The 461,373-nt window shown below is 66.5% G+C and carries 402 protein-coding genes, 2 tRNA genes, 3 rRNA genes and 8 pseudogenes (2 of these 415 running past the window's edge); 211 read left to right on the top strand and 204 right to left on the bottom strand.

The window, feature by feature from the left end:
* Positions 1–127: the end of a hypothetical protein gene (locus MXA07_RS04490; protein WP_247730854.1), read on the top strand. Its footprint begins 296 nt before the window's first position; 127 of the gene's 423 nt are visible here — the last part of the coding sequence; its start codon lies off the left edge, out of view; its stop codon occupies positions 125–127.
* A 322-nt stretch (positions 128–449) separates the two neighbouring features.
* Here MXA07_RS04490 and MXA07_RS04485 read toward each other — a convergent pair whose 3' ends face one another.
* From MXA07_RS04485 to MXA07_RS04470, 4 genes are all read right to left on the bottom strand, one after another.
* A complete protein-coding gene (locus tag MXA07_RS04485) occupies positions 450–2,360 on the bottom strand; it encodes a PINc/VapC family ATPase (protein ID WP_247730853.1) in 1,911 nt (636 codons plus the stop codon).
* A gap of 108 nt (positions 2,361–2,468) precedes the next feature.
* Positions 2,469–5,681, bottom strand: coding sequence for an ATP-binding protein (locus MXA07_RS04480; protein ID WP_247730852.1), 3,213 nt, complete (start codon positions 5,679–5,681; stop codon positions 2,469–2,471).
* 277 nt (positions 5,682–5,958) lie between these two features.
* Positions 5,959–9,165, bottom strand: coding sequence for an ATP-binding protein (locus MXA07_RS04475; protein ID WP_247730851.1), 3,207 nt, complete (start codon positions 9,163–9,165; stop codon positions 5,959–5,961).
* A gap of 173 nt (positions 9,166–9,338) precedes the next feature.
* A complete protein-coding gene (locus tag MXA07_RS04470) occupies positions 9,339–12,506 on the bottom strand; it encodes an ATP-binding protein (RefSeq protein ID WP_247730850.1) in 3,168 nt (1,055 codons plus the stop codon).
* A 176-nt stretch (positions 12,507–12,682) separates the two neighbouring features.
* Here MXA07_RS04470 and MXA07_RS04465 point away from each other — a divergent pair, with 176 nt between their 5' ends.
* On the top strand, positions 12,683–13,783 hold the full coding sequence (locus tag MXA07_RS04465; protein WP_247730849.1) for a PAS domain-containing sensor histidine kinase: 1,101 nt from the start codon (positions 12,683–12,685) through the stop codon (positions 13,781–13,783).
* Between the two features lie 34 nt (positions 13,784–13,817).
* On the opposite strand, the gene MXA07_RS04460 is transcribed toward MXA07_RS04465, so the two are convergent.
* From MXA07_RS04460 to MXA07_RS04430, 7 genes are all read right to left on the bottom strand, one after another.
* Positions 13,818–17,012, bottom strand: a complete 3,195-nt coding sequence (locus MXA07_RS04460) for an ATP-binding protein (protein WP_247730848.1) — start codon at positions 17,010–17,012, stop codon at positions 13,818–13,820.
* 183 nt (positions 17,013–17,195) lie between these two features.
* Positions 17,196–20,390 (bottom strand): ATP-binding protein, encoded by a 3,195-nt coding sequence (locus MXA07_RS04455; RefSeq protein ID WP_247730847.1) that lies wholly within the window; start codon positions 20,388–20,390, stop codon positions 17,196–17,198.
* Between the two features lie 155 nt (positions 20,391–20,545).
* On the bottom strand, positions 20,546–23,740 hold the full coding sequence (locus MXA07_RS04450) for an ATP-binding protein (protein WP_247730846.1): 3,195 nt from the start codon (positions 23,738–23,740) through the stop codon (positions 20,546–20,548).
* 186 nt (positions 23,741–23,926) lie between these two features.
* Positions 23,927–24,925 carry an AAA family ATPase gene (locus MXA07_RS04445; RefSeq protein WP_247730845.1) on the bottom strand — a complete coding sequence of 333 codons (999 nt, stop codon included), beginning with the start codon at positions 24,923–24,925 and terminating at the stop codon, positions 23,927–23,929.
* Entirely contained in the window at positions 24,922–26,136 is a 1,215-nt protein-coding gene (locus tag MXA07_RS04440) for a DUF4350 domain-containing protein (RefSeq protein ID WP_247730844.1), read from the bottom strand. Before MXA07_RS04440 ends, MXA07_RS04445 begins: the two co-directional genes overlap by 4 nt.
* Positions 26,133–26,414, bottom strand: coding sequence for a DUF8044 family membrane protein (locus MXA07_RS04435; RefSeq protein ID WP_247730843.1), 282 nt, complete (start codon positions 26,412–26,414; stop codon positions 26,133–26,135). Before MXA07_RS04435 ends, MXA07_RS04440 begins: the two co-directional genes overlap by 4 nt.
* A gap of 331 nt (positions 26,415–26,745) precedes the next feature.
* Positions 26,746–31,035 carry a DNA-directed DNA polymerase II large subunit gene (locus tag MXA07_RS04430; protein WP_247730842.1) on the bottom strand — a complete coding sequence of 1,430 codons (4,290 nt, stop codon included), beginning with the start codon at positions 31,033–31,035 and terminating at the stop codon, positions 26,746–26,748.
* 301 nt (positions 31,036–31,336) lie between these two features.
* On the opposite strand from MXA07_RS04430, the gene MXA07_RS04425 reads away from it, so the two are divergent.
* Entirely contained in the window at positions 31,337–32,200 is an 864-nt protein-coding gene (locus tag MXA07_RS04425; protein ID WP_247730841.1) for a hypothetical protein, read from the top strand.
* Positions 32,201–32,253: 53 nt separating this feature from the next.
* On the opposite strand, the gene MXA07_RS04420 is transcribed toward MXA07_RS04425, so the two are convergent.
* Entirely contained in the window at positions 32,254–32,676 is a 423-nt protein-coding gene (locus tag MXA07_RS04420; protein ID WP_247730840.1) for a PPC domain-containing DNA-binding protein, read from the bottom strand.
* A gap of 395 nt (positions 32,677–33,071) precedes the next feature.
* Between MXA07_RS04420 and MXA07_RS04415 the strand changes: the two genes are divergently transcribed.
* From MXA07_RS04415 to MXA07_RS04395, 5 genes are all read left to right on the top strand, one after another.
* The gene (locus MXA07_RS04415) at positions 33,072–34,709 is read left to right on the top strand and encodes an ABC transporter substrate-binding protein (protein WP_247730839.1); all 1,638 of its coding nucleotides are present in this window, start codon (positions 33,072–33,074) and stop codon (positions 34,707–34,709) included.
* A gap of 110 nt (positions 34,710–34,819) precedes the next feature.
* A complete protein-coding gene (locus tag MXA07_RS04410; RefSeq protein ID WP_247730838.1) occupies positions 34,820–35,821 on the top strand; it encodes an ABC transporter permease in 1,002 nt (333 codons plus the stop codon).
* A 1-nt stretch (position 35,822) separates the two neighbouring features.
* Positions 35,823–36,830 carry an ABC transporter permease gene (locus MXA07_RS04405; RefSeq protein ID WP_247730837.1) on the top strand — a complete coding sequence of 336 codons (1,008 nt, stop codon included), beginning with the start codon at positions 35,823–35,825 and terminating at the stop codon, positions 36,828–36,830.
* Positions 36,831–36,852: 22 nt separating this feature from the next.
* On the top strand, positions 36,853–38,058 hold the full coding sequence (locus MXA07_RS04400; RefSeq protein ID WP_247730836.1) for an ABC transporter ATP-binding protein: 1,206 nt from the start codon (positions 36,853–36,855) through the stop codon (positions 38,056–38,058).
* Positions 38,051–39,382: an ABC transporter ATP-binding protein gene (locus tag MXA07_RS04395; protein ID WP_247730835.1), complete on the top strand. Its 1,332-nt coding sequence runs from the start codon at positions 38,051–38,053 to the stop codon at positions 39,380–39,382. The genes MXA07_RS04400 and MXA07_RS04395 overlap by 8 nt, the downstream gene beginning before the upstream one ends.
* Positions 39,383–39,470: 88 nt before the next feature.
* On the opposite strand, the gene MXA07_RS04390 is transcribed toward MXA07_RS04395, so the two are convergent.
* Both MXA07_RS04390 and MXA07_RS04385 read right to left on the bottom strand, forming a co-directional pair.
* Positions 39,471–39,947 (bottom strand): DUF7974 family protein, encoded by a 477-nt coding sequence (locus MXA07_RS04390; protein WP_247730834.1) that lies wholly within the window; start codon positions 39,945–39,947, stop codon positions 39,471–39,473.
* A 45-nt stretch (positions 39,948–39,992) separates the two neighbouring features.
* Entirely contained in the window at positions 39,993–40,157 is a 165-nt protein-coding gene (locus MXA07_RS04385; protein WP_247731783.1) for a DUF7556 family protein, read from the bottom strand.
* Positions 40,158–40,279: 122 nt separating this feature from the next.
* On the opposite strand from MXA07_RS04385, the gene MXA07_RS04380 reads away from it, so the two are divergent.
* From MXA07_RS04380 to MXA07_RS04370, 3 genes are all read left to right on the top strand, one after another.
* Positions 40,280–41,134, top strand: a complete 855-nt coding sequence (locus tag MXA07_RS04380) for a CBS domain-containing protein (protein ID WP_247730833.1) — start codon at positions 40,280–40,282, stop codon at positions 41,132–41,134.
* A 1-nt stretch (position 41,135) separates the two neighbouring features.
* Positions 41,136–42,992 carry a glycine--tRNA ligase gene (gene glyS, locus MXA07_RS04375; RefSeq protein ID WP_247731705.1) on the top strand — a complete coding sequence of 619 codons (1,857 nt, stop codon included), beginning with the start codon at positions 41,136–41,138 and terminating at the stop codon, positions 42,990–42,992.
* Positions 42,993–43,152: 160 nt separating this feature from the next.
* Entirely contained in the window at positions 43,153–43,743 is a 591-nt protein-coding gene (locus MXA07_RS04370; RefSeq protein WP_247730832.1) for a diacylglycerol/polyprenol kinase family protein, read from the top strand.
* 21 nt (positions 43,744–43,764) lie between these two features.
* Here the strand turns inward: MXA07_RS04370 and MXA07_RS04365 are convergent, their stop codons facing one another.
* Positions 43,765–44,280, bottom strand: a complete 516-nt coding sequence (locus tag MXA07_RS04365; RefSeq protein ID WP_247730831.1) for a TspO/MBR family protein — start codon at positions 44,278–44,280, stop codon at positions 43,765–43,767.
* A gap of 200 nt (positions 44,281–44,480) precedes the next feature.
* On the opposite strand from MXA07_RS04365, the gene MXA07_RS04360 reads away from it, so the two are divergent.
* Complete coding sequence (locus MXA07_RS04360; protein WP_247730830.1) at positions 44,481–44,738, top strand: HalOD1 output domain-containing protein; 258 nt, start codon at positions 44,481–44,483, stop codon at positions 44,736–44,738.
* A 108-nt stretch (positions 44,739–44,846) separates the two neighbouring features.
* Here the strand turns inward: MXA07_RS04360 and MXA07_RS04355 are convergent, their stop codons facing one another.
* Together MXA07_RS04355 and MXA07_RS04350 are read right to left on the bottom strand one after the other, a co-directional pair.
* The gene (locus MXA07_RS04355; protein WP_247730829.1) at positions 44,847–45,440 is read right to left on the bottom strand and encodes a flavin reductase family protein; all 594 of its coding nucleotides are present in this window, start codon (positions 45,438–45,440) and stop codon (positions 44,847–44,849) included.
* 439 nt (positions 45,441–45,879) lie between these two features.
* Positions 45,880–46,236, bottom strand: coding sequence for a hypothetical protein (locus MXA07_RS04350; RefSeq protein ID WP_247730828.1), 357 nt, complete (start codon positions 46,234–46,236; stop codon positions 45,880–45,882).
* Between the two features lie 170 nt (positions 46,237–46,406).
* Here MXA07_RS04350 and MXA07_RS04345 point away from each other — a divergent pair, with 170 nt between their 5' ends.
* Together MXA07_RS04345 and MXA07_RS04340 are read left to right on the top strand one after the other, a co-directional pair.
* Entirely contained in the window at positions 46,407–47,078 is a 672-nt protein-coding gene (locus MXA07_RS04345; RefSeq protein ID WP_247730827.1) for a potassium channel family protein, read from the top strand.
* Positions 47,075–48,622, top strand: a complete 1,548-nt coding sequence (locus tag MXA07_RS04340) for a TrkH family potassium uptake protein (RefSeq protein ID WP_247730826.1) — start codon at positions 47,075–47,077, stop codon at positions 48,620–48,622. Before MXA07_RS04345 ends, MXA07_RS04340 begins: the two co-directional genes overlap by 4 nt.
* Here MXA07_RS04340 and MXA07_RS04335 read toward each other — a convergent pair.
* Positions 48,613–48,978 (bottom strand): flavin reductase family protein, encoded by a 366-nt coding sequence (locus tag MXA07_RS04335; RefSeq protein WP_247730825.1) that lies wholly within the window; start codon positions 48,976–48,978, stop codon positions 48,613–48,615. The two genes, MXA07_RS04340 and MXA07_RS04335, sit on opposite strands and share 10 nt — an antisense overlap.
* A 439-nt stretch (positions 48,979–49,417) precedes the next feature.
* On the opposite strand from MXA07_RS04335, the gene MXA07_RS04330 reads away from it, so the two are divergent.
* Positions 49,418–49,672 (top strand): hypothetical protein, encoded by a 255-nt coding sequence (locus MXA07_RS04330; RefSeq protein ID WP_247730824.1) that lies wholly within the window; start codon positions 49,418–49,420, stop codon positions 49,670–49,672.
* Positions 49,673–49,740: 68 nt separating this feature from the next.
* Positions 49,741–52,266, top strand: coding sequence for a DEAD/DEAH box helicase (locus MXA07_RS04325; RefSeq protein ID WP_247730823.1), 2,526 nt, complete (start codon positions 49,741–49,743; stop codon positions 52,264–52,266).
* Positions 52,267–52,322: 56 nt separating this feature from the next.
* Here the strand turns inward: MXA07_RS04325 and MXA07_RS04320 are convergent, their stop codons facing one another.
* From MXA07_RS04320 to MXA07_RS04305, 4 genes are all read right to left on the bottom strand, one after another.
* Positions 52,323–53,312: a glycosyl hydrolase gene (locus MXA07_RS04320; RefSeq protein ID WP_247730822.1), complete on the bottom strand. Its 990-nt coding sequence runs from the start codon at positions 53,310–53,312 to the stop codon at positions 52,323–52,325.
* Positions 53,313–53,418: 106 nt separating this feature from the next.
* Positions 53,419–53,997, bottom strand: a complete 579-nt coding sequence (locus MXA07_RS04315; RefSeq protein ID WP_247730821.1) for an NADPH-dependent FMN reductase — start codon at positions 53,995–53,997, stop codon at positions 53,419–53,421.
* A gap of 65 nt (positions 53,998–54,062) precedes the next feature.
* Positions 54,063–55,025: an ATP-grasp domain-containing protein gene (locus MXA07_RS04310; RefSeq protein WP_247730820.1), complete on the bottom strand. Its 963-nt coding sequence runs from the start codon at positions 55,023–55,025 to the stop codon at positions 54,063–54,065.
* Between the two features lie 117 nt (positions 55,026–55,142).
* Positions 55,143–55,547, bottom strand: coding sequence for a VOC family protein (locus MXA07_RS04305; RefSeq protein WP_247730819.1), 405 nt, complete (start codon positions 55,545–55,547; stop codon positions 55,143–55,145).
* 161 nt (positions 55,548–55,708) lie between these two features.
* Between MXA07_RS04305 and MXA07_RS04300 the strand changes: the two genes are divergently transcribed.
* The 3 genes and pseudogenes from MXA07_RS04300 to MXA07_RS04290 form a co-directional block, all read left to right on the top strand.
* Positions 55,709–56,581 carry a transcription initiation factor IIB gene (locus MXA07_RS04300; RefSeq protein ID WP_247730818.1) on the top strand — a complete coding sequence of 291 codons (873 nt, stop codon included), beginning with the start codon at positions 55,709–55,711 and terminating at the stop codon, positions 56,579–56,581.
* A 57-nt stretch (positions 56,582–56,638) separates the two neighbouring features.
* Positions 56,639–57,010, top strand: coding sequence for an SHOCT domain-containing protein (locus MXA07_RS04295; protein ID WP_247730817.1), 372 nt, complete (start codon positions 56,639–56,641; stop codon positions 57,008–57,010).
* A gap of 30 nt (positions 57,011–57,040) precedes the next feature.
* Positions 57,041–57,238 (top strand): annotated as a pseudogene (locus tag MXA07_RS04290) (IS6 family transposase); the annotation flags it as partial.
* 78 nt (positions 57,239–57,316) lie between these two features.
* Here the strand turns inward: MXA07_RS04290 and MXA07_RS04285 are convergent.
* The 3 genes and pseudogenes from MXA07_RS04285 to MXA07_RS04275 all read right to left on the bottom strand — a co-directional run bounded on the left by MXA07_RS04285 (position 57,317) and on the right by MXA07_RS04275 (position 61,296).
* Positions 57,317–57,802: a hypothetical protein gene (locus tag MXA07_RS04285; RefSeq protein WP_247730816.1), complete on the bottom strand. Its 486-nt coding sequence runs from the start codon at positions 57,800–57,802 to the stop codon at positions 57,317–57,319.
* A gap of 435 nt (positions 57,803–58,237) precedes the next feature.
* Positions 58,238–58,909 (bottom strand): annotated as a pseudogene (locus MXA07_RS04280) (IS6 family transposase).
* 284 nt (positions 58,910–59,193) lie between these two features.
* Positions 59,194–61,296 carry a minichromosome maintenance protein MCM gene (locus MXA07_RS04275; RefSeq protein WP_247730815.1) on the bottom strand — a complete coding sequence of 701 codons (2,103 nt, stop codon included), beginning with the start codon at positions 61,294–61,296 and terminating at the stop codon, positions 59,194–59,196.
* A 252-nt stretch (positions 61,297–61,548) separates the two neighbouring features.
* On the opposite strand from MXA07_RS04275, the gene MXA07_RS04270 reads away from it, so the two are divergent.
* Positions 61,549–62,136 carry a conditioned medium-induced protein 4 gene (locus MXA07_RS04270; protein ID WP_247730814.1) on the top strand — a complete coding sequence of 196 codons (588 nt, stop codon included), beginning with the start codon at positions 61,549–61,551 and terminating at the stop codon, positions 62,134–62,136.
* A gap of 49 nt (positions 62,137–62,185) precedes the next feature.
* Complete coding sequence (locus MXA07_RS04265; RefSeq protein WP_247730813.1) at positions 62,186–62,857, top strand: CRISPR-associated protein Cas4; 672 nt, start codon at positions 62,186–62,188, stop codon at positions 62,855–62,857.
* A gap of 30 nt (positions 62,858–62,887) precedes the next feature.
* On the opposite strand, the gene MXA07_RS04260 is transcribed toward MXA07_RS04265, so the two are convergent.
* From MXA07_RS04260 to MXA07_RS04250, 3 genes are read right to left on the bottom strand one after another with little or no spacing between them, the layout of a single operon-like run.
* Complete coding sequence (locus MXA07_RS04260) at positions 62,888–63,472, bottom strand: L-threonylcarbamoyladenylate synthase (RefSeq protein ID WP_247730812.1); 585 nt, start codon at positions 63,470–63,472, stop codon at positions 62,888–62,890.
* Positions 63,473–63,529: 57 nt separating this feature from the next.
* Positions 63,530–64,099, bottom strand: coding sequence for a redoxin domain-containing protein (locus tag MXA07_RS04255; RefSeq protein WP_247730811.1), 570 nt, complete (start codon positions 64,097–64,099; stop codon positions 63,530–63,532).
* On the bottom strand, positions 64,100–64,423 hold the full coding sequence (locus MXA07_RS04250; protein ID WP_247730810.1) for a glutaredoxin family protein: 324 nt from the start codon (positions 64,421–64,423) through the stop codon (positions 64,100–64,102).
* A gap of 219 nt (positions 64,424–64,642) precedes the next feature.
* Here MXA07_RS04250 and MXA07_RS04245 point away from each other — a divergent pair, with 219 nt between their 5' ends.
* On the top strand, positions 64,643–66,022 hold the full coding sequence (locus MXA07_RS04245) for a hemolysin family protein (protein ID WP_247730809.1): 1,380 nt from the start codon (positions 64,643–64,645) through the stop codon (positions 66,020–66,022).
* An 82-nt stretch (positions 66,023–66,104) separates the two neighbouring features.
* On the opposite strand, the gene MXA07_RS04240 is transcribed toward MXA07_RS04245, so the two are convergent.
* The 3 genes from MXA07_RS04240 to MXA07_RS04230 form a co-directional block, all read right to left on the bottom strand.
* Positions 66,105–66,758 (bottom strand): hypothetical protein, encoded by a 654-nt coding sequence (locus tag MXA07_RS04240; RefSeq protein ID WP_247730808.1) that lies wholly within the window; start codon positions 66,756–66,758, stop codon positions 66,105–66,107.
* Between the two features lie 79 nt (positions 66,759–66,837).
* Entirely contained in the window at positions 66,838–68,022 is a 1,185-nt protein-coding gene (locus MXA07_RS04235) for an inorganic phosphate transporter (RefSeq protein ID WP_247730807.1), read from the bottom strand.
* Between the two features lie 184 nt (positions 68,023–68,206).
* The gene (locus MXA07_RS04230) at positions 68,207–68,926 is read right to left on the bottom strand and encodes a DUF5828 family protein (RefSeq protein ID WP_247730806.1); all 720 of its coding nucleotides are present in this window, start codon (positions 68,924–68,926) and stop codon (positions 68,207–68,209) included.
* A 179-nt stretch (positions 68,927–69,105) separates the two neighbouring features.
* Here MXA07_RS04230 and upp point away from each other — a divergent pair, with 179 nt between their 5' ends.
* Positions 69,106–69,783 (top strand): uracil phosphoribosyltransferase, encoded by a 678-nt coding sequence (upp, locus tag MXA07_RS04225; RefSeq protein ID WP_247730805.1) that lies wholly within the window; start codon positions 69,106–69,108, stop codon positions 69,781–69,783.
* 588 nt (positions 69,784–70,371) lie between these two features.
* Positions 70,372–71,160 (top strand): hypothetical protein, encoded by a 789-nt coding sequence (locus tag MXA07_RS04220; RefSeq protein ID WP_247730804.1) that lies wholly within the window; start codon positions 70,372–70,374, stop codon positions 71,158–71,160.
* Here the strand turns inward: MXA07_RS04220 and MXA07_RS04215 are convergent.
* Positions 71,056–71,505 (bottom strand): annotated as a pseudogene (locus tag MXA07_RS04215) (YgaP family membrane protein); the annotation flags it as partial. The gene MXA07_RS04220 and the pseudogene MXA07_RS04215 sit on opposite strands and share 105 nt — an antisense overlap.
* 315 nt (positions 71,506–71,820) lie before the next feature.
* Here MXA07_RS04215 and MXA07_RS04210 point away from each other — a divergent pair.
* Positions 71,821–72,519 carry a DUF8052 family protein gene (locus tag MXA07_RS04210; RefSeq protein WP_247730803.1) on the top strand — a complete coding sequence of 233 codons (699 nt, stop codon included), beginning with the start codon at positions 71,821–71,823 and terminating at the stop codon, positions 72,517–72,519.
* A 9-nt stretch (positions 72,520–72,528) separates the two neighbouring features.
* On the opposite strand, the gene MXA07_RS04205 is transcribed toward MXA07_RS04210, so the two are convergent.
* The 3 genes from MXA07_RS04205 to MXA07_RS04195 all read right to left on the bottom strand — a co-directional run bounded on the left by MXA07_RS04205 (position 72,529) and on the right by MXA07_RS04195 (position 76,075).
* Positions 72,529–74,514, bottom strand: coding sequence for a carbon starvation CstA family protein (locus MXA07_RS04205; RefSeq protein WP_247730802.1), 1,986 nt, complete (start codon positions 74,512–74,514; stop codon positions 72,529–72,531).
* A gap of 228 nt (positions 74,515–74,742) precedes the next feature.
* On the bottom strand, positions 74,743–75,714 hold the full coding sequence (locus tag MXA07_RS04200; RefSeq protein WP_247730801.1) for an ArsA family ATPase: 972 nt from the start codon (positions 75,712–75,714) through the stop codon (positions 74,743–74,745).
* A gap of 25 nt (positions 75,715–75,739) precedes the next feature.
* A complete protein-coding gene (locus MXA07_RS04195) occupies positions 75,740–76,075 on the bottom strand; it encodes a DUF7990 family protein (protein WP_247730800.1) in 336 nt (111 codons plus the stop codon).
* Positions 76,076–76,402: 327 nt separating this feature from the next.
* Here MXA07_RS04195 and MXA07_RS04190 point away from each other — a divergent pair, with 327 nt between their 5' ends.
* Positions 76,403–76,609, top strand: coding sequence for a DUF8107 family protein (locus MXA07_RS04190; RefSeq protein ID WP_247730799.1), 207 nt, complete (start codon positions 76,403–76,405; stop codon positions 76,607–76,609).
* A gap of 27 nt (positions 76,610–76,636) precedes the next feature.
* On the opposite strand, the gene MXA07_RS04185 is transcribed toward MXA07_RS04190, so the two are convergent.
* Positions 76,637–78,748, bottom strand: a complete 2,112-nt coding sequence (locus MXA07_RS04185) for a S9 family peptidase (protein WP_247730798.1) — start codon at positions 78,746–78,748, stop codon at positions 76,637–76,639.
* A gap of 146 nt (positions 78,749–78,894) precedes the next feature.
* Between MXA07_RS04185 and MXA07_RS04180 the strand changes: the two genes are divergently transcribed.
* Entirely contained in the window at positions 78,895–79,737 is an 843-nt protein-coding gene (locus tag MXA07_RS04180; RefSeq protein ID WP_247730797.1) for a PH domain-containing protein, read from the top strand.
* Positions 79,738–79,782: 45 nt separating this feature from the next.
* On the opposite strand, the gene MXA07_RS04175 is transcribed toward MXA07_RS04180, so the two are convergent.
* Together MXA07_RS04175 and trpY are read right to left on the bottom strand one after the other, a co-directional pair.
* A complete protein-coding gene (locus tag MXA07_RS04175) occupies positions 79,783–80,391 on the bottom strand; it encodes an IMPACT family protein (RefSeq protein WP_247730796.1) in 609 nt (202 codons plus the stop codon).
* A 59-nt stretch (positions 80,392–80,450) separates the two neighbouring features.
* The gene (trpY, locus tag MXA07_RS04170) at positions 80,451–80,954 is read right to left on the bottom strand and encodes a TrpY family transcription regulator (protein ID WP_247730795.1); all 504 of its coding nucleotides are present in this window, start codon (positions 80,952–80,954) and stop codon (positions 80,451–80,453) included.
* Positions 80,955–81,085: 131 nt separating this feature from the next.
* Here trpY and MXA07_RS04165 point away from each other — a divergent pair, with 131 nt between their 5' ends.
* The 4 genes from MXA07_RS04165 (at position 81,086) to MXA07_RS04150 (ending at position 84,144) form a co-directional block, all read left to right on the top strand.
* A complete protein-coding gene (locus MXA07_RS04165) occupies positions 81,086–81,793 on the top strand; it encodes a hypothetical protein (protein ID WP_247730794.1) in 708 nt (235 codons plus the stop codon).
* A gap of 199 nt (positions 81,794–81,992) precedes the next feature.
* A complete protein-coding gene (locus tag MXA07_RS04160) occupies positions 81,993–82,664 on the top strand; it encodes a helix-turn-helix domain-containing protein (RefSeq protein ID WP_247730793.1) in 672 nt (223 codons plus the stop codon).
* Complete coding sequence (locus tag MXA07_RS04155) at positions 82,661–83,365, top strand: nucleotidyltransferase domain-containing protein (RefSeq protein ID WP_247730792.1); 705 nt, start codon at positions 82,661–82,663, stop codon at positions 83,363–83,365. Before MXA07_RS04160 ends, MXA07_RS04155 begins: the two co-directional genes overlap by 4 nt.
* Positions 83,366–83,901: 536 nt before the next feature.
* Positions 83,902–84,144 carry a hypothetical protein gene (locus MXA07_RS04150; RefSeq protein WP_247730791.1) on the top strand — a complete coding sequence of 81 codons (243 nt, stop codon included), beginning with the start codon at positions 83,902–83,904 and terminating at the stop codon, positions 84,142–84,144.
* A gap of 77 nt (positions 84,145–84,221) precedes the next feature.
* Here MXA07_RS04150 and MXA07_RS04145 read toward each other — a convergent pair whose 3' ends face one another.
* Positions 84,222–86,819 (bottom strand): heavy metal translocating P-type ATPase, encoded by a 2,598-nt coding sequence (locus MXA07_RS04145; protein ID WP_247730790.1) that lies wholly within the window; start codon positions 86,817–86,819, stop codon positions 84,222–84,224.
* 202 nt (positions 86,820–87,021) lie between these two features.
* Complete coding sequence (gene hisB, locus MXA07_RS04140; protein ID WP_247730789.1) at positions 87,022–87,612, bottom strand: imidazoleglycerol-phosphate dehydratase HisB; 591 nt, start codon at positions 87,610–87,612, stop codon at positions 87,022–87,024.
* 434 nt (positions 87,613–88,046) lie between these two features.
* Here hisB and MXA07_RS04135 point away from each other — a divergent pair, with 434 nt between their 5' ends.
* Positions 88,047–88,307, top strand: coding sequence for a DUF8028 family protein (locus MXA07_RS04135; RefSeq protein WP_247730788.1), 261 nt, complete (start codon positions 88,047–88,049; stop codon positions 88,305–88,307).
* 78 nt (positions 88,308–88,385) lie between these two features.
* Here MXA07_RS04135 and hisA read toward each other — a convergent pair whose 3' ends face one another.
* The 4 genes from hisA to MXA07_RS04115 all read right to left on the bottom strand — a co-directional run bounded on the left by hisA (position 88,386) and on the right by MXA07_RS04115 (position 93,136).
* Positions 88,386–89,117, bottom strand: coding sequence for a 1-(5-phosphoribosyl)-5-[(5-phosphoribosylamino)methylideneamino]imidazole-4-carboxamide isomerase (gene hisA, locus MXA07_RS04130; protein ID WP_247730787.1), 732 nt, complete (start codon positions 89,115–89,117; stop codon positions 88,386–88,388).
* A 200-nt stretch (positions 89,118–89,317) separates the two neighbouring features.
* Complete coding sequence (locus MXA07_RS04125) at positions 89,318–90,325, bottom strand: sodium:calcium antiporter (protein WP_247730786.1); 1,008 nt, start codon at positions 90,323–90,325, stop codon at positions 89,318–89,320.
* Between the two features lie 429 nt (positions 90,326–90,754).
* Positions 90,755–91,711, bottom strand: coding sequence for a DUF7351 domain-containing protein (locus tag MXA07_RS04120; RefSeq protein ID WP_247730785.1), 957 nt, complete (start codon positions 91,709–91,711; stop codon positions 90,755–90,757).
* Between the two features lie 3 nt (positions 91,712–91,714).
* Positions 91,715–93,136, bottom strand: a complete 1,422-nt coding sequence (locus MXA07_RS04115) for an adenylosuccinate synthase (RefSeq protein ID WP_247730784.1) — start codon at positions 93,134–93,136, stop codon at positions 91,715–91,717.
* 298 nt (positions 93,137–93,434) lie between these two features.
* Here MXA07_RS04115 and MXA07_RS04110 point away from each other — a divergent pair, with 298 nt between their 5' ends.
* From MXA07_RS04110 to MXA07_RS04100, 3 genes are all read left to right on the top strand, one after another.
* Complete coding sequence (locus tag MXA07_RS04110; protein WP_247730783.1) at positions 93,435–95,324, top strand: SLC13 family permease; 1,890 nt, start codon at positions 93,435–93,437, stop codon at positions 95,322–95,324.
* A 99-nt stretch (positions 95,325–95,423) separates the two neighbouring features.
* Complete coding sequence (locus tag MXA07_RS04105; protein ID WP_247730782.1) at positions 95,424–96,602, top strand: inorganic phosphate transporter; 1,179 nt, start codon at positions 95,424–95,426, stop codon at positions 96,600–96,602.
* 71 nt (positions 96,603–96,673) lie between these two features.
* On the top strand, positions 96,674–97,102 hold the full coding sequence (locus tag MXA07_RS04100) for a universal stress protein (protein ID WP_247730781.1): 429 nt from the start codon (positions 96,674–96,676) through the stop codon (positions 97,100–97,102).
* Between the two features lie 15 nt (positions 97,103–97,117).
* Here the strand turns inward: MXA07_RS04100 and MXA07_RS04095 are convergent, their stop codons facing one another.
* Positions 97,118–97,891, bottom strand: a complete 774-nt coding sequence (locus MXA07_RS04095) for a DUF485 domain-containing protein (protein WP_247730780.1) — start codon at positions 97,889–97,891, stop codon at positions 97,118–97,120.
* A gap of 279 nt (positions 97,892–98,170) precedes the next feature.
* Here MXA07_RS04095 and MXA07_RS04090 point away from each other — a divergent pair, with 279 nt between their 5' ends.
* Together MXA07_RS04090 and fer are read left to right on the top strand one after the other, a co-directional pair.
* A complete protein-coding gene (locus MXA07_RS04090) occupies positions 98,171–99,367 on the top strand; it encodes an inorganic phosphate transporter (protein ID WP_425492194.1) in 1,197 nt (398 codons plus the stop codon).
* 216 nt (positions 99,368–99,583) lie between these two features.
* Positions 99,584–99,973 carry a ferredoxin Fer gene (gene fer / locus MXA07_RS04085; protein ID WP_247730779.1) on the top strand — a complete coding sequence of 130 codons (390 nt, stop codon included), beginning with the start codon at positions 99,584–99,586 and terminating at the stop codon, positions 99,971–99,973.
* Between the two features lie 128 nt (positions 99,974–100,101).
* Here fer and MXA07_RS04080 read toward each other — a convergent pair whose 3' ends face one another.
* The gene (locus MXA07_RS04080; protein WP_247730778.1) at positions 100,102–100,455 is read right to left on the bottom strand and encodes a type II toxin-antitoxin system PemK/MazF family toxin; all 354 of its coding nucleotides are present in this window, start codon (positions 100,453–100,455) and stop codon (positions 100,102–100,104) included.
* Positions 100,452–100,688, bottom strand: a complete 237-nt coding sequence (locus tag MXA07_RS04075) for a hypothetical protein (RefSeq protein ID WP_247730777.1) — start codon at positions 100,686–100,688, stop codon at positions 100,452–100,454. Before MXA07_RS04075 ends, MXA07_RS04080 begins: the two co-directional genes overlap by 4 nt.
* A 338-nt stretch (positions 100,689–101,026) precedes the next feature.
* Between MXA07_RS04075 and MXA07_RS04070 the strand changes: the two genes are divergently transcribed.
* The gene (locus MXA07_RS04070) at positions 101,027–101,260 is read left to right on the top strand and encodes a DUF2249 domain-containing protein (RefSeq protein WP_247730776.1); all 234 of its coding nucleotides are present in this window, start codon (positions 101,027–101,029) and stop codon (positions 101,258–101,260) included.
* A gap of 58 nt (positions 101,261–101,318) precedes the next feature.
* On the opposite strand, the gene MXA07_RS04065 is transcribed toward MXA07_RS04070, so the two are convergent.
* Complete coding sequence (locus MXA07_RS04065) at positions 101,319–102,854, bottom strand: sodium:solute symporter family protein (protein WP_247730775.1); 1,536 nt, start codon at positions 102,852–102,854, stop codon at positions 101,319–101,321.
* Positions 102,851–103,099 (bottom strand): DUF3311 domain-containing protein, encoded by a 249-nt coding sequence (locus MXA07_RS04060; RefSeq protein ID WP_247730774.1) that lies wholly within the window; start codon positions 103,097–103,099, stop codon positions 102,851–102,853. Before MXA07_RS04060 ends, MXA07_RS04065 begins: the two co-directional genes overlap by 4 nt.
* 314 nt (positions 103,100–103,413) lie before the next feature.
* On the opposite strand from MXA07_RS04060, the gene MXA07_RS04055 reads away from it, so the two are divergent.
* Positions 103,414–103,794 carry a cupin domain-containing protein gene (locus MXA07_RS04055; protein WP_247730773.1) on the top strand — a complete coding sequence of 127 codons (381 nt, stop codon included), beginning with the start codon at positions 103,414–103,416 and terminating at the stop codon, positions 103,792–103,794.
* A gap of 46 nt (positions 103,795–103,840) precedes the next feature.
* Here the strand turns inward: MXA07_RS04055 and MXA07_RS04050 are convergent, their stop codons facing one another.
* A complete protein-coding gene (locus tag MXA07_RS04050; protein WP_247730772.1) occupies positions 103,841–105,205 on the bottom strand; it encodes a heme-copper oxidase family protein in 1,365 nt (454 codons plus the stop codon).
* Positions 105,206–105,531: 326 nt separating this feature from the next.
* Between MXA07_RS04050 and MXA07_RS04045 the strand changes: the two genes are divergently transcribed.
* The 13 genes and pseudogenes from MXA07_RS04045 to MXA07_RS03985 all read left to right on the top strand — a co-directional run bounded on the left by MXA07_RS04045 (position 105,532) and on the right by MXA07_RS03985 (position 114,370).
* Positions 105,532–106,383 (top strand): ABC transporter permease, encoded by an 852-nt coding sequence (locus tag MXA07_RS04045; protein WP_247730771.1) that lies wholly within the window; start codon positions 105,532–105,534, stop codon positions 106,381–106,383.
* A complete protein-coding gene (locus MXA07_RS04040; protein ID WP_247730770.1) occupies positions 106,380–107,294 on the top strand; it encodes an ABC transporter ATP-binding protein in 915 nt (304 codons plus the stop codon). The genes MXA07_RS04045 and MXA07_RS04040 overlap by 4 nt, the downstream gene beginning before the upstream one ends.
* Positions 107,287–107,922 carry a hypothetical protein gene (locus MXA07_RS04035; protein ID WP_247730769.1) on the top strand — a complete coding sequence of 212 codons (636 nt, stop codon included), beginning with the start codon at positions 107,287–107,289 and terminating at the stop codon, positions 107,920–107,922. The genes MXA07_RS04040 and MXA07_RS04035 overlap by 8 nt, the downstream gene beginning before the upstream one ends.
* A gap of 1 nt (position 107,923) precedes the next feature.
* Positions 107,924–108,208 (top strand): transcriptional regulator, encoded by a 285-nt coding sequence (locus tag MXA07_RS04030; protein WP_247730768.1) that lies wholly within the window; start codon positions 107,924–107,926, stop codon positions 108,206–108,208.
* Positions 108,209–108,345: 137 nt separating this feature from the next.
* Positions 108,346–109,344 (top strand): CapA family protein, encoded by a 999-nt coding sequence (locus tag MXA07_RS04025; protein WP_247730767.1) that lies wholly within the window; start codon positions 108,346–108,348, stop codon positions 109,342–109,344.
* Between the two features lie 107 nt (positions 109,345–109,451).
* The gene (locus MXA07_RS04020) at positions 109,452–109,865 is read left to right on the top strand and encodes an ArsR/SmtB family transcription factor (RefSeq protein WP_247730766.1); all 414 of its coding nucleotides are present in this window, start codon (positions 109,452–109,454) and stop codon (positions 109,863–109,865) included.
* Positions 109,858–110,724, top strand: a complete 867-nt coding sequence (gene arsM / locus MXA07_RS04015; protein ID WP_247730765.1) for an arsenite methyltransferase — start codon at positions 109,858–109,860, stop codon at positions 110,722–110,724. Before MXA07_RS04020 ends, arsM begins: the two co-directional genes overlap by 8 nt.
* Before the next feature lie 5 nt (positions 110,725–110,729).
* Positions 110,730–111,029, top strand: coding sequence for a hypothetical protein (locus tag MXA07_RS04010; protein ID WP_247730764.1), 300 nt, complete (start codon positions 110,730–110,732; stop codon positions 111,027–111,029).
* Between the two features lie 111 nt (positions 111,030–111,140).
* Positions 111,141–111,590, top strand: coding sequence for an arsenic resistance N-acetyltransferase ArsN2 (arsN2, locus tag MXA07_RS04005; RefSeq protein WP_247730763.1), 450 nt, complete (start codon positions 111,141–111,143; stop codon positions 111,588–111,590).
* Positions 111,591–111,901: 311 nt separating this feature from the next.
* Complete coding sequence (locus MXA07_RS04000; RefSeq protein WP_247730762.1) at positions 111,902–113,203, top strand: hypothetical protein; 1,302 nt, start codon at positions 111,902–111,904, stop codon at positions 113,201–113,203.
* A 95-nt stretch (positions 113,204–113,298) separates the two neighbouring features.
* Positions 113,299–113,643, top strand: a complete 345-nt coding sequence (locus MXA07_RS03995; RefSeq protein WP_247730761.1) for a cupin domain-containing protein — start codon at positions 113,299–113,301, stop codon at positions 113,641–113,643.
* A gap of 95 nt (positions 113,644–113,738) precedes the next feature.
* The gene (locus MXA07_RS03990; protein WP_247730760.1) at positions 113,739–114,014 is read left to right on the top strand and encodes an AbrB/MazE/SpoVT family DNA-binding domain-containing protein; all 276 of its coding nucleotides are present in this window, start codon (positions 113,739–113,741) and stop codon (positions 114,012–114,014) included.
* Positions 114,015–114,017: 3 nt separating this feature from the next.
* Positions 114,018–114,370: pseudogene (locus tag MXA07_RS03985) on the top strand (type II toxin-antitoxin system PemK/MazF family toxin).
* A 63-nt stretch (positions 114,371–114,433) separates the two neighbouring features.
* On the opposite strand, the gene MXA07_RS03980 reads toward MXA07_RS03985, so the two are convergent.
* A complete protein-coding gene (locus MXA07_RS03980) occupies positions 114,434–115,480 on the bottom strand; it encodes a CNNM domain-containing protein (RefSeq protein ID WP_247730759.1) in 1,047 nt (348 codons plus the stop codon).
* 858 nt (positions 115,481–116,338) lie between these two features.
* Here MXA07_RS03980 and MXA07_RS03975 point away from each other — a divergent pair.
* The 6 genes from MXA07_RS03975 (at position 116,339) to MXA07_RS03950 (ending at position 126,657) form a co-directional block, all read left to right on the top strand.
* Entirely contained in the window at positions 116,339–118,378 is a 2,040-nt protein-coding gene (locus MXA07_RS03975) for a hydantoinase/oxoprolinase family protein (RefSeq protein ID WP_247730758.1), read from the top strand.
* A 2-nt stretch (positions 118,379–118,380) separates the two neighbouring features.
* Positions 118,381–120,189 (top strand): hydantoinase B/oxoprolinase family protein, encoded by a 1,809-nt coding sequence (locus tag MXA07_RS03970; RefSeq protein ID WP_247730757.1) that lies wholly within the window; start codon positions 118,381–118,383, stop codon positions 120,187–120,189.
* A gap of 210 nt (positions 120,190–120,399) precedes the next feature.
* Positions 120,400–121,509, top strand: coding sequence for a M24 family metallopeptidase (locus MXA07_RS03965; RefSeq protein ID WP_247730756.1), 1,110 nt, complete (start codon positions 120,400–120,402; stop codon positions 121,507–121,509).
* 105 nt (positions 121,510–121,614) lie between these two features.
* A complete protein-coding gene (locus MXA07_RS03960) occupies positions 121,615–123,441 on the top strand; it encodes a hydantoinase B/oxoprolinase family protein (protein ID WP_247730755.1) in 1,827 nt (608 codons plus the stop codon).
* Positions 123,442–124,349: 908 nt separating this feature from the next.
* Entirely contained in the window at positions 124,350–124,679 is a 330-nt protein-coding gene (locus MXA07_RS03955) for a cupin domain-containing protein (RefSeq protein WP_247730754.1), read from the top strand.
* Between the two features lie 109 nt (positions 124,680–124,788).
* Positions 124,789–126,657 (top strand): hydantoinase B/oxoprolinase family protein, encoded by a 1,869-nt coding sequence (locus tag MXA07_RS03950; protein ID WP_247730753.1) that lies wholly within the window; start codon positions 124,789–124,791, stop codon positions 126,655–126,657.
* A 107-nt stretch (positions 126,658–126,764) separates the two neighbouring features.
* Here MXA07_RS03950 and MXA07_RS03945 read toward each other — a convergent pair whose 3' ends face one another.
* Positions 126,765–128,435, bottom strand: coding sequence for an ABC transporter substrate-binding protein (locus MXA07_RS03945; RefSeq protein ID WP_247730752.1), 1,671 nt, complete (start codon positions 128,433–128,435; stop codon positions 126,765–126,767).
* Between the two features lie 281 nt (positions 128,436–128,716).
* Between MXA07_RS03945 and MXA07_RS03940 the strand changes: the two genes are divergently transcribed.
* From MXA07_RS03940 to MXA07_RS03920, 5 genes are all read left to right on the top strand, one after another.
* On the top strand, positions 128,717–129,736 hold the full coding sequence (locus MXA07_RS03940; RefSeq protein WP_247730751.1) for an ABC transporter permease: 1,020 nt from the start codon (positions 128,717–128,719) through the stop codon (positions 129,734–129,736).
* A complete protein-coding gene (locus MXA07_RS03935; protein WP_247730750.1) occupies positions 129,733–130,665 on the top strand; it encodes an ABC transporter permease in 933 nt (310 codons plus the stop codon). The genes MXA07_RS03940 and MXA07_RS03935 overlap by 4 nt, the downstream gene beginning before the upstream one ends.
* Entirely contained in the window at positions 130,666–131,823 is a 1,158-nt protein-coding gene (locus MXA07_RS03930; protein WP_247730749.1) for an ABC transporter ATP-binding protein, read from the top strand.
* Positions 131,816–132,955: an ABC transporter ATP-binding protein gene (locus MXA07_RS03925; RefSeq protein ID WP_247730748.1), complete on the top strand. Its 1,140-nt coding sequence runs from the start codon at positions 131,816–131,818 to the stop codon at positions 132,953–132,955. The genes MXA07_RS03930 and MXA07_RS03925 overlap by 8 nt, the downstream gene beginning before the upstream one ends.
* Positions 132,956–133,247: 292 nt before the next feature.
* Positions 133,248–135,038 (top strand): hydantoinase B/oxoprolinase family protein, encoded by a 1,791-nt coding sequence (locus tag MXA07_RS03920; RefSeq protein ID WP_247730747.1) that lies wholly within the window; start codon positions 133,248–133,250, stop codon positions 135,036–135,038.
* Between the two features lie 45 nt (positions 135,039–135,083).
* Here the strand turns inward: MXA07_RS03920 and MXA07_RS03915 are convergent, their stop codons facing one another.
* The 4 genes from MXA07_RS03915 to MXA07_RS03900 all read right to left on the bottom strand — a co-directional run bounded on the left by MXA07_RS03915 (position 135,084) and on the right by MXA07_RS03900 (position 141,282).
* Entirely contained in the window at positions 135,084–135,545 is a 462-nt protein-coding gene (locus MXA07_RS03915) for a DUF3830 family protein (protein ID WP_247730746.1), read from the bottom strand.
* A 4-nt stretch (positions 135,546–135,549) separates the two neighbouring features.
* The gene (locus tag MXA07_RS03910; RefSeq protein ID WP_247730745.1) at positions 135,550–137,391 is read right to left on the bottom strand and encodes a hydantoinase B/oxoprolinase family protein; all 1,842 of its coding nucleotides are present in this window, start codon (positions 137,389–137,391) and stop codon (positions 135,550–135,552) included.
* Positions 137,388–139,529, bottom strand: coding sequence for a hydantoinase/oxoprolinase family protein (locus MXA07_RS03905; protein ID WP_247730744.1), 2,142 nt, complete (start codon positions 139,527–139,529; stop codon positions 137,388–137,390). The genes MXA07_RS03910 and MXA07_RS03905 overlap by 4 nt, the downstream gene beginning before the upstream one ends.
* Before the next feature lie 1,033 nt (positions 139,530–140,562).
* A complete protein-coding gene (locus MXA07_RS03900; RefSeq protein ID WP_247730743.1) occupies positions 140,563–141,282 on the bottom strand; it encodes a fumarylacetoacetate hydrolase family protein in 720 nt (239 codons plus the stop codon).
* A gap of 582 nt (positions 141,283–141,864) precedes the next feature.
* Between MXA07_RS03900 and MXA07_RS03895 the strand changes: the two genes are divergently transcribed.
* Entirely contained in the window at positions 141,865–142,725 is an 861-nt protein-coding gene (locus tag MXA07_RS03895) for a DMT family transporter (RefSeq protein WP_247730742.1), read from the top strand.
* Between the two features lie 85 nt (positions 142,726–142,810).
* On the opposite strand, the gene MXA07_RS03890 is transcribed toward MXA07_RS03895, so the two are convergent.
* Complete coding sequence (locus MXA07_RS03890) at positions 142,811–143,617, bottom strand: 2-amino-3,7-dideoxy-D-threo-hept-6-ulosonate synthase (protein ID WP_247730741.1); 807 nt, start codon at positions 143,615–143,617, stop codon at positions 142,811–142,813.
* A gap of 105 nt (positions 143,618–143,722) precedes the next feature.
* On the opposite strand from MXA07_RS03890, the gene MXA07_RS03885 reads away from it, so the two are divergent.
* The 3 genes from MXA07_RS03885 to MXA07_RS03875 all read left to right on the top strand — a co-directional run bounded on the left by MXA07_RS03885 (position 143,723) and on the right by MXA07_RS03875 (position 147,021).
* Positions 143,723–144,706, top strand: coding sequence for an ornithine cyclodeaminase family protein (locus MXA07_RS03885; protein WP_247730740.1), 984 nt, complete (start codon positions 143,723–143,725; stop codon positions 144,704–144,706).
* Between the two features lie 200 nt (positions 144,707–144,906).
* Positions 144,907–145,731 (top strand): fumarylacetoacetate hydrolase family protein, encoded by an 825-nt coding sequence (locus MXA07_RS03880; RefSeq protein ID WP_247731702.1) that lies wholly within the window; start codon positions 144,907–144,909, stop codon positions 145,729–145,731.
* 60 nt (positions 145,732–145,791) lie between these two features.
* Entirely contained in the window at positions 145,792–147,021 is a 1,230-nt protein-coding gene (locus MXA07_RS03875) for a threonine synthase (protein ID WP_247730739.1), read from the top strand.
* A gap of 41 nt (positions 147,022–147,062) precedes the next feature.
* Here the strand turns inward: MXA07_RS03875 and MXA07_RS03870 are convergent, their stop codons facing one another.
* From MXA07_RS03870 to MXA07_RS03830, 9 genes are all read right to left on the bottom strand, one after another.
* Positions 147,063–147,767: an ABC transporter ATP-binding protein gene (locus MXA07_RS03870; protein ID WP_247730738.1), complete on the bottom strand. Its 705-nt coding sequence runs from the start codon at positions 147,765–147,767 to the stop codon at positions 147,063–147,065.
* A gap of 2 nt (positions 147,768–147,769) precedes the next feature.
* On the bottom strand, positions 147,770–148,738 hold the full coding sequence (locus MXA07_RS03865) for an ABC transporter ATP-binding protein (RefSeq protein ID WP_247730737.1): 969 nt from the start codon (positions 148,736–148,738) through the stop codon (positions 147,770–147,772).
* A gap of 76 nt (positions 148,739–148,814) precedes the next feature.
* A complete protein-coding gene (locus tag MXA07_RS03860; protein ID WP_247730736.1) occupies positions 148,815–149,783 on the bottom strand; it encodes a branched-chain amino acid ABC transporter permease in 969 nt (322 codons plus the stop codon).
* 1 nt (position 149,784) lies between these two features.
* Positions 149,785–150,681 carry a branched-chain amino acid ABC transporter permease gene (locus MXA07_RS03855; RefSeq protein ID WP_247730735.1) on the bottom strand — a complete coding sequence of 299 codons (897 nt, stop codon included), beginning with the start codon at positions 150,679–150,681 and terminating at the stop codon, positions 149,785–149,787.
* A 15-nt stretch (positions 150,682–150,696) separates the two neighbouring features.
* On the bottom strand, positions 150,697–151,965 hold the full coding sequence (locus MXA07_RS03850; protein WP_247730734.1) for an ABC transporter substrate-binding protein: 1,269 nt from the start codon (positions 151,963–151,965) through the stop codon (positions 150,697–150,699).
* Between the two features lie 174 nt (positions 151,966–152,139).
* Complete coding sequence (locus MXA07_RS03845) at positions 152,140–152,937, bottom strand: HpcH/HpaI aldolase family protein (RefSeq protein WP_247730733.1); 798 nt, start codon at positions 152,935–152,937, stop codon at positions 152,140–152,142.
* Between the two features lie 119 nt (positions 152,938–153,056).
* Positions 153,057–155,084 carry a hydantoinase/oxoprolinase family protein gene (locus MXA07_RS03840; protein ID WP_247730732.1) on the bottom strand — a complete coding sequence of 676 codons (2,028 nt, stop codon included), beginning with the start codon at positions 155,082–155,084 and terminating at the stop codon, positions 153,057–153,059.
* On the bottom strand, positions 155,081–156,904 hold the full coding sequence (locus MXA07_RS03835; RefSeq protein ID WP_247730731.1) for a hydantoinase B/oxoprolinase family protein: 1,824 nt from the start codon (positions 156,902–156,904) through the stop codon (positions 155,081–155,083). The genes MXA07_RS03840 and MXA07_RS03835 overlap by 4 nt, the downstream gene beginning before the upstream one ends.
* Before the next feature lie 238 nt (positions 156,905–157,142).
* A complete protein-coding gene (locus MXA07_RS03830) occupies positions 157,143–158,039 on the bottom strand; it encodes a DMT family transporter (RefSeq protein ID WP_247730730.1) in 897 nt (298 codons plus the stop codon).
* Positions 158,040–158,193: 154 nt separating this feature from the next.
* On the opposite strand from MXA07_RS03830, the gene MXA07_RS03825 reads away from it, so the two are divergent.
* A complete protein-coding gene (locus tag MXA07_RS03825) occupies positions 158,194–159,051 on the top strand; it encodes an NAD-dependent epimerase/dehydratase family protein (RefSeq protein WP_247730729.1) in 858 nt (285 codons plus the stop codon).
* A 70-nt stretch (positions 159,052–159,121) separates the two neighbouring features.
* On the opposite strand, the gene MXA07_RS03820 is transcribed toward MXA07_RS03825, so the two are convergent.
* On the bottom strand, positions 159,122–160,330 hold the full coding sequence (locus MXA07_RS03820) for an NAD(P)/FAD-dependent oxidoreductase (RefSeq protein ID WP_247730728.1): 1,209 nt from the start codon (positions 160,328–160,330) through the stop codon (positions 159,122–159,124).
* Between the two features lie 175 nt (positions 160,331–160,505).
* On the opposite strand from MXA07_RS03820, the gene MXA07_RS03815 reads away from it, so the two are divergent.
* Positions 160,506–161,618 carry a cis-3-hydroxy-L-proline dehydratase gene (locus tag MXA07_RS03815; protein WP_247730727.1) on the top strand — a complete coding sequence of 371 codons (1,113 nt, stop codon included), beginning with the start codon at positions 160,506–160,508 and terminating at the stop codon, positions 161,616–161,618.
* On the top strand, positions 161,615–162,700 hold the full coding sequence (locus MXA07_RS03810) for a proline racemase family protein (RefSeq protein WP_247730726.1): 1,086 nt from the start codon (positions 161,615–161,617) through the stop codon (positions 162,698–162,700). Before MXA07_RS03815 ends, MXA07_RS03810 begins: the two co-directional genes overlap by 4 nt.
* 200 nt (positions 162,701–162,900) lie before the next feature.
* On the opposite strand, the gene MXA07_RS03805 is transcribed toward MXA07_RS03810, so the two are convergent.
* The 6 genes from MXA07_RS03805 to MXA07_RS03780 form a co-directional block, all read right to left on the bottom strand.
* Positions 162,901–163,254: a cupin domain-containing protein gene (locus tag MXA07_RS03805; RefSeq protein ID WP_247730725.1), complete on the bottom strand. Its 354-nt coding sequence runs from the start codon at positions 163,252–163,254 to the stop codon at positions 162,901–162,903.
* Positions 163,255–163,340: 86 nt separating this feature from the next.
* Positions 163,341–164,525 (bottom strand): NAD(P)/FAD-dependent oxidoreductase, encoded by a 1,185-nt coding sequence (locus MXA07_RS03800; protein WP_247730724.1) that lies wholly within the window; start codon positions 164,523–164,525, stop codon positions 163,341–163,343.
* 4 nt (positions 164,526–164,529) lie between these two features.
* The gene (locus MXA07_RS03795) at positions 164,530–165,321 is read right to left on the bottom strand and encodes an SDR family oxidoreductase (protein WP_247730723.1); all 792 of its coding nucleotides are present in this window, start codon (positions 165,319–165,321) and stop codon (positions 164,530–164,532) included.
* Between the two features lie 297 nt (positions 165,322–165,618).
* The gene (locus MXA07_RS03790) at positions 165,619–167,202 is read right to left on the bottom strand and encodes an aldehyde dehydrogenase family protein (protein WP_247730722.1); all 1,584 of its coding nucleotides are present in this window, start codon (positions 167,200–167,202) and stop codon (positions 165,619–165,621) included.
* A gap of 130 nt (positions 167,203–167,332) precedes the next feature.
* Complete coding sequence (locus tag MXA07_RS03785) at positions 167,333–168,493, bottom strand: pyridoxal phosphate-dependent aminotransferase (protein WP_247730721.1); 1,161 nt, start codon at positions 168,491–168,493, stop codon at positions 167,333–167,335.
* 90 nt (positions 168,494–168,583) lie between these two features.
* The gene (locus MXA07_RS03780; protein WP_247730720.1) at positions 168,584–169,738 is read right to left on the bottom strand and encodes an NAD(P)/FAD-dependent oxidoreductase; all 1,155 of its coding nucleotides are present in this window, start codon (positions 169,736–169,738) and stop codon (positions 168,584–168,586) included.
* A 346-nt stretch (positions 169,739–170,084) separates the two neighbouring features.
* Here MXA07_RS03780 and MXA07_RS03775 point away from each other — a divergent pair, with 346 nt between their 5' ends.
* The 4 genes from MXA07_RS03775 (at position 170,085) to panB (ending at position 173,220) form a co-directional block, all read left to right on the top strand.
* Positions 170,085–170,849, top strand: a complete 765-nt coding sequence (locus tag MXA07_RS03775) for an IclR family transcriptional regulator (protein WP_247730719.1) — start codon at positions 170,085–170,087, stop codon at positions 170,847–170,849.
* Positions 170,850–171,118: 269 nt separating this feature from the next.
* Positions 171,119–171,625, top strand: coding sequence for a helix-turn-helix domain-containing protein (locus tag MXA07_RS03770; RefSeq protein WP_247730718.1), 507 nt, complete (start codon positions 171,119–171,121; stop codon positions 171,623–171,625).
* Positions 171,626–171,862: 237 nt separating this feature from the next.
* Positions 171,863–172,345, top strand: a complete 483-nt coding sequence (locus MXA07_RS03765; protein WP_247730717.1) for an SRPBCC family protein — start codon at positions 171,863–171,865, stop codon at positions 172,343–172,345.
* A gap of 50 nt (positions 172,346–172,395) precedes the next feature.
* On the top strand, positions 172,396–173,220 hold the full coding sequence (gene panB, locus MXA07_RS03760) for a 3-methyl-2-oxobutanoate hydroxymethyltransferase (RefSeq protein WP_247730716.1): 825 nt from the start codon (positions 172,396–172,398) through the stop codon (positions 173,218–173,220).
* Between the two features lie 25 nt (positions 173,221–173,245).
* Here the strand turns inward: panB and MXA07_RS03755 are convergent, their stop codons facing one another.
* A complete protein-coding gene (locus tag MXA07_RS03755) occupies positions 173,246–173,869 on the bottom strand; it encodes a hypothetical protein (RefSeq protein ID WP_247730715.1) in 624 nt (207 codons plus the stop codon).
* 149 nt (positions 173,870–174,018) lie between these two features.
* Between MXA07_RS03755 and MXA07_RS03750 the strand changes: the two genes are divergently transcribed.
* The 3 genes from MXA07_RS03750 to MXA07_RS03740 all read left to right on the top strand — a co-directional run bounded on the left by MXA07_RS03750 (position 174,019) and on the right by MXA07_RS03740 (position 178,709).
* Positions 174,019–175,350: a cytochrome P450 gene (locus MXA07_RS03750; RefSeq protein ID WP_247730714.1), complete on the top strand. Its 1,332-nt coding sequence runs from the start codon at positions 174,019–174,021 to the stop codon at positions 175,348–175,350.
* A 58-nt stretch (positions 175,351–175,408) separates the two neighbouring features.
* On the top strand, positions 175,409–176,170 hold the full coding sequence (locus MXA07_RS03745) for a helix-turn-helix domain-containing protein (RefSeq protein WP_247730713.1): 762 nt from the start codon (positions 175,409–175,411) through the stop codon (positions 176,168–176,170).
* A gap of 172 nt (positions 176,171–176,342) precedes the next feature.
* A complete protein-coding gene (locus tag MXA07_RS03740; protein WP_247730712.1) occupies positions 176,343–178,709 on the top strand; it encodes a heavy metal translocating P-type ATPase in 2,367 nt (788 codons plus the stop codon).
* A 67-nt stretch (positions 178,710–178,776) separates the two neighbouring features.
* On the opposite strand, the gene MXA07_RS03735 is transcribed toward MXA07_RS03740, so the two are convergent.
* The 4 genes from MXA07_RS03735 to MXA07_RS03720 form a co-directional block, all read right to left on the bottom strand.
* Positions 178,777–179,919, bottom strand: coding sequence for a hypothetical protein (locus tag MXA07_RS03735; RefSeq protein WP_247730711.1), 1,143 nt, complete (start codon positions 179,917–179,919; stop codon positions 178,777–178,779).
* 180 nt (positions 179,920–180,099) lie between these two features.
* Positions 180,100–181,101, bottom strand: a complete 1,002-nt coding sequence (locus tag MXA07_RS03730) for an arsenic resistance protein (RefSeq protein WP_247730710.1) — start codon at positions 181,099–181,101, stop codon at positions 180,100–180,102.
* Positions 181,102–181,191: 90 nt separating this feature from the next.
* The gene (locus tag MXA07_RS03725; RefSeq protein WP_247730709.1) at positions 181,192–181,680 is read right to left on the bottom strand and encodes a PIN domain-containing protein; all 489 of its coding nucleotides are present in this window, start codon (positions 181,678–181,680) and stop codon (positions 181,192–181,194) included.
* Positions 181,680–181,973: a UPF0175 family protein gene (locus tag MXA07_RS03720; RefSeq protein ID WP_247730708.1), complete on the bottom strand. Its 294-nt coding sequence runs from the start codon at positions 181,971–181,973 to the stop codon at positions 181,680–181,682. Before MXA07_RS03720 ends, MXA07_RS03725 begins: the two co-directional genes overlap by 1 nt.
* Before the next feature lie 310 nt (positions 181,974–182,283).
* On the opposite strand from MXA07_RS03720, the gene MXA07_RS03715 reads away from it, so the two are divergent.
* Entirely contained in the window at positions 182,284–183,111 is an 828-nt protein-coding gene (locus MXA07_RS03715) for a 23S rRNA (uridine(2552)-2'-O)-methyltransferase (protein WP_247730707.1), read from the top strand.
* A 52-nt stretch (positions 183,112–183,163) separates the two neighbouring features.
* On the opposite strand, the gene MXA07_RS03710 is transcribed toward MXA07_RS03715, so the two are convergent.
* From MXA07_RS03710 to MXA07_RS03700, 3 genes are all read right to left on the bottom strand, one after another.
* A complete protein-coding gene (locus MXA07_RS03710; RefSeq protein ID WP_247730706.1) occupies positions 183,164–183,574 on the bottom strand; it encodes an SHOCT domain-containing protein in 411 nt (136 codons plus the stop codon).
* A 112-nt stretch (positions 183,575–183,686) separates the two neighbouring features.
* Positions 183,687–183,863, bottom strand: coding sequence for a ribbon-helix-helix domain-containing protein (locus MXA07_RS03705; protein ID WP_247730705.1), 177 nt, complete (start codon positions 183,861–183,863; stop codon positions 183,687–183,689).
* Positions 183,864–183,967: 104 nt separating this feature from the next.
* Complete coding sequence (locus MXA07_RS03700) at positions 183,968–186,295, bottom strand: twin-arginine translocase subunit TatC (protein ID WP_247730704.1); 2,328 nt, start codon at positions 186,293–186,295, stop codon at positions 183,968–183,970.
* 159 nt (positions 186,296–186,454) lie between these two features.
* Between MXA07_RS03700 and tatC the strand changes: the two genes are divergently transcribed.
* The 3 genes from tatC to MXA07_RS03685 all read left to right on the top strand — a co-directional run bounded on the left by tatC (position 186,455) and on the right by MXA07_RS03685 (position 188,862).
* Positions 186,455–187,666 carry a twin-arginine translocase subunit TatC gene (gene tatC, locus MXA07_RS03695; protein ID WP_247730703.1) on the top strand — a complete coding sequence of 404 codons (1,212 nt, stop codon included), beginning with the start codon at positions 186,455–186,457 and terminating at the stop codon, positions 187,664–187,666.
* A 91-nt stretch (positions 187,667–187,757) separates the two neighbouring features.
* The gene (locus MXA07_RS03690; RefSeq protein ID WP_247730702.1) at positions 187,758–187,922 is read left to right on the top strand and encodes a hypothetical protein; all 165 of its coding nucleotides are present in this window, start codon (positions 187,758–187,760) and stop codon (positions 187,920–187,922) included.
* Between the two features lie 265 nt (positions 187,923–188,187).
* A complete protein-coding gene (locus tag MXA07_RS03685; protein WP_247730701.1) occupies positions 188,188–188,862 on the top strand; it encodes a TIGR00266 family protein in 675 nt (224 codons plus the stop codon).
* 92 nt (positions 188,863–188,954) lie between these two features.
* Here MXA07_RS03685 and MXA07_RS03680 read toward each other — a convergent pair whose 3' ends face one another.
* Positions 188,955–189,251 (bottom strand): hypothetical protein, encoded by a 297-nt coding sequence (locus MXA07_RS03680; protein WP_247730700.1) that lies wholly within the window; start codon positions 189,249–189,251, stop codon positions 188,955–188,957.
* A gap of 389 nt (positions 189,252–189,640) precedes the next feature.
* Here MXA07_RS03680 and MXA07_RS03675 point away from each other — a divergent pair, with 389 nt between their 5' ends.
* Complete coding sequence (locus MXA07_RS03675) at positions 189,641–190,225, top strand: DUF6789 family protein (RefSeq protein ID WP_247730699.1); 585 nt, start codon at positions 189,641–189,643, stop codon at positions 190,223–190,225.
* Between the two features lie 112 nt (positions 190,226–190,337).
* Here MXA07_RS03675 and MXA07_RS03670 read toward each other — a convergent pair whose 3' ends face one another.
* From MXA07_RS03670 to MXA07_RS03660, 3 genes are all read right to left on the bottom strand, one after another.
* On the bottom strand, positions 190,338–191,696 hold the full coding sequence (locus MXA07_RS03670; RefSeq protein ID WP_247730698.1) for a 4Fe-4S binding protein: 1,359 nt from the start codon (positions 191,694–191,696) through the stop codon (positions 190,338–190,340).
* Positions 191,697–191,919: 223 nt separating this feature from the next.
* The gene (locus MXA07_RS03665) at positions 191,920–192,138 is read right to left on the bottom strand and encodes a hypothetical protein (RefSeq protein ID WP_247730697.1); all 219 of its coding nucleotides are present in this window, start codon (positions 192,136–192,138) and stop codon (positions 191,920–191,922) included.
* A gap of 187 nt (positions 192,139–192,325) precedes the next feature.
* Positions 192,326–192,667, bottom strand: coding sequence for a hypothetical protein (locus tag MXA07_RS03660; protein ID WP_247730696.1), 342 nt, complete (start codon positions 192,665–192,667; stop codon positions 192,326–192,328).
* A 299-nt stretch (positions 192,668–192,966) separates the two neighbouring features.
* Between MXA07_RS03660 and MXA07_RS03655 the strand changes: the two genes are divergently transcribed.
* The 5 genes from MXA07_RS03655 (at position 192,967) to MXA07_RS03635 (ending at position 197,764) form a co-directional block, all read left to right on the top strand.
* Positions 192,967–193,551, top strand: coding sequence for a hypothetical protein (locus tag MXA07_RS03655; protein ID WP_247730695.1), 585 nt, complete (start codon positions 192,967–192,969; stop codon positions 193,549–193,551).
* A 421-nt stretch (positions 193,552–193,972) separates the two neighbouring features.
* The gene (locus tag MXA07_RS03650; protein WP_247730694.1) at positions 193,973–194,431 is read left to right on the top strand and encodes an Lrp/AsnC family transcriptional regulator; all 459 of its coding nucleotides are present in this window, start codon (positions 193,973–193,975) and stop codon (positions 194,429–194,431) included.
* Between the two features lie 264 nt (positions 194,432–194,695).
* Positions 194,696–194,956: a HalOD1 output domain-containing protein gene (locus MXA07_RS03645; protein WP_247730693.1), complete on the top strand. Its 261-nt coding sequence runs from the start codon at positions 194,696–194,698 to the stop codon at positions 194,954–194,956.
* An 8-nt stretch (positions 194,957–194,964) separates the two neighbouring features.
* On the top strand, positions 194,965–195,420 hold the full coding sequence (locus tag MXA07_RS03640) for a response regulator (protein WP_247730692.1): 456 nt from the start codon (positions 194,965–194,967) through the stop codon (positions 195,418–195,420).
* Positions 195,421–195,595: 175 nt separating this feature from the next.
* Positions 195,596–197,764, top strand: a complete 2,169-nt coding sequence (locus tag MXA07_RS03635) for a PAS domain-containing protein (protein WP_247730691.1) — start codon at positions 195,596–195,598, stop codon at positions 197,762–197,764.
* An 11-nt stretch (positions 197,765–197,775) separates the two neighbouring features.
* On the opposite strand, the gene MXA07_RS03630 is transcribed toward MXA07_RS03635, so the two are convergent.
* Complete coding sequence (locus MXA07_RS03630) at positions 197,776–198,297, bottom strand: hypothetical protein (protein WP_247730690.1); 522 nt, start codon at positions 198,295–198,297, stop codon at positions 197,776–197,778.
* A 299-nt stretch (positions 198,298–198,596) separates the two neighbouring features.
* Between MXA07_RS03630 and MXA07_RS03625 the strand changes: the two genes are divergently transcribed.
* From MXA07_RS03625 to MXA07_RS03610, 4 genes are all read left to right on the top strand, one after another.
* A complete protein-coding gene (locus tag MXA07_RS03625; protein WP_247730689.1) occupies positions 198,597–199,625 on the top strand; it encodes a hypothetical protein in 1,029 nt (342 codons plus the stop codon).
* A 498-nt stretch (positions 199,626–200,123) separates the two neighbouring features.
* Positions 200,124–200,324 (top strand): hypothetical protein, encoded by a 201-nt coding sequence (locus MXA07_RS03620; RefSeq protein WP_247730688.1) that lies wholly within the window; start codon positions 200,124–200,126, stop codon positions 200,322–200,324.
* 248 nt (positions 200,325–200,572) lie between these two features.
* Positions 200,573–200,830 carry an HVO_A0114 family putative DNA-binding protein gene (locus tag MXA07_RS03615; RefSeq protein WP_247730687.1) on the top strand — a complete coding sequence of 86 codons (258 nt, stop codon included), beginning with the start codon at positions 200,573–200,575 and terminating at the stop codon, positions 200,828–200,830.
* Positions 200,831–200,940: 110 nt separating this feature from the next.
* Positions 200,941–202,038: a phosphotransferase family protein gene (locus tag MXA07_RS03610; RefSeq protein WP_247730686.1), complete on the top strand. Its 1,098-nt coding sequence runs from the start codon at positions 200,941–200,943 to the stop codon at positions 202,036–202,038.
* A gap of 326 nt (positions 202,039–202,364) precedes the next feature.
* Here MXA07_RS03610 and MXA07_RS03605 read toward each other — a convergent pair whose 3' ends face one another.
* Positions 202,365–203,450 carry a DUF7972 family membrane protein gene (locus MXA07_RS03605; protein ID WP_247730685.1) on the bottom strand — a complete coding sequence of 362 codons (1,086 nt, stop codon included), beginning with the start codon at positions 203,448–203,450 and terminating at the stop codon, positions 202,365–202,367.
* A gap of 144 nt (positions 203,451–203,594) precedes the next feature.
* Complete coding sequence (locus MXA07_RS03600; protein WP_247730684.1) at positions 203,595–204,503, bottom strand: aldo/keto reductase; 909 nt, start codon at positions 204,501–204,503, stop codon at positions 203,595–203,597.
* Between the two features lie 172 nt (positions 204,504–204,675).
* On the opposite strand from MXA07_RS03600, the gene MXA07_RS03595 reads away from it, so the two are divergent.
* Complete coding sequence (locus tag MXA07_RS03595; protein ID WP_247730683.1) at positions 204,676–205,746, top strand: Gfo/Idh/MocA family protein; 1,071 nt, start codon at positions 204,676–204,678, stop codon at positions 205,744–205,746.
* Positions 205,747–205,829: 83 nt separating this feature from the next.
* Here the strand turns inward: MXA07_RS03595 and MXA07_RS03590 are convergent, their stop codons facing one another.
* The 5 genes from MXA07_RS03590 to MXA07_RS03570 form a co-directional block, all read right to left on the bottom strand.
* Positions 205,830–206,645 (bottom strand): ABC transporter permease, encoded by an 816-nt coding sequence (locus MXA07_RS03590; RefSeq protein WP_247730682.1) that lies wholly within the window; start codon positions 206,643–206,645, stop codon positions 205,830–205,832.
* Complete coding sequence (locus MXA07_RS03585) at positions 206,645–207,322, bottom strand: ABC transporter ATP-binding protein (protein WP_247730681.1); 678 nt, start codon at positions 207,320–207,322, stop codon at positions 206,645–206,647. The genes MXA07_RS03590 and MXA07_RS03585 overlap by 1 nt, the downstream gene beginning before the upstream one ends.
* A 596-nt stretch (positions 207,323–207,918) precedes the next feature.
* Positions 207,919–209,442: a carboxypeptidase M32 gene (locus MXA07_RS03580; protein ID WP_247730680.1), complete on the bottom strand. Its 1,524-nt coding sequence runs from the start codon at positions 209,440–209,442 to the stop codon at positions 207,919–207,921.
* 105 nt (positions 209,443–209,547) lie between these two features.
* The gene (locus MXA07_RS03575; protein ID WP_247730679.1) at positions 209,548–209,931 is read right to left on the bottom strand and encodes a hypothetical protein; all 384 of its coding nucleotides are present in this window, start codon (positions 209,929–209,931) and stop codon (positions 209,548–209,550) included.
* A 125-nt stretch (positions 209,932–210,056) separates the two neighbouring features.
* On the bottom strand, positions 210,057–210,665 hold the full coding sequence (locus MXA07_RS03570) for a hypothetical protein (protein ID WP_247730678.1): 609 nt from the start codon (positions 210,663–210,665) through the stop codon (positions 210,057–210,059).
* A gap of 396 nt (positions 210,666–211,061) precedes the next feature.
* Between MXA07_RS03570 and MXA07_RS03565 the strand changes: the two genes are divergently transcribed.
* A complete protein-coding gene (locus MXA07_RS03565) occupies positions 211,062–214,223 on the top strand; it encodes an ATP-binding protein (RefSeq protein WP_247730677.1) in 3,162 nt (1,053 codons plus the stop codon).
* Positions 214,224–214,332: 109 nt separating this feature from the next.
* Here MXA07_RS03565 and MXA07_RS03560 read toward each other — a convergent pair whose 3' ends face one another.
* Complete coding sequence (locus MXA07_RS03560) at positions 214,333–215,853, bottom strand: carboxypeptidase M32 (protein WP_247730676.1); 1,521 nt, start codon at positions 215,851–215,853, stop codon at positions 214,333–214,335.
* 270 nt (positions 215,854–216,123) lie between these two features.
* Here MXA07_RS03560 and MXA07_RS03555 point away from each other — a divergent pair, with 270 nt between their 5' ends.
* Positions 216,124–216,465 carry a hypothetical protein gene (locus tag MXA07_RS03555; protein WP_247730675.1) on the top strand — a complete coding sequence of 114 codons (342 nt, stop codon included), beginning with the start codon at positions 216,124–216,126 and terminating at the stop codon, positions 216,463–216,465.
* Positions 216,466–216,489: 24 nt separating this feature from the next.
* On the opposite strand, the gene MXA07_RS03550 is transcribed toward MXA07_RS03555, so the two are convergent.
* The 4 genes from MXA07_RS03550 to MXA07_RS03535 form a co-directional block, all read right to left on the bottom strand.
* Positions 216,490–216,927 (bottom strand): hypothetical protein, encoded by a 438-nt coding sequence (locus MXA07_RS03550; RefSeq protein ID WP_247730674.1) that lies wholly within the window; start codon positions 216,925–216,927, stop codon positions 216,490–216,492.
* A gap of 179 nt (positions 216,928–217,106) precedes the next feature.
* Positions 217,107–217,541: a toxin-antitoxin system TumE family protein gene (locus MXA07_RS03545; RefSeq protein ID WP_247730673.1), complete on the bottom strand. Its 435-nt coding sequence runs from the start codon at positions 217,539–217,541 to the stop codon at positions 217,107–217,109.
* 8 nt (positions 217,542–217,549) lie between these two features.
* Positions 217,550–218,083: a DUF7342 family protein gene (locus MXA07_RS03540; RefSeq protein ID WP_247730672.1), complete on the bottom strand. Its 534-nt coding sequence runs from the start codon at positions 218,081–218,083 to the stop codon at positions 217,550–217,552.
* A gap of 96 nt (positions 218,084–218,179) precedes the next feature.
* Entirely contained in the window at positions 218,180–219,352 is a 1,173-nt protein-coding gene (locus MXA07_RS03535) for a M20 family metallopeptidase (protein ID WP_247730671.1), read from the bottom strand.
* 224 nt (positions 219,353–219,576) lie between these two features.
* Here MXA07_RS03535 and MXA07_RS03530 point away from each other — a divergent pair, with 224 nt between their 5' ends.
* From MXA07_RS03530 to MXA07_RS03520, 3 genes and pseudogenes are all read left to right on the top strand, one after another.
* On the top strand, positions 219,577–219,873 hold the full coding sequence (locus MXA07_RS03530) for an AbrB/MazE/SpoVT family DNA-binding domain-containing protein (RefSeq protein WP_247730670.1): 297 nt from the start codon (positions 219,577–219,579) through the stop codon (positions 219,871–219,873).
* A gap of 183 nt (positions 219,874–220,056) precedes the next feature.
* Positions 220,057–221,307 (top strand): RNA-guided endonuclease InsQ/TnpB family protein, encoded by a 1,251-nt coding sequence (locus MXA07_RS03525; RefSeq protein ID WP_247730669.1) that lies wholly within the window; start codon positions 220,057–220,059, stop codon positions 221,305–221,307.
* Between the two features lie 62 nt (positions 221,308–221,369).
* Positions 221,370–221,687, top strand: a pseudogene (locus tag MXA07_RS03520) (PIN domain-containing protein); the annotation flags it as partial.
* A 70-nt stretch (positions 221,688–221,757) separates the two neighbouring features.
* On the opposite strand, the gene MXA07_RS03515 reads toward MXA07_RS03520, so the two are convergent.
* From MXA07_RS03515 to MXA07_RS03505, 3 genes are read right to left on the bottom strand one after another with little or no spacing between them, the layout of a single operon-like run.
* A complete protein-coding gene (locus MXA07_RS03515) occupies positions 221,758–222,693 on the bottom strand; it encodes a DUF7982 domain-containing protein (RefSeq protein WP_247730667.1) in 936 nt (311 codons plus the stop codon).
* A complete protein-coding gene (locus tag MXA07_RS03510) occupies positions 222,690–223,394 on the bottom strand; it encodes a DUF8163 family membrane protein (RefSeq protein ID WP_247730666.1) in 705 nt (234 codons plus the stop codon). Before MXA07_RS03510 ends, MXA07_RS03515 begins: the two co-directional genes overlap by 4 nt.
* The gene (locus MXA07_RS03505) at positions 223,391–224,890 is read right to left on the bottom strand and encodes a DUF58 domain-containing protein (RefSeq protein ID WP_247730665.1); all 1,500 of its coding nucleotides are present in this window, start codon (positions 224,888–224,890) and stop codon (positions 223,391–223,393) included. The genes MXA07_RS03510 and MXA07_RS03505 overlap by 4 nt, the downstream gene beginning before the upstream one ends.
* A 199-nt stretch (positions 224,891–225,089) precedes the next feature.
* Between MXA07_RS03505 and MXA07_RS03500 the strand changes: the two genes are divergently transcribed.
* On the top strand, positions 225,090–227,186 hold the full coding sequence (locus MXA07_RS03500; RefSeq protein ID WP_247730664.1) for a hypothetical protein: 2,097 nt from the start codon (positions 225,090–225,092) through the stop codon (positions 227,184–227,186).
* A gap of 70 nt (positions 227,187–227,256) precedes the next feature.
* Here the strand turns inward: MXA07_RS03500 and MXA07_RS03495 are convergent, their stop codons facing one another.
* Positions 227,257–227,850: an NADPH-dependent FMN reductase gene (locus tag MXA07_RS03495; RefSeq protein ID WP_247730663.1), complete on the bottom strand. Its 594-nt coding sequence runs from the start codon at positions 227,848–227,850 to the stop codon at positions 227,257–227,259.
* A 160-nt stretch (positions 227,851–228,010) separates the two neighbouring features.
* Here MXA07_RS03495 and MXA07_RS03490 point away from each other — a divergent pair, with 160 nt between their 5' ends.
* Positions 228,011–229,177 carry a DUF1616 domain-containing protein gene (locus MXA07_RS03490; RefSeq protein ID WP_247730662.1) on the top strand — a complete coding sequence of 389 codons (1,167 nt, stop codon included), beginning with the start codon at positions 228,011–228,013 and terminating at the stop codon, positions 229,175–229,177.
* A gap of 395 nt (positions 229,178–229,572) precedes the next feature.
* On the opposite strand, the gene MXA07_RS03485 is transcribed toward MXA07_RS03490, so the two are convergent.
* Complete coding sequence (locus MXA07_RS03485) at positions 229,573–234,996, bottom strand: CARDB domain-containing protein (protein ID WP_247730661.1); 5,424 nt, start codon at positions 234,994–234,996, stop codon at positions 229,573–229,575.
* Between the two features lie 454 nt (positions 234,997–235,450).
* Between MXA07_RS03485 and MXA07_RS03480 the strand changes: the two genes are divergently transcribed.
* The 4 genes from MXA07_RS03480 (at position 235,451) to MXA07_RS03465 (ending at position 240,291) form a co-directional block, all read left to right on the top strand.
* Positions 235,451–235,789 carry a cupin domain-containing protein gene (locus tag MXA07_RS03480; RefSeq protein ID WP_247730660.1) on the top strand — a complete coding sequence of 113 codons (339 nt, stop codon included), beginning with the start codon at positions 235,451–235,453 and terminating at the stop codon, positions 235,787–235,789.
* A gap of 308 nt (positions 235,790–236,097) precedes the next feature.
* Positions 236,098–237,360 (top strand): sugar phosphate nucleotidyltransferase, encoded by a 1,263-nt coding sequence (locus MXA07_RS03475; RefSeq protein ID WP_247730659.1) that lies wholly within the window; start codon positions 236,098–236,100, stop codon positions 237,358–237,360.
* 73 nt (positions 237,361–237,433) lie between these two features.
* Positions 237,434–239,356: a glutamine--fructose-6-phosphate transaminase (isomerizing) gene (gene glmS, locus MXA07_RS03470; RefSeq protein ID WP_247730658.1), complete on the top strand. Its 1,923-nt coding sequence runs from the start codon at positions 237,434–237,436 to the stop codon at positions 239,354–239,356.
* 296 nt (positions 239,357–239,652) lie between these two features.
* Positions 239,653–240,291 carry a hypothetical protein gene (locus MXA07_RS03465; protein ID WP_247730657.1) on the top strand — a complete coding sequence of 213 codons (639 nt, stop codon included), beginning with the start codon at positions 239,653–239,655 and terminating at the stop codon, positions 240,289–240,291.
* Between the two features lie 248 nt (positions 240,292–240,539).
* On the opposite strand, the gene MXA07_RS03460 is transcribed toward MXA07_RS03465, so the two are convergent.
* Positions 240,540–240,686 carry a hypothetical protein gene (locus tag MXA07_RS03460; RefSeq protein ID WP_247730656.1) on the bottom strand — a complete coding sequence of 49 codons (147 nt, stop codon included), beginning with the start codon at positions 240,684–240,686 and terminating at the stop codon, positions 240,540–240,542.
* Between the two features lie 142 nt (positions 240,687–240,828).
* Here MXA07_RS03460 and MXA07_RS03455 point away from each other — a divergent pair, with 142 nt between their 5' ends.
* A complete protein-coding gene (locus MXA07_RS03455) occupies positions 240,829–241,686 on the top strand; it encodes a TrmB family transcriptional regulator (RefSeq protein WP_247730655.1) in 858 nt (285 codons plus the stop codon).
* A gap of 84 nt (positions 241,687–241,770) precedes the next feature.
* On the opposite strand, the gene MXA07_RS03450 is transcribed toward MXA07_RS03455, so the two are convergent.
* The 3 genes from MXA07_RS03450 to MXA07_RS03440 are packed head-to-tail and all read right to left on the bottom strand — an operon-like array spanning position 241,771 to position 244,937.
* Positions 241,771–242,742: an NAD-dependent epimerase/dehydratase family protein gene (locus MXA07_RS03450; protein ID WP_247730654.1), complete on the bottom strand. Its 972-nt coding sequence runs from the start codon at positions 242,740–242,742 to the stop codon at positions 241,771–241,773.
* A complete protein-coding gene (locus MXA07_RS03445; protein ID WP_247730653.1) occupies positions 242,739–243,716 on the bottom strand; it encodes an NAD-dependent epimerase/dehydratase family protein in 978 nt (325 codons plus the stop codon). Before MXA07_RS03445 ends, MXA07_RS03450 begins: the two co-directional genes overlap by 4 nt.
* A gap of 9 nt (positions 243,717–243,725) precedes the next feature.
* A complete protein-coding gene (locus MXA07_RS03440) occupies positions 243,726–244,937 on the bottom strand; it encodes an NAD-dependent epimerase/dehydratase family protein (protein WP_247730652.1) in 1,212 nt (403 codons plus the stop codon).
* Positions 244,938–245,249: 312 nt separating this feature from the next.
* Between MXA07_RS03440 and MXA07_RS03435 the strand changes: the two genes are divergently transcribed.
* Positions 245,250–246,179, top strand: coding sequence for an NAD-dependent epimerase/dehydratase family protein (locus MXA07_RS03435; RefSeq protein WP_247730651.1), 930 nt, complete (start codon positions 245,250–245,252; stop codon positions 246,177–246,179).
* A gap of 13 nt (positions 246,180–246,192) precedes the next feature.
* On the opposite strand, the gene MXA07_RS18225 is transcribed toward MXA07_RS03435, so the two are convergent.
* Positions 246,193–246,357: an HVO_A0556 family zinc finger protein gene (locus tag MXA07_RS18225; RefSeq protein ID WP_343217257.1), complete on the bottom strand. Its 165-nt coding sequence runs from the start codon at positions 246,355–246,357 to the stop codon at positions 246,193–246,195.
* A 1,480-nt stretch (positions 246,358–247,837) separates the two neighbouring features.
* On the opposite strand from MXA07_RS18225, the gene MXA07_RS03430 reads away from it, so the two are divergent.
* Complete coding sequence (locus tag MXA07_RS03430; protein ID WP_247730650.1) at positions 247,838–249,166, top strand: glycosyltransferase family 2 protein; 1,329 nt, start codon at positions 247,838–247,840, stop codon at positions 249,164–249,166.
* A 1,107-nt stretch (positions 249,167–250,273) separates the two neighbouring features.
* Here MXA07_RS03430 and MXA07_RS03425 read toward each other — a convergent pair.
* The 3 genes from MXA07_RS03425 to MXA07_RS03415 all read right to left on the bottom strand — a co-directional run bounded on the left by MXA07_RS03425 (position 250,274) and on the right by MXA07_RS03415 (position 253,314).
* On the bottom strand, positions 250,274–251,212 hold the full coding sequence (locus MXA07_RS03425; RefSeq protein WP_247730649.1) for an NAD-dependent epimerase/dehydratase family protein: 939 nt from the start codon (positions 251,210–251,212) through the stop codon (positions 250,274–250,276).
* A 126-nt stretch (positions 251,213–251,338) separates the two neighbouring features.
* Positions 251,339–252,022, bottom strand: coding sequence for a glycosyltransferase (locus MXA07_RS03420; RefSeq protein WP_247730648.1), 684 nt, complete (start codon positions 252,020–252,022; stop codon positions 251,339–251,341).
* Positions 252,023–252,486: 464 nt separating this feature from the next.
* On the bottom strand, positions 252,487–253,314 hold the full coding sequence (locus MXA07_RS03415; protein ID WP_247730647.1) for a glycosyltransferase family 2 protein: 828 nt from the start codon (positions 253,312–253,314) through the stop codon (positions 252,487–252,489).
* A 112-nt stretch (positions 253,315–253,426) separates the two neighbouring features.
* On the opposite strand from MXA07_RS03415, the gene MXA07_RS03410 reads away from it, so the two are divergent.
* Entirely contained in the window at positions 253,427–254,545 is a 1,119-nt protein-coding gene (locus tag MXA07_RS03410; protein ID WP_247730646.1) for a glycosyltransferase family 4 protein, read from the top strand.
* A 154-nt stretch (positions 254,546–254,699) separates the two neighbouring features.
* Positions 254,700–256,565 carry a hypothetical protein gene (locus tag MXA07_RS03405; RefSeq protein ID WP_247730645.1) on the top strand — a complete coding sequence of 622 codons (1,866 nt, stop codon included), beginning with the start codon at positions 254,700–254,702 and terminating at the stop codon, positions 256,563–256,565.
* A 104-nt stretch (positions 256,566–256,669) separates the two neighbouring features.
* Here MXA07_RS03405 and MXA07_RS03400 read toward each other — a convergent pair whose 3' ends face one another.
* Positions 256,670–257,326 carry an alkaline phosphatase family protein gene (locus MXA07_RS03400; protein WP_247730644.1) on the bottom strand — a complete coding sequence of 219 codons (657 nt, stop codon included), beginning with the start codon at positions 257,324–257,326 and terminating at the stop codon, positions 256,670–256,672.
* Between the two features lie 888 nt (positions 257,327–258,214).
* Between MXA07_RS03400 and MXA07_RS03395 the strand changes: the two genes are divergently transcribed.
* Complete coding sequence (locus MXA07_RS03395) at positions 258,215–259,213, top strand: alkaline phosphatase family protein (protein WP_247730643.1); 999 nt, start codon at positions 258,215–258,217, stop codon at positions 259,211–259,213.
* A gap of 644 nt (positions 259,214–259,857) precedes the next feature.
* On the opposite strand, the gene MXA07_RS03390 is transcribed toward MXA07_RS03395, so the two are convergent.
* Positions 259,858–260,919 carry a glycosyltransferase family 4 protein gene (locus tag MXA07_RS03390; RefSeq protein WP_247730642.1) on the bottom strand — a complete coding sequence of 354 codons (1,062 nt, stop codon included), beginning with the start codon at positions 260,917–260,919 and terminating at the stop codon, positions 259,858–259,860.
* A 6-nt stretch (positions 260,920–260,925) separates the two neighbouring features.
* On the opposite strand from MXA07_RS03390, the gene MXA07_RS03385 reads away from it, so the two are divergent.
* A complete protein-coding gene (locus MXA07_RS03385; protein ID WP_343217256.1) occupies positions 260,926–262,110 on the top strand; it encodes a glycosyltransferase family 4 protein in 1,185 nt (394 codons plus the stop codon).
* 57 nt (positions 262,111–262,167) lie between these two features.
* Here the strand turns inward: MXA07_RS03385 and MXA07_RS03380 are convergent, their stop codons facing one another.
* Together MXA07_RS03380 and MXA07_RS03375 are read right to left on the bottom strand one after the other, a co-directional pair.
* Positions 262,168–263,133: a GDP-L-fucose synthase family protein gene (locus MXA07_RS03380; protein WP_247730641.1), complete on the bottom strand. Its 966-nt coding sequence runs from the start codon at positions 263,131–263,133 to the stop codon at positions 262,168–262,170.
* Entirely contained in the window at positions 263,130–264,191 is a 1,062-nt protein-coding gene (locus tag MXA07_RS03375; protein ID WP_247730640.1) for a GDP-mannose 4,6-dehydratase, read from the bottom strand. Before MXA07_RS03375 ends, MXA07_RS03380 begins: the two co-directional genes overlap by 4 nt.
* A gap of 109 nt (positions 264,192–264,300) precedes the next feature.
* On the opposite strand from MXA07_RS03375, the gene MXA07_RS03370 reads away from it, so the two are divergent.
* The 9 genes from MXA07_RS03370 (at position 264,301) to MXA07_RS03330 (ending at position 270,564) form a co-directional block, all read left to right on the top strand.
* A complete protein-coding gene (locus tag MXA07_RS03370) occupies positions 264,301–264,762 on the top strand; it encodes an NUDIX domain-containing protein (RefSeq protein ID WP_247730639.1) in 462 nt (153 codons plus the stop codon).
* A 296-nt stretch (positions 264,763–265,058) separates the two neighbouring features.
* The gene (locus MXA07_RS03365; protein WP_247730638.1) at positions 265,059–266,864 is read left to right on the top strand and encodes an ABC transporter ATP-binding protein; all 1,806 of its coding nucleotides are present in this window, start codon (positions 265,059–265,061) and stop codon (positions 266,862–266,864) included.
* A gap of 318 nt (positions 266,865–267,182) precedes the next feature.
* Positions 267,183–267,713: an OB-like fold-containing membrane protein gene (locus MXA07_RS03360; RefSeq protein WP_247730637.1), complete on the top strand. Its 531-nt coding sequence runs from the start codon at positions 267,183–267,185 to the stop codon at positions 267,711–267,713.
* Positions 267,713–268,210: a metal-dependent hydrolase gene (locus tag MXA07_RS03355; protein ID WP_247730636.1), complete on the top strand. Its 498-nt coding sequence runs from the start codon at positions 267,713–267,715 to the stop codon at positions 268,208–268,210. The genes MXA07_RS03360 and MXA07_RS03355 overlap by 1 nt, the downstream gene beginning before the upstream one ends.
* Positions 268,211–268,718: 508 nt before the next feature.
* Positions 268,719–269,174, top strand: a complete 456-nt coding sequence (locus MXA07_RS03350) for a hypothetical protein (protein ID WP_247730635.1) — start codon at positions 268,719–268,721, stop codon at positions 269,172–269,174.
* Positions 269,171–269,359 carry a hypothetical protein gene (locus tag MXA07_RS03345; protein WP_247730634.1) on the top strand — a complete coding sequence of 63 codons (189 nt, stop codon included), beginning with the start codon at positions 269,171–269,173 and terminating at the stop codon, positions 269,357–269,359. Before MXA07_RS03350 ends, MXA07_RS03345 begins: the two co-directional genes overlap by 4 nt.
* Before the next feature lie 166 nt (positions 269,360–269,525).
* A complete protein-coding gene (locus MXA07_RS03340) occupies positions 269,526–269,885 on the top strand; it encodes a MarR family transcriptional regulator (RefSeq protein ID WP_247730633.1) in 360 nt (119 codons plus the stop codon).
* On the top strand, positions 269,882–270,223 hold the full coding sequence (locus MXA07_RS03335; RefSeq protein ID WP_247730632.1) for a PemK-like protein: 342 nt from the start codon (positions 269,882–269,884) through the stop codon (positions 270,221–270,223). The genes MXA07_RS03340 and MXA07_RS03335 overlap by 4 nt, the downstream gene beginning before the upstream one ends.
* A gap of 170 nt (positions 270,224–270,393) precedes the next feature.
* Positions 270,394–270,564: a hypothetical protein gene (locus MXA07_RS03330; protein WP_247730631.1), complete on the top strand. Its 171-nt coding sequence runs from the start codon at positions 270,394–270,396 to the stop codon at positions 270,562–270,564.
* A 47-nt stretch (positions 270,565–270,611) separates the two neighbouring features.
* On the opposite strand, the pseudogene MXA07_RS03325 reads toward MXA07_RS03330, so the two are convergent.
* From MXA07_RS03325 to MXA07_RS03315, 3 genes and pseudogenes are all read right to left on the bottom strand, one after another.
* A pseudogene (locus tag MXA07_RS03325) lies at positions 270,612–270,997 on the bottom strand (type II toxin-antitoxin system VapC family toxin).
* A gap of 454 nt (positions 270,998–271,451) precedes the next feature.
* On the bottom strand, positions 271,452–271,964 hold the full coding sequence (locus tag MXA07_RS03320; RefSeq protein ID WP_247730630.1) for a PIN domain-containing protein: 513 nt from the start codon (positions 271,962–271,964) through the stop codon (positions 271,452–271,454).
* Complete coding sequence (locus MXA07_RS03315) at positions 271,965–272,255, bottom strand: UPF0175 family protein (protein ID WP_247730629.1); 291 nt, start codon at positions 272,253–272,255, stop codon at positions 271,965–271,967.
* Positions 272,256–272,956: 701 nt separating this feature from the next.
* On the opposite strand from MXA07_RS03315, the gene mntA reads away from it, so the two are divergent.
* Together mntA and hepT are read left to right on the top strand one after the other, a co-directional pair.
* On the top strand, positions 272,957–273,385 hold the full coding sequence (mntA, locus tag MXA07_RS03310; RefSeq protein ID WP_247730628.1) for a type VII toxin-antitoxin system MntA family adenylyltransferase antitoxin: 429 nt from the start codon (positions 272,957–272,959) through the stop codon (positions 273,383–273,385).
* The gene (gene hepT / locus MXA07_RS03305) at positions 273,382–273,846 is read left to right on the top strand and encodes a type VII toxin-antitoxin system HepT family RNase toxin (RefSeq protein WP_247730627.1); all 465 of its coding nucleotides are present in this window, start codon (positions 273,382–273,384) and stop codon (positions 273,844–273,846) included. The genes mntA and hepT overlap by 4 nt, the downstream gene beginning before the upstream one ends.
* A gap of 662 nt (positions 273,847–274,508) precedes the next feature.
* On the opposite strand, the gene MXA07_RS03300 is transcribed toward hepT, so the two are convergent.
* Positions 274,509–275,078 carry a hypothetical protein gene (locus MXA07_RS03300; protein WP_247730626.1) on the bottom strand — a complete coding sequence of 190 codons (570 nt, stop codon included), beginning with the start codon at positions 275,076–275,078 and terminating at the stop codon, positions 274,509–274,511.
* Positions 275,075–275,434 carry a hypothetical protein gene (locus MXA07_RS03295; RefSeq protein ID WP_247730625.1) on the bottom strand — a complete coding sequence of 120 codons (360 nt, stop codon included), beginning with the start codon at positions 275,432–275,434 and terminating at the stop codon, positions 275,075–275,077. Before MXA07_RS03295 ends, MXA07_RS03300 begins: the two co-directional genes overlap by 4 nt.
* A gap of 984 nt (positions 275,435–276,418) precedes the next feature.
* On the opposite strand from MXA07_RS03295, the gene MXA07_RS03290 reads away from it, so the two are divergent.
* The 3 genes from MXA07_RS03290 to MXA07_RS03280 are packed head-to-tail and all read left to right on the top strand — an operon-like array spanning position 276,419 to position 279,912.
* Positions 276,419–277,387: a PLP-dependent cysteine synthase family protein gene (locus MXA07_RS03290; protein ID WP_247730624.1), complete on the top strand. Its 969-nt coding sequence runs from the start codon at positions 276,419–276,421 to the stop codon at positions 277,385–277,387.
* Entirely contained in the window at positions 277,380–278,081 is a 702-nt protein-coding gene (gene cuyB, locus MXA07_RS03285; RefSeq protein WP_247730623.1) for a cysteate racemase, read from the top strand. The genes MXA07_RS03290 and cuyB overlap by 8 nt, the downstream gene beginning before the upstream one ends.
* A 40-nt stretch (positions 278,082–278,121) precedes the next feature.
* Positions 278,122–279,912, top strand: coding sequence for a hypothetical protein (locus MXA07_RS03280; protein ID WP_247730622.1), 1,791 nt, complete (start codon positions 278,122–278,124; stop codon positions 279,910–279,912).
* Between the two features lie 237 nt (positions 279,913–280,149).
* On the opposite strand, the gene MXA07_RS03275 is transcribed toward MXA07_RS03280, so the two are convergent.
* Positions 280,150–281,265 carry a sulfatase-like hydrolase/transferase gene (locus MXA07_RS03275; protein ID WP_247730621.1) on the bottom strand — a complete coding sequence of 372 codons (1,116 nt, stop codon included), beginning with the start codon at positions 281,263–281,265 and terminating at the stop codon, positions 280,150–280,152.
* Between the two features lie 359 nt (positions 281,266–281,624).
* Here MXA07_RS03275 and MXA07_RS03270 point away from each other — a divergent pair, with 359 nt between their 5' ends.
* The 4 genes from MXA07_RS03270 (at position 281,625) to MXA07_RS03255 (ending at position 285,989) form a co-directional block, all read left to right on the top strand.
* Positions 281,625–282,764 (top strand): N-acetyl sugar amidotransferase, encoded by a 1,140-nt coding sequence (locus MXA07_RS03270; RefSeq protein WP_282102536.1) that lies wholly within the window; start codon positions 281,625–281,627, stop codon positions 282,762–282,764.
* Between the two features lie 321 nt (positions 282,765–283,085).
* A complete protein-coding gene (gene neuC, locus MXA07_RS03265; protein WP_247730619.1) occupies positions 283,086–284,285 on the top strand; it encodes a UDP-N-acetylglucosamine 2-epimerase in 1,200 nt (399 codons plus the stop codon).
* Positions 284,278–284,964: an acylneuraminate cytidylyltransferase family protein gene (locus MXA07_RS03260; RefSeq protein WP_247730618.1), complete on the top strand. Its 687-nt coding sequence runs from the start codon at positions 284,278–284,280 to the stop codon at positions 284,962–284,964. Before neuC ends, MXA07_RS03260 begins: the two co-directional genes overlap by 8 nt.
* Positions 284,925–285,989: an N-acetylneuraminate synthase family protein gene (locus MXA07_RS03255; protein ID WP_247730617.1), complete on the top strand. Its 1,065-nt coding sequence runs from the start codon at positions 284,925–284,927 to the stop codon at positions 285,987–285,989. Before MXA07_RS03260 ends, MXA07_RS03255 begins: the two co-directional genes overlap by 40 nt.
* Positions 285,990–286,247: 258 nt before the next feature.
* Here the strand turns inward: MXA07_RS03255 and MXA07_RS03250 are convergent, their stop codons facing one another.
* A complete protein-coding gene (locus tag MXA07_RS03250) occupies positions 286,248–288,053 on the bottom strand; it encodes an ABC transporter ATP-binding protein (RefSeq protein ID WP_247730616.1) in 1,806 nt (601 codons plus the stop codon).
* Between the two features lie 384 nt (positions 288,054–288,437).
* Between MXA07_RS03250 and MXA07_RS03245 the strand changes: the two genes are divergently transcribed.
* The 3 genes and pseudogenes from MXA07_RS03245 to MXA07_RS03235 form a co-directional block, all read left to right on the top strand.
* Positions 288,438–289,853 carry a hypothetical protein gene (locus tag MXA07_RS03245; RefSeq protein WP_247730615.1) on the top strand — a complete coding sequence of 472 codons (1,416 nt, stop codon included), beginning with the start codon at positions 288,438–288,440 and terminating at the stop codon, positions 289,851–289,853.
* 182 nt (positions 289,854–290,035) lie between these two features.
* The gene (locus MXA07_RS03240; RefSeq protein WP_247730614.1) at positions 290,036–290,818 is read left to right on the top strand and encodes an FkbM family methyltransferase; all 783 of its coding nucleotides are present in this window, start codon (positions 290,036–290,038) and stop codon (positions 290,816–290,818) included.
* A 173-nt stretch (positions 290,819–290,991) separates the two neighbouring features.
* Positions 290,992–291,407, top strand: a pseudogene (locus tag MXA07_RS03235) (IS5/IS1182 family transposase); the annotation flags it as partial.
* 536 nt (positions 291,408–291,943) lie between these two features.
* Here MXA07_RS03235 and rfbB read toward each other — a convergent pair.
* On the bottom strand, positions 291,944–292,876 hold the full coding sequence (gene rfbB, locus MXA07_RS03230; protein ID WP_247730613.1) for a dTDP-glucose 4,6-dehydratase: 933 nt from the start codon (positions 292,874–292,876) through the stop codon (positions 291,944–291,946).
* Between the two features lie 52 nt (positions 292,877–292,928).
* On the opposite strand from rfbB, the gene rfbD reads away from it, so the two are divergent.
* On the top strand, positions 292,929–293,822 hold the full coding sequence (rfbD, locus tag MXA07_RS03225) for a dTDP-4-dehydrorhamnose reductase (protein ID WP_247730612.1): 894 nt from the start codon (positions 292,929–292,931) through the stop codon (positions 293,820–293,822).
* Positions 293,823–293,830: 8 nt separating this feature from the next.
* Here rfbD and MXA07_RS18260 read toward each other — a convergent pair whose 3' ends face one another.
* From MXA07_RS18260 to MXA07_RS03205, 5 genes are all read right to left on the bottom strand, one after another.
* Entirely contained in the window at positions 293,831–294,010 is a 180-nt protein-coding gene (locus MXA07_RS18260; protein WP_425492193.1) for a hypothetical protein, read from the bottom strand.
* A gap of 2 nt (positions 294,011–294,012) precedes the next feature.
* On the bottom strand, positions 294,013–295,086 hold the full coding sequence (locus MXA07_RS03220; RefSeq protein WP_247730611.1) for a glucose-1-phosphate thymidylyltransferase: 1,074 nt from the start codon (positions 295,084–295,086) through the stop codon (positions 294,013–294,015).
* A gap of 21 nt (positions 295,087–295,107) precedes the next feature.
* Positions 295,108–295,581 carry a cupin domain-containing protein gene (locus tag MXA07_RS03215; RefSeq protein WP_247730610.1) on the bottom strand — a complete coding sequence of 158 codons (474 nt, stop codon included), beginning with the start codon at positions 295,579–295,581 and terminating at the stop codon, positions 295,108–295,110.
* Positions 295,582–295,757: 176 nt separating this feature from the next.
* Positions 295,758–296,996 (bottom strand): glycosyltransferase family 61 protein, encoded by a 1,239-nt coding sequence (locus MXA07_RS03210; protein WP_247730609.1) that lies wholly within the window; start codon positions 296,994–296,996, stop codon positions 295,758–295,760.
* A gap of 102 nt (positions 296,997–297,098) precedes the next feature.
* A complete protein-coding gene (locus MXA07_RS03205; protein ID WP_247730608.1) occupies positions 297,099–298,058 on the bottom strand; it encodes an LTA synthase family protein in 960 nt (319 codons plus the stop codon).
* A gap of 156 nt (positions 298,059–298,214) precedes the next feature.
* Between MXA07_RS03205 and MXA07_RS03200 the strand changes: the two genes are divergently transcribed.
* On the top strand, positions 298,215–299,021 hold the full coding sequence (locus MXA07_RS03200; protein ID WP_247730607.1) for an SDR family NAD(P)-dependent oxidoreductase: 807 nt from the start codon (positions 298,215–298,217) through the stop codon (positions 299,019–299,021).
* Positions 299,022–299,059: 38 nt separating this feature from the next.
* On the opposite strand, the gene MXA07_RS03195 is transcribed toward MXA07_RS03200, so the two are convergent.
* The 6 genes from MXA07_RS03195 to MXA07_RS03170 all read right to left on the bottom strand — a co-directional run bounded on the left by MXA07_RS03195 (position 299,060) and on the right by MXA07_RS03170 (position 305,708).
* Complete coding sequence (locus MXA07_RS03195) at positions 299,060–299,821, bottom strand: 3-deoxy-manno-octulosonate cytidylyltransferase (RefSeq protein WP_247730606.1); 762 nt, start codon at positions 299,819–299,821, stop codon at positions 299,060–299,062.
* 121 nt (positions 299,822–299,942) lie between these two features.
* Positions 299,943–300,941, bottom strand: coding sequence for a C-terminal binding protein (locus MXA07_RS03190; RefSeq protein ID WP_247730605.1), 999 nt, complete (start codon positions 300,939–300,941; stop codon positions 299,943–299,945).
* A 118-nt stretch (positions 300,942–301,059) separates the two neighbouring features.
* Positions 301,060–302,055: a glycosyltransferase family 2 protein gene (locus tag MXA07_RS03185; RefSeq protein ID WP_247730604.1), complete on the bottom strand. Its 996-nt coding sequence runs from the start codon at positions 302,053–302,055 to the stop codon at positions 301,060–301,062.
* An 80-nt stretch (positions 302,056–302,135) separates the two neighbouring features.
* Positions 302,136–303,407 carry a hypothetical protein gene (locus MXA07_RS03180; protein ID WP_247730603.1) on the bottom strand — a complete coding sequence of 424 codons (1,272 nt, stop codon included), beginning with the start codon at positions 303,405–303,407 and terminating at the stop codon, positions 302,136–302,138.
* 409 nt (positions 303,408–303,816) lie between these two features.
* Positions 303,817–304,980, bottom strand: coding sequence for an O-antigen ligase domain-containing protein (locus MXA07_RS03175; RefSeq protein WP_247730602.1), 1,164 nt, complete (start codon positions 304,978–304,980; stop codon positions 303,817–303,819).
* 332 nt (positions 304,981–305,312) lie between these two features.
* Positions 305,313–305,708, bottom strand: a complete 396-nt coding sequence (locus MXA07_RS03170; RefSeq protein WP_247730601.1) for a DUF5518 domain-containing protein — start codon at positions 305,706–305,708, stop codon at positions 305,313–305,315.
* Between the two features lie 326 nt (positions 305,709–306,034).
* On the opposite strand from MXA07_RS03170, the gene MXA07_RS03165 reads away from it, so the two are divergent.
* On the top strand, positions 306,035–307,105 hold the full coding sequence (locus tag MXA07_RS03165; RefSeq protein WP_247730600.1) for a hypothetical protein: 1,071 nt from the start codon (positions 306,035–306,037) through the stop codon (positions 307,103–307,105).
* A 198-nt stretch (positions 307,106–307,303) separates the two neighbouring features.
* Positions 307,304–307,519, top strand: coding sequence for a hypothetical protein (locus MXA07_RS03160; RefSeq protein ID WP_247730599.1), 216 nt, complete (start codon positions 307,304–307,306; stop codon positions 307,517–307,519).
* 115 nt (positions 307,520–307,634) lie between these two features.
* Here the strand turns inward: MXA07_RS03160 and MXA07_RS03155 are convergent, their stop codons facing one another.
* Positions 307,635–309,176, bottom strand: coding sequence for a DUF7289 family protein (locus MXA07_RS03155; protein WP_247730598.1), 1,542 nt, complete (start codon positions 309,174–309,176; stop codon positions 307,635–307,637).
* A 433-nt stretch (positions 309,177–309,609) separates the two neighbouring features.
* Between MXA07_RS03155 and MXA07_RS03150 the strand changes: the two genes are divergently transcribed.
* The 4 genes from MXA07_RS03150 to MXA07_RS03135 all read left to right on the top strand — a co-directional run bounded on the left by MXA07_RS03150 (position 309,610) and on the right by MXA07_RS03135 (position 313,996).
* Positions 309,610–309,885, top strand: coding sequence for a hypothetical protein (locus MXA07_RS03150; protein WP_247730597.1), 276 nt, complete (start codon positions 309,610–309,612; stop codon positions 309,883–309,885).
* 74 nt (positions 309,886–309,959) lie between these two features.
* A complete protein-coding gene (locus tag MXA07_RS03145) occupies positions 309,960–311,138 on the top strand; it encodes a thiolase domain-containing protein (RefSeq protein ID WP_247730596.1) in 1,179 nt (392 codons plus the stop codon).
* 65 nt (positions 311,139–311,203) lie between these two features.
* Entirely contained in the window at positions 311,204–312,622 is a 1,419-nt protein-coding gene (locus MXA07_RS03140; protein ID WP_247731700.1) for a zinc ribbon domain-containing protein, read from the top strand.
* 156 nt (positions 312,623–312,778) lie between these two features.
* Entirely contained in the window at positions 312,779–313,996 is a 1,218-nt protein-coding gene (locus MXA07_RS03135; protein WP_247730595.1) for an MFS transporter, read from the top strand.
* A 119-nt stretch (positions 313,997–314,115) separates the two neighbouring features.
* Here the strand turns inward: MXA07_RS03135 and MXA07_RS03130 are convergent, their stop codons facing one another.
* Together MXA07_RS03130 and rdfA are read right to left on the bottom strand one after the other, a co-directional pair.
* Entirely contained in the window at positions 314,116–316,053 is a 1,938-nt protein-coding gene (locus tag MXA07_RS03130; RefSeq protein WP_247730594.1) for an archaea-specific SMC-related protein, read from the bottom strand.
* Positions 316,054–316,231: 178 nt separating this feature from the next.
* Positions 316,232–316,858: a rod-determining factor RdfA gene (rdfA, locus tag MXA07_RS03125; protein ID WP_247730593.1), complete on the bottom strand. Its 627-nt coding sequence runs from the start codon at positions 316,856–316,858 to the stop codon at positions 316,232–316,234.
* 121 nt (positions 316,859–316,979) lie between these two features.
* On the opposite strand from rdfA, the gene MXA07_RS03120 reads away from it, so the two are divergent.
* Together MXA07_RS03120 and MXA07_RS03115 are read left to right on the top strand one after the other, a co-directional pair.
* Positions 316,980–317,975 carry an NAD-dependent epimerase/dehydratase family protein gene (locus tag MXA07_RS03120; RefSeq protein ID WP_247730592.1) on the top strand — a complete coding sequence of 332 codons (996 nt, stop codon included), beginning with the start codon at positions 316,980–316,982 and terminating at the stop codon, positions 317,973–317,975.
* A 159-nt stretch (positions 317,976–318,134) separates the two neighbouring features.
* A complete protein-coding gene (locus MXA07_RS03115) occupies positions 318,135–318,695 on the top strand; it encodes a metal-dependent hydrolase (protein WP_247730591.1) in 561 nt (186 codons plus the stop codon).
* A gap of 214 nt (positions 318,696–318,909) precedes the next feature.
* Here MXA07_RS03115 and MXA07_RS18140 read toward each other — a convergent pair whose 3' ends face one another.
* Complete coding sequence (locus MXA07_RS18140) at positions 318,910–319,032, bottom strand: hypothetical protein (RefSeq protein WP_282102535.1); 123 nt, start codon at positions 319,030–319,032, stop codon at positions 318,910–318,912.
* 262 nt (positions 319,033–319,294) lie between these two features.
* On the opposite strand from MXA07_RS18140, the gene uppS reads away from it, so the two are divergent.
* Positions 319,295–320,260: a polyprenyl diphosphate synthase gene (gene uppS / locus MXA07_RS03110; protein WP_247730590.1), complete on the top strand. Its 966-nt coding sequence runs from the start codon at positions 319,295–319,297 to the stop codon at positions 320,258–320,260.
* Between the two features lie 94 nt (positions 320,261–320,354).
* On the opposite strand, the gene MXA07_RS03105 is transcribed toward uppS, so the two are convergent.
* On the bottom strand, positions 320,355–321,431 hold the full coding sequence (locus MXA07_RS03105) for a hypothetical protein (protein ID WP_247730589.1): 1,077 nt from the start codon (positions 321,429–321,431) through the stop codon (positions 320,355–320,357).
* A gap of 496 nt (positions 321,432–321,927) precedes the next feature.
* Here MXA07_RS03105 and MXA07_RS03100 point away from each other — a divergent pair, with 496 nt between their 5' ends.
* From MXA07_RS03100 to MXA07_RS03085, 4 genes are all read left to right on the top strand, one after another.
* Positions 321,928–323,697, top strand: coding sequence for a CARDB domain-containing protein (locus MXA07_RS03100; protein ID WP_247730588.1), 1,770 nt, complete (start codon positions 321,928–321,930; stop codon positions 323,695–323,697).
* A 202-nt stretch (positions 323,698–323,899) separates the two neighbouring features.
* A complete protein-coding gene (locus MXA07_RS03095; protein WP_247730587.1) occupies positions 323,900–324,682 on the top strand; it encodes an ABC transporter ATP-binding protein in 783 nt (260 codons plus the stop codon).
* Positions 324,679–325,899 (top strand): ABC transporter permease, encoded by a 1,221-nt coding sequence (locus MXA07_RS03090; protein WP_247730586.1) that lies wholly within the window; start codon positions 324,679–324,681, stop codon positions 325,897–325,899. Before MXA07_RS03095 ends, MXA07_RS03090 begins: the two co-directional genes overlap by 4 nt.
* The gene (locus MXA07_RS03085; RefSeq protein ID WP_247730585.1) at positions 325,892–327,277 is read left to right on the top strand and encodes an ABC transporter permease; all 1,386 of its coding nucleotides are present in this window, start codon (positions 325,892–325,894) and stop codon (positions 327,275–327,277) included. The genes MXA07_RS03090 and MXA07_RS03085 overlap by 8 nt, the downstream gene beginning before the upstream one ends.
* 29 nt (positions 327,278–327,306) lie before the next feature.
* On the opposite strand, the gene MXA07_RS03080 is transcribed toward MXA07_RS03085, so the two are convergent.
* From MXA07_RS03080 to MXA07_RS03060, 5 genes are all read right to left on the bottom strand, one after another.
* The gene (locus tag MXA07_RS03080) at positions 327,307–327,972 is read right to left on the bottom strand and encodes an LUD domain-containing protein (RefSeq protein WP_247730584.1); all 666 of its coding nucleotides are present in this window, start codon (positions 327,970–327,972) and stop codon (positions 327,307–327,309) included.
* Positions 327,973–328,048: 76 nt separating this feature from the next.
* Entirely contained in the window at positions 328,049–328,903 is an 855-nt protein-coding gene (locus tag MXA07_RS03075) for a metal ABC transporter permease (protein WP_425492211.1), read from the bottom strand.
* Between the two features lie 113 nt (positions 328,904–329,016).
* Positions 329,017–329,796, bottom strand: a complete 780-nt coding sequence (locus tag MXA07_RS03070; RefSeq protein WP_247730582.1) for a metal ABC transporter ATP-binding protein — start codon at positions 329,794–329,796, stop codon at positions 329,017–329,019.
* Positions 329,793–330,818: a metal ABC transporter substrate-binding protein gene (locus tag MXA07_RS03065; RefSeq protein WP_247730581.1), complete on the bottom strand. Its 1,026-nt coding sequence runs from the start codon at positions 330,816–330,818 to the stop codon at positions 329,793–329,795. The genes MXA07_RS03070 and MXA07_RS03065 overlap by 4 nt, the downstream gene beginning before the upstream one ends.
* A 232-nt stretch (positions 330,819–331,050) precedes the next feature.
* Entirely contained in the window at positions 331,051–331,479 is a 429-nt protein-coding gene (locus MXA07_RS03060) for a CopG family ribbon-helix-helix protein (protein WP_247730580.1), read from the bottom strand.
* Positions 331,480–331,587: 108 nt separating this feature from the next.
* Here MXA07_RS03060 and MXA07_RS03055 point away from each other — a divergent pair, with 108 nt between their 5' ends.
* From MXA07_RS03055 to MXA07_RS03045, 3 genes are all read left to right on the top strand, one after another.
* Entirely contained in the window at positions 331,588–332,175 is a 588-nt protein-coding gene (locus MXA07_RS03055) for a flavodoxin domain-containing protein (protein ID WP_247730579.1), read from the top strand.
* Positions 332,176–332,239: 64 nt separating this feature from the next.
* Entirely contained in the window at positions 332,240–333,094 is an 855-nt protein-coding gene (locus MXA07_RS03050) for a hypothetical protein (protein WP_247730578.1), read from the top strand.
* Positions 333,095–333,175: 81 nt separating this feature from the next.
* On the top strand, positions 333,176–333,607 hold the full coding sequence (locus MXA07_RS03045; protein ID WP_247730577.1) for an SRPBCC family protein: 432 nt from the start codon (positions 333,176–333,178) through the stop codon (positions 333,605–333,607).
* Between the two features lie 276 nt (positions 333,608–333,883).
* On the opposite strand, the gene MXA07_RS03040 is transcribed toward MXA07_RS03045, so the two are convergent.
* The 5 genes from MXA07_RS03040 to MXA07_RS03020 all read right to left on the bottom strand — a co-directional run bounded on the left by MXA07_RS03040 (position 333,884) and on the right by MXA07_RS03020 (position 339,136).
* A tRNA-Cys gene (locus tag MXA07_RS03040) sits at positions 333,884–333,960 on the bottom strand.
* A 114-nt stretch (positions 333,961–334,074) separates the two neighbouring features.
* A 5S ribosomal RNA gene (rrf, locus tag MXA07_RS03035) occupies positions 334,075–334,196 on the bottom strand.
* Positions 334,197–334,312: 116 nt separating this feature from the next.
* Positions 334,313–337,231 (bottom strand): 23S ribosomal RNA (locus tag MXA07_RS03030).
* 205 nt (positions 337,232–337,436) lie between these two features.
* A tRNA-Ala gene (locus tag MXA07_RS03025) sits at positions 337,437–337,508 on the bottom strand.
* 155 nt (positions 337,509–337,663) lie between these two features.
* Positions 337,664–339,136: ribosomal RNA gene (locus tag MXA07_RS03020) — 16S ribosomal RNA — on the bottom strand.
* Together the 16S, 23S and 5S rRNA genes with 2 tRNA genes alongside form the textbook arrangement of a ribosomal RNA operon.
* A gap of 1,051 nt (positions 339,137–340,187) precedes the next feature.
* On the opposite strand from MXA07_RS03020, the gene MXA07_RS03015 reads away from it, so the two are divergent.
* Both MXA07_RS03015 and MXA07_RS03010 read left to right on the top strand, forming a co-directional pair.
* Complete coding sequence (locus MXA07_RS03015; RefSeq protein WP_247731699.1) at positions 340,188–340,565, top strand: winged helix-turn-helix domain-containing protein; 378 nt, start codon at positions 340,188–340,190, stop codon at positions 340,563–340,565.
* Positions 340,562–340,851: pseudogene (locus tag MXA07_RS03010) on the top strand (DUF7521 family protein). The gene MXA07_RS03015 and the pseudogene MXA07_RS03010 overlap by 4 nt, the downstream one beginning before the upstream one ends.
* A gap of 69 nt (positions 340,852–340,920) precedes the next feature.
* On the opposite strand, the gene MXA07_RS03005 reads toward MXA07_RS03010, so the two are convergent.
* From MXA07_RS03005 to lipA, 9 genes are all read right to left on the bottom strand, one after another.
* Complete coding sequence (locus tag MXA07_RS03005; RefSeq protein ID WP_247730576.1) at positions 340,921–342,093, bottom strand: multicopper oxidase domain-containing protein; 1,173 nt, start codon at positions 342,091–342,093, stop codon at positions 340,921–340,923.
* Between the two features lie 233 nt (positions 342,094–342,326).
* On the bottom strand, positions 342,327–343,790 hold the full coding sequence (lpdA, locus tag MXA07_RS03000) for a dihydrolipoyl dehydrogenase (protein ID WP_247730575.1): 1,464 nt from the start codon (positions 343,788–343,790) through the stop codon (positions 342,327–342,329).
* A gap of 262 nt (positions 343,791–344,052) precedes the next feature.
* Positions 344,053–345,273 carry a threonine ammonia-lyase gene (ilvA, locus tag MXA07_RS02995; protein WP_247730574.1) on the bottom strand — a complete coding sequence of 407 codons (1,221 nt, stop codon included), beginning with the start codon at positions 345,271–345,273 and terminating at the stop codon, positions 344,053–344,055.
* 124 nt (positions 345,274–345,397) lie between these two features.
* Positions 345,398–346,624, bottom strand: coding sequence for an acyl-CoA thioesterase/bile acid-CoA:amino acid N-acyltransferase family protein (locus tag MXA07_RS02990; protein WP_247730573.1), 1,227 nt, complete (start codon positions 346,622–346,624; stop codon positions 345,398–345,400).
* 119 nt (positions 346,625–346,743) lie between these two features.
* Entirely contained in the window at positions 346,744–347,325 is a 582-nt protein-coding gene (locus MXA07_RS02985) for an NUDIX hydrolase (RefSeq protein WP_247730572.1), read from the bottom strand.
* Positions 347,326–347,673: 348 nt separating this feature from the next.
* Entirely contained in the window at positions 347,674–349,284 is a 1,611-nt protein-coding gene (locus MXA07_RS02980) for a 2-oxo acid dehydrogenase subunit E2 (RefSeq protein WP_247730571.1), read from the bottom strand.
* 1 nt (position 349,285) lies between these two features.
* On the bottom strand, positions 349,286–350,302 hold the full coding sequence (locus MXA07_RS02975) for an alpha-ketoacid dehydrogenase subunit beta (RefSeq protein WP_282102534.1): 1,017 nt from the start codon (positions 350,300–350,302) through the stop codon (positions 349,286–349,288).
* Positions 350,303–350,304: 2 nt separating this feature from the next.
* Positions 350,305–351,414 carry a pyruvate dehydrogenase (acetyl-transferring) E1 component subunit alpha gene (pdhA, locus tag MXA07_RS02970; protein WP_247730570.1) on the bottom strand — a complete coding sequence of 370 codons (1,110 nt, stop codon included), beginning with the start codon at positions 351,412–351,414 and terminating at the stop codon, positions 350,305–350,307.
* Between the two features lie 350 nt (positions 351,415–351,764).
* The gene (lipA, locus tag MXA07_RS02965; RefSeq protein WP_247730569.1) at positions 351,765–352,727 is read right to left on the bottom strand and encodes a lipoyl synthase; all 963 of its coding nucleotides are present in this window, start codon (positions 352,725–352,727) and stop codon (positions 351,765–351,767) included.
* A gap of 239 nt (positions 352,728–352,966) precedes the next feature.
* On the opposite strand from lipA, the gene MXA07_RS02960 reads away from it, so the two are divergent.
* The 6 genes from MXA07_RS02960 to MXA07_RS02935 all read left to right on the top strand — a co-directional run bounded on the left by MXA07_RS02960 (position 352,967) and on the right by MXA07_RS02935 (position 359,387).
* Positions 352,967–354,358: an MATE family efflux transporter gene (locus MXA07_RS02960; protein WP_247730568.1), complete on the top strand. Its 1,392-nt coding sequence runs from the start codon at positions 352,967–352,969 to the stop codon at positions 354,356–354,358.
* 175 nt (positions 354,359–354,533) lie between these two features.
* Positions 354,534–355,049, top strand: coding sequence for a PH domain-containing protein (locus MXA07_RS02955; protein ID WP_247730567.1), 516 nt, complete (start codon positions 354,534–354,536; stop codon positions 355,047–355,049).
* 176 nt (positions 355,050–355,225) lie between these two features.
* Positions 355,226–355,876: a hypothetical protein gene (locus MXA07_RS02950; protein WP_247730566.1), complete on the top strand. Its 651-nt coding sequence runs from the start codon at positions 355,226–355,228 to the stop codon at positions 355,874–355,876.
* Positions 355,877–356,046: 170 nt separating this feature from the next.
* The gene (locus MXA07_RS02945; protein ID WP_247730565.1) at positions 356,047–356,631 is read left to right on the top strand and encodes a DUF7978 family protein; all 585 of its coding nucleotides are present in this window, start codon (positions 356,047–356,049) and stop codon (positions 356,629–356,631) included.
* Positions 356,632–356,703: 72 nt separating this feature from the next.
* On the top strand, positions 356,704–359,100 hold the full coding sequence (locus MXA07_RS02940) for a DEAD/DEAH box helicase (RefSeq protein ID WP_247730564.1): 2,397 nt from the start codon (positions 356,704–356,706) through the stop codon (positions 359,098–359,100).
* A gap of 134 nt (positions 359,101–359,234) precedes the next feature.
* The gene (locus MXA07_RS02935; RefSeq protein ID WP_247730563.1) at positions 359,235–359,387 is read left to right on the top strand and encodes a hypothetical protein; all 153 of its coding nucleotides are present in this window, start codon (positions 359,235–359,237) and stop codon (positions 359,385–359,387) included.
* A gap of 39 nt (positions 359,388–359,426) precedes the next feature.
* Here the strand turns inward: MXA07_RS02935 and MXA07_RS02930 are convergent, their stop codons facing one another.
* The 4 genes from MXA07_RS02930 to MXA07_RS02915 form a co-directional block, all read right to left on the bottom strand.
* A complete protein-coding gene (locus MXA07_RS02930; RefSeq protein ID WP_247730562.1) occupies positions 359,427–360,080 on the bottom strand; it encodes an HAD family hydrolase in 654 nt (217 codons plus the stop codon).
* 87 nt (positions 360,081–360,167) lie between these two features.
* Positions 360,168–360,812, bottom strand: coding sequence for a DJ-1/PfpI family protein (locus MXA07_RS02925; RefSeq protein ID WP_247730561.1), 645 nt, complete (start codon positions 360,810–360,812; stop codon positions 360,168–360,170).
* Positions 360,813–360,895: 83 nt separating this feature from the next.
* Positions 360,896–361,663 carry a geranylgeranylglyceryl/heptaprenylglyceryl phosphate synthase gene (locus tag MXA07_RS02920; protein ID WP_247730560.1) on the bottom strand — a complete coding sequence of 256 codons (768 nt, stop codon included), beginning with the start codon at positions 361,661–361,663 and terminating at the stop codon, positions 360,896–360,898.
* Between the two features lie 748 nt (positions 361,664–362,411).
* A complete protein-coding gene (locus MXA07_RS02915; RefSeq protein ID WP_247730559.1) occupies positions 362,412–362,981 on the bottom strand; it encodes a DUF1684 domain-containing protein in 570 nt (189 codons plus the stop codon).
* 232 nt (positions 362,982–363,213) lie between these two features.
* Between MXA07_RS02915 and MXA07_RS02910 the strand changes: the two genes are divergently transcribed.
* From MXA07_RS02910 to MXA07_RS02895, 4 genes are all read left to right on the top strand, one after another.
* Positions 363,214–363,657, top strand: coding sequence for a GNAT family N-acetyltransferase (locus tag MXA07_RS02910; protein ID WP_247730558.1), 444 nt, complete (start codon positions 363,214–363,216; stop codon positions 363,655–363,657).
* A gap of 318 nt (positions 363,658–363,975) precedes the next feature.
* The gene (locus MXA07_RS02905) at positions 363,976–364,194 is read left to right on the top strand and encodes a type II toxin-antitoxin system HicB family antitoxin (RefSeq protein ID WP_247730557.1); all 219 of its coding nucleotides are present in this window, start codon (positions 363,976–363,978) and stop codon (positions 364,192–364,194) included.
* A gap of 93 nt (positions 364,195–364,287) precedes the next feature.
* A complete protein-coding gene (locus tag MXA07_RS02900) occupies positions 364,288–364,494 on the top strand; it encodes a type II toxin-antitoxin system HicA family toxin (RefSeq protein ID WP_247731697.1) in 207 nt (68 codons plus the stop codon).
* Positions 364,495–364,690: 196 nt separating this feature from the next.
* Entirely contained in the window at positions 364,691–367,105 is a 2,415-nt protein-coding gene (locus MXA07_RS02895; RefSeq protein WP_247731696.1) for an ATP-dependent DNA helicase, read from the top strand.
* An 80-nt stretch (positions 367,106–367,185) separates the two neighbouring features.
* Here MXA07_RS02895 and MXA07_RS02890 read toward each other — a convergent pair whose 3' ends face one another.
* Positions 367,186–367,455 carry a hypothetical protein gene (locus MXA07_RS02890; RefSeq protein WP_247730556.1) on the bottom strand — a complete coding sequence of 90 codons (270 nt, stop codon included), beginning with the start codon at positions 367,453–367,455 and terminating at the stop codon, positions 367,186–367,188.
* Between the two features lie 188 nt (positions 367,456–367,643).
* Between MXA07_RS02890 and MXA07_RS02885 the strand changes: the two genes are divergently transcribed.
* Positions 367,644–368,198 (top strand): CBS domain-containing protein, encoded by a 555-nt coding sequence (locus MXA07_RS02885; protein WP_247730555.1) that lies wholly within the window; start codon positions 367,644–367,646, stop codon positions 368,196–368,198.
* Positions 368,199–368,275: 77 nt separating this feature from the next.
* Here the strand turns inward: MXA07_RS02885 and MXA07_RS02880 are convergent, their stop codons facing one another.
* Positions 368,276–368,704 (bottom strand): DUF6069 family protein, encoded by a 429-nt coding sequence (locus MXA07_RS02880; protein ID WP_247730554.1) that lies wholly within the window; start codon positions 368,702–368,704, stop codon positions 368,276–368,278.
* 128 nt (positions 368,705–368,832) lie between these two features.
* On the bottom strand, positions 368,833–369,174 hold the full coding sequence (locus tag MXA07_RS02875; RefSeq protein WP_247730553.1) for a DUF7471 family protein: 342 nt from the start codon (positions 369,172–369,174) through the stop codon (positions 368,833–368,835).
* A 267-nt stretch (positions 369,175–369,441) separates the two neighbouring features.
* On the opposite strand from MXA07_RS02875, the gene MXA07_RS02870 reads away from it, so the two are divergent.
* The 3 genes from MXA07_RS02870 (at position 369,442) to MXA07_RS02860 (ending at position 373,577) form a co-directional block, all read left to right on the top strand.
* Complete coding sequence (locus MXA07_RS02870) at positions 369,442–369,969, top strand: winged helix-turn-helix transcriptional regulator (RefSeq protein ID WP_247730552.1); 528 nt, start codon at positions 369,442–369,444, stop codon at positions 369,967–369,969.
* A 143-nt stretch (positions 369,970–370,112) separates the two neighbouring features.
* Complete coding sequence (locus tag MXA07_RS02865; RefSeq protein ID WP_247731695.1) at positions 370,113–371,390, top strand: hypothetical protein; 1,278 nt, start codon at positions 370,113–370,115, stop codon at positions 371,388–371,390.
* A 6-nt stretch (positions 371,391–371,396) separates the two neighbouring features.
* A complete protein-coding gene (locus MXA07_RS02860; protein ID WP_247730551.1) occupies positions 371,397–373,577 on the top strand; it encodes a copper resistance CopC/CopD family protein in 2,181 nt (726 codons plus the stop codon).
* Between the two features lie 18 nt (positions 373,578–373,595).
* On the opposite strand, the gene MXA07_RS02855 is transcribed toward MXA07_RS02860, so the two are convergent.
* From MXA07_RS02855 to MXA07_RS02845, 3 genes are all read right to left on the bottom strand, one after another.
* Positions 373,596–373,910, bottom strand: coding sequence for a hypothetical protein (locus MXA07_RS02855; RefSeq protein WP_247730550.1), 315 nt, complete (start codon positions 373,908–373,910; stop codon positions 373,596–373,598).
* Positions 373,911–373,912: 2 nt separating this feature from the next.
* Positions 373,913–375,004, bottom strand: coding sequence for a DUF2249 domain-containing protein (locus tag MXA07_RS02850; RefSeq protein WP_247730549.1), 1,092 nt, complete (start codon positions 375,002–375,004; stop codon positions 373,913–373,915).
* Between the two features lie 165 nt (positions 375,005–375,169).
* A complete protein-coding gene (locus MXA07_RS02845) occupies positions 375,170–375,850 on the bottom strand; it encodes an HAD family hydrolase (protein ID WP_247730548.1) in 681 nt (226 codons plus the stop codon).
* 139 nt (positions 375,851–375,989) lie between these two features.
* Between MXA07_RS02845 and MXA07_RS02840 the strand changes: the two genes are divergently transcribed.
* Positions 375,990–377,648: a thiamine pyrophosphate-binding protein gene (locus MXA07_RS02840; protein ID WP_247730547.1), complete on the top strand. Its 1,659-nt coding sequence runs from the start codon at positions 375,990–375,992 to the stop codon at positions 377,646–377,648.
* 251 nt (positions 377,649–377,899) lie between these two features.
* Positions 377,900–378,289: a hypothetical protein gene (locus MXA07_RS02835; protein WP_247730546.1), complete on the top strand. Its 390-nt coding sequence runs from the start codon at positions 377,900–377,902 to the stop codon at positions 378,287–378,289.
* A gap of 63 nt (positions 378,290–378,352) precedes the next feature.
* Here the strand turns inward: MXA07_RS02835 and MXA07_RS02830 are convergent, their stop codons facing one another.
* The gene (locus tag MXA07_RS02830) at positions 378,353–379,264 is read right to left on the bottom strand and encodes a DMT family transporter (protein WP_247730545.1); all 912 of its coding nucleotides are present in this window, start codon (positions 379,262–379,264) and stop codon (positions 378,353–378,355) included.
* A gap of 199 nt (positions 379,265–379,463) precedes the next feature.
* Here MXA07_RS02830 and rpiA point away from each other — a divergent pair, with 199 nt between their 5' ends.
* Positions 379,464–380,156, top strand: a complete 693-nt coding sequence (rpiA, locus tag MXA07_RS02825) for a ribose-5-phosphate isomerase RpiA (RefSeq protein ID WP_247730544.1) — start codon at positions 379,464–379,466, stop codon at positions 380,154–380,156.
* 85 nt (positions 380,157–380,241) lie between these two features.
* Here rpiA and MXA07_RS02820 read toward each other — a convergent pair whose 3' ends face one another.
* Positions 380,242–380,703: a hypothetical protein gene (locus MXA07_RS02820; RefSeq protein ID WP_247730543.1), complete on the bottom strand. Its 462-nt coding sequence runs from the start codon at positions 380,701–380,703 to the stop codon at positions 380,242–380,244.
* Positions 380,704–380,856: 153 nt separating this feature from the next.
* Here MXA07_RS02820 and fni point away from each other — a divergent pair, with 153 nt between their 5' ends.
* Both fni and MXA07_RS02810 read left to right on the top strand, forming a co-directional pair.
* Positions 380,857–381,942, top strand: a complete 1,086-nt coding sequence (fni, locus tag MXA07_RS02815; RefSeq protein WP_247730542.1) for a type 2 isopentenyl-diphosphate Delta-isomerase — start codon at positions 380,857–380,859, stop codon at positions 381,940–381,942.
* Positions 381,943–382,135: 193 nt separating this feature from the next.
* Positions 382,136–383,581 carry a hypothetical protein gene (locus tag MXA07_RS02810; protein ID WP_247730541.1) on the top strand — a complete coding sequence of 482 codons (1,446 nt, stop codon included), beginning with the start codon at positions 382,136–382,138 and terminating at the stop codon, positions 383,579–383,581.
* Positions 383,582–383,741: 160 nt separating this feature from the next.
* Here the strand turns inward: MXA07_RS02810 and MXA07_RS02805 are convergent, their stop codons facing one another.
* Positions 383,742–383,909, bottom strand: coding sequence for a DUF1931 domain-containing protein (locus tag MXA07_RS02805; protein WP_247730540.1), 168 nt, complete (start codon positions 383,907–383,909; stop codon positions 383,742–383,744).
* A 347-nt stretch (positions 383,910–384,256) separates the two neighbouring features.
* Between MXA07_RS02805 and MXA07_RS02800 the strand changes: the two genes are divergently transcribed.
* Positions 384,257–384,505, top strand: coding sequence for a GIY-YIG nuclease family protein (locus MXA07_RS02800; protein ID WP_247730539.1), 249 nt, complete (start codon positions 384,257–384,259; stop codon positions 384,503–384,505).
* A 5-nt stretch (positions 384,506–384,510) separates the two neighbouring features.
* Here the strand turns inward: MXA07_RS02800 and MXA07_RS02795 are convergent, their stop codons facing one another.
* Positions 384,511–385,098: an NADPH-dependent FMN reductase gene (locus tag MXA07_RS02795; protein ID WP_247730538.1), complete on the bottom strand. Its 588-nt coding sequence runs from the start codon at positions 385,096–385,098 to the stop codon at positions 384,511–384,513.
* Positions 385,099–385,250: 152 nt separating this feature from the next.
* Here MXA07_RS02795 and MXA07_RS02790 point away from each other — a divergent pair, with 152 nt between their 5' ends.
* The 3 genes from MXA07_RS02790 to MXA07_RS02780 all read left to right on the top strand — a co-directional run bounded on the left by MXA07_RS02790 (position 385,251) and on the right by MXA07_RS02780 (position 387,916).
* Positions 385,251–386,012, top strand: a complete 762-nt coding sequence (locus MXA07_RS02790; RefSeq protein WP_247730537.1) for a class I SAM-dependent methyltransferase — start codon at positions 385,251–385,253, stop codon at positions 386,010–386,012.
* 80 nt (positions 386,013–386,092) lie between these two features.
* Entirely contained in the window at positions 386,093–387,487 is a 1,395-nt protein-coding gene (locus MXA07_RS02785; RefSeq protein ID WP_247730536.1) for a phosphoglucomutase/phosphomannomutase family protein, read from the top strand.
* A 147-nt stretch (positions 387,488–387,634) separates the two neighbouring features.
* Positions 387,635–387,916: a hypothetical protein gene (locus MXA07_RS02780; protein ID WP_247730535.1), complete on the top strand. Its 282-nt coding sequence runs from the start codon at positions 387,635–387,637 to the stop codon at positions 387,914–387,916.
* A gap of 60 nt (positions 387,917–387,976) precedes the next feature.
* Here MXA07_RS02780 and MXA07_RS02775 read toward each other — a convergent pair whose 3' ends face one another.
* The 5 genes from MXA07_RS02775 to MXA07_RS02755 form a co-directional block, all read right to left on the bottom strand.
* On the bottom strand, positions 387,977–388,501 hold the full coding sequence (locus MXA07_RS02775; RefSeq protein ID WP_247730534.1) for a GNAT family N-acetyltransferase: 525 nt from the start codon (positions 388,499–388,501) through the stop codon (positions 387,977–387,979).
* A 4-nt stretch (positions 388,502–388,505) separates the two neighbouring features.
* A complete protein-coding gene (samp2, locus tag MXA07_RS02770; RefSeq protein WP_247730533.1) occupies positions 388,506–388,733 on the bottom strand; it encodes a ubiquitin-like small modifier protein SAMP2 in 228 nt (75 codons plus the stop codon).
* 74 nt (positions 388,734–388,807) lie between these two features.
* Positions 388,808–389,521: a TenA family protein gene (locus MXA07_RS02765; RefSeq protein ID WP_247730532.1), complete on the bottom strand. Its 714-nt coding sequence runs from the start codon at positions 389,519–389,521 to the stop codon at positions 388,808–388,810.
* Positions 389,518–390,177 (bottom strand): thiaminase II, encoded by a 660-nt coding sequence (gene tenA, locus MXA07_RS02760; RefSeq protein ID WP_247730531.1) that lies wholly within the window; start codon positions 390,175–390,177, stop codon positions 389,518–389,520. Before tenA ends, MXA07_RS02765 begins: the two co-directional genes overlap by 4 nt.
* Positions 390,178–390,336: 159 nt before the next feature.
* On the bottom strand, positions 390,337–390,723 hold the full coding sequence (locus MXA07_RS02755; RefSeq protein ID WP_247730530.1) for a type II toxin-antitoxin system VapC family toxin: 387 nt from the start codon (positions 390,721–390,723) through the stop codon (positions 390,337–390,339).
* Positions 390,724–391,250: 527 nt separating this feature from the next.
* Here MXA07_RS02755 and MXA07_RS02750 point away from each other — a divergent pair.
* Both MXA07_RS02750 and MXA07_RS02745 read left to right on the top strand, forming a co-directional pair.
* Positions 391,251–392,327: a S66 family peptidase gene (locus MXA07_RS02750; protein WP_247730529.1), complete on the top strand. Its 1,077-nt coding sequence runs from the start codon at positions 391,251–391,253 to the stop codon at positions 392,325–392,327.
* A gap of 2 nt (positions 392,328–392,329) precedes the next feature.
* Positions 392,330–393,793: a threonine synthase gene (locus MXA07_RS02745; protein ID WP_247730528.1), complete on the top strand. Its 1,464-nt coding sequence runs from the start codon at positions 392,330–392,332 to the stop codon at positions 393,791–393,793.
* A 72-nt stretch (positions 393,794–393,865) separates the two neighbouring features.
* On the opposite strand, the gene MXA07_RS02740 is transcribed toward MXA07_RS02745, so the two are convergent.
* A complete protein-coding gene (locus MXA07_RS02740) occupies positions 393,866–394,066 on the bottom strand; it encodes a hypothetical protein (RefSeq protein ID WP_247730527.1) in 201 nt (66 codons plus the stop codon).
* A gap of 249 nt (positions 394,067–394,315) precedes the next feature.
* Between MXA07_RS02740 and MXA07_RS02735 the strand changes: the two genes are divergently transcribed.
* Positions 394,316–395,305 (top strand): replication factor C small subunit, encoded by a 990-nt coding sequence (locus MXA07_RS02735; RefSeq protein WP_247730526.1) that lies wholly within the window; start codon positions 394,316–394,318, stop codon positions 395,303–395,305.
* 25 nt (positions 395,306–395,330) lie between these two features.
* Here MXA07_RS02735 and MXA07_RS02730 read toward each other — a convergent pair whose 3' ends face one another.
* A complete protein-coding gene (locus tag MXA07_RS02730) occupies positions 395,331–397,625 on the bottom strand; it encodes an ATP-binding protein (RefSeq protein WP_247730525.1) in 2,295 nt (764 codons plus the stop codon).
* A gap of 305 nt (positions 397,626–397,930) precedes the next feature.
* On the opposite strand from MXA07_RS02730, the gene alaS reads away from it, so the two are divergent.
* On the top strand, positions 397,931–400,756 hold the full coding sequence (gene alaS, locus MXA07_RS02725) for an alanine--tRNA ligase (protein WP_247730524.1): 2,826 nt from the start codon (positions 397,931–397,933) through the stop codon (positions 400,754–400,756).
* 6 nt (positions 400,757–400,762) lie between these two features.
* On the opposite strand, the gene MXA07_RS02720 is transcribed toward alaS, so the two are convergent.
* Entirely contained in the window at positions 400,763–401,206 is a 444-nt protein-coding gene (locus MXA07_RS02720; RefSeq protein ID WP_247730523.1) for an OTU domain-containing protein, read from the bottom strand.
* Between the two features lie 186 nt (positions 401,207–401,392).
* Between MXA07_RS02720 and MXA07_RS02715 the strand changes: the two genes are divergently transcribed.
* Complete coding sequence (locus MXA07_RS02715) at positions 401,393–402,409, top strand: hypothetical protein (RefSeq protein ID WP_247730522.1); 1,017 nt, start codon at positions 401,393–401,395, stop codon at positions 402,407–402,409.
* A gap of 230 nt (positions 402,410–402,639) precedes the next feature.
* On the opposite strand, the gene MXA07_RS02710 is transcribed toward MXA07_RS02715, so the two are convergent.
* From MXA07_RS02710 to MXA07_RS02700, 3 genes are all read right to left on the bottom strand, one after another.
* Positions 402,640–402,831: a DUF8028 family protein gene (locus tag MXA07_RS02710; protein ID WP_247730521.1), complete on the bottom strand. Its 192-nt coding sequence runs from the start codon at positions 402,829–402,831 to the stop codon at positions 402,640–402,642.
* A gap of 285 nt (positions 402,832–403,116) precedes the next feature.
* Positions 403,117–404,241 (bottom strand): S1C family serine protease, encoded by a 1,125-nt coding sequence (locus MXA07_RS02705; protein ID WP_247730520.1) that lies wholly within the window; start codon positions 404,239–404,241, stop codon positions 403,117–403,119.
* A gap of 58 nt (positions 404,242–404,299) precedes the next feature.
* Complete coding sequence (locus tag MXA07_RS02700) at positions 404,300–404,701, bottom strand: hypothetical protein (RefSeq protein ID WP_247730519.1); 402 nt, start codon at positions 404,699–404,701, stop codon at positions 404,300–404,302.
* Positions 404,702–404,872: 171 nt separating this feature from the next.
* Here MXA07_RS02700 and MXA07_RS02695 point away from each other — a divergent pair, with 171 nt between their 5' ends.
* Entirely contained in the window at positions 404,873–406,345 is a 1,473-nt protein-coding gene (locus MXA07_RS02695; RefSeq protein WP_247730518.1) for a tRNA pseudouridine(54/55) synthase Pus10, read from the top strand.
* Complete coding sequence (locus MXA07_RS02690; RefSeq protein WP_247730517.1) at positions 406,342–406,506, top strand: hypothetical protein; 165 nt, start codon at positions 406,342–406,344, stop codon at positions 406,504–406,506. The genes MXA07_RS02695 and MXA07_RS02690 overlap by 4 nt, the downstream gene beginning before the upstream one ends.
* On the opposite strand, the gene MXA07_RS02685 is transcribed toward MXA07_RS02690, so the two are convergent.
* Positions 406,503–406,988, bottom strand: coding sequence for a cupin domain-containing protein (locus MXA07_RS02685; protein WP_247730516.1), 486 nt, complete (start codon positions 406,986–406,988; stop codon positions 406,503–406,505). The two genes, MXA07_RS02690 and MXA07_RS02685, sit on opposite strands and share 4 nt — an antisense overlap.
* Positions 406,989–407,080: 92 nt before the next feature.
* On the opposite strand from MXA07_RS02685, the gene rnhB reads away from it, so the two are divergent.
* Together rnhB and MXA07_RS02675 are read left to right on the top strand one after the other, a co-directional pair.
* Positions 407,081–407,776 (top strand): ribonuclease HII, encoded by a 696-nt coding sequence (gene rnhB, locus MXA07_RS02680; protein ID WP_247730515.1) that lies wholly within the window; start codon positions 407,081–407,083, stop codon positions 407,774–407,776.
* A 281-nt stretch (positions 407,777–408,057) separates the two neighbouring features.
* Positions 408,058–409,272, top strand: a complete 1,215-nt coding sequence (locus MXA07_RS02675) for a C39 family peptidase (protein ID WP_247730514.1) — start codon at positions 408,058–408,060, stop codon at positions 409,270–409,272.
* Positions 409,273–409,354: 82 nt separating this feature from the next.
* Here the strand turns inward: MXA07_RS02675 and MXA07_RS02670 are convergent, their stop codons facing one another.
* A complete protein-coding gene (locus MXA07_RS02670; protein ID WP_247730513.1) occupies positions 409,355–409,768 on the bottom strand; it encodes a hypothetical protein in 414 nt (137 codons plus the stop codon).
* A 236-nt stretch (positions 409,769–410,004) separates the two neighbouring features.
* On the opposite strand from MXA07_RS02670, the gene MXA07_RS02665 reads away from it, so the two are divergent.
* The 6 genes from MXA07_RS02665 to MXA07_RS02640 all read left to right on the top strand — a co-directional run bounded on the left by MXA07_RS02665 (position 410,005) and on the right by MXA07_RS02640 (position 415,544).
* Positions 410,005–410,247, top strand: coding sequence for a hypothetical protein (locus MXA07_RS02665; RefSeq protein WP_247730512.1), 243 nt, complete (start codon positions 410,005–410,007; stop codon positions 410,245–410,247).
* A 67-nt stretch (positions 410,248–410,314) separates the two neighbouring features.
* Positions 410,315–412,165 (top strand): oligoendopeptidase F, encoded by a 1,851-nt coding sequence (pepF, locus tag MXA07_RS02660; RefSeq protein ID WP_247730511.1) that lies wholly within the window; start codon positions 410,315–410,317, stop codon positions 412,163–412,165.
* A 136-nt stretch (positions 412,166–412,301) separates the two neighbouring features.
* The gene (gene pan2 / locus MXA07_RS02655; RefSeq protein WP_247730510.1) at positions 412,302–413,531 is read left to right on the top strand and encodes a proteasome-activating nucleotidase Pan2; all 1,230 of its coding nucleotides are present in this window, start codon (positions 412,302–412,304) and stop codon (positions 413,529–413,531) included.
* Between the two features lie 439 nt (positions 413,532–413,970).
* The gene (locus MXA07_RS02650; RefSeq protein ID WP_247730509.1) at positions 413,971–414,522 is read left to right on the top strand and encodes a hypothetical protein; all 552 of its coding nucleotides are present in this window, start codon (positions 413,971–413,973) and stop codon (positions 414,520–414,522) included.
* On the top strand, positions 414,522–415,001 hold the full coding sequence (locus tag MXA07_RS02645; protein WP_247730508.1) for a pyruvoyl-dependent arginine decarboxylase: 480 nt from the start codon (positions 414,522–414,524) through the stop codon (positions 414,999–415,001). Before MXA07_RS02650 ends, MXA07_RS02645 begins: the two co-directional genes overlap by 1 nt.
* A 144-nt stretch (positions 415,002–415,145) precedes the next feature.
* Positions 415,146–415,544: a DUF5811 family protein gene (locus MXA07_RS02640; RefSeq protein WP_247730507.1), complete on the top strand. Its 399-nt coding sequence runs from the start codon at positions 415,146–415,148 to the stop codon at positions 415,542–415,544.
* A gap of 54 nt (positions 415,545–415,598) precedes the next feature.
* Here the strand turns inward: MXA07_RS02640 and MXA07_RS02635 are convergent, their stop codons facing one another.
* From MXA07_RS02635 to MXA07_RS02615, 5 genes are all read right to left on the bottom strand, one after another.
* A complete protein-coding gene (locus MXA07_RS02635; RefSeq protein WP_247730506.1) occupies positions 415,599–415,808 on the bottom strand; it encodes a hypothetical protein in 210 nt (69 codons plus the stop codon).
* A 75-nt stretch (positions 415,809–415,883) separates the two neighbouring features.
* A complete protein-coding gene (locus MXA07_RS02630) occupies positions 415,884–417,323 on the bottom strand; it encodes an alpha/beta hydrolase (protein ID WP_247730505.1) in 1,440 nt (479 codons plus the stop codon).
* A 327-nt stretch (positions 417,324–417,650) separates the two neighbouring features.
* A complete protein-coding gene (infB, locus tag MXA07_RS02625) occupies positions 417,651–419,456 on the bottom strand; it encodes a translation initiation factor IF-2 (protein ID WP_247730504.1) in 1,806 nt (601 codons plus the stop codon).
* 252 nt (positions 419,457–419,708) lie between these two features.
* Positions 419,709–421,157 carry an eIF2B alpha/beta/delta subunit family protein gene (locus MXA07_RS02620; RefSeq protein ID WP_247730503.1) on the bottom strand — a complete coding sequence of 483 codons (1,449 nt, stop codon included), beginning with the start codon at positions 421,155–421,157 and terminating at the stop codon, positions 419,709–419,711.
* A 100-nt stretch (positions 421,158–421,257) separates the two neighbouring features.
* On the bottom strand, positions 421,258–421,503 hold the full coding sequence (locus MXA07_RS02615; protein ID WP_247730502.1) for an antitoxin VapB family protein: 246 nt from the start codon (positions 421,501–421,503) through the stop codon (positions 421,258–421,260).
* Between the two features lie 1,223 nt (positions 421,504–422,726).
* Between MXA07_RS02615 and MXA07_RS02610 the strand changes: the two genes are divergently transcribed.
* Both MXA07_RS02610 and MXA07_RS02605 read left to right on the top strand, forming a co-directional pair.
* Positions 422,727–423,566: a coenzyme F420-0:L-glutamate ligase gene (locus MXA07_RS02610; protein WP_247730501.1), complete on the top strand. Its 840-nt coding sequence runs from the start codon at positions 422,727–422,729 to the stop codon at positions 423,564–423,566.
* Positions 423,563–424,675 carry a 5,10-methylenetetrahydromethanopterin reductase gene (locus MXA07_RS02605; protein ID WP_247730500.1) on the top strand — a complete coding sequence of 371 codons (1,113 nt, stop codon included), beginning with the start codon at positions 423,563–423,565 and terminating at the stop codon, positions 424,673–424,675. Before MXA07_RS02610 ends, MXA07_RS02605 begins: the two co-directional genes overlap by 4 nt.
* Positions 424,676–424,691: 16 nt before the next feature.
* On the opposite strand, the gene MXA07_RS02600 is transcribed toward MXA07_RS02605, so the two are convergent.
* Complete coding sequence (locus tag MXA07_RS02600; RefSeq protein WP_247730499.1) at positions 424,692–424,886, bottom strand: DUF8024 family protein; 195 nt, start codon at positions 424,884–424,886, stop codon at positions 424,692–424,694.
* Positions 424,887–425,013: 127 nt separating this feature from the next.
* On the opposite strand from MXA07_RS02600, the gene MXA07_RS02595 reads away from it, so the two are divergent.
* The 6 genes from MXA07_RS02595 to yciH all read left to right on the top strand — a co-directional run bounded on the left by MXA07_RS02595 (position 425,014) and on the right by yciH (position 430,679).
* Positions 425,014–425,355: a DUF7573 domain-containing protein gene (locus MXA07_RS02595; RefSeq protein ID WP_247730498.1), complete on the top strand. Its 342-nt coding sequence runs from the start codon at positions 425,014–425,016 to the stop codon at positions 425,353–425,355.
* A gap of 120 nt (positions 425,356–425,475) precedes the next feature.
* Complete coding sequence (locus MXA07_RS02590; protein ID WP_247730497.1) at positions 425,476–425,670, top strand: cold-shock protein; 195 nt, start codon at positions 425,476–425,478, stop codon at positions 425,668–425,670.
* 221 nt (positions 425,671–425,891) lie between these two features.
* Positions 425,892–426,875, top strand: coding sequence for an AAA family ATPase (locus MXA07_RS02585; RefSeq protein WP_247730496.1), 984 nt, complete (start codon positions 425,892–425,894; stop codon positions 426,873–426,875).
* Entirely contained in the window at positions 426,872–427,936 is a 1,065-nt protein-coding gene (locus tag MXA07_RS02580; protein ID WP_247730495.1) for a DUF58 domain-containing protein, read from the top strand. Before MXA07_RS02585 ends, MXA07_RS02580 begins: the two co-directional genes overlap by 4 nt.
* Positions 427,929–430,118, top strand: coding sequence for a transglutaminase TgpA family protein (locus tag MXA07_RS02575; RefSeq protein ID WP_247730494.1), 2,190 nt, complete (start codon positions 427,929–427,931; stop codon positions 430,116–430,118). The genes MXA07_RS02580 and MXA07_RS02575 overlap by 8 nt, the downstream gene beginning before the upstream one ends.
* Before the next feature lie 267 nt (positions 430,119–430,385).
* A complete protein-coding gene (gene yciH / locus MXA07_RS02570) occupies positions 430,386–430,679 on the top strand; it encodes a stress response translation initiation inhibitor YciH (protein ID WP_247730493.1) in 294 nt (97 codons plus the stop codon).
* Positions 430,680–430,748: 69 nt separating this feature from the next.
* Here yciH and MXA07_RS02565 read toward each other — a convergent pair whose 3' ends face one another.
* From MXA07_RS02565 to MXA07_RS02525, 9 genes are all read right to left on the bottom strand, one after another.
* Positions 430,749–431,105, bottom strand: a complete 357-nt coding sequence (locus tag MXA07_RS02565; RefSeq protein WP_247730492.1) for a rhodanese-like domain-containing protein — start codon at positions 431,103–431,105, stop codon at positions 430,749–430,751.
* 115 nt (positions 431,106–431,220) lie between these two features.
* Complete coding sequence (locus MXA07_RS02560; protein WP_247730491.1) at positions 431,221–431,787, bottom strand: NUDIX hydrolase; 567 nt, start codon at positions 431,785–431,787, stop codon at positions 431,221–431,223.
* A gap of 64 nt (positions 431,788–431,851) precedes the next feature.
* Positions 431,852–432,115, bottom strand: a complete 264-nt coding sequence (locus tag MXA07_RS02555) for an AbrB/MazE/SpoVT family DNA-binding domain-containing protein (RefSeq protein WP_247730490.1) — start codon at positions 432,113–432,115, stop codon at positions 431,852–431,854.
* Between the two features lie 72 nt (positions 432,116–432,187).
* Entirely contained in the window at positions 432,188–432,610 is a 423-nt protein-coding gene (locus MXA07_RS02550) for a DUF5809 family protein (protein WP_247730489.1), read from the bottom strand.
* A gap of 68 nt (positions 432,611–432,678) precedes the next feature.
* A complete protein-coding gene (locus MXA07_RS02545; protein WP_247730488.1) occupies positions 432,679–433,140 on the bottom strand; it encodes a DUF5810 domain-containing protein in 462 nt (153 codons plus the stop codon).
* Between the two features lie 118 nt (positions 433,141–433,258).
* On the bottom strand, positions 433,259–433,759 hold the full coding sequence (gene rimI / locus MXA07_RS02540) for a ribosomal protein S18-alanine N-acetyltransferase (RefSeq protein ID WP_247730487.1): 501 nt from the start codon (positions 433,757–433,759) through the stop codon (positions 433,259–433,261).
* Positions 433,760–433,827: 68 nt separating this feature from the next.
* Positions 433,828–434,013: a hypothetical protein gene (locus MXA07_RS02535; RefSeq protein WP_247730486.1), complete on the bottom strand. Its 186-nt coding sequence runs from the start codon at positions 434,011–434,013 to the stop codon at positions 433,828–433,830.
* A gap of 83 nt (positions 434,014–434,096) precedes the next feature.
* Positions 434,097–434,747, bottom strand: a complete 651-nt coding sequence (locus MXA07_RS02530) for a class I SAM-dependent methyltransferase (protein WP_247730485.1) — start codon at positions 434,745–434,747, stop codon at positions 434,097–434,099.
* A gap of 148 nt (positions 434,748–434,895) precedes the next feature.
* Positions 434,896–436,446, bottom strand: a complete 1,551-nt coding sequence (locus MXA07_RS02525) for a cytochrome P450 (protein WP_247730484.1) — start codon at positions 436,444–436,446, stop codon at positions 434,896–434,898.
* 91 nt (positions 436,447–436,537) lie between these two features.
* Between MXA07_RS02525 and MXA07_RS02520 the strand changes: the two genes are divergently transcribed.
* From MXA07_RS02520 to pheT, 3 genes are all read left to right on the top strand, one after another.
* Positions 436,538–437,209: a helix-turn-helix domain-containing protein gene (locus tag MXA07_RS02520; RefSeq protein WP_247730483.1), complete on the top strand. Its 672-nt coding sequence runs from the start codon at positions 436,538–436,540 to the stop codon at positions 437,207–437,209.
* A gap of 286 nt (positions 437,210–437,495) precedes the next feature.
* Positions 437,496–439,043 carry a phenylalanine--tRNA ligase subunit alpha gene (gene pheS, locus MXA07_RS02515; protein ID WP_247730482.1) on the top strand — a complete coding sequence of 516 codons (1,548 nt, stop codon included), beginning with the start codon at positions 437,496–437,498 and terminating at the stop codon, positions 439,041–439,043.
* Positions 439,043–440,890, top strand: a complete 1,848-nt coding sequence (gene pheT / locus MXA07_RS02510; RefSeq protein WP_247730481.1) for a phenylalanine--tRNA ligase subunit beta — start codon at positions 439,043–439,045, stop codon at positions 440,888–440,890. The genes pheS and pheT overlap by 1 nt, the downstream gene beginning before the upstream one ends.
* Positions 440,891–440,930: 40 nt before the next feature.
* On the opposite strand, the gene MXA07_RS02505 is transcribed toward pheT, so the two are convergent.
* On the bottom strand, positions 440,931–442,142 hold the full coding sequence (locus MXA07_RS02505; protein ID WP_247730480.1) for a carboxylate--amine ligase: 1,212 nt from the start codon (positions 442,140–442,142) through the stop codon (positions 440,931–440,933).
* Positions 442,143–442,354: 212 nt separating this feature from the next.
* Positions 442,355–442,552 carry a hypothetical protein gene (locus MXA07_RS02500; RefSeq protein WP_247730479.1) on the bottom strand — a complete coding sequence of 66 codons (198 nt, stop codon included), beginning with the start codon at positions 442,550–442,552 and terminating at the stop codon, positions 442,355–442,357.
* Between the two features lie 296 nt (positions 442,553–442,848).
* Here MXA07_RS02500 and MXA07_RS02495 point away from each other — a divergent pair, with 296 nt between their 5' ends.
* The 6 genes from MXA07_RS02495 (at position 442,849) to MXA07_RS02470 (ending at position 448,606) form a co-directional block, all read left to right on the top strand.
* On the top strand, positions 442,849–443,157 hold the full coding sequence (locus MXA07_RS02495; protein WP_247731694.1) for a non-histone chromosomal MC1 family protein: 309 nt from the start codon (positions 442,849–442,851) through the stop codon (positions 443,155–443,157).
* 325 nt (positions 443,158–443,482) lie between these two features.
* Complete coding sequence (pheA, locus tag MXA07_RS02490) at positions 443,483–444,286, top strand: prephenate dehydratase (protein WP_247730478.1); 804 nt, start codon at positions 443,483–443,485, stop codon at positions 444,284–444,286.
* Between the two features lie 132 nt (positions 444,287–444,418).
* Positions 444,419–444,841: an Hsp20/alpha crystallin family protein gene (locus tag MXA07_RS02485; protein WP_247730477.1), complete on the top strand. Its 423-nt coding sequence runs from the start codon at positions 444,419–444,421 to the stop codon at positions 444,839–444,841.
* A gap of 154 nt (positions 444,842–444,995) precedes the next feature.
* Positions 444,996–447,716, top strand: a complete 2,721-nt coding sequence (gene leuS, locus MXA07_RS02480) for a leucine--tRNA ligase (protein ID WP_247730476.1) — start codon at positions 444,996–444,998, stop codon at positions 447,714–447,716.
* Positions 447,717–447,934: 218 nt separating this feature from the next.
* The gene (locus MXA07_RS02475; RefSeq protein WP_247730475.1) at positions 447,935–448,201 is read left to right on the top strand and encodes an AbrB/MazE/SpoVT family DNA-binding domain-containing protein; all 267 of its coding nucleotides are present in this window, start codon (positions 447,935–447,937) and stop codon (positions 448,199–448,201) included.
* A gap of 3 nt (positions 448,202–448,204) precedes the next feature.
* Complete coding sequence (locus MXA07_RS02470) at positions 448,205–448,606, top strand: PIN domain-containing protein (RefSeq protein WP_247730474.1); 402 nt, start codon at positions 448,205–448,207, stop codon at positions 448,604–448,606.
* 195 nt (positions 448,607–448,801) lie between these two features.
* Here MXA07_RS02470 and MXA07_RS02465 read toward each other — a convergent pair whose 3' ends face one another.
* Positions 448,802–449,269, bottom strand: a complete 468-nt coding sequence (locus tag MXA07_RS02465) for a universal stress protein (protein ID WP_247730473.1) — start codon at positions 449,267–449,269, stop codon at positions 448,802–448,804.
* Positions 449,270–449,616: 347 nt separating this feature from the next.
* Between MXA07_RS02465 and MXA07_RS02460 the strand changes: the two genes are divergently transcribed.
* The 4 genes from MXA07_RS02460 to MXA07_RS02445 all read left to right on the top strand — a co-directional run bounded on the left by MXA07_RS02460 (position 449,617) and on the right by MXA07_RS02445 (position 455,329).
* Positions 449,617–449,961 carry a DUF6176 family protein gene (locus MXA07_RS02460; protein WP_247730472.1) on the top strand — a complete coding sequence of 115 codons (345 nt, stop codon included), beginning with the start codon at positions 449,617–449,619 and terminating at the stop codon, positions 449,959–449,961.
* Between the two features lie 109 nt (positions 449,962–450,070).
* A complete protein-coding gene (gene leuS, locus MXA07_RS02455) occupies positions 450,071–453,091 on the top strand; it encodes a leucine--tRNA ligase (protein ID WP_247730471.1) in 3,021 nt (1,006 codons plus the stop codon).
* Between the two features lie 177 nt (positions 453,092–453,268).
* Positions 453,269–454,084 (top strand): YqjF family protein, encoded by an 816-nt coding sequence (locus MXA07_RS02450; RefSeq protein ID WP_247730470.1) that lies wholly within the window; start codon positions 453,269–453,271, stop codon positions 454,082–454,084.
* Positions 454,085–454,849: 765 nt separating this feature from the next.
* Positions 454,850–455,329 carry a cupin domain-containing protein gene (locus tag MXA07_RS02445; RefSeq protein WP_247730469.1) on the top strand — a complete coding sequence of 160 codons (480 nt, stop codon included), beginning with the start codon at positions 454,850–454,852 and terminating at the stop codon, positions 455,327–455,329.
* Between the two features lie 52 nt (positions 455,330–455,381).
* Here MXA07_RS02445 and MXA07_RS02440 read toward each other — a convergent pair whose 3' ends face one another.
* Entirely contained in the window at positions 455,382–456,374 is a 993-nt protein-coding gene (locus tag MXA07_RS02440; protein ID WP_247730468.1) for an ornithine cyclodeaminase family protein, read from the bottom strand.
* Between the two features lie 326 nt (positions 456,375–456,700).
* On the opposite strand from MXA07_RS02440, the gene MXA07_RS02435 reads away from it, so the two are divergent.
* Positions 456,701–461,373, top strand: the 5' portion of a protein-coding gene (locus tag MXA07_RS02435) for an outer membrane protein assembly factor BamB family protein (protein WP_247730467.1). It continues 3,016 nt past the right edge of the window; the window shows 4,673 of its 7,689 coding nt (coding positions 1–4,673); it begins with the start codon at positions 456,701–456,703; the stop codon falls past the right edge of the window.

Below are 461,373 nucleotides of genomic sequence, written 5' to 3'. Positions count from 1 at the left end.
CGGGAGCGTGGGCGGGTTCCTGGCCGAACTGCTCGCGATGGCCGCCGGCTTCGTCGCCGCCTGGGTGCTCTTCTACGTCCGCAATCCGGATCTGTACGAACTCGATACCGACGCGAACGGCGGATGAGGCGGCCGGGTGCGCGAGTCGGCCTGGCCGCCGACGGGACATCCGCTACGTCGAGACGACCGTGATCGGCTCCGTGTGATCGATCGCGTCCTCTAACTCGTCCGCGATCGCACTCCCGCGCGACACCTGGATCTCACGCGCGCACCTTTTTCCGTTCGGGTTCGCTCGCTGGCTCACGGGTCGCACGGCTCCCCGTCCGCTACGACGCGGTTCTCGGCCTTTCGGCCTCGAAACCGCGCCCTCGCTCACCACTCACGCAAAAATCTGCACCAAAAATCCGCTCGCGTCTGCGACGCTCGCGGTGAGACTCACGAAGCACTCGCTACGTCGAGACGACCGTGATCGGCTCCGTGTGATCGATCGCGTCCTCTAACTCGTCCGCGATCGCACTCCCGCGCGACACCTGGATCTCGCCGCCGCGGCTCACCGTCGCCGTGAAGAGGTACTCGCCGTTCGCCTGAACCTCGACGGTCTCGCCGTCGTGGCCCTCGACCGGGATGACGACGTGGCGGGAGGTGATCTCCGGCTGGACGAGCTGGCCGTCGGGCTGGCCACCCCCGCCGGCGCCACCTGCGGAGCCGCCTCCGCTCCCGGCGTGCCCGCCGGCGCCGCTCGCGCTCCCGCCGCCGGACCCGTAGTGGGGGTTCTCCTCGTGCGTGCGGACGTCGATGTCGATGCCGAGGCGGTCCTCGACGTCCGAGATGCGGCCGCCGCCCTTGCCGATCACCGAAGAGATGTCGTCGTCATCGACGTAGACGACGGCTCGATCCTGGCTCTTCAGGGCGACGTCGACGTACCCCCTGGCGATCGAGCGGATCTCGCGTTCGATCTCCTGCTTGGCGATGCGGTCGACGCCCGACTCGCGGGCGCCGGGGCCGCCCTCGTCGTCGTCCAGCGGGACGGTGACGACCTGGCGGTTGAACGTGTATATCTCGTACTCGGGGACGCCGGTCTCGAAGTTCGTCACCTGGATGACCGGGCGCGCGAGGTCCTCCTCGGTCAGGCCGGCGGGGACCTTCACCTCCGTGCGGACGTCGTAGACGGTGTCGATGGCGCCCGCCTCGACGTAGACGACCGTGTCGACGATCTGGGGGATCATGCCGAGTTCGACCCGGCCGATGAGCCGTTGGAGGGCGTCGATCGGCCGCGTCGCGTGGACGACGCCGATCATCCCGACGCCGGCCAGGCGCATGTCCGCGAAGACCTCGAAGTCGTCGGTCTTGCGGACCTCGTCGTAGATCGTGTAGTCCGGGCGGACCATCAGGAGTGCGTCGGCCGTCTTCGTCATCTGCCCGCCCAGCTCCGTGTACTGGGTGATCTCCGGGCCCACCTGGAGGTCCCGGGGCTTCTCCATCGTCTTGACCGCGTAGTCGTGCGCTTCGAGGTAGCGCGCGACCGCCTGGGCGAGCGTCGACTTCCCGGCGCCCGGCGAGCCGGAGATGAGGACGCCCCGCTGGCGTTCGAGCAGGCGCTCTTTCAGCTCGTCGGCGTGGTCGTAGTCCTCGATGTCGGTCTGGGCGATCGGCCGCACGGCCGTGATCTCGATGCCGTCCGCGAACGGCGGGCGCGCGACCGCGATGCGGTAGTCGCGAAACTGGACGATCTTCATCCCCGGCTCGGAGAGCTCGATGAAGCCGTCGGGCGACTCCTTGGCGGCGTCGACCACCTCGCGGGCCCACTCGTCCATCGTGGCCTCGTCGGTCGGCTCCTCGGCGATCTCCTCGTACCGCATCTCGCCGAGCTGGCCCCGTTTGCCCTTCGGGATCGTCCCCGTCTTGAGGTGGACGCTCATCGTCTCGTCGTCGAAGAAGTCCTCGATCGAGAGCCGACCCACGTCGCGGGCCTTCGGCGAGATGTACTCGACGGTCAGCCCCTTCGCCTTCGCGACCTCGGCCTGGACGACGTCGCTCGTGACGAACGTCGCGTCGCGCTCCTCGGCCAGGTCGCGGATGAGCGCGTCGATCTCGCCCTCGGAGGCGCGGCCGCGCTCGCCGGCGGTCGGGCGCTCGCCGACGTACTCGAGCTCGATTCGCCCGTCTTCGGCCAGCGTGGCGAGCCGGTCGAGCTCCGAGAGGCCCTCCCAGCCGCTGTCGAGGCCGTCGTTCGCCTGCGCCTCCAGTTCGGCCACGACGGCCTCGGGAACAGACACCGTCGCCGCCGCGAAGGTTCCGTCCTCGACCGACGCGGAGACGCGGCCGTCGATGACCACGCTGGTGTCCGGGACGACGTGCATATACCCGGCAGTTCGCCTCGGACGGGTAAAAGCGTGCGGAAGGGCGTCGCTTACGTAGCGGGGTCCCCCCTCGTCGGGGTCAAGCGCTTACGCGGAATGGTCCTGCGCCTACACGAAGGGCTCCGCGCCGCCGTCGCCATCGTCGGCCCGGTTCCCCTCGACCTCGCCGAGCAGCTCGTCGAAGTGCGGGAGGTACACGCGGAGGCCGGCCTCCGCGGCGATCCGCCGACCCTCCGTCAGGCGGTCGCGCGCGGCCGTCGCATCGCCTTCCAGCGCCTCGAGCCGGCCGAGTTCGCGCAGCGAGACGACGAGCGCGTCGTTCGAGAGGTCCCGAGCGCGTTCGACCGTCGATTCGAGCGTCTCGCGGGCCGCCTCCCGGTTTCCTGCGGCCAGTTGCGCCGCCCCGTATGTCGCGGCGATCTTCACCTCGACCAGGGGATTTCCGTCCGGCAGTCCGTCGCGGGCCGTCCGGGCCGCGGTCAGCGCCTCCGCGGAGTCCCCGGCGCGGATCAGCGTTCGCGCGAGTCGGTTCATCCGGGCGTAGCGGACGATGTCGTCGAGGTCCGAGACCAGCTCCAGCGCCTCGCGCTGTACCTCGAGCGCCCGTTCGATCTCGCCCCGCTCCCGCGCGATGGCGCCGCGAATCGACCTGGCCGCGGCGATAATCTGGGTGTAGTCGCGTTCGGTCGCGATCTCGAGGGCGTTCTCGAGGTGGGCTTCGGCCCGATCGAACGCCGACGCGAGAACGTACGCGGCGCCGAGGCCCCGCTCGTAGTACGCGATTCGCCAGGCCGCTTCGGTTTCGCGCGCGAGTTCGAGCGCCGTCCGGAATCCGTCGATCGCGTCGTCAACGCGCCCGATCTCGAGTTCGGTTACGCTCTCGTTCCAGCGTGCGAGCGCTTGCGAATCCCGATCGTCGATTCGCTCGGCCAGTTCGTAGATCTCCTCGAAGAGGTCCTGCGATCGATCCCAGTCGCCGCGCTGTTTCGCGAAGACGGCGAGATTCATCTTGGCCAACCTGAGCGCCGTTGTATTGCCGGTTCGTTCGGCCAGGTCCACGCAGCGTTCGGCGGTCCGAGTCGCCTCGTCGTAGTCGCCGGCTCTGTTATAGGCGACGGCGAGGTCGTTGAGCGCGCTCGCTCGCTCTCGGTCGTCACCCGCCGCTTCGAACAGTTCCACGCCCCGTTCGGTGTGTTCGACCGCCCGCTCCATCTCGCCGAGTTGCCCGTAACAGGTGCCCAGATTCTGGTGGGCCCGCCCGAGCGAGATGGTGTAGTCGATCGCGACGGCATGATCTCTCAATCGCTCGTGGTGTTCGATCGCCGCCTCGTACTCGCCCCGGCCGAAGTGGGCACTCCCGAGGTAATCCGTGAGCCAGCAGACTTCTTCGGTTATCTCGTCGCCGCCGACCGCCAGGCCGTCGCGCGCGTAGGTTTCGGCCTCGTCGTATCGGCCGCTCTCGAAGGCCATCCTGGCCTGGTAGCGGTAACTGCGCCGAATTCGCTCGGGCTCGTCCGCTCGCTCGCGGACGTAGCGAAACTGCCTGTCGGCCTCGTCGTACTGGCCGCGGGTGGCGTGGATATCGCCGAGTTCCTCGAGGAGGTCGAGGACGGTTTCCTCGCGATCCAGGTCGCGGGCGAGCGAGAGCGCCGTCTCGTAGTGCTCGACCGCGACGTCGTGGGCGTAGACCGCCGTCGCGTCGGCCGCCGCGTCCCGGTACCACTCGAGGGCGGTTTCGCGCTCGCCCGCCCGCTCGTAGTGCGAGGCGACGGTCGCCGGCGGGCTCGATTCGCCATCGGCCAGGTGCTCGGCGGCGCGCCCGTGGAGCGATCGCCGTCGCTCGTCTGCAATCGCCGACAGCGCCGTCGACCGGAGGACGTCGCTCCGAAAGCGCAGCCGGTCCTCGCCGTCGCGAACCCAGATCCCACCGTCCACGAGCAGGTCGCACCGCTCGCGAACCGCCGGTTCGGGCGGCGTCGAAACCGCGAGGAGCGCGTCGACGGGGATCGGATCACCGAGTACCGCCCCGGCGTCCAGAACCAGCCGCGTTTCGCCGTCGAGTGCGGCGAAGCGTCGCTCGATTATGTCCTCGACGACGTCCGGAATCTCGATCTCCGCGACCGCGTCCGGGTACCGATCGACCCGCGGATCGAGCGCCCCCGATTCGAGCAGCCCCGCGACCGTCTCGACGACGAACACGGGGTTCCCGCCCGTCCCCTCGTAGACCGCGTCGACGAACGAATCGGGGACGCCGCGGCGTTCGACTTCGGCCTCGATCAGTTCGGCCGTCCGCTCCCGATCGAACGGATCGAGCGCGAGTTCGACGATCCGGTCCGTCGCGGCGCCGTCGGCGTGGCTCGCCAATCTCGATCCCAGGGGCGCGTCGTCCGCGAGGCCGGACGAACGGTACGTGGCGACGAGCAGCAACGGCGCGTCGGAGACCTCGGCAGCGACGTGCGCGAGGAGGTCGACCGTCGCGGCGTCGGCCCACTGCAGGTCCTCGATCACGAGCACCGTCGGCGTCTCGCTGGCGGAATCGGCGAGTACGGCCGTCACCTTCGAGTAGAGGGCGGCCAGTTGCGCCCGGTACATCTCGGCGTCCTCGGCCTCGGCCCACCCGTCGGCGAACGGCATCGCCTCCGGCTGGTCGATCGCACCGCCGAGCGCCTCGCGGAGCGGGCCGTAGGCCGCACCCCCGCTCGGGCTGGCCCGGCCGACGAGAACGTCGGCTCCCGCATCGCGGACCCGATCGGTAAACGCCTCCACCAGCGCCGTCTTGCCGACGCCCGCGTCGCCGGCAACGATCGCCGTTCGCGGATCGCCCTCGAGCGTCGCCTCGAAGGCCGCATCGAGGCGGGCACGTTCGGCGTCGCGATCGACGATCCCGTCGCCGAAGTCCGCCGGCAGCGACAGGTCGCCGGACGGAGCGCGCCTGACGAGCGCTTCGGTGACGGAGAGACCGAACCGCTCGGGAACGTCGCCGAGCCGGCACTCGGTCGTCTCGTCGCAGTCGTGAACCGTCACCGGTAACTTGCTCACCGCGTCCCGGCGTTCGAGCGCTCGCCGACGGCCCGCCTCCGTCAGCTGGTACAGGCTCCGTTGGCCGCCCAGGTCCGCGCCACGTTCGGTCCGCTCGTCGACCAGCCCACGCTCCGTCACCGTCGACATCGCCGAGAGGAGCGCGAGCCGATCGGCGACCGACCCGGAACGGACGATCGCGTCGCCGAGTTCGGAGACGGTCGCCCCCGCCGACGCGCCGTCGACCGCGGTCCGCTCGCAGAGCGCGAGGAGGAGCAAGTCCTCGACACCGTACTCGTCCATCGGAGACCTGTTTGCGGCGTATCACATAAGCCGTGTGGCCGGCGAGGTGTTCCCACAATGGATCATCCGAGCGGGCCGGTAGCGGGTTCCGATCCGACGGTCGACGGCCGTACCCGCTTCGTCCTCGACGGTGCGAGGGTGGTCGAACACCGGTGGCACGTCCGGTCAGGCGTCCCGGGCCGGAACCGACGCGTCGAGAACCGAGACGACGCTGCGATCGGTTGACTCCACACTACCCCTCAGCTGGGACGGTTCGGGACGGGCGGTCGCGTCGCGGCTACGCGGTACGCCCCTCGCCCTCGACAGCCGCCTCGCCGTCGAGCTCGGCGAGCAGTTCGTCGAAGTGTGGGAGGTACACGCGGAGACCAGCGTCCGCGGCGATCCGACGGCCCTCCGCCAGGCGCTCGCGCGCCGCAGTCTCGTCGCCCTCGATCGTTTCGAGCCGTCCGAGTTCGCGCAGCGCGACGACGAGCGCCTCGTTCGAGAGATCGCGGGCGCGTTCGACCGTCGATTCGAGCGTCTCGCGGGCCGCCTCCCGGTTGCCTGCGGCCAGCTGTGCGCCGCCGAGGGTCGCATCGATCGACGCAGCGACGACCGGAGTTCCGTCCGGCATCGCCTCGCAGGCCCTCCCGGCACGGTCCAGCGCTTCCTCGATCTCACCCGCGTGGAGCAACGTCCGGGCGAGCCGGTTGGTGCGAATCGACAGGATGACCTCGCTGTCAGTGTCCGAGACGAGATCCAGCGCCTCGCGCTGCAATTCGACGGCACGCTCCGTCGCGCCTCGCTCCCGTTCGATGGCCCCGCGGACCGACTTGCAGGCCCCGATCAGGCGCTCGTAGCCGTGGTCGGTCGCGAGGTCGAGCGCCCGGTCGAGGTGTTCCTCGGCGCTGTCGAAGTCGGCGGCGAAGAAGTGCGCCTCGCCGAGCCCCCACTCGAAGAACGTTCGACGGTTGGTGGCTTCCGTCTCGTTGACGATCTCGAGGGCCCGTTCGAACCCGTCGATCGCATCCTCCAGCCGGCCGATATCGCGATCGATCGTGTGCTCGTTCCAGACCGCGAGCGCCCGCGCTTCGCGATCGTCGATGCGATCGGCGATCTCGCGGACCTCGGCGTTGAGGTCCCGGGACGTCTCCCACTCGCCGCGTCGCTGGGCGAACAGCGCCAGGTTCGTCTTGGCGAGGATGGTGGCCGTGACGTCGCCGGTTCGGCCGGCCAGCTCGTCGCAACGTTCCAGCACCTCGACGGCCGACTCGTAGTCGCCGACCCCGTCGTACGCCAGGGCGAGGTCGTTGAGCGCGCTCGCAAGCGCGTGATCGTCGTCCGTCCGTTCGAGCAGTTCCACGCCTCGCTCGTTGAACTCGACCGCGCGGTCTAACTCGCCGAGGTTCATGTAACAGGTGCCCAGGTTCTGGTTCGCTCGGCCGAGCGAACGGGTGCAGTCGATCTCGGCGGCGCGATCCCGCAACCGCTCGTGGGTCTCGACCGCCGCCTCGTACTCGCCGCGCCCGAAGTACGCGCTGCCGAGATAGTCCGTGAGCCGGCAGACTTCTTCGGTGATCTCGTCGCCGTCGACCGCCAGGCCGTCGCGGGCGTAGGCCTCGGCTTCGTCGTACTTGCTGCTCTCGAACGCCATCCTGGCCTGGTAGCGGTAACTGCGCCGGATGCGCTCGGGATCGTCGGTCCGCTCGCGGACGTAGCGAAACTGCCTGTCGGCTTCCTCGTACTGGCCGCGGGTGGCGTGGATATCGCCGAGTTCCTCGAGCAGGTCGCGGACGGTCTCCTCGCGACCCAGGTCGCGGGCGATCGAGAGCGCCGTCTCGTAGTGCTCGACCGCCACGTCGTGGGCGTAGACCGCCGTCGCGTCGGCGGCCGCGCGTCGGTGCCACTCGAGGGCGGCTTCACGCTCCCTCGCCCGCTCGTAGTGGGAGGCGACGGTCGCCGGCGGGTTGTCCCCCTCACCCGCCAGGTGCTCGGCGACCGTTCCGTGGAGCGACCGCCGCCGATCGTCACCGATCGACGACAGCGCCGTCGACCGCAGGACTTCGCTCCGAAAGCGCAGCCTGTCGTCGCCGTCGCGCGCCCAGATCCCGCCGTCGATCAGCAGGTCGATCCGCTCGCGAACGTCCGGTTCGGGACGCGGCGAGATTGCCAGGAGTACGTCGACGGGGATCGGATCGCCGAGCACCGCGCCGACGGCTACCACCCGGCGCGTCTCGTCGTCGAGCCTGCCGAAGCGCCGCTCGATCGTCTCCTCGACCACGTCGGGGAGCTCGCTGTCGTCGATCGCCGCCGGGTAGCGATCGACGCGCGGATCGAGCGCGCCCGACTCGAGCAGCCCCGCGACCGTCTCGACGACGAAGAGCGGGTTGCCGCCCGACCCCTCGTAGACGGCGTCGACGAACGATTCGGGGACGCCGCGTCGTTCGACCTCGGCTTCGATCAGGTCGGCCGTCCGCTCCCGGTCGAACGGCTCGAGCGCGAGTTCGACGGTCCGGTCGGTCGCGGTGCCGTCGGCGCCCTCGTCCAGTCTCGGTCGGAGAGGGTTCTCGTCCGCGACGCCGGATGGGCGGTACGTGGCGACGAGAAGCAATCCCACCTCGGAGAGTTCGCCGGCGGCGTGCGCGAGGAGGTCGACCGTCGCCTCGTCGGCCCACTGCAAGTCCTCGATCACGAGCACCGTCGGCGTCTCGCGGGCGTGGGCGGCGAGTTCCGTCGTCACCTTCGAGTAGAGGGCCGCGAGTTGCGTCCGGTACATCTCGGCGTCCTCGGCCTCGGCCCAGCCGTCGGCGAACGGTAACGCCTCCGGCCGGTCGATCGTACCCTCGAGCGCGTCGCGGAGCGGGCCGTAGGCAGCACCGCCGCTCGGGCTGGCCCGGCCGACGAGAACCGCGGCCCCCGCGGCGCGGGCCCGGTCGGCGAAGGCCTCCACCAGCGTCGTCTTCCCGACGCCCGCGTCGCCGGAGACGATCGCCGTTCGCGGATCGCCCTCGAGCGTCGCCTCGAAGGCGTCCTCGAGCCGGGCGAGTTCGGCCTCGCGGTCCACGATCCCGCCGTCGAACTCCGCCGGCAGCGACAGATCGCCCGACGGAGCGCGCCTGACCAGCGCCTCGGCGAGAGAGAGGTCGAACTGGTCGGGAACGTCGCCGAGTCGGCACTCGGTCGTCCCGTCGCAGTCGTGAACCGTCACGGGCAGCTCACACGCCGCGTCCCAGCGTTCGATCGCCCGCCGACGTCCCGCCTCCGTCAGCCGGTAGAGACTCCGCTCGCCGCCTCGATCCGCGACGCGTTCGGTCCGCTCGTCGACCAGCTCCCGCTCCGTCAACGTCGACATCGCCGAGAGGAGCGTGAGCCGATCGGCGACGGACTCGGAGCGAACGATCGCGTCGCCGAGTTCGGAGACGGTCGCCCCCGCCGACGCGTCGTCGGCCTCGGCCCGCTCGCAGAGCGCGAGCAGGAGCAAGTCCTCGACACCGTACTCGTCCATCGGCTTCGTGTTGTTCCCGTTTCATATAAAACTATGTGGCCAGCCGGGCGATGGTCGCCCTCGCACCGCCGGAGCGTCGGTAGGCGGTCGGCGGACGAACACCATCCGTCGCCGTCTGTCTCCGGCACCCGTTCGGGCCGGATAGCGGGGCGTCGCCGGTCGAAGTGAGCGGTTCACTCTCCGGGCGAAACCGTCTCGCCGTCCAGGTCGGCCAGCGCCGCCTCGAACCGACCGCGGTGGAGTTCGTGACCCGTGTCCGCGGCCACGCGTCGTCCCGTCCCGAACCGAGCGGCCGCCCGCTGGTGGTTCCCCGCGACCCACTCCAGCCGGCCGAGACCGCACAGGGCGACGAGGCGGGCCTCGTTCGACAGCCCGCGAGCGCGTTCGAGCGCCGCCGTCAGCGTCTCTCGCGCGCCGTCCCGGTCGCCCGACGCCAGGCGTGCCCGGCCGTAGGTCGCGTCGATCTTGACCGCGTGGCGGGCCTGACCGGACGGGATCGACCGGCGAGCCATCCGGGACAGGTCCAACGCCTCGTCGACCTCGCCGCGCCGGAGCAACGTCCGGGCGAGTTGCTCGGCCCGGCGGTGGCGGATGGACGCGTCGTGGGTATCTTCGGCGCGGTCGAGTGCCTGGCGTCCGAGCGCCGCCGCGCGCTCGAGGGAGCCGAATTCCCGTTCGACGGCACCGAGGCTGGCCTCGCAGTTCCCGCGAAGTGTGGGGAAGTCGTGTTCGATCGCCCCCTCCAGGGCGCGTTCGAGGAGCCGCCGGGCCCGCTCTTCGTCGCCGAGGAGCACGGCCACGCCCCCCAGCCGCCACCGCGTCTGGACGATGCGGCGGTTCGAACCGGTAGTCTCGAGCCGTTCGAGCGCCGCCTCCAGCTCCTCGGCCGCGACGGAAACGTCGCCGATCTCGCACTCGATGAGACTCCGATGGACGGTCGTCACGGCGCTGGTCGTGCAGTCGTCGATTCGCTCGGCGAACTGTCGGCAGCGATCGTTGTACTCGAGTGCCGACTCGTAGGCGCCGCGATCGATCATGAAGTACCCGAGGTTCATGGTTGCGAGCGCCTTCGTCGGGACGTCGCCGGTTCGCTCGGCCAGCCTGGCACAGCGCTCGAGGGCGTCGACGGCGTCGGCGGTGGCGCCGATGCGTTTGTACGTGACACCCAGGTCGTTCAGGCAGATCGCCAGTTCCCGCTCGTCGTCGGCGTCTTCGAGGAGGTCGACCGCGCGTCCGAGCAGGTCGATCGCGCGATCCATCTCGCCGAGTCTCGCGTAGCAATCGCCGAGGTTCTGGTAGGCCCGTCCGAGTTCGCGCGTGTAGTCGATCGCCCGCGCCCGATCGCGCAGCCGTTCGTGGTGCTCGATGGCCGCCTCGTACTCGCCCCGACCGAAGTACGCGCTGCCGAGGTAGTCGGTGAGCAGACAGACCGCCTCGGTGATCTCCTCGCCCCCGACGGCGAGGCCGCGCCTGGCGAGGGACTCCGCCGCGTCGTACTCGCCGCGAACGAAGCGCGAGCGCGACTGGTAGTAGTAGCTCCGGCGGATGCGCTCGGGATCGTCCGTTCGGTCCCTGACGTATCGGACGTAGCGGTCGGCGTCCTCGTAATCGCCGCGAGTGTAGTAGATCCGGGCGATCGCCTCGAGGACGTCGAGGACGACCGACCCGCGGTCGAGATCGCGCGCCAGCCCCAGCGCCCGCTCGTAGTGGTCGATCGCCACCTCGTGCGCGTAGACCTCGGTCGCCTCGTCGGCCGCCCGACGATAGTAGGCGAGGGCCCGGTCGAGATCGCCGGCGCGCTCGGCGTGGGCGGCGATCGTCGCCGGGCGCGCGTCGCCGCGGTCGGCGCGAACCGTCGCCGCCGTTCGGTGGAGGGCGCGCCGTCGGTCGCGATCGATCGTCGCGAGCGCCGTCGAACGCACCACCTCGCTGCGAAAGCGGAGTCGTCCGTCGTCGCCGCGCTGTAAGAACCCGGCGTCGACCAGCAGGTCGATCCGCTCGCGCACCCGCGGTTCCGGCGCCGGGACGAGATCGACCAGCAGGTCGATCGGGATCGGATCGCCGAGGACGGCGCCGACCGAGCACACGCGCGCCGTCGTCTCGTCGAGGCCGTCGAACCGGCGTTCGACGGCCGTCTCGACGACCGACGGGATCTCGAGGTCCGCGACGGCGTCCGGGTAGCGATCGATCCGCGGATCGAGCGACCCCGTCTCTCGCAGGTGGGCGATCGTCTCGACGACGAAGCGGGGATTGCCGCCGGTCGCCTCGTAGATCGCGTCGACGAACGGGTCGGGGACGCCGCGTCGCCCGACCTCGCTCTCGACCAGTCGCGCGGTTTCGCGCCGGTCGAACGGTTCGAGTTCCAGGGGGGCGAGCCCCTCGGCGTCGCCGACGCGCTCCAGGAGCGGGTGTTCGTCGTCGACGCCGTCGGGTCGGTACGTCGCGACGAGGAGGAGCGACGCGTCCGTCGCCGCCGTCACGACGTGGGCCAGCAGGTCGATCGTCGCGGCGTCGGCCCAGTGCAGGTCCTCGATGACGAGGACCGTCGGCGTCGCGTCGGCGTGGGCCCGGAGGCGATCGGTCACGTCGTTGTAGAGCGCGGTCCGGCGCTGCGCGAAGCGAGCGCCCGGGTGGTCGAGCGCGTCGAACGGCGCCGCGAGCGACTCGAAGGGCGCTCGGAGCGCCTCGCGAATCGGGCCGTAGGCCCGGCCGCCGTCGCGCCGACTCCAGCCGACCAGCACGTCGACGCCGGCCGCCCGCGCCCGTTCGACGAAGGCCTCGACGAGCGCCGTCTTGCCGACACCGTCGTCGCCGGAGACGGCCACCGTTCGCGCCGGGCCGTCTCGAACCCGATCCAGGGCGGTATCGAGTCGGTCGAGTTCGGCGTCGCGGCCGACGAGAGCGTCGTCCGCCGGTTCGTCGAGCGAGAGCACGCCGCCCGGCGACCGACGAACGAGCGCCTCGGGGACGGAGAGTCCGAATCGCTCCGGAACGGCGCCGAGCGAACACTCGATCTCGGCGCCGCCGGCGACGACGGTCACGGGCGCGTCGTCGACGGCGGCCCGCAGCGTCCGCGCCCGCTCGCGCCCGGCCGGGGTCAATCGGTAGACGCTCCGTTCGCCCTCCCGCTCGTCGATCCGGCGGGTCTCCTCGGCGACGAGCCCGTCCCCGATCAACGACGAAACCGTCGAGAGCAGCGAGAGGCGGTCCGCCAGCGACGCCGCGTAGCCGAGCGCGTCCGCGAGGGCCGAGGCGGTCGCACCGCCGGAGCCGGCTTCCGTCGGCTCGAACTCGCTCGCCAGCGCGAGCAGCACGAGTTCGTCGACGCCGTACTCGTTCATTGTACCCCATTACCGGACGGTTAAATAAAATCGTATGGGACGGAGACGATCGATCGAAGCGACGAGCCAGCGCGGGTACAGTCGGGCGGTCTGTTCGATATCGGCCGCCCCAGTCGCACGCTCTCACTCCCGGGTGACCGTGGAATTCATTATGTGGCGGACCAATTGTCGGTCGAATGGACGACGCCGGTATCGAGCGCGACGAGGAGTTGACGATCCTCTCGAGGGAGGAGCTCGCCGAGCGGGTTCGCAAGCGCACGGCCGACCTCGAGAACCTGATGGACACGATGGTCGACGTGCTCGTCAAGCTCGGTCCCGACGGGCGGATCCGCCTCGCGAACGAGGCCGTCCGGGACATGCTCGGCTACGACCCCGACGACCTCGTCGGCAAGCCGATCGACTACGTCCTCGCCGATCCGGACCGTAACGCCGAGCTCTCCTCGATGCTTCACTCCGGCGAACTCATCGAACACCTCCTGCGAGAGGGCAGCGTCACCGACCTCGAGAGCTACTTCGAGACCGCCGACGGCGAGGCCATCCCGACCAGCCTCTCCGCATCGGTCATGACGGACGACTCGGGGAGCGTCGAGGGGATCGTCTGCGTCGCGACGGACACCACCGAGCGAACCGAGGCCCAGGAGCGCGCCGAGTTCCTCCACTCCGTGCTCAGACACGACCTCGGCAACAAGCTCACCGTCATCGACGGCTACCTCGACCTGCTCGCCGAGGGCGACCTCACCGAGAATCAGCGCGAGTACCACGGCTACGCCAAGAACGGCGTCACCGAGGCGATCGACCTCATCGAGAACGTCCGCACGCTCCACCAGCTCGAGGCCGACGAGGAACTCTCTCCCGTCGAGCTCCCGCGCGTGATCCGCGAGACCGTCGACCGACACGCCGACCTCGCGAGCCAGCACGACTTCGACGTCGAGACCGACGTGGACGACCTGCGCGTCGAGGGTGGGACGCTGCTCAAGGAGCTCTTCGCGAACTTGCTCGAGAACGCGCTCGTCCACTCCGGCGGCTCGCAGATCCGGATTCACACGAGCGCGACCGACGAGTCGGTGACCGTCTACGTCGACGACGACGGTACCGGCATCGACCGCGAGGATCGCGAACGCATCTTCGACCGCGGCGTCTCGATCGGCGACTCCGGCGGGACGGGCCTGGGCACCCACCTGGCCGCCGAGATCGCGAACACCTACTGCGGCGATCTCACTGTCGGCGACTCGCCGCTGGGCGGCGCTCGGTTCGAAGTGACGCTGGCCCGCGCCTGATCCGCGGGGCCGCACGCGCTCTTTTCCCCTGGTTTCACCCGGCGTCGAACGGGCCGGAGACGGGCTGCAACGCGTCGGCTTCGATCCCGTCGTCCCGAACCGCCTCGAGGACGGCCGCGAACCACGCCTCCTGGAGCCGGGTGCTGGTCTCGACGGCCAGCGCGAGGCCGCGATCGAGGTGCTCGATGGCGTCCGATCGGTCGCCCGAATCGAGGGCGAGCCACGCCAGGTCGCGGCAGACTTGCAGTTCGACCTGCGCGAGATCGATCTCTATGGCCTCTTCGAGGACCGATCGCAGGGTCTCGGGTCCCTCGGCGTCGCCGGCCGCCGTCAGCGCGCGACCGCGGGTCGCCTCGATGGCGAGCTGGTCGATCCGAAAGCCCTCCGGGGCGGTCTCGCGGGCCTCCTCGGCGCGTTCGAGGGCGTCCTCGATCTCCTCGACGGCGATCAGCGAGTCGGCGAGATCGCGCGCCACCTTCGAAATTTCGATCTCGTTGCCGCTCTCTCGGGCGCGGTCGAGGGCCTCGCGGTGGCGCTCGACCGCCGCCTCGAAATCGCCGCGTTCGCGCATGATGAGCCCCTGCAGGCGCATCGCGTTGGCCTCGGCCCTGACGTACTCGTCTTCGCGCGCCCGGTCCAGGGCCTCGCTCGCGTGGCGGGCGGCGCGGTCGAACTCGCCCGACAGCATCTCGACGGTGGCCAGGTTCAGCGTGCCGAACGTCGCCTGGTGGTCGTGGCCGATCGACCGCGAGAGTTCGAGGGCGGTCTCGAACGTCTCCCGAGCCCGCTCTATATCCGTACTCTGCAGGTCGATCACCCCCTCGTTGGCCATTCCGTGGGCGGCCATCCGGTCGTTGCCGACGCGCGCCGCGAGGTCCTGCAGGCGGTCGTAGCGCTCGCGAGCCTCGGCCCAGTCGCCCTGGCCGATCGCGTGAATACCGAGGTTGTTGAGCGCGTGGATCGCCGTCCCGACGTCGCCGGTCTCCTCGGCGAGTTCTTCACAGCGTTCCATCGCTTCGACGCCCTCCTCGTAGCGCCCGGTCGTGATGTAGGAAATGCCCAGGTCGTTCAGACAGCCCGACAGGCCGATCGGATCGTCGCTCGATTCGTACAGCTCGCGGGCTTCCTCGAGAAACTCGATCGCCCGATCGGGTCGGCCGAGCGAGCGGTTATTTCGCCCCATGTTGAAACAGGCCTGGCCCTTCGCGAGGTCGTCGTCGGTGGCATCGGCGAGGTCGTACTGAAAGCGGGCGGTGGCGATCGACTTGCGGAACTCCCCCGCGTGAAAGTACGCGGAGGCGAGGACGTCGAGCGACTGGAAGTAGGCCTCGGAACGCGGCCCGTCGAGTTCGAGCCCGCGTTCGACCAGGTCGATCGCAACCTCGAACTCGCCCACCTCGTTGTGCATCACCGCCTGCATGGAGTAGGTGGCCCTGATCCGATAGACGTCGTCGGCGTGGCTCCGGACGTACCGCAGATGCGTGTGCGCGGCGTCGTACTCACCGCGGAGTCGGTAGACGTTCGCGAGCGAGTCGAGCGCCTCGATCACCTCGTCATCCCGGTCGAGGTCGCGAGCCAGCCCCAGCGCGTGCTGGAAGGCGTCGACGGCGTCCTCGTGGGCGAAGACGTCCAGCGCCGTCTCGCCCGCGGCCATCGCGTGTTCGAGGGCGGCCTCGGCGTCGCCGGCCCGATCGTAGCGCCGTGCGATCTCGGCGTGGGGCGGGTCCGCCCGTTCCGCAAGGTGATCGGCCACCCGCCGTTCGAGCGACGCGCGCCGGTCGGCCTCGAGCGTCTCCAGCACCGTCGAGCGGAGGACGTGGCTCGCGAATCGGAACCGCTCGTCGTCGAGGCGCTCCCAGACTCGCCCGTCGACCAGGAGTTGGGCCTGATCGTGCAATCGCGAGGAATCGGCTGCAACCGCCCGGAGCGTCGACAGCGAGACGCTCGTCCCGGCGACCGCCGCTACCTCGAGCACGCGTCGCGTCGCCTCGTCGAGGCGATCGAGGCGATCCGCAATCGTCGATTCGACGACGCTCGGCAATGGAACGTCCGTCAACGACTCGGGATACGTCCCGCGCTGGGGGTCGATCACGCCCCGATCGAGCAGGTCGTCGACCGTCTCCTCGACGAAGAGCCCGACTCCGCCGGTGTGCTCGTAGATCGCGTCGAGACAGGCCTCCGGGACGCCACGTCGCCCGACGCGCCGTTCGATCAGTTCCCGAACGTCCGCGCGGTCGAACGGCTCGAGCTCACAGACCGTCGTCTCGCAGGAAGCCGCATCCGTCAGGTCGGAAAGCCGGGGATCGTCGGCGGACTCGCCGCTTCGCACCGTGAGGACGATCGCAATCGGCGCCGACTCGAGTCCCTCCAGCAGCGACGCCAGCAGCGAAATCGAGGCGGCGTCGGCCCACTGCATGTCCTCGATCCCCAGCATGATCGGCGTCTCGCTCGCGCGATCGCGCAGTTCGTCTGCGATCGCGCCGTAGCGCAGCGCGACGGTCTCGTCGAGTGACTGGTTCGTCGTCGCCGACTCCGCGGTCGGAACGGGCGCCTCCTCGAGGTGCTCGATCGCCCACGGAACGGCGTCGGTCAGCGCGTGGTAGGGATCCGAGCGGTCTGGGTCGGCCTGGCCGACCAGCGTCTCGAAGCCGCGCTCGGCCGCCATCGAGCGACACTCGCGAAAGAGCATCGTCTTGCCGACCCCCGCCTCGCCCTCGATGACGAACAGCGTCGTCTCCCCGGTCGCGGCCGCCTCGAACAGCCCGTCGGCCGTGTCGCGTTCGTCCTTCCGGTCGAAGAAGCCGGTGTCGAGCGTCGCTTCGATCGTCACTTCCCCGCTCGACGAGAGTCGCGCCATCGCCGTCACCAGGTCGAGATCGAACCGATCGGCGATCCCGGCGAGTGTAGCCTCGACATGCTCGCCGTCCGCGCGGGCGGTGACCGTCGCCGACTCGTACCGGTCGAGTACCGTTCGCGCCCGACTACGCCCCTGGGCCGTGAGGGTGTAGGCGTTCGCGTCCGCGTCCTCGTCGTCGATCGACACGGCCTCGACCAGTCCGTCCGACGCCATCTCCGAGAGCGTCGAGAGCAGCGAGACCCGAGCCGCCATCGTCTCCGGCAGATCGATCCTGTCCGCGATCGCCGTGGCCGTCAGCGCGGCCGTTGACTCGTCCGCGTCGGCCCGGGCAAGTGCCACGAGAACGAGAGCGTCCACGCCGGGAACGTCCATCTAGGAGGGGATTAGCTGGACTACCATAATAGCTGTCGGCCGACGAATAAATCGTTCACGCGCCCGTCGACCGAACGAAAGGGAGCGCGACGGCCCATCGGCGATTCCATCGATCGCGCCGGTCGCACTCGACCGCCTCGCGGGTCCGGCCGTCGTCGAGGGAGAACGCGTTTCGGCCGGGCGTTACGACGGCGAGGCCTCGAACGGCCCGCAGAACGGCCGCAGGTCGTCGGCCGCACAACCGGCTTCGACGGCTCGGATCGCGGCCTCGAACCACTCGCGATCGCGGCGGGTGCGCGTCCGTTCGGCCAGCGCGTAGCCGCGTTCGAGGTGGTCGATGGCGGCCGATCGGTCACCCGAACCGAGCGAAAGCCACGCCAGGTCGCGTCGGACTTGCAGTTCGACCTGCGCGTGATCGATCGCCATCGCTTCCTCGAGGACCGATCGGAGTGCCTCGGGACCGTCCGGGTCGCCGGCCGCCGAGAGCGCGCGAGCGCGGGTCGCCTCCAGCGCGAGCTGGTCGATCCGGAAGCCCTCCGGGACCTGCTCTGCGGCCTCGTCGCAGCGCTCCAGGGCCGTCTCGATCTCGCCGATCGCGACGAGCGCTTTCGCGAGGTCGCGCGCCGCCTTGGAGATCTCGACGCAGTTCTCGCTCTCGCGCGCCCGTTCGAGGGCGTCCCGGGTCCGTTCGACGGCTCGCTCGAAGTCGCCGCGGTCGCGCGCGATGACGCCCTCCATCCGCATCGCATCGGCTTCCGCCCTGACGTAGCCGTCCGCCCGCGACTCCTCGATCGCCGTCGTCGCGTGGCGCTCGGCCCGGTCGAATCGGCCCGCCAGCACCTCGACCTGTGCCAGATTGACCCGTCCGAACGTCGTCTTGTGGTCCTGGCCGATCGACTTGGACAGCTCCAGTCCCGTCTCGAACGTCTCCCTCGCCGCCCGAACGTCGGTACTCATGAGATCGATCACGCCCTCGTTGCTGAGGGCGATGACGCGCATGCGGTCGTTGCCGACGCGAGCGGCCAGCTCGTGGAGGCGATCGAATTGCTCGCGGGCGCGCTCCCAGTCGCCCCGCCCGATCGCGTGTACGCCGAGGTTGTTGAGCGAATGGAGGGCCAACATGACGTCGCCGGTCTCCTCGGCGAGCGTTTGACACCGTTCCATCGCCGCCACGCCCGCCTCGAACCGGCCGGTCGTGATGTAGGAGATCCCCAGTTCGTTCAACGAGTTCGCCAGACTGATGCGGTCGTCGAGCGGTTCGAGCAGGTCGCAGGCCGCTTCGAGAAACTCGAGGGCCCGTTCGGCCCGCCCACGTTGCCGGTGGCTCCGGCCGAGGTGAAACGACGCTCGGCCCATCAGCAGGGCGTCGTCGAGACGCTCCGCGAGTTCGTACTGGTGCCGGGCCGTCGCGATCGCCTCGCCGAGATCACCGCGTAAATACTGTGCGACGGCGAGCACGTCGAGTAGCTCGACGTACGCGGCCGAGCGAGGCCCGTCGCGTGCGAGTCCGCGTTCGGCGAGTTCGATCGCCCGGTCGTGTTCCCCGACCATTGCGTGTATTATCGCCTGCCTGGCGTAGGTTCGCCTGATGCGGTCGACGTCGTCGGCGTTGGATCGGACGTACGCCAGATGGGTGTGGGCCGACTCGTACTCTCCGCTTATCCGATAGACGTTCGCGAGCGATTCGAGCGCCTCGATCACCTCGGCGTCGCGGTCGAGATCGCGAGCCAGTCCCAGCGCGTGCTGGTAGGCGTCGACCGCGTCCTCGTGGGCGAAGACGTCGAGCGCCGCCTCGCCCGCTTGCATCGCGTGGTCGAGCGCACGCTCGGGCTCGCCGGCCCGATCGTACCGCCGGGCGAGTTCCGCGTGGGGCGGGTCGGGCTCGTCGGCCAGGTGGTCGGCCACTCGCCGTTCGAGCGACGCGCGCCGGTCCGGATCGAGCGTCTCCAGCACCGTCGATCGCAGGACGTGACTCGCGAACCGGATCCGCTCGCCGTCGAGGGGCTCCCAGACGCGACCGTCGACGAGGAGCTGGGCCTGGTCGCGAAGGCGATCCGAGGACGTCGCCGAGACCGCCCGGACCGTCGACAGGGAAACGGTCGTCCCGGCGACCGCCGCAGCCTCGAGGACGCGTCGCGTCCCACCGTCGAGGCGGTCCAGTCGATCCCGGATCGTCGACTCGACGACGGTCGGGAGCGGGACGTCGGCCAGCGATTCGGGGTACGTCCCGCGCTGGGGGTCGATCACGCCCCGATCGAGCAGGTCGTCGACCGTCTCCTCGACGAAGAGGGCGACCCCGCCGGTGTGCTCGTAGATCGCGTCGAGGCAGGCCTCGGGGACGCCCCTGCGACCGACCCGACGTTCGATCAACTCGCGGACGTCCTCGCGGCCGAACGGCTCGAGCTCACAGACCGTCGCCTCGCAGGCGGCCGCGTCGGTGAGCGCTTCGACGAGATCATCGTCGGCGGATTCGTCACTTCGCGCCGTGAGAACGACCGCGATCGGCGCCGACTCGAGTCCCTCCAGCAGCGAGGCGAGCAGCGAGAGCGACGCGGCGTCGGCCCACTGCAGGTCCTCGATTCCCAGGAAGATCGGCCGGTCGCTCGCGCGCTCGCGTAACTCGTCCGCGATCGCGCCGTACCGAACCGCCACGGCGTCTTCGAGCGACTGGTTCGTGGCTGCCGAGTTCGGGGCCGGAACGGGCGCTCCCTCGAGGTGCTCGATCGCCCACGGTGCGGCGTCGGTGATCGCGCGATACGGGTCCGAGCGATCGGGGTCGGCCCGGCCGACAAGCGTCTCGAACCCCCTATCGGCCGCCATCGAACGGCACTCGCGAAACAGGGTCGTCTTGCCGATCCCAGCCTCGCCCTCGACGACGAGCAGGGTCGACTCGCCGCCTTCGACCGCCTCGAGGAGGCGACCGACCGTCTCGCGTTCTCCCTCCCGATCGACGAACGCGAACCCCAGCGTCGCCTCGACGGTCACCTCCCCGCCGGGCGCGAGCCGCGCCATCGCCGTCACCAGGTCGAGCCCGAATCGATCGGCGATCTCGGAGAGGGTCCCCTCGACGCGCTCGCCGTCCGCGCGGGCGGTGACCGTCGCCGGCTCGTACCGGTCGAGCACCGTTCGCGCCCGACTGCGACCCCGTGCCGTGAGGGCGTACGCGTCCGGGTCGTCGCCCTCGGTCGAGACCTGGTCGACGAGTCCGTCCGATTCCATCGACGAGAGCGTCGAGAGCAGCGAGATACGGGCGGCCATCGTCTCCGGCAGGTCGATCATGTCCGCGATCGCCGTCGCCGGCAGCGCGGCCGCCGACGCGTCCGCGTCGGCCCGGTCGAGGGCCGCGAGGACGAGGTCGTCCACGCCAGGAACGTCCATTGGGGCGACAGTTTACGGGTCGGCATAATAGGTGTTGGCCCGCGACCGGGGCGCGCTCGTGCGATCGTCGATCGAACGGACCGTCCGCGCCGCCCGGATCGACGTCCGGATTCCAGTCGAATTCCCCCGGTCGGATCAGCTGGAACGCGCCCCCGTCACGCCGACGGGGTCTCGAACGGGCCGCTGAGCGGCCGCAACGCGTCGGCCGCGCAGCCGTCCTCGACGGCCCGGAGAGCGGCGTCGAACCACTCGCGGTGGCGTGCGGTTCGCATCCGTTCGGCGAGCGCGGAGCCGCGTTCGAGGTGGTCGATGGCGGCCGATCGATCACCCGACTCGAGCGCGAGCCACGCCAGGTCGCGTCGCAACTGGAGTTCGACCTGCGCGAGATCGATCTCTATCGCCTCTTCGAGGACCGATCGCAGGGTCTCGGGGCCCTCCGAGTCGCCGGCCGCCGAGAGCGCGCGAGCGCGGGTCGCCTCCAGCGTGAGGCGGTCGATGCGGAAGCCGTCCGGGACGTGCTCGGCGGCTTCGTCACACAGCTCCAGGGCCGTCTCCGCCTCGCCGACCGCCACCAGCGACTCCGCGAGATCGCGCGCCGCCTTGGAGATCTCCATGCTGTTCTCGCTCTCGCGCGCCCGCTCGAGGGCCTCGCGCTGTCGATCGACGGCCCGCTCGAAGTCGCCGCGTTCGCGTGCGATCGCGCCCTGCATGCGCATGGCGTCCGCCTCCGTCCTGACGTACTCGTCCGCCCGCGCGCGTTCGAGCGCCTCCGTCGCGTACCGGTCGGCCCGGTCGAGCCGATCCGCGAGCACCTCCGTCTGGGCCAGGTTGATCCTGGCGAACGTCGACTGGTGATCGTGGCCGATCGACCGGGAGAGTTCCAGCGCCGTCTCGAACGTCTCCCTGGCCTGCTCGACGTCGGTGGTCTCGAGGTCGATCACGCCCTCGTTGCTGAGGGCGATGATGCGCATCCGGTCGTTGCCGACGCGGGCGGCCAGCTCGTGCAACCGATCGAACCGCTCGCGGGCGTGCTCCCAGTCGCCCCTGCTGAGGGCGTGCACGCCGAGGTTGTTGAGCGCGCGGATCGCCAGGCGCACCTCGCCGGTCTCCGCGGCGAGGTCCTCACAGCGTTCCATCGCAGCCACGCCCGCGTCGAATCGATCGGTCGTGATGTAGGAGATGCCCAGCTCGTTCAGACAGTCCCCCAGGTGGACGGGCTCGTCGAGCGGTTCGAGCAGGGCCCGCGCCGCTTCGAGGGACTCGACGGCCCGTTCGGCCCGCCCCAGTTGTCGCTGGCTTCGCCCGATGTGAAACGACGCTCGCCCCATCGACAGCGTGTCGTCGAGACGCTCCGCGAGTTCGTACTGGTATCTCGCGGTGGCGATCGCCTCGCGGAGGTCGCCACGCTGGAACTGCACGCTCGCGAGGACGTCGAGCAACTGGACGTACGCCGTCGAGCGCGGCCCGTCGAGGGCCAGGCCGCGGTCGGCGAATTCGATCGCCCGCTCCATCTCGCCGACGTCGGTGTCCATGATCGCCTGGGAGGCGTAGGTACGCCTGACGCGGTCGGGATCGTCGGCGTGGCTCCGCACGTATTCGAGGTGGGTGTGGGCCGACTCGTACTCGCCGCCGAGCCGGTAGACCAGCGCGAGCGATTCCAGCGCCTCGATCGCCTCGGCGTCGCGATTCAAATCGCGGGCGAGTCCCAGCGCGTGCTGGTAGGCGTCGACCGCGTCCTCGTGAGCGTAGACGTCGAGCGCCGCCTCGCCCGCCGCCATCGCGTGGTCGAGCGCCCGTTCGGGCTCGCCGGCCCGATCGTACCGCCGGGCGAGTTCCGCGTGGGGCGGCTCCGACCCGTCGACGATGTGATCGGCCACCCGCCGTTCGAGCGACGCGCGCCGGTCCGGATCGAGCGTCTCCAGCACCGTCGACCGAAGGACGTGACTCGCAAACCGGTACGTCCCCTCGTCCAGGCGCTCCCAGACGCGACCGTCGACGAGGAGCTGGGCCTGGTCGTGCAGTTGCGCCGGATCGCTCTCCAGGACCGCCCGAAGCGTCGACAGGGAAACGGTCGTCCCGGCGACCGCCGCCGCCTCGAGGACGCGTCGCGTCCCACCGTCGAGGCGGTCCAGTCGATCCCGGATCGTCGACTCGACGACGGTCGGGAGCGGGACGTCGGCCAGCGATTCGGGGTACGTCCCGCGCTGGGGGTCGATCACGCCCCGATCGAGCAGGTCGTCGACCGTCTCCTCGACGAAGAGGGCAACCCCGCCGGTGTGCTCGTAGATCGCGTCGAGGCAGGCCTCGGGGACGCCCCTGCGACCGACCCGACGTTCGATCAACTCGCGGACGTCCTCGCGGCCGAACGGCTCGAGCTCACAGACCGTCGCCTCGCAGGCGGCCGCGTCGATGAGGTCCGCGACGAGGGACTCGTCCGCCGACTCGTCGATTCGCCCCGTGAGAGCGACCGCGATCGGCGCCGACTCGAGTCCCTCCAGCAGCGAGGCGAGCAGCGAGAGCGACGCGGCGTCGGCCCACTGCAGGTCCTCGATTCCCAGGAAGATCGGCCGGTCGCTCGCGCGCTCGCGTAACTCGTCCGCGATCGCGCCGTACCGAACCGCCACGGCATCGTCCAGCGACCGATTGGTGGCTGCCGTGGCCGACGTCGGAACTGTGGCCCCATCGAGGTGCTCGATCGCCCACGGAACGGCGTCGGTGATCGCGTGGTACGGATCCGAACGATCCGGGTCGGCTCGGCCGACAAGCGTCTCGAATCCCCTATCGGCCGCCATCGAACGGCACTCGCGAAACAGGGTCGTCTTGCCGATCCCAGCCTCGCCCTCGACGACGAACAGGGTCGACTCGCCGCCTTCGACCGCCTCGAGCAGTCGTTCGGCCGTCTCGCGTTCTCCCTTCCGGTCGACGAACGCGGACTCGAGCGTCGCCTCGACGGTCACCTCCCCGCCGGGCGCGAGCCGCGCCATCGCCGTCACCAGGTCGAGCCCGAATCGATCGGCGATCTCGGAGAGCGTTCCCTCGACGCGTTCGTCATCCCCGCGCGCGGTGACCGACGCCGACTCGTACCGGTCGAGCACCGTTCGCGCCCGACTGCGGCCCCGTGCCGTGAGGGCGTACGCGTCCGGGTCGTCCCCATCCGTCGATCGCACTTCGATGGATCCGTCGGACGCCATCGCCGAGAGCGTCGAGAGCAAGGAGACCCGGGCGGCCATCGTCTCCGGCAGGTCGATCGCGTCCGCGATCGCCGTCGCGGAAAGCGCGGGCGCCGACTCGGTCGCGCCGGTTCGCTCGAGCGCCGCGAGGACGAGATCGTCCACGTCAGGAACGTCCATCGAGGCGACAATTGGACGGTGTGTCATAATAACTGTTGGCCAGCGAACACCGGTTCACACGGTCGGCGATCGAACGGACGGCGTCGAGGATTGGGTGACCGTCCGACTCGGTCGAACGGGCAACTGGCCGCGGACCCGGCTGCGTCGCGGGTCCGCCGGGATGCGGCGGTCGACGGTCCCAGCTGCTCAGTGCTCGGCGGCGCTCGCCGGGGCGTCGAGCTCGTCGGCGCCCGGCGGCTCGATCGAGTCGAGCAGGTCCGCCGCCAGATCGGCGGTCGTGACGTCGGAGAGTTCGGCGTCCGTGCTCGGGATGAGGCGGTGGACGAGCGTTGGTTCGGCGAGTCCCTTGACGTCGTCGGGAATGGCGTAGGAACGACCGTGGATAGCCGCGCGCGCCTTCGCGCCGTCGAGCAACGCGAGCGTGGCGCGGGGCGAACAGCCGTGGACGATATCCGGATGCGCGCGCGAGGCCGCGGTCAGATCGAGGATGTACTCCTTGACCGGCTCGGCGACGTGGATCTCGGAGACGGCCGCCCGCGCCGCCACGATCGCCTCGGGGTCGACCACCTGCTCGACGTCCTCGGGGCCGAGTTCGGGATCGGCGTCGAAGCGATCGAGCACCTCGCGCTCGTCGGCCCGATCCGGCAGGTCGACGACGAGCTTGAACGTGAATCGGTCGCGCTGGGCCTCGGGCAGTTCGAAGACGCCCTCCATCTCGATCGGGTTCTGCGTCGCGATCACCATGAACGGCTGCGGGAGCGAGAGCGTCTCGCCCTCCAGGGTGACGGTCCGCTCCGCCATCGCCTCGAGCAGGGCGCTCTGGGTCTTCGGCGTCGCGCGGTTGATCTCGTCGGCGACGACCAGGTTGGCGAAGACCGGCCCGCGCTGGAGGTCGAATTCGCCGGTCGCCTCGCGGTAGATGTGCGTCCCCGTGATGTCCGCGGGCAGGACGTCCGGCGTGAGCTGGATCCGGGAGTAGGAGAGGCCGCTCGCGCGAGCGAAGAGGTTCGCGAGCGTCGTCTTCGCCACGCCGGGGACGCCCTCGAGCAGGACGTGCCCGCGGGTGAGCGCGGCGATCGTCAGGAACTCGACGACGTCGTCGTTACCGACGAGGACGCGCTCGACTTCCGATTGGATCCGTTCGTAGACGTCCCGGGGGTCCGTCGATTTCGCACCGTCACTCATTCGCGTTCACCTTTCGCGGCCGGTCGGTTAAGCGCTGTTATCGCCTGCCGAACGCGCGCGTCGCTCCACTCCGGGTGGCGGTCGCGCACCAGCGCGGCCCGCTCGGCCGGGGAGAGCCCCGCTCGCGCGCCCGACGAGGCCGCCGACGGACCTCCCAGTTCTCCGTGCCCGCCGTCTCGCCAGCGCGCCCGAAGCCGGCGCCCGATCGCCGACTCGCGCCCGCTGGCGAACAGCGCCAGGGCGCCGATCGCGCCGAGTCCCACGAGCGCCTGGAGCGCGCCGGAACGCCGTACGGTCAGGATCGCCCGCCACAGCGGCGGCACGCCATCGGCGTGCGAGACGTCGTAGAGCACTCGCTCGCCCTCCCCCGCGAGGCCGGTGAGAAACGCCGCGTTGTCCTCCTCGTCGAACATCGCGTTGATCGTGATGCTCGGGTCGCCGATCGCGTAGACGGTGCCCTCGCCGACCGATTCGACCGTCGCGACCGGATACTTCGAGAGGTCGACGGCAGAGAGATCGGCCGTCTCGGGACCGAGATGGGCGTACTCGCTCGTCTCTGCAACGACCGTCGCCGCGCCCGGCTCGACGGCGGTCGCGTAGTTGAGTCCGAGCGACCGGGCACCGCCCGGCGCCGTCCGGTTGGGCGCCACCGCGGCGATCGGCATCGCCGGTCCCGCCGCGTGCCGGCGTTCGTCCTGTAACAACCGGCCGTCGAAACGCGCCTCGGCGCCGACGTCCACGAGCAACGCGTTGCCGGGCGCCGCGAAGTTCTCGAGGACGACCAGCGTTCCGCCGTTCTCGACGAAGGACGCGACGCGGTCCGCGTCCGCGGGGTCGTACGTGTCGGCCGGCGCGACGACGAACGCGACGGTCCCGTTCGCCTCGACGTCCGCGTAGGTGGTCGTCGACTGGGCCATCGTCACGTCCGCGTCGCCCTCGAGCGCGCTCCGGAAGTCGCCCGCGCCGTCCCACGCGCCGTTGTACGCGCCGAAGGCCGCCGACGACGTCGCGAGCGCGACGACGACCGCGAGGATCACGACCGCCGCCAGCCCCGCGAGCAACAATCGCGGCCAGGCGACGTCCCCGCGAACCAGCCGGCGCAACCGCGCGACGACGGGGCCGTCGGGATCGACGTCGCGACGTCGGGATGCGTCCGCTTCGGCCCGTGCCTCGTCGCTCACTTCCTCGCCATCACGCGCGTCGTCGCTCACCACGGTAGCACCTCCGGCGGCAAGATGGCCAGGATCCGCCGCACGACGATCGCCGCGAAGCCGACCAGTCCGAGGGCGATCACCCACCGCAGCCGGCGGCGCCACGCCGGCGTGACGTTGATCGGCGCCGTCAGCTCCGTGACGATCAACAGCCCGATCAGCGAGCAGACGAAGAACAGTTCGAGCGAGAGCGAGCCCAGCGCTGCCAGGACGAGCACCGTCGCCAGCATCCAGGCGACCGTCCCGTGGACGAATCGCATCCGCCGCTGGGTTGCCATTACGGGGCGAAATGGGCCCCCGGACCGAACCTGTTTCGGTTCATGGCGATCGGGCAAGAGCCGTGGGAAGGGACGCGTTGCAGTTCGGGACAACGCACTCACCGTGAGCGAAGCGTGGTTCGGAGGCCGACGGCCGAGAACCGCGAAATAGCGAACAGCGGAGTCGTTCGAAACGGCAAAGCCGTTTCGTGATGACGAGAGAGGAAGCGCTCTCGAACGACCGCGAGCGAAGCGAGCGGGCCGACGAGCGACCAACGGGAGCGAGGAGTGCTTTTCATCAACGTTTTGCCGAGGGCGCGGCTTCGCCGCGCCCGCAGCGCAAAACGTTGGTCTACATGAAATCCGCGATCCCGCTCTGCTTGTTCTTGTCGTTCTCGAAGATGCTCTCCAGAGATTTCTCGAGGACTTCCAGTCGCTGTTTGGTGTAGTCGCGACAGCCGAACTCCTCGGCGACCCTGATGGCGGTGTCCATGTACTTGTTCACCGAGCCCTCGTGGACGGTGAGGTTGACGTTGCCGCCGCACTCCCGACAGACCTCGGTCAGGGGCATGCGGCGGAACTTCTCGCCGCAGTCGAGACAGCGCGTCTCCTGGCGCGAGAAGGCGCGCAGGTTGCCGATCAGGTCGGGCAGGAAGTGGTACTCGATGACGCGCTCTGCGACGTCGGTCTCGTCGACGGCCCGAAGTTTGCGCGAGATCTCGAGCTGGGCGTCCATCTTGTCCATCATCGAGCCGAGCGTCTTGTACGCCGAGAGGTCGGGGCCCATTGCGATGTCGGTCGTGTCGTGCGTGTGTTCGAATCCGGTGTACTCGCCGTCGGTGCCGACGGTATCCTCGCCGATCTGGATGTCGACCGCGTCGGCGTCGGCCATCTCCAGGCTCGCCTCGTAGAACTCGCGGGGGTACTGCGAGACGATATCCATGTTGTGGGCCTCGTCGTCGATCTCGGATGGATCGATTCGCGACGACATAACCAGCGGGGCGTCCATCCGTCCGCCGCGTTGGTCGGGAAGGAACGATTTGCTAAAATTCAAAAGCCCATCTAGAAGGAGCATCACACAATCTTCGTCCCCGTCGCACTGACCGGTGTACAGCCCGTTCGCACAGACCGTGTTCGAGTAGCCTTCTTCCAGACAGTAGACGTACTCGACGGTCGATTCGACGGTCTCGACCCGTTCGACCCGTTCCCACTCGATAACTTTCGAAGGTTCGTCGTGCACCTCTTTCCCGCCGTGGAACAGGTACTCCTCGATCGATCCGTCGGCGAACGATGACGGTGGTTCGGCCGGGGCCGGAACGAGATCACCCGGTTCGAGCGTGTGCGCCTGCGTTCGCTCGACGCGGAAGTTGTCGATGTCGACTTCGTCGCGGGAGACCCGCCGGAGCATCACGTGATCCGGCGTAACGCGCAGTGACGTCCCGGACTCGGTGCGCACTCGAACGAGATGGTCGGGAGCCGGGTGTTTCGAAACGGCGGTGACAGCACCGGGCGCGTTCAGCCCCTTCTGGTAGGCCAGCGTGTACGGGCCGTCGTCCAGTTCCTGATAGAGGGATCCGAAATCGTCTTCCTCTGGGTCGTCGAGCCGAGACTCGACGAAGTCTTCGATCGAGACGTACTGCGGCTCTTCTTCGGGTGGAATGCCGTCCCTCGCCTTCGCTGGGAGGGACCGTCGATCTCCCTCTCGATAGACGATCTCCGTCTCCGGGTGGAAGCAGTTGCGCCGTTTCGCCGCGTGGAAGTACGGATGGGCGTACCCGACGGCCGCGCTCGTAAAGCCGATCACGCGGCCGACGGTCGCGGCGCTGGTGTGGGGCGCCATCCCGAAGACGAGTTCGCCGACCAGTTCGTCGCGGTCTTCGAGTTCGTAGTACGGGTCGAGCCCGTAGTACTGCTCCAGGAGGTCGTCGATGAAGTCGGCGGTCTGGAGCATGTGCTCGGCGGCGCCGTCGGAGAGGACGACGTCCTGGACCTTGAGTTCGACCAGCTGGTCCTCGTGGGTGAGCGCCTGGCCGTGTACGTCCGCCTCGTAGCCCAGCGCCCGGAGCTGGCCGACGGTGACGTCGAGTTCGCTCGCGCGGACCGAGGTGACGGGAAGGTCGGTCATGTCGTAGCGGACGGTGCCGTCCTTGAACGAGGAGACGTCGTGTTTCGCCCGGAGGATGCCCTTCTCGATGGGTTCGGGCAGCTTGTCCGTCGAGGTGAGCCCCTTGACGCCCTTCAGAATGTCGTAGGCGTTCTCGCGCTCGCCGACCGACTCGAGGGCGTCGCGGTAGGCCGCGTCGATATCGATCGGGCGCGACTCGACGCAGGTCGCGGTTTTCTCGCAGCGGTCGCACTCGACGCGACCCGCCTCGTCCGGCCGGATGCGCTCGTCGCAGTCGGGACAGCGGTAGTCGGGTTCGGTTCGGCTGTCACACTCCGGACACCGATGGTCGTAGGATTCGGTGTCACACTCCGGACAGCGGGTGCGCCCGACCTCGATCTCGACCACGCCGGGCGTGTCCGACATGGTGTCGGCGTGGGAGGCCGCCTTCGAGACGTCGCGCTGGGCGCCGCCGGCCTCGCCGATGGGAAAGAGCGTGTGGACGGCGGGGCTCATGTCCCGGCTCTCGGACTTCTCCGGGCGGCCCATCCGGTTGCCGATCCGCGTCGGCGCGCGTTCGCGGATCTCGAACGGCGCGACCTCGGTGACCGCCGCGACGGCGTCGTCGCCCGGTTCGGCGGTGCCCCAGTTCCGGGCGCGCTCGGAGAGGTCCGCGTCGGCCCAGTCGCGCTCGATGCGACCCGTTTTCGTGATTCGACAGCCCAGCGAGCGGACGAACGGGCGCGGATCGTCGATCTCGATGCGGTCCTCGCGCTGGCGGTGTTCGATCACGATCGTCTCGAGTGCCTCGCGCGTCGCGTCCGTATTGTCGAGTTCGAGGACCTGTCCGCCGTCGGTGTCCTCGATGCGACCCGCGGCGACCGCGGCCGCCAGGTCGCAGAACGCATCGACCGAGAGGTCGTGCCAGAGGTACGTGTAGTTGGGGTGCAGCGGCGCGTCGTAGGCCTCGGCCCACGCCAGCGCGCGCTCGACCGTCGGGTGGTCGAGGTCGATCGCCGGATCATCCCGCAGCGCCTGGACGTCCGCACCCGCAGCCTTCAGGTCCTGGATCCACCACTCGGGGACGTAGGAGGCGGGCGCGAGCGGGTGGTTGTTCTCGACGAACTCGCCGTAGTTGACCAGGTACTCGCCCAGGTCGAGGATCTTCTCGACGCCGTTTCGCAACTCCAGGGCGGTCTCGGGGTCGTCGATCTGCCTGACGTCGCCGTTTGCCAGCTTGACCGTCGGCCCCTCGATCGAGTCGACGGGGACGACGCCCGCCGCCTTCCCCGGGCGCTCGGTCTTGATCTGGGTCCCCGTCGCGAGGAAGTCGTCGAGCAGGTGCATCGCCGCCGGGTGGACGCCCGCCGTCGCGAAGCCGTGATTCCGCGCGCGGCCGTATCGGAGGCGGAAGCCGCCTTCAGCGCACGGGTGTGAGAAGACGGGCCTGCCTGCAATCAGGTCCCGGAGGAACTTTTTCGAGGACTCGACGCGCTCGGGCCCGTCGAAGTCGGACGAATCGGGACCCGACTCGTCGCCAGGAGCGCCCATCGCCGCCCCGTCGTCGCCGCCGGCTGATTCGCTCTCGCCGTCCGCGACGCTGGCGTCGCTTTCGTCGTCCGCATCCTCACCGTCCGCATCGTCGGCTTCGGCCGCGTCTTCGCCGTCGTTCGCTTCATCGCCGTCAGCCGCGTCGTCGAAGTAGGTGCCGTCGATCAGGTCCTGCAGCCAGGGCCAGTCGACCTCGTCGAGCTGGGAGGTGTAGCGCTGGATCTTCGGGGCCTTGAGCGCGATCCCCTCCGCGAGGACGAGACACATCCCGCCGCGGGCGGAGTTGGTGTCGACGCGTTCGAGATCGCGAAAGCCGGAGACCTCCTCGTCGCCGGTGGCCTCCCCGTCGAGCATGATCGGGAGGTGCTCGGCGATGAACTTCGTCTCCTCGTCCTTCGGGGTGTACTGGAGCCCGGTCTCGGAGTCGTACAGCGAGATCTCCTCGGCGTAGCGCTCGACCTCGTCGTCGCGGGCCTGGTACGTTTCGAGGCCGACCAGCGCGCGGGTGTAGTCGGCAACCAGTACCGAGAGCGCCTGGGCGGTGCCACCCGCGGAGCGGATCGGCCCCGCGTAGTAGACGTTGACGAACTCCGTCCCGTCGCCGTTTTCGAGGAATTCGACGCGGTCGATCCCCTCGATCGGCGCCGCGACGACGCCCTCGGTCAACAGGGCGACCGCCGTGCGGACGGCTCCTTCGACTTTGCCCGCCTTCGTCTCGTAGTCACCGACGCGACCCTCGGCGAAGTCGACCGCGAGTTCGAGCGCGGCCTCCTCGCGGCTCATCTCGCCTTCGAGTTCGCGGACGCGCTCGGCGACGCCGTCGATCCCGAGGATGTTCTCGACCCGGTCGGCCATGTCGCGCGCGACCGGGATCTCGACCTCGGGTTCCGGGTCGCCGCCGCGCGACCGGGCGCGTTCGGCGACGTCGAACGCCTCGTCGAGTTGGGCTTCCAGCGACTCGAAGTAGCGTTCGTCAACCTCCCGCATGTCAGCTCGCGATATCGCAGTGGGCGGTCGTCTCCGCGCGCCGACCGAATCGAGCGCGCTGATCCAGGGTGGTCTCGTGCATGTGACGTACCAGCGGGAGAGACAAAGAAAAGTTCACCGCTCCCGGACGGTCCGCGGTGCCGATCGAAACGGGCGATAGTCCGAGACCACCGACACCATACCGGTAGCCATACCGCGTCGAGGTACAGCCGGCCGCATTTCGGCGAGCGATCGTCACGCTCCGCCAGTCAAATAGTACCTCTCGAAATATATTTATTGTTAATATCTATACGAGGTAACTATGTTGCGTCGCCGAGCAATTACCGCCGGATTTGCTTCGCTCGGGGCGGGAATCGGTGGCTGTTTCGGGACAGGTGAAGAAGATAGCGATGAATTCGAATCGAACGGTTCCCGGGGCGGTGGCGGGGAACCGACACCCGTCGACGACGAGGGGTATCCCGTCGTCGCGGACGTCGACTGGGGCGTCGAGCGTCGTCGACCGACGGATCCGGAAAATTTCCGGTTCTGGCTGACGATGCACCGACAGCCTCCCGGAAACGGGGTTCGCTTCAACTACGCCGACGGGTGGCAACCGGACCACGTCGGTGAACTGTTCGACTTCACCGACCTCGCCCAGCAATCGGTCACCGGATCCCTACTGCACGCCAACGCCGCGACCTACCTCGGCACGTTCGACGTCGACGAGTTGCTCCAGCACGTCGAGGCCGCCGACGAATACGAACGGACCGGCGAGTACGGCGGGTTTCACCTCGTCAACGATCGAATCGCGATCGGTCCAGACGCGATCGTCGTCTCCACGTTCGATGTGGACTACGACGTGCCGATCGATCGCTACAACGGAAAGCGAAAGCCCCTCGAAGCGATCGACCCGGGAGTCACGCGGCTCTTCGAGGAACTCCCGCCGGGCGGCTCCCTGGAGGGTGAATACGTCGCACCCATTCGCGACGCGCTCGGCGTCGAGACCGGGTATCTTCGCGGAATATCCAGCGATACCGTCGAATCACGCGAGTGTACGTGGGTGTACCTGTTCACCGACGAGTCACACGTGACCGACACCGTCCTCTCGAAACTCGAGTCGCCACTCGCCCACGTTCGCCGGACCGAGATAGACGGGCGAGTCGCACGCCTATTTGGAACAGTATAGCGCGAACAGCGTGTCATCCACGGATAAGCGGGCAGGCTATGGTTCCACCCGGATCACAGCGGCCAGAGGTCCAGATCGGTCGTCTCGTCGTGTTCGCGTTCGAGCGTCGCGTCGAACGCGCGCATGTAGACCTCGCCCGCGAACACCGTGGCGGCGTTCAGGTGGCCGGCGATCGACTCGCCGTCGGGACGCGAGAGGACCGCGTGCGTGTGGGCGAACCGCTCGCCGTCGAGGAAGGAGACGTTACCCACGCAGCTGGCGACCTCGAGTTCCTCGTCGAACGTGATGGGGCTGTACGTCTTCTCGTCCTGGTCGTAGAACCAGAGTTCGGCGTCCTGGACGGCGCCGAGCGCCGTGAACCAGGCGGCGTCGGCGTCGACCGACGCGGCCATCGATTCGAGTTCCTCGCGCCAGTCCGCGCCCGTTTCGAGTCTGGCGACGTACTCCCCCGACGTCTCGACCTCCCTGAGGTTCATGCGCTTGGCCACGAGGGCCCGCAGGAAAAGCCCACCGCTCGGCGAGGATGACCCGCCTGCTCGTCGTGCGTGGCGCTGGCGGATGCTTCGTCGGTTCGATCGGCCGCCGTCGTGGTGACGGGAACCTGAGCCACCCGTGCGAGAGACGATACTTCCCGTCTCGTTCGTCGATGGATCGAGGACCATCCGGCGCCCACAACGAACGATAGTACATTTGTATTTTAAAATTACTTCTATCAATAATTTATATTATAAGGTATTTTCGGTTCTATATTTCGGTTAGGAGGTATTATACGCTCAAATATCTCGCAGTGTAAACATACCAGTTTCAATTATTAATGTATACTATGAATTATCGTAAACTATATTGCCTGTCCCGTTAGGACATTGGTGGTATGGCACACGATAAACCGGCCCTCACGCGGCGGCGGGTGCTCGGGTCCGGTGCAGCGATGTCGGTCGCGGCGATCGCGGGCTGCACCGGCGGTGGCGATGGTTCGGACGGGAGCGACGGCTCGGACGGATCCGACGGCGGGGGTGGCGGCGACGGCGGAGATGGGTCGTTCATCCACGTTACCCAGTCTCAGGAACGCTCCGAAGAGTACGATCCGGTCGTCTCGAACGACGCCTACAGCTTCCAGGTGATGGGGTTCATCTTCGACGGCCTCTACGAGTTCAACGAGGGACTCGAACTGGAGCCCAACGTGGCGACGGGCATGCCCGAGGTCGAGAACGACGGTCGGCGCTACATGTTCGAGATCCACGAGGGCATCGAGTTCCACAACGGCGATCCGCTGACGGCCGAAGACGTGCGCCACGCGTTCGTCGCGCCGGTCGAGGAGGAGACCGAGAACGCCTCGTCCTACGACATGATCAGCTCGGTGGAGGTCATCGACGACCACCAGCTCGAGGTCAACATGGACGAGCCCTACGGGCCGTTCGAACTGCAGACGATGGCGGTGACGATCCCGAATAGCTCGGTTCGGACCGAGGATCGGGACGCCTACAACACGGATCCCGTCGGATCGGGACCGTACACCTTCGAGGAGCTCCAGGAGAACGAGTACGTCGTCGTCGAGAAGTGGGACGACTACTGGAACGACGAGATGAACGCGAATATCGACACGATCCGGTTCGTCGCGAACGCGGACAACGCGAGTCGTATTTCGGACATCCGGTCGGCCAACACGGACGTCGCGCTCGACATCCCGAACAACGACTGGAGCGTCCTCGAGGGCGAGAGCGGCGTCGAGGTGAAAGGCGCCGAGAGTCCGTCGTACATGTACATGGCCTTTAACTGTAACGAGGGCCCGACGACGATTCCGGAGGTCCGCCACGGCATCGCTCACTCCTACTCGATGTCCGACTTCATCGAGAACAACGCCTCGAACGTCGCGCGTCCGATGTACAGCCCGATCCCGCCGGTCGTCAACGACGTCTGGGGGTTCCCGGAGGACGAGTACCAGGAGCTGCTGCCCTCCTACGACCCGGACCGGGCGAAGGAGTTGCTCGACGAACACGCGCCATCCGACTGGGAGCCGACGATCATCGCCCCAGCGGGCCTGCGCGGGCAGTTCGCCGAGCGCATTTCCGTTCGCCTGAACGAGATCGGGTACAGCGCCGACGTGCAGGTGCTCTCGTTCGACCAGCTCATCGAGCGCTACACGACCGGAAACGAGGACGACTACGCGATGTACATGCTCGGCTGGACCGGCGGGCCGGATCCGGACTTCTACCTGTACCCGCTGTTCCACGAGAGTCAGGCCGGACTCAACCAGGGCCACTACTACGAGGGGAGCGACGGCTTCCACGAGGCGATCCGCGAAGGGCGCCAGACGGCCGGGCAGGACGCCCGGTACGACATCTACGAGCCGGTCATCCGCGAGATCGTCGAGGAACTGCCGGCCTATCCGATGCTCACCCAGGACAACACGCTCGCCCACGGCGATTACGTCTCGGGACTCGAGCCGCACCCGAACGTCTCGACGAACCCCGACCTCGCCTCGACCTACAACGACGTGACGATCCAGTGATCAACCACCGTGACGATCCAGACCGCGCGACTCCGGGATCGGCGCGACGCGTCGGCCCGTCTCAGACAGGTACCAGGTGACAGCTCGGATTGACTCGCTAGCTCCGCACTATGGGACTCCTTCGATACACGACGTACAGACTCCTGCAGGCGATCCCCGTGCTCATCGGAATCTCCGCGATCGTCTTCGCCCTGGCCAACTTCGGACCGGGCGATCCGGTCCGGCTGATGTTGCAGGGCCAGGAGTTCGACGAGCAGATGGTTCGGACGATAGAAGCCCGGTTCGGCCTCGACAGACCGGTCCACGAACGGTACATCAATTACATGACCGGCCTCCTGCAGGGCGATCTCGGCCAGAGCATTCACCGCCGACGGTCGGTGGCGTCGCTGATGCGCGATCGCATCGGGCCGACGCTCATGCTGGTGCTCTCGGCGTACGCCTTCGCGCTCGTGACGGCCATCCCGCTCGGGATCCTCGCGGCCAAGCGGCGGAATAACCCGTCCGACCACGCCTCGCGAATCGTCGCGCTCGTCGGCGTGAGCACGCCGTCGTTCTGGATCGGGATCGTCCTGATCCTCATCTTCGCGGTCAAACTCGGCTGGCTGCCCTCGAGCGGGCTCGTCTACCCGTGGCGGTCGCCGGAGGCCTACCGCGGTATCGACACGAAGCCCGAACTCTACATCGAGACGATCAGGCACCTGCTGTTGCCGATGATCGCGCTGGGGACGCTCCAGATGGCGACGCTGATGCGCGTCGAGCGCACCCAGATGATCGACTCGCTCCAGAAGGACTACGTCCGACTGGCCCGCGCCTACGGGATTCGGGAGCGGACCATCCTCAGAAAACACGCGTTCCAGGTGGCGCAGTTGCCCGTCATCACGATCGTCGGCCTCAACCTCTCGACGGCCATCGGCGGCGCCGTCCTGACCGAGACCGTCTTCAACATCAACGGAATGGGGCGGCTGTTCGTCCAGTCGATCGAGCAGAGCGACTACCAGGTGATGATGGGGATCACGCTGATCCTGGCGGCGCTGTTCGTCATCGGCGTCATCATCACGGACATCGCCTACGCGTACGTCGATCCGCGCGTCACCTACGGGGAGGTGGAGTGAGATGGCGGTCGGCGAATCGCAGGTCGACGGCCGAGGAGGCACCGACGCGGCCGTCGGGTGGCGCCACACGGTCCGCACGATCATGCGGGATACGACGGCCCGGTGGGGGCTGTACATCGTCGGATTCGTCCTAGCGGTCACGGCGTTCGTGACGATCGATACCTACCTCTCGACGCTCACGTTCGGCGCCTACGAGGACTACGCCATGGCCGAATGGCTCCCGATCTTCGATCATCCGACGGCCATTCCCCAACCCGGCGAGGAGCCCGGAACGGATATCCCGCCGGCCTTCGCCGAGTGGCCGTGGAGCTGGGAGACCTGGGAAGGGTTCAAGCGCTACCCGCTCGGCACCGATCCCAAGGGGCGCGATTACTTCACCCGGATCGTCTACGGCACTCGGGTCTCGGTCAGCGTCGGCATCGTGGCAACGGGGATCGGGCTGATCGGCGGGACGGTCGTCGGCGCCGTCGCCGGCTTCTACGGCGGCTGGGTCGACGACTCGCTCATGCGGGCGGTCGAGATCATCTACGCCATCCCGGCGCTGCTGCTCATCATCGTCTTCACCGTCTTCGTGGGCAACTCCGGCATCACGTGGATCATCATCGCCGTCGGCATCGTCTTCATCCCCGTCTTCTCGCGCATCATCCGCAGTCGGGTGTTGAGCGTGCGGGAGATGGACTACATCGAGGCGGCGCGGGCGGCGGGCGTGAAAGATCGCCACATCATCCTCAGACACGTCGTGCCCAACAGTTTCGCACCGATGCTCGTCTACGCGACCCTACAGATCGGCATCACGATCCTCATCGTCGCCGGCGTGTCGTTCCTGGGCTACGGCGCCCAGCCGCCGACGCCCGACTGGGGGCAGATGCTGAACACCTCGCACGGCTACATGCACTCGAACATCTGGCTCTCGATCTGGCCCGGACTCGCGATCATGCTCACCATCATGGGCTTCAACCTGCTCGGCGACGGGCTGCAGGACGCCCTCGACCCGCGAATCGACAACTAACCATGAGCGAAGACCACTCACCATGAGCGAAGACCCACTACTCAGCGTCAGCGGCCTGCAGACGCAGTTCTTCACGGAGAGCGGCACCGTTCGCGCCGTCGACGGCATCTCCTTCGACGTCTACGAGGGCGAGATCGTCGGTATCGTCGGCGAGAGCGGCGCCGGCAAGAGCGTCGCCTCGATGAGTCTACTCAGACTGATCGAGTCGCCCGGCGAGATCGTCGCCGGCGAGATCACCTACCGCGGGAAGACGATCTTCGCCGCCGAGGAGGGGTCGGACGGACAGGTGCGACGGCACGAGGACATGCTCTCGAACGAGGCGGTTCGCCGCGAGATCCGCGGCAACGAGATCGCCGTCATCTTTCAGGATCCGATGGAGTCGCTCAATCCGGTCTTTACGATCGGCGGTCAGCTCCGGGAGTTCATCGAGGTCAACCGCGACCTCTCGAAAACCGAAGCGAAGGCCGAAGCGATACAGATGCTCCGCGAGGTCGGCATTCCGGACCCGGCGAACCGGTACGACGAGTATCCCCACCAGTTCTCGGGTGGGATGCGCCAGCGGGTCCTGATCGCGATGGCGCTGGCCTGCCGACCGGACCTGATCATCGCCGACGAGCCGACGACCGCGCTCGACGTCACCGTCGAGGGCCAGATCCTCGATCTCGTCGACGACCTCCAGAAAAAGTACGGAACGAGTTTTATCTGGGTCACCCACGACATGGGCGTCGTCGCCGAGATCTGCGACCGGGTCAACGTCATGTACCTCGGCGAGATCGTCGAGTCGGCGCCGGTCGACGAGCTGTTCTACGAGACGAGCCACCCCTACACGCGAGCGTTGCTCGAATCGATGCCCCGGCCGGACCGAACCGTCGAGGATCTGAACCCGATCAGCGGCGTCATGCCCGAGGCGATCAACCCGCCGCCGGGCTGTCGGTTCCACCCGCGGTGTCCGGACGCGAAGGAGATCTGCAAACGGATCCACCCGGACCCGCGCCCGGTCGCGTCGGCGGAGACCGACGAGCAGATGACGGTGCAAGGCGAACGGCCGACAGAACACGGCGAGTATCCGACGGAACAGGTCGAACACCGCTCGGCCTGCCTCAAGGGCGAGGCGTTCGACGTCGGCTACGAGACCAGCGACCCGCTCGCGACGGACGCCAAGGCCGAAGCCACGACGGGCGCGAGTCGGGCCGCCGAGATCGACGCCGGGGGTGACCTCGATGAGTGAGGAGGGTGCGACGCTACGGACCGACACACCCACCTCGAAACACGCCGCAGAGCCGCTCCTGCGCGTCGAGGGACTCAGCAAGTACTTCTCGAACGGCGGCGGGTTCTTCGGCGACGTCCGGTTCGACGGGGATCGATTTCCGCCGCTCCGCATCGAGGACGAACCGGTCAAGGCCGTCGACGACGTCTCCTTCGAGGTCTACGAGGGCGAGACGCTCGGCCTCGTCGGCGAGTCGGGCTGTGGCAAGAGCACGCTCGGCCGGACGGTCCTGCGACTCCTCGAGGCGACCGACGGGACGATCGAGTTCGACGGGCGGGACCTGACCGATCTCTCCGACGGGGAGATGCGCAGCCTCAGGGCCGACGTCCAGTTGATCTTCCAGGATCCCCAGTCGTCGCTCGACCCGCGGATGACGGTCGGCCAGATCGTCGAAGAGCCGATGGCGGCCCACGACATGCTCGATGCGGACGGGCGGCGCGATCGCGCGCGGATGCTGCTCGAGAAGGTCGGCCTCGATCCGCATCACTACACCCGGTATCCCCACGAGTTCTCCGGCGGGCAGCGCCAGCGGATCAACCTCGCGCGGGCGCTGTCGGTCAACCCGGACTTCATCGTCTGTGACGAGCCGGTCGCCTCGCTCGACGTCTCGATCCAGGCGCAGGTGCTGAACACGATGGAGGAACTCCAGGACGAGTTCGGCCTCACCTACCTCTTCATCGCCCACGACCTCTCGGTGATCCGCTACATCGCCGACCGCGTCGCCGTGATGTACCTCGGACGGATCGTCGAACTCGCAGAGACCGAGGAGCTGTTCGAGAACCCACGACACCCGTACACGAACGCCTTGCTCGACTCGATTCCCGTCCCCGATCCGCGCGACGAGGGCGTCAGGGGCGTGCTCGAGGGCGACGTGCCGAGCCCGACGAATCCGCCGTCGGGCTGTCGGTTCCGGACGCGCTGTCCGAAGCTGATCGCGCCGGAGGGCTTCGACCTCACCGAGCGCGAGTGGGACGACGTTCGCACGTTCGTGCGCGCCGTCGACCGCCACACGATCGACTCGGCCCCCGTCGCGGAGCTCTCCGAACGATTCTTCCCGCACGGCCTTCCCGGCGGCGATGCCGGCGAGATCGTCACCGAGGCGATCGACCTGATCGCGAGCGAGGACGGCGCAGATGCCGGCAGCGAGGCGTGGACGGAGGCCGCGACCCGCCTCACCGAGGCGTTCGCGGAGCCGAGCATCTGCGCGCAGGAACGACCCGAGTACGAAGTGCCGACGCGCTACGGCGACGACGTCCACCGCTCGGCCTGCCACCGCCACCGCTGACGGGGCGGGTGCGCAGTCGCTCCCGGTCTCGCCCGTGGGCGACCTGTCCAGCGCCGCTCGACCGGCGCCATCGGGCCGATCCGTTCGTTCACCGGAGCCGGATGATGGTCGAGTCCGAGGGCCGGTTCTCGGTCGCGAGAAAGGCGGAGAGTTCGTACTCGCCGGCGTCGGGGACGACCGACTCGTCCGGCGAGCCCGCGCGCCGAATGCGCCCGTTCCACTCGACCGGGATCCGGCGGGTTTCGCGGGCGCCGAAGGCGAATTCGGCCGGTCGACTGGCGAGCGTCCGAGATTCGGTCGTCCCTTCGAGGTGGCCGTCGATCGTCCAGCCCCAGCGCCGCTGGGTCGGGGTCGCCAGCGAGACGGCGACCGGCAACCGGTTCCGGAACGTCACCGAGAAGGGGACCGGCTCGCCGCGCTCGTAGACACGGCGCTCGATCCCGATCGAGACGTCGATCGAACGGCGCGCGATCGCCGTCGGCACCAGGGCGCCGAGGCCGCGCGTGACGACGCCGCCCGGCGACCTCGCGGCGCGTTCGACGTCAGGTCCGGTGGTCGAGTTCATGCGTGGCGACGGGAGAAAAGGGTCGAGCGCGCTCGTGACGGGCGCCTATCGCCAGGAGTCGAGTGTCGGGGCCGCGTCGGCGGCCATCGAGAGCCAGGCGTCGTCCGTGGAGATGTCGGCGATGACGTACTCGTCACCGCCGGTGTCCGAATCGATCGAGGCGACGACGGTCTCCGTCGAGGCCGATCCGTGAACGTGGCTCGCCACCATGATAGACACTCTCACTCGGATACGTATAAAGTCGTCGAAGCGATCCCGATCGTCGCCCGGCGCGGGGCGCGTACACGCGAGAAACACTGGCTTTATACGGGTTTTGGCCGTAGCCGGTCGACATGAAGGTAGCCGACGCGATGACCCCTCGCGACGAGGTGGTGACGGCGATGCTGCCGGGGACGCGCAGCGACGTTCTCGAGTACCTCCAGGAGCGATCGTTCTCCTCCGTACCGGTGATCGCGGAGGGCGATAACGGGCCGGAGTACCGCGGACTGATCTCCCGGCAGTCGCTCATCGACCAGCCCGACGAGGACCAGCTGGTGATGCTGATGGAGGACGTCCCGACGACCACGGCCGAAACGGATATCGAGGCCGTCGCGCGCCTGATGGTCGAGGAGGGCGCCCGGCGGGTCCCGGTCGTCGACGGGGAGTTCGAAGGGATCGTGACGGTGACCGACGTCGTCCACGCCATCGCCAGGGGGAACGTCGCCGCCGACACCGAGGTCGGCGACTGCGCGACCGACGCAATCAACACCACCTACGCGGAGACGCCGCTGCTCGTCGCGGAGGCCGAACTCTCCTACGCCGACGTCCCCTACACCGTCGTCCTCGACGACGAAGGGACGATGGCCGGCGTCCTCACGGAAGTCGACATCCTCGACGTCGCCCGCATCGTCGAGGGCGAGGAATCGACGGGGGACAACTTCCCGGATCAGGACTCCGAGTGGTCCTGGGAGGGCGTCAAGGCCGTCGGAAGCCGGACGTTTACGACCCGGGACATCGAACTGCCGAACGGTCCCGTCCGGGAGTTCATGTCCGACGACGTGGTGACGGTCACGCGGTCCCGGTCGGTCGAGGAAGCCGCCCAGGACATGATCAGCAACGACATCGAACAGATCCCGCTCGTCACGGGCGAGCGCCTCGTCGGCATCGTCCGCGACGTCGACCTACTGAGGGCGCTCTATGACGACTGAGATGACCGACGACCCGACGGGCTCGGACGACCGACCGAATGAGGCGAGGACCGACGACCGAACGGGCGAGAAACTCGTCGAACTCGCCAAGCGCCGCGGCTACTTCTTCCAGTCGGCGGGTGCTTACGGCGGCGTCGGCGGGTTTTACACGTTCGGTCCGCAGGGGGCGGCCCTGAAACAAAACGTCGAGGACGCCTGGCGCGAACGCTTCGCCGTCGCCGAGGGCAACGTCGAGGTGGACGCGCCGACGATCATGCCCGAACCCGTCTTCGAGGCCTCGGGCCATCTCGACACCTTCGACGACATGCTCGTCGAGTGTCCCGACTGCGGCGAGAGCCACCGCGCCGACCACGTCGTCGAGGACGAGACCGAGTACGAGGACGCCGAGGGCCTGCCGATCCCCGAGGTCGAGGAGATCGTCGCGGAGTACGAACTCGTCTGTCCGACCTGCGGCGCGGGCCTGGCGGGCCAGGCCGTCGAGGACTTCAACCTCATGTTCGCGACGAACATCGGCCCCGGCGACGCCCAGCCGGGCTACCTCCGCCCGGAGACCGCCCAGGGCATCTTCGTCGAGTTCCCCCGCCTGAAGGAGTACGCGCGCAACCAGCTTCCCTTCGGCGTCACCCAGATCGGTCGCGCCTACCGCAACGAGATCAGCCCCCGCCGGTCGATCATCCGAACCCGGGAGTTCACCCAGGCCGAACTCGAGCTGTTCATCGACCCCGAAACCGACGAGCCGGACCTCGCTTCCGTCACCGACGTCGACCTGACGCTCTACCCGGCGAGCGAACAGGAACGAGACGACGGCGACCTCGTCGAGACCACCGTCGGCGCGGCCGTCGACGACGGGACGCTGCAGCCGTGGATCGCCTACTACCTCGGCGTCGCCCGCGAGTGGTACGCCTCGCTCGGCGTCGACATGGAGCGATTCCGCTTCCGCCAGCACCTCGCGGGCGAGCGCTCACACTACGCCAGCGATTGCTGGGACGCCGAGGCCGAACTCGACGGCAACTGGATCGAACTCGCCGGCTTCTCCGACCGGGGCGATTACGACCTCTCGAAGCACGACGCCCACTCCGAGGATCGCTACTCGATATTCCAGCCCTACGACGAACCCAGGACCGTCGAGCGGACCGTCGTCGATCCCGACATGAGCTACCTCGGTCCCGAGTTCGGCGCCGATGCCGACCGAGTCGTCGAGGCGCTCGAAACCAAAGCGGAGCGCGACCGGGCCGCATTCGAGAGCGCGGCCGATACGGCCGCGGAACGGTCGAGCGGCGACGACTCGGAGCCGCGAGACGGCGAGTCGGTCGAGATCGACCTCGACGGCGAGACCCACGAGATCCCCGTCGAGAAAACCGGTTTCGCCGTCGAGGAACAGACCGAGTCGGGCGAGCACCTGATCCCGCACGTGATCGAGCCCTCCTTCGGCGTCGACCGGCTGGTTTACACCGTCTGCCACCACGCCTACCGCGAGGACGAGGTCGACGGCGAGGAACGGACGTATCTCGCGCTCGATCCCGAGATCGCACCCACCTTCGTCGGCGTCTTCCCGCTGCAGTCCGACGACGCGCTCGAGTCGGAGGCCCGCGAGATCGCGAGCGAGTTGCGCGCGGCCGGCCTGTCGGTCACCTACGACGACTCGGGCAACATCGGCCGGCGCTACCGCCGCCAGGACGAGGTCGGCACGCCCTTCTGCGTCACCGTCGACTTCGAAACCATCGAGAACGACCCGGCAACCGTCACCGTGCGCGAACGCGACTCGACCGCACAGACGCGGGTCGCCGTCGCGGACCTCCCGGAGACGCTGTCGGCGCTTCGCGCCGGCGACCTCGCGTTCGACGAGCTCGAGGGCTAGCGCGACCGTCGCCGTCCCCCGGCCGCTCGCACTGGCGACCGTCGGTCGTCCGTCGGATCGCCGCGAACGGTCGGCGCCGCCCCGAGAGCGACCGTCGACCCCCGCCAACGGCCGGTGCCAATCGACGTACTGAAGGTGCCACCGGCCGAGCGACGTGACGATGGCGGACGAACTGAAGCGGCGGCTGGTCCACGCGAGCGGGTCCGGACTGGTCGCACTCTTTCTCCTCGCGCGGTCTCTCGATATCGGGCTCACCTGGCAGCGCTTTCGCCTGCTGATGGTCGTCCTCGCGGCGGGAACGATCGGCCTCGAGTACCTCCGGTTGCGGGGCGGGCTGGAGTGGTGGCTCTACGACAAGCTCACTCGCGAGTACGAGCAGGACCAGTTCGCCGGCTACGGCTGGTACATGGTGAGCATGGCGCTCGTCGTGCTCGCGTTCGACTGGCGGATCGCCCTGCCCGCGATGTTGATGCTCTCTATCGGCGACCCGGTCAGCGGCTGGATCTCGGCCGATTCGCTCAGGCGGGTCAAGCGCCCGGCCGTGCTGGCCGGCATGTTCGCCGTCTGCGCCCTGCTCGCGATCCCGTTTCTCTACGAATACCCGCTGGCCGCGATCGCCGCGGCGCTGGGCGCCACGGTCGCCGACGGCGTGACCGTCAAACGCGGCGACTTCGTCCTCGACGACAACCTGACGATCCCCATCTACGCCGGCGTGCTGGCCTGGATCGCAGTCGAGTTCGTGCCGGTCTGATGCGGTCGGCCGCCGGCTGCCTCACCCGTTCAACCGCCAGAAGTCCGCGGTCAACGCCAGCGCGAACGTCACCCACAGAACGTACGGGAGCAAGAGCACCCCGGCTCGGCGGTCGACGCGGGCGAACGCCGGCACCGTCGCCAGCGCGAGCGGCCAGAGGACGACGAGTACCGCGAGGCCGGCGACGATCGACCGCAGCCCGAAGAAGGCCGGCGTCCAGGCAACGTTACACGCGAACTGGACGGCGAAGAGGCCGAGCGCGAGCGTGCGCGCCTCCGCGATTTCGGGGTCCCCGGCTCGCCAGACGAGCCAGAGCGCGACGCCCAGCAGCGTGAACAGGAGCGTCCAGACGATCGGGAACGCGATCGACGGCGGGTAGAACCACGGTTTCGTCAGGTCGCGAAACCAGGCGGTATCCAGGCCGAAGAGAACGCCCGGCACGCCGCCGACGAAATTGACGCCGACGACGAAGCCGACGAGCTGCGCGAGGGCTCGCCGGTCGAGCGGGCGTCGCCGCGAGCGAGCGCGTTCCCGCATGGGGGTACCCGACGCGCCCCACTCACGTAATCCGGTGGTGTCGGCCGATCCGCTCGACTGCCGTCTCGGACGTGAGCGCTCGCCGACCGAGTCGCCGATTCGTGGCCACCTCGGCAGCCGGGCCGCGAGCAGGAAACCGGGCTTAAATGGGTGTCTCACTGAACGGCCACCGTATTGGGGCTCCGCGAGGTCGAAGGCGTATGCCGACCTCCACGACGAATCACGGCCCCCGCGATCGCGATCTGGTCGTGGCGATCACCGACGCGATCGCCGACGCGACCGGACGGGAGCCGTTCGAACTCGAACCGCTGTACGAGACGATCGATCCCGAAGCCCTCAGCGCCCTGTTCGCCGAGCGGGAGACGGCGGACGTCAGCATCACCTTCCAGTACGAGGGCCACGCGGTTCGCATCGACGAAGCGGCCGACGTCCACGTCGACGCCGCGCCGCCGAACTGACCCGCACTGCGCTAACCGCACTCGGCCGGTCGCGGTCCAGGCGTTGCGAGGCAGGGCCGCGAGATCCGGACGCGAAGCTCGTCCGTAGCGCGCCGACAGTTGTCGCGATCAGAACTGGCGCTCGAGTTCGATCGGGTCGCTGTCGGTGTAGTACGGGCCGCCGAGTCGGCCCACGGTTTCGAGCTTCGTCGCGTCGATCTTCCCGTCGGTTTGGACCGACTCGTCGACGTGGACGTGGCGAACGTCGCCAAGCGTCAGCAGGCGGTCGTGGACGGTCATCGTTCCGTAGAGCGTACACTCCATCGTGACCGCTGCACCAGCGACGCGCGACGCGTCGATCGTCGCACACGGCGCGCGCTCGACCCCGGCGAAGTCGAACTCGCTCTCGTCGGCCGAAAGCGACGCCGAGGTGGCGTCCATCTCCTCGGCCAGCGCCTCGGTCGCGACGTTGACCGCGAACTCGCCCGTCTCGAGGACGTTTCGCGGCGTGTCCTTCAGCTCGTCGCGGTCGCCGGCCGGGACGCTGAACGAGACGACCGGTTCGGCCGAGGAGACGTAGTTGTACGCCGAGAAGGGCGCGAGATTGTCCACGCCGTCGGGACCGCGCGTCGAGATCCAGGCGATCGGCCGCGGCGAGACGGCCGTCTTGATGATGCGCCCCCGTTCGCGCGGCGAGAGGTCGGAAACGTCGTGGTCGGACATCGTCGTGGCTAGCCGCCGCGGCTACAAAGCCGTTGGCGAGGCGGCGAAGCGCTGCCAGGGACGATGATGCGCCGCCGAGGTCGGTGCAGCAGAGCTCCGTCGTGCCGAACCGGTTCGAGTGTCCTTGAGGTGGAAATCGCTCCCGTTCGATCGGTTTCTTTCTCATCGACAGCTGATCCGAGTGCTCGCTCGGTGTCCCACTTCGAGAGAGACCGTCCCGATGTCGTCCGGTGGATGTCCGTCGTTCCGTGCGGAGTTCAGACGCAGCTCCTCGTTCGATCGCACTGACCAGCGAATCGGTCCCATTTGCAACTTGTGCGGAAACGCCGGCGAAAAGATCTACCTGCGGAGATTCAGTTGGACGTTCCTTACGGTAAACGGAGGAAATACGTAGTATCGTAGGTTGGTGCAGCCGACAATCAAATCAATCTGTTACCCATCATTCGTCATCGATATCGATTTCGCCAATAAACTTCCAGTACGGCTTTCTCGAACCGTCTGGATGGCGTTCCTCGGTGACGTGATAGTGGAAGGGGCCCATCCGATGTTGCTTTCCGTTCACCGTCTCGGTTACGTACTTGACGACTTCAGTGTATCCGTCGTGTTCGATAATCCTGAGGATGTCGTCTCCAGGGTTGGGCTCCACGGGAGAGGGGTTTTCATCGTCGTAATTGAGAAGCTCCTGGGCGTGGATTATCGTTTTCCGGAGCTCTTCGGCACGTAACTGGTGTAAGGCGGTGGCGATCTCCTCCGGTAATCCCTCTGGAGGAGTGGGTTCGGCCGGATCTGTGCTCATGAATGGCTATCGGCACCGAATGCCTATAATTCATGTTGGTGACTCCGACCGGCTGGTTTTCGGGGGTTGCGCCCCCGTTCTGGTCTCCCCGGCTACCGCGCTCCCCCCGCTGAGCATGAGAAGTGTTTTGAAAGCCCAGTCTCGACTTCCGAAAGAGCTGGGAGGGGACCATGTATCTCATCGTCATCGGCGCCGGGGACATCGGCTCGCACCTGATCGGACGCGCGATTGAGGACGGGAACGACGTCGTCGTTATCGAACAGGACGAAGAACGAGCGAATCGAGCGTCGGCGGAGTACGATTGTCTCGTGCTGCACGACGACGCGAGAAACCACGACACGCTCAAAGATGCGGATATCGACCGCGCCGACGCCGTCATCTCCACGACGGACATCGACGCGACGAACATCATGGTCATGTTGCTCGCCGAAGAGCACGGCGTCCCGAACCTCGTGAGCGTCGTTCACGATCCCGACAACCTGCCCGTCTTCGAGAAGATCGGTGCGACGCTGATCGAGAACCCGCAGCATCTAATCGCGGACCACCTCTATCACTCCGTTCGGTACCCGAACGTCAGCGACTTCATCGAACTCGACCCGACCACCGAACTTATCGAGCTGACCGTCACCGAGGACGCACCGATGAGCGGCGTCCGTCTCAACACGGCCCTCGAGTCGGGAGCGCTCCCCGAAGGGGCGCTCGTGGTCGCACTCGAACGCAACGGGACGATCCAGGCGCCGAGCGGCGACACGAAAGTCCGGGCGGGCGACGAGGTGACGGTATTTACCGACGATGCGACGTTGGCCGATGCGGTGGCGGCGTTTACCGGCGAACATCCATGAGAGTCCACTATCGGACCGTCGGCCGTGATCTCGGCCGAATTTTGCAGGTCGTCTCGCTCATGCTGCTCGTTTCGATCGGCGTCGCCGGAATCAACGGCGAATTCTACGCGATGCCGACCTTCGCCATCTCCGCCGCCGCGGTCGGCGGCGTCGGTTTCGCGCTCACCCGGAAGTGTCGGGCGGCTCCGGACTCGGGAAAGCTCGAGGCGATGGTGACGGCGGCGACCGCGTGGGGTGCGGTCGGCCTGCTCGGCGGCCTTCCGTTCTGGCTCCTTGCGTGGACGATCACGGTGGATCCGTTTCCGGCGTGGGCAAACACGCCACCGATCGCCGACACGGTGGCCGTCTTCCGTCAGCCGCTGAACGGGGTCTTCGAGAGTACGAGCGGGTTCACCAGCACGGGTTTGACGATGGCATCGGTCGAGGGGGAACTCCCGCGATCGCTCCAGTGGTGGCGGTCGTTCACGGAGTGGATCGGCGGCGTCGGCGTCATCGTCCTCACCGTCGCGATTCTCGCTCGACCGGGCAGCGGATCGCTGACGCTGTACGAGAGCGAGGCACGGTCGAAGAAGATTCACCCGAGCGTCGTCTCGACGGTCACCGAGATCTGGAAGATTTACCTCGGGATCACGATCGCCGGCATTCTGCTCTTTATCCTGGCCGGAATGGGGCCCTGGGACGCGATCAATCACGCGATGACCGGAATTTCCACCGGCGGGTTCTCGGTTCACGCGGATTCGATCGGCCACTATGACAGCCCGCTCGTCGAGTACGCGGTCGTCCCGGTGATGGTCGCCGGGAGTATCGCGTTCCCGATCCACTACCTGATTCTCAAAGGTGAAGTGCGGAATTTCTACGCAGACATACAGACCCGGTGGGTGTTCATCTGGTTTACCGTCGGAACCATCGTACTGACGGCGCTTCTCTCGTCAACCGGTCAGTACGCCACGTTCGAAGAGACGTTCAGGATCGCGCTGTTCCAGTTCGTCTCCGCGACGTCGAATGCCGGCTTCGGGACGACGACGATCGGCGATGGAACCGAACAGGTCTGGTCAGCCGGGTCGACGTTGCTGCTCTGTCTCGGGATGCTCACCGGCGCGGCGGCAGGATCCACCGTCGGCGGTCTCAAACTCATCCGCGTCCTCATCCTGCTCAAGGGCACGGCGTGGCAGATCAGAAGCGTCTTCGTCCCAACGAGTGCAGTCCGACACCTCCGGCTGGGCAAACGGACGCTCGAACAGAATCAGGTCGAGAAGGAGTACACGGAGGCGGCGGTCGTGTTCGTCCTCTGGATCCTCTTTCTTATGGCTGGCGTTGCCGTATTTCTGTGGACGCTCCCATCGGCCTACCCCGTGGAGTACATTATCTTCGAGGTGATGAGCGCACAGAGCACCGTCGGCCTCGACGCGGGTATCACTGGACCCGCAATGCCGACCGCGGCGAAGACAATGTTGATTTTCAATATGTGGATCGGGAGGCTGGAAATTATCCCCGTTGCCGTGCTGTTGGGGGCCGTGTTACGGCGGCTCGATGGCTATACGTGACTCACGAGGCGCGCGACCCCGGCGAAGTCGAACCCGCTCTCGTCGGCCGAAAGCGACGCCGAGGTGGCGTCCATCTCCTCGACCAGCGCCTCGGTCGCGACGTTGACCGCGAACTCGCCCGTCTCGAGGACGTTTCGCGGCGTGTCCTTCAGCTCGTCGCGGTCGCCGGCCGGGACGCTGAACGAGACGACCGGTTCGGCCGAGGAGACGCAGTTGTACGCCGAGAAGGGCGCGAGATTGTCCACGCCGTCGGGACCGCGCGTCGAGATCCAGGCGATCGGTCGCGGCGAGACGGCCGTCTTGATGATACGTCCCCGTTCGCGCGGTGAGAGATCGGCGACGTCGTGGTCGGGCATCGTCGTGGGTAGCGCCCGCGGCTACAAAGCGGTTGGCGAGGCGGCGAACGAGCGTCCCGCGGCCGAATCGGTAGGGCCATCGTCGTAGCGCAGTATTGGAGGCGTCGGCCGCACGAAGCGACCTCCGCTACCCGGTACCCGACGTTAGTTTCACCTAATGACTAGTACTATATTACCCATCGAGTCAACTATCAGAACGGAAGCCACGCGCTCCGAGGGGTAGAAATGCCCCGGGTGCTGGGACACCCGAGACGTGGCTTCCAAGAACCCTTCCAGGGGTTTTGGTTGCCATGATTGCGTACACACCTCCGAGACAAAAAGGTCTCGCACGCTCGCGGTACGGAGAGTCGAATCGCTATCCGTCGTCGACTTCAGATTTCGGAAATCGGGAGCCGAGATCCACCGGACGGTCTTCGGGCCACTACCGCGGTGATCTCGGATGAAATCCGTCGAGCGAACGACCGGCGGTACGGGGGAGACGCCTCGAAACGGCACGTGCTACCGGTGTGGTCGCACCGTGGCGCCACCCGCACTCTTCAGAATCGACGTCGCACCGCCGGCCGCGCTCGTGGAGAAGTACGCGGACGCGGTGCGATACTGCTGCGAGGGGTGTGCGGCCGGGATGAATCTGTCCGACGTCTCCCGACGGTGGACGGCGAGCGCTCGCCGGGGAGCCGAACCGTCGGACGAATAACCACATTGGAAATCCACTTCCACCTCGCTATCTCAATCCTTAACCGAACCGGCGACGAAGTCCGGCCAATGGCAGCGACGGACGAGGAGGTCCCCTCCATCGAACATCCCCTGCTGGAGTCCGACTTCCTAGAGCGGCGACGCTACCAGCTCCAGCTTGCGGGGACCGCCGCCGACGACCACACGCTCGTCTGTCTCCCCACCGGGCTCGGCAAGACGACCGTGAGCCTGCTGGTGACCGCGCGGCGGCTCGACGAGGTCGGCGGCACCGCCCTGATGCTCGCGCCGACGAAGCCGCTCGTCCAGCAGCACGCCGACTTCTACCGCGAAGCCCTTCAGATTCCCGACGAGGAGATCGTCGTCTTCACGGGCGAAGTCAGTCCGGACGATCGGTCGGCGCTGTGGGCGGAGGCGACGGTCGTGATGGCCACGCCGCAGGTGATCGAGAACGACCTCGTCGGCGGGCGCATCTCGCTTTCCGATGTCACGCACCTCACCTTCGACGAGTGCCACCGCGCGACGGGCGAGTACGCCTACAACTACATCGCCGAGCGCTACCACGCCGACGCGGCGGATCCCCTCGTCACCGGCATGTCGGCCTCGCCGGGCGGCGACGAGGAGGCGATCCTCGAGGTCTGTGACAACCTCGGCCTGCGCGACGTCGCGGTGATGACCCGGGAGGACGCCGACGTCGAGGAATTCACCCACGACACCGACGTCGAGTGGGAGCGGATCGACCTTCCCGACGAGGTTCTGGAGATCCGCGACGCGCTGAACGAGGTGATCACCGACCGCCTGGAGAAGCTCAAAGAACTCGGCGTCGCCTCCTCCACCCAGCCCGACCAGTCCCAGAAGGACCTCAACGAGATGCGCGCGGAGCTGCAGAAGCTGATCAACAACGACCAGTCGGAAGGGTACAAAGGGATGTCCGCCCACGCGGAGGTGATGAAGCTCCGCCAGGCGGTGACGCTGGTCGAGACCCAGAGCGTGGAGGCGCTGCGGCGCTACTTCGAGCGCCAGCGCAACCAGGCGCGATCGTCGGGGGCGTCGAAGGCCAGTCAGCGCATGGTCTCGGATCCGCGCGTCCGCGAGGCGATGCGCAAGGCCGAGAACTTCGACGAACTCCACCCGAAGTACAGCAAGGCGCGGATGCTGCTCGCCGAAACCCTCGGTCTGGAGGACGGCGAGCGCGTCATCGTCTTCACCGAGTCGCGGGACACCGCGGAGGCGCTGACGGACTTCCTCTCGGAGAGCTTCGACGCGCGCCGGTTCGTCGGCCAGGGCGACCGCGAGGGCTCGGACGGCATGACCCAGACCGAACAGCAGGCCGTCCTCGAGGACTTCCGCGCCGGCGAGTTCGAGGTACTGGTCTCGACCTCGGTCGCCGAGGAGGGACTCGACGTTCCCGAGGTCGACCTCGTGCTCTTCTACGAACCCGTCCCCACGGCTATCCGGTCGATCCAGCGCAAGGGCCGGACGGGCCGCCAGTCGGAGGGGCGCGTCGTCGTGCTGATGGCCGAGGACACCCGCGACGAGGTCTACTTCTGGATCTCGCGACGCCGGGAGAAGGAGATGGAATCGGAGCTACGCCAGCTCAAGCGCATGGCCGACGACCTCGCCGACGAACTCGACGACGCCCAGCAGTCCCTGGCCGATTTCGACGCGAGCGAATCGGCGGAGCCGGGAGAAGCGGACGAGCCGGCCGGATCCGGATCGGAGAGCGCCGGGACGGCAGCGGACGGGGCCGGCGAGGGTGGGACCGCGACGGGCGGCGCGACGACGTCGGCGGAGGCCGCCGGCGCCGGTTCCAGTCGAAACGGAGGGGTCGGCGGACAGCCCGGGCTCCAGGATTTCGCCGGCGAAACCAGCGACGATGCCGACGACAACCCCTCCGTTTCGGGTGGAGACGAGACGGGCACCCCGGCGCCATCGGGCGATTCCGGCGCAATCGAAATCGTCGCCGATCAGCGGGAGATGGACGCCACCATCGCTCGCGACCTCTCGAAGCGCGAGGACGTGTCGGTTCGACTGGAGACGTTAGACGTCGGCGACTACGTCTGCTCGGACCGCGTCGTCGTCGAGCGCAAGTCGACGGCGGACTTCGTCGACTCGCTGGTCGGCGGGGAGCGGTCGGTCTTCGAGCAGGTCGGGGCGATGGCGCGCCACTACAGTCGACCGGTGGTCGTGATCGAGGGCGAGGGGCTCTACGAGCAACGGGATCTGCACCCGAACGCGATCCGCGGGGCCCTGTCGAGTCTCGCGGTCGACTTCGACGCGAGCGTGCTCCGCACCGAGAGCGAAGCCGACACGACGGACCTCCTGGAGGTCATCGCCGGCCGCGAACAGGAGGTCTCGGATCGGGAAATCTCCGTCCACGGCGAGAAACAGGACAAGACCCTCGGCGAACAGCAGGAGTACGTCGTCGCATCGATCGCCGAGATCGGGCCCGTGACGGCGCGTGCGCTCCTCGAGGAGTTCGGCACGGTCGAGGCCGTCATGACAGCGCGGAAGGACGACCTGCTCGGGGTCGAGGGCGTCGGGCCCGTCACCGCCGAGCGGATTCGCGAGGTCGTCGGCAGCGACTACGCGGGGTAAGGCGACCGTTCACTTCGTCGACGTCGTCTTCGCGGCCGCAGAACCGCAGCATGCTCTCACGCCGGATGGTCCGCGAGCGGGAGGTACCGCGCCAGCGCCGCGTCGGGCGTCGGAAGCTGCCCCGCGATCGACCAGTCGCCGGCTCGGCGAGCCAGCAGCGTCCCCTGGTGGGTGGCCGCCAGCAAGTCGCCGTCGACGACGCCCCAGCCGACGACCACCTCGTCAGCCGCGGGCGCGTCGATCGGCTCCAGCGAGTCGCTACCGTCGCGGGCGACGAACAGACCGTGACCGTCGTCTTCGTTCCACGAGGTGGAGGAACTCGGCGCGAGACCCGCGTAGACGGCGCCCTCGTGGACGATCGATTCGCGCGCGTAGCGCTGGGAGACGCCGGTATCCAGCCGGGTCCACGTCCGTCCGACGTCGGTCGAACGAAAGAGTCCGCTGCCCGTCGAGGCGACGATCGTCTCGGCGTCGGCCGGCGCGAGGTGGTGGACGTCGTCCGTGTGGGGAGCGTCGAAACCATCGATACGGCGGGCCGTCCAGGTCTCGCCGCCGTCTTCGCTGACGTGGACGCCGCCCACCTCGACCCCGGCGATCAGTCGGTTCGGCGCATCGGGGTGAGTTTCGAGGCTGCGGACCTGCGAGATGCCGTCGTGGCGCGGGATCCCCCAGTCCTCGCGCTCGGCGAGTCGGCGAAAGCCCGCGACCGGATCCCAGTCGGCCGCGTCGGTCGGCAGGCTCGAGTCGACGTCAGCGACGAAGCAACCGCTCGGGCGCGTGCCGGCGTAGAGCCGCCCGCCCGACGGCGAAACGGCGACGGCGTAGACTGCGTCCCGGGGAACCGGTAGTTCCGTCCACTCGCGGCCGTTCCAGGAGTGAACGAGGCCGGACTCCCCGGCCGCGAGCAGCCCCCGGCGTCCGTCGAAGGCGACCGATGCGAGCCGATACACCGACCCGGAGGCGAGAACGCGATCGGTCGCGACCGATGCTCCGTCGGCGATGCCGGTGATCCGATAGACGCCGTCCGTGCTTCCAGCGTACAACATACGACGGACTCGAACCGGACGCGGGGTAAACCTTCGCGGAACTGATATTTTGTAGCCCCGTTGACGGGAGTCCGGCCGACGGATAGGCCCCCAGGGAACCGACTGGTCATTCAGCCAGGGCGGCTTGCTCCCGGTCGGCCGCGCGTTCGGGAGCGGACTCGACGCCGGCGTACGCGACGAGTTCGGTGCCGAGTTCTCGGACGCGATCCGCGAGATCGGCGTCGAGTTCGCCGTCCGCCACGGCGCGTCCCGAGTTCGGAATCGCGACCTCGAGCGGCAGCGTCCAGGCGTGCAACGAGCGGGCGACCGCGCGCAGGTGGGAGAGCGCGGGCGTCGGGAAGTCGCCGCCGGCGACGCAGAGCAGCCCGACCGTCGCGCCCTCGAACTGGTCGATGCGACAGTAATCGAGCGCCGTCTTCAGCGCCGAGCTGAACGTACCGTGATACAGGGGCGTCCCGAGCAGAATGGCGTCGCCGGAACCGATCACGCGTCTGAGCCGATCGGCGTCACCGGCTTCGTGATGGTCCGAATCGTACGGCGGCAGGTCGTACTCGCGTAGATCAACCAGCGTCGTGTCCGCACCGGCCCCTTCGGCGGCCTCGAGCGCGACGCGCAGCGAGACGCGCGTCGCGCTGTCCTCGGCCAGGCTCCCGCAGATCGCGACGATGTGGGTCGTCCGTGCCATGATCGCGTACTCGTTCGTCCGCGTCGAATCCGCATATAGGCTCGCGGAAACCAGTTATTGTTGGATTACTTATTGTTCTGTCCCGGCGGCTCGGCGTCGAGCGAGTCGACGATCGTCGACGCGAGGCGATCGGCCACGCCGTCACCGTCCGCGAACGACAGGTAGGGTTCGATCAGTTCGAGTTCCAGCAGCACGGGGCCGTCGTCGCGCATCACGCAATCGACCCGGGCGTACGGGAGCGAGTGGGGTTCGATTCCGAGACGCCCCACCGCCGCACGGAGGACGTCCCTCGCCCAGCCGATCGTCGTGCTCGCCGGCGCGTACTCGGCTTCGGCGTCGAAATTCGCCTCGACGCCGAACGAGTCGGGCGTTCGAAGGTCGCGCCACGCGTGGCTGTACTCGCCGCCGAAGAAGACGAGCGACCGTTCGCCGTTCGCCACCTCGGGGAGGAACGCCTGGACGAGGGCACCCCGGCGTGAGAGACGCGGGCCGTCGTCGCCGTCAGATGCCGTCCTCCCGTGCTGACGGGCGCCGCGAAACCTGCGTTCGAAGCGACGCTGGTCGTCCGGCGCCGTCTCGCGCGTGGTCGTCCACGCCCCCGCCGCGCTGGTCCCGATCGTCGGCTTGACGATCGCCCGCTCCCAGCCGCTACGCTCGAGGATCGCGGCGAGGTCGCGTTCGCGCGTGTCTTCGACTAGGACGGACGGGACGACGGCGACGCCCGCCTCGGCGAGTTCGAGCAGGTAGGACTTGTGCATATTCCAGCGGACCACGTCTGGCGGGTTCCGGACCACGACGCCCGCCCGCTCGAGGTCGGAAAGCCAGTCGCGAAACCGCGACGGGTCGAGGTAGTACTTCCAGCAGGACCGTAACACGGCCGCGTCGTAGTGCGCCCAGTCGACCGTCGAATCCGACCAGCGGACGCTCGCCGCGTCGTACCCGCGGCGTTCGAGCGCGGCGAGCAGTCGCCGTCCGTCGTCCGTCAGATCCGGCGCGTCCTCGCCGGTGACGATGGCGATTCGCTCCATAGGCGACGCTGACCGCGAGCCGGTAAAAGCGCTCGCGGAAGTGTATTTGTGTTTCGCGACCGATACGATGACGGCCGGAAACCGGCGGATGGTCCCCTCGCGGCTCAGGGAGCCGCCTCAGTGGACCTTCAGCTCCACCCGACGGCCGTCCGGATCGCGGACGTACGCCGCCCAGGCTCGACCGTAGGCGCCGTATCGTTCGTACGGTTCGCCGTCCTCGACCTCGACGCCCGCCTCGCGAAGGTCCGCGAGGAACGCCTCGAGTTCCTCGCGCGAGTCGGTCTCGCTCGAGCGGAGCAGGAGACAGAGGTGTTCGCCGCCGACGTCGATCGCCTCGTCGGTCGGGACGAGGTGGACGTGGCGCCCGCCCGCCGCGACCGCGACGTAGGGGACCTCGCCGCTCTCGTACCGATCGCGATCGCGCACGGGCATGCCGAGTAAGCCGTGGTAGAATTCGAGCGCGCGGTCGAGATCGGCGACGCGAATCGCCGCGTGGTCCAGGTCGACGACGGCCCCGTTCATACCGAAGATTCGAACGTTGCGGGCAATAGCAATTCGGGTCGATAAATGTTCGTTCGAAGACACCACTAGCGACCGGTCCGACGTGACCGCCAGGATTAATTTATTGTAATCAAATATGTTCAACAACTTTATGCTGTAGCGACATCATCAGGAAATTAGTGATGGGAGACGGAGGTGACGGGTGGTGCTGCCCTGAGTGTGCCGGGCGGCTCCGCCCCTCGGGGACGGAACGGTTCTGTGAAGAGTGCGGACTCGTCGTCGACGGGGACCCGATCGACCGCGGCCCGGAGTGGCGCTCGTTCGAGGCGGAGACGCGGCGACGAACCGGCGCGCCGCTGACCAGATCGCGTCACGATCGCGGCCTCTCGACGGAGATCGGTTACCGGGCGGCGGGGCGGATCACCGGCCGGAAACGAACGCAACTATCGCGCATGCGACGGGAACACGCGCGAGCGAGGATTTCGACGACGGCGAAACAAAATCAGGTCAGCGGCTACACCGAAATCGGACGGCTCGTCGGCGACCTCTCGCTGCCAGGCGACGCCCGCGAGGAGGCCTGTCGACTCTTCGAGACCGCACAGACGGCGGGGCTCCTGCCGGGCCGATCGGTCGAGGGATTCGCCGCGGCCTGCGTCTACGCCACCGCGCGCTCGATCGACCTGCCGCGGACGATGACGGAAGTTCTCGACGAGGCGCGGGCCGAGGCGAGCGAACTCAAGACGGCCTACGCGGCGATGAACCGCGAACTCGGCCTGCCGACGGGCCCGATCGACCCGGCGACGTACCTGCCGCGGTTCGCCTCGGAACTCGATCTCGACGCCGACGTCGAGCGCCAGGCCAGGCGGTACCTCGCGACGCTCTCGGCGAACGACGCGATCGGGGCCAGCAACCCCGGCGGCGTCGCCGCGGCCTGTCTCTACCGGGCGGCAACCGAACGCGGCTGTGACGTGACGCAGGTCGAGGCCGGCGAGGTAGCCGGCGTCTCGCCGGTCACGATCAGGTCGACCGTGCGGCGGGTTCGCGAACTCGCCTGAGAAAGGGGGCGGCGTTGGACCACAACGGCTTTTTCGGTCCCGTCAGCAGTCAGTGGTATGGGCCGTTCGACGTCTGAGCTGCTCGGCGCGCTCGTCGCGGTGACGGCCGTCGCGACGCTTCCGCTCGGCATCCTCGCGACGCTCTTCATCGGCTGGCAACTCGGAACGGCCGTCTTCGTCCTCGGCTGGTTCCTCGTCGTGCCGACGCTCGCGATCCTGGCGGGAGTCATCGAGGACGACGAACGCGAGCGGGTGAGCGACCGCGACGCGGCCGCGAACGAATCCGATCCGCTCGAGACCCTGCGCGAACGCTACGCTCGCGGCGAGATCGGCGAGGCCGAATTCGAGCGCCGCGTCGACGAGTTGCTCGAGACGGACCCGGACGAACCCGAGTCGCGGGTCGGCGGTCGAGAGCGCGAGTACGAGTGAGTGCCCTCGCTCGCGAGAAGCTACATCTATCAACTCGACTACCACGAGGGAAACCACGTTGAGAAGTAGTTCCAGACCGCCTCTATGTGGATCGACCGCCTTCGCTCCTTCTGGCGGGGGAGTCCAGCCAGTGCACTCCGCTGGCTCAGATAGTTTCGACACCTCTATAACCCAGATCGACCGAATCAAGCGCCCAATGGCCGAACGCCGGCCGAGGAGGCGCTTAACTGTACAATGCCGTTTTCTATCTTTACACTCGAAATCGCCACCTCCTCACTTATTCAAATATCTATCTGAATACCACCCTCAAAGCCACTCATAATTAATGTCGTTTCTAGGATCTATATTCTTCCACATGCCAGAATCAGTATGCATAAGAATGATGTCCGAAACAACATCGCCAAAGTACCATATCTCGGTGGAAGGTCGAGTGTCACCCTCTTCATATGTGAGATCCCACATCCTTCCATAACCCGAAACAAGTTCAATCTGTCCCAAAGAGTTTGTGTCATAGAAACCATCATCACCGCCTGAGTTTATCCCGTTTTGAAATGACGCTGACTGTTCTGGCGCATTATATGGATCAAGATCAATAGTGAATTTTAAATGAGCCCATTCTGGGGGCCAGTCGTCACACTTTCGATGTATCCATCCAAATCCATGGTCCTCACAATATGAATTAGCCGACCCAATAGCTGACGCCGTCGTTCCAATAGAACCGGCCGCAGCCAACAATGTACTTTTTCGAAGAAGCGATCGACGCGACAAGCCATCTTTATGGTCTCTAACCATACCCAACAATCATCGGAAGGTGGTATAAATATTTCGATCTAGATTTATCTAATGTATAGTTAATAGAATAATATAGATATATACTACACAATAATATAATTGGAACCTGGCACTGCTAACAGCTCTTTTGATGAATGGTAGAGGGGCAGGAACTATACATTTCGTCCCTAACGAACACCCATACCGAGGTTAAGAGAAAAGAGGTGGCATAAAAAAGGATAACCTCCGGCAGTATTAGTGGTGTCTCACACAGGAGATCAAGCGGTTCGCGGTAACACTTCTGCAAGAATATCCGCAGACATAGCAGCGAAAAGACGACGTAGTTGCCGAACCCGTCACCTTGTGAACAGTGGGTCCACCTTGTTAACCAACGCTATTTCGAACCATCGTCATCACTTATCAAGTAATGCGGTAAATTTTGGTCAAGGTCACCGTCTAGTTTAACACCTCCGCTGGCCGCTGGTCGTCGAGCGATTGTTGCGGTCGTTGTATGTTATAGTGGACAAACTGTTCAAGGCACTCTCTGATGCTGGTCCGACTACCCACCCACGAATTATGGAAGCGGTCAACGCGCATTTTCAGCGTATGGAACCGCTTTTCGATCAGGTTTTGCTCGGCGTAGTCGAGCCGACTGCTCAATCCTAATCGAGCGAGGGCAGTCAGATACCCGTATCAATCGACGAGAAACCGTGCTTGGGAGAGATCGTGTTTCTCAGTTAATCGATGCAGGAACGCAGCAGCTGGATCGGTGCCACGTCGTCCGAACAACGCGACATCGAGAATCAGCCGCGAGTCGAGGTCGATTGCAGCGTATACCAAGACCAGTCGCCGTTAATCTTGACAGCGGTCTCGTCGACCGCGACCCGCCGACGGCGTCGCCGTCGGCGGGTCTGGCACGCTGTCAGCCAGCCGATGCACCCAGTGCCAGATTGCCTGGTAAGGTCGTCCTACGCCGATCAAACGGAGAATTGGTTGTGTTTCTCTGAGTGAACAACCGGTCGCTTGGAGCCGGACGGCGAACATCCTGACGGGCGTCGCCGTCCGCTCTCGCTCCCAACATTCATCAAATTCCGCCGCGTAACTCTTGCTGATCAGGTCTGCGAGCATTGTTCCAACTCAACTCTAGACCTGCTCACTTCTCAAACCACCCTAACTAGACGGTGCCAGGTCAAGAATTATCCAGAATTTCCCGCTTCAATTCGCTTAGTTCAAACTGATAAAGCCACCCCTTTCCGGTGATCAGCAGAGAAATATCCCCACATATAAAATACTGACAGGATATTATAATTATTATAACGGTTACAATGGGAAACGAATTCTTCTCCCCTAGCATTCACAGGCACCGCAATTAATTATCCACAGGACACCAATTTCGAACCAAAATACACAACCTAAGTAGTCCGCAAGTGATCCGTCTTCGGTTCGTAGACCTCGCCCTTCTGTTTGAGCTTCTCGATCTCGTGTTCGGCTTTCGACTCGTCCATGCCGATCTCGCCGGCGCGTTCGAGGACGACATCGGTCGGCGCGCCCTCGTCGTACTCCTCCTCGACGTCGGCGATGAGCGCCTTGATGTTCTTGATGCGGTCGCGCTGGGACTTCGAGGTGCCGGCCTCGACGATGTCGGCGTCGAACTCGCCCGTCTCCGGGTCGACGCCGATGTCCTGGAGGCAGGCGCGCGTGATCTCGATGATACGCTCTGCGTCCTCGCGACTGACGGTATCGGAGAGGCGGATGCGGGCGCTGGCTTCCGCCAGGCGCACTAATGCTTCGAGCTGACGGGCGGTGACCGGGACCGGTGCGTCCTCGTCGACGCCCTTCGAACGCAGGTCGACGTAGAAGTCCTGGATCGCCTCGCGGGCGTCTTCCGTCATCCGCGGGTGGCAGTTCTGCTTGGCGTAGGCGACGTACTTCCGGAGGAGGTCGGCGTCGATCGCCGGGTCCACGGTCTCGGTCATCTCCTCGATCTCGTCGGTGGTGACGTCGTGCGAGGTCATCTCCTCGCGCTGGGTGGTCAGCTCGCCGGCGTAATTCGTCCGCAGGATGTGCTCTGCGAGGTTGGCGTCCTTCTCCTCGTCGGGCTGGTCCGTGACCGTGAAGATGAGGTCGAATCGCGAGATGAGGGCCGGTTCGAGGTCGATCTGCTCGCCGATGGGTTCGTACTGGTCGAAGCGACCGTACTTCGGGTTCGCCGCGCCCAGCAGCGAACAGCGAGACTTGAGAGTCGCGTTGATGCCGGCCTTGGACACCGAAATCTTCTGCTGCTCGAGCGCTTCGTGCATGGCCGAGCGATCGTCCGGCGCCATCTTGTCGAGCTCGTCGACGGCGGCGATCCCCTGGTCGGCGAGGACGAGGGCACCGGCTTCGAGCGACCACTGCTGGCCGTCGCCGAAGTCGTCCCTCACAGCAGCAGCGGTAAGCCCAGCGCTACTGCTGCCCTTCCCGGAGGTGTAGACCGACCGGGGCGCGATATTTTGTATATATGATAAGAGCTGCGATTTACCCGTACCGGGATCACCGATCAGCAACATGTGGAGGTCACCGCGGATCCGGGAGCCGTCGGGGAGGTGCTTGGTGACGCCGGAGAAGAGCTGGAGCATCATCGAGAGCTTCTCCTGCTCGTAGCCGTAGATCGAGGGGGCGATGGAGTCGACCATCCGCTCGTAGATGTCCTCGCGCTCGGAGAGGCGGACGATCTCGGCCTTGTCGTCCTCGGTGATGTCCATGTCCTCGAACTGTTCCTCGTCGATCTCGACGGAGACGCCCTCCATGTAGAAGTCGAAGACGGGCGACTTCTCCTGGTCGGTGCCCTGCTGTTCGAGCCGGAGGACGCCCGTCGCGGAGACGTGATCGCCCGGCGTGACCTCGCCGGTGATGTCGTCCTCGATGTGGATGTCGATCGCCTGCGGCGTCTCGCCGCCGCGCAGGCCCTCGGGACTCTCCTGAATGCGCAGCTTCTGGGAGTCGACGAACTCCGACTGGTCGAAATTGACCTGGAAGGGACCCTGTCGCTCGCAGCCCTGACACTCGTGGGGCTCCTGGAAGTCGCTCGTCGACTGCGGGATGCGCGTGAGGGTGCCACAGAGCTGGCACTCGAAGGCGGCCTCCTCGACCTTCGGGCGGACGTCCGTCGCCTTGCGAACGATGCCGCGAACCTCGACGAGGCGGTTCATGTGCTCGGCGCGGATCTCGCGGATCTCGGGCGACTCCGTCTCCGGGAGGTTGCGAATCCTGACGTGCGCGCGCCCGAGGCTGACGTCGATCGGGAGGTCGTAGAGCCGCAGCGCCTCCTCGGCGTAGCGCTGGAGCTGTTCGGGCTGGGCCAGGTAGTCGTCGGCCAGATCCGGGTCGTAGCGATAGAGATCGTCCCAGTCGACCGCGAGCGAGCGCTGTTCCGTCGGATAGCGCTGGGCGAGTTCCTTGATCGCCCCGTCGTAGTAGTCGCGGAAGAACCGATCGAACGAGTCGATGAGTTCTTCGTTCCCCGCTTGCGCCATTGCACTCGCCTAGGGCGGTCATCCCGTATAAACCCGCGTACATCCGAGTGGTACTAGAGCGCCGCACTGTCAGCGCCGGTGACGGAGACGGGCGTTCGGTACGCCACCAGACCCGCAGTCTCCCGATCGATCGCCCGATGGACTGGGCCCGGTGGCCGACTCGGGCCGACTGCCGAGCAGGCGTGTGACCGCGTCCCGACCGCCGCCACCTGGCAACAGCCTTAAATACCCGCCCGTCGGGAGTACCCACGCATGGACGAGAAGACGGAGGAATTGCGCGATATCTTCACGAGCGTGACCGACGAGGAGACGGTCACCGAGTCCCAGGAGGACGAGCGCGGGTCGCTCGACCAGGACGATCGGACGGTCGAAGAGCGCGTCGAGGGCGTCGTCGAACAGATGCAGGACCGATACGGATTCGAGACGTCGCTCTCGACGTCGGAGCTGGTCGCCGTCGCCTACGAGTTCTACGAGGGACACTCGGACGCGGCGATCGCCGACGAACTCGGCGTCGACGCGACCGACGTGTTCCAGGCGCGCATGGCCTTGCACCTGATCGACGAGGACGAGGTCCCCGAGATCGATCTCGGCGCGCTACGGGAGCGCGAGGCTGACGAGGCAACGCTGGCGACGGAGTACGACGTCTCCGTCGACGAGATCGAACGCTATCGCGCCATCGCGGCGGCGCAGGCCGAATCGCGCGCGGCGAACGACCGCTACCGCGACGAGTTCGACAGCCTGCTGGCCGACGCCGACCTCACCACGCGCATGGCCGCCGACGCCCGCGAGGACGGCCTCGAGGACGCGACCGAGGGGATGGAGACCGACGTCTCGTTCTGACGCTCTTCTCGTTCGAAGGTTTATATACTAACGGCGGGCGAGAGGCCCCGTGTCACTCGTCACGTTCAGCGAGTTACGGTCGGCCGCGTACTGTCCTCGCCAGTGTTACTACGATCGCGTCGCCGACGGCCGGGAACCGCCGCCGCGCGTCGAGCGGATCCGCGAGCTGGCCTTCCGGTACGCGGACTCCCTCACCGCCGATCACGAATCGCTCGCGTCGGCGCCGATCGCGGTCGATCCGGCGACCTACCAGGCGCGGCTCAACCGCGCGCGGACGACGAACGACCGGTGGGACGACCTCTGTTCGCCCGCCGACCGCGAGGTCCTCGTCGCGGGGCGGGACTGTCGCGGCATCGTCGACAAGGTGCTCGATTCGCCGCTCGAACCCGCCGTCGTCGCGACCGGCGCGCCGCCCGACCGCGGCGTCTGGGAGACCCACTCGGTCACGGCCGTCGCCGCCGCGAAGGCGCTGGCCTGGGCCAACGGGGAGCCGGTCGAGACGGCCACCGTGGAGTACCCGGCCCACGGCGTCGTCCGACGGATCGACCTGACGACGCGACGAAAAGCCGCCTACCGCCGCACGCTTCGTACGGTCCGTGAGATCGACGGTCCGCCGCCGCGGATCGACGACCGTTCGAAGTGCGAGACCTGCACCTACGCGCCCCGGTGCGGTGTCCGGACGCGAACCCTTCGCTCGCGGCTTGAGCGTCGTCGCGGATAACCGACCGTCGCTTCGACGCGAGCCCCCGACTCAGTTCGCCGCGAGCCAGCGTTCGATCCGCTCGGCGTCCGCGCCGCGGCGGTGAATCGTCTCCGTCGAGACGTCGACGACGGTGCTCTCGGTGCCGCCGGTCTCGCCGCCGTCGAGGACGACCGCGGCCGCCTCGCGGATCGCGGGGTCGACGTCCCTCGCCGTCCGGGCGCTCGGATTGCCGCTGACGTTCGCGCTGGTCGCCGTGATCGGGCGCTCGGCCCGCTCGCAGAGTCGCAACGCGAGCGGGTGATCCGGGACGCGAACGCCGACGCGCTCGCGACCGGACGTCAACACGTCCGGGACGCTATCGCGGCGGCGACAGAGTACCGTGACGGGGCCCGGCAGGAACGTCGCCATGAATCGGCGTTCCCGGTCGCTCGCGTGGACGTGTTCGAGCGCGGCGGGCACCGACGGCACCGCGAGCGAGATCGGGTTCGAGCGGTCGCGGCCCTTCGCCTCGAAGACGCGCTCGACCGCCGCCGGATTCGTCGCGTCCGCGCCGAGGCCGTAGACGGTTTCGGTCGGGTAGACGACCAGCTCGCCGTCGGCGACGGCCTCGGCCGCCTCGCGGATCGCACTCATACTCGATAGTGGGGAATCGGGGAGAAAAAACGTAGCGTTCGAATCGGTCGGGATCGGTTACAGATCGTCGATCGCGGCTTCGACGTCGTCGTACGGCGGCGTGTCGGGCCACTCCTCGGCCACCCAGGCGTACTCGATCGTCCGCTCGTCGTCGAGAACGAAGATCGCCGGCCGGGGTTCCGCGATGGCCGCCATGCCGTCGAGGTCGTGGACGACGCCGTAGGCCTCGGCAACCTCGTTCGCGGGATCCGAGAAGACGCCGTAGGGCAACTCGTTCTCGTCGAGAAAGCGGACGAGTTCGTACGGACTCGAGATGGAGACGGCGACGACGGTCGCCGCGTCGGACCCGGGATCGGTCGCGGCGACGGCATCGTCGGCGTCGGCGCCGTGGACGGGATCCGCGATCCCGACGCCGCGATCGCGAAGCTCGGTCAGCGTGTACTTCGCGAGGAAGGCGCCGGCCATCGTCGTGAAGACCAGGACGGTGGGACCGTCGTCGGCGATCGACGCGAGCGAGCGGTCGGCCCACTCCTCGGCGGTCGCGAGCGGGCGGGTGAAGTCGGGCGCCGTCTCGCCGACGGCGACGTGATCGGTCGGGCCGAGGTCGACGACGTCGAAGTCGACCACTCAGTCTTCACCTCCGGCCGCGACGGCTGACACCTCGTCGGTCGCCGACTCCCCGTAGGTCGTCTCCAGGTACGAGACGATGTTCGCGCTCTCGGCCATCGTCACCCCGGTCCGCTCGTCGACGACGACGGGGACCGTTCGGGTGCCGGCGACGCGTTTGACGGCGTTTCGTCGGGAGTGAAGCGGTTCGACGAAGCGGGAGTGGTACGCGAGGTCCAGCTCGTCGAGGACTCTGACGACGCGCTCGCAGTACGGACAGCCCTGGAGCCGGTAGAGCGTTATCGACGGGGTTTCGGTGGTCGAGGCAATCGCGTCGGACGACATGGAACCCCCTACGGACCGAAGCGCCGAAAACGGCCCGGTTGCGGCACCGGTCGCCGGGAGGGGACGTTCGCGGTCGCGGGTGCCGGGACGACCGAACGCTCGGCTCGCCGGGGCCCTCAATCCGGTCTAATCGGAATGTACGGCGGCCTCGTCGGGTGAGACGGTTGGTTTCCGACATGGCAAACGTTAATCCGGGCGAGTACAAACGTCAGCCAGTCAATGGTGCACTCGACGATGACTGGCTGGGTCCTCGCCGCCTACGAGATCCCGTTCACCGGCATCAGGCTCGCACAATCGACGGTGACGATCCTCGGGAGCGTCGCCATCGTCATCCTGTTACTGCTCTCTGCCTTTTTCTCCTCCTCGGAGATCGCGCTGTTCTCGCTGCCGAAACACCGGATCGACGGGCTCGTCGAGGAGGGCGTCCCGGGAGCGGATCGGGTCAAGACGCTCAAGCAGGACCCGCACCGACTGCTCGTGACGATCCTCGTCGGAAACAACATCGTCAACATCGCGATGTCGTCGATCGCGACGGCGGTGCTGTCGCTTCACTTCGGCGGGCTGGTCGGTGTCTTCATGGCGACGTTCGGAATCACGGCCATCGTCTTGCTGTTCGGCGAGAGCGCGCCGAAGTCCTACGCGGTCGAGAACACCGAGTCGTGGTCGATCCGCGTCGCCGGCCCGCTCAAAGCCTCGGAGTACCTCCTGTTGCCGCTGGTCGTCCTGTTCGACTACCTCACCCGCCAGGTCAACCGGCTGACCGGCTCCTCCGGCCAGATCGAGTCGCCCTACGTCACGCGCGACGAGATCCAGGAGATGATCGAGTCGGGCGAGCGCGAGGGCGTCCTCGAGGAGGAGGAACACGAGATGCTCCAGCGGATCTTCCGCTTCAACAACACCATCGTCAAGGAGGTGATGACCCCGCGCCTCGACGTGACCGCCGTCGCCGTCGACGAGAGCGTCGACGAGGCGATCGAGACCTGCATCCAGAGCGGGCACGCCCGCATCCCCGTCTACGAGAACAGCCTCGACAACATCCTCGGCGTCGTCAACATCCGCGACCTGGTCCGCGATCGAAACTACGGCGAGACCGAAGACGGCGACCTGGAGATCGACGACGTCATCCAGCCGACGCTGCACGTGCCCGAGTCGAAGAACGTCGACGAACTGCTGGCCGAGATGCGGGAGAACCGCATGCACATGGCCATCGTCATCGACGAATTCGGCACCACCGAGGGACTCGTGACGATGGAGGACATGGTCGAGGAGATCGTCGGCGAGATCCTGGAGGGCGGCGAGGACGAACCCATCGAGACGATCGACGAGCGGACGATGGTCGTCCGCGGCGAGGTGAACATCGAAGACGTCAACGAGGCCCTCGACATCGACCTGCCCGAGGGGGAGGAGTTCGAGACCATCGCCGGCTTCATCTTCAACCGCGCCGGTCGCCTCGTCGAGGAGGGCGAATCGATTCACTTCGACGGCATCGAGATCCGGGTCGAACGCGTCGAGAACACCCGCATCATGAAAGCGAGACTCGAAAAGCCGGAGCCGAGCGAAGCCGAGGAGCCGCCGCAGGCGGAGAAGATCGAGGAGTGAGAACCACGGCCCGTTTCGTGTCGGGCGACTTGCAGCGGGTCCGCGACACCGTCCTGACCGGCGGTACGTCCCGTCGGTGGCTTCAGCCGGCGAGCGTCGCCTCGAGCTCGCGCGCGACGGCCGAGGGGAGGATCAGTCGGCGCGGACCGGGGACGTACTCCCCGTCGGGCGTCCGGTACCGGAGTCGGGTGTAGGCCGAGGCGCCCAGGTGACGCGCCGAGACCGACTCGAGGTCGTCGAGGTCGATCGCCTCTTCGGGATCGTAGAGGTAGATGACCTCCGCCTCGCGATCGTAGATGCCGGTCGAGCGCAGGAAGATCGCGAGCACCAGCAGGCCGAGTCCGATCGGGATCGTCGCGGCGGCGAGCAGCTCGCCGACGCTCCCCTCGACGTAGGTATCGAGCCCGAAGATCACGGCCCCCATCGCGACGGCGCCGACGGCCGCGTCGACGCCGCGGTGAAACTGCACGGACGGGCCGCCATCGCTGCCCGCCGACGCCCGACGGGTCCGGACGAACGCGCCCGCGAGGACGGCCCCGCCGACGACGAACAGGAGGCCGATGACGGCCTTTTGGCCGCCGATCTGGGTGGCGAGACCGAAGACCCGGCCGAAGACGACGAGCGAGATCGCCGCCAGCAGCGAGCCGACGCCGAGGGCCCAGGGGAGCCGGATCGCGAGCGAGGTGTCGGCGTCACGGTGCCACTCGACGCGCGAGGAGTCGGTCATGTACGCCATCGTCGGCGGTCGAACCAATTAGGCCGTTCGATATCGACGGCCCCAGTCGCGCCGAACCGAACCAGCCTCGCCACCGGACTCATCCCAGGAGCGCCTGCACCGCGGTGAAACCGACGAAGCTGGCGACGAAGGCGACGACGAAGGAGCCGATCCAGGCGAGGACGGTGTAGCCCATCTTGCGGCCGCTGACCCCGCCGGAACTCGCCGCGTAGCCGCTACCGATGATCGAGCTGACGACGATCTCGTTGAACGAGACGGGGATGCCGAAGAGGACGGCGGCCTGCGCGAGGGCGAAGGACGGGATGAGCGCCGCGATCGAGCGGCGGGGGCCGAGCGAGGAGTAATCCTGCGAGATCGCCTTGATCATCCGCGGCGCGCCGGTCCAGGAGCCGACGAGCAGTCCGACGCCGCCGCCGACGAGCAGGGCCGCGAGCGGAACCCCGACGTTTTCGCCGAGGGGGACGAGCGGACCGACCGCCAGGCCGACCTGGCTGCCGCCGGCCGAGAACGCGACGAGCCCGCCCATCACGAGGAGGAAGCGACGCTCGGTGCGGAGGGGTGCGCCGCGCATCCCGACCGCCGTGGGACCGATCCAGCCCAGCACGACCAGCGCGGTGACGGCCGCCGACCCGGCGAGGGCCGGACCCGGAAGGAACGCGGCGCCCGCCGCGGCGATCGAGGCGCTCCCGTCCCCGCTGGCCAGGATTGCGAACTCGATGTTCGCGACGACGACGCCGACGAGGCCCGCCAGGCCGATCACGATGACCCGCTCGGGTAGCGGTTCGTCGCGCAGCGCGCGAGCGATCAGGTAGGCGACGAACCCGCCGACGAACGGCGTCAGCGTCCACATGGTGGCGATCTCGCCGTACTTCGCCCACGCGGGATCGCCCCCGAGGGCGAGCCCGACGCCGATGACGGCGCCCGTCGACGTGAACGCCGTCGCGATCGGGTAGCCCGCGAAGACGCCGGTCGCCACGAGCACCGCGGCGATCGAGAGCGCGAGGGTGGCCGCGCCGGGCGTCAGCGAGACGTTCGCGATGAGCTCTCTGCCCATCGCCTGGGAGACGTTCTGGCCCTGGAGCAAGGCGCCGGCCAGGCCGAGGAGGCCGACGAGAAAGCCCGCCCGCATCACCGAGATCGCGTTGGCGCCGACGGCCGGGGCGAACGGCGTCGACCCGCTGGAGCCGGCGCCGATCGACCACGCCATGAAGAGACTCGCCCCGGCGGCGACGACGAAGGTCGCGAGCGTCGCGATCTCGACCATTTACCGGGCCGTACTGGCGGTGAGTACAAGTGCCTGCCGACCGCCGCCCGTTCCAGTCCAGTCCCCGGTGGCGGTCGTCGCCGACGGCGGGTCGACACCGAGGCGCGACACCGGGTCGGTCGTCGCGGCGGGGCCGGCGATCAGCCCGGTCGGCGAGGCGAAACGCGCGGCGACGAGGAGGTCGCTACGTCGTCGTCGACTTCGAGGGATCTTCGGGCTCCGGCGGCGGTTCGGCGCCCTCGATCGCCTCCGCGGCCGCGGTGTCCTTCTCCGTCTCGACGTGCCAGCGGTCGATCTCGTCGTCGAGGTCGGCCAGCGTCTCGGAGACGCGCGCTTTGAGGTCGTCGTCGTTGACGTTGACCTCGAAGGTGAACTCGTCGGCGCCGTTGGCCCCGCCGGATTGCTGGACGTTCGCGCTGACGAGTTCGTTGTCGAAGTAGTAGGGCGCGAGCTGGGTCATCACGCGCTGGTAGACAGTGTCCTCGACGCGCCGGATCGCCTTGCGGCTCGCCGAGTCGGCCGCGCGCGCCACGTAATCGATCGACTCGCGCCAGTTGGTGACGGCCTCGTCGGCGTCGTCCGATTCGAGCGCCGCGTAGGACTCCGAGAGCTTCTCGCCGGCGGTCTTGATATCTTCGTCCGGTCCTTTCCCCGCCTTCTCTCCCTTGCCCTCGTTGAGGCGGGCCTGCTCGGCCGTCTTCTCGTTGACGTCGGTTTCGAGTCGTTCGTGGGACTTCGGGCGCCAGTCGTCCCACTCCTCGAAGTGTTCGGCGTATTGCTCGCCGGCCTCGGTCGTTGGGTCGTGAGCGCCTGCGTCTCGCAGGGCCGCGGTTATCCGTTCGCCGTGCTCGACGACCGTGCTCCAGTCGCCGCGGACCTTGAACCCGGAGATACTCTCTTCCATCCGACTGGCCCGGTCCTAAGCGGGCCGGGGTTATAAACTTCCTCGCCGGAGCCCGCCGGGCGAAATCGATCGGACCGGGTCCGCGTATCACGCGTGAGCGGACAGTGGCCGCGACGATCGAGCCGACGTTGCGAGGAATCGATAGCTTATACAGCGACGCGCCGGAAGGGGAAGTCGAGATGGCGATCGAAGATCGCGGCGACGCGTACCTCGTCACGCACGCGCTGGCCAGGGATACGCTCTCTCGGCTCCGGTCGGTCGAGACGGAACAGGTGAGCTTCAGGAAGGGGCTCGTCAAACTCGGACGCATCTGCGGCTACGAGATCATCGACGGGCGCATGGAGACCGAGTACGTCGAGATCGAGACGCCGCTCGAGGCCACGATGGGCGAGCGCGTCAAGGGGCTCGAGGACGTCGTCATCGTCAACGTGTTGCGCGCGGCGACGCCGTTCGTCGAGGGGCTGTTGAAGGCGTTTCCGCGCGCCCGGCAGGGCGTCATCAGCGCCAGCCGGGACGAGGCGGGTGGCCGAACCGACGACGGCTCGTTCCCGATCACGGTCGACTACGTCAAACTCCCCGAGATCCGCGAGGAAGATACGGTGATCGTCGCGGACCCGATGCTCGCGACGGGGTCGACGATGAACGCCGTCCTCGACCGCGTCGTCGACAGCGCCCCGAACCCGGAACACCTCATCGTGCTCTCGGCCGTCTCCGCGCCGGAGGGGCTCCTCCGCGTCGGCGAGGCGTTCCCCGAGGCCGATCTCCTCACCGTCTCGATCGACGACCACCTCGACGAGGACGGCTACATCGTCCCCGGCCTGGGCGACGCGGGGGATCGGGCGTTCCGGACGACGTGAGCGAGGCGCGAACGGAGTAAGCGCCTCGGAATGCCGAGCGGAGAACGCAGTGACCCGCGAGGAGCGCGGTTCGGAGCGAACGAAGTGGGCGAGAACCGCGGGAGACCGAGCGGCGGAGCCGCGAGGAGCGCGGTTCGGAGCGAACGAAGTGGGCGAGAACCGCGGGAGACCGAGCGGCGGAGCCGCGAGGAGCGCGGTTCGGAGCGAACGAAGTGGGCGAGAACCGCGGGAGACCGAGCGGCGGAGCCGCGAGGAGCGCGGTTCGGAGCGAACGAAGTGGGCGAGAACCGCGGGAGACCGAGCGGCGGAGCCGCGAGGAGCGCGGTTCGGAGCGAACGAAGTGGGCGAGAACCGCGGGAGACCGAGCGGCGGAGCCGCGAGGAGCGCGGTTCGGAGCGAACGAAGTGGGCGAGAACCGCGGGAGACCGAGCGGCGGAGCCGCGAGGTGCGAGACGGCGAGCGGAGCGAGGCGGCCGGGAATTCCGAGCGGTGAGCGGAGCGAGACTGCAACGGTAATTTATATTTTACGTGTAAATCCGGGCCTCGACCGGCGAAACAATTAATCTGTCTGCGTCAAAAGCAATTCCGATGAAACGTAAATACCTCGTCGCCGGGGTGATCGGCGTGCTCCTCGTCGTCGGGGTCGGGGCGCTGTTCTGCTTTCCGCTAGGCCCGACGCCAACGGAGGCGCCATTCGAGCACGGCGATTCCGAACGGTTCGCCTCCTCGGGAGCGGTCAACGTCGACGGAACGCTGTTGGTCGGCCACGAGGCGACGGTCCTCGGGCCCGACGCCGCGCACCTCACGTTCGAGTACGAACGGACGACGATCGAGTACGTCTACGAGGACGGTCGGGTGTACACGAAGTACACGACGACCGCCGACGAGGATCGCGAGTCGATCCGGTCGTCGCTCGCGACCGACGGCGAAGTCGTTCACTACGGACACCACGGCGACCGCGTGGTCCTCGTCGCGGAAGGCCAGGGGACGTACGACGGCGGCCACCTTCGCTCCACCCGCGCGATGATCCTCCGGCCCCTGAATCTCCCGGCCTACGAGCGGGTCGCGGACGGGACCGACGGAGCGTACGCCGTGTACGAACCCTCGCCGGCGTGGGTAACAGCGGACCGCTCGTTGACCCGCGTCGATCCCGAACGGGGCTCCGTTCGGACCGATCCGGAGACGGACGTCCTCAGGTCGGCGTCGCTCGAGGTCTCCCTGAGCCACACATCGTCCTACGGTGAGTACCTCTTGCAACGCGAACCGGACGGCTCAATCAGCGTCGAGTACGAGTACGACCCCGAACCGGAGCCGACGACCCTCGAGCCGCCGGACTGGGTCGAGCAGTGCGTGGAGACAGAGGACTGCGAGTTCTGACCGCGGTCGCCGGGAGCGTCCGGCCCGACCGTCAGCTACGCCTCGGACGTGGCGAACGTCACCTCGATCCCCCGATAAACCGGTGCGCTCGCGGTGGTCTCGTCGGGTTCGGGGACGCGGTGATCGCGGGGACCCCGCCACGCGGCCGCGAATGGACGGTATCGACCGTGGGCACGACGGGCTGGCATCGATTCCGAACGCCGAGTTCACCGGACAGCGACCGACGACCGCCGCCGCCTGCGGGTCGCTCCCGGCGAGGAACGCGAGCGCTCCCGGCGTCGAGTCGCGACGGCGATGGCCGACGCCCAGCGGTGCCAGCGCGGGAACGACGCGAAGCGATCGATCGAGGTCGCCGACGGTTCGCTCCGTTCCGGCTGCGGGACGGCGCGGGGAGGGCCGTCCGGTTCAGGTGCAACCCCGGACCCGGGCCGAGCCGTCGGCACGGAGGTCGGTCCCCGTCCCTCGAGCCTGGTGGTCTCGACGAGCGTGAAGCCGCTACGGCGGCTACAGGATCCGGACACCCGAGTCGTTCCCGGGTCGACGTGCGGAATTCGGGTACGACGGTGAAGCCGACCGACAATCACGCGAGTACGGCGACCGAGAGTCAACGTATTTACGGGCGTATCGGCATCACGACGACATGGACGCGGGGTGGTACGCGTGACCGGTGCGAACGAGGAGACCGACGGTGCGAACGGGTCGATCGGCGAGGCGCCGTCCGGGTCGGCCACCGCGCCCGACTCGACCGGGCCCATCGAGGCCGAAGGCGGTGCCCTGCCGGCCGACGACTGGCCGGACGAACTGCCGCGCTGGGACGACGAGTACCTGAATCGCGTGGCGCGACGGCTCGCTCCCCACTACGATCTGGAGCGCGATTACGCGGTCGACGGCGAACGATTCCCGATGTACGGGGAGTTGCGCATCCAGCACCAACGGCACGTCCTGCACCCGTCGGTGACGTTCGCCGAACACCGGACGCAGGAGCACGTCTTCGTCTGCGAGATCGACCGACCGACCGTCGGAGACCTGACGGCGCTGGGCGCGCTCGGCGATCGACTGGCCGCCGACCGGGTCGATGCCGACGAGGATCACTACAGCACGGACTTCACGTTCGCGATCGTCGCCGACGCGATCGCCGACGACGTCGCCGACTTCGTCGAGGGATACTCGAACAGAACGCTGCTGCGCGGCGGTTTGCGCGGCCACACGGAAGTGAATCTGATCGCGGTCGTCCCCGACGCCGAGACGAGCGTCGCGAGTGCCTCGGCCGACGTCGAGCAGGCGTTTCGGGTCTGGGAATCGATCGACCCGGACGAGCCGGGGTTGCTCGGTCGCGTGCTGAGCTGGGTAGCCCGGTGAGGGTAGGCGTCACTCGTCGTCAGCGCCCACGTCGTCCGCTTCTGCCGTGCCGTCGGGTTCCGGGACGTGTTCGCCGCCGTCGGTGACCGCAGCCGTGGCGAGCCCGGCCCGGGCGTCGGAGATGTTGTCGATCCCCAACCGAAGCAGCCTGATCGCCAGCGAGACGAGCACGAGCGCCAGGACGGTCAGAAGCGCGAACGAGAGCGTGTGCATCGAGGCCTCGACCTGCGCGAGCGTTCCTGGATCGGATACCACGTCACCCCAGACGTCCCACTCGGTGACGGCGGGATCCGAAACCACGGCCGGCTCGATGATGGTCGCCGGAAAGCGCAAGAGTGCGACCCAGAGAAGGCCCAGCACGGTGACGGTCACCATGAACGCGAGGGGGACACCGGTACTGACGAGCTGTTTCGTGTCGCTCCAGTTTGCGAGCCAGATGGTGGCAACCAGTAGCGCAAGCGCCGCGAGGAGCTGGTTCGCGCCGCCGAACAACAGCCAGAGGTTCCCCCAGCTGCCCGAGGCGACCAGCAGGTAGCCGGCGACAACGGTTACGCCGGCGTTGGCGTACCGGTTGGTCAGCGTCTCCTGGAGACTCGTTTCCGGCGTCCCGACGAGTTCCTCGACCATGTAGCGACCGAGCCGCGTCGCGGTGTCGGTGCTCGTAAGCAGGAAGCTCGCGAACACGAGCGCGATGAAGATCGACGCCAGACCGGCCGGAATCCCGAGCGTCGAGACGAGCGCACCGCCACCAGCCGGGAAGACGGCGATGGCCGACGCGAGGGTACCGGACGCGACCGTCGCGGCGGCGATCGAAACCGCGATGATCGCGGTCAGCGCAAGCAGCCCCTCGCCGAGCATCGCGCCGTAGCCGATCGTTCGGGCGTCCGATTCCCTGTTCAATTGCTTTGCCGTCGTCCCCGAGGAGACCAGCGAGTGAAAGCCACTGATCGTCCCGCACGCGATCGTGAGGAACAGGAACGGAACCAATGGCCCCAGCGAGGGGTGGACGAAGCCCTCGAACGCGGGAACGGACGCTTCGAGACTGTCGATCGTCACGCTGTTGAGGCCCTCGACCCCGGAGACGGGAATGTCGACGGGTTCGAACGGACGGATCGTCCCCACGACGACGCCGACGAGCATCGCCCCGATGCCGGTGTACAGAAGCGACGACGTGAGGAAGTCACGCGGCTGCAGCAGTACCCAGACCGGGAGTGTCGCGGCCAGGAACGAGTACAGCACCGTGACGAGCGCCCACGCGGCGAAGTTCGGATTCTGCGCCTCGGCGAGCGGCAACAGCTCCGCCGCCGCCAGGTCGCCGAAGAGGACGATCGTGCCGTCGGGGAGGGCGCCCGTTTCGACGAGCGCGATCGGGTACTCGTACCCGGCCCAGACCCCGGCGAAGATGCCGGCGACGAACAGCGCCGCCCCTGGAAGGAAGGGACCGTTCAACTGGTAGAGGTAGACGCCGAATCCGAGCGCGAGCGCGATGTAGAGCAAGCTGGCCGTCGCCGCGCCGGGGTAGGCGTTGAACACCTGCGCGATCAGGAACACGAACGCCGCGACGACGAGGAGGATGAGCAGGAACGCGAACCACAGCAGCATGTTCTTGCCTCGCTCGCCGACGTACTCGCCGACGATGTAGCCGATCGACTTCCCCTCGTGGCGGACGCTCGAAACCAGCGCCATGAAGTCGTGGACCGCGCCGAAGAGTGGGTTTCCGATCGCCACCCACAGCAGCGCTGGCGCCCAGCCGAACGCCGCGACCGCCGTCAGCGGGCCCGCGATCGGCGCGCCGCCGGCCACGCTGGAGAAGTGGTGCCCGAGCAGGACCGGTTTCTTCGATGGCACGTACTCCTGGCCGTCCGCGTACCTGTGTGCGGGGGTCTCGCGCTCGTCGTCGAGTTCGGTCAGCTCCCTCGCCAGGTACGTCGAGTACCCGACGTAGCCGGCCGTGAACGTCGCGAGCACGATGACCACGAACCAGATGACTTGCATCGTATCACGGTAGTTCGCACACGGTAGTTACCAGTATTAAATACGGTCATAATTTACCGACAGTTCGGGATTTCAACTCGGTAAACGAGTCGTTTCGGCACCGGTGGACCGACGACGGCGGTACAACCGTTCATTTCTCGCCGGTATCGAGCCGGCGCGCGCTGAATCGGGACGCCGGTCGCGGGGATTCGACGATCGCCGGAGACGAACGCTCGATCACTGGTGAACTCACGGACACTCGGGGCCAGCCGGATCGTCGAGTTCGGCCGCCAATTCCCGGAGCAAGTCACCGCGCACGTCGGCAATTCGCGACTCGATCGTCGCGACGATGGGGATCGGAAGCCTCTCCCTGGCCGTCTCGATGCGCTCGCGCTCGGTCGCACACCGCTGGCGGAGGTAGCGAGCGCCGGGACCGTCCTCGTGGGCGGCCGGTTCCGGCGTCACGCGGTTCATCACGGCCCCGTCGACCGCGAGGTCGTGCGACCGGAGCGTCTCGACCGCGCGTTCGGTTTCCCGAAGCGAGAGCGTATCCGGGTTCATGACCAGGTAGACGGTCGCGTCGGTCCGGAGCGTCTCGCGGGCGAACGCGAACCGGTCGCGACGGTCCTCGAGTCGCGCGATGATCGGGTCGCCCTCCAGTTGCCGACGGGGTTGCCGGTTGCCGATCGCAGCTTTCTCGTAGCGGTCGACGCTCCGGCGGCGCTTGGCGAGCAGCCGGTCGATCCAGTCCGCGAGCAGGTCCGGCAGGGCGAGCATCCTGAGCGTGCCCCCGGTCGGGGCGGTATCGAAGATGACGCGGTCGTAGGCCTCGGCCGACCGCATCACGTCGACGAACCGATCGAAGAGAGCGGCCTCGTAGGCGCCGGGGGCCCGGTGTGCCAGCTCCAGTTGCCGGTCGACCTCGTTGACCACCGCGGCGCTCAGCTGGGTCCCGAGTTCACGCTCGAGCCGCTGACGATGGGCCTCGACTGCCGCATCGGGATCGATCTCGAGGACCGAGAGCCGGTCCTGGCCGCTCACCGGCTCGGGTTCGTCAGCGAACTCCTGGTCGAACACGTCGCCGACGCTGTGGGCCGGATCGGTCGAGACGAGCAGGGTCTCCCGGCCGGCCCGACTGTCTCGCAGGGCGTAGGCGCTCGAGATCGTGGTCTTTCCGACGCCACCTTTGCCGCCGACGAAGACGAATTGAGGGTTCGACATCGATCGCGGGTACAACTGCCGGCGGCTAGAAGTGATACTGTCGTCCCTTGCGTTCGATCAGCGTCGATCGATCCCACATGCGCCGTTCCCAGGCGGTAAACTCCGTCCCGAGGAAGGGGAGCAACTCGGCCGCGTAATAGGAGACGGGCGACGGGATACCGAACGCGTCGGGGAAACAGGCAACCATGAACGCGTCCTCGAGGTCCTCCGCCTCCTGTTCGAGCTTCTCCGCGGCCGGGTGTACTACCATCCCGTGATAGAGGCCGTGGGCCCACTCCGCGACCCGGGATCCGCCGAACCGAGCCCGGATCCAGCGCACGACGGCATCCCGATACGACGCGATCCGCTCGGCCGTGCCCATAGTAATTACTCTCTGACGTCAGAATAAAAGTGTACCGCCGCTGGTGACCGTCCGTCTCCCGATCCCACAACGGGCAGGCGTCCGTCCCCGTGCGATACGGAGAGGGCGTCGCCACCCGGTACGCGCCCCGACGGGTTCCGAGTTGCGACAAGCGATCGAACGCCGGTGAGTGCGAAACGGCGGACACCCGTTACGGCCGGTGTCGGGCCGACGCACGTGGTTCGTCCGGCTCGCTCGCTTCGATTGCAGCGGCCCGGCTCCGCGTCTCGACCGGCGGCCGCAGCTGGTACGGAAGGTGTTAGGTGCCGGCGGCGCGATTGCACCCCCATGAGCGAGGATCTCGCGGATGGTATCGACGGCTCGCCGGGGCACCCGGTCGTCCTGCTGGTCCTCAACGTGGCGTTTTCCGTCTCGTTCGCGTCTATCCTCATCTACGCCTCGGACCTGGCCAACGTCACCACGTTCGCCTGGGAGCAGGTCGGGGCGATGGCGGTGATCCTCATCGCGCTCACGTACGTGGTGACCTCGGAGTGAAACCGTCGGGTAGCTGCGGTGGGACCGTCACTCTTCGTCCGATACCTCGTCCCCGTCGGGCTCGTCCGCCGACAGCCCGTCGTTCGGGTCGCGTTCGAGCGCCGGCGGGACGTCCGTCCCGTCGGAGTAGCCGTCGAACCAGCGGACGATCCGCTCGATGCGATCGACGACGTGGGCCGGTTCGCCCGAGCGCGAGAGTTCGTGGCCCTCACGGGGGTACCTGACCAGGCGCGCGTCGACGCCGTGTTTCTTCAGGCCGGTGTAGTAGAGTTCGGCGCCGTTGGCGGGCGTCCGGTAGTCGCGATCCGAGTGGACGAGCAGGGTGGGCGTGTCGACCTCGGGGACGAGCGAGACCGGCGAGTGCTCCCAGAGGAACTCCGGTTCCGCCCAGGGCGTGGTGCCGAAGTCGTACTCGACGAGCTTGTACGCGCCGTCGGTCGAGCCGTAGAAGCCGGTGAGGTCGTAGACGCCGCGCTGGGCGACGGCGGCGGTGAAGCGGTCGGTGCGCCCGACGGCCCAGGCGGTCACGTAGCCGCCGAAGCTGCCGCCGGTGACGTACTGCTCGTCGGCGTCGATCGCCGGGCGCTCGCTCACCGCGTCGGCGCCCGCGAGGACGTCCGACAGGGTCGTATCGCCCCAATCCCGGTAGGTGGCCGTCGCGTGGTCCTCGCCGTAGCCCGTCGAGCCCCGCGGGTTCGACCAGAAGACGGCGTAGCCGCTGGCGGCCAGGGTCTGGAACTCGTGCCACATCGTGCCCGACGTCGTCCACTGGACGTGCGGCCCGCCGTGGATCTCGACGACGAGCGGGAAGGGTTCCTCGCCCGCGATACCTCCCGACTCGTCGACGTCCGGCGGCGTCAGCAGCCAGCCCTGACACTCCCCACCGTCGCTCTCGAACCACAGCTCCTCGGGTTCGGCGACCGTTCGGTCGGCGAAGTAGTCGGCGTTGACGTCCGTGAGGCGGGTCGGGTCGCCGCCGGATCGGCCGGCGAGGAAGACGTCGCCGGGGTGATCCCACTCGCTCTGGGCGACCGCGACGCGCTCCTCGCCGACGGAGAACGCCTCGACGGTGGCGCCGTCGTCGTAGACCGACTCCGGATCGGCGCTCGCGTCGCCGGGTGCCGACCAGACGCGAACCCGACCTTCGTCCGGCGTCGCGAAGAACAGGTGTTCCTCGTCGGGGCCCCACTGGAAGCCGGCCTGGGAGAGCGTCCGGTCGAGCGAGTCCGTCGGAACCACCTCCTCGCCGGTCTCGACGTCGTGGACGACGATGTCGACCTGGCGCATGGTCATGCGCGCTTCCGGCGTCCGCGGGAACGCGACGAGGCCGTCGGTCGTCGCCTCGATCGCTCCGCCCCAGCCGGTCGTCCGCGTGAGGATCTCCGGCTCGGCGTCCTCGGCGAGGGGGTGCGCGTGGATGTCGAGTTCGACCGAATCGTCGGGCAGCGGCTCGTCGGCGGGTTTGCTGGCGTAGTAGACCGTCTCCGCGTCGCCCCACGCGGGCCCGACGTAGTCCGCGTCGCCGTCGGTGAGCCGGTCGAGAGCGTCCGCGCGCGAGGGTTCGCCGCCCGCCGCTTCCGCGGCCGCCATGGCGGTCTCGACGTCGAGGACGTAGACGTGGCTGCGCTCGCCGTCGAAATACCGCTGCATCGACCGGTAGTTGAGCCGATCGATAACGCGCGGATCCGGCGACTCGAACTCGTAGTCGGGGTCGACGGACATGTCGCGACCCTCGTCGCGATCCTCCGGGGTCGAGGCCTGCGTGAAGACGATGCGCGAGCCGTCGGGACTCCACTCGATACCGGAGACGCCGCCGGCGACCTCGGTCACCTGGCGGGCCTCGCCGCCCGCGGTAGGAAGGAGCCACAGCTGCGGCCGGTCGTCGTCCGCCCCGCGAGTACTCACGAACGCCAGGTACTCGCCGTCGGGACTCCAGCGCGGCTCGCTGTCGACCCCTTCGTCGACGGTGAACTGGCGCGGCTCGCCGCCGTCGGTCGGGACGACGTGGATCGTTCCGCGCCTCGATTCGTCGTCCTCGGCGACGCTACGGACGAACGCGACGCGCTCGCCGTCGGGCGCGAGCCGGGGCTCTCGAACGAAGACGAGGTCGTGGTAATCGGCCGCACGAATCGGCTGCATACACCGGTTCACCGTCGGGCCCCGATTAATTGTTTCGATTCGAAGGTGAAAGTCAGCCGTCTTCGGTTCGGCGATGCCCGCTCCGACAAGGAAGTTACTCGCTGTAAGGCAGTAGATTTTTCGTTCGATATGTCGGATGAAATAGCATGGTCGACACCGATCCGTCGTCGGCAAGGGCGGACTGGCGTCTCGCAGTAAGTGCGTACGTCGGCGCCCTCGCCGGGGGAATGGGCGGGGTCGTGGCGTCGATCCGTTCGCCCGCCGTCGTAGCGGCGGTCCTCGGTTGCGCGATCGGGTTCGCGATCGGCGGTTCGGTGGGCGTCCATCTGGCCGATCGAATCGACGAATTAGCCGTTCGAATCGGCCGAAATAGGCGTCGCCGCTGGTCGCTCGGGCTGCCGGTCGTCGCGTTCGCCGCGCTGTGGCTCCGGTCGGCCACCGCGAACGCGATTCGGTGGAGCGGCGAAATCGCTCTCGGAGCCGCCGTGGCGCTCCTCCTCGTCGGCTGGGTCGTCGCCGCCCTCGCCCGAGCGGTGTACGTGACCGCGACCGTGCCCGACGAGCCGATCCTGACGGTCCCCTGGGAGCCGCCGGGATCGGTCACCGCTGATCTCGCCCTGGTCGGCATCGGTCTGTTCGTCGCCGCGGCGAACACGGTCGACGGCGACCGGTCGATCGCGATCCTCAGTGTCGGGTTCGCGGTCTCGCGGGCCATCGCGTCGGTGATCGAGGCCCGCGTCGTTCCCCTCCGCGCCGCAACGTCGCCCGAGATCCGAGTCCACGACGCGGGCCTGGTCGTCCAGCGACCGTTCACGCGGTCGTTCGTCCCCTGGGACGACGTTCGCCACGTCCGCCTCAAAGACGGCGAACTCGTCCTCGATCGCGGCATCCGTGACGTGCGATTCGACCGCGACGAACTCGGCGACCCCGACGGTCTCGTCGCGTCGATCGAACGGGCGTCGCCGGGGACGGTTTTGCCGGCGGGATAATCGAAACGACAGTGACCGGTCGGTCGTCGATAGATCCTCGTCGACCTACTCGATCTCGGCCCGGCCGCTCGTCGCGCTCCGAATCCGATCGCGGAGCGCCTCGGCCGCCGCGACCGGCACGGACACCTCGAACGCGACCGCCTCATCGTAGCTCGCCTCGAACTCGTGGCCCTCGCTCTCGAGGATGGAGCGGACGGTGCCCGAGTCGTCGTAGGCGACGTCGATCGCGACGCGCTCGTGCGGTTCGCGCTCCGCGACGCCGGCGGCCTCGACGGCGTCTTTCACGGCCCGGGAGTACGCGCGGACGAGCCCGCCGACGCCGAGGTTCGTCCCGCCGTAGTAGCGGGTGATGACGACGGCGACGTTTTCGAGATCCTGGCCCTCGAGGACGGAGAGCGCCGGTTTCCCCGCCGATCCCGAGGGTTCGCCGTCGTCGCTGGAGTACTCGCGCAGGAACTCGCCGTCCGGGTCGGTCCGAACCCGGTAGGCAGGGACGTTATGAGTCGCGTCGGCGTAGTTCTCACGGACGCGATCGACGAACGCCTCGGCCGCCTCGACCGACTCGACGGGGCGGACGTGACCCAGAAATTCCGAGCCCTGCACCTCGAAGGAGGCGGTGGCGGCGTCGGCGACGGTCGCGTAGGCGTCGGTCATCGGTCAGATGGGAGTGGGTATCGGGTGGTCAACGGCCGAACGGTCGGGACGCACGGCCGTCACTGCAGTTCGAGTTTCCGGACGAAGTCCAGATTGCGCAGTTGCGTGATCAACTCGCCGGGGAGATCTTCGTCGGTGACGAGGTAGAGCCGGGGCTCGTCGGTGAACTCGGGGTCCTCGCTGATGGTCTGGCGGATCGAGACGCCGTTGTCCGCGACGAGGCCGGTGACCGTCGCGACGATGCCCTCCTGATCCGGGTCGTCGACGGCGACCGTGAGCACCGTCAGGTCGAGGACGGGTGCGAGGTCCATCAGGCTCGGCGTCTGTGAGATGTTCTGGAAGATGCGCCTGAGTTCGTCGTCTTCGAGGATGACGTCGGTCGTGGAGTCGACGACGCGGCGATCGACGCCGATCTCGCGGGCGATGCCCGTGTTCGGGATCTCGATGCCGCCCGAGACCACCCGCCCCTCGTCGTTCACGGAGAAGCCGCGTTCGAGCAGCAGCCGGATCACCGCCTGCTGGCTGGGAGAGCCCTCGAACTTCTCCATGATCTCGTCGAACATGGGCGGTGATACCCGTCCCACCTACAAATTCCTCCCGAACGACGGCGCCATCCGTCGCGTCGGAGTGACGCACCGATCGGGTCGACCCGGCGACGGTCGGTTTTTTGGTCGGGCCACGTCAACCAGAGCGCATGCGAGAACTGCGGACCTGCGACTTCTGTGGCGACGACCCCCGCGGGACGTACGAGATCGTCCCGCCGGAGCTGTCCCCGACCGAGGCCGAACAGCGCCGCGTCGTGCTCTGTGAGGCCTGCCGAGCGACCCTCTCCGAGCTGCTCGAACCCCTGCTCGCCCGCGCCCGCGGCGAGTCGATCGAGGGTGACGCGGGACCGGCGCACCCGGCCGACGCAAATCGGGACGAGAAATTCGGGACGGCCGAGGCTGCATCGTCCTCCGGACCACCGTCCGAGTCCGGCGCGCTCGATACCGGGGGTGACGAACGTCACGGGGACGCTGCGGGCACTGAATCCGGGTCGTCCGACGCCGACGGACTCGAGGAGTCCGGCCCAACCGGTGATGCCGGTAGCGCGGATGCACCAGACGCCGCGGACGGCAGAGCGTCCGATGACCGGGGGACGGCAGACGCAGGAAACGACGGCGAATCACCCGCAGCCCCCGACGCGTCGGCCGGCGCCGCGGCGGAATCGACGGCGCCGCAGTCGTACGGCAAGGTGCTCAGACTCCTTCGCAACCGGGACCTCCCGATGGCCCGCTCGGACGTCGAGGGCCTTGCCGCCGGCGCGTACGACCTCGAGTCACACCAGGTCGAGGCGATCCTCGATCGCGCGATCGAGCGCGGCGACCTGATCGAGGACGGCCGCCAGATTCGGCTGGGGTGACATCCGTCGACCCACTGATCGAGATCGGTCGCCCCAAACTCTCGCGCAGTGCCCCGATGAACTCCCTGGCGATGGGAGCGCGGACTAATTGTCAGGGGGAGCGTCGATACATCGTGCACCGGGTTCGAACGTCACCGGGACGCAGGGGCGGATCAGTAGTAAATATTTTAACTAATGCACACGATTGTGCAACTATAGAATGTACGAAGTGTGTGGGGAGAAGGAACTCAAGGTGTTACTCGCGCTCGACCCGGGAGATACCATCTCGGGAGTCGCACGGAAGATCGACGAAAACCGGGAGACGATCCGTCGCGTTGTAAACCGTATCGAGGAGGCGGGATACGTCGCGTACGATGACGGGCTACGGCTCGTAGATCGATCGATCCGGGACGCCGGGCTCGAATTCCTGACGACGACGGCGGACGTTTCGCCCCCGTCGATTACGGAGGCGTACGTCCTGCCACAGTTTGCAGGGATGGAGTACGCGTTCACCGCCATCGATGCGGTCTACGTCTGGACGCACGGTGGCTACCAGGTCGCGCGCAGCCCGAACGACTATCCGCTGTTCATCGCCGTGCGCGAATCCGATCTCGACGCGTGGATTGACTTCTTTGATCGATTCGAGATCCCGGTCTCGCGGGACCGGCAACCCGTCGAAGCGATCGACGGCCCCATACAGGTCGTTCTCGAGCCAGGGGCAACGATCGAAGCGGCGACGGTCGACGGACGGCCAGTCGTTTCACTCCAGGAGACCGTGGCGTTCGCAACCGACCACTACGCGACGTTCGAATCGGCGCTCGACATGCTCGCCCGAATGTACGACGACGTCGATAGTGACTCGAGCTACCGGACCGAGCCAGCCCGATCATGAGTCAAGAAGGCCGCAGCGAGGCACTCATCGAAGTGCTCGAAACACTGGAGCAGTCGGCCATCGGGTTCGTCCTCGTCGGTGGCTACGCGATCAGCCAGTTCGAGACGCGCTTCTCCACCGATCTGGACCTCGTCATTTCTCCGGACGACTACGACGAAATAGTGGCGTTCCTCGAGGCGCGCGGTTTCGAACGGCAGGCCGATCTCGAGGTCCCCTCATCGGAGACTATCTACAACCGCGAGATCGAATGCTTCGAGCGCACCGAGGGGTTGGTTCACCCGGTGGGCGTGGACATCCTCGTAAACGGTCTCGGCTGCAGACAGACCGAAGCGGAATGGTCATTCGAGTATCTACGTACGCATAGTTCCCCGACCACGATCTCGGGAGGGACACGATCTACGACGGCGCGAGCAGCCGATGGGGAAGTTCTCGTCGCTGCGAAACTCCATAGTGGCCGGAAGACGGATCTCGCCGACGTTCTCGCCGCGATTCCGTCGATCGACCTGAATTCGGTCGAAATGCATCTGCATCGTGGCGATGCTGCAGCGCTTCGAGAACAGTTGAGCGACGCCCACGCATTCATCGAAAACGGCGGTCTGGATCACCGGTTCAAGAGCATGTTCGGTCAATCGTCGGCCGCAACCGAGGATATCGAAACGCTCCTCTCGTTCCTCGAACGGCAACTGGAACGAAGGCGGTAGATTCGAAAACGAAGCCGCCGGCGTTTGCGATCGAGCGTGTCGTTCAGTTCGCCAGCTATCTATAACGGGAGAAGTCGTTCACGCGATTCACCGAGACCTTCGACTGCCCGTATTCGTCTCGCGGTTCATACCGGTCGATTACACGCACAGGCCTCAGTACTCACGTTTTCGAAACCATCGTAGCCGAACATTTCAACGGTCAAGCTGAAATCGCATCCGAAGCTAAACGGATAAATTTCTGATCGTTCCAGTAGCTATAATACATTGCGTTCCGTAGCTCCCGCCGGAAGCCAGCGTCTCCATCCGTCGCGGGGGACCGCGCAGAGAAAGTCCCGGGTGAGGCAACACCCGAGACGTCTGGCTTCCAAGCGAGCCGCTTGGTCAGCCATGTTACGCAACACACCACCGAGACAAAAAGGTCTCGCACACCTGTGGCCCGAAGAGTCGAATCACTATCCGTCTCTCACTTTCGTTTTCGGGGGTTGGGGGCCGAGGTCCGCCGATCGATCGGTGCTATCGGTTCGGAGGGAGCGCGGATGACGGCCGTCGAGCGATCCGGCACCGGAGCGCGCGGTCCGTCTCGCGACTACGGGTGCTATCGGTGCGATCGTGACGTGGCGCCGTCGCGGCTCTTCAGGATCGACGTCTCGCCGCCCGAGTCGCTCTCGGAGCGATACGCGGACTCGATTCGCTACTGCTGCGCGGACTGTGCGGCCGGGATGAACCTGTCGGCGTTTTCCGAGCGGTGGAACGCCCACGCGCGTCGAGAACGGCGTTGAAACAACATACCGATAGGTGTTCTGGAAAGCTGCGCGCCCGCGACGGCCCGAGTATCTGGTCTACCCAGGCGACCCCGTCACTCCTCGTCATCGAGCAGCGCTCGCGAGGAGTTCGTGACGACCAGCGCGCTCGAGAGGCCCATCGCGAGCGCGGCGAACAGCGGGTTGAGGAATCCGGCGATCACGACCGGGATCGCGATGGCGTTGTAGGCGAACGCCCAGGCGATGTTCTGCCTGACGCGGCGTCGGGCCGCAGTCGCAATCGCGAAGACCGTCTCGAGGGAGGAGAGGTCGTCGTCGACGATGGCGACGTCGGCGGCGTCGGCGGCGAGGGCGGTGCCGCCGCCCAGCGCGATCCCGAGGTCCGCGCTCGCCAGCGCGGGCGCGTCGTTGGTCCCGTCGCCGACCATCGCCGTCTTTCCGCGCGAGCGGAGCCGCCGAACCGTCTCGGCCTTCCCCTCGGGCGGGACGCCCGCGAAGACCCGCTCGACGCCGTCGTGCGCCCGGAAGAACGAGGCGGCTTCCTCGTCGTCACCGGTCAGGACGACGACCGCCACGCCGCGGTCGGCCAGTCCGGCGATCGTCTCGTCCCAGCCCTCGCGGGGTTCGTCGCCGACCACCACGAGGCCCGCCGCTGTACCCTCGCGCCCGACGAGGACCGGCACCCGGCCGAACCCGCGCTCGGTCGCGATAGATTCGGCCAGGTCGTCGGGGACCGTCCAGCCGCGCTCCGCGAAGAGATCCGGGTGGCCGACCAGCACGTCCTCGCCGTCGACGGTCCCGCCGACTCCCGTGGCGTACGACGTGAACTCCGACAGACGGTCGTCGGCAGCGATATCTGCGGCCGTGTCGTCGGCGTTCTCGGTGTCGTCAGCATCCATCGCGGCTGATTCGCCGGCCGGGACGCCGCCGTCGGTCGCCGGGTCGGCTCCGGCGCTGGAGTGCGGTCCCGTCGTCGACGGGGCCTCGCCATCGGTAGCCGACGCGTTCGGACCGAACGCGTCGGCGATGGCGCCGGCGACGGGGTGGGCCGATCGCTGCTCCAGGATCGCGACGCGTTCGAGCAGATCGTCGGGGGCCCGGGCGTCCAGGACCTCCATCGTCCCCGTCGTGAGCGTCCCCGTCTTGTCGAAGACGACGACGTCGACGTCGCGAATGCGCTCGAAGACGGTCTCGTCGAAGACGACGACGCCGCGGTCGAGCGCCTCGCGGACGCTCGAGGCGACGGCCAGCGGCGTCGCGAGCCCGAGCGCGCACGGGCAGGAGACGATCAGGACCGTCAGTCCGACGAGCATCGCGTCGGGCGCGGACGCGCCGAGGAGAAGGTAGGCCCCCGTGACGATGATGGCGATCGTCGAGACGAGCGGGACGAAGATCGTCGCCAACCGGTCGGCCAGTTGCTGGACGCCGCTGGTCGCGCTCTGGAGGTCCCAGACTAGGTCGGCGATGCGGTCGACGCTGCTCGTGGGCTCGCCCTCGATCTGGACGACGAGCGAGCCCTCGGTCAGGATGGAGCCGCCCACGACCGTATCGCCCGCGCGTTTGGTCACGGGCAGCGACTCGCCCGTGATCACCGCCTCGTCGACGGCCCCTTTGCCCGCTCGCGGCTCTCGCCGCTCACCATTCCGAGGGCCTCCCTTCGGTCGCCCCTCGCCATCACTGACGATGCCGTCGACGGGAATCCGTTCGCCCCCGCGGACGAGGACCCGGTCGCCGTCTTCGAGGTCATCGACGTCGATCTCGGTCGTCGAGCCGTCCGGTTCGTAGCGCGTCGCGGTCTCGACCCCCGCGGTCGAGAGGTCGGCCAGTTTCTCGGTCGCGCGGCGCTTGATCTTCCCTTCGTAGTAGCCGCCGACGCTGACGACGAGGACGATCGCGACCGTCACGTCGTAGTAGACGTCGACGCGGCCGACCGCGACGGCCAGCGTGCTGTAGACGTACGCGGCGCTCGCGGCCAGCGCGACCAGGAGGTCCATATTGGGATTCCTGGTCCGCAGGCTGACGTACGCCCCGCGGAGGATGGGCCCGCCGGTGACGAAGAGGACGACGCTCGTCATCGCGAAGAGGATGAGGAAGAACGGCACCGAGGCGTCGCTGGTCACCATCTCGACGAGGAACTGGTGGGTCCGCTCGTCGTACCACGGCGGCCGGACGTGAAGCGGGTAGACCAGCAGCAGGTACTGCATCATCACGACCATGCCGAAGAGGGCGCCGGCGATCAGGCGCGCCTCGTTCCAGTCTTTTGCGCGCCGGCCGGCGAGGGCGTCCTCGCGCGGGTAGGCCGTGTAGCCGAGGCCGGTCAGTTCGTCCGCGACGGCCTCGGGATCGATCTCGTCGGGATCGTAGTCGACGCGGACGGTTTCGGACACGTAACTGGCCGCCACGTCCTCGACGCCCTCGGCGTCGCTCCCAACGCCCTCGATGAACACCTCGCAGGTCGAACAGTGCATTCCCTGGATCTGGAAGAACGCCCGCTCGGTGCCCGGCGCGGGCTGGGCCGGCTCCTCCGGCTCGGAGTCGGTGCCGTCGGTCACGTCGGCCGGTTCGTCCGCGACGCCGTCCAGCGTCTCCGCGACGTGCATGCAGCCCCGACAGCAGTAGCGATCGCCGTCCTCGCCGGTAACGGCAGTCGACTCGAGCGGCAGGTCACACAGCGTACACTGGCCGCCGGTCATGGCCGATCACCGGTGCGAACGGCCACATGTGGACGATGCCGTCCCCGGCCCCGTCGCTCGCACGTCTCGGGGTGCGAGAGTCTATGGGGGCTCGGTCGCCGGGAACGGCGGTACATGGAAGCCAGTCCGTGCCGGACGGGAAAAACGGTTTCGCGGCCGGGCAGGACGAAGGGTCGACGATTTCGGTCGCGGCCCGCGACGCCTACAGTTCGCCCTTCGTGCTCGGCGTCGACTCGGCGCGGCGGTCGTCGACCCGCGTCGCGTCGTCGAGGGTGCGCGCGGCGGCCTTGAACAGCGCCTCGATCTCGTGGTGGGCGTTCTCGCCGTCGATTTCGGCGTGCAAGGTGAGACCGGCGGTCGTCGCGACCGAGCGCCAGAAGTGGCGGGCCATGTGGCTGGTCAGTCCGCCGACCGACTCCTGAGAGAACTCGCCGTCGAACTGGAAGAGCGGTCGGCCGCTCACGTCGACGACGACGCTCGCGACGGCCTCGTCGAGCGGCACGCGGCGATCGGCGAAGCGGACGATCCCGCTCCGGTCGCCGAGGGCGTCGTCGAGCGCGCTCCCCAGACAGAGGCCGACGTCCTCGACCGTGTGGTGGTCGTCGACGTGGAGGTCGCCGTCGCAGGCGACCTCGAGGTCGAACAGTCCGTGGGTCGCGACGGCGGTAAGCATGTGGTCGAAAAAGCCGATGCCGGTCTCGACGTCGGCCTCGCACGCGCCGTCGATCGCGAGCGAACACTCGATGGTCGTCTCGGCGGTCTCGCGCGTGACCGTCGCGGATCGATCGCTCATGGCCAAGTCACGGGCCCGCGAGTACAAGGCGATTCCGCCTCTCCGTGCGTCGGGCCGGCACCGACGCCGCCGCGCGAGTATCGACCGGTCCTGATCGGATACCCCCGTCGAACGCATCGGCCCGGTCGATCGGCAACTCCGGCCGCGCTGTCGAGCGAACCGTGTTGGGGCGGGCTCGCGAGCGCGGGTGGTTGCCGATCCGGTCGGATCGAGTCGTCGGTTCGAATACCCAATTCGAGGGCGAAAGTGTGCGGTTTCAATCACTATCCCCGAAACACCCTCAAATTGGATTGTAAAACGTCTAATGGTATCTGTGTCAGTTTGAAACCAGGGTAAACGTCCCATTCCGCGGTAAAATGGATCGAAAATCCCCCAATATTGGTCACATTATATGACGGTACGGTTCGAGAGGAACTCATACGAGGTGACCACTCGTGCAACCCAAGTCCTCCCTCCTCGCACCCCGCGCGCTCGCTCGGCTCGGCCGCGAGGCCGACGCCGCCGCGAGCCGAATCGCCCGTTCGATCAAGGCCCCGCTGCAGTTCCTCTCGTTCTGGGGAGCGATCGGCCTTCCGTTCGCCCACCTCGGGCTCCTCGTGCAGGGGCTCGAAAGCCTCGCCAGTGTGACGCTGTTCGTCGGATTGCTCGCGCTCAACGTCGTCGCCCTCTACGTCGGCCACGGCTACAACCAGTAGCCCGCGAGCCGACGATTCACCGCTCCCGCCCGCTTCCCCGCTCCGATCGTCGGTTCGCTCCATCTTACGGCCCGTCCGTCACTCCTCGTCGAGTTTCGACGCCGCTTCGAGGGAGAATCGGCCCTCGTAGAGCGCGCTCCCGACGACGACGGCGGCCGCGCCGGCCTCGCGAAGCGCCCTGACGTCCGCGAGCGTCGCGACCCCGCCGCTCGCGACGACGGGGAGGTCCGTGGCCGCGACGAGGTCGCGGACCGGGTCGGCGTCGATGCCCTCGAGGCGACCCTCGACGTCGACGTTCGTAAAGAGGATCGCGCCGGCGCCGAGGTCGGCGTAGCGCGCGGCCGCCTCGGCCGGGGCGAGGCCGGTCCCCTCGGTCCAGCCCTCGACGACGACCTCGCCGTCCTTGGCGTCGAGGCTCACGACCACGGAGTCGGGATGCGTCTCGCTGATCTCGGCCACGATATCGGGGGTCTCGACCGCCGCCGTCCCCAGAATCACGCGATCGACGCCGCGCTCGAGCAGCGACCGGGCGTCCGCGGCGGTGCGGATGCCGCCGCCGAGCTGGACGGGGACGGAGACGCTCTCGACGACCGCCTCGATCGCGGCGGCGTTTTCCCGCTGGCCCTCGAACGCGCCGTCGAGGTCGACCAGGTGCAGCGACTCCGCACCGGCGTCGATCCAGCGCTCGGCCGCCTCGACGGGGTCGCCGTAGCGCTTCTCGGTGCCGCGTTCGCCCTGGACGAGCTGGACGACCTCGCCGTCCTGAACGTCGACGGCGGGGATCACCTCGAAGGTGGGGAAGATGTTCATGTATCCACTAACGACGGAAGGAAAGTAACGGTATTGATCCGGTGGCCTGTTCGCAACGGATACCCTTTCGAGCGCGACGAAGAGATACGGTCGATTCCCAAGCGTTTGACCTCGTTGAAACCCTCGATCGGTGACGAGTTTCAGCGGCCGTGCTGAACACAGGGCGCAAATCCATCAGTGCAGTCGATCCTAACCATCGATTACATTCCACGGACAGTCTCGATGATCCCCATCGATTCGAGAATCATCCAGAGGAGGAACAATCCGTATAGGCAGAGAAAGCCGTATGCTTCGTGGTCGGTGAGTTCGAGGTCCGTGCGTGTAAACACGACGAAAACGAGCGTAGCGAACGCGAGGAACCCCATCGTCGGAATTGCAGCGAGGAAGTTGATGGTCGCGGACCCCGCCAAGAGGACGCCGATTGGGATCGCAACCAGGAGATTGAACGTGTTGCTCCCGAGGACGTTCGTGAGGCTCGTGACGCTGTCGTCGTTTTGGGCGGCGCGAACGCTGACGAACGCGTCGGGGAGGCTCGTTCCGGCGGCGATAACGGTCAACCCCAACAGGAAACTCGACGCCCCAAAGATTGCCCCCAGTGAGAGAGCGGCACGGACGATGCCCTCGACCCCGACGGCGATGATGACCAGAGCTACCGCAAGCAGTCCCCACTCTCGGGCCGGGCGCACGTCGAGAGAATCGTCAGCGACGTGTTCGCTGGCGTCCTGCTGGTGGAGAAAGACGTAAATTCCGTACGTGGCAAGCGGGAGCAGCGCCAGCGTGGGTGTCAGTATCGCGGCACGATTCGTCCCACCGGGGACGTACGTCGCACCAAGTGCGAACGTGATGAACAGGACGAGAACGCTGATGATGTAAAACTGCGCGTCTTTGTGAACGATGTCGCGGGTCGCTCCCAATTCCTCGCTGGCGAAGGCTGAGAGTGCCGGAATAACCAGGAGATTGAAAATGGCACTGCCGACGATCGCACCGACGCCGAGGGAGAACTCGCCGTGGACGAGCGTACTAATGACGATGGAACTGATTTCGGGGAAACTCGACCCGACGGCAACGACGATGGCGCCGTGGACGGCGACAGGCAGCCCGTAGTATTTGCTGAGGCGCTCTGCGGACCGCTCGAAGTATTCGCTGCCCTTCCAGATAACGAGTGTTGCGATAACGACGAGACCGAGGGAGACGAGCAGTCCCACCATCGGCTATCGGTTGTCACCACGCGGTGAAAGGTGTGTTTCCTTCGAACGGAGATCACTGAGCGCCGAGTGTCGTCCTCCCTGCAATCCCCCGGTCGAGTCGTGATCGATAGCTGGTCAAATGCCTTCGCTGAATCCGGGAGGGCCAGGATCGAACAGGGACATTTGGAACCAACCAGTGATGGATACACAACGCGAATGCGACACGAGCATTCGTCCAATTCGCGAAGGTAGAGATCGCTCAGTAAAGGCGGAAAACATTGCGCTCTCCGCGAGCGACCGGCGACCGGGCGTTGCATATCCGGCTGGAGTGTCGTCGGTGGATTAGCGGTCAGAGTGTCGGATTCATCCCGCGCCTCAGGGCGCGGGTATTCTCCTTGGCCTCTATAACGGACCCAGTAGCTCGACTTCGGTGCGGTCGACGGTTCGAGTTTACTCCCGGTTTTCAGACGCCGTTACACGCGAGTCGACGACGTCGAGGCGCTCGTCGAGTTCGACGACGAGTTCCGATCCCTCGAACGGCACGCGGACGGCAAAGCGCCACGGATCGCGTCCGAGAATCTCGGTCGTTCGGTCGGTCACCGCCCAGTCGAGTTCCCAGCGCGGGATCGCGGTGAGATCGCGTCCGCGCTCGTGGAAGAACGCGATCGTGACCGGCCGATAGAGCAGCGTCTGCGCGATCGGGGCGTACTGGAAGCCGGTGCACTCCGTGCAGTGATAGACGGCGTAGGCGTCGAGATCGCGCGTGTCGTGGCGCGACGGGAGCGCCTCGTCGTCGTGAACCTCCGGTTCGACCGCCCGGGCGCACCAGGGACAGTGCCCGGCCGTCATCGAATCCATGATCGAGCGACTGCGCCGGTGGATCGTGGACAGCAGGGATTCTCGGCCCCGGTCGATCAGGCCGTGGGAAGGGAGGTAGATGTCGGTGTAATTCGCGTCGCAGGTGCCACAGCGGACGCGGACCAGGGTCTCGTAGCGCGACACCTCGATGGGGGCGCCACAGCGGTGGCAGTCGGTCCCGACGGCGACGTCCCCCAGCGACGGCGCGGCATCGTCGGTGAGCCGGCCGGCGACGAGCGTCCGGTACAGCACCATCCCGGGCCAGCGGAGCCGGTAGCCCTCGGGTTCCTTCGCGACGTAGTTGCCCCGGAGTTTCGTGAGGTGGTAGTTGAACCGGCCGGAGTCGCGGATGTCCGCGCGGGACTGGAGGTCGGCGTAGCCGAGGTGGGCGATGCCCGTCTCTGGCGAGGCGGTCGCCGCGCCGAGTTCGCGGACGATCGCGACCCGCGTCTCGTCGGCCAGCAGGGCGAACGCGGTCTCGACGTCGAGTGCGCCCCCGGCTGATCCGTCCGCCTCGGCTTCGTTCGCTCCCCGTTCGTCGTCGGGCATCGGTCAGTCAGTCGATTGGTCGCGAGGGGTTATCGGTCTGGCGTCCGATCGGCCGTCGCGACGGTCGAGCGGGTTCGTCCGGACGACGGTCGCTTCGCGGCCGGGACCGACGCCGACCGCGACGATCGGGACCGAGAGCGACTCGGCGACGGTCTCGACGTACTCGCGGGCCGCTTCGGGCACCGCGTCGTATCCCGCGTCGGCGACGGCGCCCCAGTCGGGTGCGGACCAGGTCGCCATCGACGCGTAAACCGGCTCGCAGCGCTCCCAGGCCGCGCGAGTGGCGGGGACGGTTTCGACGCGCTCGCCGTCGAGGTCGTACGCCGTACAGAGTCGCAACTCGTCGAACCCGGCGAGCGTGTCGACGTGCGTGATCGCGAGGCCGGTGAAGCCGTTGACGCGGGCCGCGTGGCGAAGCATCGGCAGGTCGAGCCAGCCGATCCGGCGGGCCCGACCCGTCACAGTGCCGAACGCGCCGACGCGCTCCCGGACGGCCGCGGCGTGATCCTCGGCCAACTCGGTGGGCATCGGTCCGTTGCCGACGCGCGTGAGGTAGCCCTTCACGACGCCGATCACGTGGCCGTCGGCGACGAGGGTCGGGGGCGCACCTGTGCCCGAAATCGCGCCGCCGACGGTCGGGTTCGACGACGTCACGTACGGGTAGGTGCCGTGATCGACGTCGATCTGGGTCCCCTGCGCCCCCTCGAAGAGGATTCGCTTCCCCTCGCGGTCGGCCGCTGTCAGGTAGGCCCCGGCGTCGACGACCATCCCCTCGGATTCGAGACGGTCGCCCCACGTGCGCAGGATTTCGCGGATCGCGTCGGCGTCGAACGGGTCGATCGGCTCCGCTCCGGGGGCGCCTGGGGCGCCGACCTCGACCCCCAGTTCGTCCGGGTCGACGTCGTAGACGCGCTCGACCAGCCGCCGCTTGCGCGAGACGATCGACTCGATCCGGGAGTCGAGCGAGTCGGGGTCGGTCAGGTCGCCGATCCGTACGCCGCGGCGGCCGGCTTTGTCCTCGTAGGCTGGTCCGATCCCGTTCCCCGTCGTTCCGACCGCCTCACCGCCCTCGTCCCTGGCGGCCTCCTCGATCCCGTCGAGGGCGCGGTGGTGCGGGAGGACGACGTGGGCGCGAGCGTCGACGCGGAGGTCGGGGTCGAGACCGCGCTCGCGGAGCGCGTCGAGTTCCGAAAAGAGGGTCCCCGGATCGACCACGCAGCCGGTTCCGATGACGCCGACGGCGCCCCGCACGACGCCGCTCGGAAGGAGTCTGAGTTCGTACGTCTCCCCGTCGCGTTCGACCGTGTGTCCGGCGTTCGCGCCGCCCTGATACCTGACGACGACGTCCGCGTCGCCCGCGAAGACGTCGACGATACCGCCCTTCCCCTCGTCCCCCAGCTGGGAGCCGATGACAGTTGCGTTCACGAACGGAGCCACGGCCGGTCGGGACCTAATCGTTCTGTGAAGCGCGATTCACCTGGGTGACGTGTGATTCACACGGGAAGGAGCGATTCGCGTCGGAACATCCCGGCTGACGAGCGACCGACGTCGGGCTATCTCGAGTGACGGGCGACGCCCGTCGAGCTATTCAGGCTGACGTTCCGCCGGTCGTGATCTCGACGGTCGGTGAAACGGACGTATATGGGCCGTGACGGTGTAGGGACGGGCTCTCGTGACGCGGGTCGTACGTTCGGTTCCAGGCGCTATCGCCAATTCCATCGCGATGGCCGATTCGCCCCTCCGGCCGGGTGCGTTCGCCCGGTCCCTCGCCGCCACGCCCGCCGATCCGCCGGCCCTGTCGATGTCGATGCTCGTGGTCTTCGCGATCGTGGTGGTCGCGGTCGTTCTGTTCGTCACGCAACCGATCCCGCTCGACGTGACCGCCCTCGGCGTGATGGCGGCGCTGATCGTCCTCGAACCGTGGACGACGATCTCGCCGGAAGAGGGCATCTCGGGCTTCGCCAGCCCGGCGACGATCACGGTCTTGATGATGTTCGTCCTGAGCGAGGGCGTCCGTCGGACGGGCGCGGTGCAGTTGCTGGGCGAGCGCCTGGCGTCGTTCGCGGGCGACAGCGATCGGCGCCAGCTCGGCTCGATCGTGGGCGTCTCGGGTCTCTCGGCCGGGTTCGTCAACAACACGCCGGTGGTCGCGATCATGATCCCTGTCGTGATCGACCTGGCCGAGCGGACGGGCACCTCGCCCTCGCGGCTCCTGATTCCGCTCTCGTACGCGTCGATGCTCGGCGGCATGCTCACGCTGATCGGCACCTCGACCAACATCCTCGCGAGTTCGATCGTCGCCCGCCAGGAGTACCTCGGCCGGCCGTTCTCGATGTTCGAGTTCACGGCCCTCGGTGCGCTGGTGCTGGTGACGGGGTCCGCGTACCTGTTGCTGGTCGCGCCGTCGTTGCTGCCCGAGCGGATCGAGCCGAGCGAGGCGCTGACCGACGAGTTCGACGTCTCGGGCTACCTCACCGAGGTGATCGTCCCGGCCGGCTCCCCGCTCGTCGAGACGACCGTCCAGGACGCGCTCGAAGCCGTCGACGTCGACCTGGAGGCGGTTACCCTGCTCCGGGGCGACGACGCGTTCGGTGCCTCCATCGACGAGAAAGAACTCCGTCCCGACGACGTCCTCATCGTCCGAACGGGCCGCGAAGAAGTGATCGACCTCGCCGCCGTCGAGGGGCTCGAACATCGCCCTCGGGTGGGAATCGACGAGGAAGACCTCGAAATTGCCGGCGGGGGCCGCGGCGCGACCGATCTGCAGCTGGCGGAAGTGATCGTCGCTCCCGACGGGGAACTCGTCGGGGAGACCCTCGAAACGGCGAGCTTCCGCGGACGCTACGGCGCGACCGTCCTCGCGATGCGACGCGGGCCGGACGTGCACAACACGCGGATGGATCTGCGACCGCTGCGCGGCGGCGACACGCTGCTCGTCCAGGCGAGCCGCGAGGCGCTCGACCGGCTGGGCCGCGATCGAAACGTCATCGTCGCCCAGGAGTACACCCGGCCGACCTACCGCCGGGCGAAACTGCCGCTCGCGCTCGCCATCGTCGCCGGCGTCGTCGGATTCGCCGCCCTGGAGATCCAGCCGATCCTCGTGACGGCGATCGCGGGCGCCGGCGCGATGGTCGCCGCCGGGATCCTCGAACCGCGGGAACTCTGGGACGGCGTCGACTGGAGCGTGATCGTCCTGCTCGCCGGCCTCATCCCGCTCGGCGTCGCGCTGGAGGAAACCGGCGCGGCGGCCTTCCTGGCCGGACAGGCGGTCGCCGCCGTCGGCGATCTACACGTCGTCCTCGTGCTCGGTCTGCTGTACCTCTTCACGGCGCTGCTCACCGAATTGCTCTCGAACAACGCGAGCGTCGTCCTGATGCTGCCGATCGGCTTCGACGTGGCCGTGCGAATCGGCGCGGATCCCTACGCGTTCGTCCTCGCGGTCGTCTTCGCCTGCTCGACCCCGCTGCTCTCGCCGGTGGGCTACCAGACGAACCTGATGGTCTACGGCCCCGGCGGCTACGAGTTTACGGACTTTGCGCGCGTGGGAGCGCCGCTGCAGCTGCTGCTCGCGGTCGTGACGACGCTCGGCATCGTCGCGATCTGGGGCGTTTAGGCGGCCGGGCGGCCCCCGGAGGCGACCAGCGTCGCGTCGATTCGCACGCACGGCTCGCTTCCAGTACGTTCTTGAGGAAACGCGGGGAACGAGGGCCTAATGGTAGAGACGGTGCTCGTCGTGGGTGTTGTCGCCTCGCTCTTCGTCGGGTTCAACATCGGCGGCTCCTCGACCGGGATCGCGTGGGGCCCCGCGGTCGGCGCGAAGTTGCTGTCGAAGACGGCGGCGGCCGGCCTGATGACGTTCTTCGTCTTCCTCGGCGGGTGGACCGTCGGTCGGAAGGTGATGGATACGCTGTCGGGGAAGATCATCTCGATCGAAATTTCGCTATCCGCTGGGGTGGCCGTCCTCTTCTTCATCGGGACGGGGATCCTCGTCGCGAACGTCTTCGGCGTCCCGGTACCGACCTCGATGACGACGGTCGGCGCGATCGCCGGGCTCGGGCTGGCGACGGAGACGCTCAACTACGACACGATCGCCTGGATCCTCTCGTGGTGGATCGTCACGCCGATCATCGGGTTCTGGATCGGCGCGTTCATCGGTCGCTACGTCTACCCGGGGCTGAACCGGCGGATCGGCATCGAAAAGTCGCCGGGACCGCTGCTCGCGCTCGATCGGAGTGACGGCGGGCTCCCGACGCCGGGCTTCGGGCCGAACACGACCCCGCGAGAGTTCGTCAGTACGATCGTCGTCTTCGTGATCGGCTGTTACATGGCGTTCAGCGCGGGGGCGAGCAACGTCCCGAACGCGGTCGCGCCGCTGGTCGCCTCGGACGCGCTGCCGGAGAATCAGGCGATTCTGCTCGCGACGCTGGCGATCGGGCTGGGCGGCTTTACGATCGCGCGCCGGACGATGGAGTCCGTCGGCGGCGAGCTCAGCGATATCCCGCTGCTCGCGGCCCTGGTCGTCATGATAACCGCCGCGTCGATCACGACCACCCTCTCGTGGATGGGCATCCCGATCAGCCTCGTCATGGCCTCGGTGATGACGATCGTCGGACTCGGCTGGGGCCGGGCGACCCGGCCGATCACGGTCCGGAAGGCGGTCGCCGGCGAGGCGGGTGACGCCGAGATCGCGATGGGGGCGCTGACGGCCGAGGAGACCGATGGCGTCGAGGCCCAGCCGATCGGGGAGGCCGAACGGCCGGAAGCGCTCGACGCGCGCGATCTGTTCAACCCGGGCGCCATCATCAAGTACGTCTCGATGTGGATCATCGGCCCGACGATGTCGACGGTGCTTGCCTACGGCTTCTTCGTGCTGCTGCCCGGCATCGCCTGAGTCGACGATGCGGTCACCTACGCACCCGTCGGACCACCGCCCTTATTGCCGTATTCGGCGTACGGACCGTCATGAGTGGTCGCGTCCTGGTCCCGATGGACGATTCGGAGATGGCCGAGCGCGCGCTCGAATTCGCGCTGGAGACGTACCCCGACGCCGCCGTGACCGTCCTCCACGTCGTCGGCGTCCCATCCATGCTGATGGGCGACGCCGTCGGCCTCGCGCTCGAAGACGACGTCGAGGCGGCGGCCGAAGATCACGCCGAACCCGTCCTGGAGCGGGCCGAGGCGGTCGCTGCGGATCGCGATCGCGAGATCGACACCGCGGTCGGACTGGGCCACCCGACCCGGGTGATCGTCCGCGAGGCCGACGACTACGACGTGATCGTGATGGGCGGCCACGGCGCCCACAGCAGCGACGTCACCCGACGATTCCTGGTCGGCAACGTCGCGAAAGAGGTATTTCGCCGCTCGCCGGTGCCGGTCACGTCGGTGCGGTGACGACGGCGGCCGACGTCACGCCGAATCGGCGTTCGCGCCCGTCGAGCCGCCGTTCGCGACTCCCGACTCGTCGGCCTCCTGCTCCGACTCGTCCGCCTCGCCCGTCGAATCGGCGGTCCCGGTCGCCGACTCGTCGGACTCTCCGGCGGTCTCCTCGATCAGTTCCTCGACCTCGTCTTCGCGCGGGCGGCGGTCGACGCGCTCGTCGACCGACTCGACGCGCTCGGTTACCTCCTCCAGTTGCTCGCCGACGGTTTCCTCGATGGTTTCCGGGACGGTCTCCTCGACGGTCTCGCTCACTTTCTCTTCGACCGTCTCGCCGACTTTTTCCTCGACCGTCTCACCGACCGTCTCTTCGACCGTCTCGCCGACCTTCTCCTCGACCGTCTCGCTGACGGTCTGCTCGACGGTCGGCCCGACCGTTTCCGCCACGGTGTCCCCGACGGTCTGCTCGACGGTTTCGCCCACCGTCTCGTCGACCGACTCCTGCACCGATTGCTCGACCGTCTCCTGGACCGTCTGCTCCATCGTGTCCTGGACGGATTTCTCGACCGTCTCGTCCATCGTCTCGCCGACCTCCTTCTCGACGGACTCGCGGACGGCCGTCGTCATCCAGTCCGGATCGAAGCGGGCCATCTTCCAGACGACGTGGACGACGTAGGACGCGAAGACGCCGATCCCGAACGCCAGTCCGATGTTGGTGTTCGCCGTGGCGATCAGGCCGATCGAGAGCACGATCAGCGCCCCGTAGGTCAGATCGACGATCGCGTCGACGCGTACCGGGTTCATACGACGGAACTCGCCACGAACCCGGGTAAACCCTCTGGATTCGAGATCGTCGGCTTCCCCGGTCGACCGTTCACCCGTCGGGATCACCGGTCGAACCACGGCGGCGTCGAGTCGCCGCCGAGCCGCGCTGACCGTTCCGTCCGCCGAGGGACCCACACCAGCCGTCAGAAACGGTGTCTGGCCCCGTCGTCCGTGAGACGACCGGTATCGTCGGCCGTGGCGGCGGACTGCACCCGTCGTCGAAGATGAACGTCCTTTTAGTCGGGGACGGCCTGGGTAGTGACGACCACCGTGCTCTCACCGCTCCTCGGCGTCGGGCTGGTCGTCGCCGTCTTCGTGGGGTACAACATCGGCGGCGCGACGACCGGCCCCGCGTTCGGCCCCGCCGTCGGCGCGAACGTCATCTCGAAGGTGCTCGCAGCGGCGCTGATGTCGTTCTTCTTCTTCCTCGGCGCCGTCACCATCGGGCCGCAGGTCGTCGAGACGCTCGGCGGGGACGGACAGCTGCTGCAGAACGCGGACGTCTTCACCATGCGCGCGAACGTCGCCGTCCTCTTCTTCATCGGCGGCGCGCTCTTCGTCGGCAACTACGCGGGCGTTCCGGCCTCGACGTCGATGACCGCCGTCGGCGCGATCTCCGCGCTGGGATTCGCGACCGGCGAACTCAACTGGGCCGAACTGGGGTCGATCGCGAGCTGGTGGATCGTCGCCCCGATCCTGGGCTTCTGGGTCTCCGGTGTCATCGGTCGCTACTTCTACCCGCGGCTGAACGCCTGGATCGCGATCGAAGGCAGCGAGGACGAGTTACTGATCCGCTTCGAACGCGACGGGCTCCTCCCGCGGGTTCGGTTCCGAGGCGGCGGCGATCGCCGCGAGGCCTTCGGTGCCGTCGTCGTGGTCGCGATCGGCTGTCTGATGGCCTTCTCCTCGGGGACGAGCAACGTCGCGAACGCGATCGCGCCGATCTACGGCACGGGCGAGGTCGGCATGTACCCGCTGATCCTGCTCGGCTCGGCCGCGGTCACCGTCGGCTGTTTCACCATCGCCCGGCGCACGCTCGATACCCTCGGCAACGACATCACCAACCTGCCGCTGACCGCCGCGATCATCGTCGCGGTCGTCAGTTCGACCATCGTCATCGTCCTCTCCTCGCTCGGCGTGCCCGCGAGCTTCGTCGTCATCGCGACGATGAGCATCATCGGGCTCGGCTGGGGCCGGGCGACGCGGACGACGAGCATCTCCGAGGCCGCCCGCGGCGAGGAGACGCGCGTCTCCGTCGGCGCGCTGACCGCCGAGGAGGAAGGCGAGGCGGTCCCGGAGATCGGCGAGGAAGAGCCGACCGACATCCCGCGAGCCTCCGATCTCTTCGACCCGGCGACGACCGCGCGCGTGATCATCATGCAGAACGTCGTCCCGCTCATCTCGACCGTCGGCGCCTACCTCACCTTCCGGTGGATCCCCGTCTTCGGCTTCTGATCGACCCGCCGCCTGCAACGACGCGTGACCGCTCGTCGTCGGGGACCGGCTGGGCCGTCACGGACGCCAAGCGGCCCACGGAACATCGACCGGGCGAACACAGCTGGCGACCCCGCTCGATCGACCGAAACCCATCTCGCCGGGGGAATTCCTCGCAATTAACCACCCAAGTCGCAACAGCAAGGTATTACAGGACGCGTGCCGAAGCCTCCGCTGATGCCCACGGTAGAATACCTCAACTACGAAGTGCTGGACGATCACGGCTGGGACATGGACGACGACGACCTCTTCGAACAGGCCGCAGACGCCGGCCTCGACGACGAGGACTACGGCACGCTCGAGGTCAACGAAGGCGAGTACATCCTCGAGGCCGCCGAGGCCCAGGGCTACGACTGGCCCTTCTCCTGTCGCGCCGGCGCCTGCGCGAACTGCGCCGCCATCCTCAAAGAGGGCGAGATCGAGATGGACATGCAGCAGATCCTCTCGGACGAGGAGGTCGAGGAGAAGCAGGTTCGCCTGACCTGCATCGGCCACGCCCTGACCGACGAGGTCAAGATCGTCTACAACGCAAAGCACCTCGACTACCTGCAGAACCGCGTCATCTAGAACGCCAAGCGCCTCCCGCTCGGGACACGATCCCGCCTCGTTCCGGAACGCACTGATTCCTGATACGACCGGTTGTACCGGCTTTCTTCCAGGGGTCACCGCATCAGTGGACGGTGGCCAAGCGCCGGTCAGTCGAGGCCGAGGCTCAGCTTCAATGCGTCGTCGATCCGGCGCATCGTTTCCGCGCCGAGGCTCCCTGCGACGGAGTGTATCCGGCGATCGATCGAGACGACTCGAACCTGGTCGAGACGGATCGAGGAGTCTTTCTCGAACGGTGACCCGTCCGCATCGACCAGCACCTCGAACGGATACTCGCGGTACGTACCGGTCGCGAGTGCAACGATGGTCGTCCCCGAATTCGCGTTCCCGACGTCGTTCTGCACGACGACCGCCGGACGGGTCTTTTTCATCTCGTGGCCTTCAGCGGGATCGAGCCTGACGATGACGACGTCACCGCGCCGAACGGTCGTCCGGTCGCTCATTCGGGTAGTTCACTCCACGCGTCTTCCGACGTGTCGCCCCACTCCTCGGCCAGGGATTCCGCACTCTCTGACGCGTCCCGATAGGCGGCTGCGAGGTCACGTTCATCGGGCTGGTCGTTCTCGACGTCCACCACCGCGATCGTCACGCGCTTATTCGCGTACTCCGTCCCGAGGTAGATCCGGCCTCGGTCGTCAGTTTCGTTGGTCTGGAGCTCTCTGGCGTCCACGTTCATGATAGTACCCACTATTGCCCACAGGCAGATAACGCTTCCCACTATTGCCCACGACACACGATCGGAGGCTATCAACGGAACGAACCGCGTCATCTAGGCGGCGCTGCGAGACCGGTCGGTTGCGACGCTTCTCGCCACGGAGCTGCTCGATCGCGTCGTTTTGAGGACAAGATTGAGCTCCGGCTAGGTATCAGGGAGAGGCCGATCGACCACGTCAGCGCAGATCCGAGGTTCGATCGACGGATGATCGACCGCGTCCGTTCCATCCGACCCGGGGCTGGAGATCGATCGAACGTGATCGGGAGAACCCATAGGGCTGCCCACACGGTCCCTAGCGTATGAGTCTCGATCCGACAAGCGCCGACCGCAAACTCGACGTCCGCGAGATCGACGGCGAACCGTTCGGCGACATCATGGCGGCGCTGGGCGAGCTATCCCCCGACGAATCCCTGCTCTTGATCAACAGTTTCGAGCCGGAACCGCTGTACACCGTCCTCGAAGACCGCGGCTTCGCCTACGAGGCGAGCAATCCCGAACCCGACGTCTGGCACGTCGAGATCCGACACGCCTGATTCGACGGTCCAGCCCCGGGCGGGGCCCGACCGACCGTAATCGATTCGAGCGCCGCGCTCAATCGGCGGCGAGTTCGTCGAAGTACCGACTATCGTTCTCACCGGGTGCGTGCCCGGAAACCACTGACGCGCCCACCGTGACGAGCGCGCCGAGGAGCATGCAGTAGAGCGAGATGCCCCACCCGAAGTACGCCCCGGCGAAGACGGTGACGCCGCCGACGTCGGTTGCGGGCAGAAAGTTGAACGCGAGGTAGGCCAGTTGCGGAACGACCAGTCCCGCGACCATCCCGGTCCGCGTCGTCCCGCGCCAGTACAGCGCCAGGATGACCGCCGGTGCCAGTTGGGCGAAGCCGCCGAAGGCGAGGTCGCCGATCTCGACCAGCAGCGAGCCGATCCGTCCGGCGCCGAACGCCCCGACCTCCTCGACCCAGATGCTCGCGGCGAGGGCGAGGATCGCGAAGACGGCCACGCCGAGGCGGCCGAGCGCGTCCTCGCGACGCTGGGAGAGTGCCGTCTCGACGAAGGGCCGGTAGATGTCCCGCGTGAAGTACGACGAGCCCGAGAGCAGCATCGAGTCCGACGAGGACATCATCGCCGCGATGGCGCCGGCGATCACCAGCGCCGCGAACCAGCCCGGGGCGTAGGCGTCGAGGACGACCGGGAGGATCGACTCCCCTGCGGCGACGTCGGCCTCCAGGCCGAGGCCGGCCGCCCACGCGCCCAGCAGGAACGCGGGGACGAACAGCAGGAGGACGAGCAGCGGCCAGAGGGCGAACGACCGCTTCAGGACGCGCTCGGAGGCCGCGGCGAAGAAGCGCTGGTTGACCTGCGGGAACATGGCGACGCCGAACGCGATCGAGATCGCGAAGGTGAGCATCCGCCGGGGCGTGTACCACTCGCTGCCGAGTGCGAGGTAGCCGGGCGCGTTCGTCTCGAGGCCCGCGTTGATCGTCGCGAGGCCGCCGTCGACGCTGGCGAGCACCCACAGCAGTGCGGCCCAGACCATCACGAGCATGAACGCGCCCTGGAGCGTGTCGGTCCAGGCGATGCCGCGCATCCCCGCGAGCACGACGTAGGCGATCATAAAGGCCGTGATGAGCGTCGCGCCCATCCAGAACGTCATCGCGCCGTCGGTCAGCGACGCCAGCGCGCCGCCGGCCCCGATCTGCTGGAGCATCACGTACGGGAACAGCCAGAACAGCGAGATGGCGGCGACGAGCCCCCGGACGCCCTTCGAGCCGAAGCGGTCGCCGAGCATCTCGCCCAGCGTGACGTAGCCGTGGCGCTGGCCGAGCAACCACTGCTTGTATCCGACGACGTACCACAACAGCGCGAAGAGGATGCCGTCCATCAGTCCCATGACCAGGATCCACTCCGGGCCGCGCGCGAAGGCGGTGTCCGGCCCGCCGAAGAAGGTAAACGCCGACAGCAGCGTCGCGAAGACGGTAAACAGCAGGACGACCGTGCCGAAGGTCCGACTCGCCAGGTAGAAGTCCTCGGCAGTTCGGTCGGTGGCGCGGTAGGCGATCGCTCCGACGCCCAGTGCCAGACAGAGGTAGCCGACGACGATCCCGAGCTGCAGGGCCACCGTCACGGCCGCTCACCCGCCGGTCGATCGGAACCGACGCCGTCGGTGATGCCGAGTCCCCAGGCTCGCCTGGCGAACAGGGCGAAGATACCGGCGGAGAGGAGCATCCAGCCGACGAACCACCAGAGCCAGAGCGGGAGGCCGGCGACGAGCCGATCCGACCCCCACAGGAACCACGGTACGGTGAACGCGACGATGACGGTCAGGGCCGCCACCCACAGGAGCCGTTCGGCACGCGATATCGACTTCATCGACGCGTGTATCGCCCCTACACCCAGATAAGTATTTATGCTCACCAATTCGCCCATTCGAAGAGATAATGTCTTCAATCGTCGACGGTCGGTTCCCGTGCCGTCTTCCGGGCTACATCACGGTCGTCGTGCGTCCGGCGGCGGAACGGGCGGACTCGCGGCGTCGACCGACGGTCATGATGGACGCTCACCCCGGTACCCCGATACGTTCGGCCGAACGCCCATCAGGGCCGGACGCGTTCCGGTACGCGTATGCAGACACGCACTCTGACCCGCGTTCGATCGATTCGATCAGGCCGGCCGGAGGGGAACCGATGAGCAAGACGAGCTTCGACGCCGAGCGAACCTACGACGACGACCGGTTCTCGGCGGTCGAGGTGTTCCGGAGCGATCGGCAGAAGACCATCTGCGGCTTCTTCGAGCCCGGACAGTTCATCCCGGTTCACGCGCCAGCGAGCGATATCGCCATCTTCGTCCGGTCGGGAACCGGTGTGATCCGAGACGGCGAGGCCGAACACCGCGTCGAACCGGGCGACGTGGTCGTCGTCGAGGCCGAGACGAACCGCGGAATCAAGGCGGACGACGACGCGCGTCTGGAGGCGTTCATCGTCGTCTCGCCGCCGCCGACGGACGAGGAACACGGCCCCGTCCGCGAGGGACTCAAACGCGGCGAGTTCGACCCAACGAGCACGTAGCGACACGGTCGACAGTCTCCCGACGAGTCCGATATCTCGCGGCGAACTAGTTCTCCGGCGTCGCCTCGCCCGCGGCGGGTTCGTCATGCTCGCCGACGAGCGAGCCGAACACGACCCGCCCGAGCGAGTGCGGGCTGTGCCGGCGGATGACGAGCAGCATGTTCGCGGCGAAGACGACGACGCCGAGGGTGAGGAGGGTCCCGCCGGCGGCGTCGACGACGACCGGGAGCGCGACCAGGTCGGCGACGACCAGCGCGGCCGTCCCGCTCGCGAGCAGGGTTCCGTCGATCGCCGCGAGGCGGTCGTCGTAGAGGTCGTCGATCATCGGGACGGGTTCGAGCCCGAGGCGATCGCTGTAGCGGTGAACCCAGATGATGAACGGAATGATGTGGTATAGCGTCCCGAAGACGACGAAGCCGACGGCGCCGAGGAGCAAGAGGTGCGCCGTTCCCTCCGCGCCGAAGCGGTGGACGGCTGCCGTCGGCTCGCTCGTCCACGCCGGAATCGACAGCAGCGCCCAGGCGGCGAGGGCGGGCGCGGCGATCGCGTAGCGGGTGTGCATGGGCGTCCAGTCGACCTGCATCTCGTACAGTTTTCGCCCGAGGATCGCGCTGACGCACAGCGCCGAGGCGATGAGCAAGACCGCACCGACGATGGCGACGGTCGACGCGTCGACGAGTCGTCCGCCCGCGAGCAGGACCACGCCCGCGGGGTGACCGACCTCCTCGATCCGCCGGAGGTGGTGATCGACGCCGTGCAGTTCGGTCTGGGTGAACATCGTCCCGAGCTGGTAGAGGGCGCCGTAGACCGTCGTCAGGACCGCGCCGAAGACCGCGAGCGTGGCGTGGGCGCCCACGACCCCGCCGCGGTCGATCGGGAGGCCATCGAAGACGGGCCGGCTGAAGCCGATCGCGAGGAGGACGCCGAGCGCGGTGAGGGCGAGGAAGAACCCGAGCGAGAGGAGGAAGTGTCGCTCGGTCACGTCGTACGAGTCGAGCGTCGCCATCGTCCGACCGATGTTGTAGACGAACGTCCAGAAGCCCGCGAGCATGAGGACGGCGAAGGGCGCCAGCCAGGCGAACGACGCCGTGAGGAGCCCGGCCACGAAGCCGAATAGCCCCAGCACGACGAGGAACAGCTGAACGCTCGCCAGCCGGCGCGAGTGCAGCGTCACGCCGGACCAGACGGGCACGAACTGCGTCATCGCCCCCATGATCGTGATGCAGATCCAGCCCGCCAGCAACAGGTGGACGTGCGCGAGCGTGGCGAGGCCGGCCGCACCGTCGAAGACGAGGCTCCCGCCGACGAGGACCCCGAGTAACAGGAAGCCGATAGCGACGACGAAGTGTCGAAGCGGGATCGTCATCGGCGGTTGCGCTCCCGTCTCGATGGATCCCGGAATCGCGGCCATGGATGCGGTTGACCGCCGACGCACCTCCCCCTGGCCCCGAATATATTCCCCTCGACGGCCCGGCGACGGTTCGAACCCGTCACGTCCGGGCGGTTCCCGGCGCATCGGCTCCGCGGGAAACCCGCCTCGCCAGACGCCGCCCGACCACCCCGACTGCCCGTCCCGATCCGTCACGCGACGGGGAGTCTCGGCGTGGCCGAAACGCCGCCAGCGTGGCTCGGTCGCGCGATCCGGGCGGTCCGTCCCGGTGCACGCCGAGTGAGTTTGCTCCGCAAAGTCGATTTGTATTGCAAACATACTTGTGGGAGTAGAGCCAATCGGAAGATATGCAAACCGATACGGCGCCCGGGTTCGCCCCGGGCCGGTTCCTGAATCAGACCGTCGGGTTCGCGCTCAGGAGCGCGCGGACGCTCCGCCGGAACGCGGCCGTCATCTTCTGGGCGATCGGATTCCCGGCGCTGTTCTACCTGCTGACCGTCTACCTGTTCGTCGACACGGCCGGGCTCTCGGCGGAGGCGGTCGGCAGGCTGAAAGCGACCAACGCCATCTCCTACGGCGGGTTCGCCGCGCTCGTCGTGTTCCTCAACACGTTCTCGCAGTCGCTCGTCGCGGACATCGAGGGCGGGCGCTACGCGCAGTTTCGGGCGCTGCCGGTCTCGCCGAGCGCGGACTTCGTCGGACGGTTCGCCGCCGCGTTCGTCCTCGCGCTCGCCGCCGTCGGCGCCGTCCTCGCCGTCGGCGCCGCGACCGGCGCGAGCTACGAGCTCCGGTCGATGGCATCGATTCCGGTCTCGCTGCTCGGGTTGCTCTCGCTCGGACTGTTCGCGGCCGGCCTCGCCGTCCTCCTCGTCTCGGTCGTCCCCGACGCGAAGTTCGCGAGCATCATCACCATCAGCCTGGTCATGCTCGCGTTCTTCCTGACGGGCTACAACGGCGTCCAGCCGGGAATGGTCGCGGCGAACGCCGAGTTCGTCAACTACGTGCCGAACGCGCTGGCCACCCGCCTCGCCGTCGTCCACCTCGTCTCGGTCCCCGACTGGACCGCGGCCGGGCTCGCCGCGCCCGCGGCGCCGACCGGCCCGGGCTACGTCGGCCTGCTCGTCGCCTACGTCGGCGTGGGACTCGCGACGGCCGTCGCGGTGACGCGCCGGTCGCTCTACCGAGGTGAACTCCGATGAGCGCCGAGTCGCGGGGCGACGGTGGCTCGCTCGCCGTCGAGGCGCGAAACGTGCGCAAGTCCTTCGGCGCGGACGGGGTGCTCGACGGCGTCGACCTCGCGGTCCGCGAGAACGAGGTCCTGCTGTTGATGGGACCGAACGGCACCGGCAAGACGGTGTTGCTCTCGTGTCTGGCGGGGGGCCTCGAGCCGAGCGCCGGCGAGGTTCGCGTCTTCGGCACGCCCGTCTCCGAGGACGGCGGACACGCTCTCTCGTTGCTCCTACAGAACGGGGCAAGCGTCGACACCCTCTCCGGTCGGGAGACGGCCGCGTTCTACGCCCGCCTTCACCCCGCGTTTACGGACCGCTGGCGCGACCTCGTCGCGAAATTCGGTCTCACTGAGGACCTCGAAAAGCGGATCAAGTACTACTCCGAGGGGATGAAGCGAAAGCTCGAACTCGCGCTGGCGCTGTCGGTCGACGCGCCGCTGTACCTGCTCGACGAACCGACCGCCGGCGTCGACCTCTCGACGGTCCAGCTGTTCCACCGGGCGATCCGCGAGCGGGTCGCGGCGGGCGGGACGGTCGTGGCGACGAGTCACCGCCCCGTCGACGCGGACCTGGCGGACCGGATCGCGTTCGTCACCGGCGGCGGGGTCACGGCCGTCGGGGCGCCGACGGACCTGCTCGAAGCCGTGCCGCCGGTCGTGCGCGTCGTCGGCGCCGGTCCGTCCGCCGAGGAACTCGAATCGCACGTCGCGGGCGGGCGGCTGTTCCACCACGGCGACGAACTCCGGGGCTTTCTACGCGACGGTGTCACGTGCGAGGACCTCGACCGGACGGCCGGTTCGGGAGTGACCGTCGAGACGGTCGAGCCGAGCTACACCGACGCGTTCAACTACTTCGTCCACGCGGGTGAGGACGATGGGTGAGAACGTCGATCGGGGCGACGAGGTCGACCGCGCCGACCTGCAGCGCGATCTGGACCGCATCAAGGAGGCGATGGGGCTCGCGGAGCGCTACGAGAACGCACCCGAGCAATGGCTGGGCTTCGGCGTGGTCGTTGCGGTCGCCTGCGCGCTCTCGCAGTACGTCGTCCTCGAACGGTTGCCACAGGCGTGGTTCGCCGCCGTCTGGCTGGGGCTGTTCGGCGCCCTCGGCGCCGTCCTCTCCCGACGGTACGGCTACTCGTTCGAACCCGGGACCGCCCGGCCGAACCTGGGGTTTCAGATCCTCGCAGTCTATTTCGCGGCGTTTCCGATCGCCGCCGTCGCCGGATCGTTCCTCCCCGAGCTTTCCTACCTCGAGGAGACGGCGTTCACGCTCGCGATAATCCTCGTCCAGCTCGGCGCTGGGTACGTCGTCGCCGGCGAGACGCTCAAGGCCTACCACATCCGGGATCGCGACCGCTACGCGTTCCACGCGGGCGGGCTCCTCATGGTCGGACTCGGGGTGACCGTCGCGACGTACGAACCGCTCTACGAGTGGGGGTACGCGGCGTTCGGCGGCGCCTACCTGGCGTACGCCGTCGCTTCCTACTGGGTACTCTCGAGTTCGTAAGATGGACTTCGACAAACTCGTCCACCAACCCACGCGCCTGCAGATCTTCGCCTATCTCTATCGTCACGGCGAGTCGAGCTTTACCGACCTCACGTCGGCGCTCGACCTGACCGAGGGAAACCTCTCCAGTCACCTCCAGCGGATGGAAGACGCCGGCGCCGTCGAGATCACCAAGGCGTTCGTCGACGACCGGCCGCAGACGAGCGCGGCGCTGACCGACGAGGGCCGCGAACAGTTCGAGGAACACGTCCACACACTCCAGGCGCTCATCGACGACCTGGAGTGAGCGCGGCGGCCGGTGCTCGTCGTCGCTCGACGAGCGCGAAGTACCCCCGTCCGAGCGCCGATCTCGATCGACCACCCCTCCGGGAGATCGTTCCCCCGGGAGGCCGTTTCTTGACCCCGCACGGTGTGGGTCGACTGATGTCGGTTCGCCTCGGCCTCGCGGGCGACGTGATGCTCGGCCGCCTCGTCGACGCACACCAGCGGGAGCGCCCGCCGGAGGCGGTGTGGGGTAGCGCGCTCGAATTGCTCCGGGAGCTCGACGGCCTGTTCGTCAACCTCGAGTGCACCCTGTCGACGCGGGGAACGCCGTGGGACCGGACGTACAGACCCTTCCACTTTCGCGCCGATCCGGCGTGGGCCGTCCCCGCGCTCGAAGCGGCGGGCGTCGACGGCTGCTCGCTGGCGAACAATCACGTCCTCGACTACGGCGCGGTCGCCCTGCGCGACACGCTCGACGCGCTTGACGACGCCGACATCGCCCACGCCGGCGCGGGACGCACGCGCGAGGCGGCGTTCGAACCGGCGTTCGTCGAGCTCGAGGACCTGCGCGTCGCCGTCTTCGCGATGACCGACAACACGCCCGAGTACGCCGCGGACGCCGCGTCTCCGGGGATCGCGCACGTCGAGATCGACGTCGATAGCGAGGAGACGCGAGACGCCGTTCGCGGGGCGCTCGAGCGGGCTCGCGCCGGCGATCCCGACCTGGTGATCGCCTCCCTGCACTGGGGGCCGAACATGGTCGAATCGCCCCCGGACGCGTTCCGCGACTTCGGCCGCTGGCTCGTCGACGCGGGCGTCGACGTCGTCTGGGGCCACAGCGCGCACGTCTTCCACGGCGTCGAGGTGCGCGACGGCGCGCCGATCGTCTACGACGCGGGCGACTTCGTCGACGACTACCGCGTCGATCCGCGGCTGCGTAACGACCGCTCGTTCCTGTTCGACCTCTCGGTGGCCGACGCGGGTCGCCCCGCCGAACTGCGGCTCCACCCGACCGAGATCGACGATTTCGCGGTGCACGAGGCCGGCCCCGAGGCCGCGGCGTGGAGCCGCGAACGGATGCAGTCGCGCTCCGAACCGTTCGGGACGACGTTCGAGCGGGAAGGGTCGGGCCTCGTCCTGGCGCTTCCGGACGAGTGACGGCGGGACGCGAACCGTCAGCCACCGCCCCGAACCCGGACGAACCGATCGGAGGGCGAACACCCGAACACTTATATTAGTGGCCTCTAATATTAGCATGTACTAAGATGAGTGAGCAACAGACCGACGGTCGAGTCCCGGAGCGCGGGGACGGCCAGCGGAACGGATGCTGTACGGACGGATCGGCGCACGCGCTGTCGGAGGCGGCGGTCGCGACCGACGTCGAACTCCTCGCGACGCTCGGCAACGACACGCGGTACGAGGCGTTGCGGATCATCGCCGCGGCCGGGGACGTCTGCGTCTGCGATATCGAGCCGGCCCTCGGCGTGAGCCAGGGCGCGGTCAGCCAGGCGCTCTCCCGCCTCTTCAGCGCCGGACTCGTCGAGCGACGGAAGGAGGGCCGGTGGCGATACTACAGCGCGACGCCTCGCGCACGACGGCTCCTCGACGTACTCGACGAGACGAGAGGGGGCGACGACGAGAGTGGCGCGACCGACCGGAGCACTGGTTCGGATGACTGACGCGAGCGCGCCCCACGAAGACGGCGACTCGCTCGACGCCGCGGAGCGACGGCGGGCCGTGCGCGAGCGATACGCGGACATCGCGACCGAGTCGTCGGCTGCCTGCTGCGACGACGGCTGTTCGGACGACCCCGCGGTCGGCGGGACGACGAGTCGCGGTTACGCGGCCGACGACCTCGCCGCCGTCGACGGGGACGCCAACCTCGGCCTCGGCTGCGGCAACCCGACCGCGATCGCCGGCCTCGAACCGGGCGAGACCGTCCTCGACCTCGGGTCCGGGGGCGGGTTCGACTGCTTCCTCGCCGCGCGCGAAGTCGGGGCCGACGGGCGCGTCATCGGCGTGGACATGACGCCGGCGATGGTCGAGAAGGCCCGCGAGAACCGCGCGGCGAACGACGCGACGACCGTCGAGTTCCGACTGGGCGAGATCGAACACCTGCCGGTCGCCGACGCCTCGGTCGACGTGATCCTCTCGAACTGCGTGATCAACCTCTCGGCCGAGAAGGCGCGGGTGTTCCGGGAGGCCTATCGCGTGCTCCGGCCGGGCGGGCGACTCGCGATCTCCGACGTCGTCCAGACCGCCGAGCTACCCGCGGATCTGCGCGCCGATCCGGACTCGATCGCGGCGTGCGTCGGCGGGGCGGCGACGATCGAATCGCTCGAATCGATGCTCGAGGCGGCCGGCTTCACCGGCATCTCCATCGAGCCGAAAGCGGACAGCGCGACGTTCATCCGCGAGTGGGACGACGACCGCGACCTCAGCGAGTACCTCGTCGCCGCGACGATCGAGGCCGAGAAACCGCCGAGTGCGCCCTCGAGCGGGCGACAGCCGACTTCGAACGCCGACACCAACCGGTGATCACGATGTACACACAACCGCCACCGAACGATCCGCGAAATCGACAGCCGAAACCGACGTACACCTGGCAGGGACTGATCCTGACCTCGGCCCTCGTGACGATCGCGCCCCTGCTCCTGTTGTGGACCCTGAGCGAGCCGCTGCTCGCGGGCGCCGCCCTGGTGAGCGCCGCCGGGGCAGTGACCGTCGGTCGTCGCGCCTACCGGCTGACCAGGTGTTTCTACGAGTGCGGGGGGTTCACTGTGGGCCTGCCCGGAGCGGCCGAGGTCACGGTCAGGCGGAGGCCCTGCGATGGCGCGTGTTGAGCGACCGGCCTCGCCGGCGCGACGCCCGCATCGCGGCCGGCCTCGTCGAGACCGGGATGGCGGCATCGTAACCGGTCGAGCGAACCGGGGACACGCCACCAGCGAGATCCCATGACAACCGACGGGATAACACTCGAGCGAGCGGACGCGTCGACCGTCGATCGCGTCGTCTCGCTGCTGGACGCGTGCGGGCTCCCAACCGCCGACGTCCGGGCGACCCCGGCGGCGTTCTTCCTCGCCTACGCGGCGGGCGAGTGCGTCGGGACGGGCGGCCTCGAGGCGTACGGCACCGACGGACTCTTACGGTCGGTCGCGATCGTCGACGAGAAACGGGGCGAGGGCTACGGAACGGCGCTGTGCGAGGCGCTCGAAGGCGAGGCGCGAGCAAGCGACGTGGCGCGGTTGTACCTGCTGACCACGTCCGCGGCCCCGTTCTTCCGCCGCCGGGGCTACCGCGAGATCGATCGGGCGGACGCCCCGGCGCGCATCCGTGAGACGACCGAGTTCGCGGAGCTGTGCCCGCAATCGGCGACCTGCATGGCAAAGACGCTCCGGGAGTGATAACGGGCTAGCCGGCCCACGGTTCGTCCGGACCGGCCGACCGGGCACCGGGCCGTCCGGGTCGTCGGCATCATCGACGCTGCAGCGCCCGCTCGACGCACGTCTCGGTCGCGACGCCGCGACGTGCCCTCGGCGCGGGTTCCAACCGATCGACCGGTCCCAGTCGAGCGCCCAATCTCCCGACGAACGGCGCCGGAAACGCATCAGTTCCGGGAAGGATTCAACGGGCTGGACTGTGAAGGACCGTCAATGGTGACCCGGATCGTCGATCTGCGGATTCTCGGCGAGGTGCCGATCGGCGGTGATCGACCGTGAGCGCGACGGCCGCGACGCGCGGGTCGCGGGCGTTCGTCGCTGCGGGCGTCGTCTGGTTCGTCGCGTTCAACGCGGCCGTCCTCGCGGGCGCGAGTCGCTCCGCCGCGGTCGTCACGGGGCTCTACGGCTTCGTCTTCTCGGTCGTCTTCGGGAAGGCCTACGCGCTCGTCCCCTCCTACTTCGACCGCGAGCTGGCGCTCCCGTCGGCGCCGCTCGCGCACCTCCCGTTCGCCACCGTCGGCGTCCTGGGGCTCTTTTTCGGTCGGCTGGGCCCCGGCGATCCGCTGGTCGGCCGCTCCGAAGCGGTCGGCCTGAGCGCGGATGGACTGCTCACCGTCGGCGCGCTCGCGTGGCTCGCCGGCGTCCTCGTCTTCGTCGGCACGCTCGCCTGGACCGTCCGAGACAATCTCACGGGATCGGAGACGGGGACATCGGAGGCGAACGCGGAGCGACGCCGCGTCGACCGGGCGGCCAACGCCGTCGTCCCGCTCGTCGGCTTCTACCTGGTCTGGGGAAGTCTCCTGCCAGTCGCGGAAGCACTTGACGTGCGGCCGTCACCGATCGATGTGGTACTCGGCCCGCTCGGGGCCGCCTCCCTCTCCCCGATGCCAACCGGCCCAGCGGCGACGCACGTCCTCGCCGCGGGCGCGGCCGTGCTCATGCTGTTCGGCGTCGGCTTTCGCCTCCTCCCGCGATTTCTCGTCGGCACGCCCCGATTTTCCCTCGTCGCCACCGCGCTCGCGGCCGGCGCGCCCGCTCCGTTCCTCCTCGCGTTCGACTTCTACGGCGGACCCGCCTTCGCCCTCGGTGCGACGCTGCTCGCGGTCGCCGTCGTCGCCTACGCGCTGGTCGTCCTCGAACTGATCGCGAACAGCGACCGCCGCCGCGTCGGATTCACCGGGGTCGGTGCGGGTGCGCTCTTCGGGGTGGTGGTCGTCGCACTCGGGTGGGGAATGGGCGTCCACGGCCTCGATCCCGGGCTCGCGACGGCCCACTACCGGCTCGCCCTCGGCGGATTTCTGGGACTGACGATCGTCGGCGTCACCTACCAGTTCTACCCGCCCGCGATCGGCGAGGCGCCCGGCGTCGGGGACCGAAACGCCCTGCTGGTCATCGTCGGCCTGGCCGTCGGGTTCGCGATCGAGGCCGTCGGGGTCGGTCTCGAAGCGACGGCAGCGCTCGACGGGATCGTGGCCCTCGATCCCGCCGCCCTCACGGCGACCGGTTCGGCCATCGTCTTCGCCGCCTCGCTCGGCTACGCCTGGATCCTGCTGTCGATCTTCGAACAGCGCCGGTGACGAGCCGCCGGCTGGTCGCTCCACCGGATCACCGCCAGCGAAAGGCGAACAAGTTCGGCCGTCCACCGAAGCCCCTCGACGTCCCAGAACCGCGTATGGCATCATCCGACTCCGCTGCGGAGACACAGCCGGTCGCCCCGACGGAGCGCGTCCGTCTCGACGACCTCGAGGGATCGCCTCACGCCCACTGCTTCGAGGAAGAGCCGATGACGATCCGTCTCACGCTCGAAGCGGGCGAGTCCGTGCCGGCCCACCAGCACCCCGACCGCCGGATCGTCTGTCACTTGCTGGAAGGGAGCATCTCGATGACGCTCGGCGAGGACGAACACGCGATCGAGGCCGGCGACGTCGTCCGCTTCGACGGCAACCAGGACGTCTCGCCGGAGGCGCTCGAAGACAGCGTCGCGTTGCTGGTGCTGGCGAAGCGGACCGACGAGTGAGTCCGTCGGCAACGGTATCTCGTCCACCCCGCTCGACTGGTTGCTTCCGAAACGCATTTGGGTATGAATAGGATATGAATAGGATATGAATACGTATGGCCGACATCGAGAAACGAACGGTCGGATCGCGGGGCCAAGTTACGATTCCGAAGGAACTCCGCGACGAGTTCGGTATTCGAGGGGGTGACGACGTCACCGTCCGTCGGGACGAGAACAAGATCGTCATCGAACCGACGCCGTCACGAGAGAAACTCGCAGAAGGGTACCAGCGTCGAGCAGCACAACATCGCGAACTCGCCGAGGAACTGTCCGGTATCGGTCGAGAGGCGACCGACGAACTCGGCGACGCACCGGAGTGGGAGGATGCGTGATCGATGTCTATTCGACGCGGAGACATCGTCATCGTCGAACTCGATCCGACAGGCGGGTCTGAACAGCGCGGGAGTCGACCGTATCTCGTCGTCCAGAACGACGTCGGGAACAAAAATGCACCAACGACGATCGTCGTCCCGCTAACGACGTCGTTCGGTGACGAGCTCTACCCGTTCGAAGTTCTACTTCCGGAAGCAGAAGCGAACTCCGAGAAGATTCGGTCGCGATCTGTAGTCAGATTCGAACGGTGTCGATCGAGCATCGAATCACTGACCGGGTCGGCTCGATCCCGCGCGACCGGCTTCAGGAAGTAGACACCGCCCTCGAGTACAGTCTCGGGCTTCGGCGAGCGTGATATCGACATAGCTGAGTTCGAACCGTCGAGTTCCACCGGAACGAGCGGAGTGAGAACACGCCCTCAGTCCAGCGGATCCTCGATGTCGCCGATGATCGCCTCGAGGAGGTCCGTCACGGTCACCAGGCCGACGACGTCGCCGTCCTCGATCACGAGCGCGAGTTCCTGGCCCTCGGTCTGGAACTGGTCGATCGCGTCGCTGACGTCCGCATCCGGCGAGAGCGTCATCGGCGGCGCGGCCAGCGCCTCGAAGTCGAGCGAGCCGTCGGCGAAGGCCTCGCGGTGTCGGGTGAAACTGGGAAGGTAGACGATCCCCCGGAAGTCCGTCAGATCATCGCCGACGAGCGGGTAGCGGGTCTGCGGGCTCGCTTCCATCCGGCGGGCGTTCTCGGCGAAGTCTGCCTCCGTCGAGAGCGCGACGATCTCGTCGGGCGGGACCATGACCTCGCGAACGGGCTGGTCGCCGACGTCCAGCGCGGCCATCACCTCCTCGCGCCGGTCTTCGGGGATCTCGCCCCGTTCGAGGACGTCACCCAGGCGATTTCGCAGGTCCGCACGCGACTCGATGACGGCCTCGCCGGCCTCGGACTCGGTCCAGGCGCCCGTCATCTCGACGCCGAACAGGCGCAGCGTCGCCTTCGCCACCCAGTCGCCGAAGCGGATGAAGGGTTTGATGGAGAAGGCGAACCAGTACAGCGGACCGGCGTAGCGGGCCACCTGCTTCGAGCGCTCGACGCCGAGGTACGTCGGCGTCTGCTCGCCGTGGGTCAGGTGGATCAGGTTGATCAGCAGGAACGCGAGCACCGACCCGGCCCCGGCGGAAGCGAGCGTCGTATTCGCGAAGATGGGCTCGAAGACGGCCGCGAGTCCGGGTTCCGCGACGATCCCCAGCGCGATGGACGTCCCGGAGATCCAGATCTGACACGTCGTCAGGTACAGTTCGAGGTCCTCGGTCATCTTCCAGGCCCGGCGCAGCCGCGGCTCGTCGAATTCGGATTCCGGGAACTGTCGCGTACGCGTTAGCGCGAACTCGACGGCGACGAAGTAGGCGTTGATCCCGATGAGACCCACCCCGGCGAGAATTCGGGCGACGATCTCGACCGTTTCCATGCGCCACCGTTCGCATATCCGATCCAAAGGCTTTCTGAAACGGTTCCACCGTCGCGCCGCATCGACGCCGGATTCGGCTCCGGCACGATCCGGTCGGTCCCGGATACGACACGTAGCCCCGACCGGCACGGCCACGATTCAAAAGAATAATAGTTACTCGAATTTTGTCGCACCATTCGATCGTTAGTTGCCGACGGTCCCCGTTGGCGAGCATCGCTTCGTCGCGGCTGACCCCTGCTGCCACCCTCGGCGACCTGCGTCGATTCCACCCCGACCGCTCGTTTCGGCTGCGCGTACCGATGTGGGCCGATTCATCGGTCTGCACCAGAATATCGCCCTCGACCGGATAGGCCGTGCCCCGACTCGAACCGGCGATTCGGACGCCGTTCGGGCGAGGGACCCCGGACGATCTCCCTCAAGCGGCCGAGAGAAGTGTACGCCCGCACGTACGGCCGAGTGGCGCCTTTCCGGACCGTACGCGCGAGTCCCCCGCCGAGCACCGCACGGGAAGAGGGATCGCGTCCGCGGCCCCGTCGTCCACACCAGTAGGCGCCGAACCGCTCGCAGGTTGAAGCCTGCCCGGCACGTGCACGGCGACAATTGTTCACTACCACCAGACAGTGTATTGCCAGCCAACCCGCCGGGTAGGTCACACGCTCACGGACAGGTCAGCCGGAGAGTCGAAATTTTGAGTAATTATTTTTCAAATTCTCTTCCGTCGTTTCGCCGTTCGTCTCGCGCAGCGTACCGGTCAGATCCGAGCCGAAAACCGACCGACAGCGCTCCGACCTGTTGCCCGGCGTACCGGTTCGTTACTGGAACCCCAATCTATTTGCGCTGCGTTTGCAATCCATAACCATGGAGTCGAAAGACCGCCTAGCCGTAGACATCGGTGGAACGTTCGTCGACTCGATCATGTTCGATCGGGAGACGGGCGAGATCAACGTCGAGAAGGCCTCGACGACACCCGACCAGCCGGAGAAGGGCGTTCTCAACGCCAAGGACAAGGTCGGCGCCGATCTCGCCGAGACGGAGGCGTTCGTCCACGGGACGACCCTCGGTATCAACGCATTCCTCGAACGAGAGGGCGCCCGAACGGGCATCGTCACCAACGAGGGCTTTCGCGACGTCTTCGAGATCGGTCGCACCAACGTCGAGCGCGAGTCGATGTACGACATCCGGTACAAGAAGCCCGAACAGATCGTGCCCCGTCGCCGCCGCATCGGCGTTCCGGGCCGGATCGACGCCAACGGTGACGTGAGCGAGCCCCTCGACGAGGACGCGGTCCGCGAGGCCGCCCGCGAACTGGTCGACGACCACGACGTCGAGTCGATCGCGATCTGCTTCCTCCACTCCTATCGCAACGGCGAGCACGAGCGCCAGGCCGGCGAGATCATCCGCGAGGAGGTCCCCGACGTCAGCCTCTCGCTGTCGAGCGACATCACCGGCGAGTACCGCGAGTACGAGCGCACGAGCACGGCCGTCCTCGACGCCTACATCAAGCCGATCTTCGAGAACTACGTCGACCGCCTCGACGGCGCGCTGCGCGAGGACGGCTTCGACGGCTCGTTCTTCATCACGCGCTCGGGCGGCGGGACGCTGACCGCCGAGAACGCGACGACCGCGCCGGTCCACACGATCCTCTCGGGCCCGGCGGGCGGGCTCATCGGGGCCTCGCACGTCGGCGACGTCACCGACCGCGACAACCTGATCGCGGTCGACATGGGCGGGACCAGCCTCGACGCCTGCGTCATCGAGAACGGCGCGCCGGCCGTCGAGTACGACTCGACGCTCGGGCACATGCCGATGATGATCCCGGTCTACGACATCCGGACGATCGGCGCGGGCGGCGGCTCGATCGCCTGGCACGACGGCGAGTTCCTCAAGGTCGGCCCCAAGAGCGCCGGCGCGGACCCGGGCCCGATCTGCTACGGTCGCGGCGGCACCGAGCCGACGGTGACCGACGCCGCCGTCGCGCTGGGCTACATGGACCCGGCCGCCTTCCTCGGCGGCGACATGGACCTGAACCAGACCGGCGCCCTCGAGGGCATCGAGGAGAAGCTGGCCGACCCGCTCGAGATGTCCGTCGACGAGGCGGCCCGCGGCGTCTTCGACGTCACGCTCGCGAACACGGTCGGCGCGATCCGCGAGATCACCGTCGAGAAGGGCTTGGACCCGCGGGACTTCACGATGGTCTCCTACGGCGGGGCCGGCTCGCTGTTCGTCCCGCTGCTGGCCCGCGAGATCGGCGCCGACGAGGTCCTCATCCCGCAGGCGCCATCGGTCTTCTCCGCCTGGGGCATGCTGATGGCCGACGTCGTCTACGACATGGCCCAGACGTCGATCACCGTCCTCGACGAACTCGACTACGAGGCGTTCGACGCGCAGTTCGCCGATCTCGAGGAAGAGGGCGCCCAAACCCTCGGCGACGAAGGCTTCACCGGCGACGAGCGCACGCTCGAACGCTTCGTCGAGATGCGCTACCTCGGCCAGGAGCACACCGTCGAGGTCGACGCGAACGACGTCGAGAGCCTCGACGAGTTAGGGGAGCGCTTCGAGGCGCGCCACGAGACCCGCTACGGTCACACGATGGACGACCCGCCGGAGGTCGTCCACCTGCGCGTCCGCGCCATCGGCGAGAACGACAAGCCATCGATCGAGGCCCAGGAGCCGACGGACGACCCGACGGTCGAGCCGGTCGACACGCGCGAAGCCTACTGCTTCGCCGAGCGCGAGAAGACGACCTTCGACGTCTACGAGCGCGCACAGCTCCAGCCGGGTCACGAGGTGCCCGGCCCCGCGATCGTCCAGGAGCCGACGACGACCATCGTCTACCACTCCGACCAGACCGCCGAGATCGACGAGTACGGCCACATCCTCATCAGCCAGGAGGACTGAACATGAGTACTACGAGCGCACCGACCCCCGCGGACGAGATCGACGGCGCGACGGTCGAAGTGATCCGCAACTACCTCACCTCGGCCGCGACCGAGATGCAGCGCACGCTCATCCGGACGGCGTACAACACGATCATCTACGAGATCCTCGACTTCGGGATCTCGATGTACGACGCCGATCGCCGGCTGGTCGCGGACTCGCCCGGCCTCTCGATGTTCCTCGGCGCGAACGACTACGGCCTGCGCCGCACCGTCGAGCACCTGGGCGAGGAGAACCTGAATCCCGGCGACATCATCCTCTGTAACTACCCCTACTGGAGTTCGACCCACACGCTCGACGTGCTGGTGATCAAGCCGGTCTTCCTCGACGAGGAACTCATCGGCTACACCGCGAGTCGGGCCCACTGGCTCGACCTGGGCGCGAAGGACGAGGGCTACGTCCTCGACTCGACGGACATGCACCAGGAGGGCGTCATCTTCCCCGGGACGAAGGTCTACAAGGAGGGCGAACCGGACGAGGAGATCATGGACCTCATTCGCTTCAACTCCCGGATTCCCGACAAGACGCTGGGCGACCTCAACGCCCAGATCGCCGCGCTGCAGACCGGCGCCGACCGGCTGCGCAGCCTCCACGAGAAGTACGGCACCGACACCGTCGAGACCGCCATCGAGTCGGTCATCGACCACGGCGAGCGAACGGCCAGGGACGCCGTCGAGGACCTGCCCGACGGTAGCTGGAGCGCAGTCGGCTACGGCGACGGCATCACGTCGGATCCGGACGACCTGCTGCGGATCGAGGCCGAGGTGACGATCGAGGGCGACGAGTTCACGGTCGACCTCTCGGGGTCGTCCGACCAGATCGACGCCCCGCTGAACGTCCCGCTCGGCATGAGCCAGACGCTCGCGAAGCTGGCGTTCAAGAGCATCACCACGCCCGACGAGGACTCGAACGAGGGCCAGTACGAGCCGCTCTCGCTCGAGGTCCCGCCGGGCAACATGTTCAACCCCGAGTACCCCGCCCCGACGTTCACCCTGTGGACGGCGTTCCTCGCGGTCGACGTCATCTACGAGGCGCTCGCGAAGGCCGTCCCCGAGAAGGTCTCGGCGAGCTCCGGCGGCGACCTCTGTGACATCATGCTCTACGGCGAGGACCCGGAGACGGGCCGCGCGTTCGTCGAGGCGCTCAACGAGGGCGTCGGCTGGGGCGGCAACGACGTCCGCGACGGGCCGAACGCGCTGATGCACATCGCCGAGTCGATGGTCCGCAACATCCCGATCGAGGTCTTCGAGAACAAGGCCCCGATCCAGTTCGACGGGCTCTCGCTGCGCCAGGACTCGGGCGGGCCCGGCGCCTACCGCGGCGGGCTCGGCATCAAGCGCGACTACCGTTTCACCGCCCCCTGCGGCGGGCTCTCGATCATCCAGAAGACGAAAACCGAGGGCTGGGGCCTCGAGGGCGGCGAGCCCGGCGCGAAGAACGTCGTCGTCCTCGACCTCGAGGACGGCTGGGAGGACCGCGTCCAGCTGCTGGTCGACAACGAGGAACTCTACGACGAGGCCGGCGAGAACCTGAAGTTCGTCGGCATGATGCGCGGCCAGTTCGAACCCGGCGAGACCATCTCGAACCGCTCCGGCGGCGGAGGGGGCTACGGGCACCCGCTCGACCGGGATCCCGAGGCCGTTCGCGAGGACGTCATCGACGGCTACGTCTCGCCCGAGGGCGCCCGCGAGGACTACGGCGTCGTCGTGAGCGCCGACGGCGAACTGGATCGCGAGGCGACCGAGGAGTTGCGCGCCGAGCGGCGGGAGTAACGACGACGGGCCCGCGGTAGGGCCCCGACCCGGCCCATACCCCCCGACTCGACCCACACCGGCGACTGAACCACCCGGTCGGGACCGAACCGCTGACCGGACCGAGCCGGGCAGAACAGAACCGCCGACCGAACCGACCCGATCGGAACCGAACCGACGACCGATCCACGTTTCGAAATCAACCGACCCACCCCCACAGACTGATTCACCATGACGACGATATTCGAAGATCGATTGCACCGAAGTCAGAACGCACTCGCCGAGCAGGGCGTCGACGCGCTCGTCCTGTTCCCGAGTCCGAACCTCTACTACCTCACCGGGTTCGAGGAGGAACCCGCCGAGCGCCACCTGCTGGCGTTCGTCACGCCCGAGGACTTCGCCATCGTCGCGCCGACGATGTACGCCGGCCAGATCATGGAGGAGACCTTCATCGATCACGTCGACGACTGGGACGACGGTGAGGATCCGATGGCCGTCGTCGAGGACGTCCTCGACCGCCTCGACGTCTCCGGCGGCGAGGTCCTGCTCGACGACCGCATGTTCGCGCTGTTCAGCCTCGACCTGCAAGAGGCCCTACCCGAGGCCTCCTTCGGCCTGGCGAGCGAGGTGCTCGACGACCTGCGCATCACGAAGGACGAGACCGAACTCGAGGCGCTGCGCGAGGCCGGGCGCATCTCGGACGAGGCCTGCGTGGCCGTCCGCGAACTCGGCGCCGACGCCGTCGGACTGACCGAGGCCGAACTCGTCGAGGAGATCCGAGCCGAGATCGAGTCTCGCGGCGGCGAGGGCTTCTCGTTCGACCCCATCGTCGGCTCCGGGCCCCACGGCGCCCAGCCCCACTACCGCCACGGCGACCGGGAGATTCGGGCGGGCGAGCCCGTCATCCTCGACTTCGGGACGCGCTACGACGGCTATCCGGGCGACCAGACCCGCACCGTCGTCTTCGACGGCGAGCCGCCCGCCGAGTTCGAGGAGATCCACGCGGTCGTCCACGACGCCCTCGACGCGGCGGTCGAGGCGGTCGAACCCGGCGTCACCGCGGGCTCGATCGACGACGCGGCGCGCTCGGTCATCGAGGAGGCGGGCTACGGCGAGCAGTTCCTCCACCGGACAGGCCACGGCCTCGGCCTCGAGGTCCACGAGGAGCCCTACATCGTCTCGGGCAACGACACCGTGCTCGAACCGGGGATGGTCCACAGCATCGAACCGGGCATCTACCTCGAGGGCGAGTACGGCGCGCGCATCGAGGACATCGTCGTCGTCACCGAGGACGGCTGCGAGCGCCTGAACGACAGCCCGCGCACGTGGGAACCGCTCTGAGGCCAGTTAGTATGGGTTGTCCACTGACCGAACGATCGACCGAAGCCGCCCCGCGGAGGCGGTGGTGGCGATGATCGATGCCGACCCGCGGAGGCGGTGGTGACGATGGCGGAGTCTACACCGGACGTCGACCCGGCCACCGTCGCCGTGATCCGCAACTACCTCACCTCCGCGGCGACGGAGATGCAGCGCACGCTGACGCGAACGGCGTACAACACGATCATCTACGAGATCTTCGACTTCGGGCTCTCGATGTACGACGCCGACCTCCGCCTCCTCTCGGACTCGCCCGGCCTCTCGCTCTTCCTGGGCGCGAACGACTTCAGCGTCCGGAAGGGCGTCGAACACGTCGGCGAGGAGAACCTGAACCCCGGCGACGTTCTCGTCCTCAACTACCCCTACTGGAACTCCTCGCACACGCTCGACGTCTGCCTGTTCGCGCCGGTCTTCCTCGACGAGGAACTCATCGGCTACACCGCGAGTCGCGCCCACTGGCTCGATCTGGGCGCGAAGGACGAGGGCTACGTCCTCGACTCGACGGACATGCACCAGGAGGGGCTCATCTTCCCGGGGACGAAGGTCTACAAGGGCGGCGAACCGGACGAGGAGATCCTCGACCTCATCCGCTTCAACTCCCGGATTCCCGAGAAGACGCTGGGCGATCTGAACGCCCAGATCGCGGCGCTGCGAACGGGCGCCGACCGACTGCGGGAACTCCACGAGAAGTACGGCACCGACACGGTCGACGCGGCGGTCGATCGGATCGTCGACCACGGCGAGTCCCAGGCGCGCGAGGGCATCGCGGCCCTGCCCGACGGCACGTGGTCCGCCGTGGACTACGTCGACAACGACGGACTCTCCGACGACCTCGTCCGCATCGAGATCGAGGTGACGGTCGACGGCGACGAGATCGGCTTCGACTTCTCGGGGTCGTCCGACGAGATGCCGGGGCCGATCAACATCCCGTTCGGACGCACGGAGGCGATCTGCAAGTTCTGTCTGAAGACGCTCACGACGCCCGACGAGCCCGGGAATCACGGCCACTACGAACCGGTCGACGTCGTCGCGCCCGAGGGCAACCTGTTCAACGCGCAGTACCCGGCGCCGACGTACACGCTCTGGGCGTCGATGCTGGCCGTCGACGTCGTCTTCAAGGCGCTCGCCGAAGCGATGCCCGAACAAATCCCCGCGAGCACCGGGGGCGACATCGACAGCATCATGCTCTACGGCGACGACCCCGAGACCGGTCGGTCGTTCGTCGAGGCGAACAACGAGGGCGTCGGCTGGGGCGCGACGAACGAGCGCGACGGCCCCAACGCCCTGATGCACTACGCCCAGACGATGGTGCGCAACATCCCGATCGAGGTCTTCGAGACCAAGGCGCCCGTCCAGTTCGACGAACTCTCGCTGCGCCAGGACACCGGCGGTCCCGGCGAGCAGCGCGGCGGCCTCGGCATCCGGCGGGACTACCGCCTGACCCACCCGACGAACGTCCTCGCGATCATCAAGAAGACAAAGACCGAGGGCTGGGGCCTCGAAGGTGGCAAACCCGGCGCGAAGAACGTCGTCGTCCTCGATCTGGACGATGACGACCCGAACGCCCGCGATCGCGTCCAGATCTTCGCCGACAACAACGACGACTACCCCGACGACGGCAACGAGTGGGTCGGCATGATGCGGGGCCAGTTCGAACCCGGCGAGATCGTCTCGAACCGCTCGGGCGGCGGGGGCGGCTACGGCGACCCGCTCGATCGCGACCCCGAAGCCGTCCGCGAGGACGTCATCGACGGCTACGTCTCGCCCGCAGCCGCCCGCGAGGCGTACGGCGTCGTCGTGAGCGCCGACGGCGAGCTGGATCGTGAAGCGACCGAGGAGTTGCGCAGCGAGGCCGACCGACGGGAGGCCTCTGACAGAGCGAGCGGTGACCGGTAGGGAACCGCGAGCCGCGAGGCCACAGCGACCGACGGGAGCGAGGCCTCGAATTGAGCGAGCGGGAGCGAAGCGACACGCGAGCCGCGAGGCCACAGCGACCGACGGGAGCGAGGCCTCGAATTGAGCGAGCGGGAGCGAAGCGACACGCGAGCCGCGAGGCCACAGCGACCGACGGGAGCGAGGCCTCGAATTGAGCGAGCGGGAGCGAAGCGACACGCGAGCCGCGAGGCCACAGCGACCGACGGGAGCGAGGCCTCGAATTGAGCGAGCGGGAGCGAAGCGACACGCGAGCCGCGAGGCCACAGCGACCGACGGGAGCGAGGCCTCGAATTGAGCGAGCGGGAGCGAAGCGACACGCGAGCCGCGAGGCCACAGCGACCGACGGGAGCGAGGCCTCGAATTGAGCGAGCGGGAGCGAAGCGACACGCGAGCCGCGAGGCCACAGCGACCGACGGGAGCGAGGCCTCGAATTGAGCGAGCGGGAGCGAAGCGACACGCGAGCCGCGAGGCCACAGCGACCGACGGGAGCGAGGCCTCGAATTGAGCGAGCGGGAGCGAAGCGACACGCGAGCCGCCGAGCGCCGGGAGTAACGGCGCGAAACGACGCGGCGAGCGCTGAGGGTGCCGAACTGGCGGCCGAACGCCGAGGACGAAGCCGGATTCGTTCGCTCGAGACGTTTTTTTGCGGGCCATCCCAGCTACTCCACCCGGCTGCCTCGCCTGCCCCTGCAGAAACCCTGAATAGCCCGGAGTGTGACTGACCGGACACCGACTCGCGGCACGGCCACCGGTCGGGCCACGCCGGGCGGAGTCGAACGCGATCGCCGACCATCGACGCCATCCCGACCGGGCACCGAACGGCACCCGCGGACGGCCAAACCACCCGCCGACGACCCACCCATCCACCCATGACGGACATTCAGCTACACGACCTCGACTCGAACTGGAGCGAGAGTACCGACGAACCCCTGACCCTGCACGCGAGCGACGACCCGCAGGCCGAGACCGGTTCGTTCGTCATCGAACCCGGCGAGCGCGTCCCCGAGGAGGGAACGACGAGCCACGGCGGCGACGAGGTCTCGGTCATCCTCTCGGGTGAGATCGAAGTGGTGACCGAGGACTCCCACACCGTTGGCGAGGGGACGCTCTCGGTGATCCCCGCGGGCGTCGAGCACTACTCGGTGAACCACGGCGACGAGCCCGTGAAACTCGTCTACACGATCCTCGGCGAGTTATGAGCGACTCGTACTCGACGGAAGTCCCGAGCGGCCAGCACCCGACGGCGGACCGGACCGCTCCGCGTCCCACGGCCCGCCTCGCCGACTGCGAGCGGCGAGTGATGGCGCCATGACGGGCGCCGACGCCGTCGATCCGGCGACGGTCGAGGTCGTGCGGAACTACCTCACGTCCGCCGCGACGGAGATGCAGCGCACGCTCGTCCGGACGGCCTACAACACGATCGTCTACGAGATCCTCGACTTCGGCATCTCGCTGTACGACGCCGACCTGCGACTGGTCGCCGACTCGCCGGGGCTCGCGATCTTCCTCGGCTCGAACGACGAGGGGATCGAGGCGGCCGTCGACTACGTCGGCCGGGAGAACCTCGAACCCGGCGACGTGATCCTCTGTAACTACCCCTACTGGAGCCAGGCGCACACGCTCGATGTCCTCGTCTTCTCGCCCATCTTCGTCGACGACGAGCTCGTCGGCTTCGCGGCCTGTCGCGCCCACTGGCTCGACCTCGGCGCGAAGGACGACGGCTACGTCCTCGACTCGACGGACGTCTACCAGGAGGGCGTCGTCTTCCCCGGGACGAAGGTGTACAAGAAGGGAGAGCCGGACGAGGGGATCCTCGACATCATCCGCTTCAACTCGCGGCTCCCGGAGAAGACGCTCGGCGACCTCAACGCCCAGATCGCCGCACTGCGGACGGGCGCCAACCGACTGCAAGAATTGCACGAGAAGTACGGCACCGACACCGTCGACGCGGCGGTCGAGCGGCTCTTCGATCACGGCGCCCGGACGGCCAGGGACGCGGTCGCAGACCTACCGGACGGCTCGTGGACCGCGACGGGCTACGCCGACGGGATCGACGCCGGCGAGACCGACGTCGAGATCGTCGCGACCGTGACCATCGACGGCTCGGACTTCACCCTCGACCTGACCGACTCGGCCGACCAACTCGAGACGCCGTACAACGACACCGGCGGCGACGCGCTCGGCAAGCTCTGCTTCAAGACGGTGACGACGCCGGAGGAGGACTCGAACTACGGCCTCTACGATCCGCTGACAGTCGAGACGCGCCCGGGGAGCATCTTCGAGCCGACGGAGCCGGCGCCGACGTTCGTCGGCTGGACGGGCATCCTCGCCGTCGACGTCGTCTACCGCGCGCTCGCGAAGGGCATGCCCGACCGGATCCCGGCGAGTTCCGGCGGCGACCTCTGTAGCATCATGCTCTACGGCGACGACCCCGAGACGGGCCGGCCGTTCGTCGAGGCGAACAACGAGGGCGTCGGCTGGGGCGGCGATCCGGACCGCGACGGCCCCAACGCCCTGATGCACATCACCGAGACGATGGTCCAGAACCTGCCGATCGAGGTGCTCGAGGCGAAGGCGCCCGTCGAGATCGACCGCCTGGCGCTGCGCCCGGATTCCGGCGGCCCCGGCGAGAAGCGCGGCGGCCTCGGCATCCGCCGCGACTATCGCTTCACCGCACCCTGCGGCGCGCTCTCGATCGTCCAGAAGACCCGGACCGACGGCTGGGGCCTCGACGGTGGCGAGCCGGGTGCGCGCAACGTGGTCGCGCTCGCGACGGCACCCGACCGTGGCGACGCCGCGGCGCCGGGCGACAGCGCTGACGGTGCGACGAGCGTCCCCGACCGCGTGCAGGTGCTCGTCGACAACGACGACCTGTACGACGCGAGCGAGGACGATCTCGCCGGCGAGACCGCTGGCGCTCCCTCGGGAGGCGATCGATCCGTCGCCTACGCGGGGATGTTCCGCGGCTCGTTCGAACCGGGCGAGATCGTCTCGAACCGCTCGGGCGGCGGCGGTGGCTACGGTGACCCCTTCGAACGCGACCCCGAGGCCGTCCGCGAGGACGTGCTCGACGGCTACGTCTCGCCCGAAGGCGCCCGCGAGGAGTACGGCGTCGTCGTGAGCGAAGACGGCGAACTCGACCGAGCAGCGACGGCCGAACTGCGTCACCACGGCTAGGGCGCGTTTAGAATCGTCGTTCAGACGGTACGTTCGCTATCGTAACGGCGGAGAAGATGTGGATCGGTTGTCGAGCGATGCGGCCGGGTGTGCGACGCGAGCGTGGCTTATTCGAGACCGAGCTGCTGGAACTGGTGCGTGTAGCCCATGATCCCGTTGTCGTTGAACCCGGTCACGTTCTCGGCGAGGCCGAACTCGGTCGTGTCGTTGGCGACCATGAGCGCCGCGGCGTCGTCCATGACGATCTGTTGGACCTGCTTGTAGGCCTCGGCGCGGCCGTCCTCGTCGAGGGTCCGACGGCCCTCCTCGAGCAACGCGTCGACCTCGTCGTTCTGGTAGTTCGACCCGTTCAGGTAGTTGTTGACGCCGCTGCTGTGCCACATGGGCCAGAGGTAGGCGTCGGGGTCGTCGTAGCTGACGAGGCCCCATAGCGGGAACATCTGCGGCGAGGTCTCCGGGTCCGACGCCCGCTCGACCATGCTCGACCACGGGACGTCCTCCAGGTTGACCGTGATGCCGACCTCGCTGAACTGGTCCTCCATCATCAGCCCGATGTCCTGGTTCGCGGTGATGGCCGGCTGGGAGGCGTAGGTGACCTCGATCTCGTCGATGGAGTACTCGGATTCCTCGAGTTCCGCCTGCGCGGCCTCGAGATCCTGCGTGTACTGCGTGATGCCCTCGGTCGTCGAGTGCTTCATGGCGTCGGGCATCGGGCCGTTGAGTTCTTCCTCGGTCCCGAGGATACCCATCGCAGTCTCGTAGTCGAACGCGTACGAGATCGCGCGCCGCACGTGAACGTCGTCGAGCGGCGGCTTGACCATGTTCATGTAGATGTAATACGTGTTGTACGTGTTGGTCGAACTCAACTTGGTGCTCTGGGCGTTGGCGAACTCCTGGTAGTTCGCCGTCGCGAGCCAGCGATCGGTGATGTGGCCGTCGCCGTTTTTGAGCGAGCCGACGATCGTCGAGACTTCCATCCCGGTATCGATCACGACGGTATCGGCGACGTTGCTGGCGAACTCTCCCCACCAGTCGTCGTTGCGCGAGAGCGTGATATTCTCGCCACGAGCGTACTCCTCGAGCGCCCACGGGCCGCTTCCGGCGTCGTTGCTCTCGAGGTAGTCGCCGCCCCACTCGTCCGAGCCGTTCGCTTCGATTTGCTGCTTGTTGACGACGCTGAGCCAGGGCAGCGTCTTGACGAACGGCGCGAACGTCTGTTCGAGCTGGATCTCGACCGTGGTTTCGTCGACGGCGGTCGCGCTGTCGGGGGTCAGCGCGCCGGTCCACATCCACGACGGCCCAGCCTCGATCGACATGACGCGCTCGACCGAATAGACGACGTCCTCCGCGGTGACCGGGTCGCCGTTGTGGAACGTCATGTCCTCGTGGAGGTTGAAGGTGTACGTGACGTTGTCGTCGGCGACTTCCCAGTCGGCGGCGACGCCGGGGGTGACGTCCGGCGGGAAGTCGTCGTTGTAGCGGACGAGCGGTTCGTAGACGTTACTGTTGTAGATCGCCTCCAGCTCGTCCAGCGACCGGGCGGGGTCGATCGAGGCCGGCGTCTGGGTCGTCAGGTAGACGAACTCGCCGCCCGATCCGGTCCCACCGTCGCCGCCATCGCCGCCGTCTCCGCCATCGCCGCCGTCGCCGCCGTCACTGCCGTCTCCGTTGTTCGCGGGTTCGCCACCGACGCAGCCCGCGAGGATCGTCCCCGCGCCGACTGTTCCGGTGTAACCTAATATCTCTCTACGACTAACTGTGGCTTCGCCATCTGCCATAGTATGCCAACTTTCCGCACGCGACATAAGAATACCCCACGATTTCACGACATGTCGCGGTGAGTGCAGCTCCGCTCCGTCTTGGAAGGAAACACGACGCGCCACGCGGTTTCTGCGTGTCGCTTCTCGACGGAACGGGGCCGCCGCGAGAGACACCAGTCACCGGAACGAAAACGCTTAATATCGTGAACTGGGTTTGCCATTCACATGCTCGCACGCAACGGGAGGGAACCGTATATCGACCACCCACTGGGCCGCCACCGACAGATGTTCGAGAGATAATGTCGTACAGAACGTACCTGTTGAAACGGCTCCTTTCGATCGTTCCCGTCTTCTTCGGACTGTCCATCCTGATCTTCGTGCTGGCGCGGGTGATCCCGGGCCAGCCTGCGCGACAGGCCCTCGGTCCGCGGGCGTCGGAGGAGGCCGTCCAGAATCTTCGCCGGGAGATGGGCCTCGACGAACCGATCTGGGTCCAGTACGGCGAGTACATCGGCGGCCTGTTCCGCGGCGAGATGGGCGTCGCCCTGACCACGAACCGCGACGTCGCCACCGACCTGGCGGAGTTCCTGCCGGCGACGCTCGAGCTGGTCATCGTGGCGATGCTGATCGCGATCGTCGTCGGCATCCCCCTGGGCATCGTTTCGGCTCGGAACAAAGACAAGTTTCAGGACAACGCCAGCCGCGGGATCTCGTTCATCGGGGTCTCGTTGCCCCAGTTCTGGGCGGCGATCTTGCTCCAGCTCTTCTTCGCCTTCCAGCTGAACTGGTTCCCGGCGACCGGGCGTATGGGCGACGTCGCCTACAACGAGGTCACCGGACTGTTGTTGCTGGATTCGCTGCTGACGCTGAATTTCGCCGCCTTCCAGAGCGCGGCCATGCACATCTTCTTGCCCGCGTTGACGCTCTCACTCGCACCCATGGCAGACATCACGCGTATGACTCGTTCGAGTTTCATCGAGGAGTACAACAAGGAGTACGTCGAGGGGCTCCGGACCCACAGCATTCCGGAGAAGCTCCTCGTCTACAAGTACGTGCTCAAGCGAGCGTCCACCTCGACGCTGACGATCGCCGGCCTCGATTTCGGCTTCCTCATCGGCGGGGCGTTCCTGGTCGAGATCGTCTTCGGCTGGCCGGGGATGGCCCGCTACGGCGTCACCGCCATCCTCCAGAACGACATCAACGCGGTCGTGGGCGTGACGCTCGTGATCGGGATCGGCTACCTCCTCGTCAACTTCGTCGTCGACGTGCTCTACGGCTACCTGGACCCGCGGGTCCGCGTGACGGGTGGTGACGCATGAGCGGCGAGACGCCCGACGCCGGCGCGAGTCCCGACGTCGACACCGGCTGGCGCGCCAGAGCGGGGCGCATCCGCGAGGACCTCGACCGGATCGCCTACCGGTTCCGACAGAATCCGATGTCACTGCTCGGCCTCGGGATCATCTTCGCGTTCGTCTTCGTCGCGATCTTCGCACCCTATCTCGCCCCGTACCCGGGCCACGCCGGCCACGGCGAGGGGTCGGGAACGAACTTCGAACACAAGCTGGAGGGGCCGTCCTCGGAGTACCTGCTCGGGACCGACCAGGCGGGTCGCGACATCCTCTCGCGCATCATCTTCGGGACCCGGCTCTCGCTCCAGCTCGGGCTGTTCGTCACCGGAGTCGCCATCGGCATCGGCGTCCCGGTCGGGCTGGCGGCGGGGTATATCGGCGGGCCGTTCGGCTCCGTGGCCATGCGCGTCTCGGACATCTTCCTCGCCGTACCGCCGCTCGTACTGGCACTGACCGTCATCGTCGCGTTAGAACCCGGGTTGACGAACGCCATGATCGCGATCGCGGCGGTCTGGTGGCCGTGGTACGCCAGGCTGACCTACGGGGAGGTGTTATCCGTCAAGGAAGAAACCTATATCGAGGCGGCGAGGGGCGTGGGAGCGTCGATCCCGCGCATCCTCTTCCGGGAGATCCTCCCCAACATCCTGGCGCCGATCAGCGTCAAGTTCAGCCTGGACATGGGCTACGCCATCCTCGTCGGCGCCGGGCTCGGTTTCCTCGGACTGGGCGCCCAGCCGCCCGTCCCGGAGTGGGGGACGATGACGGCCGAGGGGCGAAACTTCCTGCCGACCTACTGGTGGTACTCGACCTTCCCGGGACTGGCGATCTTCCTCGCGGTCCTCGGGTTTAACTTCCTCGGGGACGGTCTTCGGGACATGTTCGACGTGGAGGTGGAGTAGATGAGCGAACCGATCGTCGACGTCTCGGACCTGCACGTCCACTTCGACACCTACGAAGGGCGCCACGAGGTCTTGAACGGCGTCGACCTGACGATCGAGGCGGGCGAGACGGTCGCCCTCGTCGGCGAAACTGGCTGCGGCAAGAGCGTCACCGCCGACACCATCATGGGCATGCTCCCCCAGCCCCCGGGCGAGATTCCCAAGGGAGAGATCCGCTACCGCGGCACCGAACTCCTCTCGGACCCGCAACGCCACGAGGAACTGCAGTCCGAGGAGATGAGCATGATCTTCCAGGATCCCATGACGCACCTGAGTCCGGTCTTTACGATCGGGGACATGATGTCGGACATCCTCACCTACCAGGGCAAGCGCGAGGCAACCTGGACCGACATCATCCGCAACTACGTCGGGCGCGACACCGACCGCGACGAGGAGATTCGAGCGCGCAGCCTCGAACTCCTCGAACGCCTGCAGATCCCCGACGCCGAGGGCGTGCTCGATCGCTACCCGATGGAGCTCTCCGGCGGCATGCGCCAGCGCGTGATGATCGCGATGGCGCTGCTCAACGAGCCGTCGTTCCTCATCGCGGACGAGCCGACGACGGCGCTCGACGTCACCGTCCAGGAGCAGATCATCGACCTGTTCAAGGATCGGCTGCTCGGCGGCGACCTCTCGATGCTGTACATCACGCACAACCTCGGCGTCGCGCGCGAGCTCGCCGACCGCATCTACGTGATGTACGCCGGCTCGATCGTCGAGTCGGGGAAGACGGAGGAGCTGTTCGACTCGCCGATGCACCCCTACACGAAGGGGCTGATCGACAGCATCCCGAAGCTCACCGACTTCGACCGCTCGGGCATCCCCGGGACGATCCCCGACTACACGGATCCGCCCCAGGGCTGTCGGTTCCACCCGCGCTGTCCCGCCGCCATGGAGGGGACGTGCGACGTGGAGGTCCCGCCGGAGGTCGACGTCGACGGCCACGAGGTCTACTGCCACCTCTACGAGCAGGGGATGGACCGCGAGACGGCGCGCACCGTCGCGAGCGAAGAGATCGACTACGCGAGCATGACCGACGATTCGGCCGACTCCGAGACGACCGACGCATCGACCGTCGCCGAACCGATCGCGGCCGAGACGGGTGATCGCGATGAGTAGCGCCGACGGAGCGCCGGCCGACGCGGCCGGATCGACCGCGGCGACGGATGCCAGCGCCACGTCGACTGACGCCCAGGCCGAACCGCTGCTCTCCGTCTCGGACGTGACGAAACACTTCCAGACCGGCGGCGGGCTGTTCAGCCGGTCGAGCGAGCCGGTTCGGGCCGTCGACGGCGTCAGTTTCGACGTCGAACCCGGCGAGACCCTCGCCGTCGTCGGCGAGAGCGGCTGCGGCAAGACCACGCTGGGGAAGGTCATCAGCCGCCTGCAGGAGCCCACGGAGGGCGAGATCGTCTTCGACGGGACGGACATCTCGTCGATGTCCACCCGCCAGCTGCGGTCGATCCGGCGCAACCTCCAGGTCGTCTACCAGGACCCCACCTCCTCGCTCAACCCGCGTCGACGCGTCAAGCACATCGTCGGCGACCCGCTGAAGATTCACGGCGTCGGCAGCCGCGAGGAACGCCGCCAGCGCGTCGTCGAGATGCTGGAACTGGTCGACCTGCCGGCGGAGTTCATCCACCGCTATCCCACCGAGCTCTCCGGCGGACAGAAACAGCGCGTCGCCATCGCCCGCGCGCTCATCCTCAACCCGAAGCTCGTCGTCCTCGACGAGCCCACGAGCGCGCTCGACGTCTCCGTCCAGGCGAAGGTCATCTCCCTGCTGGAGGAGCTCCAGGAGCGCCTCGACCTGACCTACGTGATCATCAGTCACGACCTGAGTCTGGTGAAGAACATCGCCGACCGCATCGCCGTGATGTACCTCGGGAAGTTCATGGAGGTCGGCACCAGTCGGCAGCTCTTCGAGAACCCGCTGAACCCCTACACCGAACAGCTGCTCTCGGCGATCCCGGTCGTCGAGAGCGAGGAGCTCGCGATGAAACCCACCTCGGTGACGACGGAAGGCGAACCGCCGGACCCGATCGACCCGCCGTCGGGCTGTTCGTTCCACCCGCGCTGTCACAAGTCGTTCGACGCCTGTCCGAACGTCGACCCCTGCCTCGTCGAACAGGACGACGGCCAGCAGGTCCGGTGCCTGCTCTACCCCGGCAAGAAGGCCGACGAGGTCGACCAGTACGCCGACGCGGCCGAGCGCGAACGCATGCGCTCCGACATCGGCGCCGACGACTGAGACGGACTCCCGGTCGGCGGTCGAGGCAACGTCCGTTTTATCCGCTATCCAAAATCGCCTGCAGCTGATCGAGCAGGACGATTGCCAGCGTGGCCCTCGATCGCTCACACCAAGCCTCACGTGCACCTAGCCCCGCCTGAGTGCTCTCGAAACACAGCAGCGGGCGTGTCACCGGTTCTCCCGTACCAGTAATTTGATTAGCCGAGCGGGCAAGTTTCAGCCACGGAATTACCAGCCGTCGGCGTCGCGCGAACCGGATCGTGCGTGACGCGATCGGCGTCCGAGAACACCCATGAACTCTGATAATTCGTCCGCTCCCCCCGACCTCGACGCAGCGACGATCGAAGTGATCAGGAACTACCTCACCTCGGCGGCGGCCGAGATGCAGCGGACCCTGATCCGCACGGCGTACAACACGGTCGTCTACGAGATCCTCGACTTCGGCATCTCGATGTACGACCGCGATCTCAATCTCATCGCGGACTCGCCGGGACTGGCACTCTTCCTGGGCGCGAACGACGGCGCGATCGAGAAGACCGTCGAGTACGTCGGCGAGGAGAACCTGAATCCCGGCGACGTCCTGATGCTCAACTACCCCTACTGGAGCGGGACGCACGTCCTCGACATGTGCCTGATGGCGCCGGTGTTCTACGACGACGAGATCGTCGGCTACACCACCTGTCGCGCCCACTGGCTCGACCTCGGGGCGAAGGACCCCGGCTACGTCCTCGACTCGACGGACATGCACCAGGAGGGGCTGGTCTTCCCCGGGACGAAGGTCTACGAGGACGGCGAGCCCAACCGGGAGATCATCGACCTGGTCCGCTTCAACTCGCGCATCCCCGACAAGGTCGTCGGCGACCTCCACGCCCAGGTCTCCTCGCTGGAGACCGGCAACAAGCGCCTGCGCGAACTCTACGAGCGCTACGGCGAGGACGCGGTCGAGCACGCGATCGACGTCGTGATCGACCACGGCGAGGAGACCGCCCGCACGGCCGTCAGCGAGTTGCCCGACGGCACCTGGACCGCCTCCGACTACGCCGACGGCGTCGGGCGCGAGCCGGGCGACCACATCCACGTCGAGGCCGAGGTGACCATCGACGGCGACGAGTTCACGATCGACCTCTCCGGGTCGGACGACGAAGTCGAAGAGCCGCTGAACATCCCGCGCGGGATGACCGAGACCATCTGCAAGCTCTGTTTCAAGACGGTCACCACGCCCGAGGAGGACTCCAACGAGGGCCAGTACCGGCCCCTCGAGATCGTCGCGCCCGAGGGCAACGTCTTCAACGCCCAGTACCCCGCGCCGACCTTCACCGTCTGGACGGCCATCACGGGCATCGACGTCATCTACAAGGCGCTCGCGAAAGCAATGCCCGACGAGGTGCCCGCGGCCTCGGGCGGCGAACCGGTCGGCATCCAGATCTACGGCGAGCACCCCGACACCGGCGAGATGTACGTCGAGGCGAACAACGACGCCGTCGGCTGGGGCGCGACGCGGGGCCAGGACGGCGAGAGCGCGCTGATGCACATCTCCGAGACGATGGTCCGCAACGTCCCCGTCGAGGTCTTCGAGAACAAGGCCCCGATCCGGTTCACTCGGCTGGAACTCCGACAGGACTCGGGCGGCGAGGGGACCTATCGCGGCGGGCTGGGCACCCGGCGCGACTACGAGTTCACCGACCCCGCGGGCGCGCTGTCGATCCTCCAGCGCTCGCGATCGCCCGGCTGGGGCCACGACGGCGGCGGTCCCGGCGCGCGAAACACCATCGTCGTCGACGCCGACGACCCCGACGGGGATCGCATCTCGATCCTGGTCGACAACGACTACCTCTTCGACGCCGAGGACGGCGAGCGCTACGCGGGGATGATGCGCGGCGACTTCGAACCCGGCGAGACGCTCTCGGTGCGCACCGGCGGCGGAGGCGGCTACGGCGACCCGATGGAGCGCGACCCCGAAGCCGTCCTGGCCGACGTTCGCGACGAGTACGTCTCGCGCGAAGCCGCCAGGGAGATCTACGGCGTGGTCGTCACCGAGGGGGGCGAACTCGACCGCGAGGCGACCGAGACGCTGCGGTCGTAAGCCGGACGCCCGCTCCTTCTCAGAGAAATATCCGCTCGGCGCGAGCTACTCGCCGTCGAGTTCCAGCCTGAGCGTCTCGCCGCCCTCCTTCCAGACCCGCTCGCCGACGGTCTCGAGGGGCTCCCAGTGGGCCGGCGGGACGTGGCCGAACGGGGTCACCGACAGCGGGCCCTGCGGGCCGCGCATCGTCTCGGGACCGTAGTAGACCGCGATCGCCTCGGGCGCCTCGTCGGCGGGCAGGTCCCAGTCGCGCCAGTAGACGACGTCGCCCACGCTGGTGTGGGCCGTCCGGTCCTCGGGCGGGATCGTCGGATCGACCTCGACGCCGACGTTCACCTCGCGACCGGACCATCGCGAGTGGTAGGTCGTTTCCTCGATCGGCAGCGCCCCGCGGATCGCCGCGCACGTCTCCGGGGCGCGCTCCTCGCGGAGGGCGACCGGGACGGTCTCGCCGCCCTCGAAGGCGAGGGAAAGCGTCGGCGCGTCGTCGGGCGGTGCCGTGACCATCTGATCAGTCCTCCGAGCCCTCGCTCCCGGTGGTCGCTGCGGCCTCGCGGCTCGCGGTATCACCGCTCGCTCTGTCCGAGGCCTCCCGTTGGTCGGCCTCGCGGTGTTCGGCGCGCAAGTCCGCAGTCGCCTCGCGATCCAGCTCGCCATCCTCGCTCACCACGACGCCGTATCGCTCGGCCGCCTGCTCCCGGGAGACGTAGCCGTCCACGACGTCCTCGCGGACGCGCTCCGGGTCGCGCTCGGATGGCGGTCCGTAGCCGCCACCGCCGCCGGTCTGGAAGTGCATCGTCTCTTCCTCGGCGACGGTCACGTCGGTGAGCTTGCCCCAGCGCTCGCGGTCGCCGTCGGCCCGGTCGACGTAGACGCTGTTGACGCGGCCGGCCTCTTCGCCCCCGCAGACGCCCCACGGCGGCGAGCGCTCCTGGCGGTCGAAGGTGGCCGTGATCTGGGCGTCGTGATCGACCGGCGTGTACGAGCGACGGACGCCGAGTCCGCCGCGGTACTCGCCGGGGCCGCCCGAGTCCTGGACGAGCGTGAACGCCTCGGCGCGCAGCGGGTACTGCGATTCGAGCACCTCGATCGGCGTGTTGCGCGTGTCGCCCAGTTCCTTCGTGAAGAGGCCGCTCTGGCCGTCCGCGTCGGGCATGGCGCCCCAGCCGCCGGCGTCGCCCTCGACGAGCATGTAGCCCCGCTCGCTGCGCGGGTCGACGCCGTAGACGAAGTTGGCACACGGCGTGCCGAAGTGACTCGCCGTCACCTCGTTGGGAATCTCCTCTTCGAGCAGTTTGAGCATCAGGTCCGGAATGCCGCCGACGTGGATCCAGTTGAGCGCGCAGGAGGCCGGCGGCTCGGGATCGACGACCGACCCACTCGGCGTCTCGACGGTGAGGGGCTCGAAGTAGCCCTCGTTGTTGGCGTCGTTCGGCGTCGTCAGGCCCTTGAATCCCATGCGGACGACCGACTCCGTCGTCGGCCCGGGGCAGTTCATTGGCCCGCCGGTCTGGGGGTCGCTGCCGGCGAAGTCGATCGTCATCTCGTCGCCGTCGATCGTCATCTCCATCTTCACGCGGATCTCGTCGGTGATCGGATCGTCGTCGTCGCCGTCGCCGTCCGCGGCGTACTCTCCCGAGTAGGTGCCGTCGGGCAGCTCGCGGACCGCCTCGCGGGCGATGCCCTCCGCGTTCTCGAGCATGCGGTCGGTCGCCGCGTCGTAGGTGTCGCGACCGTACTGCGAGAGCAGCTGACTGAGTCGGTCGTCGCCGACGCGGACGGCCGAGACCATCGCGCGGATGTCGCCCATGACGGTTTCAGGGTAGCGCGTCGAGCGCTCGATGGTGCGGCTGATGTCCTCGTTCTCCTCGCCGGCGGTGAACAGCTTGACCGGCGGGAAGCAGACGCCGTCCTGGTAGACGTTCTCGCAGTTGTTGAGCCAGCCGCCGGGCGTTCGCGAGCCCATGTCCAGCACGTGCCCGCGGAAGCAGGTGAAGGCGAGCAGCTCGCCGTCGACGAAGACCGGTTTCAGCACGGTCACGTCCGGGTTGTGCGAGAAGCCCCCGGAGTAGGGGTCGTTACAGAAGACGATGTCGCCGTCCGCGAGGTTCTCGTAGCCGATGACGTCGTCAACTTCGAGCACCGAGTGCGACAGCGTCGCCAGAAAGACCGGCAGGCCGGCCGTCTCCGCGATCAGGTTGCCCTCGGGGTCGATGATCGCGACGCTGTAGTCGACGACCTCGGTGATGACGGAGCTGTAGGCCGTGCGCTCGACGGTCACCTTCATCGTCTCGCAGGCGTTCGCGAGCGCGTTGCGAAGCACCTCGACCGTGACCGCGTCGACGTCGGTCATCGGCCGTCACCTCCGGTCTCGCCGGCGATCTCCTCGATGGCGACGGCCCCCGATCCGTCCGCGTCGGCTCCCGTCGCCAGTCGCAGGTGGCCGTACTCGTCGACGGTGAGCGAACTCCACGGCGGGACGACCGTCGTCGAAGTGTCCTCCTCGACGATCGCCGGGCCCGCCAGGCGGTTGCCCGCCAGCAGCGAGTCGCGGTCGACGATGTCGGTCTCGACGAAGCCCGTCTCCGCGAAGTGGACGTCGCGCTCGTCGACGAAGGCCGCCTCCGGCGGCGTCTCCTCGCCCGCCTCGACGGACGGCAGTTCGGGCGACGTCATCGAGCCGAACGCGGTCAGGCGGATCGAGACGAACTCCTTGGGCTCCTCGGGCGCCGAGTGCATGTACTGCTCCTGGTGGGCCTCGTCGAAGCGCTCGGTGATCGCGTCGAGATCCGCGCCCGACAGCTCGCCCGTCGGCACCGGCACGGTCAGCGTGTGCTCCTGGCCGACGTACCTGACGTCGACCGCGCGGACGAAGCGCCGGTCCGACGGGTCGATCCCCTCGTCGGCCAGCTGGTCGCCCCCCTCGGCTTCCAGGGTGGCGAAGGCGTCGGCCAGCGTCGACGGCTCGACGGCCGCCACGGGGTCGACGTAGGTCCGCACGTAGTCGTGTTTGACGTCGGTCGTGAGGATGCCCCACGCCGAGAAGTTACCCGGCGAGTTCGGGACGAGGACCTCCGGAATGTCGATCTGGCCGGCGATCTCGACCGCGTGGGTCGGGCCCGCGCCGCCGAAGGCGACCATCGTGAACTCGCGCGGGTCGATGCCCTTGCGCAGGACGTTCGTCCGGATCGAGCGCGCCATGTTCGTGTTCGCGATCTCGAGGATGCCCGCGGCCGCCTCGAGCGGCTCCATGTCGAGATTGTCGCCGAGCGAGTCGAACGCACCCCGCGTCGGCGCGAGGTCGAGCGAGAGGTCGCCGCCGAGCAGGTGGTCCGGGTTCAGCCGGCCGAGCAGGACGTTGGCGTCCGTAACGGTGGGTTCGGTGCCGCCGCGGCCGTAGCAGATCGGGCCCGGATCCGCGCCGGCGCTGCGCGGCCCGACGTGGAGCCCGCCGCCGTCGTCGACCCAGGCGATCGAGCCGCCGCCGGCCCCGATCGAGTGGACGTCGAGCGTCGGCGTCATGACGGGATAGCCGTCGTCGCCCGAGGTCGGCGTCTCGACCTGGTAGGACGAGCGCGTCCGGGCCTCGCCGTCGACGACGAGCTCGATGTCGAAGCTCGTCCCGCCCATGTCGGCGCCGATGAGGTTCTCGCGCCCGATCGTCTCGCCGAGCGTGAGGAGGCCCGCGACGCCGCCGGAGAGACTCGACTTCAGCGTGTTGACGGGGCTACCCTTCGCGCTCTCTGTCGACATGATCCCGCCGTTTGACTGCATGATGTAGAGTTCGTCGTCGAACCCCATCCCCGCGAACTCGCGTTCGAGCGTGTCGAGGTAGTCCTCCATCACCGGCGTGATCCCGAGGTTGATCGCGGCCGTCGCGGTGCGCTCGTACTCCCGGTACTCGCGCGAGAGGGACGACGAGAGCGTGTAGAACAGGTCCGGATACTCCGCCTCGATCAACTCGCCGATCCGCCGTTCGTGGTCGGGATTCGCGTAGGCGTTGAGCAGCGCGACGCAGACGCCGTCGACGCCCCGATCGACGAGCCCGTCGAGCGCCTCGCGAACGGAGTCGGGATCGAGCGGTTCGACCACGTCGCCGTTCGTGTCGACGCGCTCGTCGACCTCGAGGCGCGCCCGCCGCGGGATCAGCGGGTCCGGCTTCTCGTAGAACGGGTCGTACATGTTGGTCCGGTTGCTCCGGCCGATCTCGAGGACGTCCCGGAAACCGGCCGTGGTGAGCAGGCCCATCTCGCAGAGGTCGTTCTCCAGCAGGGCGTTGACGCCGACCGTGGTGCCGTGACTGAAGAAATCCACCTGCGAGAGGTCGTCGGTCACCGTTCGAATCGACTCGAGGATTCCCCGCGAATAGTCGGCGGGGGTCGAGGACGACTTGGCGATGGTCAACTCGCCCGTCGATTCGTCGAGGAACACCGTGTCGGTGAAGGTGCCCCCGACGTCCACACCGATCCGTGTCGCTATGTCGGCGGACATACGTTTGCGAGTTACACCCAACCACGTTAAACGTTGCCTCCGGCTCGAGCCGTCGCCTACCGGCGAACCCGTTGCGCGCCGTTCGATCGGCGTCTCGGACCGTCTCGGCGACCGATCGATCCGCAGCGTGATGGTTCCGAAAACGGGAATCGCGGGGCCGCGTTTCCCGGTGCGGGCAACTGAATGTAGACACCGGAAATCCCCGATACCAGCTGTCCCGCAAGATATGCCGCATCTGGGCCAGTTTCGTCCGCGGAACCGCCGAAACCGACAACGCAGCCGACGCGTCGTTCTGCGGCGAGGAACGGGAACCTCCCCACCGGCGCGGAGACGCTCCAGGTGTGGCGACGGAAGCCAGCCGAGCGCCGATCCCGGTTCGCACCGATCACTCGCCGGAAGCAGGCGTGACGGCCACCGCCGCCCGGGTCGCCCCGATCGGGTCTCGCGACGTTCGAATCGGTCTGACTCGAACGGGCAGCGGGCGGGCGAAGTTCCCGGTCGCCGGATATGGTCGATTGAGACGACGGCACCCGGTTTCTCGCGAACCCCACGGCGTGCGTACACGTGCGCCAGCGTGTTCCGCCAGGGGGAACAGTTGTTCGGCAACCGGGCGGGTGTTTCACGAATCAACCTCTGGTATTTACATACATACGCGTGTAATGGAAGACGGCCGCCGCTCGCGGCGAGCATCCAGTTGCAGCCGAGGGTCGATCACGGCGCCGCCGCGCATCCCGGCCAAGCGACGACGACGGTGAAATCGACCGAGGGATCCGCCGGCCCACACACGGACTCGGCTCGCGTGAAGCGGCGTGTCACCGGCGGTTCGACCAGAACAGCCGCGAAATTGACCGAAAATCGGGTAGTTCCGGACTGCGGAATAGGGGCTTCTGCCGCCGGATACTCCCGATCATAGGCTTATCTCTCGAAAATGTTCGACGGAAGAAGCGAGGGAGTGCGTCGCACCGCATCAGGTGGCGACGGAAAAACGGCGCGTTCGCTCGCTGGATGCCCGCGAACGTTCGGCGACCGCCGTTCAGTCGTCGGCGACGACCGTGTTCCGGAGCGTCCCGACGCCCTCGTACCAGATCGCGATCGCGTCGCCGGGTTCGACGGTGCCTGGGTTGGCCGGACTCCCAAACGCCACCACGTCCCCGGGTTGGAAGGTGACGCGCTCCGAAAGAAAGGCAATCACCTCGAACGGGTCGAACAGCATCAGGTCCGTGGTCGCGGACTGGCGCACCTCGCCGTCGACGACGGTCTCCATCTCGATCCCGCGCGGGTCGAGGTCCGTCTCGATCCAGGGGCCGAGCGGGGCCGACGTCTCGAAGGCCTTGCGGGCGGTGCGACCGGGCTGGTCGAGCGCGTCGACGTCGTTCATAACGGTGTAGCCGGCGACGACGTCCGGAACGTCGGCGGGATCGACGGCCCGACAGCGCTCGCCGATCACCGCGGCGAGTTCGCCGGCGTAGGTGAGTTCGTCCGTCCACGCCGGGTAGCGGATCGGGCGCTCCGGTCCGACGAGCGCGGCCGGCGGTTTGATGAAAAAGGCGGGCTGATCGGGGCGATCGTAGTCCATCTGCTCGATCGTCTCGGCGTAGTTGCGGCCGACGCAGTAGATCGTCGACGGCGTGGCGGGATAGGTGAGCCGGCCGTCGACGCCGACGCGATACGCGCCGTCGTCCGCGTGAACGACGCCGTCCTCGTACCGGCCGCGAACCGTCCCCGTCGGCGTCTGGATTCGTGCGCGTTTCACGACCGAACGTCTGTGTCGGCCGAAGCAAAAGGCGCTCGAATCTCGACCGTCGCAGCGCCGCGATCGCGAACGACGGATGGAAGATCAGTAGTAATTACCCGGTATGTCCGTAGAGGGGACACCGACGACAACTCGTCGAGGCCAGGACGGTGGCGTCGGATCGACCAGGGGTGGATACGGCCGTCGTGCTAGCGATCCGCCAGCCTGCAACGGCGTACCGAACTGCTCACTCACCGCAGCGGAGGTCCGTCCTGGCCGCGCAGTCACCGGGGACCCACGACGGGTGACTCTTGGGAGGGGAGACGAACTGATCGGAGAACCGGGGACGGAACCACATCACGTCGCGTGAATTACCGACCGGATCGGCCGCGACCGCGTCCGGCCCGAGTTGGCCCCTCACCGCTGATGGGGGCACACCTGCGTGAGTAATTAGTATTTTTCTACTCCGGGACACTCGCGTCAGCCCGGTCCGGCGGTCGGATCGCTTGCTCCGGAACGCAGACCCCGACCGTGGACGCGGCCATTCCCCGCAGTGTTTCCGGCGAACGCACCTTTTTGTGGGTGTCACGCGCATCCAGTGGCATGGATAGCGATACGAAGGGCGTCCTGCTGATGGTGCTCTCGGCGACGTCCTTCGGCACGCTCGGCGTCCTCGGAAAGTACGCCTCCGCCGCCGGCCTCTCGATCCCGACGGTCCTCACCTACCGCTTTCTCGGCGGGACGCTCTGCTTCTGGGCGCTCGTGGCCTACAGCGGCAAGTTGCGGGTCCTCCGCGGGCGGGCGCTCGGCGTCGCCGTGTTGCTGGGCGCGGGGTTCTACGCCGCCCAGAGCGGCCTCTACTTCCTCGGGCTGGAGTACATGACCGCCGGCCTGGTCGGCCTGGTGATCTACACCTATCCGGTGCTCGTGGTCGTCCTCTCGTACGTCTTCCTCGACGAACGGATCACCCGCTACACCGTCGTCGGACTGGCACTGGCGCTGGGCGGCGTCGCCGTGGTCTCCGGCGTCGACCCGGCGGGCGCGGATCCGCGCGGGGTCGCGGTCGTGCTCGCGGCGGCGCTGGTCTACGCGGGCTACTACGTGACCAGCCACGTCGCCCTCGACGACGTCGACGCCCAGACGCTGACGGCGTACGTCCTGCCGTCGGCGGGCGTCAGTTTCGTCGTCTTCGGACTGGCGACGGATTCGCTGACAATTCCGACGACCGGCTACCAGGTGACGATCCTGGCGGCGGTCGCCCTGCTGGCGACGGCGATCCCGATCGGCGCCTTTTTCGCCGGCCTGGCCTACATCGGCGCGAGTCGCGCGAGCATCATCTCGAGTCTGGAACCGGCGACGGCGGTACTACTCGGCGTGATCCTGCTCGACGAACCGCTGGCCGCGGCGACGATCGCCGGCGGGCTGCTGGTGCTCGTCGGCGTGCTCGTCATCCAGCGCGAGTGAGCGAGGAACGGATCGGTACGGCCGGCGACCGAACCGGGCGGCGATCGGTTCGTTCGGCGTCGGGGTCAGGCCGTGCGGCGTGTGATCAGGACGTTCGGCCGTCCGCGAGTTCGGAAAGCGCCGTCTCGACGGAGACGTCGTCGTGAACGATCGCGGAAACGGCGCGGACGTACGCGCCCGGGTCGTCGTGCTGGAAGGCGGAGCGACCGGTCGAGACGCCGGCCGCCCCGGCGTCCATCGCGCCGCGAATCTGTTCGAGCATCGCGCGGTCGTCGCGCGGCGAGCCGCCGGCGACAATGACCGGCTTGCCGGTGGCCGCGACGACGCGCTCGAAGCTCTCCGCGTCGCCACTGTAGGCCGTCTTGAGCACGTCCGCGCCCAGCTCCTCGCCGAGGCGAACCGCGTGGGCGAGGTAGTCGGCGTCGTGTTCCGGATCCTCGCCCTCGAGGTTCGCGCCGCGGGCGTAGGTCATCGCCAGCACCGGCAGGCCGTAGCGGTGAGCGTCGGCGACGAGCTCCGAGAGCTGTTCGATCTGGCGGGGCTCGTAGTCGCTGCCGACGTTGAGGTGGATCGAGACGGCGTCGGCGCCCGCTCGGAGCGCCTCCTCGGCGGTGCAGGTGACGCGCTTGTCGTTGCTCGCCGGGCCGATCACCGTCGAGGCGTTGCAGTGGACGACGTAGCCCGCGTCGTTCTTGTTGGGATGGACGCGCGGGGCGAGGCCCTTCTGCGTCAGGACCGAGTTCGCCCCGGCGCGTGTCACCGCGTCGATGGTCGACTCGATGTCGCGCAATCCGTCGGTCGCGCCGATGGTAATGCCGTGGTCCATCGGGATGTTTACGTACTTGTCGTCGATGCCGATCCGTTCGAGCCGCGCGTCGATTCCGGGAGCCATACTGGCGCCAGGCGGTCTCGGACGTAAGGTGTTTCGATGGCCGCAAGGATTCCGCCCCCGACTCGAGGAGTAGAGCTAACACGGACGGCGCCCTTCCCCCGGGTAATGGTCCGCGTACTCGACGCGACGCAGGTGGCGTCGCTGCTCGATATCGGCGAGTTGTTGTCGGTGATCGAAACGGCGCTAATCAAGCAGGGGCGCGGCGAGGTCGTCCGCCCCGAGCGTCCGCACTTCCCGGTGGGAGCGGGTCTCGATCCGGACCGGCCCGACGAGGCGCTCGGTACCGGGCTGACGATGCCAGCCTACGTCCACGGCTCGGACTACTACGCGACGAAGCTGGTCGGCTTCTTCGAGGGGAACCCGGCGCGCGACCTGCCGACGATCACCGCCCAGATCGTCGTCAACGAGGCCGACACGGGCCTCCCGGTAGCGGTGATGGACGGCACGCACGTCACCGGGATGCGAACCGGTTGCATCGGCGGGCTGGCCGCGCGCGAACTCGCGACCGAGCCCGTCGACCTCGGCGTCGTCGGCGCCGGCACGCAGGCGCGCTGGCAGACGCGCGCGATCGCGGCCGCGACCGACGTCGAGCGCGTCCGCGTCTACTCGCCGAGCGACTCCCGATTCGATTGCGCGAGCGAACTCGACGACGACCTCGACGCGCCCGTCGAAGCGGTCGACTCGGCGCGCGCGGCGGTCGAGGGCGCCACCGCCGTGGTGACGGCGACGCCCGCCGAGTCGCCGGTCCTCGACGGCGACTGGCTCGCGCCCGGGACGCTCGTCGTCGCCGTCGGCGCCTTCTCCCCCGAGATGCAGGAACTCGATCCGAGAACCTTCGACCGGGCGAGTCAGGTGTTCGCCGACGTCCCGGAGGAGGTCACCGACACGGGGGACGTGATCGCGGCGGAGCTGGCGGATGGCGCGATCGGTTCACTGGCCGACGCGCTCGAGGGAACGGCGGGGCGAGACGACGCGGACGAGATCATCGTCGTCGAGAGCGTCGGCTCGGCGGTCTTCGACGCCGCGACCGCCGCGTACATCGTCGAACTGGCCGAAGCGGCGGACGTCGGGACGACGGTCGAGCTCTGAGGACGTCGGTCGGGACCCGGGCCGACTACCCCGGGCACGTCTCTCCGGCCGCCGCCGGAACCTCGCCCCAATCTTAATGCGGCTGCTTTCCCCACCACCGCTATGGACGCGAGTCACGACGGTCCGACGCGTCGATCGAACGCCGACTGCCGCGAACCGAAATGGGCAACGATCCCGACGCGGAGGCGGTGGTGAGTTCCGTGCGACGGCTCGCCCGAGCGGCCGACGGCGCCTACTACGTCGGCGACGAGACGGGCTTCGTCCCGCTCTCGAGCGCCGATCCCCGCCACTCCGACGAGACGGACGCTCTCGCCGCCGCAGCCGACGGCCTCCCGGACCCAACCGCGGCTCCGCACGACCGCATCCCGGCCGATCAGCTCTCGCTGTCGGCGCCGGTCTCGGGGTCGGGGACGCTCTGGGGGATCGGGCTCAACTACGTCGATCACGCCGACGACCTGGACGCGACCTACCCGGACGAGCCGGCGAGTTTCTGCAAGCCTGGGACGACGCTCACCGGACCCGGCGGGCCGATCCGGCTCCCGCCGACCGACCGGACCGAGCGCGTCACCGGCGAGGCCGAGCTCGCGGTCGTGATCGGCCGTCGCTGTCGGAACGTCGCCGAGGACGAGGTCGACGACGTGATCGCGGGCTACGTCCCCGCGATCGACATGACCGCGGAGGACATCCTCCAGCGAAATCCGCGCTACCTGACGCGCGCGAAGAGTTTCGACACGTTCCTCGTGCTCGGACCGTGGCTGCGCACCGACCCGATCGATCTGGACGACGTGACCGTCGAGACGGTGGTGAACGACGAGGTGAGAGCCTCGAACTCGGTCTCGAACATGGCCTTCCCGCCGCGCGAACTCGTCGCCTACCACTCGCGAGTGATGACGCTCGAACCCGGGGACGTCATCAGCACCGGCACGCCCGGCGCGCACCCGCTCTCGCCCGGCGACCGGGTTCGGGCGGCCGTCGACGGCGTCGGTACGCTCACGGCCGACGTGGTTCGCGACGGGACGCAGTAAGGCCCGTCCTCGCCGTCTCCGGACCCAAACACATACGACGGCCGCAGGTAACGTGTTCGTATGACCGAGACGCTCTCGTGTTACGCGTGCGGCGAGACGTACCATCGGGACGAGCGCGCCCGCTGTGTCTGCGGGGAACCGCTCTGGTTCGAACCGGATAGCTCGGGGTTCGACTGGAAAGCGCTCCCCGACGGGCCGGGCATGTGGCGCTACGAATCGCTGCTGCCGGTCGACGCCCCCGTGGAATCGACGCGGGCGGGGACCGACGGTCGGCAACCGACCGGGATCGGTGCCGGAGCCGGCGGGACGCCGCTCGTCAGAACGCCGCGGCTCGACGGGCTGGCGGGCTGTGCGACCTATCTCAAGGACGAGGGGCGGAACCCGACGGGAAGCTTCAAGGACCGGGGCAGCGCCGTCGGCGTCGCGGCCGCCGCCGAACGCGGCCGGCCCGTCGGAACCGTCTCGCACGGTAACATGGCGATGAGCGTGGCCGCCCACGCGGCGAGCGCGGACGTCCCCTGCGTCGTCCTCGTACCGGCCGACATCTCCGCGGCGCGCCTGCGGCTCATCGGCCAGTACGACCCGGAGGTCGTCCGCGTCGACGGCGACTACGGCCGGCTCTACGAGCGCTCGCTCGAACTCGGGTCGGAACTGGGCATCTCGTTCGTCAACTCCGACAGTCCGCTGCGCGTCGCGGGGCAGGCGACGACGGTCCTCGAAATCCTGGACGAGTTCGCCCCCGACGTACCCGACGCGATCGTGATGCCCGCCAGCAGCGGCGGGCACGCGAGCGCCGCCTGGAGGGCACTCCGCGATCTCGACGCGGCGGGCGTCCTGCCCTCGATTCCGGAACTCCACTTCGTCCAGGCCGCCCCGAGCGCGCCGATCGCCGAGGCGTACGCGGCCGGCGCGGAGACCGTCAGCCCGACCGACGGCGGCGGGACGATCGCCTACTCGATCGGCAACGGCGACCCGCCGAGCGGAAATCGCGCGCTGACGGCCGCCCGCGACACCGGCGGCAGCGTCACCGCCGTTACGGACGACGAGATCCGGACCGCGACGGCAGCGTTCGCGGCCCGCGCGGGCGCCTGCGTCGAACCGGCCTCGGCGACCACGCTGGCGGGCGCGCGCACCCTCGCCGCCGACGGCGTGCTCGACGCGGAGGACGACGTCGTCCTCGTCGCCACCGGCACCGGCTTCAAGGAGGACGTCGGGCGACCCGACCCGCCCGAGTCGCCGACGGTTCCGCTCGACGAACTCGGGACGGCGCTCGCCGATCGACTGGACTGAAAACCGGCAGAACGGAAAACGGACGCGAACGGACCGCGCTCTCAGGCGCCGAGGTAGAGTTCGCCGACCTTCGGGTCGTCGAGCAGGGCGTCGCCGGAGTCCTCGAAGCGGTTCTCGCCCATCTCGAGGACGTAGCCGCGATCGGAGAACTCCAGGGCCTTGCGCGCGTTCTGTTCGACCATCAGGATCGCCGTCCCGCTCTCGTTGATCTCGATGATCTTCTCGAAGATGTCGTCGACGAGGTCGGGCGCGAGCCCGGCGCTGGGCTCGTCGACGAGCATCAGGTCGGGATCGACCATCAGGCCGCGGCCCATCGCGAGCATCTGCTGCTGGCCGCCGCTCATCGAGCCGGCCTGCTGGGACTTTCGCTCCGCGAGGATGGGAAAGTGCTCGTAGATCCGCTCGTAGTTCTCCTTCGGCGGATCGCCGAGGATGTAGCCGCCCATCCGGAGGTTCTCCTCGACCGACAGCGTCGGGAAGACGTTCTCCGTCTGGGGAACGTAGCACATCCCGTTGCGCGCCAGCGTCGACGTCTGGTCGTGGGTGACGTCCTCGCCGCGGAAGGTGATCGACCCGTCCCAGCAGTCGACGAGGCTGAACACCGTCTTCATCAGGGTGGACTTGCCGGCGCCGTTCGGGCCGATGATCGAGACGATCTCGTCGCTCTCGACGTCGATCGAGACGCCGTGGAGGATCTCGACGTCGCCGTAGCCCGAGACCACGTCCCGCGCTTCGAGTAGCGCCATCGTCAGCCCCCCAGGTACGCGTCGATGACTCGTTGATCGCCCTGTACCTCGTCCGGGGTGCCTTCCATCAACTTCTTGCCCTGGTGCATGACGATGATGCGCTCCGATAGGTTCATGATGACGTCCATGTCGTGCTCGACGACGCAGAAGGTGTAGCCCTGGTCGCGCAGCTCCCTGATGCGTTCGAGCAGCGTCTTCGAGAGGGTCGGGTTGACGCCGGCGACGGGTTCGTCGAGCAGGATCAGCTCGGGATCGGCCATCAGCACGCGGCCGAGTTCGAGCAGCTTGCGCTGCCCGCCGCTGAGATTGCCCGCGTACTCGTCCCTGAGGTGCTCTAAGTCGAGCAACTCGAGGACCTCCTCGGCGCGCTCGCGATTCGCGGCCTCGGTCTCGGCGACGCTGTCGAAGCGCAGCCAGGTCTTGAGGACGTTCTCGCCGGGCTGGTCCTTCGGCGAGAGCAGCAGGTTCTCGAAGACGGTCAGGCCCTCCAGTTCGCGCGTGATCTGGAACGTCCGCATCATCCCAGCGCGCGAGACCTGGAACGGCCGGCTGTACTTGTGCCCGAGGTACTGCGTCTTGAGCAGATTCTGGCCGTGATAGGCGCCCAGACCGGCCCCCGCGCCGACGGCGGCCGCGCCCGCCTCGACGGCCATCGACGGATCGGACTGGCCGGCGAGCGCGAGGCCGCCGAGACCGGCGACGAGCGCCGCCGAGCCGCCGAGGTAGGTCTTCTCCGCGCGACTCGGTCGCATGATCTCCTGCAGATCGGTCCCGCGGTAGCGGACCGCGCCGGCGTCCGGCGGGAGGAAGCCGCCGAGCATCTTGAACGTCGTCGTCTTGCCGGCGCCGTTCGGGCCGATCAGGCCGACGATCGTTCCCTCCTCGATCTCGAACTCGACGCCGTCGACGGCGGTGATGCCGCCGAAGTGCTTCTCGATGTTGTCGACGGCGAGCAGCGGTTCGTCGCTCATGCGCCGGTCACCTCCCCGCGGCGGCGAGATCGACGGTCGCGGTTCTCAATCCGTCCGCGTCGTGCGTGACGCTCGGTCATGATGTGTCCTCCGTCATGAGTTGCTTGTCGCCGAGGAATCCCTGCGGCCTGTAGGTCACGATCAGCATCAGCAGGCCGCCGATCAGCAGGAATCGCAGATCTGCGGCCATGCTGGCCGATATCGACGGCACCTCGTCGGCGATGAATCGGGGGCCCTCGCGGAGCAGCATCAGGAATCCCGCGCCGAGGATCGCCCCGCGGTTCGAGCCGCTGCCGCCGACGATGACGGCGATCCAGATGTAGAACGTGTACTCGGGGATGAACTCGAACGGGGTGAGGTAGTTGAGCCGCAGCGCCGTCAGCGCCCCGGCGATTCCCATGATCATGCTCCCGATGACGAACGCCTGCATCTTCAGCGAGAACGTGTTCTTCCCGAGCGCCTGGGCGACGTCCTCGTCGTCGCGGATCGCTTCCAGCGCGCGGCCCCACGGACTCCGGACGCCGCTCTCGGCCAACCAGTAGACGATGCCCAGGACGATCAGCGTGATCACCAGGAGCGTGAGGTTGGTGTACTCGAGGTCGATCAGGGGGTTGTTCACCGTCGACCCCGTGCCGCCGCCCGTCAACCAGCCTTCGTTGAGGAAGATCAGGCGGATGGTCTCGGCGAGGCCCAGCGTCGCGATGGCGAGGTAGTCCGCGCGCAACCGCAGCGTCGGAATGCCGATGAGGACGGCGACCACCCCGCAGACGAGCGCGGCCACGAGGATCGCGACCGGGATCGGGATCGGGAATCCGAGGACGTCGACCCAGAGGTACGGCAGCGCCCAGCCGAAGGCGGTGTCGGCGTCGCCCGCCTTCGAGACGAGCGCCGCCGTGTAGGCGCCGATCCCCCAGAAGGCCGCGACGCTGATGTTGAACAGGCCGGTCTGGCCCCACTGGAGGTTCAGGCCGATCGCCAGGATGGCGTAGATGGCGCCCAGCGTCAGCATGCTGACGAGGAACGCGGCGGTGCCACTCAGCGCCATCTCACCACCTCCCTCCGGCGATACCTTGCGGTCTGTAGAGCAGTACGGCGACCATGATCAGGAACGCGAACGCGTACCGGTACTCCGCCGCGACGCCAGGTATCATAATACTAATCTCTTGTGCGACGCCGATGATGTACGCGCCGACCATCGCCCCGTACGGGCTGCCGATCCCGCCGAGGATGACCGCCGCGAACACCACCAGCACGATGTTGAATCCCATCCGCGGGAACAGGACGCCGGTCTGCATCGCCAGCAACATGCCGCCGGCGCCGGCGAGGGCGCCCGACAGCGCCCAGGTGACCGTCATGACGTTGTCGGTGTCGATGCCGGCGACCTTCGCGAGCGACTTGTTGTCCGCCGTCGCCCGCATCGCGATCCCCATGCGCGTCCGCGTCAGGAACAGGTGCGTCGCGGCCGCGAGCGCGAGTCCCAGCGCCACGATGATGACGTCGGTCGAGGTCAGACGCAGGCTGTAGTCGATGCCGAGGGTCGCGCCCTCGAGCAACTGCGTCCCCCGCTCGAGCGGCATCTGGAGCGATTCCTGATTGCCACCCCAGATGATGCGGATCATCGCCCGCAGGAACAACGCGAGCCCGATCGTCAGTATCAGCATGACGATCGGCGTCGAGTCGCGGTGCTGGGCCATCAGCGTGCGGTCAAGAACGACGCCGAGAATCCCGACGACGACGAACGCAAGCAGACCGGCGACGTAGATCGGCAGCCCGAGCGTGACGTAGCCCGCAAACGTGACGAACGCGCCGATCGTGAGGAACTCGCCGTGGGCGAAGTTCGCGAAGTTGCCGATGCCGTAGAGTAACGAGAGGCCCACCGAGGCGAGAAGGATGATACTACCGAATACGATGCCGTTCGCGACCAGTTGAAGTTCAAAGGCCATCGATAGGAGTACTGCTTACTGGCTCGTGTCGACGAAGCCCTGCATCTCGAACGCGCCGTCGATGACCTCCCAGTGCTGGTAGGTCCCCGACGGGTCGCCGTTCTCGTCCAGGTCGACGTTCCCGCTGGCACCCTGGTAGTTGATCGAGTTCCCGGCGTCGAGTTCGCTCTTGCCCTCCGCGATGGAGGAGACCTCCGTGCCGTCGGGCTTGCTGACCTCGTAGATCTGCTCCTTGACCGCGTCACTCCCGTACTCGCCCGCGGCGTGAATCGCGAGCCCGAGCAGCATGTACGCGTCGTAGGCGTAGGCCGCCCAGACCGTCGGCTGCCGGTCGTACTCGTTCTGGAAGTCCTCGGCGAAGTTCTGGTAGACCTCGCTCTCGATCGGCGGGCTCGGGTTCGTCCCCTTCATGCCGTTGATCGCTTCGGCGGAGACGTTGTTCTCGACCTCGTCGGAGACCATACTCTCCGCGCCGAAGACCGAGTAGTCCTCCTGGATGCCCATCTCGTAGGCTTCCCGAATCATCGTCATGAACGACTGCGGGTAGACGATGAAGACGACGGCCTCCGGCTCGGCGTTCGTCGCCTCGTTGAGCTGGGCCGAGTAGGAACTGCGTCCCTGCTCGGCGGGCACCATCGTCTCGACCGTGTTGCCGAGTTCCTCGTATCGGGCCTTGAAGGCGTCTGCCAGCCCCTGCCCGTAGTCGTTGTTGACCATGATCACCGAGGCCGAACTCGGGCCGTTGTCGGCGACGACCTGCGCGAGGGCCTGGCCCTGGAACGCGTCCGAGGGCGAGGTCCGGAGGCAGTAGCCGTCGTCCTCGAGGTTCGTGATCCCCGGCGCCGTCGAGTTGATCATGATGTGCGTGATCTCGTTCGGAATCGTCACCGACTCCGCGATCGAGACCGCGACGCCGCTCGAACAGGGCCCGGTGAGGACGTCGACGCCGTCCTGGTTGACGAGCTTCTGTGCCGCGCTGACGCCGGCGTTCGACGTCGTCTCCGAGTCCGCGGTGATCTTGTTGATCGTCCCGCCCGCGACCTTCTCGTCGTTGATCTGGTTCAGCGCGAGGTCGCTGCCCCGGTCGTTCCGATCCGCGAATGGAGCCAGGTCGCCCGTATACGGGTTCACTAGCCCCACGTCGTAGGTCGAACCGTCACCGCCACCGCCGGTCAGCGAGTCGAGGCAGCCGGCCAGCGCGGCCGTCGCACCACCGGCCGCCATCGTCTTTAGAAACGGTCGCCGATTCGTCGTCCCGTTCGCGTTGGTATCGTTGTCTGTCATAATCCCACGGCCGTGCGGTACCATCCCACGGTTGGCCCACTGTTCCTAGCACATTATCATATAAGTTTCCGTTTTCGTTACGGACTGATCGCGGTAAAAATCGCGGACGGAATGGTTGCGACCGTACACTTCCCAGATACGGGCGTTACCCTGTCAATATTAAGCGGGTCCGGGTCAGAACCGAGATCGAGCTTCGGCGAGTCGGTCGGTCACGGTCGACGCCACGGCCACCGTGTCCACGCCGATTCGAAACACCCGATAGCCGGACCCGATCGCGGTCGCGATCTCGGCGGGATCGGTCGCGATCCGGCCCAGCGCCGCGTCGACGTCCGCAGCCGCGCGTTCGAGTCGATCGAGCTGTGGGCCCACATCGGGATGGTCCGATTCGAGGGGACGGCCGGCCGAGATCGAGAGGTCGCCGGGGCCGACGAAGCCGAACGCGACGCCCGGAACCGCGAGGATCTCGCTCGCGGCGTCGACCGCCGCGGCGGTCTCGAGCATCACGCCGACCCCGACCGACCGATCCGCCCGCGACGGCAGGTCCGCGTCGGCGGTCGTCCAGCCCGAACTGCGCGTCAACGGGGCGCCCCGATCGCCCGGCTCGCCGTCGTGTTCGAACCGCGCCGCCCGGACGGCCCGCCGCGCCTCCTCGGCCGAGTCCACCTTCGGCACGAGGACGACGTCGGCCCCCGCGTCGACGACGCTATTGATCATCGTCCGACTCGCCTCCGGAACCCGGATCAGGAGGTCGACGTCGGCCACCTCGGCCGCGCGGGCGAGCGACGCGATCGCCTCCGTGTCGTACGGACTGGGCCCGGCGTGTTCCAAGTCGACCCAGACGTAGTCCAGCTCGACCGACGCGAGCGCCTCGATCATCGCCGGCGAGGCGGTGAGAACGGTCGCCCCGAAGACCGGTTCCTCCCCGTCGAGCGCGTCGAGTACGCGCGATCGCGGCCGCGAATCGAATGCCATGGCGGGTTCTCGGACGGACGCGACATAAACGTTCGTCGGGAACGCGTCGCCGGTGGCGGGCCCACCGAATCGGCGACGAAGTAGATCGGCTGGCTCTCGACCAGGGTCCCCGGTCGGCCCTACCGTCTGATGACGACGTTACCGTTCTCGGTGACGCTCGCGGTGGTCTCCGGCGGGACCACCGTCGTGGAGCCGGCGCCTTCGAGGATCGCCGGCCCGTCGACGGACGCGCCGGGCGCCAGGGCCTCGCGCCGGTAGACGCCGGCCTCGCGGTAGCCCGAGTCCGCGAAGTAGACCGCGCGACTCTCGCGGTCGGCCGCCTCGTCGGCCGCGGTCAGCGCGTCCTCGAAGCGCGGGGTCGGGACGACGCCGTTGACCCGGAGGGTGACGAACTCCACCGGCTCGTCGGGGTTCGCGTAGCCGTAGCGACGCTCGTGGGCCGCGTGGAAGCGCTCACGAACGGTCTCGAGCGCCGCGGCGTCGATCTCGCCGTCGGGCGCGTCCACCGTGAGTTCGTAGGACTGACCCGCGTAGCGCAGGTCGACGCTCCGCTCGACCGTGACCGTCTCCGGGTCGATCGACTGCTCGGCGAAGCGATCGAGGAGCGTCGCGGCGAGTTCGTCGAACCCGTCGGCGATGGCGGCCGGGTCGTCGCCGGCGGCGCGGGCCGAGCGGGACTCGTCCATGCGAACGTCGGCGAGCAATAGCCCGCGCGCGGAGAAGACGCCCGGGTTACGCGGGACGATCGTCGCCTCGACGTCCAGCTCCGCGGCGACCGAGGGCGCCTGCATCGGGCCGGCGCCGCCGAAGGCCACCAGCGCGAAGTCGGCCGGGTCGTGCCCGCGCTCGACCGTCACGCGGCGGATCTCGCGGGCCAGGCTGGCGTTGGCGACGCGGACGACCGACAGCGCGGCCTCCTCGATCGACTCGCCCAGGGGGTCTGCGATCTCGGACTCGAAGATGTCGCGGGTCTTCTCGACGGCGAGGTCCATCTCGCCGCCCAGGAAGTTCTCGGGGCTCACCCGACCGAGCAGGAGGTTCGCGTCGGTGAGCGTCGGCCGCTCGCCGCCGCGACCGTAGCAGATCGGGCCGGGGTCGGCGCCCGCGCTCTCGGGGCCGACGTGGAGGCCGCCGCCGGCGTCCAGCCAGGCGATCGAACCGCCGCCGGAGCCGACGGTGTTGATGTCGATCATCGGCGTGTTGACCGGCAGGTCGTTGATCTCGCCCGACGTCGAGCGGACGATCTCGCCGTCCCGGACGATGCTGACGTCGGCGCTCGTCCCGCCCATGTCGATCCCGATCGCGTTCGGGAAGCCCTCCGCGTCGGTGACGTCGCGCGTGGCGACCGCGCCCGCGGCCGGGCCCGAGAGCACCGTCCGGATCGCGGCCTCGGTCGCGCCCGTCGTGCCGAAGATGCCGCCGCCGGAGTGCATGACGTTGAGCGGCACGTCGATGTCCCGTTCGAGGATGCCCGCGTCGAGGCGCGCGAAGTACGCCTCGACGGTCGTCCTGACCGCCTCGTTCAGGACCGTCGTGATCGTCCGATCGTACTCGCGGATCTCCGGGTGAACCGCGGAGGAACGCGTACAGGAAAGATCCGTCTCCTCCGTGACGATCTCGGCCACGCGGCGCTCGTGGTCAGGGTTCAGGTAGGAAAACAGCATCGAGACGACGACCGACTCGACCTCGGCGTCGGCGAGTTCGCGCGCGACCTCGCGGACCGCGGTCTCGTCGAGCGGATCCACCTCATCGCCGTCGGCATCGAGGCGTCCGGGCACCTCCTTTCGGTGTCGCCGCGGAACGAGCGCCGGCGGCTTCTCCGTCTGGAGGTTGTACAGCTCCGGGCGCGTCTGGTCGCCGATCTCGAGGACGTCGCGCAGGCCCTCGTTGGTGATCAGGCCGAGCGGCGGGATCTCCTCCTCGAGAACCGCGTTCGTCCCGACGGTCGTCCCGTGGCTGAGGAAGGAGACCGACCCGGGGTCCGCGTCAGTCTCGGCGAGGATCTTGTCGATCCCGTTGAGCACGCCGCGGTCGAAGTCCGGCGGCGTCGACGGCGTCTTGGTCACCGACACACGGCCGGTCTCCTCGTCGTAGTAGACCACGTCGGTGAACGTCCCGCCGGTGTCGACGCCGATGCGGACGGTCATTCGGCGCTCACCTCCGCATCGCGCTCGGCGGCCGGCGGGGTCGTCCCGCTATCGTCGCGCCCTCCATCCGGCGCGTTCGCCGCCTCCGTCCCACCATCGGGCCGCGCCGCCCGCAGCTCCTCCCGACGGTCCTGAGTCGCCTCCCGGTCGAGCTCGCCGTCGCTGACGACGACGCCGTAGCGTTCGCGGGCCGCCTCGGCCGAGACCTTCTCGTCGCGGACGTCTTCGAGCACGGCCTCGGGGTCGCGCTCGAGCGGGTCGCCGTAGCCCCCGCCGCCGGGCGTCTGGATGCTGGCGACGCCGCCCGGGGCGAGCGTCGTCGTCGACTTCGAGCTCACGGCCCGCTCGTCGTCGGTGTCGGGGTCCATCACGTAGTGCGCGCGTCGACCGCTCTCGCCCCCGAAGAGCCCCCACGGGTCCGATTTCGCGCGATCGGAGAGGATCGAGAACTGGGTCCGGTGGTCGTAGAACTCCATGTCCCGGCGCACGCCGAGGCCGCCGCGGGTCCGGCCCGCGCCCGCCGAGTCCTGGATGAGTTCGTACCGGCGGACGTACAGCGGCACCTCGCGTTCGAGCTCCTCGATCGGGCTGTTGGCGGTGTTCTGGAAGTGCGTCTGGACGGCCTCCATCCCGTCTTTCTCCTTGCGCGCGCCGTAGCCGCCGGCGACCGTCTCGTAGTAGACGTACTCGCCGTCGTCGCGGGGGTCGTCGCCGCCGTAGGCGATGTTGCAGACGATGCCCTTCGTCGCGGCGATCGTCTCGTCGGGGAGGGCATCCGCCATCGCCTTCGTGACGAGTTCGCCCGCGCGCATGGGGATCTCCCAGCCCGAGGCGACCGGCGCCTGGGGGTTCGGGTTGACCATCGTCCCCTCGGGCGTGACGAACTCGAACGGGCGGTAGAAGCCGTCGTTCTTCGGGAGGTCGGCGCCCAGCAGCGACATGATGACGCTCATCGTCCCGGAGAAGATCATCGCGGGCGTGCAGTTGAGCGGCCCCTCGTTCTGCTCGGCGGTGCCGGTGAAGTCGACGGTCAACTCGTCGTCGTCGACCGTGATCGCGAGCTGGAGGCGGACCGGCTCGTCGACGACGCCGTCGCCGTCCATGTGATCGCTCGCCTCGTAGGTGCCGTCGGGCAGGTCGGCGATGGCCGCGCGAACGCGCTTCTCGGTCGCGTCGAGCAGTTCGTCGAGGTACGTTTCGACGGTGTCGGTGCCGTAGCGGTCGTGGAGGTCGCCATAGCGCTGCTCGCCGATGCGGTTCGCGCCGAGCTGGGCGCGGTAGTCGCCCAGGCGCATCTCCGCGCCGCGGACGTTGCGCCGGATCAGGTCGAGCACCGTCTCGTCGTACGCCCAGTCCTCGACGGCCTTCGACAGCGGGAGGATGATCCCCTCGCCGTAGAGGTCCGTGCTGTCGGTGGGAATGCCGCCCGGCGTCCCGCCGCCGATGTCGACGTGGTGGGCCGAGTTGGCGGCGACGCCGATCAGCTCGCCGTCGTGAAAGAGCGGCGAGATGAGCATGACGTCGGGCAGGTGGACCGCGCCCTTGTAGGGGTCGTTGACCAGCAGGCCGTCACCCGGTTCGAGGTCCTCGAGGCGACCTTTCAGGTTTCGCGGGACCACCGAGACGAGCGACCCGATGTGTTGCGGCGCGACGTCGTGCTGGGCGACGTGACGCAGGTCGGCGTCGAACAGCGCGCAGGTGTGATCGCGTCGAATCTTGATGTTGGTCGAGTACGCCGTCCGCTGGAGCGTGACCCCCATCTCTTCGACGGCGCCTTCGAGCGTGTGTCTGAATATCTCTAACTCGCCGGCAGAGACCATATGATGGCGTCGAAGCGCCGGCGCTTAAATCCACCGTCGCCCCACAGCCGTGATCGGCGGTCGTCGACCTGTTCACTGTCAGTAATTTTCTCCGCCGGGCCGTCGCCGGACGGGTGAGAGCGTCGCGAAAGTAACGGCCCCATTCGTATCTATAATACTATATTTATCGAGGGGAGTCGGCTCAGCGCCGTCGAACCGTCGAGCGCACCGCGTACTCGCGGGAGCGATCGCCCGCCCGTCAGACCTCCGTCCGGACGCTGACGACGTAGAGGCCGACGGCCATGACGAGGCCCCCGACGAAGAACAGCGGGCCCAGGTTCTCGCCGAGAAAGAGTGCGCCCAGCGCCGAGCCGACCACCGGCTGGGCGAAGAAGAATACCGCGACGGTGCTCGAATCGACGTACTCGAGGCCCTTGTACCAGAGGTACCACGCGAGCGCCGTGGCGAAGACGCTCAGGTAGGCGAGACCGAAGAGGAAGGGCAAGCCCGTCACGGCCTCGTCGATGACCGGGCCGCGCAGCCACAGTTCGACGGTCGCGAGGCCGAACAGCATGGGGACCGACGTCACCGTCGCGTACGTCGCCGTTTCGAGCGCCGAGTAGCGCCGGACCAGATCGCGGCCCCAGACGGTGTAGATCGCCCACGCGAGGCTCGCGGCGAACAGCGCGGCGATGCCGACGAGGTTGCCGTCGGTGAGCGTCGAGAGGTCGTACTGCCCGGAGAGGACGAGCGTCGTCCCGACCGTGGCGATGACCAGGCCGGTCGCCTTCGCCCGCGTCACCCGCTCGTCGAGGACGGCGACGCCGAGCAGCAGGATGAAGACGGGCGTCATCACCGTCAGCAGCGAGCTCTGGCTGGCGTTGGTCAGCTCCGTGCCGAGAAACTGCGTCGCGAGCGTGACGGCGATCGCGGCTCCCAGGCCGGTAAATCGCCACCACTCCCCGCGCGAAAACGACCGGGCGGGCTTCGTCGCTCTGACGAGCGCCAGGAGGACGACGCTCGCGATCGCCACCCGGAGGAACGAGAGCGTCACCGGCGGGACGACCGAGAGGCCCCACTTGGCGACGACGTACATCCCGCCCCACAGCGCGGCAGCAACCAGCGGCGCCAGCGCGTAGACGTATCGACGGAGCACGGGGAAGGGTTTCGCCACGGGGTGTATAAACCTTGATTCCCCGGCAGCCGTCGTCGCCCGACGGGCGACACCGGCGGCGTTCGCCACGATCGAGGGAGATTTCGGCGTCGCCGTCACCCGAACCCTTATGACGAGATTACCCGAAGTGGAGCCCATGCGAGTGCTCGTGACCGGTGCGCACGGTCGAGTCGGTGAAGGCATCAAGCTCCGCTTCGCGGACGACCCGGCGTACGAACTGACGTACCTCGACCGGGAGGATCATCCCGACTACGAGACCCACGTCGCGGACGTCGCCAACTACGAGGCCATCCGGCCGGCGTTCGACGAGCAGGACGCCGTCATCCACCTGGCGGCCTACCCGCTGACCGACGGCACCTGGGACCAGGTGCGCGAGAGCAACCTCGTCGGCACGCACAACGTCCTCGACGCGGCCGCGGATGCGGGCGTCGAGACGTTCATCTTCGCGTCCTCGATCCACGCCGCGGGCAAGTACGAGGAGGATCACGCGCCCGAGTGCTACGAACTCGACTACGACCTGACGGTCACGCACGAGGATCCGGAACGGCCCGACTCCTACTACGGCGCCTCGAAGGCCTTCGGCGAGGACTGGGGCCGGTACTACATCGAAAATCACGACTACCCCGAGCGGTTCTACGCGATTCGCATCGCGAGCATCCGCGAGCCGCCCTACGACAACCCCTACGGCGACGCGGAGAAGGGCGTCGAGGACGGCGACTGGGAGCGGGGCAGCGAGCCCTACGAGGAGCAGGTCAAGCGCCTGAAGGGGACGTGGCTCTCCGAGCGCGACTGGGCCCAGATGCTCGAGCTGTGTCTCGAAGACGACGAGGTCGAGTTCGACATCTTCTTCGGAACGAGCGAGAACGAACGCGGCTGGTACGACATCGAACACGCCAAGGAGGTCCTGGGCTACGAACCCCAGGACCGGGGCGAGGACTGGACCGAACCGCCCGAAGAACTGGTCGAGCACGTCGACGCGAACCGGTCCGGGTGACGATCGGCGTCCGTTAGAACTGATTGACGACTGCGGTGCGTTTTCGGGCCTCGACGCCCAGCCGCGCCGATCAGGCGCTGAAGTACGTCTCGTGGAGCGCCGCGTCCCGCTCGAATCGATCGCGCGCGAGCGGCGCGACGTCGACCGTCGTGGCCTCGCCGTCGAGGGCGAGTTCCGCGACGACCTGGCCCGTCGCGGGCGACAGCATGAATCCGTGACCGGAGAAGCCGGTCGCGGTGAGCAGGCCCGGCATCGACTCCTCGATGACCGGGTGGTGATCGGGCGTCATCGCGTAGAGGCCCGCCCAGCCGCGAACCAGCTTGGAGTCCGGCCCGAAGTAGTCGGCCACGGTTGCGACGTGTTCGACGACGTCCGCGGCCCAGGCGAGGTCGTGGGATTGCTCGTACGCGTCGGGGTCCTGCACCGGGTCCTGCCCGAAGTGACCGCCCACGAGCGCCTTGCCGTCGCGCTCGGGGCGGAAGTAACAGCCGTCGTCGAGGTCGGTCACGAACGGGTTCGAGTCCGGCACCGGCGATTCCGGCTCGACGATCAGCGCCTGGCGACGCCTGGGCGTCACCGGCAGGTCGATGCCGGCCATCGCGGCGATCTTCGGCGACCACGACCCCGCGGCGTTGACGACGACGTCGGCGTCGTAGCGCCCCTCGGTCGTCTCGACGCCGACGACGCGACCGTCGGGTCGGTCGCCGTCGCCGGCTCCGGTATCTTCGGCGGGGCCGTCGCCGGTTCCGCCGCCCTCGACGAGCAGGTCGGTCACCGCGACGCCCGTCTCGATCTCGGCGCCGGCCTCGTTCGCCGCGATCGAAAAGCCCTGCAATCCCAGGTGCGGGTCCGCGAAGCCGTCGGTCGGGCAGTACGCCGTCGCGACGTACCGCTCGGTCCGCAGGCCGGGGACGTACTCGGTCGCGTCCGCGGGGTCCAGGATTCGGCTGTCGACGCCCCGCTCGTTCTGGAAGGGCACCGTCTCCTCGAAGAGCGCGGCCGTCGATTCCTCGCGCGCGAGGTAGAGGTAGCCGGGCCGTCGGTACTCGACGTCGACGCCGAACTCGTCTTCGAAGGTCTCCCAGACCGAGATGGCCGCCTGCGAGAGCCGGATACCCACGTCGGTCGAAAACTGCGCGCGGATGCCGCCGGCCGCCCGATCCGTCGCCCCCGCGCCGAGCGACGCGCGTTCGAGGAGGGTGACGTCGGCCCCCCGCTCGGCCAGGTAGTACGCGCTCGCACAGCCAACGATCCCTCCGCCGACGATGACGACGTTCATTCCGGGCGAGTGTAGGGGGCCGCTGGGGCATAATACCTCGCCCCGATGCGACGAGTGCGGGCCTCACTGCGTCCCGATGCTATCCCGCCGCGCCACGCCGCGAGTCCAGCCCGGCCCGCCGATCCCGACGGCAGATTTAAGCCCCGCGCGGGGGATCGCTCTGATAGCACGCACCATGGAAATCACAGGCATAGCGGTCTACCAGGTCGATCTCCCGATCGCAGAGGGGAGTTACGACTGGTCGGGCGGCAACTCCTACGAGGCGTTCGACTCGACGATCGTTCGGCTGGAGACGGACGCGGGCCCGGCCGGCTGGGGCGAGGTCGCGACGCTCGGCTCCGCGTACCTGCCGGCGTACGCCCGCGGAGCGCGGGCGGCCATCGAAGAACTGGCGCCCGCGGTGCTGGGTTCCGATCCCACCCAGCCCGCGGTGCTGGCAGAACGCCTCGACCGGCAACTCCGGGGCCATCCCTACGCCAAGTCGGTGATCGACATGGCCTGCTGGGATCTAGCGGGGAAGGCCGCCGACGCACCCGTCTCGACGCTGCTCGGCGGGCGGTTCGGCGACGACGTCCCGCTCTACCGGGCGATCTCGCAGGACACGCCAGAGGCGATGGCCGACAGCGTCGCCGCCTACCGCGATGCCGGCTACGAGAACTTCCAGCTGAAGATCGGCGAGGATCCGGTGACCGACGCCGAGCGAATCCGGGCGACGCGGGCCGAACTCGACGACGAACACGTCCTGGACGCCGACGCGAACACGGGCCTGACGCGACACGAGGCCGTCCGGCTCGTCGAGGCGGTCGACGACGTCGACGTCTACATCGAACAGCCCTGTCACAGCTACGAGGCCTGCCGGGCGGTTCGCCGGAAGACCGACCACCCGTTCGTCCTTGACGAGGTGATGACCGGCGTCGACGCCGTCGTCCGGGGCTACGAGGACGACGCGATGGACGTCGTCAACCTCAAGATCGCGAAGGTGGGCGGGCTGACGCGCGCGCGGACGATCCGCGACCTCTGCTCGCAGTTCGAACTCGCGATGATCGTCGAGGACACGTGGGGCAGCGAGATCGCGACGGCCGCCATCGCCCACCTCGCTCAGAGCACGCCGGCCGACGCCCGTCTGGCCAGTACCGACTTTCAGAGTTACAACACGGTGACGACCGCCGACGGCGCGCCCGAGACGGCCGACGGCCGGATGCGCGCCTCGACGGAGCCGGGCCTCGGCGTCGAACCCCGCCTGGACGTGCTCGGCGAACCGGTTGCCACCTACGGAGGGGGCGCGTGAGCGACGAGACCGCAGACGCGGGCCCGGTGGACTGGCACGCTGCGGGCGACTGGGCGCCGCCGGCCGACTGGCCCGCGATCGAGACGATCGACTCCCACACGGGCGGCGAGCCGCTGCGCATCATCGTCGACGGCTGGCCGGCGATCGAGGGCGACACGATCCTCGAAAAGCGTCGGTACGCCCGCGAGCACCACGACCACCTCCGGCGGGCGCTGATGTACGAACCCCGCGGGCACGCGGACATGTACGGGGCGATCCCGGTCGAACCCGAGCGCCCCGACTCGGACGTCGGCGTGCTCTTCACCCACAACGAGGGCTACAGTACCATGTGCGGGCACGGCATCATCGCGCTCGCGACGGCCGCCTTCGAGACGGGCATGGCCGATCCGGACGCGTACGACCGCGCGGCAGGCGACCCCACCATCCGGATGGATACGCCCGCCGGCCTCGTGACCGCCCGCGCGAGGATGGACGGCGAGCGCGTCGCCTCGGTCGCGTTCGAGAACGTCCCCGCCTTCGTCTTCGAACCCGAACTCACGGTCGAGGTCCCCGACGTCGGCGAGGTGACGGTCGCGATCGCCTACGGCGGCGCGTTCTACGCCTACCTCCCCGCGGCGGAGGCGGGCCTCACCGTCGAACCCGAGCGCGTCGACGACCTGATCCGCGTCGGCTCCGCCATCAAGGCGGCGGTGAACGACGCGATCGAGATCGAGCACCCGGAAGACGACGACCTCGGCTTCCTCTACGGGACGATCTTCACCGCCCCGTCGGATCGTGACGGCGTCGACAGTCGCAACGTCTGCATCTTCGCCGACGGCGAAGTGGATCGCTCGCCGACGGGCACCGGCGTCAGCGGTCGCCTCGCGCTGGAGGCCCACCACGGTCGCCTCGAACCGGACGAACCGTTCGTCGTCGAGAGCATCGTCGGTTCGGCGTTCACAGGCCGGCTCCGCGGCGAGACGGCCGTCGGCCCCTTCGACGCGGTCGTCCCCGAGGTCGCGGGCAGCGCCCACCTCACCGGCCGCTGCGAGTTCGTGATCGACCCCGACGACCCGCTGGGTGAGGGGTTTCTCCTGCGGTAGCGGCCGGTCGCCCGCGAAGGCGGACCGTACGCCGGTGGTCGGTGGCCGCGAGGAACACCGCGCGTGCCTCGTCACTCTGTCGGGACAGTCGACACGCCGTCGGGACGGTTGGCACGCTGGCGGGCGGTCGCGCGAAAAAAGCGGATCGGACGGACCGACACGCATCGACGGCCGATCTCGCTAGATCGGCGGGGTCGACCTTATTCCTCGCGATCGGTCCAGAAGTCGAAGCCGCGCCCGGGCGCGAAGACGTCGATCGCGACGGCGCGCTCGTCGCCGGTGTTCTCGACCCGGTGGGCCTCCCAGGCGTCGAGGTGGGCCGAGTCGAACGGCTCGTCGAGCGTCGCCGACTCGCCGTCCTCGGTGAAGATGGTGATTTCGCCCTCGATCACGACGCAGACCTGTTCGTTCTCGTGGTCGTGCATGGGCGAAGAGTGGCCCGGCGGCTTCTCGAACCACTCGAAGGTGAACTTGTCGCTGCCGGCGAGCGAGACGCGCCGCCAGCCATCGTCGGGTTCGTACGTCTCCGCATCCGCGAAGGATACCTCTTTCATAGGTGCGAATATCGATCAAGAGGGAGGGGTACCTCTTAGTTGTTGTGACGGATCCGCCGTTTCAGTTCGGCGACCGGGCTCGCGGATCAGAAGACGGTGCGTTCCGCGAGCGGGTTCGAGCCGTCGAAACGGTCCGCGGTCAGGGCCGAGACGTCGACGGTCTCGGCCGCGCCGTCGAGGATCAGCTCCGCCACGACGGTACCGACCGCCGGGGCGTGCATCAGACCGTGCCCCGAGAAGCCGACCGCGTTGACGAGGCCCGGAACCGTCTCCTCGATGATCGGGTGTCCGTCAGGCGTCATGGCGTAGAGACCGGCCCAGCCGTCCAGGATCGTCGCGGCCGGCGAGACGTAGCCCGCGACCGCGGCCGCGCGCTCGCGGACGGCCTCGGCCCACGCGTCGTCGTACCGGCGCGAGTAGCGCTCCGGATCGACCGGCTCGTCGTCGGGGTCCTCGATGCCGCCGACCAGCGCGCGCCCGCCACCGTCGGGGCGAAAGTGCGCGCCCGCGTCGAGATCGGCCGTCCACGCCGTGTCGTCGGGGACCGGCCGCTCGGGCTCGACGATCAACAGTTGCCGGCGCTTCGGAGCGATCGGGAGGTCGAGGCCGGCCATCGCGGCGACGCGACCGCCCCAGGCCCCGGCGGCGTTGACGACGACGTCGGCGTCGAGCGACGCCGTCGGGGTGTCGACGCCAACGACGCGGCCGTCGACAGGTCGGTCATCGTCGTCGACCCGGCCGCCCTCCACGCGGACGCCTGTAACCGGGGTTCCCGTGCGGATCTCGACCCCCGCGTCGAGGGCGGCCTCGTGGTAGCCCTGGACCGCGCGGTGGTGGTCGAGGTAGCCGTCCGTCGGGCAGTACGCGGCGCCGACGAAGTCCTCGGCGCGGAGTTCGGGACAGTGCTCGCGGGCGGCTTCCGGTTCGAGGTACTCGCTCTCGACGCCGAGATCGGTCTGGAGCGCGACGTTCTCGCGCAAGGCCCCGGCGGTCGCCTCGGCTCGCGCGAGGAAGAGGTACCCCGGCCGGCGGAAGTCCGGGTCGACGCCGAAGCGCTCGGCGACGGACTCCCAGACCGGGAGACTCGCCTGCGAGAGGCGAACGTTGACCGCCGTTCCGAACTGTGCCCTGACCCCGCCGCCGGTCCGGACCGAGTTCTCGGCGCCGACGCTCCCGCGTTCGAGGAGCGTCACGTCGGCCCCGCGGTCGGCGAGTTCGAACGCGCTGGCGAGGCCGACGATGCCGCCGCCGACGATCAGGGCGGAGGGCACGGCTTTACAGGTTCGAGGCGCCCGCGCCGCCGTCGATCGGGACGGCCACGCCGTTGAGGTAGCTCGCGCGCGGCGAACTCAGGAAGGCGACGACCTCGCCGAGTTCGGTGGGTTCGCCGATGCGCTCGAGCGGGATGCCCTCGCCGCGGGCCTCGAGGCCCTCCTCGTAGCTGTCGTACTCGCCGCGGTCGACGGCCTGCTCGACGAGGTCCTGGATGCGCGTCGTCTCGTGGGGCCCCGGCAGCACCGCGTTCGCGCGCACCTCGGGCGCCAGTTCGCTGGAGAGGGTCTTCTCCAGCCCGATGACGCTCATCCGCACGCTGTTCGAGAGGACGAGCGAGTCGATCGCCTCCTTGACGCTCCGGGAGGTGATGTTGACGATGGTGCCGCCGCCGTCGGCCTGGAGCGGGTCGGCGGCCTCGCGGACGAGGCGGACGACGCTCATCACGAGCAGGTCGAACGCGTGGTACCAGTCCTCGTCCTCCATCTCGAGGAACGGCCCGCTCGGCGGCCCGCCCGCGCTCGTCACCAGGTGGTCCAGCCCGCCGAACTCGTCGAGGGTCGTCTCGACCAGGTTTTCGATGTCGTCGGCCTCGGTCAGGTCGCCCTGCACGCCGACGACGCGTCCGTCGCCGAGGTCGTCGAGTTCGGCGACCGTCGCGTCGAGTGCATCCCGATCGCGCCCGTTGACGACGACGTTCGCGTCTTCGCGCGCGAAGACTTCGGCGGAGGCCTTCCCGAGCCCGCCGCTCGAGGCGGTTACCAGTGCGACGTTTCCGTCCAGTTGGAGACTCATGTACCTCAGACTGAGGCGGGCGCTCCCCCATAATGCTTCGGTTGTGGGTAGCTCCCGTCGCATCCGGGCCGTCGAAACGGGTGCAGTGCGACTCGAACGGATACCGCGCCAGCAACACGGGTGCTGCGCGACCGAAACGGGTAGTGGGGTGCCGGTGTGGTGCGGACCGGAACGCGGGCCGCGTCGTCGGAACGAACGGGCACGACGGTGCCAGCGTCGTTCGTGGCGAGCCGGGTGTGATTGACCAGGAGCGCCGAGCGGTTACCCAGGCGGGACCGGGTGCGCCGGTGTGGCCGCTTATTCGACGCGCGTGCGGCTCTGCTCGCGCATGAACTGCTGGAGGTACCAGTAGCCGCCGGCGAACTTGCCGGTGGTCCCGGAGAACTTCCAGCCGCCGAAGGGCTGGGCCTGGACGAGCGCGCCGGTGGTCGCGCTCTGGGTCCGGTTGACGTAGGTCATGCCGGACTCGATCTCGTCGAACCAGCGATCGATCTCCGCGTCGTCCTGCGAGAACAGCCCCGCACAGAGGCCGTACTCGCTGTCGTTGGACTTCTCGATCCCCTCGTCCAGATCCGAGATCGGGTGGATCGTCACGAAGGGCAGGAAGTGTTCCTCCCGCGCGAGGTCGTGTTCGTGCGGGATGTCGGTGACGACCGTCGGTTCGACGAACCGTCCGTCGGCGAGGTCGCCGTCCGTGACGACGGTCCCGCCGGTGCGGACGGTCCCGTCGGCTTCGGCCTGCTCGGTGATCTCCTGGTAGTACTCGAGCGCGCTGTCGTCGATCAGCGGCGAGACGAAGGTGTCGCGCTCGGTCGCCCGGCCGATGGTGAGGTCCTCGGTCTCGGCCACGAGTTTGTCGGTGAACTCGTCGATGACGTCCTCGTGGACGTAGACGCGCGAGGTTGCGGAGCACTTCTGCCCGCTGAAGGAGAAGGCGCCGTTCATGACGCCCTCGACGGCGTCGTCGACGTCCGCCGTGTCGCTGACGATGACCGGGTTCTTGCCGCCGAGTTCGGCGATGACGGGGCCGCGCTTGCCCAGTTCCATGAAGGTCTCCTGAATGTTCAGGCCGACCGTCCGGGAACCGGTGAAGGCGACGCCGCTGACGTCCTCGTGTTCGACGAGGGGCTGTCCGACGTCGCTGCCGCCGCCCGTGACGACGTTGATGACGCCCTCCGGGAGGCCGGCCTCGTGGAGGATGTCGACGAACAGGTGGGCGGTCAGCGGCGTCGTGCTCGCGGGTTTCGCGACGACGGTGTTACCGGCCACCATCGCGCCGCTGCTCATGCCGACGAACAGCGCCATCGGGAAGTTGAAGGGGGAGATGACGCCGAAGACGCCGTAGGGACGCAGGACGTTCGTCGTGTGCTGGCCGGGCGTCGGCTCGCCGGTGTCGAACTCGTAGCCGCCGGCGCGCTCGAACTCGCTCGAGTAGAAGTCGAGGAAGTCGATCGCCTCGTCGACGTCCGCCATCGCCTCGGTCCGGTTCTTCCCGTTCTCCAGCGAGAGCGCGGCCGCGAGTTCGAACTTCCGGTCGCGCATGAGGTCCGCCGCGTCCTGGAAGATCTCGACGCGCGACTCGACGTCGAGCGCCTCCCAGTCCGGCGCCGCCGCCGCGGCGGCGCTGACCGCGGCCTCGACGTCTTCCTCGCTTCCCGCGGCGAACTCGCCGATTTCGAGGTCCAGGTTGCCGGGACTGGTCACGGTGAAGGTGTCGCCGGTCTCGACGGCCTCGCCGTCGATCTTCAGCGCGTGTGACTGCCCCAGGTCGGCCCGTACCGACTCGACAGCGTCCTCGTAGGCCTGGTGGAACGCCTCCGCCGAGTCATCTTGTTTATGTGTGAGGTACGTCAGTTCGTTATCGTACGCTCTGGGTTGCACACTCGCGGCGAGGGCCGGAACGGTATTATAGATTGGGATTCGCCGGGAGTACGGCCGCTGTATCAGGTATCCGCCACCGAATACTCCCGCACCGCCCGAGGCCGTTCCCGGCGACGGGTCGACCCGTCCGCTACAGCCAGGCTTCGAGCCGGTCGAAGGCCTCGTCGATCCGCTCGAGGGAGTTCGAGTAGGCGATGCGGACCCGTCCCTCGCCGGTCTCGCCGAAGACGGTCCCGGGCACCAGCGCCACGCCGGCCTCCTGCAGGAGCGACCAGACGAAGTCCTCCTCGTCGTCGAAGCCGTCGGGGATCGTCGGGAAGGCGTAGAACGCGCCGGTCGGCTCCGGACAGGTCATTCCCGGAATCGCCTCGAGGCGGTCGAGGACGCGCTCGCGACGCTCGGCGAAGGCCTCGACGAGCGGGCCGTGCGGGTCGCGGTCGATCGCCTCGACGGCCGCCCACTGCGAGAGCGACGGCGCGCAGGTCGTGGTGTACTGGCGCGTGCGGACGATCGGGTCGATCAGCTCCGGCGGCGCGCCGAGGTAGCCCAGCCGGAAGCCGGTCATCGAGTAGGCCTTCGAGACGCCGTTGACCGTGATCGTCCGCTCGCGCATCCCGTCGAGCGCGGCCAGGCTGTGGTGGGTCGCGTCGTCGTACAGGATCTTCTCGTAGATCTCGTCGGAGATGACGACGAGATCGTGCTCGACGGCGAAGTCGCGGATCTCGGCGGCGCGTTCGCGCGTGAGTACCGATCCCGTCGGGTTCTGCGGGCTGTTGACGACGAGCAGCTTCGTCCGCTCCGAGACGCCGGCCGCCAGCGAGTCGAGGTCGGGCTGGAAGCCGTCGTCGGGGTCGAGCGCGTAGGAGACGGGCGTTCCGCCCGCCAGTTCGACGTGCGCGCCGTAGGTCCAGCGGGGATCGGGCAGGAGCACCTCGTCACCCTCGTCGATCAGGCCGAGGATGGAGACGAAGATCGACTCCGTCGCGCCCGCGGTGACGACGATCTCGCCGTCGGGGTCGTACGCGACGTCGTTCTCCGACTCGAACTTCTCGGCGATGGTCTCGCGAAGCGGGGCGATCCCGTAGTTCGACGTGTAGTGCACCTCGCCGTTCTCGAGGGCCGACGCCGTCGCGTCCTTGATCGACCGGGGCGTATCGAAGTCCGGCCGGCCGATCTCGAGGTGGACGACGTCCTCGCCCTCGGCCTCGAGGCGGTCGCACTCCTCGAAGATCTCTCGAATGCCCGAGAACGGCACCGACGCCATGCGCGCAGCAGGGGTAACCGGGTCCATGCACGCCCCGTCGAAGGGAACCGTCAAAAAGCCCCCGCTCCGTGGACGGGACGCACTCGCAGGCGGCAGACTGCAGTAACCGCAGCGCGCTCAGTCGATGACCGTGCCTTCCGACAGCGGGCTCCCGCCCTCGAAGCGCGCGGCCGTCAGCGAGGAGATGTCGATCGAGGTGGCCTCGCCGTCGACGACCAGTTCGGCGACGAGCTGGCCCGTCGCCGGCGACTGCATGAAGCCGTGGCCCGAGAAGCCGATGGCGTTGACGAAGCCGGGGATCGCCTCCTCGATGATGGGGTGGTGGTCCGGCGTGACGGCGTACAGCCCCGCCCAGGCGCGGCGGATCTCCGAGCGCGGGCCGAAGTAGCCCGCGGTCTCGGACGCGGCCTCGACCACCTGCGCTGACCACTCGAGCGGGACACGCTCCTCGAAGTCGTCCGGATCCTGCGCCGGGTCGGTCTCGGCGAAGTGGCCGCCGGCGACGACGTTGCCCCCGCGCTCCGGCCGGAAGTGAACGCCCCGGTCCGCGTCGATGGTGAAGGGCGTGTCCTCTGGCACCGGCGTCTCGGGATCGACGATGACGAGCTTGCGCCGTTTCGGCGTAACCGGCACGTCGAGGCCGGCCATCGCGGCGATCTGGGCCGCCCACGGCCCGGCGGCGTTGACGACGAAATCGGCCTCGACGGCGCCGTCGGACGTCTCGACGCCGGTGACGGCGCCGTTGCCGTCGCGCGCGACGTCGGTCACCGTGACGCCGGTGCGGATGTCGGCGCCGGCCTCGTTCGCGGCGATGGAAAAACCCTGCAGGCCCAGGTGCGGGTCGGCGATGCCGTCGTCGGGCGAGTAGGCGCCGCCGAGGAATCGGTCGGCGTGGAGTTCCGGGACGAGTTCGCCGGCGCGTTCGGGCGAGACGAACTCGCTTTCGACGCCGAGTTCGTCCTGTTTGCGGACGTTATCGTGGAAGCGCTCGGCCGTCTCCTCCGTGCGCGCCATGAAGAGGTAGCCCGGTCGCCGGTACTCGAGGTCGGTGTCGAACTCGGTCTCGAAGGACTCCCAGACCTCGATGCTGCGCTGGGAGAGCTTCGAGCTCACCGGCGAGGAGAAGTGCGCGCGGATGCCGCCGTTGGCCCGATCCGTACTCCCCGACCCGAGCGAGTGCTTCTCGAGGACGGTCACGTCCACGCCCCGCTGGCTGAGGTAGTACGCACTCGCGAGTCCGACGATTCCGCCACCGACGATGGCTGCCTCCATGGGAAGCGATAGCGACCCGGACTACATAATAACTGGTGCCCGGGGCACGACTGGCCGGAGACCGACGAACGCGGCGACGGTCACCGTACCGAATCCGGTCGCCCCGTTCCCCGACGACGGCACGGCCGCCCGGCGGTGTTCCCTCCCCCGGAACGGAAAATAGTCACGCATCAGATAGGAACTCGCGACGGATCGACGATCCTCGCGAAGGTATCCGGTATCGCCAGGTCTCCGTCGACTGTGCCGGCGATCGGTTCGGTACGAAACGCCGCCGATGCTCGTCCACTGCCGAACGGCGGTTCCCAAGAACGGAACAATTTTACCCCGGCAGCACCGAGGTGTGCGCATGGCCAGCACCCCCACCACGACGCTGCAAACGGTCGAAAACGCGTTCGACGTCATCGACGCGCTGCGCCGGCTCGAAGGGGCACGCGTCACCGAGTTAGCGGACGAGCTCTCGATGTCGAAGAGCACCGTCCACGACCACCTCTCGACGCTTCGCTCGCACGACTACGTGGTCAAGAACGGCGACGAGTACGACCTCGGCCTCGGCTTCTTCGAGATCGGCGAGTACGCCCGCAAGCGCCGCAAGATCTACGATATCGCCCGCCCTGAGGTGACGAACCTGGCCGAGGAGACCGGCGAAGTCGCCAACTTGCTGGTCGAAGAGCACGGCCGCGGCGTCTACCTCTATCGCGCCCGCGGCGAGAACGCCGTCACGCTCGACACCCACACGGGCACGCGTCGCTACCTCCACAACACGGCGCTGGGAAAGTCGATCCTCGCGCACCTCCCCGAGGAGCGCGTCCACGACATCCTCGACACCCACGGCATGCCCCAGTCGACCCCGCACACCATCACCGACCGCGAGGTCCTCTTCGAGAAACTCGAGGAGATCCGCGAGCGCGGCATCGCCTACTGCGGTCAGGAGCGCGTCGAGGGACTCCAGTGCGTCGCCGCACCCATCCTCAGCACGGACGACCGCGTCCTCGGCGCGATCAGCGTCGCCGGACCGACCACCCGCATCAAGGGCGAGCGCTTCCGCACCGAGATCCCGGAACTCGTCTCCCAGGCGGCCAACGTGATCGAGATCAACGTCACCTACGCCTGACCCGTCCGTGCCGCTCGCGGCCGGTTCCGTCGCTGCTCCGGCGCGCCGTCGGCGAGATCGGTCCCGATCTGATCGCTCGACTCGCGCAACGTCGACCCGGCCTGCCGGTCGGTCGTTCCGGACGGAGGAACGACGTCGGGCGGCCGTATCGCTCCCCGTTCCCTTTACAGACATATATCTGTAAAGATAGCGCGAGCCCGGAGCACCGTCGATCGGGCCGTGGGTGGAAAACCGTCAAAATTAACTACTCGAAGATAGAAGGAGGGTATATGGAACACCTCGAGGATCTCTCGGTCGCCGATCTGCAGTCCGCCCTCGACGAGGCCGACGGGGCGAAACCCGCACAGCGACTCGTCGCCGCCATCGCGTACAAACACGGCATCACCCAGACGGAGCTTTCGACGTGGTTCGACGTCGAGCGAAAGACGATCTACAACTGGCTCTCTCGCCTCGAAGAGGACGAACTCGTCCGGGCCGTCGAGGATCGCGAACGACCGGGTCGCCCGCGGAAGCTCGACGCCGACGAGCACGAGGCGTTCGTGGAGACGGTTCGATCGCCGCCGACCGAGGCCGGGTACGACGGCGATACGTGGACGCCGGAACTCGTCCAGACGCTCCTCGCCGACCGGTTCGACGTCGACTACTCCCTGCCGAGCTGTCGACGACTGATGAACGAGGCGGGGCTCACCTTTCGGCGCACTTACGCGCCGGGCGAAGCGGAGGAGGCCGGTCGAACGAACGCCGACCGACGTGGAGGGCACTGGATCCCCGAGTGATCGGCCAACGTGGCGACCACGGGCCCGCGGTCGCTCTCCCGCCCGATATCGGGTAATTTGTTATAACTACTTCTCGCGATCGGAACGGCCGCTCGCGACCGTCGAGACCCGCGGTCCCGTCGACGGGGCTATGCAAACGGTCGTCGGCAGGCTCCGCTGCAACCCGGCGGGCCGCCCGAGGGTCGTCGGGCGTATCGATCACCGAAGCACAAGTGGTCGCGGGCCGTACCGGGCAGCATGGCGAGGTACCGGACCGCGTCGGTGATCGAGGCCGACGTCGAGACCGTCTGGGACTTCTACGGCGACGCCGAGGAGTTGCGCGCACTGACGCCCGACTGGCTGGGGCTCTCGATCCGGGCGATCGCGGGACCCGACGGCGACGGCGACCCTGAGACCTACCACGTCGGGACGGAGATCACCCTCGAGCTCGCGCCGTTCGGGATCGAGGGCCTGCCGGGAACCGAGTGGACGGTCGAGATCGTCGAGCGCGAGGTTAGAGCGGATCGGGCCCACTTCGTGGACGAACAGGTCGGCGATCGCGGCCCGTTCGAGCGCTGGCGCCACACCCACCGGTTCGTCGACCTCGGTGGGGGAGAAACCCTGCTCGTCGACGATATCGAGTACCGGCTCCCGTTCGTCGGCGACCGCCCGCTCGCGACGCCCGCGCTCGCGGCGATGCTGTGGTACCGTCACCGGTTGACGCGGCGTCTACTGGAGTGAGTGCGAGGGAACGCAAACCGGTAAGTGACAGCCATCCGTACCCTCCGGGGATGTCGCGAACGTCGATCCCGGACCTGCTGGCGGCGTACGAGGACGGCGAACCGCTGACGATGCTGACGGCCTACGACGCGCCGATCGCCCGGCAAGTGGACCGCGGCGGCGTCGATATGATCCTCGTCGGCGACTCGGCGGGGCACAACCACCTCGGGTACGACGACACGCTCCCGGTCACGCTCGAGGAGGCGCTCTCGAACACGGCGGCCGTCGACCGGGCGGTCGAGGACGCGATGGTCATCGGCGACCTCCCCTTCCTCGCGTACGGACTCTCGGTGGAGCGCTCGATAGAGAACGCCGGTCGATTTCTCAAAGAGGCGGGCGCCGACGCGGTGAAGCTCGAGACCGCGCCGGGCGGCGAGACGACGATCGAACTCGTCGATCGGCTGACGGAGCTGGGCGTGCCGGTCCAGGGCCACGTCGGGCTCACGCCCCAGCGGATGAACCAGATCGGCGGCGGATTCGTCCAGGGCCGGGGCGACGAGCAGTCAGCGGCCGCCGACGCCCTCGTGGAGACGGCCCGGGCACTCGCGGACGCCGGCGCGTTCTCCATCGTCCTCGAAGCCGTCAGCGAGGACGCGGCCAGACGGGTCACGGACGCCGTCGACGTGCCGACGATCGGCATCGGCGCCGGTCGATACGTCGACGGCCAGGTGCTGGTCGTGACCGACCTGCTCGGCCTGGGCGGGGAATCCTACAAACTCTCGAAGCAGTACGCCGACCTCGACAAGACGATACGCGGCGCCGTCGAATCCTACGTCGAGGAGGTCCGTGACGGGCAGTTCCCCGCCGAGGCAAACGTCTACGATCCGATCGAGTGACTGCGGCAAGGATCGCGATCCGCGGTCAGGCGCCGGTTCCGCCGACCGCCGACCCGTCGCGAGCGCCGAATCGAAGCCGCGCGATCGCGGCCAGCACGGCGACCGACAGCACGACGCCGCCGATCGCTTCCGGCCAGGTGTGCGCGCCGGCCAGCGGACGCGCGGGGACCATGCCGATCGCGATCAGACCCAGCGGGAGAAAGCGCATCGCGACGAGGACCACCACGCCGGCCGGGACGAGCGCGTAGGTGACGTGACTGGAGACGTCCCAGAACGGCGTTATCAGGAGGTGCGGAACGGTCACGACGATCAGCGCGAGCGCGAACGTCGGCACGTGACCGCCCCAGGCCCGCCGGCGCCAGACGCCCCAGACGAGACCCATCCCGAGCCCCAGACCCGCACTCCCCGTCGCGTCCGGGGCCCACTCCGGGGTGGTCTCGAACAGCGCTGGGACGCCCAGATAGATGGCGAGGCCGAGCGCCCACGCCAGGGCGATCACGCCGAGTTGGGCACCGAGGCGTGCGGGGCCCGCTCGCGCCTCCGTCGAGCCCGCTCGCCACTCGTGCCCGACGAGGGCGATGAGGCAGACGAGGACGAAGAACTCGGGGGCGAAGAGATCGGAATAGTGCTGTGCCACGTTGGTGATCATGTCTGAAGAGGTGACCGTTCCGGTTGTGTCACTTTCGGTTCGGGCCGATTCGACCGGCCGCGAACTCCCCGGTTCCGACGAGCGGGGCGATCGATAGCGACCCGGAAGAAACCAACACCTATGCCCCTGGCGGGCCAGGGCGTCCGTATATGGCACGCGGAACGCCAGCGCGCGGACCGGAGCGCCCGCCGACGCCGCCGGGACTGCCCGTCATCGGGAACACGGTCGGGTTCGCCACCGATTCGTTCGGGTTCATCGAGGAAGCCGTGGCGACGACGGGCGACGTGGTCCGCATCCGACTCCTGGGCCGGGACGTCTACGGCCTGGCCCACCCCGACCACGTCGAGACGGCATTACTCGATCGCGAGACGTTCGCCAAGCTCGAGGGCTTCGAGGTCGCCTTCGGGGAGTCGGTCCTCGCGACGGAGGGCGAGCAGTGGCACCGCCAGCGCCACGCGATGGAGGACTTCTTCACCCCGCGGCGAATCGGCGAGCACGCCGAGACGATGACGCGCGTCGCCACCGAGCGCGCCGACCGCTGGGCGGCCGGGACGACGATCGACGCGGACGAGGCGATGCGCGGGGTCGCGCTCGAGAACCTGTTCGAGGTGATCCTCGGCCAGTCGCTCACGCCCGCCGAGATCGACGACCTGGCCGCCGCCGCGAGCGCGCTCAACCTCTACTTCAAACCCACCTCGTGGGCGCTGCCCGAGTGGGTCCCGACGCCCGCGCGACGGCGATTTGACCGCCGCTCCGGTGACCTTCGCGACGCGGCCCGGCGCTTGCTCGCCGATGAGGGACCGGATCCCGACCCGGACAGTCTCCTCGCGCGACTCTCGACCCTGCGCGACGACCCCGACTCGGCCTTCGACGCGTCCGAGGTGCTCGACCAGGTCGTCGGGATGCTCTTCGCCGGTCACGAGACCACGGCGCTGTCGATGACCTACGCGCTGCACGCGATCGGCTCGAACCCGGCCGTCGCCGACCGGTTTTACGACGAACTCGACGAAACCCTCGGTGAAAGGCTCGACGGGACGCCGACGCCCTCGGACCTCGACGAACTCCCGTATCTCGAACGGATCGTCGACGAGACGCTTCGCTGGGTGCCGCCCGTCCACACGATCCCGCGGGTGACCACCGAACCCGTCGAGGTGGGCGGGTACGAGATCCCCGCCGACGCGGAAGTGCTCTGTTCGGTCTGGAACGTCCACCGCGATTCGCGCTTCTACGACGAGCCCGAGCGCTTCGACCCCGATCGGTGGGCCGACACGACGCCGCGCGAGCGGGGCTACGCCTACGTCCCGTTCGGCGCCGGCCCGCGCATCTGCATCGGGCGCCACTTCGCCAGGCTCGAGATGAAAGCGACCCTCGCGACGCTCGGTCGGCGCTTCGCGTTCGACGCGGTCGGCGACCTGGCGTTCGACCCCCAGATGACCACCCAGCCCGACGGTCCGGTGCGGATCCGGCTCCGGGAGCGGTAAGGCGGACGCTGACCCGGGCGACCGGTGAGTTTTCACGTCTCGCCCCCAACGTAGACGCATGCGCGAACTGGCCTTCGCCCTGGAGTACGAGCCGGGGTGTAACGAGGTGGCCGACACGCTCGCCGCCCACCCGGCGGCGCGGATCCGGTCGCTGTCGTTGCACGTCACCGACGAGCGCCTGTGGCGGGTCGACCACGCGACGGGGTCGTCGGCCGCCCTCGACGCCATCGCGGCGACGTTTCGCGACGCGGACTACTACGCGGACTGCCTGGCCGACGAATCGTGTAACGCGACCCAGACCACGCGCGTGCTCGATCGGACCGACGACACCCTCGTGCTGTACTCCGACTGGACGCGGACGCCGACCTGCGCGTCCGTCCCCCACCTCGCTCGCGACCACCTCGGCGACGGCCTGCTGTTCGACACCCGCCACGAGGGTCGCCACTACACCTGGCGGATCATCCACTCGGGCGAGGGCGACGCGGCGCCGTTCTTCGACGCGGTCGACGACGCGGTGGGCGACTGCGCCCGGATGGAGATGCTGCGGACGGCCGACACCGCCGGCCCTGTGGGTGCGTCGGGCGGCGCGAACGCGAGGGCGCCCGGCGACCTCTCCGCCGAGCAGGAGGCGGCGCTCCGAGCCGCCGTCGAGCACGGCTACTACGAGTCCCCGCGCGAGGTCGACGTCGGCGACCTCGCCGACCACCTGGACGTCCCGCGATCGACGCTCACCTACCGGCTGCGACGCGCCGAGGAGGTCCTTGCCAAGCGCCACGTCGCGGCCGAGCGGCCGACGCAGGACCCGTCACCGACGCTGTGAGTCCGTATCGACGCTGGCGTTCGCCACCGACAGGAGCCGCGGGACCCCCGGCGATTCGGCGTCCGATCCGTGCGTTCACGCGCCCGGACGGGCGATTCCGTGCCAAATAGTGGCACGGTATTTGGAATACTCCAACTAATTCTTATCGAGCTACGGCCCCTCGCTTCGCTCAATGACCGACGATGTCGGCGAAACCGATCGGGCCGCGGGCGGTCGAGAGCTGACCGCTCGCCTGGCGGTCCCCGAGATGGACTGTCCGTCCTGTGCGAAGAAGGTCGATTCGAGCCTCGCACGGGTCGAGGGAGTCGTCGACGCCACGCTGCAGCCGACGACCGGGACGGCCAGCGTGACCTACGACCCCGATCGCGCCAGCGAGGCCGACGTCGTGACGGCGATCGAGGGCGCGGGCTACGAGGTCGTGGACGGAAACGGCGAGGGGGCGGACGAAGACGGCGAAACCGAATCGAGCGGCGCCGTCGACGTCGCGCCGCCGACCGAAGTCTGGACGGGTACGCGCGCGAAGAAGACGTGGCTCGGCGCGGTCTTGCTCGTCCTCGGGCTCGCCGTCGAATTCCTCGTTCCGGGAGCCAACGCCGAGATCGCGAGCGTGCTGGAGTACCCGCTGACGGTCGCCGACGTCCTGCTGCTCGGGGCCACGCTCGCGGCCGGCGTCCCCGTCGTCCGCGGCGGGTACTACTCCGCGCGCAACCGGAGCCTCGACATCGACCTCCTGATGGGAACGGCCATCGTCGCCGCGACCGGGATCGGCTACTTCGTCGAGGCGGCGACGCTCGCCGTGCTGTTCAGCGTCGCGGAGTTGCTCGAGGAGTACGCGATGGACCGGGCCCGGAACTCGCTGCGCGAACTGATGGAGTTGGCACCGGACGAGGCAGTCGTGGAACGCGACGGCGAAACGGTGACCGTCCCGGCCGAGGACGTGGCGGTCGGCGAGACCGTCGTGGTCAGGCCGGGCGAGAAGATCCCGCTCGACGGGACGGTCGTGGAGGGCGAGAGCGCGGTCGACGAGTCGCCCATCACCGGCGAGAGCGTCCCCGTGGACAAGACGGCCGGTGACGAGGTCTACGCCGGTGCGATCACCGAGGAGGGATACCTCGAAATCGAGGTCAGCTCGACGGCCGGCGATTCGACGCTCTCGCGGATCATCGAGCTGGTCCAGGGCGCCCAGGCCGAACAGACCGAAACCGAGCAGTTCGTCGACCGGTTCGCGGGCTACTATACGCCGGTCGTCGTGATGCTCGCGATCCTGACGGCCGTCGTCCCGCCGCTGGCCATCTCCGAGCCAGTGACGACCGAGGTCGCGGGCTACGGCCTCACGTTCGCGGGCGACTGGGGGACGTGGTTCGTCCGCGGGCTCACGCTGCTGGTCATCGCGTGTCCCTGCGCGTTCGTCATCTCGACGCCCGTCTCCGTCGTCTCCGGCGTCACGAGCGCGGCGAAGAACGGCGTCCTCATCAAGGGCGGAACTTACCTGGAGGCGATGGGCGACGTCGACGCCGTCGCGTTCGACAAGACGGGCACGCTCACGAAGGGCGAACTCGGCGTCACCGACGTCGTCCCGGCCGACGCGGACGAGGAGACGCTCCTCCGGTTCGCCGCCGCGCTGGAGCGTCGCAGCGAGCACCCGATCGCCGCGGCCATCCTCGACCGGGCCGAGGCGGCCGGCGTGACCGACGCGGGGGAGCCGACGGCCTTCGAGAGCCTGCCCGGCAAGGGCGTCCGCGCCGAGATCGACGGCGAGACCTACTACGCGGGCAAGCCGGCGCTCTTCGAGGACCTCGGCTTCGACCTGGCGCGGGCCCGCGCGGAGACCGACGGCGGCGCGACGGCCGTCACCGACGGCGAACGCGGGGCCGACGAGGGGCGAACAGCGGGCGCGATCGACGGCGAGACGATCGCCGACCTGGAAGCGGCGGGCAAGACGGTCGTCCTCGTGGGGACGGAGTCGTCCCTGCTGGGCGCTGTCGCGATCGCCGACGAGGTCCGGCCGGCCGCGGAACGCGCCGTCGCGCGCCTGCAGGCCCTCGGCGTCGAGCGCGTCGTCATGCTCACCGGCGACAACGAGGGGACCGCCCGCGCGATCGCCGAGCAGGTCGGCGTCGACGACTACCGCGCCGACCTCCTGCCCGACGAGAAGGTCGACGCCGTCGCGGCGTTGCAGGATACCTACGGCGAGGTCGCGATGGTCGGCGACGGCATCAACGATGCACCCGCGCTCGCGACCGCCGACGTCGGCATCGCGATGGGCGCGGCGGGGACCGACACCGCACTCGAGACCGCCGACGTGGCGCTGATGGGCGACGACGTCGGGAAGCTGCCGTACCTCTACGACCTCTCGCACACGGCCAACGGCGTCATCCGGCAGAACGTCTGGGCGAGCCTCGGCGTGAAGGCGCTCCTCGCGCTCGGCGTGCCGCTCGGCCTGGTGAGCGTCGCGATGGCGGTCGTCGTCGGCGACATGGGGATGAGCCTCGGCGTGACGGGCAACGCCATGCGGCTGTCGCGGATCTCGCCCGACTGAACCGCGTGACGGCCGCGGCGGGACGAAACGACGCCGACGCTGCGCCTCTGTACTCGACCGACTCGTCCTACCCCCGGTAGTCGAACTCGACGGCGAGCGGCTCGCCGCTGACGATGCCGCGGTAGCCGAAGCGGTACCGGCCGGGCTGCAGGTCCGGACAGACCTCGAGGCGGTCCTCGTGCTCGTGGCCGGCCACGACGCCCGCCTCGGTCAGCTCGAACGACCACTCGAATCCCTCGCCGGGGCGGTGTTCGATCGCCAGGTCGTCGTACCCGACGGGGTCGCCGTCGGTCGTTCCGCGGACGTCCTGCCAGCCCTCGGTCGTCAGCACCTGCAGGTTCCACTGGTGGCGAGTCCCGGTGTGTTGCACGTCAGTGGAGACGTTCCACAGCGTGATCCGGACCTCGTCGCCGCGTCCGACCCGCGGCGACGCGTCGTCGCCGGCACTCAGCGCCTGCGTCGCGTGGACCCGCATCGCGAACGTCAGGTCCTCGTCGTCGTACGCCTCGCCCAGCGCGGCCTCGTCACCGGCTGGCCCCGGCAGTCGCTGGAACTCCTCGTCGTCGCAGGTCAGCTCCTCGAGCTTCGCCGGATCGCCGTCCGGGCGGACGTGACCGGGCAGCGTCGCCGGGTCGGCGTAGCGACCGTCGGCGGCGACCTCGGCCGATTCGCCCCAGCCGTCGACGACGGTGAACGCGGCCTCGGCTGGGAGATCGTCGCCGCTGACGCGGACGAACGCCGACGGGTACGTCACGGCCTCGCCGCAGCCCTGGTTCTCACCGCCGCCGTCGACCGCCTCCGCAGTGGCGACGATTCGCCCGTCCTCGATGCCGACGTGGCTCACCCCGACCTCGTCGTAGCAGGTGTTCGGCGCGGCCGTCTCGACGTAGACGATCGCGGACGTCTCGAAATCCGTCTCGTCGAGCCAGGACAGGAGGCCGTCCACCTCGTCGGGGTGCTCGACCATCCAGGGATCGTCGTCTTCGTCCGTCAGGAGGGTGACGAACCCGGTCGCCTCCTCGGCCGTCGCCCACAGCGGCTGGGTCTGGGACGAGCCGAGCTGAAACACGTCGTGGCCCACGTCGTCGGGGTCGTCGCCGCGACCGTCGTCTTCGGCGGTATTACTGAGCGGATTGTCGATACAGCCGGCGAGACCGAGGGTCGCCCCCGTCGCCAACAGGGACTCGCGTCGAGAGACGTTCCTTGACATACCGCAACGATAGAGCGGGCCTGATAAACACCTTGTCTACGCTCAAACGCCCCTTTCAGCTAGTACGCTGGGTCGCAGTGCCGTCTCCGGAAGAATAGCGCACCGTTCGGCGTCGGCGACGAAGTGACCGGGTGATCGAGCAGGCCGCGCCAGGCGCGTCCGCCGGCGGGTGCGCTCGCGTCAATCGCCCCGCGTCAGCCCCGGAAGCGATATCGGGTCCGGGGACTCGGGGAGGAGCCACGCGGGAACGACCCGCGTGAGCGCGACCATCCCCGTCAGTTCGACGAGCGTCTGCGTCACCACGACGGCGGGCGCCAGCTCGTAGCCCGCGGGCAGGGCCAGCGCAAGCGGAAGGACGACCAGCGAGTTGCGCGTGACGGACGTGAACACCAGCGCGCGGCTCTCGCCGACGTCCATCCGAAACAGGCCGGCCGCCAGCCGCCCGAGCACCGGCATGACGAGGATGAACGCGACGTACACCGGGACGACGGCGGCGATCTGACCGATCGCGTCCCGGACACGCGGAAGCTGCGAGGCGATGACGACGAACAGCGTCGCACCCATCATCGGCACCGGCAACCAGCCCAGCCGTTCCTGCCAGGACTCGCCGGTCGACGAACGCGCCGCCCACGCTTCGGTGAGCCAGGCGAGCGTCAACGGGAGCGCGATGATGAGCACGAACGCCTCGACGAACGGCCCGGCCTCGATCACCGCTGGGACGTCGGCACCCATGAAGAGCCAGAGGTACGCCGGCAGCAACAGGAGCTGGACGAGCATCAGCGCCGGCGTCGTCGCGGTGAGCTGCTCGGCGTCGCCGCCGGCGAGATCGGTGAAGGTAATCACGTAATCGATACACGGCGTCAACAGCACCATGAACGCGCCGACGAGGATGGCCGGTTCCTGCGGGAGGAACCGGATGAGCACCCAGACGACAACGGGGGCGACGAGGAAGTTCATCCCCAGCGCCGCCGCCAGGAACCGCCCGTTCGTCACCGCCCGCCGGAGTCGAACGAACGGAATCTCGAGGAAGGTGACGTAGAGCAACACCGCCAGGACGGGGTCGATGACGGGCTCGATGGACGAAGCCGACCCGGGACGCCCGATCCCGACGCCGATCGCGAGCGCAACCGCGACCGCGTAGACGGCGACCTGGTGGCGTCGGAGCCACGCCCTCGTCTCCATGTCGCGCTATTCGGGGCTGGATGGGAAACGCGCTTCGCTGTATCTGCCCCGTCCTCTCCCTGAACGCGGTTCTCCAACCGAGGACGCGAGTCACTCCCCCAGTTCCCGGAGTTTCTTCTGCACCTGCGTGTAGACTTTCGGATGGAGGTTCATCCCCTCGTTCACGAGGTCGTACAGGACGTCCGTCGCCCCGTCCGCGGTCAAAATGCCGTCTTTGGTGCAACTGAGCAACAGCGTCGTCACCCACCAGCACTCGACGCCGTGACTTCGGGCGACCTCGATCAGTCCCTTGTCGTTGGCTAGGAGCACCGCCTCGCGGTCTTCCGCCAGCAGAATCACGGACGCGTCGCCCACCGCGGTTCCCTCCATAGACGCCACGCTGCCGGCCGCATCCGGCGTTTCGTGTACGGACACGTCGGCCAGAAACTCGTCGAGGACCGCGGTCCCTCGCTTCCCTTCGGTGAGGACTTCCGCCTGGATCGCGTCCGTCGTTCGAACCTCGTCGAAGGCCGTCGAGACGAGGTCGAGTCGACCGACCCACGCGAGCGGAATCAACGCGGAGGAATCGACGACGACCATCAGATGCGATCGAGGTCGCGGTCGAGGTCCTCGGTCGAGTAGCCCGCGTCGATTCCCGCCTCCGAAGCGAGCGTCAGCATCTCGACGTACGAGACGTCCGCACGCTCGGCCGCCGTCCGCAGCGTGAGGCGATGGTCTCGGAGTCCCTCGAGTGCTCGCTCCTTGCGCCAGTCGTCGAGTCCGTCCCTGATGAGGCGGCGCAACACCTCGGACCGGTCAGCACTCAGTTCCGCCTCGAGCTCGGCGAGGGCTTCCTCGTCGTCTTCCGGGAGACGCGTGGTCACCGTCTTCATCGTTACGATCCAATACGTTACGATACAGTATAGATGTAACGGACGGGGTCATCCACCAGCGTGGCACGACCGGCGGCAACGGGCACACCTTCGCCGCCACCAGTTGCCCCGTCGGAGACGGTCGTCGTGATCGACCGGCACGCGAACCAGAACGATCATCGAGTGTCCCTCGTGGTCGCTCCACCGCAATGCGGACCGAGCGGCCGACCCACTCCGACGGGCCTTTCCACGTCGACCGCCTCACGATTGATATGAACACGACGCCAGCACCGCCGAACCGACACCGGCCGCAAGCGTCGGTGAGCGAGCCATGACGGGCAAAGACGAGTACTACAACCGGGCCAAGCAGGAGGGCTATCGCGCCCGCTCGGCCTACAAGCTCCAGCAGTTGGACGACCTCGAGGACCTGATCGAGCGGGGCGATACCGTCGTCGACCTCGGGGCGGCGCCGGGCGGCTGGCTCCAGGTCGCCGCCGAACGGGTCGGCCCGAACGGAACCGTCATCGGCGCCGACTTCCAGCGCATCCGGGCGTTCGACGACGAGATCGACGATCGCATCGAGACCGTCCGCGGCGACGTCACCGAGGCGAAGACGCTCGACCGGATTCGACGGGTGGCGACCGGCGGGGACGGCGACGCCGGCGACTCCGACGGGGCGGCCGACGCCCGCCCGGTCGACGTCGTCCTCTCGGACATGGCGCCGAACATGACCGGCGAGTACTCGCTGGACCAGGCTCGCTCGCTCCACCTCGCGCGCACCGCGTCCGAGATCGCGCTCGAACTGCTCGGCCCCGGCGGCAACTTGGCGGCGAAGGTCTTCGAGGGACCTGACGTCGACGACTTCCGGACCGACCTGGAGAACGAATTCCAGTACGTCCGCGCGACCGTCCCCGAGGCGACCCGCTCGGAGTCGTCGGAACTCTACCTGCTCGGAATCGGGCGCCTGACGGCGCCGGTTCGCCCCGGCGAGACGTACGAGGTCGATATCGTCGACTCGGGCAGCGAGGGCGACGGCGTCGCCACCGTCGAGGGCTTCAAACTCTTCGTCCCCGGCGCCGAGCCCGGCGAGACGGTCTCCGTCCGCGTCGACGACGTCAAACCGACCTTCGGGTTCGCAGAACGCGTCGAGGACGCCTGAATCGGGCTACTTCCGAACGGAATCCGATCAGCCCGCCGCTCGTCGAGCCTGATCAGGACCGCTCGGTCTCCGGCCGCCGTACCGCGGCGTCTCCGTCACCGCTGTCAGTTTCGAGCCGATCCAATTCCGGATCGACCGACGCCGACCCGCCCCGTCGGTCGACGGCATCGGTCGATTCCATGATTCGGTCGAGGCGTCGTTCGAACTCCGCCTCGTCGATCTCGCCGCGGGCGTAGCGCGTCTGCAGCGCTTCGAGCGGGCCCTCGGATTCGGTCGTTTCGTCCGCCGCGTCGTCCTCGAAGACGCCGAGCTGGACGAGGACCCACCCGAGGAAGACGAGGCCGCCGAGGACGGCCAGGAGGTACGGCGACCGATTGATCAGGATGATCGCGAGAACGAACGCGAAGATGACGATCAGATCCAGATCGAGGCGACCCAGAAGCGCGTCCGTGTCGAACCCCATACGCCACCGTTCGGCGGTTCGGTCGAAAACGTTTGCGGTAAGACAACTTCCGGATCGACGATTCCGGCCTCGCAGTTCCGTCAGCTCGACCGATCTGACGCTCGGCTCCGGCTCACTCCTCGTTTTCGAGCCGGCCGTGGCGCTGGTCGATCTCGTCCAGGATGTCCAGGTTCTTGCGGATCGACGCCCGGATGGCGTCGCTGCGGTTGACGTACTTCCCGTCGTCCCCGACGTGCTCGTCCAGATCGGCGAGGAGTTCGCCGGGGATCTCGACGCTGATCTTCGGCATACGCGAGCATTATCGAGGCCGGGGATAAGTGTGACTTCGTAGCCGGCAGTCGCGCGCAGAGACTGATGGGAGCGTCCGGCCACCATCTCTGTTCGAAACCGTCGTCACTCGCTCGCATCCGCCGGCTCCGCCGCGGGCTCGTCGGCCGTCGGACCACCACCGCCGCCGAAGAGCCGGCCACCGGCGGTCAGGACGTACAGCAGGGCCAGTCCGAGGACGTACGTCAGCGACAGCGGGATGGCGAAGGCGAGCATCGTGATCAGGCCGCGCGGACTGAACAGCGCCGAGAGGAACCAGATCGAGACCACGATCGGCTTCCAGAACCGGAGCATCGTCCGGTAGGAGACGATGTTGCCGACGTGAAAGAGCGCCATCGTGACGACGAGGTTGACGAGGAAGCCGACGCCGACGGTGGTGTAGATGACCAGCCAGAAGAGGCTCTTGATGCGGTAGGAGATCACCATCCCGTTGGCGACCGCGTCGGTGATGAGATAGGAGATGACCGCCGGGGCGATGTAGTAGAAGCCGACCGCGAGCCCGCCGGCGAAGCCGAGGGCCAGGGAGCCACCCCAGACGAGGAAGAGGCGGCGATCCCCGCGGGCGAGGCCGCGCTCTTTGGCCGCCGGCCAGGCGAAGTACAGGACCAGCGGGAGGACGGCGACGATCGCCGCGAGCGTCGAGACCTTCACGATGAAGATCAGCACTTCGACGGGGTGGAGGGCGATGACGAAGCCGAGCTCCTGCAGGAGGGCGGTCGTCGTGTCGAAATTACTCGGGTCGACACCCTGCTGGGACGCCATCTCGGTGATGACCGACTCCGGGACCTGGTCGACGAACGTCACCAGCGCGTCCCCGATCCCGCCGACGTAGAGCCAGCCGAAGACGCCGACGAGGACGGCCATGAAGAGGCCGACGATGTAGATGAGCCGCGAGGTCAGGCTGTCCACGATGAACGCCAGGTCGTAGGCGTAGCCGCCGATGTCCTCCTCGGTGGTCTCCTCCTCGGTGAAGGGATCGAGGACGCCGGCCGCCGTGCTCGCGAAGACGCTCTCGGATTCGTCGGCGCCCGCCGCATCGGCCGCGCCGCCGGCGGCAGCCGCCCCGGCCCCTTCGGCACCCGCCTCGCCCGAATCGATGGCGTCGTAGCGGTCGATGATGGCCTGGGCCTTCTCCCGGTCGTCTTCGAGCATCGCGTCGCGGGCGACGTCCATCATGGCGTCCTCGGACATGCTGGCGAAGACCGGCGCCGGCACGCGTTCGACGTCCTCGACGTCGAGGACGTCGAAGTCGACGTCGGCGGCCGTCTCCGCGGTCATCAGCTGAGTCTCGCGCGGGTAGATCGGCGTGCGCAGCACCTGAATCGTCAAAACGCCCAGGATGAGGACGCCGACCCCGAGCGCGACCAGCAGGCCGACGGCGATCATCCCGAGTTCGCCGTGTTCGATCACCAGCCGGTCGAAGTACGTCGGCTCCGTGGGCGTCAGCGCCGACGGTAGTCGCGGAATGACTTCGGTCGCGATCAGTTCGCGGATACCGGCGTAGAGCGCTCCCACGACGACCAGCATGGTCGCGATCACGACCGCGACGAACTGCAGCAGGCGGCGCTTGACGTGTTCGACGCCGCTGCCGACCTCCGCCGCCCCGCGACGGCGCGTGTTCGCGATCAGCTTCGCGAGGCCGAGGCTGAAGCCGTAGAGCAGGACGAGCGGCGCGGCCCACATGATCAACGTGAACGGATCCGGCGGCGAGAACAGCGCGCCGAAGACCGAGATCGCGACGATCGCGTGGCGCCACTTGTCGCGGAAGGTCTCGTAGGGGACGATCTCCGTGTAGGAGAAGACGCCCATGAACAGCGGCAACTGCGCCGCAAGGCCGAACGAGATCGTCAGCAAGGCGACGAACTCGGTGAACTCGGTGATCCCCCAGCTGGGCTTGACGCCCGCGCTGTAGGCGATCGAGCCCAGGAACTGGAAGGTGAACGGAAAGAAGACGCCGTACGCGTAGACGACGCCGATCGAGAACAGCGAGAGCGAGGCGGCGACGAACGCCGCGACGAACCACTTCGAGACCGGGACGGCGCTCTGATACCCCCGCCGGCGAATCGCGTCCCGCGAGAAGTAGACGAACGCCGGAATCGCGACGATGACGCCGAAGAGCAGGCCGATCTTCGCCTGCAGGAGGATGACCTCGAACGGCGTCCGGGTGATGAGGTCGGTCGCCCCCGCGAGCGTGTCGTTCATCTCCGCCTTGGCGGTCGCCCGCAGGAAGTCCCAGATCCAGATCCGCAGGGTGTAGAACGTCCCCAGGAAGCCGACGAGGAAGACGACGAAGATCTTCTGGAGGTCGCCCTGGGCCGAGGAGATCATCGAACCGACGGTTTCCCGGCCGGACTGAACCGCGCGGGCCGTGTCCTCGTCGACGACGGAACTCATTGACTGTGAGGCCCTACCTTTCTTCCAGTTATCAACCTTTCGAGTCTACGGGATCCGCGTCGGTCGAACGCGTACGGCGCCGGTGGTCGGACGTTCTCAGTGGCTCGCCTCCACCGTAAGAAAAAGGCCTATAACTGGCCCCGAGACAAGTGAGGATAGATGCCGGGCGAGCGGGACGAGCCGACGGCCGATGACGGCCCCGACGAGCCGCGCGAGGGCGCGTCGGGAACGGACTCGTCAGCCGCCGCACCGGACGACGCGGCGTCGGAGCCGACCGAGGCCGCGTCGGAACCGGACGAGGCGACCTCGGCAACCGCCGACGACGGATCGAAGCCCGACGCCGGGTCCGACGATTCTGGCGCCGGGTCCGACGAGCCTGACGACACGGCCTCCACGACCGTCGAAGACGAGCCGGACGACTCCGACGGGAATGACGGCGCAAATTCGACCAGCGGGGCCGACGACGCCGACACGGCCGACGGGACCGACGATTCGACTCCCGCGGACCCCGGCGCCGACTCCGACGACGAGACCCAGCGCGTCGACGCGGACGGCGGTCACGTCGACCGCCCGGACAACATCGCCGATCGGGTGCCGGATCGGTCCCCGGAGCAGGAGTTACCGGGCGTCGACGACGGCGGGTTCTCGAAGCCGCCGGACGACGAGGAGATGCCGCTCGCGGACCACGTCGAGGAGATGGTCCAGCGCCTGGCGGTCGTCCTGCTGTTCGCCGCGACGGGGACGGCCATCGGGATCCTCTTCGCGACGGACGCGATCACCATCATCTGGACGAACGCCATCCCTCAGCACGAGGAGTGGCCGCCGCACCTGTATCACCCGCTCGAACTCTGGCTGACGCGGATCAAGGTCGCCGGGTTACTCGGGATTATCATCGCGATCCCGGCGTTCGTCTACCAGACGTACCTCTTCATGCGTCCCGGGCTGTACCCGAACGAGCGCAAGTACTACCTCGCGGCCGTGCCGACGAGCGTCGTGCTCGCGGCGATCGGCATGTTCTTCTCGTACTTCTTCGTCCTCCCCGTCCTCTTCGAGTACTTCACCTACTACTCGGAGGGCAGCGCCGAGATCCAGTACGCCCTCGGCGACACCTTCAACCTCGTCATCACCCTCACCGCGTTCCTCGCCATCGTCTTCCAGATCCCGCTCTTTATCATGCTCGCGATCATGATGGGCGTCGTCTCGCGGCGCTGGCTCGCCCAGATGCGGCTGTACTTCTGGGCGGCGTTCGTCGGCCTCGCGTTCATGTTCACCATCGACCCGACGATGATGGCCGCCGGCTTCGTCGCGCTCACCATGATCGCGCTCTTCGAAGGGACGCTCGCCATCCTGAAGTGGGTCGGCGTAGAGTGACACCGCGGGCCCTGCTCGCGAAATCGGTCGGGAGGGTTCTCGAAAGGCAGTGGATTAATGGGGCTCGAACCCCGATCTTCCCGGCGGACGTATGAGTGACTCCAACACCGCCGAGGAAGCGCTGCAGCGAGTGCGTGACCGATTCGACGCGGCGGCCGACGAAGCCGACGAGATGAGCGAGAGCGCTCGCCAGGAAGTCACTGATGCGATCGACGCGCTCGAGGAGCGGATCGGTGAGCTTCGCAACCGGCTCTAGCCGTCGTCGAGCGGTCGAGGTCGGCTGCGGGCGCCGAACCGCTTACCGGCCGTCGAACGGCGAGAACCGGCTTGCTCTAGACGCGCGAATGTCGCGATAGTCGATCGGCGCCACATCGCCGCGCGGATCGGCCGGGCGTGCGATGGGATCCGCCGGATGGCGGAAAACCACAGCCGCGGTATCGCCTCCGGTCGATGCGCCGGTCGAACGAGCGGGGATTTATTTGGCTCGACTCGAACGCAGGCCTAACGGACGTGATATCGGTATGGAAATCGAATTCACCCATCGACCGTCGTTCACCCACCTCGTCGTACAGCTCGAGACCGGAGAGTCGATCGTCGCCGAACCGGGGGCGATGGTCGGCCACTCCCCGACGATTTCCGTCGAGACGGGGACGAGCCGCGACGGCATCATCAGTTCGGCGAAGTCGATGCTGGGCGGCGAATCGCTCGTCGCGAACACGTTCACCGCCGAGGGCGGCCCTGGACAGGTCACGTTCGCGCCGCCGACGCCGGGCGACGTGATGGCGCAGGAACTCGACGACGAGACGCTCTACACGACCGACGGGGCGTTTCTCGCGGCGACGCCCGAGATCGACATCGATTCCGAGTTCGGCGGTCTCAAGTCGGTGCTCGGCGAGGCAAGCCTCGTGCCGCTGGCGCTGCGGGGATCGGGCACGGCCGTCATCGACGCCTACGGCGGGCTCGAACGCCTCGACCTGGATGCGGGGGAGTCCTACGTCCTCGACAACGAGAACCTGATCGCCTGGGACGACGAGGTCGACTTCTCCACTCGCCGCGTCGGCGGGCTCAAGTCGACGCTGTTCAGCGGCGAGGGGCTCGTCTTCGAGTTCACTGGCCCGGGAACGGCCTGGTACCAGACGCGCGATATGGACGGGCTGGTCGACGTGATAGCACCCCGGCTGCCGAGCGATAATTGAGCGAGTCCCCGGCGGGGTCCGACGGCGGAGGGGTAGCTCGCTGCGCGGCGACGCGTCACGGTTCCACTCGCCGAGACTGCGCTGCGGTGGCCTCAGGCGATGCGTCGCGATCCGCCCTCGCTCGCACGCTCCGTGCCGCCATCGACGCGTCGATCGTCGGCCAGTCCGGCCCGATCGAGCCGTCGTTCGCCGCGCTCCGTGATCGTGAACAGCCCGCTGGCGGCGGTCGTGAGCGCGCCGTTCCGGTGCAGTCGGACGCACGCCTCGTCGACGGTGACCGGGTGTTCGTCGAGCGACTCGGACAGGTCCACCGCGTGGGCCGGCGGTCGATCCGCGACCGCCGCGAGGATGCGCAGTTCGAGCCGCTCCCGCGTCGTGCGGTCACTCATCGAACCTCGCGCGCCGTCGGAGCCCGGCGTCGGTGTCGTCGGCTCTCGAGCGCCGTCGATCGGTCGTCCGGGTGAATTCGGTTCCGCCTCGATCCGCCACCGCCGTCTGCGGGATCGATCGACCGTCCGCGGGGGTCGGTTTCCGTCCCGATTCGCGTCCGCTAGATGGAGGTTGTGGTTCGATCATTCGCGTGTAGTGGGATGCCCGCACCTGATTGCGTGGTCCTCTCTAGCACCGGGGAATCGAGGCCGTGAAAAACCGCCACCAGATTCCCGCCCGCTGGGAACGTCGCCGTCCCGCGATCCGCCGACAGATCGCCGACCGGACGTCGGGCGCCGCCGGCACGGACAGGCCGGGCCCTTAGGGGCCCGACCGTCGAGAACGAGGTATGGCAAAGGTACCGGGTCGCATTCGGACGGTCGCCCGCCGCGAGTCGCCCGCGGAGTCCTCCCGCCTCGCTCACGCCGCGGCGGCGAGCGTCCGCGGCCTGCAGGCCGGCTTCGTCGCGACGTGCATCATGACCGCCTTCCGATTGCCCATCCTGCGGTCGTTGCCGCCGTCGGCGCACTTCTACGCCGCGTACGTCGGCGGCGGGGAACCAGACGATCACGAACTCGCCGGCCTGCTGTTACACCTCGGCTACGGGACGAGCGCCGGCGCGGTCTTCGGCGGGCTCTTCGCCCTGCAGGACGCGGAAGAGGCGATCGGCGCCGAGCAGCGGGGACTCCTCTGGGGGTCGGTCTTCGGGATGGTCCTCTCGGCCGTCGGCTCGCAGTTTCTCCTGAAGGAACTGCTCGGGTTCGAGCTCGACGCGGACGAGCTGGCGCTCTTTCACGCCGCCCACCTCGTCTACGGGCTCTCGCTCGGCGCCTGGGTCGGCTCGCGCACCGAAGGCGTCGAGGATCCGGACGCGGAGTACGAGTACGGCGACGCCCCGGACGAACCGTCCGTGGCCGACCGCGTCGCGGGATGAGGCGTGTTCTCCTGGCTGGGGCCGTCGGCGCCCTGAGCGCGCACCGGAATTGCGGACCGTCGCGTGGGCGCGCGCTCGACGGAGCCGTTCGTCGGATCGCGGTAGAACGGCGTCAGTGCGACGCGAGGGCGACGGCGACGACGGCGGTGCTGCCGATCATCAGGGCGAGGTGCGGCAGGAACGCCTTCAACGCCCGGGTGGTCGAGTCGGTCATCGTCCGCGCCACCTGCCAGGCGATCAGAGCACTCCAGAGGACGGCGAGCCACAGCCAGCCGGTGCGGACGAACTCGTCCCAGGCGGCGACGACCGCCGGGCTCGCGCCCGTGGGAAGCGAGAGCGGGACGCCCAGACCGTCGAAGAACACGTTCAGCGCGCGCCCGCCGTCTTCGAGCAGCCCGCCGATGGCGTGACTCCCGAGCGTGAACATGAGCCCGAGGGGCGCGTACGCCAGTCCGAACTTGGTGTATGAGGCCGTCCAGTCGACCCCGCTCCACTCGCTCGCCAGCCGGTTGACCGCCGTAAAGACAAGGATCGTCGCCGCGATGCTGACGAGGTACGCCGCGGTCGGGGTGAGCAAGCCCGGGAGGCTATCGACGAACGCGGTCTCCTCGACGGCGTCTCCCAGCACGTGGTCGATCGGGAAGACGGCCCAGATGACGAGCGCGACGATCGCCTCGTCGACGAGCGGGATTCGCTCCGTGAGCACCGCCGCGCCCGGCCAGCGAAACCGGAGTTCGACGTCCTCCTCGGGCTGGCCGGCCGTACACGCCATGCAGGCGGTACACCGTCGGTCGGTGCTCAGGAAGTCGCTTTCGTACTCGAGCGTGGCACACTGGACGCCGGTCGCCCGGTTCTGGGCGATCTCGAACGGCGAGAACTTCGAGGCGACGCTCATCACGCCCGTTATGGGGCAGACGTACCGGCAGAAGGCCTGGCGCCGGTACACCAGGCTGACCGCGACCGCGACGCCGAGGATCGTCAGCCAGTACGCCGGAATGAGTCGGGGCGTATACGCCACCCCGACCTTGTACAGGGGCCACCGCGCGATCGCGAACGTCAGCGCGGTCAGCGACAGCACGGAGAGCGGCAGGCCGAGTACCACCCGTTTGCGGGTGTACATCGGGAAGTGTCGTCGCAGCCCGAACCGCTGCGTGAATCGCACGATCGCTCCGAGCGGGCACGCGTAGCACCAGATCCGCCCGAGCAAGAGGAGGCTGAACACCATCACGGGCGCCCACCAGAGGTCGAAAAACACCACGCTGCCGAAATTCGCCCCCGCATCCGCGGGTCCGACCGCGGCCCGGTAGATCGCATAGAAGAAGATCGCCACCGTACACAGGTTGACGGCGTGCTGGACGGCCTTGTTCGTGACGAGTAACCGGATCACACGGTTGTTCGTGATCGTGATTCCGGCGGTCGACTCGTGTCGGTCGGCTTCGTCTCGTTTCGAGCGGTGATTTTCTTTCGCCATGACCGGCCACAGGTCACTAACTTTCGTATTGTTTCTGGTGCAATAATCGAATGGCCGGACCGCAGACGCGATACACCGAAAGTTGCAGAGCCGGGAAACAGTGGAGCGATCGGTCGCTGGCGGCGGGCCCTGACGCCGGGGTTCCGCCGCGATGGGACCAGCCGTGAATGATCCGAAACGGGACGACGACAGATCCAACCGCCGCTGAACCGGCCCTCTCACCTCAACTCGGCTGCGTCTCCGTCCCGCCGCGAGCGACGCGAAGGATGCCCTGCGTCGCCAGACTGATGACGGTCCACTTCCAGGCGAGGACTGCCAGTCCCAGGTAGGCCGCCGCCCGGAGTCGTCGACCGCGCTGCAGCGCCCGTCGGGCCTGGTTGAGCGCCGAGACGACCGTCAGCGATCGCGTCGCCTTCGAGCCGAGGAGTTTCGAGATAACCATATTCGGTAGTGGCACCGACGCCGACTAACCCCTGACCCGGGACACGCAAGGCCGCCGGCGGCCGCCGTACGAGCGCCAGTTGGCCCGGCAACGGCTCACAGGGCCCACCGGCGAGTGAACGCATCCGACGGCACGGAATCTGCGAGAGTCGATCCGGATCGTCCACACGAATACGAACGGTCCGCACTCAGGAGCTGCTCTCGGTACCGGTGACCGGCATGGGCCCGTCGACGGTCATCCCGTTGATCACGACGAAGAGGACCAGGAGGACGAGACCCAGTGCGAGGAATCCCGCAACCAGTCGCCGCTGGGTGGGTGAGGATAGTTCCCACCGGTCGCGGGCCCAGTCGGTACCGAAGACGCCGGCCGCGGCCAGCGAAAGGCCGATGGCCGCGACGTGGATACCGCCGAGGAGAGAGGCGGGAAGGAGCAGGACGCCGAAGAGAGACACGAGCGCCCCGAGGGTGATCGCCACGACGTTGACGACGGTAGACAGGCCGCTCGCTTCGGTTGTTTGCGAAGGTTGCATTGGAGAAACCAGGGTGCCAGCGGTGATAGTCCTTCCGCATCTCGTGACACTCGCTATCGTTGGTTGCTCCGACCGGTCCTCGGTTCCCTCCGCCGGGGGCGGCCGCCGACGCGCGGCGGGGTGCATTCCCCCGCGAAGAACGGCCGACGGTTAGCAGCGGGCGCGACCCAACGAAGCGGCCGATATCGCCGCCTGCAACGCACCCATCAGATTCTTCGATCCTCCCGTCGACGTGTCACACCCGGCCGCTTTCCCCGGCGCTATTTGGTGCTGTGCGGTGTGCTACCAAATGCAAGTCGATGAGCCTCACAATTCGGTTCGACGAGCACGAAACCGCCCGCCTGACTGACGAACGGATCGAGACGGTGTCCCGGGATCGAATCGAGTTCGTCGCCGAGGGCAACCTCACGGTAACCGAATCGAAGATGGCGGCGGTGGCAGGGCGGACCCTGCGACCGACGACGGTAACACTCACGGTCGAGGACGAACGCCCGGTTCCGATCGATCTCACCGGACCGGCGACGCTCCGACTCGAAGACGCGGACGTCGGTATCGAACCGGCCGGTACCGACGCGGTCCCGTCGGAGGCGACCGCGCTCGAGTCGACGACCGACGACGGTCCGAACGGGGCCGACCCCACCTACGGCGTGCTCTCGTTCACCGTCGATGGTGCCGTTCAAGGGGTGCCCGAGGAGACGGTCGACCGACTCGCCGGCTCGAATGCGACGCTGCGATCGATCACGTTCACTCTCGACGACGAGACCAGAAGCAATGGGGGCACGAACGATACCGTTCTGGCGGTGACGCTGCTCGGCTTCGGCGTTCTCGTCCAGCGCAACGGTGTCGTTCGGGTCGGAATTGACGGCCGGGTTCCAGGCGTCTAAGCGCTCCGTGGCGCCTCCGGCCCGGCCGAGACGGTTCGATCACGGCGACGACCAGTTCCTCCGAATCGGCCGGCTGCTCGTGATCGACCGGGGCCCGGCGCTGACGGGTGCCACCCACGACGAGGAACCACCGGGCGTCCCGAACGAGACGGCGGTGTGGATCACGGCTTCGCGGCTTCGCGGAACGAGTGCTGAGCTACGAACTGAACGAACGCGCGGACGTAGCAGGGACGAGCCCTCGTGATCGTCTGTAGCGTCGTCGCGTGGCGTCGGTGGACGCACGATCGCGCCGGCGCGACGGTGGTGGGAGATCGCTCGGATCGGTGGGGCGTGATCGCACCGGCGACGGTCACGCGCCGCGGACCGTCGACCGATCGAACGGAACCAAACCCTTTTGCCCGGATCTCGTGGCGGGTACGGTATGGAACTCGACGAGGTCGATCAGGGGATCCTCCACGCGCTCCAGCGAGACGCTCGCAACAACAGCGCGGCCGACATCTCCGAGACGGTCGGCGTCGCCCCGAACACCGTCCGCAATCGCATCGAGCGTCTCGAGGCCAACGGCGTGATCGACGGCTACTACCCGCACATCAACTACGAGCACGCGAACTACCAGTTGCACGTGGTCTTCGTCTGTACCGTCCCGGTCTCGGATCGAGCGGCGCTCGCCGACGAGGCGCTCGGACTCGACGGCGTCGTCGGCGTCAACGAGCGGCTCTCCGGCCTGGAGAACCTGGCCGTCGAGATCGTGGCGCAGGACAGCGAGGCCATCACCGCGGCCGCGAGCGATCTCGAATCGATCGGCTGTACCATCAGCGACGAGTGGTTCCTCAGAAATACGCGCACCCGGCCGTTCGATCACTTCGGTCGGGAGGAGTGATGCTTCGGCCGCGGGTTGTGAGATGATTCGGACGAACGGTGTGCGCCCCCGCATCGGGGCGAGTCCGGCTGCATCACCGGTCGTTACATTCCCGTTCCGTTGCGTTGACATCCTCCCGGGGCTGAAGCCGCGGGCCTTCTCCTCGTGTTGCGGTAATCTTCAACCATAGGAATGCGGATTCGCGCAATGTGATCGCGATAATTGCGTATTGATCGGCCGAGTAAGGGAATCCCTTATGTAGAACGCAGAAGTTTACACCGGTGGATGACGCATCGAAGCACAATCGATTCGAGCGAAGGGAGTGTCCTGTCTATCGTCTCTCGGGTCGCCGACGAGGCCGGCGTCGAGCCGACGGATCTGCCGCCCCTGTACGACGCGATCGATCCCGAAGCGCTCTCCCGGCTCGCCGAATCGGCGTCCGGACCGCTCACCGTCCGGTTCGAGTTCGCGGGATACGAGATTCGCATCGACGAGGCGGGCGACGTCGAGCTATCCCCGGCGACCGAGCGCGTCCCCCAGCGGTGACCGAGGGGATGGGGCGACTCGAGGACGGGACCGTCCGGCCGGAAATGCTCCTCGTGGAGGACAATCCCGCCGACGCGCGCCTCGTCGACGCGGCGCTCGACGCGCTCGACCGCGAGGTGAACTTGCACGTCGTCGACGACGGGTACGGCGCGATCCAGCACCTCTCCCGGGAGAGTGCGGTCGATCCGCCGTCGCGCCCCGATCTCGTCCTCCTCGATCTCGACCTCCCGGGGAAGGACGGCGAGGCCGTGCTCGACGCGATCAGGCGCGACCCGCAACTCCGGACGTTGCCGGTACTCGTCCTCACCGGATCCGACCGCGATCGCGACGTCACCCGATCGTACGGGGCCTGCGCGAACGCGTTCGTGACGAAACCGGGCACCCACGAGGCGTTCGTCGACCTGATGGCGACGATCGTCGCGTTCTGGTTCGGCTCCGCCATCCTCCCGCCAGTTCCGCGGTAGGCGAGGGGTCGGTCCGACCGCGGCGGGTCGGCGCCGAGCCGGAGTGGGTCGACGGTGGTGCGTTCGTCACCGCCGAGGCGGGCCGGGTCGACGGTGGTGCGTCCGTCACGATCTGAGCAGTTGGCCGTGTCGCTTATGAGAAGGGAGGGTAATCTCCGGTAGAGGCAATCATACAGTGTCCGAGACCGATCCCGACGCCGCCGGATTTCTCACCGAGCGGTTCGTCGACAATCTCCCCGGGCTCGCCTATCGATGTGCACCGGAACCGCCGTGGGAGATGGCGTTCGTCGGCGGCGAGGTACGCGGGCTCACGGGCTACCCGGCGTCGGCGTTCGAGGACGGCGAGGTGCACTACGGCGACCTCGTGGTCGAGGCCGACCGGGGAACGCTCGAGCGCGAACTGGCGGCGAGCATCGAGGCGGACCGTCAGTTCACCACGACCTATCGGATCGAGACGCGCGGCGGCGAATCCAAGCACGTCTTCGAGCGGGGGAAGCCGGTCACCGACGCGGACGGCGACGTCGTCGCGCTCGAAGGGCTCGTTCTCGACATCACGCAGCGAAAGCGCTACGAGCAGACGCTCGAGCGGCAGAACGACCTCTTCGCCTACACCCAGGACGTGGCGAACGTCGGCGGCTGGACGTTCGACACGGAGACCGGGACGCTCCGCTGGACCGAGCAGGTGAAGCGGATCTTCGGCGTCTCGCCGGCGTTCGAACCGACACTGGAGGCGGCACTCGACCGCTTCCACCCGAGCGACCGAGAGACCGTCGAGACCGCGATCGAGCGGGCGATCGACGAGGCCGACCCGTACGATATCGAGTGCCGGATCGTTACGGCCGACGACGAGGTTCGCTGGGTTCGCACGAAGGGCGTGCCGCAGGTGATCGACGGCGAGGTGGTCGCGCTCCGCGGTGCGATCCAGGACGTTACAGATCGACGAGAACGGGAACGGTCGCTTCGCGACGAGCGGGCGTTCAGGGAGGGGCTCTACGAGGCACTGCCCGACCTGCTCTACGCCTTCGACGAGGAGGGAACGCTGACTCGCTGGAACGCCAAACTCGAGGCGGTCACTGGCTACACGAGCGAGGATATCGAATCGATGGCCCCGGTCGAATTCGTGGCGCCGGCCGACAGGGACGCCGTCCGCGAACACATTCGGCGCGTGTTCGAAACCGGCGAGTCGATCCAAATCAGGGCTCAGCTTCGGACGAACGAGGGCGAGACGATCCCCTACGAGTTTACGGGGGCGCTGATGCACCACGACGACGGCACCCACCGCGAACTGGTCGGCGTCGGACGCGACGTCTCGGCTCGCCTCGAGCGCCAGCGGCGGTTCGAGGCGGTGTTCAACAACACCTACCAGTTCACGGGGTTACTGAATCCCGACGGCACGATCATCGAGTTGAACGAGGCGAGCTTGCAGTTCATGGGCGCCGATCGCTCGGCCGTCGTCGGCACGCCGCTCTGGGACGCGCTCGACTTCCCCGACGAGGCGGATCGACGATCGATGCTGGCGGGCTACGAGCGCGTCCTCGGCGGCCAGCCGTATCGTGACGAACTCGCCGTCCAGGGCGCGGACGGCCAGTCCGTGATCGACTTCTCGATCCGGCCGATCACGAACGACGACGGCGAGCTCACCTTCCTCGTTCCCGAGGGGCGCGACATTACGGCGTTCAAAGAGCGCGAGCGGCTGGTCCGGGTCCTCCACCGACTGCTCCGGCACAACATCCGCAACGACCTCAACGTGATCCGCGGCTACGCCGACACGCTCTCGGACGGACTGACCGACGAGGATACCGTCGAGTACGCGGCGAAGATAGACGCCGCCGCTGAGAACCTGCTCTCGACCAGCGAGAAGGCAAAGCAGATGGTCGACCTGATCCTCCACCCGACGGCCGGCGACGACACGCTCACGCTGGGTCGGGCCGTCCAGGCCATCGCCGAGCGATTCAGGGAGCGCTACCCGGACGCGTCGATCGTGACGGCGGTCGAGGACTCGGTGGTCGTCGCGGCGGACGACCGCCTCTCGATCGCGCTCGCGCAACTCGTCGAGAACGGGCTCGAGCACAACACCGCGGCGACGCCGCGCGTCGACCTCCGGGTCTCCGAGCGCGACGGTCGCGCCCGTCTCGAGGTCGCGGACAACGGCGTCGGCATCTCGCCCGACGAGTGGAAGATGGTCACCGAGGAGGTGCGCAAGGAGCCCTCGCAAGTGCGCCACGGCAGCGGCATGGGACTGTTGCTCACCAGGTGGATCGTCGACGAGTTCGACGGCCGCCTTTCGTACGCGACCGACGAGTCGAACGGCAGCGTCGTCGCGGTCCGCCTGCCGACCGCGTGAGGGCCGACCGATCAGTCGGCGCTCGTATCGTCGAACCGTTCGTCGTCGATTTCGGGTTCGTCGCCGAACTCGGTATCCTCGTGTGCGGGGCCATCACCGGTCTCGGCGGGACCGTCCGACTCGGATCCGTTCGCCGAATCGGACCCGGTCTGGATCTCGATCTTCGTTCCCTCCGGGTCGTCCGACTCGCGGCCGACGAGACCGTCGAGACCGCGCTCGGTCTCGCGTTCGATCAGCCAGGCGAACTGCCACAGGCGTTCGAACTCGGCGCTGATCCCGCGGCCGGTGACGCGTCCGGTGGTGAACTCCTCGATGCTGTGGGCCCCTTCGGGGTGAAGATACTGCAGCGGGTGGTCGGTGGGCACCTCCCGCAGGTCGACGTCGATCGACCACAGCAGCGGCAACACCTGGACCGCGTAGCCCTGCGGTTTCGGCGCCTTTCGCCCCGCCGCGGTGAGGACGGTGCTCGCGATGCTCGATTTCGCGTCGGTGTCGTAGTAGACGCCCGGCGCGCCGGGAACTGAAATGCGCATGGGGAGGGGGAGTCGCCCGTCCGGAAAGAGTTCCTGCCCGGCAGGTGCCGGGTCGGCGAGCGACCGGCTCCCCGACCGCTCGGCGAGTTCGACTCGCCCGTTCCAGGGAGAACGGCGCAATCGCGTTCCGCTTCGAGCCGACGCGCCGTCGGAGCGGCGTACGCTCCCGTTCCGGTAGTCGTCGCGCTCGATCGGCGCCGCGCCGTCGGCGTAAATTTTCGACTTACCCCGGCCAATCGTCGGTTACGAAAGTCCATCTATCCACACATATTTTGTATCGGCCATTGTCGTCGGAACTGATGCTTCGCGATCCCAAACTCGGACGACGCACCGCGCTCAAGCGCGCCGCCGCCGTCGGCACCGTCGTCGTCGGACTGGGGGCCGGACGGTCGGCGGCGTCGACGGCCGCGGCGCCGGACCCTGACTACACGATAAACAAGGCCGACGAACACACCTGGCGACACGGGGACGGCAACGGTCCGTGCACGGCCGCTGACAACGGCGTCGCGTACAACCTCGGGTTCGTCGCGATCGACAGTCAACCGGGCGGCACGGGGTGTTCGGGGACCGATCAGTTCGAACACCGGATGGTACTCTACGGCATCGGGAGCGGTGCCCGTGATTCGGACCAGTTCGGGCCGGGTGCGGCAGCGTACATTCGCGATCACACGTGCGAGGCCCAGGCGAGTAGCGCCGATACCGAGTGTGGGGAGGACACGGTCGATACCGCCCAGTCGTTCGGGTTCGGCCTCCCGGCCTATCGCGTGGACGAGCTGATCGAGGAGTACCACTACGGCGAGAACAAGCCGACGCCCGACACGTACGCGGAGGCGAAGGATCGCCTCGATACGGCGGCCGACGTCTACGACCAGATCGAACGCTCCGAGTTCGATCACTGGGACAGCGTGACGGCCTTCGGCGCGCTGGGGATCGGGACCGTCGGCCTGGTTTCGTCGTCGGTGACCTGGCCGATCCTCGGCGTGGGATACTCGGCGGCGACGTTCCTCGATACGCTCCAGGACGAAGCCGACCAGTACGTCGCGCGCGATCTCGACGGCGGGGACGGGTTCCGGACGTACATGGAGACCGAATCGCAGGTCGGCGGGTGGGGCCTGGCCGGTCACTACCACGATTTCGAGGTGACGGTCCCGGCCGGCGAATCCCTGGATCTGGACGTCTGGCACCAGATCGGGTTCCACGAGGAAGACGCCTGCGGGAACCCCGTCGACGGCATGATCGACTCGAGCTACTCCTACACCGTCCACGTACCCGCGAACGAGGCGGGCGACGACGATCCGGACACCCCCTGGGTCGAGTTCAGTCGGTAGGCTGGTTCGACGGGAGGTCACCCGTTCGGGCCGTGCGGTCGGAGCGTGTCGGGTCGCCGCCCGGTCATCCGTCTTCGGTACCGGTGGCGTCGCGGTGAGCTACCGGCGGCGCGTCGGCCGACGACCACGGAGATGACGCCTCCCCGGACACGTGGGCGCCCGATACGGTGATGGGCGATCGAGTCAACGACCGGTTGATTCCGACACCGATCAGATAATTTAATAGCCATTCGTGTAGACTGACCGAACGGAAGCCACGCGCTCCATCGCTCGCGCGGGGACACGCGACTAGAAATGTCCCGGGTGCTTGGACCACCCGAGACGTGGCTTCCAAATCCCGGAGAGGGATTTGTCCACCATGCTTGCAAACAGACCACTGAGGCAAAAAGGTCTCGCCCGCCTGTGGTATCGTCAGTCGAATCTCCGTCCCGAATTCGTCTTGGATTCTACGCCGATCGTGGAGCTATATCTTCGATTCGGTCCGCTGGAGGGTGCGTGATGGGGCGATACGACGCCGGCGCGCCCTCGCGGGACCCCGACTGCGAGCGCTGCGGAGCGGGGTTGACCGACGATCACTGGGTGCGCCTTCGTGCGTTTCATCAGGGCACCCTCGTCGATCGGTATCGGGATTCGGAGAAGCGGATCTGTTCGGACTGTCTGGCCGCGCTCGGGATGCTGGAGTTCGAAGCGACGCGGTAGTTCGGAGCTGAGTCGGCCGTGGAACGGGTGGCAATCGCGTACCGTCTGACCGGCCGGTCGTGAACGCGTGGACGAACTTCCCGACCACGCTTCACCTGATCCATGATCACGAACGCGCTACATATCGCGGTCGAACCGACCACGGACTTCTTCGAGGCAGCCCTCGAAGACGTCCGCGAACCCGAGGGAGATGCGGACGTGGAAGACGATACGTCCTCAGTCTCCCGGACGAAGAGACCCTCGAACGGGTGCCGAGCGCGAAGCATCTCGAACTCGTCCGGACGATCGCCACCGAGGAACTCGAGAGCGTTCGCGAGTTCGCACGGCTGGTCGACCGTGACGGCAAACCCGTCTCGACGGCACTGAATCGGCTGGAAGCGATCGGCCTCGTCGAACTCGAAAGCGACGGACGGTCGAAGAAGCCGACAGTCTGGTACGATCGCGTGGATATCGACATCCGGGTGACGCCGGCGCCGAGCGACGACTCCGACGTTGCCTTCGCGTAGGGATCCGTGCGGCTTCCGACGGAGGAGTCGGTCCGACCGTTGAGTGGAAATGGACTTCGGACGATCACGTTCCCCGGGGCTTGTATCCCACCGTATCCAACGCGGTGACGATGACCGACGACCGAACGATTCCCTTGGAGACCATCTCGCGGATGATCGCCGCCATCGAGCCGGACGCGACCGTTCGCGAGGCGACGCCGGCCGAGAGCGGCCACCTCCCGGTCTATCAGCTCGTCGTCGAAACGCCGGGCGGCTCCCGCGACTGGGTGCTGAAAGCGTCGCCCGACGGCGACCGGCACGGCATCGACACGGAAGCGCGGTTGCTGGCGCTCGTCGACGACCGGACGTCGATCCCGGTTCCCGCCGTCGTCGGCGCCGTCGATTCCCACCCGACGCTCCCCGCTCCGTTCTTCGTGATGGAGACCGTCGCGGGCGAGCGGATCCCGAAGCGCCGGATCGGGGAGCTGTCCGGTCCGGTGGTCGAGCGGCTGGCACGGGGGACGGGACGATACCTCGCCGAACTCCACGAGCTGGACGGGCCGGCGGGGTACGGCCAGGTCGATATCGCGCAGTCGCAGTCCCTCGACGGGGATCGCCCGTCCGTCGGCGCGACCCAGTTGACCGTCACCGACCTGCAGGGGCGGTCGGACGTCGCGAGCGCGGAGTGGCCCGCCGTCGTCCGAAGGTGGACCGAAGACGCGCTCGAGCGGCACGAATCGACGCGGTTCGGCGACCTGACCGGAGAGATTCGTCCGACGATCCGCGACCGTCTCGAATCGCTTGACGGACCGTTCGACCCGGTGCTCGGCCGGATCGACCACGGCCTCCACAACGTCCTGCTGGACCCCGAAACGGGCGCGCTCACCGGCGTGATCGACTGGGCGTTCACCCTCTCGGTGCCCCCGATCTACGATCTTGGCTGCGTCGCGGCCAACCTCTCGCTGGGTCCCTGGTCGATCCATCCGTCCGCGCCGGATCGCCGACGGGCGATCAGGGAGGCGCTGCTCGAAGGCTATCGAGCGGGCGGCCGGACTGTCGATGTCGACCGGTACCACCGGCACCGATCGGCCTACGAACTGCTCGCCCTGGTCAGGGCGATGAACCACCTCGATCTGGTGACCGACATGGCGATGCCGGGCGCGACGGCCGCCCAGGTCGACGAAGCCGCGGCGGCATACCGGCGCCTCCTCCGCGAGCGGCTCGGGTGAGCGGCGTCGATCGTGCGGTGACGGGCCGCTCCGTGGTTCCGGGCTCCGTTGCGCCCGTTTCTGCCGGGGTAGGGTGGCTGCGGCGGGGTAGGCGATGTGAGTTGACGCCGCTTCCACGGGGGCACGCCCCGCGGTGCTGTCGCGGCCGAATCGACTCCGTTCTGGGCTTCCGAAGGACGCTCGTCGAAACCTATCGAGACCAGTCGTTCGCCGAAGGTTGTGACCATCGCGCGAAGCGTTCAGATCCGCAATGGGGATCGTCTTTCATCGACAACCGTGTGAGAGTCTCTCGCGGGTGCCTGGAAATTCAGTTTCCGGTTCGGAGGCTAAATTTGCCGATCGTGATCGACCACCTCCCGATCGTCGTCGGGCCGTCGAGCATCAAATGGACCGATGAAGAGCGTCGAGCGCGACAGTGCAGCCAGTCGAAATACGTACGAGATGAGCAGTACGAACGGAGTGAGTGCGATCGAAATCGCTCCGCTGACGAACAGGAGTTGCTTTTCGAGGCCGAATATCTGTCCGGGAAAGACGGACGGAGCATAAATTTGGGCCGTACAATACGTGATGAGGATGGCCGGCAAGCCGGTGTACAAGAGCGCCTCGGAGAGACTGATGTACTCCTGGCGGATGTAGATCGTTTTCAGGTACTCCCGAGAAACGGTGAACAGTTCGAGGAGTTCGTTCATCTCGTCAACCGCCTCCGATAGCGATTCCGAAAGCGGTTCGTCGCGGGTCCGCTGTATCCCTCGGAGGGACCGAACCTTCTCGGAGGTCGCGAACCGTAACACCGCAGAAACCACTTCGAACCGTCCGAAATGGCTGGACGAGAGTAGCTCACTAACGATTCGCGCTTCACGGGTAACCGCATTCGTAAACTCGTCGGTTCTGTCCTGTAATACCGGGTCACCGGTACGAGAGGACACCTCATCGATGTGGTTCGCCTGGTCGATAATCGCCTCCAAGAGAGCCGCTAGAAACGTTGCAGGGGAGACGGGACTGACTTTCGTTCCGGTGTGGGCTTCCACTTGCTGCCGCAACTTTATCGACTCGTCGAAGCGCTCCCGTTGATCACCAACAGATCCTAATCCGGGTGAGAGGACGAGCTGGTTGATCGAGAGAACGATAACGACGACCGAGACGATCGCCTTCAAGAGCTCGACGAGAGCCGTTCCTGGCGAGACTCCGTCCGTCAAGAAGGTCTGAACGGGGACTGGTCCGAACGACCCTACCAGGACGATCACCGTGAAACTCGCACCGAGCAGGAGTCCAGCGACCGTGTTTCGATTTGCGTCCAACAGCACCCACCGCTTCACTTCGAGAAGTCGGCGTCTGGCGGGATCGCGCGGCGGGGTGTCGTAGGTGGCATCGTCAATCTTCCGAATAGGTTTCGACGCACCCTCGTCAGACATACAACTCCAAATACCGACGAGCCTTCTAATGGTTAGGCAATACGGACCGACCATCTCCCTGCGAACGCATCAATGGCTGGGAAGATCGCCGACGGGCGTGCGATATCGTTTCCCTGCCCCGATCGTTCGACGCGATCGGGACGCCTACTCGCCCGCGACGGCGTCCAGTTCGGCCATCTCCTCGTCGGTCAACGCCAGGTGCGACGCGGCGACGTTCGACTCGAGGTGGTCGACGCTCGAGGTCCCCGGGATCGGGAGCGTGACGTCCGAGTGTGCCAGCAACCAGGCCAGCGCGACCTGCCGGGGCGTCGCGTCGCGGCCGCCGGCCACGTCCGCCAGCACGTCGGCGACGCCCTCGTCCTCGACGGTGTACATCGGTCCCCAGGGGATGAAGCCGATCCCGTACTCCTCGCAGGCCTGCAGGACGGCTTCGTCCTCGCGGTAGCCGACGTTGTAGCGATTCTGGACGGTCGCGATATCGACGATCTCCCTCGCCGTTTCGAGCTGCTCGACGGTGACGTTCGAGAGGCCGACGTGGCCGATCTCGCCTTCGTCTTTCAGCTCCGCGAAGGCGTGGATCGAGTCCTCGAAGTCGACGTCGGGATCCGGTCGGTGGTGCTGGTAGAGGTCGATTCGGTCGGTCCGGAGCCGGTCGAGGCTACACAGGGCCTGATTTTTGAGGTACTCCGGATCCCCGTGGGCGATCCAGTCGCCCTCGCGGTTGCGGAGCAACCCGGCCTTCGAGGCGACGACCGCGTCCTCGGCGCCGACGGGGTCGTCGTCCGCGGCTCGGTCGTCAGCCGCCGCGTCCTCGCCCAGCACCTCGCCGAGCAGGCGCTCGCTCGTACCGGGGCCGTAGGAGTCCGCCGTATCGATCATGTCGACGCCGAGTTCGACGGCGCGGCGGACGACGGCTTTCGCCTCGGCCTCGTCGTCCGGTGGGCCGATGATGTCCTCGCCGGTGATCCGCATCGCGCCGAATCCGAGTCGCCTGACCGTCAGCTCGCCGCCGATGTCGAACGTGTCGCTCTCGTTGGTCGGTCCGGACGCCATGCGGGTTCGTTGCACCACCAGTCACAAAGTCGTGTGGCTACGGGCAGTCGACGTCCCGCGCCGGGACGATTCTGCGACTCTCGGTGGGTGGCGAGGCCGCACTGGGCACCGCAGCGAACACAGCGTGGCCGCTATCCGCACCTTCTTGCCTCGGGCGCACCACGACCCGTGCATGCATCAGGTCGGGATCGTCGGCTGCGGCGTCATCGGGTCGCGCCTCGCGGCCGCGTTCGACGAGCACGAGCGGACCGAGATCCGGGTCGTCTGTGATCGCGTCGGGTCGAAGGCCGACTCGATGGCGGCAGAGTACGACTGCGAGGGGGTAACCGACGTCGACGACCTCGTCGCGATCGACGCGGTCGATATCGTCTACGTCGGCGTCCCGCCGAAGCACCACGCGCCCGTCGTCCGGGCCGCGCTGGGCGCGGACAAGCACGTCATCTGCGAGAAGCCCATCGCCGAGACCGCCGCGGTCGGCCGAGAGCTGACTGCACTCGCTCGCGAGAGCGATCGGACGACCGCGATCAACTTCCCGTTTCGCTACGCGCCGGGGTTCCTCGAGCTGCGCGAGCGGATCGCGGCCGGTGATATCGGCGCGCCCAAACGCGTCAGCCTCCGGTTTCGCTTTCCGCGGTGGCCTCGGGAGTGGCAGGACGTCGACTGGCTCGCCGGCCGGGACCAGGGCGGCCCGCTCCGGGAGGTCGGGAGTCACCTCGTCTTCGGGACCCAGGAGCTGTTCGGCGGCGTCGGCGACGTGACGGCGGACGTCCGGTTCACTGGCCCGGAAGCGTACGAGGAATCCATCGTCGGCACGTTCCGCGCCGGCGGCGACGGCGCGCGGGTCGCCGGTGACGACGCGACCACGACCGGCACCGTCGACGCTGGCGGCGCCGTCGACGCGACAGCCGCTGGCCCAATCGGCGCGGGCGGCGCCGTCGACGTGGACGAACCCGTCCCCGGGACGATCGACCTGCTCTGTGACTGTGCGGGCAGCGAGGAGAACAGCCTCACCGTCGAGGGGACCGACGGGGCGCTGGCGCTGCGGGCGTGGCACCGACTCGTCGCCGATCCCGGCGAGGACGGCGAGCGCGTGCTCACAGAGGACGCCGGCGAGACGGAACTCGCGCTGATCGACGCGTTCGTGACCGCGCTGGACGGGGGCGACGGCGACCTCGTCTCGTTCGGCGAGGCGACGCGCGTGCAGGCGGTCGTCGACGAGATCCTCGGCGTCGACGGCGTCTGAGCGAACTGCCGGCCTCCGAGCGAACTGGGCCCCCGGCCCGCCGAAAGCGAGTGGGATCGCGACGCCGCCGACCGGTCGGCGAGTCACCCACTCGATTCCGTCTCGACGGGGCGCAACTGCTCGGCGTCGGTGAAGACGTACTGGCCGATCAGCAGGCTGCTGGTCATGCTCGTCAGCCCGCCGGCGGCGAAGATCATCGCCATGATGACGAACTGGTAGAGCGCCGCGTAGACCGGGTTCTCGCCGGCGAGGATCATCCCGGCCATGATGCCGGGGATCCAGACCCACCCCAGGCTCTTCAGCGAGTCGATGACCGGGATGAGCGACGCCCGAACGCCCGTCTCGACGTGTCGGGCGATCACGGCCGTCGGCGGCGCTCCGAGCGCCAGTCCCGCTTCGATCTCGGCCCGGTTCGACGCGATCTCGCTCCGGAACCGATCGAGTGCGAGCGAGTTCGTCTGCATCGCGTTGGCGATGATCATGCTCCCGACCGGGACGAGGTTCCGAACGGTCGGCTCGATCGCTCCCGCGAGCGTCATCACGGCGATCACGAGCCCCGAGCCGAAGACGATCGCGACGAACGAGACCCGGACGACGCCGGGCAGTCCCGCGCCGCGATTTTTGGTGATCCACGTCGCCCCGAGCATCATCCCCAGCAGGATGACGCCGCTCCAGACGAACTCCACCGTCAGCAACACGCCGACGATCGATCCCATCGCGACGATCTGGATCAGCCCCCGGACGAGGGCGACGACGAATTCGCGCTCGAGGGTGAGCCCGCGGAAATGCGAGATCCCGATCACGATCGCGGCGAGGACGGACGCGGCGGCGACCTGCGAGAGTCCCCTGAGGAGGACGGGATCGACGAACTGCTCGAGGAACTCCTCGACCGGCGCCATCAGGCCAGCACCTCCTCGACCGGGCCGACGCCGTCGACTTCCCCGTCGCGGAGCACCAGGACGCGGTCGGCGAGTCGTCGCGCCTGCGCCTCGTCGTGGGTGACCAGCACGACGGCGAGATCGAGATCGCTGACGAGACCGGTGAGGAGGGCCTCGACGCGTTCTTCGGCGGCGGAGTCGAGGTGCGAGGTCGGCTCGTCGAGCAAGAGGACGTCGGGCTCGTTCAGCAGCGTGCGAGCGATCGCGACGCGCTGTCGCTCGCCGCCGGAGAGCGTCTCGACGTCACGATCCGCGTAGCCGTCGAGGCCGAGGCGGTCGAGTATCGCCTCGAGACGCGCCTCGTCGACCGGCTCGTCCCGCAGGAGCGGGCCGCGGGCCGCGTTCTCGAAGACGGTTCCGGGGACGAGCGCGGGATCCTGCGGAACGAGTCCGACGCGCCGACGGAGCGTTCGCGGCGGGATCGCTCGGTAGTCCTCGCCGTCGACGAGCACCGTCCCTTCCGTGGGTTCGTCGAGCCGGTTGAGGAGTCGGAGAAACGACGACTTTCCCGCGCCCGACGGCCCGACGACGGCCAGGACCGTCGATTCGGAGACCGAGACGGAGACGTCTTCGAGGATCCGGTCGCCGTCGACGACGCGGCCGAGGGTTCGCGTCTCGAGTAGAGGGGTCGGCGTCATTGGTGAGCTGGGAACGCGGGTTCGGCGGTTCGGTACGCGGCGGCGTGCGATCGTCGGCTCGAGCACGCGGGATCGGTCGAACGAAGCGGATCGGCGGCCGAGTCGGTCCAGTACCGGCAACGCGCCTTCGTGGCTCGTCCCCTCATCGTTCGGTCCGCGCGGGTCTGCGATCGATCGGTCCTGGCGACGAACCCGACGATGGCGCGCTACCTCGCCGCCAAGAGAGCGATACGTACTTTCGACAGTAGGGGTTACAATCTTTCGAAAGAAGCGATTGCAACCGCCTTATTGCGGCGCTGGAACGGGCTATTGCGGCGAACCGAGTCCTCGCGGCCCGGGCGGGTCGCTCGGCACGGTCGGCGAAACCAGTTCGGCCCAGGAGGTGCGGGGCGATCCGGCTCGGTGGCGATGGACGGGGCTGAGGCGCCGTCCGGTCCGCCGTCGAACCCCCTATCGACTTTCCACGGGTCGGAACCCGCTGCCAGCAACGGCGAACCTTAGCTGGTATTCCCATGCCGGGAAGCCGCGCCGTCGTCGGGATCCGCCCGCCAGCCGGAGGCATCGTCGATCCCTCTCCGTTTAGGGCGCGGATGATGTCACAGTCCGTATAACTCGGCGAACTTCTCGTCGACGTACTCGATGAAGTGCTCGGCTGTCAGGGGCTCGCCCGTCGCTTCCTCGATCAGTTCGTCGGTCGGGTAGCGCCGGCCGTGACGGTGAACGTGTTCTTCGTGCCACTCGCGAAGCCGGTCGAACTCGCCCTCGCGGATCAGGCCGTCGACGTCGAGGTCCTCGCGCATCGCGGCGTCGAGTTGGGCAGCGAGGACGCTCCCGACGGTGTAGCCGTGAAACACCGCGAGGCCCGAGGACCAGTGGATGTCCTGGAGACACCCCTCCGCGTCGGTCTCGGGGACGACGCCAAGGTACTCGTCCATCTTCCGGTTCCAGACGCCGGGGACCTCGTCCACGTCGAGGTCGCCCCGGACGAGCGCGCCGTCGATCTCACAGCGGAGGATGATGTGCAGGTGGTAGGTCAGTTCGTCCGCCTCGACGCGGATCGGGTTCTCGGGGTAGATCCGGTTGACCGCGGCGTAGAGTTCGTCGACGGTCGCGTCCTCGAGCGACGGAAAGTGCTCCTGCAGCGTGGGGAGAAATAGCTCCCAGAAGGGTTTCGTGCGGCCGACGTGGTTCTCCCAGAATCGAGACTGGGACTCGTGGACGCCGGCCGAGCGCGACTGTCCGAGCGGCGAGCCGTACGCGTCCCCACGGAGGCCCAGCTGGTAGGTGGCGTGGCCGAACTCGTGGACGGTGGCCAGCAGGCCGGGAATCGGGCTCGACTCGTCGAACCGGGTCGTCACGCGACTGTCGAACTGCGTCCCCGACGTGAACGGGTGCGCGGAGACGTCGAGCCGACCTCGATCCCAGTCGTAGCCCAGCAGGTCGAGCGCGTCGCGGTAGAGCGCCTCCTGGGCCGCAGTGTCGTAGGTGCCCTCGAACAGGTCCGGGAGCGTTCGGCCCGCGGATCGGATCCGGTCGAGCAACGGGACGAGGTGCTCGCGGAGCTCGTCGAAGATGGCGTCCACGCGCTCCAGGGGGAGGAACGGCTGGCGATCCTCGTACTGGACGACGTACGGGTCGCGATCGGGGTCGATGGCGGCCGAACGCTGCCGTTCGAGATCGATCAACTTCTCGAGTCGCGGCGCGAACGCGTCGTAGTCGGCCGCGGCCCTGGCGTCCCGCCAGACCGCCTGGCTCTCGGCCCGGTGTTCCGAGAGCTCGGCGACCAGCTCGGCCGGAACGCTCGCCGCCCGGTCGTACTCGCGACGGATCTCGCGGACGATCGCCGCGTCGTCGGACAGCGATCCATCATTGCGTTGGAGAGACCCCTCGACCGCGTCGAGCAGCGACCCGATTTCGGGGTCGGTCAGCGACTCGTGGCTCGCCGTCGACAGGGCGCCGAGTTGCTTCGCCCGCGCGGGCGTCCCGCCCTCGGGCATCGTCACCTGCTGGTCCCAGCGCACGAGGTTGCCGACGTCCTGGAGGTAGACGTATCGTGCGTATCGATCCGCGAGATCGTCGATCGCCGCGTCGACCGACTCGTATTCGTCAGGCGTTGGCATGCAACGAACCGGTACGGCCGTCGATAAGTCACTTTGGGTGTCGGAAAGAGGCCTTTCGGCGGAGCGGTGTGCGTGCCTCGTCGCGGCCAGATACCGCCGTGTCCCCTAGAACAGGCCCCGACCGAAGGCGATCACGGCGAGGTTGTTCGCAAAGACGGCGAAGCCGGCGGCCACGAGCAGGCCGAGAAAGCACTCGACGGAGACCGCCGTCGGCCGACGATAGGCAGCCGGCAGTTCGCGGACGAGTTCGAAGAGGGCATGAAAGAGCCCCGCCAGGACCACCAGCACGAGGACGTGTGCGACGACGATCACCGCGAGCGATTCGTCGAGCACCAGCGCCATCAGCGGATTCACCTCGCCGTCGACGCCGACGGCCGAGCGCGCGGCCAGCGACGTCAGCAGGTCGACCGTCAGGAAGAGAAAGAGGGCGACGGCTGCCCAGTCCCAGTACTCGTCGTCTCGCTCTCGGGCGTCGATCCGGTCGGTCATGGGGGTCCTCGCGAGTCCGCCGAGCGGGTCTCGGGGGTCGTCGTAGAGCCGGTTCGAACGGGTTCGGAATGAAGGTTGCGGCCGGTCGCGACGCGGGTTCGAGCCCGCGCCGGCGCTCACAGCGTTTACCGCGTGTCGAGTCCGAGTTGGCGCTGTCTGGCGAGTTCGAACAGGCTGATCGCCGTCGCGATGGCGCCGAGGGCGACGGCGCCGAGGACGAGCCCGGCGTCGGCGGTCAGCGGCCCGGTCGAGGTGGCGAAGAGGCCGGTCGAAGCGGCCAGCACGATGGTGATCGCGGCCATCACGAGCGGGACGGCGGCGACGGTGATCGGACCCGCCAGCCCCGGCGAGTTCGGTTCCGGCTCGGGTCGTCGAACGAACCGGATCGTCTCGCCCCGAAAGCGACGGGTGAACGCCCGCCACTCCGTCGGATCGTCGCGGTGGGCGCCGATCGAGTAACAGACGACGGCGTCGTAGCGATCGGCCAGGACGTGAAACTGCGTCCGGAATCGCTGGCCGAGCTCGGCGGCGAACAGCACGGCGACGCCGTCGACGACGACGTCCGCGGCTTCGGCCCGCCCCGGTCGCTCGACCGCGGCGTCCGGATACCGCTCGCGCAGGAAGGACGCGAGGGCGGCCGCCGGCGTCGGCGACGACCCGTACTCCCACGCCTCGAGAACTGACTCGAGCTGGTCGACCGATGCGGACCCCCCAGTCCGACGCCACCCACCCATGATTCAACGTGCGACGCCCGGGACTAAAACGGGTTCACACCGTTCACCGTTCGCCAGCCGCGGTTTGGCGTTCAATCCGACCGATACGGCGTGGCCGCTCCGATGCCGCGACCGACCGATCGGGGCCCCGAAACCGCACGCCGTCGCCGGGGCCAGTCGCTTCAAGGGCTCGTTTCTCTACGCCAAATGTCCGGTGAAGCGCAATAGCACAAATATATGGCAGAGGAAATTTATTTTATTCATATTAGAGACCATTCTACTCCAGATAAATAGACTCGACCAGGCGGTGAGGAGGGCCGGCGGGCGAGACCGCGTCCCGGTGGGCTGTGTCGGAGAGCGAGTCGACGAATCAGGGGCCTGAACTGTTTTACGGGTCGGCGACTAACCCGCGGATCGATGGCCTCCTTCGACGTCGCAGACCTCGTCGTTCTCGCGCTGGATCCGAGCGGACGGGTCGACGGAGCGGCGAGCGCCTCGGCGGCCGACCTGGCCGAGACGATCGCGTTCGGGGAGTCGCTCGCCGATCGCGTGCAACTCCTGTCGGTCCTCTCGACGCTGGCCGAGGACGGGCTCCTCGCGGCGTCGGTCGAAAGCGATCCCGACCGCCCCGGCGAGCGGACCCGCTACGCGTTGACCGACGTCGGGCGCGAGCGAGCGGCCGCCCTCCGCGAGTCGCTTCGGGACGAACGCGTCACGATCGTCGACGGGGATGCCGAGCGCGCGTGTCCGCTGCTCGACGTGCCCGAGGTCGCGGACCGGTCCGTCGCCGCGGCCCTCGTCGAGCGTTCGCCGTCGGGCGAACTCGTCCTCGAATCGCCGACGAGCGACGTGGTCGACCGTGCCGACGAGGTCGGTCGCCTCCGCGAACTCGTCGAATCGACCCCCGACGCGGGGGCGCGCTCGATCGTCCTCGCCGGCGACCGCGGCGTCGGCAAGACGACGGTGGTCGAAGCCGTCCTCGATCGGGTCCGCGAGGACCGTGTCGCCACGTACGTCGGCAGGGCGTCGCCGGGTGGTGACGTCCCGTTCGGCCCGGTCCGGGACGCGTTCGCGGCGGGCACCGGCCCGGCAGACGACCCCTTCGACGTCGAGGCGGGGCTCGAGACGCCGGACGAGACGACCTACCGCGCGCGGCGAGCGTCGATCTTCGCGGGCGTCGCCGACGCGCTCGTCGATCGGGCCGCCGCGGGGCCGGTCGCATTCGTCGTCGAGGACCTCCAGTGGGCCGACAGCGCGACGATCGACCTGCTCGCGTACCTGACTGCCGAACTCGAGGAGGCGCCGGTCGCCCTCCTGTGTACCCACGCCCGGGACGGGGTGGCCGAGCCGGACCCGCTCGCGGCGGCGTGTTCGACGGGCGCCGAACCGACCGTCGTCGAACTCGCTCCGTTCGACCGGGCGACGACGGCCCGGCTTATCGAGGCCGAACTGGGCAGCCGCGGGCTGCCGGAGGAGTTCACGGACGCCGTCTACGCCGAGACGGGTGGCAACCCGCTGTTCGTCGTCGAGACGGTGACCGGCGCGCTCGAAACCGGGGCGCTCGACCCGCGCGTCGATCGCTATCCCGCCGACGCGGCGGCGCTTTCCGTCCCGGACGTCGTCGAGGAGACGAGTCGGAGTCGGTTCGAACGCCTCGAACCGGAGACGCTGTCGGTCGTCGCCGCCGGCGCCGTCCTCGACGAGCCGTTCTCGATGGCCGAGCTCGTCGCCCACACCGCGCTCGACCCGGCGACCGTGCGAGAGCGGGCCGACCTTCTGGTCGACGCGGCCGTCTGGCGCGAGGTGCCCGGCGGCTATCGCTTCCGCAGCGAGAGTCTGCGCCGCGGCGCGCGGTCGGCGATCGACGCGGATCGGCGCCGCGACCTCCACCGCGAGGTCGCGATCCGCCTGGCCGACGAGGCGGATCCCAACCACGCGTCCATCGCGGATCACTTCGAGCGGGCCGGCGAGCCCGGCGCGGCGCTCGTCCACTATCGACTGGCAGGGGCCGACGCCGAGGCCGTCTACGCCCACGACGTGGCGGTGGCACACTACGAGCGGGCGCTCTCGCTCGCCCGCGAGCAGGAGCGCGATTCGGCCGTCCTCGAACTCCTCGAATCCCTCGGCGACTGTCACTACACGCGCGGCGCGTACGACGAGGCGGACCGGCACTTTCGGTACGTGCGATCGGCCACCGACGAACCGGACCGTGTCAGGCGAAGCTACGTCTACCAGGCGCGCGTGCATCACGAGCGCAACGAGTACGAGCGGGCGAAAGCGCTGGCCCGCCGCGGCCTCGAGGTCGGCGGCGACGAGGTGACGGAGGAAGTCTGCTGGCTCTACGACGCCCTGGGAAGCGCCGCGATGAAGCGGGGCGAGTACGAGACGGCGATCGAGTGCTTCGAAACCCAGCGCGAGTACGCCGCGTCGATCGGCTTCGACCGCTCGGTCGGGCGCGCGTTCCAGAGTCTGGGATCCACCCTGCGTCGGCAGGGGTCTACCGAGGCCGCGATCGAACGCGGCGAACGAGCGGTCGACGTCCTCGAACGGGCCGGCGCGGACCGCGAACTCGCCACCTGTCTGAACGACCTGGCGCTCAGCTACCGCCGTGCCGGCCGCGCCGGGGCGTTCCGCGAGACCATCGAGCGGGCCCACGAGCTGGCCGAGCGGACGGGCAACGTCCGCGCCCGGATCCTCGCGACGCACAACCTCGCCGACGCCGTCAAGCGCGACGGCGATCGCGAGCGCGCTCGATCGCTCTACGACGAGGCGGGCGAGCTGGCCGACCGGGCCGGCGACGACGACACGGCCGCGGTCGCGCTGTGGAATCGAAGCCTGCTCGACGTCGCGACCGGCGACGTGCCCGCGGGCATCGACGGCTTCGAACGCGCCCTCGAACGGATCGACGAGTCGGAAGACCGCCAGAAACGGGCCCAGTGTCACGCCCACCTCGGGCGAACCTACGCGGTGTGCGAACGGTTCGAGGCGGCGCGACGCCACGTCGCGACGGCCCAGCGAATCGCCGCCGACGACGAGCTCGATCGGCTCGCGGCCCTCGCGGCGGCGAACGCGGGCAGCGTCGCGCGAGCGTCGGGCGACCTCGATCGCGCGATCGCCCACGGCGAGCGGGCGCGCTCCATCGTCGCGGATCTCGACGACGCGCGGACGACGAGTCACGTCCTCGATCAGCTTGCGCGGTCGCGTCTCGCCACGGGCGAGGCGACGGCGGCGCTCAAGCTCGCCAGGCGGGCGGAGGCGGCCGTCCCCGACGAGGACGCGCCGGCGGCGGTCCGCGTCGGCATCACGATCGGGGGCGCGCTCCGGGCCGCCGGCGAGTACGACGCCGCTCGCGACCGCCTCGAAGCCGTTCGCGAGGACGCCGTCGAGCGATCGGTCGCGTCGGCGATCCGCGTCCGCCGGGAACTGGCCCGGCTCGCCCGCGACACCGGCGCCGCCGACCGCGCCCGCGAGCACTACGCCAGCGCGATCGACCGGGCCGAGTCGGCCGGGGCGACGCGCTACGTGACGGACCTGACCGACGAGCGCGCATCGCTGGAACACCGTCACGAGTCGGCCTGAGAACCAGCGTCTCGGGCGGCAGCATTCGATACGCCGAGACCGCAGAAACGCCAGTTCGGCCGGCGACGCTCGCCCGTCGAAATCGGCCGTCCGGGAATCGCCGACCGCCTCAGCCGTCCAGGTCGTAGAGGCGACCGTACTTCTCGGTCGCGTAGTCGATGAACGCGTCGGCGCTGTAGGGCTCGCCGGTGGCCCGCTCGACCAGGTCCGGCGTGGTGTACTTCGCGCCGTGGCGGTGAACGTTCTCGCGGAGCCAGCCGTTGAGGTCGTCGAACTCGCCCTGCCGAACCTGTGCGTCGACGTCGCCTACTTCGTCCTCCGCAGCCGCGTACAGCTGGGCGGCGAGGACCGAACCCAGCGAGTACGTCGGGAAGTAGCCGAACGAGCCGTGGCTCCAGTGGATGTCCTGCAGGGCGCCCTCGGCGTCGGTCTCGGGGCGAACGCCCAGGTACTCCTCGTACTTGTCGTTCCAGACCTGGGGGACGTCCTCGACGTCCAGGTCGCCCGAGATGAGCTCGCGCTCGATCTCGAAGCGGACGATGATGTGCATGTGGTAGGTCAGCTCGTCCGCCTCGGTCCGGATGACGTTGTCGTCGTAGACCTGGTTGGCCGCCTCGTAGGCCGCGCGCGGCGAGACGTCCGCGAGCGCGGGGAAGCGCTCGGCGGCGGTCGGCAGGAAGAACTCCCAGAAGGCTTCCGAGCGGCCGACGTGGTTCTCCCAGAGCCGGGACTGGGACTCGTGGACGGTCAGATCGCGAGACTCGCCCAGCGGCGTGCCGTACCCCTCGTCGGGCAGCCCGAGCGTGTAGTTGGCGTGACCGAACTCGTGGACCGTCGAGGTGATCGAGCCGAGCAGGTCTTCCTCGTCGAAGCGGGTGGTCACCCGGGCGTCGAACTGCGTCCCGGTCGAGAACGGGTGCGGCGCGGTGTCGAGGCGGCCGCGGTCCCAGTCGTAGCCCAGCGCGTCGAGGACGTCCCGGGAGAGTTCCTCCTGCCGGTCGGCGTCGAACTCGCCGTCGAAGGCGCCGCCCAGCTCGACGTCGCTGTCGGCGATCGCGTCGATCAGCGGGACGAGTTCGTCGCGCAGTCGTTCGAGGACTCGCTCGGCCGTCTCCAGGTCGAGGTAGGGTTCGTACTCGGCGAAGAGGACCGCGTAGGGATCCGCGTCGGGATCGATGTGTGCGGCGTACTCGCGCTTGAGCTCGACGAGGTTCTCGAGCGTCGGGGCGAACGTCTCGAAGTCGGCCGCCTCCTTGGCCTCCGTCCAGACGGGATGTGCGTTGGTCGTCGCCTCGGAGATCTCCTCGACGAGCTCCGTGGGGACGCTGGTCGCCCGGTCGTGCTTCCGGCGGATCTCGCGAACGACGGCCGCGCGATCGTCGTCGAGCTCGGCGTCCTCGAGTTCGTCGAGCAACTCGCCGATCTCGGGATCGGTGAGTTCCTCGTGGGAGAGCGAGGAGAGCGTGGAGAGCTGTTTCGCCCGCGCGGGCGTGCCACCCTCCGGCATCATCACTTCTTGGTCCCAGCGAAGGACACCGGCACCGGCGGTGATGTTCGCGATTCGTTCGACGCGCGATTCGAGTTCCGCGTACGCGTCGGGAACCGACGCGGACTCCTGTTTCGTCGCCATTGGCAGTATTTGCGAGTCCACCGGTATGAACGTCGTGGTATCGGCACGACGACCGGTAGTTTTCTGTGGTAACAACTAACACATCACGGATCGTAGGTCGCTGTATGACCGCACCGCTCACGACCCTGGTACGCGCCGGTTCTCCTGATAGCAGCCGTCGTCGCCTCGCCCCGGGCGACGCTGCTCGGGCCGGCTTTGGCTGCGATAGTACGCCCGCTCGCATCGCCGAGAACGCCCCCATCGTCGAGGTCGGCTGGCTCGGTCGGGCCGATGGTTGAATTCCCGGATCTCGCGGTCAACCTGATCTACAGCGTGCTCTGTCTCGTCCCGGGATTCCTGAGTCTGCAGGTCGTCCGCGCCCTGACGGATCGCGAGCGCGAGTTGAGCGAGTTCGAGAAGACCACCTGGAGCCTCCTCGGCAGCGGCCTTTCGCTATCCCTGCTCTACTTCGGGTACGTCGCCGTTCGAGCTTTCGAGACGGGCGAACTCGTCCTCGTCCACGCGCTCGATCTGGGCTGGGTGGCGCTCGTGGTGGTCTATCCGCTCTTGCTGCTTGTGGCACTGCTCGTCGGCCTCGTGGTCGCGCCGGTTCTCGCGGTGCTCGGGGTGTAAGAGCGTATAGCAAGCGGTGTCAAATTAACAAGTTCCCCACCACGTTTCCTCATCGACCAATAAGAAATCAGTTATCCGCCGTTGGCAATGGAAGCGAATATCTATACAATCCCCGTTATTCGCGTGCGGATGGTCCGACGGAGCGAGCGATTGACGATTCACGTTCGGATTTCTTGAATCGGAGTAAACGAGTACGTACTCGCCAAATTCAGTTCCCCACCCCTCCTCAAGTATCGTATCCTCATTTCCCGGCAGTTCGACTGTCTCGCTGAAAATTTGCTCGCCACTACGTTCAATTCGAAGTGAAAACTCCACGAATTCATCTTCCCAGTTCGCTATTTGGATATTCCCGATGCGGATTCCAGTACCAGAATCCGCCAGCAATCGACTTGCGCAGCCGGAAACGGTAGTCGCACTGACCGCTGCGAGCACCCGACGACGGCATACTGGAACGTCCACCATATATTGTTATAATATATTTCATATAGGGTAGTATAAAATGTGCGCCGTATTTGGCCCGTCGAAAGCGGGACAGTGTCTCTCATTTCGATCAAAATTCCGATGGGCGGCGGGGAAGTCGACCACAGGAACAGGCGATCCTCCCGTGATCGTATCCACCCTCGAACGCCACCGTATCGGTGTCACCCCGACCGAAGCTCCGGGAGCCGCGTTTCGACCTCGTCGAGGATGAGCCGTAATACGTCGCGGTGGTCGATCGGCCACGAGGCGTCGTCGCCGGGGGTACTGGCATCGGGTGGCGGGTGGAAGCGATCGCGGGTGTTGTGGGAATTCGGGTGGCGGTCCCACCGGCACTCCCAGGTATGATCTGCGTGAGACTCCCGATAGTGAACGGAGAAATCGTCGTTCGTGTACCAGCGGACGTTCAGGTTCGCCGCCGCGACGGATTCGGGATAGTACGACGAGGCGAGCGTAACCCGAAGTTCGAGATGGCCACTCGCATCCGTGACGGCCGCCTCCGCGACCTGGTCAGTCGCCCGGAGGCGCGTCTCCAGAAACTCGAGAATGGGGCGATCGATGGGTGCCGGACCGCCGCCATCCCCCGTTGGCGGTGTCATCGACGTCTCTAGCCGGAGACCCGTTCGGTTCCGGCCCCGCTTCGTTGCTGGCGAGCGCGTTCGTACCGCGTTCGCTCCTCCCGAGCGGTCTCCCAGTCGCGCAGGTCACCGTAGACGTCGTCGATGGTCCGGTCGTCGCTCGCTTCCGCGGCGGCGACGGCGTCGACGGCGGCTGGAGTCGACGCGTCGTAGGCGTCCTCGTAGGATTCGATACGCGCGGTCAATTCCCGGACGCGTTGCTGGAGGGCGTCGACGGAGTGGTCGGCAGCGAGCCGGTCGATCCGTCGCCACTCGAAGTAGGTATCGTTGCGCTCGTACGTGGTCGGCTGCCCGTCGTAGCGGGTGACGATACCGAGTTCGCCGAACCAGCCCAGGTACTTTCGCGCGGTTTTCGGATCGCAGTCCGCCCGCTCGGCGATTACGGTCGCCGTCGTCGGTTCGCGCGTCTGAAGAATCGTCCCGTACACGCGCTGCTCGACGTCGTCACCGCGAAACGGATCCTCGAAGGTGGGCGGACCGTTCGTCGACTCGCCGTCGGACATACGCGGTCTTGTGTGACTACGGACATAATTCTTTCTTCGAGGAATAGTTTCCCGAGACGGCGACCCCTCCCTCGCGTCGGCGATTCGACCCAGCCGCTACCCGACGCAGCCCTCCGCCACCGCCCGGTAGACCGCCCGGCACCGCTCGAGGACGTCGATCGAGACACTCTCGTCGGCGGTGTGAGCCTCGCCGGGTTCGGCGGGCCCGCAGATCACGCAGGCCGTCCCTGCCTCGGCGAGCCAGCCCGCGTCCGTCGCGTGGGGTTTCGTGACGTGGGACGGTGCCGGCTCGCCGCGCCGGTCGTGGACCCGGCGAGCGGCGTCGAGTACCGACTCCGCGAAGTCGTCGTCGCTGCAGGCCATCGGCGGCAAGTCCTGGTCGACGGTCCACGTCACGCCGTCGATCGACTCGACGCGCTCGAGGGTGGCGCGCTCGCCGGGCACCGTCCGCTCGTCGACGGTGATCGTACACCGCTCGGGAACGACGTTCCAGGCCGTCCCGCCGTCGATCTCCGTGACGGCGACGCTGCCCGACAACGACTCACCCGCGACCGAAACAGTCGGGACCGAGAGTTCGCGCACGACGTCGACCGCGTCGCTCGCCCGGTAGATGGCGTTGGTTCCCGCCTCCGGTTCGCTGGCGTGGGCGGCCCGCCCGCGGGCGGTGATCGTACTCCCCCGGCGACCGCGGTGAGCGACGACGACGTCCGTCACGCCGTCGGTCGAGTAGTTCGTCGAGCCCTCACCGACGACGGCGGCGTCGGGCGCGAAGCCGTGCTCGATGGCGTGGCGGGCTCCCTCGCCGCCGACCTCTTCGCCCACGAAACTCGCGAAGACGAGTTCTCCGGGGCCGTTCGACTCGCCGCCCGCCACGCGGCCGTCGGCCACCTCGGCGTCGCGAAACGCGAGCGCCATCGCGGCCACCGCGCCCTTCATGTCCGCGGTGCCGCGACCGTAGAGGCGCCCGTCGCGCTCCTCGACGACGTACTCGTCGCCGGTCGCCGTACCACGTGCGTCACCCGCCGCCACCTGCGAGTCGCCAGTCGTCACCTGCGAGTCGTCCGGCGGGACGACGTCGTGGTGGCCGACGAGGGCGAGCGTCGGGCCGTCCGGGTCGCCGCGACGGGCGACGACGTTGCCGGCGTCGTCGCGCTCGACCGACGCGTCCGTTTCGGCGCGCAGCCACGCTTCGAGCCGGTCGCCCGCGGCGGTCTCGTCGTCGTGGCTGGGGATCGACACCAGTTCGCGAGTGAGGGCCGTGACGTCCATGGGCGACGGATTCGTGGGCCGGGACCGTCTGTCTGTGGGTCGCTCGCTCGGGGAGTCGTCCTGGCGATGTCCCTCGTCACCCGCGGCGCCGCCGTCGGCTTCGTGCCGGATAGCGGAATGCGCTGCGGATTCTCCAGTGTGAATATAGCACCTAGCTCGTACCTTCACCATCTAGTTGGGAGCAGTAGCTTTAGTACTACACAGATAGCTAGGTACTACCAAGGATGTCCAGTTGTACGAACGAGCCCGCCGTGGTAAACGTCTCGCAGAAAGGGCAGGCGACGATTCCGAAGCGGTTACGGGAGAAATTCGGGATCGAGACGCCGGGAGCGGTGTTCGTCTACGAAGCGGACGACCGGATCGTTATCGAGCCGGTGCCCTCACCCGAGGAACTGCACGGCATTCACGCCGGGGAGCACGAGGACGGCGAGATCCTGAAACGCGCGCGGGCACACAAAGCGGCGGAAAAACGCCGCGAGGAGGCGAAGGCCGATCGATTGCGTCCGGACGACGAGAAATGACTGACGAGTACGTATTCGATGCCGAAGCGATCATCGCGTACCTCTATCTTTCTGCGAGGAGGGATTCCCACCGTTTACGGCGGGAGAGAATACGACACTCCCTCGACAATCTACGGACGATTGCAGGCCAGATATTCCACGCTCATCCACACCATTAATTAGTTTTGTCTACATAGGCTATCTATGGCGATTGAGGTCACACGCACCTACGTTGGTTCCATCCAGAACCAGCATCAGGTCTGCGATGGCCTCGACTCACTCGGAGATTCCGCCTCGAAAATCTGGAACGTCGCACGATGGACAGCAGACCGTATCTGGGATGCAACCGGCGAAATCCCCGATGAGGGAACGCTGAAATCGTATATGAAGAACCAGTCATGCTGGAAAGACTTGAACGCACAATCAAGTCAGAAAGTCATCGAAGAACTTTCTGACGCTTTCCAGTCGTGGTTCGACTTGCGACACAAAGACCCAGAGACGAATCCGCCCGGCTACCGAAAACAGGGCGATACCCGACCGCGTTCCACGATCACGTTCAAAGCAGACGGCTTCAGACACGACCCCGGAAACAACCGTGTCCGACTCAGCAAAGGGTCGAACCTCAAGGGGAATTGGTCGGACTTCCTGCTTTGTGAGTACCAGACCCGACCAGACGTCGACCTCTCGGAAGTCACCCGAGTGCAAAACGTTCGTGCTGTCTGGAACGGCAACGAGTGGGAACTGCACTTCGTCTGCAAAGTCGAACTCAATCCGAATGACTCAGCAGGCGACGGTGTTGCAGGTATCGACCTTGGCATCATGAATATCGCAACCGTCGCCTTCCCCGATGAGTACGTCCTGTACCCTGGTAACTCCCTCAAAGAAGACAAACACTACTTCAAGCGATCCGAATACGATACTGAGGGTGAGAATGGCCCGTCTGAGAAGTCGATGTGGGCGCGTCGGAAACTCACTGACCGTGAAACCCACTTCTACCACGTTCTCACGGATACCATCATCACGGAGTGTGTTGAACGTGGTGTTGGCACGCTCGCGGTGAGTTGGCCCGAAGACGTGCGCGAGTCGGACTGGGGCAAGACTGGTAACAAGAAACTCCATACGTGGGCGTTCGACCGCATCTCCCAGTACCTCGAATACAAAGGCGAGATTCGTGGCGTCGAGGTGCTGAAAGAGAACGAGTGGAACACCTCGAAAACGTGTTCGGCATGTGGTGACGACACGAAGTCGAATCGGAAGTATCGTGGCTTGTACGTCTGCTCGTCATGTGAATTGGTAGCCAACGCAGATTGTAACGGGGCGGAGAACATGCGACAGAAGATAACTCCGAGTCCTCATGGCGAGGATAGGAGTAACGGCTGTGTGGCACAGCCATCGACCTACCTGTTCGACCGCGAGAGCGGTATGTTCCGCACGAGAGAACAGGTCGTGTCGTAGACCGGCAAATATCCCAACTGCAGTACGGGAAGCCTCGCCATTTACGGCGAGGAGGATGTCACCTGTCCGAAACCAACGCAAGTGAGGTGTACTACCTCGTCGCACGGTTCCAGGGGACCGACGACGAACCGACCGACGATTCGATGCGAGTCGCCGACAGGGACGTGCGAGCACTCCATCGGCAGGGAGTGCAAATCGAGGCAGCCGACTGGCGCCTCGCCGGCCGGATAAAAGCCGACGGGCAGCTCTCACTCGCCGACGCGTACGCCGTCGCACTCGCACACGACATCGAAGCCACGCTCGTCGTCGGCGCGGACGACGATTTCGACGAATTGCCGGTCGAAGTCGACTGCCGCCGGTTTCGGGATCAGGGCGTCTGACGTAACGTGCTGTCTGTCGGTGCTGATCGGTCGCCGACCCGAGATGGCGAGCGATCTGTGGCCAGCCGACTCAGTCCATCTCCCACCGGCAGGTGACGAGCCATTCGCCGTCCTCGCCGGGGTCGACGGAGACGGAGACGGGTGCCTCGACCGCCTGCGCGAGGCCGACGGCGACGAGGGACGGGATCGGGTGGTCGAACCGGTCGAGGTCGCCGAACGCGCTGCCCTCGACCGCGAGCGTCAGGCGGCCGGGTTCGACGTCCGGCGTCGCCGAGCGCGCGAGCTCGAACTGCTCGACGATCGCGTCCGCGAGCTGCGTCGCGAGGACCGCGGGGTCGTCGGCCGGGTCGGCCGTGACCGCGCGCTCGAAGGCCTCGTAGAGCCCCTCGCCCGTGGGTTCGAGGACGAGTCCGCGTTCGTCGGAGTCGGTGACGATCGGGCCGTCGTCCGGGTCGGGAAACGTCGGCTCGGCCCGCTGGGGAACGAAGAGGCTGGCGCCTGGTTCGTCGGGGAGGTAGTAGGCCGCGTCCCGCAGGTCGAGCGCCGCGGCGAGCGCGCTCGCGTTCCGGGCCTGGGCCCCGTAGACGCGCTCGCCGACGTCGGCGGCGACGTACTGGCCGGGCGAGAGGGTGTAGGTGAGCAGGCCGCCGATCACGCCGACGCCCGCGAGGGCGAGCAGGACGTCCCGGCCCTGGGGAAAGAGCAATCCGCCGAGGAGGGCGAGCAGCCCGACCGCGACGAGACCGAGAGCCGTCCGTCGGTACCGTACCTGACGGGCCCGGGCGTACTCCTCGCGCAGCCGGCGGTTCTCCGCGGCCAACAGGTCGCGCTCGACGGCGAGTTGCTCGGGGTCGGGCTCGTCCCCGGCGGCCTCATCGCCCGGAGCCGACCCGGCTTCCGCACGGACGGGTTCGCCCTCGGCAGGGCCGTCCGCTGAAGCGGTCGAACCTTCGGCGTGGCGATCGGCGTCGGCCGCGTCGTCTCGCGATGTGTCGGTCTGGCTCATGCGTCGGAGTGTGTCGTGTCTGGGCGTCGAGTCGGGTCGGAGCCGGTTCCGCCGTCGGTAGCGCTGCGCGGGCCCGCATCGACTCCGCCGTCTGCAGTACTCGTCTCGCCGGTCGCCGCGTCCGGACCCGGCCCGGGCGGCGTCGTCGCCGATAACGCTCCCGTCTCGTCGGCCGCGTCGGAAACGAGGTCGAACCGGACGAGGGTGACCCGGTGGACGGCGTAACTCGCGAGCGAGAGCGCGAGCAGGAGCACCAGGCCGGCCAGCCAGGGCGACCCGGCTCGCAGGGGCAGCCAGGTCGCGCCGCCGAGCCCGGCGATGGCGACGACCGCCGCGACCGTCGGCCGACCCCGCGGGCGACTCGACGCGACGACGATGCCGGCGAATCCGGCCTCGATCGCGACGATCGCGAGCGGGGCGAGGTCCGCGGGGGCCAGCACCGCGAGGGCGACGTGGCCGCCCGCGACGGCGAACGGGACCGCGAGAGCGGAGACGCCGGCCCGACCGCCATGGGCGAGCGCGATCCAGCAGGCGATCGTCACCAGCGCGACGAGGAGGCCGGCGGGGCCGAGCGCGATTGCAAGCAGGGCGGCCGTGGCCACGAGTGCACCGACGACCGGCCACGCCGAGTTCCGCGGGTCGACGCCAGCTCCAGCACGGGCGGCGCCCACACCGACCAGGGCACGCATGCGATCGATCACGGTCGACCACCACCCGAGCGGTTGGCGCCGGCCGGGGCACCGGGTCGAGCGTCCCCGCGCTGGCCGACGGACGAGCCGCCGGTCGTCCGCGAGAGGACGGCCGAGAGGCGATCGGCGGGGCCGGCTTCGAGCGCCGTGACGCCGTCGATGCGGTCGAGTTCGCTCCTGAATTCCTCGAAGTCGGCGTAGCGCGACCGCGCGCGATCCAGCGACGCGAGGCCGCCCGGTTCGTAGAGGACGGTCGGGGCGAGGACGACCAGCACCGTCGCGCCGCGGCGCCGAGCGTAGGTGATCGTCTCTCGCAGTTCGTCGCGGGTCGCGTCGTCGGTGAAACAGACGAGCCAGGCGTCGCCGGGTTCGCTGGCGAGGGCCCGCGTGACGCCTTCGAAGAGCGGGCGACCCTCGGCGTGGGCCGTCATCGGCGGTCGATCGGCGTAGAACGGGCGTAACGTGCGGGAAAATGCGGAGCCGTCGCCGAGGTCGGCGAGCGCTCGGCGGCGAGCGACCGGTGCGGATCGGTCCGATCGCCCGGCGATCGACGCTCCTGTCGAGCGAGCCGGATCCGACGGTTCGAGGTCGAGGAGGGTTCGACGGATGCGGCCGTACGTGTCCGGGGTCGAGGCGCTGTCGACGCGGCGAACGCCGTCCTCGCTCACCGTCACGAGACCGGTCGGATCGCCCAGTCGGCGGGCGCTGGCCGCGACGGCCAGAGCCACCTCGCGGAGGTACGCGAGCTTGGACTCGGCGGGCGGGCCGGTCGCGAGCGGGGGGCGCTCGTCGACGACGAGGATCGTCCGTCGATCGGTCTCGGCCTCGTACTCCCTGACGTGCGGCGTCGCGAGCCGGGCCGTCGCCTTCCAGTCGATCTGGCGCAGCAGGTCGCCAGGCTGGTACTCGCGAAGCTCCGCCGCCTCGATCCCCGAGCCCCGCCGGCCCGCGGCGTGCTCGCCGAACGTGCTGGCGAGCTGGTCGCCGCCGGCGCCCACGTGGATCGACCGCGGCCCGCGGGGCTCGACCGTCACCGTCGCGGGCTCGCCGACCGGAACCCGCTGGGTGAACAGCCCGTCCGAAAGGGTGAGCGTCGGCCGGGATAACCGGTGTCGCCCGGCGATCGGCCACTCGACGTCGACGGTCGTCCGGGCCGACGGCTCGGCCGGATCGACGGCGAGGGAAAGCGGTTCGTCCGCGACGGCGGCGGTCGGCGGCGTCACCTCGACGGCCACGTCGGGCGTCGCGAGCGGAGCTTCGGCCGAAACCGAGAGCGCGACCGGCGTCGTCGCCCCGGTGCGAACGGCCCGACGGCCGGGTTCGACGCGAACCGACAGCCCGTCGGCGGTCGAGCGGGCCGCCCGCAGGAAGCGATACTGCGCGGCGAGCAGCCACGCGCCGACGAGGGTCGCACCCGCGAGTGCCAGCGGGTCGGCCACCACGACGGCGTAGCCGACCAGCACGGCGGCGAGTGCGTAGGCGCTTGCCCCTCGGCGCGTGGGTCGCATGGTTTCGGTGTCAGTCGGTACACTGTTGAACCTACTGGTTCGGCCCGCGGGCGCGTCGAAGCCGGGTTCGCCGTTCACGGTGCGGCGGCAACGGCCTCGGCAACGACGCGACGGTCGACAGCTCGGTGGTGGGTACGGCGGCGGACCGACAGACCCGCGAGCGAACAGGTTTATGGCCCGGAAGCCGAAGGGACCGGTAGTGAACGCGTCGCCGTCTCGTCGCAGACTCCGGGCCGTGCTGGTCGTCTGCCTGCTGGTGATCGCGGGGGCCGCGCCAGCGGCCGCTGCGGGAGGCGGCGGCGCACTCGAAGCCAGCGCGACCGGTCCGGCGGTCGCTTCCATCGCCGACGCCGGGTCGGCACAGACGGACAACGAGACAGTCAGGCACCGACATCCCGACGAGTACGCGCGCGAAGCCGACGGCGGGGCGTTCTCGTCGTGGCTCGAGGGCGAACTGGCCTCGCGACTGGGGCGGAGTTCGGTCCACCTCTCCGAGGGCGACTACGACCTCGCCAGGGAGTTCGTCGACGAGGAGTACGAGCAGTTGCTCTCCGATTACGTCGAGGTCGCTGACGAGGAAGCACGGGACGAGCGCGCCGACGACGTCGAGCGTGCGAGCGAGGAGCACCGGGCGCTCATCGACGCACTCGAGCGCTACAACGCGACCCACGACACCTACCGCGAGACGCTGGACGGCAACGAGACACGCGCCCGTGGCATCGCCCGCGAACTGGAGGGGCTCGCCGTCGAGATCAACCAGTCGACCGCCGAACTCGTCGCAACCTACGAGTCGATCCGGAACGAGAGCGAGGTCAACCTCACCGCGACGATCGAATCGATACGGACGGCCAACGCGGACGTCCAGGAGACGCAGGCGGCGGTTCGCGATCGGGTGTTCGTCGGGACGATCCTCTCGGTCCGGGCAGCCGACGATACGGCGTCGTTCCGCGATCCGCTCTCGATGACCGGATCGCTCGAAACGATCGAGGGAGCGCCGGTCGCGAACGAACGGATCCGCCTTGCGGTCGGCGAGCGGACGCAGAACGTGACGACGGACGAGACGGGCGCGTTCTCGCTCACCTATCGGCCCGTCTCCGTCCCGGCCGACGCGGACGCGATCCGGGTCGCGTACGTCCCCGAACGAACCGCACCGTACCTCGAAAGCGAGGCGACTGCGAACGTGTCGATCGACCCCGTCGACGCGGATCTCGATCTCTCCGCGACCCCGGATCGAGCGGCGTTCGGCGATCGGATCGAGCCGCGGGGCCTGGTGTCGGTCGACGGGGTCGCCGTGCCCGGGCTCGCGCTCGACGTCGTCGCCGACGGCGAGCGTCTCGGCACGGTCGAAACGGACGAGACCGGCACCCTGAACGGCTCGGTCGAACTGTCCGCGGCCGTCGAGGACGGCGACCGGACCCTGCGGGTCGAGCCGACAGGGGCCGCCGGCGCCGTCGGCGTCGACGCGGAATCGACGCTCACCGTGACGGAGACCGCCACGACGCTATCGCTGGCGGCCGAGCGAGCGGGGCCGCGGACGCTGCGGGTGGCCGGGACGCTCGCCGCGGACGGAACCGCCGTCGAGGGCCGGACGATCGACGTCCGCGTCGACGGGACGACCGCCGCGACCGTCGAGACCGACGAGAACGGCACGTTCGCCGGAACCGTCGAACACCGGGCGAACGGGGACGGCACTGTGACCGTCGAGGCCGCGTTCGACGGAGCCGGGAGCAACCTCGCCGGCACCAGCGAGGGGGCGACCGTCGCGGTCGCCGCCGGGGCGTCCGATGGCGGGCTCCTCGATTCGCCGGTCGTCCTCGCCGGCATCGCGCTCCTCCTGCTCCTCCTCGCGGGCGCCGGCGTCTGGTACTGGCGGGCTCGCCGGACGGCGACCGACGAGACCGGTACCGAGAGCGGGTCGACCGACGAACAGACGACCGACTCGATCCCCGCGGCGACGCCGGGCGCACCCGCGGGGGACGCGTTACTCGCCGACGCCGAATCGGCGCTGTCAGCTGGTCGCGCGGCGACGGCCGTCGAACGTGCCTACGCGGCCGCTCGAAGCGCGCTCGGCGCGCGGATCGACGACCCGTCGGGGCTGACGCACTGGGAGTTCTTCGAGCACTATCGCGAGCGCGGCGAGGGGGTCGACGACCTGCGGACCGTCACCGAGGGCTACGAACGCGCGACGTTCGCTCCCGTACCGACGGACGAGGCGACCGCCGAAGCCGTGCTCGAGCGGGCTCGACGGCTCTGTGCAGGGTCGGACACCCGGGACGGAGCGCCAGCGGACGACTGATCGACGAGGTCGTCGACGCACCGAAGGTGGGCGAGACCGCGGCCGCCCGTCGGCACCAGGTCACGCCCTGTCACTCCGAGTGCGCGCCGGCGCCGACGTTCTCCCGGCTCTCGAAGGACGCGGGATCGGGTTCGATCGTGGCGAACTGGACCGCGCGGACGCCGAGCGTCTCGACGCGGCGGCGAATGTCCGCGTCGACGAGGTCGCGACCCTCGAACCGGCTCGAGGCGTTCGGGATCGCGGCCTGGTGGGGCAGCGTCCAGGCGTCGAGCGCCCGACAGACGACCCGCAGGTGATCGAGCGCGCCGATGGGGAAGCTGCCGCCCGAGACGGCGAGTAGCCCGACGGTCTTGTTCTCGAACTCGTCGAACCCGCAGTAGTCGATCGCGGTCTTCAGGACCGACGAGTACGAGCCGTGGTACATGGGCGTCCCGAGCAGGATGGCGTCGGCCGCCCCGATGCGACGGGTGAGTTCCGGCGCGTCGCCCGCCGAATCGTCGTCGGCGTCGAACAGCGGCAGGTCGAATGTTCGCAGGTCGAGCAGGTCGGTACTCGCGCCCGCCGTACCCGCCGCGTCGAGAGCGTACTCGAGTCCGCGGCGGGTGTAGCTCTCCGCTCGCAGACTCCCCGAGACCGCGACGACGTGGACCGCGTCTTCGGTCATACCGGCCGTTCGGATCGAGGGGACAAAAACGCCGGCGACGGCCCTGCTTCGCCGGGGGGTGAGTTCGGGCGGGTTCGAACCGCGGCCCGGCGAGACGTCGAGCGCGGATCGCGGCGCGGACCGACCCACTTTTGGTACCCACTTCGCTAGAGGGTGACGAATGCGCGTCCCCCGTTCGGTGTGGCTCTCGATTCCGGCCCCGGTCCGTCGCCTCCCCGCGGACCTGGCCGCGGTCGTCGTACTCGTCGTCGCGACGAACGTGACCGTGCTCGCGCCGGTCGTCCGGGAGACGCCGCTGCGCATCGTGTTCGGCCTCGGCTTCGTCCTGTTCCTGCCCGGCTACGCCTTCATCGCCGCGCTCTTTCCCGAGGCGGGCGAGTCGCCGACGGCGGACGAGGGGGACGCCGATTCGGCGGCCGCCGAAGCGGGGGACGACGCGACCGACGAGGACTCGGCCGGATCTGCCGACGCCGCCTGGCCGACGCCGGGGCTGGGCCGATCGGGGATCGACGGCATCGAGCGCGTCGCCCTCTCGTTCGGGCTGAGCATCGCCATCTCCCCCCTGATCGGGCTGGTACTCAACTTCACGCCGTGGGGCATCCGGCTCGTTCCGATCGTAGCGAGCGTGAGCGGCTTCACCCTCCTCGCGACGGTGATCGCCGCCGTCAGGCGGTGGGAGCTCCCGCCGGACGAGCGCTTTCGGGTCCCCTATCGCGAGTGGTACCGGGCCGGTCACGACGAGGTGTTTCACCCCGCGACGCGGACCGACGCGATCCTCAACGTGGCGCTCGCGGCGTCGATCCTCCTCGCCGTCGGCGCCGTCAGTTACGCCATCGTCGTCCCGCCCCAGGGCGAACAGTTCTCGGCGATCTACGTACTCACCGAGGACGACGACGGCGAGCTGGTCGCCGACGACTACCCGACGGAGCTGGTCGCGGGCGACTCGTCCGAGATCGTCGTCGGCGTCGACAACCACGAGCACGAGCGCACCGACTACGCGGTGTTGGTGCTCGAGCAGCGGGTCTCGATCGTCGAGAACGGAACGACCAGCGGCGGCACCGGATCGGTCAACGCGAGCGGGAACGAGACGGTCACGTACGAGACGATCGTCGAGGACCAGCGCGAACTCGACCGGTTCACCACGACGCTCGACCACAACCAGTCCTGGCACCACGCCCACAACGTGTCGCCGACGTTCACCGGCGAAAACGTCCGCGTCGTCTGGCTGCTCTTCCCCGGAGGCGACGTCCCCGCCGAACCCTCGATGGACGACACCGAGTACTCGAATCACCTCTGGATCGACGTTCGGGAACCGGGCGGGGAGTGACGGACGACGACCCAGCCAGCGACGGACTATCTATTGTCTGTAAGTGGTACGGACGGGCGGTGACAGCAGGTGCCGGGTAATCCGGAAGACGATGATTGCGAACGGTTTGACATCAATCCCTACTGGGAGTTTGAACCCGGGTCGTCGGGAGACGGACGTCTCAGAGAGCGTCGATAGGGTCTTGTACGGCGCGGAATTGACCTGACCGTCGGTGATCTAGCACCGATCGAAGACAGCGGTGCACCCTCGGGACGACGGACGAGTCCCTCGATGACTCGGTCCAAGTTCTCCGCGAAGGACGGTCGCCGTTGTGATGGACGCTCATCCGCGACGGCCCCTGGAGCGTCCCTGTCGAACGATCGAAAACCGGTTTGGCCACCGATATCGAATTTCGCTCACCCGATCCGTGCCCTCGCGACTGCGAGCGTGAGCGCCACAACGGCCACGAGCGCGCCGAATCCGGGGACGCCGTCGCCGGCGCTTCCGTCGGCGTCGGTCGGATCGTCGCCGGACCCATCCTCGCCATCCTGCGCGTCCGTCCCGTCCTGCCCGTCCGTTCCGTCGTCCGACCCGCCGTCGGTGCCGTCCTCGCCGTCGTCGGGATTGTCCTGTTCGGTCACCTCGACGGTTCCGACGGACTCGCCGTCGACCGCGATCGCGTGGGTGCCGCTCGACTCGATCGGCGCCGAGAGGGTTACCGTCGCCGTCGCCCCCGCTTCGACGGACACCGTCTCCGTTGTCACGACCGCGCCGTCGATCGAGAGCGGCACCTCGATCTCGCCGGCCGCGTCGCCGTCGTTCGTGACGGTGACCGTCACCGAGAGCGATTCGCCGACCGCGAGTGACGTCGCCGACGGTTGCACGTCGACGATCGAGACGTCGGGTTCCGGCGAGGGCGCCGGCGGCAGCGCCGGGCCGCCGCCACCGCCGTCGTCGGACGACACCGAGACGGTCGTCGCCGCGCGGTCGTCGTCACTCCGGACGGCGAGGCGATAGTCGCCGGCTGCGTCGGGCATCCAGGTGAGCGTACGGGTCGCGTTCTCGCCGCTCTTGAGGGTCCCGGCGGCCCTGTCGATCCGCTCGCCGTCGACGAGCAGCGACACCGAGGCGTTCGTCGAATTCATCCCGACGTTCTCGGCCGCGACGTCCAGTTCCACGGCGTCGCCGGCGACGGGCTCGGCCGTGACGTCGGCGATCGCCAGCTCGACGGTCGGCGGCGCCGGCGTGAGCGCCTCGATCGTCCGTCTCGTGGCCGTCGTGGACGGATCGGCGTCGGGAACCGTCGACTCCGCGAGGAGGCGCACCGTCTCGTTGGCCTCGATCGCGTCGGAATCGAGCAGGAAGCGGGCCGTCCGGAAGGTGGTGTTCGCCGCGCCGGCCTCGAACGCGAGTCGCTCGCTCGCGAGCGCGGTCGACGTCGACCCGTTTTGACCGACCGTAGCCAGAGACACCGTCGCGTTCGCGTCGATCGGACCACCGTTCGAGACCAGGCCGCGAACGGCGATCCCGTCGGTGCGGTTCAGCACACGGATATCGTCGTGGACGGTGAGGGCGGGCTGGTAGAGCCAGGTCGTCCGGGTCGCGTTCGTCACCGACTCGGACGAAACGGTCTCTCCCGTGCGGATGCTGACGGTCGCGGGCGCCGTGCGATTCAGTGCGGCGGGATCGACCGACGCGATCCACGTCACCGTCTCCCCGACGCCGACTGTGGCGATCGTCCCGTTGGCCACCGCGTCGCCGTCGTCGGTGATCGCGACCGGGACGTCGGTCGCGACCGCGCTGCCGTTGTTTTCGACCTCGACCGCGACCGTCTCGTTCGCCGGATCGGAGACGGAGACGTTGGAAATCGACAGCGCGGGGCGTGCGAGGCGAATCGAGGTTTCGGTTCGGGTCGAGGCGGCGGACCGGAGCGACGCGTCAGTCGGCTCACTCCCGGCCGACGCGATCGTTCGGTTCGCGGTCGCGGCGAGGATCCGATCGCGGTGTTCGACGCCCGAGAGCGCCGTCGCGTTCGATTCGACCGAGAGGTCGACCGTCCCCGAGTCCGGGACGGCGACGGTGAGCGTTCCAGCCGCGGTGTCGCCGGTCGCGATGGTGTCGAGCGTCGTCTCGTTGAGCGGGCCGTCCCGATCGGCGATCGTCACCGTCACCGGCTCCGTTCCGTCGACGTCGCCGACGTTCGCGACCTCGAAGTCGATCGAGACGGCGTCGCCGGCGGTCGCGTTCGCGGGGCCGTCCGCCGCGACGGCGTAGCGGGGCCGGGGATCGTGGTCGTAGACGAAGACGTCGTTCTTCGCGGTCATCGAGGCGTTCTGGGCGGCGAAGGCCGAGACGAACGATCCGTTCGCCGTCAGCGCGGTGTCAGGGTACCAGATCGTCAGGTTCTGCGCCGGGGCGTCCGCGAACTGGTGATCGCGGATCCAGCCGTCGCCGCGATCCAGCCGGTAGACGAGGTCGTTCGCCTCGGTCCCCGCGAGCCGGGCGCGATAGGAGAGGACGGCGTTGGCCCCGTCGGTCGACAGCGAGAGTTCGGAGACGCTCGTCGGGTCGCCGTCGAGCGAGAGTGTCCTGTTTTCGCCGTTCCGGCCCTCGACGACGCGGGGCTCCGAGACTTTGCCCTCGACCCAGACCACGCGATCGCCGGCCGTGACGAGGTCCGAAACGGTCCCCGCCGAGTAGGACCCCAGTTGCGTCGTCGCGTTCGCGACGCGTTCCCTGACGACCGTCGACTCGCCGGCGTCCGTCGCGACGTACGCGAGCGAGGCGCCCGTGGTGCCCGGCATCGCACCGACCGCCGGGCGGCTCGCGTTCTCGATCGGGTCGAGCCGGGTCGCGGTGCCGTCGGCGTCGATCCGGGCGACGGCGACGTCCGTCCCAGCGACCGCGTAGGTCCCGCCCGTCTCGTTCTCGACGAGGGCGTCCTGAGCCCAGGCGAGCGCCCAGCCGTCGCCGGTCGGAGCGACCGTCGGCGAGCGATCGCGCCTGCTCGAATTTTGGAGCACGGCTGGGTCGCTCCACGTCTCGCCGTCGTAGACCGAGTAGGCGATCTCCCACGACGGGTAGACCTCGGACGGCTTGACGAACGAGTCGAGCGAGGCGTCGATCCGCGTCCAGGCGGCCAGCAATCGCCCGTCGTCGGTCGCCGCGACGACGGGGCGCTGGTCGTGGCGCGCGTCGTCCGACACCCAGGTGACGTTCGACCACGCGCCGCCGTCGCGGGTTCGGACGGCGATATCGCGACCGTCGGCGACGGGTTTGTCGGCGGCCTGGCGGCTCCAGGCGACGGCGACGGTGCCGTTCCCGCTCGCGATCGCGGGCTGTGCGTCCGCCATGGTGCGATTGGTCAGGCGCTGGAACGGGCCCGTCGGGCGATCGGTCGACGCCAGCGCCGCGGTCGCGCCGACGGCGCTCTCGCCCCCGTCCACGCTCGCCACGCCGGACAGCGGCGCCGGCCCGCGGCGGTCGGGTAGGTGCCAGTCGGGTTCGCTCGTCGCGACGACGTCGGAGGTCGCGGCCCCGTCCGACCCGAGCTCGTGGGTGAACGGCCCGACCTCGAAGTCCGCCTCCTTCCCGCCCGATTTGGCCCAGCCGCTGCCCTCGACCGAGAGTTCGCCGCTCAGGTTCGGCGGGTCCGTGGGGACGTCGAAGCTGCCCTCGAGTCCGCCGGTCGCGCTCACGCCGACGGAACCGGCCGGAACGGGCGTCTGCACGCCGACGGTGAGGTCGGCACCCGGGCTGACGGTCCCCTCCTGGAACGCGAACGTCTCGTTGAACTCGCCCTGGAGGCCGAGCGACGGCGTGAGCGTCGTCTCGACGCCGAGGGGGTCGACGAGCGGCGGGTCGATCTGTAGCGGCGGACCGACCTGCGCGGAGAGGCTCGTGTCGGCCGTCGCGGTCGCCTCGACGAACTCGAGTTTATCCTCGAACGTCGCGTCCGCGCTGACGTCGATACTGAAGCCGTAGCCGAGCAGATCGGTCGAGAAGCCGCCGCTCCCGTAGGCCGTCGCCCGACGGGTGTAACTGTCGTAGCTGATTCCGACGGTCGGGCCCCCGTCGAAGTTCGGCGGATCGACCGTGAGGGGGACGTCCCCGATCGAGAACTCGTAGGCGTTCAGATTGAAGGGACCGTACTCGAGCGTGATCGTTCCCTCGTCGACGCCGACGGTGGTTCCCAGTTTCCCGTCGACCATCCAGTCCATCCACTCGGGGACGGACTGGATTTTCACGTACTCGCGCGCGACGTAGTTCTGCCCGTCGTCGTCTTCGACCGTCACCGAGAGATGCGTGGAGCCATCCAGCTCGCCGAGGTCGAACGCCGCCTCGTAGGCGTCCGCACTCCCGTCAACCGTTTTCTCGCGGCCGCCGAGTTCGAAGCGCACGCGATCGGGCGTCGGCGTCCCGTCCTCGAGGGTGACGGTGAACGTCTCCGGGTAGTTGATCGACGCGAGGGGGACGCCGCCGCGCTCGCGGTCGATCGAGTCGATCCCGCCTTCGGACGGTTCGACGGTGACCTCGCGCTCGTAGGTTTCGCCGTCGACCGTGAGCGAGACCGCGTACGCGCCGGCCTCCGCGTAGGTGTGGGAGACGTACTGCCCCGTCGCGCTCTCGCCGTCGCCGAACTCCCAGTAGTGGTCGGTGCCCGCCGTCCCGGTGAACGTGACCGAATTACCGGCCCCCGGCGAATCCGGCTCGTAGGAAAAGCCGAAGACGGACGACGGATCGACGTCGGTCACGATCGTCTTCGTTCCCGCAGTGCGCTCGGCGAGCCGGGTGGATCCCACCCACTCGCCCTCGTAGATGACCGCCGCCAGAAGGTAGTCGCCCTGCCGGACCTCCGCGGGCGGTTGGACGTCGAACGTCTCGGTCGTGCCCTGGGCGCCGGTGACGTCCTCGTGCCAGATCCGACCCTCGTCGGAGAGGAGCTGGACCGTGGCCCCTTCGAGCGGGGTCTCGCCGTCGGACATGTTCACGGCGACGTCGACCGACACCGTCTCCGGCGCCTGGATCTCCGCCGCGGTCGTTTCGTCGGCCTGGATGGATACCGATCCGGTCGTCCCGACGTACGTGTCTCGGACGAAGGCCTCCACCTCGTAGTCTGCATCGGTCGGGAGGCCGGAGATGGTTCGGGGCGGTTCGAACCCGAGCGGGTCGCTGATCGATTTCTCCGCGAGCAGTTCGTCGGTGTCGGCGTCGTAGATATTCAGCTTCGTGATATCGGAGACGGCCGTCCCGCCGCGGGTGACGTCAACCGACAGCGATCCCGTCGGCTGGGCGACCACGGAGACGGTCGCCGCGTCCGTCTCGAGTCCGGGTGCCGTCCCGATCAGTTCCGTCGACTCGCCGGCCTGCAGACCGAGATCCGTCCGGACGTCGATCCCCTCGAAGATCTTCGAGAAAACGCCACCCGAGTGATCCTGACACGAGACGAACCCCGCCCCGCCGACCTGCTCGACGCAGACCTGTCCGGATTGGGACGCTTCCCCGGTGAGCGTGACGTAGAAACTCTCGCCTTCGGCCACCGTTCCCGGCGGTTGTTCCGTCCACTCGATATAGTCGGCCGCGGAACCGACGGTGCCGTCACTCGACTCGTTCGCGGCGACGGCGATCGAGCCGGTCGGTTCGAGCCGGGCGTAGTCCGACGCCCCGACGGGTTCGAGACCCGAATCGGAGACGGCGAGTGCCGACCCGGCGGGCGGACCCGCGCCGGCCTGGGTCGGCCCGGCGACGGCACCGCCAACGGCGCCGACGACGCCGCCGGCCCCCACCAGTACCATCGCGATACAAACCGCGAGAGAAACGCGCTTCGCGTCCAGACGCATTGATGTAGGCATCATCAAACAACAGCCCAATATATCTTTATATCCTGAATATTCTGTATGATATTTTTTCATTCAGAGGAATGGAGGTTCAATATTGAGGTCTTCAAAATTGTACATCAGCGTACAAACATTGAAGGTGGCAATGCGAGGACGAGCAAGGAGACCTCCGGCGAGTACGGTGGCTCCCCGGAAGGCACGCCGTTTCCTGGCGAGTTGGATCGGGTGGAACCGATCAGAAAGCGGACGATCTCCACCGTCGCCTGGACTTGGTAGCCGTCGCATTCGCGCCGGCTACCGCGTGCGTCTCGACCGACGCGACACTTTATTCCGGAATTTCTCTCCCCGGAACTGCCGTTCTGGGCCACGAAACTGCCGATTCCGCGTCCCACGGCGATTCCACAGGGGGCAGGGAGCCACCGTCCGGCTTTTTACCGACCGGAGGGTCACTACGGCCATGGACCATCACGAATCGGCCGAGCTGCACGAGCCGGTCGACGGGGTCGAGTTAGCGCAACTGTCGAGCGGGGAGTTGATGAGCGTGCAGTACTTCCGGATCGCGCCGGGGGCGAGCGTCCCGATGCACAGCCACCGACACGAACAGGCTGGCTACGTCTTCGACGGCGACCTGACGTTCGTTCTTGCGGACGAGTCGGAGGTCGTCGTCTCGGCGGGCGACTCCTACACGTTTCAGGGGAACGAATCGCACGCGGCCGAGAACCGGGGCAAGGATCCGGTCGTCGGGATCGACGTCTTCAGTCCGCCGCGAACCGATCCGCCCTGGGCGGACGAGTAGCGCCGCCCGGGTGCGGGCGGTGCGGGCCGCGGCGAGCTGGGATCGTCGGAACCAGCAGCTCTCGGTCGGCCGGCTGTGAAACGACGTCCCGCCTTCGATCCCGTCACCGCACGCTGACTCACCGCGGCGCCACTAGCTAGCAGTGTCCGCCCGTCGATGTAACGGTTCGCACGAATAGATACCGGCAACCTGATACGAACGGTAGATCACGCCCGGGATTCCGTATCGCACCTGTATTTTCACCGGTCTATCGCGCGGAACGAAAAAAGCCACAAGACTAACATATCAGTTCGATCATCTCCCGTGATATGCACGACACGTCGGCGGTCGTCCTCGCGGCTGGCGAAGGGCGACGGCTGAGGCCGCTAACTCGCAATCGGCCGAAGCCGATGCTCCCCGGGGCGACGACGCCGATCCTCGAACACCTCCTCGACGAGCTCATCGTCGCGGGCGTGACCGACGTCACGCTCGTGGTCGGCCACGCGCGGAATCGCGTCCAGTCGCACTTCGGGCCGACTTACCGCAACGTCCCGCTCTCCTACGTCACCCAGGAGACCCAGCTCGGTACGGGTCACGCCCTGTTGCAGGCCGCGTCGGCGATCGACGGGCCGACGCTCTGCGTCTACGGCGACCAGCTCGTCGGTCGGGAACTGATCGCGGCCGTACGCGACGGACACGACGGAGCCGCCGCCACGCTCGGCCTGCTCGACCACGGCGACGTCAGTGAGTACGGCGGCGTCCGCCTGGAAGACGGTCGGGTGAGCGAGATCGTCGAACGGCCACGCGCGGGGCGGTCCTACCTCCTCAACGCGGGCGTCTACGTCCTCGACGAGCGGGTCCTCGACGCGACCCGCCGGATCGAATCCTCGCCCGGCGAACGATCGCTCGTCGACGCCATTTCCCGCCTCCTCGAGTCGAACGAACCCGTGACGGGCGTTCGATCGTCGGGCCTGTGGGTCGACGCGACCTACCCGTGGGATCTACTCACGGTGGCTGACGCGCTCTTCGAGCGCGGCCTCGTCGACGGGAGCGCTCCCGCGGGCGACGGACCGGGCGGCAAGAGCGTCGACGAAGCGCGGACCGACACCGCGTCCGGCGTGGCGAGCGAGCGCACCGGCACCGACGACCGGGCCGCACCCGTCGTCCACGAGTCGGCCGTCCTCCGCGAGCCGGTGGCGTTCGGGCCGGACTGCGAGATCGGCCCCGGCGCCGTCGTCGGGCCGTCGGTCGCCGCAGGAGCCAACGCGACGATCGAGTCGAACGCCGTCGTGACCGACAGCGTCCTCGATCGCGACGTCCGCGTCGGCGCTGGAGCGACGCTCGTCGAGTGCGTCGCGGGCCCCGGCGTCGAGATCGGCACCGGTTCGACGGTGGCCGGCGGGCCGAGCGACGTCCGCGTCGGCGAGGAAGTAGCGACCGATGTCCGACTCGGGGCCGTCCTGGCCGACCGGGTGCGCGACGGCGGCGGTGTCACCTACGCGCCGGGGACGGTCGTCGGTGCCAACGCGCAGATCGGGCCGGGGACGGCCGTTTCGGGGGTCGTCGAGGCGGAGACGGAGGTGCGATCCTGATGGTCGCAACGGACGCGAGAAGTGCGGTCCTGCCGGGCGCGACCGGGGCCGCCGGCGCGGAGGTGGCCGACTGATGTGCGGCATCATCGGCTACACCGGCGACGGCGATCACGTGATGGACGTCCTCCTCACCGGCCTCTCCGGACTGGAGTACCGCGGCTACGACTCCGCCGGCGTCGCCATCAGCGAGCCTGAACGCACAGCTGAGACCGAACCGGCGTCGTCGAGAGCGGGAGTAGCATCGACCCCCGCGGAACCGTCGGCCGTTGCGGGCGACGTCACCGTCCACAAGCGCGAGGGCGAACTCGCCGCGCTCGAGGACGCCCTGCCCGACGGCAGCGTCGATGGGGCGGCCGGCATCGGCCACACGCGATGGTCCACTCACGGCCCGCCGTCGGACGCCAACGCGCACCCCCACACCGACTGCAGCGGCCACGTCGCGGTCGTCCACAACGGGATCATCGAGAACTACGAAGAACTGCGCGAGGAACTCGCGGCCGACGGCCACGCCTTCGAGAGCGACACCGACACCGAGGTCGTCCCGCACCTGCTCGAGCGTGAACTGGCACGCGGGGCAGATCCGGAAGCCGCCTTCCGGACGGCCGTCTCGCGGCTGGCGGGGAGTTACGCCGTCGCCGCGGTCGTCGCGGGCGACGAGACGGTCTACGCCGCCCGCCACGAGTCGCCGCTCGTCCTTGGCGTGGGTGGAGACGGCCACTTCCTCGCGAGCGACGTCCCCGCCTTCATCGAGTACACCGACCGGGTGATCTACCTGGACGACGGCGAGTTCGCGACCGTGACGCCGACGGGCGTTCGAATCGCGGACGAACGCGGGAACACGCTCGAGACGAGCGTCGAGACCATCTCGTGGGATCCCGAGGACGCCGGCAAGAGCGGCTACGACCACTACATGCTGAAGGAGATCAACGAACAGCCCGAGGCGATTCGCGACTGCCTCCGCGAGCGCGTCGAGGAGCTGTCGGGGTCGGTGTCCGTGTCGGAACTCGACGATGTCAGCCTTGTACGGGGATCAGCCACCGACGGCGATTCGACCGGTCGACTCCGGCCCGTCCAGTTCGTCGCCTGCGGCACTTCCTACCACGCGGCGCTCTACGGGGCGCGCCTGCTCCGCGAGCGCGGCGTGCCCGCCCAGTCGTTCCTCGCGAGCGAGTACACCACCGATCGCGTCCCAGTCTCGGCCGAGACGGTCGCCGTCGGCGTCACTCAGAGCGGCGAGACCGCGGACACGCTGCGGGCGCTCCGGGAGGCCAACCGAGCCGGTGCGGAGACGATCGCGCTGACGAACGTCGTCGGCAGTTCCGCCGCCCGCGAGTGCGACCACGTCACGTACGTCCGCGCGGGCCCCGAGATCGGCGTCGCCGCGACGAAGACCTTCGCCAGCCAGCAGGTCGCGCTCGCGATGCTCGCCGCAGCGCTGACCGACGGCGGCTCGCAAGCCCTCGTCGAGTCGCTGCGCGCGATCCCCGACGGCATCCAGCGCGTCCTGGACGAGACCAACGCTCGCGCGGTCGCCCGCGAGTTCGTCGACAGCGACGCCTTCTTCTTCATCGGTCGGGGCTACGACGCGCCCGTCGCGATGGAGGGCGCGCTGAAGATGAAGGAGATCACGTACCGCCACGCGGAGGGCTTCGCGGCGGGCGAGCTGAAACACGGCCCGCTCGCGCTAGTGACCGAGGAAACGCCCGTCTTCGCTACGATGACCGACTCACAGAGTGGCGGTGACGGCCTCTCGAAGATCCTCGGCAACGTCAGGGAGGTCGAGGCCCGCGGCGCGCCCGTCGTCGCCGTGACCGACCAGCCGGAGGCGGTCGGCGGCTCGGCCGATCACGTTCTCGAAGTGCCCTCCGTGGGGCCCGCGTTCACGCCGATCCTCGCGAACGTGCAACTCCAGTTGGTGAGTTACTGGGTGGCGAACGAACTCGGCCGCTCGATCGACAAGCCGCGAAATCTGGCCAAGAGCGTCACGGTGGAGTGATCCAGGTCGGGTGTTCGTCGCTCCGGTACGGAATTGATTCACTGCTACCGTTTCAAAAGCCCCGACACTCTCGGGTCGGTGCGGTCCGCGCTCCTCACTCGTTTCGTTCGCTGCGGTGCTCGCGTCCCCGACCCTCCAGCGAGCGAACGCGAGTGTCGCCCACGCTCGCGTTCGCTCACCGCCAGCCCCTCGTGCCTTCCCGCCCGGAGTCGTTCGTTGCCGGCCACCGTCGCTTCTCCGACCAGCGTCCCCAACGGCGGACCACCTTTTTTGTGAATCGATTTTAACATGCCGCTATGTCTCCGGTCGAAACGTGGACGCTCCGGATACACGTCGCCGCAGGCGTGGTCGCCCTGATAGCCGGTTTCGGCGCGCTGGTGACGATCAAAGGCGGACGGCGACATCGACTGGCCGGCACGGGCTTTCTCCTCGCGATGAGCGGCGTGGTCGCGACGGTGATCGCCCTGCTGGCGATCGATCCTACCGCGTCTCGAGGGATCCTCACGCTCGTCGCGATCTTCAGCGGCTACCTCGCCTTCTCGGGATTCCGGGCGCTCTCGCGGAGCCGCGAGCGAAACGGGGTTCGCGCAGTCGACTGGGTGGCCGCCGGCGGCGTCCTTCTCGCCTGCCTGAGTCTGGGGGCGTGGGGTGGCACCCGGATGCTCGACGGCCGGAACTTCGGGATCGTGCTGGTCGCCTTCGGCACCATCGGCGTCGCGTTCGGCCTCCTGGACGTGCGGTCGTTCCGGAGTGAACGAGGCGAGGAGCGGCTGGTCAGCCACCTCCAGCGGATGACCGGCGCGTTCATCGCGACGGTCAGCGCCGTCTCGGCGGTCACCCTCGCGCCCGCGCTCGGGATCGCGGCGTGGCTGTGGCCCACGATCCTGGGCGTTCCGCTCATCGCTTACTGGTCGCGGGCGTACGCCACCGACTGAACGGAGTCCGGTCAGCGGGGGCGGGGTCCGAGCGGGCCGGCTCGTACGGTCCGGTGGCTGGTCCGGCTATCAGCGAGTAGGAAGCTATCAAAGCGAGTCGACTCGGTCGCTCACGTTCACGAGTAACGACTTCCGTCGCGTGTAACGCGCATCGAGAGCGATTGGTCGGCCAGCAACATGTCGCTGGATGGACCGACGGATGCACCGAAGCGGTTCGGTCGCTCTGGAGTTTCGATCATGTCGACCCCTCACTCTTCATCGACTTCGGTCGATTCGACGTCACCTCGACCGCGTCGTTCGGCGATGTGCTCCCAGATCTCCGTACAGCCCGCGCCGTCCGGAAGTTCCTCGAAATGCTCGTCGTCTGATTCGTCGGCCACCATCTCGTTACTCATTTTCTTAGTAACTGTGATGCGCTCACCCAGTATTAATATTGTGGTCGAATAGAACGTTTTGTCGGCCGCTAGAGGCCGGCACCCGGAGTTAAGCGATCGGAACGAAGCCACATTTAAATTCGACCTGAACAAACCGCACGGCATGACTCGCTCCGATTCGAATGCATTACTGGCCGAACTCGGGTTGAAAGAGTACGAGGCCACTGCACTCGATCACCTCCTCAGGCACGGTCGGACGACCGCACCCACGATCGCTGACGCCACCGGCATCCCGAAGGCGAGGGTGTACGACGTCCTCGACTCGCTCGCCAACAGCGGACTCATCAAGGTCATTCCCGGACGGCCGAAGGAATATCAACCGAAACACCCCGAAACGATCCTCGACCGGGAGATCGAGAACCGGCGTCAGGCCTACGAAACGGCGCGCCAAGAACTCGAGTCGCTCCGCGACGAGTTCCTCGAGACGTTCGAACCCGCGTTCGAATCGGCCAGTTCGTCGGTGTCCCCGACCGAGGAGTTGTTCCACGTGGTCGACGTCGGAAACCCGAGCGAGGCGGAGACACGCTCGCTCTATCACGACGCCGACGAGGCGGTCTACGTCCTCACCAAGAGCTTCGAGTACCTCGACGACGTCGCACCGGCCCTCGAGTCAGCGCTGGAGTCGGGGGTCTCGGTTTCCGTGATCTTCCTCCACCCGCGTCACCTCTCCGAGTCGAATCGAGCCATCCAGGCGGAGATCGTCGACCGCTTCGCCGCGGCGTATCCCGAGATCTCCTACCGCTTCAGCGAACGGCGCCTCCCCTGGCGGGGGACGTTCGCCGACCCGAGCATGACCTACGAGTCGGGGCGGGCCGTCATGCTCGTCGAAGACGAAGAGGTACCCCTGCACCAGCGCCAGGCGGCGATCACGGAAAACGGCGCGTTCATCGCCGGATTACTTCGTCATTTCGAGCTGATCTGGGACTACGATAGCGTGGAACCGCCCGTGGAGCGGGACTAGACGCGGTAGGTTCACTGGTCGCTTCTCTCGCCGATGCCGGGTCGAAACGTACTGAACCCGTCCGGTTCCTCGGTCACCCAATCACTATCCGTTTCGCAACAGCCGGCGAACGCTCTCTTCGACGGTCTCGCGGGGTTCCCAGCCGAGTTCCTTCCGCGTGCGCGAGGTGTCGACGGTAAACTCCTCGACCATCGTCTCTCCCGAGCGCGGGTTCTCGACGAGGTCGATCGGCGGTTCCGTGCCGAGTTCCTCGCCTGCGATCCGCTGGACCAGCTCGGCCATCGCCATGACGCTGGGATCCTCGTCGGAGGCGAGGGCGTACTTCGAGACGCCCGTTTCGGCCGCTTCGAGGTCCTCGAGAAGTGACTCGGCGCTGTGGATGTACGCCCTGGCGATATCCTTGACGTGGATGAAGTTGCGCGACTGGGTGCCGGGTTCGTAGACGGTCAGCGTCTCGTTGTCGAGGGCGCGACCGACGAAGAAGTTGATCACGGTCCCCTTCGAGACGGTCCGTTCGCCGACCTCGTGTTCGCCGTAGAGGTTCGTCTTGAGATAGCAGTGGGCGGGGAAGGCGCCGTCGGCGAGCGTCTCGATCAGCTGCTCTCCGAGGACCTTCGACCGACCGTACCAGTTGAGCGGGTTCCGGGGCTGATCCGTCGTGATCGGGAACGTCTCGGGGTCGCCGAGGACGGCCATGCTCGCCGGGAAGATGAGCGCGGCGCCGTGCTCGCGACACCACCACGCGACGTCGCCGGTCGCGGCGACGTTGACGTCGTAGGTGAGGTCTCGGTTCTCGTCGCAGTCGTCGACGCCGGAGATGGCGGCGAGGTGCATGACGACGTCAGCACCGTCGAGGGCGCCTTCCAGGCGGTCACCGTCGCGGATATCGACGTGGTCGACGGTCACGTCGCCGATCTCGCGGACGCTGCCGCGGTAGAAGTTGTCGAACGCGCTGATCGACCACTCGGGGTGGTACGTCTGCAGTTCGGAGACGACGCGACTGCCGATGTAGCCCGCCGCGCCCGTCACGGCGACGGTAGGGGTATCGTCGATCATCGCATCTCACCGTTTTGCTGGATGGAGTGCTGTCGTGTCATGGGTTCGGTAAAGCGGTCGGCGAGGTCGCTGATGCCCTCGCGAAGCGTCCACTCGGGTTCGAAACCGGTGTCGGCGAGCCGATCGAAGTTCACGTGGTAGGAGGGGCCGGGATCCTCGTCCTCCATGTAGGTAACCTCGAGGTCCGTGCCGAGTTCCTCGCGAACGAGTTCGGCGATCGTCTCGATCCGGTAGTTGCCGGCCTCGCTGCCGACGTTGTAGACGCGAGCGCCCCACGCGTCCGGGTCGAGCGCCGCCTGCCGGTAGGCTCGGGCGGCGTCGCGGACGTGGATGAAGGGGCGCCAGTTCGATCCGTCGCCGTAGACCGTCAGCGGCCGATCGGTCAGCGCGCGGAAGACGAAGTGGTTGACGACGAGGTTGAAGCGGATCCCGGGTGCGAAGCCGTAGTTCGTGCTCATCCGGAGGGCGGTGCCGGTGAACGCGTCGCGATCGAGGTACGTCTCGAGGAGGCGCTCGCCGGCGACCTTGGTCTCCGCGTACGGGTTGAGCGGATCCTGTTCGACGGTTTCGTCCAATTCGGTACTCTTCGCTCGACCGTAGTTGTTACACGAGGAGGCGAAGACGACGCGCTCGACGTCGAACTTCTCGGCGGCGGTGTAGACGTTCTCGGTGCCGTCGCGGTTGACGGCGAACGTCTCCTCGCGGCGGTCGTGCGTGCTCGCCGCGCCGGTGATCGCCGCGAGGTGGATCACGCGGTCGACGTCGCGCATCGCCTGCTCGACGTCGCCGTAGTTGCGCACGTCACCCCGGACGAAGCGGATGCCGTCGTCGAACGCGGCGTCGAGCAGGTTCCGCGGCGAGCCCGAAGTCAGCGAATCGAGGACCGTAACTTCGGAGACGCGATCGTCCGACTGGAGTTGCGGGACGAGGACGCTGCCGATGTAACCGCAGCCGCCGGTCACCAGGACGTGCATCGGAGTTCGTCAGTCCTCCTCAGGGACGGGGGTGGCGCTCTCTTCGGCCTCCCAGTCCTCGAGGACGCCCGGCAGGAAGCGATCCTCGTGGGCCCGGATTGTGTCGCCGTGGTCGACGAGGGTCCCGAGAACGTCGCGGACGCCCTCCTCGAAGCTGGTCGACTGCTCGCCGATGAGACCGAGGTAGCGGTCGTTCTCGATCTCCATCTTGTGGGTCTCGTCCTCGTCGCGCGGGTTCTCGAAGTGCTCGACCGCGACGTCGAGGTCGAACTCGTCGCCGACGGACGCGACCGTTTCTGCCATCTCGACGATACTGATCGCCCGGGTGACCTGATTGTAGACGGTGAGGTCGTCCGGCCTGTCGTCGGGGTCGGCCAGCGCGAGTTGGGCGAGGCCCTCGACGGCGTCCTCGAGGCTGATGAAGGGTTTGCGCTGCTCGCCCTTGCCGTAAACCGTCATCGGGTAACCCGCGACGGCCTGAGCGGCAAAGCGGTGGGCGACGACGCCGAAGTAGTAGTCGAAGTCGAAGCGCGTCGCGAGACGGGGGTCGGCCGCGGTTTCGGGGGTTTCCGTGCCGTAGGTGATCGCGGTTCGCACGTCCGAGATCGGGATCCCGAACTGCTTGTGCGCGAGGCGCATGTTGGCCGCGTCGTGGGACTTGGTGAGGTGGTACCACGAGCCCGCCATCGCGGGGAACGGAACCTCGTCGCGCTCGCCGCCGTTCTCCATCGTGGCGCCGCCCTCCGGGATCGGGAACTCGGGCGCGCCGTAGACGCCCGTGGTCGTCGTCTCGACGAAGTGGGTGTCGGTGAGGTCGTGTTCCTCGAGGCCCCACAGCAGGTTCCGCGTAGCCTGCATGTTGTTGTGCTGCGTGTAGTTGGCCCGCTCGCCGTTGATCTGTGAGTAGGGCGCTGAGGGCTGGGCCGCCGTGTGGACGACGGTTTCGGGCTCGTGGACCGCGAGGAGTTCGTCGACGAACGATCTGTCGGCGAGGTCGCCCTCGACGAACGAGAGGTTGTCGAGGCCGTGGACCTCGCGCGCTGCGTCGAGGCGCTCGTCCATCGACGCGACGGGGGTCGCGCTCTGCGAACCGATCTCTTCGACCCAGCGCCGTCGGGCGAGATTGTCGACGAGGACGACACGGTCGTCGGTTCGATCCGCGATTCGGAGCGCGGTCGGCCAGCCGAGGTAGCCGTCCGCACCGGTGAGGAGGATTGTCATGGGGTTACTCAGTATCTGAATAACTGTCTTCCCTGAAAAAGGTTGGCATAACTTCCGGTGGGAGCGGAGTGCGCTCTCCGCCAGTTGTCGTCGCGTTGAATCGTCGTGTCGGTTGAGAGTTCTACGAAAATGTATACGGGTGCGGCCTTCATCACATACTCTCTGAATTGGATGGGAGATTATTTCACGAATCGATTGTTTGGGAGTCGCTGAAATCGGTGCCGAGACGGGCAATCACCGCGTACCCGTCGGTAGATCCGCGCAGGATAATGGGGCGGTAACTATTAACATAGCGGTCGTACGAAGAAACGGATGCAGGGGTCACTTCAAAATGCGACGGCGCTCGTCACCGGCGCCGCGGGGTTCGTCGGGTGTCACCTCGTCGAGGAGCTCGTCGAGACGAACACCGTGATCGCGTTCGATCACTTCCGGTCGAACGACCGCGATCGAGTTCCCGACGAGGCGATCGTGTTCGAGGGCGACGTCCGGGACGAGGCTGCGCTACGGGAGGCGATGACAGGTGTCGACGTCGTCTTTCACCTCGCGGCCACCAGCGGCGACGAGGCAACGCGGTCGAACCCGCGAGCGTCGCACGCGACGACCGTCGGTTCCACGCTCACTGTGCTCGAACTGGCCCGGGAGCTCGACGTTCGAGTCGTGGTTGCGACGAGCGCGGCCCTCTACGGCGATGGGCAATCGGATCCGGTTTCCGAGTCCGGTCCGACGGCGCCAGTGACCCTGTACGGGGAGCAGGAACTCCTGCGCGACCACTACACGCGACTGTGGTGCGAGCGGTACGACGTCGAAACCGTCGCGCTCCGGTACTTCAACATCTTCGGCCCCGACGCAACGGACGACTCGCTGTGTGGACTGCTCGGTGCGTTTCTGGAGCAGCTAGATGACGACGGCGCAATCACGGTTTACGGCGACGGTTCGCAGACCCGCGACTTCGTACACGTCTCGGACGTGGTTCGCGCGACGATGCGAGCGGCGACGACGACGCACGTCGGCGAGGCGTTCAACGTCGGCAGCGGGGAGGCCGCTTCTGTGGGGACACTGGCCCGACTGGTTCGGGATCGAGTTGATCCGGGCGCCGAGATCGTCTACGAATCGGATCGTGAGGTAGCCGTTCAGGAAAGCCAGGCCGACATCACGAACGCTCAGGAGCGGTTGGGATACGAACCCACGATGGCACTAGAAGAGTGTCTGTCTCGGATGGCGGTCCACTCGGAAGTTGCGTGAATCGTTCTCGTACTCAGTAGAGTTGCATCGTCGGCGTCCCACACTCCCGACAGACGACCGCATCGTTTCCGTTGTATTGTTCCCGGGCGAGACTTCCAGAACTGCAAAATTCGCACGTCCGGCCAGCAAGTCGCTCGAGGAGGGGGCGTTCTTTCGTACCAACCGTAGCCTCTTGCATTACAGTCCGCTCTGTTTCGGGGAGGTCGCATAAACCTACTGACCGAAATGTCGTTCAGTTCTCGGTGGCTTTGAATCGGCGGTCGTGGAATAGTCATAATACTAGTACACCGAATTGCGTTCACACTTAGTACAGTACAGGCATCCGATCAATACGTTACGATTACTATTCCTCAATCGTTTTCTTACATCAAACTGTATTGGACGGGAATAACTCAAATTAGAGGGGTGCTGAGCGGAGACCCGTCAAACCCCACCCGCTAGGGTAATCACAAGTTCCATCAAACTGCGGGTTCAAATTTCGATACACCGAAGGTACTGTCTCGGCAGACGTCGCCGAGGACCAAGGTTCGCTAGGGGGCCCTAGGGGTCTAGTGGAGTATAGATCATCATCGGATATTTCGCCGCCCGAGATTGGTTTCGAGATTAATTCGGTGCATGGTTCATCGATTGAACGCGGCGAACGACGACGTTCGTTCTGTTTCACCTGTCCTGAATCGGTGCCGGCCGGCGCGCTCGGCCTCCGGCTCGCTGATGCTCCTGGACGTCAGCCACGCGACGATGGCACGGACGCTTCGATACGTAGCGTTGATCGCGTTCAACAGTGTTCGACTCGGCGGTTTCCGACAGTCCAACCCACTGCACGAACGCCAATGACTCTCCGATACTACCCACGAGCCGAGGATTCGCCACTTCGTTCAGAGTCGAGATATGGTCCCGTGAGTCAAAGGGTGCCAAGAACATCAGTTGTGATAGAGGTTATCACCATCTATGGAGTCAAACCGGTTTGATGCGGGCCGTGTGCCTACTTTACGCCTCGATCGAAGGCCAAACGGGCTGTACAGTTCGGTCCGCTCACGGATCGGCCATTGTGGAACGACGGACCTAGCCGTCTCCTGTAGATATCTCCACCAGAATTCGAACGATCACATCAGCCGTTCATCGAGCTAGAGTGTTTGTATCCTAAATTTTGCCGCGTATATATCGACCAATGTTGAGTATGGGTTTGCAGCATACGGACTCCATAACCATCGAGATTCTCCGGTTCCACCAGTGGAAATAGCTCATGGGATTTTCGGTTGGACCAGCGCCAGAATTGCCTAATGCATTGGGATGTATGTCTTTACCCATCGGTCATATTGACCAGCATGATGATCAGGATCAACAAACACAACGGGTCCACGATACCAGTTACGGTACTAGTCAATGGAAGAGGAGGCAACACATACAACGGTTGGTGATATCTTATACAAGCATATCGACAGGTCAAACGCGATAGATATTTACCGGCGGTGCGACATTCAAGCCATAGACGAATACAGTCGGACGAGACATGCCACTTAGGACCCCCACCAGATCGTTCAATTCGGGCGCTACCAGAGGGTACGCGTACGACGAAGAGATGATACTGGCAGTGATTTCTGCCAATAGCACTACCTCAACTCGACCCATCATCCCATTTGAGGAGGTGACGGAACCGGATGTCTGAGAGCAAACCGGTGCAGGAAATGGAGCAAGAAAGACAGGGCCAGTCCCTCGGTCAGGAAGACCCCGTTCTCGGGTTTCTCGTCGGCCACAACCCGATCGCTCTCGAAAATATCCTTGAGGCCCGAGAACGCGGTTTCGAGGTCGTACTCGTTTCAATGTGCGGTGAGAGCCCTGTTACGCGAATCGCCCAGCGATTCGGTGCGAAAGTCCTCGACGTTGAGGGGTCACCACAGCAAGAAGGCGGTTTACGAGAGATCCTCGAAGGGTATGCCAATCTGCGCGAGCGGGGCGGACTCATCCTGCATACTGACGAATCAGCACGCATAGACTTCGACCGCAGTCTCGAGGCATACGAACCAGAAGAAACGGTGACGGAGGCAGCGACACTGTCCGAAGGACCGGATATCGTCGTCGGGATTCCGGCGTACAACGAAGCGGGTACGGTCGGGGAAGTCGTATCCGCAGCGGCGAATTACGCGGACGAAGTTATCGTCGTCGACGACGCCAGCTCTGATACCACGGCAAGCGAGGCGTTAGAAAGTGGTGCGGCTGTCGTTTCTCACTCGGAGAATCGCGGATACGGTAGCGCGCTCCAGACGTTATTCGGTGAAGCCAACGAGCGAGGAGCGAATCACCTCGTCATTCTCGACGGCGACGGCCAGCACAATCCCCACGACATTCCTGAATTCGTCCGCCAACAGCAGGAAAGCGGGGCGGAGATTCTCATCGGGAATCGGTTTCTGGAGGGAACGAAAACAGACCTCCCGTTCTATCGGCGGTTCGGCCTGACGGTCGTAAACACGCTCACGAACCTGAGTATGGGGATCCTCCGGCGACGGTCGTGGATTCAAGATACGCAAAGCGGATTTCGTGTTTATAATCGACGAGCGATCGAATCGTTAAGCGAAGACGATTCCATTGGATCGAAAATGAGCGCAAGTACAGACATCCTGTATCATGCTCATCGACACAATTACGATGTCGAAGAGGTCCCCACCACGATCTCCTACGACGTGGACGACCCAAGTAGCCATAATCCAGTCGCTCACGGGTTGACGCTGGTCAGTAACATTCTGAGGACAATCGAACGTGAGCGGCCGATACTCGCCCTCGGCCTCCCCGGGACAGTGTGCATCATCGTTGGGTTCACATTCGGCTACCTGACGATCTCCAATTATCTGACCACGGACACGTTCTCTGTCGGGTTCGCGCTTGTCACAGCTCTTTTTGCCCTAACTGGGACCTTCATGACCTTCTCCTCAATCATCCTCCACTCGCTCAACGCACATCTTCGAGAATTCTCCGACAGTAGTAATCAATAAGGACAACAAAACAATTGACGCAGTATCTCGTGCCGGCAGATGTACCCTCCGCCTTCCGCCGATAACAAAGCATACATCTAAGAATCATCTCCGAATCGGTGAATTGACCGTCATCGATCGGACCTTCGAGAAGGCAGAGTCGTACAAATGGATTAACCAACTGCTCGTCAGTACGGACGAACAATTCTCCACCGCATCCGTCTCTTACTCTCTGCCAGCAGAATTGCGAAACCCCCACCGGCCGTCAAAGAGACAACCAGGGAGGGCGATAAATTCGGCGTCGTCCGTTCGCTCAAAGGTCGTTAATCGGTAAAGCGTCAACGACGAGCTTCTCGCTATTGCGGTAGTCAATCTAACAATCGGCTTCGGGATCTCTAACTTCGTCGAGTACTTTCAGCAACGGAACGTGCCGACGCTCGCAGTTTGCGATGTGGGCTCCGGAAACCGTGCGCTATCGTACGGACTCGTCCGGGTTGAACGGGGACTATATTCATTTCTCCCAAGAAATTATCCGATTCGAAGCGTACAGTTGTCTCGGTGACCTGCTACGCATTTCACCGCAGTCGCTGTTGCTGCTCGAGATGGACGCCGATGATGGCAGCAACGCCGACGAACCGGGATAGGTCGTCCAGGCTGGAAGAACGAGAACCGACGTACGCGTTCTCGTTCGATAGTGCGTGGTTCGGCATCGGGACGTCAGAAGTTACCTCGCGCCATCAATCGGATCCTTGCTGGCGACTCGCTGATTACTGACTCGGCCACTGTGGTGGATTCAATAATCGGTACCAAAGTCCACGTCATGAGCGGTGCGACGGTGATCAACGCCGATGTAAAGTCACCGATCGGCTTCCGAATGCAACGCTCGACCACGTCCATCGGAGTTCGACAATCATCGACAAGGAGGCGGCGCTTACGGAATTCTCGCTGTCCGAGTCCCTGACAGGGCCACCGCAGCCATCGGAACCGACCGCCGTACTCCGGACACTGCAGGTCTAGAACCACGGAAGATCGAGTGATGAGTACCTTCAAGGAAATCCTCTTCAACGCTTCACGGACCCTGAGGGGCACTTACCGTTCAGAAGTAGACTCTATAGTCGACTCCCCCTATTAATCCGATGCGGGCTCGGCCGACGTGTACTGGGAACACACGCGGCGAAGTCCCTCCTCGAAGTCGACCTCTGGTTCCCACCCGGTGGCGGATTCGAACGCCGACGTGTCGGCGCAGGTATCGTGAACGTAGACATCCTCGGGAATCGGGTTCTCGACGTACTCGGGTTCGACTTCAGTCCCGAGTTCGGCGTTAAGCATCTCTACGACAGTGTTGAAACTGTAGGCCTCGCCCGTGCCGAGATTGTAAACACTGGTCAGTTCATTCTCCGCGGCGAGAACAAGTCCGCGAACGATGTCAGAAACGTGCGTGAAGTCGCGCGTCTGCGTGCCGTCTCCGTAGAGAACCGGTGACTCCCCATTCGCGATATCATCGGCAAACTGGGCGATGACGTTTGCGTACTCGCCTTTGTGTTTTTCCGCGCCTCCGTAGCCCTGATAGACCGAGAAGAAGCGCATGCCTGCGACCGCCATGTCGTAGTGATTTGCGAAATACTCTCCGTACCGTTCGCGGGCCAGTTTGGAGGCTTCGTATCCAGTTTTGACCGTGACATCCATGTCGACCGGCGAGGGTTCGGTTCGGCTGCCGTAAATTGAGGAAGTAGAAGCATAGACGATAGTATCGCACCCATCCCGGCGCGCTTGCTCGACGACATTGGCGAAGCCTTCCACATTGACTCGAGCCCCCTTCTGGGGGTCCTCTTCGTGCATTGCATAAGAGGAGAGCGCCGCGAGGTGGAATACAACATCGACGTCGGTTGGGAGATTTTCCTCAAGGACACTTCGGTTGTAATATTCGACATCAGTTGGTAAGTTCTCTGGAGTTCCGAGATACTCATCGTCAACAACGATAACATCATTTTTCTGAGACAGGGTGTGGGCTAAATTTGATCCGATAAACCCTGCCCCACCGGTGATAAGCACCCTCATTTCCTGCATGTCCCTATCACACCACCAGAAGGAACATAATACCTTTTGTTTACCATCATAAATCGAATATGGCTCAATAGTCGGATATATGTTCGGAGAGTGACAAATATGAAGCTAAAAATGGGTGTGTAATCTTCATTCACCCTCATTCAATTCATTTATCGATGATACAATTTCAGTATTAATTGAATTCCAGTGGTAGGATTTCGATTTCTCTCTCGATAGTCGCTCAATCCTTTCCCGATATTCCTCGTTATTGTTGTGTTTCATAAGGGTCCGAACATAATCATCGTCTTCAAAAGAGACCATGAATTCTTCGCCACCAATAAGGCTCTCTATACCGGGTAAAGGCGAGGCAATTATTAGGTTTCCGAAGTACATAAACTCAAGAATTTTTATAGGGTAGCTATAGCGGTAGTTTCTCACTTCGTCTGATAGAATGCAAATACAAACGTCGGACGCATCAAGGTAACCTAACGCAGCTTCATGTGCGACCTGACCAACTATTCGAGTATGGTGAGACAGACCTCGTGATGAGATCTCCCCCTGAATCCACGCTTGATCCTCCAAATCAGTACCAACCAAGTTTAATCGGACCTCCGGCATCTCACTTTTTGCATTCTCCACCAAGTCAAGCATCTCATGAAGACCTCTCGATTCAGTCACATGTCCGACATATGTGAGATTGTATCCTGGTAATGAGATATCCTCATGAGATTCCCTTATATTAGGGGAGATTCCGTTTGTTATATTACATATATTTTCAGGTTCGAACCCCATCTCTTCAAGAATACCCCTATCGAGGCCCAGTATAACCAAATCAGACCGATCAAGAAAGGGTCGCACTAACCTATAAGTTATTGAAACATATATTTGGCCGATTTTCGCAAGAAGCCGATCATTCGGCCGATGGGAAGAAGCGGGAAGCAGAGGATCATCCCAGAGATCAAGGATCCACATTTTATTTGTAAATGATGTCAAGATGCCAACAAAAATAGAGACGGTGTGTGGGCTAGTGTGGATATAGGTTAAATTATCATCGCGAAAGTATCGAGGACAAAGATGGTACAAAACCCAAAAGGGGAAGAGTGGTCGTAGCACCAAGCGATCGGGAAAGGTCTGAATGGAATTCGTCTTTTCCTTGATGTCTCTTGGTACATCCCCAATTGCTAAAATAATAGTTTGATAGTTCTCCGTGAGAGTCTTTGCGCGTTGGAACCTAGTTCTATTAATATTAGATGGAATAGATGTGGCCCAGATCAAGGCCATTTTATCGTCGTTAGTCATAACCGATTATATATTGCACGCGACAGTTCAGTAAATATGACACCAGGCCTCCTTTCCATTATTATATACCCGAACCTAAGAAGAACTGACATCCAAAATAATACCCCCATCGGAGTGATCGATTCCCAATGGGCTTGAGAGTACAATTGCGATTCTATCTCATTTCCCTGTGAGGTCTGTAATTGCGGTTCTTGGCTGCTTTTCGCATCTTCATGCACCCGAAAGGCCCCGACTATTCTCGGAACGTGTTTCATCTCCATGTTTTTATTCAGCAATCTCCAAAATAATTCGACATCCATTGCATACTCATATTCTTCCGAAAGGGGGAATAAATCCGTCATAGCTGACCTATTTATGAACATCGATTGATTGGCTGTGAAATTGCAATAATACCGCTGGATGAACTTAGATGGGGCCGTATGATATCTGTTTTGGACATGATTACCGTATTCATCTACCACTTCGATATCTCCATAAAGGACATCGCAAGTTTTGTAATGACAGGTGGCATCGTATATGGCTTCTAAGCCATTTTCCACGTAATAGTCATCTGAGTTTTGCCAACCAATCCACTCACCTTCTGCCATTTTGATGCCTTTATTGATCGCGTCAACTTGCCCCTCATCATCCTCTGATACCCACCGGAGATTATACTCATCTTCATATTTTTCTAGGATCTCAATAGTCTCGTCGGTTGAATTACCATCCACCACAATATGCTCAAGAGATTCAATATCTGATTCCATAACCGATTTCAAATTACGTTCAAGAAATCGAGATTGGTTATAGGAGGGAGTAACTACAGAAAGTCGCGGTTCTACCATAGACACAAATCAGACCGGCATCATTAGAACCTTTCGCATAAGGTGATGAATGCACCGGTGCAAAAGATTCAAGCCCCTACGGAGATTCCGATACAGGAAGGTTAGTTAAGCCGTGAGAGTCGGGATTTGCTCGCATTTCATACGTCGTTCTGGTGGGAAACAACGGTTCACTGAGAACCTACTATCATCATTAGCTAAGGAGGGTGATTTAGACCTTTTTCTTGTTGAGACAAATACCGAAGCGAGTTACGAATTGGATCTAGACCAAATACCGATTGTGGGTTTCAGAAGCCCTTATAAGACAGTTCCAGCTAATTGTCTTCACCGGCTAAACAATATCAGAGAGATAAATAAATATGACCTTGATATAATACACTGTCCGGGTGAAGTTATCCCCCCTTACTTCTGGCGAGTTGATGCAAAGAAGATCATCACTTTCGGTGGTGATGAGCCCGTCTCAGATTTCGCATTCACGGACATTCTCTCTCCCTATCATATGTTATCTCTATCAGCTATCAAACTATTCAGTGAGAAGGTTAGTAGGTTCACTATCGTGTCAGACCTGATGAGGGGAAATATAAAATCTGGATACGGAATTGCAACGGAAAAAATCAAAACAATCCCTCATGGCATCAATAGAGATGTCTTCTATCCTCGGGAAGAGGAGGAAATTCACGACGTTAGAGTTAATCTGAATTTGCCACAGAATTATATATTACATGTTAGCTCTTTTAGAAAGGTAAAAAATACTGAGCGGATTGTTCGGGCTTTTGCTAAAACAAACCACCAAGAGTCCTGTCTCGTGTTTGCTGGAAAGAAGAGGAATGAATTCGAAAGAATAAAAATGCTAACCAAGGAGTTGGGGATTGGAAGTCATGTTCAATTCTTAGGCTATGTCGGAGAAGAACTACCAGCTCTCTATTCCGGCGCTGAAGCCCTCTGCCAACCATCGCATCGAGAAACATTCAGCTTCCCAGTGGCTGAATCTCTTGCTTGCGGGACTCCCGTTATTACTAGCCCCCGAATTGGTGCGCTTGAGGACCTACCCTATCCAGAATCGCTAATCGTAGATCCAGGAGATACCGAATCGATCGCTGAGGTCATGGATGCGGCGATTAACTCAAATTCATTAATGAGCATCGATTGTTCTAACTGGAGCACTACACACCTTAATAGTTGGAAGGAGACTGCCAACCGCTATATGGAACTCTATGAAAATGTATTAAAATGATTGCATTAATAGCTATAGATACAGCAAAATTAATATGACGGTCCGAATATTAAGTTTACAAAAACCGCACGTGGGTTCGTCAGAAAGACCATACCCACATGTAACACTACCTAAAATGCATACTCTACCGCACGATCGCTCTCAATAGAACATCATGTACTATCCACTGCTTGACCGAGACGAATTTGAAGTACCCCTTCGGCCGAATTTGTTAGTTGGGCTCTGTTCAATCTTGTATCTACTTGCGTTAGCCATCGGCAGTCACGTTCTGGACGACAGCGTCATACTCCGGGGCACATATCCTCTCCTCTCTTTAATCATTGGGGGGTTAATGTTTATATATCGAGAGGAAATGCCGTCAGCGGAGCTCCAATCCGTCCGGGGCCGGTATACTTGGAAGATAACCCTGATTGCTGCATGTCTCTGTATCGTTGTATCAGCTACTCTTGGCCATCGACTCATACCACTTCTCGTTTTTCTCCCCATCGGAACAGTATTAGCTATCGCGAATATAACAGGGGGGAAATACGATCACGCGATTGCTGCTGTCGCCATATGCTTTTTTATACCCCCTCTGACAAAGTACCTCGCTACAGGCTTCTATTTCGGGAATGGAGATCTCCTCGTTCATATCCCCTCTATTCAGAATCTTCTTGAATATAATAACATATACGCTATCGAAGGGACCTATTCTCGATTTCCCATCTATCACTTGATCGTAGCATCGGTATCCATAATTGCTGCAGCACCAGTTTACGATTCTGTAATGCTAGTTGGAATAATATTGCTCCCCCAAATTGTATTCCTATTTTACTACACCGGAGCTGATGTGTTTGGGAAAAAGATTGGGGCGTACAGTGCTCTGGCAATAATAATTATAAGCCCCTTTTCTTACTATACAACGTATTTCTATCCTCAGTTGATAGCCGTAATCGTCGCATCGTTTTTGATATATGCATTATATAAAAACCAATCGAAAATAATCAAAGGTATGGTTGCTCTGTTTGGCATACTCCTTATACTCACCCATCACCTCACTCTCGTTTTCATCTCAGTAGTAATTGGTGCCGTTCTTCTCTCCACGACTATTTTTGGGAGGGGAAGATCATACAAGCCGGCTATCTCATTCCTATTTATCATAATCGCGGCCGTGTCGTATTGGGCGTATGCAGGCCCCTGGTTTATTCGCGACCTCATATCAATTCTTTTCGCTAAATTATTCACCTCTGGTCCGTCGACCACCGGAAAACCGGTTGGGGGTTTTGGGCCATTCCGCATAAGTGAGGGGCCAGGTTTATCTGACACGTTCCTCTGGTTTGTGACATTCGATGGGATTTATAATATTCTGTTTGCTATCATAGTGGTATTCGGGATCCTATCTTTCGTCTACAAAACATATGATTATGGAATAGATATTGAGTTCGTGATAGTAGGAGTGATAGGTTCCTTGTTTATTCTTAAAACACCCCAAATTTTTCCCGGAATGTATAGATTTACGCTCGTAATTGCCATATTTTCCATATTTTTCATTGGGTATTCTATGCATGGGTTCCTTGAAAGCACCGGCAACCGGGTGAATGTATTCGCTATCGTTCTTATGATTATTCTCGCAGTTAGTGCTCCTCTCGCTGTGGCTGACGATCTAGATGGACTAAGGCCCGACGAACCAAATCCAACTAGCAATTCCTTCTCTGACGAGACAAACGCTCAACTAACTATTGTGGCCGAATTTATCAAGAACCATAATCCACCCGGAATATCATCAATGTGGATAACCCGTACGGTAGTATCTGAACGCGCTGATGATTATTCTACCACAGTGTTAACGAGAAACTCTCTAGAATCGTGTGAAGATAGCTTATTCATTTATTCACAGAGGTGGTCCGGCCATTCTGTGAAAAACGCCAATAACCAACTTATTGTCGATAACTCGGGGTTGAGAGAACTTACCGAAACAAGAAACAGAGTGTACAACTCGGGGAAGGTGGGTGGCTTATGGAGTTTCTGTAGTAGAGTATGAATTCGACAGGTTCCAGCAATCACCGGTACAATATGGATAAGTCAGAGGGAAACGTCCCAGTAATTCCTTGGAAAGCCCCACACCCCGTTTCTTATCCAATACCGCTATACAATGTACCCTAAGTCACGCAGGTTTTCTTCGATATCAGTTTTTTCAATCTTGTTCCTTTCATTAGGAGGTTCAGAAACGATCTCCTTGCGCTGTTCACTCTCGTGAATATCCCAAGGGACACGGAGCAACTCATCAACATGATAACCTTCTGGGTGGTCAAATTTCCGAAATGGGAGAGGTGTCAATCGCTCTCCGAGAAGCTCACCGTGGTCCGATGAGATAACGGTTTTACCGACTAAGTCGGGAAGCAACTTTTCGACCTCCTCGAGGACGTACTCGAGATTTATTTTATAAGCTTCCTGTATTTTATCTATTGTGGGAGGTTTCTCCGTTAGCATCTCTGGCCGTTCAGCAGCTGGCAGCCGGAACCATTCAGAACCATCACGGTGGAAATATGGGGAATGTGGTTGAAGATAATGCACGATGAGACGCTTCTTCGGGAAACACTGATTTGCTTCGATTGCGGCTTCAGTCACACTCTCTGCACGAGTCGTCACACCATCAAAAGCATCCCTCGCAACTGGTTCGAACGAATGGAGACTTGCGTCGAGATCTTCCTGGAGAAGTTCAAACCAATAATTGGCAGACACATACACGACATCATGAAGCTGCTTATCCTCGAAGTTGCCGCGGATAAACTCTGAACTCATACTTCCCCGCGACTCGCGGGACTCAAGACTTCCAGAAATTATTGATTGGCTCTTATAGGCGTCGAATCGACATGCATCCAAAAGAATCAGGTTATCCCAATCCTCGTCAAAAATATCGATACCGGATTGATTATACCTCTCTCCGGACTTCCAATATTCAAACTCTCTTTGGGCTGTCAGATACTTTCGTTTGCAATACGCGAGGGCGATCCGAGGATGTCGAGCACCCGTTTGCATTCGCCGTAGGACATTCATCCAGAAGGACTTCCCATCACGGAAATATATATCTTGGCCTAGTATACCAGAGGGATGAAGCTGTTCCACCCGCGCCATAGCGTCAAAAGAATCTTTAGACTAACCCTGTAGATCGAAACCAAGAACGGAAGCTACCGATCCGGCGGATAGCTGTCTTCGACTGAACTGCGTGATCTGTGCGAGGTTCAGGCGATCGACGCCAGTCGTGTCGATCACCACGTGCCAGTTAACATTACACTGCCAGAACTACTTATCCGTTCGAGCCGGCCAACACAATCGTTCTCATCTGAGGCCGAGAAGCGGAAGGTTACCACGTCCGTGCAGCAGACAATGCTAGAATAGGTGATAAAACTACCATCTTCGGTCGAACATCGTGACCACGTTTTCGCTCTCCGCCGTCGGTTCGGTGAGAGACTCCACGTCCTGACTTGGTTTCTACATTCCGAAGAAATTTCTCAAAACGGTGCTGGACAAATTAGCGTTTGTAGGTAAATAGCCAAATCCAGCGGCCTCACCGACTCCAGCCCAGACGTTCTCTGGCCGATGAACGTAGAGGGTGGCAATGCCACTGCCGTCAACATCCATCACTTTATTTAAGCAAATCTAAATACGGCGTCCATTATATTCAACAATATGCTCGTTGTCCTCGGTTTAGACAGTTGGGATGCTCGTCGGTATCAACAGTATCCTACACCAACTATCGAGAGTTTAGAGGAGCAGAAAGAACTCGCACCTTTTGAGAATCTCGCTGCGGGCGAACTTATTACGCAGGTTCTCTGGCCTGCTATGCTAATAGGAGAAAACCCGAAAACCCTTTGGCCAGAATATTTCGAACAAGTTCCGGGATATAAATCAACTATTGATAGTGGCGATGATCGGACGAGTGGAGTTGAAACTCTTGCGGCGAGGCTACTGCCGGACTCGGTTAAGCCTGTTGTCGGCCGAATCGCAATGAAACTTGGACTTTACGAACGTCACAAGATAAACTTCGACAAACACTCTGCAGGCGCAAGGATGTTACATGAGCGTCCATCTCTGTGGTCAGCTGCTACTGATCCCGTACTCATTTCTCTGCCTGGTATCAATGAAGACCAACGCAACTACGAGTTGAATGCGATGATGGATCGGCCGGCTGATGGAACGAACGTTTCCGATAACGTTCTTAACGTCACTGCTTCGGAATTTCAACAGCGCGCATTTGAGCTAGACGCAGCGAAGCTTTCCCAGACCCTTCATGCGACAACTCGAGGGCACGATCTTGTCTTTTCGCACTTTGCCGGTCTGGATTTCATGCAGCACATGTTCGCCGATTCGGATATTGTCATGCGACAATGGTATCGCCATTATGATGCAATCACCGAACAAGTTCTCGCTGAGCTTGATCCCGATGAAGACACGTTAGTGGTCGTCTCTGATCACGGTATGGAGGATTCCGGACTGCATTCTCATCGAGCGTTCGTCGGGAGTACGAAGCCACTCTGGGGTGAGCGGGGAGTGGAAATGGAAAACTTCCGTGACGTATTGGAAGATGAACTACAAAACCACAAGACAACCGACGCGTCCAAGACAGTGAATATGGACATGAGTCAGGAAACCCGTGATCATCTCAAAGAGTTAGGATATATTGATTAAGTTTCAATCACGGACTTCCTTTCCAATTAGCCAGGTTTGACCGACGCGATGGATATCGTTGGTTGTTCCTGGACCCTCGTTTTCACCCCAGGTGTAGCCTGTTGATCCCGAAGATATAGCCACCGTCAGTGAATGTGAAATCCAAAGGACGTGACCTCGTACCCAGTCTTCCTTCTAAGCCAATTCAATACCGGCGATGTTGATACCCAGTGGTTTGGCATGGGGGACCAGCTCTGACGTTCTGATAAGGCTTACTAGCAGATCACCTAGTGGGAATTCGGCCAAATCACCTCCTAGGACTTGGCGTACAGTATAACCGTAAGCAGGAGATAGATCGTCCTCCACGTTCGCGTTACATTATGAACGTCGGTGTCAATCCTTCGCTCGGTTTTCGTTGTGATCAACGGGGTTGACGTCATCGCGGACGCCCGAAGTGTATCATCTTCAAATTTCTATTGTTCTCATCGACGATAGAACCATGGCTGCGGGACGATGGATCCTGGCGGTGGATGACATGGTGCGTATAAGTTTCGTCCCACGCTCCGGACGACATCTCGCTCTGGTACAAAGGGGTTGCACCTTCTAAATCGTGAGTTGCAACGGGGATGAGCCCCATCTCAGAGATAGTGATCAATCCCATCTAGTTACGATAGAATATTGGCTGATGTTTGTTTTATATCGTCTCCAATCCTGTTTATTGAGTTTTCCTCACTCACCCTTCTTCTTCCGTTTTTGCCTAGTTGTTCTTGCATACTAGGTTCTGCCATTAGGTCCCCCAATTTGCGAGAGAAGGCCTCATGTGAATTGATGTTTACAAAATATCCATTGTACCCTTCGGTTATTTGTTCCTTCATTCCTTGATCGCGATTACAGATGACCGGCAGTTCAAATAGTTGAGCCTCTAACACGACTGATGGGTAACCATCTTCAAAAGATGGGTAAATGAATATATTTGATGTGGAATATAGCTTCTCAACATCCTCAACGTACCCTGTTACTTTGATTTGGTCACGGACCTCTTCCGAGCAGGCTTCTTCAATAGCAGCTTCTAACTCAGCCGAGAATACGCCAGAACCCACGATATAATATTCCCAGTCAGGATGTTCCTCGAGCGTGCGTGAAATCGCAGGCAATGAATGTATTATTGCTTTAATCTTCCCCTTAAAGTCCATATTCGTTACGGTGAGGAGTCTTTTGCTATCACTTTTATTTATACACTGGTGGTGGTCTCTTTTTATCGGGGTGTGGACAATGCCTACGGAAGACTCTGTCAACGTAGTGTTCTCAATGACACACTCTTTAATCGTCTCAGAAACAGCAAAGCAACCACTTACATACCGGAAAGTGAAATGATTTAGCAGGATAAAAAGGGAATGTTTGAAAAAATCCATGATATGTACATTATGAAAGCTATGTTTCAATTTTTTCCGATGACCCAACCAGCAGTTCCCTCCAAGATGTATTATAGTAGGTTTTCGAAATACAAGACCAAGAAAGACACAGATGAAGCCAGCCAGTCCATCATTATTTGTTATGAGAATGTCGGGATTGTCTTTGCGGATTGATTTAAAACCAGAAAGAAACATCGAGAAGTAATCGGTTATGCTTCTCGGTTCTATTTTTATCGTCTCGTTCGTATCGCTAATTGAATTGAGTGGTTCTTCCAATTTCCATTGGCGAGCATCTGTAAATCCAATGAAACTCATTTCCATATGGCGGGTCTTGGAGGCAATAGCATTAAAAGACAGCGTTGCCAACAATCGGCCATCAGTTCAATGAAGGTAGTTTTTATAAATCCAACCAAACAAATACGGAAAACGGTTAAAATATTATCTGAAGAATTTTCCTCTGATGGCCACGATGTGAAAATCCTTGCGCCTTCTGGGTTTAGTTATAGCCCTGAATCGGGAATAGATACTGTGACGTACCCAGCTTGGTTTATACCTGGAATCCGGTATACGCTTCCGAGTCCGCGTTTTCTCTTCCTATTACGTCGCCATATTACAACCGCCGACGCTATAATCGCAGTTTCCTGTATATATATCCCGACAGTGTTGAGTGTCCTGATGGCAAGAGCGAAAGGGACTCCATCGATCTTAACGGTTGATGCACTGCCGGGCGAAGAGTGGAAATACGGAAACTACGTCGTTGATACCGTTGCTACCGTATACACGAAAACGTTTGGACGGATTGCCCTCAAATTAGCTGACGAGGTGGTTGGGTTAGGAGACTATATCAAGGAAGACCTCTACAATTTGATCGGCAACCAACCCACAATTATCCCAAATGGGGTGGACGTAGACAGATTCCATCCCCGTTATGAAAAGGAGTCGAATGAAGATGTAGTAAACCTCTTATATGTCGGTAGGTTGGATCCGGTGAAAAGGGTAGATTTATTGCTACAAACAATCCAAATTTTGGGTTCAGATGTTGATAAAGAGTACCACCTGACAATAGTTGGTGAGGGGACGAAATTCGAACAATATAAAGATATGGCAGCATCGCTGGGTTTGGGGGATAAAATTAGTTTTGAAGGTTGGGTCGACCACGGCCTACTTAATAAATATTATAACCGATCGGATATTTTTGTTTTATCCTCGCGTTCGGAGGGTCAACCCTCCGTACTACTGGAAGCACAATCGGCTGGGGTACCAGTTGTAGCTCCAAAAACTGGAGGGATCGCCGAACTGGTTTACGCTGGAAGGCTTACGGATACGAATAACCCCAGGGAGATCGCCTCAGCAATAAGAGACCTGGTTGAAAGCGATGAAACTGCTCCAATAGAGGCAGCTAGAGAGTGGGTTGTTGAAAACTATTCCGCGAGGACAATGGCAGAGAGATATATCCAACTCTTAGAGAGAAACGGAGTTGACAGTTCAATAGACCGTGAGATGTGAGGAAGGCCCGAACTTGTAGTCCCGCAGTAGACCCCTTATAAACCAACTATATATGATTTAGCGGGTATTTGCCATATTTCCCCTATTTTCCTCATACCATTCCACAGTTTTACGAAGACCGATATCAAAGGCGGTATCCGCTTCCCAGCCGAAATACTCCCTGGCCCGAGACACGTCTAGGCGGCGTCGCATTTGACCATCCGGCTTCGACGTATCCCATTCGATTGCGCCATCGAAGTCCGTCACATCCGCGATCGTCTCGACGAGGGCGCGAATGCTGATCTCGTCGCCGCTACCGAGATTGACGGGATCACTCTGGTCGTAGCGTTCGGTCGCGTCAAGAATCCCCTCAGCTGCGTCTTCGACGTAGAGGAACTCCCGAGTTGGTTCACCGGTGCCCCAAGCAGTAATCGATTCGTCGCCACGTTCGCGCGCTTCGACGCACTTGCGGATAATCGCGGGGATCACGTGCGACGTTTCGAGATCGAAGTCGTCTCGAGGTCCATAGAGATTGACCGGCATCAGATAGATGCTACTGAAATCGTATTGCTTCCGGTACGCCTTCGACTGAGTGAGAAGTGCCTTTTTCGCGATCCCGTACGGTGCGTTTGTTGGTTCGGGATACCCGTTGAAGAGATCCTCTTCGCTGAATGGGACGGGCGTATTCTCGGGATAGGCACAGATAGTCCCGAGAATGGTGAATTTCTCGACATCGAACCGTCTGGCCATCTCAATCAGCTCAATGCCCATGATGGCGTTGTCGTAGAAGTACCGTCCCGGGTTGTCCCGGTTCGCGCCGATCCCGCCGACGGTGGCGGCGAGATGGATGACGATGTCTGCGTCGGAATCCTGAAAGGCGTGCCTGATGTCGCCCCGTTCGCGGAGATCATACTCATCGCTTCGAGGGATGAAGACTTCGACATCCTCCGAGCGGGATTCGAGGTCCTCCACGAGATGACTGCCGAGGAATCCGGCGCCACCGGTTACCATGACCGTTTTCCCGTCCCAGAAGTCGTGGTTCATCGCCAGTCGACCCTCCCGTACCACTGTTCACGATTCGTCGCGTACCAGTCGATAGTGTTCCGAACGCCCTGGCGCCAATCGACTTCAGGCTCCCAGCCCGTTTCTTCGTTGAGCTTCTCGTATCCGACGAGAAGTTCTTCAACATCGCTATCGCCGGGGCGATACCGGTCCTCTCGTTGGGTGATTTCAGGCCTGTCCCAGTATCCGTACTCGCTGCCTACTTCAAGAATGAGTTCAGTCCATTCCTGCATGGAAATGTTCTCACCGTACCCATAGACGTACTGTTCGCCGGGCGACCCTTCGAGCGCCACGTGCAAGTGTCCCCGGACCCCGTCACTCACGTAGCACATGTCACGTCGCGGCTGAAGATTCCCAAGTTCGACGATGTCCCGTTCGAGCGCCTGTGTAATGATGGTTCCCGTAATATACCTGGGGTTCTGGCGAGGACCGTAGTTGTTGAACATTCGTGTTGTGACGGTCGGTAATCCGTATCCATCGTGAAAGTTCATCGTCAAGAAGTCCGACGCCAATTTGGAGGTGGCGTAGATGCTCGTAGGATTTACGGGGGACCGTTCATCCAAAATAACACGTCCATCCTCTTCGAAATTATGCTTGTCCTGCATTTCTTCCTTGATATTCCCGTACTCTTCGCTTGTCCCGGCGGTGTCGATCTTTGCGACGTCCAGATCGAGGTCAACGATAGCCTGCAGAAGGTTCAGGGTTCCAGTGATATTTGTCTGGATGGTCTCGTACGGTCTCTCCCACGATTCACCGACGTGGGCCTGCGCGGCGAGGTGGAATATAAGCGAATCGCTGTAATCTCGGAATTGCGATAACGCTTCTCGGACAGAATGACTGTCCCGGAGGTCCCCACGGTGGACGGTTACTTCCTCGGACTGGTGAACGATGTTGTTCAACTCGCCGCTAGACGTCGCGCGAACGAAAACGTGTACGTCTGCGCCTGCATCAACGAGTCGGTCGGTTAGGTGAGAACCCACAAACCCATCTGCGCCCGTGACAAATACTGGCCTATCAACAACTTTGGAGTCAATATCCATTATCTGGGTGATATAGGTGACCCCACTTCTAAGTTGCTACTACCTGAATTGTCTTTTATAATGTCTCAGTATCGAAAGTCATTTCGCTAGGTCGGTATCAATAGACCTCATGGAGGTTCACGACGAAAGAATTCCGGACGAGCTTTTCTCAGAATTCATTGCTCATATGCCAGAGGTGTGCGTTGAACTAGTGGTGGAAAACAACGGCGAAATTCTCCTAGCAAAACGGACAAAGAAACCAGCAAAAGGCGAGTGGTTCTGGCCTGGAGGGCGCCTCTATAAAGGGGAGGAGCTCGAGGATGCTGCCCACCGTATCGCAGCCGAGGAGTTAGGAATAAACGTTGAGATAGTAGATCGACTCGGTGTTTGTTCGCACTTTTGGGAGACGAGTGCTGAAGAGAACACTACAGGTAGACATACTGTAAATATACCCTATCATGTAATCCCAGACGGTGCTGTCTCAGAAATTTCATTAGATGAGCAACATAGCAGGATTCGGTGGATTTCAGATGAAGATGAGAGCCTTCACGAATACGTGGAGCTCTATTTGGAAGACGCTAATCTTCTCTGACTTTGCGTCGATACCGCTATGCCTGAAAGACGAATTCATTCCCGTGTTTGCCTACGGGAAAATGTTCTAGCCACTTGCTTTAACCCACTACACGTACCGCGGCCACCCAACGAAATTCTATCACCATCGTCGACGGTTGTGGGTTAGATGTCGACGGCGTCAAGTAATTCAGTCACGAAAAACGGATTCAGCCTCGTTGGTTCCTTGATCGCCTGCACAGAATTACGCATTACGCAGTGTGGTTCCGACGAAGTTATACCGCCGCCCCGGTGAAACGTGTGTAGTAACCAATCAATATGCCTGCATCCGAGTCCGAATCGGTAACGCGACGCGACAAACTCGAAGCGTTACTTGACGTCGCCCGATTCAATCCCAAATTCACGGTGCTAATCGTCTTCTTGGGCCTCGTCGCTGCCGTACTGGAAGGCGTCGGTCTGAGCTTCATCATGCCGATCATCGAGATCGTCCAGATCGACGATCCGACGGCCCAAGCGGACGGTCTCATGGGTATGTTCGTCGCAGCCTACGACCTACTCGGCGTTCGGTTTACCCTCGGGACCGTCGTCGTCGGCGTTGCAATCGTTATGACGATCCGTTACACAACGAGTTTCGTCGTCGCATGGTTTCGTGAAGCGCTTAGAACATACTACATCCGGGACCTCCAGCTTCGCGCTTTCGACAACGCCCTCAGCGCAAAGGTTTCCTACTACGACGAGGAGGGCTCCGACGATATACTCAACGCGATTGTTACCCAGACCAACTACGCGGGTCGCGTAATTCAACGCGTCGTCAAACTGTTGGAGACGTTATTCCTTTCGCTCGTTTATATTTCGATCGCGCTCATGATCGCACCGCTCCTGACGATCTTCGCGGCTGGGATCCTCGGATTCCTCACCGTCTTCCTCCGACGGGTCGTCGAGCCGGGCTACGAAATCGGTGACCGTGTCGCCGAGGCAAACGAACGGCGCCAAGAGGCGGCCCAGGCCGGAACGCAGGGCATCCGCGACGTCCGCATCTTCGGCCTGGCGGACGAGCTGCGCCAGGACTTCGTCGATGCGATCGACCTGTTCACCTCCTCGCGAATTACGCTGCGGCGAAACCAGGCCGCGATCAACCAATTCTATCAACTCGGTGTTGCCGTCTCCGTCTTCGTACTCATCTACCTCGCACTGACGTTCGCCAACCTGTCGATTGGATCGCTCGGCGTCTTCCTCTTCGCAATGTTTCAGCTCGGTCCGAGGGTAAGTCAGGTCAACACACTGCTGTACAACGTCGAGAACGACCTGCCGCACCTCGTTCGGACTCAGGAGTTCATCGACGAACTTGCCCGGAAACAGGAACCAACCGACGGAACGCGAGACGTTCCGGAGACCATCGACCACCTCGAATTCGACGATGTCCACTTCTCGTACGACGAAGAGGAGCAGGTGCTCGACGGGATCGATTTCGGCGTGGATAAAGGCGAGTTCGTAGCCTTCGTCGGGCAGTCAGGCGCCGGGAAAAGTACGATCGTCTCGCTTGTCTCTCGGTTGTACCCGATCGACGATGGGTCGATCCGGGCTAACGGGATCGATATCGAGGACTACGACGTCGGTCAGTGGCGTGATCGTGTCGCCGTCGTTCGGCAGAACCCGTTCATCTTCAACGACACGCTGGAGTACAACCTGACGATCGGGAACCGAGAGGCGACGCGGTCCGAGCTTGATCGAGCCTGTGAGATCGCGAAAGTCGACGAGTTCTTCGACGAGTTGCCGAACGGATACGAGACGATACTCGGTGACGAGGGAGTCAGGCTTTCGGGCGGCCAGAAACAACGCGTCGCACTCGCACGGGCGATATTACAGGATGCCGAATTGCTGGTTCTCGACGAGGCGACCAGTGATCTGGACTCGAACCTAGAAAAGGAGGTACAGACGGCGATCGAAGCGATGGACCGCGAGTACGCAATCATCGCAATCGCCCACCGCCTGTCGACCGTCGAAAACGCCGATCGGATCTATACCGTCGAGGATGGAAAAATTATCGAAACCGGAACGCATTCGGAACTAATTAAAGAAAATGGACAGTATGCGGACCTGTACGCGATTCAATCGAGCGGGTAATTGATGAGAACGGAAAGATCGACCCGTCACTCGAACTCGGATTCGACGACACCGCGAGAGGGGATGCCGCACACACCCACGCAGACGTCTCGAAGGAAACCGACAACTCGGTACCGAACCGACCGTGGACATCCGCGAGAGCTTCGGAAAGCTCATCGAGTGGTATCGGGAGAACGAGGACAGGTGCGATCCGCTCGTCCGTTCATTTTGAAATTGGGCACCTCAGCCCGGAACAGGTGATCGCTGAACCTCGGACAGCTCGTACCCACTGGCTGGCCGGTCCAGAAAATGTAGTCACCCCAATCAAAAATTAATTTGATGCGATCACGAGAACCGTTCGAACAATATGGCCGCCTCCTCACAATCAGTATCCTCCTCATTGCTCTCGGTGGACTGTTTGTCGGGTCCGGTATGCTGTCGCCCGGCTCGGCAGCGAACAGCTTTCCAAGCGAGGAACAAGTCGGCCAACAGCCGACCGATTATATCGGCCAGCAGGTATTTTTGAAGGGCGATGTCGTCGAGACGGACCCGATCGTCATCGAAGTCAAACATGACGCTGGCTCGACCACAATCTCCGTCCGGGGGGCGACTGACGCCCTCCAGCCCGGCAGCGGTTCCATCGACCGGGGTGATGAAGTTTCGGCCTTCGGCACCCTTACTGGGCCGTCAACGCTTGTAGCCGAGCGGACGCTCACGAGAGAACCGTGGGAAGCGTGGTACATGTACGCGGTTTCGTTCTTCGGCGGCCTCTGGGTACTCGGTCGGTTCGTCACCCAGTTTCGCTTCGACCGCGAGACCCTCGCGTTCGTCCCACGTGACCGGCCACTCGCGGTATGGGGTGAACGCTAATGCCGGACGTCCTGGCCCACGTTCTGATCGGGTACACCATCGGGACTGTCCTCTCGATACACTACAATTGGGTAGGGCCCGAGTCGGTAACGCTCGTGATGATCGGTGCGTTGTCACCCGACTTCGTCAAGATCAGACTCCTCGTTCCGAGCGATACAGTTGCGTCACTCCTCGGCATCCCGTTTGCCTGGACCCCGCTGCACACCCTCGGCGGCTCCGCAATTGTCATCCTGCTGGGCTCGCTGGTGCTCGCACGGGAGTACCGCCGCCAGGTCATCGCCCTCCTCACGATCGGTGCCCTCTCCCATCACGCCCTCGATCTCCTGTTGCTCACCCCGACGGGCTACAGCTATGCCGTCTTCTGGCCACTGACCGAGTATCGAATACCGAGCGGCGGGCTCTACCGCAGTAGCGATCGCTGGCCGACCGTCGTGGCCGGGCTACTGGCCACGGTCGCTTGGTACGTTCGCTATCGGGGAGAGTCACGCTCCCAGTAACCACTGCGATGCCAAGTCAACTAGTACTCGCTCAATCTCCACTTTGGTTACCCCCTCGTCGATTCCATTCCTGTCTGCACTCCATCGTCAGGGCGGACGGCTCACCGTTGGTGGGTTGGAGGGCCGGATGGTCAGCCCCGTCAAATAAAGCCGATGACCGTGCGATGTCGGCAACAAGAGCGCACAACGTCGGCAGCTGACAAGGGTTCCCCTGGGCCCGAGTATTAGGGAGCGAACTATTCGAGGGTGGCTGGGAATTCATCCAATGGTATCGCGAGGGCGAGAACTGGGACGATAAACTCGTCCGGTTCTTGTGATCGATCAACAGCCCTGTTAGTATTCTGGTTCGAATGTTAGCGCATCCTATCAGCCATAGCCTCTCTTGTCAATATCGAAGATACGAACAGCCACCCTTTGCACCGATCGTACACAGACCGGTCATCGTACCCGCCGCTATAATCCACACCAGTTTTCAGTAGTTATAAATTATCCGCAGCCCTTGATAAGGATGGAAGCCACGCTCTCCGGCTTGCCGGAACGGGCAGAAATGCCCCGGGTGCTGGAGACACCCGAGACGTGGCTTCCAAACCCCGACGAAGGGTTTACTGAAGCCATGACCTGCTACAAACCGAACACGCATAAACCGTTCGCACAGCCCGCCTACCAGTCGTCTACGCCGACTGACGTGTCTCTTTGCCGGCCGTGGCCCCCGACAGGCCAACCCCACTACGACCCCATCACCCACATCCCAACCAACCCAACGGATTCCATCACCCTCGACCCGGCCCCGCCGACCGAACCCTACAGAAACGGCCTGATCAAACGCTCGACGTACCCGCCGTGCCCCAGTTGCCGCGAACCGATCATCACGATCTGGACCTACGGGCCCAACCATCACAACGCCGACCCCTGCGGCTGTCCGCTCTCCGATCACGACGTCGTGCACCTGGTGGGATCGCGATGACCGACGCATCCGACGTCACCGAGTCTGCCGACCCGGCTGACGCCGCCGACCGGACCCTCCCGCTGTGTCCCTACTGCGAGACCCCGATCGCCGCCGTCACCTCCACGGGTCCGCACACCCACAGCGCCAGCCCCTGCGGCTGTCGGCTCACGCTCGTCGACGTCCGGGCGATACGAAGGATATAGTCCGACAAGCGTTCTCGTCTCCACGACCGGACCCGATCGTCTCCGAGGCGGTGAGAGTTCCCGTTCGTCGCCACACAATTCGTGGTCCGAGTGATTGTAGCAGTGGCCCATCACCGACAAACAAACATGCCAAACACCTATGGTTCAACGGAGCCAACACCCGTGTATGTCGAGCGGCACGATCGATATCGACGAGTTCGAGAACGCCGAGGACGGCGAGTTCGAGAGACGGAACGACACCGAACGGATCGTCCTGTTCCTCGATGAGAACGATGACCGCGCGTGGAAGGCGTCATCGATCGCCGAGGCGCTCGAACTCAGTCCGGACGCCGTCAGTGCGATCCTCTCGCGGCTGAAAGAACGCGGTCTCGTACGCCACAAGCGCCCGTACTGGGCGATCACGGACGACGAAGAGCGACTCGAATCCGCCTACCGGCTTCACCAGCAGTACGAGACCGCAAACGAGCAGTACGGTGAGGAACGTCTCGAGGAGCTTCGGACCGACGAGATGGAGCCCGTACAGTGACTGCCTTCGAGGACCTGGCGCGAGGGGACATCGTCTGGGGAACCGATCCGCTCTCGGACAAAGGTCGCCCGCTGCTCGTTCTGGGGACGCCCCGGTTCCCGTCCCACGGCGTACAACTGATCACCGTACTGCTCTCCTCGAAGACCTACCACGAGGAGTCGCTCACGCTCCGGGACGAAGATTACGAGGCTGAATCGCTCGGTACCCGAAGTCACGCCCTTCCGTGGGCCCTCGCGACGCTCACCAGCGCCTCCGCGGTTGAATACCATCTCACGACGCTCGTCGATACACGCGTCGAGGACGTGGCGACGCAGTCGATCGGCTATCTTTCCGCCTGATCTGACGTCCCTCACCCTCGACCCGGCACCACCCATCGAACCGTACCGAAACGGCCTGATCAAACGCTCGACGTACCCGCCGTGCCCCAGCTGCCGCGAACCCACCACAACGCGGATCCCTGCGGCTCTCCGCTCTCCGATCACGACGTCATGCACCTGGTGGCCTCGCGATGACCGACGCCACCGAACCCGCCGACGCCACCGACCAGACCCTCCCGCTGTGTCCCTATTGCGACGCCCCGGTCACCGACATTACCTCCGCGGGTCCGCACACCCACTCCGCAAGCCCCTGCGGCTGTCGGCTCACGCTCGTCGACGTGCAGGGGATGCGAGAAGTGTAGTCCGACGATAGAAGTTCCACCCATCTGTTCGGCTCAGATTCGACGGATCACTCCCGAACGACGGTGGCTGGACCGACGGCGCCGGCGACCTGTAATTCGGCGTCGAAGGAAACGAGTTTTGCATCGTGAGTACGCGCACACGCCAGAATGAGACAGTCGATCGGGTAGAGGAGGGTGTCCGTCTGAAGCTGGTTGGCGGTCATCATATCTGATGCGTCGGGGATCACGATGCGGACGTCAGTCGTGATTTCGTCCTGGATCTCGTGCGCTCGCGACGCTGTTTCTTTGTCAGAACCGAGCGAAGTTCCATGAGGTTCATCGTCGACGTGAGGAACTCGTGATCGGCGTCAAGCAGTGCCGTGGCAGCGGACCCCGTTTCAGGCTCGTCGGTCACCGCCGCGATGAAGCAATTCGTGTCAAGAAAGAGTCTTATCGTCGTTCCCGAAGCGAACGAACTTCTTCGACGGAGTCGACGTCGAGTTCGGCTGCCATTCCACGGAGTCGAGTTCCCAGGGGCTCGCGCTCAGTACCCGTCGTATCGTTCGAGCGCGCAAATTCGCTCGCTTCGTCGGCGAACACTCCCATGGTGAAGGACAGGTGTGCCACCGATAAAACAGTTCGGTACGAACCTGATGTCGCTCCCGTTCCGGGCCCTGGTGAATGGGCGGTGTTCAGATAGGCGAAGGTAGCCGGCACAGGAGGCCCGGGCGGGAATAAAAGGGGCTGGTTCTCTCGACGAACCCCGACGACGCAAGGACCGCAGGGAACGAACGCAGTGAGTGACCGAGGACCACAGCGAGTCGTGGGAGTCGAGAGAACCAGGGGCTTTTAAAGCGATTACGGCGATCCGATTACTCGCAGTATTATCTGAACAGCGCCGAACCGACTCACTCCGAAAATCCGTCGAGTTTCCGTGTGATCGTCGCGTAGACGTCGGGCGCACAATACCACCCCGCGTCGATCATCGCATCGATCGCGGTTCGAGCGTCGTCGACGCTGAGTGTCCCGTCTTTCACGAGGTTCAGGACCAGATAGGCCGTCCCGCGGGTTGTGATACCCTCGGCAGCGGCGACGTCGCGGCCGTACTGTTCGTCTATCACGGCGATTCCATCGCGCTCGTCAGCACACGCGAGGACGGCACAATCAGCGTCGCTGAGGTGCTCGTTCGTCTGCAACCGCGACAGGAGGGGAGTGGTATCAACCGTGATGACGGTGAACTGTTCGGCAGCGACGGCTCGCTCGATGCGGCGGGCATCCGGATACCCCGCATCGAGGCCAGTTTCGACGACCTCCTCGTAGACGCGCTCGGGGATGACGCGTGGCTCCTCGTAGTGTTCGAGGAGCGTCAAGTGATCAACCGTCGCGAGGTAGATCAGCGGGGTCGCGTCGAAGACCCACATTCACAGCGCCTCGAGATCCTCGTCGACGTGATCGCCCCCTACCCAGGTCACGTCACGCTCGTTGGCGAGTTGCGCGAAGTCCCAGACGGACATCTCTGCCAACTCGGCCGCCCTGGTAAACGTGATGGTCCCGGCCGCGAGTTGATCCAGTGCTCGTTCGCGACGCCATTCCTCGAGTCGCTCGGAGAGAAGCTTCCGAACGGCCGTACTCCGGTCGAGGTTCTCGTCCTGGAGATACGCGTCGAGTTCGTCCTCCAACTCGTCGGGCACGCGCGCCGAGATCGTTCCCATGGTGTATACAAAATATGCATCGTATACAAACGCTTCGGTGCTGTACGCCGGCGCCCGGACGATAGCGGTCAGGAGCGACGCGCAACTACCCACGACACGATCGTGTCTGGCATCCAGGAGAGACGGGCCAATCGGTCCGCGCCCGTCCGTCCTCGAGAGGCCACTTCGGTGCGAACTGCCGGCCGTGATCGATCCAGCCGAGACTGATTCTCGATCCGATCGACTGCGATGACGGCGAGTCGGATGGCGGGTTCCTCGAGAAGCGGGCCTGGCAACGGAGGTGTCGGCTCACACTCGTCTACGTGCAGGGGATGCGAGGGGCGTAGTCCGACAACCAGTCCGCCCAGACCAATTGCCCGATTCGTGTTCGTTGGAATCGCTGTGTGCCACGTCGGTCAGCGGGTTACGGTGGCCCACTGAAGCGATCGAATCCGTCCGCCCACGGTCGCCGGATACGGACGACTGAAATCGCTCGTTCGTCGAGAAACGGGCCCACCGACGGCGCAAATCGGCCATCGCGGGGGAAGAGCGCCAGGGACGTCGAAATGATCGTCACGACATGGGACCGTCCAGACGTACGCGCTCGCACCGATCGACGATACGGTCGCTCCAGTTTGAGCGTCGGCGGGCAGGGAACCGCCGAACGCAGATGGCTTTCTGGGGGAGATACATCTTTGTGGTGTCGCGATAAACTGTCATCCATGCACGGGTCCGGCCTCGACGGGGAGACGATCGAGGTGCTAGAACGCGTCCTCGGCGAGCACGGCGTGTCATTCGCGATGGTGTTCGGATCGGGTGCCCGAGGAACGATGGACGAGGAGAGCGATCTGGACGTCGCGATCGAGTTCGATACCGTTCGGCCGACGGACGACGGCTACAGTGAGCGGTATCTGCGACTGCAGACGGCGCTCGAAGCGACGCTCTCGATCCCCGTCGACGTGGTCGACGTCCATGCGATGGAACCGCGGTTCGCCAGCGTTGCGTTCGACGAGGGACGCCTGATTCGTGGCACCGAGTCCCGAAAGGCCGAGTTAGCGGAGTGCTACGCCGGCGAGGCGCCGTCGGTGACGAACGCTCGCGAGCGGGTGCGAGCGGCAGTCGAACGACTGCAGGATGGCACGGTCGGATGAGTGACGACGATGGCCTGTCGGCGGAGCGAGCCACCCGAATCGCCGATGCGATAGAAGACATCGAGCGGAACGTGTCCGGTCTCGAGCGGTACCAGAAACTCTCGCGATCGGAGTACTGTGCGGACGAGGCGCTCGAACAGCGCGAGGCCGTCGAACGGAAGTTCGAGAAATTGATCGCCGCAACCGTCGACGTCGCCGAGACGATCCTCGCAGCCGAAGGCACTTCGGTTCCCGGTCGGAGAAAGGATACGATCGCGGGGCTCGAACAACGTGATATAATCGAAGAAGACCTCGCACAGCAGTTACGCGACGCGGTCGGGTTTCGGGACGTCCTGGCGCACACGTACGGCCCGGTAATCAACGATGATATCGTCTACGATGCGTTACAAACCGGTCTCGATCGGTTCGTTGGGTTCGCCGAGGCGGTCGAGTCCTATCTCGACGATGCGATCGAAGACTAATCCTGCGAGTAAGCGCCCTAGGCGGTGGCGGTTTGTAACGAGCAGCCCATTCGATTGAATACCGTCTCACGAGGCTCGTCGATACACGTATCGAAGATGTGGCAACACAGTCGATCGGCTACCTCTCTGCCTGATCGGACATCCATCACCCTCGACCCGGCCCCGCCGACCGAACCCTACAGAAACGGCCTGATCAAACGCTCGACGTACCCGCCGTGTCCCTCCTGCCGCGAACCGATCATCACGATCTGGACCGACGGTCCGAACCATCACAACGCCGATCCCTGCGGCTGTCCGCTCTCCGATCACGACGTCGTGGACCTGGTGGCCTCGCAATGACCGACGCCGACGTCACCGAGTCTGCCGACCCCACGGATGCCGCCGAGGGGACCTCCCGCTGTGTCCCTATTGCGAGACCCCGATCGCCGCCGTCACCTCCACGGGTCCGCACACCCACAGCGCCAGCCCCTGCGGCTGTCGGCTCACGCTCGTCGACGTGCGGGCGATGGACTAGCGACTCCGATCGAGACCGCGAAATCGCCTACGATCGATATAGTGGTATACAATCGCCTCGGTCGCCGGCGTGCGAGTAACGATGTCGGGGTGACGGGCCCAACCCGTCGACCCTGACCGAGTGACAGCCACTGGGGTCGCGTCTCTCGTCACTCGAGTCTCGCGAGGATTTGAGAAACGTAGGGACTGTTGTCCCAGCTCCGGTGGGTTCCAATCGCCGTAATGAGGGTGCGGGCCGCCTCGTCCGTCACGTGGTCGTTTCGAGCGTAGTCTCGGAGGAGGCGCGGTGTCGGGACGATGCGTGGCCCCTGGAGTGCGGCGTGGACGAGCGCGAAGTTCGTGCCGCCAAACTCGTCGGTGAGGAAGCCGTCGACGTCGAGCGCGTTCGCGAGCACGATCCCGTCCGTCTCTCCGTCGTCGAGGCCGAACGTCGGTCGCGAATCGGGCGGTTCCGGGCGCTCGTACGGGTCGTCGACCGTGTAGTGGTCGCGCGCGGAGAGGACGGTCCCGGCTGCGTCGCCGTGGATGTCGTCGTACTGCGCGATTGTCCGCAGTTCCGAGACGACAGTCGGCGGTACCGTTACGGTACCGGAGGTGAGGAGGTACCCGAGCGGGTCCGGAGCTGACTCGGTATCGTAGTCGGCGTCGACGCGGGGGACGGCGAGACTGACGAGCGCGCTCGTATCGGCGACGGTCGTTCGAAGGCGCCCCTGGCTCATCGCTCGTCGTCGGCACCGGACGGCTCGGACGCGTAGATGTCGGCGTCCGCATCGGGCGCGGAGAGATCGAGGGGTTCGTCCTCGAGATCCGCTTTGAGGAGCCGAAGCCGCTGGGCGGTCTCGGCCCCGACGAGTCGTTTGACCGTCTCGAACTCCAGCTGGTCGTCGTAGTACTTCGTCGCGACCAGTTCCTGAAACCTCTCGCTCTCCGCCGTTGTTTCGAGGTACTCGCGGATCGCCTCGACGAGGAGATCGGTACGATCCGCGTCGTAGAGGTCGGCGATCGCATCGAGTCGCTCCACGAGATACTCCGGGGACTGGAAGTGGACGCGTCGGGGTTCGTCGGCGGCACTCATAGTATGTGCAGGTTCTGCACAAAGGCTATTAGAGGTTGTGCCTCGATGTACGCTGTTTGGGTGCGCGTAGCCGATCGATCACCGACGTCACGTCCACCGGCCCGCACCCACTCCGCGCGACCCTGCGGCTGTCGGCTCACGCACGTCGACGGGCTGGCGATGCGGTGATGTCCAGAGGCATGTGGCATCTGAGATAGTTACGCCCAGCCAATTGGCCGATTCGATCGAGTCGCCGTGCGCCACGACGGTCAGGGTGGTTGCGTTGCCAACACAGTCCTGGCGCAACCATACCGTTCGTCCACACGGTCACCGTGCGGGATCGAAATCGCGCGGGTGTCGAGAGACACACGAAGCGACGACGGCGATACGGGACCGTGGTACGACGGGACGTGGGTTGCCAGGGCTGTCGAAATGACCGTCACGAGGCAACGACGTGGAGCGAACGTCGGGAAGATGAACCGTCGAAAACGGGACCGCAGGACGAAGCAACACGGGCGGTGGCTCGAACGGGGCGAGCACCGTTCGTCAACAGGCGAAAGCTCCGGCGGCACTGGGGATCTCCGATTCGATCGGTCACGAACGACCGCCGATCTTTCGAACGACAGCGCGAGTCGCGGGCAGCGCTGAACGGTCTGTTCCGCGAGCGGTGCGAGTAGTTCGAGACTGCCTTCGTATATCAGAAACCGGGACCGCCCGTGAGGGGGCCGCTTTGGGCCGTGAGCAGAGCCTTATCGGGCGAGTGGCGTTCGAACCGGTCGCAGGAAGAGAGCACACTCGTCCGTATCTGAACAGCGCTGATCACGGTTGCCCGAATGCTTAATACGCTCTCACCGAAGGAGAAAACACAGTGATGAGCGACGTACAGAGTCGGGTCCCGGCGCAGCAAATCGATATCGCGACCGGTACCGATTGCGCCGAGGTGTAGGAGAAGATGGACGACAGGCGTAAAACCGATACCGACGAAATGCATGGGATGGAACACCGATGAGCGTTCCAAGGCGAGACACACGTCCATACGAAGCCGACGATCCCCTGTTGGACCTGGTCGGCGATACCCCACTCGTTCGAAGTCCAACGAATCAAAATGTATTGTGCAAACTCGAAACGGAGAACCCGACTCGATCGATGAAAGACCGAGTGGCAATGGGGATTCTGGTCGAGGCCAGTTCAGAATACGATTTCGATACGGTCGTCGAAGCGAGTTCCGGTAACACCGCCGGGGCGGTCGCGTTCGTCGCCAACCGATTGGGACTCGAGTGTCACGTGACGTGTCCCGAAACGACCAGCCAGCAGAAGATCGGCTATATGAAGGCGTTCGGCGCAACTGTTCACTTGTGTCCGTCTGTGGACGAAGAACACTCCGAGCACTATCACAGCGTGGCCAAGGATCTCGTGGACGAGCACGACGCGTTCTTCGTGAATCAGTACGAAAACCAGGCGAATCCCGAAGTGCACTACCGGTGGACCGGCCCGGAGATCTGGCAACAGGCCGGCGAAACCATGACCCACCTCGTCTGCGCCATGGGAACGGGCGGAACGCTCAGCGGAGCGGCACGGTTCATCAAAGAGCGAGCGCAAGAACGAGACGCCGACGTCAACATCGTCGGCGTCGACGCAGAGAATTCGAACATCTCCGCCGCGTTCGACGGTTCGGAATACGGTGAGTACGATACGGAGGTCGAAGGACTCGGAAAAGGACGGGAACTCCCGACGATGTGGTTCGAGTACATCGACGAAGTTCGGAACGTCTCCGATGACCGGGCCTTCGAGCAGGCACGATCGGCTGCCGTCGATCACGGCCTGCTGATCGGTCCGAGTGCTGGCGCCGCCCTCTCCGTTAGCCACGACATCGTGGCCGAAGAACCCGATTCGACGGTCGTCGCGGTCGTCTGCGACGGCGGGGAACAATACTTCCAAACGTTGTTCGGATCCGATAACCGCTCCGATGAGTGAACCCGAGGTACTCGGCGTGCTCGGTGGAATGGGACCACGGGCAACGGTCAATTTCGTTGAAACGCTGATCGACGAGACGCCAGCCGAAACCGACCAGGAGCACATTCCGACGATCGTGTACAACGATCCGACGATTCCGGACAGGAACGCCGCAATCTTGGACGGGGCGGAGAGCCCGTTGCCAAAACTACGGACGATAGCACGGAACCTCGAAGCCCAGGGGGTCGACGCGATTGCGATCCCGTGTAACACCGCCCACCATTATTACGACGCGCTGACGGCTTCAGTGGACGTCGAGATACTAAATATGGTTCAGGCAGTTCGGGAGACGGTGGAATCGGCCGGGGTGAGCAGTGTGGGAATCCTGGGAACGACGACCGTGCTCGAAGCCGGAATCTATCGGGACTATTTCGCGGATTCGACGGTCGAACTGATCGCGCCAGAAGCGAGGGAGGCCGTGATGGACGTGATATATGCGATCAAAGAGGGAGAACACGACAGCGCACAAACGACGTTCGAATCGATAATCGCCGACTTCGAACGCCAGTCAGTCGATTCACTCATCATCGCGTGTACGGATCTATCCGTCCTCGACGTGCCCGATTCCACGACCACGTACGATTCGTCGCGGATTTTGGCGATCGAATGCGTATCGAGGTTCGGCCGAGACGGAAGGGAGAGTCAGGAAGCGTAAACGGATAAAACGGCGAATCCAGATTGGGACATACCGAACTATGGCCAGGTTTCATCTGACGGACGACCCCGATGCGTTCGATCGAGCGAACGGGTTACAGGAAACGGCGGGGTTAACACCGTATGCGACGGTACGCGAACGCGATCATTACATCTCGACGTACGAAAAGCGGGCAATCGACACCGAGAATTTCCGTGCGTTCGAGAACGGGGATTTCGTCGCGGTTATCGGAACGCTGTTCTGTGGGGACAAGCTCGGCGGTGCAGCGTTACGCGACGTCTATACGTTATTCACCGACGGCTCACTCAAAACCGTTCGAGAAGCATGCTTCGGACATTATACGGTCCTCGTCAAGCACGGGGAGACGATCACCGTCTTCACCGATCCCAACGGCGTATCCGAAACCTATTACGCCGAAGACTCGAAGTGGTTCGTTTCAAATTCGCTCGCGATTACCGCACAGTGTCTGGACGAGCGAACCGTCGACCAGTTCCGACTGATTCAAAAAGCTATCGAGTTTGCAGAGGTTTCGAGGGAGACGCTCTATACGGGCGTAAACCGGCTGCTCGGTACCGAGAAACTCGTTATCGATCTGGGTGCGGGAACGCTTTCGACCGAACCCGCTCGGATACCGGAGACCGACTGGAATTACGACGACCGGTCCTTCGATGAAGTGGTCGAAACCCACGCGGCACTGCTCTCCCAGCAGTGTAAACACGTGGTGAACGGGGCCGGCGCGATAGGAATACAGGCCACGGGAGGTCTCGACTCCCGAATGGTCCTCGCCAGCGTGCTGACCCATGGACACGAACCAACGATTCTGTACGGCGTGGGGAACTCGAACCTCACAAACACCGAAACCGCTGACCTCGAAGTGGCGAAAGCGTACGCTGACAGGTACGACCTCCGATTTTCTCGAATGGATTGGACCGGTGACTACCCGCTTTCGAGCAAAACGCTCGAAGAGCAATTCCGCAAGTACGGATTCCGGTATCGCATGTACGGGGCGACACCCTCGGTCTTCGACTCCCTCTCGAGTGATCTGCCGTCCGACATCCAACTCACGATGAGCGGATACGGATTCGGGACCGTCTCCAACGCCTATTATTGGGAAATGGAAAATCGGACTCCCATAACGATTCGCGAAATCGTCACGGAGGTATTTTCCGCAATAGATCAGTTGCGCGGCGAATTCACCGCGTCGGAAGCGTACCTGGATGCACTTACGGAGGACGCGGGGTCGTTCCTCGCTGAGTACTGGGACTCGGTCGATGCAGAAAGCGCGTTGTCGTTAGACGAATTCGTCGAGGCGATACAACTGCTGAACGGAAAATCACAGTCGAAGTACGTCAACACGGTGAACGAGTTCACGTACCATCTCGCACCGCTGGCGACGTATCGGATTAGTCAGTCGGTTCTTTCCTTCCCGGAAGCGTATCGACGCGGAGAACGAATTCGGGTAGCGGTCCTCGAACAGCTGTTCGAGGACATTTTGAACGTCGACATGTTCACCGGGAGACGGAACGCAAAAATTACGGACGAAGGAGAGATCGATCGCACACAAACGATCGCGCAGCGGATTGCGGAGGTACTCCCGGATGCCGCTGTCGACGCGATCGAACCGCTCTATACGTCGGTGACGAGTCAACCACTGTCGGACCCCGATAGTGAGATACTTCGGCAGGATATCAGACAGATACACGCCAATGAGGTACTCGGAGACCTGTTCGACATCGAACACAAACCCCGGGATATCCGGTATCCGGCCCGTCTCTCCCTGGAGTCGCGAGCAGTCGACATGATCGGATACGATACTATCGATCGGTCGTGAATCGAGAAGGGGACGCACGTAGCTCGATTTTCGGATTGGAGAACCCGGTTCGGCCGAATTCACGGCGACCACCTGCGGCGGTGCAGTCCTGCTTGCGTTCCGAGTCACGCATCGACAAGGTTGCGTCCGAAGGACGACGAACGCGGGAGACGCTCGGTACCTGTGAGTGACTCGGTCGCCATGGGATCAATTACTACCGCGGTATTCGATCGAGAGCGAATAAGCGGCTCTCAGAAGCTATAAATATCCGAGATCTCGGAGACGGTTTTCGGTGGCCTCCGACGTTGAGCGCTCTGCATCGCGCTCTACAGGTGAGTGCGTGTTGGGTTTCGTTCCACACATCGCGGCGTCGACCTCGTACCAGGGGACGACTCGAAGGTGGGGGTGTGGGATCTCCGGATGGTCCCAGAGACCGAACTCACCGAGCAGCTCCCCGTGGTCTGCAGTAACGACGACCGGACAATCCACGCGCTGGACTAACGTCCGAACGGCTGCTAATGCCGCGTCGAGGTTACCACGATAGCCGTCCCTGAGGGCGGCCTCATCCTTGATCCCGCTTCTGAGAAGCGCTTGGTATCCCCGCTGATTGGAATCGGCAACGGTGAGGTCGTACTCGAGTTCTTCCCCCCAAGTGATGTCGTAGTGTAGTTTCTCTTCGAGCGTGATAGAATCGTTTTCCGTCATAAACGTGGCCTTTTCCTCGGGAGAATACGATCCATCGACCGTCGACTCCTGGTACTCCAATACGTAATCGGAAAATTCGTTCTCGCCGACGAACGGGAGGTGGGGTTGCATGTAGTGAACGACGAGTCTGGTCGGCTCCGGTCTGGCGGCTTCCTCCAGTGCGACGTTCGTTACGTCCTCGGGCAATACGGTACGTGCGTCCGGATCCCACGCAAAATTGTAGACATCGACGAACCGCTCCACGTGGTCGGCTGCACAGTACGTCGAATACCCGAAATCGCTGTTCCGCGGTGAGTACTCGAAGTCACCGATAATGGGATTCGAACTCACGTATGTAAGCGAGTACTGGTCCGTCCATACGTTCGGCCCCCACTGAGGAGTGAGACTGCCTGGACTCCACGTTCGTTCGATCGTTCCCTCGAGGTAGTCCGACACCTGACGCTCGAAATAATCGAATCTACATGCGTCGAGCACGATTAGAACGAATTCATCGTGGTCCGATATGAAATCGTGAATCCGGCGTTCCTGTGCCGGGGGGCGATGCAACCATTTGTACAGATGACCGTAACCGCCTAATACCGATTCGGAGAGTCGGCGGAGAAGGTAGGGGGGAACCTCTCGGGGGTTGCGAAGGCCTCGCTTAAGGAGCGTACCGACGTTTCGACCCATCGTCCCTCTGTGTCGCTTCCAGTGGCATATACATTCGTATTCTACGAACGCGAGTCGGACGAACCCGGAGGCGGGCCACGATTGCCGGCGGTGAAACTGCGTAGAAGGGGATTACCGACAACCTCGGCACGACGGGTGCAGCGTGACCGGTGGAGAAAGGTGAGCGTGAAATACGCGATGACTCTGAGCAGACGAGGTGTAACCGCAGTTATGGAGAGGTAAACTTTCCCCCGGGTTATACTTATATTGATGTGATTTTTAGCATATTAAAATTGGTTTGTGAGGAATCATAGGTGGGAATCGTAAGTCGGCGCCAAATTAACGAATAGATATATAAGCCCATAGTAACACTCGGGGGTATGCGTCGGTGTCACGAATGTCTGATGGCGGAGTCCAAGCCGGGCGTGGAACTGGACGAAGACGGTGTGTGTCCGGCCTGTCGACGAGCGGCAGATCGATCTGGAGTTGATTATGATGATAGGTTCAACCAATTAGAAGCGCTGGCCGAGAAATACCGGCGCAAAGACGGCCAGTACGATTGTATTATCCCCGTGAGTGGTGGGAAGGATAGTTACTACCAAACGCACGTGATGGCCGAGGAACTGGAAATGAACCCCCTCCTAGTTGCCGTGAAGGATAGTTACAGCCGCACGGCGGCGGGAGAGCACAACATCCGTAACCTGAGAGAGCAGTTCAACTGTGATCTCATCACGGTGGAGATGGGGATAGAGACGGAACGAAAGATGACCCGCGCGGCGTTCGAGGGGGAACTGGGATACCCCATCTGGGCAACGGAACGGGCGATACAATGCGTTCCCCTACAGATGGCAATAAATTTCGATATTCCATTTATCATCTATGGAGAGAATGTCAGCTGGGAGTACGGCGGTGTTCTCGAAGCGGACGAAGAACCATACAGCGCCATGAGCATGGTCGAGAACAACGTTGCGGAACCCGTAGAAATGGAGTACTGGCTCGACTACGGGCTCTCAGCGGAAGAGCTCAATATGATCGAGTACCCGTCGATCGACGAGATCGAATCCTCGCAGCTCGAACCCGTTTTCCTGAGTTACTTCCAGCCGTGGGACGGATACGATAACTACCAACTCGCCAAGCGGTACGGGTTCAGAGACTTATCAGGCGAGTGGGATAGAGCGGGGTACATCGACGACTTCGATCAGATCGATACCATTGGGTACCTGATCAACTACTTCCTGAAATACGTTAAACTCGGATTCGGCCGAACGACTGACGTGGTGGGCTACTGGCGACGGAGCGACCACTTCGACCTCTCACGTTCCGAGGCGCGAGCGTTGATCGAAGCGAACGACCACAAACTCGATCAGACGATTCTCGATGACTTTCTCGAATTTGCTGGATACACGGACCGGGAGTTCTGGGAGATCGTCGAAGAGCACAAAAATGACGAACTGTTCGAGGGCTCGTTTTTGAGCGGCCCGATACCCAAACCCGAGAACGATTTCGAAAACTTCGATTGACGGACCCGCTCGAAAGCCGAATCACTAACCGATCGATCGGTCAGACCCCCGTTATAGACTGAGTAGCTCCTCGGACCGGCTGCCGGCCCCGTGCCGTCTCGAACACTCACCACGGTCGGCGGAGCGGGTGCCGATCGAAACGGGGGCCGAGACGGAGAACTGGTTTCATGCCGCGATGACAGTCGCGTCTCTGCGAGCTGCCGGGGGAATTGCGGCGTCCAGCCACCGCGACCCCAGGTCGATGTGTTAGGCGTACAGCGCGCAGTATGAGCAAGGAGAGAAGGACAAGCTACTTCGGACCGCGGGTCTTCAACGAAACGCATGGCAACGAGCGTCGTGTCCATTATCTCGACGAGATCTCAATACGCCCGTATCAAGACCGTGCTCACTGCACTGCAAGAGTCACCGGAGATCGATCTTCGCCTGGTTATCACGGGCGGGACGCTCGTCCATCGGTTCGGTAACCTGACCGAAACGATAGAAAGCGACGATCTCGAGATCGAGAAGAAGATCCACACGTTGATTGAGGGGGACGAACCCGTGACACAGGCAAAAACGACCGGGATTGGACTCGTCGAGTTTGCCACTGCCCTCGACGAAATCGATCCAGACGTGGTCCTGATGACGGGTGATCGCTACGAGACCATGGCATCGACGCTCGCAGCATCCTATCTCAACGTCCCCGTTATTCATCTCGAGGGCGGAGAACTAACCGGATCGATCGACGATAAAGTTCGCCACGCTACCACGAAACTCGCAGATTATCACTGTGTGTCGACGGGCCGAGCCGAACGGATCGTCGACGAGCTCGGCGAACCAGCGGACCGAATCTACAGAACCGGGTGTCCATCGATAGACATCTGCCAGCAGATAGAAGCCGACGGGAGGACGAATTACGACCCACAGCAGGAGTACGGCGGAGTCGGATCCACCGTCGACGTCTCGGACGAATATATCGTCGTCCAGTACCATCCCCTCCCGACCGAATACGAAACGAATTACGAAAAGGCACGGACCGTCCTCGATGCGTACGCCGCTCTCGACGTACAGGCGTTCTGGTTCTGGCCCAACATGGACGCAGGAACCGATCAGGTCTCGAAGGCGATCAGGGAGTTTCGCGAGCAGAACGGATCGAAGCAGGTCCGGTTCTTCATCAATCTCGACCCGCACGACTATTTGACGGTGGTCCGGAATTCGTCCTGCATGGTCGGGAATTCGAGCGTCGGGATCCGTGAATGCTCGTTCTTTGGCGTCCCGACCGTCAATATCGGTGACCGCCAGCACGCACGCGAACGGGGCCAGAACGTGATCGACGTCGAATGCGACCGTGACGAGATCGTCACCGCCATCGAGACGCAGTTGCGTCACGGCCGATATCCGAAGTCGGACCTCTACGGAGACGGAACTGCAGCGGACCAGATAGCAACGCTCATCCCGAATCTAGATATTTCCCTGAAAGGGCCGATGACGACGACTGCGCTCGACGGCGTGACCGAGGGGGAGCTGCTGAACCATGAGTGAGCGATCGGTCGTCGGTATTGTTCCGGCCAGAGGCGGTTCGAAGGGCATCCCGAGGAAGAACGTCAGAGAACTCGCCGGACGGCCATTGATCGCCCACTCGATTCGTGCAGGAACCGCGGCGAACTCCGTCGATACGGTTATCGTTTCGACGGACGACGAAGAAATAGCAGACACCGCAGAAGAATACGGTGCACGGGTTCCGTTTATGCGACCGCCGACCCTGGCAACCGACGAAGCGCCGACGAGTCCGGTGATCGCACATGCGCTCGAAACGCTCGCCGAGGCGGGCGAAACGTACGACGATTTCGTGCTGTTACAACCGACCTCGCCCCTCCGGACGGCTGCCGACGTCGACGACGCGTATTCTCACTACAGGAACCGGGACGTCGACTCGCTATTTTCGGCCTATCCGACGACAGAAACCCGCTGGAAGAAGACCGAACAGGGGGCGATACGACGAAATTACACCGATGCGAGCAAGCGACGACAGGATCGAGAGCCCGAGTGGGTCTGTAACGGCGGCATCTATATCACGGCCGTCGACGCGTACTGGGAAACGGAAGAGATACTCACCGGCACGACGGCCATCTACGAGATGGACGAAATCACATCCATCGACATCGATACGCCGTTCGATTTATGGCTGGCAGAACAGGTGATGACGAGGTGGAACCGATGATCGAAATCGGCAGTTCGACGATCGGAGCGGGAGCGAAACCGTACCTCATCGCGGAAGTCGGTATCAACGCGTGGACGGACCGTCGTCTGGCCAAACGATTTATCGAAGTCGCCGCGGAGGCGGGGGCCGATGCGGTAAAGTTCCAGACCCACATCGCGGACGCCGAGATGGTCGAATCGGCGATGAACGAAGTGGGGGCAGGTGAGGTCTACGAAACCGTACGCGAGTGTGAGTGGTCGGTGGAGGATCACGAGGAACTCCAGTCGCACGCTTCCGAAAACGGAGTCGCGTTCCTTTCGACGCCGTTTTCGGTCGAGGCAGTGGAGATCCTGGAGGCCATCGACGTGCCAGCGATCAAGATCGGGTCGGGTGAACTGTCCAACCGAGAACTACTGGCGCGGGCCGGAGAGACGGGCAAACCGTTGCTCGTTTCGACCGGTATGCACACCGAGGAAGAGATCGCCGAGGCCTGTGCGTTCATCGACGACGTGGCAGCCGACTTTGCGCTCTTTTATTGCGTTTCCGAGTACCCGACAACCGCTGCCGATTTCGACTTCGGAACCATCGACCGACTCCGGGAACTGGCGTCCGTTCCGATCGGATTTTCGGATCATTCGACGGGGGCCGAAGCCGCAAAAGTCGCGATCGGAAACGGGGCTGCGATGGTCGAGAAACACTTCACCATCGACCGCCGGCTGCCCGGTCCGGACCAATCCGTCTCGGTCGAACCCGACACGTTCGAGGACCTCAGTTCGTTCGCCAGGTTGTACCACGAGACGTCCGGGCAAAAGGACGGATTGCAGGGTGAAGAAGCAGCCGTGAAGTCCTGGGCGGAACACAGTATCGTCGCATCTCGAGACATCGAGCCTGGAGAATCGTTTTCGAAGGAGAACCTAACGACGAAGCGGCCTGGAACCGGGATACCGGCGCGGGAGTATTTCACTGTGTTGGACGAGAAGGCAGCCGAACGTATCCGCGCTGGAGAACTGATCGCCGACGACCAGATCGACCGGGAGACGGATTGATCGGTCCCGAAAACGGGAGACGATTCGGCACTGTGGTCGCATTCACGTCGGCCGACGCGTGGTTCGGACGAATGCTACTGCCGGCGAAGACCTCGAACGATACGACCGCAACGCGAGCACACCCGGAGCCCTTCGAAGGAACCGATGGACGGTGTCGGCCCGTCGAATCGCGTTTCGAAGCGCCGAACGATATCTCGGGAGAACCGATCCGGTCGCTGAAACGCGGAGTGCGACGGACGCCCGTGGCCAGGTCCGCACCTACCCGCTCGACTGAATGGCGTATAGATCTGCGTACTGGCCGTCCAATCGAATTAGCTCGTCGTGCGTCCCGGTCTCGATTATCTCGCCGTCGTCGACAGTATAGATTCTATCCGCGTTCTCGACCGTCGATAGCCGATGGGCGATGGCGATCATCGCGTACTCGCGATCCATCGCCTCGATCGCGCGTTGTACTTCCTTTTCCAGATTCGAATCGAGATCGCTCGTCGCTTCGTCCAGAACCAACAGCTCGGCGTCCTGAAGCAACGCCCGGGCCAGTGCGACGCGCTGTTTTTGCCCGCCGGAGAGACGAACGCCATCGTCACCCAACATGGTGTCGTAGCCGTCCGGCAGGTCGCCGAAGAACTCGTCGACCTTCGAGATGGTACACACCCGATCGAGATCGGCCCGTGTAACCTCACGGTTGCCGATAGTGAGATTGTACTCGAGCGTATCGTTGAAAATGAACGGGTCCTGTCGAACGACGGCAATTCGGTCTCGCCACTCGTCGATGTGCATGTCCGAAATCGGGATACCGTTCGCTCGAATCTCTCCCTCGTCGAGTTCGTACAATCGAGTCAGGAGGGAGACGATCGTCGATTTGCCAGCACCCGATTGGCCGACGAATGCGACGAACTCGCCCCGTTCGACCTCGAAATCGATTCCCGAGAGGACTTTCTCGTTTCCGTCGTACGAAAAGTGGACGTCGTCGAACTCGACGATATCGATGACGGATGGAGCCGCGGTGTCGCCGCCAGTCGACTCCTTCTCCGCTTCGAGTTCGTCGATAAACCGCTGGGTGCGTATCAGGTGGGGGAGGTTGTTTTCCACTTTGTATAGCAATTTGTTCAACTCGCTCACCTTGGGGCCGAGTTGAAACATCGCGAAGAGAAACACGCCGAGGGCACCGATCGTCAGGTCCGCGAAGGTGAGAGCCAGATAGATGAGAACGAATACCGAGACGGCAACGCCGAGGTTGTAGAAGTTGTTGATTGCAGCTTCGTTCCGTCGGAGTGCGATGCGGGACGTCGTGAACATATCGATGGCCTCGACGAAGTCCGATCGCAACTCGTCCGCAAGGCCGAAAATACGCACGTCACGGATGCCCTGCGTTCCAGCCTGCGCCGCTTCTTGCCGTCGTTCGTTCGCCTCGGCGACGCGATCGCCGATTTCGTAGCCCGGTTCGACGACACGACGAAGAAAGACGGTAAGAAACCCGAGGACCCCTGCAGCAAATAGCGTTAACTCCGGAGCGATGAACAGGGCGATAGTGAGATACACCATCGAAAGGAAGGCCGTTTCGAGAAACCAGATCGAATGCTGGATGACGTTACCGGCATAGTTCGTCTGCGTGACGATCGCATTCAGCACGTCGTCCGAGCCGGCCTCGTCGAAGTACGCGACCTTCGCGTCGAGTGCGTTATCGAACGCTCGCAATTGTAAGTCACGAATGTAGTACGTCCGAAGGATCTCACGAAACCACGCCACGACGAAACTCATGGTGTACCGTACGGTCATCACTATGGCGACGCCGACGACTGCGGTTCCAAGGGTGAGTCGGACGTCCAACACGTCATATACGGCGACGAAGACGCCCATGAGCCCGTCCGCTTCGGCCGTTGGATCGTCGACCTGAACGATCTCGATGATGGGGAGGATGAAACTCAGACCGATACCCTCGAGAATCGCCGCAACGAGGCCGAACGAGACGATGAGTATCGATAACTTGGGATCGAAACGGGCGACGTCGAGCATCGCCTGCAGTTTGGCGCGTCGAGAGATCGATTCGAGATCGGCAGACGTCATGGAGAGGGAACAGTAGTGCTCTCACTGCCACAGCGATTTAACTTCATCGAACGGACTGACGCGATCAGATTCGAGCGTCCGGACGAAGAGTATCCACGAAACGACCGTTCGGTCCGACCGTCTACAATCGATGGCGTCCGACCTCCAAGCGACGAACCTGACTGTCCATCGCATCGGTTTCGGAACCTGAAGGAACGTCCGCCCGGGGAGCGGGTTGCAGAACGGGGTACAGGGGAACCGATTGGCTCCCTCGAAACAGAGTCCCGGTAGGGAGCGACGTACGTGCCATCGCAGCCCGCCAGTGGTGCAGTTCGCCCGGTCCACGGCTCTCGATTACCGATAGACAGCGTTATACCTCCGCTATCCAACGAGGGACTACGAGCAATGGCTTTCGACCACGAGCGGTTTCTCGAACTCGAGGTCGAACATGACCTCTACGGACTCGAAGCCGACGGGGTCCGGATCTGGGAACGGATGCGAAGGAAGGTCGCAACCGAGATTCGACAACAGGCTGGAATCGGCGAGGCGCACACGCAGGTTCAAGCGGGAAGTCGAGCCTATCTCAAGGCCCTATGGCTCGCATCGAAAAACATCGCCGTGAAGAACCCGTTTCTCGGCGATCGCTCCGACGTCGTCTTCGTCGGACACCCGCGAAGAAAACAGCTCGAGGACGGGCTGTGGTGGGACCTCTATACGGATCCGATCCACGACGCGCTCGAGGCGGAATATCTCCACCTGGAGTTCGCCTATCAGCTCGATCATTCGGTGCCCGTCCCGACTCCGCGGATTCGATACATGGATCTGCCGAAGTACGGTGGCGAAGTTCTCCGGCATCTAGGGGTGCGTCGACCGTCGCTTTCGCCGGTCATTTCGAGGACGTTACGCGAGACGCAGGCTGCAATCGAGCAACAGTTCGATGCGTCCGTCGATCTCGAAGCCATCGCCGTCGAGGAACTACACAAACGGGCGATCCGCCTCGGGCCGTATAAGCGTATCATCGAGCGGATCGATCCCGAATTGCTCGTCCTCGCGGTGAGTTACGACAACGAGATCGTCATCGAGGCCGCTCACGAACGCGACGTACCGGTGGCCGAACTCCAGCACGGCGTCATTACCGAGCACCACTACGGCTATCACTTTCCTGCGCCGCGAACCAAACGGGCCTTCCCCGATTACCTCCTCACATTCGGGGCGTTCTGGAACGATGCCGCCGACGTTCCGCTTCCTGACGAACGGATACTACCCGTAGGGTATCCGTACTTGGAATTGCGGAAAGAACGATACGACGACGTTGCGTCCAAGAAGCAACTCCTGTTCATTTCACAGGGGACGATCGGTGAGCAGCTATCGAAGTTCGCACTGGCGGTCGCCGAGCACCCCGACCGTGACTTCGAAATCGTCTACAAACTACATCCGGGTGAGTACGACCGGTGGCAAACGGACTATCCGTGGCTCGTCGACGCACCGTTCGACGTGGTCGACAGTTCGGCGCCGCCGCTGTACGAACTGTTCGCGCAATCGAGCGCACAGATCGGGGTCGGTTCGACGGCGATCTACGAGGGGCTCGCGTTCGATTTAGAGACGTTCATCTACGAGTGCCCCGGAGCCGATGCACTCGACGCGTTGGTCACGGACGGCGTGGCGGAACGGGTTTCGAGCGCCGAGACACTGGTCGATCGGATCGGTCGCCGATCGGGATCCGTTCGAACCTCGCACATCTTCGCGCCGGACGCCGTCGAGTCGATGGCAACGACGATCGAGAACCTGAGAACCAGCGCTACCTGTTATCATCGTAACTAGTGGTGCCACCGGAGAGGGTCCCTGCTGCTCGAAAAGTCTGTGTGGTTGCTTAGAGAGGGGGAGCTTCCCCTATAATTCAGATGGTAGATTTTATTAAGATACATTATATAACGTCCGATATTTCTAATTCACTACACTGAGCCTAGAGGAGGGTTTTTGAATATCGAAACCCCACTCCGAACATGGTAGGGCTTGCTACTAGAGCTATTGACGCGTACCGAGAACACGGACTTGCTCACGTCGTGTCCGAAGGATATGAATTGACAATCGCATCAACTATCCGAGCCGCCTACAACGATTATCTTCGCCCACTGCTTCCAGCAGGCGAGTATCCCACCTACAACGGTGTCACTGTCTGTGCAGAAAAGCACCGACCGCACACGTTCGATTCGATCGTTCCTATTTCAGTACCCTCGTCGTCGGATAGACCCTCGTACGAAAAGCCGCTCGTGGACGCCCTCCGTACGCGTCTGAATCCGGGAGATGACGTCGTGATCGTCGGCGGAGGATACGGGATAACCTCAGTCGTCGCCGCTCGAAAAATCGAGAAGGCAGGGACTGTGACCACGTACGAGGCCATCGATTATCGCGTTAACGTCATCGAACAGACCGCTGCGTTCGACGGAGTCGCCGATCAATGTACCGTCCATCACGCCATCGTCGGTCCAGCCATCAACCCGGGTGGCGGGTTACCGAACGAGGGGGGCACGGGTGCTGCGAGGAACTTGTCCGCGGAAGATCTTCCCGAATGTGATCTACTCGAACTCGATTGTGAAGGCGCCGAGGTCGAGATTTTACGGAATTTGAAGATACGGCCGGACACGCTCGTCGTCGAAACCCACGGTCATCGAGGGGCTCCCGAAGCAGCTGTTCGGGACGAATTATCTACGCTCGGGTACACTATTGAAAACAGTGAAGTTGTAGTCGAAGAAAACGGTGTTTATATCCTCACTGCGACATATTGAAATCCGGTGGGCTCGTATCGATCAGTATTGTACGCTGTCAAAGCGAAGCAACCGCGCCAACGTGAGAAATTCCGTTGGAAGGATTCCAATGTATGGGCGCTTGTGAATCGCAAGACAGCGCTGACTTGATCCGCCAGGCCTAGGAAGTTGAACCGGGAACCGGCGGATGATTCGTGTCCAAAATTTCCCAGTTCACTGGGAAGGTCGTGACGTTGGCAAAATGTGCTGTTGGCGGCCGAGGCGAATCCACCGCCCTCCAGGGTGGCAAGGGAATTCGTCGACTGCGCCGTCGGATCGCGTCATTGTCTCCCGATTTACTTGGAGAAATCCTTTCGGGAAGCGTCCGATCTTCTGAGCGAGATGCAACAAATATTGGCGAAGACGTCCTTGAAAAGGCCGATTTCCCGGGTTACTTGACGCTAGTGACGGCGATAGGAGGATCAAGATGGCGGTCTGGCGAGGGCAGTCGCGCCGACAGGCGAAACTGCACGAGCCATCTGGTCACGCTACGATGGAAGCGACATTTTTCGACCGCGAAAACACAATCAAACACTACTGTCGACGGACAACTTATCGTGTTCGGACACTCTAACCGACCGCTCTCGTCGAAACTGATTCGTAATCTATCATCGTAATCCACTGTACAGGGCTCTGATGAATCCAAGACGGCGGCTCCTTACTGCGTAGAATTACGTCGCTCGAAGCACCATGCCGGAGCGAAAGTGCCTGGGAGCGTCGAGAATACCGGCAGTAATGAAGAGAATTGACGCTCTCACAGCTGCATTGAACCACCAGAACCCGACGCTGTATGGCGATTCACCGGGTCCCTGCGAGTAAAATGATCACGAATGGCCATCACCGGCGCAATTACGCCAGGGTCCGGTGTTAGAAGAGTTCTATCGCGGCGGGGACGAGCTGACGGAGGGGCGCTCACAGACGGTCGAAAGGATGAATTGCGGACGCTGGCGAGGGAGTTCGTCGAGCGGTCTACGGACGCATCGACCTTCGATTCGGTATCGACGGCGGCGGAACGACGGTTAGAAGAGCTGGGGTATAGATGACTACCAACGCCCGCTATAGTCATCGAACTTACCAATGAAGGGGTTGTAAGTACTTAATCGGCTATCAAATTCCGTTATCCACATAGTATGCTACGGTTCGCTCAAGGCCTTCTTTGAACGACCAGCGTGGTTCCCATCCAAGGCTCTCGATCTTGTTTGAGTCTACTGCATATCGTTGATCATGTCCTGGCCGGTCCCGTATAAAGGTAATCTGATCTGTTGATCCCCCTACTCGATCCAGAATCTTCTCAGCGACTTCGATAGTAGTTAATTCTATTCCGGTTCCGATGTTGTATACCTCCCCAGGGGTGCCCTTACGGAGGACTAAGTCTATCGCTCGACAGTTGTCCTGAACGAAAATCCACTCTCGGATATTTGATCCATCGCCGTATACTGGTAATTCCTTCCCCAACGACGCGTTCTGAATGAATTTTGGGATGAGTTTCTCCGAGTGCTGCCGCGGGCCAAAGTTGTTACAGGTCCTCGTAATAAGAACCGGGAGGTCGTGGGTAGTTGCATAACTCGTAGCGAGTAAATCGGCACTCGCCTTCGTAGCAGCGTATGGGTTTCGTGGGTTTAGCCGAGCCTCTTCGCTAAAAGCACCGTCAAGAATTTGTCCATATACTTCGTCGGTGGAGATTTGAAGGAAGCGTTCGATATCCGCGTCGATGGAGGCCTCAAGGAGCGCTTGCGTGCCCTCGATATTTGTTTCAACGAACGATTCTGCGCCTTCGATGGATCGGTCAACGTGTGACTCGGCAGCAAAATTGACAACAGCATCAGCGTCGGAGATGAGGTCTGTCACGAGTTCACGGTCGCAAACGCTTCCTTCAACAAACTCGTGGCGGGGGTGGTCGAGAACCCCATCGAGGTTGTCACGCGAACCTGCGTACGTGAGCGCATCGAGCGTGATTACCTCACTATCACTGTTCTCAAGTGTGTAATGAACGTAATTTGACCCGATAAAGCCAGCACCGCCAGTAACGAGAATGCGCATATAGTAGCACCGGTCCTGCACATATTTACACTTACGGGACAGGAATAGCCACATGACGCTCCTCGTTCTCGGCGCAGGCGGGTTGCTCGGAAGTTCGCTCGTACGCCACTGTCTGGAACGATCCATCGACGTGGCTGGAACGTACCATTCGACTGCTCCAGCGTTCGATATCCAACTCGAAAACCACGATATTCGTAACACCGCCGCCTTTCAATCACTCCTGGACGAACATCGCCCAGATACCGTCGTAAACTGCGCCGCCCTAACTGATGTCGATGAATGCGAGTCTCGTCGGGAAAGGGCCTTCGAAGTAAATGGCGATGCGCCGGGAGAACTCGCCACAGCGTGTGTGAAACGCGACGTTCAATTCGTTCACATCTCGACGGACTACGTCTTCGACGGCAACACAACTGAGCCATACGACGAAACGGTGACACCATCCCCAATACAGGTCTACGGTGAATCGAAACTGGAGGGCGAAAAAGCCGTTCGTTCCGCCAGCAGGGACACCCTAGTGACGCGGCTTTCGTTCGTCTACGGTGTACGAGGCGATACAAACGAACTCATCGGCTTCCCTGCATGGGTCCGCAATACGTTACAGGCGGAAGAGAAGGTTCCACTATTCGTCGACCAACACCTCACACCAACCAGGGCAGGACAAGCCGTAACAACGGTTCTAGATCTTCTCGAACAGGGAGCCACCGGTACCTATCACATTGCCTGTCGATCATGCGTAACACCATACGAGTTCGGAAAAGAGATCGCAGGACTGCAGGGAAAAGGAGAGGAGTTGGTCGCCAAGAGCACACGATCGGCTGTGACCCGAGACGCGGATCGGCCGGCGTATACCTGTCTGGACGTGGGCGCCGTCGAGACGGAACTTGGACGTCCTCAACCGACACTCACGGAGGACCTCCAGAACATCGGAGAAAAACTCGCAGTCTGAGGCCGCGATCAGAGTTCGTACTGTTCGATGTTCTCGAGGAAAAATGCACGGTCCTCCGGAGGGAGATCCGTGAATTTGAGGACATCGTCGCATTGCAGACCGGGACATTTCATGACCCGGTTCGATTCCAGCTCGTTTGCCGAAACAATGGTGCCACACGTTGGACAGGTGTGCGTAATTATTCGCATTGTTACAATTTGAGTTGGGAATTTTCACCAACAACGAGACGACGGCCTCGGGGAAGGTCCTCGTCGGCACTACCGATATCCGCGCCGCGACCAAGAAGGCTGTCGACGATCTGGCCGCTCGTCTGAATGGTGGATTCGCCAATTACGACGCTGTTTTCGATGTGAATCCCTTCGAGCGTCGAGTTTGGTCCTATTGACGTATACGGGCCAACGTACGTCCCCGATCCGATAACGGTCCCTTCCGCGATAGAAACGGGCCCGCGGACGACTGCATCGGCCTCGATGGTAGCCGTTTCGTCTAGATCAACCCTCCCTTCCACAGTCGCATCTGATGCAACCTGACCATCCCGATTTAGTTGCATATCCTCAAGGACAAGTCGGTTGGCTTCGAGAATATCTTCGGGCCGCCCGGTGTCCTTCCACCACCCATGAACCACTTGTGAGTCGATGTCCTGTCCATCATCAAGCAGCGACTGGATGGCATCAGTTATCTCGAGCTCGCCGCGCCACGAGGGTTCGATACCTTCGATCGCATCGAATACAATAGGAGAGAAGACATACATTCCGATGAGGGCCAAGTTCGTCGGTGGGTCATCGGGTTTTTCGATCAGTTCGGTGACGTTTCCGGCGTTATCGACGTCCGCGATACCGAACGCCTGGGGATCTTCGACTTCCTGCAGTGCAATCCCGGCGCCGTAGTCGCCGGCCTCGAAACTGTGGACGAGATCGGTAATTCCGGATTTGAGGATGTTATCGCCGAGATACATCACGAAGTCATCGTCACCGACGAAATCTTTGGCGCACCCGGCGGCGTGGGCGAGACCGAGTGGATTACCTTGAACGATGTACGTAATGTCGACACCGTACGAAGATCCATCACCGAGGAGTTCCTGAATCTCGTCGCGGCCCTTGTGTCCCAGAATAACGCCAATTTCCGTGATCCCGGCGTCCTTGAGGTCTTCGATCGCGTATTCGAGGACGGGTTTGTTCGCTACCGGGACAAGCTGTTTCGGTCCCGTATGTGTTATTGGCCGTAGTCGAGAACCGGTTCCGCCCGAGAGAAGAACACCTTTCATTGCTTCGGATAGGAGAGGAGTTTACTTGTGTGGTTCGGCTTCCCAATCGAGCGGGATCTCGTCTGTATCGTACGGAATACGCTCCTCGTCCGGGTTCTCGTAGTCGTAGCGCTCGCTGGGAAAGTTTACGATGAGTGCTGGCTCGTTGCCGATCGCCTTGAACCCGTGCCAGCAATCGCCAGGAACTCGAACGAGTCGTTGATTGTGCTCGCCGATGACATACGTCTCTAACGCCCCGCGCGTCGACGATCCCTCACGGTCGTCGTAGATACCGAGTTTGATGCGCCCCTGCGGACAGACGAAATAGTCTACTTGGCCGCCCGTGTGTCGATGCCATGCGCGTACGATTCCTGGATACGTCATCGAGTAATACGACATCGCTGGGTCTGGATCGAACTCGCCCCAGTCGGTACGGTACAGCTCGACGAGATGGCCCCGCTCGTCCGTATTCACCTGGAGATCTCGGACCTCGACATCGTGTATCTTCGCCGCCATCGTTATTCAGGGGTTCAGGCGGAAGCATTATTAAAGGGAAGGTCCACGAGAATCGCGGTGTCCAGATAGGAGTTGCAAGGAGTGAGGTGGTGACGGTTTCGGGTGATATGACAGAACGAATTTAACTTATCTGAACCCCCGCGAAAACACGGCGAGACGGCGCACGGTACGAAGAATCAGAAGTCAGCCCCACTGTCGTCCAATTCGAGCGCATCAAGCTTTGCTGTCAGGTCCTCAAGCGGGACCACGATATCCGAATTTCGAGGCGTGTTCGCCGGTCCATCTTCGGTCAGGTCACCGCGGACGAAATCGTATCGCAGGCCCTGTTCGCTCGCCACGATATAGAATACCGTCTTGATCGCGCCGGGCGGGAATATTTCGATCAACGTTGCATCCGTCGCGAATACGACGTTGGTCAAATTAGCACCGAACGGGCCGACGACCACCTCAGCCTGATCGAAGAGTCTAATTTGCGATTCAATGGATAACTCCTCGGGGCGAATCGATTCGAATCCGAACTCGGACAGCGTTTCCATAACTGCATCGTAATTGGCGATCTTCCGCCTGTCCTGTCCCTGTCTCGAGACGAAGACGCGTTCCGGGAATGCGGCGTCGGTCGAGAGATCGACCGCTGACTTCATCCGGTCGACGACCCATTTTCTGTCCGACGGCTGATATTCTGCGCCGACGCTGTGAATGTAACTCAACTTCGGGACGACCAACCGAGAGACGGTAGCGCTTTCCCGGTTCCACTCCGTCCAGTCGGACGAAGAGAACCCGAGTAACGTCAGCGTCTCGATCATCCACGACGGCGGATCATTCTTCAACAGGAGGGTCGGCTTGCGACCAGTCGCCTCGTAATACCGATGATATCCTCGCAAGCGCGGGAGATCCTCCAGAATCCAGTGGCCGAAATTAACGTAATTGTTGTGGCGTCCCCCGTGGCGGGGCACGAGGTTGATAATCGTCTCGAAATCCGGCCGGGCAAACTGCTCCGGCGACGGTTTGGCGATCTCGCTCACGCGTCGTCGGATGCCGAACGAGCGGAAGGTCTCCAGCAATCGATTCCGGAGCGTGGATTCGTGTCCCATCTCCTCGACGACGTAGGTCCCATCCAGCCGTTGACTCAACGCCCAGTCGCCGAACAACCGGACTGATGGGACTTCACAGACGAACGAGCGGGGGACCTCGTGTGTACCAATCACGCCGTCGAACAGTTCCGGCGGGGGTCCCGAAATCGGTGGCGCGATTTCGAACCGCTCCCTGGACCCGTAATACCAGATCGAATCCGCTCGATCACACTGTGATCGTAGTTCGCCTCTCGTAACGTGGCCGTACGGATTGTACCAGCGATAAGACAACTGATCCCGAATATCCGGACGCAGATGACCGGGCGCTTCCTTCAACAGATACACTATCCCTTCCCGTTTCCAGGCCGATTTCGCCCGTCTGAATAGCGACATGAGTGCGATGCGTATGCCGGATCTCCCGTGATCGACGTGGTGATTCGTCAGTGATCAGGTCCGATAGCCCAATGCAGTGAGTGTGTCTTCGATACTCTCCGTATCGTACTCGTCGGTGGTCGGTGGTTCGGCTACGACCTCTCGTCGGTCGTCGAACGGTACCTCGAGCCACGGGACCTCGACCAGTCCCGGAACGTCGACGTTGTCGTAGTGGCCGAAGTCGTACTTCTCCCACCGATCCCCCCACCGCGTATGGAAGAACTTCATCCACCGGGGCATTCCCTCGCCGAGCAGTTCGCCGTGGTCGGCCGTCACCACGATTTTTCCCTCGAGTTCGCTCACCAGCGGCGCTATCTCCTGGAGTGCGTACCGGTAGTTTTCGGCGTAGACCCGCCGCATCTCGCTCGCTTCTACGTCGCCGGCGCGGGCTGCTTCGTAGTTGCGATACGGTGACTCCTCGGGGAGGCGTTCGCCGTCCTTGAACAGGTGGGGGACGTGCGGCGGAAGCAGGTGGACGACGTGTCGCTTGTTCGGGTACTCATCGTGCAGTTCGAGCGCCCGCTCGACGACCGGCCGGGGGTCGGTCAGCGCACGACGGTTTTCCTGGCCCCGCTTTTCCTCCGGCGTGTCGTGCCACATGCCGACGAGTTTGTGGATGTCCAGGTACTCCGCCTGGCTCGCAACCGCCGGGTTCGCGGACAGGTAGACGAGATCGTGGGCCCGTCGGTCGCGAAAGTTGCGTTTGACGAAATTGTTCGTCACGGACGCGAGCGAGCGCACGTTCCCGAGTTCTCCGTCCACCTCCACCGGCGCGTCTCCGGCCGTGACCAGTTCCGCAAACACGTCGTAGCGCCCGCAGTCGAGAATAATCAGGGTGTCCCACTGCTCGTCGAGGACGTGGACGCCGTTGTCGTCGAACGACCACCGAAGGAGTCGAGAGCCGACCCTGTTTTTCAAAAATCGGAGAGCGCGATCGGGATGGCGGATCCCCGTTTTGAGTTGGGCGGGGGTCATGAACCGAGGTATTCAACCCGACGACCATAACCTATTTCATTTACTGATGAACGAGGAGGCGGTATTCGAAACGGGTTCGGCTCGTATCGTAGCCAGAGGCGCCCGGCGTCCTCGATTCGACCAGTGTTTTATCCGCGGGCGTCCGAGCAACGGTCTATGAACGGTGAACGCGAGGCCCCAACCGAACGCGCCACCGCGACGGCGATCGTGACCGGGAGTACGCGCGGCATCGGCGCGGCGATCGCCCGGCGACTGGCGAGCGATGGGGCGTCGATCGTCGTCAGCGGTCGAACGAGCGAGGACGGAGACGCCGTCGTCGAATCCATCGAGGAAGAGGGCGGAGACGCCATCTTCCATCGGACTGACGTCCGCGAGCCCGGCGAGATCGAGTCGCTCGTCGAGACCGCCGAGCGCGAATTCGGTGGGCTCGACGTGCTCGTCAACAACGCGGCCTTCGAGACCGACACGAAACCGGACGAGGTGGATCTGGAGACGTGGGACGCCCTCCTCGAAACGGATTTCCGGGCGTACTGGCTCGCGGCGAAGTATGCGTATCCAGCGCTCGCCGACAGCGACCGAGGAGCGATCGTCAACGTCGGCTCGAACCACGCGATCGCGACCCACCCCCGGAAGTTCCCGTACAACGCGATCAAGGCCGGGATCGACGGAATGACGCGATCGATGGCGGTCGCCTGGGGCACAGACGGAATCAGAGTGAACAGCGTCAATCCGGGCTGGACGATGGTCGAACGAATTGCTGCGGACCTGAGCGACGAGCAACTCGATTACCTCGACCGGATCCACCCCATCGGACGGATCGGCACGCCCGAAGACGTCGCGAACGCGGTCGCATTCCTCGCGAGCGAGGAAGCCGGGTTCGTGACCGGCGCTTGCCTCGCCGTCGACGGCGGGCGGACGGCCGTCTTGCAGGACGATCTCTATCTCGACGATCTCGACGGGTGAGCGGGCGCTCAACCGACCACGCTACGCCACCGCGTCGGTCACTTCGCGTCGTCGGCGTAGTCCAGATAGAGTTCGTCGGTCGCCATCATCTCGTTGACGCGTTCGTGGTCCTCGGGGGTGTCGACGGCGTGAATAGTCCGATCGGTCTCGACGATCTGGACGGTCCGACCGTTCTCCAGCAACCGTAGCATGTCGATCGATTCGGCGCGTTCGAGCGGCGTCTCGGCCATCGACGTGAACTCGAAGAGCGCCTCGCGGCGGAACGGGAGCACGCAGACCTGCTTGTACACCGCGGTGTCCTCGAACGTCGTGTCGTGGAGGTTCGGAATCGGTTCGCGCGAGAAGTACAGCGCCTCCCAGTCCCCGTCGACGACGACTTTGACCGTGTTCGGATCGCGAAACGCGGCCTCGGATTCGAGTTCCTTTCCGAGGTTGACGCAGTCGATCGAGTCGTCTTCGAGCATCGGTTCGACCGCGGCGTCGATCATCTCCGGGTAGACGAGCGGCTCGTCGCCCTGCATGACGATGACGATATCGCCCTCGAGGGATTCGGCCGCTTCGGCGACTCGGTCCGTCGCCCGCGAGTGTTCGCCGGTCACGATGACCTCGGCGCCGAAGGATTCGGCCTCCTCGCGGATCTCCTCGTCGGGCGTCGCCACGTACGTCCCGTCGACGACGTCGCTTCGTTTCGTCCGCCGGTAGACGTGTTCGACCATCGAGAAGCCCTCGATGTCGACGAGCGGTTTGCCCGGATATCGCGACGACCCCATTCGGACGGGAATGACTGCGTCAACGCGCATACGCCACCGAACTCTCGGCGCTCACTTACCAGTTTTCACACGCACGGACGAAGAGTACTGCGGCGTTCTGTGGACGCCAAAATCAACTGATACCAGCTCACTGCCAGCTACCTCGGACCGCTCAGCCCCGAAACTGGTAGACTTCCTGGTTGACGACGTTGTGGAGCGCCTCGCCGCGAAGTGCGCGTTCGATCTCGTCGCGGACGATCGAAATTTTGCGTTCCTTCGCCGCCGGCGAACTCCCGGCGTGATGCGGTGAGACCGTGATCCCGTCGCATTCGAGGACGGGCGAGTCAGTCGGCGGCTCCGATTCGAACACGTCCAGCGCTGCGGCCCGGATCTCGCCGGATTCGACGGCCTCGACGAGCGCGTCCTCGTCGACGAGCGGGCCCCGGGCGACGTTGACGAGAATCGCGGAGGATTTCATCTTCGAAAACTCCTCGGCGGAGAACATGTGGTGGGTGACGTCTGTGAGCGGCGCGTGCAGGGCGACGCAATCGGAGCGATCGAGCAGGTCGTCGAACGAGACCGGTTCGACGTCGAGCGCCTCGAAGATGTCGTCGTCCAGCACCGGGTCGTACGCGATGACGTCCATCCCGAGACCGCGCGCCATCGGGACGGCCCGGCGACCGATTCGACCCAGTCCGACGATCCCGTACGTCCCGCTGTGGAGCGGTTCGATAACCCGGGACGAGCCCCATCCTTCGTTCGAACGCAGTTGTCGATCCGCCCGAACGATGTCGTGACTCGCGGCCATGGCCATCGCGAGACCGTGACTCGCGACGTCTTTCGACCCGTAATCCGGGGCGTTCGAGACGGGAATTCCCCGCTCCGTCGCGGCGGTCACGTCGATGTTGTCGTAGCCGGCCCCCTGTCGAACGATGAGAGAAACGTCACCGGCTGCGTCCATCACGCGCCCGGTGATCGGGGCGATGAACGTCACGATGACGTCCGCACCGCGACAGGCCTCGACCGTCGCCTCCTCGGTGGTTACCTCGGGGTAGACGATCTCGTCCTCCGGACCCGTGAGAGCGTCGTCGTAGAGGGCGTCTGTCGTCTCCAGTAAGTCGTGATACGGGTTCGGTTGCGGGAAGGGCCGATCGGTGACGACGACTCGCATACCTTCCCTGTCGGGCAGTGGCTGGTAAACATTTCGCTACCCGGTACGCCCGCGTCCGCCGGTTCCGGAGCGAAGTGAGACCACGGCGCTCAGTTCGGTCGCGGGTTCGACCGGTCGATCAATCGCTGATGTCTTCGATCGGATACTCGAAGTCGACCGCCGTGTAATCCACCGGTGGCGCCTTCGAGTCCTCGTCCGTCGCATTCGATTCGGCCGGATATCCGTTCTTGTCGGGGTAGTAGAATCGCTGGCGAAGCTGTTCCGAGACCGTTTCGTCCCGCGAAAATCCGCGATACGTCCCCCAGAACTGCAACAATCGAAACGTCAGAATGCTTCCGAGATGGTCGAGAAGCGAGCCCTCCTCCAGAGCCGTTCGACCGTCGGATAGCACGTTACGGGCGTAGGCTCGAACGAAATCGAAGAGCGTGAACTCCTGGTCCGGAATGATTTGCTTGTGAGCGATGGCTTCCCGACGGTAACGATTGTAGATCTCGCCTGGACTCTCGTCGTGGACGTGGACGACCTCGGCCGCCGAGGCGTAGGAGATCTCGTAGCCGGCCTCTTTGACTCGTTTACCCCAGTCGAGATCTTCGAGGCCGGTCAATCGTTCGTCGTACGGGAACTCCTCCCAGACATCCCGTCGGATCGCCGCGTTGGCGTTGTTCGCGAACGGCGTGAGCTGGTAGTCGATGTCCGATTCGGGGAACCAGCGACGGAAAATCTGGCGTTCGGAGAACTTCGTCGGGCCGCCGCCGCGCTGTTTCCCGTAGACCATCGCGACGTCCTCGTCGTCGAACTTTTCGAGAAGTCGCGAGAGCCAGTCGACGCGCTTCGGATAGCAGTGAGCGCTGACGAAGACGCAGTAGTCGCCGCGTGCAGCCTCACACCCGTAGTTGAGTGCCCGGCCGAACGAAAACTTCTCAGGCGGAATGTGAACGACATCTTCGATCGGATACTGACGGGCGATCTCGAGCGTCCCGTCCGTCGAACCGGAGTCGACGAGCAGCACCTCGAACTCCTCGAACGACTGCTCGAAGATCCCGTGGAGGAGCTTGCCGATGTGCTCCCGTTCGTTGTAGCATCGGATAACGATCGATGCCGTTGGATCGGTCATCTACGCGAAAGAGTTTCACCTGTCACATTTGAAGCTTCCGGTGAACTGCGTCGGCTTCGACAGGGTCGGCCGGGGGCGGATCAACCTTCGTCGGACTCTAGTACCACCCGCTCGATGAACTCCGCCCAGTTGTCCAGCACGGAATCGTTCCCGGCGGTGATCATTTCTCGTACGAACCGCTCGTGTTCGGCGTCGTCGTAGAAGCCGTCCGTCCCGTTCTCCAAGAGTTCATAGATGGTATGATAGAGATCCTCTTTCGTCCGCATTTCGGCGTTCGAGAAGTAGTGAGCTACCGTCGTGTAGTTCCCATGGGCGTATTCGAGGGCGAGGACTGGCTTGCGTTTCATTACGGGTTCGAACGTGATCGTCGTTCCGAGGCTCAGTACCACGTCCGCCCAGTCTATCAGCGATATTGATGGATATTCATTTCTTATGCGTTCGACGGTCTCCATACCGTCGGTAACGGACGGATCAAGTAGCTGCTTTCGTGGGTGTTCCTTCATCACCACCCCAATGTCTCGTATTTTTTCGAGCATCGATATGGTGTTCTCAACGTCCTTTTTGTTTATGAAATAATTCTCGTGTCTTAAAAATAAGAGGACGTTCAATTCAGCCGACATCGACGGGGCGTTCGGTGGTCGGACGGTATCGAGTCGGGCAAGCCACTCCGGGTTATACCGAGGGGAACCGAGTTCGTAGACGTGTTCCTCCGCACCGAATTGCCGGACTCGATCTGCGGTGAGTTCGTTGGGGAACAACAGGTAATCGTGAGGGAGCATCCGCGGGTGTTCATCGTATCCGATCACCGGCTGATACGAACTCTCGTCGGCGAGGCGCTTCAGAAATCTATCCCACTGATTATTGTTCTCAATATTATTGATGAATGGGCTGTCTCCGTGCGGTAATACGATTGTTGCGACCTCGTCCGAGTGGCCGAGCTGCACTGCTTCCGACCGTTTCGAATAGGACCAATCGTATGCGACGACTGAATGGGGGAATTCATCCATCGATTCGTCACTAGAATCGCCGAACAGATCGAGTACCGAAGTTACTGCATCACCCAGGCGGCTGTGGTACAGAAACGAGAGGAGACCAACGACGCGGGGCGGGAACGACGAGCTTATTTTTTGTTTTATCCCCTGGTGGTGCCACTGGAGATCGATATTGGGGGTCGTTCGAAGAAGATCGATCCGATAATCGTTTTTTGTGATGGAAGAGCTGACAGATACAGTTACAGACACGTTTTCTCTCGTAGATAATTTATATATGACGGGGGCGGCGTGGTCGAGTTCGTTATTTCCGTCGACGATGAACAGTATCGATTGCATGGGATGGTATTTGGTTCGTGACACTCGGGCGAGTTGCGCAATGGTACAGGAATAACAGGTTCGGAATCCATATTAAGAGTGTCCATCGGGATTTCGACCGCGTCGAGGATCGGTGATACCTCGCACACGGACGCGGGTGAATCACCGAACTTGGAACGTTCGGTATCGAGGTCGGAGCCCGCGGGAATCGAACAGCCCCGGCAACGGGAATTTCCTCCGAGAGCACTGGCGGTCGAGCGACTGCTCGACGCGTTCAGGCCGGTTCAACGGTAGCGGACAACGACCTCGATATACAACGTTGTCAGCGAACACGTCGAGGGATCTAACGTCGTGATCCCGTCGTCGCCCCATACCAGCGACGGCACCATCAATCCGGGCCGCGTTTCCACCGCGATTCCGCACCCGCATTCCGGGCGATGCGACACGGACCCAGTCACTCCAGCGCCAGCAGCAATCCGACGTACAGCCCCAGCAACACGGCCGTCACGCTCACGCCCCCGAGCGTGGTGGATTCGAACGCGAGTGCCACCAGGAACCCGGCACCGGTTCCGACGACGTAGCCGGTCCACGCCGTCCAGCGAGCGCGCAACCCCCGCCCGAGCGCGTACCACAGCGACGCCACGTACAGCCCGCCCAGGATCAGCCCGGTCGCGAGCGGGACGTGCAGGTACGAATTGTGCACCGCGTACGACCCGATCCGGTCGAAGCCGATCCCCCACGCCGCGTTCGTCGAGAGCAGTTCGAGCGCCTCGACCCAGCGGTAGACCCGTCCGAGAAACGTCGTTTGCATCACCGTCTCGACGTGGCCCGACCGGATCCACGCCGCCGCCCCGACGACCAGGCCACCGATCGACCCGATGGCCAGTCGTCGATCGACGCCCGAGAGTACCAGCGGCGTCCCGACGGCGACCCCGACGATGGCGTGATCGCCCTCCGAGAGCACCAGCCCCACGACGCAGACCAGGACCGCCAGCGCCCAGAGCAGTCCGCGGCGGGTGAGCGCCGTGTACAGCGCCGTCAGCGTCCCGACCAGCATGACCGAGCCGAAAGTGTTCGGGTTGTGGTAGATCGAGACGGTCCGGATCGCGCCGTAGCCCATCACCGGTTGGCCGACCCAGTTCGGCGCCCCGGTCGCAACCCCCGTCCAGCGCTCGAGGGCGAGGAGTCCCAGCCCGAACGCGACGAGCGCCACCGCGACGGCGGTGACAGCGGCGGTGTACGTCGCACGGTCGGCCGCCACCAGCTGCGGCAGGACGATCACCGTCGCCAGCGCGACGACCGGCGTCGCCAGGACGTACCGCAGCAGTACGGGCGAGGGAAACAGGACGTAGTAGCCCACCAGGCCGACCCAGTAGCCGCCGAAGGGGACGAGGAAGGCGGCGTCGGTCCACGGACGAACGTTCGCCGCGACGACGCCGTATCCCGCCACGAGCGAGAGGATGGCTGCCGACAGCAGGTTGCCCGTCTCGGACGAGACGAACCACGTCACCGGCGCACTCGCCGCGAGGATGACCGCGATGGGGACGAGCGCCCGCCAGCGCGGCGCGGACGAACGGTCGTCCGCCACCGTCGATTCGACGCCGGGGTGCGCCGTCATGACAGTCGCCGATCTCGCCGCCCGTTCTGCGTCGGCGTAACGTGTAACGCCAGTCCGGTCCCGCCCCGAGAATCGTCCCGACGGTCTCCATCCATAGCCCCGGGGACGAGGTACTCGGTCAAAATTAGGGGGCGCGAACAGCGATCACGCGGGATACCATTCGCGAACGCGACCCACGGAACCGCGGGCATTTCGACATCGAGCACAGGGTGGAGTCGAAACAATGTCGAGGTGGGCGTCACGATGCTCGACGTGAAGACGGGACGGTCGAGCGATTCCGGACGGTTCCGGACAGAGATGGGGCGTGGCCGATTTGCGGGGAGAGGACTGACTTACAGTTCGTCCCGGAGGTAGACCCCGATGTAGCCGCCGACGGCACCCAGTCCGACGGTGTAGGCGGCGGACGTCGTCAGTACGAAGAGGCCGAAGACGCCGAACACGAGTCCCGAGCCGCTCGGCCCGAACCCGAGGAAGAGCGACGTGACGAACAGTCCGAAGAGGACGAACGGCACGAGCATGATGAGACCGGCAACGAGCCCGACGATCGCACCCTCGCGGTAGGTGCCGTCTTCGAGGTAGCCGGCGAGCGCGCCGCCGAGCAGCGGCGACAGCGGGACGAACGAGAGGACGATGCCGGCGACGGCGCCGATCAGGGCGTTGAGACCGGTGCTGGAGCCGCGGTCGGGGGCGGATGCGTCGCCCGTCGTCCGGGCTGGCTGAGAATCCATACGCGCGTGTAGGAACGCGACGGACAAAACGGCTCGTCGTTCCACCGCGCCAGAGAGATCCGCGTGGCAGTCGTGGCCGGCGCTGGGAGGCGGTCAGTGGTATCGCGATCGATTCGAACTTGGCCCGTAGGCGGCCCGTTCGACCGTGACCGACGCCGCGACCCCGTATGTTCGAATTCGTGCCCGTTCGCGGTCGAGGCGCGGGTAGCTCGCAGTCGCGAACGGTGACGGGACGGTCGCGAAATCGTCACGTTCGCGAGGGTGTTCGATCGCGGGCGGCCGGAAGCCCGCCCATACTAAACGCTCGTCCCGTTGGAGCAGGATCCATGAAACGCCGCCGTTTCCTCGTCGTCGGCACGTCCGCCGTGATCGCCGGTTGTACGAGCGCCACCGATGCTGGCGACCCGGACACCAACGGGACCGATGACCCGGCCGACCAGTCGCGGAACGGACCGGACTCGACCGACACAGCCGATGGATCTGACAGCCAAACTGACGGCGCTGACGGCACGGACGATGGGTCGGACGGGTCGAACGACGAACCCGCCGACGCCTCGTCCCAGATCGAAACCGCGCGCGCCGGTCTCGCCGCCGCGCTCGAGGAACTCCAGGCCCAGGCGGGCGGCTTCGCCGGACTCGACGCTCGTGACGAGGTCGACACCGAGCCGATCGAATCGGAACTCGACGCCGCGCGCGACGCGATCGACGAGGCGAACGGGCTCGCCCTCCCGGACGGGCAGTCGGAGACGGTCACCGCGCTGGATCGCGCGGAGCGATTCGTCCGCCGGGTGGTCGGCATCCAGCCGGGTCTGCACGCGCTCCTCGATCCCGCGGAGGCGTTCCTCGAGGCGCTGGCCGGCCGGCGCTGGTCGCAGGTCGAGTCCCGTCGCGAGGAGCTCCGCGGGTCCCTCGACGAACTCGAGGCCGGGCCCCTCCAGATGGCGTACGTCGCGGCCAGCGAGGACGGAGCCATGGAACCGATCGACGCGCTCGATCGGGACGCCGTCGAAGCCCAGCATCGGCGCGTCAAGGGCGAGTTAAACGCCCTCGCCGGAATCATCGGCGCGGCGAATCGGCTCCGATCGGCCGACGCCGCGCGCAGCGACGGCACGGCGATCTTCCGCTCGCGCTCGCCGTCGGGCGAGGAGTACGAGGCCGCGATCGAGGCGTTCGAGGAGGCCGAGACGGGCTACGCCACCCTCGCCGGGCGCTCCGGCGGGGGCGGATTCCGGTGGGCCACCGCCTGGCTGTCCTGTCACGGCGAGGCGCTACTGCGCGCCTCTCGAACCTACGCGCGGGCGGCGAGCCAGCGCCGATCGGACGAGGAGTGGCGCGAGACGGCCGAGCGCGCGGCGGAGTACGTCGAGGCGGCCGGCGAGTGCGAACTCGAACGGTAGGTCTCGCAGCCGGACCACCGGCCGTGGCCACCGAACGACCGGCCACTCGCCGCCCGTCCGGCCACCGGCGGACCGAGCGCTCGCTGCACCCGACCGCCGACCGATCGACCGCTCGATCCCCTGGCTGCCGGTCGACCGGCGGCTGTTCTGCCGACACGTTTCAAAATAACTATGTGGCTGGTGGGTGATTCTGTGCTAATGAATACCGAGCCAGTGAGCATCGAACTCGCTCGAACGGACCTCCACCTCCTGCTGATGGCGCTCTCGCTGGCCAGGAACAGCCCGGAGTTCGCTCGCTCGGGCGACCTCGACGAGCTCATCGAGACGATTCGCGAGCAGTCGCCGCCGATCGACGTCGACGGGACGACCGACGCGGCAGCACCCGGCAGTCCGCGCGAAGAGTGTTTTCGGTAGCGGACACAGAGCGGGTGCATCAGCCACCCTCGTTACGGCCAGAAAATCGGCCAGTTCCGGCAGTTCGCCACCGTGACCGCGATCGGACGGGTCGCACCGGCCGGCGGACTCGCGGTCAGTCGTTCGTGACCGAAATCTCGTGGACGGCGACGTTGAGATAGGTGATCTGGGGCGGGTGCGAGTAGCCGGGCGGGTAGGGATCGATCACCTCGTTCGCCAGCGTGTCGTCGAAGGCGAAGTCGTGGCCGCTCGACTGCGAGCAGATCGAGTGGGCGACGATCGCACCCGATACCTCGTCGCCGCCGGCCTGGAGGTAGACTTGCGGATCGGCGTCCAGGTTATCGCACTTGTTTCCGTTGACCGAGACCCGGTTGTCCGGATCGTTCGAGGCGACGTAGATCACGCCCTCGAACTCCGCCGCGTCGCTCGAACTGAAGTCCACCGCCGTATCGGACGTGCCGTAGAGCTGGAGGTGCTTCGCCTGGCCGTCGTTTCCGCAGGCCCCGACGCAGGCGCTGCCGCCACCGGTCAGGGCGTCGCCACCCATGTAGATCTGCAACGCCGAATCGTCGGCCTGGTCCGTGACCTCGATGCTCGCCGCGGCGAGATCGACGTCACCGCGGACGATCAGCGTGGCGTTACCCGAAGAGAGGTCGAAATCGAGGCTGTCCTCCCCGTCTAGTTCGTCCTCGTGCTCCGTGATCGAATCGATGTAGTAGGTCCCGGGGCCGAGGGTGTCCGGGATCCCCGCCTCGGAAAGATCGCGATCGAGGTCCGCGGAGCCGTTCTCGACGTCCGCGAGGAGGGCGTCGATCACCGGGTCCATCGGTCGCATCGGCGCCACCTGGACGTCGTCTTCGAACTCGTCTTTGAAGCCGTCGACGTTGTCCTCGCTCGGCACGCCGACGCCGCTTTCGAACGCCCGCTCCATGTCCTCGTAGCCGAGCGACGCCGTGACCGTCCGGTTGGCGTGGTCGACGTTCTGGACGGTCGTCTCGCCGATCTGGCGCTCGAAATAGGTCTGCCAGCCGCGGTAGTAGTCGCTCTTGACCGTGATCGTGACCGTGTCGTTCTCGACGATGTCGGCCTCGCGAACCGGCCGGGTATCCTCGTGGCGGACCCTGACCTGGCCCGACGAGAGGTCGCGCTCGCCGGAGACCGTCGTCACCGGAAAGGTGAGCGTCTCCGTTTCGATATCGAAGTTGAGGTTCGGCGGCGAGAGCATCCGGGTCCGGTTGCCCCGCTCGCGCCAGACGCCGCCCGACTGGTAGGCGATGACCGTGCCGTCGTCGCTCTCGTACTCGATCGCCCCGATCGAGAGGCGGTCCGCGCCCGTCAGGTCGATATCGCCGCCTTCGATCGCGATCCAGCCGGCGTCCGTCTTCGTGACGGCGCCGAACTCGCCGGCCTCGAAGGCGGTGACGCGCGTCGCCTCCGAGTCGGTCGTCGCCGTCCCCATCGTCCGGCCGAGCTGGACGAAGGCCTCGGAGACGCGCTCGTCTTCGAGTTCCGCCGACGAATCCGCGAGTAGCTGACCGCCGGCGGCGAAGAGTCCGAGGCTGGTGATCGCGACGAGCCCGAACAGCATCGTCACGGCGACGACCGGCGAGAGCGCTCGCGCCGTGCCGGTCGGCTCCGTCCGCGTCACCCAACTCATACACCAGTTGATATCTCACAGTATCAAAAACGGAATGGAAGGGTTCAGAGGGGATGCGCGCAGTATTAGTGCGATCCGGCCGATGAACCGAACGGCAATCCAGCCTTACGGAGGGGCGGCCCGACCGGAAAAATACCGGACTGCACGACCTACCAGTTCCGAGATCGTCGGTGCGAGACGACGCGTTGCCGGCGATATCGGCTCGTAACGGCGGTTAATCGGCTATTACTGCCGTGGAAACGGTTGCCAGAAGGTTATTGATGCTCGGTGGGAGTGACGATCCCATGGAGGACGGGAATGGACGCGTAACGGGGCGGGAGGTACCTCGAAAACGTATCGAACCGGTCGGGGTCGGTCGTCGGAACGAGGAACGAATTGACGCCGAACGACAGCGGGAACCAACACGTCGATCGACGGGGAGACGCCGAATCCGATGACCGATCGGACACACGGCGAGTGGGACGAGCGGCAGGTACAGCGATGGTGCGCCGAGTGTGAAACCTGGGTCCTCTCGGTCGACTGGATGGCCCACTACGAGCACGGCCCGACGGAGACGGCAGACTCGAAATCGCCCGCCGGAACGAACGCGGCGTCCGAGTCGAAGTCGGGGCCGGCGGACGAATCGGAGTGGGAGAGCGGATCGGACGCGGGGTCGAGTTCGGCCGCCGAGTCGGGCGAGCGAGCCGGCGAGTGCCCGCCGAATCCCTGATCCGCGCGACGCTCGATCTGAGTTTCGACGCGACGAGCGGCGTACTTATCCCGGACAGGGCCCGAGATAGTCGCATGCGAGATGCCTACCTCATCGGGGCGGGCCAGTCGGCCTACGGCGCCTTTCCCGAGGAGAGCTATCGATCGCTCTTCCGAACCGCGTTCGAGGCGGCCGCGGAGAGCGTCCCGGACGGATTCGAGACGGACGACGTCGACGAGGCGTTCGTCGGCACGCTGGGCGTCGGCGGCCGGCAACTCGGCCTCTCGGGGCCGGCGGTGACCGAGCACGTCGGCCTCGACGGCGTCCCCTGCACGCGCGTCGAAAACGCCTGCGCGGCGAGCGGCTTCGCGCTCCGGAGCGCCGTCCAGGCCGTCAGATCCGGCATGGCCGACGTCGCCCTCGCGGGCGGGTTCGAGGTCATGTCGGACGCGAGTTCCGACGTCACGAAGTACTGGCTGGGCGTCTCCGGCGAGACCGAGTGGGAACGGCTCTCGGGGACGACATTCGCCGGCGTCTACGCCCAGATGGCCGCCGCCCACATGGCGGCCCACGGCACGACGCGGGAGCAGCTCTCGCGGGTCGCCGTGAAGAATCACGAGAACGCCGCCTCGAACCCGCACGCCCAGCTCGACTTTCCGTGCTCGCTCGAGGACGCCCAGTCGGCGCCCGTCGTCGCCGACCCGCTCACCCTCTATCACTGCTGTCCGACCTCCGACGGCGCCGCCGTCGCCCTCGTGGCGAGCGAGGACGTCGTCGCGACCTACGCGGCCGACCCGATCCGGATCGCCGGCGTCGGCGCGGCCAGCGACGACGTCGGACTCTTCCAGCGCGAGACCTACGCCGGCATCCCGGCGAGTCGCCGCGCCGGGGAAGCCGCGTACGAGGCCGCGGGGATCGGCCCCGACGACCTCGACTTCGCGGAGGTCCACGACTGCTTCGCCATCGCCGAGCTGCTGGCCTACGAGGATCTGGGCTTCTGCGAGCGCGGCGAGGCCGGCGCGCTGATCGAATCCGGCCGGACCGACCGCGACGGCGACCTGCCGGTCAACACCTCCGGCGGTCTCAAGGCCAAGGGCCACCCCATCGGCGCGACGGGCGCCGGCCAGGCCGTCGAGGCCTTCAAACAACTCACCGGAGCCGCGGGAGACCGTCAGCTCGACGATCCCGTCCGCGGGCTCACGCACAACGTCGGCGGCAGCGGCGGTGCCGCGGTCGTCCACGTCTTCGAACGCGAGTCGGAGGTGGGCGCGTGACGACTCCGACCGATTGGGGCGGCGAGAGCGGGGACACGCCGGCCGCGAGCGAACGCGACGCCCGCATCGAGGCCGTCGGCGCCTACGCCCCGCGCTTCCGGCTGACCGCGGCGGCCGCCGCCGAGGCCTGGGGCGAGTTCCGCGCGCCGGGCATCTCCGAGACCGCGGTTCCCGGGGCCGACGAGGACGCGCTGACGATGGGATACGAGGCGGCGACGCGCGCGCTCGAGGCGGGCGACCTCGCCGGCGCTGACGTCGACTGGCTCGCGTTCGCCGCGAGCACCCCGCCGGTCGCGGAGGGCGACCTGACGTCCCGCCTCGCAGGATTTCTCGGGATCGCGTCCGACGTCCCCGGTACGACCCTCACCGGCAGCACCAGGGCGGGTACCCAGGCGATCGCCGCCGCGGCCGAGGCCGTCGCCGCCGGGGCCGGTCGGGCGCTGGTCGTCGCCGCTGACGCGCCGCGGGGCGACCCCGACGACGCGATCGACCACGCGGCCGGCGCCGGTGCGGGCGCGATCGTCGTCTCGCGCGAGGGGCCGGCCCGGATCGTCGATCGTGCCGCCTACGCCAGCGCCCACCCAGGGACGCGATTTCGCGGCGCCGGCGAGGCCGCCACCGAGGGGCTCGGGATCACGCAGTACGACCGTCGTGCCTTCCTCGAGCACGTCGACGGCGCCGTCGACGGCCTCGCCGTCGAACCGGACCCGGACGCGGTGGCCATCCAGGCGCCCGACGGCAAACTGCCCTACCGCGCCGCGGACGCCTGCGGCGTCGACGCCGACGCGATTCGAACCTGTGCGACCGTCCACGACCTGGGCGACCTCGGGGCGGCGAGCGTCCCCGTCGGGCTCGCCCGCGCGCTCGCCGACGGCCACGAGTCGATCCTCGCCGTGGGCTACGGCGACGGCGCCGACGCCCTCGCCATCGAAACCGAGACGCCGACGCCCGCGGCGATGGCGCTCGACGGCGACGCCGACCCCTCCTACGCGGAGTCGTTGCGCCAGCGCGGTCGACTCACCTCGGGTGCGCCCGAGGGCGGCGGCGCGTACGTCAGCGTCCCGACCTGGCGGCGCTCGCTCCCCCAGCGGCACCGGCTCGAAGCCGGCCGCTGCGGCGCCTGCGACGCGCTCGCGTTCCCGCCGTCCGGCGCGTGTTCGGCCTGCGGCGAGTTGTCCGGCTACGAGCCCGTCACCCTGCCCGGCACCGGGACCGTCGAGTCCGTCACCACCATCTCGCAGGGCGGCGCGCCACCCGAGTTCGCGGAGTATCAGGCGCAAGCTGGCGACTACGCGGCGCTGATCGTCGCGCTCGACGCGCCGGGCGAGACCGACGAGACGGTGAGTATCCCGGCGATGGGGACCGGCGCCGACGCCGACGCGTTCGCCGTCGGCGATCGCGTCGAGGCGACAATCCGCCGGCTCTACACGCAGGAGGGGCTCACCCGCTACGCGACGAAAATGCGGCCGGCGTCGGACGCCTGATCGACGCGCGCTCACGACTGTCACGCCGGATTCGTGGGCGGTTCGAACTGAGTGCGTCGGACGGTGGCGTCGACGTGACGCGACGAAGTAGCCGCAAACGCGACTGGATCGCACAGGTTTAACCGGGCCCGTCGCCGACCGTCGAAACGGACCGCAATGGACGTACGAGGCGGCGTACGGCGCGAGGCGGCGGCGCTCTGGGACGGCGGTACCGGAGCGGGCCTTGGCGCGCTCGCGACCACCTGGGGCTTGCTGGTCGGCGCCCGAATGGTCCTGCCGGTGCTGTTGCCCTCGCTGCAGGGCGACTTCGAGCTCTCGCTGTCGACCGCCGGCCTGCTCGTCAGCGTCCTCTGGCTGTTCGCCGCGATCGGCCAGCTCCCCGGCGGCGTGCTCGCCGACCGCTACGACGAGCGGACCATCATGGCCGCGAGCGCGCTCGCGGTCGCCGCCGGGATCGCGGCATTCGTCACCGCGCCGACGGCCGCGGTGCTCTTCCTCGCGACGGCGGTGTGGGGCCTGGGCCACTCGCTGTACCCCATCGCGCGCATCACCGTCCTCTCGCGGCTCTATCCCGGTCGGCTCGGCAGCGCACTCGGCGTGACGATGGCGACCGGCGACGTGGGCCAGACGATCCTGCCGCCCGTCGCGACCGCCATCGCAGCCGCGGTCGCCTGGCAGGCCGGCCTCGGCTTCCTCGTCCCGTGCTTGCTCCTCGGCGCGCTCGCGATCTACCTCGCCGTCCCGGCGAGCGAGGTCGATCCGGACGACGATCCCCTCACGCTGGAGGAGACGATGGCGGTCCTCGCGGAGCTTCGCACGCCGGCGATGGCGACGATGACGCTCATCATGCTGGTGTACATCTTCCTCTGGCAATCGTTCACGGCCTTCTACCCGACCTACCTCGAGACGGGCAAGGAGTTCTCGCCCACGATCGCGAGCCTGCTGTTCGGCTTCTTCTTCGCCGTCGGCGTCGTCGTCAAACCGGTGGCCGGCGCGGCCTACGACCGCGTCGGCATGCGCGGCTCGCTCGTCGCCGTCCTCTCGCCGCCCGCGGTCGGACTGGCCCTCCTGCCCTTCGTCGAGGGCTTCTGGCCGATCGTCGCCATCACCGCCCTGGTCAGCACGATGCTCGGCTCCGGCGCGATCACGCAATCGTACCTCGCCGACTCCTTTAGCGAGGAGCGCCAGGGCGCGGGCCTCGGCGTCGTCCGGACCGCGACCGCCACGCTCGGGTCCGCCGGCCCGGTCGTCTTCGGCACCGTCGGCGAATACGGCTACTTCGACGAGGGGTACCTGGCACTCGCCGTCCTCATGGTGATCGTCATCGCGCTCACGCTCCGGATGCCGACGAGCGATCCGGCCCGCGGCGCGTGAGGAGCCGACGGCGGAAACGCCCGGCACGGCGCGTAACTAGGAGGGAAACGGCGACGGAGCGGCGAAAAACGAACGCCGGCGAGGCGGCGACGCGGCACCCGACGGCGCTCGCGAGCCGGTCAGATCTCGCGAATCCGCTCGTACTCGTCGGGCAGCGCCGCGGCGTCCTCGGGAAGCAGTGCGACGAGGAGCGAGTCGGCGTACGACGAGACGTACTCGACGAGGCGGGCGATCCGGTCCGAGTCGATGGCCTCGAGCGAGTCCAGCAGCATGAACGGCACGTGCTCGTGGACGTCGTGGACGAGGTAGCCGGCGAGGGCGAACACCAGCCCGGTCACCTCCCGTTCGGACTCGCTGAGGTGGTCGATCGTGTCCTCGTAGACGGCGTCGTCGGCCGTCGACCTGACGACGTGGAGGTCGAACGCGCTCGCCTCGTCGCGTCCGTCCGCGGCGGTACGCTCGATCCAGATGCGTTCCAAGTTGCCGTACTCGAGGATGTCGAGCACCGCTTCCATGTGCTCGTTGAAGTGCGAGACGGCCTCGGTCTCGATCCGTTCGATCTCGGTCCGTCGCGTTTCCAGATCAGCCTCGACGGCTTCGAGGTCGGCCTCGAGGGAGTCCCGTTCGGCCAGTCGCGCGTCGATCTCGTCGATCGCCGATTCCGTCTCGGCCAGGTCGTCTTCGAGCTGGTCGATCCGGAACTCGACCTGGTTGAGCCGGCGGTGGCTCTCGAGGAGGTCGTCGTACTCGTCGACGACGTCGAGCGTCTCGACTTCGTCCTCGAGCGCCTCGACGCGCGTCGCGTACTCGTCGCGTCGCTCCTGCAACGATTCGAGCGTGGCCTCGCGCTCGTCGATCTCGGACTCGACGCGCTCCAGGCGACGCTCTGTCTGCTCGCGCTCCCGGCGCTCGGACTCGAGATCGCGCTTCTCGTCGGTCAGCTCCTCGATCTCGGCTTTGAGTTCGCGCCGGCGCTCGGAGTGTTCCTGCCGGACGTCCCGCAGTCGCTCGATGGTCGCCTCGATCCGGTCGGCGTCGACCTCGCTCCCGCAGGTCCAGCAGACGACGCCGTCGTCGGGCAGCAGGGCGTCGGTCGGCGCCTCGCCGGACTCGGTGTCGTCGCGCAGCGCCTCGACGACGGGCTCGTTCCCGCCGCCGAGGAGCTCCTCGTTGAAGCGGACGATGCGCTGGAGGTCGTTGACAGTCGACTCGACCTCGCTCTTTCGCTCGCGGAGGGCGTCGAGTCGGCCCTCGATGCGGCCGCGTTCCTCGTCGGTCGCACCGCCGGCGTCCGCGACGGCCTCGCGGAGCGACTCGCGTTCTTCGCGGAGGTTCTCGAGGCTGTCGCGCTGGGTCTCGATCTCGAAGCGAACCGACTCGAGCTCGGAGCGGACGTCGTTCAGTTCCTCGAGGGTCGACTCGAGCTCGTCCTTCTCCGAACGGGTTTCCTCGACGTCGCGGTCCGCGTCGTCCACGGTCGCGGCCACTTCCTCGCGCTCCGTGCGGGCGTCCTCGAGATCCGACACCAGTTTCGTCCGCTCGGTCTCGAGGCGGGTTCGTTCGCGTTCGAGTTCGTCGAGTTCGTCGAGTTCGTCCCGGATCGAGGCCTTCTCGTCCTGCAACCGGTCGATGTCGGCCTTGATGGCCGCCGTGTCGACCGGCCGCATGATCAGTTCGCGCAGATCGCCGCCGCGTCTGACGGCCCGGCGGGCCTCGTTGGTCTCGAGGAGGAAGGCGAACAGATCGGCGAGCGTCCCGTCCTCGAGGTACGGATCGCCGTCCGTCCTGACGGTGCCGTTTCGTCGTTCGAACGTCCGCGTGTACGTCTCGTCGCCGATCGAGAGGGAAACGGCCCCTTCGTCGGCGTCGCTCTTGAGCGATCCCTTCTCGCTCCCGAGCGCGGCCATCACCGACCGGAGAAAGGACGTCCGGTTCGTCGCGTTTCGACCAGCGAGTACGGTCACGCCCGGCGAGAACTCGACGGTCGTGTCGTCGATGCCGCCGACGTTGGTGACGTCGACCGCGATCCGCTGGGTAGCGAGCGGTTCCTGGCTCATCTATCACCCGTTCGGGGCGGCGGGGTAAAAATAGTGATGTTTCTCGCGATGGAACGAAGTGATCGCGCGAACGAACCGTCGTCGATCCCGCCCAGTCGGCCGCAGACCCCAGGGGACCGTCGAACCCGGCCGGGCCGGGCCTCGAATCTGCCGGACCGCACTTGCGGGTTTGTCCGAATCAGGCCTCGTCGCAGAGACACCCGCCCCGCGAGAGCAACTCGTCGACGGTGTAGTCGCCGCCGCAGTCGTCGCAGAACACGCGGACGTCGACGAGGACGCTCGGCCGCGAGATCGAGAGCGCGTCGGCCTCGGCCAGTCGCTCGACCGCGTCCTCCGTGACGGCCTCGGTTCGGCTCTGGAGGCGACTGATCCGCTCGCGCTCGACGTCGCGGCGCTCGTCGGGACCCCGTTCGGCCGGTTCGAACGCGGCGTCGCGGTACGTTCGCAGGTAGGTGTGGACGGCCTGGTGGGAGACGAACTCGCGCTCGAGCGCCTCGACGTCGACGCCCTGGCGTTCGAGTCGGTTCCGGGCCTCCGTTCGGACCCCGCTCGAGACGTCGTCGGTCAGCAGCCGGTACATGTTTTCGACGTCGCCCTCCAGCGTCTCGACCTCCGCCTCCGCGAGCGCCGCCGCGAGCAGGCGCCGGTTGAAGACGTCGGCCAGTTCCCGGAGGCTGTCGCGCTCCTCGGCCGGCGCCGTCCAGCGTTCGACGAGTTCGTCGCCCAGGCCCGCGAGATCGTAGCGCTCGATGAGTCTCCCCACCTTCGAATCGGTCGGATCCGCCGCCGGGTCCGCGTCGCTCATAGCGGGCCCTTAGCCTCCCGGATAAAAAAGACCGCGCCCGGCCGCCACCGCGGGCGTTCGAGCTCCACCGGCTGCGGGTGACCGCTACACTGAAACCGTCGCCCGCGGACACTACGCCCGTATGGACGATTCCGGACCCGCCGCAGCAGGCAGCGCCGACTCGCGCCAGCCAATCACGCCCCCCGACGAGCTGGCCGGCAGCGACGTGCTCGTCACCGGCGGCGCGGGCTTTATAGGGTCGAACGTCGCGGCCGCGCTGGCGCCGATCGCCGACGTGACCGTCCTCGATTCGTTCGCGAGCGGGGACCGGACGGCCGTCCCGCGCGAGGCCGCCGTTCTGGAGGCCGACGTTCGCGACGCGGACGCGCTCGAGGCGGCCGTCGCCGAGGCCGATGTGGTCTTTCACGAGGCGGCCGTCGTCAGCGTCGAGCGCTCCGTCGAGGATCCGGAGACGACCCACGCGGTCAACGGCACGGCGACGCTCTCGCTGCTCGAAGCCGCGCGCCGCCACGACGCGCGAGTCGTCCTCGCCTCGAGCGCGGCCATCTACGGGGCCCCCGACGCGACGCCGATCGCCGAGGCCGACTCGAAGACGCCCACGTCGCCGTACGGCCTGGAGAAGCTCGCGAACGACCGCTACGCGGCGCTCTATCACGATCTCTACGGGCTCGAGGCCGTCCCGCTCCGGTACTTCAACGTCTACGGGCCGGGCCAGCGCGGCGGCGACTACGCGGGCGTCATCCGCGTCTTCGTCGAGCAGGCGCTGTCGGGCGGTCCGATCACCGTCCACGGCGACGGGAGCCAGACCCGCGACTTCGTCTTCGTCGACGACGTCGTGCGGGCGAACCTCGCCGCGGCGACGGCCGACCGCGTCGGCCGGGCCTACAACGTCGCGACCGGCCGCTCGATCACCATCCGCGAACTCGCAGCGGTGATCCGCGATGCGGCCGGTTCCGACGCGGAGATCGTCCACACCGACCCTCGCCCGGGCGACATCGAGCACTCGGAAGCGGACGTCTCGCGCGCCCGGTCGGAGCTGAACTTCGAGCCGACGGTCGACGTCGAGACGGGGATCCGTCGCACCGTCGAGTGGTATCGCGACGTCCTGGATCGCTGATCCGGCGGACGACACGCGCGGTTCGCCCGGCGGATCGGACGCGCCGATACCGCGGCGACGCGAGCTACGATACCGCGTCGGCGGGCGGGCCGTCACGTCGATCCCCGTTGCGGGCCGAAGCCGCGACGTTTATCAGCACACACCGCACAGGCCGAGACGATGTGGCCGCTGGGACACCTCGCCGTCGCCTACATCCTGTACGCGGTCGGGCGGCGCTATCGTCGACTCGGGCCACCGACGGTCGAAACTATCGTCGCGCTCGCGATCGGCAGCCAGTTCCCCGACCTGGTCGATAAGCCGCTGGCCTGGCGACTCGAGGTGTTGCCCACCGGGCGGACGCTCGCGCACTCGCTCCTCCTGCTGGTCCCGCTCGCCGTCGCCGTCTTCCTCGTCGCCAGGCGCGTCGATCGGCCGGCGGTCGGCGTCGCCTTCGCCGTCGGGTCGCTCTCGCACACGCTCGTCGACGTCGTACCCAGCCTGTGGGGCGACGGAACCGCGAACCAGCTGCTGTGGCCGGTCCTGTCCGTCGAACCCTACGAGGGCGGTCCGCCGACGATCGTGGGGCTGCTACTCGACTCGCTCGGGCAGCCGTACTTCCTCGTCGAGTTCCTCCTCGGTGCGATCGCGCTCGGCGTCTGGCTGCGCGACGGCCGACCGGGACTAGCGTACGTGCGCGACGCGATCGACCGACCGGGGTTTCCCACCGGCGGCGACCGATAGCCGATCCGACGTCACCCCGGACCGGCCGGTCTCGAACCTAGACGGCAGGGTCGAACCGGAGGATGTGACTCTCGGATCTAGACGTCACCAAGAGGCCCTAGAACTGCGTTCTAGATTGAGGCGCGGCGGTTCTAGAGACCAGCGTACTCGGCCGTCGGCGACCGTTCTGGCCCTAGACGCATTCGACGCGCTAGATGGGAGCGGGCGCCGGGGACTAGATGTTCTCCGGCTGTTCTACCTCGTCCTCGAGCCGTCCTCCACAGCGTCGGCAGTAGTCGTCCTGCCAGGGGACAGTCCCGACCCGATCAGGTTCCGGACACGTACACGTCTCACCCATGAATTCTACTACCACTTACTACGTAATAAATTGCTGCTATATTGTTAGTACATCCGTACCGATCGGAGAATTCATCGAACGGAGGCGGCCGAGATGCGGAGCGGCCGGCGTCGGCGAGCGTCGCCAGTCGAAGGCGCGGGCGAGCGTCGATCGCGAGAAAACGCCGATGCGGGTGCGTGCAACAGGTAGGGACCGCCAAACGTGAACGGATTCGGACAGGAATCCACAACACACATACCACGAGACGGCAAAAAGGGGACCGATGCCCCAGGGGCTGCGCCGGAAACTGCGCGCGTATTACGAGCGGCTGCTCCGGCGCGAACTCGATACGGACCGCGCGCCAGATCACGTCGCCGTCATCCAGGACGGCAACCGTCGGTACGCAAGGCGCAAGGGCAAAGCGCCGACCGCCGGGCACCGCGCCGGTGCGGAGACCACCGAAAACGTCCTCGAGTGGTGTCAGGATCTGGGCGTGGAGGAACTGACCCTCTATACGTTCTCGACCGAGAACTTTGACCGGCCAGCGGAGCAAAACGAAGCGCTGTTCGATTTGCTGGTCGAGAAATTGCACGAGTTCGCCGATTCCGAACGCGTCCACGAGGAGGGCGTCTGTATCCGCGCGATCGGCGAGATCGAACGCCTGCCCGAACGCGTCCGGGACGCCGTAACCTACGCCGAGTCCCGCACCGAGGGCTACGACGCGTTCCGACTCAACGTCGCGCTGGCCTACGGCGGGCGCAACGAGTTGCTGGCCGCGGCCCGCAGCGTCGCGCGCGACGTCGACGCCGGCAGCCTCGACCCGGACGCGATCGACGTCGACGCGATCGAAGCGCGTCTCTACGATCGGCCAGTCCGGGACGTCGACCTCATCATCCGGACGGGCGGCGACGAGCGCACCTCCAACTTCCTGCCCTGGCACGCCAACGGCAACGAGGCCGCGGTCTACTTCTGTACGCCCCACTGGCCCGCCTTCTCGCGAGCCGACTTCCTCCGGGCCGTCCGGACCTACGAACACCGCGAACACTCCTGGCGCCGAACCCGCGCCCGTCGCGCCCTCGCCCTCCTGAAAGCCGTCGGCGAACCCGAACTCGCGGAGGCGAGGCGGATCTTCGAACGCTTCCGCGAGAGCCTGCCCCGGGCCGAACGAACGGCGGCGATCGACGGACTCGTGGAGGGAACGGCTACCGGCGAGGGCGACGGCGCGGAGCCGCTGCCCGACGACGACTGACGGCGCGGGCTCGCCATCCGGAGAAGCGGACGGCAAATACGACGGTCAGCGGGCGGTTCATGCTCGTACAGTTCGTTCCGACCGAGGAGAGCCGTCAGTCGACCCGTCGAATCGCGAGTGCGAGGCCTGCGAGCGCGCCGACGAGGAGCGCTTCGAGTCCGAAGCCGGGGACCGGATCGTCGTCGGAGCCGCCGTTCGCCCCGTCGTCCGCCGCGGGATCGGTCGGGTCGATCGTCTCGCTCCCGGAGGACTCGTTGTCTCCGTCGTCGGTACCGTCGGTGGATTCGCCCGTGTCGCCATCGCTGCCAGCACCCGTCCCGCCGTCGCCGGATCCGTCGTCAGCGTCGTCCGACGTCCCGGAATCGCCGTCGCCGGATCCGTCACCGCCGTCGTCAGTTCCGTCGCCGTCGTCCTCGTCGGGTGGGTCGTCGCCACCGTCATCCGGCGGGTCGTCACCGCCGGCGTCGTTCGTGACCGTCACCGTCCGATCACCCGTCGCGCCCAGCACTTCGGGTTCGCCCATCACCGTCCCGCTCCCGAGCGCCGCGGCGTAGATCTCGTACTCGCCGGGTTCGAGACCCTCGATCGTCGCCTCGTACGCCTCACCGTCGACCGGCTCCGCGTCGACGCGGCGCGTGGTGTCGCCGTTCCAGACGGCGACTTCGACGCCGCCCGCCGGGTCCCCAGACGAGGCGGTCGGGGTCGCGTCGACGCTCACAGTCAGGGGCGTGCCGGCCTCGACGGACGTCGGCGCGGAGAGCGACACGTCGTATCCCTCGACGACGAGGGGCTGGACGTCCCGAAAGTCGTTGTCGGCCTGGAGCGTGAGCGCGTAGGTCCCGGGGGCGACGCCCTCGGTCGTGACCGAGACCGTCCCGGAGCCAGTTCCGAGGGTCGGGTCCACGACGACCTGTTCGTCGTCGTTGTAGAGATCCACGGCGTACGACGTGTCGTCCGGCACCGTAACGTCGACCGTTACGGACGAGTCCGGGGCCGCGGTGGCGATGGACGTAATCGTGTACGTGTTTCCGTGAATGCTCACCGTTTGTTCGGGGGTGTCGATCGACTGGGAGGCCGTGAGGTCGTACGCCGGGGCTGCGCTCGCGGCGAGCGTGACCGCGCCGACACAACCGATCAAGAGAAGGGCGAGAAGGGCGTGTTTCGGGGACATGGTGAGGGGCAACGCGCAATCAGGGTTGCTACCGGCCATTGACTGCGGAGGCGACCGTAATTCTTTCGATCCGACCGGTCGGCCAGCCGATCGATCGCTCGCCCGCTAGCGAGATTACGTTCCTACACGTCGAATTTATTACGTTGCCAGCACCGGATTACGCCGGCAACCTTCGACCGCCACGATCCGACGAGAGTGCCGACGCGCCGAACCGCATGATCGCCCGCCACAGGCCCCATACAGACGGTTCCGTCCACCGGTCGGATTTCGAACTTATTTCATGGCACAAAATATCAGTAACTGCTGAAATACATAATGGGAAACCTATAACTCCAGTGACTCGGATTGTAGTTCTATGCAGCGTATACCGGCAGTGATACTCGTCGTTGTCATGTTGGCCATCGCCCCCGTGGCCGGCGCGGCAGCGAGCGCAGGAGCATCGACGACAGCGGCGTCGTCCCCATATCAATCAGCTGATGTAACCGAAAGTAGCGCGGTGACGTCCTACCAGGTGAGTGAGAACCTCTCGGTCTGGGACCGGACTCCGCTCTCGCTACGCGCTGATACGACCGCGGCCGACTGGACGACCAACAATCCATACGTCCGACTCAAGCACTGGGACGGGACAGAAATCGGTCCGATTTACGAAGAGACGGGAATCTATCCGACTGGGGCGTCGGTAACGGTGACGCTGGGCGAGTCGGGTAACGCCCCCCTCGATAATCTGAAGGGCGAAACCGCGACCGTCGTCGTCGGCAAGTTCGACCCGAGCGGCGAGGGGACCGATACCGGCCTCCCCACCACGTTCGACGACATGCTGACGCTGCTCCAGGCGAACGACCTCGACGACCTCAACGAGAACGCGACGTTCGCCCAGCAGGCCAACCTGGAAATCAACAGTGACACCGAACAGATTACGGTCGATACATCTGCCCACGACGCGTTCGGCGACGGCTCCGGCCAGTACGTCGTGATGGTCGCGACCAACGATAGCACCGACGGCGACGGTCTCGCGGTCAACGAGACGTCCAACGACCTCTACGTCGACGGTAACGCGACCCTCGTCGGGGTTGAGGGACTCTTCGTCCAGGACGGGAGTTCCAACGGCGCCGCGAGCGACGCCGAGCCCGGCGACACGGTTACGATCGACACCGATGCGACCGTCGGTGGCACGAACAACGTCAACCACGCGGTCGCGCTCTACCACGAATCGACGTTCACGAGCAGTGAGCTCACCATCAACATGACGGAGGAGCCCGACGGCTCGGCCGACCAAGACCTCGTGCAAATCGAGTCGAGTCTCACCTCCCTCAACGGTGAGGTGAACCTCACCGACGTCCTCGGCGGCGAGGTTACGTTCGGCGAGACACCCGAGGGCGAGGTGCTCGACGGCTCGGCTGCGGTGAAGACCGACGCGGATCCCGACGCGAATATCGACGTGCAGACCTACGACAACTGGACCGAAGGCGACTATCGGTGGGTCCACGTCGCCGTCACCGGTGACGGGCAAGATATCGCGACCAGCAGCGGAACCATCGAGATCGCGCCAGACGACGGCGGCTACATCCCGCCACCGCCGCCGGACGAGCCGGACCCGGAACCGTCGTTCGAGATCTCGAAGACCGGCGTCTCCGCGACGGAGATCGAACAGGGCGAGACGGTCGAACTGACCGCGAAGGTCACTAACGTCGGCGACGGCGAGGGGACGGCGTCGCTGACCTTCAAACGCGACGGCGCGGTCGTCGGTTCGGAGTCCGTCACCCTCGAGCCCGGCGCGTCCGACTCCGTCACGGTCGCCGACGCGCCGCGGGCCGGCACGCACAACTACACGGTCAACGGCGTCGACATCGCCACGGTGACCGTCACCCCGCCGCCGGAGCCGCCCGAACCGGCCGAATTCTCCACCGGAAACGGCCAGGTGACTGAGACGACGGTCGCGCCCGGCGACTCGGTCGGAATCAGCGCGACGATCGTCAACGAAGGCGGTCAGGCCGGCACGCACACGGCCGAGCTCCTGATCGACGGCGAGGTCGTCGACACCCGGTCGATCACCCTCGACGCCGGCGAACAGGGCGACGTCACCTTCACCCACACCTTCGAGGAGACGGGCGAGTACGAGGTCGCCATCGACGACGACGTCATCGGCACCGTCACCGTCGAAGAGGGCGCCGGCGACGGCGACGACGACGGCATCCCCGGCTTCGGACCGGTCGCGGCGCTGCTCGCGATCGCGTCGGCCCTGCTGGTCGCCCGCCGCGCGAACTGAGCCGGAGCGGCCGGCATCGACTCCGGAGAACCGCCGCGCGGTCGAGCGCGGGCGGCGACGATCGGCACCCGGCGGCTCGAGGCCGCGTCGACCCCCATTTTCGGACGCGGGCCGCCGGATGGCCAAACATTCATGCGGTCGGATCGCCGACCATCAGTAACTGACCGTCGAGGCGACGGTCGCGTCTCGATGTCCGAATCCGATGACAGAGCTCACGACCCAGGCGACGCCGGCGGACGAGTCGACCGGTGAGACGCTCGTCCGCGCGTCCGACGTCCGCAAGGCCTACCGACGGGCCGGTCCCGGTCGGTTCGCCCGGCTGCGGTGGTGGGCCGACCCGCCCGAGCGGCCGACCGTCACCGCCGTCGACGACGTCTCAGTCTCGATCGAGCGGGGCGAACTGGTCGCCATCGCGGGCCCGAGCGGGAGCGGGAAGTCGACGCTCCTGTCGATCCTCGCCGGCCTCGAACGGGCCGACGAGGGCCGCGTCGTCGCCGCCGGAACCGACCTCGGCGCCTGCACGCCGGCCGAATTGACTCGCCACCGCCTGCGACACGTCGGGTTCGTCTTCCAGGATTTCCGCCTCTTCGAGTCCTTTAGCGCCCGGACGAACGTGGCGTTGCCGCTCGTCGAACTCGGCGTCGCCCGGTCGAAGCGACGCGAGCGCGCCGAGGCGCTACTGGGCTCGGTCGGGCTGGGCGACCGGCTGGATCACCGCCCCGGACAGTTGAGCGGCGGCGAACGCCAGCGCGTCGCCATCGCCCGCGCGCTGGTGACGGACCCGGACCTGCTCATCGCAGACGAACCCACGGGCGAGCTCGACGCCGAAACCGGCCGGGGCGTGCTCTCGATTCTCCGGGCGCACGCGGACGACCGCGCCGTCGTCCTCGCGACGCACGACGAATCGATCCTCCGATCGGTCGACCGGGTGATCCGCCTGCGGGACGGCGCCCGCGTCGATCGCGCCACCGCGAACGTCCCATGAGCGCGGACGAGCCGGGGCGGACGAGCGACGATTGTGCCCCGCCGTCGGTCGACCCGGAACGGACCGATACCGTTCGGACGTGGCTCCGGCGACGGATCGGATGGCTGGGCCTGGCCGTCCGTCGAACCTGGACCCGCTTGCGTCGAACCGCACCGCGACGGAGCCTGGCCGCCGTCGGCGGCGTCGCCATCGCGGTGGCGCTCTTGCTCGTCGTCTCCGGGCTCTCGCTGGGACTCGTCGCGCCGGCGACCGGCCTCGGCGCCCAGGAGTACTGGGTGAGCCCCGCCGATTCGTCCGGTTCGCCGCTCGTGGCGACCGGCGGCCCGTCGTTCGGGTCGGTCGAGGAGGGCGCCGAGCGAATGCGCGCGATCGACGGCGTCGAAGGCGTGAGTCCCGTCCGGACGGATGTCGTCCGGACCGACGACAGCACCTTCGTGCTGGCGGTGGGCGTCGATCCGAGCGCCGGCGTCGACCTCTACGGGATCGACCCGTCGGCGCTCCGGACTCAGGAGGGCGCCATACTGAGCGACGGGGCCGCGGCCGAGCTCTCGGTCGGGCGCGGCGAGTCGATCGCGATCGGCGGGACGAGCTATCCGGTCGTCGACGTGGGGGAAGCCGACGGCCTCGCCAGCGCGACGCCGCTGGTCGTCTTCGACCTCTCGACGGCCCAGTCCCTCGCCGGCGCGCCCGGCGAGGCGGATCGGTTCGTCGTCCGCGGCGACGGCGTCGATCCCGCGGCCCTCGAGTCGGTCTATCCCTCGAGCGAGGCCCGGTCGAGCGACGAGCTCGCGATGAGTCGCCTCGGCGACGCGGACTTGCCGCTGGCGTTGAGCCTGGCCGCCCTCGTCGTCTCGGTCCTCGTCGGCACGCTCTTCGTGGCCGTCACCACCGCGATGGACGTCCTCTCGGAGCGACGGGCCGTCGAGACGCTGCGCGCGATCGGCGTTCCGCGTCGGCGCCAGCGCGGGCTGTTCGCCGTCCAAGCGTTCGTCCTCGCGACGCTGGGCGGGGTCGCGGGCACGGCGCTCGGGATCGCCAGCATTCGCGGGGGTAACGCGCTCGCCCGGGAGCTGACGGGACTGGACGGACCGCTCTCCTTTCACCCGCTCTTGCTGGTCTACGGCCCGCTCGTCGCGTGGGTGATCGCCGGCTGTTCGCTCCCGAGCGTCGCGATCGCGATCAGACAGGTCGACGCGGACGGTGATCGCGGTGGCTGACGATCGACCGGGCGAGGACCGGGACGCGTCCGGCGGCGACGCGGCCGGCCCGTTCGCGGGGGACGGAGCGGGCGCAAGCGAGCGTGACGGAACCGGTGCCGGCGACGCGGGTTCGCCGACCGGCGCGCCGACGGCGCGCGGCCGGCTCCGCGGGTTCCCGACGCGCGCGCGAGCGATCGTCGGGCTTGCCTGGCGCGACCTCGCGTTCGCCCGCGGGCGTACGCTGCTGGCCGTCGCGGGCGTCGCGCTGGCGGTCCTGACGCTGCTCCTGCTCGCCGGCACGAGCGCCGGCGTCCTCGAGACGGGGACCCAGCAGTTCGACCGGGCCGACCGCGACCTCTGGGTGACGGGCGAGTCGATCGGCCTGACGACCGCCGGTGGCGGCGGGTTCGAGGCGACCATCCACGACGCCCACGAAATTTCGGCCGAGATGGAATCGCGACCGGAAGTCTCGACCGCCGCGCCCATGGCGTTCCAGACCCTCTACGTCGGGACGGATCCCGAAAACCTGGAGACCGTCGTCGCGACGGGCGTCCCCGGCGGCGGCAGCGCGGTGAGCATTCGGGAGGGATCGGGCTTCACCGGGTCCGACACCCACTACGCGGACGGGACGTACGACGGGCCCCTCACGAAGGAGGTATTGATCGACGAGCGGATCGCAGAGCGGTTCGACGTCGCCGTCGGCGACGAACTCCACCTCGGCGGTTCGATCACCCGTGCCCGGGAGACGCGCTACGAGGTCGTCGGCGTCTCGAACACGTTCAGTTCGTTCCTCGGCACGCCTACGGTGACGATCCGGACCAGCGAGCTACAGACCCTCTCGGGCACGGCCGGGACCGACGCCGCGACCATGATCGCGATCACCGTCGCGGACGGCGCGGACGTCGAGGCCGTCCACGACGAGCTCCAGGCGGCGTACCCCGAGTACGCCGTCCGGACGAACGAGGAGCAACTCGAGGCCGTCGTCGGCCAGCAGACCGCCGTCTTCGTCGGCGCGGGCCTGCTCGGCGCCGTCGCCGTCCTCACCGGGGCCGCGCTGACGGCCACGCTCCTGGCGCTGCACGTCTACCAGCGCCGCGAGACGTTTCGCACCCTCCGCGCCGTCGGCGTCGGCGGCCGCTCCGTCGCGTCGCTCGTCTTCGTCCAGGGGGCGCTCGTCGGCCTCGGCGGCTGGCTCGTCGCCATCGCCGCCGCCGACCCCGCGGCCGACGCGCTCAACCGCCTGGTCGCCCGCGTCGTCGGGTTCGACGGGCTGGTCGCCGTTCCAGACGCGGCACTCCCCTTGTCGGCCGTCGTCGCCATCGGTCTCGGCACCGTCGCGGGCGTGATCGCCGTCTGGCGCCTGCCCGCCCCCGCGTCGACGACGCGCGGGCACTGATCCGCCGCCGGCGTATCGGCCGATCGCCCTCAGAATCCGTACCGGTCGTCGAGCAGGACGAGTTCGGTGCGGTCGTCGACGCGCTCGTACTCGATGCTGACCAGTTTCCCGACCACGCTGCCCTGGCCGTAGACGTCCGCCGCGCGGGCATCCTCCAGCGGGAGCGCGTACTCGCGGATGCGATCGACCGCGGCCGCCCAGCTCGGTTCGATCTTGTTCGTGCTGCCGACGAGCACCAGATTCTTCGCGCCGAACGGCCACGCCCCCACGCCGTTACCGAGCGCGTTCGCGCCGAGTAACTCGCCCGTCGCCGCGATCGCGTTGACGCTGTCGAAGAAGACGTCCGCCGTCACCGCTTCACGGCGCACCTCGGCCCGTTCGGCCTCGTCGTCGATCTCGGCGAGTCGATTGCCGACGTACTCGAAATCCTCGGCCGCTTCGAGGTCGTCGGTAAAGCCCAGCTCCTCGAGCGTCGTCGAGTGGCCGTCGTTGACCGTCGCCCCATCGGGAATCCGCTCGCGGAGGAGCTCGCGGGCCTCGTCGGGATCGTCGACGACTGACACCGCGACGTTTCGCTCCTCGATGCGATCGACGACCGCCCGGACCGTCTCGTCGTCCGGCACCTGGTCGAACGCCGACGCTTCCTCGTCGAGTCCGGCCGCGAGATCACCCTTCGTGTAGTACTCGTCCGACATACAGCCCCGTCACCACACGGCCGATAAAGCGGACTGCCTACCACTGCCGGTCTCGCCAGCGAGCGGTCACCCCCGGCTACCCCGACCGTCGCCAGCCGCCGAACCCGATCGAGACGGCGTAGACGGCGATCGCGGCGACGACGATCGAACCGCCCGTCGCGAGACCGTAGGCGTAGGAGAGGGAGACGCCGCCGACGGCCGCACCCACGCCGACGAGGACGGCGAGCAGGAGCGACTCCCCGAAGCTCCGGGCGAGCGGGTTCGCCGCGGCGACGGGGATAACGAGCATCGCGGCGACCAGGATGACGCCCATGATCTGCATCGCCCCGACCACGACGATCGCGGTGAGGACGACCACGAGACGTTCGTACAGGCGAACGTCGAGTCGTGCGGCCCGCGCGGCCCGCGGGTCGAACGTGACGTAGACGAGCGGGCGGTACGCCAGCGCGACCAGAACCGCGACCGCGACGGTCATCGCGACGAGGACGCCGACGTGATCTCGCGAAACGGTCGCCAGAGTGCCGAAGAGGTAGGCGTCGATGCCCACGGCGATCCCGCCGTCGGTGGCGCTGATCAGGATGCTGCCGACGGCGAACCCGCCCGTCAACACGATCGCGAGCGAGGTATCGCTGTACTCGCCGGCGCGGTCGACGAGCACTTCGACGAGCAGCGCCGCGACGACCGCCACGGCGAGTGCAGTCAGCATCGGCGGGAGCGATATCGAGAGGACGGACTCGACGAACAGCCCGACGGCGACGCCGGCGAACGCCGTGTGCGCGAGCGTGTCGCCGATCATCGCCATCTCGCGGTGGACCAGGAACGTGCCGACGAGCGGGCCGACGATCCCGATGCAGACCGCCGCCAGGTACGCGCGCTGCATGAACGGATAGCCGAGCATCTCCACGCCCAGCAGCTCGCTCAGGCCCTCCATTCCAGCCCCGTAGACGTCGCTGAGTAACCACTCGAACCAGCCGCGAATGAAACCAGGGTGGATGTGGCGAAGTGATCCGGCGAACGACCCCAGGAGCGTATTCGCGGACATAGTCAATGGTCGTGGTGCAGGACGCGGTGGTCGGTTCCGTACGCGCGTTCGATGGCGTCCGATTCGGCGAACTCCTCGGGATCGCCGTGAAAGTGCAGTTGGCGATCGAGACAGGCGACCGCCGTCGCGTACGAGGTGACGACGCCCACGTCGTGTTCGACGAGGACGACCGTCAGTCCCGACGCGTGAAGCTCGCCGAGGAGATCGTAGAAGGACGATCTGGACGACGCGTCGACACCAACCGTCGGTTCGTCGAGGACGAGCAGGTCGGCGTCGGCCGCGAGCGCCCTGGCGACGAAGACGCGCTGGCGCTGACCGCCGGACAGTCGTCCGACGCGACGCGATTCGATCGCCCCGATATCGACGGCGGCCAGCGCCTCGTCGATCGCGCGACGATCGTCATCGTCGAATCGCCCGACCGGCCGGCGCGGGTACCGGCCCATCGCGACGACCTCGCGGACCGTAATCGGCATCCCGTCCGACGAGTGCGCGACGTCCTGCGGGACGTACCCGATTCGCTCGCCCGCCTCGAAGGCGTGGGCCGGATCGCCGAACAGCGTGACGCACCCCGAATCCGGCCGGCGAAGACCGAGCAACAGGTCGAGCAACGTGCTCTTTCCGCTCCCGTTCGGCCCGACCACCCCGAGGAACGCGCCCGGTTCGATCTCGAGCGAGATCGACTCGAGGACCGGCCGATCACCGTACCCGAACGAGACGTCCTCGAACCGGACGATCGGCTCGGGTCCGGCCTCGGCCGTCCCGGCGTCGCTCGGCGCGCTCATGCGTCGAGGGCCGTCTCGAGCGTCTCGAGATTGACACGGTCCATGATCTCGACGTATCCCCATCCGTCGTCGGCCCACGCCTCCGTCTGTCCCGGGATCGGCGTCAACGGAAGCACCTCAATCGCGTCTGTCTCCTCGACGATCTGGGTAGCCGCGCGCTGTGATTCGAGTGGATCGGCACAGACGTAGCGCAGGTCGTGCTCGTCGACGATCTTGCGGGCCCGCTCGACGTCCCTCGGCGTCGGCCGTGCGTCGGGCGAAAGTCCGGTCAGCGTTCGCACCTCGAAACCGTACCGCCGGGCCAGGTGGCCGAAGGCGTCGTGGCCCGCGACCAGCACGACGTCGTTCGACGCGTCCGAGACGACCGACTCGAACGCGCGATCGAGTTCGTCGAGGCGAGATCCATACGACGCCGCGGTCTCCGCGTACGTCGCCTCGTTCGCCTCGTCGACCGCGACGAACCCCCGCCGAATCGTTTCGACGGCCTGCTTCGCCTGCAGCGGATCGAGCCAGAAGTGCGGGTCCGTCCGGCCACCGTGGTCGTGATCGTGGTCTCCGTCGTCTTCCTCGTGGGCGCCGTCGCCATCGTGTCCGTCGTGGTCGTGGCTTCCGTCGCCGTCCTCGTGGCCCGCCTCCCGGTCGACGGGTTCGACGCCCGCGCCGGCGGGGACGATATCGACGTCGGCGTCGTCGGCGCGCAGACTGGCCACGAGGGCGTCCGCCCACGGCTGGAACCCATCCATGCCGTAGATGAAGAGGTCCGAGTCGAGCACCTCCGCCTGAATGCGCGGCCCGGGTTCCCACCCGTGGCCGTGCTGGCCGACCGGCACCAGCGTCGATGCGGTCGAGACGTCGCCAGCGACTTCGCTCGCGAAATCACCGAAGACGAAGAACGACGCTCGCGCCGTCGACCGCCCGTCGTCGGAATCGTCACTCGTGGCGGCGTCGAGACAACCCGATACCGCCCCCAGGGTCGCGCCGAGAGCACCCGCCGTGAATCGACGTCGTGTGATTCGAGGCATGGTTAACAATAATTTCTCCCATATTAATAAGAGCTGTTAAAGGGATCGACAGATATGTTAATTAGGGGCGGTTGCCGAACGAGTCGACCGGCGCACGAACATCGACCGGTTTCGCATGTGGATACGAACCGAATCTGTCCCCGCGGGTCGCAAACAGAACAGTCGAACCGGAGGGCAGTCCACTCACGACGGCACCGCTCGATTCCGACATCGAATCGATGCCGGCAACCGATCACTCCAGTTCGGCGAACGGCCCGACGTCGTCGACGGGGAGGAGCGAATAGTCGGTGGTCAGCGTCTCGTCCGTGGCCCGAATCTCGCCGACGACCGTCGAGATGTCGTCCAGCGATCCCTCGAGAACGAACAGTTCCACGCAGAGGTGATCGCCCACGTGACTGTGGAAACTCGAGGTCACGACCTCCTCGTGCTCGTGCCGCAGGTGGATCATCGCCTCTTCGACGCTCGGCGAATCGTACTCGAAGACGACCGTTACGACGGCCATCAACGGCCGACCGTCGAGACGATCGTCCTGGAACTCGCCGAGGAGCGACCGACTGGCCTCCCGGAGCACCTCGCTCCGGCCGGTGTACCCGTGCTCGTCGGCGAACTGGTCGATTCGCTCCAGTAACGCTTCCGGCATCGAGACGCTGACGACGCTCATAGTGTCCCTGAACGGCCCAAAATTGGTAAACATTCGTATCCGGTCGGCGCCGTCGATTCGGCCGTCGTTTTATAGAAATCGAACGAGTACCTGTACCGGTGATGTGACGTGGTATCGTTCCTGATATTGTACGGAACCGGCGAGGGACAGACCGAAAACGTAGCCACCCGCATCGGCGATGCCCTGGCGGCACGCGGCCACGAGGCCACCGTCGAGAACGCGGCCGAAATCACGCCGGATCTCGCCCTCGAGGACTTCGAGGCCGTCCTCGTCGGGGCGTCGGTGCACGCCGGCACTCACCAGCGGGCGGTCACCGAGTTCGTCCGCGCGCACGCGGACGCCCTGAATTCGATACCGACCGCGTTCTTTCAGGTCTCGTTGTCCTCGGCGACCGAGGAGGGCCAGCCACAGGCAGCATCGTACGTCGAGGCATTCGTCGACGAGACCGAGTGGCACCCGGATCGAATCGGCCTCTTCGGCGGCGCGTTGCGCTACTCGAAGTACGGCTTCCTCAAACGGTTGGTGATGAAACAGATCGTCAAGCGGTCGATGCCCGACGCGGATACCACCAGGGACGCGGAGTTCACCGACTGGGACGAGGTCGACGCGTTCGCCGCCGACGTCGCCGCGTTCGTCGAGGGGCGGCTCGGTATTGCCCCGCCGACTGGCGACGAAAATGATGGGACCGAAGGCTGACAAACGGGCCCAGCGCGCTCGGATACCACGACGGTTATTGCAACCGGGTGAGGAGAGAGCCACCATGGCCGACGCGCCCGTCTCCGTCCCGCGCCCGTACATCCTCGCGACCGTCGCCATCCTCGTGTTGACGGTCATCGCCACAACCGTCGGGCTGTTCGTCCCGGACTTCTACCGCGACGCGCCGGTGTTGCTCCCGCAGGTCTACGGCCAGGATTTGCTGACGCTCGTCGTCGCGGTTCCCGCCCTGGCGCTCTCGCTATTTTTCGCCGTTCGCGGATCGGTTCGAGGGTACATCGTCTGGCTCGGCGTGATGGGGTACCTGCTGTACACCTACGCCTCGTACGCGTTCACGACCGCGTTCAACGAACTGTACCTGGTGTACACGACGCTGCTCTGGCTGACGCTGTTTTCCTTCGTCGGCGGAGTGGCGCGGCTCGATGCCACCGCGTTGAAGCGATCGATCGGCGCGAAATCGGTCCGTCCGTACATCGGGTTCCACTTGCTGTTGAGCCTCCTGATAGCCTTCCTGTGGCTCTCTGAGATCCTGCCGGCCACTATTTCCGGGACGACGCCGCCGAGTATTGCAGACGCCGAGCTCCCGACCTCCGTCATCTATTCGCTCGATCTCGGCATCATCGTCCCCGCGTTCGTCCTCACCGCGTACTGGCTCTGGAATCGCCACCCCTGGGGGTACGTGTTCACCACCATCCTGCTCGTGAAGATCGCCACGCTCGGCGGCGCCGTGCTCGCGATGGCGGCGTTCATGATTCGTGACGGAGCGAGCGTTCCGCTGGCCCAAATTGTAATCTTCGGAGCGTTGACTCTGATCAGCGTGTTCCTGATGGTTCGGTTCCTTCGTTCTATCACGCCAAGACCGGAACGTGTCGTAACGGGCTCAGCTGGGAACGACGCGTAAGGTCGTCGATTCGAAAGCGTCGGCTTCCAATTGGCTTCGTTCGGCGAGGGACGTTTCACCCTGGCGCGTCAAGACGATCGTATGCAAACGGTCACCGTATCCAGGGAGATCGCCGCCCCCGTGGATGCCGTCCGCGACGCGATGGACGACCTCGAAGCGTTCACGCGCGCGGCCGGTTTCGACGAAGTCGAGGTGTCGGGCCGGACGATCCACGTCGCCAACCGAGTCGGAATCGCGCATATCGAACTCGAACTCGCCGTCGTCGACGACGCCGACGCGACACTGCGGATCGACCAGCGAGACGGGATCTTCGAGGAGATGCAGACGACGTACGACGTCCAATCGATGCCCGACGGGACCGACGTGACCGCCACGACGGAGTTCGCACTCGACGTGGCGATCGTCGGCGCCGTTCTCGACGCGACGGTGATCAAACGGCAGCGCCGACGGGAACTGACCGCCCAGCTCGAGTATCTCGAATCGACGGCCGGCGATCAATCATCGACCGCGTGAGCAGCGATGCAAGAATTCAACGGCCAAATCGCCCGTGATTGGCCGCGAGCCGGATTTGAACCGGACCGAGACGTCTGGCTCGCTCCGCTCGCCAGCTGCGACTCGTAGGCTTCAAATCCGTTGTTTGATCGCCTCGCTCACGAGTTGTTCGCGCCAGCAAGCCACGGGCCGGATTTGAACCGGAGCCAGACGGTCGCTCACTTCGTTCGCGCTGCGACTGGCAGGGTTCAAATCGCAGCCGTTCGGCTCTTCGACCTCGCGATGCTCGGTCAGAAGAGCCAAGGGCCGGATTTGAACCGGCGGGGGTTCCGCTCTGCAGGCGGATGCGTTGGGCCGAACTCTGCCACCTTGGCGCAGATGTCACTACCAACCCGATTCGTTTAAGCGTAGCGGATGGACCGCGATCGGCCACTCCGCTATAAATACAAAAAGCCCACACAGCGAGAGCTGTGTGGGCTTGAAATGAATGGAGGCGGCGAATCGGAGTTTCCAGAGGGTCTCCCACTCCAGTACTGGCCGATACGCAGGTGGGCTTAACTTCCGTGTTCGGAATGGGTACGGGTGTTGCCCCACCGCTGTGGCCGCCTTAATGCCGACTCGTGGAATCGAACCACGACGAACGCCAGTGTCGGTGGTGACTGTGTCATACGTGTAGTCCAGTTAACGCCTGGACCCGTTCCGGGTCCATACGATCCATGCGAATATGAATGGTGGCTCGACCTGTTAGTGCTCGCGGGCTCAACACCTCGTTGCCTCGGTGCGTACACCCCGAGTCTATCGAACTCGTCTTCTACGAGTGGTCTCGGCGGTTCCTCTTTTTCAGGTGGGTTTCGAGCTTAGATGCGTTCAGCTCTTACCCCGTGGTGCGTGGCTGCCCGGCACGTGCTCTCTCGAACAACCGGTACACCAGTGGCACCCATTCGTAGTTCCTCTCGTACTATACGAACGTTCCCGTCAGGAACCATAACACCCCCAATAGATAGCAACCGACCTGTCTCACGACGGTCTAAACCCAGCTCACGACCTCCTTTAATAGGCGAACAACCTCACCCTTGCCCGCTTCTGCACGGGCAGGATGGAGGGAACCGACATCGAGGTAGCAAGCCACTCGGTCGATATGTGCTCTTGCGAGTGACGACTCTGTTATCCCTAAGGTAGCTTTTTTGTCAGCAATTGCCCGCATCAAGCAGGCTAATTGGTTCGCTAGACCACGCTTTCGCGTCAGCGTCCGTCGTTGTGCCGGACACTGTCAGGCTTCCGTATGCTCTTGCGCTCTTCCTCGGGTCTCCGACCCGAGTGAGGAAACCTTGGGGCGCGCCCGATATCTTTTCAGGCGCGTACCGCCCCAGTCAAACTGCCCGGCTACCGGTGTCCTCCTCCCGGAGTGAGAGTCGCAGTCACCATCGGGTAGTATTTCAATGATGTCTCGGCGACGTGCTGGCGCACGCACCTGTGTAACGACTCCTACCTATGCTGCACAATGGCGACCACGTCTCAGCGACAGCCTGCAGTAAAGCTCTATAGGGTCTTCGCTTCCCCTTGGGGGTCTCCAGACTCCGCACTGGAACGTACAGTTCACCGGGCCCAACGTTGGGACAGTGGCGCTCTCGTTGATCCATTCATGCAAGCCGCTACTGAAGCGGCAAGGTACTACGCTACCTTAAGAGGGTCATAGTTACCCCCGCCGTTAACAGGTCCTTCGTCCCCTTGTACGGGGTGTTCAGATACCTGCACTGGGCAGGATTCAGTGACCGTACGAGTCCTTGCGGATTTGCGGTCACCTATGTTGTTACTAGACAGTCGGAGCGCCCGAGTCACTGCGACCTGCCCCTTTGCGGGGCAGGCATCCCTTATTCCGAAGGTACGGGACTAACTTGCCGAATTCCCTAACGTCGGTTGATCCCGACAGGCCTTGGCTTTCGCTGCCACGAGTACCTGTGTCGGATCTCGGTACGGACAGTGTGCTCGTCTTTTCACGGGCTCTCGGTTGACCCAACTTTCGCTATCCTGCCGTTCGTTCGCTTCGTGCCATTACGGCTTCCACGAACTTTGACAGTTCGACCGGGCGAAGGCCCGGCTTGGGCGACCCAAAAGCGTCGACTTTCAATGCACACTGGCACAGGAATATTAACCTGTTTCCCTTTTGACTCACTCGAGTTGCGGTGAGACTTAGGACCGGCTAACCCTCAGCTGATAAGCATTGCTGAGGAACCCTTACTCGTTCGGCCGTCGGGGTTCTCACCCGACTAACGCTGCTACTATGACCAGGATTTTCGTTACCGCACGGTCCACACGAGATCTCTCCCGTGCTTCCACCCGAACGGAATGCCAACCTACTGGATCGCGATGTAAATCGCGCCGCCAGGTCTCGGTGGTGGACTTGAGCCCCGATCATTTTCGGCGCCGCAAACCTCGGCCGGTAAGCTGTTACGCTTTTCTTAGAGGGTAGCTGCTTCTAAGCTCACCTCCCGGCTGTCTAGGGCTTGCGACCACCTTCGATCGCACTTAGTCCACACTTGGGGACCTTAACCCAGCTCTGGGTTGTCTCCCTCACGGTACACAGGCTTACCCCGCATACCGGACTCCCTGCGTCGACGGCGTTCGTAGGTTCGGAGTTGGACAGGGTGGCGCACTCCTCTCGGAGTGCGGTCACCCAATCCGTAGCTCTACCCCACAAACTACCTCGGCAGAGGTCATGCTTCGACATGTTTCGGTTGGAACCAGCTGTTTCCGGACTCGATGGGCCTTTCACCCCTAGACACGGGTCACGCGAGGGTGTTGTAGGACACCAACGCTAGCAGGCCTCCACGTACCTTTCGGTACGCTTCACCTTGCCCACGCCTAGATCGTCCGGTTTCGGGTCGTGCCCGTTTGACTCCCCGCGCTTGAACACGGTGGTCCTGGTGCAAAGCACTGCGACCATATCGGTTTCCCTACGCCTTCCCCGATGACCGGGTTAGACTCGTCAAACAGGCACACTCCCTGGTTCGTTTTTCAAAACGTACGACGGAACATCGGCTTCCGACCGGTCTTACTACAGGTTCGCACCTGATTCATTCTCGGTCGGACCTTTCATGCCCCGTCGCTCTATCGCCAACTGATTTCACGCCCTATTGCACCTCCCTTCTTGGGGTGCTTTTCAGCGTTCGCTCACGCTACTTGTTCGCTATCGGTCTCGAGGAGTGTTTAGTCTTCGCGGTCGATGCCCGCGATATTCACGAGGGATATCCAACCCCCGATACTCTGGAGCTGACGCACAACGTACTAACCTGCGATACGGGGCTGTCACCCTGTCTCGCACTCCGTTCCAGGAGATTTCTCGCAGATTTTCCGATGATGAGAGTCAGTCCGAACACCACATTGCCCGAAGGCTTCGGTTTGGACTGTGTCGGTTTCACTCGCCGTTACTCACGACATCGCGATTTGCTTTCTATTCCTGTCGATACTAAGATGTTTCAATTCTCGACGTTCCCCATTGCGCGAAGCAATTGCGGTGGGGATTCCCATTCGGAGATCCCAAGTTCTTCCCCTCCGTGCGGGTCCCTTGGGCTTATCGCAGCTTGGCACGTCCGTCATCGGCTCTCGAGCCGAGCGATCCACCAGCTGGCACAGTAGCCACGTTCGTCGGATCGTAGTGACCCGGGAACGGGTCCAGTGGACGCCTGGACTACACGTACACACAGTCTCATCTGCACGCCGGTCGACAGCCGGCCTGCATCAACCCTTCCCACCCACGCTTGCGCGGAGTGGTGCATCGGTTATCTTCGGGATCAGATCGTTGCGCCGTCTCCCACTTAAGGGGCACGGTTCGCGATCGTCACCCGAGAGATGGACCCACTGGGATTCGAACCCAGGGCATCCTCCTTGCAAAGGAGGCACTCTCCCACTGAGCTATGGGCCCACCCCCTCGAGTGAGGGGGCGTATCGTTAGCCTCGACAGTTCAAAGGTGCCCGATCGGCCGAAACGGCGATCGCGCGACGTCGGACCGCACGGATCGAGCGGTGAAGCGCGATCCGTGACGAAGTGGGCCGGGGCATCGCCCCGGTCCCGGTCTGTGGAGGTGATCCAGCCGCAGATTCCCCTACGGCTACCTTGTTACGACTTAAGCCCCCTTGCGAAGCCCAGATTCGACCGCCTTTCGACGGCCTCATCCGGACCTCACTCGGGTGCTTTGACGGGCGGTGTGTGCAAGGAGCAGGGACGTATTCACCGCGCCCTTCTGAGGCGCGATTACTACCGAATCCAGCTTCATGCGGGCGAGTTTCAGCCCGCAATCCGAACTACGACCGAGTTTCGGAGATTAGCGCCCCCTCTCGGGGTTGCATCCCACTGTCTCGGCCATTGTAGCCCGCGTGTCGCCCAGCACATTCGGGGCATACTGACCTACCGTTGCCCGTTCCTTCCTCCAGTTTGGCACTGGCAGTCCTCCTAATGTACCCAACCACCTCAAGGGTGTTGCTGGCAATTAGGAGTGCGGGTCTCGCTCGTTGCCTGACTTAACAGGACGCCTCACGGTACGAGCTGACGGCGGCCATGCACCTCCTCTCAGTAGCTCCAATAAGCTCATCACACTGATCTTCACGGCTACTGTCGGTGCTGGTGAGATGTCCGGCGTTGAGTCCAATTAAACCGCAGGCTCCTCCGGTTGTAGTGCTCCCCCGCCAATTCCTTTAAGTTTCATCCTTGCGGACGTACTTCCCAGGCGGTCTGCTTCACGGCTTCCCTACGGCACAGCACAGGCTCGTAGCCTGTGCCACACCTAGCAGACATCGTTTACGGCTAGGACTACCCGGGTATCTAATCCGGTTCGTGACCCTAGCTTTCGTCCCTCACCGTCGGATCCGTCCTTCCAGAGCGCTTTCGCCACCGGTGGTCCGTCCAGGATTACAGGATTTCACTCCTACCCCAGACGTACCCTCTGGATCTTCCGGTCCCAAGCCAAGCAGTTTCCGCCGGACGCCCGCACGTTAGGCGTGCGGATTTCCCGACAGACTTGCCTGGCCGGCTACGGACGCTTTAGGCCCAATAATAGCGGTCATCACTCGAGCTGCCGGTATTACCGCGGCGGCTGGCACCGGTCTTGCCCAGCTCTTATTCTACTACCACCTTACGGTAGTGAAAAGCGAGGACTATATGCCCTCGCACTTGGAGTCCCCCTATCGCACTATCGTGCAGTGTAAAGGTTTCGCGCCTGCTGCGCCCCGTAGGGCCCGGAATCTTGTCTCAGATTCCGTCTCCGGGCTCTTGCTTTCACAACCCGTACCGATTATCGGCACGGTGGGCCGTTACCCCACCGTCTACCTAATCGGCCGCAGCCACATCCTGTCGCGCCGGAGCGTTTCGGGCTCGAGCCAGTTCCAGGCATCGAGCCGTATTCGGTATTAGCCTCAGTTTCCCGAGGTTATCCCGATCGACAGGGTAGTTTGGCCACGTGTTACTGAGCTATTTGCTACGAGTCTGAACTCGTACAACTAGCATGGCTAAATCGGACTCCAATAGCAATGACCTCCGGCAGGATCAACCGGAATGCTATCCCCTGGCAGAGCCAGGGAGTTTGGCGGTGAATGTTGGTACACACTCACACATTGCGTGGTCCACGTTCGGCGATCCGATCGAATCGACCAATCGGGCGTCACCGAACTGTCGAGGCTAACATCAGATCCCATCTGTACGGCGGACCGCAGGGGTGGAATCCTCATTTCCTTCGGACGTATTCGTACGTTCGGAGAGGTACTTAACCCCTTCGAACCCGAACCGTCCGACCACCGGCGCGAGTCGCGCCGGCGATCACACGTTTGCATTCCATCCGAGCGCCCTCGATCACTTAAGGGCATCGGATCGGAGCTCGCCCGGAAGTCGCATCCGGGCGAACGATCGTGGATCAGATCGTAAACGTCCATAGTATATAAGGGCGTCGTCTTCGTCTGCCTGCTTCGTGCAGGGACGAAGTCGTTCCTGATACCCGACGGACGAACCGTCGATCGAGGGTGGATGGTTCCTGCCTCCGCGCCGTGGTGCGGCCGGAGGGAGTGGCGGTGTGCGCCACGTCGTTCGCATTCTATCCGAGTGCCGGGTTCCTATATAAGGCCGTCGAACGAACTTCGCATCGAACCGCTGTACCATGGGACGGTTTTGCACGTCCCGCCACCGTCGACGAGGTATATAAAATTGGCAGCGAGTGCCCTGTAGGCTGGCCGAACGTCCCGGGAGGCGAGTATCGATGAACGAGTGCCGACAGTCGGCCCGGGGTCAGCGGCGAGGACGTGCCGCTGGCAGGCTATTCGCGGTGAGAACGTTCGACCGTGTCGGCGACCACGGTGAGACTGTTGCGCGAGCGGAGGACGGACGGTCATTCCACCCTCGCAGGTACGGTCCCGTCGAATGATACTCGCGCGTCCATGCTCGGGCCCGCGTGCGTAAGGATACTTCGCTCCGGCGACGCTGTCCGTTCGCTTGTGGTTCGTTCTGGCGAGCTGGTCCGTTCGGGCCGATGTCGCCGGTAACGTGGCAGGATCGGCCGTCCCACGGGACAGGAGGTACCGACGCGCCTATGTGGAGTGGATGAGTAGCCTCGCACGAATGGTCCGGGATCCGATCGCATCCAGACACGTTCCGTCGGCCGCCGAAATCTGTGCGGCACTCGACGATCCGGACTGTCGAGAGATCATTCACGCCCTCGAGGAGCCACTCACCGCCTCGGAAATACAGGAACGCTGTGACATCCCGCAGTCGACGCTGTACCGAAAGCTGGAGTTGCTAACCGACGCGACGCTCTTGGAGGAGTCGACGGAGATCCGGCGGGACGGCCACCACGCGAGCAAGTACGCGATCGCGTTCGACGAGATCAGAATCACGATGGAACAGGACCACACGCTGGGCGTCGCCGTCGAACGGCCGGCGCGGTCGGCCGACGAGCGGCTCGCGGACCTGTGGTCGGAGGTCAGACGAGAAACATGAGCATCATAACCACAACGGAGGTGACCGTCGCGCTCGCCGTCGTGAAGACGCTCGTCTTGCTCGTCGGGGCCTCATCACCTTCTTCGCGTTCAAGGCGTATCGGCGGACGAGACAGCGCGCGCTCGGATTCCTGGCCGGCGGATTCGGGCTCGTGACGCTCGGCCTGGCCTTCGCCGGCCTCCTCCACGAGATCCTCGGGGTCAGCATCGAGCTCGGCGTCCTCGTCGAGAGCGTGCTGGTACTGATCGGCTTTACCGTCATCGCGTACTCGCTGTACGTGCAGTGAGAGGTCCGTCTACGTGATCGACGGTTCGACCGCGTTTTCACCGTGGTCAAACGGGATCGGGGAGCACACTCAGCCCTCGTAGCCGGCCGCGTCCATGACGGACCGGAACTCGGGGCTGTCCATGACCTCCTCGTAGACGAGTGCGGTCACCATCCCGCCGGGGTAGCTGCCGTCGTTGGTCACGTGATCGACCTTGTGACAGTGGACCGGGTAGATGCCCGGGTCGCTGTCGGTCGTCAGTTCGACGGCGTAGCGCTCGGCGGGGGCGACGTCGAGGACGTCCATCTCGGTGCGTCGCTCCGGCGGGATCGGCGTCCCGTCCTTCTCGACGACCTCGAAGCGGTGGCCGTGGGTGTGGAAGCCGTGGTTCTCGTACCCGGCGTTGACGACGTGGACGCGGACCCGCTCGCCCGCGCTGGCGATCAGCGGCGTCCCCTGTTCGGGGTGGTAGGTCGTCGGCGCGGACCGCCCGTTGATGGTGTACAGCGTCGGGTCGCGCTCGGCGGTGTCGTAGGAGACGTCGTCGGCGCCGGCCTCCCGGTGGTGGAGGTCGCTATCCCACTCGCGCAGCGTGAGGAAGTACTCGCGATCCGGCGGGTCCTCGTCATCGGGAGTCACGCGCACGAGCCCGTACATCCCCATGTCCATGTGGTTGGCCGTCTGGAAGTGACAGTGATAGAGGTGCGTCCCGGGGACGTCGGCCTCGTAGGTGTAGGTGTGTGATTCGCCCGGGTTAACCTGAATGCCCGTCGTGGACGGCACGCCGTCGTCCTTCCAGTCCTTCGCGAGCGCGTGCAGGTGGATCGTGTGGCTCCGGTCGTGCTCGGTGTTCTCGAAGTGGATCTCGAACGTCTCGCCCTCGGGCACGCGATAGCGCGGCCCCGGCACGCTCGGCGCGTGGTCGTCGGCTTGCCAGGCCCAGACCTCGGGTAACTCGAGCGGGCCGCCCTTCGCCTCGGAGGTCACCAGCTCGTGGCGAGCGGGGACGGTCCGCATCGTCGACTCGTGGCCCTGCTCCTGGACGTCGATCACGGGTGCGGGCTGGGTGTACTCGTGGTCGGTCAGGGAGCCGTTCGATTCGGCGTCAGCGCGGCCAGCTTCGTCGCCGCCGCTCGCTGCAGCGGGAGAGGCGGGTTTCTCGTCGTTCCCGAAGCCGAGGCAACCCGCCAGCCCGGCCAGGGCGCCGGCGCCGGTCGTCGCGAGGAGCGTCCGCCGATCGAGAGAGGGACCGTGGGTTCTCATACAGGTAGGGCTTGAAGCCCCGCGGTATCAAGGGGTGGAGCCGGTTCCCGCCCGGCGAGAGTGACGATCGGGTTCGGCGAAGATGTTCGTCCACCCGGTACGTCGACGGGCGGGGCCGCCAACACGGCCCGGTGGCTGCTGGTCGTCGACGCCGGGGCGAACGGAACACAGTCCGACGGCGTCGGCTACCGAACGACGACGAACCGCCGGTCGAGAACGGTGGACGACGCTCGCTACCGGTTGAGCGTGTGGATCGCGTGGCCGAGCGCGTTCTCGGCGGCCTCCATGACCGACTCCGAGAGCGTCGGGTGGGCGTGGATCGTCCCGGCGACGTCCTCGAGCGTCGCGCCGAGTTCGACCGCCAGGCCGAGTTCGCCGAGCAGTTCGGAGGCCTCGGGCCCGACGACCGAGGCGCCGAGGACGAACTCGCTCTCCTCGTCCGCGACGATCTTGACGAAGCCATCCGCGTGGCCGGTCGTCAGCGCGCGGCCGCTCGCGCGGAAGGGGAACTTGCCGACGATTGGTTCGAAGCCGGCGTCCTCGGCCTCGTCCTCGGTCATCCCGACCGTGGCGATCTCGGGGTCGGTGAAGACGACCGCGGGCATCGCCTGGTAGTCGATCGCCGACGGCTCGCCGGCGATCACCTCGGCGGCGACCTGGCCCTCGTAGCTCCCCTTGTGGGCCAGCATGGGCTCGCCCGCGACGTCGCCGACGGCGAAGATGTGCTCGACGTCCGATCGCGCGCGATCGTCCGTCTGGATGAAGCCGCGATCGTCGGTCTCGATGCCCGCAGCCTCGAGGTCGAGCGTGTCAGAGACCGGCTGGCGACCGACGGCGACCAGCACCTTCTCCGTGTCGAGTTCGAGCGCCTCGGCTTCGACGGTTTCGGCGCTTCCGCCGTCGCCGGCCACAGCCTCCGCGGGCTCCGCCACCACGCGGATGCCGTCGCCCAGGTCCTGCCACTCCGCGGCGCTGTAACCGAAGTGGAAGTCGATGCCGAGTTCCTCGGCCCGCTCTTTCACCGGGCGCGTGAGGTCGTCGGGATAGCCGGGCAGCGCATCATCGAGCATCTCGACGACGGTGACGTCGGTGCCGAGCTTCGCGAAGACGCCGGCGAGTTCCATCCCGATGTAGCCGGCGCCGACGAGCACCAGCGACTCGGGGACGGTCTCGAGCGCGAGGGCCTGTCGGGAGCTGAGGACGGGGTCGTCGGCGAAGTCGAAGCCGGGAATCCGGATGGGACGCGAGCCCGTCGCGACGATGGCGTGTTCGAACTGGACGGACTCCGAGCCCTGCCCCTCGCCGGAGTGGGAGACGCGAACGGTGTTCTCGTCGGCGAACGTCGCGGTTCCCTCCATCAGCGAGACGCCGTTTGCCTTGCAGAGCTTCTCGACCCCGCCGGTGAGCTGGTCGACGACGTCGTCCTTCCAGCCGACCATCCCCGCGAGGTCGATCGCGGGTTCGGCGTGGATCCCCATCTCCTCGGCGTTGCCCGCCTCGTGGGCCACGTCCGTGGCCGTGATCATCGCTTTCGAGGGAATGCAGCCGTAGTTCAGACAGGTACCGCCGTAGGCGTCCTTCTCGACGAGCGTGACGTCGAGATCGAGCTGGCCCGCCCGGATGGCGGCGACGTAGCCCGCGGGTCCCGCGCCGATCACCAGCACGTCCGTTCCGGTGGTAACGTCTCCGACGACCATAGCTATCTACACGGTATCGACGGAGCTATAAAAACTGGCAGGTATCGCGCCGAGCGGAGTGCCCGCTCTCCCGGCGTATTCGACCACGTTCGTCCACTTAACGGCCAGTTTTGACGCGAAAAGGCGACGAATATCGACCGCCGCGTCTCGAACAGTCGGTGCGGAGATCGGTGACGGCCGACCAGTCGGCACGGGTCGACGGTGACGCGCGGGAGCGGCGCCGGGCAGTCGATGCTCCCGGCCGCCGGCCTCGCGGCCCGACTCAGTGGACGCGTTCGACCTCGTAGCCCCGGTCTTCGATCGCCTCGATCACCGACCGAGCGTGGTCGGAGCCGCTGGTGACGACCTGGAAGACGAGGTAGGCTTCGCCGACCTGGAGGTCGTCGACGGCGCGGTCGTGGCGCACCGTGCGGATGTTGGCCCCGTGGTCGGAGATGACCGTCGAGATCTCCGACATCTTGCCCGGCTGGTCGGTGATCCGCACGCGCAGGCGGAGGAGCTGGTCGCGGTCGGTCAGCGCGTGTTCGAGGACGGTCTGGAGCATCGAGATGTCGATGTTGCCGCCGCCGAGGACGGGCACGACCGTCTCGCCCGTCACGTCGACCTCGGACGAGAGAATCGAGGCGACCGAGGCCGCACCAGCTCCCTCGACGAGCTGTTTGGCGCGTTCGAGGAGAACCAGCGTCGCGTTGGCGATCTCGTCGTCCGAAACCGTCACCACCTCGTCGACGTGGTCCCGGATGAGCCCCAGCGTGAGTTCCGAGATGCCGCCGGTCGCGATGCCGTCGGCGATGGTCTGGACGTCGTCGATTTCCTGGGGAATGCCCTTGTCGAGGCTCTCCGGCACCGTCGCGGCCGACTCGGCCTGGACGCCGATGACGCGCACGTCGGGCGCCAGTTCCGACAGCGCGAGGCTGATACCGCCGATCAGCCCGCCGCCGCCGATCGGGACGACGACCGTGTCGACCTCGGGGAGCGTCTCGTGGATCTCGATGCCGATGGTCCCCTGGCCGGCGACGATCGCCGGGTCGTCGTAGGCGTGGACGAACTCGACGTCGTCGCCGTCGGCGAGCGTCTTCGCGTGGGTCATCGCCGCCTGAAAGTCCGCGCCCTCGAGGACCACGTCGCCGCCGTAACTCCGGGTGGCGTCGACCTTCGCCTGCGGCGCGTGGCGCGGCATGACGATCGTCGAGTCGATGTCGTTCTTCGTCGCCGCCAGCGCGACGCCCTGGGCGTGGTTGCCCGCGCTCGCCGCGACCACGCGGGAGACGTCGCCGCGCTCGGCCACCTGGACCAGCTTGTTGTACGCGCCGCGAGTCTTGAACGAGCCCGTCCGCTGGAGGTGCTCCATCTTCATGTAGACCGTCGCGTCGGTCATCCCCGACAGCGACCGGTTCGACTCCAGCGGCGTCTCCATGACGACCGACGGGTCGTCCAGTCGGTCGCGCGCCGCCGCGACGTCCGCGAACTCGAGATCCGTCATACGGCCCGCGTTCGCGTGCCGGGATCAACCCTTCTTCGGTTTCGGGCGGCGGACGCGAGTGAACGCGATCTCGTCTGGACACGCCGGCTCGAGCGTCGCCGAGAAATTTGGGCTCCGGCCGAGGTTACGCCTCGTCGAGACCCGTCGTGAGACAGTCGATCGCGCGTGGCCACGCGTCCGCGTCCGCCCGCGCGATGTGGACCGGCTCGCCGCCGAAGACGTGGTGGTTCTTCGGCAGGTACGGCGGCGTGATGAAGTGGCTGGCCCCCTCGTAGCGCCGGTGCTCGTAGGGGTACGGGTGGTCGGCGCCGTCCAGGCGGTCGATAACCCGCTCCGCCGTCCGGCTGGCGGGCCAGATGGGATCCTTCTCGCCGGTTATCAGCAGGATCGGGCCCTCGATCGCCTCGACGGCGGGCGTCGCGGCCTCGCGCGTCGCCGCGTCGGCCTCGTCGAGCTGGCCCTCAAGCAGCGTCGGTTTCCCCTTTCCGGGAACGTAGGGCAACGGCTCGCCGTCCTCGTCGACCCAGGCGGGCGCCTCGTCCGGCGTGTTCCACAGGACGCCGCTGCCGGCGTAGGAGACCACGGCCCCCACCCAGTCGTAGCGAGCGCCGAGCGCCAGGGCGATCTCCGCGCCGCGGGAGTGACCCAGGAGGCCGATCCGGTCGCCGCGGACGCCGTCGCGCGCCCCGAACCACCGGGCGGCGTCGTCGAAGTAACTGATCGGCACCCGGCCGATCTCCTCGGGAAGCGCGTCGTGCTCGCCGATGTACCGCAGCGAGAACGCGGCGAAGCCGCGGTCGGCCAGCAAGGAGGCGGTCAGCGCGGTCGAGATGCCCCCGGAGCCGTGCAGCACCACGACGCCGGGGTGCGGGCCGTCGTCGGCGGGTTCGAAGATCGTCCCGACGACGCCGTCCGTGTTTACCTCGGTCCGCTCGACCCCCTCGCCGGCGTGGCGGGTGATCGTTCGCTCGGCGGTCCGGTCGCCCGCCTGCGCCCGGAAGCTAACCTCCATCGGGCCGGCAACCATCAAATTCGACACCGGCTGGTCTTCGGGTCCCTGCATCGACCAGCACCAGCCCATCGGCGCGACCGCGTCGTAGGACCCCGCCTCGGGCGCCCGTTCGGAGAGGTCGACGACGCCCGCCTCGTCCGCGGTGAACGTCGCGCTCGATCGCCACTCGTGGCCCTCGCGGCCGGTGGTCGTCGCCTCGAGCGTCACGGACTCGCCGGGGTCGAGCCCGGTGAGACGGATCTCGATCGGTTCGTCACGTCGGCTCCGGGTCGGCGCGTCGATCGTCAGTTCGTGGTCGGCGTGCGCTACGTCGGTCGTGTGTCGGGGGTTCTCTGTCATCGATTAGCGAAACGGAGATCGTGTGGAACGGTCGTGTGCGGGTTGTACGGTGTCGTCGGCCGCGACCGCGACGGAATGGCGGATCGAACGGAGCAACGGCCGGAGGGCGGCACTCCTCGTCAGCCCTTGAGGATGAGTCGGAGGTCGTTGCCCGGCCCGCCGCCGGGGACCTCGACGTCCGCCGGGAGTTCGTCGACCCAGGCGGCGCGAAAGCCGTCACTGCCCGCCTCGGCCGACCGCTTGCAGGCCTGAATCTCGCCGCCGGCCGGCGAGGCGCGGTAGACGACCCGGCGCGTCGTGGTGTTTTCGGTCCCGTCGACGACGTGGTCGACCGTGCGGACCGCCGCGACCGACTCGAGCGCGACGGCGATACCGGTCTGGCCCTCGACGCCCTCGTGCGCCGCGTCCGCCCAGTCGTCGCTGGCTTCGACGCGGCCGTGCGGGAGCAGGGCGATCCCGTGATCGTCCTCGATCAGGACGAGCGTCTCGCCGTCGTCGTTCGTGACGCCGACGACGGCACTTCCCTCGTGACCCGTGCCGCAGTGGTCGGGGTCGTCGTGTTCGACGGTCTCGGTGGTCGCGGTCACGTCCGCACGGGATACGAGCGAGGACGGGTCGGCGAGTCGGTCCGTCGGATCGAGGCCTCGATCCGTCGATTCGGCTGGGCGGTTCGTCGGGTCGGATGTACGTTGGTCGGACATGTGGTGAAGTCGATTGGCAGTTCGCCGCAGCTGTCGCTCCGCGGGCCCGATGCGTTCACACCGAGAACGGCGCTTCTGCGGCCGTTCCTCGGGAAAACGGGATAGTTGGGACTCCCGGATAAAAGTTTCGGAGAACTGGTTTTTACTCCTTACTTACAAATTCGTGGCCCGGTCTGATAAGTGTTTTGTCAGCAGTCGTACTTCAATCGGTGCCTACGTCAGCCGACAATCGGAAAATCGGGTCGAACCGGACGATCGGGCGGCGGTTCCGGGCTGGCCCGACGTCGGCGCGCAGACGAGTACGCAATCGTCGGTCGCCATCCGACGGCTTCGGGAACGCCGTCCGACCTACTCCAGCAGGAGCAGTTCCGGATCCTCGAGGTATTTCGCGACCTCGTTGGTAAAGCGTGCACCGACGGCGCCGTCGATGAGGCGGTGATCGAACGACAGCGAGAGGGTCAGCACCGAGCGGGGTTCGATCGATTCCTCGCCGTTCTCGTCGGTGACGACGCGGGGCTTGCGCTTGATCTCGCCGATGGCGAGGATGCCCGACTCGGGGTAGTTGAGGATCGGCGTGGCGTACTCGCCGCCGATGCCGCCGATGTTGGTGATCGTAAAGGTCGAACCGCGCAGTTCGTCCGGCGAGATGGTCCGCTCGCGGGCCTTCGAGACGAGTTCGTTCATCTCCGAGGAGAGCTGAAGCAGTCCCTTGTGGTCGGCGTCGTCGACGACGGGCACCATGAGGCCGACGTCGGTCGCCGTCGCGACGCCGATGTTGTGGTAGTTGCGGTAGACGATCTCCTCGCTCTCCTCGTCGATCACCGCGTTCATCTCGGGGTACTCCTGCAGCGCGGCGACGACCGCCTTCATGATGAAGGGCATGTACGTCAGTCGGATGCCGCGCTCCTCGGCGATCGGTTTCAGGCGCTCGCGCGTCTCGACGAGCTTCGTGACGTCGACCTCGTCGTGGTGGGTGACGTGGGGCGCGGAGAACTTCGACTCGACCATCGCGTCGGCGATGGTCTTGCGGACGCCCTTGAACGGCTCGCGGCGCTCGCGCGGGCCGGTCTCGCCGGCCGCGACGGCCGCCGCGTCGGCCTCCTGGGCCTGGCGCTGGGCCTCGGCGTACTCCATCACCGCCTCGGGCGTGACGAACGGCTCCCCGTCGCGCTCCTCGTCGGTCGGCACCGCGTTCAGGTCGACGCCTTCCTCCTCGGCGAGCTTGCGCGTCGCGGGCGCCGCCAGCGTCCGGTCGCGATCGGCCGACTCGACCTGCGCGGCCGCCTCGCCGCGCGTGTGGGCCGACTGCATCGCGGTCGCGGCGCCCTCGTCGCCCGCCGCCACGTCGGCGGTGGCGGCCGCGTCGGCGCCGGAATCGCGACCGGCATCAGTCCGGGCCGCCTCGGCCGTCGTCGCCCCGTCGGTCGGCTCGTCGCCTTCGTCCGCACCGGATTCGGCCGCCGCCCGGACGTCGGCCTCGGTGAGCCGGCCGCTCGGACCGGTTCCCTCGACGGTCTCGAGATCGACGCCGAGTTCGCGCGCCAGGCGCCGGACCGACGGCGGCGCGAAGACTCGACCGGAGGGCGTCTCGACTTCGCCGGTCTCCTCGGCGCCGGTCGCGCCGGGATCGCCGGCCGCGTCGGCCTGCCCGCTCGCGTCGGATTGGGCCGTGCCGGCGTCGCTCTCGGCCCCGGCGTCGGTCGACTCGTCGACCGGCTCGCCCTCGACGTTGTACGTGATGAACAGGTCGCCGACGGGGACGACGTCGCCTTCCTCCCAGTGCAACTCGCGGACGGTCCCGTCCGTCGGCGAGGGAACCTCGACGAGAGCCTTGTCCGTCTCGACCTCGGCGACCGGCTGGTCCTCGGAGACGGTGTCGCCGGGCTCGACGAGCCAGGAGACTAACTCGCCCTCGGCGACGCCCTCGCCGACGTCGGGTAAGGTGAATTCGAGTGCCATCTTAGAACTCCGCGGCGTTTCGGATGCCGTCGGCGATGCGTTCGGCCTCCGGCAGGTAGTAATCTTCGAGCGCGTACAGCGGGAACGGCGTGTCGAAGCCGGTGATGCGCTCGACCGGCGCCTCCTGGTAGAGCAGGGCCTCCTCCTGCAGCGTCGCGGTGATCTCGCCCGCGAGGCCGCCCGTCTTCGGGGCCTCGTGGACCACCGCGGCGCGGCCCGTCTTCGTGAACGACTCGACGATCGTCTCGTCGTCCAGCGGCGACAGGGTGCGCAGGTCGACGACCTCGACGTCGATCTCGCCGTCGAGTTCCTCGGCGGCCTCGATGGTCGGCCGAGTCATCGCGCCCCAGGTGAACACGGAGATGTCCGCTCCCTCGCGGCGAACCGCGGCCTCGCCGATGGGGACCTCGTAGGACCCCGTGGGGACGTCCTCGCGGAACGCGCGGTAGATCAGCTTCGGTTCGAGGAAGATCACGGGGTCCGGGTCGCGGATCGCGCTCGTCAATAGCCCCTTCGTGTCGTACGGCGTCGACGGGACGACGACCTTGAGGCCGGGCTGGTGGGCGAAGAAGGCCTCGGACGACTCGGAGTGGTGCTCCGGCGCCCGGATGCCGCCGCCGTAGGGCGCGCGGACGACGAGCGGGCACTCGAATCGACCGCGAGAGCGCGTGCGCAGGCGCGCGGCGTGGGAGACGATCTGGTCGAACGCCGGGTAGATGAACCCGAGGAACTGCATCTCGGCGACGGGCCGCATGCCGTACGCGGCCATGCCGACGGCCGTGCCGACGATGCCCGACTCCGCCAGCGGCGTGTCGATGACCCGATCCTCGCCGAACTCCTCGTAGAGGCCGTCGGTCGCGCGGAAGACGCCCCCGTTCTTGCCGACGTCCTCGCCCATGACGAGGACGTCGTCGTCGCGAGCCATCTCGGTCGCCAGGCCGTCCTGGACCGCCTGGACGAGCGTCAGGCTCTCGGTCTCTGCGTCGGCTGCCGGCTGTGATTGTTGTTGGGCCGCCATGGTCAGTCCTCCAGGAGTGCTTCGTCACCGTGGCGCTCGCGAAGCGTTTCGAGCCACTGCAACTGTTCTTCGAGGCGCTTGGGCATCCCCTCGTAGACGTGCGCGAAGATCTCCTCCGGTTCGGCCGCGGCGAACTCCTCGGCGGCCGAGATCGCGTCGGCCACCTCGTCCTCGATGCGCGCCTCGATCGCGTCGACGCGCTCGTCGTCGAGCATGCCGTAGTTGCGCAGGAACGTCTCCATGCGCGGGATCGGGTCCTTCTGCTTCCAGCGCTCGACCTCCTCGTCGTCGCGGTAAACCGAGGGGTCGTCGGCGGTCGTGTGGGCCCCGAAGCGGTACTGGACCGCCTCGATCAGCGTCGGGCGGAGTTCGCCCTCGCCCGGGTTCTTGGCCTTCTCGACGGCGTCGCGGGTCACCCGGTAGACCGCGAGCGGGTCCATGCCGTCGACCTGGACGCCCTCGAAGCCGTAGGCGGTCGCCTTCTGGGCGATGGTCTCGCTCGCGGTCTGGCGCTCCCGGGGCACCGAGATCGCCCACTGGTTGTTGTTACAGAAGAACACCGACGGCGTGTCGAAGACGCCGGCGAAGTTCAGCCCCTCGTGGAAGTCGCCCTCCGAGGTGGCGCCGTCGCCGAAGTAACAGAGGAAGGCCTTCTCCTCGCCTTTCAGGCGGGAGGCCCAGGCCGCGCCCGTGGCGTGCGGGATCTGGGTCGCGATCGGCACGGCGACCGTAAAGAGGTTGACGTCCTCCGGGACGTAGTTGCCGTGCTCGTGGCCCATCCAGTACAGGAGCGTGCGCTTTAACGAGAGGCCGCGCACGAGTCCGGCCCCGTGCTCGCGGTAACTGGGGAAGACCCAGTCCTCCTCGTCGAGCGCCGTCGCGCTCCCGATCTGGGCGCCCTCCTGGCCCGACAGCGGCGGATAGGTGCCCATCCGCCCCTGGCGCTGGAGGCTGACCGCGCGCTCGTCGAAGTGTCTGACCAGTCGCATCTGTTCGTACATCTCGACGAGGGTGTCCTCGTCGAGATCGGGTACCGTCGCGCCCTCGCGAACGCGCCCGGTATCGTCGAGAATCTGGACGCGATCGTCGGGTTCGTGTTGAAGCGTGCTCACGGGTAAACCCACCTTCGCATGTGCTGGGGATTACACGCCACCCGGTATCAAATTTTCGTATATAGTTTACTAACGGCAGAAATTTTGCGAGGGGATGCCACACGCCGTCGGCTATAGGGTGGTGTTGTGGACGATCGTGTTTTTATCCCCCGTCTCGGAGATATACGAACAATCCTCCCTCATTTTCGATGAGAAACTGAACGCACGTGGAGGAGCGTTCACTGTCCTGTGTTAGCAAGGGACGATCCTCCGCGGCCCGCGACGTCCCGAATATTCGCTCTCCCGCGTTCCCGCCGCGCTCCGGTGTCTGGCGGGTCCAGTGCCCGGAGGTGTCGGACCGAACGGGTGCGTCAGTCGCCGCCGACGGTGGACTCCGGACTCGACGCCCGGGCGGCCGCTCGCGCCTCCTCGACGGACGAGCCCTCGCGCAACACGGCGTCGACGAACAGTTCGCCGGCCTTGTACGAGGATCGGACCATCGGCCCGCTGGCGCAGTACAGAAAGCCGAGTTCGTCCTCGGCGACGCGGCGCCAGGTCTCGTACTTGTCGGGGTGGTCGTAGCGCTTGACGTCCAGGTGATTCCGCGAGGGTTGCAGGTACTGACCCAGCGTGACGATGTCGACGCCGCGCTCGCGGCAGTCGGCCAGCGTCTGGTAGACCTCGTGGTCGTACTCGCCGTGGCCGAGCATGATCGAGGTCTTGGTGTAGACGTCGGACTCGCGGTCGACCTGCTCCAGAACGCCGAGGCTCTGCTCGTAGCCCGCGCGACGGTCTCGCACGGGGAACTGCAGGCGCTCGACGGTCTCGACGTTGTGCGCGATGACGTCCGGCTCGGCGTCGATGATCTTCCGGACGAGGCGTTCCTCGCCCTGGAAATCGGGAATGAGAACCTCCACGAGGATCCCCGGATGGCGATCCTTGATCTCGCGGATCGTCTCGGCGAAGTGGCCCGCCCCCTGGTCGGGAAGATCGTCGCGATCGACGGACGTGAGGACGACGTAGTCGAGGCCGATCTCGGCGATCGCGCTCGCGACGTTCTCGGGTTCGTCCGGGTCGAGCGGCTCCATTCCGCCCGTGCGTACGTCGCAGAAGTTGCAGGCGCGCGAGCACCGATCGCCCATCAGCATGAACGTGGCCGTGCCGCCCTCGCTCGAGGACCCTCGCCCGGACCAGCATTCACCGAGGTTCGGACAGTTGGCCTCCTCGCAAACGGTGTGAAGATCGTGCTCGCGGAGCGTCTCGCGAATCCCCGCGAACTCCCGGCCCGACGGCGGCCGCATCTTCAGCCAATCGGGCTTGCGGGCGCGGCTCATACTCGACGCGTCGGGAGCGATGGTGAAAAAGCGTGGTGATCCGGTTCGGGGAACGGGTGATCCAACGCCACGACGTGCCGGTCCGGTTGCGGCACGTCTCCCTCCCGAGCGGGCCCGCGGAGAGCCGTGCAGAGTCGCGACGCGGCGAACCGGTGGAGGCTCCCCGGTCGAACCGGTCGGGCGACCGACACAGATGAAAACATTTATGATTGGCACCGGCAATTTCCGCGCCAGGCCTGATGTTCGACGTCGACCAGGAGGATATCACGGGCGGGCCCATCGCCCGGACACTGCTCGTGCTGGCCGCCCCGCTGCTCGTCCAGAACGTCGTGCAGGTGCTCCAGCAGCTGATCGACACGCTCTGGCTCGGTCGCTACAGCTGGAAGGCCGTCGCCGCCGTCGGGCTCAACTTCCCGCTCGTGACGGTGCTCGGCGTCGTCGCGATCGGCGCCATGGTCGGCACGCAGGTGCTCGTCTCCCAGCGCGTCGGCGCCGACGACGGTGCGGGCGCGCGTCGCGCGACGGTCAACGGGATCGGAGTCGGTGTGATCGCCGGGCTGGTCGCCGGCCTCGCGACGTTCGGCCTCGCGGACGAGATCGTATCCATCTTCGATACGGACGGTTCGACGGCCGAGTTCGCCGCCGAGTACCTCGCGGTCTACGCGCTCATATTTCCGATTCTCGCCGGGAGCGACGTCCTCGAAGGCGGGTTCGTCGGCTGGGGCGACACGCGGGCGGCCCTCTACGTCAACGTCCTCGCGGTCGCCGTCAACGTCGTCGTCGACCCGTTTCTCATCTTCGGCTGGGGGCCGGTTCCCGAACTCGGGGTGGCCGGCGCCGCGCTCGCGACCGGGATCGGCTACGGCTGCGGCTTCGCGCTGGCGCTTGCGATGTTCGTCCGCGGCCGCGACGGCTTCCGACTCACGAGAGACGTCCTCGTCGTCGATCGCGGCGACGTCCGCGAGATCGTCGATATCGGCTGGCCGACGGCCGGTCAGCACGGCGTCAGCCAGTCCGCCCGTGTCGCGATGGTCTGGCTCGTCGCGGCCGTCGGCGGCGAGCCGGCGCTGGCGGCCTACACCGTCGGCGCCCGCGTCGCGAGCGTGGCCTTCGTTCCCGCGATGGGGTTGCAGAAGGCCGCACAGAGCATGGTCGGCCAGAACCTCGGCGCGGAACGGCCCAACCGGGCCAGGCGGACCACCTGGGTCGGCGTCGCGCTCGCGGCCGGCGCGCTGACGGTCGTCGGCGCCGTCCAGCTCCTGTTTCCCGAACCAATCGCCGCGTTCACCGTCCCCGACGCGACGGCGGCCGAGATCGAACTCGCCGCCGAGTACCTGGTCATCCTCGCGGTGGGCTACTGGGCCATCGGTGCCACGTACCTGCTGCAAGCCGGATTCAACGGCGCCAGGCGCACCCGGACGAGCATGATCGCCTCGCTGGCCCAGTACTGGCTCCTGCGCCTGCCGATCGCGCTCGCGCTCGCCTACCCGCTCGGGATGGGGATCCAGGGCATCTTCTGGGCGGTCACCGTCTCGAACGTCCTGCTGGCCGTCGTGCTCGGCGCCTACTACCACTACGAGACCCGCGAGGGGATGAACCAGCAGGCCGTGGCGGCGACGGCCGCCGATTGAAACCGCCGAGGGTTGCTCCGAAACCGGGCGCCGGTCGAGCTCCAGCGCCCGGTCGACTGCGTTCCGTCGCTCGATGGCGACGACCGCACGCGGCGCCGTCTCGAGGCGGGCGTCGATCGATACGGCTGTGGAAGCCGGTGCCTAACTTTTGTCCCTCCCCGTTGAGCATGGAGTCGTGCGATCGATCGCGGAGGCGACAGACTGGCTCCACCTCGCGGGCGACGAGACGGTGCTGTGGTCGAGTCGGCCCCACCCGATCGCGCTGGGGAGTCGGTTCGTCTCCGCGCTCGCGATCACCGTCTTCGCCCTGGTCGCGACGGCCTGGGCCTGGGATCGCGGCTACACCCTCGTCGGGTGGGTGGCGGTGAGCGTCGCCCTCCTCGGGATCGTGGCCGCGACGGCCGCCTACGTCCGGTGGACGAACACGCGCTACGTGATCACGAGCGACCAGCTCTACGCCAAGCGCGGCGTGATCTCGCGCAGCGTCACCCAGCTCTCGCTCGAGCGCGTCCAGAACACCACGCTCGAGCAGTCGGTCGCCGGTCGGATTCTCGGGTACGGCGACGTCGCCGTCTACACCGCCGGCTCCGGGTCGCCGGAGGTGACGTTCGTCCGCGCGCCGACGCCCGGAGACGCCCGGAGCGCGCTCGCGACGCAAATCGGGCGATCGGGGAACGCAGGACGCGTCTGAGTGGTTCGCTCGGTACTCGAAGGTGGCATTCGGCGACGGTTTCCGTTCGATCGGGGCCGCTGAAGTGATGATTACTACGGACGGAACGCCCACTTCGATACGGCTAATAGTGTCGAACGGTCAGCGTCGATAATGACCGTGGCGAGGTTTCCGTTCCGCGCCTGGTGACACAGCCAATGTCTTCCGCAACCGAAATCGAGCGATCACAGGCCGTACTCGACGTCACAGCGCACTATCGCAGGCGGGAACGCGCGCTCAGCGCACTCGTCGTCGTGCTCGTGGTCTCGCTGTTCTTGGGGACGTATCTGGCGACGTCACTGTTGCCAGCTATCGGAGTCGGGGCGCTCTCGCTCGTCAGCACACGGGCACCACTATTCAAGTCAAGCGGGACGGCCCGGCTTCGAACAGACAGGCACCCTGAAACGGTAGTTGCGGAGTTCAGCAGCGCCACACCGCCCACACTAGCACTTCAATGGGGCGTCGCCGATGCGATCACCACTGAAGCGGGTGTGACGACGTACGCCATCTCGTCCCTGTTCGGACTGCACTCGGTCGAGATGGTCGTCGATACCCACACCAATGCCACGCCAGACGGAGCGCAACTGATCGAGTCTGTGGTCACGGTCGACGACCGGCCTTGGGGAACGTACACGTCGACGATCAGTCGTGAGAACGGCCAGACGATCATCGAGGTCGACTATACCTCGAATCGACGCTTCGATCTACGATACCTCCCACAGGTGCTCCTCGCATCACGGTACCGCGACGACGTGCTCGCGGTGCAAGGGTACACGGTCGTTGCACGCGACACAAGAATCAGTGTGTGAGGGGGATTCCGGCATGGCAATCGGGTAGAACCGGACCTCGATTGTTGGTCGGCCCCCGAAACACGCCAACACCAGGCTATCCGAGCCCGAGTCCGGAAACGTACAGCGGGAAAGTACCTATTTTATCTAAACAAAAGCCTATTACAACCCCACGCCCAGGGGAGAGTGCTATGGCTCAGAACAGTCTCGAAAGCGCGACCGATAGCAGCCGAATCGCGGCGAGTGCGGGGATCGGCGTTCTCGCCGCGGCGGTCGGCTACCTGCTCGCGACGCTACTCATTCGAGACGAAGTTGCCCAGAATCTCGATCCCATCGCCGAGTGGAAGGGAACGGCGTGGTACTACTTCAGCGCCCACTTCGTCGAGCTCGAGGCGAGCGGGGCGGTGGGTGGGTTCAGCGGGTCGGACTCGGTGAACCTGATCGCGGAATCGGGCAGTCAAAACGCCGAGTTGCTGTACGCGCTCCCACCGCTCGTCCTGCTGGTCGGCGGGGCGTTCCTCGCGTCGCGACTCGGTGCGCGCGACCTCGGCGAGGCGGTCACGACTGGCGCGCCGATCACGGTCGGTTACGGCGTCGTGATGGGCCTGGGTGCGCTGGTGGTCGAATCGAGTTCGCAGGGGGCGGTCTTCGGTATCGAGTGGGGCGGCTCGGCGGCCCCCGCCCTCCTGCCGGCGATCGTTCTCGCCGGGATCCTCTACCCGCTGGTGTTCGGGACCGCCGGTGCCGTCGCCGCGACGGCGCTCTCCTCGCGGTGACGGATCGCCGGCCGCCGGTTCGTTCACCGCGAAGGAAACGCCTTTCACTCGCCGCCCCGCCTTGTGCGGTAGATGGACGTCGCCGAGGGTCTCGCCGACTCGCTCGAAACCGATTTCGCCGACGCGTTCGCGTTCGATGAGTTCAACCGGATGCAACGCGAGGCGCTGCCGGCGCTGCTCGAACGCGACGAAAACGTGGTCGCCAGCGCGCCCACCGCGTCGGGCAAGACCGCCCTGGCGGAACTCGCGATCTGCAAGGCGCTCGATGCGGGCGGGACGGCCCTCTTCGTCGCGCCGCTGCGCGCGCTGACGAACGAGAAGGAAGCCGACTGGGACCGCTTCGAGGAACTGGACTACTCGGTCTACGTCGTCACCGGCGAGCGCGACCTGAATCCCCGCCGCGCGCGCCGGGCTGACATCCTCGTGATGACCCCGGAGAAGCTCGACTCGGCGACGCGCAAGCACGACTCGAATCGCTACGACTTCGTCACCGACGTCGACTGCTGCGTCATCGACGAGGTCCACCTCCTCGACGCCGACGGCCGGGGGTCGGTGCTCGAGGTGACGATCTCGCGACTGCGGCGGCTCTGCGACCCGCGGATCGTCGCCCTCTCGGCGACGATGCCCAACGTCGAGGACGTCGCCGCGTGGCTCGACGCGCCCGACGCGTGCACGTTCGACTTCGGCGACGACTACCGCCCGGTCGACCTCCACGCCGACGTCAAGACCTACACGCACGGCGACAACGCCTTCGCGGACAAGTACCGCCGGCTCTACCGCGCGCTCGACCTGGCCGAACCCCACCTCCGAGAGGACGGGCAGGCGCTCGTCTTCGTCTCCTCCCGGCAGGACACCGTCCAGGCGGCGAAGAAGGCCAGGGACGAGATCGCCGAACGCGATATCCCGATGGGCGCCCGCGGCGAGTACGACTTCCACACGCGCGCGAAGGAACTGGAGAACGACACCCTCCGGAAGTCGGTGCTCGACGGCGTCGCCTTCCACCACGCCGGCCTCTCGAAGCACGACAAGGATCGCGTCGAGGCGTGGTTCAAGGAGGGGCTGATCGAACTGCTCTTCTCGACGACGACGCTGGCCTGGGGCGTCAACCTGCCCGCCCGCTGCGTCATCATCCGCGATACGAAGTACCACGATCCGCTGGAGGGCGAGGTCGACATGAGTCCCCTGGACGTCCTCCAGATGCTCGGTCGGGCCGGTCGACCCGGCTACGACGACGTCGGCTACGGCTGGGTGGTCTGTGACGGCGCCGACGCCGACCGCTACCGGCGCCTGCTTCGGGAGGGCACCGAGATCGAGTCCCAGCTCGCCGAGAGCCTCGATACGCACCTCAACGCCGAGATCGCGATGGGCAACGTCGCGAGCGAGGCCGACGTCTTCGACTGGCTGGAGACGACGTTCTACTACGAGCGCGGCCAGCGCCGGCCGACGAAGTACGCGTTCGAGGACCTGGAGACGAGGGTTCGCGACACGCTCGCGACGCTCGACGCCGACGGCTTCATCGAGCGCGAGCGAGACAGTGGCGACGCCAGCGCGGGCGCGATCGAACCGACGGCGCTCGGCCGACTCACCTCGCGGTACTACCTCGACCTGGATACCGCCCGCGGCTTCGCCGACTGTTGTGACCGCGCGGCAGCGGGCGACCTCGACGAGGCGGCCATCTTCGAGGCCGTCGCGACGGCGAGCGCGTTCGAATCCGTCACCGCCCGCCAGGCCGAGCGCGAGGCGATCGACGCCGTCCTCGCCGGCCAGTCCGTCGGAGAACGGATCGAGACGAGCGGGGGGCGGAAGGTGCTGGCGATCCTCCGGGCCGAGGCGCGCGGGACGACGCCGGCCGACCTCCGGAGCGACGCCTGGGCGATCACCCGCAACGCGCTTCGGCTGCTCGCCGCACTCAGGGCCTTCCTCGACAGATTCGCGAGCGGACACGACGCCAACCTGGCGCGGCGGCTGGAGGCGCGCGTCGAGAACGGCGTCGACGACGAAGCCGTCGGACTCACCGCCATCGACGGCGTCGGCCCCGGCCGGGCGAGCAAACTCGCGCGATCGGATATCCACACCCCCGGCGCCGTCCGGGCGGCCGGCGTCTCGGGCCTGGTCGACGCCGGACTCGAGGAGGGGATCGCCGAACGCGTCATCGAGGCCGCGCGATCGCTCCCCGCCGTCGAGATCGACTGGCCCGCTTCCTTCCCCGAGTCGATCGCGGTCGGCGCGAACGACATGCGGGACGTGACCGTCAGGAACACCGGCGAGGCCGCCCGCGCCGAGCTTCGCGTGACGGTCAACGGCCGCGAGATGACGAGCACCGACACCTACCTCCGCGGGTCGGAGACGGTTCCGGCTGCCGTCTTCGGCGCCCCGGACCACGACGCGCTCGACCTGACGGTGAGCGTGGCGTTTCCGGACCTGCCGCTCGTTCCGGTGCGCGAATCCCGAACCGTGACGATCGACTGAGAACCGCCCGGATCGCCGGTCGGCGTCGACACGGTGCTAGTTAGCATCGGTGAACGGTGACACGGGCAGGATGTCACGATTACCGAGGGATTCCAGGACAGTTTTGTAGCCCGGGTTACACCGTCCGACAAGGAATGGGCGAACTCAGTACGGAGTGCAAACGCCACCTCGAAGACGCACTCGAGGCGGACGATTCGCAGAAGAAGGACTTTCACATTCGGCAGGTGCTCCAGGCGGCCGAGATGGACGACGCTGCGGTGGACCACCGGCGCGTCCCGAAACACTGAGCCGGGTCGCGATTCGGTCGAGGAACGGGCTGCGGTGACTCAGGTGCCGGCCAGGTCGAGGACCGTCTCCCGAAGTGCCGTCGGGTCGTCGGCAACTACATCCGCGCGCGAGTAGTCGGCGTCGCCGTGGGCGGCGATGCGGTAGGCGACCACGGTCATCCCCGCCCGGTCGGCCGCCGTGACGCCGTTTTCGGAGTCCTCGACGGCGACGCAGGCCGCGGGCGCCTCGCCGACCGTCTGTGCGGCGTACTCGTAGACGTCGGGCGCGGGTTTGCTCTCGCCCCGGATCTCCTCGGCGCTGACCACCGCGTCGAAGGCCTCGACCAGGTCGAAGCGCTCGAGGACGAGGTCGATCCACGCCCGCGGCGAGGAGGAGACGACGGCCACCGTGGTCCCGCGCTCGCGCAACTCGGCGAGTAACGCGTCGAACCCGGGGAGCAGGGAGACGCGGTCGGTGTAGACCTCGCGGGCCATCTCGTCGAAGCGCTCGACCCACTCGGCGCGCGTGATGGCGGTGCCGTACTCCGCGTCGAGGTAGTCGTAGATTTCCCGGAAGTTCATCCCCGACGTCTCGTTGAGGTCCACGTCGCCGTCGGGCACGGCGTCGGGGAACAGGGTCTCGGATTCGAACGTCACCCAGTAGTCCTCGCTGTCGACCAGCACGCCGTCCATGTCGAACAACACGGCTGTCATTGGCGCCCGGTTGGACACCGGGGCGGAAATCGGTTTGGACAGCCGACCGAGCACGAGGTGGGCGGATGCGACCGGCGACGAGACCGGTCACCGGACGATCTCGCCCCGGCGCTCGTGTTCGAGTTCCGTCGCGACCGATTCGGCGAGGTCGGCGCCGAACTCGCGCTCGACGAGCCAGCACGCGAGGTCGATGCCCGTCGTCACGCCCCCGGCGGTCAGGACGTCGCCGTCGTCGACCCCGATGACGGGGGAGGCGTCGCGCGGTTCGGCCGCGGCGGGGATCTCGGCGCCCGCATTCGCCAGGTCCGCCAGCGCGTCGCGGTGGGTGACTGCCGGGCGGGCGTCGAGGAGCCCCGCCGCGGCGAGGATCATCGCCCCCGTACAGATCGAGGCGACGGTCACCCCTGCGGCGTGGAGTTCGGCCGCGCGTCTCGGCAGGTCCCCCGCATCGACGACGCGGCGAACGGCGCCGTCATCGCTCGTCCACCCGCCCCCGGGGACGACGAGCAGGTCGGGCAGTTCGGCCGACGCTCCGGGGGTGGCGAGGACGCCGTCCGCCTCGACGCGGAGGCCGTGGCCGGCGGTCACGCGATCGCGCGCAGCCGTCGTGACGAGCGCGGTATCGATATCGGCACCGAACTCGGCGGCCGTCTCGAACACCTCGTAGGGGCCGATCGCGTCCAGTTCGTCGAAGCCGTCGAAGAGCACGATCGACGCGGCGTATTCGCTCATATGCGACCGACGCACGTGGGAGAGAAATACTGTTGGGACCGGTCCGGCGCGCAGCCGGGATCGCGACGGACCGTCCGGGCCGGCTACCCCGGAATCGTCTCGCGGAACTTCTCGCGGTCGTCGTGGAAGCAGTCGCCGACGACGATGGCGTCCGCGCCCGCCTCGAGGATCTCGTCGGCCTTCTCCCGCGAGTCGATGCCGCCGCCGTAGAGGAGCACGGTCTCTTCGAGCTGGTTCGCCGCGGCCGCGACGTCCTCGGGGCCGCCGTAGGTGCCGGAGTACTCGACGTAGAAGATCGGAAAGTCGTAGAAGGCTTCGGTCGCGAGCGCGGCGCCGGCGACGTCAGCGGTCGAGAAGGGGGTGGAGACGCCGGCGGTGCGAGCGGCCTCGGAGTCGACGTGCTGGATGACGTAGCCCTCGCCGACGATCTTCTCCGCGAGTTCGGCGACGACGGCCTCGCCCTTGGACTCGATCACGTTGCCGACGACCGGCAGGCTCGTCCCCAGGAGCGAGGACGGTTTGTTCGCGAGTTCGCCGAACATCGAGAGGTGCTTGCCGACGAAGTGATCCAGGTCGCCGTTGTAGACCGCCGGCACGGAGAGGACGTCGACCGCGTCGACCGTCGCCTTCGTCACCTGGGCGGCGTCGTACGGTTCCTGGAAGATCGGGACGTCGGGGGCCGCGTCGCGAACCGCCTCGATCGTCTCGAGCGTGTTCGACTCGGTGACGCCGTCCGAGCCGCCGACCATCACCAGATCCGTCGCGGCGAGTAGCGACGCCGGATCCGCCGGCATGGGCTTTTCCGGATCGACCTTCGTGACGTGGTCGATCCCGCTCCAGTCGAGATGCATGGGCGAGTGCACGGAATCGCCTCTTATACGTGTGCTGATTCCGCGTCTCGCCGCCCTGCGCCGGGAGAATCAGGATCAGCACCGGTGACCGGGGTGGAATGACGGGACCTGACGGCCAGTGACGGGATCGACAGTCGGAACGAGAACGCACCGGCCGGCCGAACGGGACGAACCGTCGGCGGGACGTAAGAGTACGTTCCACGGGGTGCTGACTGGCGGAAGGACAGGGATCTGGGGTTGCTGGAGTGCCCGGACCGATGCCCACGGTGTGACACTCCCGCAGTGCATTGTTTTTAGGCTGGCCTAAAATGCGTTTCGGTGCCGTCCCGGGGTTCCGTCGGCCGCTCCCCGCTGCCGGTCGCCGTGACACGGGCGGCGACACCGACCGACAGACCGCCGCCACCGCGTCGCCGTCTCGTTCCGTCGATCGAACCCCCTTATTTCACCTCGAATATTTCGTCACATTCCCCAACGCGACCAGATTCCCGACGATGAGGGGGAGTGCGTCCGTCAGCCGAACGTCTGACGCTCCACTCGAACCGGTCGTTTCGAAATCGCATGAGGGCGACGGGCCGCAATCGCACGGCGCGGTATCGAACCCCACGATTTCCCGTGGAATCGAACCCCTCGTCCGCAGCCGCCCCGCGAACCGCCGACAGCCGGTTCCTGACGGCGTCTGACGCACGGCTGACGTCCAGTTGAAACGGAGGTATCGCAAGTGGCAATCGTCCGTCGCCGTCGCCGGGAACTACGGCCCCCGTTCGCCGGCCGGGATCGCGACCTCGATCCAGTTGGATTCGGGCGGGAGCGGGCACTCGAACGCCTCCGAGTACGCGCAGAACGGCGCGTACGCCAGGTTGAAGTCGACGACGATCTCGTCGCCGGTCGACAGCGATCGATCCGCCGCCAGTTCGAGGTAGCGCCCGCCCTCGTAGGTCTGCTGGCCCGTCGTCTTGTCGCGGATCGGGACGAACAGCGTCTCGTCCTCGGCGCTCTCCTGGCGATAGCCGTCGAGGTCGACGTCGGCGTCCGCGGCGTCCGGATCGGCCGATGGGAGCGTCATCGACAGCGTCGCCACGGCGAGGTAGCGCATCTCGCCGCCCGTCGAGGTGTCCACGTAAACGACCTCGGGATCGTCGTGGACGGTCACGTCTGCCGTCACGCGATAGGCGGGGTCGGGGTCGAAGTAGGAGAGTCCGTCGAACGAATCGCGCTCGTCCGGCGGGATCGGCGACTGCGGGTGCTCGGCGAAGAAGTCGTCCTTCTCCTCGCGTTTGGCCTCGAGTTCGGCCCGCCAGGCGTCGACGTCGAAGTCCATACCGACGGGTGGGCGTCGCGTCGGGTGTGCCTTGCGATCGACGCGCCGGCGAGCGGTCGTCCGGACTCGGCATCGACCGTCCCGCGGGTCGCCGACCGCGGCCACGTTCAGATGCGATCCGCTTCCCGCGCGATCCGGACCGCCCCTGATCGTCGACCGCGGGGCGTCACGGATAACAGCCCGTCCGCGCGATCCGTAACCGTATTGGAATCGACCGGACGAAGGGCATCGTATGACCTACGAGACGGTCGAAACGCCATCGCCGGCCCAGCTCGACGACCTGGTCGATCTCTACCGATCTTACCCGTGGTGGGAGGAGCGGGACCGGGACGACGTCCGGCGAGCCGTCGAGGCGACCGACCTGTTCGTGGGACTCGCCGATCCCGAGACGGGCGAACTGGTCGCCGCGGCGCGCGTGCTGACCGACTTTACGTACTACGGCAAAATCTTCGACGTGATCGTCGACGAGGCGCGCCGGCGAGACGGGCTCGGACGGCGGGTGATGGACGCGATCCTCGAGCACGAGTCGCTCCGGCGCGTCGAGGTGCTCACCCTCCACTGTCGGGAGGGCCTGGTCCCGTTCTACGAGGATTGCGGCTTCGAACGCCACGAGATGACCGTCCCGGTCGACGATGGCGAAGAAGAACTCGTCCGCATGCGGAACGATCAGCGGTAGGGCCGGCGTTGGAGCGTGACCCGAGCCGAACGCCGGAATCGGGACCTCGACTCACCCGCCGGTCGAGCGCACTGATCGATCGTCGACCGGGTCCCCGGACCGTCGGGCCCTCTCGAACTCCAGCATCCCGAGCGCGCCGACGCAGTCGCCACAGCCCCTGCGCTCGACTTCTACGAGCTCGCGATTGGCACGTAAACCGCCCCGGGGGAGTAACTTCTGGAAGAACCGTAACCGGAGATTCTAGCAGATTCGGGGACTGTCACTGTTGATCTACAAAATCACAAAGGCTTTTGCCACCTGCTAGTATAGGAGTTTATCATGGGTGTGCAGTCCCGGCCCAACGGCGATGAGACGATCACCGTCACCCACAGCGACGACTGGTTCGTCGCTAAAGACGAGTCTACCGGGGTTGCCAGTCAAGGAAAGACGAAGGCCGAGGCGCTAGAGAACCTGGCCGATGCGCTCCAACTCCATACCCGCCCCGTCCCCGACGAGGTCGAGGGCGAACCCGATCCGTCTTCAGCTCCCTGGTTATAGGACCACTTTCACCCCGGCTTCTACATGGTTTATACGGGACGCGCGAGAACCACAGTTCAACAGTGAGTCGGCGGAACGTACTCCGGTGAGGATATAATCAAAGCGCTCGGGAACTGGGGATTCCGACGAGTCGATCAGACGGGGAGCCATGTGAAGCTGGAGTACGTCAACCCCGATACGGGGAAGAAGCGGTACGTGACCGTTCCGCTGCACGACGAACTTGCAACGAAGACGCTTCGAAGCATCGCGGACCAGGCGGGCGCTCACTGCTTTCAGGCGTTTCTCGACGAGATGGTCTGATGGCCGACGACGATGCCACTGACACCACAGCGTGGAGCGCGGCTTCCGTTCAACCGATCGTCAGGATGTATTATGTAACTGCCGGGGATTGGTGAATCGAACAGCCGACGCTTCGCCCGGCCGTCCATTTATATTCGATGACGGGGCAATCTCACTCCGTCAACCCTATGGCTGCCCATCGATGAGAACTGTAGAGATGGAGACGTGGCGGGAACTCTTCGGTCACGACGAGCCCTACGACGAGCAGGTCGACGGCATCGAGACCGCGATCGAGACGGCTCGTGAAAGCGGCTTCACCGTGATCGAGGGCGCCTGCGGGACGGGCAAGACCATGCTCGCGCTCTCGGCCGGCCTCTCGCTCGTTCGCGATCCGGATTCGAGTTACGAGCGGGTGTTCGTCCTGACGAGCGTCAAGCAGCAGCTTCGCCAGTTCGAGACGGACCTAGGGACGATCAACGAGAACCTGCCAGAGGACCACGAACCGGTCTCCGGACTCACCCTCGTCGGGAAGGCAGACGTCTGTCCGTACAACCGCGAGCGCGCGGCCGGCTTCGACGATAGCGTCGTCTACGACCGCTGCGAGACGCTGCGCGATCGCACCCGCGACCTGACCGGCGAGGGCGGCTCGACCACGACCGGCGACCTCACCGCGCGAGCGCGCAGCCAGCAGGTCGGGCTGGCCGACTCCGGGCGCAGCGGTCGCGGCGTGCGGTTGCTGGAGACGGCCGGCGAGACCGCCCCGTTCGCGCCCGACCTCCCCGAGTACGACGACGGCCGGAGCGAGGTCGAGTACTGTCCCTTCTACGCGCAGTACCTCGACGACCTCCCCGACGAGGGGGAGGGATCGCCCGTCGAGGCCGTGCCGTTCGACCTGACCAGCGCCGGGATGGTGACGCCCGACGATCTCGTCGCGCACTCGGTTCGCCACGGCACCTGTCCGCACTCTGCGATGGGGGCGGCGCTCGGCGCCGTCGAGGTCGTGATCGGCAACTACTATCACGCGTTCGACCCGACGACGCTGTCGGCGTTTACGGGCGCGCTCGCCGGCGAAGAGACGTTCGTCGTCTGCGACGAGGCCCACATGCTCGAACCGCGCGTGCGCGAGCTGGTCAGCGACGGCGCGGCCGACGCGACGATCCGCGACGCCGTGACGGAACTCTCGCGCGTGATCCGCCCCGTTCGGTACGAGCGCGAGGGGCGCCAGACCGAGGGCGGCTCGAAGACGGCCGACGCGGAACTCGTCCGCGCGGAACTTGCGGGCTCGGACGTCTCCTTCGAGGAACTCGAGGCGACGCTCGAATTTCTCCAGGAGCTCCGGTCGGAACTCGAACGGCGGGTCGAGACCCACCTCGACGCCGAGCAGCCCGGCTGGCGCTCGAACCTGAACGACCTGCCCGACGACGAGATTCCGCTCCGCGATCCGGCCGAGCCGGCGGTCGACGAGATCTCCGCGTGGGCCGAACAGGCGGGGTACACCGACGTCCACTGGGTGCGCGCGGAGTCGGTCGGCGCCCTCGTCGCCCGGATCCTGAACGAGGCCGAAGACGAGGAGCGGACCCGGGCAGCCCCCGCCGTCGGGCGCCTCCTCGGCGAGTGGAATCGCCGCGGCCACACCGATTACTTCCGCGAGATCGAACTCGAACGCACCTGGGACGAGACCGAGCCCGGCGACTCGTGGCGCCGCGCCTACACCGCCCGGCTCTCGCTGCACAACTGCGTCCCCAGCGGGGCGATCGGCGAGCGCCTGTCGGCCTTCGGCGGCGGCGTCCTGATGAGCGCGACGCTCGCGCCGATGGACGCCTTCACGGAGGTGACCGGCCTTCAGTACCTCGAGCGCGAGGCCGACCGCCCGGTCGTCGAACGACGCTACGGCCTGCACTTCCCCGAGGCAAACCGCGAGAGCTTCGCCGTTGCCGCGCCGAAGTTCACCTACGAGAATCGAGGCGCACCCCATGGTACGAGGTCCGCCGGTGAAAGCGGCGGCGAGACGGCGTCCGCCGGAGACAACGAAACCCGTCGCGCCTACGCCGACGCCCTCGAACGGATCGCCTCGCTCCCGGGCAACGTCCTCGTCGGGATGCCGAGCTACGCCGAGGCCGAGTGGGCGGCGGGCGTCCTCGAGGGACGACTGTCCGGGAAACCCGTCCTGCTCGACGTCTCCAGCGACGATCGGGCGACCGAATCGCTCAAGGACGAGTTCTTCGCGGGCGAGGGGAAGGTCCTCGTCACCAGCCTCCGCGGGACGCTCACCGAGGGCGTCGACTACGGCGGCGACCGGCTGAACGCGGCGGTGGTCTGCGGCGTTCCGATCGTCAACACCTCCAGCCCGCGCACGCAGGCGGTTCGACGCGCCTACGACGACGAGTTCGGCGCCGGCTTCGAGTACGCCCTGACCGTTCCCGCGGTCCGCAAGGCGCGCCAGGCGCTCGGGCGGGTCATTCGAAGCCCGGAGGACGTCGGGGTTCGGGTCCTGCTGGACGAACGCTACGCGCGCGAGAGCTGGGACTCGGTCCGGAAGTACCTCCCCGACGCGGCGGAGTTCCAGCCGGTCAGCCCTGACATGCTCCAGCTCGGCCTCGATCGGTTCCGCGAGAAACTGGAGTCGGCCTGAGTCGGAACGCGGTCGCCGGCTACCGTCGGCCCCGAACCGACATCGATCGTCACTCGACCGCGGGCAGGGACGCCGCGCGCTTACTGGAAACCGGTCGTATCGTACTGCTCCTGGGGCACCTCCGCAGTCTCCCTGGATCGGCCGAGCGGGATCCCGCCGAGTAGCGCCGCCACCACGAGCAACGACGCGGCGAGGACGACGAAGTCGCCGCTCGGATCGTAGCCAGCCAGCCACGCGCCCCGCGAGACGACGAAGACGGCGACGAAGAACGCGACGATGCCGACCGCCAGCAGGACGGTGATCGTCACGACCATCTGCAAGAGTCCGCCCAGCAGTTTGGTTACGGCCATATGGGGCCGGTCGAACGGCCGACGCAAAAAGCCACGGATGAGCGATTACACCGCGGCTTCCGGGCGATATCGGGTTTGTCGGGCCAGGTGGACGGGTTCGCGAGGTCTCGCGGCCGCCCGGACCTCACCGCGGGTCCACCGCGGCGGACGACAGGAAACGTTATGTTCTTCGTGAGTGAGTATCTAGCATGGAAGTCCGGGAGATCATGTCCTCGCCGGTGGTGACGGCCGCGCCCGAGGACACCCTCCGGACGGCGGTCGGGCGAATGCTCGAGGAGCGCGTCGGCAGCGTCGTCGTCCTCGACGGCGGCCTGGCGGGAATCGTCACCGAATCTGACCTGTTGCGAGCGTGGTATCAGGAAGGCGAGGACGGGAGCGAAGCGGGGTTCGAACGCAGTGCGGACCGCGAAAACGCGAACGGTGAAGCCGCGAGCCGCGAGGCCGAGCGGCAGCGAGGCCTCGGAAACGCGAACGGTGAAGCCGCGAGCCGCAGCCGGCTCGAATCGATGCGGGTGGCGGACGTGATGAGCGCCGACCTGGTAACGGTGACGTCGACGACGAGCGTGACCGCGGCGTTGCGGACGATGCAGGAACACGAGGTCAAGCGCCTCCCGATCCGGGGCGGGTCGAAACCGCTCGGGATCATCACGCTGTCCGACGTCGCCTGGCATCTGCCAGACCGGCTGCGCGAGCGACCCTCCCTCTCGACGCGCCAGAAGGGCCGGGGTCGCGACCGGGGCTGATCAGTCCGTCTCGCCGCCGTCGGCCAGAGAGAACACCGATCGAGACGGTGGCGGATCGTCGAACGCGGCTCCACCGATCACCGCGCGATGGGCGAGTAGCGATCGGTCAGCGCGACGACGCTGCTCGCGGCGACGACGGCGTGCATGACCATGAGGACGGCCACGGCTCCCATCGTCGCCGCCGGATCCGACTGCCACAGCCAGAGGTCCGGGCCGAACGAGAGGACGAGGACGGCGGCCGCGAGGAGCAGGAACGTTCGATTCGGCCGGTCCGAGCGACGCGTCAGGACCCCGAAGACGAGCGTCGCGCCAGCGACGCCCAGGATCGTAAAGAGGGCGACCGGACCGATCGAGAGCGGATCGATCGGCGCTACCAGTTCGGTCGCGAGGACGGCGCCCAGGATGACGCCGTTCGCGACGAGCGCGACGACGGTCGCGACGATTCCCCGTACGACGAGCGTGGCCGTCGGTATCGCGGTTCCGGCGGCGTCGAATTGCGAAGACATCCGTCGGTCGAGACCGTTTTTCCCGCTGGGTGTTGAGTGTATCCATCCGGCCGCGTCGCGCGCCGTTGGCCCGTCGCCTCCAGCGCACGCCCGTTCGCGGCGGTACTCGCTCGACGAACCGGCGCCGACTACTCGACGAGTCGGGACTGGCTCTGCCTCGATCCGCTTCGATAGACGGTGTAGAGGACGAGGGCGGCGATCAGGACGTCGGCGCTGTGGCCGACGAGGTGGTGGATCGACATCGGCACCAGATCGAAGACGGTCCCCAGCCCGACGATCGATCGAACGACCAGCAGGCCCAGCACGCCGGCGATCACCAGGTACCTGGACGTCCGGCGCCGACTGTACGCGACGACGCCAACCGCGAATAACGCGACCGTCCCGGCCACGGCTACCAGGATGATCGCGACGAGCACCGGCGCGAGTTCCGGGCGGATCCAGGCGTGAGCGAGTGATCGCGGTGGTATCATGAGAGTGGTCGGTGGCTGGAAACGACGCGCGTGGGTTCAGCCCGCCCCGTCCTCGCCCCGGCGGCCGAACCGCCCGCACTCCGGTCGGACCGACCGGCGCTCGACGGCGTCACCGGTTTCGTTCGTTGTATTCGGGTCCGGAACGAATATCGATAGGAACTTGTGGACGGAGCGGTTTCATTCGATGTAGATAGTTGGGGAACGAACGGTAAAGCAGTTACTATATCGAATTTGCCGAACCAAATCAACGGTCGCCCTCCATCCACCATGTCCGAAACGCGAACGCGACTCCGTAAGCATATCTACGAAAACCAGGGGATTCACTTCAACGAACTCGTCCGCGAATCCGACCTCGCACCCGGCCAGGTCCAGTACCACGTCCGACAGTTGCTCCGCGACGGGACGCTCGAACGCGGGGAGTACTACGGTCGAACCCACTACTATCCGCCGACGTACGACGAATCCGAGCGCGCGACGATCGCCCTCTTTCGACGCGAGACCGCCCGGGAGATCGTCCTCGCCCTGCTCGAACGGGGGACTGCCGAGCCGGCGGCGCTCGCCGCCGACCTCGACCTCGCCCGGAGTACGATCGAACATCACCTCTCCCACCTGGTTTCCCAGGACGTCGTCCGCAAGGAGTACGGCGAGCACAACCGCGTCGAACTGTCGCTCGTCGACCCCGAGCGGACGAAGACCTTACTGGACGTCGTGACGCCGACGGTCTCCGCGCGACTCACCGACCGCTTCGCCCGCTTCGTCGACGACGTCCTCGACGACGTGCCCGACGGCTCCTGACGGCGGCGCGACGATCGACCGGCAGAGTCGAACGACGATACTCTCGACGGAAGATCGACCGTACAGCGCCGGTATCACCACCGTTCCGTGTTTTCTATTTTCGAACCAAAATATAGATTAAACTAATGCCGTACTGTACGATCATGGATCCGACGGCCAGACGGCGTCGATTCGTACAGGCGACGGGAAGCGCTCTCACCATCGGACTCGCCGGCTGTCTCACCGGAGGCGACGAGGATGGAAGCGACGGTTCGGACGACGGTGACGACGGCAGCGATGGAGGCGACGGTTCCGGCGGGAACGAAAGCGACGGTGGGAGCGATGGCGACGACGGAACCGACGGCGACGATGGCGAGGCGTCGCCCGGGAGCGACGGACTGCTCTACGCGTTCAGCCCCGACTCGATCGCCCTGATCGACCCGGAGGAGGGCGCGGTCGTCGACGAGATCACCGACGGTATCGACGGCTACTCCTACGGCGACGCGGTTCGCACGGCGGACGGCTCGCAGCTGTTCGTCGTCGAGGACAGTCTCGAACAGGTCCTCGTCATCGACCTCGAGACGCGCGAGATCGTCGAGGAGGTCGGGATGGGCCCCGGCGGCACCCACATGTACCACCCGAAGGAGACGGAGATGTGGGCCCACGCCGACGACGAAGGGGCGTTCTACGTCATCGACACCGAGAACTACGACGTGACCGTCGTCCAATCCGGCCTCGAGAACGAGGGTCACGGCAAGCTCCTCTACCACGCGGACTTCGGCTCGACGGGGTACGCGACGAACGTCAACGACGCGGCCGCGCTGGTCATCGATATGGACGCCTACGAGCGGACTGACCACATCGAACTCGGCGACGAGGGCGGCACGCACTCGAAGGCCTACAGCACTCAGAACGGCCTGGCGTACTTCGAACGCTCCGGCGGCGTCGGCAAGACGGCGGTCGTCGACCCCGAGACGAACGAAGTCGTCGAGCAACTCGACGTCGGCGGCACGCTGTTCCACCCCGACAGCGACGAGGTGCTCGGGATCATCGATCACGGCACCGTCCACTTCTTCGACGGGACGAGCGAGGAGACGGCCGAACTCGGAACCGTCGAGATCGACGGCGGCCCCGACCACCTCGCGTTCTACGAGGGTGACGACGGGCTCTACGCCTACACCGCGAACACGATGAACTCGAACTCGGCGATCATCGACGTCGACGCGATGGAGGTCGTCGGAACCGTCGACATCGGCGACATCGAGCGCCCCGAAGGCGCACAGCACCTCCACCGGGGCGGCGTCACCGGCGGCGGCTACTTCTTCAGCGGTGCGAGCGCGGACGGCACCGTCGCCGTCGTCGACATGGCGGCCCAGGAGACGGTCGCGAACGTCGAGGTCGCCGAGGGCGTCGACACAGTCCAGTACATCCCGCGGGAGTAAGCCACGATGCCCACCGACGACTCGTCTCACACCGTCGCCGGCCGCCCCACGGAGCGCGCCGAATCGCGACGGGACGAGTCGTCGGCGACCGGGCGCCGACGAGACGATCCGTCGACGAAAGCGGGCGGTGCGACGAGAGGGGACAGCGCCACGTCCCCGCTCGGAAAGATAGTCGCGCTCGCCTGCCTGTTCGTCCTGGTCTGCGGACTGCTCGCCGCGCCCGTCGCGGCCCACGCCTACCTCGACGAGACGACGCCGGGCAACGGCGAACAGGTCGAAACGCTGCCCGAGGAACTCGCGCTCGCGTTCTCCGGCGACGGCATCCAGGTGGCCGAGGTCGAGGTCACCGGGCCGAACGGCGACGTCGTGAGCGGATCGGCCGTCGTCGACGCGGACGATCGGAGACTCGTGCGGGTGCCCCTCGCCGAAGCGGACGACGGGGCGCCAGCGCCCGAGGGTATGTACACGGTCGAGTGGGAGATCCTCTCCGACGACGGCCACACCACGGACGGCTCGTTCTTCTTCACCGTCGGCGACGGCCCCATCGATCGCGACGCGATCATCGCCGCCGCGACGGCCGACGACGGCGATGCCTCGGTCTCGCCGTTCGAGGCCGGCGCGAAGGGACTGTTGCTCCTCGCGATCGTCGCCCTCGTCGGCGTGCCGGTGACGGCTCGAACCGTCGTCTACCCCGTCCTCGGTCGCGACGGGTCGACGTCCGCGCGGATCGACCGCCGCCTGCGAACCGTCCTGCTCGTCCCGGCGCTCGCGCTCGCGCCGGCCTCGCTCGCCTACGGCGCCGTCCAGGCGACGGCGCTCGGCGGGGCGTCGGTCGTGTCGCTCACCCGCTTTCTCGAAACCGGGCTCGGGCGACTCTGGCTGATCCAGTTCGCCGTCGCGATCGCCCTCGCGGTCGGCCTGACCGTCTCGCTCTACGGCCTGGTTCCGATTCGAGCGCGGGTTCCGGGTGGGATCGAGAGGGTGGCCACGACCGGTGAGTCGGGAATCCGGACGCGACGCCTGTCGCGACGGGTCTGGCTCGCCGGGAGCGTCGTCGGGGGCGGGCTCGCTCTCGCGACGGTGAGCTGGTCGAGCCACTCCGCGACCGCCGTCGCCCGGCTGTCGGGGACGGCCGTCGACGCCGCCCACGTGCTCGGCGCCGGCGTCTGGGTCGGCGGGCTGGTCGTCCTCGCGACCGTGGTCCCGCCGGTGCTCGCGGAGACGCCCGCGACCGACCGATTCCGACTGGCTGCCGCGCTGATCCGGCGCTTTTCCATCCTCGCCATGGCGGGCGTGACGCTCGTCGTGGCGACGGGCTTCCTGCTGGCCGCCTGGCACGCGCCGACGGTGGACGCCATCGTCGCGTCGCTCTACGGCGTCGCGCTCTCGACCAAAGTCGTCCTCGTTATCCTGGCGCTCGGGCTCGCCGGGTTCTCGCGGATGGCTGTCCTGCACCGCCTCGAATCGCCGGCCGGCGACGAGTCCCTGACGGCCGTACTCCGCGCGCTCGATCCCGCCGCCGACGTTCGTAGCGACGGCGGTACCGGCGACGCGTCCGGCGCCGAGGGCGCGGCGGCCGTTTCCGCGTTCGTCCGCGCAGTTCGCGTCGAGGCGGGCGTCTTGCTCCTCGTCGTCGTCCTCTCCGGACTCATTACGAGCGCGCCGACGGCCGCGGTGGCCGGCGCCGGCGGCGGGTTCGGCGAGGCCACGCTCGAACGCGACGCGGGCGACCTCGATCTCTCGTTGACGGCGACGCCCGGCGATCGCTCGGCCGGGAACCTCACGGTTCACCGGGGCGAGCCGATCGTCTTCGACGTCGCCGCCGTCCAAGACGGCGAGCGCGTCCGGTCGGACCGAGGGGTCCGGCTGGTCGCGACCAATCCCGAGCACGACACGACGATGAACGTGGACCTGCGGGCGAACGGCGACGGGACGTACTCGACCGTCCAGACGCTCCCCGACCCCGACGGCTGGCGGCTCCGCGTCACCGGCCTCTTCGACGGCACCTACGTCGACGAGTGGTTCGACGTTCGCGCGATTGCGGGCGACGGACGCGATCGGGGGACGGGAACTCGCGCGGAGACGCCGTTCTCCTCGCTGCTGCGGCTCGGCGCGCTGGCCGTCGGCCTGCTCGGGACGATCGCCGTCGGCGTCGAGTCGATCCACGGGCGTGGACGGGAGCGGTGACTCCTCGCGGAGCGTTCGTCAGGTATCGGTCACGGTCACGTAGTACGGGCCATCCCAGTCGGCGACCCACTCCGGGGCCGCCGGATGGTCTCGGAGCGCGTTCGCCTCGTAGGACTCGTCGGGGAACGGCTCGCCATCGTCGTCGGCGGCGTCCGCTCGCGGGACGACGAACGTCGCGGGATCTCGGCCGGGTGCGGGAACCAGCTGTCGTCGGCCCCAGTCGTGGGCCTCGCCCGGCGAGTCGACCCACTCTTGCGGGTGGAACGTGATGGCGATCGAGTCCGCGGCGGAGCGATCGTCCCCGCGATCGGCGACGGGTGGTGTCCCGGACATGGTTAGAACGGGGGCTCGGGCCTCCCACCCGCTACGTCTCGGTTCGCACTCGCCCGGGTATCGACCGCGTCGGACTTGCCGATCACGACCCTGAACTCGCCGGGCTCGCGCTGGCGGTACTCCCAGCGGAATTCAGGACCCGCCTCGGCCTCGAACTGGTGGTACAGCGGTTTCGGATCGTGGTCGTTGACCAGGACGAACCCCGCGCCCGCATCGAGGGCGGCGTACGCGTCGAAGATCCGCTCGTGGCGCGCTGCGGGCGGGAGGTCTCGGACGTCCAGTTCCTCGCGGACCTCGATCGTCGCGTCCACCCCCGACTCCTCCGGTTCGGCGCTCGTCCCCACGGCATCGTCCGATTCGTCGGCATCGCCGGAATCGCCGCCCTTCGTGACGTGGACTCGACAGCGCTCGGGTTCGTTCTCGAGCACCACCCAGGAAAACGCGTCGCCGTAGCGCTGGCGAAACTCCTGGCGAAGCGGCCGCGGTTCGTGGGGCGCGATCAGTTCCAGCGTCCCGCCTTCGGGGAGCATTCCGTACCGGTGGTGAATCGTCGGGTGTCGCTCCGCCTTCGGGATCTCGCGGACGTCGTATCGGGTGACGACGTCCGTGTCGTCGGCGTCCGAATCGGCGGTCTTGACGACCTCGACGCGCCACCCGTCGGCGCCGCCGCGGTCGCGGTACGTCCAGTCGATCACGTCGCCGTGCATCGACGTGAGTTCGTAGTACAGCGGCTTCGGGTCGTGATCGTTGACGAGGACGAACCCCTCGTCGGCCCCGAGTTCGTCGACGATGGCGAGGAGGGCCTGGTGTCGCCGCTGGGGTTTCAGGTCGCGGACGTCGATCGTCCCCAGTTCGTCGTCGGCCAGCGGCTCGCCCTTGGTCACCCGGAGTTCCCGAGGTTCCGCGTCGGGGTCCGCGTACGTCCACTTCAGGCGTCGATCGCGGTCGAGTTGATACCGTACCAGATGGTCGTCGACGTCCCGGTCGGCAACGACGTCGACGGCGTCCCCTTCGTCCGCCGCGTCCAGTTCGTCGACGAGTGCCCGTCGGGATGCCGCCGGCGGACGGTCTCGCAGGTCGAGTTGGGTTTCCATCACTGTCCGTTCGTTCTCCGGGCACACGCATTACCTCGGTGGCGAATCCCTTCGGGACCGACTCGGTGGGGGTCAACGAGGACATCCACGAGGAGACACAACCGAAGAACACCCCGCGTCGAACCGACCCGCACTGCAACGGCGAGTGGGTTACCGCAGGAACAATTAGTCGCCCTCCCACGGCGGGTCCAGCAGGTCGGCCAATCCGTCGATCCGGTGATCCGGTTCCGGCGTCGGCGCCGTCCTCGCTGAATCGTTCGGATACCACACCGTCCGCATTCCACATGCCGATGCGCCGGCGACGTCGTGATCCAGGGAGTTGCCGACGTAGACGGATTCGTCGGGGTCGGCCTCCAGCTCCGCCAGCGCGCGTTCGAACGGCTCCGGATCGGGCTTGGCAGCAGTTTCGTAGCCCGCCAGCACGATGGTCTCGAAGGAGTCGCGAACGTCGAGCGCGTCGATCTTCACCGACTGCGTGTCCGGGCCGCCGTTGGTGACCAGCCCCAGTCGGTAGCGTTCCGAGAGGTGATCGAGAACGTCGGTCGCGCCGGGGAGGAACTCGACGGCCGCGTAGTCGGTCACCGCCTGGTAGGCGTCGGCGACCCGGAGGCCGACCGCCTCCTCGCGGCCAGCCTCCCGTGCGAGTTGTCGAAAACACGTCTCGCGCCGTCGGATATCGCTGCCCGTTCCCCCGAGTTCGTCGACGAGGCGGTGGTAGTCGGCCGCCTCGAAGAACGGCTCGACGCCGGCGCGCTCGAACGCCGCCGCCAGGCGGTCGCTCGACGGCGTCGGCTGGTGACAGAGCGTGGCGTCGAGGTCGAATAGAACGGTCGTGACGGCGCCCATGTGGGGAATGGGGATGTGCCGGGCAAAACCGTTCGGATTCGGTGACTGTTCGTTGGTTCGACGGCTGCTCGACGGGCGACGGGCACCGGCAACCGCGAAACCACCGTCGTTGATATAGCGCCCGCGCGAACGCCCGTCCATGCAGGTAGACGCTGCGGTGGTCGATGCGCTCGTTTCGAACGGCATCGACACCGTCTTCGGCATTCCGGGCAAGCAGACGCTCCCGCTGAACGAGGCGATCGGCGGGCGCGAGGACGTCCAGTTCGTCATGGCGCGCCACGAGACCGCCGTCTCCCACCAGGCGTGGGGCTACGCCGAGACCAGCGGGCGGACCGCCGCGACGGTCGTCGTCCCCGGCCCCGGCGACATGAACGCGATGAACGGGCTGAAGAACGCCTACAACGACTGCACGCCGCTGATCCACATCGCGGTCGAGACCGACCCCGAGATTCGCGGCGGCGAGGGCATCCACGAGACGCCGCCTGACACCTACGACAACGTCGTCAAGGAGAACGTCCTCGTCGAGCGACCCGAGGGAGCGATCGCCGCGCTGGAAGAGGCCGTCGCGATCGCGGAGACAGCCCCCAAGGGGCCGGTCCGCGTTGGCATTCCCAAGAACTTCCTCGGGATGGACGTCGCGCTGGCCGGAGCGCCCGAGTATTCGCGGGCCGGACCCGCAGGCGCCGCCGAGTCGGACGTCGCGGCCGCCGCGGAGCTGCTTGCCGAGGCCACAGAGCCGGTCGTGATCGCCGGCGGCGGCGTGCGTGCGGCCGACGCGAGCGTCGACCTCGAAGCCGTCGCAACGCGGTTGGACGCGCCGGTCGTGACCACCTACAAGGGGAAGGGGACGATCCCGGCCGACCACCCGCTCTCGGCGGGGACGCTCTCGGGCAGCGCCCCGCCCGCGCTGCTCTCGCTGTTGGCCGAGGCCGACGCCGCCCTCGCGGTGGGGACGAACTTCGACGCGGTCGCGACCCGCGCCTGGTCGGTCGAGGTGCCCGACGAGCTCGTCCACGTCACGCTCGATCCGGACGACCTGGGGACGGGCTACGAGCCGGCGGTCAGCGTGCTCGCCGACGCCGCCGAGGCGCTCCCGGCCATCGGCGAGGCGCTCGCCGACCGCGACGTCGCGGGCCCAACGGGGACCGACGAGACGTCGGGCACAGAACGCGCCGGGGCCGTCCGCGCGGACTTCGACGAGCGAGTGGACGGGCTGCGAGTGACCGACGCCCCGCTCACCTCCGTGACGGCGCTCGAAGCGGTGCGCGAGGCCCTGCCCCGCGAGACCATCGTCGCCGCGGACGCCGGCGGCTCGCGCGTCTGGGGGCTCAACGCCTTCCCCGCCTACGGCCCGCGGTCGTACGTCAACCCCGGGTCGTGGGCGACCATGGGGACCAGCCTCCCCTCGGCCATCGGCGCGCAGGTCGCCAACCCGGACGCCGACGTCGTCTCCATCGCGGGCGACGGCGGGTTCATGATGGCCGTCCACGAGATCCACACCGCCGTCGCCGCCGACCTGCCGCTCACGGTCGTGCTCTTTCGCAACGAGGACTACGCGATCATCAGCGAGGAGGCCGAACGCTCCTACGCCCTGGCCGAGAGCGCCTACGGCTGGCCCGACGCCCCCATCGACTTCGTCGCGCTCGCGGAAAGCATGGGCATGACGGGCGTGCGGGCCGAGAGTCGGGACGCGGTCGTCGAAGCCGTCGCCGACGCCGTCGCGAGCGACGAGCCGGTGCTGGTCGAAGTACCGACGGACCCGCACGAACCGCAGGCGAGCGAGTGGCTGGCCGAGTGAGAATCGGTCGGAAATCACGTCACTGAACGGGGACGACGCCGGCAGCCGATCATCATCGATCGAATAATTGAATAACTATTTCGAGGTGAAATATCGTATGGATCAGCAGCGCGCGTCTCTCGGTTCTGACGGAGGCGGATAGTGTGCGACTGAGCCGGCGTCGGTTCGTCGCTGCGAGTACCGGTGTTGGATCCGCAGTCACCAGCGGGTGTCTCCTCCCCAGTCGTCGGGATTCCGTCCATCTCGTCTACGTGAGTGTCACCAATTTCCACGCGAATCCGCGGACGATCGACCTCGACGTGCGAGCGAACGGGGAATTGCAGGCCAGCACGATGATGACGCTCGAATCGCCGGACGAGACGCCGTCAGAGGAAGTCCGCCCGGACAACGCCCCCTTCCAGCGATATTATGCCGGTGAGTGGCCAGAGTGGGGCGAGTACGAGGCCGTCGCCCGACTCGATGGCGCCGACCGGGCGTTTCGAACGACCCAGCGAGACACCGAACGCGGTACGTTTGTCGGATTTGCAGGGAACGTTCGCCCTGGAACCGATGCAATCGCCTGGGGCGTCGAAAGTATCGATCCCGACGAACTCGACACCTATCGAAACTGGCTCGAACGATACGCTATCACAATCGAGTGACGACGGGAAGACGAGGCAGTGCGCGTCGACCAGCCCAGACGATTGGCGGCACCCTCCGCGCACTTACGGCCGCACGCCGGTCACGACGTCGACGGCGTCGACCAGCGCGTGGCGCTTGAGGAGGGCGAACCCGGTCGCCACCAGCGCGAAGCCGGCGACGGCGCTGGCTCCGATCTCCTCACCGAGGACGACGACGCCGGCGATCGTCGCGACGACCGGCACGACGTAGGAGACGAGCGCGACCTGGAACGCGCCGTACTCCTCGAGGATGCTGAAGTACAGCAGGAACGCGATCGACGTGGCGAAGAGACCCAGGTAGAGGATCGCCGCAATCGACAGCGGTGCCACGGCGCCGGCGTCCGGGATTTCGCCCGCGAGAGCGCTGGCGCCGTGGAGGAGGATCGCCCCGACAACCAGCGACCAGCCGGTCATCGGGACGCGGTCGATCGTCGGCGCGAACCGCTGGACGAGGACGCCACCCAGCGCGATGCAACACACCTGAAAGACGATGAGGAGCTTCGCGAGCGTATCGCCCGCGAAGAGGGCGCCCGGATCGGGCGAAACGACGAGGCCGACGCCGAGGAAGCCGATCACGACGCCGACGCCGCCGACGGCCGTCAGGCGCTCGTCGAGCAGGGCGATCGCCAGGAGCGCGGTCACGATCGGCGTGAGCGACTGGATGATCGCGGCGAGACCGCCGGGCACGGACTGCTGGGCGACGAACAGTAGGCCGTTGGCGCCGACCAGAAAGAATCCCCCCGCGGCGATCGCCGCCAGGTCGTGCCGTCTCGACGGCACCCAGTCGTCGACTCGGACCGCGGCGACCGCGAGCAACAGGATCGCGGCCACGTCGTAGCGAACCGACGCGAAGAGCAACGGCGGGAGGTACTCGAGCCCGACGGAAATCGCGGGAAAGGACAGTCCCCACAGCAGCGAGAGGGCGAGAAACCGGGTCGCGTCGAGCGAACGGGACACGGAGACGCATTGGGACGGGGGTTCAAAGGCGCCTTCGATCGCTGCACGGTTCGCCGCGACCGGTCGACGCTGCCGGCTGCCAAGGACAACGGCGAGCGGCCCGGTCGACGGGGTCCGGGTCGACGTCGGCTCTCACGTCGAACGGGACCCTCGGCGGACACCGACTGGTTTTTTGCCCGTCCCGCCCCCACCGCAGGGTATGAAAGCGGGCGACGGATCGGCCGAGGCGAAGCGGCGGGCGGGCGAGGCCGCGGCCGCGGCCGTCGAAGACGGGATGGTCGTGGGACTCGGCACCGGCAGCACGGCCGCCGCCGCCATCGAGGCCATCGGCCGCGCCGTCGCCGAGGGCCTCGACGTCCGGGGGATCCCGACGTCCGCCGAATCGGCCACTCTCGCGCGGGATCACGCCATCCCGCTGACCACGCTCGCGGCGGTCGACGGCGTCGACCTCGCCATCGACGGCGCCGACCAGGTGGCCGGGGGCGACCTCGTCAAAGGCGGCGGCGCGGCCCACACGCGCGAGAAGCTGATCGACGCCGCGGCCGATCGATTCCTCGTGGTGGTCGACGACTCGAAGCTCGCCGACGCGCTCGACTGGCCGATCCCGATCGCCGCGCTCCGGGGCGCCGAGCGCGTCGTTGCCGGGCGGATCCGGGAACTCGGAGGGGAGGCGACGCTGCGCCCGGCCGAGCGCAAGGACGGCCCGGTCGTCACCGACGACGGCCACCTCGTCATCGACGCCGACTTCGGCGCCATCGACGATCCCGCCCGGCTCGCGTGCTCGCTCTCGGCCATCCCCGGCGTCGTCGAACACGGCCTCTTCGTCGACCTCGCCGACGAGATCTACGTCGGCACCGACGACGGCGTGGAGGTGCTGTCCGGCGACCGGTGACCGGTGCGAGGCGACCGAACGGGATGGACGAATCGAGTTCGATCGAACGGGCAGGGCGTTCGGTCGGGAATCGATATCGACCGTCTCACCGCACTCTGATCGCCGTTTTGTCGTTCTCCAACGACTCTTCGGCCTGCTCCGTCTCCCGCCGCCAGGCCAGGGCGACGACCGCGAGGTAGAGGACGCCGAGCGCTCGCGCGGCGGGTTCGACCCACGGCTTCAGCTCGAGGTCTGTCGGGTTCTCGTAGGCGAACGCCTGGCTGAACCGGATCAGCGGCCGCGGCGCGATCGCGGCGACGAGGCCGGCGAGGGCGAGCGCACCCGTCGAAAGCGGGGAGCGACGGCCGCCCCGACGGAGAACCCAGACGAACAGGGCGCCCTCCAGCCGGGCGAGGTCGAGCGCTTCCGATCGAAGCCGCGCCCGGTCCGGGTTCTCGAGGCCGATCCGCTCGCAGGCGTCGATAACCGGTTTCGGGGCGACGATCTCGAAGAGGCCGAACGCGATCAGTACCGTGCGGGCGAGCCGCGAGAACGGGTGGCGAGTCACGTGGCGACCCACCACGGCCCGCTCGAAAAAGGCACGCCCGACGGCCGGTTCGGGCGACTGCGTCGCGGTACGCTCGCCCCAGCTGGCCGCTCGCTCGCGGCGTTCGCGCCGAAGCGAACCGTTTTTCCGGGGTAGCGTCGATCGGTGGTGTAGATGCCCGAGACAGCCGACCGCAAGGACGACCACATCCGTATCATCGAGGAGGAAGACGTCGAGACGACCGGCACCGGTTTCGCCGACGTCGAGCTCGTCCACGAGGCGCTGCCGGAGATTCACCGCGACGCGATCGACCCCGCGGTCTCGCTGTTCGGGCGCGAACTCTCGGCGCCGGTCGTCATCGAGAGCATGACCGGCGGCCACCCCAACACGACGAAGCTCAACCGACGGCTCGCCGAAGCCGCCCAGGAGACGGGCGTCGCGATGGGCGTCGGCAGCCAGCGCGCCGGCCTCGAACTCGACGACCCCGACCTGCTCGAGTCCTACACCGTCGTCCGCGACGTCGCCCCGGACGCGTGTCTCTACGGCAACGTCGGCGCCGCCCAGCTGGCCGAGTACGGCGTCGAGGCCGTCGAGCGCGCCGTCGAGATGATCGACGCCGACGCGATGGCGATCCACCTCAACTTCTTACAGGAGGCCGTCCAGCCCGAGGGCGACGTCGACGCGCGCGGCTGCCTCGAGGCGATCGAGCGGGTGGTCGATGGCCTCTCGGTCCCCGTCGTCGTCAAGGAGACCGGGAACGGCATCTCCCGGGAGACGGCCGGGCGCCTCGCCGACGCGGGCGTCGACGCGATCGACGTCGCCGGGAAGGGCGGGACGACCTGGTCGGGGATCGAGGCCCACCGCGCCAAAGCCGTCGGCGCGGATCGGCAGGCGGCCGTCGGCGAGCGCTTTCGCGCCTGGGGGGTTCCGACGGCGATCAGCACGCTCGAGGCCGCGTCCGTCCACGACTGCGTCGTCGCGAGCGGCGGCGTCCGCTCCGGCCTCGACATCGCGAAGGCGATCGCGCTCGGCGCGCGGGCCGGCGGCCTCGCGAAGCCATTTCTGGCGCCCGCCGGCCGGGGTACCGACGCGGTCGTCGACCTGATCGAGACGCTCCAGCGAGAGCTCGAAACGGCGATGTTCGTCACCGGGTCGGAGACGGTCGCGGCGCTTCGGGAGACCGAGTACGTGCTGCTCGGACGGACCCGGCAGTACCACGCCGAGCGATCTCGGCCGCGTTCCGGACGGATCGAACGATAACGAAATATTACCGCGGATTCCACCACAAAGGGACATTCTCTCTCGGTAATTGACCGGATTCAGGTGCTATTGAGCGATTGCAAGCGGCCGTATCTGTCGCACAAGCACCAACTACCGCGCCATCTTCACTGAATTTAAAATGAAGCGTGCATATTTTTATTAGGGGTAAGTCCGTGATAGATATCGATCAGGGATGATTGCACGACAGGGGGACGACCGACCGACGGCGTCCGCTGACGTCGAGTCGCTCGAAGCGCTACTCGATGCGACGGGAGCGGACACCGAAACGGTGGTCGATCGGCTGCGAGAAAGCGGCCCCCGACGTCACGTCTCCGACGCGAGTGTCGACGACGTCCTCGAGTCGATCTCGACGCCACAGGAACCGGAGACGACCGGGGGCTTCGGCCTCGCCGGCGGACCCACGCGAACGGTCTCGACGGCGGGAATCGACGAGGTCTTCGAACAGCTCGAGGCGTCGGTCGGGGCACCCGACGGGACCGAGTCCGACGAGCACGACGCGACGCAGCCCGGCGAATCGGCGGGCCCGGGCGCGTCGTCGGTGACCGACGGTACCGACGGGCCATCGGTCGACCGCCGATCGAACCGGCTCGATCGGCCGTCCGCGGACTTCGAGCGCGTCGAACGCGACGTCGAAACCGAGTTCGGCTCGCTCGCCGGCGGTGGACCGACGACGACCGTCTCCGACGAAGGCGTCGACGAGATCCTCGCACACCTCGAGGACGAGTCACCGTCCGTCGACGAATCGACCACCGATCGGGCACCATCCGGCGATTACGACCGCCACGACCGGGTCGGCGGTTCGGACGACCGGACGGACGAGTTCGAGGCCGTCGATCCGACCGAGCTGGCCGTCGAACCCGCCGAATCGGAGACGCCCGAAGCGGCGTCCGACTCCGCCTCGTGGCTCGTCCCCGGCGAGGAGGACTCGGTCGACCTGCGGAACGCGCTCAGCCCGCCCCCGTCGGACGCTCGATGGCCGGACGAACCCGACGCGGCCGGATCTACCGCGGACGAGGCGTCGCCGATCGAGGCATCCGAGCGCACGACGGACGATCCGATCGCCGGATCGGACGAGGCGGCCGCGGACGAGGCGGTCGCGAGTCCACAGCCGCGTGACGGCGGCGCGCCGGACGCGGATTCGACGACGGCCGACGACGAACGCGAGGGCCCCGCGGACGCACCGGCCGCGTCGTCCCACCGGGATCGGACGACCCGATGTACGCGGCCGCTCGTCACGCGCGACGAACTGGAATCGATCGCCGCGCAGGCGCCTGGCGGGTTGAACGCCGACGAACCAAAGGGACGGCCGGTTCGCACCGATGGGGCCGAATCGATGGCCGGAACGGTCAGGCCGGTACCCGAGACGGGCCCCGCCAGCTCCGTCGATTGCGTTCTGTCGCCGACGGATGTGGGGGATTCGACGGCGCCCGGCGTCGACGCGTCGGGCACAGGCGCGAATCCTGCCACCCAGCGTGGCGCCGACTCGCGTGGGACTGACTCCGACGGGTCCGACCCGCGTCCCGACGACCCAGCCGAGACGACGACCGACGAGACGTCGGTCTGGGCTCGGCTTCGGGGCCGGACGTCGGCACTGCTCGAGCGACTCGGGTTTCGGTGACGGGCCGGTGGGACGGACCGCGTCGGGCCGCCAGTCGGCGACGCCCAGTGCGGTCACCCGAACTCGCCCGGCGACTCCCGCGCCACTCGAAGCCGACAACTCGGTTGCGTAACCGCTCCGCTCGTCGGTCGGCGTCTGGAAGAATGGGGTCGACGAGACCTTACAGGTCGCGGGGCTGGACGGTCTTCCGGTCGTTGGCTTCGGCGCGCCGAGCGGCGTGGTCGAGGAGCGATTCGACTTCGTCGTCGAGGGCGTCGTAGAAGTCCGAGGCGACGTTCTTGTCATCGAGCGCTTCCTTGACGGCGGCTTTGACGATAAGGTCTGCCATACGGATTACCCGTTCTGTGTACCCCCTTATAAGCGTTCTGTTTAATACACGGGTTAGGGCCCCTGATGATGGTGTGAGCGGGCGTCTGACGCGGTTTCGGACCGAAACCTATATGCGGATGGAATACCGATCCGCCCGATTCCCCGGATCGCGGGTAGCGCCGAGGCTCGCGCGCGCTCGCCACGGATTTCGCCAGCGGCCCCTGCGACGTTCATATCGGTTCGACGATCGACGCCCGACAGATCGACGGTCGACGACTACCAGTTCGATGGACGGGACCGAGCCTGACTGGGGTCCGTCCGAGCGCGGGAGCCAGCGATTAAGTCCCGCCGGGCGGACCTCCCGGTATGAGCGATCACGTCGTGTACGTGCTCGAGTGCGCCGACGGGACGCTGTACACGGGATACACGACGGATCTCGACCGGCGCGTCGAGGAACACAACGCCGGCGACGGCGCGAAGTACACCCGGGCGCGGACGCCCGTCGAGGTGGTCCACGCGGAACGATTCGGCGACCGCTCGGCGGCGATGTCCCGCGAGTACGAGATCAAACAGCTCTCGCGAGCGCAGAAAGAGCGCCTGGTCGGATTCGACTAGACCACTCAGTCGCCGGTCGCCGTCGGAGACGCCCGCTCCGAATCGATGAACGCGTACGTGACGAGCCGGTCGCCGAGGGTTTCGACGCGCGTGCGAAGCGACGGGTCGCGGAACGCGCGTCCGTCGATCGCGTCCGGGTCGGCGACGAAGGCGTCCGACGCGTTCCCGATCCCGACCTCGTGCGGGAGCGCCCAGCCGTGGACGTTGCGGACCGTCGCGCGCAGGTGTTCGAGCGTCGGCCCGTAGCCGCCACCGCCCGCGGTCGCGAGCAGGCCGACGGTGGTGTCTTCGTACTCGTCGGCGCCGCAGTAGTCGTGGAAATTCTTGAGGACGCCGGAGAACGTCCCGCGGTAAACCGGCGTCCCGAGCGCGACGGCGTCGGCCTGGCGGACGAGCCGGCGGGCGGCCGCGGCGTCGCCCTGCTCGCCGACGTCCGGGTCGTAGACCGGGACGTCGTACTCGCGGAGGTCGAGCAACCGCGTCTCGGCGCCGGCGTCGGCGGCCGCATCGAGGACGTACCGGAGAGCCGTTCGCGTGTAGCTGTCGTCGCGGAGGCTACCGACCACCGCGAGCACGGTCGGAGAGGGTGGCACGGGGCGAAATTCGACGGCAGGTCTGATAGGCGCGTCGCTTCCGTGGATCACCGCTCGGCGGCCACGGCTGTGGCAGTTCGCCGGGGCCGTCCACGGCGCACTCCGGTTCGGGAACCGACATTATTTTGGTCGTCCACCGCCCGTCCTCACCAATGAAGGACCAGAACGGCTCGTATCGCACGGAACGAGCCAGATTCTACGACGCCCAGGTGGGTGCGGGCGACCGGGATGACGTCGCGTTCTACCGCGACCTGGCCACGTCGGTCGACGGGCCGGTCCTCGAAACGGCCTGTGGCACCGGACGGATCTACCTCGAACTGCTGGCCGCGGGCGTCGACGCCGACGGCTTCGACCTGTCGCCGGACGCGCTCGCCATTCTCCGCGAACACGCGGCCGAGCGGGGGCTCGATCCCTCGGTGTGGACGGCCGACCTGGCCGACTTCGCGGTCGATCGCGCGTACGCCCTCGCGACGTGTCCGTTCAACGCCCTGCAGCACCTGCGGACCGTCGACGCCCAGCTGGCCGCGCTCGAATCGATCCACGACGCCCTCGAACCGGGCGGTCGCTTCGTCTTCGACGTCTTCGTCCCGGGGTTCGACGTGATCTGTGGAACCTACGGCGAGTGGCAGACCCGCGCGGTCGACCATCGAGGCGTCGAGCACGAACTTCGAACGCGAACGCGGATCGTCGACGAAGTCGAGCAGCGGTTCGACGTCGAGACCGAGCTGTACGACTCGGACGGCGAGCGCCTCTTCGCCGAGACGGACCGGCTCTCGATGCTCCCGAAACCCCGCGTCGAGCTGCTGGCCCGGCAGTCGCCGTTCGCCGACTGGTCCGTCACCGGCGACTTCGGCGACGAGCCGATCGCGGACGGCGATACGATTCAGGTGTGGGAACTGCGCCGAGCGGAGTGAGACGGCCCTCGGCGATCCCCGTCCGCTTCCGGGATCGCCCCTGGCGTCGGATTTTTATCAGGAGCGGTTGACCGTCGGGTATGGACGCGATATCGTTCGGGACCGACGGCTGGCGGGCCACACTCGAGACCTTCACCGAGCCGCGGGTCCGGATGGTCGGCCAGGCTGTCGCGACGTACCTGCGCGACGAGGGCGAGACGGCGCCGGTGGCGATCGGCTACGACGCCAGGGAGACCTCGCCCGACTTCGCCGAAGCGCTCGCGGACGTGCTCGCGGCGAACGGGTTCGACGTGTTGCTGGCCGAGCGCGACTGCCCGACGCCGGTCCTCGCCCACGCGATCGTCGACCGCGGCCTGTCGGGCGCGCTGGTCGTGACGGCCTCGCACAACCCGCCCGAGTACAACGGCGTGAAGTTCATCCCGTCGGACGGCGCCCCCGCGCTGCCCGCGGTGATGGACGCCATCGGCGATCGACTCGGCGAGCCCGATCCGCTCCCCGAGTCCGACCACGGCGCGGTCGAGACGGTCGATTTCCGCGACTCCCACGCCGCGGCCGCCCTCGACCGGCTGGAATCGATCGCCCCCGGGTCGATCGACGCGCTCGCCGACCTGACGGTCGCCTACGACGCCATGCACGGCGCCGGTCGCGGGTTCACCGACGCCCTGCTGGAGCGAGCCGGCGTCACCGTCTCGCGACTGCGCTGCGAGCGAGACCCGACGTTCGGGGGCACGCCCCCGGAACCCAGTCCCGACCACCTCGACGCGCTCGCCGAGCGCGTGCGAGCCGGCGACGCGGACCTGGGGATCGCCAACGACGGCGACGCCGACAGGCTGGCGATCGTCACGCCCGAACGGGGCTATCTCGACGAAAATCTGTTCTTCGCGGCGCTGTACGACTGGGTGCTCACACGGAAGACCGGCTCCGTCGTCCGCACCGTCTCGACGACGTACCTGCTCGACCGGGTGGCGGCGGCACACGACGAGGCCGTCCACGAGGTGCCGGTCGGATTCAAGTGGGTCGCCGAGGCGATGGCCGAGCACGACGCCCTCGTCGGCGGCGAGGAGTCGGGCGGCTTCACCGTCCGCGGGCACGTCCGCGAGAAGGACGGGGTCCTCGTCGCACTGCTGGCCGCGGCGATGCACGCCGGGGAGCCGATCGACGACCGCGTTGATCGCCTGCTCGAGGCGCACGGAACGGTGGTCCAGGACAAGCGAAGCGTCGACTGCCCGGACGTGGAGAAGGCACGCGTCCTCGACGAGCTCGAGGCGGAGATCCCGGACGCGGTCGCCGGCGTCGCCGTCGAGGACGTCAACACCGCGGACGGCTTCAAGCTCCTGCTCGCCGACGGCTCCTGGCTCCTGGTTCGGCCCAGCGGGACCGAACCCGTCCTCCGGGTCTACGCCGAGGCGAGCGACGACGAGCGCGTCGACGAACTCCTGGCCGCCGGGACCGCGCTGGTCGAACGCCTGGTGTAGGGGCCGCTCCGACGCGGGCGTTAGGGGTGCGCCGACGCGGGTGCTGCAGTCGCGGGCGACGCGCAGGCGAAAAGCGAAGAGAACGGCGAGTCGAGCGCGGCCGCTGCCGGGCCGTCGTTTACGGTCCTCGACGGCGTCGGGAGTCGTATGTCACGGGACGACGACGCGGCGCGCATGGAACTCGGCGCCGACGCCTGGCACCAGGACGAGGACGGCGAGTACTACATCGACTGCCCGGAGTGCGGCTCGGCGGCGACGCTTCCGAACGTCATCAATCACGGGCGCTGCAACGGCTACCTCGATCAGGACGAGTCCGACACGGAAGTCGACGAGGCCGCGATGAGCTGTACGGCGAACCTCGCCCTCGAACTCGTCTACACGTCCGACCCGGACGCATCGGGGGCCGAAGAGGCCGTCGGCGGGGAGTGATAGGACGGCAAACCGACCGGCCGCGCAAGTGAACGGCGAGTGCGCTCGAAGCCGCCCGTTTCACCGCCTGCGAACGCCCGCGAAGCGCCCGTCGTCGAGCGAGACGATCTCGAAATCGAGCGCCTCGTAGAACGGCCGCACCCGCTGGTCGAAGTGGGCGGTCAACCGCCCCTCGCGCGACAGCGCCCGCTCGACGAGCGTCGCCCCGATCCCTCGTCCGCGCCGGCGCATCCTGACCGCGATCGCGTCGACGTGCGCCCCGGGTTCGGCCGCCGCCGACTGCGTCCACGCCTCGTCGTTCGACGCGAGCCCCTCCGTCACCGTCGCCGTCGGTTCCGGTTCGAGCACGATCGCCCCCTGGATCGATTCGTCGTCGCTCGCTTCGCTCGCGGTTTCACCGCTCGGGTTTTCGCGGTTCTCACTGGGTTCGAACCGCGCTTCGCTTGCGACCAGCACATCGTCCGCATCGATTCGTGGGGTGAGCGCCGCGAATTCGAGCATCGCGCCGTCGAGAATCCGTCGGACGGCCAGCTCGTCGTCGGGCGTCGCGGGTCGCACCGAGATCGGCGGCGACGAGTCGGCCACGGTCTCACCCGCCCGTGATGAGGCGGAGGACGGTCACCTCGTCGTGCTCGACGGGCTGGTCCTCGGGGACGGGTCGGCCGTCGACGAGGACGCTCACCTCGTGAGGGCTGTAGTCGATCGCGTCGAGGAGGTCGGCGTAGGTCGGGGTCGCGCCGTCGGCGGACCGGCCGAGGTCCGCCGCCAGGTCGATCTCGTGGGTGGCCTCACCCGCGACGTCGACGGTCACGCGCATACCCGCGCTTGGTGCCGGAGGGGCTTGAGGGCGTCGTCAGCGGGTCGGCGCCGCGGTCGAGCGGCGGGCGGCGGTCACGTCTCGTACGCGGCGTCGAAGAAGGCCGCCTCGAGGGCGACGGTCCGCCCGAAGATCTCGGCGACGCGGGCCTGCCGTTCGGGCGAGAGGCGCGGCCCGTAGGTATCGAGTTGCCCGATCAGCCAGTCGACGTAGGCCGCGAAGTCCTCGGTGTCGTGGATCTCGATCCACTCGTCGAGGTACCAGCGGTCGAACGCGACGTCGGCGTCGGCGACGTGGCCGCACCAGTCGCGGTAGATCCACTCCGCGGCCGCGACGACCGCGAGCGACTCCTCGTAGGCGCCCTCGGCCGCCGCGCGCAGCATGAAGTCGTTGAACGCCGCCGTCGTCGGGTGGAGCGGCGGGTCCTCGCGGGCGGGATCGGGAACGGAAAGCGCGTCGAACGCCCGCTGGAAGTAATCGTCCTCGCCGCCGGTGAGGACGGTCAGCGACTCGGCGAGGGCGTTCATCTCCTCGATCGCGTGGGCCTGGCTCGCCGCGCGGGCGGTGAGGCGAGCGCCCGCCTCGAGGAACTGGTAGTCCTGCACGAGGTAGCGCTCGAAGACGTCGTCGGCCAGCTCGCCGTCGCGGTACTCGCGGACGAATCGGTGACGCGTGGCCGCCGTCCAGTCCGATCGCTCGCGGAGCCACGCCGAGAAGGCGCCGTCGGCGTCGGGGTCGTACCGTTCGGCCGGCGCCTCGACCGGTTGATTGCGAGTCGAGCCGGTCACGCGTCCCACCCCTCCTGCGTGTAACACATCTCCCAGAACCGGTGTTCGAGGCGAGCGCTCGTCAGGAACGCCGCCCGCATGGCCTCGCGCTCGCCGGGGTTGCGCTCGGCGCAGTCGTCGACGAGCGTGCGCATCCAGTCGACGGCCTCGTAGAACTCGTCGCTGGTGTACTTCGCGATGAAGGGAGTGTAGCGGTGCTCCTCGTCGGCGAGTTCGGCCATGTGCTCGGCGACGTCGAGGTAGCCCTGGCCGCAGGGGTAGATCGCGGCCGCGATCTCCGGCAGGGTGCCCTCGTGGGCGGTCCGGACGAGGAAGTTGGTGTAGGCCACGCAGGTCGGCGCTTTTCGGGTCGATTCGAGTTCCTCCCGGGAGATGTCGTAGTCGGCGGCGAACTCCCGGTGGAGGTCCATCTCGTAATCGATGACCGTGTGCGCGACGTTCAGCAGGCCGGCCATGGTTTCCTCCCGGCGGGCTTTCGTCGCCGCGATGGCGAACGTGCGCGCGTAGTCGAGCAGATACCGGTAGTCCTGCTCCACCCAGTGGCGGAACGCCTCGGGATCGAGCGTGCCCGCGGCCAGTTCCGTGACGAACGGGTGCTCGTACTGGGCTGCCCAGATCTCGCTCCCCGCGTCGAGGAGTTCGTCGCTGAATGCCATGTGCGCGATTGTATGGTGGCCAACGTAATATACTCTAGTGGTATTACCCAGTTATCAGACGGCGCGTAATCGGCCCCCGGATCGGCCGGGATCGACTGGAGGATCGGTGCTCAGTTCGGCGCGAACGGATCCACGTTGGTGTCGAGTCGTTGAATCGACTCAATGGGGTCGAAACCGGTATCGAACGAGTAAACGTGCTCGATGTTCCCGCTCACGGCACCGCGCGACGAGCACCGAATCGACGTAGGAAAGCGGCGGGTGACGCTCGTATATTTCGCGTCCCATCGCCCATTGCTGCTCGGTGGTTCGTCGAATCGCGAACCCCGCACTCTCTTCGAGGCGTTCGATCGCGTCGACGGTCGCATCGTGAGCGACGCGCTGCGTGAGCGCGTTCATCGTTTCGGCGACGACAACGTCGGGGATCACCAGTACCGGGAGCCGACCGGCATCGGCATCTCGGAGGATCGCGAGTCCGGTATCGCGCCGGTTATCTCGCCGATCGAACGCCGCGTAGAGGACACGCGTATCGGCGAGCGCCCGATTCACAGTCACTCCTCCGATCCATTCCGCGGATCACCAGCATCCAGCGAGCCCGCCGGTTCAAGTCCGGCTAGATCCGGATCCGTCCGCGGTTCAGTTGGCTCGTATCCCTCGAAATCCTCGAAGGCACCCCGTCGTCGCCTGACGATTTCGACGTCGAGTTCGCCGTCCTCCCAGAACCAGCGGAGCCGGTCACCGTCGCTGACGTCAGCCCGTTCCCTGATAGCCGCCGGAATCGAAACTTGATTGCCAGATACCGCGCCCTCGCCCACCGCTTCCGGCGTGTCCGTTTCTCCCGTGTGGTACGGTTGCGGTCCCAGCAACATTAACCCACACTCAGCTCGACACTGACTACACTACCCGCGACACTAACCGGCTGGTAGCCGTCCGTCGGTGTCCGAGCGGGACAATCGGATCACGACGGATTCGATTGCAGGGTGATCAGCGACGAACGAGACCCGACCGCCACGAGTCGAACGCACCGCAACCACGACGAACTGAACGTTTTAGTCGCCGTGCGAGTACGACGGTGTATGGCCGCTCACGAATTCACCGTCCCGCCAGCGCTCGAACCTGGCGACCGGGTCGCGATCGTCGCCACCTCCTCGGGGGCGGCGGCGACGTTCCCGCACGTCTACGAGCTGGGGCTCGAACGTATCGAAGACGAGTTCGGCCTCGAACCGGTCGAGTACCCGACCGCGACGGCGGAGCAGGAGACCCTCGCCGCGGATCCCGAGATGCGCGCCCGGGACGTCGAGGAGGCCTTCCGCGATCCCGAGATCGCCGGCGTCATCACGACGCTCGGCGGCGACGACCAGATCCGCTTCGTCGACCACCTCGATCCGGACGTCCTCCGCGAGAATCCGACCCGATTCTACGGCTACAGCGACAACACGGTCCTCGCCTCGTACCTCTGGCAACTGGGGATCGTCTCGTACTACGGCCCGAGCGTCCTGACCGAGTTCGCGATGCAGGGTTCGATGTTCGAGCACACCGTCGAGTACAGCCGACGCGCGCTGTTCGAGGAGACGATCGGCGAACTCGAACCGGCCGAGTGCTTCAGCGATCACGACCTCGAGTGGGGCGATCCCGACACCCTGGACCAGCACCGAGAGACGGAGGACTCCGAGGGCTGGCGCTGGGCGGGCGGAGGCGACGTCGTCTCGGATCCGATCACGGGCCGCACCTGGGGCGGCTGCCTGACCGTCCTCGATCAACTCCTTGCGGCGGACGTCGCCGTCCCGGAGCCGGACGATCTCGACGGGGCCGTCCTCCTGCTCGAGACGTCCGAGGTCATGCCGGAACCGTGGTACGCGCGCCAGTTCCTCATGGCCGTGGGCGAGCGCGGGCTCCTGGAGCGCTTCGACGGCGTGCTCGTCGGCCGGGCGAAGGCCCGGAACCCGTTCGAAGAGCCGTCCGCCGACGAGCGCCGCGAGTACCGCGACGAACTCCGGACGACGATGGCGGAGACGATCGGACTGTACAACCCCGAGGCGCCGATCGTCTTCGACGTCGAGTTCGGTCACTGCGCGCCGACCGTGCCGGTCCCCGTGGGCGCGACGGCGACGATCGATCCGACTGAAGAACGGATCGGCTTCGAGGGGGCCTGACCGTGCCGTCGCAAAACGACCCCGGCGGCGGGTCTCGATCGCTCGCCACCGGCCTCCGCTCGCTGGGCGATCCGTCGATCGAGTACCCGCTCGAACCGCCGCTGACCCGCGGCTGTCCCGAGACGAGTACGGACGAGATTCAGTACCCGCTCGAAGTGACCTACGACTACGATGCTGTCGACCCGTCGCTGTTCGCGAGAAGCGACGCCGCGACTCGCGAGGCGGGACGCGCCGGCACCAGCGACGAGACGGGCCCTGGAACTCCCCGCCCGTCGGGTCTGGATCGCTGGGCGCCGCTGCTACCGCCGCTCGCGCCGATCGGCATGGGGGAGGGACGCACCCCTTCGTTTCAACTGGAGCGCGCGGCCGCCGAGATCGGTCTCGGCGCCGACCTGTTTCTGAAAGACGAGAGTCAGAACCCGACGTGGAGCCAGAAGGACCGCCTGGCGCGCTGCGTCGTGAGCGCGGCCGTCCGATCGGACGCGCGAGGGGTCGTCGCGTCCTCCACCGGAAACCACGGGGCCGCCGTCTCCGCGTACGCCGCCCGGGCGGGGCTGGAGGCCATCGTCGTCACCGCTCCCGAGACGCCGGCGGCCGTCACGCGGTTCATCGGCGCCTACGGCGGGACGGTGCTCGCGGTCCCCGACGGCGACGTGCGACGGCTGGCTGTCGACCGGCTGGCCGAACGGGGCTACCACCCGGTCAGTACGCGGACGCCAGTCCACACCGGCCACCCCTGGGGCCCGGAGGGGTACAAGACGATCGCCTACGAACTCTATCGCGATCTCGGGCGGGTTCCGGGAGTCGTCGCCGTGCCGACGTGCTACGCGGAGCTCCTGTACGGCGTCTGGAAGGGCTTTCGCGAACTCGAAGATCTCGACGTCGTCAACGAGACGCCGCGCATGCTGGCCTGCGAGCCCGCCGCGCGCGGGCCGCTCCGGGAGGCGCTCGCGTCCGACGACCCCGTCGCGAGCGTGGGGGCGAACCCCACCGAGGCCTACTCCATCGCGGCGACGACCTCGAGCGTTCGCGGCCGTCGAGCCGTCGAGGAGTCCGGGGGCGGGGCGATCGGCTTTACGGCGGCCGACCTCGAAGGCGCCGAGGAACGGCTCGCTCACGGTGGGACCTGGCAGGAGTCGGCCGGCGCGGCCGGAATCGCCGGTCTCACTCGCGCGGTCGACGACGGCCGCGGAGCGGCGCTCGGACTCGACGACGGGCCGATCGTGGCGATCGCGACCTCGAGCGGATTCAAAAATGGCGAGGTCGCTCGCGACCTCGGAACGGCGAGCGGGGAGCGTCAACGATCCGCGAGCGGCGAGGGCGCGAGTGAAGCGAACGGCCTCGGAACGGCGAGCGGGGAGCGTCAGCGATCCGCGAGCGGCGGGCGACGCGAGCCGCCGCGCGTCGACCCGGACTGGGAGTCGATCGAGGCGGCGCTGGTCGCCGCCGGGCATCTCGCGGACTAGACTGTCCCCCGTCGACGCCCGGCACGGCAGCGACGGGTCGATCTATGGAGTGATCGGCCACCGGACGGGCCCTCACTCTCCCGCGGTGCCCTCGGCCGACACCCCCGGCAGGACCGGTCGGCGGTTCTCGATCCGGTCGCGATCGCGCTGGAAGACGATGAATTCGGCCAGCTCCAGTTGCGTGTGAGTTCGACAGAGGTGGTCCTCGAGCCGTCGGTCGGGCGCCAGGACCGTCTCGCAGACCGGACACGTCGCGGCCGGTTCGAATGCCATTGCCATCCCGGTTCTGCCGAGTGACCGATATGGATATAGCTTGCATGTGCGGCGCGGAAACCGCCAGTATCGACGCGGCGAGCGGATCCATCGAGTCGTCGAAACGGACCCGCCGCGCCGGCTCGCGGACGGTACGTACTCCGTCGGAAGTGCAACCCCGTTCCGACCGAGTCGGCGACTCCCCGTCGGTCGGGTCGGGTACATTCCCGCTTCGGTCGTTTTATCTTCGGGCCGACCCTGCCTCTCCCTATGAGCGAGGCCGACGCCGAGACGGAGGCGACGCCGGGGCCGACCGGGATCTGGATCGAGAAGTACCGGCCCGAATCGCTGGGCGACGTCAAGGGCCACGAGAACATCGTCCCGCGCCTGCAGAAGTACGTCGAGCAGAACGACCTGCCCCACCTCCTCTTTGCGGGCCCGGCCGGAGTCGGGAAGACGGCCTCAGCCGGCGCTATCGCCCGCGAACTCTACGGCGAGGACTGGCGCGAGCACTTCCTCGAGCTCAACGCCTCCGACGAGCGCGGCATCGACGTGGTCCGCGACCGGATCAAGAACTTCGCGCGCTCGTCGTTCGGCGGCGTCGAGTACCGCATCATCTTCCTCGACGAGGCCGACGCGCTCACGTCCGACGCCCAGTCGGCGCTGCGCCGGACGATGGAGCAGTTCTCGCACAACACGCGCTTCATCCTCTCGTGTAACTACTCCAGCCAGATCATCGATCCCATCCAGTCGCGGTGCGCCGTCTTCCGCTTCACCCAGCTCTCGGACGAGGCGGTCGAGGCCCAGGTGCGCGAGATCGCCGAGACGGAGGCCATCGAACTCACCGACGACGGGGTCGACGCGCTGGTCTACGCCGCCGCGGGCGACATGCGCAAGGCGATCAACGGACTCCAGGCCGCGGCCGTGATGGGCGAGACGGTCGACGAGGAGGCCGTCTTCGCGATCACCGCCACCGCCCGCCCCGAGGAGGTCGAGGCGATGGTCGAACAGGCCATCGGCGGCGACTTCACCGCCGCGCGGGCGACGCTCGAGGACCTGCTGACCGACCGCGGGCTCGCCGGCGGCGACGTCATCGACCAGCTGCACCGCTCGGCCTGGGAGTTCGACCTCGGCGAGCACGAGACGGTCCAGTTGCTCGAACGACTCGGCGAGGTCGACTACCGGATCACCGAGGGAGCCAACGAGCGCCTGCAATTGGAGGCGATGCTGGCCGACCTGGCGCTCGAAAGCGACGCGTAAGCGATCGGCACACGGTGACAGCCCGTCACTCGGCACCCTCGACCGCGACGCCCCGGAACGCGAAGGCCGTCCCCGACTCGCCCTCCGCGACGCCGACCCGCCAGCCGTGGGCCCGCGCGACGCGCTCGACCAGCCCCAGCCGGATGCCGGTCCCGTCGGCCGCGGCCGGCGGCTCCGTCAGCGCGTCCGGCGGCTCGTCGACGGTGTTCCCCGCGATGTAGAAGCCGTCGTCGGTCGCCCCGACGGAGACGACCGTCTCTTCGTCCGCCGCGTCGCCGGTCACCGCCGTCGAGTCAGAGCCGTCGTCGGTCGCACCGCCGGCCGTCGCCACCGCGATGACGTGTTCGAAGACGGCCCGCAGTCGGTCGCGGTCGCCGGTGAACCGGACGTTTCCCTCCAGGTCGAGCCGGGCGTCCGCGGGGTCGACCGCCACCCAGGCCTGCCGGGCGAGGTCGAAGAGCGCGATCGACTCGGCCTCGATGATGTCGGCGTCGCGGCCGACGACGCGCGCGAGGTGATCCAGGGTTTCGCCGATCGATTCGTGGGCGTCCTCGACCTCCGCGAACTCCGTCCGTTCCCCCGTCTCTTCGGCGAGTTCGAGGTAGCCGCGGGCCACGTTCAGCGCGGGCCGGGCGTCCGCTTCGAGCAGATCGCCGACCGATTCCAGGCGCTCGCGCGTGGCCGCGAGTTCGCGCTCGGTTCGCCGGCGCTCGGTCACGTCGCGGAACTGGACGACGCCGGTCGAAGTCGGCCGGTCGGCGTCCGCGTCCGCCGTGACGTCCCCCGCGTCGCCGTCCGCAGCCGCTGGGCGACGATCGGCCTCGCCGCCCGGGGACACCCCGTCCGCCACCGGTCCACCGTCGGATCCCGGGGTCACATCGACGCGCGCGACGGCGAGTTCGACCTCGCGGACGCCGTCGACCGTCTCGCAGCGCCAGACGATCGGTGGGTCGCCGGCGTCCCCGCCCACGATCGGGGCGAGGAGATCCTCGCGGATCGCGAGGCCGTCGGTTCCGGCGTCGAGGATCGCGAGGACGTCGCAGAGCGGCTCGCCGTGCACCCGGTCGTTGGCGAGCTCGAACGTCGTCTCGAACCCGGTACTCGCCGCCCGACAGACGGCGCGGCCGTCCTCGGTAGTGAAGGCGAGCGCCGGTTCGGGTTGCGCGCGGAACCACGCCCGGAAGCGATCGCGGTCGGTCTCGAGGGCGTCAACCCTGGCTTCGAGGGTCTCGACCTCGTCCGCGAGTCCCGTCTCGGTTCGGCTCGCCGCGGCGACGTCGGCTCCCAGCTCGGCGGCCGCGCGCTCGAACCACCGGATCCGGCGGCGTCGCGAGCGTGCGTCCGCGAGATGGCCAGCCAGGGCCCGAACCGTCGAGACGGCCGCGTCGGGCGGGTCTTCGACGGCTTCGAACCAGACGAGCAGGGCGCTCGCGGGACCGATCGAGACGGCGACGACCGATCCCGACCCCGCGTCCGGGACCGGGGCGGCCCCATCGCGGTCGCGATCGAGCGTCGACGCCAGCGTTCCCGGATCGGGGACCGACTCGGCGGACGGCGGCTCGTCGAGCGGTACCGGATCGGTGCCGGCGGTGATCGCGGCCAGAAGGTCGTCCGACGGCGTCCGGTCGTCGTCCGGTCCGTCGCGGCGCGCGGCGATCGTCCACCGGCCAGCCCCGCCAGCGGCGATCCAGGCGTGCTCCGCCGCCGTCGCCGTCCGAATCGCCTCGAGGACCGCCGCGTCGACGGCGCCAACGTCCTCGCTCCGGACCAGCATCTCGGCGAGCGAGCGCCAGTCGAGCGAGTCGGCGCCGACGGCTTCGTCGTCGGCGGACTCGTCACGCTCGGTCGCATCGGCCGACGTGGCGTCGTCCGCTCCCGGCTCCGCCTCCGCCGATTCGTCGTCGGGCGTCGTCGACCCCGCCGACCCGCCAGCCGACGCCGACTCGTCACGTCCCCCTCGGCAGGTCCAGACGACGGCATCCGCCAGGTGCGCCGCTGCCGCCTCCGTATCCCGGCGAACGTAGTCGGTGATCCCGTCGGTCGAGCGTGCCATCCCCGGCTCGAACGTCGAGTCCGAAAAGAGGATCAACGGCGTCCCCGCAGCGGCCTCGACGACGTCGAGCAGCGACGCCCCTTCGACCGTCGTCGGCGTTTCCGCGAATACCACGCAGGCCGCCTCGGGGACGTGCGCGGAGACGGCCGCCGGCTCCGTCGCCGGGACGACCTCGACGCCCGAAGCCGCCGCTTGCAGCGCCTCCGCCCCCTCTGCCGCCGTGTCGTCCGCGTGCGCCACGTAGACGACGATGTCTCCCGCTGTCATCGTGTCATCGGGCCCGGCTATCCGCCCAAAACTTTGTCACGAAATCGAGATTCAATTATGAATATCAATGAATAACTACACAGTAAAGGTACCGGCCAAGGAGGCTCTCGGACGCGTTCGGCCAGCTCCGACGCGCATACCGAATCGGTCAGATCACGGCAGCCCGGTCGCATCGGCGAGGCGACCGAGCGAACGCCACGCCGCGGGAGACCGCACCGGTCGATTCCCGCCTCCGTCGGATCGATATCCCCCTCGTGGACGGCGTTGCGGAACTGTTTTACCCGCTGCAGGTCCAAACCCGAGCAATGAGCGACCTCGAGGAGGAGTACCGCCTCGATTACTTCGAAGCGGAGGGATTCGAGCGAGTGGAGTGCGTCTCGTGTGGCAATCACTTCTGGACGCGCGACCCGGAGCGAACGGTGTGTGGCGAGCCGCCGTGTGCGACGTACGACTTCATCGGCGACCCGGGATTCGACGCGGCCTACTCCCTCGAGGAGATGCGGGAGGCGTTCCTCTCGTTCTTCGAGGAGCACGGGCACGAACGCATCGATCCGTACCCGGTCGCGGCGAATCGCTGGCGCGACGACGTCCTGCTGACCCAGGCGTCGGTCTACGACTTCCAGCCGCTGGTGACCTCCGGGAAGACGCCGCCGCCGGCCAACCCGCTGACGATCTCCCAGCCCTGCATCCGGATGCAGGACATCGACAACGTGGGCAAGACCGGCCGGCACACCATGGCCTTCGAGATGATGGCCCACCACGCGTTCAACGCCCGCGAGGATCTCGACGATCCGGAGCAGTACGCCTACGAGGGCGAGGTCTACTGGAAGGACCGCACCGTCGAGCTCTGCGACGAACTGCTCGACTCGATGGGCGCGGACATCACCGAGGTCACCTACATCGAGGACCCGTGGGTCGGCGGCGGCAACGCCGGCCCCGCGATCGAGGTCATCTACAAGGGTCTCGAGCTGGCGACGCTGGTCTTCATGTGCATGGAGCAGGACCCCGACGGCGAGTACGAGCTCAAGGACGGGAACACCTACTCCTACATGGACACCTACGTCGTCGACACGGGCTACGGCCTCGAGCGCTGGACCTGGATGAGCCAGGGGACGCCGACGGTCTACGAGGCGATCTACCCGGAGATGATCGCCTTTTTGAAGGATAACGCCGGGCTCGAGTACACCGACGAGGAATCCGCCCTCGTCGCGAACGCGGCCAGGCTCTCGGGCAACCTCGACATCGACGACGTCGACGACGTCGAGGCCGCCCGCGGTGACATCGCCGACGAACTCGGCGTCGACGTCGACGAACTGCGCGACCTCGTCGAACCCCTCGAGACCATCTACGCGATCGCCGATCACTCCCGCACCCTGGCCTACATGTTCGGCGACGGCATCGTCCCGTCGAACGTCGCCACGGGCTATCTCGCGCGGATGGTCCTCCGGCGCACCAAGCGCCTCTGCGACACCGTCGGCGTCGACGCGCCGCTGGACGAACTCGTCGACATGCAGGCCGAGCGGCTGGGCTACGAGAACCGCGACACGATCCGCGACGTCGTCCGCAGCGAGGTCGAGAAGTATCGCGAGACCCTCGAACGCGGGGGCCGCCGCGTCGAGGACCTCGCGCGCGAGTACGCCGAGCGCGACGAGGCGATCCCGACCGACGAGCTCATCGAGCTCTACGACTCCCACGGGATCCAGCCGGACATGGTCGAGGAGATCGCCGCCGAGCACGGCGCGAACGTCGACGTCCCCGACGACTTCTACTCGCTCGTCGCCTCGCGCCACGACGAGGAGACGGCGGGCGGCGACGTCGGCAGCGGCGACGAGGCGCGCTTCGAGGACCTCCCCGAGACGGAAAAGCGCTACTACGACGACCAGGAGCGCACCCAGTTCGAGGCCGTCGTCCTCGACGTCTTCGAGCACGAGGACGGTTACGACGTCGTCCTCGACGGCACCCTGTTCTACCCCGAGGGCGGCGGTCAGCCCGCCGACAGGGGGACGCTCTCGACCGACGAGACGACCGTCGAGGTCACCGACGTCCAGGAGGTCGACGGCGTCGTCCTCCACCGGACCGACGGCTCGCTCGGCAAGGGCGAGTTCGTCACCGGCCAGATCGACGCCGAGCGTCGCCGCCAGCTGATGGCCCACCACACCGCGACCCACGTCATCGGCCACGCGGCGCGCGAAGTGCTCGGCGAGCACGTTCGCCAGGCCGGCGCCCAGAAGGGCGTCGACTCCGCCCGACTCGACGTGCGCCACTACGAGCGCATCACCCGCGAGGAAATCGAGGAGATCGAACGCGTCGCCAACGATCTCGTCAGAGCGAACGCCCAGGTCACCCAGGAGTGGCCCCACCGCAACGAGGCCGAGGCCGAGCACGGCTTCGACCTCTACCAGGGCGGCATCCCGCCGGGCGAGCACATCCGCCTGATCCACGTCGCCGAGGACGTCCAGGCCTGCGGCGGCACGCACGTCGCCCGCACCGGCGACATCGGCGCGATCAAGATCCGCTCGACCGAGCGCGTCCAGGACGGCGTCGAGCGACTCGTCTTCGCGGCGGGCGAAGCCGCCATCGCGGCCACCCAGGAGACCGAGAACGCCCTCTACGAGGCCGCCGACGTTCTCGACGTCGACCCGCCGGAGGTGCCCGAGACGGCCGAGCGCTTCTTCGAGGCCTGGAAGGACCGCGGCAAGCGCATCGAGGAACTCGAATCGCAGCTGGCCGAGGCCCGAGCGGCCGGCGCGGACGACGCCGAGACGGTCGACGTCGGCGAGACGACGGCGGTCGTCCAGCGAATCGACGCCGACGTCGACGAGCTCCGGGCGACCGCCTCCGCTTTCGCCGAGGAGGGCCAGATCGCCGTGCTGGGCGGCGTCGCGCGGAGCGCGACGGAAAGTGAGAGCGGGACGGGGTCCCGCGAACAGGGCAGCGCGCAGTTCGTCGTCGCCGTGCCCGACGGCGCCGGCGTCAACGCCGGCGAGGTCGTCGGCGAACTCGCCGCGAAAGTCGGCGGCGGCGGAGGCGGCCCGCCGGACTTCGCCCAGGGCGGCGGTCCGGACATCGAGGCGCTCGACGATGCACTCGAAGCGGCACCGGACGTGTTGCGGCAGGTTCGAAACGCCTGAGACGAGTTATCCCGTCTCGCTCCGATTGCTATCGTCCGACTCCGGCGTGGCCGACACCCGCTCGGACGCGTCGACCCACCCCGCGTCGCCATCTTCGATTATCTTCGCACGCGCCTCGTACGTCTTGTCCGCCAGGAACGGCGACCCCCATCGGAACGGGAGGACGTACACGTACTCGTCGACCTCCGCTCGAACTCCGAACGTCTGTTCGTGAGAATGATCGTACGTGTCCGCGAACAGGAGTTCGGCTCGCAGGTGTACGCGTCCCCTGTCCGGCCCAGTTTTCTCGACCGTCGGTGCGACGAACACCGTCCGATCGTCGGGCTGGTAGACCCGAACGTTCCGGATATCGAACGAGGGTCCGTCGTCGCCCGTAATCGTGGCGAGACAGCCGGCTCCGGCTACCGCACCGAACGCGCCGGCGGCGGCAATGAACGGTCGCCGGTTCATGGGTCCGGAGGGGCGCGGGAGACCGCCTCAGCTGGCGTTCGGTTCAGCGGTCGCGGCACTCGTGGGGGGCGAGGTCCGGGTCCGGGTACCATACCGTACCAGTGTGCGCTGCAGCGTATAAACATACCTGATCCAAGTCACAATCAGTAGAAAACTATTTATTTATCCATTCTGTTATCATGCACCATGTCCAGGGGTAATTTCCCGAGGAGAGAGGCGTTGAAGGTACTGGGAACGAACGCAGCGGCGCTCTCCGCGATCGGTGGTCTGTCACCCTCTACGGCGAAAGCGGAGTGTCCCGTTCCGCCGTGTCCCGGCGATCCAGGGAACGGGCAAGAACGGGAGGAGGAGACGGCCACCGACTCCTACACCGGTCCGGAGATGCGAGGGAACGGCGACTTCACGGTGACGCTGGCTAGCACTGTGATCGAACATGTACCGATCTGGGCACCGAGTATCGAACAGTGGGAGTGCGATATAAGCCTCTCGGGGATCGCCCACTGCGCGTTCGTCGATGACGGAAGCCCGGCCGAGGAGATGTGGTGGCACGAGTGTACGGTCTCGAACCAACAGTTCGACAAGGATCTGTACACGAGAAACGATCCCGAGTGGTGTGGGATCAAGAAGGGCGAGGGTCGACAACCGCCGGACTACTCGAAGCTTTCCCACGTCGAGTCGGCCATCGCGCTCGGCGTCGGCGTTCTAAACACCGCCGCGGGGACGGCGCTCGGAGCCGCGGTCTTGCTCAAAGACATGATCGCCGAGTACGGCGGCGGAGGCGTGGGACGAAAGTGGAACGTCGACAGCCCGCTCGGCGGCCCGACCCAGCATCTCACCGGCTATTATCACAAGTACCGGGCCGAGATGGATTCGAACGAGGTGACGATCCACGACCTGACCGACCTTGCGGTGGCCTACCCGGAGTTCCCGGTCAGCAACACGTTCGAAATCATCATGGGCTCGCCCGCGAGTCCCCCCGACGACATGTCGGCTGCGGAGCGAGCGGAGTACGGAATTCGGCGATACGACCCGGGCGACGCTGCGGCCATTCAGTCGGCGAACCCCCACGTCCAGTCGGCGCTCGCCCGCCACGACGAACCCATCTACGCGGCCCACGACGCGCGGCGATCGGTCAGCGTCAAATCCGCCGGCGTTCCCGCGGTGCTCCGCACGGAGTACCCAGAACTGGACTGGGAGGGATAACGGAGTCCGCGGGTTAGCGACGGCCCTCACGATCGCTGAAACGCGCTCGAGAGTTTCGAATACGGGCGATTTGTCTGTTTCGCCGCGGCCGGCGTTCGGGACACTCGTGGCCGAGCGCGAGCAGCGGGCGCTGACGACTCCGAGACGGTCGACGTCGACGCACTCGACGGCGCGCTGGCGGAACGCCGTCGTCTTGCGACAGGTTAGAAACGCCTAACGAGAGCGATTGCTCACGTTCGAGACCGCTTCGACTCCGGATAGTCGTGCCCGAGGACGAGCGCGGCCACGTTGAGTCCGAGGAGCGCGACCAACAGAGTGAACTGGCCCGTGGATTCGACGCCGACGACGAGTAGCGGGAGGTAGACGACGGGTAACAGGGCGCCGGCCCAGAAGGAGACGGCAGTGATCGAGGGTCGAGTCATCGGTCCGGGATGTGCGTCCGGGTTGCGAAATCGCCCCCGGCGCGGCGACGGCTGGCGGCTGGCGTGCGGTTCTGCGTGCGTTCGACGGTGGCTGTGCGGGCGCGTGCGAGTGCGGAGTGGGCGCTCATGGGACGGTTCGACTGGAGGGATAGCTACACCCGAGAGCGGTATTGTTAGCTCGCAGTTACGGGCCGGTACGGGGTCGTTTCCGGCGGCATTCGGGGGAGAAGGGGGCGCCTACCCGGCGGGGTCGTTGCCTCGATCGTCGGCACCCCGCGTCGGTCGTCAGTAGTTCCGTTCGACGTCGGTCGGCCGAGCGACGAGTTCGACGTCGACGGTCCGGCGCTCGCCGTCGCGGACGATCTCGAAGTCGACGACGTCGCCGGGGCTCGTCCGGAGCGCGAGTACGCGCGAGAGGGCGTGCTGGTCGGGGACGGGTTCGCCCGCGACGCCGACGATGACGTCGCCGCCGACGGGGATAGGCCGGCCGTCGCGCGTGACCTGATCGGGGCTGCCCTGGAGAACGTCCGACGCCGGCGTCTCCGGGTCGACCTCGACGACGAGGACCCCCACGGCCTCTTCGAGGTCGTTCGCCGCCGCGACCGCGGGCCCGACCTCGCGCAATCCGATCCCGATGCGGGCGTGTTCGTACTCGCCCACCTCGATCAGCGTCGGGACGACACGCGAGGCCAGCGCGGCGGAGGTGGCGAAGCCGACGCCCTCCGCGATGCCGGAGCTGATGACGCCGACGACCCGACCCTCCATATCGACCAGCGGCCCGCCGCTGTTGCCCGGATTCACGCCCGCGTCGGTCTGGACGACGTTCGGGATGTCGAAGTTCGCCGGCCCCGGCAGCGAGCGATTGACGCCGCTGACGATCCCGCGGGACATCGACCCCTCGAAGCCGTAGGGGTTGCCGATGGCCAGCACCTCCTGCCCGACGGTCGGGCGGACGTCCGAAAAGGAGAGCGGCTCGGCTATCTCGGGACGATGTTCGACTTCGAGCACCGCCAGGTCGCTGTAGACGTCGGTGCCGACCACGTCGGCGACCGTCCAGTCGCCGCTCGTGTACTGGCATTCGATCCGATCGCCGCCCCAGACGACGTGTTCGTTGGTCACCAGGTAGTCCTCGTAGACGAACGCCGAGCCCTGCCCGACGCCCTCCTGGCCCGTCGAGGATTCGATCCCCGAGACCGTCACCATCGTCACGGAGTCGATCACCGACTCGTAGATGTCCGTGAAGACGGTCCCGTCGGCCTGCTCGTCCGGGTCGAACTCGGGCTGCATCGAGGCGTTGCCGTACCCCGCCCGCTGCCGGGCGCCGGGTTCGGCACAGCCTGCAAGCGCCGCGACCAACCCGCCGCCGGCCGCGGCGAGGAACGCCCGGCGGGACCGATCCGATTCGTGCATACCGGCCCCATGCAGTCGACCGTCTTGAAAACGGTGATCGGCGACGGGCAGGTTCACCTTAGTTCGGAGCCGATCCGCGATACGCCCACTCGGTCACGAACACGAACAGATACCCGACGATCGCCGCGGGGAGCACGCTGTAGATGGCGTACAGGCCCACCGAGAACGGATCCGGCGGGGACAGAACTGCCCCGGCGAGCAGTGCCAGCACGCCCACGAACCACAGGACGCCGGCGTACCGTTCAGCGTCGCTAACGGACGACTCCCGCGGACCCAGGTCTCGGCGATTCCAGTAGTACTGAATGCCCGACGGAACCGGCAGGAGACCTGCTGATACCGCCCGAGACAGGGGGTTCGACGCATCGCGAGCGGCTGCATCCTGGTAGACGAGCCACCCTGTCGTCACTGCGACGAGTACGATCGGAAAGAACGCACCGATCGCGACTACCGGGAGTAACATCTTTACTGAAGGGAATAGGTGTTCGAATAATGAGCGTTTCGGTCGGTGCCGAGTGGAGCGTGGCGGGCGCCAACGGACGCACGGGCAGACGGCCGACCGAGGCAGAATCCTCCTGCTCACCGCTCCGTCGAATGGAAAGCGTGTTAGGCCCGCCGTCCCCACCTGGGTACAATGACCATCACGGAATCGGCGGCCGACCTGCTCGCCGGCGGCCCCGTCTGTGACGCCTGTCTCGGGCGGCCGTTCGCCGACCGGAGCTTCGGCCTGCGAAACGACGAGCGCGGCCGGGCGCTGCGGACGACGCTGGCCCTCGAGGCGGACGAGCCCTACGAGTCGGACGACCCCGCCGAGTGCTGGGTCTGCGAGGGCTACAGCGGGACCTACGACGCGCTGGCCGGGGCGGTCGTCGAGACGCTGGAGGACGTCGAGTTTGCGACCTACCAGGTGGGAACGGTCGTCCCGCCGCTGGTCGAGGAGAACGACCGCCTGCTGCGCGAGGACGCGGGCCTGGACCCCGACGCCGGCGAACCGTTCAAGCGCGAGGTCAACCGCGAAGTAGGCCGGCGCGTCGGCGCGCGGACGGGCACCGAGGTCGACTTCGAGCGCCCGGACGTCCTCTGCGTCCTCGACCTCTCGGCGTTCGACCCGCTCTCGGTGCTCGAAGACGGCGAGTCGGTGACGGGCCACGCCGTCGACCGCCAGCTCAACCCCGCGTTCGTCTACGGCCGGTACCGCAAGCTCGAGCGCGATATCCCGCAGACGGAGTGGCCCTGTCGGGAGTGCGGCGGGAGCGGTACCCAGCTGGCAGACGACGGCGAGGAACCCTGCGACTACTGCGGCGGATCGGGCTACCTCTACGACACCAGCGTCGAGGAGACGGTCCGCCCGCACGTCGTCGAGGCGATGGACGGGCGCGAGGGCACGTTCCACGGCGCCGGCCGCGAGGACGTCGACGCCCGGATGCTCGGCACCGGCCGGCCGTTCGTCCTCGAGGTGAAACACCCCCGTTCCCGGACGCCCGACGTCGCGGCGCTCGAAGCCGCGATCAACGAGGCCGCCGCTGGTGCCGTCGAGGTCGAGGGTCTCCGCCTCGCGACCCACGACATGGTCGAGCGCGTCAAGGAACACGACGCGAGCAAGCGCTACCGCGCCGCGGTGCGGTTCGACGACCCGGTCGACGCCGACGCCCTCGAGACGGCGTTCGACGAGCTCGAGGGGACGACCGTCGAGCAGTACACGCCCCAGCGCGTTGACCACCGCCGCGCCGCGCTAACCCGCGAGCGCACCGTCTACGGGATCGACGGCGAACTCGGAATCGCCGACGCGATGGCCGAGAGCGTGGACGCGGCAGGGGGAGATGCCGACGCGACGGAACCGAGCGAGGGCACCGCCACGACCGCGACCATCGAGGTCCACGGCGCGGGCGGCCTCTACATCAAGGAACTCATCAGCGGCGACGACGGCCGGACGGAACCCAGCGTCGCCGGCCTGCTCGAGACCGGGGCTGACGTACTCGCGCTCGACGTGCTCGCCGTGGAAGGCGAGGACGAACCGTTCGAGCAACCCGAGTACTTCGAAGACGAGCGTGACATGAACGAGGCGAACACCGAACCCGATCCGACCGACGAGGGGGACGCGTCGTGACCGTCTCCGACAGGCAGTTGAAGGCGTTCTACCTGATCGGCGTCGCGCTCAACACCCTCGGACTGATCTACTCGATCGATACCGGCGAATACCTCTTCGCCGGCACCTTCGCGTTGATCCTTGGCTACCTAGGGTTTCGCTACCGGATGGTCGGACCCTAGCGCGTCTGCTCGTCCCAGTAATCGACGTCGGCGTCGATCGGGTAGTAGCCGTGGAGGAGTCGCGACCCTGACCCGCCGGGCGGGCTGCCGACGAAGACGCCAAATGTCTCCGAATCGGGATAGACGGTCACGTCCGGTTCGTTCATGGTCGAGACGACCAGGTAGCGCAGCGGTCCGTCCGAGTCGTTTGCCACCGCGTGACCCCCGTCCGGGGTCGCCGGAAGCGAGGCGTAATCCCCCGGTTCGAGTGCGTACGTCTCGTCACCGAGCCGGAGCGTCCCCGTGCCCGAGAGTACGTAGATCGCCTCCTCGTTGGCCGCGTGGTAGTGGTACGGCCAGGATCGCTCGCCGGCCGGAAGCTCGTAGAGGCTACAGCCGATCCGGTCGCCGCCGGCCGCCTCGCCCAATTGCTTTCTCCTGACCCGTATCTCGCCGTCCTCGATCGCGGTCCAGTCCAGCTCGTGGGCGTTCACGGGTCCCATGCCACACACCCTCTCGCCGGCGACGGTATATCTTCCGTCCCGTTCGGATCGAGTCACAACGATTTTGCACCCGTCGGTCGATTGGTCGATCGATGCGCTTCGGCGTCGACGAGGCGGGCAAGGGGCCGGCGATCGGCCCGATGGTCGCGGCGGCCGTCCACGTCGACCGTCGCGACCGGCTTCCCGAGGGAATCGCCGACTCGAAGGACCTGGCCCAGGAGACGCGCGAGTCGCTGTCGCAGACGCTTCGGGCGGACGACGGGATCGCGGTCGGCGTCGCGGTGATCACCCCCGCGCGGATCGACGCACCCGAGACGGACATGAACGGCCTGGCCGTCGAGGCGCACGTTTGCGCGATCGAGGCCGCCCTGAACGACGCCGGGATCGAGGCGACGGCCGACGACGACCTCGTCCCACGAGGCGTCTGCGACGCCTGCGACACCGACGCCGACCGATTCGCCCGTCGGGTCGCCGACGGGCTCGCCCGGGACGCGTCGATCGACGCGTTTCACGGCGCCGACGCTGCGGACCCGCTGGTCGGCGCGGCGAGCATCGTCGCGAAGGTCGAGCGGGACGCCCGGATCGAGCGCCTCGCGGCCAGTTTCGCCGACGAGGGCTACGACGAGATCGGCAGCGGCTATCCGAGCGATCCGACGACCCGGACCTTTCTCGAGACCTACGTCGCGGATCACGGTCGTCTGCCGGACGGCGCTCGCGAGACGTGGTCGACCTGCGAGGAAGTCCTCGCCGCTACGTCCCAGACGGACCTGGGCGACTTCGGCGAGTGATCGGTTCGGCAGCGACGGACTCCGGCGCCCGTCGTACGAGCGCTCCGACCGGTATCGATCCGCGAGGAACCGTCTGCAATCGCCGACGAGTAGCATCACTCCGCTGGAACGCCCCGTCTCGACGGGACCCCTATGTCATCTAATCATATAGTTGACCGGCGTCGATGTGACGAATTGGATACTAGGGTCACCAAATACGGTCCGGATGCGTTAGTAATATCATTGTTCATAATTCCCATTCATAATTAGTTATTTGTTCCCGCTCAGAATCAATATCGCCCATGCTGGAAGATACCAGCAGGCGAGGCGTGTTGAAACGTATCGGCGCGATGGGCATCGGCGGACTGGCGCTCGCATCGTCCGGCTCGGCGACAGCGGCGACCGACGAACGGGTGACGAAGGACACGGCGGGACGAGTCGCCAGAGAGACGGTCGCACAGCTCGCGACGTGGGACGAGTACGACGACTGGGCCCCGAGTGGCGTCACCGACGGACAGCTGTACTTCGGCAAGGTCGAGACCGACGGCGTCGTCGAGTACGTCCCCCGCGCCTGGGTGTTCGCGATCGAAGACCGCGGACGGGACGTGGGATACATCACGATCGACGCCGACCAGCTCGTCTCACCCGTACTCGCCTTCGGCCGCTCCACGGCGCCGCATCGCCGTCTGGACCGGGCGGCGCAGGTGAGCTCCCGACACGGACTGGCCGTTCGAGATCGGTTCCTGTACCACGGCGGGGTCCAGTTCGGCGTCGAGACTACCGACCGGCGGATGGTCGATCTCCGCGGAGAGCGCGTCGTGCCGGCACCGGCGGTCGAGCACGCCGACCTCCTGAAACCGACCTTCCGCCCCGACGCGGACGGGTCCCCGAAACGCGTTGCATCCTCCAAAACCGTCTTCACGGATCCGCCGGACTGGGAGGGCGGCACGGACGACGAGATCAGCGACGTTCCCAACTGGACGGACTACGACGACGGCGGTGCCGACGATACCGACTACGGCTCCGGCGACGACGAGTGGGACGAGTGGGACGGCTGCTCCCCCATCGCCGGCTCGATGGCGATCGGGTACCACGAGGGGATCGACGAGTGGGAGTACGACGAGATCGACGCGCTCATCGACCGACTCCACGACGACATGAACACAGACTCGAGCGGGTACTCGGAGTTCCACGACATCGACAACGGCATCTCGAACTACGCCGAGGGATCCAACTCGTACAACGGAAATAACAATCACTTCATGATCCGCGGGAACATCAAGGATGCCGTGTCGAACAACAATCCGCCGATGTTGAATATGATAAACGGCCCGTACACCAAGAAGGACAAGGGCTGGGTCAACGGCCACAGCGTGACCGTCGTCGGATACAAAGACGCCGGCTGGCTCCCCAGCGACTTCTACCACAAGGTCCACAACGGCTACGACGAGCCCGCGGACAAGATCCAGAACGGCAACTGGAGCGACTCGTTCGTCACCCGGATCAAACCGGAGTGAGCCGCCCCAGCCCGACGGTCATCGTCCGGGCCCCTCGTTTTCGGACGGCGTCGATCGATCGCCGCTGCTCGCGACCGTCCGGTCAGCCGGATCCCACGTCGCCGCGCCGGAGCAGGTCGACGGCGCCGACGCCGAGAACGAACAGCGCGAGCGGAATCCCGACGCTGAGGGTGAGGAGTCCGCCGCCGAACACGCCGGCGGCCGACCCGCTGTAGAGGGTGTGGAGGCTGACGGCTGCCAGCGCTACCGTGACCGCACCGAGAAGGCCGATGAGCACCGACACGATCCCGAGGCCGCGACGGATGGAATAGCCGAGCGATGCGAGCCCAAGCAATCCGGGAACGAGGAGTTCCGGATCGAGTGGGACGTCGCCGACGGCTGGTCGCGTCGGAAACCCAACGGGCGCGTCGGTACTCATGACGAGCGCGACGAGGAGGACGGCTATCGAGAGCGCGATTTCGATGGCGTGGACGGAGGCCGGGCGAGTCCGCTGCATTAGTACCGGCCACCACGGCGCGAATAATAAGGCTTGCGAGTGGCGGTTGCTATCAGCGACAGCCGTGCGAGGCAACCGTTCGCCGGCCCCGATCCCGTACCCTGGCGATCTCGGCAACGGCCGGCACCCGTCTCGGGCGCCCCTCGAGGCCAGCCGAGATGACGGTCGGGGTGCTCCGGACGGTCTCCTAGCCACGTTCGAGTACGTTTTTTACGGCCGCCTCCCTCCACCCGAACATGAATCTCGATCCCGAGGAGTACAGCGCCTACTGGCGGGCCTCGATCCGCATCGCCGCCGGACTGCTCCTCGTCACGTTCGGGACGTGGTTCGCCGGCCAGTTCCTCGGTCAGGGCGGGACGGGGCCGACGGCGCTCGGGGCGTTTCTCTACGCGGGAGTCACGCTCGTCGGGACCTACGTCGCCGTCCTCGGGCTCGCCCGGGTGATTCGGACGGCGGTCGCAGCCGAGCGGCGGGGTTGATTCGACGGCAGTCGACGGCGAATCGCAGTTCGTTACGCTTTACCAGTTGCGATTCGAAACCCGATCGATGAGTGGCGTTCCCGACCGCGAGTCGGTACCCAGGGGGAATCGGTGGGCGATCGAACGAATCTACGACTCGGACGAGGCGTGGCGCGATGCCTACGAGGCGGCCAGCGACCGCGTCGAGAAGTTCGCGTCGTACGAGGGGACGACGACCGAGGATGCGACGAGCCTCCTCGCGGTCCTCGAAGGCTACGAGGCCCTCACGCGGGAGGTTCAGAAAGTCGCTTCCTACGCCCGCATGCGTCGGGACGAGGACACGGCCGACCAGCAACGCCAGGCGATGGCCTCGCGCGGGGAGACCCTGCAGTCCAACGCGGCGTCGGCCACCTCCTTCATCGAACCCGAGATCCAGACCCTCACCGCCGAGCGCTTCGAGGCGTTCGTCGACGAGGAGCCGGGACTCGAACACTATCGCCAGTACGTCGACGACGTCCTGCGGATGAAACCCCACACGCGCTCGCCGGAGGTCGAGAGCCTGCTCGCCGACCTCGGCGAAGTGACGGGGACGGCGAGCAGCGTCTACTCGATGCTCGCGAACGCGGACATGTCGTTCCCGACCGTCGAACCGAGCGAGATCCGCGCCGGCACCGACGAGGGAGCCGACGGAGACGAGGGATCGGGAGCCACCGGCGGCGAACCGGTCGAAATTACCCAGAGCAACTTCGTCAACCTGCTCAAACGACCGGACAGGGACTTCCGCCGGCGCGTCTACGAGGCCTACTACGAGGAGTGGGCGTCGATGCGAAACACGGTCTCGACCGCCTACGCAAAGAGCGTCACCGCCGACGTCCGCCTCGCGGAAGCCAGGAACTACGAGACCGCGCGCGAGGCCTCGCTCGACGACGCGAACGTTCCCGTCTCGGTCTACGACACGCTCGTCGAGACCGTGACCGACAATCTCGACGCGCTCCACCGCCACGCCGACCTCAAGCGCGAGGCGCTCGGGGTCGACGAGCTCCGGATGTGGGACCTCTACGTGCCCCTCTCCGGCGGCGAAGGACCCGACGTTCCCTACGAGGACGCCTGCGAGCACGTGATCGAGGCCGTAGCCCCGCTCGGCGAGGAGTATCAATCCCGACTCGCGGACGGGCTCGACTCGCGCTGGGTCGACGTCTACGAGAACGAGGGCAAGCGCTCGGGCGCCTACTCCGGCGGCGCGTACGACACCGACCCCTACATCCTGCTGAACTACCAGGACGACGTCGCCTCGATGTACACGCTGGCCCACGAACTCGGCCACTCGATGCACTCCGAGTACGCCAGCGAAAACCAGACGCCGATCTACGCGAGCTACGACCTCTTCGTCGCCGAGGTGGCCAGCACCGTCAACGAGGCGCTACTGACCGAACACCTCCTCGAGACGGTCGAAGACCCCGCGTTCCGACTCCACGTCCTCAACGAGTTCGCAGAGCGGGTCCGCTCGACGCTCTTTCGCCAGACGCTGTTCGCCGAGTTCGAACACCGTGCTCACGAACTCGAGGAGGCCGGCGAACCCCTCACCGCCGACCGGCTCGACGAGCTCTTCCGCGAGCGCAAGGACCGGTACTACCAGCCCGCGGTCCTCGACGAGCACATCGCCCGCGAGTGGATGCGCATCCCGCACTTCTACCGCGCGTTCTACGTCTACCAGTACGCGACGGGCATCTCCGCCGCGCTCGCGCTCGCCGACACCATCCTCAGGGAGGGCGAGGACGCCGCGGCGGACTACCGCGAGTTCCTCTCGCTCGGCTCGCGCGAGTACCCGCTCGACCTGCTCGAGATCGCCGGCGTCGACGTGCGCTCGGCGGGCCCGATCGAGCGCGCGATCGCGCGCTACGACGACCGCCTCGACGAACTAGAAGACCTCGTCGTCTGAACCGCCGCCCGCTACCCGACGCCCGGATCGGCGACCGGGCTGCTGGCGACCGCTTGACGCCATCGAACCGGCCGACGGTCGGCCACCGCGACCCAAAGGCACATTTACATCCGCCGTTTATCCATCGCTCGTCAGAATGGCCCGAAGTCCGTCCCTGCCGGACCGCCCCAATCGCGAGATCGATCCGAACCTCCCGGACGACGAGCGAATCGAGGCGCTACGGTCGCACTACGAGGAACTCGTCGAGATCAGGTCGGAGCTCGAAACCAATCTCGAGGCGGCCGAGCGCCGCCGCGACGAACTGCGCGAGCGCGTCGACCGCGCCGAACGCGAGAACGAGACGCTGAAGAGTTCGCCGCTGTACGTCGCCAGCGTCGAGGAGTGCTTCGACGACGAGATCGTCGTCAAACAGCACGGCAACAACCAGGAGGTCCTGACGGAGGTCTCGACGCGGATGGCCGGTCGCATCGAGCCCGGCGACCGCGTCGCCGTCGACGACTCCTTCGGGTTGCAGACGCTGCTCTCCAGCGAGACCGACGCTCGCGCCCAGGCGATGGAGATCACCGAGCGACCCGAGGTCACCTACGACGAGATCGGCGGCATCGACGAACAGGTCCGCGAGGTACGCGAGGCCGTCGAACAGCCCCTCACCGAGCCGGAACGCTTCCGCGAGGTCGGCATCGACCCGCCCGCGGGCGTCCTGCTGTACGGCCCGCCGGGCACGGGCAAGACCATGCTCGCGAAGGCCGTCGCCCACGAAACCGACGCCACCTTCATCAAGATGGCCGGCTCCGAACTCGTCCGCAAGTTCATCGGCGAGGGCTCCCGGCTCGTCCGCGACCTCTTCGAACTCGCCCGCGAGCGCGAACCCGCCATCATCTTCATCGACGAGATCGACGCCGTCGCCGCGACGCGCACCGAGTCCAAGACCTCCGGCGACGCCGAGGTCCAGCGGACCATGATGCAACTGCTCAACGAGATGGACGGCTTCGAGAACCGCGGCGAGATCCGCATCATCGCCGCCACCAACCGCTTCGACATGCTCGACCGCGCCATCCTCCGCCCCGGGCGCTTCGACCGCCTCATCGAGGTCCCCGAACCCGACGCCGAGGGCCGCGAACGCATCTTCGAGATCCACACGCAGACGCTCTCGCTCGCCGACGCCGTCGACTGCGAGAGCCTCGCCGACCGCACCGAGGGCTACTCCGGCGCCGAGATCGAGAGCGTCGCCACCGAAGCCGGCATGTTCGCCATCCGCGACGAGCGCACCGACGTCACCATGACCGACTTCGAGGACGCCATCGAGAAACTCGAATCCGACGACGGCAGCGATATCGTCCCCTCGGGCAACTATTTCTACAACTAGTACCGAACTTTTGCGCTGCGTGCGGTCGCTACGCAACCGCACTCGGCAAAACTTCGATGAAAAGCGCTCCTCCCTCCGTTCCGTGACGCTTCGCGTCACTCCACATCGGTCGTCGGCCCGCTCGCTCGTCCGCTCCGCGGACTCGCTCGCGGTGAGTGGACTAGCGCGAACCAGCCTTTCCCCGTGCTCGCGTGCCCAAACGGGCACGCTCACGGCCGCCGCACCGTTGTTCCGGTGATCAGTCCGATTCGAACATTGCTCAGTTACTACTGCCGGACGTCGACGCGTTCGGCGTGGCCCCTCACGAGCCAGAAAAATCTGCTACCATGACCCCACCAGAGTTGTATTCGGAGGGATTCGGTCCAGCGCTCTCCAAGTGAAGCGCCGGACCCCGCGGGCAATTGGTTATAATTATGTTCTCTTCGAAGGAAATCAGATCATGAAATGCTCTCGGAGATGGGCTATCGCCGGTCTCGCGTCAGGACTCGCGATCACTCCGGGGTGCCTCACAGAATCCGACCGAAAACCCACGCTCGATTTCCTCCTGGTCGAGAACATAGATACAACAAGCGGGTACACGATCGAATCCCAGGTGCTAGAGGATGGAGATGTGGCATACGAAACGGTAGTCGAGTTGGGCGTCGCATCGATAGTCGATTTCGCCGGTCCATCTTCAAGAAACGGAACTTCGTCACCCGATAGCTCGGAAGGAGGATCGATTCCCACACAAGTGATCATCGACGAGGGCTGGTCGCGAGAACCGGCAGACTACGTAACTCGCGCGCGAATCGACGGCGGCGAGTGGGCGACGGTGGACGTGACGGAAGAAGCCAGGAGTCGCTACCTCGGCGTCCAGTACGTGACGAACGACGACTCGATCGGTGCCGCGTTCCTCCAGCACCACGACTCGCTGGCGGACGCGTATCATCGGCGCGGTAAGGAGGGCGACGAATCGCAACGCCTTACGCCGCCGAGGCCCGAAATCGGGTAATGAGTACCATCCAGGTCGTCCAGGGATCGGCGACAGGCCCGACGGCGATGGCGGCCTACGACGCGGCGCTCGCGGACGCGGGCGTCGAGAACTACAACCTCGTCACGGTCTCGTCGGTGATCCCGGCCGGCGTCCCCGTCGAGGGAGTCGGGACGGCGCCGGATCTCGGCCCGGCGGGCGAGCGCCTGACCGTCGTGGAAGGCCGGGCGAGGGCGGCCGGGCCGACGAGCGTGAGCGCCGGCCTCGGCTGGGTCGAGTCGGTCGACGACGGGCCGGGATTGTTCTACGAAGCGGCTGGCGAGGTCGAACCGGCGGACGTCGAACGGCGGATTCGCGAGGGGCTGGCCGCCGGGAGCGACCTCCGGGACTGGAATCTGGGCGAACCGCAGGTGATCGTCGAGCGCGCCAGCGCGGACGCCGGCGAGTACGCGGCGGCCGTCGCCGTCGCCGTCTACGGCGAGAGCGAACCGATCGTGTGAGTTGCGAGGCCGAGCGCCAGCGAGGCCTCGAAAATGCGAGCGGGAGCGAAGCGACACGCGAGCCGCCGATCAGCATCGCCACCGCACTGAACTGAGCCAAACGTTTTTGGCCGGGCGTCTCGTTGGGTCGGTACCGACTTTCTCATGAACGGCAATACTCCATACGCGGGCCGCCCGGGAATCACGCAGGCCGGCCACCGCGCCGCGGACGACCTCGACGAGGTGACGCCGGGACAGCGACGCCTCCTCCGCCGGGACGTCTCGCGCGTCGCCGCCCGAACCCGGGAGTTTCTCCCCGACGAGTACGTCGTCGACAGCGATATCACGGCGGGCGTCGGCGGGCCGCAGGTGACCGTGGCCGTCCAGCCGCCGATCGGTCACCCCGTCAGCGCCGGCTTCACGCCCGACATCGAGCCCGTCGAGGAGACCGGCTCCGTCATCGACGACGACGAGTGCGACGAAGTCGCCCGCGGCCTCGCCGCGAGCGCCGCGCTCCAGGTCAAGCAGGCGATGGGCAACGAGTTCACCCCGACCGCGCGCTGATCGCGGCCGGCCCGATCGGCCGACCGCACGTCGAGCGACCACTCCGTCACTGACTCACTCGTCCCGAACGCGGTTCCAGCCGATCGTCCCGCCGACGAACGCGGCGACCATGACGACCACGAAGCCGATGAAGTAGACCAGGGCCTCGCTCTCGCCGCCGGAGACCGCGTTCGTCGCCACGATGAAGCCGGCGAGGAGACTCGCGACGACGAGTAACCCGACGATGCCACGCCGGCTGTCGAACCGTTCCAGTACCGTTTGCATACCAGCGGAGATGCGACGCGACCGACAAAACGATTCTGGCAGATCCCGCTCGACGGGACGTACCCATCGGTCGGATTACCGACTGTCTCTGACGAAGTCGGCTACCGCCTCGACGACGCGTTCGTCGACGGGGTTCTCGGGGGCCGTCCACTCCGCAGGGCTCGACTGCCCGGTTCCGGGCTGGAATCGGTGGTTCAGGTCGTCGAACACCTCGATCCGGACGTTGGGTTCGTCGCCGATGGCGTCCTCCCAGACGGCGAGGTCGTCCTCGACGGTCACGAGGTAGTCCCGGCCACCCTGGACGAGGAGGATCGGGACGTCCAGCTCGGCGGCGGTCGCGGTGTGGTCGTATGCCTGCAGCGTCCGCCAGAAGGGGCGGCCGCGCCCGCCGGCGATGTCGATGACTTCGTCGTCGCCGATGTCGAGCGTCCGGATGCGCTCGGCGAGCGCCGCGACGTCGGCGAGTGCGTCTTCGTCCGCCTCCGACAGGTTGCCGTCGAGCGTTAGAACGTGGCGTTGCTGGCGGACGATCGCCTCGTGGACCGGGACGCCGGACGGGGCGAGCATGATCACGCCCGCCGCGTCGCTCCGCTCGGCGATCAGCGGCGCGAATTTCCCGCCGAGGCTGTGGCCGGCGACGAACACGTCGTCGACGCCGTCCGTTCCGCGGAGTCGCTCGACGGCCGCGACGGCGTCGTCGACGATGATGTCGTCGACGGTGGCCGCCGTCCGGTCGACGTCGCAGGCGACGGTCCGTTTGTCGTACCGGAGGCTGGTGATCCCCTGCGTAGCGAGGCCCCACGCGAGTTCTTTGAAGGTCCGATTCGCGCCGGCGGTCTCGTCGCGATCCTGATCGCCACTGCCGTGGACCAGCACGATTCCCGGTCCGCCAGCGTCCGACGCGGGACGAGTGAGCGTCGCGCCGATCGAACAGTCGTCGGGGGCCTCGAGCGTCAGGTCGCGTTCGGACAGCGCCGATTCGTCCGCGTACGACGGCGGCGTCCACTCGCCGCCCGGCCGCGCGACGAACTCGGCGATGTCGCCCTCCGCGAACGCGTACTCGAACCGAATCGCCGCTTCGCTGAACTGCCCGCGAGCGACGACGACAGCCAGTCCGTCGTCCCGGTGGCCCCGAAACTCCACCGCAGCGAACCCCTCCAGATCACCGGCCGGCCGAATCTGGGTCTCCCAGAACGATTCCATCTCCCCCGGCGGCAACTGAGATGCGAACGACTCCGTCACTAACTCGTAGGCCGCATCCGTCTCGCCCGCATCGAGCCGTTCGACGAACTCCCTGGCCCTGCGCTCAAGCGTGCTCGGTTCGACCCCCTCGTCGACAGCCGAGTCGCCGTCGGATTCGTTCGAGTCGCCGTCCGTCCCACCATCACCGTCGGTTTCGTTCGGCTCGTCGCCGGCTCCGTCGCTTCCATCGGATCCGGTGACACACCCGGCCAGGCCCGCAATTGTACCCGCCGCAACGGTCCGAAAAAGCGATCGACGTTCGACCACGTTCATATTTACTATCTAACACTACTGCCGATTTAGGCGTTCGGGTTTCGCACGGCACGTCGCCGTCACCCGGTTTCGAACCGAACGTGAAATCGAACGTCCAATCGGTTAACCCGATGGCCTGGCAGGCGGTTCTGGCCGAACCGCCTGCCAACGGGGAAAGGCTGGGGTAGACTAGTTCTAGTTCCGTGAGCGAACGAAGTGAGCGAGCGGGCCGACGACCGATGTGGAGTGACGCGTAGCGTCACGAAACGGAGGGAGGAGCGCTTTTCATCAACGTTTTGCCGAGTGCGGTCGCGTAGCGACCGCACGCAGCGCAAAAGGTTGGTGGTGTTATTTCCCCCAGAACGGGTCGCGCTTGCGGTGGTTGTCGAGGTACATGTTCAGCGCTTCGCGCTCGTCGGCGGGGATCTCCTCGGCGAGTTCCTGTTCTAAGATCTTGGCGTGTTTCTCGGGGAGTTCGATCCACAGCTCTTCGTCCTCGTGGAGCTGGCGGCCGACGGTGGGGCCGTCGATGGCGACGGAGACGCGGGTGCCGGCGCGGGCCTCGTCGACGTCCTCGCCTTGCTCCTGGATACCCTTGATCTGGCCGACGCGTTCGGTGTCGTTGCCCGTAAAGCGGACGACGGACTCGTTGTTCTGCAGGGTGCCGGCGTTGACCTCGACGCCGACGACGGCGGGGTCGCTCTGGCGGAAGACGTGATCGGGAAGGACGCGGAACCTGGCGGGGCGAGTGATGTTCTCGAGGACGGTGTCCTGCTGGGCGCGTTCGAGGTCCGCGACGAACTCCTCGTAGCCCTCGACGAGCTGGTAGATGACGTCGTCGGTGAAGATGCGGACGTCGTCGATCTCGGCGCGGCGCTCGGCGTCGTCGAGGACGTCGACGTTGAACCCGAGGATGACCTGCCGTTTCGGATCCTCGGCGGTGGAGGCCACCGAGACGTCCCGCGGGGCGACGTCGCCGACCTCCGCGCGGACGATCGGGATCTCGGCGTCGCCGAGGGCGTCGGCCATCGCCTCGAGGCTGCCGAGGGTGTCGGCCTTGACGACGACGCCCTGTTCTTCGGTGTCGACGGCGATCTCGGCGAGTTCGGCCCGGACCTCGTCGATGACGTCCTCGAGGTCGCGATCGCGGACGACGCGGACGGGCGCGCCGGCCATCGCCTCGGCGAGATCGGGCGCGGCGACCTTGATCCCGGCGGCTGCGTCGACCTGGTCGACCTGCTCGAAGCGGCTCTCCGTGCGGATCTCCGCGAGCGGGCGGGGCTGGAGGAGCGCGCGGACGTCGGTGACGATCGGGTCGGCGGTCCCGCCGACGACGAGTTGATCGTCGGTGCGGATGGTGCCGTCGTAGAGGACGATGTCGATCGTCGTCCCGAAGCCCTTCTCCTCTTTGACCTCGAGGACGGTCCCGACGCCTGGGCCGGCGACGTCGATCTCCATCTCCTCGCGCATGTAGCGCTGGGAGAGGCCCATCATGACGGTCAGGAGGTCGGGGACGCCCTCGCCGGTCATGGCGGAGACGGGGACGACGCCGACGTTGCGCTGGAAGTGCTGCACCCGCCAGTAGAGGTCGGCGGAGAAGCCGTGATCGGAGAGTTCGCCGATGATCTCGTAGAGCCGTTCGTCGAGATCGCCCCGGACGCGGTCGGACTGGTTCTCGTAGGTGGGTTTGATCGGGGCGTCGTCGGTCGGGTTCCAGCCGGGGACGGTGTCGATCTTGTTCGCGGCGACGATGAACGGCGTCTCCGAGCGCTGGAGGATGTCCAGCGCCTCGATCGTCTGGGGCTGGAAGCCGTCGTTGACGTCGACGACCAGGATCGCGATGTCGGCGAGGTTGCCCCCGCGCGAGCGCAGCGTGGTGAAGGAGTGGTGGCCCGGCGTGTCGATGAACAACAGGCCCGGCAGGTCGAAGTCGGCGGGGTCGACGAGGTCGCCCGCGATGCCCGAGATGACGTCGAGCGGGACGGCCGTCGCCCCGATGTGCTGGGTGATGGCGCCCGCCTCGCCCTCGATGACGGCGGAGCCGCGAATCTGATCGAGCAGGCTCGTCTTGCCGTGATCGACGTGGCCGAGCACGGCGACGATCGGCGTCCGGAGCGAGGCGGTTTCGGGGGCGTTAGTATCTGTATCCGACATGCGAACCACCAGAGAAGCTCTTGGTCGAAGGTCCGCGGGCCGACAGTTAAACCCATCGTCACCGGGTCGCCACACGAGTTCAGCGAATCGACACGGGATCCTCCGTCGTCGCGCGACCCGAGAGTGCGGGCGGCTCGGGTGAAGTCCCTCGTCACACGGGGCTCGGTGGGGGTAACGCTTCGTCACCGCCGCCCGACGGGTCGTAGGGTGCGGATCGCTTTCGGTGTGTCGCTTCGCCCGAGGTGACTGGCGTTACGCAGATGGGTCGGGGCCGACTCCGTTCGCATCTCCCTCCCACGATTCGTATTCGCGTAGCCGGGTCGCGACAGCACCCACCTTAGCCGGCTCGAGCACGCCGTCCTCGGTGACGATCCCCGTCACGGCCGCGGCCGGCGTCACGTCGAACGTGGGATTGACGACGTCGATCGGGGCGTCGCCGTCGTAGACCGCCTCGCGATCGCCCGACTCGAGGTTGACCGCCTCCCGCGTCGAGACCTTCTCGCTGGCGGCGACCGCGTAGACCGGGACGCCTTCGTTCGCCGCCGCGAGCGCCGCGGCCCGCGTCCCCGTCTTGTTGACCACGCGCCCGTCGGGGAGGATCGTATCGGCGCCCGCGAGGACGGCGTCGATCGACTCCGTCGCGAGGACGTGCGCGACCGCCGCGTCCGTACACAGGGTGACCGACGTTTCGTCGGCGAGTGCCTCGGCGACGGTGACGCCCTCGCCACCAGGTCGGGATTCGGCGACGAACAACCGGTCGGGCTCGCCGGCCCGCAGCGCCTCGCGGACGGTTCCCGACCGCGAGAGGGTGAGGACGCGACCCGTCGCGAACTCGCTCGCCCGCTCGGCCGCGGTCGCGTCGGCGTCGACGGCGCGCTCGATGCCCGCGATCGTCGATTCCAGCACCGCCTCGGCTCCCCAGTCGGCACCGTCCGACCCGCCCGGTGCGTCCGACCCGTCCGCCCCGTTCCCGGACGTCCCCGCCGCCTCCGCCATCGCCCGATTGACCCGGTTCCGGAGGACGGCCATGCTCGGCCGGGCTTCGAGCAACCGCTCGGCGAGGTCGGCGAGTTCCGCGCGCTCGTCGGCCAGGGTCGTATCGGGGACGTGGGACTCGGTGTCGGTCACGGATTCCGGGCCCGATTCACGCTCGCGGACGAGCAGGCCCGCCCGGTCGCGAAGGACCGCCAGCGCCCGGATCGACAACCAAGCTGCGCCGTGTTCGTCGTCCGCGGCGATCGATCGAACCGTCGGCGCGACGCGCTCGTAGGTCTCCCAGAGCTTCGGGACGGTCTCGCGATCGCCGACGGCGAGGTCGGTCGGCGGGATCCAGGCCGCCTCGGTGTGTTCCTCGCTCAGTTCGATCTCGCGGGTGTCGACGTCGAACAGGTAGGGGTGGACGACCCACTCGCGGTCGATGTCGGGATCCGATACCGGCAACTGACGGCCGGATCGGACGAACGAAACCGTCTCGTCCGGCATTCCGGTCTCCTCGCGGATCTCGACCCGGACCTGCGCGTCGGGGTCGGCCTCGGCGAAGCCGGAGACGCCGCCCCAGGCACCGGGGTAGGTGCCGACGGCGTCGCTACGCCGGCAGACCAGGATCTCGCCCCGGTTGCGGAGGAAGGCGGTGACGACGTGGTCCCGATTCGGCGAGTCCGAATCAGAATTACCACCGTTAGCACGGTTCTCGTCGGTCATCGGTTGAGGCGTCAGTCGCCGGGATGCTTGGAAATTGCGGAGGACGGTCGGATCCCTGGAATTCCGGATGGCGGACGAATCGTGGGGATCGACCCGGCGTTCACCGGTCGATTTCCTCGACGAACGCGTCTAGACGGGCTCGAAATTTCCGGTCCCGATTCCGGATCTCACCACGCATGGCGCTCGCTTCCTCGTCGGTGACGAGTCCGGCCAGTTCGAGGAGCGAACGCCCACCGGCGATTCGTTCGACCGTCTCCGAGAGCGACTCGCCCGGCCGTCTGCGGTCTTCGAGTCGCCGATACGCGTCTTCCGTGAGCGTGACGGTCCGATGCTCCGGCTCGCACATACACAGACGTGGGATCTGTGATTGCTTACCAGTTTTGCCGCCTGATTCGAACCAGCCTCGTCAGTTTGTCGTCTCTCCCGCGTCACCGAGGTGCTGTTCAGATACTACTTTGAGCGGTCTGGCTTGCGACACTACGGTAACAGCCCTGGCGCTCTCGACATCCGAGACTCAATCGCGTGGTTCGAGAGAGTTCCGCTTCTGTTCAACGTTAGCTTTTTATCCCACGTGACCTCTTGTGTCGGGGTCTCTCGCTACCCGAAGAGCTTGCGGGTTTCTCGAGTTCTCCAGCGATTTCGAGCGAATAAACGCCTGAACCGGATAGTTGCATTTGTAAGTTGGGTGTTCGGAAAAATAAAAGGGTAGCCCGAAGAATGGACAGCATGCAGCGTCGATCCCTGCTCACATCAGCATCGACTGCGGCCCTCCTTGGCGTATTCACCGCTGGGTGTATGGAACTACTCGGCCAATCGTCCGAGTCCGCCGGCAGTGGTTGCGCGCCGGAGTATCGAGAGATCGACCACGCTCTCCCGAGCACCATTCTATCGCAAGCGCCGAGCGGATTGTTACTACGCCTCTCCCCAAGCGACGTCACGCCACCCGAACCTGTCACGGCTACCCTCGAGAACACTGCCGACACATCAGTCGAGATTTACGACACCGACAGGCTCGCCGTCCAGTGGCGCAACTCGAGCGAGGAGTGGACGACCGTACTCGGAGTCTCCGAGGACTACAGTTGGAATGACGCAACGACGTCCCTCGAGGTCGGGAAAAACGCGCGAGTGGCAATTCAGACTCGAACGAGGTGGCTTCCCGGCCCCCTAAGAGCGCTGCACCGCATTCGTCCCCGGGACGTACCGGTTCGTCTATTGGGGGCAAGCAGCCGACCGGACACCGCTCGCCGTCGCGTTCGAGGTCGAAGAAACCTGACCGAGACAACCCGACACGGAGTCCGCTGTTTGAGGGGCTCTCCTCGCTTTCGTGGGGTAAATAGAGGTGAGTGACCGAATCGGCTGAGAGGCGATGCGGCAGTCGTGGTCTCTGCGTGCCGTCGTCAGATGGGCGACTGGCAGACGATGTCGAACCACCTCGTCACGGGGTACGGACCGCTGGTGGTTCGCGGCATGGACACCGAAACCGCCACCGCCGCACTCCTTCAACTCTACTCTGAACAGCACGTCGCCGGTGACGGTGGGCTTTTTACGCGCCTTCCCCTCGACTCAGGCATGAACGTAGACCCGGTCCCGGACTTGCCGGAGATCCGGTCGGGCGACGACCTCGCCGCGATGATCGCCGAGCGAACCGCCCTCGAATCCGGCGACGTCGTCACCGTCGCGAGCACGGTCGTCTCGAAGGCGCGGGGCCGGACGGCCGATCTCGAAGACTTCCCGGCCGGCCCGCGGGCCGTCGAACTCGCCGAGCGATTCGAGCGGATTACGGGCGAGGAGAAGGATCCGCGGTTCGCCCAGGCCGTTCTCGAGGAGGCCACGGAAGTCATCGTCGAGGCGCCGTTCCTGCTCACTGAGACGCGCTTCGGCCACACCTGCGTCAACGCGGGGATCGACCGCTCGAACGTGCCCGGACACGACCTGCTGTTGCTCCCGAAGCGGCCGAGCGAGCGCGCAGCCGCGATCCGGGCGGGACTGCTCGAACGCGCCGACGGGCTGGATCCGGCAGCGGCGGACCGGTCGAACGGTGTTGCACACGGCGACGACGACCCGCCGGACGGCGTCGACGAGGTCGGCGTCGTCGTCACGGACACCTGCGGGCGGCCGTTCCGCCTCGGCCAGCGCGGCGTCGCGCTGGGCTGGGCCGGGCTGCCGGCGAGTCGCGACTGGCGGGGCGAGACCGACCGCGACGGGCGCGAACTCGGCGTCACCGTCCAGTCGATCGTCGACGAACTCGCGGCGGCGGCCAACCTCGTCACCGGCGAGGGCGACGGCGGCACCCCGGCCGTCGTCATCCGCGGCTTCGAATTCGGCGAGCACACCGGTGGAAACGCCCTCTTCCGGTCGATCGAAAAGGATCAGGTCAGACGGGCGCTGCGGGAGTGGTCGTACGAATGACGGGCGAGGAACCGGGGGCGCCGGACGAGGAATCTGGACCGGGGTCCTCGAACGCGACGGATCGGTCGGGCGAATCGGACCGGACGACCGAGTCGACCACCACGGACGGGATCTCGTGGGGGATCGAACTCACGCCGGAGCACCCGGTCGAGCGGCTCGCGTCGCTGGCCGCCCGCGCCGAGTCGGCGGGCTTCGACGCCGCGTTCTGCAGTTCGCACTACTTCAATCGCAACCCGTGGATCGCCCTCGCCCGGATGGCCGACGCGACCGACGACATCGCGCTTGGCCCGGGCGTCGTCAACCCCTACGAGACCCACCCGGCCACGCTCGCCGCCGCCGTGGCGACGCTCGACGAGGCGAGCGACGGGCGGGCCGTCTGCGGCCTCGGCGCCGGCGATCGCTCGACGCTGGCCGCGCTCGGGATCGAGCGCGATCGGCCGCTACGCCGGGTCCTCGAGACGATGCGGGTGGCCCGCCGGCTCTGGGCCGGCGAGACGGTCACCCACGACGGGGCCGTGACCGTCGCGGACGCCTCGCTCAACCTCGAGCCCGCCGACGTCCCCGTCTTCGTCGGCGCGCAGGGACCGGGCATGCTCGGGATGAGCGCGGCCCACGGCGACGGCGTGCTGATCAACGCCGCCCACCCGCGCGATCTCGCCTGGGCGAGCGAGCAGCTCGAAGCGGGGCTCGCGAAGCGGGACGACGATCGCGATCCCCTCCGGACGCTCGCGTTCGCGAGCACGAGCGTCGCCGACACCGAGGCGGCGGCCCGCGAGGCGGCCCGGCCCCCGGTCGCGTTCATCGCCGGCGGCGCGGCCGAGCCCGTTCTCGACCGCCACGACGTCGACCGCGACGCCGCGCGGGCGGTGAGCGAGGCGCTCGAACGCGGCGACCTCGGCGACGCCTTCGAGCACGTCACGCCCGCGATGATCGACGCCTTCTGCGTGGCTGGGACGGTCGAGACGGTCGCCGAGCGCTACGCGCGGGCACTGGAGTACGTCGACGGCATCGTCGTCGGGTCGCCGCTCGGGCCCGACCTCGAGGGGGCGATCGACGCGGCCGCCGCGGCGCTCGAGACGGCGGCTGGTGCGGAAAACGGGGGCGACTGAGGGGCCGGCAGTGCGGTCAGTTCGGCGTCACGGCGTCGACGGCGGCGCCCAGCGACAGGTAGCCGAGGAACGCGACCGATCCGGCAATCAGCAGCGTCCCACACGCCAGGAGGAGCACGGCGGCGCCCTGGCCGCTGGCGATCTCCACGAACAGTTCGTTCGCCTGTCTGAGCTGTCCGACGAGGTCCGTCGGTGGCGGGACGTCTGTCATGGACGACGATTTCGCGCGGCGGTACTTGGCGATGCCGGTTGCAGCCACGGTCTGGCGGCGAGCGACCGCCGTCGGTCCGGTCGGTCGAGCGGACGAATTTATGTCGATCGGGCACGACCCCTCACGCGTGGAACGGTCGACGCTCTCGGACTTCGCCGGCGCGACGGAACCCCAGGCGGACCGAAACGGATCGGCGGTCGAATCGGACACCGCAGCCGCCGAATCGGATCCGGCAACTCCGGATCCGGAACCCGACGGGGACGAGAATTCAACCCGTACAACGGGTGCGGAAGGCGAGCCAGTATCCGCACCCGGCGATGCGGACTGCGCACCGTCGAGGAGCGCCGATCGGCCCGCGGTCACCTTCGCAGTGGGACAGGATCGCCCGTGCGCCCGCTGCGATCGCGAGAGCGACCGACAGTGGCGGACGGACGACGGGTTCGTCTGCCCCGACTGTATCGAGTGGTGACGGCCGCGGGGGTGCAGCCAGACGAGGGAGGGGACGCGGCGGACTCCGCTCGCGCATAGCCTGACCGGTCAATTCGCCGACAGAACATTTATGCGTTCGTCGCGTCCACGTGTAGGTGCAATGGCGAAAGGTACGGTTGCGTTCTTCAACGATACGGGCGGTTACGGATTCATCGAGAGTGACGACGCGGACGAGGACGTGTTCTTCCACATGGAGGACATCGGCGGTCCTGACCTCGAGGAGGGTCAGGAACTGGAGTTCGACATCGTCGAGGCCGAGAAGGGCCCGCGCGCGTCCAACGTCGAGCGCCTGTAGGCCGGATCCGGTGGAGGCATCGTTTTCCGGACACTCGCGCGTCGAGCGGCGGCTCCGGTCGGGGCCCGCCCTCGACGACGGTCGGCGGAACCGGACGGGACGTTCTCGCGGCTCAAACGGCCACTTTCGGTAACCCAAAGGTTATTTGGACGCGACGCGAGGGTGGTACCAACGAACCCGCTACCCTCTGCATATCGGGTATTCGAGTGTGATACACCTCCATGACGCGATCTGACACCACCGGATTGAACGAGACGCGAGACGCACCCGCAGAGGCCCTCACCGTCGACGAGGCGGCGTCGCTCGTCGAATCGGTCGAGCGAAACGTCCGATCGGTCATCGTGGGCAACGACGAGGCGATCCGGGCCATCGTCACGGCCGTCCTCGCACGCGGGCACGTCCTCGTCGAAGACGTCCCCGGCGTCGGCAAAACGATGCTGACGCGCGCGCTGGCGCGATCGATCGATTGCGAGTTCAGTCGGGTGCAGTTTACGCCCGACCTCCTGCCCGCGGACATCACGGGCGCGAACGTCTACGACCAGGGGAGCCAGGCGTTCGAGTTCAAGCCCGGCCCCGTCTTCGGCAACGTCGTCCTCGGCGACGAGATCAACCGCGCGCCGCCGAAGACCCAGAGCGCCCTGCTCGAGGCGATGGAGGAGGGCCAGGTGACCGTCGACGGCGAGACCCGGACGCTCCCGCGACCGTTTACGGTCATCGCGACGCAGAACGCCGTCGAGCCCAACCAGACGTACGAACTTCCCCTCGCTGAGGTCGATCGCTTCATGAAGAAGCTCTCGCTGGGCTATCCCTCCGTCGAGGCCGAGTCCGAGATGCTCGACCGGACCGCCGCCCACCACCCCATCGAGTCGCTCGATCCGGTCGTGGACCGAACGGCGATCCTCCGCGCCAGGGAGACGGTTGCGTCCGTGACGGTCGAGGAATCGATCCGCGAGTACGCCGCCCGCCTGGCGGCCTACACCCGCGACCGGGCCGAGATCGGCGTCAGTCCCCGCGGGTCGATCGCGCTCGTCCGGGCGGCCCAGGCCCACGCCGTCGCCGAAGGCCGGTCGTACGTCGTCCCGGCCGACGTCCAGACGGTCGCACCCGAGACGCTCGCCCACCGCGTCCGGGCGCCGACCGGCAGTCAGTCCGAGGACGGCGCATCGATCGTCGACGCGGCGCTGTCGGACGTCCCGGTCGAATGAGACCGACCCGACGCGGACTCGCGGTGCTCGTCACGATCGGCGCGGTCCTCGCGCTGTCCGCCCAGTGGGGTCCGCGATCGCTGAACGCGGTCGTCGCCCCGCTCGTCGTCGTCACCGTCGCCGGCGCCGGGAGCGTCGCGCTCGTAGATCGACCGACCGTCCGCCGTCGACCCGTCGGCGCGGGCTACGTCGGCGAGACGCGGCCGGTGACGGTCGACGTCGAGAGTGATCGGGGCGTCACGGCGACGCTGAGCGACGAGATCGGGGCGGGGCTCGACGCGTCGACGAACCGCTTCGAGCGCGTGCTGGACGGCGAAACGACGATCACGTACTCGGTTCGCCTGCTCGCGCGCGGCGAGCGGTCGGTCGGACCCCTGTCGATTTCCGTCACGGACCTCTTCGGGCTGTTCAGCCGGGAGTATACCGTCGACGGTCGGGGGTCCATTCTCGTCTACCCGCCCGTCTACGAGCTGACGCCGGCGGCCCGGCGACGCCTGAGCGAGTACGCCAACACCGCCCGCGAGTTCGACCGCGCCGTCTTCGACCGGTTGCGCGAGTACCAGCGCGGCGATACGCTCCGGGACGTCCACTGGAAGTCGGCGGCGAAGCGACCGGACGGCGAGCTCGTCGTCAAGGAGTTCGTCGCCGACGACGGGCTCGACCGCGTCACGCTCGTCGCCGCCGGGGCAGCCGGCGACGGGGACGACCTGGCGGCGGCGACCGCGACGCTGGTGGACCACCTGCTCGATCACGACGTCGGGGTCGTGCTGGTCCTGCCGGGGGTCGAACTGACGGTGACGCCGGATCGCCGCGACGAGGCGTTCCGGGCGCTCGCCCTGTTCGAGGCGGGATCGACCGATCCGGACCGGGTTGCCGCCGGCGACATCGTCGTCGAGGCGGGTCCGGACGGAATCGTCGTCGACTTCGACGGAGAGTCGGTCGCGTTCGAGCGGCTCTGTCAGTACGCGACGGAGGGCGGCGAGTCGCCGCCGGCAACCGATCGGGCGACCGATTCGCGCCGCGGCCGGGCACGGCCGTCGACGGGGGTGTCGCATGAGTAGCGCGCCCGGAACCTGGACCGGGCGGGCCAGGCGCGAACTCGCCCTCGACGCCACCGACGGATCGGTCGCGCTCAGGGTCGCGGCGCTTTGCTGCTCGCTCGCGTTCGCGGGGACGGTCGTCCGGGTCCTCATGGAGATCACGCGGTTCGTCGGCGGAACCCGGACGCTCTGGGCCGTCGCGGTCGGCTCCGTGCTGGTCGGGACCGTCGCCGCGCTCACGATCGGCGAGCGCCTGGCCGTCGGTCTCGGCGTCGGCGCCGCGGTCCTCGGCTTCGCCTATTACATGGAGGCCGCCGGCGTGCCGGCCGCGACGGCGATGGCGGCGCTGGAACTCGCGCTGTCTGACGCCCTCGGGCTCGCGACCGGCGTCGAACTGATCCGGATCGTCGAGGCGCGCACCTGGGCGCTCGCGTACGTTCCCGTGCCGACGTTTCTCACCTGGTACCTGGCGCTCAGGCGGCGCTACGCCCTGGCGACGGTCCCCGCGGGGCTCGCCCTCGGATTCCTGGTTCTCACCGGCGACGCGAGCACGTGGCTGACCCTGGTCGGCGTCCTGGCCGGGCTCGGAACGGTCGCCTTCGGGGAGCTCGAACGCCACGGCGGAACCGTCGGGCAGGCCGACCTGCTGGTGGTCCTGGTCGCCGTGATGATCGTGCTCTCGCTGTCCGTCTCGCTCGTCCCCGGCGACGCCGCGAACGCCGGCGGCGTCCCCGGCGCGGGCGCCGGGACCCTCGAAGGGAGCACCGCCACCACGCCCGAGCGCTCGACCATCACGGGCAGCGTCGACCTCTCGCCGGAGGTGCGCTTTACGATCGAGAGCGACCGGCCCGCCTACTGGCGCGGCGCGGTCTACGATCGCTACGCCGGCGACAGCTGGGTTCGAACCGGCGAGACGCGGCCGTACGACGGCCGGCTCGATCCGCCGCCGGGCGACTACGAGACGATTACCCAGCAGGTCACCGTCGAGACGCCCGTCCGGATGACGCCAGCGGCGGCGTCGCCCCTCGCAGTCGAGGGGTCGGTCAGCGAGTACCTGGAAGTGACCGACCACGGCCAGGTTCGCCCGTCGATCACGCTGTACGAGGACGATCAGTACACCGTCACGAGCGCGGTCATCGACCCGTCGCCCGACGCGATGCGAGCGGCCGGGACGGACTATCCCGATCACATCGAGACCCGGTATCTCCAACAGCCGGAGGACGTCTCGGGCGAGTTCGAGGCGCGAACGGCCGAGATCGTCGGCGACGCGGCGACGCCGTACGACGCGGCCCGGGCGATCGAACGACACCTCCGCGGGTCGAAGAACTACTCGCTCGACGTGGAGCGACCGGACGGCGACGTCGCGTCCGCCTACCTCCTCGAGATGGACGAGGGCTACTGCGTCTACGCGGCGACGACGATGGTCCAGATGCTGCGCAGCGAGGGGATCCCCGCCCGCTACGCGACGGGCTACACCGAGGGTCAGCAGGTCGGAGACGACACGTGGGTGGTCCGCGGTCTCGACGCCCACGCCTGGCCGGAGGTGTACTTCCCCGATCACGGCTGGGTCGCGTTCGAACCGACGCCGATGGACGACCGGGACGCCGCCCACGCCGACCGACTCGCGGACGCCCGGGAAGACGACGAGTCCAACGTCGACACCAACGAGAGCGAGGACGTCGCGGTGCCGGAACAGCCCGACCCACCCGAGGAGAACGAGACCGCCCCGGAGGCCGATCCGGGCGACGGTGACGACGCCCCGCCCGACGACGACTCGGACGAGGGGTTCTCGATCCCGCTCCCGACGCGCGAACAGCTCGCCGTAACCGGGATCGGGCTGCTCGGCGCCCTCGCGGGCATGCGCCACGTCGGCGCGTTCGCGCGGCTGGGTCGGCTCTATCGGCTCTACCGGCAGCGGCCCGGGGAGTCGCCGGCGGCCGACGCCGAGCGCGCCTACGAACGTCTCGAGTACTTCCTCGCAGCCACCCACCGACCGCGGGCGCCCGCCGAATCCTACCGGGCGTACCTCGAGGCGCTCTCGGAGTCGGCGGACCTCGACGAGCGCGTCCACCGGGTCGCCGAGATCCGCGAACGGGCGACGTTCGGTCCTGGCGTCGATCGTGCCGCGGCGGACGAGGCGATCCGGGCGGTCGACGAGCTGGTCGCCGAGCGCCGGCCGATCCGCGGCGTCGGCAAACGGTGATCGACGACGCGGGCGGGTAGCCGGGCCGACTCGAGCCGTCATCGACTTCTCCCCCGTTCGATCCGCGCCGTCCGTTCGAACCGTCGTCGACCGATACGGATCGAACCCGCCCGAGCGGACCGGGCACGCGATCGACGATTCGTCCACACCCCGTTCGCGATCGCGGGGATTCGTCCAGCGAGTCGGGCCCCGCACTCAAAAAGAATCGACCGACGGGCGGCGGGTCCCGATAGTGTTTAATATGCGCATTTCGTAGCCCCTAACGTAATGTCGGAAGTCTGCTCGACGTGCGGGTTGCCCGACGAGCTCTGCGTCTGCGAGGACGTCGCGAAGGGCCAGCAGCAACTCACAATCCGCATTGACGAGCGCAGGTACGGCAAAGAGGTAACGATCATCGAAGGGTTCGATCCGAAGGACGTCGACCTCGACAGTCTCTCTTCGGACCTCAAGTCGAAGTTCGCCTGTGGCGGGACCGTCGAGGACTCCCACATCGAACTCCAGGGCAACCACACCGGCCGCATCGAGGACTTCCTCCGCGATCGCGGCTTCAACGTCGCCTGAGCCCCGATGATCTGAGTACCTGCTTTCCTTCTCGCCGGCGATCCACCCCGTCACCAGCGACGGCTGGCCTCAGAACGGCGAGGCGGCATCCTCCGGCGACCCCTCGTCGGAGACGAGCTCGTATCGCTCGCGCCAGGCCTCGAGCCCGCCGGCCAGGCTCTCGACGCGGGCGTCCGTACAGCCCTCGTACGAGGCGACGAGGCGGGCCGCCTGGACGCTCGCCTTCCCGTGCGGACAGACCGTCACGATGTGGTCGGCGTCGGCCAGTCCCTCGACGCGCCGGGGGAGCTCCTGGAACGGGACGTTCTCGCTCCCGGGGATGTGACCGCTGGCGAAGCTGCCCGGGTCCCGGATGTCGACGATACGAACCGGGTCGTCGCGATCGAGGCGGTCGGCAAGTTCGTCGGGAGTCGTTTCTCCGTCCATCGATGCCGGAACGAGGTGGCCCAACGGGAAAAGGCCGACGAGTCCCCCGTACGGATCCCGGATCGGCCGGCCGGATCGGCCGCGCCCGTCCCGGCGCCGTCGCTATCGACGCCGCTTAGAGGAAGCCGTCGATCGTCGCGAGGCAGAGCGCGCTGATCGACGCGTCGTTGGCCGGCTGCTCGCGGGCGCGGTCGAGCGCCTCGTCGACGGGGACCGTGGTGACCTCGAGGAACTCGTTCGAGTCGAGTTCGCGCTCGCCTGGTTCGAGGCCGTCGGCGTAGACGATCGCGCGGTCGTGGCGCAGGACGCCCGTCGCGACGGCGTACTCCTGAATCACGGCCGCGCTCGACGGGCGGAAACCGGTCTCCTCCTCCAGCTCGCGGATCGCCGCCTCCGTGTAGGTCTCGCCGTCCTCGACGATCCCCGCGGGGAGTTCGAGGTGCGTCTCGCGCGTCGTCGGGCGATACTGCTCGACGAAGAGGACCTTCCCCTCGACGACGGCGACGATCACGACCGCGGCCGGCAGGTCGGCCCAGTAGTAGCGCTTCTCGCTGCCGTCTGGCTGTTCGACGAGATCGTAGCCGCCGTCGTACCAGCCGGTCTCGTACTCGGTTTGCGAGTCGAGTATCGGCCACTCGTGGGCGTCATCGTCGGCATCGGTCGGCTCGTCAGGGTTCGGCATTATCGAGTTCGAGGCGGGCTGACGGATAGAAGGTGGCGATTCGGGAAGCGATATCGCGCCTCGATCACGGCCAGTCGCTGGTCCAGTCGGCTTTCAGGTCGGCGGGCGTGAGCGATGGCGCACCCTCCCGCCTCGTTTCGTCGTCGATCACGCCCGCCATCGACTCGGCGAACTCGATCCGCGAACTGCACGGTCGAAGGACGACGCGATCGTCTTCGACGGTGATTCGAACGCGATCACCCGCCTCGAGATCTAGCTGGTCGCGTACGGATTCCGGAAGGGTGACTCGTCCGTTCTCGTCGATTCGCCGCTCCGCCTCGAATCGCATGGCACTCGGTACGACGGCGTCGGTGGAAAACGTTCCGTCGCTGTCGATCGTGGCGGTGTGCAACCGACCCGCTCAGTCCTCGGTCTCGAACAGCGGCCGATAGATGCGCCCGAATGCCTGTCGGCGCAGCGTGGCGACGGCAGCCTCGGGTTCGTCCTGGAAGGTGGCGGCGACGGCCTCGCCCGCGGGGCCGGCGTGCCAGGCGACGCGGTCGACGGCCTCGTGGCCGATCTCGTGGACCTCGCCGTCGTAGGCGTCGCGCCACTCGTCGTAGGCGTCGCGCGAGCCGACGGTAACGGCGAGCAGGCCGGCGAAGGTGGCGTCGCGGGCGGTCGCGACCACCTCGCTCGTCACCCGGTCGTCGTACTCATCGCGGTCGAAGTCCATCGCGCGCGCCACCTCGCGGACGGTCGTTCGGGCCGTCGGACCGACCCCCTCGTAGTACTCGCGGGCCTCCTCGACGGTCGACGGGTCGAAAAATCCCTCCGTCTCCATACCTCGCGGTAGAACGGCTCGCGGTTAGGGGGTTTCGGCTTCGGCCGCTCCGATCCGAGAGGAACCGATCAGCGCTCGTCGTCGTTTCCCTCGTCAGCTCCTGGTTCATCGTCGCCACCGTCGCGATCGTCCGCACTGCCCCGGGTCATCCGCTCGGTCAGGTCCCGGGCTTCTTCGAGCACGGCCTCGACGTCGTCGGACCGGGGCTGGTCCCGGTCGATATCAGCGCCGCCGGGTCCCGCGGGAGCGGTCCGTCCCGGCCCCCGTCCGTGCCGGGCGAGGTGGGCCTCGAACCCGACGCCCGGGCGCTCGCCGCCCGCCGACGCGAACTCGGGCGTCTCGATCTCGGGGGCGTGGGCGGTGACGCGGTCGGCGAGGTCGGCGGGCGCGTCGTCGACCCAGTCCGGGGCGTGTTCGTCGAGCCACTCGCGGTGGTCAGGGCGGTCGAGCGAGGCGGTGACGGCGAGGTGATTCGCGAGGTGAACCCCGTCGGCCTGTTCGGCGCCGCAGACCGGACACGCGTATCCCATGGCCGACGGTAGCGCCGCGAGGGTGAAAACGGCCACGCTCGGGACGGCGCGCCAGTTCAGCGGCCCAGCCGGGCCTCTCCGACGACCCCGCGCCCGGCCGATTCGGCGGGTTGGGCGGTCAAAAGGCGTCGAGCGGGTCGGACCCGCCGTCGATCTCGCGCAGCAGCACGAGGGCGTCCTCGCCGTTTCCGTAGTAGCCCTCGACGCGACGGAGCGGTTCGAAGCCGGCCGACCGGTAGAGTTCGCGGGCCGGATCGTTCGACTCGCGCACTTCGAGTTTGACGCTGTCGGCGCCGTGCTCACGGAGGACGGCGAAGACGCGCTCGAGCAGCGCGGTCGCGACGCCCTCGCCGCGCCGCTCGGGGTGGACGGCGATGTCCTTGAGGTGGCCGAGCAGGCCGCCGTGGGTCGGCGTCACGTCGGCGACGGCGTAGCCCGCGACCGCGTCGGCGGGATCGACGGCGACGAGGAAGCCCGGCTGACCGAGGAAGTGCTCGAACGCGCTCATCGGCCAGGGCTCCGGGAAGGACGCGGATTCGATGCGGACGACCGCGAGCAGGTCCGCTCGTTCCGCGGGGCGGATGGCCACGCCGTCCGGGTCCGGCCGGGTGATCGTCACGAATGCGCGTTCGTTCCACGGATACAAGAAAGCCGTTGCTCCCGCGGTCCGGGCGATCTGCTCGGCGGTCAGGACCCCGCGTCCTCCTCCGGTTCTCGGCCCTCCGGTTTCTGGTCCCCCTCGTCCAGTTCCGGGTCCGGCTGCGCGTCCTCGGTCCCGCCGTACTGTCCCTGCTCGGCTTTCCGGGGTTCCTCGTCCGGCGCGGAATCGTCGCCCGGCTCGGAGTCGTCGACCGGTGTGGAGTCGTCTCCCATGCGTGGCCACGAACGCCGGGCCGGGACAAAGGCCGCCGCCTTGCAGCAGACGGCCAGCCGCTCGATCCGACCGGCAGCGTCGGCTACTCGCTTCCCGCCGGGCGCTCGACGTAGACCATCGGCGTCTCCGGCGAGACGAAGTCGGCGTCGGCCGCGTCGACCGCCGTCCAGTAGTCGCGCACCTCGGCGTCGAGTCGCTCGCCGATCCGCTCGCGCGAGAGCAGGTTGTCCCCCGCGGCGACCAGCGAGAAGTCCACCCGTTTCTCGTCGTCGTGGTCCCTGGCCCACTCGCGGGTGCGCTCGTTCGGGTAGTTCACCACGAGTGTGCCGCCGGGCCGAACCAATTCGTAAAGGCTGGAGAGGGCCCGTTCGGCGTCGGCGACGAAGTACAGCGTCGCCGCGCAGTAAACCAGGTCGAACCGGCGGTCGACGTCGAGGTCGGGGAGCGAGTCGACGGCGAACGAGAGGTTCGCGAGGTCGCGCTCGGCCGCCAACTCGCGGTTGTCCGCGACGACGCGCTCGGCGGCGTCGAGGCCGGTGATCGAGAGCTCGGGACGGCGCTCGGCCAGCGCGAAGGGGACGACCGCGGGGCCGCAGCCCACCGAGACGACGTCCTCGAACGGGCCGAACCGGTCGCAAAAGCGCTCGAGATAGTCGATCATCTCCTCGCCGCCCAGGTACGCGCGGCGGTCGTAGTCGGCGTCGTCGTAGACCCGATCCCAGCCCCGACTCATATCGGCCCGTCGCGCGGGATGGTGAAATATATTGGTCTCGGTCGCGGTCGACCGACAGTCGATTCGCGCTCGACCGGGGCCGGCGCCCGCTCGATCCGGACCCAATGTGCGATCGGTGTCGGCCGGTTTGGGATCCGCGTCGTCCGGGTCACGACTCCGCCCGAACGGCCCGCTTGCGGACGGTCGCGGGCAGGTCCGTCTCGGGCCGGAGCGTGATCGACGGGGCCAGCGACAGGGGTTCGTCGGCGTCGACGTCCAGCGCACAGCGGCCGGCCATCGTCGCCAGGCCGAGCGTGAGTTCCTGGCGGGCGAACGCCGCGCCGATGCAGTAGCGCGGTCCGCCGCCGAACGGGAAGTACGCGTAGTCGGGTCGATCCGCCTCGCCGTCCCACCGGGAGGGATCGAACGTCTCGGGGTCGTCCCACCACCGCTCGTCGCGGTGGCAGACCCACTGGGGGCACAGCACCTGCGCGCCGGCCGGGAGGCGATAGCCGCCGAGGGTGACCGACCTCGTGGTCTGGCGGGCCGTGACCGGCGCGGGCGGGAAGAGGCGAAGGGTCTCGTCGACGATCCGGCGCGCGTGGGACAGGTCGTCGAGATCGAGCGCACCGGCGTCGAGTGGCCTGCTCGACGGTCGATCCGTCGACGATCGATCCGCCGCCTCCGCGGCGGCCGGCCCCGCGCGCTCGACCGCCGCCTCGTACTCGTCGACGAGCCGATCGCGCTCGTCGGGATGCTGACTCAGGAGATACCAGGCGTAAGTGAACGCGACGGCCGCGCTGTCGTGCCCGCCGAGCAGCATCGCGACGAGGTTGTCGCGGAGTTCCGCCGTCGTGAGATCGCCGCGGTCGCGGGCCGCAAAGAGCGCGGACGCCACGTCGGACCCGTTCGTCCGGGAATCGGTGTCGGCGGTCGACGGGTCGGAGCCGTCGGCTGTCGGTTCGGTAGCGGCGGCTGCCCGATCGCCCCCGTGCGCTTCTGAACGGGCGGCAGCGACGGCCCCGGCGGAGTCGGCGGCGGCCGATCCGCCGTCCGCCGATTCGGCGAGCGAGTCCCGGCGGTCCTCGATCACGCTCGCGACGAACGCGTCGAGTTCGCGAACGGCCCGCCGAAAGCGTCGCTCCGTCGGCGTCGGCACCCAGTCCGGCAGGAGCTGGCCCGGCCGGCGGAGGTCCGCGCGGGCGATGGTCGCGTCGGCGGCGTCGAGGATCACGTCCTCGTACCCGTCGATCTCGACGTCCAGCAGCGTGGTCGTCAGGACGGTCAGGCTCAGCAGGCGCATCTCGCGGTGGAGGTCGACCCGCTCGCCGTCGTCCCACGCGTCGACGCGCGAGGCGACCGCCGCCACCACGCCGTCGGCGTAGCGATCGATCGCCTCGCGGGAGAACGCCGGCCCGATCGCGTTCCGCAGGCGGCGCCACTCGTCGCCGCGCGTCGCGGTGACGGCGTGGTCTTCGAGGCCCGCGAACACCTCGCGCTGGGCCTCGCTCAGGACGAACCGGTCGCGATCGAGCAGCACCGTCTCGATCAGCTCGGGCTCGCTCACCAGGTACAGCTGCTGGCCGGGCAGGCGAAGTGAGACGACGTCGCCCTGGTTGGCCCACCGTTCGTACGCCCCCAGCGGATCGCGAGCGTAGGTGAGTCCGGTACCGAGGACGGGAAGGCCGTCCGGGCTCGGCGGCGATTTCGGATCGCTCATGTCCGATCGTCGGAGCGCCACGACGATAGCCCTGGGCCGACGCATCCGAACCGGGTTTATATCGCCGGGCCGAACGGTAGCGTACCGCACGATGCGCTACGTGACGGTCGCCATCTCGACGGACGAACCGGCCTACCACCCGATCGAGCACGAGCTGTCGACCGAGCCGAACGTCCGGCGCCGGGCGATCCACGCCTTCGAGGTACTCGATGACGGGACGCTCGTCCTGCTGGCCGAGATCGACGGCGACGCCGAGCGCCACCGCGAGCTACTCGCCGACGCCGAGGCCGTCCACGAGTTCGCCGTCGCCGACGACGGCTCCGGCATCTGCTACAGCCGCGTCGAGCCCACGCCGCTCGCCTCGCGGCTCGTCCGTCGAGAGCGGGCGAGTCCCGTGATCGTCGTCCCGCCGATCGAGTACACGCACCAGGGCGACCAGCTCCTCACGCTCGTCGGTCGGGAGCGCGACCTCCAGGCCGCGGCCGGGAGCGTCCCCGACGAGCTCGACGTCGAACTCGTCGCGACCGGGCCGTACCGACCCAGCGTCGACGGCCCGCTCGCCGCGCTGACCGACCGGCAGCGCGAGGTCGTCGACACGGCCGCCGCGATGGGCTACTACGAGAACCCCCGCGGGACGACCCACGACGCCATCGCCGCGGCGCTCGGGATCGAGGCCGGGACCGTCGGCAAACACCTGCGGATCGCGGAGTCGACGGTGTTCTCGCACCTGCTCGAGACGCCCGACCGCGGTCGCCCGGAGTGAGAGGGGGTCGCAAGGTTTTTCTCGATGCTCGCCGGTGTGACGCGTATGACGAGCGAATCCCGCCGTCGGTGTGCAGTTCGCCAGCAGCCGCGATCGCGGACGGGATTCGGCTTCTTCCTCGCCCGGTGACGGGCGCGGTGGATCCCGGGCCGCCCACACCGGGCGATCGGGGCGAAACCGTCCACACTGTCGAGCTGCCGGCCGGAGCCGGCGTGCTCCCGGTATCGGGCTGCGGCCGGGAGTCGGAAGCGCTAACTGACCGACACGCGCGCTACTACACAAGCGAATGCAATTGCCACAGGCACAGGTCGCGGTCTTGGAGGCCGCGAGCGCAGACGAGGCACAGACCGTCGACGCCCTCGCGGCGGCGACCGACCTGCCCCCGGAAACCGTCACGGGCGCGCTCTTCGCGCTCGAGGAGGACGGGCTGGTCGCCGTCACCGAGGCCGCCGAGGAATCGATCGCCCTCACGGACGAGGGCGCCGCGTACGCGGCCGAGGGGTTGCCGGAGGTTCGCCTCTACGAGGCGGGGCTCGAAGCCGGCGCCGACGAGGCGCCCGTCCAGATGGGGCAGGTCATCGGCGCGTCCGGACTCGAGGGGCCGCAGGTGGACATCGCCCTCTCGAACTTCGCCCGGAAGGGATACGGGACGATCGAGAGCGGCGAGTTGCGGGCCGATCCGGACGCCGACCCCGACGCCGACCCGGAGGCGGCCGCGCTGGCGGCGATCGCGAACGAAGCGGCCGGCGATTCCGACGGATCCGGCGTCCCCGTCGACGATCTCGACGTCGACGCCGGCACGCTGGATCAGCTCGAACGCCGCGAGTTGATCGAGCGCCGCGAGACGACCGTCCGCTCGGCGACGCTGACCGACGCCGGCGTCACGGAGCTGATGGCCGGCGTCGAGACGGCCGAGACCGTCGGCCAGGTCACGCCCGACCTGCTCACCAGCGGCGACTGGCGCGACGCCGAGTTCGCCGAGTACAACGTCGAGGCCGACGCCGCGGAACTGCACGGCGGTCGAATGCACGTGCTCCGGCGGACCGCGGAGCGAGTGAAGGAAGTCCTCGTCGGGATGGGGTTTCAGGAGATGGACGGGCCGCACGTCGACGCGGACTTCTGGATCAACGACTGCCTGTTCATGCCCCAGGACCACCCGGCGCGAACCCACTGGGATCGCTTCGCTCTCGAGGAGCCCAGTCACATCGACGACCTCCCCGAGGAGCTGGTCGAGCGGGTCGAACGCGCCCACCGCGAGGGCGTCGGCGAGGATAGCGAGGGCTATCACTCCCCCTGGGACGAGGACTTCGCCCGCGCGCTCGCGCTTCGCGGCCACACCACCTCGCTGTCGGCGCGGTACCTCTCGGGCCACCAGGTGGGCGAACTGGAGCCGCCCCAGCGCTTCTTCAGCGTCGAGAAGGCCTACCGGAACGACGAGCTGGACGCGACCCACCTGCTCGAGTTCTTCCAGATCGAGGGCTGGGTGATGGTCGAGGACCTCTCGATCCGGGACTTGATGGGCACCTTCGAGGAGTTTTACGCCCACTTCGACATTACGGACATCGAGTTCAAGCCAACGTACAACCCCTACACCGAGCCCAGCTTCGAGCTGTTCGGCGAGCACCCGACGACCGGCGAGCTCATCGAGATCGGCAACTCGGGCATCTTCCGCGAGGAGATGCTGGAGCCGCTGGGCGTCGACTGCGACGTGATGGCGTGGGGGCTCGCCCTGGAGCGGCTGGCCATGCTCATCACGGGCGCCGAGGACATCCGCGACATCCACGGGTCGCTCGCGGACCTGGCGTTCCTGCGGAACGCGGAGGTGGTCTACTGATGCCCACCGTCGACATCGATCCCGACGAGCTGCGCCGGCTCTCGGGTGCGACGGAGATCTCCGACGACGAGTTGCTCGAGGACCTGTTCAGCCTCGGGATCGAGTACGAGGGCGAGAGCGAGGACGGCGACTTCCAGCTCGAGTTCGAGCCGGACCGCCTCGACCGGCTCTCCGTCGAGGGGATCGCCCGCTCGCTGCGCTACCACTACGGCGAGGATCGCGGCGTCTACGTCCCGACGACGACCGAGTCCGACTGGAGCATCCGGGTGGACGAGGACGTCCCGGCCGAGCGCCCGTACGTCACCGGCGCGGTGATCCGGGGCGTCGACCTGGACGAAGACTCGCTCGACTCCGTCATCCAGCTCCAGGAGAAGCTCCACGCGACGATGGGCCGAAACCGCGTGAAGGGCGCGATCGGGATCCACGACCTGGCGATGCTCAGAGGGGCGCCGGCGACCGAGGGCAACCCGACGATCCGCTACACCGGCGTCGCCCGCGACGGCGAGCGCTTCGTCCCGCTGGATTCCGACCAGGAGCTGACGCCCGGCGAGGTGCTCGAGGAACACCCGACTGGCCGCGAGTACGCGCCCGTCGTCGCCGACTACGAGGCGATGCCCGCGATCTACGACGACATCGGGCTGTTCTCGTTCCCGCCGGTGATCAACGGTCGCCGGACGGAGGTCTCGACGGACTCGCGCGAGCTGTTCGTCGAGATGACCGGCACCGACCAGTGGACGATCGACAAGATGCTCGCGATCGTCTGCTACGCCTTCGACGCCCGCGGCGCGACCGTCGAGGACGTCACCGTCGAGTACGCCGACGCGTCGGTCGCCGCGTCGGCCATCGAGGCGAGCGGCGGTGCCACCGAGGCCGGCGCGAACGAGGACGACGCCCGGGCGCTCGTCCGGCCGGAACTCTCGACGAAGACCAAGACCGTCGCCCACGACCGGATCGAGTCGATCCTCGGCATCGACCTCGACCCCGAGGAGGTGCGGGATCTCGCCGAGCGCTCCGGACTGGAAGCGGACGTTCCGTCGGGCGGCGAGGTCGAGACGGCGGCGAGCGCCGGCGTCGCCAGCGAGTCGGATACCGCATCGCCGGACGGCGATCTCGCCTACGAGGTCACCATCCCGCCCTACCGCGTCGACGTGCTCCACCCGCTGGACGTGATCGACGACCTCGGGCGAGCCTACGGCTTCAACGAACTCGAGCCGCGCTATCCCGACGCCGGTACCGTCGGCGGGCGCCACGAGCGCAGCCGCCTCGAGGAAGCCGTCCGCGAGACGCTCGTCGGCCTCGGGTTCGAGGACATGCTGAATTTCCACCTCATCGGCGAATCGGACACCTACGATCGGATGGCCGTCGAGCCGGGAACCGACGTCCTCGGCGGCGGCGAGCCCGCGCGCATCAAGAACGCCTACAGCGAGGACTACGCCATCGTCCGAACCTGGGCCCTGCCCTCGCTGCTGACCGTCCTCGAGAACAACACCCACCGCGCGTACCCCCAGGACCTCGCCGAGGTGGGTTTCGTCGCCGAGGTCGACGAGTCGGCGAACACGAGCGTCGCCGAGTCGCGCCGCGTCGCCGGCGTCCTCGCGCGCCACGACGCCGCCTACGAGGACGCCAAATCCCGCCTCCAGGCGCTCTGTCGCGCGTTCGACGTCGACCTGGAGACGCCCCCGACCGACCACCCCTCGTTCGTCGACGGCCGGGCGGCGAGCGTCGTCCTCGACGGCGAGGCGGTGGGCGTTCTCGGCGAACTCCACCCGCGCGTGCTCGTCGAGCGCGACCTCGAAGTGCCCGTCGCGGCGTTCGAGGTCGATCTGGCGGGGCTCGACGCCGACTAGGAACAGCGCGATCGGACGCTGGTGCAGCTGGCGATTCGGTTCACCGCCCCGGTCGAATCGACGCGATCGCGTTCCGCACGTCGCGGACGAACGGGCGCGGGTCGTCCCGCCGGAGGTAGTCGAAGCGGGGCTGGGCGACGAGCGAGCGCGCCACCGACGCGAGTTCGGCGGGGAACGAGGGTCGATCGACGAGGTCGACGTCGTCGGCGAGAATGGAGTAGAGGTAGCACAGTTCGCCGCGCAGGAGGTGGCCGGCGACGCCGACGTCGTAGGCGGCGCCGACGGGGTCGCAGCCGCCGTTCGAGAGGTCCCAGTAGTACGACGGGAAGTCCGCGCCGGCCTGGACGGAAAACGGGAGCGACGACCAGAATCGGGGGTTGATCTCCATGAGTTTGAACTCGCCGGTCGCCTCGTCGCGGAGGAACTCCACCATCGCCAGGCCGTGCCAGTCGAGTTCGTCGAGGAGGGCCAATCCGGCGGCTTCGAGGTCCGGAATGTCGACGGATTCGCGGAAGGCGCTCGGCCCGCCGGCGTAGCTGTAGCCGCGCCGTTGGCGGTGCTGGAAGGTGGCGACCGGCTCGCCCTCGTCGTAGAGCGCGAAGAAGCCGTACTCGTGGGGCGTCCGGACGTACGCCTGGTAGATCGGTTCGTGGCCCATCTCGGCGGTCAGGCCCTCGACGTCGGGTTCGGTTCCCGGCGGGAGGTACGTGGTCGACGGCGGCGCGGTACACTCGTCGGGCTCGCAGTCGACGTAGGCGTCGGCGAGAATGGAGTAGCGCGGCTTGACGATCCACTCGCGGGCGGGGTCGTCGAGGTCGCTCACCGGACCGGTTTCGGGCGCGCCCACGCCGGCCCGGTCCGCGGCGTCGAAAAGTCGGCGGCGGTCCTGCACCGCAGCGAGCGCCTCCATATCGGGCCACGGCGTCTGCATCGACCGGGCGAACGCCTCGCGGTACCGCGAGAGGACGTAGACGTCGGCCTCGCGAACGGGAACGATCGTCCGGACGGCCGGCCGCCGGGCAAGTGCGAGGAGGCTATCGCGGTAGGCGAGCAGGTCGTCGTCGGGCGCGGGGACCGCGATCCCCTCGTCGCAGAACGCGGAGGCAAGCGCCGGTGCCGTCGGCGACTCCGAGGCGACGATCGTCCCGACGCCCCGCTCGGCGAGCGAACGCAGGCAGGCGACGCTGCTCGGCGCGTCGATCGCCGGGACGACGGCCGCCGATCCGTCCGCCTCGGTCCAGTCGGGCTCCATCGTCCGATCCTGGACGGGGACCGATGGTAGTTATCCGGCTCGGACGGGGCTCGTCCGCCCGGCTAGGGTGTGGTTACAGTGTTTCGAGGCCCAGCGAGCGGTCGTCTCCCGCGGAGATCCGGCTCCAACGCTACTTGTTCGCAGTTCGAGCGGCGATGGCGGTCGTTCCCGTACCGGGGGTCAACGGATGGGCCCGCTCGATACGTCAGGCTCTAGAATTCGTGGTCGAGCTCGTCCTCGTCGGCCTTCTGGATGATGATTTTCCCGTCTCGCACGCGGACGAACACCTCGTCTCCGATCTGCATGCCGGCGACCGCGAGTTCGTCCTCGTGGAGATTGAGGTGTACGTTGTGATAATTTCCCTCCTCGTCTTTCGCACCGCTTGGACTCAGCGTCTTTTTCCGGACCATCGCGGGATTCTTACTGAGAGGTTCGCCGCAGGATATACTTAAGTGTTTTCTACGACACGATCGATGATTTTCGGAGACGGTCCGGCGATTCGAACGGACGATCGATCCGACGGGTCGGATTCGATACGCAACGATCCATCCCCCTCGACCCGGGATCGTCACGCCGTCCGGCGGTGTTCGATCGAAATCCCATCGACGTGAACCGCATTTCACTTAAACATACCGACGCAGTCGGCCGATTGTCGGGGATATCTTTATGTCACATTGTGCGCTGGTCTGGCATGGAGGCTGGAACCATGGTACGTGACGACGGCAAACGAAACTTCGCGCTGCGCGAAGACGGCGGCGACGAATCGAGCGTGTTCTCGGGGAACACCCCGCGGCAGGCGGCACTGAAAGCGGCCCGGCGACTCGAACCCGGGTCGAGCGAGGCCGACGCCGACCGGGTCGAACTACAGCTCCGGGAGAAAGGGACCGACAAAGTCCACATCTACGAGGGCTGGGCCTGGGAGGAGACCGCCCCCGACGACAAACCGGACTGGATGCCGGATCGGATCACCGAAGCGAACGTCTCGAAGCAGGGGATCGACCACCTCGACGAGTGAGCCGGCGTCCCGATCGACCGCGCGTCGCCGGGCCACCGCCGGCGCGCGTTCCCGGACGAGATTTCTCGCGGTAGCGCGACGATCGAGCGACGATTGAGCGACGCGTTCGTCGACCGGGAACGTCCACGATAGCGTTCCGGTCGGCCAGATTTGCGGGCTCCGATGGCCACTCGGCGAGCCAGCTGACAGGACGTTCCGCCCGATCGGCCCCAATGTGGACGGACGATCGAGCGTCGGTCACCGGCCGAGTCGGACGGTCCGGCCGGTCGGCGTCGGCAGCGAGCCCGAGCGACGGTGTTTTCCCCCCGTCGACCGTACCCCGACTGTGACCGTACGTACGCTCGGCCCGGCCGGGACCTACTCGCACCGGGCGGCGCGAACCCTGGACGACGACGTCTCGTTCGAGCCGTCGGTGAGCGCGATCGTCGCCGCCGTGGATCGCGGCGAGACCGACCGGGGCGTCGTCCCCATCGAGAACAGCATCGAAGGCAGCGTCACGGAAACCCTCGACGCGCTGGTCGACGCGGACGTCGCCGTCGTCGGCGAGCGGGTCCTGCCGATCCGCCACGCCCTGCTCGCCCAGACCGGGTCGTTCGAGACCGTCGCCAGCCACGCCCAGGCGCTCGCGCAGTGTCGGGACTTCCTCTCGAACGCGTATCCGAACGCGACGCGGGAGGCTGTCTCGAGCACGGCCGCCGCCGTCGACCTCGCCAGACGCGACGCCGACGTCGCCGCCATCGCGCACCCGTCGGCCGCCGGCGACGGCGTGGGCGTCCTCGCGAGCGACGTGCAGGATCGATCCTCGAACCGAACCCGATTCTTCGTCCTCGCGCCGGATGCCGAACGCTCGACGAGCGGGGAGAAGTCGACGCTCGTGATCGCCCCCGAGACGAACCACCCCGGCCTGCTCTACCAGCTGCTCGAACCCTTCGCGGAACGGGAAGTGAACCTCTCGCGGATCGAATCGCGACCCACCGGGAACGAACTCGGCGAGTACGTCTTCCACCTCGACATCGAGGCCGGGCTCGACGAACCGCGGACGCGCGAGGCGCTCGACGCCGTCGAGGACGTCGCCGGCGAGGCGGCCGTGATACGACTCGGCGCCTACGACGTGACCGACGTCGAGTGACCGGACCTCCCCGGATCGGCTCGTTCGAGAGCCCCGGCCACCGCGAGCGGCTCGACGAGCACGCCCCGGACCGGGCGGCCGGGGCCGGGCGTCGGGGGAGGACTTATTTCCGCTCGCGTCCAACTAATCGGTATGCGACGAAATCCGTTCGACGACCTCGAGGACCTGCTCGACCGACTGGGCGGCCAGTTCGAGGAGGGGATGGGCCGCGACTCCGGGCTCGGCCTCCCCGGCGGGACGGGCATCGACGTCGCGGATACCGGATCGGAGTACGTCGTCACCGCCGACCTGCCGGGCTACGAGACCGAAGACGTCGACCTCCGGCTGGTCGAGGGCGCGCTGAAGCTCGAAGCCAGCCGCGACACCGAGGCGACGGACGAGGGGGGCGACTTCATCCGCCGCGAGCGCACCCAGGAGACGGTCAGCCGCCGGGTTCGCCTGCCCGAGCCCGTCGACGAGGAGGGCGTCGAGGCGACGTACAACAACGGCGTCCTGACGGTCACGCTACCCAAACTCGCCGGCGAGGACGGCGGCCACCAGATCGACATCTCGTAACGAAACGCTGATTCCTTTTCGAGCGAGCGATCCGGTCTCCCGGTCGATCGGCGATCGAGCAGCAATCGACCCTTCCGTCTGGCCGGCCGGTCGAACGCTCACCGTTCTCGCGGTATGGAAAGGTTAAGGGTCGCCATCCCCCCAGGTTGGTGTAATGAGCGCAGAGGGTTACGACCACGCGGCGGTCGAGGCCAGGTGGCAGGACGCGTGGGACGACGCGGCCGTGTACCGGACGCCGGACGACGTCGACGAGCCGACGTACGTCCTCGGGATGTATCCCTATCCCTCGGGCGAACTCCACATGGGCCACGTCCGCAACTACACGATCACGGACGCCTACGCCCGCTACCGCCGGCTGCGCGGCGACGACGTCCTCCACCCGATGGGGTGGGACGCCTTCGGACTGCCCGCCGAGAACGCCGCGAAGGAACGCGATACCAACCCGCGGGACTGGACGTTCGACTGCATCGAGCGCATGCGCGAGCAGATGGAGTCGATCGGCCTCGGCTTCGACTGGGACCGGGAGGTCACGACCTGCGAGCCCGAGTACTACCGGTGGAACCAGTGGCTCTTCTCCCGGTTCCACGAGGAGGAACTGGTCGATCGTCGGGCCGCCGAGGTCAACTGGTGTCCCCACTGCGAGACGGTGCTGGCCGACGAGCAGGTCGAGGGCGAGGCCGAACTCTGCTGGCGGTGTGATACCCCCGTCGAGACCCGCGAACTCGAGCAGTGGTTCCTCGAGATCACCGAGTACGCCGACGAACTGCTGGAGGCGATCGACGACCTGGAAGGGTGGCCCAACTCGGTCCGCCAGATGCAACGGAACTGGATCGGCCGCCAGTACGGGACGGAACTGGAGTTTGAGGTTCGCGAGGCGCCACGCGCCTCGAACGAACGGGGTGAGGGGAGCGAGCCGCGGGAGTACGGCCCCGTCGAGGCCTTCACCACCCGCGTCGACACCATCTACGGGGCGACGTTCTTCGCGCTGGCACCCGACCACCCGATCAGCGAGGAGCTGGCCGCGGACGACGAGGAGATCCGCCACTTCGTCGAGCACGAGGCCGATCCCGAAGGCGACGAGCCCAACGGCGTCGCGACGGACATGACGGCGACGAACCCCGCGACGGGCGAGGAGATCCCCGTCTTCGTCGCCGACTTCGTCCTCTCGGACGTCGGCACGGGCGCGCTGATGGGCGTCCCCGGCCACGACGACCGCGACCACGCCTTCGCCGAGAAGATGGGCGTCGAGATTCGGCCCGTTATCGCCCCGGAACCGGCTGCGGACGACGCGGAATCGGCCGGCGACGGATCCGCTCCCGACGCGCCGGACGTCTCCGAGTCGGCGTTCACCGACGACGGCGTCCTGGTCGACTCGGGCGAGTACACCGGCCTGGACAGCGAGACGGCCCGCGAGCGCCTGACCGCCGACATCGAGAGCGCCGAGCACAGCGCGCAGTACCAGCTGCGCGACTGGGGCATCTCCCGCCAGCGCTACTGGGGGACGCCGATCCCGGTCGTCCACTGCGAGGACTGCGGGTCCGTCCTCGTCCCCGAGAACGACCTGCCCGTCGAGCTGCCCGAGTTCGTCAACACGACCGGCAACCCGCTCGACGCGGCGACCGAGTGGAAGGAGACGACCTGCCCCGACTGCGGCGGCCCCGCCGAGCGCGAGACGGACACGATGGACACCTTCGTCGACTCCTCGTGGTACTTCCTCCGCTACGTCTCGCCCGACCTCGAGGACGCGCCGTTCGACGTCGACCGCGCCAACGACTGGCTGCCCGTCGATCAGTACGTCGGCGGCATCGAACACGCCGTGATGCACCTGCTGTACTCCCGGTTCTTCACGAAGGTGCTCGCCGACCACGAGGGCCTCGAGTTCCGCGAACCGTTCGAGAACCTGCTCGCCCAGGGGATGGTCCAGCTCGAGGGCTCGAAGATGTCCAAGTCGAAGGGCAACGTCGTCTCGCCCCAGCGCATCGTCGAGGAGTACGGCGCGGACACGGCCCGCCTCTTCATGATGCAGGCCGCCCAGCCCGACAAGGACTTCGACTGGAGCGAGGAGGGCGTCCGCTCGACGTACGCCTTCCTGACGCGCCTGACGGAGACGGTCTCGGACTTCGTGTCCGAGCCGCCGTCGGGCGACGCGAACGCCGTCGCGAGCTACGTCGACGGCGAGATCGACGCCGCGGTCGCCATCGCCGGCGAGGAGTACGAGGCCCTGCAGTTCAACCGCGCACTGCGGGAAGCCAAGGACCTCGTCAGGACGCTGCGCCAGTACGCCGACTACACCGATCCCCACCCAGACACCTTCGAGCGCGGCCTCTCGGCGGTGCTGCGCCTGCTTGCGCCCGTCGCGCCCCACCTCGCCGAGGAGCTGTGGGAGGAACTCGACCGCGACGGCTTCGTCGTCGACGCCGACTGGCCGACCGCCACCGTCGACCGCGAGGGCGTCGAGCGACGACGACGCCTGGTCGAGAACACCCGCGAGGACGTCCGCGACATCGTCGACGTCGCCGGCATCGACGAGCCCGAGCGCATCGACGTCGTCGTCGCGCCCGACTGGAAGTACGACGCCCTCGAGATCGCCGTCGAGAGCGACGCCGACAACCTGATCGGCGAGTTGATGGGCCACGACCACATCCGCGAGCAGGGCGACGCCGCCGCGGACTACGGCCAGGACCTGCAGGCCGAACGGGAGGCCCTGCGCGAGACGCTCGGTCCCGACGCGGAGCGCGAGGCGCTCGAGGCCGCGGCGTGGCTCGTCGAGCGCGAGTTCGACGCGCCCGTGCGAGTGCTCGACGCCGACGAAGCCGACGGGAGCGCGGTCGGGGACGCCGAACCCGGTCGACCGGGCATCGAGATCGTCGAGTAGGCCGGACCCGCTATAATTTTCGGCTTGCTGACCTGTACTCTGTTCGCTCGTTGCCCATGGTCGGCTTTGAACTCTGTCGGCGGGCGATGAGTGAACTGTCCGACCCAGGACATGAAGATGGTGTGAGGTACCGCGGCTAGACAGAACGAGGTGGACGGGAAATCTGACCAAAATACGGGAATATTTTTGTCTATTTACGTACGAGGGGTTCGCACGCCATGTCGAAATCGACGGACGAGCGGGGGCGAATCTACCTCCCGAAGGACGTCCGCGAGCGATTCGGTGACCAGTATCGCATCGTCGAACTCCCCAGCCACGTCGCGCTCTTCCCCGTCGACGAGGATCCGATGGAGGGTCTCAGGGCCGCCGTCGGCGATGCATTCGCGGAGGGGGAGACTGAGGAGTTGAAAGCGGACGCACGCGAAGCGATCGCTCGGGAGGTTCGAGCGGAAGCGGACAGTCGGTCGCATGACGGCGAGGAGTGAAGCGTGTACGTCGAAACCGACTTTCTCACGGCGCTGGTGAAAGACGACGACCGGCTTCAGGAGGCTGCCCTCCGCGCCCTCGAAGAGCGCGACGACATCCACACCTCGATACTCGCGTACGCCGAAGTGCTGGTGTTGTTCTACGACCGCGAGGCCGCCGCGGACGACATCGATGCGTCCAGGGCGATCGCCAACTTGCTCGAACTGGTGCCAATCGTGCCGAGCGAACACGAAGATGCGGTTCTGGCCGCCGCGGCGTTCCTCGACGAGTACGATCTCACCCCGTTCGACGCGCTTCACGCTGGACTTGTCACGACCCGCGAAGAGCGCGTGCTTTCGACCGAACAGGACTACGACACCGTCGGCCTCGAGCGCACACCACTGGAACGCGGATCCTCCGAGTGAGGCGCGATGGATCGATTCGATTCGGGAGCAGCCGTCGCGACGCAATCCGACGGCGGAGACCACAGTGGGAACTGTGGGTACGCGGCCGCGAGGGCATGCTGATATCGCGAACCCGTCCATGTTGAGATAGATCGCCGGGTCGACCATCCACGGCAGGGAGACGAACCGCCCGTTGAGAGAACAACCGAACGCGAGCTACCCGTCTTCGCCACCGCCCTCGACTTCCGGAAGGGAATTGCGGATGATCGCGATATCGGCGGCGTGTTCGAACGCCACCCGACCGCCGACGCTGTCCATCCCGAGCATGGTGTGGCCCGCGTTCTCGCTCCCGATGAAGATGGCCGCCGTCTCCCGCTCGCGAGCGAACTCCCGGATTCGGTTCGAGATCGTTCCCGACGGTGCGGCGCGGTCCACGAAGATGTACTCGAAGTCGGCTTCGGGGGCGAGTTCCGCGACCTGCTCGCGCAACCGCGAGACGATGGTCGCTCTATCGAAGGTCTCGTGCTCGGCGATCCAGCCGTTCTCCCGCGCGTAGGCGGCGTTGGAATCCGGAATGACCGTCACCGCGAGCGGCGTCTGCTCGTAGAGCGTCGCCGAGCGCGCCGCGTGCAACAGCGCGGTCTTGGACAGCGCCGAGCCATCGTACGGAATGAGAAGCACCATATCTGGGTCTCTGAAGACAGTGGAGAACGGGCATCTGGTAAGTTAAGCGTATTTGCCAGCCGGCGTACATCCGGACGGACTCGAAATTACGGCGACCAGTCGGGACGAGTTCATTCGGGAATTCGTGGTGCTACGTCCCGCATCCCATGCCAACGAGCACTGCACGACTCGTCGTGCCAGTTGCGGCGCGAAACCGCCCCTCGCTGGGTCCAAGACCAGCGCCGAATGGCTGCTACCGTCTCGATCGCACACTCCGGACGCGAATGCGGTAGTCCGGACGCTTCCACGCAACACGCGGGTTTCGAGCCCCGCCTAATTTTTATACAGTGTCGGATCGGACGATATGTATGGCAGAGATAGTCCTCACGAAGCAGAAAATAGAACCAGAGAAAACTCGTCGTCTGGAGACGTGGGCACGAGAAGTCCGAAATCGCAACTCAGAGGCGGTCGAAACGTTACAGAACGAAGGAATGCACGCGGAAACGGCCTTTATCGAACACACGGACGATGGAGAGTTCCTGGTCTATTACATGAAGGCGGAGGACATGCAGCGCGTCTACGACGCGTTCGAGGAATCCACACACCCCATCGATGTCGAACACAAACAGGTTATGATGGACGTACTCGAAACCGGTGAAGACGTCGGAGACTTCGACTTCCTGTACCACCTGGATAATCCGGAACTGCCGTAGTGGAACTCCAGCCCCCGATCGGAGCCGCCGACCGGCGCAGCCAAAATCGCAGAGTCGACGATCGTGCAAACTGCCTTATAATAGCCGCAATAATCTGTGACGAGAAGCTATGAGCTACGATCCGCAGACCCTGGAGGCCCGGTGGCGCGAGCGCTGGGCCGAGTCGGGTCGGTACGAGGCCGACCCCGACGAGCGCGATGACGAGGATGTTACGTTCGTCACGGTCCCGTATCCCTATCCCAACGGCGGGATGCACATCGGCCACGCCCGCACCTACACCGTGCCGGACGTCTACGCCCGCTACCGGCGCCAGCGGGGCGACAACGTGCTCTTTCCGATCGCCTGGCACGTGACGGGCACGCCCATCGTCGGCGCCGTCGAGCGATTGAAGGCGGGCGACCCACACCAGATCGACAGCCTGCAGAACGCCTTCGGCGTTCCGGAGGCGGACCTGGCCGAGCTCGAGACGCCGATGGGCTTCGCTCGCTACTTCATCGAGAACCACTACAAGGCGGGAATGCGCCAGCTGGGCCTCTCGATCGACTGGCGCCGGGAGTTCACCACCAGCGACGAGCGCTACTCGAAGTTCATCGCCTGGCAGTACGAGACGCTCCGGGAGCGCGGCCTCCTCGAGAAGGGCCTGCACCCGGTCAACTACTGTACGAACGAGGCGCAGCCGGTCACCACCCACGACATCTACGAGGGCGAGACGGCCGAGTTCCAGGAGTACTCGCTCGTCAAGTTCGAGGGGGACGCGCCTGGCGAAGCCGGTGACGGGGTCGTCTTCCCGATGGCCACCCTGCGACCGGAGACGGTCCGCGGGGTGACCAACGCGTTCGTGGATCCCGACGCCGAGTACGTTCGGGCCCGGGTGGGCAGCGACGAAGCGGACGAATCGGCCGGCGTATCCGAATCGGCCGAGAGCGAGACCTGGATCGTCTCCCGCGAGGCGACGGAGAAACTCGAACTCCAGGCGCGCGACGTCGAGGTCGTAGCCTCGTTCGACGGGTCGGCCCTCGTCGGCGGGCGCGTCCGCAATCCGGTCACCGACGAAGCGATTCCGATCCTCCCCGCGTCCTTCGTCGACACCGACAGCGCGACGGGCGTCGTGATGTCCGTCCCCGCCCACTCGCCCGACGACTGGATCGCCCTGGAGGCGGCGAAAGACCGCGCCGACGACCTCGCCGAGTACGGCCTCGATCCCGACGAGATCCGGACGATCGAGCCCCGACCGGTGCTCACCGTCGAGGGCTACGGCGAGTACCCGGCGAAGGAGGCCCTCGAGGACCACGGCGTGGACCCGGAACTCGACGAAAACGGCGTCGGGTCGACCGACGAACGCGACGTCGAGCCGAGCGACGAATCGGCGATCGAAGACGCCACCCAGGAGCTGTACAACCGCGAGTTCCACCGGGGCGAACTGCTCGAAGGCTACGGCGAGTTCGCTGGCGAGGTCGTCGCGGACGTCCGCGACGACCTCGACGCACACTACCAGGAACGGGGTGCGTTCGACTCGATGTACGACTTCGCCGAGGCGGTGATCTGTCGCTGCGGCGGCGACGTCGAAGTCGCCGAACAGGAGACCTGGTTCCTGCGCTACAACGACGCGGACTGGCAGGAAAAGGCCCACCGGGCGATCGAGAACCTGGCGGCCGTTCCCGAGAACACGAAGCCCCAGTACGACCACGCGGTCGACTGGCTCGAGGAGTGGCCCTGCATCCGAAACTACGGCCTCGGCACCCGGCTGCCCTGGGACGACGAGTTCGTCATCGAACCCCTCTCGGACTCGACGATCTACACGGCCTACTACACGATCGCCCACCTGATCGAGGACGTCCCCGTCGAAGCGCTCGATCGGGACTTCTTCGACACGCTGCTGCTGGGACCTGCGGCCGCGGACGACCCCGACGATACCGCGCTCGAGTTGCGCGAGGAGTTCGAGTACTGGTACCCGGTCTCCGTGCGCTGTTCGGCCAACGACCTCATCTCGAATCACCTCACGTTCTTCCTCTATCACCACGCCGAGCTGTTCGAGCCGGCGAAGTGGCCCGAGGGCATCACCGTGATGGGGATGGGCCTGCTCGAAGGTGAGTCGATGAGTTCCTCGCGCGGGCACGTCGTCCTCCCCGACGAGGCCATCGAGCGCTACGGGGCCGACACCGTCCGCTTCTTCCTGTGTAACAGCGCGGAACCGTGGCAGGACTTCGACTGGCGCGCGGCGGCCGTCGGTTCGACGCGCGACCAGCTCGAACGCTTCTGGACCCGCGCGGAAGAACTGGTCGCGGCGGACTCCGGCGAACGCGGGGAGCGACGGCCCGCGGACGCTGCGAGCGGGCCGCACCCGCACGCCACCGACCGCGACCTAGAGCGGATCGACCGCTGGCTCCTCGCGAAACTCCAGGAGACCGTCCGCGAGGTCACCGACGCGATGGAGGACTTCGAGACGCGGACGGCGAGCCAGGCCGCGTTCTACCGCTTCGAGGAGCACCTGACGTGGTACCGGCGGCGGGCCGCTCTCGACAGGCCTGGCGCACGCGTTACCCTGCGGACGGTGCTGGAAACGCGCCTTCGCCTGCTAGCGCCGTTCGTCCCATTCATGGCGAACGAACTCCACGAGCGTCTCGCCGGCGACCCCGCCGAGGACGTCCCGTGGCCGGAACCCGTCCCGCAGTTCGAGGACGACGCGGTCGTCGCCGCGGAGGGCCTGATTCGCGACCTCGTCGACGACGTCCGCGACATCGTCGACGTGACCGAAACCGATCCCGAGACGATCCGGGTCTACACGGCCGCCGACTGGAAACGCGAGGTGTTCGACACCGTCGTCGAGGTCGGCCCGGACCAGGGACGGGTCATGAGCGCGGTCATGGAAAGCGAGACACTGCGCGAGCGGGGCGACGCGGTGAACGACCTCGTCGGCGACCTGATCGCGTTCGTCCGCGAGCGCGACGACGAGAGGCTCGCGACGCTCTCCGACATCGACGAGCGGTCGGTCTACGCGGACGCCGCGGCGTTCCTCGAAGTCGAGTTCGACGCCGCCGTCGAGGTGTACGCGGAGGGCGATGCGGCCGCCGAGGCCGACGGGAAGGCGGCGCAGGCACAGCCCTTCCGCCCGGCGATCCGCATCGAGTGAGGGGTCGGGCGGCGAACGGTGACGGTCCGCGCTGGGGCCGATCGACTACCGCAGCCGGCGCTCGAGGCGGCCCCTCGAGGCCACATCGATCGGCCGATGACGATCCCCGATTCGTGACGATTACAGCCGCTGCAGCGCGTCACGGGCCTTTTTGGCCGTCGCCGTCGGACGGATCACATGAGCCGCGGTGACACACCCCTGCGCGAGACGGACCGATCCCCGGTGCACACCGCGGGGAGCGACTATCGACTGCCCCACCCCTTCAGGCTCACCTGGCGCGACGGGCTCTTCTGTCACTGGCCGATCGAACCCGACGCCCTCCGGCCGCACGTTCCGGACCCCCTCACGCTCGACACGTACGACGACAGCGCCTGGGTGAGTATCGTCCCGTTCGTCGCCGCGAACGCGGGGCTTCGAGGGACGCCGCGGATCCTCCGGCCGACGTTCGCCGAACTCAACGTTCGAACCTACGTCTCCATCCGGGGCGACCCGGGCCTGTACTTCTTCAGCGTCGACGTGGGCAACGCGGCCATCGCGACGCTCGCAGGCCGGGCTACTCGACTTCCCGTCCGGCGGGCGCGGATGCACGTCTCCCGGAGCGAGGGGAGCGTGCCCGACGAGGGCTCGCAGGTTTCGTTCGCGAGCGCGCGCGAATCGGTCGGCGAGCCGGACGCGCACTTCACCGTGACCTACGAGCCCGAGGACGAGATCAGCTTCGCGGAGCCGGGGACCCGCGACGCCTGGCTCACCGAACGGCGGCGCTTCTTCGCGCCCGACGGGTGGGGCGACGGGAGCCGACCCCGGGGGACCGTCCTCGTCGGCGAAGTCGCCCACGCGCCCTGGCCGCTGCAGTCCGCGTCGATCACGCTCCACGAAAACGGCCTCTTCGCGGCGAACGACCTGCCGGAACCCGACGCCGAGCCCGTCGCTCACTACTGTCCGGAGCTAGCCATGACCGCCGCGATCCCGCGCCGGATGCGGGTTCCGTACTAAGCGGACGACCCGGGGCCACAGCCTGCGACGGAGTCTGCGGTCATCCCGTTCGATCGTTCCGACTGCGGCGGAGCGTTATTCCGTCGGCCTGCGATCGCCACTGCATGGGGGGAGTCGACTTCCGGGAAACCGACGGGGTCGGCCAGGACGACGAGAACGCGGACCGGGCGCAGCCGTTCCGCCCGGCGATCCACGTCGAGTGAGAGTCACTGTGCCCGGGAATCCGAAGCCCGGAAACCCAACTCAACCCGCCATCGATGCATCCAATAACTGACCAGCGCCACATCGGGGACGGATCTATCGTTACTGCTCGATAGTTACGTCTTCCAGTGTGACTCCCCTGCCTCCGGTATAGAAGTTCACGCTGCCAGCGCTCGCCGCAGTGCTAACTTCCGTACCGATCTGGAGTTCCACTGTGTACCGTTGCCCCGTTTTTCGGCGTGATGTATCTATTACCAGGTGGTCCGTAGCCGGACCGAATCCAACGAAGACGTCTCGGGGTCGAGATCGAGACTCGATAGCCGAACACGGCAGGGTGAGCGACGCCCGGTGCTCCGGATCGTCACTGTGCCGGGCCGGCAACGATCCGATCGTCCAGTACTATCCGGAACTCACGATGACCGCCTCGATCCCGCGGCGGGCGCGGGCACCGTACTGAGCGGGGTCCACCGGAGCCAGGGACCGCGACGCGATCGAACGACGTCACCGGTCCGAGGATCGCGTCCCGGACGTAACTTTATTTCGCCGGCCTGCGACCGGGGAGACATGGAGCGAGTCGACATTCGCGAGGACGGTGCGGGCCCGTCGATCGCCGAGGCCGACGTCTACCGTCGGCTCTCGAAACCCCTCGGAACCGAGGAGCTGGCGCTCAACTACGCCGAGATCGAGCCCGACGGCCAGCTCGGCTTCGACTACCACCGCCACCGCGACCAGGAGGAGGTCTTCGTCGTCACGGGCGGGACCGTCACGTTCGAAACCGAAGACGGCGACGTCAGGGTCGGCGAAGGCGAGGCGATCCGCTTCGGGCCCGACGAGTTCCAGCTCGCCACCAACCGGGACGACGAACGGGCGACGCTGCTGGCCCTCGGCGCCCCGCGCGGGAGCCGGGAGATCCAGTACCGGCGCGCGTGTCCGACCTGCGAGGAAGAGACGCTGCAGGATCTGGAGTTCGACCGCGAGCGCGCCGTGTTCGAGGGGGTCTGTACCGAGTGCGGCGAGGTCGCGGTCGAAGTCGAACCCTCGTGAGGAAGTCCCAGTCTGCGTCGGGCCCCGCTACGTCGACGCCGGGTCGCTGCGTTCAGTTGCCGGCGCCGACGAGGTCGAACGGGCTGCCGCCCTCGCGGTCGCTAGCTTCCTCGTAGACGACGTGGGCGGCGGCGACGTCCTGGATGGCCAGCCCGGTCGAGTCGAAGACCGTCACGCCGGTGTCGGCGGTCCGACCCGCGCGGTCGCCGACGACGATCTCGCCGATCTCGCCGTAGATGTCGTCGTCCGTGAGCGTCCCCGCGTGGTAGGGGACGTTGATCTCGCCGGAGTGGGTGCACTGTTCGTGGTCGTCGATGACGATCGTCGCGCCGAGCAGGAGGTCGTCGGCGAGTTCGTGCTTGCCCTCGGCGTCGGCGCCCATCGCGTTGACGTGGGTCCGCTCGCCGACGTCGTCGGGACCGACGATGGGCTCCTCGACGGGCGTCACCGTCGAGAGCACGTCGCAGTGGCCGGCCTCCGAGATCGAACCGCCGCGGACGTCGAACCGGTCGGCGAAGGTCTCGACGAAGCGCTCGACGCGCTCGTCGTCGAGGTCGCTGACGACGACCTCCTCGATCGGGCGAACCTCGCTGATGGCCTCGAGTTGCGTGTAGGCCTGGACGCCGGCCCCGACGATCCCCAGCGAGGTGGCGTCCGCGACCGCTAGGTGGTCGGTCGCGACGGCGGCCGCCGCACCCGTGCGCTTCATCGTGAGTTCGGTCCCGTCCATGATGGCCAGCGGGTAGGCCGTCTCCGGGTCGGAGTAGATCATGGTCCCCATCACCGTCGGGAGATCGTGATCGTCAGGGTTGTCGGGGTGAACGTTGACCCACTTGAGCCCCGCGGCGTCCCACTCGTCGGTCGCGAGGTAGGCCGGCATCGACCGGAAGTCGCCGTTGTACTGGGGCAGGTCGACGTAGGATTTGGCCGGCATCTGGGCGGTACCGTGTTGGTAGGCCGCGAACGCGGCTTCGAGCGCGTCGATGACGCTCGGCATGTCGGCGTAGGTGTCGACGTCCTCGTCCGAGAGGAGCAGCGTGTGCATGCGGAAGAGTCGTGCGTGCCAGCACTTAGTACGTACCGAATCGGACCGGGTCGCCCCCGTCGCACGCCGATCGATCGCCGGAGCAACGACTGCGCCGCGGCGAGACGCTCCCGCACCGCCCGACGTCGCAGCCCCGCCCCAATCAACTGCAGAAAATTAAATCTCTTTATTACTAAGATAAAGTTTTACCCGAGACCAGCGCACGGGTCGCATGGGTATTAGCATCCGGGATTCGTCGGTGTCGCCTACGTACCGGGGGAATCGAGTCGTCGCCATCGACGCCAGTCGCCGGGGTGCGATCGACCGACGCGTGCTCGGTGGTCACCGTGAGTGAGCGCGGCGACACGACCGTCCTGGAGGGACTGATCCTCTGCAGCGTCGTCTGCCTGCTCGTCGGATCGTTCGGACTGGCCGTCGCTGCGGCCGGTTCGTCGAACCACGGAGCGGGACTCGGCGACTCGTCCACCGCGGACGCAGGTTCGTACGACAGCGTCCAGACGGCTGATGATCGCACCGTACAGCGGACTGCCGGGGTCGAGGCCGGGCCGGTCAGCGTGGCACCGCCCCTCGCGTCTGCACCGGCCGTTCCGAACGAGACGCCGACGAAGCCGCCGGTGATGAGGGTCGGGAAGGCGGCAGCTAACGCAATCGACGGACGCTCAGTGGACATCCCGGCCGGTGGCGGCTTCGTCACCGTGCCGGCGGGTGACGGGGCGTCGGATCGGTTGACGTCAGTATTTTACCAGCCAGCACCCCCCTCCGCCGACTCGCCCCTGCTGTTCTCCGATACGATGCCCATCGAGGGCGTCGAAATCTACGGCGACGGTGGTACGGGGATCTCCGGTCAAGACGGGGTCTGGGAGAGTCAGCCGGTCGCTGACGGCGAGTACATACAGTACATGTCCTTCGAGGGATACCCCTACTTCGACTCACCGGGCTACCTCCGGGTGTATCGGTACGACGTGCCGAAGGCCCCGGCCTGGGTGCACACCTGGATGCCATGCGGGCGGTTCTACCAGGGCCCGAACGGGCTGTTCCCCCCGCCGCCGGAACCGCCGGAGGAGGACCACGGCGAGGACGACCCGAACGTCCCGGTCTGGGAGCCGGGTATCTCCATCACCCCCGAGAATCCGGAGGTCGGCGAACCGGTGACCATCTCGGGCTGCGATCCGTTCGTCGCGCTCGAGGACCACGAACTCGAGTGGGATCTCGACGACGGGACAGTACTCGCAGGCGAGGAAATCGTCCACGCGTTCGACGAGGCCGGCGTCTACGAGGTCGGCCCGCTGAAGGGCGAAGTCCACCGCGAGAACGTCACCGTCGGCGGCCTCGAGATCACGCGCGCGCTCCCCGACGCGTGGTTCACCGACGAGGTCGACGAGTACTATCAGGTGAAGACGCTCCACGATGATCGGACGCTCGACGGCGTCACGGTCGACGGCGTCGAAGCCGAGTCCATCGGAGAGAACGACTTCCGCGTCGCGATCGACCCGTTCGGCACGGGCGACGGTGACGCCAACGTGGACATCGTCGCCAAATACGAAGACGGCGAGACGTTCGAAACGACGACCGACGGGGCGATCTCGCGCGAACCAGACTGGATCGAGGGGTTCGACGAACTGTACGACGCCGAGCCCGGGTCGGGCGAGTGGTGCCCGCTCGAGGGGGACTGGCCCGACGGCGAAACCTGCGAACTTCGCCACGCAGACGCCTTCGACTGGCATCCCCACGAGGACGGATTCGTCTTCACCTGGGCCGGCATTCCGGGCGTTCCGGGCATCGAGGAGGGGCTGGAGGTCCGATTGACCGATCGAACGATCGTCGAGACCACCGTCCCGGACGGCGGAGTACGGGGCCAACGAGATCGGGGTGCCACCATCACCGTCGCCGGGCGGGGAATCGACGCGTCGGGGAGCGAGTCGCTCGACTTCGACGGCATCGACTTTCTCGGCGGCTCTCGCAACGAGAGCGCAGCAGTCAGCTGGTCACCGCCGTTTCTCAGCACCGGAGAGCGGTTCAAAGCGGCCGGGATCGGCGGCCTCGAGGTGAAGGTGACCGGCTCGCTCGGGCTGTCGGCGGTCGAGGTACTCGACGACGACTTCGGGCTGGTCGAACGGACGGAGGCGGCGACCGGGAACGCGAGTGGCCTCGCGGAACTGTCGGCGTTGGGCGCATCGGTAGACGCGGGCGCGTTCCTGGACATCGGCGTCGAGACCAGCCAGGAGCAACCGGTGTTCGTCGAGACGATCGCTCACGACGGTGCGGTGGGCGTCGAGGGATCGATCACGTTCTGGGGACTGTGGGAGGGCGAGTTCGAGTGCGGTGCCGAGTGGGCCGACACGTGGGACGTCGGTCCCGACGCGGCCGCACCCGCGCTCGACGGCAGTGGTTCGACCGGCTGGCGTGCTCCGACCAGTACCGACGATCCGTTCTACTGTGAGGGAGATCACTCCTGGGACAGCGCGACCGCGACCGGCGGGTCGGGCCTCGCGCTTCGCGACGCCCGCGGATCGACGGTGCTGCCGGGCGTGGGTTCGATCGACACCGAGTCGTCGACGTCCGACGGCGATGCGTCAGCCAGCACCACCGACACGGCGCTTTCGACCGCGGCGAGCGAGGAGGTGATCCGGCTGACCGATCGCCCGTTCGCAGACACTGAACCCTCGATCACCGAAACGCACGATGGGCACGCCGTCGCGTGGAGTCGCCTGTCCGACGACGCCGAGACTGCCGACGGACACGACGTCGTCGTCCGGGTGTACGACGAGGCGTCAGGCTGGGCCGAGCCGGTCGCGATCACGGCCGACGACCGCCACGACATCGAGCCGACGATCCGATCGGCCCCCGACTCGGACGAACTGCTGGCCGTCTGGACCAGGCTCGACGAACCGGTCGACGCGTTCGTCGATCCGGACGCTGCCGCCGCCGAATTCGAGATCGTGGCGAGCCAGTACGACGGGGACGCCTGGAGCCAGCCCGAGCCCCTCACCGAAAACGGGGCGCTGGACCGGGCACCCGTGCTCGAAGCGACCGCCGACGGCTGGGTCGTCGCCTGGCAGCACCACCCGAACTCGGATCGCCTCGACCTCGAAAACGCCTTGATCGAGTACCGGGTGCTCGATTCGAACGGGAGCGTCGAATCCGCAGGCGCGATCGAGAACGCCTCCCTGCCGGCCCTCGGCGCGGACTCGAACGGCACCGTCGAACTCGCCTCCTACGCGGCCGAGGACGGCCTGAACGCGGGTGCGATCACGTACGGAACGATCGACGACGACGGGTTCGACAGCGAGGGCGCACACGAGTACGCGATCGAAGAGTACGCCGCCCACGACGTCGGCGGCGGCGAACTCCTCTGGGCGCGCGGGGGCAACGAGAGTTACGTCCTCGAACGGGCGAACGCCAGTGGGGTCGATCGCCTCTCGACCGACGTCCGAATGGCGTCGATCGCGGACCTCTCGGTGACCGGCGACGGTGCCGACGCGGTCGCCACCTATCGCGGGACGCCCGAGGGCCAGACGTCCACCGACGTGTTCTACCGACGCGCCAGCGAGGGCGGCTGGAGCGGCGAGCGCCGGGTGACGACCGGCTTCGACGAGAACGCCTCGATCCTGCACGCCGACTCCATTTCGACGGGCGACGGACTCGCGTCCGTCTACACCCTTCGAGAGCCCAACGCGAACGGTCGCACCGACCTGTTCCAGTCGACCGTCGCGTTCACGCCGGCGCTCGACCTTGACGTCGACGGGCCCTCGAACGCCTCGGCCGGCGAGGCGGTCACGGTCGAGGCGACCGTCAGGAACGCCGGCGCCGTCGAGAGCGAGGCGACGTCGCTCGTCATCACAGACGGCGAGACCGTGCTCGTGACCGAACCGGTCGATCCGCTCGCGGCGAACGAGTCCCGCGACCTCCAGCTCGCGGTCACGGTGCCCGACGAGGGGCGCGTCGCGGTGAGCGTCGGCGGGAACGAATCGACCGCGTCGGAGTGGTACGCCCGGAACGCCTCGCTGCGCCTCGGTACCCCCGACCTGGCCGTCGCCAGCGTTGACGGACTCGTCTCGCCGGAGTCGGGCACGGTGACGAACGGGACCGTCTCGGTCGTCGTCGAGAATCGCGGCGGCGTCGACGCCGCCGGCGTGCCCGTTCGCGTTAGCGACGGCGACGAATGGAGCGTCGACGAGCGCATCGACGCGGTGCCGGCGGGCGAGCGAGTGACCGTCGACGTGGCGATCACGACCGACTCGTTCGACACGTCGGCGGTCGATCGGGTCCGGATCGATCCCGAAGAGACGCTCGGGCCGGCGGCGAGCCAGCCGCGCCGCGCCGACGTCGCGACGCGATTTTTCGCTCCAGAACTCGACGTTCACGAACCGATTCGGTACGAGGCGATCGAGCACTACAACGGGTCGACCGCGGCGACGGCGAGCGTCCTCGCGAGCAATCGCGGGCCGATCGACGCCGACGCGACGATCGAGGTGCGCGATCTCGAGACGGGCGAGGACCTCGGCTCCGCGGCGATCACGCTGCCGGCGCCGGCGAGCGGAACCATCACGTCCGATCGGCTCACCGTCGACCTCGCGGACGTCTCCGAGGGCCAGCGTCTCGAATTCGTCGTCCGCGACGACGCGACCGGCCGGCCGGCGGCGGTCGCGGTCGAGGAAGTCACGGCCGTCGAAACGACCGCGATCGCGTCGCTCTCGGTGACGGTCCGGAACGAGCACACGGGCGAGGCGGTCGAAAACGCGACCGTCGAGGTCCTCACTCACTCGCCCGACCCGACCCACCGGAGCGATTCGAACGGGACGGTCGCGCTCGACGTCCCCGGCGGGCCGCACGTGCTGTGGCTCTCGAAACCGGGGTACGAGCCCGTAGAGCGGTCCGTTCGATTCGCCAGCGCCGGGAGCGCGACCCTGAACGCGTCGCTCGCGCCGACGGTGGCGGTCACCGACGCGGTCGCGCCGGAACGCGTCGAACTCGGCGAGACCGTGCCGGTGACGGCCAC

The organism is Halovivax limisalsi, assembly GCF_023093535.1.
In the GTDB taxonomy this organism is placed as follows: Archaea; Halobacteriota; Halobacteria; order Halobacteriales; family Natrialbaceae; genus Halovivax; species Halovivax limisalsi.
This window is presented reverse-complemented; position numbering and strand designations above follow the sequence as displayed.

Coding starts and splice junctions, on each gene's coding strand:
- MXA07_RS04485 (WP_247730853.1), bottom strand. CDS start 2,360: ATGCACGTCGTCCCGGACACCAGCGTGGTCATCGACGGCCGCGTCTCC.
- MXA07_RS04480 (WP_247730852.1), bottom strand. CDS start 5,681: ATGGACGAGTACGGTGTCGAGGACTTGCTCCTCCTCGCGCTCTGCGAG.
- MXA07_RS04475 (WP_247730851.1), bottom strand. CDS start 9,165: ATGGACGAGTACGGTGTCGAGGACTTGCTCCTGCTCGCGCTCTGCGAG.
- MXA07_RS04470 (WP_247730850.1), bottom strand. CDS start 12,506: ATGAACGAGTACGGCGTCGACGAACTCGTGCTGCTCGCGCTGGCGAGC.
- MXA07_RS04465 (WP_247730849.1), top strand. CDS start 12,683: ATGGACGACGCCGGTATCGAGCGCGACGAGGAGTTGACGATCCTCTCG.
- MXA07_RS04460 (WP_247730848.1), bottom strand. CDS start 17,012: ATGGACGTTCCCGGCGTGGACGCTCTCGTTCTCGTGGCACTTGCCCGG.
- MXA07_RS04455 (WP_247730847.1), bottom strand. CDS start 20,390: ATGGACGTTCCTGGCGTGGACGACCTCGTCCTCGCGGCCCTCGACCGG.
- MXA07_RS04450 (WP_247730846.1), bottom strand. CDS start 23,740: ATGGACGTTCCTGACGTGGACGATCTCGTCCTCGCGGCGCTCGAGCGA.
- MXA07_RS04445 (WP_247730845.1), bottom strand. CDS start 24,925: ATGAGTGACGGTGCGAAATCGACGGACCCCCGGGACGTCTACGAACGG.
- MXA07_RS04435 (WP_247730843.1), bottom strand. CDS start 26,414: ATGGCAACCCAGCGGCGGATGCGATTCGTCCACGGGACGGTCGCCTGG.
- MXA07_RS04430 (WP_247730842.1), bottom strand. CDS start 31,035: ATGCGGGAGGTTGACGAACGCTACTTCGAGTCGCTGGAAGCCCAACTC.
- MXA07_RS04425 (WP_247730841.1), top strand. CDS start 31,337: ATGTTGCGTCGCCGAGCAATTACCGCCGGATTTGCTTCGCTCGGGGCG.
- MXA07_RS04420 (WP_247730840.1), bottom strand. CDS start 32,676: ATGAACCTCAGGGAGGTCGAGACGTCGGGGGAGTACGTCGCCAGACTC.
- MXA07_RS04415 (WP_247730839.1), top strand. CDS start 33,072: ATGGCACACGATAAACCGGCCCTCACGCGGCGGCGGGTGCTCGGGTCC.
- MXA07_RS04410 (WP_247730838.1), top strand. CDS start 34,820: ATGGGACTCCTTCGATACACGACGTACAGACTCCTGCAGGCGATCCCC.
- MXA07_RS04405 (WP_247730837.1), top strand. CDS start 35,823: ATGGCGGTCGGCGAATCGCAGGTCGACGGCCGAGGAGGCACCGACGCG.
- MXA07_RS04400 (WP_247730836.1), top strand. CDS start 36,853: ATGAGCGAAGACCCACTACTCAGCGTCAGCGGCCTGCAGACGCAGTTC.
- MXA07_RS04395 (WP_247730835.1), top strand. CDS start 38,051: ATGAGTGAGGAGGGTGCGACGCTACGGACCGACACACCCACCTCGAAA.
- MXA07_RS04390 (WP_247730834.1), bottom strand. CDS start 39,947: ATGAACTCGACCACCGGACCTGACGTCGAACGCGCCGCGAGGTCGCCG.
- MXA07_RS04385 (WP_247731783.1), bottom strand. CDS start 40,157: ATGGTGGCGAGCCACGTTCACGGATCGGCCTCGACGGAGACCGTCGTC.
- MXA07_RS04380 (WP_247730833.1), top strand. CDS start 40,280: ATGAAGGTAGCCGACGCGATGACCCCTCGCGACGAGGTGGTGACGGCG.
- glyS (WP_247731705.1), top strand. CDS start 41,136: ATGACCGACGACCCGACGGGCTCGGACGACCGACCGAATGAGGCGAGG.
- MXA07_RS04370 (WP_247730832.1), top strand. CDS start 43,153: ATGGCGGACGAACTGAAGCGGCGGCTGGTCCACGCGAGCGGGTCCGGA.
- MXA07_RS04365 (WP_247730831.1), bottom strand. CDS start 44,280: ATGCGGGAACGCGCTCGCTCGCGGCGACGCCCGCTCGACCGGCGAGCC.
- MXA07_RS04360 (WP_247730830.1), top strand. CDS start 44,481: ATGCCGACCTCCACGACGAATCACGGCCCCCGCGATCGCGATCTGGTC.
- MXA07_RS04355 (WP_247730829.1), bottom strand. CDS start 45,440: ATGTCCGACCACGACGTTTCCGACCTCTCGCCGCGCGAACGGGGGCGC.
- MXA07_RS04350 (WP_247730828.1), bottom strand. CDS start 46,236: ATGAGCACAGATCCGGCCGAACCCACTCCTCCAGAGGGATTACCGGAG.
- MXA07_RS04345 (WP_247730827.1), top strand. CDS start 46,407: ATGTATCTCATCGTCATCGGCGCCGGGGACATCGGCTCGCACCTGATC.
- MXA07_RS04340 (WP_247730826.1), top strand. CDS start 47,075: ATGAGAGTCCACTATCGGACCGTCGGCCGTGATCTCGGCCGAATTTTG.
- MXA07_RS04335 (WP_247730825.1), bottom strand. CDS start 48,978: ATGCCCGACCACGACGTCGCCGATCTCTCACCGCGCGAACGGGGACGT.
- MXA07_RS04330 (WP_247730824.1), top strand. CDS start 49,418: ATGAAATCCGTCGAGCGAACGACCGGCGGTACGGGGGAGACGCCTCGA.
- MXA07_RS04325 (WP_247730823.1), top strand. CDS start 49,741: ATGGCAGCGACGGACGAGGAGGTCCCCTCCATCGAACATCCCCTGCTG.
- MXA07_RS04320 (WP_247730822.1), bottom strand. CDS start 53,312: ATGTTGTACGCTGGAAGCACGGACGGCGTCTATCGGATCACCGGCATC.
- MXA07_RS04315 (WP_247730821.1), bottom strand. CDS start 53,997: ATGGCACGGACGACCCACATCGTCGCGATCTGCGGGAGCCTGGCCGAG.
- MXA07_RS04310 (WP_247730820.1), bottom strand. CDS start 55,025: ATGGAGCGAATCGCCATCGTCACCGGCGAGGACGCGCCGGATCTGACG.
- MXA07_RS04305 (WP_247730819.1), bottom strand. CDS start 55,547: ATGAACGGGGCCGTCGTCGACCTGGACCACGCGGCGATTCGCGTCGCC.
- MXA07_RS04300 (WP_247730818.1), top strand. CDS start 55,709: ATGGGAGACGGAGGTGACGGGTGGTGCTGCCCTGAGTGTGCCGGGCGG.
- MXA07_RS04295 (WP_247730817.1), top strand. CDS start 56,639: ATGGGCCGTTCGACGTCTGAGCTGCTCGGCGCGCTCGTCGCGGTGACG.
- MXA07_RS04285 (WP_247730816.1), bottom strand. CDS start 57,802: ATGGTTAGAGACCATAAAGATGGCTTGTCGCGTCGATCGCTTCTTCGA.
- MXA07_RS04275 (WP_247730815.1), bottom strand. CDS start 61,296: ATGGCGCAAGCGGGGAACGAAGAACTCATCGACTCGTTCGATCGGTTC.
- MXA07_RS04270 (WP_247730814.1), top strand. CDS start 61,549: ATGGACGAGAAGACGGAGGAATTGCGCGATATCTTCACGAGCGTGACC.
- MXA07_RS04260 (WP_247730812.1), bottom strand. CDS start 63,472: ATGAGTGCGATCCGCGAGGCGGCCGAGGCCGTCGCCGACGGCGAGCTG.
- MXA07_RS04250 (WP_247730810.1), bottom strand. CDS start 64,423: ATGTCGTCCGACGCGATTGCCTCGACCACCGAAACCCCGTCGATAACG.
- MXA07_RS04245 (WP_247730809.1), top strand. CDS start 64,643: ATGGTGCACTCGACGATGACTGGCTGGGTCCTCGCCGCCTACGAGATC.
- MXA07_RS04240 (WP_247730808.1), bottom strand. CDS start 66,758: ATGGCGTACATGACCGACTCCTCGCGCGTCGAGTGGCACCGTGACGCC.
- MXA07_RS04235 (WP_247730807.1), bottom strand. CDS start 68,022: ATGGTCGAGATCGCGACGCTCGCGACCTTCGTCGTCGCCGCCGGGGCG.
- MXA07_RS04230 (WP_247730806.1), bottom strand. CDS start 68,926: ATGGAAGAGAGTATCTCCGGGTTCAAGGTCCGCGGCGACTGGAGCACG.
- upp (WP_247730805.1), top strand. CDS start 69,106: ATGGCGATCGAAGATCGCGGCGACGCGTACCTCGTCACGCACGCGCTG.
- MXA07_RS04220 (WP_247730804.1), top strand. CDS start 70,372: ATGAAACGTAAATACCTCGTCGCCGGGGTGATCGGCGTGCTCCTCGTC.
- MXA07_RS04205 (WP_247730802.1), bottom strand. CDS start 74,514: ATGCAAGTCATCTGGTTCGTGGTCATCGTGCTCGCGACGTTCACGGCC.
- MXA07_RS04200 (WP_247730801.1), bottom strand. CDS start 75,714: ATGTCGAACCCTCAATTCGTCTTCGTCGGCGGCAAAGGTGGCGTCGGA.
- MXA07_RS04195 (WP_247730800.1), bottom strand. CDS start 76,075: ATGGGCACGGCCGAGCGGATCGCGTCGTATCGGGATGCCGTCGTGCGC.
- MXA07_RS04190 (WP_247730799.1), top strand. CDS start 76,403: ATGAGCGAGGATCTCGCGGATGGTATCGACGGCTCGCCGGGGCACCCG.
- MXA07_RS04185 (WP_247730798.1), bottom strand. CDS start 78,748: ATGCAGCCGATTCGTGCGGCCGATTACCACGACCTCGTCTTCGTTCGA.
- MXA07_RS04180 (WP_247730797.1), top strand. CDS start 78,895: ATGGTCGACACCGATCCGTCGTCGGCAAGGGCGGACTGGCGTCTCGCA.
- MXA07_RS04175 (WP_247730796.1), bottom strand. CDS start 80,391: ATGACCGACGCCTACGCGACCGTCGCCGACGCCGCCACCGCCTCCTTC.
- trpY (WP_247730795.1), bottom strand. CDS start 80,954: ATGTTCGACGAGATCATGGAGAAGTTCGAGGGCTCTCCCAGCCAGCAG.
- MXA07_RS04165 (WP_247730794.1), top strand. CDS start 81,086: ATGCGAGAACTGCGGACCTGCGACTTCTGTGGCGACGACCCCCGCGGG.
- MXA07_RS04160 (WP_247730793.1), top strand. CDS start 81,993: ATGTACGAAGTGTGTGGGGAGAAGGAACTCAAGGTGTTACTCGCGCTC.
- MXA07_RS04155 (WP_247730792.1), top strand. CDS start 82,661: ATGAGTCAAGAAGGCCGCAGCGAGGCACTCATCGAAGTGCTCGAAACA.
- MXA07_RS04150 (WP_247730791.1), top strand. CDS start 83,902: ATGACGGCCGTCGAGCGATCCGGCACCGGAGCGCGCGGTCCGTCTCGC.
- MXA07_RS04145 (WP_247730790.1), bottom strand. CDS start 86,819: ATGACCGGCGGCCAGTGTACGCTGTGTGACCTGCCGCTCGAGTCGACT.
- hisB (WP_247730789.1), bottom strand. CDS start 87,612: ATGAGCGATCGATCCGCGACGGTCACGCGCGAGACCGCCGAGACGACC.
- hisA (WP_247730787.1), bottom strand. CDS start 89,117: ATGAACATCTTCCCCACCTTCGAGGTGATCCCCGCCGTCGACGTTCAG.
- MXA07_RS04125 (WP_247730786.1), bottom strand. CDS start 90,325: ATGGTGGGACTGCTCGTCTCCCTCGGTCTCGTCGTTATCGCAACACTC.
- MXA07_RS04120 (WP_247730785.1), bottom strand. CDS start 91,711: ATGCCCGACGACGAACGGGGAGCGAACGAAGCCGAGGCGGACGGATCA.
- MXA07_RS04110 (WP_247730783.1), top strand. CDS start 93,435: ATGGCCGATTCGCCCCTCCGGCCGGGTGCGTTCGCCCGGTCCCTCGCC.
- MXA07_RS04105 (WP_247730782.1), top strand. CDS start 95,424: ATGGTAGAGACGGTGCTCGTCGTGGGTGTTGTCGCCTCGCTCTTCGTC.
- MXA07_RS04100 (WP_247730781.1), top strand. CDS start 96,674: ATGAGTGGTCGCGTCCTGGTCCCGATGGACGATTCGGAGATGGCCGAG.
- MXA07_RS04095 (WP_247730780.1), bottom strand. CDS start 97,891: ATGAACCCGGTACGCGTCGACGCGATCGTCGATCTGACCTACGGGGCG.
- fer (WP_247730779.1), top strand. CDS start 99,584: ATGCCCACGGTAGAATACCTCAACTACGAAGTGCTGGACGATCACGGC.
- MXA07_RS04080 (WP_247730778.1), bottom strand. CDS start 100,455: ATGAGCGACCGGACGACCGTTCGGCGCGGTGACGTCGTCATCGTCAGG.
- MXA07_RS04075 (WP_247730777.1), bottom strand. CDS start 100,688: ATGAACGTGGACGCCAGAGAGCTCCAGACCAACGAAACTGACGACCGA.
- MXA07_RS04070 (WP_247730776.1), top strand. CDS start 101,027: ATGAGTCTCGATCCGACAAGCGCCGACCGCAAACTCGACGTCCGCGAG.
- MXA07_RS04060 (WP_247730774.1), bottom strand. CDS start 103,099: ATGAAGTCGATATCGCGTGCCGAACGGCTCCTGTGGGTGGCGGCCCTG.
- MXA07_RS04055 (WP_247730773.1), top strand. CDS start 103,414: ATGAGCAAGACGAGCTTCGACGCCGAGCGAACCTACGACGACGACCGG.
- MXA07_RS04050 (WP_247730772.1), bottom strand. CDS start 105,205: ATGGCCGCGATTCCGGGATCCATCGAGACGGGAGCGCAACCGCCGATG.
- MXA07_RS04045 (WP_247730771.1), top strand. CDS start 105,532: ATGCAAACCGATACGGCGCCCGGGTTCGCCCCGGGCCGGTTCCTGAAT.
- MXA07_RS04040 (WP_247730770.1), top strand. CDS start 106,380: ATGAGCGCCGAGTCGCGGGGCGACGGTGGCTCGCTCGCCGTCGAGGCG.
- MXA07_RS04035 (WP_247730769.1), top strand. CDS start 107,287: ATGGGTGAGAACGTCGATCGGGGCGACGAGGTCGACCGCGCCGACCTG.
- MXA07_RS04030 (WP_247730768.1), top strand. CDS start 107,924: ATGGACTTCGACAAACTCGTCCACCAACCCACGCGCCTGCAGATCTTC.
- MXA07_RS04025 (WP_247730767.1), top strand. CDS start 108,346: ATGTCGGTTCGCCTCGGCCTCGCGGGCGACGTGATGCTCGGCCGCCTC.
- MXA07_RS04020 (WP_247730766.1), top strand. CDS start 109,452: ATGAGTGAGCAACAGACCGACGGTCGAGTCCCGGAGCGCGGGGACGGC.
- arsM (WP_247730765.1), top strand. CDS start 109,858: ATGACTGACGCGAGCGCGCCCCACGAAGACGGCGACTCGCTCGACGCC.
- MXA07_RS04010 (WP_247730764.1), top strand. CDS start 110,730: ATGTACACACAACCGCCACCGAACGATCCGCGAAATCGACAGCCGAAA.
- arsN2 (WP_247730763.1), top strand. CDS start 111,141: ATGACAACCGACGGGATAACACTCGAGCGAGCGGACGCGTCGACCGTC.
- MXA07_RS03995 (WP_247730761.1), top strand. CDS start 113,299: ATGGCATCATCCGACTCCGCTGCGGAGACACAGCCGGTCGCCCCGACG.
- MXA07_RS03990 (WP_247730760.1), top strand. CDS start 113,739: ATGGCCGACATCGAGAAACGAACGGTCGGATCGCGGGGCCAAGTTACG.
- MXA07_RS03980 (WP_247730759.1), bottom strand. CDS start 115,480: ATGGAAACGGTCGAGATCGTCGCCCGAATTCTCGCCGGGGTGGGTCTC.
- MXA07_RS03975 (WP_247730758.1), top strand. CDS start 116,339: ATGGAGTCGAAAGACCGCCTAGCCGTAGACATCGGTGGAACGTTCGTC.
- MXA07_RS03970 (WP_247730757.1), top strand. CDS start 118,381: ATGAGTACTACGAGCGCACCGACCCCCGCGGACGAGATCGACGGCGCG.
- MXA07_RS03965 (WP_247730756.1), top strand. CDS start 120,400: ATGACGACGATATTCGAAGATCGATTGCACCGAAGTCAGAACGCACTC.
- MXA07_RS03960 (WP_247730755.1), top strand. CDS start 121,615: ATGGCGGAGTCTACACCGGACGTCGACCCGGCCACCGTCGCCGTGATC.
- MXA07_RS03955 (WP_247730754.1), top strand. CDS start 124,350: ATGACGGACATTCAGCTACACGACCTCGACTCGAACTGGAGCGAGAGT.
- MXA07_RS03950 (WP_247730753.1), top strand. CDS start 124,789: ATGACGGGCGCCGACGCCGTCGATCCGGCGACGGTCGAGGTCGTGCGG.
- MXA07_RS03945 (WP_247730752.1), bottom strand. CDS start 128,435: ATGGCAGATGGCGAAGCCACAGTTAGTCGTAGAGAGATATTAGGTTAC.
- MXA07_RS03940 (WP_247730751.1), top strand. CDS start 128,717: ATGTCGTACAGAACGTACCTGTTGAAACGGCTCCTTTCGATCGTTCCC.
- MXA07_RS03935 (WP_247730750.1), top strand. CDS start 129,733: ATGAGCGGCGAGACGCCCGACGCCGGCGCGAGTCCCGACGTCGACACC.
- MXA07_RS03930 (WP_247730749.1), top strand. CDS start 130,666: ATGAGCGAACCGATCGTCGACGTCTCGGACCTGCACGTCCACTTCGAC.
- MXA07_RS03925 (WP_247730748.1), top strand. CDS start 131,816: ATGAGTAGCGCCGACGGAGCGCCGGCCGACGCGGCCGGATCGACCGCG.
- MXA07_RS03920 (WP_247730747.1), top strand. CDS start 133,248: ATGAACTCTGATAATTCGTCCGCTCCCCCCGACCTCGACGCAGCGACG.
- MXA07_RS03915 (WP_247730746.1), bottom strand. CDS start 135,545: ATGGTCACGGCACCGCCCGACGACGCGCCGACGCTTTCCCTCGCCTTC.
- MXA07_RS03910 (WP_247730745.1), bottom strand. CDS start 137,391: ATGACCGACGTCGACGCGGTCACGGTCGAGGTGCTTCGCAACGCGCTC.
- MXA07_RS03905 (WP_247730744.1), bottom strand. CDS start 139,529: ATGTCCGCCGACATAGCGACACGGATCGGTGTGGACGTCGGGGGCACC.
- MXA07_RS03895 (WP_247730742.1), top strand. CDS start 141,865: ATGGATAGCGATACGAAGGGCGTCCTGCTGATGGTGCTCTCGGCGACG.
- MXA07_RS03890 (WP_247730741.1), bottom strand. CDS start 143,617: ATGGCTCCCGGAATCGACGCGCGGCTCGAACGGATCGGCATCGACGAC.
- MXA07_RS03885 (WP_247730740.1), top strand. CDS start 143,723: ATGGTCCGCGTACTCGACGCGACGCAGGTGGCGTCGCTGCTCGATATC.
- MXA07_RS03875 (WP_247730739.1), top strand. CDS start 145,792: ATGACCGAGACGCTCTCGTGTTACGCGTGCGGCGAGACGTACCATCGG.
- MXA07_RS03870 (WP_247730738.1), bottom strand. CDS start 147,767: ATGGCGCTACTCGAAGCGCGGGACGTGGTCTCGGGCTACGGCGACGTC.
- MXA07_RS03865 (WP_247730737.1), bottom strand. CDS start 148,738: ATGAGCGACGAACCGCTGCTCGCCGTCGACAACATCGAGAAGCACTTC.
- MXA07_RS03860 (WP_247730736.1), bottom strand. CDS start 149,783: ATGGCGCTGAGTGGCACCGCCGCGTTCCTCGTCAGCATGCTGACGCTG.
- MXA07_RS03855 (WP_247730735.1), bottom strand. CDS start 150,681: ATGGCCTTTGAACTTCAACTGGTCGCGAACGGCATCGTATTCGGTAGT.
- MXA07_RS03850 (WP_247730734.1), bottom strand. CDS start 151,965: ATGACAGACAACGATACCAACGCGAACGGGACGACGAATCGGCGACCG.
- MXA07_RS03845 (WP_247730733.1), bottom strand. CDS start 152,937: ATGGCATTCGATTCGCGGCCGCGATCGCGCGTACTCGACGCGCTCGAC.
- MXA07_RS03840 (WP_247730732.1), bottom strand. CDS start 155,084: ATGACCGTCCGCATCGGCGTCGACACCGGCGGGACGTTCACCGACGTG.
- MXA07_RS03835 (WP_247730731.1), bottom strand. CDS start 156,904: ATGGTCTCTGCCGGCGAGTTAGAGATATTCAGACACACGCTCGAAGGC.
- MXA07_RS03825 (WP_247730729.1), top strand. CDS start 158,194: ATGCGAGTGCTCGTGACCGGTGCGCACGGTCGAGTCGGTGAAGGCATC.
- MXA07_RS03820 (WP_247730728.1), bottom strand. CDS start 160,330: ATGAACGTCGTCATCGTCGGCGGAGGGATCGTTGGCTGTGCGAGCGCG.
- MXA07_RS03815 (WP_247730727.1), top strand. CDS start 160,506: ATGGAAATCACAGGCATAGCGGTCTACCAGGTCGATCTCCCGATCGCA.
- MXA07_RS03805 (WP_247730725.1), bottom strand. CDS start 163,254: ATGAAAGAGGTATCCTTCGCGGATGCGGAGACGTACGAACCCGACGAT.
- MXA07_RS03795 (WP_247730723.1), bottom strand. CDS start 165,321: ATGAGTCTCCAACTGGACGGAAACGTCGCACTGGTAACCGCCTCGAGC.
- MXA07_RS03785 (WP_247730721.1), bottom strand. CDS start 168,493: ATGGACCCGGTTACCCCTGCTGCGCGCATGGCGTCGGTGCCGTTCTCG.
- MXA07_RS03780 (WP_247730720.1), bottom strand. CDS start 169,738: ATGGAGGCAGCCATCGTCGGTGGCGGAATCGTCGGACTCGCGAGTGCG.
- MXA07_RS03775 (WP_247730719.1), top strand. CDS start 170,085: ATGGCCAGCACCCCCACCACGACGCTGCAAACGGTCGAAAACGCGTTC.
- MXA07_RS03770 (WP_247730718.1), top strand. CDS start 171,119: ATGGAACACCTCGAGGATCTCTCGGTCGCCGATCTGCAGTCCGCCCTC.
- MXA07_RS03765 (WP_247730717.1), top strand. CDS start 171,863: ATGGCGAGGTACCGGACCGCGTCGGTGATCGAGGCCGACGTCGAGACC.
- panB (WP_247730716.1), top strand. CDS start 172,396: ATGTCGCGAACGTCGATCCCGGACCTGCTGGCGGCGTACGAGGACGGC.
- MXA07_RS03755 (WP_247730715.1), bottom strand. CDS start 173,869: ATGATCACCAACGTGGCACAGCACTATTCCGATCTCTTCGCCCCCGAG.
- MXA07_RS03750 (WP_247730714.1), top strand. CDS start 174,019: ATGGCACGCGGAACGCCAGCGCGCGGACCGGAGCGCCCGCCGACGCCG.
- MXA07_RS03745 (WP_247730713.1), top strand. CDS start 175,409: ATGCGCGAACTGGCCTTCGCCCTGGAGTACGAGCCGGGGTGTAACGAG.
- MXA07_RS03740 (WP_247730712.1), top strand. CDS start 176,343: ATGACCGACGATGTCGGCGAAACCGATCGGGCCGCGGGCGGTCGAGAG.
- MXA07_RS03735 (WP_247730711.1), bottom strand. CDS start 179,919: ATGTCAAGGAACGTCTCTCGACGCGAGTCCCTGTTGGCGACGGGGGCG.
- MXA07_RS03730 (WP_247730710.1), bottom strand. CDS start 181,101: ATGGAGACGAGGGCGTGGCTCCGACGCCACCAGGTCGCCGTCTACGCG.
- MXA07_RS03725 (WP_247730709.1), bottom strand. CDS start 181,680: ATGGTCGTCGTCGATTCCTCCGCGTTGATTCCGCTCGCGTGGGTCGGT.
- MXA07_RS03720 (WP_247730708.1), bottom strand. CDS start 181,973: ATGAAGACGGTGACCACGCGTCTCCCGGAAGACGACGAGGAAGCCCTC.
- MXA07_RS03715 (WP_247730707.1), top strand. CDS start 182,284: ATGACGGGCAAAGACGAGTACTACAACCGGGCCAAGCAGGAGGGCTAT.
- MXA07_RS03710 (WP_247730706.1), bottom strand. CDS start 183,574: ATGGGGTTCGACACGGACGCGCTTCTGGGTCGCCTCGATCTGGATCTG.
- MXA07_RS03705 (WP_247730705.1), bottom strand. CDS start 183,863: ATGCCGAAGATCAGCGTCGAGATCCCCGGCGAACTCCTCGCCGATCTG.
- MXA07_RS03700 (WP_247730704.1), bottom strand. CDS start 186,295: ATGAGTTCCGTCGTCGACGAGGACACGGCCCGCGCGGTTCAGTCCGGC.
- tatC (WP_247730703.1), top strand. CDS start 186,455: ATGCCGGGCGAGCGGGACGAGCCGACGGCCGATGACGGCCCCGACGAG.
- MXA07_RS03690 (WP_247730702.1), top strand. CDS start 187,758: ATGAGTGACTCCAACACCGCCGAGGAAGCGCTGCAGCGAGTGCGTGAC.
- MXA07_RS03685 (WP_247730701.1), top strand. CDS start 188,188: ATGGAAATCGAATTCACCCATCGACCGTCGTTCACCCACCTCGTCGTA.
- MXA07_RS03680 (WP_247730700.1), bottom strand. CDS start 189,251: ATGAGTGACCGCACGACGCGGGAGCGGCTCGAACTGCGCATCCTCGCG.
- MXA07_RS03675 (WP_247730699.1), top strand. CDS start 189,641: ATGGCAAAGGTACCGGGTCGCATTCGGACGGTCGCCCGCCGCGAGTCG.
- MXA07_RS03670 (WP_247730698.1), bottom strand. CDS start 191,696: ATGGCGAAAGAAAATCACCGCTCGAAACGAGACGAAGCCGACCGACAC.
- MXA07_RS03665 (WP_247730697.1), bottom strand. CDS start 192,138: ATGGTTATCTCGAAACTCCTCGGCTCGAAGGCGACGCGATCGCTGACG.
- MXA07_RS03660 (WP_247730696.1), bottom strand. CDS start 192,667: ATGCAACCTTCGCAAACAACCGAAGCGAGCGGCCTGTCTACCGTCGTC.
- MXA07_RS03655 (WP_247730695.1), top strand. CDS start 192,967: ATGAGCCTCACAATTCGGTTCGACGAGCACGAAACCGCCCGCCTGACT.
- MXA07_RS03650 (WP_247730694.1), top strand. CDS start 193,973: ATGGAACTCGACGAGGTCGATCAGGGGATCCTCCACGCGCTCCAGCGA.
- MXA07_RS03645 (WP_247730693.1), top strand. CDS start 194,696: ATGACGCATCGAAGCACAATCGATTCGAGCGAAGGGAGTGTCCTGTCT.
- MXA07_RS03640 (WP_247730692.1), top strand. CDS start 194,965: ATGGGGCGACTCGAGGACGGGACCGTCCGGCCGGAAATGCTCCTCGTG.
- MXA07_RS03630 (WP_247730690.1), bottom strand. CDS start 198,297: ATGCGCATTTCAGTTCCCGGCGCGCCGGGCGTCTACTACGACACCGAC.
- MXA07_RS03625 (WP_247730689.1), top strand. CDS start 198,597: ATGCTTCGCGATCCCAAACTCGGACGACGCACCGCGCTCAAGCGCGCC.
- MXA07_RS03620 (WP_247730688.1), top strand. CDS start 200,124: ATGGGGCGATACGACGCCGGCGCGCCCTCGCGGGACCCCGACTGCGAG.
- MXA07_RS03610 (WP_247730686.1), top strand. CDS start 200,941: ATGACCGACGACCGAACGATTCCCTTGGAGACCATCTCGCGGATGATC.
- MXA07_RS03605 (WP_247730685.1), bottom strand. CDS start 203,450: ATGTCTGACGAGGGTGCGTCGAAACCTATTCGGAAGATTGACGATGCC.
- MXA07_RS03600 (WP_247730684.1), bottom strand. CDS start 204,503: ATGGCGTCCGGACCGACCAACGAGAGCGACACGTTCGACATCGGCGGC.
- MXA07_RS03595 (WP_247730683.1), top strand. CDS start 204,676: ATGCATCAGGTCGGGATCGTCGGCTGCGGCGTCATCGGGTCGCGCCTC.
- MXA07_RS03590 (WP_247730682.1), bottom strand. CDS start 206,645: ATGGCGCCGGTCGAGGAGTTCCTCGAGCAGTTCGTCGATCCCGTCCTC.
- MXA07_RS03585 (WP_247730681.1), bottom strand. CDS start 207,322: ATGACGCCGACCCCTCTACTCGAGACGCGAACCCTCGGCCGCGTCGTC.
- MXA07_RS03580 (WP_247730680.1), bottom strand. CDS start 209,442: ATGCCAACGCCTGACGAATACGAGTCGGTCGACGCGGCGATCGACGAT.
- MXA07_RS03575 (WP_247730679.1), bottom strand. CDS start 209,931: ATGACCGACCGGATCGACGCCCGAGAGCGAGACGACGAGTACTGGGAC.
- MXA07_RS03570 (WP_247730678.1), bottom strand. CDS start 210,665: ATGGGTGGGTGGCGTCGGACTGGGGGGTCCGCATCGGTCGACCAGCTC.
- MXA07_RS03565 (WP_247730677.1), top strand. CDS start 211,062: ATGGCCTCCTTCGACGTCGCAGACCTCGTCGTTCTCGCGCTGGATCCG.
- MXA07_RS03560 (WP_247730676.1), bottom strand. CDS start 215,853: ATGGCGACGAAACAGGAGTCCGCGTCGGTTCCCGACGCGTACGCGGAA.
- MXA07_RS03555 (WP_247730675.1), top strand. CDS start 216,124: ATGGTTGAATTCCCGGATCTCGCGGTCAACCTGATCTACAGCGTGCTC.
- MXA07_RS03550 (WP_247730674.1), bottom strand. CDS start 216,927: ATGGTGGACGTTCCAGTATGCCGTCGTCGGGTGCTCGCAGCGGTCAGT.
- MXA07_RS03545 (WP_247730673.1), bottom strand. CDS start 217,541: ATGACACCGCCAACGGGGGATGGCGGCGGTCCGGCACCCATCGATCGC.
- MXA07_RS03540 (WP_247730672.1), bottom strand. CDS start 218,083: ATGTCCGACGGCGAGTCGACGAACGGTCCGCCCACCTTCGAGGATCCG.
- MXA07_RS03535 (WP_247730671.1), bottom strand. CDS start 219,352: ATGGACGTCACGGCCCTCACTCGCGAACTGGTGTCGATCCCCAGCCAC.
- MXA07_RS03530 (WP_247730670.1), top strand. CDS start 219,577: ATGTCCAGTTGTACGAACGAGCCCGCCGTGGTAAACGTCTCGCAGAAA.
- MXA07_RS03525 (WP_247730669.1), top strand. CDS start 220,057: ATGGCGATTGAGGTCACACGCACCTACGTTGGTTCCATCCAGAACCAG.
- MXA07_RS03515 (WP_247730667.1), bottom strand. CDS start 222,693: ATGAGCCAGACCGACACATCGCGAGACGACGCGGCCGACGCCGATCGC.
- MXA07_RS03505 (WP_247730665.1), bottom strand. CDS start 224,890: ATGCGACCCACGCGCCGAGGGGCAAGCGCCTACGCACTCGCCGCCGTG.
- MXA07_RS03495 (WP_247730663.1), bottom strand. CDS start 227,850: ATGACCGAAGACGCGGTCCACGTCGTCGCGGTCTCGGGGAGTCTGCGA.
- MXA07_RS03490 (WP_247730662.1), top strand. CDS start 228,011: ATGCGCGTCCCCCGTTCGGTGTGGCTCTCGATTCCGGCCCCGGTCCGT.
- MXA07_RS03485 (WP_247730661.1), bottom strand. CDS start 234,996: ATGCGTCTGGACGCGAAGCGCGTTTCTCTCGCGGTTTGTATCGCGATG.
- MXA07_RS03480 (WP_247730660.1), top strand. CDS start 235,451: ATGGACCATCACGAATCGGCCGAGCTGCACGAGCCGGTCGACGGGGTC.
- MXA07_RS03475 (WP_247730659.1), top strand. CDS start 236,098: ATGCACGACACGTCGGCGGTCGTCCTCGCGGCTGGCGAAGGGCGACGG.
- glmS (WP_247730658.1), top strand. CDS start 237,434: ATGTGCGGCATCATCGGCTACACCGGCGACGGCGATCACGTGATGGAC.
- MXA07_RS03465 (WP_247730657.1), top strand. CDS start 239,653: ATGTCTCCGGTCGAAACGTGGACGCTCCGGATACACGTCGCCGCAGGC.
- MXA07_RS03460 (WP_247730656.1), bottom strand. CDS start 240,686: ATGAGTAACGAGATGGTGGCCGACGAATCAGACGACGAGCATTTCGAG.
- MXA07_RS03455 (WP_247730655.1), top strand. CDS start 240,829: ATGACTCGCTCCGATTCGAATGCATTACTGGCCGAACTCGGGTTGAAA.
- MXA07_RS03450 (WP_247730654.1), bottom strand. CDS start 242,742: ATGATCGACGATACCCCTACCGTCGCCGTGACGGGCGCGGCGGGCTAC.
- MXA07_RS03445 (WP_247730653.1), bottom strand. CDS start 243,716: ATGCACGTCCTGGTGACCGGCGGCTGCGGTTACATCGGCAGCGTCCTC.
- MXA07_RS03440 (WP_247730652.1), bottom strand. CDS start 244,937: ATGACAATCCTCCTCACCGGTGCGGACGGCTACCTCGGCTGGCCGACC.
- MXA07_RS03435 (WP_247730651.1), top strand. CDS start 245,250: ATGCAGGGGTCACTTCAAAATGCGACGGCGCTCGTCACCGGCGCCGCG.
- MXA07_RS18225 (WP_343217257.1), bottom strand. CDS start 246,357: ATGCAAGAGGCTACGGTTGGTACGAAAGAACGCCCCCTCCTCGAGCGA.
- MXA07_RS03430 (WP_247730650.1), top strand. CDS start 247,838: ATGTCTGAGAGCAAACCGGTGCAGGAAATGGAGCAAGAAAGACAGGGC.
- MXA07_RS03425 (WP_247730649.1), bottom strand. CDS start 251,212: ATGCAGGAAATGAGGGTGCTTATCACCGGTGGGGCAGGGTTTATCGGA.
- MXA07_RS03415 (WP_247730647.1), bottom strand. CDS start 253,314: ATGGTAGAACCGCGACTTTCTGTAGTTACTCCCTCCTATAACCAATCT.
- MXA07_RS03405 (WP_247730645.1), top strand. CDS start 254,700: ATGTACTATCCACTGCTTGACCGAGACGAATTTGAAGTACCCCTTCGG.
- MXA07_RS03400 (WP_247730644.1), bottom strand. CDS start 257,326: ATGAGTTCAGAGTTTATCCGCGGCAACTTCGAGGATAAGCAGCTTCAT.
- MXA07_RS03395 (WP_247730643.1), top strand. CDS start 258,215: ATGCTCGTTGTCCTCGGTTTAGACAGTTGGGATGCTCGTCGGTATCAA.
- MXA07_RS03390 (WP_247730642.1), bottom strand. CDS start 260,919: ATGAGTTTCATTGGATTTACAGATGCTCGCCAATGGAAATTGGAAGAA.
- MXA07_RS03385 (WP_343217256.1), top strand. CDS start 260,926: ATGGCGGGTCTTGGAGGCAATAGCATTAAAAGACAGCGTTGCCAACAA.
- MXA07_RS03380 (WP_247730641.1), bottom strand. CDS start 263,133: ATGAACCACGACTTCTGGGACGGGAAAACGGTCATGGTAACCGGTGGC.
- MXA07_RS03375 (WP_247730640.1), bottom strand. CDS start 264,191: ATGGATATTGACTCCAAAGTTGTTGATAGGCCAGTATTTGTCACGGGC.
- MXA07_RS03370 (WP_247730639.1), top strand. CDS start 264,301: ATGGAGGTTCACGACGAAAGAATTCCGGACGAGCTTTTCTCAGAATTC.
- MXA07_RS03365 (WP_247730638.1), top strand. CDS start 265,059: ATGCCTGCATCCGAGTCCGAATCGGTAACGCGACGCGACAAACTCGAA.
- MXA07_RS03360 (WP_247730637.1), top strand. CDS start 267,183: ATGCGATCACGAGAACCGTTCGAACAATATGGCCGCCTCCTCACAATC.
- MXA07_RS03355 (WP_247730636.1), top strand. CDS start 267,713: ATGCCGGACGTCCTGGCCCACGTTCTGATCGGGTACACCATCGGGACT.
- MXA07_RS03350 (WP_247730635.1), top strand. CDS start 268,719: ATGGAAGCCACGCTCTCCGGCTTGCCGGAACGGGCAGAAATGCCCCGG.
- MXA07_RS03345 (WP_247730634.1), top strand. CDS start 269,171: ATGACCGACGCATCCGACGTCACCGAGTCTGCCGACCCGGCTGACGCC.
- MXA07_RS03340 (WP_247730633.1), top strand. CDS start 269,526: ATGTCGAGCGGCACGATCGATATCGACGAGTTCGAGAACGCCGAGGAC.
- MXA07_RS03330 (WP_247730631.1), top strand. CDS start 270,394: ATGACCGACGCCACCGAACCCGCCGACGCCACCGACCAGACCCTCCCG.
- MXA07_RS03320 (WP_247730630.1), bottom strand. CDS start 271,964: ATGTGGGTCTTCGACGCGACCCCGCTGATCTACCTCGCGACGGTTGAT.
- MXA07_RS03315 (WP_247730629.1), bottom strand. CDS start 272,255: ATGGGAACGATCTCGGCGCGCGTGCCCGACGAGTTGGAGGACGAACTC.
- mntA (WP_247730628.1), top strand. CDS start 272,957: ATGCACGGGTCCGGCCTCGACGGGGAGACGATCGAGGTGCTAGAACGC.
- hepT (WP_247730627.1), top strand. CDS start 273,382: ATGAGTGACGACGATGGCCTGTCGGCGGAGCGAGCCACCCGAATCGCC.
- MXA07_RS03300 (WP_247730626.1), bottom strand. CDS start 275,078: ATGAGCCAGGGGCGCCTTCGAACGACCGTCGCCGATACGAGCGCGCTC.
- MXA07_RS03295 (WP_247730625.1), bottom strand. CDS start 275,434: ATGAGTGCCGCCGACGAACCCCGACGCGTCCACTTCCAGTCCCCGGAG.
- MXA07_RS03290 (WP_247730624.1), top strand. CDS start 276,419: ATGAGCGTTCCAAGGCGAGACACACGTCCATACGAAGCCGACGATCCC.
- cuyB (WP_247730623.1), top strand. CDS start 277,380: ATGAGTGAACCCGAGGTACTCGGCGTGCTCGGTGGAATGGGACCACGG.
- MXA07_RS03280 (WP_247730622.1), top strand. CDS start 278,122: ATGGCCAGGTTTCATCTGACGGACGACCCCGATGCGTTCGATCGAGCG.
- MXA07_RS03275 (WP_247730621.1), bottom strand. CDS start 281,265: ATGGGTCGAAACGTCGGTACGCTCCTTAAGCGAGGCCTTCGCAACCCC.
- MXA07_RS03270 (WP_282102536.1), top strand. CDS start 281,625: ATGCGTCGGTGTCACGAATGTCTGATGGCGGAGTCCAAGCCGGGCGTG.
- neuC (WP_247730619.1), top strand. CDS start 283,086: ATGGCAACGAGCGTCGTGTCCATTATCTCGACGAGATCTCAATACGCC.
- MXA07_RS03260 (WP_247730618.1), top strand. CDS start 284,278: ATGAGTGAGCGATCGGTCGTCGGTATTGTTCCGGCCAGAGGCGGTTCG.
- MXA07_RS03255 (WP_247730617.1), top strand. CDS start 284,925: ATGGCTGGCAGAACAGGTGATGACGAGGTGGAACCGATGATCGAAATC.
- MXA07_RS03250 (WP_247730616.1), bottom strand. CDS start 288,053: ATGACGTCTGCCGATCTCGAATCGATCTCTCGACGCGCCAAACTGCAG.
- MXA07_RS03245 (WP_247730615.1), top strand. CDS start 288,438: ATGGCTTTCGACCACGAGCGGTTTCTCGAACTCGAGGTCGAACATGAC.
- MXA07_RS03240 (WP_247730614.1), top strand. CDS start 290,036: ATGGTAGGGCTTGCTACTAGAGCTATTGACGCGTACCGAGAACACGGA.
- rfbB (WP_247730613.1), bottom strand. CDS start 292,876: ATGCGCATTCTCGTTACTGGCGGTGCTGGCTTTATCGGGTCAAATTAC.
- rfbD (WP_247730612.1), top strand. CDS start 292,929: ATGACGCTCCTCGTTCTCGGCGCAGGCGGGTTGCTCGGAAGTTCGCTC.
- MXA07_RS18260 (WP_425492193.1), bottom strand. CDS start 294,010: ATGCGAATAATTACGCACACCTGTCCAACGTGTGGCACCATTGTTTCG.
- MXA07_RS03220 (WP_247730611.1), bottom strand. CDS start 295,086: ATGAAAGGTGTTCTTCTCTCGGGCGGAACCGGTTCTCGACTACGGCCA.
- MXA07_RS03215 (WP_247730610.1), bottom strand. CDS start 295,581: ATGGCGGCGAAGATACACGATGTCGAGGTCCGAGATCTCCAGGTGAAT.
- MXA07_RS03205 (WP_247730608.1), bottom strand. CDS start 298,058: ATGACCCCCGCCCAACTCAAAACGGGGATCCGCCATCCCGATCGCGCT.
- MXA07_RS03200 (WP_247730607.1), top strand. CDS start 298,215: ATGAACGGTGAACGCGAGGCCCCAACCGAACGCGCCACCGCGACGGCG.
- MXA07_RS03195 (WP_247730606.1), bottom strand. CDS start 299,821: ATGCGCGTTGACGCAGTCATTCCCGTCCGAATGGGGTCGTCGCGATAT.
- MXA07_RS03190 (WP_247730605.1), bottom strand. CDS start 300,941: ATGCGAGTCGTCGTCACCGATCGGCCCTTCCCGCAACCGAACCCGTAT.
- MXA07_RS03185 (WP_247730604.1), bottom strand. CDS start 302,055: ATGACCGATCCAACGGCATCGATCGTTATCCGATGCTACAACGAACGG.
- MXA07_RS03175 (WP_247730602.1), bottom strand. CDS start 304,980: ATGACGGCGCACCCCGGCGTCGAATCGACGGTGGCGGACGACCGTTCG.
- MXA07_RS03170 (WP_247730601.1), bottom strand. CDS start 305,708: ATGGATTCTCAGCCAGCCCGGACGACGGGCGACGCATCCGCCCCCGAC.
- MXA07_RS03165 (WP_247730600.1), top strand. CDS start 306,035: ATGAAACGCCGCCGTTTCCTCGTCGTCGGCACGTCCGCCGTGATCGCC.
- MXA07_RS03160 (WP_247730599.1), top strand. CDS start 307,304: ATGAATACCGAGCCAGTGAGCATCGAACTCGCTCGAACGGACCTCCAC.
- MXA07_RS03155 (WP_247730598.1), bottom strand. CDS start 309,176: ATGAGTTGGGTGACGCGGACGGAGCCGACCGGCACGGCGCGAGCGCTC.
- MXA07_RS03150 (WP_247730597.1), top strand. CDS start 309,610: ATGACCGATCGGACACACGGCGAGTGGGACGAGCGGCAGGTACAGCGA.
- MXA07_RS03145 (WP_247730596.1), top strand. CDS start 309,960: ATGCGAGATGCCTACCTCATCGGGGCGGGCCAGTCGGCCTACGGCGCC.
- MXA07_RS03135 (WP_247730595.1), top strand. CDS start 312,779: ATGGACGTACGAGGCGGCGTACGGCGCGAGGCGGCGGCGCTCTGGGAC.
- MXA07_RS03130 (WP_247730594.1), bottom strand. CDS start 316,053: ATGAGCCAGGAACCGCTCGCTACCCAGCGGATCGCGGTCGACGTCACC.
- rdfA (WP_247730593.1), bottom strand. CDS start 316,858: ATGAGCGACGCGGACCCGGCGGCGGATCCGACCGATTCGAAGGTGGGG.
- MXA07_RS03120 (WP_247730592.1), top strand. CDS start 316,980: ATGGACGATTCCGGACCCGCCGCAGCAGGCAGCGCCGACTCGCGCCAG.
- MXA07_RS03115 (WP_247730591.1), top strand. CDS start 318,135: ATGTGGCCGCTGGGACACCTCGCCGTCGCCTACATCCTGTACGCGGTC.
- MXA07_RS18140 (WP_282102535.1), bottom strand. CDS start 319,032: ATGGGTGAGACGTGTACGTGTCCGGAACCTGATCGGGTCGGGACTGTC.
- uppS (WP_247730590.1), top strand. CDS start 319,295: ATGCCCCAGGGGCTGCGCCGGAAACTGCGCGCGTATTACGAGCGGCTG.
- MXA07_RS03105 (WP_247730589.1), bottom strand. CDS start 321,431: ATGTCCCCGAAACACGCCCTTCTCGCCCTTCTCTTGATCGGTTGTGTC.
- MXA07_RS03095 (WP_247730587.1), top strand. CDS start 323,900: ATGACAGAGCTCACGACCCAGGCGACGCCGGCGGACGAGTCGACCGGT.
- MXA07_RS03090 (WP_247730586.1), top strand. CDS start 324,679: ATGAGCGCGGACGAGCCGGGGCGGACGAGCGACGATTGTGCCCCGCCG.
- MXA07_RS03080 (WP_247730584.1), bottom strand. CDS start 327,972: ATGTCGGACGAGTACTACACGAAGGGTGATCTCGCGGCCGGACTCGAC.
- MXA07_RS03075 (WP_425492211.1), bottom strand. CDS start 328,903: ATGGAGGGCCTGAGCGAGCTGCTGGGCGTGGAGATGCTCGGCTATCCG.
- MXA07_RS03070 (WP_247730582.1), bottom strand. CDS start 329,796: ATGAGCGCGCCGAGCGACGCCGGGACGGCCGAGGCCGGACCCGAGCCG.
- MXA07_RS03065 (WP_247730581.1), bottom strand. CDS start 330,818: ATGCCTCGAATCACACGACGTCGATTCACGGCGGGTGCTCTCGGCGCG.
- MXA07_RS03060 (WP_247730580.1), bottom strand. CDS start 331,479: ATGAGCGTCGTCAGCGTCTCGATGCCGGAAGCGTTACTGGAGCGAATC.
- MXA07_RS03050 (WP_247730578.1), top strand. CDS start 332,240: ATGGCCGACGCGCCCGTCTCCGTCCCGCGCCCGTACATCCTCGCGACC.
- MXA07_RS03045 (WP_247730577.1), top strand. CDS start 333,176: ATGCAAACGGTCACCGTATCCAGGGAGATCGCCGCCCCCGTGGATGCC.
- MXA07_RS03015 (WP_247731699.1), top strand. CDS start 340,188: ATGGTCCGGGATCCGATCGCATCCAGACACGTTCCGTCGGCCGCCGAA.
- MXA07_RS03005 (WP_247730576.1), bottom strand. CDS start 342,093: ATGAGAACCCACGGTCCCTCTCTCGATCGGCGGACGCTCCTCGCGACG.
- lpdA (WP_247730575.1), bottom strand. CDS start 343,790: ATGGTCGTCGGAGACGTTACCACCGGAACGGACGTGCTGGTGATCGGC.
- ilvA (WP_247730574.1), bottom strand. CDS start 345,273: ATGACGGATCTCGAGTTCGCGGACGTCGCGGCGGCGCGCGACCGACTG.
- MXA07_RS02990 (WP_247730573.1), bottom strand. CDS start 346,624: ATGACAGAGAACCCCCGACACACGACCGACGTAGCGCACGCCGACCAC.
- MXA07_RS02985 (WP_247730572.1), bottom strand. CDS start 347,325: ATGTCCGACCAACGTACATCCGACCCGACGAACCGCCCAGCCGAATCG.
- MXA07_RS02980 (WP_247730571.1), bottom strand. CDS start 349,284: ATGGCACTCGAATTCACCTTACCCGACGTCGGCGAGGGCGTCGCCGAG.
- MXA07_RS02975 (WP_282102534.1), bottom strand. CDS start 350,302: ATGGCGGCCCAACAACAATCACAGCCGGCAGCCGACGCAGAGACCGAG.
- lipA (WP_247730569.1), bottom strand. CDS start 352,727: ATGAGCCGCGCCCGCAAGCCCGATTGGCTGAAGATGCGGCCGCCGTCG.
- MXA07_RS02960 (WP_247730568.1), top strand. CDS start 352,967: ATGTTCGACGTCGACCAGGAGGATATCACGGGCGGGCCCATCGCCCGG.
- MXA07_RS02950 (WP_247730566.1), top strand. CDS start 355,226: ATGTCTTCCGCAACCGAAATCGAGCGATCACAGGCCGTACTCGACGTC.
- MXA07_RS02945 (WP_247730565.1), top strand. CDS start 356,047: ATGGCTCAGAACAGTCTCGAAAGCGCGACCGATAGCAGCCGAATCGCG.
- MXA07_RS02940 (WP_247730564.1), top strand. CDS start 356,704: ATGGACGTCGCCGAGGGTCTCGCCGACTCGCTCGAAACCGATTTCGCC.
- MXA07_RS02935 (WP_247730563.1), top strand. CDS start 359,235: ATGGGCGAACTCAGTACGGAGTGCAAACGCCACCTCGAAGACGCACTC.
- MXA07_RS02930 (WP_247730562.1), bottom strand. CDS start 360,080: ATGACAGCCGTGTTGTTCGACATGGACGGCGTGCTGGTCGACAGCGAG.
- MXA07_RS02925 (WP_247730561.1), bottom strand. CDS start 360,812: ATGAGCGAATACGCCGCGTCGATCGTGCTCTTCGACGGCTTCGACGAA.
- MXA07_RS02920 (WP_247730560.1), bottom strand. CDS start 361,663: ATGCATCTCGACTGGAGCGGGATCGACCACGTCACGAAGGTCGATCCG.
- MXA07_RS02915 (WP_247730559.1), bottom strand. CDS start 362,981: ATGGACTTCGACGTCGACGCCTGGCGGGCCGAACTCGAGGCCAAACGC.
- MXA07_RS02910 (WP_247730558.1), top strand. CDS start 363,214: ATGACCTACGAGACGGTCGAAACGCCATCGCCGGCCCAGCTCGACGAC.
- MXA07_RS02905 (WP_247730557.1), top strand. CDS start 363,976: ATGGGTGTGCAGTCCCGGCCCAACGGCGATGAGACGATCACCGTCACC.
- MXA07_RS02895 (WP_247731696.1), top strand. CDS start 364,691: ATGGAGACGTGGCGGGAACTCTTCGGTCACGACGAGCCCTACGACGAG.
- MXA07_RS02890 (WP_247730556.1), bottom strand. CDS start 367,455: ATGGCCGTAACCAAACTGCTGGGCGGACTCTTGCAGATGGTCGTGACG.
- MXA07_RS02885 (WP_247730555.1), top strand. CDS start 367,644: ATGGAAGTCCGGGAGATCATGTCCTCGCCGGTGGTGACGGCCGCGCCC.
- MXA07_RS02880 (WP_247730554.1), bottom strand. CDS start 368,704: ATGTCTTCGCAATTCGACGCCGCCGGAACCGCGATACCGACGGCCACG.
- MXA07_RS02875 (WP_247730553.1), bottom strand. CDS start 369,174: ATGATACCACCGCGATCACTCGCTCACGCCTGGATCCGCCCGGAACTC.
- MXA07_RS02870 (WP_247730552.1), top strand. CDS start 369,442: ATGTCCGAAACGCGAACGCGACTCCGTAAGCATATCTACGAAAACCAG.
- MXA07_RS02865 (WP_247731695.1), top strand. CDS start 370,113: ATGGATCCGACGGCCAGACGGCGTCGATTCGTACAGGCGACGGGAAGC.
- MXA07_RS02860 (WP_247730551.1), top strand. CDS start 371,397: ATGCCCACCGACGACTCGTCTCACACCGTCGCCGGCCGCCCCACGGAG.
- MXA07_RS02855 (WP_247730550.1), bottom strand. CDS start 373,910: ATGTCCGGGACACCACCCGTCGCCGATCGCGGGGACGATCGCTCCGCC.
- MXA07_RS02850 (WP_247730549.1), bottom strand. CDS start 375,004: ATGGAAACCCAACTCGACCTGCGAGACCGTCCGCCGGCGGCATCCCGA.
- MXA07_RS02845 (WP_247730548.1), bottom strand. CDS start 375,850: ATGGGCGCCGTCACGACCGTTCTATTCGACCTCGACGCCACGCTCTGT.
- MXA07_RS02840 (WP_247730547.1), top strand. CDS start 375,990: ATGCAGGTAGACGCTGCGGTGGTCGATGCGCTCGTTTCGAACGGCATC.
- rpiA (WP_247730544.1), top strand. CDS start 379,464: ATGAAAGCGGGCGACGGATCGGCCGAGGCGAAGCGGCGGGCGGGCGAG.
- fni (WP_247730542.1), top strand. CDS start 380,857: ATGCCCGAGACAGCCGACCGCAAGGACGACCACATCCGTATCATCGAG.
- MXA07_RS02810 (WP_247730541.1), top strand. CDS start 382,136: ATGATTGCACGACAGGGGGACGACCGACCGACGGCGTCCGCTGACGTC.
- MXA07_RS02805 (WP_247730540.1), bottom strand. CDS start 383,909: ATGGCAGACCTTATCGTCAAAGCCGCCGTCAAGGAAGCGCTCGATGAC.
- MXA07_RS02800 (WP_247730539.1), top strand. CDS start 384,257: ATGAGCGATCACGTCGTGTACGTGCTCGAGTGCGCCGACGGGACGCTG.
- MXA07_RS02790 (WP_247730537.1), top strand. CDS start 385,251: ATGAAGGACCAGAACGGCTCGTATCGCACGGAACGAGCCAGATTCTAC.
- MXA07_RS02785 (WP_247730536.1), top strand. CDS start 386,093: ATGGACGCGATATCGTTCGGGACCGACGGCTGGCGGGCCACACTCGAG.
- MXA07_RS02780 (WP_247730535.1), top strand. CDS start 387,635: ATGTCACGGGACGACGACGCGGCGCGCATGGAACTCGGCGCCGACGCC.
- samp2 (WP_247730533.1), bottom strand. CDS start 388,733: ATGCGCGTGACCGTCGACGTCGCGGGTGAGGCCACCCACGAGATCGAC.
- tenA (WP_247730531.1), bottom strand. CDS start 390,177: ATGGCATTCAGCGACGAACTCCTCGACGCGGGGAGCGAGATCTGGGCA.
- MXA07_RS02750 (WP_247730529.1), top strand. CDS start 391,251: ATGGCCGCTCACGAATTCACCGTCCCGCCAGCGCTCGAACCTGGCGAC.
- MXA07_RS02740 (WP_247730527.1), bottom strand. CDS start 394,066: ATGGCATTCGAACCGGCCGCGACGTGTCCGGTCTGCGAGACGGTCCTG.
- MXA07_RS02735 (WP_247730526.1), top strand. CDS start 394,316: ATGAGCGAGGCCGACGCCGAGACGGAGGCGACGCCGGGGCCGACCGGG.
- MXA07_RS02730 (WP_247730525.1), bottom strand. CDS start 397,625: ATGACAGCGGGAGACATCGTCGTCTACGTGGCGCACGCGGACGACACG.
- alaS (WP_247730524.1), top strand. CDS start 397,931: ATGAGCGACCTCGAGGAGGAGTACCGCCTCGATTACTTCGAAGCGGAG.
- MXA07_RS02720 (WP_247730523.1), bottom strand. CDS start 401,206: ATGAACCGGCGACCGTTCATTGCCGCCGCCGGCGCGTTCGGTGCGGTA.
- MXA07_RS02715 (WP_247730522.1), top strand. CDS start 401,393: ATGTCCAGGGGTAATTTCCCGAGGAGAGAGGCGTTGAAGGTACTGGGA.
- MXA07_RS02710 (WP_247730521.1), bottom strand. CDS start 402,831: ATGACTCGACCCTCGATCACTGCCGTCTCCTTCTGGGCCGGCGCCCTG.
- MXA07_RS02705 (WP_247730520.1), bottom strand. CDS start 404,241: ATGCACGAATCGGATCGGTCCCGCCGGGCGTTCCTCGCCGCGGCCGGC.
- MXA07_RS02700 (WP_247730519.1), bottom strand. CDS start 404,701: ATGTTACTCCCGGTAGTCGCGATCGGTGCGTTCTTTCCGATCGTACTC.
- MXA07_RS02695 (WP_247730518.1), top strand. CDS start 404,873: ATGACCATCACGGAATCGGCGGCCGACCTGCTCGCCGGCGGCCCCGTC.
- MXA07_RS02685 (WP_247730516.1), bottom strand. CDS start 406,988: ATGGGACCCGTGAACGCCCACGAGCTGGACTGGACCGCGATCGAGGAC.
- rnhB (WP_247730515.1), top strand. CDS start 407,081: ATGCGCTTCGGCGTCGACGAGGCGGGCAAGGGGCCGGCGATCGGCCCG.
- MXA07_RS02675 (WP_247730514.1), top strand. CDS start 408,058: ATGCTGGAAGATACCAGCAGGCGAGGCGTGTTGAAACGTATCGGCGCG.
- MXA07_RS02670 (WP_247730513.1), bottom strand. CDS start 409,768: ATGCAGCGGACTCGCCCGGCCTCCGTCCACGCCATCGAAATCGCGCTC.
- MXA07_RS02665 (WP_247730512.1), top strand. CDS start 410,005: ATGAATCTCGATCCCGAGGAGTACAGCGCCTACTGGCGGGCCTCGATC.
- pepF (WP_247730511.1), top strand. CDS start 410,315: ATGAGTGGCGTTCCCGACCGCGAGTCGGTACCCAGGGGGAATCGGTGG.
- pan2 (WP_247730510.1), top strand. CDS start 412,302: ATGGCCCGAAGTCCGTCCCTGCCGGACCGCCCCAATCGCGAGATCGAT.
- MXA07_RS02650 (WP_247730509.1), top strand. CDS start 413,971: ATGAAATGCTCTCGGAGATGGGCTATCGCCGGTCTCGCGTCAGGACTC.
- MXA07_RS02645 (WP_247730508.1), top strand. CDS start 414,522: ATGAGTACCATCCAGGTCGTCCAGGGATCGGCGACAGGCCCGACGGCG.
- MXA07_RS02640 (WP_247730507.1), top strand. CDS start 415,146: ATGAACGGCAATACTCCATACGCGGGCCGCCCGGGAATCACGCAGGCC.
- MXA07_RS02635 (WP_247730506.1), bottom strand. CDS start 415,808: ATGCAAACGGTACTGGAACGGTTCGACAGCCGGCGTGGCATCGTCGGG.
- MXA07_RS02630 (WP_247730505.1), bottom strand. CDS start 417,323: ATGAACGTGGTCGAACGTCGATCGCTTTTTCGGACCGTTGCGGCGGGT.
- infB (WP_247730504.1), bottom strand. CDS start 419,456: ATGTCGGATACAGATACTAACGCCCCCGAAACCGCCTCGCTCCGGACG.
- MXA07_RS02620 (WP_247730503.1), bottom strand. CDS start 421,157: ATGACCGACGAGAACCGTGCTAACGGTGGTAATTCTGATTCGGACTCG.
- MXA07_RS02615 (WP_247730502.1), bottom strand. CDS start 421,503: ATGTGCGAGCCGGAGCATCGGACCGTCACGCTCACGGAAGACGCGTAT.
- MXA07_RS02610 (WP_247730501.1), top strand. CDS start 422,727: ATGAACGTAGACCCGGTCCCGGACTTGCCGGAGATCCGGTCGGGCGAC.
- MXA07_RS02605 (WP_247730500.1), top strand. CDS start 423,563: ATGACGGGCGAGGAACCGGGGGCGCCGGACGAGGAATCTGGACCGGGG.
- MXA07_RS02600 (WP_247730499.1), bottom strand. CDS start 424,886: ATGACAGACGTCCCGCCACCGACGGACCTCGTCGGACAGCTCAGACAG.
- MXA07_RS02590 (WP_247730497.1), top strand. CDS start 425,476: ATGGCGAAAGGTACGGTTGCGTTCTTCAACGATACGGGCGGTTACGGA.
- MXA07_RS02585 (WP_247730496.1), top strand. CDS start 425,892: ATGACGCGATCTGACACCACCGGATTGAACGAGACGCGAGACGCACCC.
- MXA07_RS02580 (WP_247730495.1), top strand. CDS start 426,872: ATGAGACCGACCCGACGCGGACTCGCGGTGCTCGTCACGATCGGCGCG.
- MXA07_RS02575 (WP_247730494.1), top strand. CDS start 427,929: ATGAGTAGCGCGCCCGGAACCTGGACCGGGCGGGCCAGGCGCGAACTC.
- yciH (WP_247730493.1), top strand. CDS start 430,386: ATGTCGGAAGTCTGCTCGACGTGCGGGTTGCCCGACGAGCTCTGCGTC.
- MXA07_RS02565 (WP_247730492.1), bottom strand. CDS start 431,105: ATGGACGGAGAAACGACTCCCGACGAACTTGCCGACCGCCTCGATCGC.
- MXA07_RS02560 (WP_247730491.1), bottom strand. CDS start 431,787: ATGCCGAACCCTGACGAGCCGACCGATGCCGACGATGACGCCCACGAG.
- MXA07_RS02555 (WP_247730490.1), bottom strand. CDS start 432,115: ATGCGATTCGAGGCGGAGCGGCGAATCGACGAGAACGGACGAGTCACC.
- MXA07_RS02550 (WP_247730489.1), bottom strand. CDS start 432,610: ATGGAGACGGAGGGATTTTTCGACCCGTCGACCGTCGAGGAGGCCCGC.
- MXA07_RS02545 (WP_247730488.1), bottom strand. CDS start 433,140: ATGGGATACGCGTGTCCGGTCTGCGGCGCCGAACAGGCCGACGGGGTT.
- MXA07_RS02535 (WP_247730486.1), bottom strand. CDS start 434,013: ATGGGAGACGACTCCACACCGGTCGACGACTCCGAGCCGGGCGACGAT.
- MXA07_RS02530 (WP_247730485.1), bottom strand. CDS start 434,747: ATGAGTCGGGGCTGGGATCGGGTCTACGACGACGCCGACTACGACCGC.
- MXA07_RS02525 (WP_247730484.1), bottom strand. CDS start 436,446: ATGAGCGATCCGAAATCGCCGCCGAGCCCGGACGGCCTTCCCGTCCTC.
- MXA07_RS02520 (WP_247730483.1), top strand. CDS start 436,538: ATGCGCTACGTGACGGTCGCCATCTCGACGGACGAACCGGCCTACCAC.
- pheS (WP_247730482.1), top strand. CDS start 437,496: ATGCAATTGCCACAGGCACAGGTCGCGGTCTTGGAGGCCGCGAGCGCA.
- pheT (WP_247730481.1), top strand. CDS start 439,043: ATGCCCACCGTCGACATCGATCCCGACGAGCTGCGCCGGCTCTCGGGT.
- MXA07_RS02505 (WP_247730480.1), bottom strand. CDS start 442,142: ATGGAGCCCGACTGGACCGAGGCGGACGGATCGGCGGCCGTCGTCCCG.
- MXA07_RS02500 (WP_247730479.1), bottom strand. CDS start 442,552: ATGGTCCGGAAAAAGACGCTGAGTCCAAGCGGTGCGAAAGACGAGGAG.
- MXA07_RS02495 (WP_247731694.1), top strand. CDS start 442,849: ATGGTACGTGACGACGGCAAACGAAACTTCGCGCTGCGCGAAGACGGC.
- MXA07_RS02485 (WP_247730477.1), top strand. CDS start 444,419: ATGCGACGAAATCCGTTCGACGACCTCGAGGACCTGCTCGACCGACTG.
- leuS (WP_247730476.1), top strand. CDS start 444,996: ATGAGCGCAGAGGGTTACGACCACGCGGCGGTCGAGGCCAGGTGGCAG.
- MXA07_RS02475 (WP_247730475.1), top strand. CDS start 447,935: ATGTCGAAATCGACGGACGAGCGGGGGCGAATCTACCTCCCGAAGGAC.
- MXA07_RS02465 (WP_247730473.1), bottom strand. CDS start 449,269: ATGGTGCTTCTCATTCCGTACGATGGCTCGGCGCTGTCCAAGACCGCG.
- MXA07_RS02460 (WP_247730472.1), top strand. CDS start 449,617: ATGGCAGAGATAGTCCTCACGAAGCAGAAAATAGAACCAGAGAAAACT.
- leuS (WP_247730471.1), top strand. CDS start 450,071: ATGAGCTACGATCCGCAGACCCTGGAGGCCCGGTGGCGCGAGCGCTGG.
- MXA07_RS02450 (WP_247730470.1), top strand. CDS start 453,269: ATGAGCCGCGGTGACACACCCCTGCGCGAGACGGACCGATCCCCGGTG.
- MXA07_RS02445 (WP_247730469.1), top strand. CDS start 454,850: ATGGAGCGAGTCGACATTCGCGAGGACGGTGCGGGCCCGTCGATCGCC.
- MXA07_RS02440 (WP_247730468.1), bottom strand. CDS start 456,374: ATGCACACGCTGCTCCTCTCGGACGAGGACGTCGACACCTACGCCGAC.